At 62.1% G+C, this 446440-nt stretch carries 432 protein-coding genes, 2 tRNA genes, 1 other RNA gene and 1 pseudogene (2 of these 436 only partly in view); 165 read left to right on the top strand and 271 right to left on the bottom strand.

Annotation, left to right across the window (positions count from 1 at the left end):
* On the bottom strand, positions 1-123 hold the start of the coding sequence (locus HNE_RS13755; protein WP_011647756.1) for a patatin-like phospholipase family protein. The gene continues 909 nt to the left of window position 1, outside the view; the window shows 123 of its 1032 coding nt (coding positions 1-123); it begins with the start codon at positions 121-123; the stop codon falls past the left edge of the window.
* Positions 124-208: 85 nt separating this feature from the next.
* On the opposite strand from HNE_RS13755, the gene HNE_RS13760 reads away from it, so the two are divergent.
* The 3 genes from HNE_RS13760 (at position 209) to HNE_RS13770 (ending at position 2858) form a co-directional block, all read left to right on the top strand.
* Positions 209-1459 (top strand): class I SAM-dependent RNA methyltransferase, encoded by a 1251-nt coding sequence (locus HNE_RS13760; protein WP_011647757.1) that lies wholly within the window; start codon positions 209-211, stop codon positions 1457-1459.
* On the top strand, positions 1456-1902 hold the full coding sequence (locus HNE_RS13765; RefSeq protein ID WP_011647758.1) for an NUDIX hydrolase: 447 nt from the start codon (positions 1456-1458) through the stop codon (positions 1900-1902). The genes HNE_RS13760 and HNE_RS13765 overlap by 4 nt, the downstream gene beginning before the upstream one ends.
* A 170-nt stretch (positions 1903-2072) precedes the next feature.
* Positions 2073-2858 carry an SDR family NAD(P)-dependent oxidoreductase gene (locus tag HNE_RS13770; RefSeq protein WP_011647759.1) on the top strand — a complete coding sequence of 262 codons (786 nt, stop codon included), beginning with the start codon at positions 2073-2075 and terminating at the stop codon, positions 2856-2858.
* A 107-nt stretch (positions 2859-2965) separates the two neighbouring features.
* On the opposite strand, the gene HNE_RS13775 is transcribed toward HNE_RS13770, so the two are convergent.
* Together HNE_RS13775 and HNE_RS13780 are read right to left on the bottom strand one after the other, a co-directional pair.
* Positions 2966-3259, bottom strand: a complete 294-nt coding sequence (locus tag HNE_RS13775) for a hypothetical protein (RefSeq protein WP_035592615.1) — start codon at positions 3257-3259, stop codon at positions 2966-2968.
* A gap of 163 nt (positions 3260-3422) precedes the next feature.
* Complete coding sequence (locus HNE_RS13780) at positions 3423-3782, bottom strand: hypothetical protein (protein WP_011647761.1); 360 nt, start codon at positions 3780-3782, stop codon at positions 3423-3425.
* A gap of 217 nt (positions 3783-3999) precedes the next feature.
* On the opposite strand from HNE_RS13780, the gene HNE_RS13785 reads away from it, so the two are divergent.
* Positions 4000-4977, top strand: coding sequence for an NAD(P)H-dependent flavin oxidoreductase (locus HNE_RS13785; protein WP_011647762.1), 978 nt, complete (start codon positions 4000-4002; stop codon positions 4975-4977).
* A 47-nt stretch (positions 4978-5024) separates the two neighbouring features.
* Here HNE_RS13785 and HNE_RS13790 read toward each other — a convergent pair whose 3' ends face one another.
* The 3 genes from HNE_RS13790 to HNE_RS18130 all read right to left on the bottom strand — a co-directional run bounded on the left by HNE_RS13790 (position 5025) and on the right by HNE_RS18130 (position 8297).
* Entirely contained in the window at positions 5025-6029 is a 1005-nt protein-coding gene (locus HNE_RS13790; RefSeq protein WP_011647763.1) for a magnesium transporter CorA family protein, read from the bottom strand.
* A 66-nt stretch (positions 6030-6095) separates the two neighbouring features.
* A complete protein-coding gene (locus tag HNE_RS13795; RefSeq protein WP_011647764.1) occupies positions 6096-7277 on the bottom strand; it encodes a PQQ-dependent sugar dehydrogenase in 1182 nt (393 codons plus the stop codon).
* A gap of 24 nt (positions 7278-7301) precedes the next feature.
* The gene (locus HNE_RS18130) at positions 7302-8297 is read right to left on the bottom strand and encodes an NAD(P)-dependent oxidoreductase (protein WP_011647765.1); all 996 of its coding nucleotides are present in this window, start codon (positions 8295-8297) and stop codon (positions 7302-7304) included.
* A 39-nt stretch (positions 8298-8336) separates the two neighbouring features.
* Here HNE_RS18130 and HNE_RS18615 point away from each other — a divergent pair, with 39 nt between their 5' ends.
* From HNE_RS18615 to HNE_RS13815, 3 genes are read left to right on the top strand one after another with little or no spacing between them, the layout of a single operon-like run.
* Positions 8337-8714, top strand: coding sequence for a TIGR02301 family protein (locus HNE_RS18615; protein WP_148205897.1), 378 nt, complete (start codon positions 8337-8339; stop codon positions 8712-8714).
* The gene (locus HNE_RS13810) at positions 8711-10621 is read left to right on the top strand and encodes a gamma-glutamyltransferase family protein (protein ID WP_011647767.1); all 1911 of its coding nucleotides are present in this window, start codon (positions 8711-8713) and stop codon (positions 10619-10621) included. The genes HNE_RS18615 and HNE_RS13810 overlap by 4 nt, the downstream gene beginning before the upstream one ends.
* The gene (locus tag HNE_RS13815) at positions 10611-11270 is read left to right on the top strand and encodes a uracil-DNA glycosylase (protein WP_011647768.1); all 660 of its coding nucleotides are present in this window, start codon (positions 10611-10613) and stop codon (positions 11268-11270) included. Before HNE_RS13810 ends, HNE_RS13815 begins: the two co-directional genes overlap by 11 nt.
* On the opposite strand, the gene HNE_RS13820 is transcribed toward HNE_RS13815, so the two are convergent.
* Positions 11267-11905 (bottom strand): TetR/AcrR family transcriptional regulator, encoded by a 639-nt coding sequence (locus tag HNE_RS13820; RefSeq protein ID WP_011647769.1) that lies wholly within the window; start codon positions 11903-11905, stop codon positions 11267-11269. The two genes, HNE_RS13815 and HNE_RS13820, sit on opposite strands and share 4 nt — an antisense overlap.
* A 120-nt stretch (positions 11906-12025) precedes the next feature.
* Here HNE_RS13820 and HNE_RS13825 point away from each other — a divergent pair, with 120 nt between their 5' ends.
* The 4 genes from HNE_RS13825 to HNE_RS13840 all read left to right on the top strand — a co-directional run bounded on the left by HNE_RS13825 (position 12026) and on the right by HNE_RS13840 (position 16710).
* Complete coding sequence (locus HNE_RS13825) at positions 12026-13018, top strand: phosphotransferase family protein (protein ID WP_049755271.1); 993 nt, start codon at positions 12026-12028, stop codon at positions 13016-13018.
* Positions 13019-13061: 43 nt separating this feature from the next.
* Positions 13062-14288 carry an acyl-CoA dehydrogenase family protein gene (locus tag HNE_RS13830; protein WP_011647771.1) on the top strand — a complete coding sequence of 409 codons (1227 nt, stop codon included), beginning with the start codon at positions 13062-13064 and terminating at the stop codon, positions 14286-14288.
* 24 nt (positions 14289-14312) lie between these two features.
* Positions 14313-15356, top strand: coding sequence for an alcohol dehydrogenase family protein (locus HNE_RS13835; protein ID WP_011647772.1), 1044 nt, complete (start codon positions 14313-14315; stop codon positions 15354-15356).
* A gap of 91 nt (positions 15357-15447) precedes the next feature.
* A complete protein-coding gene (locus HNE_RS13840; protein WP_011647773.1) occupies positions 15448-16710 on the top strand; it encodes a cytochrome P450 in 1263 nt (420 codons plus the stop codon).
* Positions 16711-16776: 66 nt separating this feature from the next.
* On the opposite strand, the gene HNE_RS13845 is transcribed toward HNE_RS13840, so the two are convergent.
* Genes HNE_RS13845 through dapA form a run of 3 tightly spaced genes read right to left on the bottom strand, consistent with a single transcriptional unit; the run spans position 16777 to position 18747 of the window.
* A complete protein-coding gene (locus HNE_RS13845; protein WP_198022934.1) occupies positions 16777-17343 on the bottom strand; it encodes an NIF family HAD-type phosphatase in 567 nt (188 codons plus the stop codon).
* 27 nt (positions 17344-17370) lie between these two features.
* Positions 17371-17856, bottom strand: coding sequence for an SsrA-binding protein SmpB (gene smpB, locus HNE_RS13850; RefSeq protein WP_011647775.1), 486 nt, complete (start codon positions 17854-17856; stop codon positions 17371-17373).
* Between the two features lie 9 nt (positions 17857-17865).
* A complete protein-coding gene (gene dapA / locus HNE_RS13855; protein WP_011647776.1) occupies positions 17866-18747 on the bottom strand; it encodes a 4-hydroxy-tetrahydrodipicolinate synthase in 882 nt (293 codons plus the stop codon).
* Positions 18748-18848: 101 nt separating this feature from the next.
* On the opposite strand from dapA, the gene HNE_RS13860 reads away from it, so the two are divergent.
* Positions 18849-21041, top strand: a complete 2193-nt coding sequence (locus tag HNE_RS13860; protein WP_011647777.1) for a lytic transglycosylase domain-containing protein — start codon at positions 18849-18851, stop codon at positions 21039-21041.
* Between the two features lie 857 nt (positions 21042-21898).
* Here HNE_RS13860 and HNE_RS13865 read toward each other — a convergent pair.
* A complete protein-coding gene (locus tag HNE_RS13865) occupies positions 21899-23335 on the bottom strand; it encodes a coniferyl aldehyde dehydrogenase (protein WP_011647779.1) in 1437 nt (478 codons plus the stop codon).
* A gap of 167 nt (positions 23336-23502) precedes the next feature.
* Between HNE_RS13865 and HNE_RS13870 the strand changes: the two genes are divergently transcribed.
* Positions 23503-24303: an enoyl-CoA hydratase/isomerase gene (locus HNE_RS13870; protein WP_011647780.1), complete on the top strand. Its 801-nt coding sequence runs from the start codon at positions 23503-23505 to the stop codon at positions 24301-24303.
* A 98-nt stretch (positions 24304-24401) separates the two neighbouring features.
* The gene (locus HNE_RS13875) at positions 24402-24890 is read left to right on the top strand and encodes a DUF3291 domain-containing protein (protein ID WP_011647781.1); all 489 of its coding nucleotides are present in this window, start codon (positions 24402-24404) and stop codon (positions 24888-24890) included.
* Between the two features lie 2 nt (positions 24891-24892).
* Here the strand turns inward: HNE_RS13875 and HNE_RS13880 are convergent, their stop codons facing one another.
* Genes HNE_RS13880 through HNE_RS13895 form a run of 4 tightly spaced genes read right to left on the bottom strand, consistent with a single transcriptional unit; the run spans position 24893 to position 27936 of the window.
* Positions 24893-25270, bottom strand: coding sequence for a TfoX/Sxy family protein (locus tag HNE_RS13880; RefSeq protein ID WP_011647782.1), 378 nt, complete (start codon positions 25268-25270; stop codon positions 24893-24895).
* A gap of 16 nt (positions 25271-25286) precedes the next feature.
* Complete coding sequence (locus HNE_RS13885; protein ID WP_035592805.1) at positions 25287-25544, bottom strand: DUF3253 domain-containing protein; 258 nt, start codon at positions 25542-25544, stop codon at positions 25287-25289.
* Positions 25541-26776 carry a serine hydrolase domain-containing protein gene (locus HNE_RS13890; RefSeq protein WP_198022942.1) on the bottom strand — a complete coding sequence of 412 codons (1236 nt, stop codon included), beginning with the start codon at positions 26774-26776 and terminating at the stop codon, positions 25541-25543. The genes HNE_RS13885 and HNE_RS13890 overlap by 4 nt, the downstream gene beginning before the upstream one ends.
* On the bottom strand, positions 26776-27936 hold the full coding sequence (locus tag HNE_RS13895) for an acyl-CoA dehydrogenase family protein (RefSeq protein ID WP_011647786.1): 1161 nt from the start codon (positions 27934-27936) through the stop codon (positions 26776-26778). The genes HNE_RS13890 and HNE_RS13895 overlap by 1 nt, the downstream gene beginning before the upstream one ends.
* Positions 27937-28047: 111 nt before the next feature.
* On the opposite strand from HNE_RS13895, the gene HNE_RS13900 reads away from it, so the two are divergent.
* Both HNE_RS13900 and HNE_RS13905 read left to right on the top strand, forming a co-directional pair.
* Positions 28048-28479: a PaaI family thioesterase gene (locus HNE_RS13900; RefSeq protein WP_011647787.1), complete on the top strand. Its 432-nt coding sequence runs from the start codon at positions 28048-28050 to the stop codon at positions 28477-28479.
* On the top strand, positions 28476-29267 hold the full coding sequence (locus HNE_RS13905) for an SDR family NAD(P)-dependent oxidoreductase (protein ID WP_011647788.1): 792 nt from the start codon (positions 28476-28478) through the stop codon (positions 29265-29267). The genes HNE_RS13900 and HNE_RS13905 overlap by 4 nt, the downstream gene beginning before the upstream one ends.
* 98 nt (positions 29268-29365) lie before the next feature.
* On the opposite strand, the gene HNE_RS13910 is transcribed toward HNE_RS13905, so the two are convergent.
* The 6 genes and pseudogenes from HNE_RS13910 to HNE_RS13935 form a co-directional block, all read right to left on the bottom strand.
* Complete coding sequence (locus HNE_RS13910) at positions 29366-32029, bottom strand: M1 family metallopeptidase (protein WP_011647789.1); 2664 nt, start codon at positions 32027-32029, stop codon at positions 29366-29368.
* 262 nt (positions 32030-32291) lie between these two features.
* The gene (locus HNE_RS13915) at positions 32292-32678 is read right to left on the bottom strand and encodes a hypothetical protein (RefSeq protein WP_035592011.1); all 387 of its coding nucleotides are present in this window, start codon (positions 32676-32678) and stop codon (positions 32292-32294) included.
* A 202-nt stretch (positions 32679-32880) separates the two neighbouring features.
* Positions 32881-33820, bottom strand: a pseudogene (locus tag HNE_RS13920) (IS110-like element ISHne3 family transposase).
* 242 nt (positions 33821-34062) lie between these two features.
* Entirely contained in the window at positions 34063-34677 is a 615-nt protein-coding gene (locus tag HNE_RS13925; RefSeq protein ID WP_011647790.1) for a glutathione S-transferase family protein, read from the bottom strand.
* A 10-nt stretch (positions 34678-34687) separates the two neighbouring features.
* Positions 34688-36688, bottom strand: a complete 2001-nt coding sequence (locus HNE_RS13930; RefSeq protein ID WP_035592760.1) for a TonB-dependent receptor — start codon at positions 36686-36688, stop codon at positions 34688-34690.
* Between the two features lie 92 nt (positions 36689-36780).
* Entirely contained in the window at positions 36781-38070 is a 1290-nt protein-coding gene (locus tag HNE_RS13935) for a NupC/NupG family nucleoside CNT transporter (RefSeq protein ID WP_011647792.1), read from the bottom strand.
* A gap of 210 nt (positions 38071-38280) precedes the next feature.
* Here HNE_RS13935 and HNE_RS13940 point away from each other — a divergent pair, with 210 nt between their 5' ends.
* On the top strand, positions 38281-39828 hold the full coding sequence (locus tag HNE_RS13940) for a S10 family peptidase (protein ID WP_011647793.1): 1548 nt from the start codon (positions 38281-38283) through the stop codon (positions 39826-39828).
* A 538-nt stretch (positions 39829-40366) separates the two neighbouring features.
* Here the strand turns inward: HNE_RS13940 and HNE_RS13950 are convergent.
* On the bottom strand, positions 40367-40732 hold the full coding sequence (locus HNE_RS13950) for a VOC family protein (protein WP_011647794.1): 366 nt from the start codon (positions 40730-40732) through the stop codon (positions 40367-40369).
* A gap of 144 nt (positions 40733-40876) precedes the next feature.
* On the opposite strand from HNE_RS13950, the gene HNE_RS13955 reads away from it, so the two are divergent.
* On the top strand, positions 40877-41797 hold the full coding sequence (locus tag HNE_RS13955; RefSeq protein WP_011647795.1) for an SDR family NAD(P)-dependent oxidoreductase: 921 nt from the start codon (positions 40877-40879) through the stop codon (positions 41795-41797).
* A 66-nt stretch (positions 41798-41863) separates the two neighbouring features.
* Positions 41864-42238, top strand: a complete 375-nt coding sequence (locus HNE_RS13960) for a Kazal-type serine protease inhibitor family protein (protein WP_011647796.1) — start codon at positions 41864-41866, stop codon at positions 42236-42238.
* A gap of 15 nt (positions 42239-42253) precedes the next feature.
* Here the strand turns inward: HNE_RS13960 and HNE_RS13965 are convergent, their stop codons facing one another.
* The 39 genes from HNE_RS13965 to rplJ form a co-directional block, all read right to left on the bottom strand.
* A complete protein-coding gene (locus HNE_RS13965) occupies positions 42254-42481 on the bottom strand; it encodes a hypothetical protein (RefSeq protein ID WP_011647797.1) in 228 nt (75 codons plus the stop codon).
* 15 nt (positions 42482-42496) lie between these two features.
* A complete protein-coding gene (locus HNE_RS13970; protein WP_011647798.1) occupies positions 42497-43093 on the bottom strand; it encodes an HD domain-containing protein in 597 nt (198 codons plus the stop codon).
* Positions 43094-43194: 101 nt separating this feature from the next.
* Complete coding sequence (locus HNE_RS13975; protein WP_011647799.1) at positions 43195-44259, bottom strand: hypothetical protein; 1065 nt, start codon at positions 44257-44259, stop codon at positions 43195-43197.
* Between the two features lie 331 nt (positions 44260-44590).
* The gene (locus tag HNE_RS13980) at positions 44591-45964 is read right to left on the bottom strand and encodes a Ser/Thr protein phosphatase (RefSeq protein ID WP_011647800.1); all 1374 of its coding nucleotides are present in this window, start codon (positions 45962-45964) and stop codon (positions 44591-44593) included.
* A 176-nt stretch (positions 45965-46140) separates the two neighbouring features.
* Positions 46141-46563: a 50S ribosomal protein L17 gene (gene rplQ / locus HNE_RS13985; RefSeq protein ID WP_011647801.1), complete on the bottom strand. Its 423-nt coding sequence runs from the start codon at positions 46561-46563 to the stop codon at positions 46141-46143.
* 44 nt (positions 46564-46607) lie between these two features.
* Positions 46608-47627 (bottom strand): DNA-directed RNA polymerase subunit alpha, encoded by a 1020-nt coding sequence (locus HNE_RS13990; RefSeq protein ID WP_035592773.1) that lies wholly within the window; start codon positions 47625-47627, stop codon positions 46608-46610.
* Positions 47628-47691: 64 nt separating this feature from the next.
* Positions 47692-48081, bottom strand: a complete 390-nt coding sequence (gene rpsK, locus HNE_RS13995) for a 30S ribosomal protein S11 (protein WP_011647803.1) — start codon at positions 48079-48081, stop codon at positions 47692-47694.
* 13 nt (positions 48082-48094) lie between these two features.
* Positions 48095-48463 (bottom strand): 30S ribosomal protein S13, encoded by a 369-nt coding sequence (rpsM, locus tag HNE_RS14000; RefSeq protein WP_011647804.1) that lies wholly within the window; start codon positions 48461-48463, stop codon positions 48095-48097.
* Between the two features lie 148 nt (positions 48464-48611).
* The gene (locus HNE_RS14005) at positions 48612-49181 is read right to left on the bottom strand and encodes an adenylate kinase (RefSeq protein WP_011647805.1); all 570 of its coding nucleotides are present in this window, start codon (positions 49179-49181) and stop codon (positions 48612-48614) included.
* Positions 49178-50533, bottom strand: a complete 1356-nt coding sequence (secY, locus tag HNE_RS14010) for a preprotein translocase subunit SecY (RefSeq protein ID WP_011647806.1) — start codon at positions 50531-50533, stop codon at positions 49178-49180. Before secY ends, HNE_RS14005 begins: the two co-directional genes overlap by 4 nt.
* 89 nt (positions 50534-50622) lie before the next feature.
* Entirely contained in the window at positions 50623-51102 is a 480-nt protein-coding gene (gene rplO, locus HNE_RS14015) for a 50S ribosomal protein L15 (RefSeq protein ID WP_011647807.1), read from the bottom strand.
* A 52-nt stretch (positions 51103-51154) separates the two neighbouring features.
* A complete protein-coding gene (gene rpmD / locus HNE_RS14020; protein WP_011647808.1) occupies positions 51155-51340 on the bottom strand; it encodes a 50S ribosomal protein L30 in 186 nt (61 codons plus the stop codon).
* A 12-nt stretch (positions 51341-51352) separates the two neighbouring features.
* A complete protein-coding gene (gene rpsE, locus HNE_RS14025) occupies positions 51353-51955 on the bottom strand; it encodes a 30S ribosomal protein S5 (protein ID WP_011647809.1) in 603 nt (200 codons plus the stop codon).
* Between the two features lie 13 nt (positions 51956-51968).
* On the bottom strand, positions 51969-52331 hold the full coding sequence (rplR, locus tag HNE_RS14030; RefSeq protein ID WP_011647810.1) for a 50S ribosomal protein L18: 363 nt from the start codon (positions 52329-52331) through the stop codon (positions 51969-51971).
* A 4-nt stretch (positions 52332-52335) separates the two neighbouring features.
* Positions 52336-52947, bottom strand: coding sequence for a 50S ribosomal protein L6 (gene rplF / locus HNE_RS14035; protein ID WP_011647811.1), 612 nt, complete (start codon positions 52945-52947; stop codon positions 52336-52338).
* A 12-nt stretch (positions 52948-52959) separates the two neighbouring features.
* Positions 52960-53355: a 30S ribosomal protein S8 gene (rpsH, locus tag HNE_RS14040; RefSeq protein ID WP_011647812.1), complete on the bottom strand. Its 396-nt coding sequence runs from the start codon at positions 53353-53355 to the stop codon at positions 52960-52962.
* Between the two features lie 16 nt (positions 53356-53371).
* Positions 53372-53677 carry a 30S ribosomal protein S14 gene (gene rpsN, locus HNE_RS14045; protein WP_011647813.1) on the bottom strand — a complete coding sequence of 102 codons (306 nt, stop codon included), beginning with the start codon at positions 53675-53677 and terminating at the stop codon, positions 53372-53374.
* Between the two features lie 19 nt (positions 53678-53696).
* Positions 53697-54251 carry a 50S ribosomal protein L5 gene (rplE, locus tag HNE_RS14050; RefSeq protein ID WP_011647814.1) on the bottom strand — a complete coding sequence of 185 codons (555 nt, stop codon included), beginning with the start codon at positions 54249-54251 and terminating at the stop codon, positions 53697-53699.
* Entirely contained in the window at positions 54244-54561 is a 318-nt protein-coding gene (rplX, locus tag HNE_RS14055; protein ID WP_011647815.1) for a 50S ribosomal protein L24, read from the bottom strand. Before rplX ends, rplE begins: the two co-directional genes overlap by 8 nt.
* 2 nt (positions 54562-54563) lie before the next feature.
* Positions 54564-54932, bottom strand: a complete 369-nt coding sequence (gene rplN / locus HNE_RS14060; RefSeq protein WP_011647816.1) for a 50S ribosomal protein L14 — start codon at positions 54930-54932, stop codon at positions 54564-54566.
* Positions 54929-55174, bottom strand: coding sequence for a 30S ribosomal protein S17 (gene rpsQ, locus HNE_RS14065; RefSeq protein ID WP_011647817.1), 246 nt, complete (start codon positions 55172-55174; stop codon positions 54929-54931). Before rpsQ ends, rplN begins: the two co-directional genes overlap by 4 nt.
* A gap of 11 nt (positions 55175-55185) precedes the next feature.
* The gene (rpmC, locus tag HNE_RS14070; RefSeq protein WP_011647818.1) at positions 55186-55383 is read right to left on the bottom strand and encodes a 50S ribosomal protein L29; all 198 of its coding nucleotides are present in this window, start codon (positions 55381-55383) and stop codon (positions 55186-55188) included.
* A gap of 2 nt (positions 55384-55385) precedes the next feature.
* Positions 55386-55802, bottom strand: a complete 417-nt coding sequence (gene rplP / locus HNE_RS14075) for a 50S ribosomal protein L16 (protein ID WP_011647819.1) — start codon at positions 55800-55802, stop codon at positions 55386-55388.
* A gap of 3 nt (positions 55803-55805) precedes the next feature.
* Positions 55806-56543 carry a 30S ribosomal protein S3 gene (rpsC, locus tag HNE_RS14080; RefSeq protein WP_011647820.1) on the bottom strand — a complete coding sequence of 246 codons (738 nt, stop codon included), beginning with the start codon at positions 56541-56543 and terminating at the stop codon, positions 55806-55808.
* The gene (rplV, locus tag HNE_RS14085) at positions 56543-56932 is read right to left on the bottom strand and encodes a 50S ribosomal protein L22 (RefSeq protein WP_011647821.1); all 390 of its coding nucleotides are present in this window, start codon (positions 56930-56932) and stop codon (positions 56543-56545) included. The genes rpsC and rplV overlap by 1 nt, the downstream gene beginning before the upstream one ends.
* 2 nt (positions 56933-56934) lie before the next feature.
* The gene (rpsS, locus tag HNE_RS14090) at positions 56935-57213 is read right to left on the bottom strand and encodes a 30S ribosomal protein S19 (protein ID WP_011647822.1); all 279 of its coding nucleotides are present in this window, start codon (positions 57211-57213) and stop codon (positions 56935-56937) included.
* An 18-nt stretch (positions 57214-57231) separates the two neighbouring features.
* On the bottom strand, positions 57232-58062 hold the full coding sequence (gene rplB / locus HNE_RS14095; RefSeq protein WP_011647823.1) for a 50S ribosomal protein L2: 831 nt from the start codon (positions 58060-58062) through the stop codon (positions 57232-57234).
* An 18-nt stretch (positions 58063-58080) separates the two neighbouring features.
* Positions 58081-58380, bottom strand: coding sequence for a 50S ribosomal protein L23 (locus HNE_RS14100; RefSeq protein ID WP_011647824.1), 300 nt, complete (start codon positions 58378-58380; stop codon positions 58081-58083).
* A complete protein-coding gene (gene rplD / locus HNE_RS14105; protein WP_011647825.1) occupies positions 58380-59024 on the bottom strand; it encodes a 50S ribosomal protein L4 in 645 nt (214 codons plus the stop codon). The genes HNE_RS14100 and rplD overlap by 1 nt, the downstream gene beginning before the upstream one ends.
* Positions 59024-59782 carry a 50S ribosomal protein L3 gene (rplC, locus tag HNE_RS14110; RefSeq protein ID WP_011647826.1) on the bottom strand — a complete coding sequence of 253 codons (759 nt, stop codon included), beginning with the start codon at positions 59780-59782 and terminating at the stop codon, positions 59024-59026. Before rplC ends, rplD begins: the two co-directional genes overlap by 1 nt.
* Complete coding sequence (gene rpsJ, locus HNE_RS14115) at positions 59782-60102, bottom strand: 30S ribosomal protein S10 (RefSeq protein WP_011647827.1); 321 nt, start codon at positions 60100-60102, stop codon at positions 59782-59784. Before rpsJ ends, rplC begins: the two co-directional genes overlap by 1 nt.
* Before the next feature lie 333 nt (positions 60103-60435).
* Positions 60436-61626: an elongation factor Tu gene (gene tuf / locus HNE_RS14120; RefSeq protein WP_011647828.1), complete on the bottom strand. Its 1191-nt coding sequence runs from the start codon at positions 61624-61626 to the stop codon at positions 60436-60438.
* A 36-nt stretch (positions 61627-61662) separates the two neighbouring features.
* Positions 61663-63786, bottom strand: coding sequence for an elongation factor G (fusA, locus tag HNE_RS14125; RefSeq protein ID WP_011647829.1), 2124 nt, complete (start codon positions 63784-63786; stop codon positions 61663-61665).
* A gap of 87 nt (positions 63787-63873) precedes the next feature.
* On the bottom strand, positions 63874-64344 hold the full coding sequence (gene rpsG, locus HNE_RS14130) for a 30S ribosomal protein S7 (RefSeq protein WP_011647830.1): 471 nt from the start codon (positions 64342-64344) through the stop codon (positions 63874-63876).
* Between the two features lie 15 nt (positions 64345-64359).
* Positions 64360-64731 carry a 30S ribosomal protein S12 gene (gene rpsL / locus HNE_RS14135; RefSeq protein ID WP_011647831.1) on the bottom strand — a complete coding sequence of 124 codons (372 nt, stop codon included), beginning with the start codon at positions 64729-64731 and terminating at the stop codon, positions 64360-64362.
* A gap of 437 nt (positions 64732-65168) precedes the next feature.
* Complete coding sequence (gene rpoC, locus HNE_RS14140) at positions 65169-69377, bottom strand: DNA-directed RNA polymerase subunit beta' (RefSeq protein ID WP_011647832.1); 4209 nt, start codon at positions 69375-69377, stop codon at positions 65169-65171.
* 114 nt (positions 69378-69491) lie between these two features.
* Positions 69492-73628 carry a DNA-directed RNA polymerase subunit beta gene (gene rpoB / locus HNE_RS14145; protein ID WP_011647833.1) on the bottom strand — a complete coding sequence of 1379 codons (4137 nt, stop codon included), beginning with the start codon at positions 73626-73628 and terminating at the stop codon, positions 69492-69494.
* A gap of 154 nt (positions 73629-73782) precedes the next feature.
* Positions 73783-74160: a 50S ribosomal protein L7/L12 gene (gene rplL, locus HNE_RS14150; protein WP_011647834.1), complete on the bottom strand. Its 378-nt coding sequence runs from the start codon at positions 74158-74160 to the stop codon at positions 73783-73785.
* A gap of 58 nt (positions 74161-74218) precedes the next feature.
* On the bottom strand, positions 74219-74734 hold the full coding sequence (gene rplJ / locus HNE_RS14155; protein ID WP_011647835.1) for a 50S ribosomal protein L10: 516 nt from the start codon (positions 74732-74734) through the stop codon (positions 74219-74221).
* A gap of 420 nt (positions 74735-75154) precedes the next feature.
* On the opposite strand from rplJ, the gene HNE_RS14160 reads away from it, so the two are divergent.
* Entirely contained in the window at positions 75155-75991 is an 837-nt protein-coding gene (locus tag HNE_RS14160; protein ID WP_011647836.1) for a hypothetical protein, read from the top strand.
* A gap of 9 nt (positions 75992-76000) precedes the next feature.
* Here the strand turns inward: HNE_RS14160 and HNE_RS14165 are convergent, their stop codons facing one another.
* The 6 genes from HNE_RS14165 to HNE_RS14190 all read right to left on the bottom strand — a co-directional run bounded on the left by HNE_RS14165 (position 76001) and on the right by HNE_RS14190 (position 82153).
* Positions 76001-76918, bottom strand: a complete 918-nt coding sequence (locus tag HNE_RS14165) for a hypothetical protein (RefSeq protein WP_011647837.1) — start codon at positions 76916-76918, stop codon at positions 76001-76003.
* Between the two features lie 182 nt (positions 76919-77100).
* Positions 77101-77796, bottom strand: coding sequence for a 50S ribosomal protein L1 (rplA, locus tag HNE_RS14170; protein WP_011647839.1), 696 nt, complete (start codon positions 77794-77796; stop codon positions 77101-77103).
* 5 nt (positions 77797-77801) lie between these two features.
* Positions 77802-78248, bottom strand: coding sequence for a 50S ribosomal protein L11 (gene rplK / locus HNE_RS14175; RefSeq protein WP_011647840.1), 447 nt, complete (start codon positions 78246-78248; stop codon positions 77802-77804).
* A gap of 200 nt (positions 78249-78448) precedes the next feature.
* Positions 78449-79285 carry a M48 family metallopeptidase gene (locus HNE_RS14180; protein ID WP_049755148.1) on the bottom strand — a complete coding sequence of 279 codons (837 nt, stop codon included), beginning with the start codon at positions 79283-79285 and terminating at the stop codon, positions 78449-78451.
* Positions 79286-79397: 112 nt separating this feature from the next.
* Positions 79398-80729, bottom strand: a complete 1332-nt coding sequence (locus HNE_RS18135) for a hypothetical protein (RefSeq protein WP_049755150.1) — start codon at positions 80727-80729, stop codon at positions 79398-79400.
* A complete protein-coding gene (locus tag HNE_RS14190) occupies positions 80726-82153 on the bottom strand; it encodes a hypothetical protein (protein WP_148205898.1) in 1428 nt (475 codons plus the stop codon). Before HNE_RS14190 ends, HNE_RS18135 begins: the two co-directional genes overlap by 4 nt.
* A gap of 104 nt (positions 82154-82257) precedes the next feature.
* Between HNE_RS14190 and HNE_RS14195 the strand changes: the two genes are divergently transcribed.
* Positions 82258-83073: a TrmH family RNA methyltransferase gene (locus tag HNE_RS14195; RefSeq protein ID WP_011647845.1), complete on the top strand. Its 816-nt coding sequence runs from the start codon at positions 82258-82260 to the stop codon at positions 83071-83073.
* Positions 83070-83966, top strand: a complete 897-nt coding sequence (locus tag HNE_RS14200; RefSeq protein WP_011647846.1) for a class I SAM-dependent methyltransferase — start codon at positions 83070-83072, stop codon at positions 83964-83966. The genes HNE_RS14195 and HNE_RS14200 overlap by 4 nt, the downstream gene beginning before the upstream one ends.
* A 36-nt stretch (positions 83967-84002) precedes the next feature.
* Here the strand turns inward: HNE_RS14200 and HNE_RS14205 are convergent, their stop codons facing one another.
* From HNE_RS14205 to HNE_RS14215, 3 genes are all read right to left on the bottom strand, one after another.
* Positions 84003-84512, bottom strand: a complete 510-nt coding sequence (locus HNE_RS14205; RefSeq protein WP_011647847.1) for a hypothetical protein — start codon at positions 84510-84512, stop codon at positions 84003-84005.
* 229 nt (positions 84513-84741) lie between these two features.
* Positions 84742-87891, bottom strand: coding sequence for a TonB-dependent receptor domain-containing protein (locus HNE_RS14210; protein ID WP_035592365.1), 3150 nt, complete (start codon positions 87889-87891; stop codon positions 84742-84744).
* Positions 87892-88421: 530 nt separating this feature from the next.
* On the bottom strand, positions 88422-90047 hold the full coding sequence (locus tag HNE_RS14215; protein ID WP_011647849.1) for a peptide ABC transporter substrate-binding protein: 1626 nt from the start codon (positions 90045-90047) through the stop codon (positions 88422-88424).
* Positions 90048-90158: 111 nt separating this feature from the next.
* Here HNE_RS14215 and HNE_RS14220 point away from each other — a divergent pair, with 111 nt between their 5' ends.
* Positions 90159-90659 carry a hypothetical protein gene (locus tag HNE_RS14220; protein ID WP_011647850.1) on the top strand — a complete coding sequence of 167 codons (501 nt, stop codon included), beginning with the start codon at positions 90159-90161 and terminating at the stop codon, positions 90657-90659.
* A 15-nt stretch (positions 90660-90674) separates the two neighbouring features.
* Here HNE_RS14220 and HNE_RS14225 read toward each other — a convergent pair whose 3' ends face one another.
* The 3 genes from HNE_RS14225 to HNE_RS14235 form a co-directional block, all read right to left on the bottom strand.
* Positions 90675-91574 (bottom strand): MBL fold metallo-hydrolase, encoded by a 900-nt coding sequence (locus tag HNE_RS14225; protein ID WP_011647851.1) that lies wholly within the window; start codon positions 91572-91574, stop codon positions 90675-90677.
* 33 nt (positions 91575-91607) lie between these two features.
* Positions 91608-92546, bottom strand: coding sequence for a hypothetical protein (locus HNE_RS14230; protein WP_011647852.1), 939 nt, complete (start codon positions 92544-92546; stop codon positions 91608-91610).
* Between the two features lie 115 nt (positions 92547-92661).
* On the bottom strand, positions 92662-93072 hold the full coding sequence (locus tag HNE_RS14235; protein ID WP_011647853.1) for a TIGR01244 family sulfur transferase: 411 nt from the start codon (positions 93070-93072) through the stop codon (positions 92662-92664).
* Positions 93073-93205: 133 nt separating this feature from the next.
* Between HNE_RS14235 and HNE_RS14240 the strand changes: the two genes are divergently transcribed.
* The 3 genes from HNE_RS14240 to HNE_RS14250 are packed head-to-tail and all read left to right on the top strand — an operon-like array spanning position 93206 to position 95951.
* Positions 93206-94177 carry an ABC transporter permease gene (locus HNE_RS14240; protein WP_011647854.1) on the top strand — a complete coding sequence of 324 codons (972 nt, stop codon included), beginning with the start codon at positions 93206-93208 and terminating at the stop codon, positions 94175-94177.
* A complete protein-coding gene (locus HNE_RS14245) occupies positions 94177-95088 on the top strand; it encodes an ABC transporter permease subunit (protein ID WP_011647855.1) in 912 nt (303 codons plus the stop codon). The genes HNE_RS14240 and HNE_RS14245 overlap by 1 nt, the downstream gene beginning before the upstream one ends.
* Before the next feature lie 11 nt (positions 95089-95099).
* Positions 95100-95951, top strand: coding sequence for an alpha/beta fold hydrolase (locus HNE_RS14250; RefSeq protein WP_049755152.1), 852 nt, complete (start codon positions 95100-95102; stop codon positions 95949-95951).
* A 2-nt stretch (positions 95952-95953) separates the two neighbouring features.
* Here HNE_RS14250 and HNE_RS14255 read toward each other — a convergent pair whose 3' ends face one another.
* Together HNE_RS14255 and HNE_RS14260 are read right to left on the bottom strand one after the other, a co-directional pair.
* A complete protein-coding gene (locus HNE_RS14255; RefSeq protein WP_035592368.1) occupies positions 95954-96355 on the bottom strand; it encodes a VOC family protein in 402 nt (133 codons plus the stop codon).
* A 581-nt stretch (positions 96356-96936) separates the two neighbouring features.
* A complete protein-coding gene (locus HNE_RS14260) occupies positions 96937-97725 on the bottom strand; it encodes a transglutaminase-like domain-containing protein (protein ID WP_011647858.1) in 789 nt (262 codons plus the stop codon).
* Positions 97726-97949: 224 nt separating this feature from the next.
* Between HNE_RS14260 and HNE_RS14265 the strand changes: the two genes are divergently transcribed.
* Together HNE_RS14265 and HNE_RS14270 are read left to right on the top strand one after the other, a co-directional pair.
* Positions 97950-98795 (top strand): KPN_02809 family neutral zinc metallopeptidase, encoded by an 846-nt coding sequence (locus HNE_RS14265; RefSeq protein ID WP_011647859.1) that lies wholly within the window; start codon positions 97950-97952, stop codon positions 98793-98795.
* 51 nt (positions 98796-98846) lie between these two features.
* Positions 98847-100136, top strand: coding sequence for an O-acetylhomoserine aminocarboxypropyltransferase/cysteine synthase family protein (locus HNE_RS14270; protein WP_011647860.1), 1290 nt, complete (start codon positions 98847-98849; stop codon positions 100134-100136).
* 20 nt (positions 100137-100156) lie between these two features.
* Here HNE_RS14270 and HNE_RS14275 read toward each other — a convergent pair whose 3' ends face one another.
* The 6 genes from HNE_RS14275 to HNE_RS14300 form a co-directional block, all read right to left on the bottom strand.
* A complete protein-coding gene (locus HNE_RS14275; RefSeq protein WP_011647861.1) occupies positions 100157-100906 on the bottom strand; it encodes a DUF72 domain-containing protein in 750 nt (249 codons plus the stop codon).
* A gap of 79 nt (positions 100907-100985) precedes the next feature.
* Entirely contained in the window at positions 100986-101621 is a 636-nt protein-coding gene (locus tag HNE_RS14280) for a hypothetical protein (protein ID WP_011647862.1), read from the bottom strand.
* Between the two features lie 102 nt (positions 101622-101723).
* Entirely contained in the window at positions 101724-103724 is a 2001-nt protein-coding gene (gene rpoD, locus HNE_RS14285) for an RNA polymerase sigma factor RpoD (RefSeq protein WP_011647863.1), read from the bottom strand.
* A 74-nt stretch (positions 103725-103798) separates the two neighbouring features.
* The gene (dnaG, locus tag HNE_RS14290) at positions 103799-105682 is read right to left on the bottom strand and encodes a DNA primase (RefSeq protein ID WP_011647864.1); all 1884 of its coding nucleotides are present in this window, start codon (positions 105680-105682) and stop codon (positions 103799-103801) included.
* A 138-nt stretch (positions 105683-105820) separates the two neighbouring features.
* On the bottom strand, positions 105821-106573 hold the full coding sequence (locus HNE_RS14295; RefSeq protein WP_035592370.1) for a hypothetical protein: 753 nt from the start codon (positions 106571-106573) through the stop codon (positions 105821-105823).
* A gap of 121 nt (positions 106574-106694) precedes the next feature.
* Positions 106695-107189, bottom strand: coding sequence for a GatB/YqeY domain-containing protein (locus tag HNE_RS14300; protein WP_148205899.1), 495 nt, complete (start codon positions 107187-107189; stop codon positions 106695-106697).
* A 161-nt stretch (positions 107190-107350) separates the two neighbouring features.
* Here HNE_RS14300 and carA point away from each other — a divergent pair, with 161 nt between their 5' ends.
* Complete coding sequence (gene carA, locus HNE_RS14305) at positions 107351-108511, top strand: glutamine-hydrolyzing carbamoyl-phosphate synthase small subunit (protein WP_011647867.1); 1161 nt, start codon at positions 107351-107353, stop codon at positions 108509-108511.
* Between the two features lie 53 nt (positions 108512-108564).
* On the opposite strand, the gene HNE_RS14310 is transcribed toward carA, so the two are convergent.
* From HNE_RS14310 to hppD, 7 genes are all read right to left on the bottom strand, one after another.
* Positions 108565-109191, bottom strand: a complete 627-nt coding sequence (locus tag HNE_RS14310) for a CoA transferase subunit B (RefSeq protein ID WP_011647868.1) — start codon at positions 109189-109191, stop codon at positions 108565-108567.
* The gene (locus HNE_RS14315) at positions 109191-109898 is read right to left on the bottom strand and encodes a CoA transferase subunit A (protein ID WP_011647869.1); all 708 of its coding nucleotides are present in this window, start codon (positions 109896-109898) and stop codon (positions 109191-109193) included. The genes HNE_RS14310 and HNE_RS14315 overlap by 1 nt, the downstream gene beginning before the upstream one ends.
* A gap of 18 nt (positions 109899-109916) precedes the next feature.
* Entirely contained in the window at positions 109917-110429 is a 513-nt protein-coding gene (locus HNE_RS14320) for a hypothetical protein (protein WP_011647870.1), read from the bottom strand.
* Between the two features lie 152 nt (positions 110430-110581).
* Positions 110582-111595, bottom strand: coding sequence for a fumarylacetoacetate hydrolase family protein (locus HNE_RS14325; RefSeq protein ID WP_011647871.1), 1014 nt, complete (start codon positions 111593-111595; stop codon positions 110582-110584).
* Between the two features lie 22 nt (positions 111596-111617).
* A complete protein-coding gene (locus HNE_RS14330) occupies positions 111618-112283 on the bottom strand; it encodes a hypothetical protein (protein WP_035592376.1) in 666 nt (221 codons plus the stop codon).
* A gap of 3 nt (positions 112284-112286) precedes the next feature.
* Entirely contained in the window at positions 112287-112835 is a 549-nt protein-coding gene (locus HNE_RS14335) for a VOC family protein (RefSeq protein ID WP_011647874.1), read from the bottom strand.
* On the bottom strand, positions 112835-113935 hold the full coding sequence (gene hppD / locus HNE_RS14340; protein WP_011647875.1) for a 4-hydroxyphenylpyruvate dioxygenase: 1101 nt from the start codon (positions 113933-113935) through the stop codon (positions 112835-112837). Before hppD ends, HNE_RS14335 begins: the two co-directional genes overlap by 1 nt.
* Before the next feature lie 96 nt (positions 113936-114031).
* Here hppD and HNE_RS14345 point away from each other — a divergent pair, with 96 nt between their 5' ends.
* Both HNE_RS14345 and HNE_RS18440 read left to right on the top strand, forming a co-directional pair.
* Positions 114032-114487 (top strand): MarR family winged helix-turn-helix transcriptional regulator, encoded by a 456-nt coding sequence (locus tag HNE_RS14345; RefSeq protein WP_035592382.1) that lies wholly within the window; start codon positions 114032-114034, stop codon positions 114485-114487.
* A gap of 215 nt (positions 114488-114702) precedes the next feature.
* Positions 114703-115071: a hypothetical protein gene (locus tag HNE_RS18440; RefSeq protein WP_011647877.1), complete on the top strand. Its 369-nt coding sequence runs from the start codon at positions 114703-114705 to the stop codon at positions 115069-115071.
* Positions 115072-115169: 98 nt separating this feature from the next.
* Here the strand turns inward: HNE_RS18440 and HNE_RS14355 are convergent, their stop codons facing one another.
* A complete protein-coding gene (locus HNE_RS14355) occupies positions 115170-116147 on the bottom strand; it encodes an alpha/beta fold hydrolase (protein WP_035592388.1) in 978 nt (325 codons plus the stop codon).
* A gap of 322 nt (positions 116148-116469) precedes the next feature.
* Here HNE_RS14355 and HNE_RS14360 point away from each other — a divergent pair, with 322 nt between their 5' ends.
* The 5 genes from HNE_RS14360 (at position 116470) to HNE_RS14380 (ending at position 120903) form a co-directional block, all read left to right on the top strand.
* Positions 116470-116835 (top strand): BlaI/MecI/CopY family transcriptional regulator, encoded by a 366-nt coding sequence (locus HNE_RS14360; RefSeq protein WP_011647880.1) that lies wholly within the window; start codon positions 116470-116472, stop codon positions 116833-116835.
* A complete protein-coding gene (locus tag HNE_RS14365; protein WP_011647881.1) occupies positions 116832-118952 on the top strand; it encodes a M56 family metallopeptidase in 2121 nt (706 codons plus the stop codon). Before HNE_RS14360 ends, HNE_RS14365 begins: the two co-directional genes overlap by 4 nt.
* 69 nt (positions 118953-119021) lie before the next feature.
* Positions 119022-119468 carry a hypothetical protein gene (locus tag HNE_RS14370; protein ID WP_011647882.1) on the top strand — a complete coding sequence of 149 codons (447 nt, stop codon included), beginning with the start codon at positions 119022-119024 and terminating at the stop codon, positions 119466-119468.
* An 18-nt stretch (positions 119469-119486) separates the two neighbouring features.
* Positions 119487-120299 carry a 3-deoxy-manno-octulosonate cytidylyltransferase family protein gene (locus tag HNE_RS14375; protein WP_011647883.1) on the top strand — a complete coding sequence of 271 codons (813 nt, stop codon included), beginning with the start codon at positions 119487-119489 and terminating at the stop codon, positions 120297-120299.
* Between the two features lie 4 nt (positions 120300-120303).
* Positions 120304-120903 carry a histidine phosphatase family protein gene (locus tag HNE_RS14380; protein ID WP_011647884.1) on the top strand — a complete coding sequence of 200 codons (600 nt, stop codon included), beginning with the start codon at positions 120304-120306 and terminating at the stop codon, positions 120901-120903.
* Between the two features lie 4 nt (positions 120904-120907).
* Here HNE_RS14380 and HNE_RS18140 read toward each other — a convergent pair whose 3' ends face one another.
* Positions 120908-123310: a PAS domain-containing sensor histidine kinase gene (locus HNE_RS18140; protein ID WP_049755153.1), complete on the bottom strand. Its 2403-nt coding sequence runs from the start codon at positions 123308-123310 to the stop codon at positions 120908-120910.
* 94 nt (positions 123311-123404) lie between these two features.
* The gene (gene pepN / locus HNE_RS14395) at positions 123405-126026 is read right to left on the bottom strand and encodes an aminopeptidase N (protein ID WP_011647886.1); all 2622 of its coding nucleotides are present in this window, start codon (positions 126024-126026) and stop codon (positions 123405-123407) included.
* Positions 126027-126132: 106 nt separating this feature from the next.
* Here pepN and HNE_RS14400 point away from each other — a divergent pair, with 106 nt between their 5' ends.
* Positions 126133-126498 (top strand): VanZ family protein, encoded by a 366-nt coding sequence (locus HNE_RS14400; protein ID WP_011647887.1) that lies wholly within the window; start codon positions 126133-126135, stop codon positions 126496-126498.
* Here HNE_RS14400 and HNE_RS14405 read toward each other — a convergent pair whose 3' ends face one another.
* Positions 126499-128451 carry a hypothetical protein gene (locus HNE_RS14405; RefSeq protein WP_035592393.1) on the bottom strand — a complete coding sequence of 651 codons (1953 nt, stop codon included), beginning with the start codon at positions 128449-128451 and terminating at the stop codon, positions 126499-126501.
* Positions 128452-128530: 79 nt separating this feature from the next.
* A complete protein-coding gene (locus HNE_RS14410) occupies positions 128531-129109 on the bottom strand; it encodes a hypothetical protein (RefSeq protein WP_035592397.1) in 579 nt (192 codons plus the stop codon).
* 204 nt (positions 129110-129313) lie between these two features.
* On the opposite strand from HNE_RS14410, the gene HNE_RS14415 reads away from it, so the two are divergent.
* Entirely contained in the window at positions 129314-130429 is a 1116-nt protein-coding gene (locus HNE_RS14415; protein ID WP_011647890.1) for an acyl-CoA dehydrogenase family protein, read from the top strand.
* Between the two features lie 61 nt (positions 130430-130490).
* Here the strand turns inward: HNE_RS14415 and HNE_RS14420 are convergent, their stop codons facing one another.
* Entirely contained in the window at positions 130491-131033 is a 543-nt protein-coding gene (locus HNE_RS14420) for a type VI secretion system tube protein Hcp (RefSeq protein WP_011647891.1), read from the bottom strand.
* Positions 131034-131240: 207 nt separating this feature from the next.
* On the opposite strand from HNE_RS14420, the gene HNE_RS14425 reads away from it, so the two are divergent.
* On the top strand, positions 131241-132440 hold the full coding sequence (locus HNE_RS14425) for an acyl-CoA dehydrogenase family protein (protein ID WP_011647892.1): 1200 nt from the start codon (positions 131241-131243) through the stop codon (positions 132438-132440).
* Positions 132441-132479: 39 nt separating this feature from the next.
* On the opposite strand, the gene HNE_RS14430 is transcribed toward HNE_RS14425, so the two are convergent.
* From HNE_RS14430 to HNE_RS14445, 4 genes are read right to left on the bottom strand one after another with little or no spacing between them, the layout of a single operon-like run.
* Positions 132480-133100 carry an ABC-type transport auxiliary lipoprotein family protein gene (locus HNE_RS14430; RefSeq protein ID WP_011647893.1) on the bottom strand — a complete coding sequence of 207 codons (621 nt, stop codon included), beginning with the start codon at positions 133098-133100 and terminating at the stop codon, positions 132480-132482.
* Positions 133100-134053: an MlaD family protein gene (locus tag HNE_RS18145; protein WP_011647894.1), complete on the bottom strand. Its 954-nt coding sequence runs from the start codon at positions 134051-134053 to the stop codon at positions 133100-133102. Before HNE_RS18145 ends, HNE_RS14430 begins: the two co-directional genes overlap by 1 nt.
* 14 nt (positions 134054-134067) lie before the next feature.
* Positions 134068-134835, bottom strand: a complete 768-nt coding sequence (locus HNE_RS14440; protein ID WP_011647895.1) for an ABC transporter ATP-binding protein — start codon at positions 134833-134835, stop codon at positions 134068-134070.
* Complete coding sequence (locus tag HNE_RS14445; protein WP_011647896.1) at positions 134832-135959, bottom strand: ABC transporter permease; 1128 nt, start codon at positions 135957-135959, stop codon at positions 134832-134834. The genes HNE_RS14440 and HNE_RS14445 overlap by 4 nt, the downstream gene beginning before the upstream one ends.
* A gap of 89 nt (positions 135960-136048) precedes the next feature.
* Here HNE_RS14445 and dgcA point away from each other — a divergent pair, with 89 nt between their 5' ends.
* Positions 136049-137047, top strand: coding sequence for an N-acetyl-D-Glu racemase DgcA (gene dgcA, locus HNE_RS14450; RefSeq protein WP_011647897.1), 999 nt, complete (start codon positions 136049-136051; stop codon positions 137045-137047).
* Between the two features lie 151 nt (positions 137048-137198).
* On the opposite strand, the gene HNE_RS14455 is transcribed toward dgcA, so the two are convergent.
* Together HNE_RS14455 and HNE_RS14460 are read right to left on the bottom strand one after the other, a co-directional pair.
* Positions 137199-137597 (bottom strand): hypothetical protein, encoded by a 399-nt coding sequence (locus HNE_RS14455; protein WP_035591533.1) that lies wholly within the window; start codon positions 137595-137597, stop codon positions 137199-137201.
* Between the two features lie 226 nt (positions 137598-137823).
* Positions 137824-139737 (bottom strand): ABC-F family ATP-binding cassette domain-containing protein, encoded by a 1914-nt coding sequence (locus tag HNE_RS14460; RefSeq protein WP_011647899.1) that lies wholly within the window; start codon positions 139735-139737, stop codon positions 137824-137826.
* Between the two features lie 121 nt (positions 139738-139858).
* Between HNE_RS14460 and HNE_RS14465 the strand changes: the two genes are divergently transcribed.
* Positions 139859-140476 carry a GNAT family N-acetyltransferase gene (locus tag HNE_RS14465; protein WP_011647900.1) on the top strand — a complete coding sequence of 206 codons (618 nt, stop codon included), beginning with the start codon at positions 139859-139861 and terminating at the stop codon, positions 140474-140476.
* Here the strand turns inward: HNE_RS14465 and HNE_RS14470 are convergent.
* Positions 140473-141585: a hypothetical protein gene (locus HNE_RS14470; RefSeq protein ID WP_011647901.1), complete on the bottom strand. Its 1113-nt coding sequence runs from the start codon at positions 141583-141585 to the stop codon at positions 140473-140475. The genes HNE_RS14465 and HNE_RS14470 overlap by 4 nt on opposite strands.
* A gap of 103 nt (positions 141586-141688) precedes the next feature.
* Between HNE_RS14470 and HNE_RS14475 the strand changes: the two genes are divergently transcribed.
* Together HNE_RS14475 and HNE_RS14480 are read left to right on the top strand one after the other, a co-directional pair.
* Complete coding sequence (locus HNE_RS14475) at positions 141689-142105, top strand: PaaI family thioesterase (protein ID WP_011647902.1); 417 nt, start codon at positions 141689-141691, stop codon at positions 142103-142105.
* 25 nt (positions 142106-142130) lie between these two features.
* Positions 142131-142514, top strand: coding sequence for a DUF423 domain-containing protein (locus HNE_RS14480; RefSeq protein WP_011647903.1), 384 nt, complete (start codon positions 142131-142133; stop codon positions 142512-142514).
* Here the strand turns inward: HNE_RS14480 and HNE_RS14485 are convergent.
* Complete coding sequence (locus HNE_RS14485) at positions 142496-143110, bottom strand: hypothetical protein (RefSeq protein WP_011647904.1); 615 nt, start codon at positions 143108-143110, stop codon at positions 142496-142498. The two genes, HNE_RS14480 and HNE_RS14485, sit on opposite strands and share 19 nt — an antisense overlap.
* Positions 143111-143221: 111 nt before the next feature.
* Here HNE_RS14485 and pip point away from each other — a divergent pair, with 111 nt between their 5' ends.
* Both pip and HNE_RS14495 read left to right on the top strand, forming a co-directional pair.
* On the top strand, positions 143222-144211 hold the full coding sequence (pip, locus tag HNE_RS14490) for a prolyl aminopeptidase (RefSeq protein ID WP_035591530.1): 990 nt from the start codon (positions 143222-143224) through the stop codon (positions 144209-144211).
* A gap of 90 nt (positions 144212-144301) precedes the next feature.
* Positions 144302-144652 (top strand): SMI1/KNR4 family protein, encoded by a 351-nt coding sequence (locus HNE_RS14495; RefSeq protein WP_011647906.1) that lies wholly within the window; start codon positions 144302-144304, stop codon positions 144650-144652.
* A 599-nt stretch (positions 144653-145251) separates the two neighbouring features.
* On the opposite strand, the gene HNE_RS14500 is transcribed toward HNE_RS14495, so the two are convergent.
* From HNE_RS14500 to HNE_RS14530, 7 genes are all read right to left on the bottom strand, one after another.
* Complete coding sequence (locus HNE_RS14500; protein WP_011647907.1) at positions 145252-146673, bottom strand: sodium-dependent transporter; 1422 nt, start codon at positions 146671-146673, stop codon at positions 145252-145254.
* A gap of 82 nt (positions 146674-146755) precedes the next feature.
* Positions 146756-147991, bottom strand: a complete 1236-nt coding sequence (rodA, locus tag HNE_RS14505; RefSeq protein WP_148205901.1) for a rod shape-determining protein RodA — start codon at positions 147989-147991, stop codon at positions 146756-146758.
* Complete coding sequence (gene mrdA / locus HNE_RS14510) at positions 147988-149943, bottom strand: penicillin-binding protein 2 (protein ID WP_011647909.1); 1956 nt, start codon at positions 149941-149943, stop codon at positions 147988-147990. The genes rodA and mrdA overlap by 4 nt, the downstream gene beginning before the upstream one ends.
* A complete protein-coding gene (locus tag HNE_RS14515) occupies positions 149940-150491 on the bottom strand; it encodes a hypothetical protein (RefSeq protein ID WP_011647910.1) in 552 nt (183 codons plus the stop codon). The genes mrdA and HNE_RS14515 overlap by 4 nt, the downstream gene beginning before the upstream one ends.
* A 2-nt stretch (positions 150492-150493) precedes the next feature.
* Positions 150494-151528 carry a rod shape-determining protein MreC gene (gene mreC, locus HNE_RS14520; RefSeq protein WP_011647911.1) on the bottom strand — a complete coding sequence of 345 codons (1035 nt, stop codon included), beginning with the start codon at positions 151526-151528 and terminating at the stop codon, positions 150494-150496.
* Positions 151529-151566: 38 nt separating this feature from the next.
* Complete coding sequence (locus HNE_RS14525; RefSeq protein ID WP_011647912.1) at positions 151567-152607, bottom strand: rod shape-determining protein; 1041 nt, start codon at positions 152605-152607, stop codon at positions 151567-151569.
* A gap of 484 nt (positions 152608-153091) precedes the next feature.
* Complete coding sequence (locus HNE_RS14530) at positions 153092-155437, bottom strand: ATP-dependent helicase (RefSeq protein WP_011647913.1); 2346 nt, start codon at positions 155435-155437, stop codon at positions 153092-153094.
* A gap of 165 nt (positions 155438-155602) precedes the next feature.
* On the opposite strand from HNE_RS14530, the gene HNE_RS14535 reads away from it, so the two are divergent.
* Together HNE_RS14535 and HNE_RS14540 are read left to right on the top strand one after the other, a co-directional pair.
* A complete protein-coding gene (locus HNE_RS14535; RefSeq protein WP_011647914.1) occupies positions 155603-157303 on the top strand; it encodes an AsmA family protein in 1701 nt (566 codons plus the stop codon).
* Between the two features lie 74 nt (positions 157304-157377).
* Positions 157378-158106: a hypothetical protein gene (locus HNE_RS14540; protein ID WP_011647915.1), complete on the top strand. Its 729-nt coding sequence runs from the start codon at positions 157378-157380 to the stop codon at positions 158104-158106.
* A gap of 8 nt (positions 158107-158114) precedes the next feature.
* Here the strand turns inward: HNE_RS14540 and HNE_RS14545 are convergent, their stop codons facing one another.
* Both HNE_RS14545 and HNE_RS14550 read right to left on the bottom strand, forming a co-directional pair.
* A complete protein-coding gene (locus HNE_RS14545; RefSeq protein WP_011647916.1) occupies positions 158115-158660 on the bottom strand; it encodes a DUF3833 domain-containing protein in 546 nt (181 codons plus the stop codon).
* A gap of 85 nt (positions 158661-158745) precedes the next feature.
* Positions 158746-159852, bottom strand: coding sequence for an NADH:flavin oxidoreductase (locus tag HNE_RS14550; protein ID WP_011647917.1), 1107 nt, complete (start codon positions 159850-159852; stop codon positions 158746-158748).
* Between the two features lie 117 nt (positions 159853-159969).
* On the opposite strand from HNE_RS14550, the gene HNE_RS14555 reads away from it, so the two are divergent.
* Positions 159970-160980 (top strand): hypothetical protein, encoded by a 1011-nt coding sequence (locus HNE_RS14555; RefSeq protein ID WP_148205903.1) that lies wholly within the window; start codon positions 159970-159972, stop codon positions 160978-160980.
* A 28-nt stretch (positions 160981-161008) separates the two neighbouring features.
* On the opposite strand, the gene HNE_RS19030 is transcribed toward HNE_RS14555, so the two are convergent.
* The 9 genes from HNE_RS19030 to HNE_RS14595 form a co-directional block, all read right to left on the bottom strand.
* Positions 161009-161134, bottom strand: coding sequence for a hypothetical protein (locus HNE_RS19030; protein WP_011647919.1), 126 nt, complete (start codon positions 161132-161134; stop codon positions 161009-161011).
* A 66-nt stretch (positions 161135-161200) separates the two neighbouring features.
* Positions 161201-161392 carry a DUF4169 family protein gene (locus HNE_RS14560; protein WP_011647920.1) on the bottom strand — a complete coding sequence of 64 codons (192 nt, stop codon included), beginning with the start codon at positions 161390-161392 and terminating at the stop codon, positions 161201-161203.
* Positions 161389-161994 (bottom strand): GNAT family N-acetyltransferase, encoded by a 606-nt coding sequence (locus HNE_RS14565; protein WP_011647921.1) that lies wholly within the window; start codon positions 161992-161994, stop codon positions 161389-161391. The genes HNE_RS14560 and HNE_RS14565 overlap by 4 nt, the downstream gene beginning before the upstream one ends.
* 5 nt (positions 161995-161999) lie before the next feature.
* Positions 162000-162296, bottom strand: a complete 297-nt coding sequence (locus tag HNE_RS14570) for a hypothetical protein (protein WP_035591528.1) — start codon at positions 162294-162296, stop codon at positions 162000-162002.
* Positions 162297-162381: 85 nt separating this feature from the next.
* Positions 162382-162663 carry a PepSY domain-containing protein gene (locus HNE_RS14575; RefSeq protein ID WP_011647923.1) on the bottom strand — a complete coding sequence of 94 codons (282 nt, stop codon included), beginning with the start codon at positions 162661-162663 and terminating at the stop codon, positions 162382-162384.
* Positions 162664-162730: 67 nt separating this feature from the next.
* A complete protein-coding gene (locus HNE_RS14580; RefSeq protein WP_011647924.1) occupies positions 162731-163054 on the bottom strand; it encodes a hypothetical protein in 324 nt (107 codons plus the stop codon).
* A 27-nt stretch (positions 163055-163081) separates the two neighbouring features.
* Entirely contained in the window at positions 163082-164482 is a 1401-nt protein-coding gene (gene fumC / locus HNE_RS14585) for a class II fumarate hydratase (RefSeq protein WP_011647925.1), read from the bottom strand.
* A 141-nt stretch (positions 164483-164623) separates the two neighbouring features.
* Complete coding sequence (locus HNE_RS14590; RefSeq protein ID WP_148205904.1) at positions 164624-165148, bottom strand: hypothetical protein; 525 nt, start codon at positions 165146-165148, stop codon at positions 164624-164626.
* A complete protein-coding gene (locus HNE_RS14595) occupies positions 165145-165744 on the bottom strand; it encodes a hypothetical protein (RefSeq protein ID WP_156950310.1) in 600 nt (199 codons plus the stop codon). The genes HNE_RS14590 and HNE_RS14595 overlap by 4 nt, the downstream gene beginning before the upstream one ends.
* Before the next feature lie 86 nt (positions 165745-165830).
* Here HNE_RS14595 and HNE_RS14600 point away from each other — a divergent pair, with 86 nt between their 5' ends.
* Positions 165831-166187, top strand: coding sequence for a RusA family crossover junction endodeoxyribonuclease (locus tag HNE_RS14600; protein ID WP_011647927.1), 357 nt, complete (start codon positions 165831-165833; stop codon positions 166185-166187).
* A gap of 6 nt (positions 166188-166193) precedes the next feature.
* On the opposite strand, the gene HNE_RS14605 is transcribed toward HNE_RS14600, so the two are convergent.
* The 3 genes from HNE_RS14605 to HNE_RS14615 form a co-directional block, all read right to left on the bottom strand.
* On the bottom strand, positions 166194-167420 hold the full coding sequence (locus HNE_RS14605) for a cytochrome P450 (RefSeq protein WP_011647928.1): 1227 nt from the start codon (positions 167418-167420) through the stop codon (positions 166194-166196).
* 90 nt (positions 167421-167510) lie between these two features.
* The gene (locus HNE_RS14610; protein ID WP_233351918.1) at positions 167511-167939 is read right to left on the bottom strand and encodes a PaaI family thioesterase; all 429 of its coding nucleotides are present in this window, start codon (positions 167937-167939) and stop codon (positions 167511-167513) included.
* 53 nt (positions 167940-167992) lie between these two features.
* Positions 167993-168478: an SspB family protein gene (locus HNE_RS14615; protein ID WP_035591521.1), complete on the bottom strand. Its 486-nt coding sequence runs from the start codon at positions 168476-168478 to the stop codon at positions 167993-167995.
* A 183-nt stretch (positions 168479-168661) separates the two neighbouring features.
* Between HNE_RS14615 and HNE_RS14620 the strand changes: the two genes are divergently transcribed.
* Complete coding sequence (locus tag HNE_RS14620; RefSeq protein WP_011647931.1) at positions 168662-169900, top strand: pyridoxal phosphate-dependent decarboxylase family protein; 1239 nt, start codon at positions 168662-168664, stop codon at positions 169898-169900.
* Positions 169901-169993: 93 nt separating this feature from the next.
* Positions 169994-170410: a hypothetical protein gene (locus HNE_RS14625; RefSeq protein WP_011647932.1), complete on the top strand. Its 417-nt coding sequence runs from the start codon at positions 169994-169996 to the stop codon at positions 170408-170410.
* A gap of 24 nt (positions 170411-170434) precedes the next feature.
* Here HNE_RS14625 and HNE_RS14630 read toward each other — a convergent pair whose 3' ends face one another.
* Positions 170435-171775 (bottom strand): alkaline phosphatase family protein, encoded by a 1341-nt coding sequence (locus tag HNE_RS14630; protein ID WP_011647933.1) that lies wholly within the window; start codon positions 171773-171775, stop codon positions 170435-170437.
* A gap of 149 nt (positions 171776-171924) precedes the next feature.
* On the opposite strand from HNE_RS14630, the gene HNE_RS14635 reads away from it, so the two are divergent.
* Both HNE_RS14635 and HNE_RS14640 read left to right on the top strand, forming a co-directional pair.
* On the top strand, positions 171925-173895 hold the full coding sequence (locus HNE_RS14635) for a S9 family peptidase (RefSeq protein ID WP_011647934.1): 1971 nt from the start codon (positions 171925-171927) through the stop codon (positions 173893-173895).
* Between the two features lie 127 nt (positions 173896-174022).
* A complete protein-coding gene (locus HNE_RS14640) occupies positions 174023-174694 on the top strand; it encodes a glutathione S-transferase family protein (protein ID WP_011647935.1) in 672 nt (223 codons plus the stop codon).
* A gap of 24 nt (positions 174695-174718) precedes the next feature.
* On the opposite strand, the gene HNE_RS14645 is transcribed toward HNE_RS14640, so the two are convergent.
* The 4 genes from HNE_RS14645 to ssrA form a co-directional block, all read right to left on the bottom strand.
* Positions 174719-175726 carry an SDR family oxidoreductase gene (locus tag HNE_RS14645; RefSeq protein WP_011647936.1) on the bottom strand — a complete coding sequence of 336 codons (1008 nt, stop codon included), beginning with the start codon at positions 175724-175726 and terminating at the stop codon, positions 174719-174721.
* A 110-nt stretch (positions 175727-175836) separates the two neighbouring features.
* On the bottom strand, positions 175837-176319 hold the full coding sequence (locus tag HNE_RS18150) for a hypothetical protein (protein ID WP_011647937.1): 483 nt from the start codon (positions 176317-176319) through the stop codon (positions 175837-175839).
* The gene (locus HNE_RS14655; RefSeq protein WP_011647938.1) at positions 176309-176953 is read right to left on the bottom strand and encodes a DUF5671 domain-containing protein; all 645 of its coding nucleotides are present in this window, start codon (positions 176951-176953) and stop codon (positions 176309-176311) included. The genes HNE_RS18150 and HNE_RS14655 overlap by 11 nt, the downstream gene beginning before the upstream one ends.
* 88 nt (positions 176954-177041) lie before the next feature.
* Positions 177042-177395: a transfer-messenger RNA gene (ssrA, locus tag HNE_RS18445) on the bottom strand.
* 132 nt (positions 177396-177527) lie between these two features.
* Between ssrA and HNE_RS14660 the strand changes: the two genes are divergently transcribed.
* Positions 177528-178139, top strand: coding sequence for a TetR/AcrR family transcriptional regulator (locus HNE_RS14660; protein ID WP_011647939.1), 612 nt, complete (start codon positions 177528-177530; stop codon positions 178137-178139).
* Between the two features lie 2 nt (positions 178140-178141).
* On the opposite strand, the gene uvrC is transcribed toward HNE_RS14660, so the two are convergent.
* Both uvrC and HNE_RS14670 read right to left on the bottom strand, forming a co-directional pair.
* Positions 178142-180016: an excinuclease ABC subunit UvrC gene (gene uvrC / locus HNE_RS14665; protein WP_035591518.1), complete on the bottom strand. Its 1875-nt coding sequence runs from the start codon at positions 180014-180016 to the stop codon at positions 178142-178144.
* Positions 180017-180068: 52 nt separating this feature from the next.
* The gene (locus HNE_RS14670; RefSeq protein WP_035591515.1) at positions 180069-180359 is read right to left on the bottom strand and encodes a hypothetical protein; all 291 of its coding nucleotides are present in this window, start codon (positions 180357-180359) and stop codon (positions 180069-180071) included.
* A 257-nt stretch (positions 180360-180616) separates the two neighbouring features.
* On the opposite strand from HNE_RS14670, the gene HNE_RS14675 reads away from it, so the two are divergent.
* Together HNE_RS14675 and HNE_RS14680 are read left to right on the top strand one after the other, a co-directional pair.
* Positions 180617-181828: a pyridoxal phosphate-dependent aminotransferase gene (locus HNE_RS14675; RefSeq protein WP_011647942.1), complete on the top strand. Its 1212-nt coding sequence runs from the start codon at positions 180617-180619 to the stop codon at positions 181826-181828.
* A gap of 121 nt (positions 181829-181949) precedes the next feature.
* A complete protein-coding gene (locus HNE_RS14680; RefSeq protein WP_011647943.1) occupies positions 181950-182414 on the top strand; it encodes a Dps family protein in 465 nt (154 codons plus the stop codon).
* Here the strand turns inward: HNE_RS14680 and HNE_RS14685 are convergent.
* Positions 182411-183376, bottom strand: a complete 966-nt coding sequence (locus HNE_RS14685; RefSeq protein ID WP_011647944.1) for an alpha/beta hydrolase — start codon at positions 183374-183376, stop codon at positions 182411-182413. The two genes, HNE_RS14680 and HNE_RS14685, sit on opposite strands and share 4 nt — an antisense overlap.
* A gap of 133 nt (positions 183377-183509) precedes the next feature.
* Between HNE_RS14685 and HNE_RS14690 the strand changes: the two genes are divergently transcribed.
* A complete protein-coding gene (locus tag HNE_RS14690) occupies positions 183510-184391 on the top strand; it encodes a hypothetical protein (RefSeq protein WP_049755157.1) in 882 nt (293 codons plus the stop codon).
* Positions 184392-184444: 53 nt separating this feature from the next.
* Positions 184445-186373: a hypothetical protein gene (locus tag HNE_RS14695; protein WP_011647946.1), complete on the top strand. Its 1929-nt coding sequence runs from the start codon at positions 184445-184447 to the stop codon at positions 186371-186373.
* A 270-nt stretch (positions 186374-186643) separates the two neighbouring features.
* Here HNE_RS14695 and HNE_RS14700 read toward each other — a convergent pair whose 3' ends face one another.
* On the bottom strand, positions 186644-187555 hold the full coding sequence (locus HNE_RS14700) for a LysR family transcriptional regulator (RefSeq protein ID WP_011647947.1): 912 nt from the start codon (positions 187553-187555) through the stop codon (positions 186644-186646).
* Between the two features lie 155 nt (positions 187556-187710).
* Between HNE_RS14700 and HNE_RS14705 the strand changes: the two genes are divergently transcribed.
* On the top strand, positions 187711-188493 hold the full coding sequence (locus tag HNE_RS14705; protein ID WP_011647948.1) for an SDR family oxidoreductase: 783 nt from the start codon (positions 187711-187713) through the stop codon (positions 188491-188493).
* A gap of 266 nt (positions 188494-188759) precedes the next feature.
* On the opposite strand, the gene HNE_RS14710 is transcribed toward HNE_RS14705, so the two are convergent.
* The 5 genes from HNE_RS14710 to HNE_RS14730 all read right to left on the bottom strand — a co-directional run bounded on the left by HNE_RS14710 (position 188760) and on the right by HNE_RS14730 (position 192885).
* Entirely contained in the window at positions 188760-189146 is a 387-nt protein-coding gene (locus HNE_RS14710) for a hypothetical protein (protein WP_035591512.1), read from the bottom strand.
* Positions 189147-189341: 195 nt separating this feature from the next.
* Positions 189342-190316, bottom strand: coding sequence for an NADPH:quinone oxidoreductase family protein (locus tag HNE_RS14715; protein WP_011647949.1), 975 nt, complete (start codon positions 190314-190316; stop codon positions 189342-189344).
* Complete coding sequence (locus HNE_RS14720; protein ID WP_011647950.1) at positions 190313-191353, bottom strand: alpha/beta hydrolase; 1041 nt, start codon at positions 191351-191353, stop codon at positions 190313-190315. The genes HNE_RS14715 and HNE_RS14720 overlap by 4 nt, the downstream gene beginning before the upstream one ends.
* Positions 191354-191439: 86 nt before the next feature.
* On the bottom strand, positions 191440-192069 hold the full coding sequence (locus tag HNE_RS14725; RefSeq protein WP_035591509.1) for a TetR/AcrR family transcriptional regulator: 630 nt from the start codon (positions 192067-192069) through the stop codon (positions 191440-191442).
* 183 nt (positions 192070-192252) lie between these two features.
* On the bottom strand, positions 192253-192885 hold the full coding sequence (locus HNE_RS14730) for a trimeric intracellular cation channel family protein (protein ID WP_011647952.1): 633 nt from the start codon (positions 192883-192885) through the stop codon (positions 192253-192255).
* A gap of 143 nt (positions 192886-193028) precedes the next feature.
* On the opposite strand from HNE_RS14730, the gene HNE_RS14735 reads away from it, so the two are divergent.
* Complete coding sequence (locus HNE_RS14735) at positions 193029-195209, top strand: KAP family P-loop NTPase fold protein (protein WP_160162627.1); 2181 nt, start codon at positions 193029-193031, stop codon at positions 195207-195209.
* A gap of 73 nt (positions 195210-195282) precedes the next feature.
* Here HNE_RS14735 and HNE_RS14740 read toward each other — a convergent pair whose 3' ends face one another.
* From HNE_RS14740 to HNE_RS14755, 4 genes are read right to left on the bottom strand one after another with little or no spacing between them, the layout of a single operon-like run.
* A complete protein-coding gene (locus HNE_RS14740; RefSeq protein WP_011647954.1) occupies positions 195283-195960 on the bottom strand; it encodes a DUF6498-containing protein in 678 nt (225 codons plus the stop codon).
* A gap of 11 nt (positions 195961-195971) precedes the next feature.
* On the bottom strand, positions 195972-196679 hold the full coding sequence (locus tag HNE_RS14745) for a DUF6498-containing protein (RefSeq protein WP_011647955.1): 708 nt from the start codon (positions 196677-196679) through the stop codon (positions 195972-195974).
* Positions 196680-196721: 42 nt separating this feature from the next.
* Entirely contained in the window at positions 196722-197432 is a 711-nt protein-coding gene (locus tag HNE_RS14750) for a M23 family metallopeptidase (protein WP_011647956.1), read from the bottom strand.
* A gap of 10 nt (positions 197433-197442) precedes the next feature.
* On the bottom strand, positions 197443-198774 hold the full coding sequence (locus HNE_RS14755) for a flavin-containing monooxygenase (protein WP_011647957.1): 1332 nt from the start codon (positions 198772-198774) through the stop codon (positions 197443-197445).
* 113 nt (positions 198775-198887) lie between these two features.
* On the opposite strand from HNE_RS14755, the gene HNE_RS18155 reads away from it, so the two are divergent.
* The 3 genes from HNE_RS18155 (at position 198888) to HNE_RS14770 (ending at position 200380) form a co-directional block, all read left to right on the top strand.
* Positions 198888-199379 carry a PaaI family thioesterase gene (locus HNE_RS18155; RefSeq protein ID WP_049755160.1) on the top strand — a complete coding sequence of 164 codons (492 nt, stop codon included), beginning with the start codon at positions 198888-198890 and terminating at the stop codon, positions 199377-199379.
* On the top strand, positions 199376-199804 hold the full coding sequence (locus tag HNE_RS14765; protein ID WP_011647959.1) for a PaaI family thioesterase: 429 nt from the start codon (positions 199376-199378) through the stop codon (positions 199802-199804). The genes HNE_RS18155 and HNE_RS14765 overlap by 4 nt, the downstream gene beginning before the upstream one ends.
* A 138-nt stretch (positions 199805-199942) precedes the next feature.
* The gene (locus HNE_RS14770; RefSeq protein ID WP_035591506.1) at positions 199943-200380 is read left to right on the top strand and encodes a DUF6265 family protein; all 438 of its coding nucleotides are present in this window, start codon (positions 199943-199945) and stop codon (positions 200378-200380) included.
* Between the two features lie 9 nt (positions 200381-200389).
* On the opposite strand, the gene HNE_RS14775 is transcribed toward HNE_RS14770, so the two are convergent.
* Positions 200390-201277 carry a DUF3298 and DUF4163 domain-containing protein gene (locus HNE_RS14775; RefSeq protein WP_011647961.1) on the bottom strand — a complete coding sequence of 296 codons (888 nt, stop codon included), beginning with the start codon at positions 201275-201277 and terminating at the stop codon, positions 200390-200392.
* Positions 201278-201289: 12 nt separating this feature from the next.
* Entirely contained in the window at positions 201290-204424 is a 3135-nt protein-coding gene (putA, locus tag HNE_RS14780; protein ID WP_011647962.1) for a bifunctional proline dehydrogenase/L-glutamate gamma-semialdehyde dehydrogenase PutA, read from the bottom strand.
* A gap of 189 nt (positions 204425-204613) precedes the next feature.
* On the opposite strand from putA, the gene HNE_RS14785 reads away from it, so the two are divergent.
* Positions 204614-205720: a glycosyltransferase family 4 protein gene (locus tag HNE_RS14785; protein WP_011647963.1), complete on the top strand. Its 1107-nt coding sequence runs from the start codon at positions 204614-204616 to the stop codon at positions 205718-205720.
* Between the two features lie 2 nt (positions 205721-205722).
* Here the strand turns inward: HNE_RS14785 and HNE_RS14790 are convergent, their stop codons facing one another.
* Positions 205723-206820: a substrate-binding domain-containing protein gene (locus HNE_RS14790; protein ID WP_011647964.1), complete on the bottom strand. Its 1098-nt coding sequence runs from the start codon at positions 206818-206820 to the stop codon at positions 205723-205725.
* A 269-nt stretch (positions 206821-207089) separates the two neighbouring features.
* Here HNE_RS14790 and HNE_RS14795 point away from each other — a divergent pair, with 269 nt between their 5' ends.
* Positions 207090-208286 (top strand): type III PLP-dependent enzyme, encoded by a 1197-nt coding sequence (locus HNE_RS14795; protein ID WP_011647965.1) that lies wholly within the window; start codon positions 207090-207092, stop codon positions 208284-208286.
* On the opposite strand, the gene murI is transcribed toward HNE_RS14795, so the two are convergent.
* Positions 208229-209101: a glutamate racemase gene (gene murI / locus HNE_RS14800; protein WP_011647966.1), complete on the bottom strand. Its 873-nt coding sequence runs from the start codon at positions 209099-209101 to the stop codon at positions 208229-208231. The genes HNE_RS14795 and murI overlap by 58 nt on opposite strands.
* 110 nt (positions 209102-209211) lie before the next feature.
* Here murI and HNE_RS14805 point away from each other — a divergent pair, with 110 nt between their 5' ends.
* Complete coding sequence (locus HNE_RS14805; RefSeq protein WP_011647967.1) at positions 209212-209535, top strand: hypothetical protein; 324 nt, start codon at positions 209212-209214, stop codon at positions 209533-209535.
* A 4-nt stretch (positions 209536-209539) separates the two neighbouring features.
* On the opposite strand, the gene HNE_RS14810 is transcribed toward HNE_RS14805, so the two are convergent.
* Positions 209540-209971 (bottom strand): ester cyclase, encoded by a 432-nt coding sequence (locus HNE_RS14810; RefSeq protein ID WP_011647968.1) that lies wholly within the window; start codon positions 209969-209971, stop codon positions 209540-209542.
* 148 nt (positions 209972-210119) lie between these two features.
* On the opposite strand from HNE_RS14810, the gene HNE_RS14815 reads away from it, so the two are divergent.
* Both HNE_RS14815 and HNE_RS14820 read left to right on the top strand, forming a co-directional pair.
* Positions 210120-212504 carry a transketolase gene (locus HNE_RS14815; RefSeq protein WP_011647969.1) on the top strand — a complete coding sequence of 795 codons (2385 nt, stop codon included), beginning with the start codon at positions 210120-210122 and terminating at the stop codon, positions 212502-212504.
* A 145-nt stretch (positions 212505-212649) separates the two neighbouring features.
* Positions 212650-214449 carry a diguanylate cyclase gene (locus tag HNE_RS14820; protein ID WP_035591494.1) on the top strand — a complete coding sequence of 600 codons (1800 nt, stop codon included), beginning with the start codon at positions 212650-212652 and terminating at the stop codon, positions 214447-214449.
* Positions 214450-214464: 15 nt separating this feature from the next.
* Here the strand turns inward: HNE_RS14820 and aguB are convergent, their stop codons facing one another.
* The 3 genes from aguB to HNE_RS14835 all read right to left on the bottom strand — a co-directional run bounded on the left by aguB (position 214465) and on the right by HNE_RS14835 (position 219546).
* Positions 214465-215307, bottom strand: coding sequence for an N-carbamoylputrescine amidase (aguB, locus tag HNE_RS14825; RefSeq protein WP_011647971.1), 843 nt, complete (start codon positions 215305-215307; stop codon positions 214465-214467).
* 16 nt (positions 215308-215323) lie between these two features.
* Positions 215324-216307: an agmatine deiminase family protein gene (locus HNE_RS14830; protein WP_011647972.1), complete on the bottom strand. Its 984-nt coding sequence runs from the start codon at positions 216305-216307 to the stop codon at positions 215324-215326.
* A 92-nt stretch (positions 216308-216399) separates the two neighbouring features.
* The gene (locus HNE_RS14835) at positions 216400-219546 is read right to left on the bottom strand and encodes a TonB-dependent receptor (RefSeq protein ID WP_011647973.1); all 3147 of its coding nucleotides are present in this window, start codon (positions 219544-219546) and stop codon (positions 216400-216402) included.
* A gap of 261 nt (positions 219547-219807) precedes the next feature.
* Here HNE_RS14835 and HNE_RS14840 point away from each other — a divergent pair, with 261 nt between their 5' ends.
* Positions 219808-221385 carry an ArnT family glycosyltransferase gene (locus HNE_RS14840; protein ID WP_011647974.1) on the top strand — a complete coding sequence of 526 codons (1578 nt, stop codon included), beginning with the start codon at positions 219808-219810 and terminating at the stop codon, positions 221383-221385.
* 11 nt (positions 221386-221396) lie between these two features.
* Here the strand turns inward: HNE_RS14840 and msrA are convergent, their stop codons facing one another.
* From msrA to HNE_RS14860, 4 genes are all read right to left on the bottom strand, one after another.
* Positions 221397-222044, bottom strand: coding sequence for a peptide-methionine (S)-S-oxide reductase MsrA (msrA, locus tag HNE_RS14845; protein WP_011647975.1), 648 nt, complete (start codon positions 222042-222044; stop codon positions 221397-221399).
* A gap of 162 nt (positions 222045-222206) precedes the next feature.
* The gene (pbpC, locus tag HNE_RS14850) at positions 222207-224285 is read right to left on the bottom strand and encodes a penicillin-binding protein 1C (RefSeq protein ID WP_233351919.1); all 2079 of its coding nucleotides are present in this window, start codon (positions 224283-224285) and stop codon (positions 222207-222209) included.
* Between the two features lie 17 nt (positions 224286-224302).
* A complete protein-coding gene (locus HNE_RS14855) occupies positions 224303-229300 on the bottom strand; it encodes an alpha-2-macroglobulin family protein (protein WP_011647977.1) in 4998 nt (1665 codons plus the stop codon).
* Positions 229301-229386: 86 nt separating this feature from the next.
* A complete protein-coding gene (locus HNE_RS14860) occupies positions 229387-230250 on the bottom strand; it encodes an SDR family oxidoreductase (protein ID WP_011647978.1) in 864 nt (287 codons plus the stop codon).
* A gap of 63 nt (positions 230251-230313) precedes the next feature.
* Here HNE_RS14860 and HNE_RS14865 point away from each other — a divergent pair, with 63 nt between their 5' ends.
* Positions 230314-230988: a hypothetical protein gene (locus tag HNE_RS14865; protein ID WP_011647979.1), complete on the top strand. Its 675-nt coding sequence runs from the start codon at positions 230314-230316 to the stop codon at positions 230986-230988.
* A gap of 18 nt (positions 230989-231006) precedes the next feature.
* Here HNE_RS14865 and HNE_RS14870 read toward each other — a convergent pair whose 3' ends face one another.
* Both HNE_RS14870 and HNE_RS14875 read right to left on the bottom strand, forming a co-directional pair.
* Positions 231007-231420, bottom strand: coding sequence for a hypothetical protein (locus HNE_RS14870; protein WP_035591493.1), 414 nt, complete (start codon positions 231418-231420; stop codon positions 231007-231009).
* Positions 231421-231592: 172 nt separating this feature from the next.
* On the bottom strand, positions 231593-232963 hold the full coding sequence (locus tag HNE_RS14875; RefSeq protein WP_011647981.1) for a leucyl aminopeptidase family protein: 1371 nt from the start codon (positions 232961-232963) through the stop codon (positions 231593-231595).
* 120 nt (positions 232964-233083) lie between these two features.
* On the opposite strand from HNE_RS14875, the gene HNE_RS14880 reads away from it, so the two are divergent.
* Positions 233084-233950, top strand: a complete 867-nt coding sequence (locus tag HNE_RS14880; RefSeq protein WP_011647982.1) for a tetratricopeptide repeat protein — start codon at positions 233084-233086, stop codon at positions 233948-233950.
* Positions 233951-234019: 69 nt separating this feature from the next.
* On the opposite strand, the gene HNE_RS14885 is transcribed toward HNE_RS14880, so the two are convergent.
* From HNE_RS14885 to HNE_RS14895, 3 genes are read right to left on the bottom strand one after another with little or no spacing between them, the layout of a single operon-like run.
* Positions 234020-235039 (bottom strand): type II secretion system F family protein, encoded by a 1020-nt coding sequence (locus tag HNE_RS14885; protein WP_011647983.1) that lies wholly within the window; start codon positions 235037-235039, stop codon positions 234020-234022.
* A gap of 14 nt (positions 235040-235053) precedes the next feature.
* Positions 235054-236073 carry a type II secretion system F family protein gene (locus HNE_RS14890; RefSeq protein WP_011647984.1) on the bottom strand — a complete coding sequence of 340 codons (1020 nt, stop codon included), beginning with the start codon at positions 236071-236073 and terminating at the stop codon, positions 235054-235056.
* Between the two features lie 11 nt (positions 236074-236084).
* Positions 236085-237413 carry a CpaF family protein gene (locus HNE_RS14895; protein ID WP_233351920.1) on the bottom strand — a complete coding sequence of 443 codons (1329 nt, stop codon included), beginning with the start codon at positions 237411-237413 and terminating at the stop codon, positions 236085-236087.
* A gap of 40 nt (positions 237414-237453) precedes the next feature.
* Here HNE_RS14895 and HNE_RS18975 point away from each other — a divergent pair, with 40 nt between their 5' ends.
* Positions 237454-237627: a hypothetical protein gene (locus HNE_RS18975; protein WP_233351921.1), complete on the top strand. Its 174-nt coding sequence runs from the start codon at positions 237454-237456 to the stop codon at positions 237625-237627.
* On the opposite strand, the gene HNE_RS14900 is transcribed toward HNE_RS18975, so the two are convergent.
* The 6 genes from HNE_RS14900 to HNE_RS14925 form a co-directional block, all read right to left on the bottom strand.
* On the bottom strand, positions 237598-239004 hold the full coding sequence (locus HNE_RS14900) for an AAA family ATPase (RefSeq protein WP_011647986.1): 1407 nt from the start codon (positions 239002-239004) through the stop codon (positions 237598-237600). The two genes, HNE_RS18975 and HNE_RS14900, sit on opposite strands and share 30 nt — an antisense overlap.
* Positions 239005-239038: 34 nt before the next feature.
* Entirely contained in the window at positions 239039-239749 is a 711-nt protein-coding gene (locus HNE_RS14905; RefSeq protein WP_011647987.1) for a CpaD family pilus assembly protein, read from the bottom strand.
* A gap of 12 nt (positions 239750-239761) precedes the next feature.
* Positions 239762-241369: a type II and III secretion system protein family protein gene (locus HNE_RS14910; protein WP_011647988.1), complete on the bottom strand. Its 1608-nt coding sequence runs from the start codon at positions 241367-241369 to the stop codon at positions 239762-239764.
* A 2-nt stretch (positions 241370-241371) separates the two neighbouring features.
* The gene (gene cpaB / locus HNE_RS14915; RefSeq protein ID WP_011647989.1) at positions 241372-242217 is read right to left on the bottom strand and encodes a Flp pilus assembly protein CpaB; all 846 of its coding nucleotides are present in this window, start codon (positions 242215-242217) and stop codon (positions 241372-241374) included.
* Positions 242218-242315: 98 nt separating this feature from the next.
* A complete protein-coding gene (locus HNE_RS14920; protein ID WP_011647990.1) occupies positions 242316-242831 on the bottom strand; it encodes an A24 family peptidase in 516 nt (171 codons plus the stop codon).
* 150 nt (positions 242832-242981) lie between these two features.
* A complete protein-coding gene (locus HNE_RS14925; protein ID WP_011647991.1) occupies positions 242982-243155 on the bottom strand; it encodes a Flp family type IVb pilin in 174 nt (57 codons plus the stop codon).
* A gap of 307 nt (positions 243156-243462) precedes the next feature.
* Between HNE_RS14925 and HNE_RS18160 the strand changes: the two genes are divergently transcribed.
* From HNE_RS18160 to HNE_RS14940, 3 genes are all read left to right on the top strand, one after another.
* Positions 243463-243906: a pilus assembly protein N-terminal domain-containing protein gene (locus tag HNE_RS18160; RefSeq protein ID WP_011647992.1), complete on the top strand. Its 444-nt coding sequence runs from the start codon at positions 243463-243465 to the stop codon at positions 243904-243906.
* A 109-nt stretch (positions 243907-244015) separates the two neighbouring features.
* The gene (locus HNE_RS14935; protein WP_233351922.1) at positions 244016-244585 is read left to right on the top strand and encodes a TadE/TadG family type IV pilus assembly protein; all 570 of its coding nucleotides are present in this window, start codon (positions 244016-244018) and stop codon (positions 244583-244585) included.
* Positions 244586-244656: 71 nt separating this feature from the next.
* Positions 244657-245199 (top strand): TadE/TadG family type IV pilus assembly protein, encoded by a 543-nt coding sequence (locus HNE_RS14940; RefSeq protein ID WP_267878712.1) that lies wholly within the window; start codon positions 244657-244659, stop codon positions 245197-245199.
* Here HNE_RS14940 and HNE_RS14945 read toward each other — a convergent pair.
* From HNE_RS14945 to HNE_RS15015, 15 genes are all read right to left on the bottom strand, one after another.
* A complete protein-coding gene (locus HNE_RS14945) occupies positions 245196-246683 on the bottom strand; it encodes an MFS transporter (protein WP_011647995.1) in 1488 nt (495 codons plus the stop codon). The genes HNE_RS14940 and HNE_RS14945 overlap by 4 nt on opposite strands.
* A 93-nt stretch (positions 246684-246776) precedes the next feature.
* Positions 246777-248201 carry a UDP-N-acetylmuramate--L-alanine ligase gene (gene murC / locus HNE_RS14950; protein ID WP_011647996.1) on the bottom strand — a complete coding sequence of 475 codons (1425 nt, stop codon included), beginning with the start codon at positions 248199-248201 and terminating at the stop codon, positions 246777-246779.
* Between the two features lie 15 nt (positions 248202-248216).
* Positions 248217-248573, bottom strand: coding sequence for a hypothetical protein (locus HNE_RS14955; protein ID WP_011647997.1), 357 nt, complete (start codon positions 248571-248573; stop codon positions 248217-248219).
* A complete protein-coding gene (gene murG, locus HNE_RS14960) occupies positions 248570-249670 on the bottom strand; it encodes an undecaprenyldiphospho-muramoylpentapeptide beta-N-acetylglucosaminyltransferase (RefSeq protein WP_011647998.1) in 1101 nt (366 codons plus the stop codon). Before murG ends, HNE_RS14955 begins: the two co-directional genes overlap by 4 nt.
* The gene (locus tag HNE_RS14965; RefSeq protein ID WP_011647999.1) at positions 249663-250814 is read right to left on the bottom strand and encodes an FtsW/RodA/SpoVE family cell cycle protein; all 1152 of its coding nucleotides are present in this window, start codon (positions 250812-250814) and stop codon (positions 249663-249665) included. The genes murG and HNE_RS14965 overlap by 8 nt, the downstream gene beginning before the upstream one ends.
* Entirely contained in the window at positions 250811-252226 is a 1416-nt protein-coding gene (gene murD, locus HNE_RS14970) for a UDP-N-acetylmuramoyl-L-alanine--D-glutamate ligase (RefSeq protein WP_011648000.1), read from the bottom strand. Before murD ends, HNE_RS14965 begins: the two co-directional genes overlap by 4 nt.
* A gap of 10 nt (positions 252227-252236) precedes the next feature.
* Complete coding sequence (gene mraY / locus HNE_RS14975; protein ID WP_011648001.1) at positions 252237-253430, bottom strand: phospho-N-acetylmuramoyl-pentapeptide-transferase; 1194 nt, start codon at positions 253428-253430, stop codon at positions 252237-252239.
* Positions 253430-254866 carry a UDP-N-acetylmuramoyl-tripeptide--D-alanyl-D-alanine ligase gene (gene murF / locus HNE_RS14980; protein ID WP_011648002.1) on the bottom strand — a complete coding sequence of 479 codons (1437 nt, stop codon included), beginning with the start codon at positions 254864-254866 and terminating at the stop codon, positions 253430-253432. The genes mraY and murF overlap by 1 nt, the downstream gene beginning before the upstream one ends.
* On the bottom strand, positions 254863-256299 hold the full coding sequence (locus HNE_RS14985) for a UDP-N-acetylmuramoyl-L-alanyl-D-glutamate--2,6-diaminopimelate ligase (protein WP_011648003.1): 1437 nt from the start codon (positions 256297-256299) through the stop codon (positions 254863-254865). Before HNE_RS14985 ends, murF begins: the two co-directional genes overlap by 4 nt.
* Positions 256296-257939 carry a peptidoglycan D,D-transpeptidase FtsI family protein gene (locus HNE_RS14990; protein ID WP_011648004.1) on the bottom strand — a complete coding sequence of 548 codons (1644 nt, stop codon included), beginning with the start codon at positions 257937-257939 and terminating at the stop codon, positions 256296-256298. The genes HNE_RS14985 and HNE_RS14990 overlap by 4 nt, the downstream gene beginning before the upstream one ends.
* Positions 257936-258328 carry a cell division protein FtsL gene (locus HNE_RS14995; RefSeq protein WP_011648005.1) on the bottom strand — a complete coding sequence of 131 codons (393 nt, stop codon included), beginning with the start codon at positions 258326-258328 and terminating at the stop codon, positions 257936-257938. The genes HNE_RS14990 and HNE_RS14995 overlap by 4 nt, the downstream gene beginning before the upstream one ends.
* Entirely contained in the window at positions 258325-259353 is a 1029-nt protein-coding gene (gene rsmH / locus HNE_RS15000) for a 16S rRNA (cytosine(1402)-N(4))-methyltransferase RsmH (RefSeq protein WP_011648006.1), read from the bottom strand. The genes HNE_RS14995 and rsmH overlap by 4 nt, the downstream gene beginning before the upstream one ends.
* Positions 259353-259850: a division/cell wall cluster transcriptional repressor MraZ gene (locus tag HNE_RS15005; RefSeq protein ID WP_011648007.1), complete on the bottom strand. Its 498-nt coding sequence runs from the start codon at positions 259848-259850 to the stop codon at positions 259353-259355. Before HNE_RS15005 ends, rsmH begins: the two co-directional genes overlap by 1 nt.
* A 411-nt stretch (positions 259851-260261) precedes the next feature.
* Positions 260262-260804, bottom strand: coding sequence for a carboxymuconolactone decarboxylase family protein (locus HNE_RS15010; protein ID WP_011648008.1), 543 nt, complete (start codon positions 260802-260804; stop codon positions 260262-260264).
* Between the two features lie 128 nt (positions 260805-260932).
* Positions 260933-261490, bottom strand: coding sequence for a peroxiredoxin (locus HNE_RS15015; protein WP_011648009.1), 558 nt, complete (start codon positions 261488-261490; stop codon positions 260933-260935).
* A 113-nt stretch (positions 261491-261603) separates the two neighbouring features.
* Between HNE_RS15015 and HNE_RS15020 the strand changes: the two genes are divergently transcribed.
* From HNE_RS15020 to HNE_RS15030, 3 genes are all read left to right on the top strand, one after another.
* On the top strand, positions 261604-262533 hold the full coding sequence (locus HNE_RS15020) for a hydrogen peroxide-inducible genes activator (RefSeq protein ID WP_011648010.1): 930 nt from the start codon (positions 261604-261606) through the stop codon (positions 262531-262533).
* 128 nt (positions 262534-262661) lie between these two features.
* The gene (locus HNE_RS15025; RefSeq protein WP_011648011.1) at positions 262662-263855 is read left to right on the top strand and encodes an MFS transporter; all 1194 of its coding nucleotides are present in this window, start codon (positions 262662-262664) and stop codon (positions 263853-263855) included.
* Positions 263856-263946: 91 nt separating this feature from the next.
* Complete coding sequence (locus HNE_RS15030) at positions 263947-264930, top strand: bifunctional helix-turn-helix transcriptional regulator/GNAT family N-acetyltransferase (protein ID WP_011648012.1); 984 nt, start codon at positions 263947-263949, stop codon at positions 264928-264930.
* Positions 264931-264954: 24 nt separating this feature from the next.
* Here HNE_RS15030 and HNE_RS15035 read toward each other — a convergent pair whose 3' ends face one another.
* Complete coding sequence (locus tag HNE_RS15035; RefSeq protein WP_011648013.1) at positions 264955-266430, bottom strand: sigma-54-dependent transcriptional regulator; 1476 nt, start codon at positions 266428-266430, stop codon at positions 264955-264957.
* Between the two features lie 282 nt (positions 266431-266712).
* Here HNE_RS15035 and HNE_RS15040 point away from each other — a divergent pair, with 282 nt between their 5' ends.
* Entirely contained in the window at positions 266713-268221 is a 1509-nt protein-coding gene (locus HNE_RS15040) for an inorganic phosphate transporter (RefSeq protein WP_011648014.1), read from the top strand.
* 95 nt (positions 268222-268316) lie between these two features.
* The gene (locus tag HNE_RS15045; RefSeq protein ID WP_148205909.1) at positions 268317-270794 is read left to right on the top strand and encodes a hypothetical protein; all 2478 of its coding nucleotides are present in this window, start codon (positions 268317-268319) and stop codon (positions 270792-270794) included.
* Here the strand turns inward: HNE_RS15045 and HNE_RS15050 are convergent.
* Complete coding sequence (locus HNE_RS15050; RefSeq protein ID WP_011648018.1) at positions 270791-271141, bottom strand: DUF2200 domain-containing protein; 351 nt, start codon at positions 271139-271141, stop codon at positions 270791-270793. The two genes, HNE_RS15045 and HNE_RS15050, sit on opposite strands and share 4 nt — an antisense overlap.
* Before the next feature lie 95 nt (positions 271142-271236).
* On the opposite strand from HNE_RS15050, the gene uvrB reads away from it, so the two are divergent.
* Together uvrB and HNE_RS15060 are read left to right on the top strand one after the other, a co-directional pair.
* A complete protein-coding gene (gene uvrB / locus HNE_RS15055; RefSeq protein WP_035591556.1) occupies positions 271237-273420 on the top strand; it encodes an excinuclease ABC subunit UvrB in 2184 nt (727 codons plus the stop codon).
* A 96-nt stretch (positions 273421-273516) separates the two neighbouring features.
* Positions 273517-273588: transfer RNA gene (locus tag HNE_RS15060), tRNA-Phe, on the top strand.
* Positions 273589-273725: 137 nt separating this feature from the next.
* Here the strand turns inward: HNE_RS15060 and HNE_RS15065 are convergent.
* Entirely contained in the window at positions 273726-274481 is a 756-nt protein-coding gene (locus HNE_RS15065) for a hypothetical protein (RefSeq protein ID WP_011648020.1), read from the bottom strand.
* 192 nt (positions 274482-274673) lie between these two features.
* Here HNE_RS15065 and HNE_RS15070 point away from each other — a divergent pair, with 192 nt between their 5' ends.
* The 3 genes from HNE_RS15070 (at position 274674) to HNE_RS15080 (ending at position 278858) form a co-directional block, all read left to right on the top strand.
* Positions 274674-274976: a hypothetical protein gene (locus HNE_RS15070; RefSeq protein ID WP_011648021.1), complete on the top strand. Its 303-nt coding sequence runs from the start codon at positions 274674-274676 to the stop codon at positions 274974-274976.
* A gap of 92 nt (positions 274977-275068) precedes the next feature.
* Positions 275069-275998, top strand: coding sequence for a HEPN domain-containing protein (locus HNE_RS15075; protein ID WP_198022885.1), 930 nt, complete (start codon positions 275069-275071; stop codon positions 275996-275998).
* Between the two features lie 523 nt (positions 275999-276521).
* On the top strand, positions 276522-278858 hold the full coding sequence (locus HNE_RS15080; RefSeq protein ID WP_011648023.1) for a TonB-dependent receptor: 2337 nt from the start codon (positions 276522-276524) through the stop codon (positions 278856-278858).
* 124 nt (positions 278859-278982) lie between these two features.
* On the opposite strand, the gene HNE_RS15085 is transcribed toward HNE_RS15080, so the two are convergent.
* The gene (locus tag HNE_RS15085) at positions 278983-279690 is read right to left on the bottom strand and encodes a TetR/AcrR family transcriptional regulator (RefSeq protein WP_011648024.1); all 708 of its coding nucleotides are present in this window, start codon (positions 279688-279690) and stop codon (positions 278983-278985) included.
* Between the two features lie 176 nt (positions 279691-279866).
* Here HNE_RS15085 and HNE_RS15090 point away from each other — a divergent pair, with 176 nt between their 5' ends.
* The 3 genes from HNE_RS15090 (at position 279867) to HNE_RS15100 (ending at position 282551) form a co-directional block, all read left to right on the top strand.
* Positions 279867-280742, top strand: a complete 876-nt coding sequence (locus HNE_RS15090) for an alpha/beta fold hydrolase (protein WP_011648025.1) — start codon at positions 279867-279869, stop codon at positions 280740-280742.
* Positions 280739-282025: a spinster family MFS transporter gene (locus tag HNE_RS15095; protein ID WP_011648026.1), complete on the top strand. Its 1287-nt coding sequence runs from the start codon at positions 280739-280741 to the stop codon at positions 282023-282025. The genes HNE_RS15090 and HNE_RS15095 overlap by 4 nt, the downstream gene beginning before the upstream one ends.
* 91 nt (positions 282026-282116) lie before the next feature.
* A complete protein-coding gene (locus HNE_RS15100) occupies positions 282117-282551 on the top strand; it encodes a PaaI family thioesterase (RefSeq protein WP_035591550.1) in 435 nt (144 codons plus the stop codon).
* Between the two features lie 26 nt (positions 282552-282577).
* Here the strand turns inward: HNE_RS15100 and HNE_RS15105 are convergent, their stop codons facing one another.
* Both HNE_RS15105 and HNE_RS15110 read right to left on the bottom strand, forming a co-directional pair.
* The gene (locus tag HNE_RS15105) at positions 282578-283204 is read right to left on the bottom strand and encodes a hypothetical protein (protein WP_011648028.1); all 627 of its coding nucleotides are present in this window, start codon (positions 283202-283204) and stop codon (positions 282578-282580) included.
* A gap of 131 nt (positions 283205-283335) precedes the next feature.
* A complete protein-coding gene (locus HNE_RS15110) occupies positions 283336-284163 on the bottom strand; it encodes an ABC transporter permease (protein ID WP_035591548.1) in 828 nt (275 codons plus the stop codon).
* Positions 284164-284411: 248 nt separating this feature from the next.
* Between HNE_RS15110 and HNE_RS15115 the strand changes: the two genes are divergently transcribed.
* A complete protein-coding gene (locus tag HNE_RS15115; protein WP_011648030.1) occupies positions 284412-284963 on the top strand; it encodes a GcrA family cell cycle regulator in 552 nt (183 codons plus the stop codon).
* A gap of 76 nt (positions 284964-285039) precedes the next feature.
* Here the strand turns inward: HNE_RS15115 and HNE_RS15120 are convergent, their stop codons facing one another.
* The gene (locus HNE_RS15120; protein WP_011648031.1) at positions 285040-286419 is read right to left on the bottom strand and encodes a sensor histidine kinase; all 1380 of its coding nucleotides are present in this window, start codon (positions 286417-286419) and stop codon (positions 285040-285042) included.
* Positions 286420-286629: 210 nt separating this feature from the next.
* On the opposite strand from HNE_RS15120, the gene HNE_RS15125 reads away from it, so the two are divergent.
* The 9 genes from HNE_RS15125 to HNE_RS15165 all read left to right on the top strand — a co-directional run bounded on the left by HNE_RS15125 (position 286630) and on the right by HNE_RS15165 (position 299091).
* Positions 286630-288099 carry an efflux transporter outer membrane subunit gene (locus tag HNE_RS15125; RefSeq protein WP_011648032.1) on the top strand — a complete coding sequence of 490 codons (1470 nt, stop codon included), beginning with the start codon at positions 286630-286632 and terminating at the stop codon, positions 288097-288099.
* A gap of 5 nt (positions 288100-288104) precedes the next feature.
* Positions 288105-289373, top strand: a complete 1269-nt coding sequence (locus tag HNE_RS15130; protein WP_011648033.1) for an efflux RND transporter periplasmic adaptor subunit — start codon at positions 288105-288107, stop codon at positions 289371-289373.
* Complete coding sequence (locus HNE_RS15135; protein ID WP_011648034.1) at positions 289370-292591, top strand: efflux RND transporter permease subunit; 3222 nt, start codon at positions 289370-289372, stop codon at positions 292589-292591. The genes HNE_RS15130 and HNE_RS15135 overlap by 4 nt, the downstream gene beginning before the upstream one ends.
* 85 nt (positions 292592-292676) lie before the next feature.
* Entirely contained in the window at positions 292677-294899 is a 2223-nt protein-coding gene (locus HNE_RS15140; protein ID WP_011648035.1) for a M13 family metallopeptidase, read from the top strand.
* Between the two features lie 134 nt (positions 294900-295033).
* Complete coding sequence (locus tag HNE_RS15145; protein WP_011648036.1) at positions 295034-295363, top strand: hypothetical protein; 330 nt, start codon at positions 295034-295036, stop codon at positions 295361-295363.
* Positions 295364-295468: 105 nt separating this feature from the next.
* Positions 295469-296074 (top strand): glutathione peroxidase, encoded by a 606-nt coding sequence (locus HNE_RS15150; protein ID WP_011648037.1) that lies wholly within the window; start codon positions 295469-295471, stop codon positions 296072-296074.
* A 102-nt stretch (positions 296075-296176) separates the two neighbouring features.
* Entirely contained in the window at positions 296177-297358 is a 1182-nt protein-coding gene (locus HNE_RS15155; protein ID WP_011648038.1) for a thiolase family protein, read from the top strand.
* 8 nt (positions 297359-297366) lie between these two features.
* Positions 297367-297990 carry a hypothetical protein gene (locus HNE_RS15160; RefSeq protein WP_011648039.1) on the top strand — a complete coding sequence of 208 codons (624 nt, stop codon included), beginning with the start codon at positions 297367-297369 and terminating at the stop codon, positions 297988-297990.
* An 18-nt stretch (positions 297991-298008) separates the two neighbouring features.
* Positions 298009-299091: a DUF2332 domain-containing protein gene (locus HNE_RS15165; protein ID WP_011648040.1), complete on the top strand. Its 1083-nt coding sequence runs from the start codon at positions 298009-298011 to the stop codon at positions 299089-299091.
* A gap of 36 nt (positions 299092-299127) precedes the next feature.
* Here the strand turns inward: HNE_RS15165 and HNE_RS15170 are convergent, their stop codons facing one another.
* The gene (locus HNE_RS15170) at positions 299128-300183 is read right to left on the bottom strand and encodes a serine hydrolase domain-containing protein (RefSeq protein WP_160162629.1); all 1056 of its coding nucleotides are present in this window, start codon (positions 300181-300183) and stop codon (positions 299128-299130) included.
* An 82-nt stretch (positions 300184-300265) separates the two neighbouring features.
* Complete coding sequence (locus HNE_RS15175) at positions 300266-300763, bottom strand: Lrp/AsnC family transcriptional regulator (RefSeq protein ID WP_035591483.1); 498 nt, start codon at positions 300761-300763, stop codon at positions 300266-300268.
* A 127-nt stretch (positions 300764-300890) separates the two neighbouring features.
* Here HNE_RS15175 and HNE_RS15180 point away from each other — a divergent pair, with 127 nt between their 5' ends.
* Entirely contained in the window at positions 300891-304352 is a 3462-nt protein-coding gene (locus tag HNE_RS15180) for an indolepyruvate ferredoxin oxidoreductase family protein (protein WP_011648043.1), read from the top strand.
* Positions 304353-304443: 91 nt separating this feature from the next.
* Here HNE_RS15180 and HNE_RS15185 read toward each other — a convergent pair whose 3' ends face one another.
* Both HNE_RS15185 and HNE_RS15190 read right to left on the bottom strand, forming a co-directional pair.
* Complete coding sequence (locus tag HNE_RS15185) at positions 304444-304776, bottom strand: DUF6726 family protein (protein WP_011648044.1); 333 nt, start codon at positions 304774-304776, stop codon at positions 304444-304446.
* A gap of 63 nt (positions 304777-304839) precedes the next feature.
* Positions 304840-306432, bottom strand: a complete 1593-nt coding sequence (locus HNE_RS15190) for a lysine--tRNA ligase (RefSeq protein WP_011648045.1) — start codon at positions 306430-306432, stop codon at positions 304840-304842.
* 159 nt (positions 306433-306591) lie between these two features.
* Between HNE_RS15190 and HNE_RS15195 the strand changes: the two genes are divergently transcribed.
* The 6 genes from HNE_RS15195 to HNE_RS15220 all read left to right on the top strand — a co-directional run bounded on the left by HNE_RS15195 (position 306592) and on the right by HNE_RS15220 (position 309789).
* The gene (locus HNE_RS15195; protein WP_011648046.1) at positions 306592-307041 is read left to right on the top strand and encodes a hypothetical protein; all 450 of its coding nucleotides are present in this window, start codon (positions 306592-306594) and stop codon (positions 307039-307041) included.
* Between the two features lie 3 nt (positions 307042-307044).
* On the top strand, positions 307045-307272 hold the full coding sequence (locus tag HNE_RS15200) for a helix-turn-helix transcriptional regulator (RefSeq protein WP_011648047.1): 228 nt from the start codon (positions 307045-307047) through the stop codon (positions 307270-307272).
* A gap of 81 nt (positions 307273-307353) precedes the next feature.
* Entirely contained in the window at positions 307354-307554 is a 201-nt protein-coding gene (locus HNE_RS15205; protein WP_035591480.1) for a (2Fe-2S)-binding protein, read from the top strand.
* A gap of 203 nt (positions 307555-307757) precedes the next feature.
* Positions 307758-308243 (top strand): bacterioferritin, encoded by a 486-nt coding sequence (bfr, locus tag HNE_RS15210; RefSeq protein ID WP_011648049.1) that lies wholly within the window; start codon positions 307758-307760, stop codon positions 308241-308243.
* A gap of 97 nt (positions 308244-308340) precedes the next feature.
* On the top strand, positions 308341-309243 hold the full coding sequence (locus HNE_RS15215; protein WP_011648050.1) for an SIMPL domain-containing protein: 903 nt from the start codon (positions 308341-308343) through the stop codon (positions 309241-309243).
* A 171-nt stretch (positions 309244-309414) separates the two neighbouring features.
* Positions 309415-309789 (top strand): DUF2853 family protein, encoded by a 375-nt coding sequence (locus HNE_RS15220; protein WP_011648051.1) that lies wholly within the window; start codon positions 309415-309417, stop codon positions 309787-309789.
* Positions 309790-309865: 76 nt separating this feature from the next.
* Here the strand turns inward: HNE_RS15220 and HNE_RS15225 are convergent, their stop codons facing one another.
* The gene (locus HNE_RS15225; protein ID WP_011648052.1) at positions 309866-311002 is read right to left on the bottom strand and encodes an acyl-CoA dehydrogenase family protein; all 1137 of its coding nucleotides are present in this window, start codon (positions 311000-311002) and stop codon (positions 309866-309868) included.
* A gap of 60 nt (positions 311003-311062) precedes the next feature.
* A complete protein-coding gene (locus HNE_RS15230) occupies positions 311063-312277 on the bottom strand; it encodes an acyl-CoA dehydrogenase family protein (protein ID WP_011648053.1) in 1215 nt (404 codons plus the stop codon).
* A 768-nt stretch (positions 312278-313045) separates the two neighbouring features.
* Here HNE_RS15230 and HNE_RS19185 point away from each other — a divergent pair.
* From HNE_RS19185 to HNE_RS15245, 4 genes are all read left to right on the top strand, one after another.
* On the top strand, positions 313046-314638 hold the full coding sequence (locus tag HNE_RS19185; RefSeq protein ID WP_035591474.1) for an FAD-binding domain-containing protein: 1593 nt from the start codon (positions 313046-313048) through the stop codon (positions 314636-314638).
* On the top strand, positions 314628-314786 hold the full coding sequence (locus HNE_RS18450) for a DUF2256 domain-containing protein (RefSeq protein ID WP_083759101.1): 159 nt from the start codon (positions 314628-314630) through the stop codon (positions 314784-314786). Before HNE_RS19185 ends, HNE_RS18450 begins: the two co-directional genes overlap by 11 nt.
* A 232-nt stretch (positions 314787-315018) precedes the next feature.
* Complete coding sequence (locus tag HNE_RS15240) at positions 315019-315204, top strand: hypothetical protein (RefSeq protein WP_035591472.1); 186 nt, start codon at positions 315019-315021, stop codon at positions 315202-315204.
* A gap of 79 nt (positions 315205-315283) precedes the next feature.
* Complete coding sequence (locus HNE_RS15245; RefSeq protein ID WP_011648056.1) at positions 315284-315589, top strand: UrcA family protein; 306 nt, start codon at positions 315284-315286, stop codon at positions 315587-315589.
* A gap of 115 nt (positions 315590-315704) precedes the next feature.
* On the opposite strand, the gene HNE_RS15250 is transcribed toward HNE_RS15245, so the two are convergent.
* Positions 315705-316232, bottom strand: coding sequence for a SixA phosphatase family protein (locus tag HNE_RS15250; protein WP_011648057.1), 528 nt, complete (start codon positions 316230-316232; stop codon positions 315705-315707).
* Positions 316233-316460: 228 nt separating this feature from the next.
* A complete protein-coding gene (locus tag HNE_RS18760; RefSeq protein ID WP_156950309.1) occupies positions 316461-316628 on the bottom strand; it encodes a hypothetical protein in 168 nt (55 codons plus the stop codon).
* 133 nt (positions 316629-316761) lie between these two features.
* Between HNE_RS18760 and HNE_RS15260 the strand changes: the two genes are divergently transcribed.
* Positions 316762-317598 carry a response regulator gene (locus HNE_RS15260; protein ID WP_198022883.1) on the top strand — a complete coding sequence of 279 codons (837 nt, stop codon included), beginning with the start codon at positions 316762-316764 and terminating at the stop codon, positions 317596-317598.
* A gap of 13 nt (positions 317599-317611) precedes the next feature.
* Here HNE_RS15260 and HNE_RS15265 read toward each other — a convergent pair whose 3' ends face one another.
* Positions 317612-318604 carry an HWE histidine kinase domain-containing protein gene (locus HNE_RS15265; protein WP_011648059.1) on the bottom strand — a complete coding sequence of 331 codons (993 nt, stop codon included), beginning with the start codon at positions 318602-318604 and terminating at the stop codon, positions 317612-317614.
* Positions 318605-318779: 175 nt separating this feature from the next.
* Here HNE_RS15265 and HNE_RS15270 point away from each other — a divergent pair, with 175 nt between their 5' ends.
* The 4 genes from HNE_RS15270 to HNE_RS18620 all read left to right on the top strand — a co-directional run bounded on the left by HNE_RS15270 (position 318780) and on the right by HNE_RS18620 (position 324368).
* Entirely contained in the window at positions 318780-319739 is a 960-nt protein-coding gene (locus HNE_RS15270; protein WP_011648060.1) for a calcium/sodium antiporter, read from the top strand.
* Positions 319705-320652 carry a DMT family transporter gene (locus tag HNE_RS15275; RefSeq protein ID WP_011648061.1) on the top strand — a complete coding sequence of 316 codons (948 nt, stop codon included), beginning with the start codon at positions 319705-319707 and terminating at the stop codon, positions 320650-320652. Before HNE_RS15270 ends, HNE_RS15275 begins: the two co-directional genes overlap by 35 nt.
* A 44-nt stretch (positions 320653-320696) precedes the next feature.
* Positions 320697-322565, top strand: a complete 1869-nt coding sequence (locus HNE_RS15280) for an ABC transporter ATP-binding protein (RefSeq protein WP_011648062.1) — start codon at positions 320697-320699, stop codon at positions 322563-322565.
* Positions 322566-322757: 192 nt separating this feature from the next.
* Positions 322758-324368: a PKD domain-containing protein gene (locus HNE_RS18620; RefSeq protein WP_011648063.1), complete on the top strand. Its 1611-nt coding sequence runs from the start codon at positions 322758-322760 to the stop codon at positions 324366-324368.
* A gap of 4 nt (positions 324369-324372) precedes the next feature.
* Here HNE_RS18620 and HNE_RS15295 read toward each other — a convergent pair whose 3' ends face one another.
* Positions 324373-325257: a branched-chain amino acid aminotransferase gene (locus HNE_RS15295; RefSeq protein WP_011648064.1), complete on the bottom strand. Its 885-nt coding sequence runs from the start codon at positions 325255-325257 to the stop codon at positions 324373-324375.
* A 53-nt stretch (positions 325258-325310) separates the two neighbouring features.
* Between HNE_RS15295 and HNE_RS18765 the strand changes: the two genes are divergently transcribed.
* Genes HNE_RS18765 through HNE_RS15315 form a run of 4 tightly spaced genes read left to right on the top strand, consistent with a single transcriptional unit; the run spans position 325311 to position 329353 of the window.
* Positions 325311-325775, top strand: coding sequence for a MarR family winged helix-turn-helix transcriptional regulator (locus HNE_RS18765; protein WP_011648065.1), 465 nt, complete (start codon positions 325311-325313; stop codon positions 325773-325775).
* A gap of 10 nt (positions 325776-325785) precedes the next feature.
* Positions 325786-326475, top strand: a complete 690-nt coding sequence (locus HNE_RS15305; RefSeq protein WP_011648066.1) for a response regulator — start codon at positions 325786-325788, stop codon at positions 326473-326475.
* Positions 326476-326483: 8 nt separating this feature from the next.
* Complete coding sequence (locus HNE_RS15310) at positions 326484-327779, top strand: ATP-binding protein (protein WP_011648067.1); 1296 nt, start codon at positions 326484-326486, stop codon at positions 327777-327779.
* A 32-nt stretch (positions 327780-327811) separates the two neighbouring features.
* Positions 327812-329353 carry a carbon-nitrogen hydrolase family protein gene (locus HNE_RS15315; RefSeq protein WP_011648068.1) on the top strand — a complete coding sequence of 514 codons (1542 nt, stop codon included), beginning with the start codon at positions 327812-327814 and terminating at the stop codon, positions 329351-329353.
* A gap of 3 nt (positions 329354-329356) precedes the next feature.
* Here HNE_RS15315 and HNE_RS15320 read toward each other — a convergent pair whose 3' ends face one another.
* Genes HNE_RS15320 through HNE_RS15330 form a run of 3 tightly spaced genes read right to left on the bottom strand, consistent with a single transcriptional unit; the run spans position 329357 to position 330881 of the window.
* Complete coding sequence (locus HNE_RS15320) at positions 329357-329647, bottom strand: 4a-hydroxytetrahydrobiopterin dehydratase (RefSeq protein ID WP_011648069.1); 291 nt, start codon at positions 329645-329647, stop codon at positions 329357-329359.
* Between the two features lie 3 nt (positions 329648-329650).
* Complete coding sequence (locus HNE_RS15325) at positions 329651-330244, bottom strand: hypothetical protein (RefSeq protein ID WP_011648070.1); 594 nt, start codon at positions 330242-330244, stop codon at positions 329651-329653.
* On the bottom strand, positions 330231-330881 hold the full coding sequence (locus HNE_RS15330; protein WP_035591457.1) for an HAD-IA family hydrolase: 651 nt from the start codon (positions 330879-330881) through the stop codon (positions 330231-330233). Before HNE_RS15330 ends, HNE_RS15325 begins: the two co-directional genes overlap by 14 nt.
* Positions 330882-330994: 113 nt before the next feature.
* Between HNE_RS15330 and HNE_RS15335 the strand changes: the two genes are divergently transcribed.
* A complete protein-coding gene (locus tag HNE_RS15335) occupies positions 330995-331912 on the top strand; it encodes an SDR family NAD(P)-dependent oxidoreductase (protein WP_011648072.1) in 918 nt (305 codons plus the stop codon).
* An 83-nt stretch (positions 331913-331995) separates the two neighbouring features.
* Here the strand turns inward: HNE_RS15335 and HNE_RS15340 are convergent, their stop codons facing one another.
* Positions 331996-332373 carry a hypothetical protein gene (locus HNE_RS15340; RefSeq protein WP_011648073.1) on the bottom strand — a complete coding sequence of 126 codons (378 nt, stop codon included), beginning with the start codon at positions 332371-332373 and terminating at the stop codon, positions 331996-331998.
* A gap of 350 nt (positions 332374-332723) precedes the next feature.
* Between HNE_RS15340 and HNE_RS15345 the strand changes: the two genes are divergently transcribed.
* Positions 332724-333662, top strand: a complete 939-nt coding sequence (locus HNE_RS15345; protein WP_011647315.1) for an IS110-like element ISHne5 family transposase — start codon at positions 332724-332726, stop codon at positions 333660-333662.
* Positions 333663-333920: 258 nt separating this feature from the next.
* Here the strand turns inward: HNE_RS15345 and mtgA are convergent, their stop codons facing one another.
* The 5 genes from mtgA to HNE_RS15370 form a co-directional block, all read right to left on the bottom strand.
* The gene (mtgA, locus tag HNE_RS15350; RefSeq protein WP_233351927.1) at positions 333921-335066 is read right to left on the bottom strand and encodes a monofunctional biosynthetic peptidoglycan transglycosylase; all 1146 of its coding nucleotides are present in this window, start codon (positions 335064-335066) and stop codon (positions 333921-333923) included.
* Entirely contained in the window at positions 335063-336190 is a 1128-nt protein-coding gene (queG, locus tag HNE_RS15355; RefSeq protein WP_011648075.1) for a tRNA epoxyqueuosine(34) reductase QueG, read from the bottom strand. The genes mtgA and queG overlap by 4 nt, the downstream gene beginning before the upstream one ends.
* A complete protein-coding gene (locus HNE_RS15360) occupies positions 336171-336848 on the bottom strand; it encodes a glutathione S-transferase family protein (RefSeq protein WP_011648076.1) in 678 nt (225 codons plus the stop codon). The genes queG and HNE_RS15360 overlap by 20 nt, the downstream gene beginning before the upstream one ends.
* 67 nt (positions 336849-336915) lie before the next feature.
* Entirely contained in the window at positions 336916-341640 is a 4725-nt protein-coding gene (locus tag HNE_RS15365; protein WP_011648077.1) for an NAD-glutamate dehydrogenase, read from the bottom strand.
* A 374-nt stretch (positions 341641-342014) separates the two neighbouring features.
* The gene (locus HNE_RS15370) at positions 342015-343103 is read right to left on the bottom strand and encodes an AI-2E family transporter (RefSeq protein WP_011648078.1); all 1089 of its coding nucleotides are present in this window, start codon (positions 343101-343103) and stop codon (positions 342015-342017) included.
* 148 nt (positions 343104-343251) lie between these two features.
* On the opposite strand from HNE_RS15370, the gene HNE_RS15375 reads away from it, so the two are divergent.
* From HNE_RS15375 to HNE_RS15395, 5 genes are all read left to right on the top strand, one after another.
* Positions 343252-344808, top strand: coding sequence for a helicase HerA-like domain-containing protein (locus HNE_RS15375; RefSeq protein WP_011648079.1), 1557 nt, complete (start codon positions 343252-343254; stop codon positions 344806-344808).
* A complete protein-coding gene (locus tag HNE_RS15380; RefSeq protein WP_011648080.1) occupies positions 344805-345008 on the top strand; it encodes a lipoprotein in 204 nt (67 codons plus the stop codon). The genes HNE_RS15375 and HNE_RS15380 overlap by 4 nt, the downstream gene beginning before the upstream one ends.
* 120 nt (positions 345009-345128) lie before the next feature.
* The gene (locus tag HNE_RS15385) at positions 345129-346559 is read left to right on the top strand and encodes an aldehyde dehydrogenase family protein (RefSeq protein WP_011648081.1); all 1431 of its coding nucleotides are present in this window, start codon (positions 345129-345131) and stop codon (positions 346557-346559) included.
* A gap of 84 nt (positions 346560-346643) precedes the next feature.
* Positions 346644-347258, top strand: a complete 615-nt coding sequence (locus HNE_RS15390; RefSeq protein WP_011648082.1) for a glutathione S-transferase family protein — start codon at positions 346644-346646, stop codon at positions 347256-347258.
* A gap of 197 nt (positions 347259-347455) precedes the next feature.
* Positions 347456-348028 (top strand): CC0125/CC1285 family lipoprotein, encoded by a 573-nt coding sequence (locus HNE_RS15395; protein ID WP_011648083.1) that lies wholly within the window; start codon positions 347456-347458, stop codon positions 348026-348028.
* Positions 348029-348049: 21 nt separating this feature from the next.
* Here the strand turns inward: HNE_RS15395 and HNE_RS15400 are convergent, their stop codons facing one another.
* Positions 348050-349633, bottom strand: coding sequence for a PQQ-dependent sugar dehydrogenase (locus HNE_RS15400; protein ID WP_407637692.1), 1584 nt, complete (start codon positions 349631-349633; stop codon positions 348050-348052).
* Positions 349634-349820: 187 nt separating this feature from the next.
* Between HNE_RS15400 and HNE_RS15405 the strand changes: the two genes are divergently transcribed.
* On the top strand, positions 349821-351077 hold the full coding sequence (locus HNE_RS15405) for a multidrug effflux MFS transporter (protein WP_193334333.1): 1257 nt from the start codon (positions 349821-349823) through the stop codon (positions 351075-351077).
* 8 nt (positions 351078-351085) lie between these two features.
* On the opposite strand, the gene rimK is transcribed toward HNE_RS15405, so the two are convergent.
* Both rimK and HNE_RS15415 read right to left on the bottom strand, forming a co-directional pair.
* Entirely contained in the window at positions 351086-352474 is a 1389-nt protein-coding gene (rimK, locus tag HNE_RS15410; RefSeq protein ID WP_035592261.1) for a 30S ribosomal protein S6--L-glutamate ligase, read from the bottom strand.
* An 83-nt stretch (positions 352475-352557) separates the two neighbouring features.
* A complete protein-coding gene (locus HNE_RS15415) occupies positions 352558-354552 on the bottom strand; it encodes a protein meaA (RefSeq protein WP_011648087.1) in 1995 nt (664 codons plus the stop codon).
* Positions 354553-354708: 156 nt separating this feature from the next.
* Here HNE_RS15415 and HNE_RS15420 point away from each other — a divergent pair, with 156 nt between their 5' ends.
* Complete coding sequence (locus HNE_RS15420; protein ID WP_035592263.1) at positions 354709-355239, top strand: hypothetical protein; 531 nt, start codon at positions 354709-354711, stop codon at positions 355237-355239.
* Here HNE_RS15420 and HNE_RS15425 read toward each other — a convergent pair.
* Positions 355236-356126, bottom strand: coding sequence for an aminotransferase class IV (locus HNE_RS15425; protein ID WP_011648089.1), 891 nt, complete (start codon positions 356124-356126; stop codon positions 355236-355238). The two genes, HNE_RS15420 and HNE_RS15425, sit on opposite strands and share 4 nt — an antisense overlap.
* A 155-nt stretch (positions 356127-356281) precedes the next feature.
* Here HNE_RS15425 and ccrA point away from each other — a divergent pair, with 155 nt between their 5' ends.
* The 5 genes from ccrA to HNE_RS15450 all read left to right on the top strand — a co-directional run bounded on the left by ccrA (position 356282) and on the right by HNE_RS15450 (position 359511).
* A complete protein-coding gene (gene ccrA, locus HNE_RS15430) occupies positions 356282-357553 on the top strand; it encodes a crotonyl-CoA carboxylase/reductase (RefSeq protein ID WP_011648090.1) in 1272 nt (423 codons plus the stop codon).
* 5 nt (positions 357554-357558) lie between these two features.
* The gene (locus HNE_RS15435) at positions 357559-357915 is read left to right on the top strand and encodes a nuclear transport factor 2 family protein (RefSeq protein ID WP_035592265.1); all 357 of its coding nucleotides are present in this window, start codon (positions 357559-357561) and stop codon (positions 357913-357915) included.
* Positions 357916-357926: 11 nt separating this feature from the next.
* Positions 357927-358451: a hypothetical protein gene (locus tag HNE_RS15440; RefSeq protein ID WP_011648092.1), complete on the top strand. Its 525-nt coding sequence runs from the start codon at positions 357927-357929 to the stop codon at positions 358449-358451.
* 157 nt (positions 358452-358608) lie between these two features.
* A complete protein-coding gene (locus HNE_RS15445) occupies positions 358609-359070 on the top strand; it encodes a MarR family winged helix-turn-helix transcriptional regulator (protein ID WP_011648093.1) in 462 nt (153 codons plus the stop codon).
* A gap of 39 nt (positions 359071-359109) precedes the next feature.
* Positions 359110-359511, top strand: coding sequence for a DUF1398 domain-containing protein (locus tag HNE_RS15450; RefSeq protein ID WP_011648095.1), 402 nt, complete (start codon positions 359110-359112; stop codon positions 359509-359511).
* Positions 359512-359633: 122 nt separating this feature from the next.
* Here HNE_RS15450 and HNE_RS15455 read toward each other — a convergent pair whose 3' ends face one another.
* The 8 genes from HNE_RS15455 to HNE_RS15490 all read right to left on the bottom strand — a co-directional run bounded on the left by HNE_RS15455 (position 359634) and on the right by HNE_RS15490 (position 366527).
* Complete coding sequence (locus tag HNE_RS15455) at positions 359634-360926, bottom strand: adenylosuccinate synthase (RefSeq protein WP_011648096.1); 1293 nt, start codon at positions 360924-360926, stop codon at positions 359634-359636.
* A gap of 84 nt (positions 360927-361010) precedes the next feature.
* Positions 361011-361592, bottom strand: coding sequence for an acyloxyacyl hydrolase (locus HNE_RS15460; RefSeq protein ID WP_011648097.1), 582 nt, complete (start codon positions 361590-361592; stop codon positions 361011-361013).
* A 102-nt stretch (positions 361593-361694) separates the two neighbouring features.
* Positions 361695-363290 carry a phosphoglycerate dehydrogenase gene (serA, locus tag HNE_RS15465; RefSeq protein WP_011648098.1) on the bottom strand — a complete coding sequence of 532 codons (1596 nt, stop codon included), beginning with the start codon at positions 363288-363290 and terminating at the stop codon, positions 361695-361697.
* Positions 363283-363804, bottom strand: coding sequence for a GNAT family N-acetyltransferase (locus tag HNE_RS15470; protein ID WP_011648099.1), 522 nt, complete (start codon positions 363802-363804; stop codon positions 363283-363285). Before HNE_RS15470 ends, serA begins: the two co-directional genes overlap by 8 nt.
* Positions 363805-363814: 10 nt before the next feature.
* Positions 363815-364207, bottom strand: a complete 393-nt coding sequence (locus tag HNE_RS18165) for a contact-dependent growth inhibition system immunity protein (protein WP_049755172.1) — start codon at positions 364205-364207, stop codon at positions 363815-363817.
* A gap of 9 nt (positions 364208-364216) precedes the next feature.
* The gene (locus HNE_RS15480; RefSeq protein WP_035592291.1) at positions 364217-365377 is read right to left on the bottom strand and encodes a phosphoserine transaminase; all 1161 of its coding nucleotides are present in this window, start codon (positions 365375-365377) and stop codon (positions 364217-364219) included.
* Positions 365378-365490: 113 nt separating this feature from the next.
* Complete coding sequence (locus HNE_RS15485; protein ID WP_011648101.1) at positions 365491-366129, bottom strand: lysoplasmalogenase; 639 nt, start codon at positions 366127-366129, stop codon at positions 365491-365493.
* A complete protein-coding gene (locus HNE_RS15490; RefSeq protein WP_011648102.1) occupies positions 366126-366527 on the bottom strand; it encodes a YkvA family protein in 402 nt (133 codons plus the stop codon). Before HNE_RS15490 ends, HNE_RS15485 begins: the two co-directional genes overlap by 4 nt.
* Positions 366528-366593: 66 nt before the next feature.
* On the opposite strand from HNE_RS15490, the gene HNE_RS15495 reads away from it, so the two are divergent.
* The 3 genes from HNE_RS15495 to HNE_RS15505 all read left to right on the top strand — a co-directional run bounded on the left by HNE_RS15495 (position 366594) and on the right by HNE_RS15505 (position 369495).
* Positions 366594-367376 (top strand): SDR family NAD(P)-dependent oxidoreductase, encoded by a 783-nt coding sequence (locus tag HNE_RS15495; RefSeq protein ID WP_011648103.1) that lies wholly within the window; start codon positions 366594-366596, stop codon positions 367374-367376.
* Between the two features lie 167 nt (positions 367377-367543).
* The gene (locus HNE_RS15500; RefSeq protein ID WP_011648104.1) at positions 367544-368221 is read left to right on the top strand and encodes a nitroreductase; all 678 of its coding nucleotides are present in this window, start codon (positions 367544-367546) and stop codon (positions 368219-368221) included.
* Between the two features lie 98 nt (positions 368222-368319).
* Positions 368320-369495 (top strand): acetyl-CoA C-acetyltransferase, encoded by a 1176-nt coding sequence (locus tag HNE_RS15505; protein ID WP_011648105.1) that lies wholly within the window; start codon positions 368320-368322, stop codon positions 369493-369495.
* Positions 369496-369556: 61 nt separating this feature from the next.
* Here the strand turns inward: HNE_RS15505 and HNE_RS15510 are convergent, their stop codons facing one another.
* The 3 genes from HNE_RS15510 to HNE_RS15520 all read right to left on the bottom strand — a co-directional run bounded on the left by HNE_RS15510 (position 369557) and on the right by HNE_RS15520 (position 371985).
* Positions 369557-370024 (bottom strand): MaoC family dehydratase, encoded by a 468-nt coding sequence (locus tag HNE_RS15510; protein WP_011648106.1) that lies wholly within the window; start codon positions 370022-370024, stop codon positions 369557-369559.
* Positions 370025-370170: 146 nt separating this feature from the next.
* Positions 370171-370932, bottom strand: a complete 762-nt coding sequence (locus tag HNE_RS15515; protein ID WP_011648107.1) for a vWA domain-containing protein — start codon at positions 370930-370932, stop codon at positions 370171-370173.
* A 162-nt stretch (positions 370933-371094) separates the two neighbouring features.
* Positions 371095-371985: a stearoyl-CoA 9-desaturase gene (locus HNE_RS15520; protein ID WP_011648108.1), complete on the bottom strand. Its 891-nt coding sequence runs from the start codon at positions 371983-371985 to the stop codon at positions 371095-371097.
* A gap of 232 nt (positions 371986-372217) precedes the next feature.
* On the opposite strand from HNE_RS15520, the gene HNE_RS15525 reads away from it, so the two are divergent.
* Entirely contained in the window at positions 372218-373435 is a 1218-nt protein-coding gene (locus tag HNE_RS15525) for a hypothetical protein (protein ID WP_011648109.1), read from the top strand.
* An 8-nt stretch (positions 373436-373443) separates the two neighbouring features.
* Here HNE_RS15525 and HNE_RS15530 read toward each other — a convergent pair whose 3' ends face one another.
* Both HNE_RS15530 and epmA read right to left on the bottom strand, forming a co-directional pair.
* The gene (locus tag HNE_RS15530; RefSeq protein WP_011648110.1) at positions 373444-374493 is read right to left on the bottom strand and encodes a lysine-2,3-aminomutase-like protein; all 1050 of its coding nucleotides are present in this window, start codon (positions 374491-374493) and stop codon (positions 373444-373446) included.
* A complete protein-coding gene (epmA, locus tag HNE_RS15535; RefSeq protein WP_011648111.1) occupies positions 374490-375533 on the bottom strand; it encodes an EF-P lysine aminoacylase EpmA in 1044 nt (347 codons plus the stop codon). Before epmA ends, HNE_RS15530 begins: the two co-directional genes overlap by 4 nt.
* A gap of 133 nt (positions 375534-375666) precedes the next feature.
* Between epmA and efp the strand changes: the two genes are divergently transcribed.
* From efp to HNE_RS15550, 3 genes are all read left to right on the top strand, one after another.
* Positions 375667-376239, top strand: coding sequence for an elongation factor P (gene efp, locus HNE_RS15540; RefSeq protein WP_011648112.1), 573 nt, complete (start codon positions 375667-375669; stop codon positions 376237-376239).
* 558 nt (positions 376240-376797) lie between these two features.
* A complete protein-coding gene (locus HNE_RS15545; RefSeq protein ID WP_011648113.1) occupies positions 376798-377172 on the top strand; it encodes a PilZ domain-containing protein in 375 nt (124 codons plus the stop codon).
* Positions 377173-377344: 172 nt separating this feature from the next.
* Positions 377345-378046 (top strand): response regulator transcription factor, encoded by a 702-nt coding sequence (locus tag HNE_RS15550; RefSeq protein ID WP_011648114.1) that lies wholly within the window; start codon positions 377345-377347, stop codon positions 378044-378046.
* Here the strand turns inward: HNE_RS15550 and HNE_RS18170 are convergent.
* The 5 genes from HNE_RS18170 to HNE_RS15575 form a co-directional block, all read right to left on the bottom strand.
* Positions 378043-380724 carry a PAS domain S-box protein gene (locus HNE_RS18170; protein ID WP_011648115.1) on the bottom strand — a complete coding sequence of 894 codons (2682 nt, stop codon included), beginning with the start codon at positions 380722-380724 and terminating at the stop codon, positions 378043-378045. The two genes, HNE_RS15550 and HNE_RS18170, sit on opposite strands and share 4 nt — an antisense overlap.
* Positions 380725-380753: 29 nt before the next feature.
* Complete coding sequence (locus tag HNE_RS15560; RefSeq protein ID WP_011648116.1) at positions 380754-381305, bottom strand: hypothetical protein; 552 nt, start codon at positions 381303-381305, stop codon at positions 380754-380756.
* Positions 381306-381527: 222 nt separating this feature from the next.
* Positions 381528-381604 (bottom strand) — tRNA-Arg (locus tag HNE_RS15565).
* Between the two features lie 54 nt (positions 381605-381658).
* Complete coding sequence (locus HNE_RS15570; RefSeq protein ID WP_011648117.1) at positions 381659-382750, bottom strand: trypsin-like serine protease; 1092 nt, start codon at positions 382748-382750, stop codon at positions 381659-381661.
* On the bottom strand, positions 382747-383745 hold the full coding sequence (locus HNE_RS15575; protein ID WP_011648118.1) for a P1 family peptidase: 999 nt from the start codon (positions 383743-383745) through the stop codon (positions 382747-382749). The genes HNE_RS15570 and HNE_RS15575 overlap by 4 nt, the downstream gene beginning before the upstream one ends.
* A gap of 77 nt (positions 383746-383822) precedes the next feature.
* On the opposite strand from HNE_RS15575, the gene HNE_RS15580 reads away from it, so the two are divergent.
* The 4 genes from HNE_RS15580 to HNE_RS15595 all read left to right on the top strand — a co-directional run bounded on the left by HNE_RS15580 (position 383823) and on the right by HNE_RS15595 (position 387818).
* Positions 383823-385604: a gamma-glutamyltransferase family protein gene (locus HNE_RS15580; RefSeq protein ID WP_011648119.1), complete on the top strand. Its 1782-nt coding sequence runs from the start codon at positions 383823-383825 to the stop codon at positions 385602-385604.
* Between the two features lie 22 nt (positions 385605-385626).
* The gene (locus HNE_RS15585; RefSeq protein WP_011648120.1) at positions 385627-386214 is read left to right on the top strand and encodes a thymidine kinase; all 588 of its coding nucleotides are present in this window, start codon (positions 385627-385629) and stop codon (positions 386212-386214) included.
* A gap of 119 nt (positions 386215-386333) precedes the next feature.
* Positions 386334-386906, top strand: coding sequence for a rhodanese-like domain-containing protein (locus HNE_RS15590; RefSeq protein WP_049755175.1), 573 nt, complete (start codon positions 386334-386336; stop codon positions 386904-386906).
* Positions 386907-386996: 90 nt separating this feature from the next.
* On the top strand, positions 386997-387818 hold the full coding sequence (locus HNE_RS15595; RefSeq protein ID WP_035592268.1) for a ferredoxin--NADP reductase: 822 nt from the start codon (positions 386997-386999) through the stop codon (positions 387816-387818).
* Here the strand turns inward: HNE_RS15595 and HNE_RS15600 are convergent, their stop codons facing one another.
* The 5 genes from HNE_RS15600 to HNE_RS15620 form a co-directional block, all read right to left on the bottom strand.
* Positions 387819-388682, bottom strand: a complete 864-nt coding sequence (locus tag HNE_RS15600) for an ion transporter (RefSeq protein ID WP_011648123.1) — start codon at positions 388680-388682, stop codon at positions 387819-387821.
* An 89-nt stretch (positions 388683-388771) separates the two neighbouring features.
* Positions 388772-389770: an alpha/beta fold hydrolase gene (locus HNE_RS15605; protein ID WP_011648124.1), complete on the bottom strand. Its 999-nt coding sequence runs from the start codon at positions 389768-389770 to the stop codon at positions 388772-388774.
* A 141-nt stretch (positions 389771-389911) separates the two neighbouring features.
* Entirely contained in the window at positions 389912-390559 is a 648-nt protein-coding gene (locus tag HNE_RS15610) for a redoxin domain-containing protein (protein WP_011648125.1), read from the bottom strand.
* 48 nt (positions 390560-390607) lie between these two features.
* Positions 390608-392749 (bottom strand): protein-disulfide reductase DsbD family protein, encoded by a 2142-nt coding sequence (locus HNE_RS15615; protein ID WP_160162632.1) that lies wholly within the window; start codon positions 392747-392749, stop codon positions 390608-390610.
* Between the two features lie 163 nt (positions 392750-392912).
* The gene (locus HNE_RS15620; protein ID WP_011648127.1) at positions 392913-393707 is read right to left on the bottom strand and encodes a SapC family protein; all 795 of its coding nucleotides are present in this window, start codon (positions 393705-393707) and stop codon (positions 392913-392915) included.
* 172 nt (positions 393708-393879) lie between these two features.
* Between HNE_RS15620 and HNE_RS15625 the strand changes: the two genes are divergently transcribed.
* Complete coding sequence (locus HNE_RS15625) at positions 393880-395697, top strand: DUF885 domain-containing protein (protein ID WP_035592270.1); 1818 nt, start codon at positions 393880-393882, stop codon at positions 395695-395697.
* A gap of 30 nt (positions 395698-395727) precedes the next feature.
* On the opposite strand, the gene HNE_RS15630 is transcribed toward HNE_RS15625, so the two are convergent.
* From HNE_RS15630 to HNE_RS15640, 3 genes are all read right to left on the bottom strand, one after another.
* Positions 395728-396066: a hypothetical protein gene (locus HNE_RS15630; RefSeq protein WP_011648130.1), complete on the bottom strand. Its 339-nt coding sequence runs from the start codon at positions 396064-396066 to the stop codon at positions 395728-395730.
* A 178-nt stretch (positions 396067-396244) separates the two neighbouring features.
* Positions 396245-396580, bottom strand: coding sequence for a DUF2794 domain-containing protein (locus HNE_RS15635; protein ID WP_011648131.1), 336 nt, complete (start codon positions 396578-396580; stop codon positions 396245-396247).
* Between the two features lie 268 nt (positions 396581-396848).
* Positions 396849-397466: a COQ9 family protein gene (locus HNE_RS15640; protein ID WP_011648132.1), complete on the bottom strand. Its 618-nt coding sequence runs from the start codon at positions 397464-397466 to the stop codon at positions 396849-396851.
* 90 nt (positions 397467-397556) lie between these two features.
* Between HNE_RS15640 and rpsU the strand changes: the two genes are divergently transcribed.
* Both rpsU and HNE_RS15650 read left to right on the top strand, forming a co-directional pair.
* Positions 397557-397811, top strand: a complete 255-nt coding sequence (gene rpsU, locus HNE_RS18455) for a 30S ribosomal protein S21 (RefSeq protein WP_366910220.1) — start codon at positions 397557-397559, stop codon at positions 397809-397811.
* Positions 397812-398042: 231 nt separating this feature from the next.
* Positions 398043-398681 (top strand): hypothetical protein, encoded by a 639-nt coding sequence (locus tag HNE_RS15650; RefSeq protein WP_035592274.1) that lies wholly within the window; start codon positions 398043-398045, stop codon positions 398679-398681.
* 10 nt (positions 398682-398691) lie between these two features.
* On the opposite strand, the gene HNE_RS15655 is transcribed toward HNE_RS15650, so the two are convergent.
* The 6 genes from HNE_RS15655 to HNE_RS15680 form a co-directional block, all read right to left on the bottom strand.
* A complete protein-coding gene (locus HNE_RS15655; RefSeq protein WP_011648135.1) occupies positions 398692-400083 on the bottom strand; it encodes an ABC transporter permease in 1392 nt (463 codons plus the stop codon).
* Positions 400083-401054, bottom strand: coding sequence for an ABC transporter ATP-binding protein (locus HNE_RS15660; protein WP_011648136.1), 972 nt, complete (start codon positions 401052-401054; stop codon positions 400083-400085). The genes HNE_RS15655 and HNE_RS15660 overlap by 1 nt, the downstream gene beginning before the upstream one ends.
* Before the next feature lie 139 nt (positions 401055-401193).
* Positions 401194-401496, bottom strand: a complete 303-nt coding sequence (locus HNE_RS15665) for an aa3-type cytochrome c oxidase subunit IV (protein ID WP_011648138.1) — start codon at positions 401494-401496, stop codon at positions 401194-401196.
* Between the two features lie 110 nt (positions 401497-401606).
* Positions 401607-402059, bottom strand: coding sequence for a DUF1178 family protein (locus tag HNE_RS15670; RefSeq protein ID WP_011648139.1), 453 nt, complete (start codon positions 402057-402059; stop codon positions 401607-401609).
* Between the two features lie 12 nt (positions 402060-402071).
* Positions 402072-402332: a glutaredoxin 3 gene (grxC, locus tag HNE_RS15675; protein WP_011648140.1), complete on the bottom strand. Its 261-nt coding sequence runs from the start codon at positions 402330-402332 to the stop codon at positions 402072-402074.
* Positions 402333-402400: 68 nt separating this feature from the next.
* On the bottom strand, positions 402401-403171 hold the full coding sequence (locus HNE_RS15680; protein WP_148205911.1) for a ComF family protein: 771 nt from the start codon (positions 403169-403171) through the stop codon (positions 402401-402403).
* Between HNE_RS15680 and HNE_RS15685 the strand changes: the two genes are divergently transcribed.
* Positions 403170-404081 carry a methyltransferase domain-containing protein gene (locus HNE_RS15685; protein ID WP_011648142.1) on the top strand — a complete coding sequence of 304 codons (912 nt, stop codon included), beginning with the start codon at positions 403170-403172 and terminating at the stop codon, positions 404079-404081. The two genes, HNE_RS15680 and HNE_RS15685, sit on opposite strands and share 2 nt — an antisense overlap.
* A 7-nt stretch (positions 404082-404088) precedes the next feature.
* On the opposite strand, the gene HNE_RS15690 is transcribed toward HNE_RS15685, so the two are convergent.
* The 4 genes from HNE_RS15690 to HNE_RS15705 are packed head-to-tail and all read right to left on the bottom strand — an operon-like array spanning position 404089 to position 406797.
* Entirely contained in the window at positions 404089-404268 is a 180-nt protein-coding gene (locus HNE_RS15690) for a Flp family type IVb pilin (RefSeq protein ID WP_011648143.1), read from the bottom strand.
* Complete coding sequence (locus HNE_RS15695) at positions 404268-404684, bottom strand: (deoxy)nucleoside triphosphate pyrophosphohydrolase (RefSeq protein ID WP_011648144.1); 417 nt, start codon at positions 404682-404684, stop codon at positions 404268-404270. The genes HNE_RS15690 and HNE_RS15695 overlap by 1 nt, the downstream gene beginning before the upstream one ends.
* Entirely contained in the window at positions 404681-405931 is a 1251-nt protein-coding gene (gene argJ, locus HNE_RS15700) for a bifunctional glutamate N-acetyltransferase/amino-acid acetyltransferase ArgJ (RefSeq protein WP_011648145.1), read from the bottom strand. Before argJ ends, HNE_RS15695 begins: the two co-directional genes overlap by 4 nt.
* Positions 405928-406797, bottom strand: coding sequence for a peptidylprolyl isomerase (locus HNE_RS15705; RefSeq protein WP_051593756.1), 870 nt, complete (start codon positions 406795-406797; stop codon positions 405928-405930). Before HNE_RS15705 ends, argJ begins: the two co-directional genes overlap by 4 nt.
* Positions 406798-407020: 223 nt before the next feature.
* Between HNE_RS15705 and secA the strand changes: the two genes are divergently transcribed.
* Positions 407021-409786 (top strand): preprotein translocase subunit SecA, encoded by a 2766-nt coding sequence (gene secA, locus HNE_RS15710; RefSeq protein ID WP_011648147.1) that lies wholly within the window; start codon positions 407021-407023, stop codon positions 409784-409786.
* A 107-nt stretch (positions 409787-409893) separates the two neighbouring features.
* A complete protein-coding gene (locus HNE_RS15715; RefSeq protein WP_035592276.1) occupies positions 409894-410304 on the top strand; it encodes a hypothetical protein in 411 nt (136 codons plus the stop codon).
* A gap of 162 nt (positions 410305-410466) precedes the next feature.
* Here the strand turns inward: HNE_RS15715 and HNE_RS15720 are convergent, their stop codons facing one another.
* A complete protein-coding gene (locus tag HNE_RS15720) occupies positions 410467-411405 on the bottom strand; it encodes a DMT family transporter (RefSeq protein WP_011648149.1) in 939 nt (312 codons plus the stop codon).
* Between the two features lie 196 nt (positions 411406-411601).
* Here HNE_RS15720 and gap point away from each other — a divergent pair, with 196 nt between their 5' ends.
* From gap to HNE_RS15745, 5 genes are all read left to right on the top strand, one after another.
* Positions 411602-412612 (top strand): type I glyceraldehyde-3-phosphate dehydrogenase, encoded by a 1011-nt coding sequence (gene gap, locus HNE_RS15725; protein ID WP_011648150.1) that lies wholly within the window; start codon positions 411602-411604, stop codon positions 412610-412612.
* 112 nt (positions 412613-412724) lie between these two features.
* Entirely contained in the window at positions 412725-413921 is a 1197-nt protein-coding gene (locus HNE_RS15730; protein WP_011648151.1) for a phosphoglycerate kinase, read from the top strand.
* A 102-nt stretch (positions 413922-414023) separates the two neighbouring features.
* Entirely contained in the window at positions 414024-414917 is an 894-nt protein-coding gene (locus HNE_RS15735; RefSeq protein WP_011648152.1) for a fructose bisphosphate aldolase, read from the top strand.
* A gap of 107 nt (positions 414918-415024) precedes the next feature.
* Complete coding sequence (locus HNE_RS15740; protein ID WP_011648153.1) at positions 415025-415321, top strand: zf-TFIIB domain-containing protein; 297 nt, start codon at positions 415025-415027, stop codon at positions 415319-415321.
* Positions 415322-415332: 11 nt separating this feature from the next.
* Positions 415333-415563: a DUF1272 domain-containing protein gene (locus HNE_RS15745; RefSeq protein WP_011648154.1), complete on the top strand. Its 231-nt coding sequence runs from the start codon at positions 415333-415335 to the stop codon at positions 415561-415563.
* Between the two features lie 33 nt (positions 415564-415596).
* Here the strand turns inward: HNE_RS15745 and HNE_RS15750 are convergent, their stop codons facing one another.
* A complete protein-coding gene (locus HNE_RS15750; protein WP_011648155.1) occupies positions 415597-415869 on the bottom strand; it encodes a DUF2798 domain-containing protein in 273 nt (90 codons plus the stop codon).
* A gap of 108 nt (positions 415870-415977) precedes the next feature.
* On the opposite strand from HNE_RS15750, the gene thiE reads away from it, so the two are divergent.
* A complete protein-coding gene (gene thiE, locus HNE_RS15755; RefSeq protein ID WP_011648156.1) occupies positions 415978-416643 on the top strand; it encodes a thiamine phosphate synthase in 666 nt (221 codons plus the stop codon).
* Between the two features lie 19 nt (positions 416644-416662).
* Here the strand turns inward: thiE and HNE_RS15760 are convergent, their stop codons facing one another.
* A complete protein-coding gene (locus HNE_RS15760) occupies positions 416663-416959 on the bottom strand; it encodes a DUF4282 domain-containing protein (RefSeq protein WP_011648157.1) in 297 nt (98 codons plus the stop codon).
* Positions 416960-417128: 169 nt separating this feature from the next.
* Between HNE_RS15760 and HNE_RS15765 the strand changes: the two genes are divergently transcribed.
* From HNE_RS15765 to HNE_RS15785, 5 genes are all read left to right on the top strand, one after another.
* The gene (locus HNE_RS15765; protein ID WP_011648158.1) at positions 417129-417950 is read left to right on the top strand and encodes an inositol monophosphatase family protein; all 822 of its coding nucleotides are present in this window, start codon (positions 417129-417131) and stop codon (positions 417948-417950) included.
* Between the two features lie 129 nt (positions 417951-418079).
* Positions 418080-419579 carry a flavin-containing monooxygenase gene (locus HNE_RS15770; protein ID WP_011648159.1) on the top strand — a complete coding sequence of 500 codons (1500 nt, stop codon included), beginning with the start codon at positions 418080-418082 and terminating at the stop codon, positions 419577-419579.
* Positions 419580-419858: 279 nt separating this feature from the next.
* Complete coding sequence (locus HNE_RS15775; protein WP_041299025.1) at positions 419859-420455, top strand: hypothetical protein; 597 nt, start codon at positions 419859-419861, stop codon at positions 420453-420455.
* A gap of 129 nt (positions 420456-420584) precedes the next feature.
* The gene (locus HNE_RS15780; RefSeq protein ID WP_011648161.1) at positions 420585-421760 is read left to right on the top strand and encodes an IS481-like element ISHne2 family transposase; all 1176 of its coding nucleotides are present in this window, start codon (positions 420585-420587) and stop codon (positions 421758-421760) included.
* Between the two features lie 153 nt (positions 421761-421913).
* The gene (locus tag HNE_RS15785) at positions 421914-422102 is read left to right on the top strand and encodes a hypothetical protein (protein ID WP_011648162.1); all 189 of its coding nucleotides are present in this window, start codon (positions 421914-421916) and stop codon (positions 422100-422102) included.
* Here HNE_RS15785 and HNE_RS15790 read toward each other — a convergent pair.
* Entirely contained in the window at positions 422084-423916 is a 1833-nt protein-coding gene (locus tag HNE_RS15790; protein ID WP_011648163.1) for an ABC transporter transmembrane domain-containing protein, read from the bottom strand. The two genes, HNE_RS15785 and HNE_RS15790, sit on opposite strands and share 19 nt — an antisense overlap.
* 173 nt (positions 423917-424089) lie before the next feature.
* On the opposite strand from HNE_RS15790, the gene rpmE reads away from it, so the two are divergent.
* Entirely contained in the window at positions 424090-424308 is a 219-nt protein-coding gene (gene rpmE, locus HNE_RS15795) for a 50S ribosomal protein L31 (RefSeq protein WP_011648164.1), read from the top strand.
* A 73-nt stretch (positions 424309-424381) separates the two neighbouring features.
* Here the strand turns inward: rpmE and HNE_RS15800 are convergent, their stop codons facing one another.
* The 8 genes from HNE_RS15800 to cysS all read right to left on the bottom strand — a co-directional run bounded on the left by HNE_RS15800 (position 424382) and on the right by cysS (position 432219).
* Positions 424382-425188, bottom strand: a complete 807-nt coding sequence (locus tag HNE_RS15800; RefSeq protein ID WP_011648165.1) for a glycosyltransferase family 2 protein — start codon at positions 425186-425188, stop codon at positions 424382-424384.
* A complete protein-coding gene (locus tag HNE_RS15805) occupies positions 425185-426432 on the bottom strand; it encodes an O-antigen ligase family protein (RefSeq protein ID WP_035592662.1) in 1248 nt (415 codons plus the stop codon). The genes HNE_RS15800 and HNE_RS15805 overlap by 4 nt, the downstream gene beginning before the upstream one ends.
* A 42-nt stretch (positions 426433-426474) precedes the next feature.
* The gene (thrS, locus tag HNE_RS15810; protein ID WP_011648167.1) at positions 426475-428448 is read right to left on the bottom strand and encodes a threonine--tRNA ligase; all 1974 of its coding nucleotides are present in this window, start codon (positions 428446-428448) and stop codon (positions 426475-426477) included.
* 270 nt (positions 428449-428718) lie between these two features.
* Positions 428719-429039 (bottom strand): membrane protein insertion efficiency factor YidD, encoded by a 321-nt coding sequence (gene yidD, locus HNE_RS15815; protein ID WP_011648168.1) that lies wholly within the window; start codon positions 429037-429039, stop codon positions 428719-428721.
* Positions 429039-429482 (bottom strand): iron-sulfur cluster assembly scaffold protein, encoded by a 444-nt coding sequence (locus HNE_RS15820; RefSeq protein ID WP_011648169.1) that lies wholly within the window; start codon positions 429480-429482, stop codon positions 429039-429041. Before HNE_RS15820 ends, yidD begins: the two co-directional genes overlap by 1 nt.
* A 192-nt stretch (positions 429483-429674) precedes the next feature.
* On the bottom strand, positions 429675-430295 hold the full coding sequence (locus tag HNE_RS15825; RefSeq protein WP_011648170.1) for an exopolysaccharide biosynthesis protein: 621 nt from the start codon (positions 430293-430295) through the stop codon (positions 429675-429677).
* Positions 430292-430849 carry a SixA phosphatase family protein gene (locus HNE_RS15830; protein ID WP_011648171.1) on the bottom strand — a complete coding sequence of 186 codons (558 nt, stop codon included), beginning with the start codon at positions 430847-430849 and terminating at the stop codon, positions 430292-430294. Before HNE_RS15830 ends, HNE_RS15825 begins: the two co-directional genes overlap by 4 nt.
* Positions 430834-432219 (bottom strand): cysteine--tRNA ligase, encoded by a 1386-nt coding sequence (gene cysS, locus HNE_RS15835; RefSeq protein ID WP_011648172.1) that lies wholly within the window; start codon positions 432217-432219, stop codon positions 430834-430836. Before cysS ends, HNE_RS15830 begins: the two co-directional genes overlap by 16 nt.
* A 363-nt stretch (positions 432220-432582) precedes the next feature.
* Between cysS and folE the strand changes: the two genes are divergently transcribed.
* Entirely contained in the window at positions 432583-433203 is a 621-nt protein-coding gene (folE, locus tag HNE_RS15840; RefSeq protein WP_011648174.1) for a GTP cyclohydrolase I FolE, read from the top strand.
* Between the two features lie 63 nt (positions 433204-433266).
* Here folE and HNE_RS15845 read toward each other — a convergent pair whose 3' ends face one another.
* The 8 genes from HNE_RS15845 to HNE_RS15880 all read right to left on the bottom strand — a co-directional run bounded on the left by HNE_RS15845 (position 433267) and on the right by HNE_RS15880 (position 440844).
* Positions 433267-433986 (bottom strand): sulfotransferase family protein, encoded by a 720-nt coding sequence (locus HNE_RS15845; protein ID WP_011648175.1) that lies wholly within the window; start codon positions 433984-433986, stop codon positions 433267-433269.
* Between the two features lie 10 nt (positions 433987-433996).
* Entirely contained in the window at positions 433997-434929 is a 933-nt protein-coding gene (locus tag HNE_RS15850; protein WP_035592660.1) for an aminotransferase class IV, read from the bottom strand.
* Positions 434926-435687 (bottom strand): alpha/beta hydrolase, encoded by a 762-nt coding sequence (locus HNE_RS15855; protein ID WP_011648177.1) that lies wholly within the window; start codon positions 435685-435687, stop codon positions 434926-434928. The genes HNE_RS15850 and HNE_RS15855 overlap by 4 nt, the downstream gene beginning before the upstream one ends.
* Before the next feature lie 21 nt (positions 435688-435708).
* A complete protein-coding gene (locus HNE_RS15860) occupies positions 435709-436224 on the bottom strand; it encodes an RNA pyrophosphohydrolase (RefSeq protein ID WP_011648178.1) in 516 nt (171 codons plus the stop codon).
* Positions 436221-437453 carry a divergent polysaccharide deacetylase family protein gene (locus HNE_RS18175; protein ID WP_233351931.1) on the bottom strand — a complete coding sequence of 411 codons (1233 nt, stop codon included), beginning with the start codon at positions 437451-437453 and terminating at the stop codon, positions 436221-436223. The genes HNE_RS15860 and HNE_RS18175 overlap by 4 nt, the downstream gene beginning before the upstream one ends.
* Before the next feature lie 183 nt (positions 437454-437636).
* Positions 437637-438986 carry a S41 family peptidase gene (locus HNE_RS15870; protein WP_011648180.1) on the bottom strand — a complete coding sequence of 450 codons (1350 nt, stop codon included), beginning with the start codon at positions 438984-438986 and terminating at the stop codon, positions 437637-437639.
* A 32-nt stretch (positions 438987-439018) separates the two neighbouring features.
* Complete coding sequence (locus tag HNE_RS15875; protein ID WP_233351932.1) at positions 439019-440236, bottom strand: murein hydrolase activator EnvC family protein; 1218 nt, start codon at positions 440234-440236, stop codon at positions 439019-439021.
* A gap of 35 nt (positions 440237-440271) precedes the next feature.
* Positions 440272-440844, bottom strand: coding sequence for a hypothetical protein (locus HNE_RS15880; RefSeq protein WP_035592655.1), 573 nt, complete (start codon positions 440842-440844; stop codon positions 440272-440274).
* Between the two features lie 168 nt (positions 440845-441012).
* On the opposite strand from HNE_RS15880, the gene HNE_RS18180 reads away from it, so the two are divergent.
* On the top strand, positions 441013-441324 hold the full coding sequence (locus tag HNE_RS18180) for a PepSY domain-containing protein (RefSeq protein ID WP_011648183.1): 312 nt from the start codon (positions 441013-441015) through the stop codon (positions 441322-441324).
* Positions 441325-441443: 119 nt separating this feature from the next.
* Entirely contained in the window at positions 441444-441740 is a 297-nt protein-coding gene (locus HNE_RS15890) for a PepSY domain-containing protein (RefSeq protein ID WP_011648184.1), read from the top strand.
* Between the two features lie 109 nt (positions 441741-441849).
* Here the strand turns inward: HNE_RS15890 and HNE_RS15895 are convergent, their stop codons facing one another.
* From HNE_RS15895 to HNE_RS15920, 6 genes are all read right to left on the bottom strand, one after another.
* Positions 441850-442479, bottom strand: coding sequence for a hypothetical protein (locus HNE_RS15895; protein ID WP_011648185.1), 630 nt, complete (start codon positions 442477-442479; stop codon positions 441850-441852).
* A 70-nt stretch (positions 442480-442549) separates the two neighbouring features.
* On the bottom strand, positions 442550-443089 hold the full coding sequence (locus tag HNE_RS15900; RefSeq protein WP_011648186.1) for a GNAT family N-acetyltransferase: 540 nt from the start codon (positions 443087-443089) through the stop codon (positions 442550-442552).
* A 13-nt stretch (positions 443090-443102) separates the two neighbouring features.
* Complete coding sequence (locus HNE_RS15905; protein ID WP_011648187.1) at positions 443103-443558, bottom strand: hypothetical protein; 456 nt, start codon at positions 443556-443558, stop codon at positions 443103-443105.
* An 89-nt stretch (positions 443559-443647) separates the two neighbouring features.
* Entirely contained in the window at positions 443648-443950 is a 303-nt protein-coding gene (locus tag HNE_RS15910; protein ID WP_011648188.1) for a putative quinol monooxygenase, read from the bottom strand.
* An 8-nt stretch (positions 443951-443958) separates the two neighbouring features.
* A complete protein-coding gene (mdh, locus tag HNE_RS15915) occupies positions 443959-444921 on the bottom strand; it encodes a malate dehydrogenase (protein WP_011648189.1) in 963 nt (320 codons plus the stop codon).
* Between the two features lie 146 nt (positions 444922-445067).
* Positions 445068-445841, bottom strand: coding sequence for a Bax inhibitor-1/YccA family protein (locus HNE_RS15920; protein ID WP_011648190.1), 774 nt, complete (start codon positions 445839-445841; stop codon positions 445068-445070).
* A gap of 378 nt (positions 445842-446219) precedes the next feature.
* Here HNE_RS15920 and HNE_RS15925 point away from each other — a divergent pair, with 378 nt between their 5' ends.
* A protein-coding gene (locus HNE_RS15925; protein ID WP_011648191.1) for a DUF2853 family protein crosses the window boundary here: on the top strand, positions 446220-446440 show its 5' portion. 112 nt of this gene lie beyond the right edge of the window; only the first 221 of its 333 coding nucleotides appear in the window; its start codon is at positions 446220-446222; its stop codon lies beyond the right edge, outside the window.

Here is a 446440-nt window from a genome sequence, read left to right on the forward strand (position 1 = left end):
CCGGTCCAGCACGCCCCAGGTATAGGCCCCGTGCGAGCCCCCGCCCTGCAACGCCAGGCTGATCGGCCTCGGTTTGCCAGTCGGTTTTCCGTTTGGCTTTCCGTTCTCACTGGCTTTTGCCATGCCCCGGCTCCTTTCGGTTGCGCCCTGTCCCTGCTAACGGAGGACACCGAAACCCGCCACCCCTCACACGCCGCCTGGAGATCAGATGCCCCCGCCTGCCGCGCCCCTGCGCACGCTCACCATCGACCATGTTGGCGCCCAGGGCGATGGCCGCGCGCGGGAGGGAGACCGCTGGGTGTCTGTGCCGTTCACTCTCGCCGGCGAGGTCGTCGAAGTCAGCGGCGAGGGCGACCGGCTGAGGCTGGAGCGGATATCCTCGCCGTCCTCTGAGCGCACAGCCCCGTCCTGCCGCCACTTCACCCGCTGTGGCGGCTGCACGCTGCAACACATGGCGCCCGCCCCCTATGCCGCCTTCAAGCGAGACCTGATCGTCCGTGCCCTGAAAACACGCGGCCTGGAGGCAGAGGTTACCGAGACCTGGATCACCCCGCCCGCTTCCCGCCGCCGCGCGACCTTCACCGCCCGCAAATCGGGCAAGACCATCATGGTCGGCTTTCATGGCCGCAAGAGCCATGAGCTGATCGCGCTGGAAGAATGCCCCGTGGCCCGCCCCGCCATCGTCGCCGCCCTGCCAAAGCTGGCCGGCATCCTCGCCCCGCTTTTCAGCGGCAAGGAAGACCTCAGCCTCCTCGTCACCGAAACCGCCTCGGGCCTCGACCTGCATGTGACGGGCATTCCCAAACAGGCCACCCGCCTTGCCCGCGCCGAAGTCACCAGCGCTGCCCTGCGGGCCGGCTTCGCCCGTGTCTCCCTCGAGGGCGAAGACGTGCTGACCGAGCGCCCCCCGCGCCTGCCCATCGGCGCGGCCAGTCTCCTGCCCCCGCCCGGCGGCTTCCTGCAGGCCAGCGCCGAGGCGGAGACCGAAATCGCCCGCCTCGTGCTCGGCCATCTCGGCGGCGCAAAACACGCCGCCGATCTTTTCTCCGGCTGCGGAACATTTGCCCTGCGCCTGGCAGAGCGCATTCCGGTCTTCGCTGCCGAAAGCGGGCGCCCCGCCATCGAGGCCCTGCGCGCCGCCGCCAATGCCGCTCCCGGCCTCAAACCCGTCACCGCCGATGTGAGAGACCTCTTCCGCAATCCCCTCGCTGCGGTCGAGTTGGCCCGGTTTGACGGTCTCGTGCTGGATCCCCCGCGCGCGGGCGCCTCGGCGCAGGCGGCCGAAATCGCCCGCTCCACCGTGCCGCGCGTCGCCTATGTCTCCTGCGATCCCGCCACCCTCGCCCGCGACCTGCGCGCCCTCGTCGATGGCGGCTACCGCCTCCTGCGCGCCCATCCGGTCGACCAGTTCCTCTGGTCGGCGCATGTCGAAGCCGTCGCGCTGCTGGAAAAGCCATGACCGTGCCCGCCGCCCCGCTGCCCGGCCGGCCGACGCCCGCCGTCGGCGCCGTCTGTTTCAAAGGCGAAGACGTACTCCTCATCCGGCGCGGTACGCCCCCGCTCGCCGGTGACTGGTCGATCCCCGGCGGCCGCATCGAATTTGGCGAGCGTACAGAGGCCGCCGCTCTGCGCGAGTTGATGGAAGAAACCGGCGTCACCGCCCGCCTCATCGGCCTCGTCGATGTCGTCGACGCGATCTTCACCTCACGCGCTTCGGGCGACGTCACACGCCACTATCTGCTGTTCGACTTTGCCGCCGTCTGGCTCTCGGGCGACCCGGTGGCGGGCGACGATGCCAGCCATGCCGAATGGGTCTCGCCCGAGCGGCTAGCCGCCATCGCCCTCTGGGAGGAGACCCGCCGGATCATCGAAGCGGCCCGCGCGATGGTCTCAGCGCTCTGAAAAACGCCAACCACCCGGAGCCCCGTTGGAGTTTTTGGGCCCCTCATTGGAGGAATCGTTGGAGTTTTTTGCGCTCCTTATCCCCCGTTTATTTTCCTTGACCCGCCCCTGCGTCAGGTCTGTCTGTACGCTTTAAGTCATCCAGAAGATACCAGGGAGGAATCAGGTTCATGGTCTACAAACCCTTTGATATGAGCGGCAAAGTCTGTGTCGTCACCGGCGGCAACAAGGGCATCGGCCTCGGCATGGTCGAGGCACTGGCCGCCTCAAACGCCGATGTTGTGATCTGGGGCCGCAAGACGGCCGACAACGACGCCGCCGTCAAATCCGCCTCGGGCCTCGGCACCGGCAAGGTCAAGGCCTGGGCCGTCGATGTCGGCGAAGAATCCCAGGTTATCAAGGCGATGAAAGAGGCTGAAGAAGAATTCGGCCGCATCGACGCCTGCATCGCAAACGCCGGCGTTGGCCGGGGCGCTGCCTCCTTCGAGACGATGACGCTGGAAACCTGGGAGTATAACGCCCGGATCAACTCCGTCGGCGCCTTCTTCACCCTGCGCGAAGCGGCCAAGTCGATGGTCGCCCGCGCCAAGAAGGGCGATCTCGGCGGCAGCCTCGTTGGCACCGCCTCCCTCGCCGGCATCGAAGGCGCTGGCCGCAACCAGGCTTACGCCCACACCAAAGGTGGCCTCATCGCCATGATGAACGCCTGCGCCGTCGAATACGGCCGCTATGGTATCCGCGCCAATTCCATCCTGCCGGGCTGGATCGCCACCGACATGACCGAGGGCGCGCAAGGCCAGGAAGTGTTCACCTCCAAGGTCATCTCCCGCGTCCCGATTCGCCGTTGGGGCGAGCCAGCAGACTTCGGCGGCATGGCCGTCTATCTCTGCTCGGACGCCTCGAAATACCATTCGGGCGACACGCTCGTCATCGATGGCGGCTACGCAAAATTCTAGCTCCTGCGGGCGGCGCCCTGCGCCGCCCCGCAAGCCACCCGCAAAGAAAAAGGCCGCTTCCCATCAGGAAGCGGCCTTATCTTTTAGCCGGTTACCCAGCCTCGAAGTTACTCAGGAGTGGCTTCTTCAGTCACTTCTTCCATAGCTTCTTCGGTCGCTGCAGCAGCGTCAGCAGTACCTTCGGCAACGGCGTCAGCGCCTTCAACGGCTGCGTCTTCAGTTGCTTCGTATGCGTCCATAACAGCTTCTTCGGTGGCTTCACCGGCTTCAGCAGCGGACTCTGCAGCGTCAGCAGCAGACTCTTCGACGGTCGTCGGCTCAGCTGCAGGCGCAGCTTCTTCGGTTGGACCGCAGGCGGCGAGAACGAGCGCAGCAGCGCCCATCAGGAACAGATTTTTCATGTTGGTAGTACCCCTGTTGTGTTCTTGCGAACGGCCGGTGCTTTAGCACCAATGTCCCGTTACTGAAAGTTCATTCTTCAGATCGGGAAAGCCTTTCGCGGGCTGGTTACAGAAAAACCCCCTCCCGCTGTGGGAAGGGGCGATTGTGAGCATTTCTGCCCGCTTATTCAGCAGCCTCGTCGGCAGCTTCCTCAGCGGCTTCTTCAGCAACTTCGGCTTCTTCAGCCACGTCTGCTGCAACGTCTGCTTCGACAGCGGCGTCTTCGGCAACGTCAGCAGCAACTTCTGCTTCCACCGCTGTTTCGTCTGCGGCTTCGGCTGTCACTTCAGCTTCAACGGCAGTTTCTTCAGCTTCGGCGGCAGCCTCTTCAGCAACCACGGCCGCTTCTTCAGCGACTTCGGCTGTGTCCTCAGCAACTTCAGCGGCTTCTACGGCGACTTCTGCTTCAACCGGTGGCTCGCTCGCGAAAGCAAAACCGGAGACAAAAGCTGCAGCAGCAGCACCAGCGAAAAGTTTCTTCATCAGAGCTTCCCCTCTTTAATTTTTTTGTCAGATGACACCCGTTGCCCAGATCAACCCAGCCAACTTCCAAAACTCTGGCTGGGGAACACGGCCAGATTGCGGCAAAGTGGCGGCAAAAAAGGCAACATGCCGGCAACCTGTTCCCTATTGCGTTGACGCTGGGGCGCGGGTCTACCGGTCTGGATCATGAATTCGCTTGGATAAAAGGGACTTAGAGATGGCTATCAAGACACGCCTGACTGACCTGCTGAAAACGCAGCACCCGATCATGCTCGCAGGCATGGGCGGGGTTTCTTATGCAGAAGTCTGCGCAGCCATGTGTAATGCCGGTGGCTATGGTGTTCTCGGCATGGCGGGCACATCGCCCCAATTCATCGCCGAACAGATGAAAAAAGTGCGTCAGCTGACCGACAAACCGTTCGGGGTGGACCTGCTCGCCGCAAGCCCGGAAAGCCTCGAAGAGTCTGTGGACGTCATCATCAATGGCGGCGCCGATTCGTTCATCGCCGGCCTCGGCGTCCCGATGCCGATCATGGACCGTCTGAAGAAAGCGGGCCTGAAAGTCATGGTTGTCGGCGGCGCGGTAAAGCACGCCATCAAGGCTGAACAGGCCGGCTGCGACGCGGTGATTCTCCAGGGCGGCGAAGGCGGCGGCCATACCGGCCTCGTCGGCACGATGCCCCTGGTCGCCCAGGCGGTCGAAGCGGTCAAAATCCCCGTCATCGCCGCAGGCGGCATCTATGATGGCCGCGGCCTTGCCGCCTCGCTTGCCCTCGGCGCGCAGGGCGTCTGGATGGGCACACGCTTCATCGCGTCCGCCGAAGCCCACGCCGCCGGCATGTACAAGGACGCCGTCGTCACCGCCGGCGATACCGACACCACCCGCACCCGCTGCTATTCCGGCAAGCCGATGCGCTGCCGCACCAATGATTACATCGATGACTGGGAAAGCCGTCCGCAGGACATCAAACCCTTCCCGTTCCAGGCAATCCACTCCACCCAGACCGGCGTTATCGGCGGCATTGGTGGGATCACGGACGAAGCCAAACTCTCGATGGACAAGTCCTGCTTCGCTATGGGCCAGTCGGCCGGCGGTGTGAAGGAAGTCAAACCGGTCGCCGAAATCGTCGCCGACATCATGCGCGACGCCGAAGCGACCATCACCCGCATGGCGGGCCTGCGCGTCACCGCCTGAGACGTCGAGACATGCGGGGCGGGCTCATGCCTGCCCCGCGCTTCACGTTACAGCCAGCCCCGCCATTTGAAGAACTGGTAGGGCACGACCGCCGAGAGAACCATCAGGCAGAGCGCCAACGGATACCCCACCGGCCAGGACAGCTCCGGCATCACCTCGAAATTCATTCCGTAGATCGAGGCAATCAGCGTCGGCGGCAGGAACACAACCGCCGCCACCGAGAAAATCTTGATGATGCCCGTCTGCTCGATATTGATCATGCCAAGCGTGGCATCCAGCAGAAAGTTGATCTTCTGTGTAAGGAAGCTCGTGTGGTCGCTCAGCGATTGCACGTCTCGCGTCAGCGTGCGCAACCGTCCTTCATACTCCTTGCCCGGCTTGCGGCTGACGGCAATTTCGGTTCCGAATGCCAGCAACCGCTGAAACGAAATCAGGCTCTCACGCACCTTCGAGAGAAGGTCACCCTTTCGGCCAATCTGTTCGAGGACGGACTGATAGTTGCGGGGCCGGGCCTTGTTCCGCTTCGACACCTTCTCCGCCACCGCCCCGTCCACAAGTGGCGCCTTGATGGCAAAGATGTTGTCAGACAGCGCGTCCAGCTCATGCCCCGTCCGCTCCAGAACATCCCCGATCCGCTCGATCAGCCCATCCAGCAACCCCGCCACAACCCCATCGGCGGTATAGGTTGCGCCCTTCTGGCAGCGCGCGATGAACGCATCGATGGAACGCGGCTCGGCATAGCGCACCGTTATCAGCTGCTCGCCCTTGAGGATGAAGGTGATCGGTGACAGCAGCACATTGTCGCCATCGGTATGCGAGAGCATCATCGTGGTCATGAACGTCGCCCCCTCCTCCGTATAGAGACGGCTGGAGACTTCAATCTCGCTCATTTCCTCGATGGTGGGCACATCAATGCCAAGCGCGCGCTCGATCGCGGTTTCTTCATCCTTGCTCGGCCGCAGGATGTCGACCCAGACCGCCGTGTCGAGATGCTCGAGCGTTTCGCCCGAGAGAACGAAGCGATGCTCGGAATTGGTAAACGTGCGGATCATGGGCGGCCCCGGAAAACGGTCCGCCCATGTCTGCGTAAAGTCGCCTTACTTGGCAACAGGTGAGGCTTATTCAGCCGGTGTCAGCCGGATCAGCCGCCCGCCTTCTTCATCTTCCAGCACATAGATCGCCCCGTCCGGCCCTTCCTCGACCTCGCGGATACGCTTGTCCCAGCTGTAGCGCCCACCTTCGGCAGCGCCGCCGCCTTCCTCTTCAAGCTCCACGCGGATAAGCGCCTTGGAGGAAAGCCCCCCGATAAAGGCGTTGCCGTTCCAGTCCGGAAACACGCCGCCATAATAGATGTCGAGCCCCGCCGGGCTGATCGCCGGCACCCAATAGGCCGCAGGCGCGGCAAATTCAGGGCGCGTATCATGGTCGGGAATGGGGCGGCCATCATAATGATCGCCGTTGGAAACTTCCGGATACCCGTAATTCTCCCCCGCCACGATCAGGTTCAGCTCATCGCCATGCGCTGGCCCCATCTCCTGCACCCACAGGCGCCCGGTATTGTCAAAGTCGATGCCCAGCGGGTTGCGATGCCCCAGGGTCCACACCTCTGCAGCCACCCCGCCCTGATCGGCAAACGGATTATCTTCCGGTACGCTGCCATCCAGATTGAGGCGCACGACCTTGCCAAGATTGCCGCTCATATCCTGCGCAGGCGTGAACTTCTGGCGCTCACCCGACGTGATAAAGAGATAGCCATCGGGTGAGACGGCCATGCGGTGGCCATAATGCCCGTTATCTTTCACTTTCGGATTCTGGCGCCAGATAACCTTCCGGTCACTGATCGTTCCGCCATCCTCGGTCAGGCTCAGCGTGGCGATCTCCACTGCCGCGCCAGACAGGGAATCGTCGTCATCGTCGCGCTCGACATAGGAGAGGTACACTTCGCCCGTCTCGGCAAACGCCGGATGCAGGATAATATCGCCGAGGCCGCCCTGGCCGCGCATCATGACATCCGGCCCGCCGGTGATCTCTCCGGCATTGCTGCCATCGGTGCCCACCAGCCAGATATCTCCGGCCTGTTCAGTCACCACAGCGCGGCCATCGGGCAGGAATGTCATCGCCCAGGGATTGTCGAAAAACTCAAGCGGCGTCGCTTTCAGCTTCACGCCATCGCTGCCCGTCACGATGAAACTGCCGTCGCTCCCTGCCGGGGCCGCAGTTTCGGAATTCTCAGTCGCGCAGGCTGTGAGGGTCAGGGCTGCCGCGATGGCGGCTGCGGAAACCAGCTTGAATTGTGTCATATCACTCACTCCTCTGCATCCGGATCAACCGGCCAGGAAGGCCGAGCGATCAACGAGATGTTTCATGGGTTCATTGTCCAGATAGAGCTGGAGGTTGGCAAGGAAAGTCTCGTCGCCGCGCGCAACTGTGCCCGGCGTATCGGAGCTGTCGTGCGGCGTGATCACGATTTTGTGATGTTTCCAGAGCGCGCTGTCTTCGGGCAAAGGCTCCGTTTTGGTCACATCCAGCGCGGCAAAGGCTGGCCTGCCAGCGTCCAGCGCCGCCATCAAAGCGTCCTCATCCACCAGCGCGCCGCGCCCGAGGTTGAGAAACAGCGCGTCCGGGTTCATCGCCGCAAAGAACGCCGCGTCCGCCATGCCTTCGGTCTCCGGCGTGTGCGGCGGGCACAGCAAGACGACATCGGCGCCGGGCAATTCCGCCATCAGCGTATCGGGCGCCACAACACGGGCTGCGCCGCCTGCCGGCCCCGGCGTGCGGCGCATGCCGGTCACCACCCCGCCCAGCGCGCTCACACGCTTGCCAACCGCCTGCCCGATCGAGCCATAGCCAACGATCAGCCAGCGCGAGCCCTGCATTTCCCGCACAGCAATCCGCTTCCATTCCCCCCGCGCCTGATTGGCCCGGTGGCCCGGCCCGTCCCGGAAGAAGTCCATCGCCTGCCAGATCGCCCATTCGGCCATCGATTCGGCCTGGGTATGGTTGGTCGTATAGCGCTTCGATTTCTGCCCGATGGCCACCAGGGCCGGGTTCTCGATGCCGGCAGCCGCAGACTGGAACCAGTCAAAATCGGGGCTTTTCAGGATTGCCGTCATGAATTCCCGCACAGACGGGGAATAGAAGGCGTCAATATTGCCAAAGGCGAGGTCCACCGCCGGCGCCTCCTTGAGCGCCTCCGAGGTCCAGGCATCATGGAACCGGGCCGCATCATCAACGGTCACGATATTCAGAGCGGCGTTCAGCCCCTTGAGCCGGGGCGCGATGCGCGCGAATGTCCGCGCATGAAGAAGAAGTGTTTTCATGCCCTCCTGCTTAGCTTGGCCCTTGGCGCCAGCACAAGCATGATGCCCGCCCTGCCGCAGGGAAACCTGCCGGTGCGGGGCCCCGATTATTTTCGCGACGCCGCCGATCTGGCCGGTGTGCTGGGCGGCGCCCATGCCATCCGCGTGCTCTGCAATGGCAATGAAGACCAGTATTGGCGCCGCTATATGGCCGACCTTCTGACCACTGAGGCGCCAGAGCCTGGCAATCTGCGCTCGTCCCTCGTCTCTTCCTTCAACGAAACCTATAGCCAGACCGCCGATCAGTTCCGCATCTGCGATGGCCGCGCCGTAGAGGCTGAGGCCCGCTATGCGCGCCGGGGCGAGGAAATCGCCGGGCGCCTGGCCACACACTATTTTCCAAAAGATACCCGCCGCGGCGGAGGAGGATTCGAATGAAATACGCTTTGCTGACCGGCGCCGCCTGCGCGCTCGCCCTTGCCGCCTGCGCCCAGACGCCCGAGCCTGCGCCCCAGGCGCTGGAACCCGCGCCTGTCACCGCCGCGCCGGAAACCACCCCGGCTGCGCGCGAGAATGCAGCCTTCCCGATGACCGGCCAGCGCCCTGAAAGCGGCCGCCCCATCGCCACCCGCTCGGCCGTCGTCGCCCCCAACGGCGCCGCCGCCACAGCCCACCCCCTCGCCACGCAAACTGCTCTGGATGTGCTCAAGGCCGGCGGCACGGCCGTTGACGCCGCCATCGCCGCCAACGCCATGCTCGGCCTTGTCGAGCCCACCGGCAACGGCATCGGCGGCGATCTCTATGCCATCGTCTGGGACCCTGAAACAGAGCAGCTCTACGGCTATAACGGCTCGGGCCGCTCGGCGATGGATGCCACGCTTGAAGATGCCCAGGCCAAGGCCGATCAGTTCAAGGACGGCAAATCCCTCCCTTCCTACGGCGCCATCACCGTCACCGTGCCGGGCACGGTCGATGGCTGGTTCGCCCTGCATGAAAAATTCGGCCAGCGTCCGATGGCGGACAATCTCGCCCCGGCCGTAAAATATGCCCGCGAGGGCGCGCCGATCCCGGAGATGATCGCCTGGTACTGGTCGCGCGGCCCGCTGCGCTTTGAGCCCGCCTTCGAGCGCGGCGAGCTGGAAGAATTCGCCAACGCCAAGAAAACCTATTTTGACCCCACCCCTGTCGCGGGCTCCCTCTTTAAAAATCCCGACCTTGCCAACACGCTGGAGACGATCGGAAAAAAGGGCCGCGACGAATTCTATAAAGGCGTCATGGCCAAAGACATGGCGGCCTATTTCAGCCGCATCGGCGGCAAGCTCGATTATGATGATTTCAACGCCCATACCGGCGACTGGGTTGAGCCGATCTGCGTCGAATACCGCAGCGAAGTGAAAGTCTGCGAGCTTGGCCCCAACACGCAAGGCGTCGCCGCCCTCCAGATGCTGGAAATGCTTGAGCGCTTTGATCTCAAATCCATGGGCTTCGGTTCGCCCGATGCCGTCACCGCCATGGTCGAGGCCAAGCGCCTCGCCTTCGCTGACCGCGCGCTCGGCTATGCAGACCCCGCTTTCTCCGGCATCGACCCGTCGATCTTCGTTGCCCCCGGCTATAACGCCAAACGCGCCGAAGCCATCGACGTCACCCGCGCCATGCCGGAAGTCGCTCCGGGCACGGAGATCACAGACGCGGCCCTGCGCGACGGCGACACCACCTACCTCACCGTCACCGACAAGGACGGCATGATGGTGTCCCTCATCCAGTCCAACTATCGCGGCATGGGCTCGGGCCTCGTTGCCGATGGCATGGGCTTCATGTTCCAGGACCGGGGCGAATTGTTCAGTCTTGATGCGAACCACCCCAACGTCTTCGCCCCCGGCAAGCGCCCCTTCCACACGATCATTCCGGCCTTCGCCTTCCGCAAGGATCTCCCCGGCTGCCAGACCGCCGCCACCGCGCCGGATCTCGCCTGCCCGTATGAGCCCTGGCTCAGCTTCGGCCTCATGGGCGGCGCCACCCAGCCCCAGGGCCATGTCCAGATCATCACCAACCTGATCGACTTTGACATGGGCCTCCAGGAAGCGGGCGACGCGGCCCGCTGGGAACATGATGGCGGCTGCGAGCCCACCAATGCCCTCGGCGACGACTGCGATACCGGCACCGGCACCGTCATGCTCGAACGCGGCCTGGCGGGCATTGCCGATGAACTGGAATCCCGCGGCTACGACGTCGCCTGCTGCGAAGCCAATTATGGCGGCTACCAGGCCATCATGCGCGACTTCCGCTCCGGCGCCTGGATCGCCGCCACCGAAATGCGCAAAGACGGCAACGCGGATGGGTACTAAACCTGCCGCGGCCCCCGAAGCCCCTCGCGACTGCCCCCTCTGCCCGCGCCTCGTGGCATATCGCGAAGCCGTGCGCGCCAAAGAGCCCAGCTGGTTCAACGGCGCCGTCCCAAGTTTCGGCAAGGACGATGCGCAGCTCCTCATCGTCGGCCTCGCGCCCGGCGTTACAGGCGCCAACCGCACCGGCCGTCCGTTCACCGGCGACTGGGCCGGCGATCTCCTCTATGCCACCCTCGACAAATTCGGCTTCAGCAAAGGCAAATTCGCCGCCGACCCGAATGACGGCCTCGTCCTCACCGGCGCGATGATCACCAACGCCGTGCGCTGCGTGCCCCCGGAAAACAAACCCGTCGGCGCCGAGATCAACCAGTGCCGCCCCTTCCTCGAAGCGCGCATCGCAGCCCTGCCGAAACTGAAAGTCATCCTGTGCCTGGGTAAGATCAGTCACGATTCCACCCTGCGCGCTCTCGGCCTGAAAGTCGCCGCCCATCCATTCGGACACGGAACAAAATACGAAGTCGAGGCAAACGGCAAACCCGTCACGCTCCTCTCCTCCTATCACTGCTCCCGCTACAACACGAACACCGGCCGCCTGACGCCCGAAATGTTCGAAACCGTCTTCGCAGAGGCCCGCCGCATCCTGAACTAATCCGCCCGCACGATCGCCACCATCGTGGTCACCAGATGTTCCAGTGTCGCCGGCCGCGACCAGGTCGGATGCGCCCGGCTCGTATCAGCCAGCCGCGCCTCCCGCGCCGCCAGCACGGAGCCCAGATACGACTCCAGAAACACGATCCGCTCGGTCTGTTTCGCCCGCGGCAAATGCCCCATGAACCCGCGCAACTGCTCCAGGCACCGCTTGAAGCCTGAATTCCACTGCCCGCCCAGCGCCTCCATGAACAACGCCCGATGCGTCATCGAGAACAGCACAACGAAACGGTTGTAACACTCCTCCTCGCCATCGGGCGTAATGTCGACCGATGGGTAAACCATGATACCGGCCACCTCTTCGAGCGTCAGCGGTCTACCCACCCCTTCGAGCGCATCGAGCGCGGCATTGCGCCGGTCATTGATCAGCTTTGCGCCGTCCACGATCAGCGTGCGGATGAGGTCCGCCTTCGAGCCGAAATGATAGCCCACCGCGCCATGGTTGCGCTGCCCGGCGGCGGCGGCAATCTCGCGCACCGTCACCCCGTCCACGCCCCGCTCGGCAAACAGCTTCATCGCTGCGCGTTTGAGCGCCTCAACAGCATCACTTTCGGTTTTTTCGTGCAGGCGGACCATACGGCATGCTTGCAAAATGCCGGGCTTTCAGTCAATCATATTATCCAATTGATTTAAAAAAAGATCAAACGGGAGGAACAATTGAGCATTCCGGTAGACCTCACCGCCCTTGCCGCCTGGATGGATACCCAGCATCTCGGCGAAGGCCCCATCACCGAGGCCGCCCTCCTCGCCGGCGGCACGCAGAACATCCTCCTGAAGTTCACCCGCTCGGGCCGCGCCTATGTGCTGCGCCGCCCGCCCCCGGTGCTGCGCGCCAATTCCAACGAAACCATGCGCCGCGAAGCCCGCATGCTCGCCGCCCTGAAGGGCACGAATGTCCCCCATCCCGGCCTGATTGCAGCGTGTCCGGATGAAACCATTCTCGGCGCCGCCTTCTATCTGATGGAACCCGTCGATGGCTACGCGCCCACCACCGGCCTGCCCGAACCCTTCCTCTCATCCCCGGAGCTGCGCCACCAGATGGGCCTCTCCCTCGTCGATGGCATCGCCGCCCTGGGCGCGCAGGATTATCTCGCCCTCGGCCTGGAAGGTCTCGGCAAGGTCGATAATTATCTCGAACGCCAGGTCGGCCGCTGGAAAGCCCAGCTGGAAAGCTATGCCGACACTCCCGAATGGGATGGCCGCAAGGACCTGCCCGGCGTGAACCGCATCGGCGAGTGGCTCGAATCCCACCGCCCACAGAGTTTTCAGCCCGGCATCATCCATGGCGACTATCACCTCGGCAATGTCATGTACCTCTTCGACGCGCCCCGCCTCGCCGCCATCGTGGACTGGGAGCTGACCACCATCGGCGATCCGCTGCTCGATCTCGGCTGGCTGCTGGCAACCTGGCCGGACACTGCCGACAAATCGAGTGCCGGCACAGTCGCCGTCCAGCCTTGGGAAGGCTTTCCGTCAGCGGATGAACTCGTCGCCCATTATGCAAAACAGACGACGCGCGATCTCTCCGGTATTCACTGGTATGGCGTGCTCGCTTGCTACAAGCTCGGCATCATCCTGGAAGGCACTTATGCGCGCGCCTGCGCCGGCAAGGCGCCCAAGGCCACCGGAGACGATCTCCACCGCCGCACCATCTGGCTGCTCGAACGCGCCCTGCGCTGGATCAGCTAAGCCTCCTCAAGACACGCGAAACACAAAAAACAGGAACACCCTCATGCAGTTCGATCACAGCCCGAAAACGCAAGACCTCATCAACCGCCTCGAAGCCTTCTTCGACAAGCATGTCTACCCGACCGAGCAGGACCATTACGACTGGAACCATAATCCGGCAAATCTCTGGAAGCGCTGGCCCGGCATCGACAAGATCAAGGAACACGCCAAGGCCGAAGGCCTGTGGAACCTCTTCTTGCCGCATGAGTATGGCGAGTTCAGCCCCGGCCTGACCAATCTGGAATATGCCCCGCTGGCGGAAATCATGGGCCGCGTGCCCCACTCTTCAGAATTCTTCAACTGCTCGGCGCCCGACACCGGCAATATGGAAGTCCTCGCCAAGTTCGGCTCTCCGGCCCAGCAGGAGCGCTGGCTGAAGCCGCTTCTGGCCGGCGAAATCCGCTCAGCCTATGTGATGACAGAGCCGCAGGTTGCCTCCTCCGACGCCACCAATCTGGAACTCACCATCCTTCCGGATGGGGACGATTACGTCATCAATGGCCGCAAATGGTGGATCTCCGGCGCGATGAACCCCAATTGCAAGATCTGGATCGTCATGGGCAAGACCCTGCTGGATAATCCGCGCCATCAGCAGCATTCGCAAATCCTGGTCGAGCCCGGCACGCCCGGCATCACCATCGTGCGCAACCAGACCGTCTTCGGCTCTCACAATTCCCCCGGCGGCGAGTGCGAGCTGCGCTTTGAAAATGTCCGCGTGCCCAAGGAAAACCTCATCCTCGGCGAAGGCCGCGGCTTTGAAATTGCCCAGGGCCGCCTCGGCCCCGGCCGCATCCACCATTGCATGCGCTCCATCGGCCAGGCCCAGCGCGCGCTGGAAATCATGTCGCGCCGCGTCGAAAACCGCGTCGCCTTCGGCAAGAAGATTTCCGATCAGTCCTCCATCCGCCAGGATGTCGCCAAGAGCTTCTGCGAAATCGAGATGGCCCGCCTGCTTACCCTGAAGGCCGCCGACGCGATGGACCGCCATGGCAACAAGGGCGCCAAGGATCTCATCGCCGCCATCAAGGTCATCGCGCCGCAAATGGCCCAGACCGTGTGCGACCGTGCCATCCAGGCCCATGGCGGCATGGGCGTCAGCGACGACACCCCCATCGCCAGCTTCTTCACCCTCAACCGTTTCCTGCGCATCGCAGATGGTCCGGACGAAGTCCACATGTCCCAGCTCGGCAAGCTGAAAATCCAGGAATATAACGCCCTTCCGGTCCGCTGATCTGTCCGCTCAAGGAGAAACGCCATGAAAGCTCTCGTTTATCGCGGCCCGCGCGACATCGCCTTTGAAACGATGAAAGACCCCGACCTGCACGATGACCGCGACGCGATCATCAAGGTCGACAAATGCGCCATCTGCGGCAGCGACCTGCACATCTATCATGGCGAAACCTTCTCCGAGGACACCGGCTATTGTGTCGGCCATGAAGCCGTCGGCGAGGTGGTCGAAATCGGCCGCGGCGTGCGCCAGCTGAAAGTGGGCGACAAGGTGATGATCTCGGCGGCGGTCGGGTGCGGCCAGTGCCGCGCCTGTCTCGCCGGGGTCGTCAACCGCTGCGAATTCAATGCCGGCAGCTGCTATGGCCTCTCGGCAAAACTGCAAGGCTGCCAGGCCGAAGCCGTCCGTGTCCCCGCCGCTGACTTCAACGCCCAGAAGATCCCAGACGGCATCAGCCTCGACCAGGCCCTGATGATGACCGACGCCCTCGCCACCGCCTGGTTCGGCGCGCGCAACGCGGATATTCAGCGCGGCGCCACCGTCGCCGTCGTCGGCCTCGGCCCCATCGGTCTATTGGCTGCGGAAGCCGCCTTCATCATGGGCGCCTCCCGCGTCTTCGGTATCGACCTTGTGGAGGAACGCCGCGCGGCGGGCCGCGCCATCGGCCTTGAAACGCCAGACCCGGCGGATGCCCGCGCCATCATCCAGGAGGCCACAAAGGGCCGCATGTGCGACAGCGTCATCGAAGCGGTCGGCCACTCGGCCACCATCCGCGCCGCCCTCGGCCTTTCGGGCAAGCGCGCCACGGTCTCGGTCGTCGGCGTCGCTCAGGACCGCACCTTCGACTTCCCGATGTCAAAAGCCTTCGGCATGGGCCTCACCTTCCGTATCGGGACATGTTCGGTCCCCCAGGAATGGCCCGAGCTGATCCCGCTCGTCCAATCCGGCCGCATCAAGCCGGAAAAATACATCACTCACACCCTCCCCCTGTCAGACGGCGCCCGCGCCTACGACATCTTCGACAAACGCACCGAAGGCGCGATGAAGATGGTGTTTGACCTGACGCTTTGATCCCGGCGCCAACAAAATCTCACCAAACATTGCCAGACCGGCCCCTTCATGTTCAGTAGTGATAACTATCGAACATGAAGGGGCTGCGCCCATGCCAGACATCGCATCGCTCACAAGTCTGGAATCCCTCGGTTTCACCGGTGGCCGTGACAGCTTCCGCGCCTTCTGCGCCCGCGTCTTTGCTGATGACGCCCCCCGCCTCCTGCGCACGGAAGCGGGCGAGCTTGTCGTTTTCCGCCATGGCGATCTGCGCGCGTTCGGCGCCCTGCCGGAGGTCGGCGCCCTGCCGCCCGGCGTCATGTTTCCCGGCCTCCACCAGCTTCCCCCCGGCGCGCCGCTCCCGCCGGGCGGGGGCATCGGCGGCGTCATCTCCCATCAGGTGTTCACCGCAAATCCGCCCATCCACATGCCGGTGCGCCTCACCCTGCTGCGTCAGTTAAGCCCCAAACAGGCCGCGCTTCTGGAGCCGGTTGCACGCAATGTCGTGCAAGGTCTGCTCGACACCCTGAAACACCGGGACGAGATCGACCTTGTGGAAGACATCGCCGAGCGCCTCACCGCGCGCTTCTGGGGCGCCCTCATCGGCATGACCGAAACGGAAATGGCTGAAGCCGCGCTGGCCGTGCGCGACATGACAGCGATGTTCCTTATCCAGATGACGAGAGGCGATCTCCAAACAGCCGACACCGCAACCGCCACCTATGGCCGCCTCGTCGAAACCGCCGCCCTGCGCAGCCTTGCCGCCGGCACACATCCCTTCGTCACCGAGCTGGCCGCAGACCTCGCAAAGATCGAGGCACAGGATGATCCCGATGAAGCTGGAATCGTCCCGCCCAATGTGGGCAAGCTGCTGGCGGGCAATCTCGTCGACGGCTTCCACACAGCCGCCATCGGCGCGGTCAACACCCTCTTCGCCCTGCTGCAACACCCTGATACGTTCACGGAGGTTCTCGCCGCTCCGGAAAAACTTCCCGCCGTCATCATGGAGGCCCTGCGGCTGGAGCCGCCCGTCCTCTTCCTGAGGCGCTATATGCTGCGCGATCTCGATTATGCCGGCATCCACATTCCCAAAGGCACACAGGTGCTCATGCTATGGGCCGCGGGCAATCACGACCCCGCGGTCTTCCCCAAGCCCCAGATTTTCCGTCTGGACCGCGATCATCGCGGCATCACCACCTTCGGCGGCGGCGCGCATATCTGCCCCGGCCGCCACGTCGCGCTGATGCTCATCCGCCTGCTGCTGGAAGAAATCGCCGCACGCGGCCTCCGCCTCTCCTTCACCGATGCCCCTTATGCCTGGCTCGGCAACCATGCCATGAGCCAGCTCCCGCATATGCGTTTTAGGGTGGGGTAGCAGCATTAAAAAATGCAGACTGATTTACATAGGTAATGCTTGAGGTAGGGGCGGCATGCTAAAAACTCATTTCTCTGACTTTGGGATCAACGTGCGCCAGCGTCGTTTCTCGACCTTCCGAACGTTGTGGACATCACGAAGCGTTTCCAAATAACTCGCCAGGTGAGGTAATTCTTCGTCCTGGAGGCTTCCCTCGTAAGGTGCCGGATAAATGGCGTTTCCATAGTTCCGGATACATTTCTCCGGCGTATCATCTACGATCAGCACTCTTTCGAGAGGCCATCCTCTACGCCTAACTTTTGAAAGATCTTTGATGTAGAAAAAATGCTCGGGGTCATAGGCGTTCGCGACGTAGTCATCTGTGCAAGCTATGTGACGATACGTGGCACGGCTTCGTCCCCATACGAACTGAAGCGCGTCCAAGTTGGGAAAAATGTTTGCCACAACTGCTTTAACGTAATCGTCGCTTGCCGATGACCAAACTGCGAGATCGTACGTCGCCGACACCGCAGTCAGAAAATCATCAAGGTGCGGCCGCCGATAGACGTGGTAATGAGCAACCCTGAAATCTGCTGCGCGGTCCAGCGGTGTTGAACTTGCGTGGACGAGCGTTTCATCAAGATCAAGAATCAAAAGCGTTCGATCTCTTCGAGAACTCATCTACCCTGCCTTCATGATCCGCGCTTTATCCCGCGCCCAGTCGCGCTTGGCCTCATGCTCGCGCTTGTCATGCGCCTTGCGGCCCGTTGCGACGCCAATCAGCAGCTTCGCCCGGCCCTTGTCGTTGAAGTAAAGCTTCAGCGGCACAATCGTGCGCCCCGCCCGCTCCACCTCTTGGCTGAGCTTCGAGAGCTCCCGCCGCGACACCAGCAGCTTCCGCTTCCGGCGCGGCTCATGGTTGAAGCGGTTGGCCCCGCCATAAGTCTGGATCTCGGCATTGATCAGCCACAGCTCGCCCTGCTCGACCGACGCATAGGACTCGGCAATGTTCGCCCGCCCCTCGCGCAACGATTTCACTTCCGAGCCGACCAGCATGATGCCAGCCTCCAGCGTATCCTCCACGGAATACTCGCGCCGGGAGCGGCGGTTTTCCGCCACCAGCCCGTCGGTGCGCCCTTTGATCTGTTCGTTCTTCTTCGTAGCCATCGGCCCAATCTAGGTGTTCAGACCGGCCAGCGCCATGGCCGCGTCGATCATCGCTTCAGCGGCCGCATCTGGCGCCGTCAGCGGCAGGCGAACCTCCGGCCCGCACAGCCCCATCCGCGAGAGCGCATATTTCGCCGGCCCCGGCGAAGGTGAGCAGAACATCGCCCGGTGCAGGTTAATCAGCCGCCGCTCGATTGCCCGCGCGCTTTCCAGATCGCCGTCCTCAAACGCCAGATGCATCGCCGCGCAGAGCTCCGGCGCCACATTCGCGGTCACCGAGATACATCCCGCCCCGCCCATCGCCAGAAAACCCAGCGCCGAAGGGTCATCGCCCGAAAGCTGCACGAACTGTTCCTCGTCCCCGATCAGCGCCGAATGATAGCTCACCCGGTCCATGTCGCCGGTCGCGTCCTTGATGCCGACGATATTGGGCAGCCGCGCCAGGCGCGCCACGGTCTCCGGTTTCAGGTCCACCACCGTGCGGCTGGGCACATTATAAAGCACCACGGGCAGGGCGACGGCGTCATTGATCGCGCGAAAGTGTTCGAACAGGCCATCCTGATTGGGATTATTGTAATAGGGGCTCACCACCAGCGCCGCGTCTGCGCCTGCCGCCTTGGCATGGGCCACCAGGTCAATCGCTTCATCGGTGGAATTCGATCCCGCCCCGGCGATCACCGGCACGCGTCCTGCAGCCACCTCTACACAAAGCGAGACAACGCGCTTGTGCTCCTCGGTCGACAGCGTCGAGGTTTCCCCCGTCGTGCCGACCGGCACCAGCGCGGCCGATCCAGCCGCAATCTGCCGCTCGACCAGCGCCGCAAAGGCCGCCTCGTCGACAGCGCCATTCTTGAAGGGTGTTACAAGGGCTGGGATTGAGCCGTGAAACATTTTAACGTGCCGTATTCAGGGATTGGTTGGGATTGCGTGCTAGGCTCTGTCTCTGGACTTGTCACGCTTTGGCGCAGAAATAAACTTGGGTGAGCCGAACCATGCTCCGGATTTCCGCTGTTTTTGTGGCGATTTCTTTCCTTCTTACAGGCACTTCGGCCGCCTCCCGGCCCGAAGCGCCCAGCCTGAAGCCGCGCGCCGATTCTCCGGCCCCGCCACCGGCCCAGATGGCCGAAACCACCCCGGCGCCCGTCCTGCGCGCGCTCACCCCCGGCGTCATCCTGCCCGGCGCGGCCCCCGCTCAGCCTGGCGCTGCGCCCGTGCCCACGCCCGCCGCCAACGGCGCCCAGCTTCCGGCGGTCGCCCCCAGCGCCCTGACGGCTCAGCCGGTAAACCCCACCAGCGTCGCCCAGCTCAAAGCCGCCCTCTCCGCCATCGACCGCGGCGCATGGAGCGAAGTCACCCGCATCCAGTACGAAACGTCCGACCCCGCCGTGCGCGACATGATCCTCTGGAAGCGCGCCTCCGACGGCGTGCCCGGCACCACCTTTGACGAAATCAACTACGCCCTCACCACCCTCTCGACCTGGCCGCTGACCGACCGGATGCGCCGCCGCGCCGAGGAAATCATCGGCGACAGCAACCTCACCGCCGAGGCCAAGGTGAAATGGCTGGAGGAGTCCGGCCCCATCACCGGCGCCGGCAAGGTCGCCCTCGCCACCGCGCTGCGCCAGTCTGGCCAGGCCGCCAGGGCGCAGGAAGTCATCCGCGATGTCTGGCGCAACAACACGCTGGAATCGAGCGTCCAGCGCACGGTGCTCGCCAGCTGGGGCCAATCGCTCAGCCAGGACGATCACCGCGCCCGCGTCGATTTCCTCCTCTGGACCGGCCAACGCTCAGACGCCCAGGCCCTCAAGCCCCAGCTCACCGCCGACTATCGCAACCTCGTCGATGCCCGCATCGCCCTCTCCCAGCGCGCCCGCAATGTCGACGCCGCCATCGAGGCCGTGCCCGCTAATCTGCAAAACCATCCCGGCCTGCTGTATGAGCGCGCCAACTGGCGCCGCGCCAAGAATATGGACGACGCCGTCGCCCCGCTGCTCACCCAGATCAACGGCAAGGACGTGCCCGCTGCCGGGCGCGGCCGCCTCTGGGATGAGCGCGCCATCGCCATCCGCAATGATCTCAAGGCCCGCAACTATTCGCGTGCCTACGCGATGGCCGCCCCCCACGGCATGAGCGCGGGCGCAGACTTTGCCGAGGCCGAATGGCTCTCGGGCTGGATCGCCCTGCGCCTGAATGGCGACGCGACCCGCGGCCTCAAGCATTTCGAGACCATGACTAATGGCGTCGGCTCGCCCGTCAGCCTCACGCGGGGCCAGTACTGGACCGGCCGCGCGCGCGATGCGCTGGGCCAGTCAGACCAGGCAGCCCTCGCCTACAGCGCGGCGGCCGCCCACAAATACACTTATTACGGACAGCTTTCGGCCGAGCGGCTTGGCGACCGGACCATCAATTTCGGCCCCGCGATTGCTCCGGCCCCGGAAGAACTCGCCGCCTTCGATACAAACCCGATGGTCCGCGCGCTCCGCCTCATCGGCGCCACGGGGGAGATGGGTCTCTACCGCACCTTCTCCCACCATCTGGATGACATCCTCTCCACCCCGGCAGAGTTCGAGCTGCTGGCCCAGCTGAACCACCAGTATGACCAGCCCGACACCGCCGTGCGCGCGGGCAAGGCCGGTCTCTTCAAGGGCGTCCTCGCGCCGGACGCCGCCTATCCCATCCTGATGCACCCGCTCTCACGCCAGCCGGAAGTCGAACGCGCCTTCATCCTCGCCATCACGCGCCAGGAGAGCGAGTTCAACCCCAACGCCCGCAGCCCCGTCGGCGCCCTCGGCCTGATGCAGTTCATGCCATCAACCGCCCGCAACGAAGCCCGCCTGCGCGGCATGCCATACGAACAGTCCTGGCTGACGAATGACCCCGCCTACAACATGACGCTCGGCGGGCTCCATCTCGACACGTTGCTGAAGCAGTTCAACGGCAGCTACATCATGACGGCGGCCGCCTACAACGCCGGCCCCTCCCGCCCCAGCCAATGGGCCCGCGACTATGGCGACCCCCGCACCGGCCAGATCGACCCCGTCGACTGGGTCGAGTTCGTCCCCTTCTCCGAGACGCGCAACTACATCCAGCGCGTCCTGGAAAACATCCAGGTCTACCGCCACCGCATCTCCGGCGAAGAAGCCGACATCCAGATCACGGAAGACCTCAAACGCGGCCGCCGCTGACCGGAAGTGTCCCGGTTTGTCCAGATTTGTCCAAACCTGTCCGGAAGTGTCCGGGCCTGACGCTTGGAGTTCCGTTGGAGCTTCGTTGGAGTTTTCCGCAAAAAACTCCAACGGTGCAGCCCTCACCTGCCACTTCGCAGCAAGCACAACGCCTCTTACTCCTCTCCCGCTTGCGGGAGAGGAGGGACCCATTGCGCAGCAATGGGAGGTGAGGGCCGCCCGAAGGGCGCCTATCCACCATCATTTCCCCCAAACCTGTAGTCTCCCCGCGATTTCCAGAAATCTCATCCACCCCCTCCGGGAACGGATCTATACTCCCTCCCATGACACCCCAGATCGCCCGCCTCTATGCCCACGTATCGCCAATCTTCTGGCCATACCTCTGGTTACAGCTGCGCTGGATCTTCAAACGTCAGGATAAAGAACTCCGCACCCTCCTCATCTCGGTTAGCCGCTGGGGACAGGTCCACATCGTCCAGGTCGGCGACCATTGGCGTGCTTACAGAAAGCCCACGCCCGTGAAAGCGGGCTGGGGCGATCCCGTCTGGCAAAGCCACATATCTCCAAACCTAGTTGGAGTTTTTCTGGAGGAATCCTGCGCTGGTATACTCCCGTGCTTGCGGGGCTTCGAGGGATCAGAAATCGCATTGCGATTTCCCCGAGAAGGCTCCGAAGGGTCGGAGGGGGGAGCGGCAAGCACAATTCCCGACACCTCCTAGCCTAAAGCAACCCCACCGCATAAACACACCACCGGCCGTGCCCTAAACAACGCGCGTTCCGGCCGCCCCTGTTGCCTCAAACAAAAGCGCCGGCAGGTCTCCCCGCCGGCGCATCAGAATGTCTCGTCCTTACAAGGCCTATTTCTTCATCCGGCCTTTGACCTGCGCGCGATACTTGTCGCCATAAGGCGGGCGCATCATCGCCAGGATTTCATTCTTGGTCTGCGAATAGACCGCCTTCTTGTGGCTGAACTCCAGGAAGCCGTCGCGGCCATGATAGGAGCCCATACCTGACGGGCCAACCCCGCCAAAGGGCAGGTCTTCCTGCGCCACATGGAACACCACATCATTCACGGTCACGCCGCCCGAAGTGGTATTGTTCAGCACAAAGTCTTTCTCGCTCTGATCGTCCCCGAAATAGTAAAGCCCCAGCGGACGGTCATGCGCGTTGATATAGGCCACCGCGTCCTTGGCATCATTATAGGATTTGATCGGCAGGATCGGCCCGAAGATTTCGTCCTGCATCACCTTCATGTCGTCGGTCGGATCAATGATCAGTGTCGGCGCAATCTTGTGATAGGGCTGCTGGGAGAAGTTCTCGCCCTTCGGGTTGATCTCGATCACCTGCCCGCCCTTGGCGCGCGCATCCTCGATATAACCGGTGATCCGGTCAAAGTGGCGCTGGTTCACGATCGACGTATAATCGTCATTATCCTTCAGGCCGGACGCATACATCGTCTCAACCGCCTTGGTCGCCGCCATCACGAACTCCTGCGTCTTCTCCTTCGGGACAAACGCATAATCCGGGGCCAGACAGATTTGCCCGGCATTCAGCGTCTTGCCCGCCATGATCCGGCTTGCCGCCTTCTCAAGGTCAGCCGACCGGCCCAGAACAACCGGGCTTTTCCCGCCCAGCTCCAGGGTCAGCGGCACCAGATTGTCCGCCGCGGCCCGCATCACATGCTTGGCCACCGAAGTCGCGCCCGTGAAGAGAATGTGATCGAAGGCGAGCTTGGTGAATTCCGCGCCCACTTCCGGCCCGCCGGTAACGACAACGCACTCTTCCGGCGAATAGTATTTCGCGATCAGCTCCTTCATCAGCTCCGAGGTCGCCTCGGTGAATTCGGATGGCTTGATCATGCAGCGGTTGCCGGCCGCAAACACACCGGCCAGCGGCGTGAAGGTCAGGTTCACCGGGAAGTTCCAGGGGCTGATCACCCCGATCACGCCCTTGGGCTGGAACTGCAGCTCGGCCTTCGAGCCAAGCAGGCCAAGCGGAAACTCCACCTTGCGCTTCTCGGTCTTCATCCATTTGGCCACATGCGCCTTGGCATGCTTCAGCGCGCCGATGGAGCCGGCAATGTCGGTGAGGTTGGACTGGTCCTTCGAGCGATGCCCGAAATCAGCCCGCATCGCCTCGTTCAGCGCGTCGCCATGCGTGGCCAGGAGGTCGATGGACTTGTCGAGCCATTCGATCCGTTTCTGGACCGGCGGTATCCCGTCGCGCAGATGCGCCGCCTTCTGTTTCGCGAGCAGTGCGTTCATGCCGGTGCCCGGCGTGCCATCAAGGGCCATGTGCTGTTTCTCCCAATCCCGTCAGTGGTTGGTGAACATTGTAGCGCCTGTTCAGTATTTCCCCAATAGGCGCCGCAAAGCGCTTACCCGGCGTGAGGCGTTCCCGCCCGCGCTGCTTCGCTCTACAAGCAGGCCAGTAAGATCAGAACCATATGAGGGAGACGCCAATGGCGACGTACGAGAAGATTTCCTATGAGCGCAATGGCGACACCGCGATCATCGCCTTCAACGATGACAAGACGCTGAATGCCTGTGGCGTCGATACCGCCATCGAGCTGCTCCACGCCTTTGAAGTGGCCGCCAGTGAAGCGCGCTGCACGATCTTCACTGGCAAAGGCCGCGGCTTCTGCTCGGGCGCCAATCTCGGCGGCATGGGCTCTGGCCCGGAAATCGCCTATCCCGGCTCCAAGCCTGATGCCGGCAAGGCGCTGGATGCTTTCTACAATCCCCTCGTCACCGCCATCCGCGAACATCCCCACCCGGTCATCACCGCCGTCAACGGCGCCGCTGCCGGTGTCGGCTGCGCGCTCGGCCTGATGGGCGACCTCGTGATCGCCGGCAAAAGCGCCTACTTCCTCCAAGCCTTCCGCCGCATCGGCCTTGTGCCCGATGGTGGCTCGACCTGGCTGCTCGCCCGCACCATCGGCCGCGTCCGCGCCATGGAAATGGCTCTCCTCGGCGAAAAGGTTTCCGCCGACCAGGCGCTCGACTGGGGCCTCGTCAACCGCGTGGTGGATGACGCCGAACTGCTGCCGACCGCTCTGGAATTTGCCCAGAAACTCGCCTCCGGCCCGACGGTCGCCCTGGCGCTCACGCGCAAGATCATCTGGGACGCGAGCGAATCCGATTTCGGTTCTGCCCTGCACGGCGAGCGCGTCGCCCAGCGCACGGCAGGCCGCACGGACGACTTCAAAGAAGGCGTCAGCGCCTTCCTTCAGAAGCGCAAGGCCGAGTTCAAAGGCAAGTAACCTTCGATTGCCTTATTTTCTTGAGGTTCACCTTAAGGATTATTCAATATTGTCTCCATAGGGTTCTCAAAAGAGAGCCTTATGGGGACGAGATTTAGATGGATTTTCGACTGGTTCACTTCAATTGCGTACGGCCGCTGGGCGCTTTCGCGCTCGACAATCCGTATGTGATGACGTTCCTGTCGGTCCTGCCGCGCATCTTTGCCGATGCCGACAGTTTTGAAGGTCTGCACTTCCACAATCACGGCCTGCGCTGCCCCGATGGCAGCTGGCGATCCTACAATGATGCCTTTCCGTACCCGGAAGGATGGCGCGCGCCGGAAGTCTCGACCATGGCGGTCTGGCGTTCGCTCGAAGATCTCAAAGCCTTCACCTATAATGGACGAACCCACCCGCCCGGCATGCGCCGCCTCGGCCAGGAAATCGACCGCAGCGATGGCCCCGGCTTTGTGATGTGGTGGGCGCCGCGCGGCGAACGTTTCGCGCTTGAGGATGGCTTTCAACGCCTCCAGCACCTGCGCCAGAACGGATCGTCCGACTACGCCTTTTCTCTGGATCAACCAACCGCGCGTCCCGCCGTCGCCTGAACTCAATCTGATTTGGTTTTACGCTTCTTTGGCGGGCTTTTGGCCTTTGCCGCCCGCGCTGCGGTGAGCGCCCGCCTAGCCCACACCGTCGCCTCATCGGGATCATCCATCGCAGATGAGGGCAGACTGACATAGCCCAGATCAATAGGCTTGGCATCGCTTGAGCGGAGATAGAGGAACGGCGCGCCGCCTTCCGCCAGAAGATCAGCGCGTAGCGCCGGGTCCACTTTCACATAGATCTGGTCATCCGAGAGCAGAGCAAACATTACCCCGTCCTGATACACCCCGGCGCCACCGAACATTCGCCGGATGTTGATCGCCCCGGCGCCCGAGAGCAGTTCCAGCACAAATTCATGAAGGGGGTCGGGCGCCTTTGCCATGAAGTCTCAAGCGCCCTCAGGCCGGCAGCCCCAGACGATACACCCCCTTGAAGGTGTCCGGGTCTTCCACCGGCTTGCCTTTGCGGTAGATGGCGATGAGGCCCGACTTGTGGAGCCGGACCGCCTCGGCGCGTACATCTTTCAGCACCCGAACGAAATGTTCCGGGCTGATCGCTTTTGCTGCATCTTCTGGCGCGATGGTTTTGCCAGCACCTTTTGCAGCTGTCAGCGCAAGGATGGCCTCGCGAACGGCGTTTTTCGGTTCTTCGCTCACCAGTCAATCGCCGCATAGACAAGCTGCTGAAGCTGCATGCGCATCGGATAGGTGGAGGATGGCATAAGCTGGGTGGCCTGAACGGCGATCAGCTCCTCTTCCGGGTCGATCCAGAAGAAGGTGGAGGCAAGGCCGCCCCAGCTGAACGTGCCGTCGCTGCCGGGCTGACGGGTTTCCACGATGTCGGTGACGACCGAACCGCCGAGCCCGAAGCCCACGCCTTCCGACATCACCTCGGTGAACGCAGAGCGGCCCATGCCGCGCATGGTCTGGCCACCTGGCAGATGGTTCTGGCGCATGAATTCCCAGGTCTTGGGACTGATGATGCGGGCGCCGTCGAGCGTGCCGCCGCGCAGCAGCATCAGGGCGAAGCGGTGATAATCCCGCACCGTAGAGGCAAGCCCGCCGCCAGCATTGAGCTGTACCGGACGCTTGGCGTAAAGGCGCGAGGCCGCACCGGCCGGATCGGCGAGCGTTGTCTCGCCTGTCTGCGCATCTTTCTGATAGCAGGCCATCAGACGGTCGATCTTGTCTTCGGCAACCCAGAAATCGGTATCGTTCATCTGCAGCGGGCCAAAAATCCGCTCGCGGAAGAACGCATCCAGCTCCTGGCCGGTGATGACCTCAACGATCGCGCCGAGCACATCAATCGAGTGGCTGTAACGCCATTCGGTGCCGGGCGAGAAAGCAAGCGGCAGGCCCGCCATCTGGCGGGCCATTTCCTGCAATGTCTGTTTCGGCGTGCCGACCTTTTCACGCCGGTAGATCGCGTCGGTATCGTCTTGCATCAGGAAGCCGTAAGTAAGACCAGACGTGTGGGTCATCAGATCCAGGATCGTCATTTCGCGGTCGGGGTCTTTCAGCTTGGGCGCGTCGCGCGTGCCGCCGTCCCAGACTTTCACGTTCTTGTATTCGGGAATGTAGCGGCTGACGGGATGTTCCAGCCGCAGCTTTCCTTCCTCGAACAGCATCATGATGGCGAGCGAGGTGACCGGCTTCGTCATCGAATAGATGCGGAAGATTGTCTCCGGGCCAATCGGGCGGCTGCCGCCCATTTCGGTTGCGCCGATATAGCTCTCATGGGCGACTTCGCCGCCGCGCGAGATCAGCGTTGCCATGCAGGGCAGCTTGCCGCTGTCGAGATAGTTCTTCTGGAAGAACTCCGGAATCGCGGCGAGCCGCTCAGCATTCATACCCACTTCGCCGGGGTCGGCCATGTCATGTTCAAACATCAGAGTTTTCCTGCTTTGGCGGCGCGGGCCAGTTCGCGCGCGATGATGATCTGCTGGATCTGGCTGGTGCCTTCATAGAGGCGGAAGATGCGCACATCGCGGTAGAACCGTTCGATGCCGTAATCGGAGACGTACCCTGCCCCGCCGAAGATCTGCACGGCGCGGTCAGCCACGCGGCCGCAGGCCTCGGTGGCGAAGAGCTTGGTGCAGGAGGCGAGCATGGTGATATCTTCGCCTGCGTCGCGGCGGCGGGCGGCGTCCATGATCATGCATTCGGCCGCATAGGTTTCCGCCTGGCTGTCAGCGATCAGGGCCTGGAGCATCTGGTGCTCGAAGATCGGCTTGCCGAACTGTTTGCGCTCCAGCGAATAATTCACCATCTCGCGGATCAGGCGTTTGGAAACGCCGGTCGCCACAGCCGAGATGTGGAGGCGGCCTTTATCCAGCACGCTCATGGCGACTTTAAAGCCTTCGCCTTCCTTGGCGATCATGTTGGCGGCAGGCACGCGGGCGTTTTCGAAGATCACGTCACAGATATGGGCGCCCTGCTGGCCCATCTTCTTCTCGGGCTTGCCGACCGACAGTCCGGGCGTGTCGCGCTCGACGATGAAGGCGGAGACACCTTTGGCGCCGGGCTCGTCCTGATTTGTCCGCGCCATGACCGTGAAGAGGTCAGCCTTGTTGGCATTGGTGATGTAGCGCTTGGTGCCGTTGAGAATGTAATGATCGCCGTCGCGCACAGCCTTCGTCTTGAGGCCGGCAGCGTCAGAACCGGCTTCGGGCTCGGTCAGCGCAAAGCTCGCGATCAGGTCGCCGGAGGCGACGCCGGGCAGCCATTTCTGTTTCTGCTCCTCGGTGCCGAAGAGAATGAGCGCCTGGCTGCCGATGCCGATATTGGTGCCGGCCACCGAGCGGAAAGCCGGAGATGTCTGGCCGAGTTCCATGGCGACGAGGCATTCGGTTTCCATGTCGAGGTCGAGGCCGCCATATTCCTCCGGCACAGCGATGCCGAACAGGCCAAGCTCTTTCATGGCGTCGACCACATGCTGGGGAACGGCGTCTTCATCCCCCACCTGGGCCTCTACCGGTACGCAGGTTTCAGTGACAAATCGGCGGACCTGATCGATCAGCGCGGCGCGGGTTTCGGCGTCGAAGGCCATCTTGTTTCGTCTCCCGGTTTCCTCTTCGGCAGATACTTTATGCGCCATTGGAGCGCTTGTCGAAGGGGCGCATGCGGGTAAGGTGCCGCAGTCAATCAAGAGAGGGGTCCCATGTCGACATCGGTAGTAGCAGACGGCGAATTTGCAGGCTGGACAACCTGGGCTGAGGAGCCTTTCGAGCATGAGACCGCAGGGCCGTTCTACTTTCGCGTCGATGAGAACGGGCCAGTCGCGGCCTTCCGGGTGGCGCGCAAGCATATGAATGCCGGGGGCGTGGTGCATGGCGGGTGTCTGATGACGTTCGCGGATTTTGCCTTGTTCGCCATCGGGCATGAGGCAATGGAGGGCGGCTACGGCGTAACCGTTGCTTTTACAGCAGAATTTATCGATGGCGCGCTGGAAGGCGAGCGGCTGGAGGCGCGCGGAGAGACGCTGCGCAAGGGCGGCTCGCTGAGCTTTGTGCGCGGACTGGTGACGGGCCAGGATGGCCGGCCGGTATTGAACTTTTCAGGCACAATCAAAAAACGGAGGAAACAGGCATGAGCGAACAACCGCCCTATCAGGAACTATCGAGATCCATCAAAGGCAAGACCGCGCTGATCACCGGCGCGGCCAGCGGGATGGGGCGGGCAACTGCCCACCTCTTTGCGCGCGAGGGGGCCAATGTGGCGGTCACCGACCTGAAACAGGAGAACGTCGATAAAGTCGTCAATGAAATCAAAGCTGCCGGCATTGATCATGTGAAGGGCTGGGCGCTGGATGTCAGCGATGGCGCGGCGATCAAGCGGGTGGTGGACGAGGCGGCCGCGCATTTTGGCGGCATGGATATTCTCGTCAACAATGCAGGCTTTGCCATTCCCGGACAGGTCGGAGAGGAAAGCTATGAGGATAGCTGGGGCCCCTCCATCAACGTCATGCTGACCTCGCACCAGCGGGCGATCCGGGCGGCCCTGCCCTATATGCGCAAGAATGGCTGGGGGCGGATTGTGAACATTGCCTCGACCGAAGGATTGGGGGCGACGCCGGGCAATTCGCCTTATGTGGCGGCCAAGCATGGCGTGATTGGCCTGACGCGGGGCCTGGCGGTTGACCTGGGACGCGAAGGCATCACGGTGAACTGCATCTGTCCGGGGCCGATCATCACCGGCATTACGGCAGGAATTTCCAATGAACACAAAGAGATATACGCGAAACGTCGCGTACCGCTTCGCCGCTATGGCATCCCTGAAGAGGTGGCCAACATGACGCTGTCACTGGTTCTGCCGGCGGCGAGCTTTCTCAACGGCGTGCATATCCCGGTCGATGGCGGCCTGACGATCAAGAACGCCTGACGCGCTATTCCGGCGCCGCCGCGTGTGCCTTCACCGGACACGCGGCGGACACTTCAGGACAAATCCGGACAGTTCGGGACAGATTGAGACACTTCCGGTCATTCCTGGACAGGATCGGCCAAAACAGGGCCGAATGCCTGACGGGCGTGATCCTGCTGCGCGGCGCACAGGGTGAGATACTCCTTCGTTTCGTCCAGGGCGCGCTCATGGCCGGCAAGGTCCCGGCTGCCGGCGGCGAAGAGGGCTTCCAGATCGGGGATCACCGACGGGTCGCAGAAAGCGCGGGCGAGGCGCGGCGTGGCGCGGCGGGACTGGGCGGGCAGTCTGGACGTGAAGCCGGGGAAGTCTCCGGTGATGCGGGCCCAGGTGGCGGCGCGATGATCGGGATTGTTCATCAGGCTTTCGGCCAGGGAGAAGGTGACCTGCTGGCTGATACCGCCATCATAGATCAGGTCGAGCGCGCGGGCGGCGTCCTCGGGCGCGGCCGCAGCGCCGAGGGTATTGGCAGCCGCTTGCAGGAAGACGGCATCATCGATGCGGGACGTGGCTTCCACCACCCGGTCGAACATCGCCGTGCCGCCGTCTTCAAGGGCGGCGCGCAGGGCGTAGGTGTAGAGGTCGCTGGAGAGCTGGCCCTGACCGGACAGGAACGCATCGACCTCTTCCACCAGCGCCGCGCGGGCGGCGGGGTCTTGCAGCGAGCCGGCCTCAAAACCGCGCAGGCGCAGCTGAGCCTCAAGCTCGGCCGGGGCCTCCCGATCTGCCAGCGCCGCGGCGGCGCGGGCGCGGGCGGGATCGGCGCCCTCCCCCAGCTGGAGGAGCAGGCTGTCCCAGGCGTTGAGCGCGGTGATGAGGACCGTGCCGTGGGGATGGGTGAGGCTGGCTTCGAGGAGGCGGAGATATTCTTCAGCGTCCAGCGTGCCGGCATTGAAACCAGCCTGGGCACTGTCGAGGCTGACGAGCGCTTCGCGCGCCTCCAGCCCGGCGAAGTTTTCCGTCAGCGCGCGCCAGTTCTCCGCCGGCAGATCAAACCGGTAATAGCCTGACCCTTCCGAATTGGGCACGATGATTTCCGGGCAGATGGCACCGGGCACATCGACGGTGCGTTTGGCGCCAGAAAGCAGGGCGCAGACTTCCCCGCCATTGGCGCCGTCTTTCCAGGTGGCGCAGACGGGAATGCGCCATTGTGAACCGGACTGAATTTCCGACCCGATGGGGCGATAGCGCGACTGGGTGAATTCGATCTTGGCGATGCCCGCGCCGCAGACCGGACGGGCGCGCACCACCGGCACACCGGGCTGGGTGACGAAGCTTTCAAAGACGCGGCCGATTTCAGGCTCTCCGCTGGCCCGGCCGATGGCCTCATAGAAGCGGGCGCTGTCGGCTTCGCCATCGGCGTAGCGGGCAATGTAACGGCCGAGCGCCGGGCGCAGGACTTCCGGTCCGAAATAGGCGTCGACCATACGGATGACCGACTGGCCCTTGGAATAGGTGATCGCGTCGTAAGCGTTGCGCACGTCTTCATTGCGGTCGATCGGCTCGGCCACAGCGCGGGCGCCCTTCAGGCTGTCGAGCGACATGGCGCGGATGCCGTCAATGACGGCGGCCAGCTCGTGATTGTTGCCGGGCTCCATGATCGAGAGGACGGCGGTTTCACTCCAGACGGCAAAGCCTTCCTTCAGCCAGAGATCATCCCACCAGGGCGGGGTGACGAGATTGCCAAACCACATATGCGCGATTTCATGGGCGTGGATTTCCTTCACGCTGCGCAGGAGCGACGGGCCGGTGTTTGGCCCGACAAGGATACGGCCCTCCCGGTAGGTGATGGCAGCGGCGAGCTCTGTGGCGCCCGACGGCCATTGCGGGGCGGCGATGATGTCGAGCTTTTCATAGGGGTAAGGCTGGCCCAGCATCTCCTCGAAGACGCGCATCATTTCCGGGGTGAGATCGAGGGCGAAAGCCAGCTCCTCCCCCTTGCCCGCGCGCGCATAACCGGTGAGCGGAATGGCGGCGCGACGAACATCATTAGGCGGAAGATCGGGCCGCTCGACCTTGTCGAAATTGCCGACAGCGGCGGAGAGCAGATAGGTGGAGAGCGGACGGGTTGGCGCAAAGCGGATCGTCTCGAAGCCATCACCGGCTGCCTCGCGGGCGACCTCGGGCGTGTTGGCGATGGCGTGCATACCTTCGGGCACGGTGATCGTGACATGGAAGGGCGCCTTCAGGCCCGGCTCGTCAAAACCGGGCAGGAAGCGGCGGGCCTGGATACTTTCGGATTTGGCGAGGGCATACCAGTTGCCCTGGGACTCGACGCGAAAGAGACCGGCGAGGCTCGTATCAAACGGGGCGGTGTAGTCGATGGCGAGGGTGACGCGGCGCGCTTCCAGGCGGCGCGGGAAGCTGACCCAGACGACGCCGGTGTCGAGGATTTCGTCCCAGCCGGCCTCGACCGTTTCGCGCCCGGCAGTGGCGGTGACGCGGGAAACGTCGAGATCATCGCCATGCAGCCAGATGCCGTTTGTGGCGGCCGCAAGCTGGATATCAATCTCCACCTGACCGGAGAAATGGGTTTCGCGGGGGTCCAGATCGAGCGTGACGCGGTAAGCCTGCGGGCGGGCGGTGCCGGGGAGACGGCCGCTGGGGGCGACCTCGGCGAGGGCGGCCACGTCAACAGGCTGGACCGGAACCGTCCAGGCAGACCTCTGGGCGCAGGCGCCGAGAAGCAAGAGACCCGCGACGCATGCCAATGTCAGAAACCGCATCAAAACTCCCCCGGCTGCTGGTGGCCTATGAATAGCGCATCAGGCGGGGGAGGAAACCCTTGATCGTGGTTTTGGGGGGTGGTGGGCGCGCGGGGGTGGGGTGACGCTCGGTTACGTGCAAGCGGTGAGAAGGTCCCGGATCGCGGCTTTGCCGCGTCCGGGATGACACGGGGGGATGTGGGCGAGTGTTTTGGGCAGCAGGTTTGGCCGGACGCAGCGGGGCTGGCCGGTGGAGTTGGCTGAATTCGGGATCAGTTCAAAGCTAGGAGGTGTCGGCGGTGGCCGTGAGGGCGGAGGCCCCCTTCGTCAGGGCGCTGCGCGCCCTGCCACTTCCCCCGCTTGTGCAGGGGAAGATAAGGCGTCGTGCTTCGGGGAGAAGGTCTGCGGGAACGGAACTCGACCAGACAGGGTCGCTCCACGGTTTGCGTGTGGGCGCCAGTGGTCTGTAGGCGGAGGGGCTGGGATCGCGGTCGCCGAGGAAGGCGATGGTGACAAAGCCCCACCAGTTTACATCCACCAAGGCCTCGCGGCAGCCGAGCGTGGCGATGTATTTCGACGCGCGGATCAGTTGCCAGAACAGCACCGGCCAGAAGAAGGGGTGCACCAGGTCAAAGAACCCGGCGAAGTCTGGATGTCTGCGGAGGCGCATCAAGCTCGGCATGGGGACGAGTATATGTCCGCGGGCGGAGGGTGTGGGGAGGATTTGCGGAAGTTTTTTGCAAGGGGTTGATTGGGATGGGGATTTTTGGGGCGGCGGGGGTTGGGTTTGTTGGATAAGGCGGAGGCCCTCACCTCCCATCGCTACGCGATGGGCCCCTCCTCTCCCAGAGGGAGAGCGACTGTGTTCGCTTTCAAGCGTTTTGTGTTTGCCATGGGGATTTGTCTCTGAGGATTGCGTTGAGGATTGTGAGAAGTTTTCGCATGACGGCCACGAGGGCGACCTTGGCGGGTTTTCCGGCGGTCCGGAGGCGCTGGTAGCAGGCTTTCAGGGCTGGGTTGAACCTGATGCCGGCCAGGGCAGCCATGTAGAGGACGCTGCGCACATCGGCGCGGCCGCCGGTTATGGAGCGGCGGCCGCGCCACTGGCCACTGTCGCGGTTGAAGGGGGGCAAGCCCCGCGAGGGCCGCGATCTGACGGCGGCCAAGGGTGCCTAGTTCCGGGAGGGCCGCAATCAGGGTGCGGGCCGTCTGGTCGCCAACGCCGGGTACGGATTTGAGCAGGTCCTCTGCCTCCCGCCAGGCCGGGCTGGCATGGATGCGGTCCCCGATCTCCCTGTCGATGTCTGCCAGCTGGGCTTCCAGAACCTTCAGCACCCGGTCGATGCTGCGCAGGGCCGGCCTGGCCGTCACCAGGCGGCGGCGGTTGCGTTCGGCCACCGCCATGTCGATGACCTGCCGCCGCCGGGTGACCAGCTCTGCCAACTGTTGGGCCGCGGCGTCCGGAAGGGCTCGCGGGGCCGGCCGGATCGCCTGTCCGAACCGGGCGATTACCGCCGCATCGATCGCATCCGTCTTGGCCAGCTGCCCGGTGGCGCGGGCAAAGTCCCGGATCTGACGGGGATTGACCGCAACAACCGGGATCTGCGCCCCGGCCAGGGCGGCGGTGACCACCCGTTCCAGCCCGCCGGTGGCCTCCAGCACCACCAGGTCCGCGCCCAGCTCCGACAACGCGGCCAGAAGGCTGTCTATCCCCGCTGGAGTGCGCGCGACGGCAAAGGCACGCCCCTCCGGCAATACATGGACGTCCAATGTCTCCTTCGACACATCAATTCCAACAAATCTCTCGCTCATATCCCGACCTTGCGCATGCGGGCTTCGCTTTCGCCGGCCCAAGCGACTGTCCGGGGTGATGACCAAGGCGGATGAGGCGACACGCTCTCCCACGGGCTTGGTGTCCCTCAGGGGTGGGGTGCTCTCATCCGCTGCCGACCGCGGAAATATAGCAGGCCGGGCAAAAGATGACATACAAGGGGTTTGGCGTTGTGCTTGCCGGGGCGTGGGAGGTGAGGGTCTTAGCCGCGTGCGGCCTGGCCTCAGCCCGCGAAGCCGCGCGCTGCCATGGCGTCGTACCAGCGGCCGAGGTTGGCATGTTCCTTATGCGGCGCCCATTTCATGACGCGGCAGAAACCGCAGGTGATGAAGAGGGTGATGTCGGCGATCGAGAACCGGTCGGCGGCGACGAACTCGTTATTGGCGAGATGTTCGTTGAGGCGTTCGGCCATTTTTTTGGCCGCCTTCTCGTTTTTGGCGGCGGCTTCGGCGCTCTGGGGCACTTCGAGGGGGGCCATCATCGGGTGGGCGTTGCGGAACCAGCCGGCGAACTGGATGAAGAACATCAGCTCGATGCGGCGGTCCCACATTTCGATCAGGGCTTTCTCTTTGGGGTCCGCGCCCATCAGATTCGGCTCGGGGAAGATGCCTTCCAGATAGGTGCAGATGGCGCGGCTCTCGGTGAGCTTTGTGCCGTCGTCCAGAACCAGCGCGGGGACCTGCGAGAAAGGCGAAACCTCGCGGTATTCGGGCTTTTTATGGTCCTGCGCCATGATGGAGACTTCTTCCAGATCGACGGCGTCGAGCTTGCCTTTGGCGCGCAGGAAATAGACGACGCGGTCCGGATTGGGCGCCATCGGGCTGTGGTAGAGTTTCATTGCTTCCTCCTTAGAATGTCTTGGTCAGGCCGAAGACCGCGTTGACGGGTTCTCCGGGGAAATAGCGTTCATTGCCGAAGCCGACATCGGCGCGGTCGGCATATTTTTCGTCCGTCAGGTTACGGATGAGGATGTAGGCTTCCATGCCGCCGGCGAAGGTGTATCCGGCGCGGGCGCCAAAGACTGTGTGGCCGGGATAGGTGACCGTGTTGGCGGGGTCCATGAAATACTCGCCGACATGTTCGCCGGTGAGGGAGAGGCGCAGGGCGTCTGTTGCCTGCCAGTCGAGGCGGGCGTCGGCGAGCCATTCGGGGGCGGTGTCGATCAGGTTTCCGTCGACGATGCGTTCCTGGGCAGCGACGACGGGGCGGTCGAAGGTGTAGGTCTGCTCGCTCCAGGCGACGTTGCCGGTGGCGGAGAGATTGTCTGTGAACGCCCAGGTCGCCTGCGCGTCTATGCCGAAATGGCGGGTGGAGCCGTCGGGGACATTGAGGCCATCGGAATCGCGGAAGAAGAAGTTTTCCTTGTCCATCCACCAGGCGGCGACATCAAAGTCGAGATGGCCGTAGAGGCCCTGACCGCGCACGCCGATCTCGAGGCTGTCGAGGGTTTCGGTGTCGATTTCGCCGGGAAGCTGGAGGCTCTGGAGGCGGTAGAGGTCTGAGACCTGCGGGGCGCGGGCGCCGCGGGCGTAGTTGGCGTAGAGGGCGCCCCAGGGCTGGTCCCAGACGAGGCCGAGCTTGGGCGTGAGGAAGGTGAAATCGTCCGTGCGATTTTCAGGCACGTTGAAGCGGCCATTGATGCCGGTGGGGGCGTCTGTGGTGTAATCGTAGCTATGCGTTTCCCCGCGCAGGCCGGCGAGGAGGCGGAGCCCCTCCGTGAGCTGCCAATCGGCTTCGGCCCAGAGGGCGAAGAGCTGGGTGTCGACGGTGTAGTCGTAGTGGATGCCTTGCGGGAAGTTCGGGCTGGGGTTTGGTTCGGGCTGGATTTCGCGCAGGTAGCCGGTCGCGAAGTCTGTATCGGCGCCGAGGCGCCACTGGACGGGGCCGGTGGGGGTGAACTCATAGCGGGCGAGGACGCCGCCGCCGGTATGGCCGTTCTTCTCCACGCCGCCATAGGGCAGGAAATGCTGGGAGAAGATCATCGCCTGGGTGTGCAGGTTTGGCAGGAGGGTGAGCGTGCCGGGGCCGACCTCGCGGGAGAGCCGGCCGCCGAGGCGGGCCGACCAGGCGTCGCGGTAGGCTTCGGGGTTGGGGTTTGTTTCGCGCAAGGCGTCGTCTTCATAGGCGCGGGGGCCCTGGATGAAGCTGGCGGTTTCCTGGTTGAGGCTGGAGGCGGCGAGCCAGAAGGCGCTGTCCCATCCGGCGAGGTCTGCCTGCGTAATGAGGGAGAGTTTCTGCTGCTGGCTTTCGGTATCGTCGCGCCAGCCGGCGTCGTCCATCAGGGAGAGGTTCAGCCGCGTTGAGGCACCGAGATTGACCGAGGCGTCGGCGCGCAGGCGTTCCAGCGTGCTGTAGCTGAGGCGCAGGCTCTGGGGGCTCGCCGCATCCGGCAGGATGAAGTTCAGGAGGCCGTGGACTGCGTTGGAGCCGTATTTGGCGCTGGCGGGACCGCGGACGATCTCGATGGCATCGGCCACTTCATGGTGAGGCTCGATCAGGGAATTGACGTTGCCGAAGGCGGGCGAGCGGATGGGGACGCCGTTCTCGAGGATGAGGAAGCTGCCCTGCCCTGCCCCGCCGCTGAGGACGGGTGAGCGGATGGCGATGAGATGCTCCTGGCCGGAATTCATCTGGATGTTGACGGCGGGGGCCTGGTTCAGGATTTCGGCTGGACGGTCGGCGGCGGTGTCGGCGATCAGCTGCGCATCGAGGATAGCGCGGGAGCCGGGGGCCTCTTGCGGGCGGTCGCCGTAGACTTCGACGGGATCGAGGCGTTGGGGCATTTCTGCCAGCGCCGATGGGGCAAGGATGGCAGCGGCAATGACAAGCAGTCCGGACCGATAAGGCAAATCTACGCTCCCTGTTTTCAGGGCGCGGCGGTTGCCCTCACCCGCGTCACATCTAGGGCCTGCCGGGGCCGATGGCGACCCCGGCCGCTGCGTCAGCCGCCCGCGAACAGGGCGTAGGGCAGCGCGCCGACGACGGCGCCGGAGAGGCAGGTGGCCAGCGTGCCGGCCAGCAGGGTGCGCCAGGCGAGGCTGAGGAAGTCATCCCGGCGCTCAGGCTCAACAATCGTCAGGCCGCCGATGAGGATGCCCATCGAGCCGAAATTGGCAAAGCCGCAGATGGCGTGGGCGGTGATCATCCGTGTGCGCGGGTCCATCGCTTCGACGGGGAGTTCGGCGAGTTGGAGGAAGGCGACGAATTCGGTCAGCACGGTTTTCACGCCCATCAATGAGCCGGACTGGGAGGCTTCGCTCCAGGGCACACCGATCATGTACATCAGGGGCGCGAAGATCCAGCCGAGGATACGCTCGATGGAGAGCGGCGCGCCGTTCACATCCGGGAAGGCGCCGAGGCCGGCATTGACCAGCCAGAGCAGCGCCAGGGCCGCGATCAGCATGGTGGCGATGTTGAAGACGATCTTCAGGCCATCGGTGGCGCCGGTGGAGAAGGCGTCCATGGTGGAGGCGTATTTGAAATCGGGGTCTTTCATCCGCTCCGACACCGGGGTGGTTTCCGGGATCATGGCGAGGGCGACGCCGACGGCGGCGGGCGCAGCGATGATTGAGGCGGCCAGAAGCTGGGGCAGCGGATTGGCCATCTTGCCTTCCAGGAAGGCGCCATAGACGACGAGGACCGAGCCGGCGATGGTGGCAAAGCCGGCGGTCATCATGATGAGCAGCTCAGAGCGCGTCATGCCTTTGATGTAAGGCCGGATGAGGACGGGGGCTTCGGTCATGCCCATGAAGACGTTGGCGGAGACGGCGAGCGAGGTGGCCCCGCCCAGGCCCATGCCGCGCCGGAAGACGAAGGCAAAGCCGTTGGTGATCCAGCGCAGGATATGCCAGTGCCAGAGGATGGCCGAGAGGGCCGCCACGACGATGATGATGGGCAGGATCTGGAAGAAGAACAGCGGTGGTGGGGAGCCGCCGATGACTTCGCTGGCAGCGACATTATCCCCGACATAGCCGAAGACGAAACTGGTGCCCGCGCGGGTGGCGTTCTGGAGGCCATCGACGAGGCCGTTGGCGGCCAGGAGGATGTCCTTGATGAAGGGAATGCCGAACAGGATGAGCGCGAAGGCAAACTGCATGGCCGTGGCGCCGAGCACGATCTTCCAGGGGAAGAGTTTGCGTTTTTCGGACAAGAGCCAGCACAGCCCATAGATCAGGGCGATGCCGATCAGCGCGCGCCCATTGTCCCAGCCCCATTCATATCCTGCCGGCATGTTGCGTCAGCCCTCCCGCAAATCAGACCCAAGCGTTGAGACTTAACGGGCGGGGAAAGGCTTGGAAAGCGGGAATGGCAATTGCGGATCGGGAGAGCGCGCGACCGGCAGATTTGACGGCGCCCGCAGAGAAGCGTAGCTTTTGCCTTTGTTATCAAGACACTGGCCACCACGCAGGTCGCCGGGGACGCAAAGCCGGGGCAATCAAGCATGAAGACGAAGATACACGCGCTGGCCGCAGCATGGGTGGTGGCGATGGCCCTGCCCGCTTTTGCTGCGCCCGAGGCCCAACCTGCGACCGAGGAAGAGGCCGCCGCAAAGCCGGTGCCCGAGCCGGTGATGTTTACCAGCACGCATTCGGGCACCTTTGGCGGACAGAAGATGACCTACCGCGTGGAAGCGGGTGAGACGCATATTGCCGGCGAGGACGGCGAGCCGGCCGCGAGCCTGTTCAGCACGTCTTACATCCGCGAGAATGCGAGCGGGCCAAGGCCGGTTTCCTTCGTGTTCAATGGCGGGCCGGGCTCGGCCTCGGTGTGGCTGCATCTGGGGCTGCTGGGGCCCAAGCGCGTGAAGGTGGCGAGCGAGGCCGACAGCGATGATGGCGCGGCGCCCTATACGATGCTGGACAATCCGCTGTCGCTGCTGGACGTGACCGATCTGGTGTTCATTGACCCGGTGGGGACTGGCTATAGCCGCGCTGTGGGCAAGGGCGAGGACAAGGACTATTGGAGCGAGGAAGGCGATGGCAGCTCGATTGCCGAATTCATCCGTATATGGATCACCAAGCATGAGCGCTGGAACGCGCCGAAATACCTGATCGGGGAAAGCTTCGGGACGACGCGGGCCGCTTACCTCGCCCACCGGATGACCACCGGCGAAGTGGATATTTCGCTCAACGGGCTGGTGCTGATCTCTCAGGCGCTGGACTATGAGGGCTCCACCTCTGCCCATGACAATGTATATTCCTATATCACCTACCTGCCGAGCATGGCGGCGGCGGCGCAGTATCACGGCAAGGCGGGACAAGGTATTCCGCAGGCGGAGTTTCTGGCCGACGCCCGCGCCTTTGCGCGCGACGAATATGGCCCGGCGCTGTGGAAAGGCGCGCAGCTTTCGACCGAAGAACGCGCGCATATCCGTGACCGGCTGGTGTATTTCACCGGGCTTTCAGCAGAGTATGTGGAGCGCTCTGATCTGCGCATTCTGATGCCGCGGTTCCAGAAGGAGCTGTTGCGGGACAAGGGGCTGGCGATCGGACGGCTGGACGGGCGGTATGCCGGGGATGAGGCCGATGATGTGGCCGAAGTGCCTGACGGCGATGCCGCGAGCTATTTCATCGAGTCGGCCTACACGTCCCTTCTCAACCAGTATCTCTACAGCGATCTCGGCGTGCGGATGGACCGGCCTTACATCGTCTCAAGCGAAGCGGCGGGCAATGCGTGGAATTTTCGCAATGCGCCCGAGGGCGAATATTGGGAGCCGAAATATGTGAATGCCGGGCGCCAGCTTTCGACCGCGATGCGCCGGAACACTGAGCTGAAAGCCTGGGTGGCGAACGGCTATTACGACATGATCACGCCCTTCTTCGACGCGGAAATCACCTTCGCACGCTATGGCATTCCGCAGGAGCGGGTGGCGATGACCTATTACCAGGGCGGGCACATGATGTATCTGAATGACGGGGCGCTGGACGCGCTGGCGGCAGACCTGCGCGCGTTTTATACCGGAGCGCTGGAGGATCAGCGGCCGGATTAGGATTTAGCATGTGACGGCCGTCCAACGAACTGGGCGCTTAAGCGGATGACCGCCTTTGGCCCATTTGAGACTTTCCTCGATTGGTGCTTAAAATAGAACCATGCGGCTCCCGGCGGTTCTCGTCCTCATAGTTCTGACTGCTTGTTCGGGGGAGCAGGTAGAAGCGAAGCAAGCGGTTGGCGGTGCAACGGGTTGCCCGCACGTCGGCGGCATGATCGAGGGCCCTTACGTGGCGGGGGAGTCAACGGCGCGCTCAATCGCCCAGGCAGTTGTTGAGCAGATGCAGTGGCACGATCTCCAAGCTGAGTATGATTTGAACATTAGGGACGACGGAGACGCGTGGATAGCGTTTCAATCTCCCAAGGAGCGCCAAGACGTCCGAGGGGGCGGAGGTCTCACAATGCGGATTAGCAAGTGTGACGGCGCCATTTCTTCGATGCATTGGCAGCGGTGACGTCTGCCTTCGGCGATTAGTTGCCATACAAAAAGCCCCCGGCCGCATGACCGGGGGCTTTCTTGTTGCAGTCCTGAGAGAGGCTCAGCCGACTTTGCAGACGCAGATCTTGTTGCCGTCGGGGTCGCGGAAGTAAGCGCCGTAGAAGGTGGGCATCCGGTTGCCGGGCTCGCCTTCGCAGGCGGCGCCGAGTTCGCGGGCCTTGGCGTAGACGCGGTCGACGGTTTCCTTGTCGGCCACGGCGATGGCGGGCATCACGCCGTTACCGGCAGTCGCGGTGCCCTCATAGGGCGCGCCGATGGCGAACATCGGCTGGCCAGGGGCGACGCCGTAGAATTGCAGGCGGTCATTGGCGAAGAAGCGCTTGGCGCCCATTTCGCCGAGCACGGCGTCATAAAAGGCGAAGGCCTTTTCCTTGTCATTGGTTCCGAGGGTCAGGTAAGCGAGCATGGTATCCTCCCTATTCGCGCCGCGTCAGCAATCATGCCGCAGCCCCTGCGGCAAGGGGTGACGCAGCGGAGATGCTTGACGTTGACGTGAACGTCTGGTGTGACACCGGCCAAACCTAGGACCACCGTTTACAGGGAGATACCCATGTCCGAGATCCGTTTTGACGACCGCGTCGCCATTGTCACCGGCGCTGGCGGCGGCCTTGGCCGCGCTCACGCGCTTGAACTTGCCCGCCGCGGCGCAAAAATCGTGGTAAACGACCTGGGCGGCTCGCGCGATGGCTCGGGCGGCAGCTCGGACGCGGCGCAGGCCGTTGTGAAGGAAATCGAAGCCCTCGGCGGCCAGGCCATCGCAAATGGCTCGTCGGTTTCGGACGTTGACGGCGTGAAGCGCATGATCGACGACACGATGGCCAAATGGGGCCGGATCGACATCCTCATCGCGAATGCCGGCATCCTGCGGGACCGCTCCTTCTCCAAAATGAGCGTTGAAGACATCGACCTCGTTCTGGCAGTTCACCTGCGCGGCTCCTTCCTGCCGATCCACGCGGCCTGGGACATCATGAAGGCCCAGAATTACGGCCGTATCGTCGTGACCACCTCCTCGACCGGTCTCTATGGCAACTTTGGCCAGGCCAATTATGGCGCCGCAAAGCTCGGCGTGGTCGGCATGATGAACACCCTGAAAATCGAAGGCGCGAAGAACGACATCAAGATCAACGCCGTCTGCCCGATTGCGGCGACGCGGATGACCGAGGACATCATGTCCGAGCAGATGCTCGACGCGCTGAAGCCGGAATATGTGACGCCGGGCGTGCTCAACCTCGTGAAGGAAGATGCCCCGACCGGCATGATCCTCTCGGCCGGCGCAGGCGCCTTCTCGATGGCGCGGATCGTGGAAACGGCCGGCGTGTTCGTGGGCCAGGGCGAGGCGCTGACGGTGGAAGCCGTTGCCGCCAAATGGGACCAGATCACCGACGTGAACACCACGCGTCCGGCGTTCAAATCCGGCGGCGAGCATGGCCAGAACATCTTCGCTTCGGTGGCGGCTGCCGCTGCGAAGTAAGCCGCAAGGCTTGCCAAAACGGGCTTAAAAGGCGCAAGGCTGGACTCTGGAAACGGAGTTTCAGCCATGCGCCTTTTTCTTTTTGCGGTTTCGTTTGTTCTGTTGGCCGGATGCGCGGCGACAGCGCCTGCAGCTGAGCCTGAGGCGGTGGAGGAAGCTGCGCCGGCGCCGGTGAGCCGGCCTCTGGCGGATGCGGGCGGAATGTGCGGCGGGATTGCGGGCATCGAGTGCGCGCAGGGGCTCACCTGCTATTATGATGACGGGGCATGCCGCACGATTGCCGACGCGGCGGGCATTTGCCTCAGCGCGCCGCAGATGTGTACGTATGAATATGCGCCAGTCTGCGGCTGTGATGGCGAGACTTATGGCAACAAGTGCGCCGCCCAGGCTGCAGGCGTGAGCGTCGATACGCCGGGCGAGTGCGCGCCGATTGCGGACTGATCGGCAGTAGGCGGATCAGGTGTCGTGGCGCTTGTTTCCGGCGCCGGCGTCTTCCAGCTCATCTTCCGGCGCGGGCGTGACCGGCGGGCGGCTGTCATCGTCAAGGCCGATGCGGCCCGTGGGAATGACCGGGCCGTCATCCTCCCCGTCGCGCCGCCAGTCGCCTGGTGGGCGCCGGCCTCGCCAGGTGAAGAAATAGAGGACGGCCAGGATGAGCGCGACAAGTACGAGAAGCTTCAGCATGACCGCCCGCTGATCCTATTCTTCAGTCTTGCGAAGATACATCGAGTTCTTCGGACGCGAGAAGACGCGCTCGACCATCGGCACGAAGAAGTCCAGCTGTTCGCTCTGGTATTCCGGATCGAAGGCGGACTGGTCGTAGAGGTGGCAGAACTGGGCGGTGTATTCGAAATACGGATGATCGCGGAACTGGTCGCGCATGTTCCGGTCGAGGCCCAGATGGTGGAAGAAATAATAGCCCTGGAACATGCCGTGATTTGCGACCATCCAGTGGTTCTGTTCTGATACGAAGGGCTTGAGGATCGCGGCGGCGACGTCCGGGTGGTTCATGCTGCCGAGGGTGTCGCCGATGTCGTGCAGCAGGGCGCAGACGACATATTCCTCGTCGCGGCCATCGCGGTGGGCGCGGGTGGCGGTTTGCAGCGAATGGGTCAGCCGGTCGACCGGGAAACCGCCGAAATCACCGTCCAGCAATTTCAGATGGTCGATGACGCGCTGGGCAAGACCGCGGTTGAAGTGTTTGGAATGCTCCGCGATGATGTCCCAATCTTCCTTGGAGCCTTCCAGCATTTCGCGGAATTTCGCTCTTGATTCAATGTCTTGTCCGTCGGCCATGATGTTTCCTCCTTGTTCCCTGACAGGAGACTAACCCGGATCGGGGCGGCTGCAAAGCAAGGGCGCCCGAGCCGTTCCTGGCCGGGGCGCCCTTGCCCGCATCAGTCCCACAGACAGCCGAGGCCGAGCTGTTCCCGCCAGGTGGGCGCGCTAGCTGGCGCGCGGCCGGCGGGATCTTCATGCACCCAGTCTTGCAGGCGCCGGTAGAGCGCCGACCAGGCCTCTCCGGTGCGCACCCCGGCGGCGCGGACGGCGGCGGCAACTTCCATCAATGCCGCGTCGGACAGATCGGCATTGTCCCGGCCGCGGGCTTCGGCGAGGCGCCAGCCTGCCGCGTCCCGCCGCAGCGCAATCGCGGCGGGTCCGCCTTCCCCCCGCCAGACCCAGACCGTCATATTGCCTGCGGCAAGATCTGCCGCATAGTCGCGCAGGCAGTTACGGAATTCGAGCGCTGTTTTCGACAGCATCTCGAAACGCCGTACCGGGACGAAGGGCGCAGGCAGATCCGGCGGGGTCAGCACCGTCGCGAACTCGAGCGGTTGGACGACCTGAACGGCGGTTTCGAACAGCGCCGCCCAGGTTTTCGCCCGGCCGAAACGCTGCGCGATGTCGCCGGCGGCGGCCTCACCCCGCACGCGCAGGGCCATGGCAAACGCCGCCGCAAGATCTGCCGCAGCCGCACGCTCCGTTCCCAGAAGGCTGACCACATTTGCCTGACGCAGCCGGATCGGCAGCAGGCTGATGATGGCGAGCACGCCGGGGTGAAGCGCTGGCATGTGGCGGATGAGCTGGCGCGCGGCCTCTTCCCGGAAGAGATCAGTGAAGACGCGGTACGCCTCCCCCGGCCACAGGATTTCACCCATGCGGCCGAGCGCTTTCATCACGCCGCCGGGCGGATGATCGCCGAGGATTTCTGCGGCCAGCTCCCCATCCCGCGCGCGGGCGGCGAGCCATTGCAGACGCTGCGCGCTGTACCCGCCCCGCAGGGCGAGGAGGATGGCGGCGTGACGGCGCGCGGCCGGCAGCAGGAGGAAATCCTCATGCGGCGCGGGCCAGATGCGGGCCATGGCATCAGCGTGTGCCCCGGCAAGGAATGCCATGAGGGGCGTGACCGGCTGCGCCCGGCCATCAGCCAGGAACACCTGCAGGGTCATGGGCGTGCCCATGATCCACCTCCTTCTGAATATGCCGTAGGCGCACCTTTGGCGCGCCGGGCAAGGGTCAGATCAACTCATGCGAGGTCAGTCAGCCACCGGCAAACGCGCGGGGGCTGCGGACAGCGCTCCCCGGCAAGGCGAGGAGCAGGTATGGGTTTCAATACGCTGCTTCATCTGTGTTTCCAGTTTCATGCGCCTTTTGAAATTCATCCCGTTACGGACTTCTTTTCAGGCGGCGAGGTGGGCGTAATGTCAGGGTTGCGGCACTCTGTCAATTCCAAAATCAAAAAAGGCTCCAGGCGGGGTGCCCGGAGCCTTTCGTGTTTTTTGAGGAGGTGGGCTAGTTTGCGATCTTTGCGGCGGCGTCAAACCGTGCACGGAAGTCTTCCAGATCAAGCACATAATCGTCGGCGTCGTGGAATTCTTCGTCGGTCATCTGGGGCTGTTCGCCGGGCTTGTACCAGGCGGCATACTCGGCCGCTTCGCGGCTGAGCTCAGCATAATGGGTCGAATAGGTTTCGACCTTGAGGACGGGGGTGTCTGCGCCGAAATCAAAGGTCATCAGACGCATCCAGCCATCGCCGATGCCGACGGGCCAGTCGGATTTGAAGCCGGTGGCTTTCAGGGTCTGGTTGCGGTCCTGATAGTCGGCCAGCACCTGCCAGACCTTATTGCCATTGGCGTTTTCATCGACGCGCCAGGCCTGGCCATGCTGGTGGCCGCAGAGGACGAGGAATATCTGGTCGTGCTGGCTGATCAGTTTTTCCCAGACCATTTCGGGCGTGTTGTGGATGGGATCGACCGCATTGCCATCGATGATGGCGTTGGGCACGCGCTTGCCTTCCTTGCTGAGATAATCATGCGTCGAGATGATGGTCGGCAGGCCCTTGTTCGCCTCAATGACGGAGGCGGCCCAGGCGAGCGTGTCGTTGGGCGGATCGAACTGAAGGCCGATATGCAGGAAGCGGTATCCGCCGGCCTCGAAGATCTGGGCGCTGTCGGCGCCGCCATCATGGGAGGCGATATACCAGGGCTGGTCCTTGAAGAAGGCCGTATCGGCGCCGAAGACAGAGCGGAAATTGTCGAGGCCACCGGGATGCAGCACGCCAAGGGAGGTGAGGTCGTTGGGGTCGACTTCAGCCGGCGTCATGGCGCGGGGCGGGAACTGGGAGTCCGACCACATCGCGTCATAGTCGTGATTGCCGGGCACAACGGAGAACGGCGTCTTGCCGGCGATGAGGGAGAAGCCTTCGTGCGCCATGGGCATCTCGACGGTTTTCACTTTCTCGGTGGGCGCAAAGTGCGCGTCGAGGATGGGATTGGCCACCTTGCGGAAGCCGCGGGCGGCGTGTTCGGCGTCTATCTCCAGCGTCTGGTGCTGCCAGACATCGCCCAGGGAGGTGACGAAGGCGATCTCGCCGCCTTCGCTTTCGAGGTTCTCGGCGATGTAGGCCATCTGCTCGAGGAAGAGCTCGCTGGCATCGAAGGGGAAGCCCTCGGCGGTCTGGTGGGTGAAATCGAGATAGTTCTGCGTGTCGGGGATGACGGCGATGGTGAAGGCGGTATCGGCGGGCGTTTGCTCAGCGGTGGCGGCGGGCGCCAGCTGGGTGGCGGGCGCATCAGCCGGCACGTTCGTGCAGGCGGCCATGGCGGCCAGAGCGGCGAGCATGGCCGATGCCATGAAGGGCCGCGCGGATAGGAATGGATGTTTCATGAGGCTGTCTCCCGGATTCGCCACCAGTCTTGAAAGACCGCCTAGCGGCATTGGGTGACAGTTTTTAGGGCCAGCGCCGCCCTGCCCTCCGCGACACCCGCGCGCCAAAGCAAAACGCCCCGAAGCGGGTGCTTCAGGGCGTCTTGAACTTTGTCAGCTTTTGGCTGGCCGGGACCTTATCCTTCGGCAGCTTCCAGCTCAGCGGCGTGGCGGGCTTTATCAGCGGCGCCTTTTGCCGATTCGTCACGGTCCACGAGTTCGAGGACAGCAATCGGCGCGTTGTCGCCAGGACGGAAGCCGGCTTTCACAACGCGGGTGTAGCCACCGTTGCGGTCTTTGTAGCGGTCGCCGAAGACGTCGAACAGCTTGCGGACAGCCGTTTCATTGCGGACCTGCGAGAGGGCCGCGCGGCGGGCCGCAAGATCGCCCTTCTTTGCCAGGCTGACGAGTTTATCCATCAGCGGGGCCATTTCCTTGGCCTTCGGCAGAGTGGTGACGATCTGTTCGTGCTCAATCAGGCTGGCAGCCATGTTGGCGAACATCGCCTTGCGGTGCGAGGCCGTTCTGTTGAGCTTGCGGTGGGCAATCTGGTGGCGCATGGCTTCGTTCCTTCCGAGGGGGTCAGGCCCCGGTCATTTCTGGGCTAGATGTGATCGTCGTATTTCTTGGCGAGACCTTCGATGTCCTCAGGTGGCCAGTCTGGCACTTCCATGCCGAGATGCAGGCCCATACCGGCGAGAACTTCCTTGATCTCATTGAGCGACTTGCGGCCGAAGTTCGGCGTGCGGAGCATTTCCGCCTCGGACTTCTGGATCAGGTCACCGATGTAAACGATGTTATCGTTCTTGAGGCAGTTGGCCGAGCGAACGGAGAGTTCGAGCTCGTCGACTTTCTTGAGGAGAACCGGGTTGAAGCCCAGATCCGTCTCGTCTGCCGCGCCGCCTGTTTCGAGGGTGGGCTCTTCGAAGTTGATGAAGAGCTGGAGCTGGTCCTGGAGGATGCGGGCAGCGTAAGCCACCGAATCTTCCGGCGACAGCGAGCCATCGGTTTCGATGTCGAGGGTCAGCTTGTCATAGTCGAGGACGGTGCCCTCACGGGTGTCTTCGACCTGGTAGCCAACGCGGCGGACCGGCGAATAGATCGCGTCAATCGGAATGTAGCCGATAGGGGCGTCTTCGGGACGGTGCGCTTCAGCAGCGACATAGCCCTTGCCGGTGGCAACGGTGAATTCCATGCGGACTTCCGAACCGCCGTCCAGCGTGCAGATCACGAGGTCGGGGTTGAGGATTTTCACGTCGCCGGGGGTTTCGATCTGACCGGCTTTGACTTCGCCCGGACCCTTGGCGCGCAGAACCATGCGCTTGGGCGTGTCGGACTCCATGAAGATCGCGACCTGCTTGAGGTTCAGAACGATCGTCGTGACGTCTTCACGCACGCCGGGGATGGCGGAGAATTCGTGGACAACGCCGTCGATCTGGACGCCGATGATGGCAGCGCCTTGCAGCGACGACAGAAGAACGCGGCGCAGGGCATTGCCGAGCGTCGTGCCGTAGCCGCGCTCCAGAGGCTCGACCACGAGCTTTGCTTTGCGCTTCGCGTCGTATCCGGCCTGCACAACAGGACGGTTAGGACGGATCAGCACTTTCCAGTTACGGTCGTTCACAGTGGTCATTCAGATTTCCTCGAAAAGGACAGCAGCGCCGAGAGGCGCTGCCGGAGAGTATTCGTTAGACGCGGCGGCGCTTGGGCGGACGGCATCCGTTATGCGGGATCGGCGTCGTGTCGTTGATCGCCGTCACGGTAAGGCCAGCGGCCTGGAGGGCGCGCAGGGCACTCTCACGGCCCGAACCGGGACCGCGAACACGCACTTCAACCGTCTGCAGGCCGTGCTCTTTCGCCTTCTTGGCAGCGTCTTCAGCAGCCATCTGAGCGGCGTAAGGCGTCGACTTGCGCGAGCCTTTGAAGTTCATCACGCCCGACGACGACCAGGAAATGGTGTTGCCCTGTGCGTCGGTGATGGTGACCATCGTGTTGTTGAAGCTCGAGTTCACATGAACAATACCAGAGGTAATGTTCTTGCGTTCGCGGCGGCGGATACGGGTAGCTTCGCGGGCCATGGGGCGTCAGATCCTATTTCTTCTTGCCGGCGATCGGCTTCGCAGGGCCCTTGCGGGTCCGTGCGTTCGTGTGAGTACGCTGACCGCGCACCGGAAGTTTCTTGCGGTGACGCAGGCCACGATAGCAGCCAAGGTCCATCAGACGCTTGATGTTCATCGAAGTGTCGCGGCGAAGGTCGCCTTCGACCATGTAACCGGCATCGATGGCTTCGCGGATCTTGATGACCTCAGCGTCCGTCAGCTGGTTCACGCGGCGCGACGGCTCAACGCCAACTTTCTCGCAAATTTCTTTGGAGAAAGACGGGCCAATGCCGTGAATGTAGCGCAACGCAATTTCGACGCGCTTGTTAGTCGGAATGTTGACGCCTGCAATACGGGCCAAGGCCGTTTCTCCTCAAGCGGATAATAAAACATGAAATGCGCGCCAAGCGGGAAGAATACCCGTCGCGCGCACCGGCGGTTAAGCCTGAAGCTAAGTTTTGAGGCTTATAGCCACGGTTTTCTCCCCGTCAACAGCAGAACTGCGCCGTTCACGCGGATTGTTTCAGGGCCGCATCGATTTCTGCGGAGACGGCCTCAATTGAGCCCATTCCGTCGATCTCGACCAGCACACCCCGCTCCGCGTACATAGGTACGAGGGGCGCGGTATCTTCGTAGTAACGCTCCAGACGGCGCGAGAAGGTGGCCGGATTGTCATCCGCCCTTCCCTGCTCCTCAAAGCGCTTGGTAACCCGCTCAAGCAGGCGTGTGTCGTCCACAATCATGCGGATGACCAGATCGACCTTCGATTCCCGCGATTCCAGCAGGCTGTCGAGCGCCTCGGCCTGGCCGATGGTGCGGGGGAAGCCATCAAAGATGAACCCCGGCGCACCAGCCTGAACCGTCAATTGTTCCTCGATCAGCGCAATCACGATCTCATCGGAGACCAGACCGCCCTCATCCATGATCTTCGCCACCCGCTGGCCGAGTTCGGACCCGGACGCCCTGGCGGCGCGGAGCATGTCGCCGGTGGAAAGTTGCACAAAGCCACGCTGCTCAACGAGTCGCTTGGCCTGCGTGCCCTTGCCCGCAGCCGGCGGACCAAACAGTATCAGGTTCACTTCTTCTTGCCCCCGAGTTTCGACTTCTTGATCATCCCCTCATACTGGTGGGCGATCAGGTGTGACTGGATCTGCGTGACAGTGTCCATAGTCACCGAAACAACAATGAGCAGAGACGTGCCCCCAATGTAAAACGGAATTTGAGGGAAATATCGCCGCAGGAGCTCAGGCAGGATGCAGATGAAGACCAGGTAGAGGGCACCAATGGTAGTCAGGCGGGTCAGCACATAGTCGATATAGGCGGCCGTATTGGAGCCCGGACGGATGCCCGGAATGAAGCCGCCATACTTGCGCAGATTGTCCGCCGTTTCCTGCGGATTGAACATGATCGACGTGTAGAAGAAGGCAAAGAACGCCACCAGCACGGCGTAGGTCACGATGTAGGTCCACGAGCCCGGCGCGAAGTTGGTCGCCAGCCAGCCCAGAACGCCCGTCATGCCGGTCGCTTCGGTATCGGCGGCATTGCCACCCAGGAAGCCAACGGCCGTCAGCGGGAGCATCAGGAGCGCTGTCGCGAAGATCGCCGGGATAACGCCCGAGGTGTTGATCTTCAGCGGCAGGAAGCTTTTCTGGCCCTGGGCAAAGCCCTGCGCCTGCTGGCGCTTGGGATAGTGGATGATCAGGCGACGCTGCGAGCGCTCGATAAACACGATGAACACGACCAGCGCGATCACCATCACCACGATGGCCAGGATGAAGCCGATGTCCACCGAGGTGGTGCGGGCCTGGGCAACCAGGTTGAAGATGGCGCGAGGCATTTCGGCAATAATGCCGGCAAAGATGATCAGCGAGATGCCGTTACCGATACCGCGGGCGGTGATCTGCTCACCCATCCACATCAGCAGCATAGTGCCGCCGGTCAGCGTGACGACGCCGGTGAGGATGAAGAACCAGGACGAGATGCCTTCAAGCCGCACGGCAACAAGGCCGCCAGCGATGGCAAAGGCCTGAACCAGGGCGAAGCCGAGGGTCAGATAGCGCGTATACTGGTTGATCTGCTTGCGGCCCGCCTCCCCTTCTTTCTTGAGCTTCTCAAGCGAAGGCGAAACGGAGGTCATCATCTGGATGATGATTGACGCCGTGATGTAGGGCATGACGTTCAGCGCGAACACGCCCATCCGCTCGACAGCGCCGCCGGCGAACATGTTCATCGAGCCGAGAATGCCGCTCGACTGGCTTTCGAACAACGCTGCGTATTGCGAGGGGTCCAGGCCGGGGATCGGGATGAACGTCCCTAGCCGGTAGAGAACCAGAATACCGAGCGTGAAAAGGATACGCGCCTGAAGGTCTTTGGCTTTCGCAAAGGTCGCAAAGTTGAGGTTGCGAGCCATTTGTTCCGCAGCATTCGCCATCGGCCGCACGAGCCTCCCTGAAAAGCGTTCGCCGCCAAGATCGGCGGCGACACAGGATTTGTGAAGAGGGGTTTAGCAAGAACCCCTGATTATTCCTCAGCAGCGTCTTTCGGAGCGCCCGTGACGGTGACCGATCCGCCAGCCTTTTCAACGGCTTCCACGGCAGCTTTCGAGGCGCCGGTAACCGTGATGGTCAGCTTCTGGGGGGCGTCGCCCTTGGCCAGCAGACGGATGCCGTCACGCGCCTTGCGCACCACACCGGCCGCAACCAGCGATTCTTCGGTGACGTTGGACGCGTCCAGCGTGCCCGCTTCGATCGCCTTGGCGATACGTCCCAGATTGACCCAGGACATGTTCTTGGAGCCCGGCGAGGTGAAGCCGCGCTTTGGCAGACGCATGTAGATCGGCATCTGACCGCCTTCGAAGCCGTTCACCGCAACGCCCGAACGTGCGTTCTGGCCTTTCACGCCGCGACCGGCCGTCTTGCCCTTGCCCGACCCAACGCCGCGGCCAACGCGCATGCGCTTCTTGGTGGAGCCATCGGCGGGGGAAAGTTCATTGAGTTTCATGGCAGTAGCTTTCGAGTATGCGGAGGAAAGAAGCCGGCGGGCTGAAACAGCCTTATTCGCCGACCACTTCCACGAGATGGGAGACCTTGCGGATCATGCCGCGCACAGCCGGAGTGTCTTCCAGCTCGCTGGTGCGGCCAATCTTGTTCAGGCCTAGACCTTGCAGGGTCTGGCGCTGTTCCGGTTTGCGCCCGATCGGGCTGCCAACCTGGCGGACGGTGACTTTCTTCTGGGACATAGAGGTCTCCTATCAGTTCACCGAGTCGGCCATGCCGGCTTCGGAAGCGCCATCGGTGCGGCGGCCAACGATGTCCTGGACCTTGAGGCCACGCTTGGAGGCAACCGTACGCGGGTTGGCCTGACCTTTCAGGGCATCAAAGGTGGCACGCACCATGTTGTAAGGGTTCGACGAGCCGAGCGACTTGCCGACGACATCCTGGACGCCGAGCACTTCCATGACGGCGCGCATCGGACCACCGGCGATCACGCCAGTACCGGGAGGGGCCGCGCGGAGCACGACCTTGCCAGCGCCGTGACGGCCATTGCCATCATGGTGCAGGGTCCGGCCCTCGCGGAGCGGAATGCGGACCAGGTTGCGCTTGGCTTCCTCGGTTGCCTTGCGGATGGCTTCAGGAACCTCACGGGCCTTGCCCTTGCCGAAGCCGGCACGGCCCTTCTGGTCACCGACAACCACAAGCGCAGCAAAACCGAAGTTCTTGCCGCCCTTCACTGTCTTCGCGACGCGGTTGATACCAACCAGCTTGTCGACGAGTTCAGAGGATTCGTCGTCCCGATCGCGCGGATTCTCGCGATCACGGCGGCGGCCTCTTTTCTCACCTCTTTCCTCAGCCATCAGGCAAACTCCTTCAGAATTTCAGGCCGCCCTCGCGGGCAGCATCTGCCAAGGCTTTCACCCGGCCGTGGAACATGTAGCCGCCGCGGTCAAAGACAACATCCTCGACGCCGGCCTTCTTCGCGCGTTCGGCAATTGCCTTACCCACGAGAGCCGCTGCCTCGACGTTGCCGCTGCTTTTCGCGCTGGCAATAACTTCCTTCTCGAGCGTCGAAGCCGAGGCGAGCGTGATGCCCTTCTCGTCGTCGATGATCTGCACCGAGATGTTCTTGTGGCTGCGCGATACCGAAAGGCGCGGACGGCCTTCGGCGACCCGGCGGAGCTTGGTGCGCACGCGCTGGGCGCGGCGTTGCAACTTTTCGCGTGACGTCTTCATGGCGTTACTTCTTCTTGCCTTCCTTGCGACGGACATATTCGCCCTGGAGGCGGATACCCTTGCCTTTGTACGGCTCCGGCGGACGGAACTTCTTGATCTCGGCGGCGACCTGGCCAACGGCCTGCTTGTCAGCACCCGAAATGATGATTTCGGTCGGCTTGGGCGCTTCGATCTTGATGCCTTGCGGCGCTTTGTAGATCACGTCGTGCGAATAGCCGAGCGCCAGCTTCAGGTCGACGCCCTGCATCTGGGCGCGGTAACCGACGCCGACGAGTTCGAGCGTCTTGGAGTAACCCTTCGTGACACCTTCCACCATATTGGCGGCACGGGCACGGGCGGTTCCCCACTGGGTACGCGCGTCCTGCGAGAGCGACTGGGCGAACGTCGGAGGACGCTTGCCTTTTGCCGTCTCGGCTTCGATGACGTCGTTCGCTGCCTGGATCAGGTCAGCGCGCGGATTAACCGACAGCTCGTTATTGTCGAACTTCGGCGTGATGACTTCCGGAAGCACGAGCTCAAGCTCGCCCTTCGGACCTTTGACCTTGATCGTCTGGCCGGCGACGGTGACAGTAGCACCGGCCGGGACGGGGATCGCAAGCTTACCAATACGGGACATGGAACCTGCCTCCTAGAATACGCGGCACAGAACTTCGCCGCCGACATTCTTGGCGCGCGCAGCATTGTCCGACATCACACCCTGAGACGTAGACAGGATGGAAATGCCGAGGCCGTTACGCACCAGCGGAATGTCCGAGACGGACGAATAGACCCGGCGGCCAGGCTTCGAGACACGTTTGATCTCGGAGATGACCGGCTGGCCCTCATAATATTTGAGTTCGATTTCGAGGGTCTTGTGACCGCTCTTTTCGATCTCGGCGTAGCCACGGATATATCCCTCGTCCGTAAGGACATCGAGAACACGCGCGCGCAGTTTGGATGCCGGCGACGTCGTTTTCGACATGCCCCGCATCTGCGCATTGCGAATCCGGGTGAGCATATCGCCGAGGGGATCGGAAATGTTCATGGGCTTCCCTCCTCTCTTACCAGCTGGACTTTACAAGGCCGGGGACCTGACCGCGTGAGCCATACTCACGCAGCGCGATACGCGACATTTTGAGTTTACGATAGAATGCACGCGGACGGCCGGTGATCTCGCAACGGTTGCGAACACGGTTCGGCGCCGAGTTACGCGGCAGCTCAGCAAGCTTGAGGCGCGCCTTGAAGCGCTCCTCGAGCGACAGATTTTCGTCCATCGCCGCCGCCTTGAGCTGGGCGCGCTTGGCCGCATAGCGGGCAGCCAGAGCTTTCCGCCGGTTGTTCTTCTCGATTGCGCTCTTCTTTGCCATATCAGCAGATCTCCTGGCGCTAGTTCCGGAACGGGAAGCCGCACTCAGCGAGGAGTGCTTTGGCTTCTTCCGTCGTTTCAGCGGTGGTGCACACGATGATATCCATGCCGCGCACCTCTTCAACTTCATCATAGTTGATCTCAGGGAACACGATGTGCTCCTTGATACCCATGGCGTAGTTGCCCTGGCCGTCGAAGCTCTTGCCGTTCAGACCACGGAAGTCTTTCACGCGCGGGAGAGCGATCGTCGTGAGACGGTCGAGGAACTCATACATCTGGTCGCGGCGAAGGGTGACCTTCGCGCCGATCAGCATGCCTTCGCGAACCTTGAAGCCGGCAATCGACTTGCGGGCCTTGGTTGCGACCGGCTTCTGACCTGCGATGCGCTCCAGCTCAGCGAGGGCCGCCTTGATCTTCTTGGAGTCGTTGACGGCTTCGCCAACACCCATGTTGATCACGACCTTGTCGAGCTTGGGAACCTTCATCGGGTTCGAATAGTTGAACTGCTCTTGCAGTTTCGTCCGGATTTCTTCCCGGTACTTCCGCTTGAGGCGGGGTTCATATGCCTCAGACATCGATCGATTCCCCTGAGCGTTTAGCAAAGCGCGTCTTGCGGCCATGCTGGTCAATCTTGAAGCCGACGCGGACTGCCTTGCCATCGCGCGGATCAGCAATTGCCACGTTGGAAACATGGACCGGCGCCTCGAAGGACTTGAGGCCGCCTGGATCCGTCTGGCTTGGTTTCTGGTGACGCTTCACCATGTTCACGCCGCGCACGACAACCCGGCTCTCGTCGGGGATCACCTTCAGGACTTCGCCCTTGGTGCCTTTGTCTTTGCCAGCGATCATGATGACCGTGTCGCCTTTTTTGATCTTCGCAGCCATGACTACAGGACCTCCGGCGCCATGTTAGCGATCTTGACCTGGTTCTTGGCGCGAAGCTCGCGCGGAACCGGACCAAAAACGCGCGTGCCAATTGGCTCGCCATTGTTGTTGATCAGAACGGCAGCATTGCTGTCGAAGCGGATGGTCGACCCATCAGCGCGGTTGATGTCCTTGGCGACGCGAACGACGACGGCCTTGCGGACATCCCCCTTCTTCACGCGGCCGGTCGGAATCGCTTCCTTGATCGACACGACGATAATGTCTCCCACCGAGGCGTAACGACGGCCAGCGCCACCGAGCACCTTGATGCACATCACGCGGCGCGCGCCAGAGTTATCGGCGACCCGCAGGTGGCTTTGCATCTGGATCATGCTTCAGTCCCTTCCTCGGCTACGACTTCCCAGCGCTTAAGCTTGGACTTCGGTGCGCATTCGCGGATCGCAATAGTCTGACCTTCGACCGCGACGTTGTTCTCGTCGTGTGCGTGGTACTTGTTCGTTTTCCGGACGATCTTCTTCAGCATCGGGTGCGTGAAGGTACGTTCGACACGGACAATGGCGGTCTTGTCCTGCTTCGCGGAGACAACAACGCCTTTCATAATACGTTTTGGCATGCTTGGTCTCCTTACTTGCCTGCCTGGGATTTCTCGCGAAGGATCGTTTTGACCCTTGCGATATCGCGACGAACCTCGGTAACGCGGCCCGTCTTCTCCAGCTGGCCCGTAGCTGCCTGGAAGCGCAGATTGAACTGTTCTTTCTTGAGCTTCACCAGCTCATCGCTGAGCTGATCGACGCTCTTGGATCTTACATCGGCGGCCTTCATGATCAGATCCCCTCGATACGCTTGACGACTTTGGTCTTGATCGGAAGTTTCGCCGCGCCCAGGGCAAGTGCCTGGCGGGCGATGTCTTCCGGGACACCGTCGATTTCAAACAGGATGCGGCCTGGCGCAACACGGGCGACCCAACGGTCAACCCCGCCCTTGCCTTTACCCATGCGGACTTCGATTGGCTTCGCCGTAACCGGAACATCCGGGAACACACGAATCCAGACTTTGCCCTGACGCTTCATCTCACGCGTGATGGCACGGCGAGTGGCTTCGATCTGGCGCGCGGTGACGCGCTCCGGCTCGAGAGCCTTGAGGCCAAACTGGCCGAACGACAGCGTGAAGCCGCCTTTCGACTGTCCGTTGATCTGGCCCTTGAAGGCCTTACGGAACTTGGTGCGTTTCGGTTGCAGCATCGATTAAGCTCCTGCAGCCTGGGCGCCCGATGCCGGGCCGCGTTGGTTGGTATTGGCGCGAGCGCGCGACTGGCCGGACGTTTCAAGACGCTTGTCCTGAGCCATCGGGTCATGTTCCAGGATCTCACCTTTGTAGACCCAGACCTTGACGCCGATGATGCCGTAGGTGGTGGTCGCTTCGGCCGTACCGTAGTCGATGTCGGCGCGCAGCGTGTGCAGCGGAACCGAACCTTCGGCATACTTTTCAGTACGGGCGATTTCCGCGCCGCCGAGACGGCCGGAGACAACCACTTTCACACCCTCTGCGCCGAGGCGCATGGCGGACTGGATCGAACGCTTCATGGCGCGGCGGAACGAAGCCCGGCGCTCAAGCTGACGTGCGATGTCGTCTGCGATCAGGGTGGCATCGATTTCCGGCTTGCGGATCTCGACCAGGTTCACGCGGACTTCGTCCGAGGTCATCTTGGCGAGCTCTTTGCGGAGCACTTCGATGTCCCCGCCCTTCTTGCCGATCACGAGACCCGGACGTGCCGTGTGGATCGTGATGAGGCATTTCTTGTGCGGGCGCTCGATGATGATCTTGGAAATGCCAGCCTGCTTCAACTTCTCGCGGATCGCTTTGCGAATCGAGATGTCTTCGTGCAGGAGGCGGCCAAAGTCGGCGCTGTCAGCATACCAACGGCTATCAGCCGTCCGGTTGATGCCGAGGCGCAGGCCAATCGGATTGACTTTCTGACCCATTATGCGGCCTCCGCAGTCTGGCTGGTGTCACGCAGGACAATGGTGAGTTGCGAGAACGGCTTCACGATGCGGGCAGCGCGGCCACGCGCACGGGCGCGGATGCGCTTCATGACGAGGTTCTTGCCGACATGTGCTTCAGCAACGACCAGGCTGTCGATGTCGAGGCCGTGATTGTTCTCGGCGTTCGCAACGGCGCTCTGAAGGAGCTTGTAGACGTCTTTCGCAGGGCGCTTGGGCGAGAATTTCATCTCGTTGAGCGCGCGCTGGATCGGCATGCCACGGATCTGCTGCGCCAGAAGGTTCAGCTTCTGAGGGCTCGAGCGGTACATGCGCAGCACGGCGCGCGATTCATGCGCTTCCTGCTTGGGAGGATTCTTGGCCTTTGCCATGACTACTTCCTCTTCGCTTTCTTGTCGGCGCCGTGACCGTAATAGGTACGGGTCGGCGCGAACTCGCCGAGCTTGTGACCGACCATCTCGTCAGTCACTGTGACCGGGATGAACTTGTTGCCATTGTGAACCTGAAAGTTCAGGCCGACGAATTGTGGCAGGATCGTCGAACGGCGTGACCACGTTTTGATCACAGCACGCTTTTCCGACGAACGGGCCTCTTCGGCTTTCTTCAGGAGGTAGCCGTCGACAAACGGGCCTTTCCAGACTGAACGGGACATGTCTCTCGGGCTCCCTAATTAGCGTTTAGCGTTACGGCGACGGATGATCAGACGATCCGTAACCTTGTTGTTGCGAGTTTTCGGACCGCGGGTTTTCTTACCCCACGGAGAGACCGGGTGACGGCCGCCCGAAGATTTACCTTCACCACCACCGTGCGGGTGGTCGACCGGGTTCATGACGACACCACGGACCGTCGGGCGCTTGCCCAGGTGACGGTTACGGCCAGCCTTGGAGCTGACTTCGTTCATCTTGTCCGGGTTCGACACAGCACCGATCGTGGCCAGGCAGCTGTCGAGCACCATGCGGAGCTCGCCCGAGGCCAGCTTGATCTGGGCATAACCCGAATCGCGGCCAACCAGCTGAGCATAGGTGCCGGCGGAGCGGACCATCTGCGCGCCCTTCTGGGGCTTCAGCTCGATGTTGTGAATGATCGTACCGACCGGGATGGATTTCAGCGGCAGCGTGTTGCCCGGCTTGATGTCAGCCGTGGCAGACGTGATCACCGTGTCCCCTACTTCAAGGCGCTGTGGCGCGATGATGTAGGAAAGCTCGCCGTCCTGATACTTGATCAGGGCGATGAAAGCCGTGCGGTTTGGATCGTATTCCAGACGCTCGACGGTCGCGGGGATATCCCAGCGCGTGCGCTTGAAATCGACCTGGCGATAAAGGCGCTTAACGCCGCCGCCCTGGTGGCGAACGGTGATACGGCCCTGGTTGTTGCGACCACCCTTGGAGCTGAGCCCCTGGGTAAGCGCCTTAACCGGCTTGCCTTTGTGCAGCGCCGAACGGTCCACCAGCACGAGCTGGCGGCGGCCGGGAGAGGTAGGATTGAATGTCTTCAGTGCCATGAGCTTCGTCCTTCTCCCTTAGAGGCCCGTCGAAATATCGACAGACTGGCCTTCAGCGAGCGTAACAATAGCTTTCTTCACGTCGGAACGGCGGCCCTCAAAGCCACGAAAGCGTTTTGTCTTGCCCTTCTGGGTCAGGGTGTTGACCTTCGTGACGCTCACTTTGAACAGCACTTCAACCGCTTCCTTGATCGCCTTTTTGTCAGCGTCAGGAGCAACTTCGAAGATGATCTTGTTCTGCTCGGCAACAAGCGTCGACTTCTCAGTGATCAGCGGGCGGCGGATCACGTCATAGTGGTGGGGTTTCACTTCGGCCATTATTCAGCCTCCGCTTTGGCGCCATCGAAACGGGCTTTGATACCCTCGGCGGCTTCCTTGGTGATGACGAGCGTGCGGCGGCGCAGGATGTCATAGACGTTCAGGCCGGCAACCGGCAGCACGTCGATGTTCGGGATGTTGCGCGCAGCGCGGGCGAAGTTCTCATTCACTTCCGTGCCCGAGATGATCAGGGCGTTTTCGATGCCGAGATCCTTAAAAGCCTGGATCAGACCCTTGGTCTTGGGCGAGTCGAGCTCGCACGTGTCGATGACCATGATCGAGCTGTCTTTCGCCTTGGAAGACAGCGCGTGGGCCAGAGCCATCTTGCGGATCTTCTTGGGAAGATCGTGGGCATGGCTGCGAACGCGTGGGCCGTGCGCAATACCACCACCGACAAAGATCGGTGCGTTGCGCGAGCCGTGGCGGGCGCCGCCCGAGCCTTTTTGCTTGATCGACTTTTTCGTCGTGCGGTTCACTTCCGAACGCGACTTTGCCTTGTGCGTACCGGCCTGACGGCGGGCGAGCTGCCAACGCACGGTGCGCTGCAGGATGTCGCCACGGATTTCGTCAATGCCGAAAATCGCGTCGTCGAGATCGATATTGCCAGCGGCGTCGCCAGCGAGGGTTTTAACTGCGAGTTCCATTAGCCTTCACCCCCGGCGGAGAGCTTTTCCGGAGCCTTGAAGGAACCAGCAGCAGGCGCATCGGCCGGCAGAGCTTTCTTCACAGCGTCACGGACTTCAACGAATGTGCCGTCATGACCCGGAACCGAGCCTTTGACGAGGATCAGGCCGCGCTCGACGTCCGTGCGAACAACCACGAGATTCTGGGTCGTCACGCGTTCGTCACCGAGGTGACCTGCCATTTTCTTGTTCTTGAACACGCGGCCAGGGTCCTGGTTCATACCAGTCGAACCATGGGCACGGTGAGAGATCGACACACCGTGGGAGGCGCGCAGACCGGAGAAGTTCCAGCGCTTCATGGCGCCGGCAAAACCTTTACCGATCGACATCGCGGACACATCGACCAGCTGGCCTTCGGCGAAATGGTCGGCCTGAACGGTCGAGCCAACTTCCGGAAGGTCGCCGCTGACGCGGAATTCCTTGAGCTTGGCCTTGGGCGCAACGCCGGCTTTGGCGAACTGGCCGCGCAGAGCTTTGGTGGTGTTCTTGGCCTTCTTGTCGCCGGAACCCATGATGACAGCTTTGTAGCCGTCAGTGCGGGTAACCTGGCCGCCCTTCTTGGTGGTGACGGAGCGCTCTTCTTCAGAGCGGACACCGACGACCTGGCAGCCATCAAGGGACAGAACCGTGACGGGCACATGGCGGCCGTCAGCAGCGAAGATGCGTGTCATGCCGACTTTGCGGGCAAGAACGCCAGTACGGGCAGCAGGAAGCGTCATTAGCGGGCCCCCTCGAGCTTGATCTCAATGCCAACACCCGAAGACAGGTCGAGCTTCATCAGCGCGTCAACGGTTTGCGGAGTCGGGTCCACGATGTCGAGAATGCGAGTGTGCGTGCGGATTTCGAACTGCTCACGCGACTTCTTGTCGATGTGGGGCGACCGGTTCACCGTGAAGCGCTCGATACGGGTCGGGAGCGGAACCGGCCCACGAACTTCAGCGCCAGTGCGCTTCGCCGTGTTCACGATTTCCTTGGCCGACATGTCGAGCGCGCGGTGATCAAAGGCCTTCAGCCTGATCCGGATATTTTGTCGTTCCATCGTTTAGGTCCGTCCGCACAAAACACTTTAACCCAAGGCGCGATGGCTCGTCAGCATCGAGCGCCCGGGTGGGGTGTAGATTAATTGTCAGTTTCGAAGGAGCGTTCGCTATGTAAAGCGCAGCCATCCCGGCGAAGTCGCGCTTCTATGCGACACGATCGGGCGCGTCAACAGCTGGTTTAGATGAATCTGCAGGATCAGGCGCCACAAGTGACGCAGGCCAGCCATTCCCCTCCCCCGCGCGGGCGCAGTGGGCGGATATGCCCGCCATAACAGCAAAAAGGCCGCCCTTGAGGGGCGGCCTTTTCGATTCGGACTTCCTGTGAGGGAAGCTTATTTCTTGATTTCGGAGACGACGCCGGCGCCGACGGTGCGGCCGCCTTCGCGGATGGCGAAGCGCAGGCCCTTGTCCATGGCGATCGGGTTGATCAGCTCGACATCCATTTTCACGTTGTCGCCCGGCAGAACCATCTCTTTGTCCTCAGGCAGCTTGACGATGCCTGTGACGTCCGTGGTGCGGAAGTAGAACTGCGGACGGTAGTTGGTGAAGAACGGCGTGTGACGGCCACCCTCTTCCTTCGTCAGGATGTAGGCTTCGGCTTCGAACAGCGTGTGCGGCGTGATCGAGCCCGGCTTGCAGAGAACCTGCCCGCGCTCAACGCCTTCACGGTCAACACCGCGCAGCAGCGCGCCGATGTTGTCGCCAGCCTGGCCCTGGTCGAGCAGCTTGCGGAACATCTCAACGCCCGTGCAGGTCGTCTTCACCGTCGGGCGGATGCCGACGATCTCGATTTCTTCGCCAACCTTGACGATGCCCTGCTCAACCCGGCCGGTCACAACCGTACCGCGGCCCGAGATCGAGAACACGTCTTCAACCGGCATCAGGAACGGCTTGTCCAGCGGACGCTCCGGCGTCGGGATGTACTCGTCCACAGCCTTCATCAGCTCCAGGATACGGTCCTGGCCGATTTCAGGATTGCGGTCTTCAACAGCGGCCAGAGCCGAGCCCTTGATGATCGGAATGTCGTCGCCAGGGAAGTTGTAGGACGAAAGCAGCTCGCGCACTTCCATCTCGACCAGCTCCAGAAGCTCCTCATCGTCGACCATGTCGACCTTGTTGAGGAACACCACCAGCGCCGGCACGCCAACCTGGCGGGCCAGAAGGATGTGCTCACGCGTCTGCGGCATCGGGCCGTCAGCGGCCGAACACACCAGGATCGCGCCGTCCATCTGCGCAGCGCCGGTGATCATGTTCTTCACATAGTCAGCGTGGCCGGGGCAGTCGACGTGGGCATAGTGACGGGCAGGCGTCTCATACTCGACGTGCGCCGTGTTGATCGTGATCCCGCGTGCCTTCTCTTCCGGCGCCGCGTCAATGTCGGCGTAATTCTTCGCCGTCGCGCCACCGGTCTTCGCCAGCGTGATCGTGATCGCCGCTGTCAGCGTCGTCTTGCCGTGGTCAACGTGGCCAATCGTGCCAATGTTTACGTGCGGCTTGTTGCGCTCAAACTTTGCCTTGCCCATCGGGCCTCTCCTCTAGCTCTTATACTTGGGGCCCGATTAGGAGCCCGAGACTTCCTGAATGATCTTCTGTGCTTCAGCGCGCGGAACTTCATCATAGTGATCGAAGAACATGGTGAACTGAGCGCGGCCCTGGGACATACCACGAAGGTTGGACACATAGCCGAACATATTCACCAGCGGCACCATCGCCGTGATGGCCGTGGCAATACCCCGGGCTTCGGAGCCCTGGATCTGGCCGCGGCGGGAGTTCAGGTCGCCAATCACGTCGCCCATATAGTCTTCCGGCGTGACAACTTCCACTTTCATGATCGGCTCCATCAGGCGTGGGTCGCCCTTGCCTTTCAGCTCACGGAATGCACCGCGGGCTGCGATCTCGAAGGCGAGCACGCTGGAGTCGACATCGTGGAAAGCGCCATCCGTCAGCGTCGCGCGGAAATCCGTCACCGGATAGCCTGCAAGCAGACCGTTTTCCTTGGCCATTTCGAGGCCTTTTTGAACGCCTGGGATGTATTCCTTGGGAACCGCGCCGCCAACGATCGCGCTGACGAACTGGAAACCCGAACCCGCTTCCAGCGGTTCGAACGTCAGTTTGATGCGCGCGAACTGGCCGGTGCCGCCCGACTGTTTCTTGTGCGTGTAGTCGATGTCGGCCGCGCGGCCGATCTTCTCACGGTAAGCCACCTGAGGCTGACCGATATTGGCTTCGACTTTGAATTCGCGGCGGAGACGGTCGATCAGAATGTCGAGGTGAAGCTCGCCCATCCCTTTCATGATTGTCTGGCCGGATTCGAAATTGGTCTCGACGCGGAAAGACGGGTCTTCTGCGGCAAGCCGCTGCAGACCGACCGACATCTTCTCCTGGTCAGCCTTGGTTTTCGGCTCGACCGCGATCTCGATCACGGGCTGCGGGAACGTCATCGTTTCGAGAACGACAGGCTGAGCCGGATCGCAGACCGTATCACCGGTCGTTGTTTCCTTGAGGCCCGCCAGCGCCACGATGTCGCCTGCGAAGGCTTCCGTGATTTCGTCCTGCTTGTTGGCGTGCATCATGACCATACGGCCAACACGCTCTTTCTTGCCTTTGGTCGCGTTCAGGAACGCGTCGCCCTTCGACAGCTTGCCCGAATAGATGCGGGTAAACGTGAGCGTGCCCATATAGGGGTCGTTCATGATCTTGAACGCGAGACCGGCAAACGGCTGGCCGTCATCGGCGGAACGCGGAATGTCGCGCGTTTCAGTTTCGTCGCCCGGCTTGAAGCCGAGATAAGCCGGCACATCGAGCGGGCTTGGCAGGTAATCGACGACGCCGTTGAGCATCGGCTGAACGCCCTTGTTCTTGAAGGCCGAACCACACAGGATGGGCACAAACTTCAATGCAAGCGTCCCCTTGCGGATCAGCGCACGAAGCGCCGGGACATCCGGCTCCTTGCCTTCAAGGAACGCCTCCATTGCGGCGTCATCCATTTCGACGGCGAGCTCGACCAGATGCGCACGCATCTCTTCGGCTTTCGCCTTCAGGCTCTCGCGAACAGGACGCAGGACCCAGCTCGCGCCAAGGTCTTCGCCTTCCCAGACCCACTCGGTCATGGTGACGAGGTCGATATGTCCTTCGAGCTCGGTTTCCGAGCCGATCGGCATCTGGATCGGCGCCGGGGTTGCCCCGGTCCGGTCCTTGATCATCGCGACGCAATTGAAGAAATCGGCGCCGGTCTTGTCCATCTTGTTGACGAACACGATGCGCGGAACCTTGTACCGGTCGGCCTGGCGCCAGACGGTTTCGGTCTGCGGCTCAACCCCGGCGTTGCCGTCAAGCAAAACAACAGCGCCATCAAGCACGGCCAGCGAGCGCTCGACTTCAATGGTGAAGTCAACGTGTCCGGGGGTGTCGATGATGTTGAAACGGTATTTCGGCGACAGGGCTGTCGAGCCGTCTTCGGTGCGTTCCCAGAAGGTGGTCGTGGCAGCCGAGGTGATCGTGATGCCCCGCTCCTGCTCCTGCTCCATCCAGTCCATGGTTGCGGCGCCATCGTGCACTTCGCCGATCTTGTGCGACTTGCCCGTGTAATAAAGGACGCGCTCAGTCGTCGTAGTCTTACCGGCATCGATGTGCGCGATGATGCCGAAGTTGCGGTATCGCTCCAGCGGGTATTCGCGGGCCATGAGATCAAACTTTCGTTTCTGCTTCCCAGAAGGAAGGGTGGGTCACTCTCCGGGCGAGGTAACCCTGCCGCCCGGCGATTGTACGGTTTACCAGCGGTAGTGCGCGAACGCTTTGTTCGCGTCTGCCATGCGGTGGGTATCTTCGCGCTTCTTGACTGCGTTGCCGCGGCCCTGGCTAGCGTCCATCAACTCACCGGCAAGACGCTCACGCATCGTGTTCTCGTTGCGGCCTGCAGCGGCAGCAGCCAGCCAGCGGATCGCAAGAGCCTGGCGGCGCTCGGTGCGCACTTCAACCGGAACCTGGTACGTTGCGCCACCGACACGGCGCGAACGGACTTCGACAGCCGGCGCCACAGCTTCAAGAGCATTGTGGAACACTTCGACCGGGTTTTTCTTGGCACGGGTCTCGACCAGATCAAACGCACCGTAAACGATACGCTCGGCGACGGACTTTTTGCCGTCGCGCATGATCTGGTTCATGAATTTGGTGACAATGATGTCCTTGAACTTGGGGTCCGGCAGGACTTCACGCTTCTCGGCACTGTGACGACGGGACATGGATCGGTAGTCCTCTTATTTCGGTTTCTTAGCGCCGTAATGCGAGCGGCGCTGTTTACGGTTCTTGACGGGTTGGGTGTCGAGCGCGCCGCGCACGATGTGGTAGCGCACACCCGGAAGGTCTTTCACGCGGCCGCCGCGGATAAGCACAACGGAGTGCTCCTGAAGGTTGTGGCCTTCACCGGGGATATAGCACAGCGATTCAAATCCGGAGGTCATGCGCACCTTGGCCACTTTCCGGAGCGCCGAGTTCGGCTTCTTCGGCGTCGTGGTGTAAACGCGGGTGCAGACACCGCGCCGCTGAGGACAAGCCTTCAGAGCGGGGGTCTTGGTACGGGTGCGCTTTGGCTCGCGCGGATTGCGGATCAGCTGCTGAATCGTCGGCATTCGGGCCTACTGTCTCTTCGTACTTAGCGGCCCGTGGGGCCTATAATGACGTGTGCCCCGAAGGCCCTTAACCAGGCATCCGGGACGAGCGGAAAATTGGGGGTCAGCTTCTCCGGAACATTCCTGTTCCGGTGCGGCACCGGGCTAAGAGCCCATTTGCCTCCCTGACGATCCGGGGCGTGTAGACTCGTGCAGGCAGCACGTCAAGGGCGCTGGCGCCGCTTTCAGCATGGCCCCGTAACGATCTTGTGCCGAATCAGAACGGGGAGACGCCGCCCCAGCTTTGAAAGCACATCCAGGCGATGAGTGCGACGGCAGCCATTGCGCAGATTACGCCTGCGATCTGTGTCCGTCCTGCCTTCATGAATGTGCGCCCGAAACGTGAAAAAGCCTGCCATTGCTGGCAGGCTTTTCCGGTTGTTTCAAGTCATGCCGGCTTATTCGGCTGTGTCGCGCTCAGGGGCCGGGAGGCTGACGAGGTTGATCCCCTCCTCCGCCTTGGCCATGGCCGCTGCGCGCTTCGCCTTGAGCTTCAGATCGCGCTCGGCAGCCACGCGGCGGAACTGGCGGATACCGCCGCCCGTACCGGCCGGGATGAGACGGCCCACGATGACGTTCTCCTTGAGACCGTCGAGCGTGTCGATCTTGCCCTGGATGGCCGCTTCGGTGAGCACGCGGGTCGTTTCCTGGAACGAGGCAGCCGAGATGAAGCTGCGCGTCTGGAGCGAGGCCTTGGTGATACCGAGCAGCAGCGGGTTAGCCGTTGCTTCGCGCTGGTCTTTCTTGCGCGACTTGCGGATCGCCTCGTTGGCTTCATCGAACTCGATCGCATCGATGTGCTCGCCGGTGATGAACACCGTATCGCCACCATCGGTGATCTCGACCTTCTGCAGCATCTGGCGAACGATCACTTCGATGTGCTTGTCGTTGATCGGCACGCCTTGCAGGCGATAGACCTTCTGCACTTCGTCCGTGAGATAGTTGGCCAGGGCTTCCACGCCGAGCGTCGAGAGGATGTCCTGCGGGGCGGGGTTACCGTCCATCAGATACTCACCGCGCTTGATGAAGTCGCCATCCTGAACCGCAAGGTGTTTCCCTTTCGGCACCAGATAGTCGATGGGCTCACGCCCCTCTTCTGTCGGCACGATCGTGACCTTGCGCTTGTTCTTGTAGTCGCGGCCGTATTCGACGCGGCCATCGACTTCCGCGATGATCGCATGGTCCTTCGGACGCCGGGCTTCGAAGAGTTCAGCCACGCGCGGCAGACCGCCCGTGATGTCTTTCGTCTTGGCACCGCCCGTTGCGACGCGCGAGAGCGTGTCACCCGGCTCGATCCGGTCACCGTCGGAGACCGACAGGATCGCGCCAACGGAGAGAACATAGGTCGCCGGCGAACCGTTAGGCAGCTTCACGGGCTTGCCGCTGGCGTCAACGATCTGGATCGACGGCTTGAGGTCGGCGGTTTTGGAGGTCGACCGGGGGTCAACAACCACACGGGCCGAGATACCGGTCGCTTCGTCGGTTTCTTCCCGCACCGTTGTGCCTTCAGAGAGGTCGATGAAGCGAGCTTCACCGGCAACTTCCGAGACGATCGGCTGGGCAAAGGGGTCCCAGTCAGCGAGCAGTTTGCCCGGCATGACCTTGTCGCCGTCCTTGGCCATCAGGCGCGTGCCGTAGGCGGGGCGGAACGACTGACGGGTACGCCCGTCGGCATCGACGATTTCGACCTGCATGCGGCGGCCAACGACCACGATCGTCTTGTCCTTGCGGGTAACGATCTCGGCATCGGTGAACCGCACGGTGCCTTCGAAGCTGGCTTCGAGCGAGGATTGGTCCGCCACCTGAGCGGCGCCGCCGATGTGGAAGGTACGCATGGTGAGCTGGGTACCCGGCTCCCCGATCGACTGAGCAGCGATAACGCCGACAGCCTCACCGCGGTTGACCAGAGTACCGCGAGCCAGGTCGCGGCCGTAGCACTGGGCACAGATGCCGTTCTTGGTTTCGCAGGTCAGCGGCGAACGCACTTTCACGCGGTCCACCGTTGCCGTGTCGATCAGCGCTGCAACGTCTTCGTCGACATAGGTATTGGCCGGAACGACGAGCTTGCCGTCTGGCCCCTTGATGTCTTCGGCGATGACGCGGCCGAGGATGCGCTCATTGAGCGACACCACAACGTCGGCGCCTTCCATGACGGCGTTGATGTCGATGCCCTTCTCCGTACCGCAATCATCTTCGTTGATGATGCAGTCCTGCGCCACGTCAACGAGGCGGCGTGTGAGGTAACCGGAGTTGGCGGTCTTCAGAGCCGTATCGGCCAGCCCCTTACGGGCGCCGTGGGTCGAGTTGAAGTATTCAAGAACGGTCAGACCTTCCTTGAAGTTCGAGATGATCGGCGTCTCGATGATCTCGCCCGATGGCTTGGCCATGAGGCCGCGCATACCGGCGAGCTGCTTCATCTGGTTCTTCGAACCACGCGCCCCGGAGTCGGCCATCATGAAGATCGAGTTGACCTGCTCCTTGCCGCGCGACACCTGCATCTTGGCAGCCGACTCCATCATGGCGTCAGCGACCTTGTCGGTGCAGCTGGACCAGGCATCGACGACCTTGTTGTACTTCTCGCCGCGCGTGATCAGACCGTCAGCATACTGACGCTCGTAATCGGAGACGAGATCCTTGGTCGCGTCGACCAGACGCTTCTTCGCTTCCGGGATGACCATGTCATCCTTGCCGAAGGAGATGCCGGCCTTGCAGGCTTCGCGGAAGCCGAGCTCCATCATCTTGTCACAGAAGATCACCGTCGCCTTCTGACCACACAGGCGGTAGACTTCGTCGATGATCTTGCCGATCGCTTTCTTGGAAAGAACGGTGTTGACCAGTTCAGGTCCAATCGCCTTCGAGCGCGGCAGGATGTTCGCCACCATGTAGCGGCCTGGCGTCGTATCAATGATGCGGCGCTCAGGCTTGCCGTCCGAATCGACGCCGTCATAGAGCGCGCGGACCTTGGAGTGGAGCGAGACGAGGCCCGCATCCAGCGCATGCTCGATCTCGGCAAGGTCAGCAAAGACCATGCCCTCACCGATCTCGCCCTTACGGTCGAGCGAGAGGTAATAGAGACCGAGGATGATGTCCTGGGACGGAACGATGATTGGCTTGCCGTTGGCGGGCGAGAGGATGTTGTTGGTCGACATCATCAGCACGCGGCATTCCAGCTGGGCCTCGAGGCTCAGTGGAACGTGGACCGCCATCTGGTCGCCGTCGAAGTCTGCGTTGAATGCAGCGCAGACGAGCGGGTGCAGCTGGATGGCCTTGCCTTCAATCAGTTTGGGCTCGAACGCCTGGATGCCCAGACGGTGGAGCGTCGGCGCGCGGTTGAGAAGAACCGGGTGCTCGCGGATCACCTCATCGAGGATGTCCCACACTTCGGGCTTTTCTTTTTCCACGAGCTTCTTGGCCGCTTTCACCGTGCCGGCGAGGCCTTTGGCATCGAGGCGCGCATAGATGAACGGCTTGAACAGCTCGAGCGCCATTTTCTTGGGCAGGCCGCACTCGTGCAGCTTGAGGTTCGGGCCGACCACGATGACCGAACGGCCAGAATAGTCGACGCGCTTGCCCAGAAGGTTCTGGCGGAAGCGGCCCTGCTTGCCCTTGAGCATGTCGGAGATCGACTTCAGCGGGCGCTTGTTGGTGCCGGTGATCGTGCGGCCACGGCGGCCGTTGTCGAACAGGGCGTCAACCGACTCCTGAAGCATCCGCTTCTCGTTGCGGATGATGATGTCCGGCGCGCGAAGCTCCATCAGGCGCTTCAGGCGGTTGTTCCGGTTGATCACGCGGCGATAGAGGTCGTTAAGGTCAGAGGTCGCAAAGCGGCCGCCATCCAGCGGGACCAGCGGGCGCAGGTCGGGCGGGATGACCGGGACAACCGTGAGGATCATCCATTCCGGCTTGGCTTTCGACTGAATGAAGGAGTCCACCACCTTAAGGCGCTTGGAATACTTCTTCGTCTTCAGTTCAGAGCTCGACTCACGCAGTTCCTCGCGAAGCGTCTCGGCCAGCGTCGGCAGGTCGAGGCTCTTGAGGATTTCGCGGATGGCTTCGGCGCCGATCAGAGCGGTGAACGCGTCTTCGCCGAGGCGATCCTGCGCGTCCATATACTCTTCTTCGGTCAGCAGCTGCAGTGGCTCAAGCTCGGTCAGGCCGGGCTCGATGACGACATAGCTCTCGAAATAAAGCACGCGCTCAACATCCTTGAGCGGCATGTCGACCAGCGTCGAGATCCGGGACGGCAGCGACTTCAGGAACCAGATGTGCGCAACCGGCGCGGCCAGGTCGATGTGACCCATCCGCTCGCGGCGAACGCGGGCGAGCGTGACTTCAACGCCGCATTTCTCGCAGACGATGCCGCGATACTTGATGCGCTTGTACTTTCCGCAGAGGCACTCATAGTCCTTCGTCGGGCCGAAGATCCGCGCACAGAATAGGCCGTCGCGCTCCGGTTTGAACGTCCGGTAGTTGATGGTTTCAGGCTTCTTGATTTCACCCGACGACCACGAGCGGATTTTCTCCGGGCTCGCAATCGAAATGCGGATCGCCTCGAAACTCGGGGCGGGCGCATTCTGGTTGAACATGTTGGCGACGTCCTGGCGCATAGGGTGTCTGCTCCTTGGGGCGGGCATTTGAAGGGAGATCTGGCTCCCCTGCCCTGAAAAAATCGGGTCGGCGTGGCCCCGCCTCATCAGCGGGGCCTAATTTGGACGGAAAGTCTACTCGGCGGCCACCGGGGCCTCTTCTTCCTCAATAGCTCCGCCACGATCTTCGAGCAGCTCCACGTTCAGGCCCAGCGAGCGCATCTCTTTGATGAGCACGTTGAAGCTTTCCGGGATACCGGCTTCGAAGCTGTCGTCGCCGCGGACAATGGACTCGTAAACCTTGGCACGGCCGGCCGTATCGTCCGACTTCACCGTCAGCATTTCCTGCAGCGTGTAAGCGGCGCCATAGGCTTCCAGAGCCCAGACTTCCATCTCGCCGAAGCGCTGGCCGCCGAACTGTGCCTTGCCGCCCAGCGGCTGCTGGGTGACGAGCGAGTACGGACCCGTGGAACGGGCGTGGATCTTCTCGTCGACAAGGTGGTGCAGTTTCAACAGGTATTTATAGCCAACGGTCACAGGACGCGTGAACGCCACACCGGTACGGCCATCGAACAGGCGAACCTGGCCCGATGTGTCGAGACCGGCGCGGGTCAGCAGATCGTTGATGTCTTCCTCACGCGCGCCGTCAAAGACGGGCGTCGCGATCGGCACACCGCCGCGCAGGTTGCCCGCGAGCTCGATGATTTCCGCATCGGTTTCCGGCATTTCCTGTTTGTCGCCATAGGCATGGGTCAGCGAAGCTTTCAGCGCCGCCACGTCATGCTTCTGGTGGAACTCTTCCAGAGCCTTGTCGATGATGTTGCCAAGACCGCGGCAAGCCCAGCCCGTATGGGTCTCGAGGATCTGACCGACGTTCATCCGCGAAGGCACGCCCAGCGGGTTGAGAACAATGTCGACCGGCGTGCCGTCTTCCAGGAAGGGCATGTCTTCGAGCGGGTTGATCTTGGAGATAACCCCCTTGTTGCCGTGACGGCCGGCCATCTTGTCGCCCGGCTGAAGCTTGCGCTTCACCGCCAGGAAGACCTTCACGACCTTCATCACGCCCGGAGGCAGATCATCGCCGCGCTGAACCTTCTCAACCTTGTCGTTGAAGCGGGCTTCAAGTTCACGGATCGACGCGTCGAACTGCTCGCGCAGGGCCTGGAGTTCGGCCTGGGCCTTTTCAGACTTCAGCTCGATTTCCCACCACTGGCGCTGGGTCAGTTCTTCAAGCGCAGCTTCAGCGATCTTGCCGGCCTTGAAGCCTTTGGGACCCGTGGCTGCGTCCTTGCCGATCAGGATATCGCGCAGACGCGAATAGGTGTTGCGCTCAAGGATCGACTGTTCGTCTTCCTTGTCTTCCTGCAGCTTCTCGATCTGCTCACGCTCGATCTGAAGCGCGCGCTGGTCCTTGTCGATGCCGTGGCGGTTGAAGATGCGGACATCCACAACCGTACCTGCGTCGCCCGGAGGCACGCGCAGGGAGGTGTCACGCACATCCGAAGCCTTCTCACCGAAGATGGCGCGGAGGAGTTTTTCTTCCGGCGTCATCGGGCTTTCGCCCTTAGGCGTGACCTTGCCGACGAGAATGTCGCCCGCCTTCACTTCGGCGCCGACGGCAACGATGCCGGCTTCGTCGAGGTTACGGAGCGCTTCTTCACCCACGTTCGGAATGTCGCGGGTGATCTCTTCGGGGCCAAGCTTGGTATCGCGGGCGGCGACTTCGAATTCCTCGATGTGGATCGAGGTGAAGACGTCGTCGCGCACGATGCGCTCGGAGATCAGGATGGAGTCTTCGAAGTTGTAGCCGTTCCAGGGCATGAACGCGACGAGCACGTTCCGGCCGAGCGCCAGCTCACCGAGGTCCGTGGACGGACCGTCAGCGATGATGTCGTTCTTCGACACAACGTCACCGACCTTGGCGATCGGGCGCTGGTTGATGCACGAGTTCTGGTTCGAGCGGCGGAACTTGGCGAGCCGGTAGATGTCGACGCCCGACTTGGAGCCTTCAAGATCTTCCGTGGCGCGCACAACGATACGCATCGCGTCAACCTGCTCGACCACCCCTGCCCGGCGGGCAACGATGGCGGCGCGGCTGTCGCGGGCAACAACCGCTTCCATGCCGGTGCCGACAAACGGCGCTTCCGACTTCACAAGCGGCACCGCCTGGCGCTGCATGTTCGAGCCCATGAGCGCGCGGTTGGCGTCATCATTCTCGAGGAACGGGATCAGCGAGGCAGCCACCGAAACGACCTGCTTGGGCGAGACGTCCATGTACTGGACTTCTTCCTTGGCAATCATCGTCGCTTCGCCGGCAACCCGCGCATTGACGAACTCGTTCACGAGCTCGCCCTTGTCGTTGACCGTCGCATTGGCCTGAGCGATCGAATAGATGCTCTCTTCCATTGCGGAGAGGTACACTACTTCTTCGGTCAGCTTGGCATCTTTCACGCGCCGGTACGGGCTTTCGATGAAGCCATACTTGTTGACGCGGGCATGGGTCGCCAGGCTGTTGATCAGACCGATGTTCGGGCCTTCCGGCGTCTCGATCGGGCAGATACGGCCATAGTGGGTCGGGTGAACGTCGCGGACCTCAAAGCCTGCGCGTTCCCGTGTGAGACCGCCGGGGCCAAGCGCCGAGAGACGGCGCTTGTGGGTGATCTCGGAGAGCGGGTTGGTCTGGTCCATGAACTGCGACAGCTGCGAGGAGCCGAAGAATTCGCGCACAGCGGCCACAACCGGTTTCGCATTGATCAGATCGTGCGGCATCACGGTGTCGATATCGACCGCGCCCATACGTTCCTTGATCGCGCGCTCCATGCGCACGAGACCGATGCGGTAGTTGTTTTCCATCAGCTCGCCGACCGAGCGGACCCGGCGGTTGCCGAGGTTGTCGATGTCGTCGACTTCGCCCTTGCCGTCCTTCAGGTCGAGGATGACCTTCATGACGCCGATGATGTCTTCGTTGCGCAGGGTGCGCATGTTGTCGGCAGCCGACTCATACTCACGCACGGCAACCGAGAGACGCATATTCATCTTCACCCGGCCAACCGCCGAGAGATCATAGCGTTCCGGATCGAAGAACAGCTGACCGAACAGGGCGTCAGCGGCTTCCTGCGTCGGCGGCTCGCCAGGACGCATCACGCGGTAGATGTCCGAAAGCGCTTCGAAGCGCGTTTCGTTCTTGTCTGCCTTCAGCGTGTTGCGCAGCCAGGGGCCACGGCCACCGGCGTCGATGTCGAGCACTTCGATCGAGTCGATGCCATACTCGCGCATTTCAGCGATGATCGGCTCTTCCAGCGCGTCGCCGGCCTCACCGAAGATTTCACCGGTTTCCAGATTGACGACATCGCGCGCCAGGAATTTGCCGATGAGGGCTTCGGACGTGACCAGGATCTCGTCCGTGCCGGCCTCGGCCATACGCTTGGCCTTGAGGGCGGTGATCTTCTTGCCAGCCTCAGCAACCGACTTGCCGGTCTTGGCGTCGATCAGCTCGAATTCCGGCTTCACGCCCTTCCAGGCGTCGGCGCGGAAGCTCGTGATCCAGCCCTTCTTGTCCAGGCGGTAGATCGAGCGGGTATAGAACTGGTCGAGGATCTGCTCGGTGTCATAGCCGAGCGCATAGAGCATCGTCGTCGCCGGCAGCTTGCGCTTGCGGTCGATACGGATGTTCAGGACGTCTTTCGCGTCGAACTCGAAGTCGAGCCACGAACCGCGATAAGGAATGATGCGGGCCGCAAACAGCAGCTTGCCCGACGCATGGGTCTTGCCCTTGTCGTGATCAAAGAACACGCCCGGCGAGCGGTGCATCTGCGAGACGATCACACGCTCGGTGCCGTTGATGACGAACGTGCCCTTGTCGGTCATCAGCGGAATGTCGCCGAGATAGCATTCCTGCTCTTTGACTTCCTTGACGGAGCGGGCGCCGGTGTCTTCATCGACATCGAACACGACGAGCTGGAGGCGGACCTTGAGCGGCGCCTGGAAAGTCAGGTCGCGCTGAACGCACTCTTCGACGTCGAACTTTGGCTGTTCGAACTCGTAGGAGACGTATTCGAGGGTCGCGCGCTCAGAGAAGTCGGTGATCGGGAAAACCGATTTGAAAACACCGCCCAGGCCATCATCCGTGCGCTGTTCGCGCGGCGTGTTCATCTGGAGGAACGCTTCGTATGACTCGCGCTGGACCTCGATCAGGTTGGGCATTTCGATGGCTTCGGGAATACGGCCGAAGTTTTTGCGGATACGTTTCTTTTCCGTGAAGGAGAGTGCCATCCCAGGTTCCCAGTCTTTCGGCTTACCCGCACGCGCGCAGGCAGCCTGTGATTAGAACGCGAGTACGCGGCGATCCCCGATAGAGATCGCCGCGCAAATCCTTGAACGGGTGACGCCTCGCGCGAACGTCTCCCGGATGCTTCAACTGCAGAGCTTACTTGAGCTCGACTTTAGCGCCTGCAGCTTCGAACTTCTTCTTCAGCTCTTCAGCGTCAGCCTTGGAAACGGCTTCTTTCACGGTCTTCGGAGCGCCTTCGACGAGGTCTTTGGCTTCTTTCAGGCCGAGCGCCGGAACGACTTCGCGGACGAGCTTGATGACTTCGATTTTCTTCGCGCCAGCTTCGGTCAGAACGACGTCGAATTCGGTCTTCTCTTCAGCGGCAGCAGCAGGCGCAGCACCGCCGGCAGCGGCAACAGCCACCGGAGCAGCGGCAGAAACGCCCCACTTTTCTTCAAGCATTTTTGCGAGCTCAGCGGCTTCCAGAACGGTCAGAGCCGAGAGGTCTTCGACAATCTTTTCGAGATTTGCCATGGTTTCAATTCCTGTTTGGTTCGGTTGTTAAGGTCTTGGTGTTGCGAAAACGGGTGTCTTAAGCGGCATCTTTCGATGCGTAAGCGGACACCACGCGGGCAAGTTGCGACGCCGGAGCCTGGATGACGCCTGCAACTTTCGTTGCCGGTGCCTGAATGACGCCGATGATTTTGCCACGCAGTTGGTCGAGAGATGGCAGTTTCGCGAGGGCTTCGACGCCTTTGGCATCGAGGACCTGCTCACCCATCACGGCACCGATGATGACGAGTTTCGAGTTTTCCCTCGAGAACTCATCGGCCGCTTTCGCAGCCGCCACCGGGTCCGGCGAGTAGGCGATAGCCACGGGACCTTGGAAAAGATCCTGCGCCTTGTCGCCACCTACCCCGCCCAGCGCGATTTTCGCCAGACGGTTCTTGACCACTTTGAAGTGCGCGCCATCCTTGCGGAGAAGGCCACGCAGCTTCGTCATTTCCGCCACGGTAAGACCGGCATAGTGGGTCACGACGACCACGCCCGCCCCTTCGAAAACCCCTTTGAGGTTCTCGAGAGCCGCGCTTTTTCCAGCTTTATCCATTGCGGGTCTCCATTGAGGCGCCCGGACCATCCGGCCGCCCTGGTGATCGCCAAAGCTCCCGAAAGAGCCTCAGCGCCTGCCCAGGGATTGGCCTGCCCAGTCTGCACCTTCTGGAAAATTCCAGAAAATCCCGAACCGTATCAACGCCTCACCCCGTCTACACAGGCGGCCAGATGGCCCTTAGCAACCCCGAAGGGGTACGACCTATGGTCTAGGACAGGAAAACGGGAGACCGCCGATGCATATCGGTGAACTCCCGTCAAGCGGCGGCTGTTAACGGTTTTTCCAGAGGTTCGCAACCCCCTCTAACAGAAAAATGTCAAGTCCGGCAACCGGCATGCCTTGAGGATTGCCACCCCTTCCGGCCCTTTACGCCGATTACAAAGTTGACAGGCGGGTCTGCCCGCCTATCAAAAACTCATGGCGACGCATGTTAAAACAGACTCCAGCCTTCCAGGAACGGTCTTCGACCTGTTGGTGCTGGGAGTGGCGCTCTGGGCAATCCTGAACTTCACCCAAGGGTATCGCTGGTGGACCGATTACCGGACTGAAGAATTTGCCGGGGTCTCCTGTCTGCAGAGTTTGGACGCAAACTGCTTTCTGGCTGAAATGGATAGCGCCTACGGCGCCCATTCGGTGCCGATGTCTGAAAACTCGGATCGTCAGGGACAATACCTCTGGACGCTGCGCCTTATGAATGCCGAAGGCTCGCTCGATGAGAAGCTGGATACGCTGATGTCCGCCAGTCAGGGCGTCGACGGTTACAGCAAGGGGCTCTCCAAGTTTGCCCTCCCCTCTCTCCTTGAAGTGACCACGATCCTCAACACCGTCGAAGGCCGAGACACCGGCGCGAGATTCCGGGATGCGGTCATCGAAAAGCAAAGAGCCCTCGGCAGTCCGGTCAGTTACAAACTGACCGACAAGGATTTCGGTGTGCAGACTTGGGGGCCCCTGATGAGTTGCCAGACCTCCGAGGAAGTCGAATACCTGAAAAACCGCCAGATTCTCGAGACCCTGCTCCTTACAGAAGACATCTCCCACCCGTGCATGCTCGTGTATTTCTCAGACAAGGATGACGCGGCCCTGCAAGGGTTCATCGACCGGAACCTGGAAGCCATGAAAGCCGTGCGCCAGAAATATGGCGAGGCGCAGAATGACGGCGGTTTCGATCATATGCCGACAGCACTTTATGCCGACAATCTCGCCTTTCTGGCGGCGATCATTGCGTATCGTGAGCGCGGCGATTTCGGGCTCTGAACCCTCGCCTCAGCTTGAGTGCAGCCCATCCCGCGCCGCGGTCAGCCGCGCCTCCATCCCCTCAATCCCAGCCAGCATCGCCTTGTTGGTCGTGCGGTCATAGGCATAGGGGCCGGAATCGGCACCGAGGTGCCGCATCTGGGTCACGAGGCTCAGAAACCGGGTCTTTGACGCGCCCGCCCCCTTCATCGGCAAAACGCCTTGAAATCCCGCCGCCTGCGCCGCCCGGCGGATGCGCTTGCGCGCGCCTGCCCGTACAAAGAAGCGCAGCGCGATCAGCGCGATCAGAACCGCCAGCCCCCCATAAGCCAGCATCGGGGCAAGCGTATAACTCTGATCACCGCCCATCAGATCGGCAAATTGCGTATCCCAATAGGATGGCAGAAAAGCCCCCGCGAGTATCGTCAGAAGCGCCAGCGCGACCAGGATGGTCCCCCATGCGCCGGCAAGCCACGCGCGCCTGGCAGCGTTCAACGCTTCAAGCGCAACATACTCCTCTTTCGCCGTATCGATCAGACCTGGCAGGTGGATGACATCCCGCACGACTTTCTGCCCGTCGTCCCCGATCTCTTCGCCCAGAGCGCTGCGCAGGCTTTCCACCCCGTTCTGAAGGTCGAGAAAAATGCGGCGGTCTTCCAGGCCCGGCAGGTCGCTTTCGTCAAAACGCTCCAGATCCATCGACAGAAGTGTCGCCTGAAGATAGCGGAACCGCGCGCCGGCATCGCTCGCCTCGCGCAGCTTCTCGTACTGCTTGATGAAGCCATAAACCTGATCGATGGCGCGCTGTTGGGAGTAGGCCTGTTCGCGGGCCAGCATGATGTCCCGGTTGAGCTGCGATTCCATCCGGCTCAGGCGGCTGTTGGTCGACGAAACCTCAAGATATGTGAGCGTATTCACAACGGTATTGAGCGAATCGTATTTGCTCATGAGCCCCCCTTATCTGGCCAGGTCCGCCAGTTCATGCTGCTTCACGACAGTTGGGTTTTAAGCACCATGTCCGCGATGTCAAAACATCAACCGTCCCAACAGCTTGCGGGCACAAAAAAGGCCCGGAGCCGCAGGGCAGCTCCGGGCCTTCTCAAATCAGTGCCCCATTGAGGGGAAAGAGATCAGCTCTTGGCTTCAGCGAGGTCGATCGCCACGCCGGTGCCCATCGTCGAAGACAGGGTCACCTTGCGCACGAATGTGCCTTTTGCGCCCGATGGGCGGGCTTTGACGACAGCCGAAATGAACGCCTGAACGTTCTTTTCGATGTCAGCGTCCGAGAAACTGGCCTTGCCAACACCGGCGTGAACGATACCGGCTTTTTCGACCTTGAACTCGACGGCGCCGCCTTTGGCGTCCTTGACAGCCTGGGCCACGTTCGGGGTCACGGTGCCAACCTTCGGGTTCGGCATCAGGCCGCGGGGGCCAAGCACCTTACCGAGACGGCCAACCAGGCCCATCATGTCCGGGGTCGCGATGACGCGGTCGAAGTCCATGAAGCCGCCATTGACCTTTTCGAAGAGGTCGTCTGCGCCGACGATGTCTGCGCCGGCCGCGAGGGCTTCTTCAGCCTTCTTGTCCTTGGCGAACACCGCAACGCGGATGGTCTTGCCGGTGCCAGCTGGCAGGTTCACCACCGAGCGGACCTGCTGGTCGGCATATTTCGGGTCAACGCCGAGATTGATGGCGATTTCGATCGACTCGTCGAATTTCGCCTTGGCGTTCGATTTCACGAGCTTGACGGCTTCGGAAACCGAATAGGCTTTCGTCTTGTCAACGGTCTGCTCAATTGCGCGGGCGCGCTTACCTTTGGTCGCCATGTCGTTTACTCCACAACCTGAAGGCCCATCGCGCGGGCGGAGCCGGCGATGATCTTGGTGGCAGCGTCGAGATCATTCGCGTTCAGGTCATCCATTTTGACCTTCGCGATCTCGCGCACTTGATCCATCGTCACTTTGCCGACGCTGTCATAGCCCGGCTTTTTCGAGCCCGATGCCGGTTTCTTGCCGAGCTTCAGGCCAGCGGCCTTCTTCAGCAGAACGGTGGCAGGCGGCGTCTTCGTGACGAAGGTGAACGATTTGTCCTGGTAATACTGAATGACGACCGGGATCGGCACGCCTTCTTCCATGCTCTGCGTGCGCGCGTTGAACGCTTTGCAGAATTCCATGATGTTGATACCGCGCTGGCCCAGGGCGGGGCCCACTGGCGGCGACGGGTTGGCCTTACCGGCCGGGATCTGGAGCTTGATCTGCCCCAGAAGTTTCTTAGCCATTTTGTCCTCACAACTTTGGCGAAGGGGCGGTGGTCTTTCGATCCGCCCGGTTGATAACGAGGCTCCGCGGTCGGGTTGGCGACCTCCCGCAGAAGCGGGGCATATGACGGAAAGCCCCTTCCCGGTCAAGCGCAGGCATGAAAAAGCCCGGAACGCTGGGCGTCCGGGCCAATTTCACAGGGGGCCGGTGTGGCCGCTTCCTACATCATCGCATAGCCGCGGGCGTTGATATACTGGCGCAATTCTTCGGCGCGGCGGGTCGGATCGGGGTGGGTCGACATGAACTCGGCCGGGCGCTGGCCTTTGGACTGGGCGTCCATCAGCTCCCAGAGGCGCACTGATTGGCGCACGTCATAGCCGGCATTGTGCATGTAATCGACGCCGAGCCGGTCAGCCTCAAGCTCGTGATTGCGGCTGTAGGGCAGAACAACGCCGAACTGGACCGCCGCGCCGCCCAGCGCGCCAATGGCTGAACCATACTTGCTGAGCTCCTCCGACGAGGCGACCGCGATCTGCCCGGCCATCATGCCCGCTGACGCGGCCATCTGAACCGACATCCGCTCGGCGGCGTGACGGCCCGTAACGTGCCCGGCCTCATGGCCCAGCACGGACGACAGCTGGTCGTCATTCTCGGTCAGTTCGGTGATGCCACGATACACGCCGACCCGGTTGCCCGGCATGACGAAGGCGTTGACATCATCGGTGTCAAACACGGCCACATCCCACTGCTCATGGTCACGCTTGGCGCCTTTCGCCGTGCGGTTCCAGACATTGAGAACCCGGTTGCGCAGCGCCGAATTGGAAGTTTGCGGGGTTTGGCTTTTCATGTCGGACCAGGCGGCCGTTGCCATGCTGGCAACTTCCGCGTCGCCCATCAGCAGAAACTGGCTGCGGCCGGTTTCCGGATTGGTGGTGCAGCTGGAAACAAATGGCAGGACCGAACCGGCGGCAATCCCCGTGATGATCGCGCGGCGCGACATCCGGACCTTGGGCGCACCCGCCAGGATCTCGCCGTCAAAATCAATGCGTTCGACCATTCTCGTTCTCCCTGAACCACGGAGTGAAGGTTACTCCTCCCCCCGCAAAATGCAATTATCGCTGTGAAGGCCTAGGCGCGTACCTGTGAACCCGCGCTGAATATGAACGCAATCAGGGCTCGACTATCTCGCCGACCAGAATAGCGGCCTGCTCGACCCAGCCTTCGCGTTTTACGCGTCCGTTGAAGTTGAGGTGTTCATCGACCCAGGCGATGTTCTCCGGTGTCCAGTCCGCGATCTGGTCATAGTGATAGATGCCGAGCGAGTTCAAAACATCCTGAATGCGCGGGCCAATGCCGCCGATCAGGGTAAGGTCATCCGGCGTGGCCTCAACCGGGCCATCCAGAGCCAAAGGGCGCGCCGGAACCACGGCCTCGGCATCTTCCGCGTCGGCGATGGCGTCCTCTGCCTCAAGCCGTCCGAGAATGGCTTCCGCCGCAGAGGGCCCGTCCCCGTCTTCGTCGTCTGCGTCGTCGTCGCCGTCTTCTACGTCATCGTCATCGTCATCGTCGGCATCGGTATCGGTATCGTCATCTTGTTCGTCATGGGCCTCGTCGGCCTCATCCATATCGTCATCGTCTTCCACTGCCGCGTCGCCGGCAGCGTCTTCAGCGGCGATCTCGTCGGCCACGCTGTCGGCGTCCCCCTCGAAATAGGCGAGCCGGCCTTCCAGGAAGCGGTTCCGCCAGCGCAACCGGGCAAGTTCTTCTTCAACCGGCTCTTCATCCTCCGCTGCTTGAGGCGCGACTTCCGGCTCAGCCGGAGCAATGTCTGCAGCGGTGTCCGCCGGGATGTCAGCAGCAGGCGGGCCAGCCACTGGCTGGATAGCGACTTCATTTTCCAGCGCTTTGACGCGTTGGGTGAGATAGCCGACCTTCCAGGTGAGCTTGGGATCGGCCTCAGGCACTGCATTGACCTCCGGCGGCGCAGGCACCGCCACAGCCTCTGCCCTGGCCACCTCGGCAGCAGAGAGCGCCCTGAGCGCCTCGGCAAGTTCTGTCTCCAGACCCGCGATCCGGTCTTCAAGTTCTTTTACCTGGAATGTCGCGCCGGCATCGATCGCGGGCACAGCTGCCATCTCTGGCGCCGGCGCCAGAACGGGCGGCGCCGCTTTCAGCGCGTCCAGCTCATCACGGGCCGCATGCAGGGCGGCGACCGTCTCGGCCAGCTGTTGTTCCAGCGCGGGGTCTGACTGCGGCGACACCTGCGAAGCTTCGAAGGATTGCGCGCCCCCTTGCCCGGTCAGCAGCTTGCGCTGCGCGGCGAACAGCCGCTCAATCTCGTCGCGGGCTTCGCCAAGCTCTACCCGCGCGACATCGCGGTCCACCTCGGCGCGGCGCAGCTTGCCCAGCAGCAGCATGCCACGCAGCGACCAGCCCAGCAGCAAAGCCACCAGCGCCGCGCCGGCCAGGGCGATCCACATATGTGCCACAAGCCAGGTCATTCGCCGCTCCGTTCCACAATTCTGATCTGTAAAGGACGGAGCATGTCTCCGCCTGTGTCGACTGTCTGATTAGCCCCCTGCCCGGAGGCGGGACCATAGGTGATAGCAGCCACGCGGTCGCGCGGCACCCCTGCTGCGGTGAGAAAATCGGCCAGTTCGGAGGCCTGAACACTGCTGTCAGCGACAATTTCAAAACCGGTGTCTCTGTCGCAGTTGCGGGCGATCCCGACAATCTTGTCGAGCAGCGGGCCGCTTTCGCGGGCGATGGTGGCCCCGCCGCCCGCAAACCGGATGTCGCCGGAGGCAAGTGCAGCCTGAAGCTGGTCCTCGCACGGCATTACTGCGTCACCGGCCACTGCGGGCGAGACATCTGCGGACACGTCCGGGACAAATCCGGACATTTCGGCGCCCATGACGGTCTTCCAGCGCCCCGCGCCGCGCGCCATGTCGTTTGCCAGATAGTAAAGTGTGCTGGCGCTGGCCGTCCCGTCAAACAGGAACACGCCGGCCGCCTCATCAAAGGCCATCTCTCCGGAGCTGAACTGCGTGAACGCGGGCAGGCCTGCCAGCGCGCCCTCGAGCCATCCTTCTGCGACGGGTCCGCCAAGTGTCATCCTATCGGCAATCTCGCCGTCAAAGCCCGCTTCTGCGGCCGCCAGCAGCTGACGCCGCTCGTCCTCATCGGCCACCGTTCCCGATAAAGTCAGGACATTTCCGGACAGCTCGGCCCGCCAGCGGATGTCGCCTGACAGAACCGGCTCTCCCCGAAAGGGCGCCGCGACCCCGGCCACCGCTGCCATGATCTGCGTGCGCAGCTCCGGATCGGCAACCTCGCCTCTCAGCACCAGGCGGTGATCGGTGATGGTCACCTCCCCCTCCTCCAGCTGCGCGAGTTGGCTCAGCGCAAACCGGGCCAGCCCCTGGAAGTTGCCGGCCGGGGCTCCGGCGGCGAGTTTCATTTCATTGTCCACCGCCGCGCGGCCCACAAGGCGCGCATCCTCGATCAGGCTCGCCTGGATGGATTTGGACGGCACATTTCCAGACAGCACGATGCGGCCTTCGCCGGTCTTGGTTGCGCGCCAGACATAAGGGGAAATGGGCGGCGCGGCATCGGCGCGGCTCTCGACCAGCGTGACGCCGCCAAAGATGACCCCGCCCGCCCCACTGCTGCGCCGCACGAGGCGTGCCGCCTCGGTCACAGCATCGTTGGAAGGGGCCGCCCCGGTCAGCACTGCCCGCTGGCCTTCCATGCTGACGCTGGCCCAATCGGCGCCGCCTGTTGTCAGCGCCGCCTTGGCGCGCGCCTCAAGCCGCGCTTGGAGGTTTACAGCGCTCTGCGGGGATTGGTAGATGCCCCACCAGACAAGCAAAGGCAGGGCCAGAAGGGCAAGCCCACCCATAAGGTAGTCAAGCAGGCGCAACACGTCGCTGACCTCCCAAAACCAGTACCCCCACAGCACCCTCTCGGGCGAGGCATGCCCTAACCCTTACCAGACCGCAAGATGAACCAGGCAGGCTCCCTCCGGCGATGAAACAGCCCTTAGAACTGATTACCAGCCCCTCCAATCCGCTGATCAAGGCCCTGAAAAGCCTCGAGCGCAAGAAGGAGCGCGCCGAAACCGGCCTGTTCCTCGCAGAAGGCGCACGGATCGTCAGCGAAGGCCTGGCGCGTGGCTGGCAGCCCGAAACCGTCATTATTGCCGCCGATATGGCAGAACGGCCACAGATCAGTGACTTGGCCAGAGCCGCTGCAAAGGCGGGCGCGCGCGTTGTGATGGCGCCCGAGCGCCTGATGACCAAGATCACCCAGAAGGACAACGCGCAGAGCGTGGTCGCCGCCTTCCGCCAGCGCCACCTCGGTGTTGAAAGCCTACCCAAACCGGCGGGCACGCCGCTCTACATCGCCCTCTATGAAGTGCGCGATCCCGGCAATCTGGGCACCATCCTGCGCACCGCCGACTGCGCCGGGGTGAGCGGCGTCATCCTCATCGGAACCTGCTGTGATCCCTACAGTTTTGAGGCCGTGCGGGCGTCGATGGGATCGGTGTTTGATGTGCCTTTTGCCCATACTGATTTTGACGCCTTCAATACCTGGCGCAAAGGCGAAGGCATGAGCCTCACAGCTGCCTCCGTAAACGGGACTGTGCGCCATGACGGGGCTGATTTCACCGGCGGATCGATCATCCTGATGGGTAATGAGCAGGCGGGCCTGCCCGACTGGGTGGAGGCGGCCTGCGACACCCTCTCCCTCATTCCCATGCGCGGAGGCGCCGACAGCCTCAACCTCGCCCAGGCCAGCGCCCTGATGATCTATGAGGCCTGGCGCCAGCGGGGGTATGCATGAGCCTGAAAACCGAAACCCGCCTGCTGATTGCCGACGACTGGGAAGATTACGCCCTGCTCGACTCCGGCCACCTGCAGAAGCTCGAACGCTTCGGCAGCCAGACCGTCATCCGCCCCGATCCGCAGGCCTTCTGGGAACCGGCCCGCCCCATCCAGAGCTGGAAGGCCGACGCCCGCTTTGCCACCAAGGCGCAGGACGAGGACGGCGCCGGCCAGTGGGAGCTGCTCTCCCCCCGCGCCGTCGAAAGCTGGCCGATGCGCTGGAACGGCCTCACCTTCACCGCGCGGCGCACCGCCTTCCGCCATATGGGCGTCTTCCAGGAACACTCCGTGCACTGGCGATTTGCGCAGGACCAGATCCGCGCTGCAAAGCGCCCCCTCAAAGTGCTCAACCTCTTTGGCTATACCGGCATGATGTCGCTCGTCTGCGCAGCGGCCGGCGCCGAGGTCGTCCACCTCGACGCCAGTCCGAAATCCAACGGATACGGCAAGGACAACCAGACCCTCTCCGGCCTCGATGACCGCACCATCCGCTGGATTGCCGACGACGCGATGAAATTTGTCGCCCGCGAAATCCGCCGGGGCAGCAAGTATGACGGCATCGTGCTCGACCCGCCGAAGTTTGGCCGCGGCCCGAAAAACGAAACCTGGCGCTTTGAAGAGAGCCTGCCTGAACTGCTCGACGGGGTGCGCGACCTGCTCAGCGACCAGCCGCAATTCGTCATCACCACCGCTTACGCGGTGCGCCTCTCCTATCTCGCCGTGGCCCAGGCGCTGGGCGACCGGCTCAGCCCCTATGGCGGCGTGATGGAGATGGGCGAGATGGCCCTGCCCCAACAGGGCTCAGACCGCCTGCTGCCCACGGCGCTTTACGCCCGCTGGCGCGCGGGCTGAGGGCGCAAGGCCCTCAGGGATCGTCAGGGTACGGACCTAGAATGGCTCGCTGGCCGCAATGTTGGCGCGCGCCGCCTCGCGCCAGTCTGCGCCATCGGGAAGGATCACCTGCTCCGGCGCGGCGACGCCCCGGCAGCTGAGATCGGCAGCCCGCACAATGGCGGGGCCGATGATGGCGACAAATTCCTGCGTGTCGTCCGAGGCGATGACCGAGCCATCGGGCGCATAGCGCGTGCGCGGGCCAACCTTCACGGTGTCCTCCGCGCAGTTGATGGTCATCGCCGAATATTCCTGCCAACTGACTTCCTGGCCCTCATGCTTCACCGCGCCAGGCGCATAGATGTAGACGAGGCGGAACGTGGCGAGCCCATCAACCGGTTCAGGCGCCGGATCATCCATGAAGATGGCAAAACGCTTTTCCACCTGAGTCAGCTTGCGCCAACCGGCATCGCCGGCCCCCGGCATGCTGGCACAGGCGGCCAGAAGCGCGCCGCCCAGAACGGCGCCCATCCCTGCGGTGGTTCTTGAAATTCTGCGTCCCGGCATCTGTGTCTCCCCTGCCTGCTGAACCCGGTTTTCAGCATGCGCCCCCTCCCCGCGGCCGCCAACCCCCGCAACAGGGGGGGCGGCCTTCGAAACGCGAAGAGGAAGTCGCGCCCGAGCAGCCCTGAGCCTGGTTCAGGTTAGGCCCAACGGGCCGATACGGAACCCACCCCAAAAGAAAACGGCGGCCCCGAAGGACCGCCGTTCCCTGATTTTTGCGTGTTCTGACTTCTTAGAAGTCGAGCGTCACGCCAACGAACACGTAACGGCCCATCGCATCATAAGTCTGCGGATAGGTGTTGCCGTTACCCGTGGTGCCAACCGAAGCCGACAGCGGCGGGTCCTGGTCCAGAACGTTGTTCACACCGAAGCGGAGCGCGGCCCAGTCTGCTGCAGCAAACGTACCCGACAGGTCGAAGTAGTTTGTTGCGTCGAGCGTGGAGTCCGGACGGCCGGTTGCACCGGTGTCGAGGTCCACAGCACCGATGTGGCGCCAGGTGGCGTTTACGCCGAGGCCTTCCATCGGGGTTGCCCAGGAAAGGCGGGTACGGTGACGGTATTCCGGGGTCGGCGTACCGCAGTCGTTACCGTATTTGCCAACGCAGTCGTATTCGAACACGACGTTACCAGCCGGGTCGACAGTGAAGCTGTCGAGGAGGGTACCGTTGTACGACAGGTTCAGGCCGCCGAGCGAACCGATATCGAAGGCATAGTTACCTGCGATGTCGAAGCCGGAGGTCGAGATACCACCGATGTTTTTGTTGAGGTCAACAACGTTGCCCTCACCAACCCAGATCTGGCCGTTTTGGTTACGCTGGATCAGGCTGCAAGCATCGGCATCGTCATACACGTAGCAGAGCTGCATGGTGACGCTGGCGCCAACCTGCGAGATCGCTTCGGTGATCTTGATGTCGTAATAGTCGACCGAGAGGTTGAGGCCCGGCAGGAAGGACGGCGTTGCAACAAAGCCAACCGTGAAGGTTTCAGCTTGTTCTGGCTCGAGGCCAGGATCGCCGCCCTGCAGGAAGTTGTACTGGCCAGCTGGCGAGGTCAGAGACCCGTTGTTCGCCTGGACCGAGTTGACCTGCCAGGGGTTCGTACCAAGGCAAGCTGCACCACCGGTGCCGTCTTCTGCTGGGTCAGTGAAGTCGCATGGATCATCGTCCAGGTCGAACAGGTTGAAGCCCTGCGACTGGAAGAGGTCGATGACGTTTGGTGCGCGGACAGCGTTCTGGAAGCTACCGCGGACACGAAGGTCAGAGGTCGGTGCGTATTCACCGCCGACTTTCCACGATTCGGCGCTGACGCCGGTCGAGTAGTCGGAGTAACGGAACGCGCCGTCGATTGCCAGAAGCTCGATGCCTGGACGGCCTTCAACCAGCGGAAGCTGGAATTCGGTGAACAGGTCATAGCTGTCGATGGAGCCGGAGAGCGGCAGAGTCGGGCCACCCTGGCCAGCGCCGTCGCCGGTTGCGAAGCTGACGTCAACTTGCTGGGAGATCGCATCGCGGCGGTATTCAACACCACCGGCAACTTGAAGACCACGATCAGCTGTTGGCAGTTTGAAGCCGTACTCCGTCAGGTCGCCCGTCAGAGACGCGGTCACGACGGACTGCTCCGTGGTGCCGTTCTGAAGCAGCGGAACCTGCAGGTAGTTCAGAGCTTCCGGTGTCACGCCGTCGATCGCGAAGATGTTCCAAGGAACACAGTTCGCATCGGTGCCGTCCAGCACGCTGGCACAAACCGGGAGGCCGGTGTCAGGGTCGGTGACGACGTCCAGAGCGCGGCCCAGACGAACCGTCGAGAACTCGTTCCGGTACGCGCGGGTCAGGTTGACCTTCGAGTACTGGGCGGAGATGTCGTAGGTGAAGCCCGGTGCGTTGTAGAGATCGCCGTTCATGCCGATCACGCCGCGGAAGGTCTGGTAGCCGAGGGTATCCTGGCGACCGCCACCTTCAACGTTCCGGCGGCCGATATAGGCCGGCGAGACGCCATCAAATGCGGTGAGCGAAACAGTGCCGTCTGCGTTGAGGCGCGGAGCGCCGCCCGTCAGAGCGTTCTGAACGCCGAGCGTTGCGTCGATGAAGTCTTGGCCACCAAGCGGGTTGAGCGCCAGGAAGTCTGCGACTTCATCTTCGTCCGTTTCAGGATCATCAACGAGATCCGGAACCAGGTCGACTTCGCAAAGCTGCGAACGCTGCGTGGCGCTCAGGAGCGGGTTGTCACAGCTGATGCCCTGGGTCGAGAAGAAGTTACCCGACGGAGCGATCTGTGCGTTGGACTTGTAGTCCATGAACATAAAGTTCGAATACACGTTCACGAACGGGTTGACTTCGTACTCAGCGAAGAAGCCAGCCGAGTAACGCTCGTCAGGACGCTGGAAGAAGTTCACAGGACCGAAGTTGTAGTTGTCGGCCGCGGTGAAGTCGCGGAAATCGCCGGTCGCAGCATCGATCGTGTAGTTGAAGCTGGCGAAGTCGGTGAAACGGCCCGGGAAGGACGTGCCCGAACCACCGCAGGTGAAGTTGCCAGCCGTGATGCCGCCGATCGAACAAGCAGAATAGTCATAGTCTTTCTGCAGGATGGAATCGTTGTCGCGGAAACCGATATAGCCGGTGAAGTTACCGCGGCCATCGTCGGTCGACGCACCGATCATGCCGGTGACTTCTTTCGACCAGCCGGTCGAGATGTTGTCTTCCGGGATCTGGAACTGGGAAGGGTTGGTTTGCGAGAAGGCCTCGAGGCTGTCACGCAGGTTGCCGTTCGTGTCGTAGTCGTTCTCATGGTTGAAGAAGCCATACTGAGCGTCAACCTGAACGCCTTCGAAGTCTTTCTTCATGATGAAGTTCACAACGCCGGCAATAGCGTCAGAACCGTAAACAGCCGAAGCGCCGCCGGTCAGAACGTCAACGCGCTCAACCATCTGGCTCGGGATGAGGTTAAGGTCGGCAGCCGGATCGTTCGGCGAGCCGTAAGGCAGGCGCTTGCCGTCGATCAGGACCAGAGTACGGGTCGAGCCGAGGTTACGCAGCGAAACAGTAGCCGTACCCGAAGCGCCGTTCGAAACGGTCGAGTTCTGAGCCGCAAAAGCTTGCGGCAGCTGGACAACGAGGTCTTCAACGCGCGTTGCGCCCTGAAGCTTGAAGTCTTCCGAAGTAACCGACGAAACCGGGCTGGTGGTGGTGAGGTTCGGCTGCAGAATGCGCGAGCCTGTCACCGTGATGCGCTGCTGGCGGGATTCGGCATCTTCCGGAGCCGCATCCGTTGTCACAACAGTATCATCTTCCTGTGCCATGGCGGGGATCGCAGCCGAAGCAACGAACATCGCACCAGCAATCATCGACGACATCAAAAGACGTGTCTTGAGGTTAGTTTCACTCATAAGTGTATTCTCTCCCGTAAAGTGTGCCCGCAAATAGCAGGCGCCCGCCAACCCTCTAGGCGGACGATTGCAACGAGTTAAGGTTGGCCGACACCTTCAAGTCAATTGCGGTTTGTCAAAATTGTCATGAAACTCGGCAACTGTGGCACCGACGCCTCACTTCGCGACATCTGCCGGTTAACAAGTCCTTGTTGTGTGTCACGCAGCGCAAGTTTTGACCCCGGCGACCGTTCGCCTCCGTCATAATGGACTGCGTCCGCCCGCGCCGAAAAAACTGAGTAAAATGAAGACCATGGCCGATTTCCCCCGCGTAAATCCCGGGAATTCGCCCCCCAGGACGTGCCAATCACCCACCAGCGGCGCCGAACCTGAAATGTGACAGGGCCGCGGCCGCCCGGATGCAACCAGAGCAGGACGCACAGAATCACTCACGCTCACCCGCCGCGCCTGCCGAGATAGAAAAGGCCGCAGGCATCCCTCGATCCCTGCGGCCCAGACTTCATATTGCCCGTCCTGCCGGGCGGCAGGGCTTATTCGGCCCCTGCCCCGCTGCGGCAGAGAAAGCGCGAGCGGTGGATATCCTTGGCATTATCCTCCCAGCCCGTGAGCGTGGGATCGACAAGGTTCTGCGTAACCTGCACCCACATCGGCGTGATCGGATACTCTTCGAGCATCAGCGCCTCGGCCTTGGCAAAGATTTCCGCACGCTTGGCCAGATCAAGCTCAGCATTCGACTGGGCAAGCAGCGCGTCATACTCGGCATTGGCATAGCGGCCATAGTTCTGCTGGCCCGTGGTCGATTGCAGCAGGTAGAGGAAGTTGATCGGATCGTCATAGTCGGCGAGCCAGGCCGCATCCGACACCTGGAAGTCGTTCTGGCGCAGGCGCGCATACAGCACCTTGGTGTCCTGGCGCACGATGACCGGCTCCACCCAATCGGCAATCTCCGCCCAGTTCTGCTGGGCCACGGGGGCAACCTTCGGATTGTCGCCGGTCGAGCGGTGAGTGAACTCAAACTTCAGCGGATTGGACGGGCCAAAACCGGCTTCTTCCAGCAGGCGCCGCGCCTCTACCAGGCGCTCCTCCCGCGGCATGTCCTCCCACGAGACGGCCGGGCGCGGCACGTCATAATTGCTGATCTCCGGCGGCACGAAGGAATAAGCCGCCTGGAAACCCGGCGTCATCACATTGCGCACCATGAATTCGCGGTCGAGCGCCATCGAGAGCGCCTTGCGCACCCGCACATCATCAAACGGCGCGCGCTGCTGGTTGAACGTCCAGTACGTGGTCAGAAGACCGGGCCCGGTGCGTATCCAGCCGGGAAACTTGGCTTCGATCTCGCTCTGGCGCGGGCCGGAGAATACATTGTTGATGTCCAGCTCGCCCGCCGAGATCTTGTTCTCATAAGCGGCTTCATTCTCGATCTCGAAATAGACGACGCGGTCAAAGCAGGCTTCTGCGGCGCCAAACCCGGTCGGGTTCTTCTCGGCGACCAGCTGGTCGCCGGTGCGCCAGTAGACAAGTTTGTAGGGGCCGTTGACCACGATATTGTCCGGCTGAATCCAGGCGTCGCCGAACGTCTCGACTGCCTGACGCGGCACGGGAAAGGTGGTGTAGTGGGACAGAAGCCCCGGCAGGTAGGGCGCGGGATATTCCAGCGTGATCTCGAAGGTTTTCGCGTCCACCGCGCGCACACCCATTTCCTCGGGCGGCAGGTCGCCATTGTTCACCTTCTCGGCATTCTTCACCAGCCAGAGCATGGAGGCGTATTGCGAGGCAACTGTGGGGTCCTGAATGCGGCGGAAGGCGTAGACGAAGTCTTCTGCCGTGACCGGCGTGCCATCTGACCAGGTGTAGTCGCCCAGCTTGAAGGTCCACACCGTGCCGGTGTCATCGACCTCCCAGCTCTGCGCCATGCCCGGCACCGGCTTGCCGTCGGCATTATCGGTCGTCAGACCGATCATCATGTCGCCGATGACAATGTTTTCCCAGGCGGCCGAGGATTTGTGCGGGTCCAGCGTGTCGACTTTGGCGGAGATGCCGCGCCGCAGCGTCGGAACATCCTCGCCGCCAGAGCTGCCACCGCCGCCGCAGGCGGCCAGCGTAACGGCCATCATCACACTGGCCGCGCCGGCCAGCAGGGATTTCATTTTCATCGGTTATGCCTCCTTGATCTTCCTGTATCGCTTCAGATTTGCCAGAACAGGTGCCAGACGGGCAAACAAAAGCAAAGACTTGCCCGCATATAAGTGAACGGGAGTTGATCCATGCTGCGTACTCTTGCTGTCATGACACTGTTTGCCGCCAGCGGCGCCGGAACGGCTTTCGCGCAGGAGGCCAGCCTCGACGCAGTGCTCGCCTGCCGCGTGATAGAAGACCCAGCCGAGCGGGTGGGCTGCTATGATGCTGCCGTGGGCCGCCTTGAACAGGCTCAGGCCCAGGGCGATGTCAAAGTCATCACGCGCGCCGAAGTCGAAAAGGTCCAGCGCGAATCCTTCGGCTTCCGCATCCCCTCCCTGCCCTCCTTCGGGGGCGGCAAAAGCGATGATGCCGAACTCGAACGCGTCACCGAAGCGGTAAAGTATGTTTCCAGCTCGGGCGGCCGGCTTCGCGTCACGCTGGAAGGGGGCTCGGTCTGGCAACAGATCGACGACAAGAACATCCGGGCGCGCAATCCTGAGTCCGCCGAAATCTATCAGGCGGCGCTGGGCAGCTACAAGATGAAGATCGATGGCGGCCTGGCCTTCCGGGTGCGCCGCGAGGACTGATCAGGCCAGGACCGGTCAGGCCAGTTCGAACACCGACCGTGTCGTCGGCGCGCTGTCAGGCGTGCGCGCCACGCCGCGGCGGACCAGATCAATCATGTGGCCCAGCACGCTCATCGCAGCGGCCGGATGCAGGCGCTTGTCGACATCGGCATACATTTCGGAAACCATCTCCGGAATGTTCGTCCGTCCCCGGCGCATCTGCTCGATGATGGCCGCCTCGCGGGCCCGGCGATGGGCGGCGTATTCGGTGATGAAGGTATTCACGAATTCCTGGCCACGGATCGCCTCGCCATGGGTCGGCCACAGCGTTTCAAATCCGCGCACACGGATCTTCTCGAGGCTTTCCATATAGTCGCTCATGTCCCCGTCAGGCGGGGAGACAACCGTGGTGGACCAGCCCATGACATGGTCACCGGTGAAACAGGCATTCTCTTCGCGCAGCGCAAAGCAGGTATGGTTGGCGGTGTGGCCAGGCGTAAAAATCGCCTCGATCGTCCAGCCGGGACCGGAGACCACATCCCCGTCGCGCAGCTTCACGTCCGGCGTAAAGCGCAGGTCATCCGCGCTGCCGAGTTCGTCCTTGGCGGTATGGATACCGGCTTCGCGCGCATAGGTTTTGCAGCCCGCCCACTCCGCCAGAGGTCCGGCCAGCGGCGAATGATCCGAATGCCCGTGCGTGACCAGAACATGCGTAACGGTTTCACCCGCCAGCGCCGCCTTCAACGCGTCGAAATGTTCAGCAAGATCCGGGCCCGGATCGATCACGGCCACTTCGCCCTTGCCGACAATGAACACGCCGGTGCCGGTATAGGTGAACGGGCCGGGATTGTTGGCAATCACACGGCGGACCAGAGGGGAGACCTGATCAACCCGTCCGTATTCGAACTCAATTTCCCGGACAAAAGGAATGGCCATGGGTTTATCTCGCACCAAAAGGTTGTGGGCGGATCAACGCTTCTTCGTTGCAAACTTCTCGGCAAAGGCACGCGCCATGCGGCGGGTCGCTCTCAGCTTCGCGCCGAGCTTGAGCGCCACCGGCGGCCCCATATCGGTCTTGTTCGCATCGACGATGAAGATCTTTCCCGTCGCCCGATCCCGTAGAACATCCACCCCGCCCCAGTCGAGGCCAATCTCTGCCGCAAAGGCTTCGATCACGCGGATTTCATCCTGGGAGTAACAATTGCGGGGTTCGTCCAGAAGAACCTGGACATTTTCGTTCAGGAAGCGGCGCTCCAGCGGGCGGCGTTTACGGAACACCACCACCGGGCTGCCCCCCACCAGACAGCAGCGCAGGTCTTCCACCAGCCCGCCACTGATCTCGTTGTCGATCAGGCGCTGATAGGATTTGCCCTCAACCGGCGCGTCCAGAGGCCCTTCAAGGATGCGCCCGTCATGGGCGGCATTCATCTCGGATTTTTCGACCATCCGTCCGGTGAACGTGGTGGGATCGACCGCCAGAGATTGCCCGCTGGCCATTTCAAAGGCGGCGGCCACGCGCGATTTCGTAATGTCGTTGCATTTGAAATTCAGCACATGCGCGCCCGGCTTCACCACCGGCATGAAATCGCTGCATTCGGTCGAATCGTCGAAATGCATGACAATATCAGCCGTGGCGATGTCATCGACCAGCTTGGCGCCCGACACATGCATCACCGACCAGATGAAATACCAGGGGCGCGGCTTGTCCGGATAGAATGCAATCGTCGGCCGCTTGTGGCCCGACAGCAGGCGCGAGGTGCGCCAGGTCTGCACAAAGAAATAAAAGCAGAACCAGATGAAGATGCTGTGCGCCAGGGCCAGATCGGGAACGATCCGGTGCCCGGTCTTCTTGACGAGGATCTTGCCTGCATCGAGCTTGAAATCATCGGTCCAGAGACGACCTGACATACGCTCTACTCCTGACGCCTCATCGGGGGCGGATTCTGATGGATCAGAGCCCTTGCACGGCTCCGCGCCTGCATCAACACCCGGTTTGCGGCGCAAGTGTGGTTCCGCCCCGGATTCAGAGCAGTTCGCGCAGGCTGGAAAGATCATACCCCGCGCCAGCTGCGGCCTCAACGATGTCGTCACCGGCGCCCTGCCCCGAATGGACCAGCGCCCAGGCGGTCACACTGCGGGTGCCTGTCCGGCAATAGGCCAGAACCGGCTGGGGCGCCTCATTCAGGATATGCCCCATCCGCTCGACAATCTCGGGCGTTGGCGCGCCGGAAAACGGCAGCGCGGCGAAAGTCAGCCCCAGGGACTCAGCTTTCACGCGAATCGGCCCCATGCGCGGCTGGTCGACCCCGCCTTCGCCATCGGGGCGATTGGCGATGATCGTCTTGAAACCGGCAGCGGCAATTTCTTCCACGTCCGCCTCTGAAATTTGCGGCGCGACGGCGAAATCGGGGGTGACCCGGTGGATGTCAGCCATACTCAAAATTCTCCTGCTCCTGCAGCCATCGCTTGATCGGTCTGCCCGACAAGCTAAGGAGTGTTGGGTGTCCTGCCAAGCTGGCTGATGGGCGGGGCCGTTCAACCCACTGTGACAAGAGGCTTTTTTACTTGTGACAACGCTTCAGCGCGCTTTTGGACGTATTCCGTGGGGCTATACGCTCCGGCGCCTGCTGATCGCAATCCCTACGATGCTTGCGATCATCACGGTGGCTTTCCTGATGATGCGCGCCGCGCCGGGCGGACCGTTCGACGGCGAGCGCAAACTCCCCCCCGCCACAGAAGCGGCCATCGCGGCAAAATTCGGCCTCGATAAGCCCCTTCACGAGCAATATTTTAACTATGTGGCCGGCGTCGCCCAGGGCGATTTCGGCCCCTCCTACAAGACGCTCGGCAAGAGCGTGAACGACCTGATCTCCGATGGCCTGCCCATCTCGATGACGATCGGCGCCCTCACCATGCTCGTCGCCCTCACGGTCGGCACCTCGCTCGGCATCTTTGCCGGGCTCCGGCAGAATACGGCGGCTGACTACGGCGTCATGGGCTTTGCCATGTTCGGCATTTCGGTGCCCACCTTCGTCACCGGGCCCATCCTCATCCTGCTGCTCTCGCTCGGCGCCGGCATCTTTGCGGTCGGCGGCCTCGGCACCTGGCCCAACATCGGCATGAGTTGGCATAACATGACCCTGCCGGTGCTCACCCTCGCCCTCCCCCAGATCGCCATCATCTCGCGCCTGATGCGCGCCTCGATGATCGAGACGATGCGCGCCAACCACATCCGCACGGCCCGCGCGAAGGGCCTCGCCGAGCGCGACGTGATCGTCCGCCATGCGCTCCCCTCCGCGCTCCTGCCGCTCGTTTCCTATGCCGGCCCGGCGATGGCCGGCGTCATGACCGGCTCGGTCGTCATCGAGAAGATATTCGGTCTGCCGGGCCTTGGCAGCTATTTCGTCGATGGCGCGCTCAACCGGGATTACACGCTCGTGATGGGCGCCATCATTGTCTACGCCGCCCTCATCATCGTGCTCAACCTCGTCGCAGACATCCTTTACGCGATGCTCGACCCCAAAGTGAAATACGACTGATGGCGCATATCGACCCCATGCTCGATCCCACCGGCCGTGTCGAAGCGGTCCAGACGGCCATCGCCGGGGGCCGCTCCCTGTGGGACGACGCCCGCGCCCGCCTGATGCGCAACCGCGCCGCCGTCGTCTCGATGTGGATCATCGGCTTCCTCGTCCTGGTCGCCATCTTCGGCCCCATGGTCTGGGTGCATGACTACCGCACGATTTCTGATCTGCGCACCATCGCGCCCACCCTCGAAAACTGGCACATCTTCGGCACCGATCTTCAGGGCCGCGATCTCTTCGCGCGCACCATGATCGGCCTGCGTATCTCGCTGCTGGTCGGCGTCGTCGCCACCGCCGTCTCCCTCGTCATCGGCGTCACCTGGGGCGCCACCGCCGGCTATCTCGGCGGGCGCATCGACAATGTCATGATGCGCTTCGTCGATGTGCTCTACGCCCTGCCCTTCATCTTCTTCGTCATCCTGCTGCTCACCGTGTTCGAGCGCAACATCGTGCTGATCTTCGCCGCCATCGGCGCCATCGAATGGCTGACGATGAGCCGCATCGTCCGGGGCCAGACCCTCGCCATCAAGGGCAAGGAATTCATCGAGGCCGCCCGCGCCGCCGGCGTCTCCCGGCGCGGCATCATCTTCCGCCATATCCTGCCCAACGTCATCGGCCCGGTGGCTGTCTATGTCACCCTCACCATCCCGGTCGTGATCCTGGCAGAGAGCTTCCTGTCCTTCCTGGGCCTCGGCGTGAACGAACCGCTCACCTCGCTCGGCGTGCTGATTTCCGACGGCGCCAAGGTGATGGAAGACAAACCCTGGATGCTGCTGCTGCCCGCCGGCATCATGTCGGTCGCGCTCCTCTGCCTGAACTTCATCGGCGACGGCCTGCGCGACGCCCTCGACCCCAAAGAACGCTGAAGGCTCCGCCCATGCGCCGCCTCGCCGCCCTTTTCCTGGCCTTGACGGCGCTGATCGCGGCCCCAGCCTGCGCCACGCCGCCCCTGACGGAGCCTGCCATGACCGCGCCAGCCACCCACACCTTCGCCTCCTTTGATGGCACCCCCATCAGCTACCAGACCCTCGGCGAAGGTCCGCCCGTGCTGATGCTCCACGGCTTCAGCGGCAATGCGCAGATCAACTGGTTTGGCCCCGGCATCGCCCAGAAGATTGCCGCCGCCGGCTACACCGTCATCGCGCCCGACCTGCGCGGCCACGGCGCCTCGCCCTTCACCGCCCCGGAGGCCGGCTGGCCCCGCGACGCCATCGCCCGCGACCAGATCGCCCTGATGAAACATCTGAAGCAAAAGCCCTACGCCGTGGTCGGCTATTCGATGGGCTCCCTCAGCGCCCTGCGCTACCATCTCCTCTCCCGCGATGGTGGCCGCCTCATTCTCGGCGGCATCGGGGACTCAGCGGCCGACGAAACCAACACCGACCGCAACACCGCCTTCCGCGCCGCCCTCGACGCAGCCATCGCAGGCGAAGACACCCCCGCCGCCAAAGCGATGCAGGCCCGCGCCAAAGCCACCGGCGGATCGCTGGAAGGCTATCGCGGCGCGCTCTCCTCGCGCCTCTATACCGGCCGCGACCTCCTGGAGACCTTCGACCTCCCCGTCCTCGTCCTCACCGGCAATGAAGACCTCGACAACGGCTCCGGCCCAAAGCTCGCCGAAATCATTCCGGGGGCAGAGTATATCGAACTTACCGGCACCCATCTCACCGCCGTCGGCGACCCCGCCCTCCCCGAAGCGATCATCACCTTCCTGAACGCCGGGCGCTGAGCCTATTCTGCGCGGCCATCCACCCGCCAGGGCGGGAAGCGGCGCGCCTTGCCGGCCCTATAGAGGCAGATACGGTTTCCGGCGGGGTCGCGGTACCAGGCCTCTGTCCACAACCAGCGTTGCTCGGCCGGGCCTTCTGCCGGATGGATGCCGTGCATGCACAGGCGGCCGACCTCGGCCATCAGGTCTTCAACCTCGAAATAGACGCTGACGCCTTCCCCTTCCGCGACTTGCTCAACCCTGTGCAGCGAAAAGGTGGAAGGCTCTTCGCCTTCACGCGCCGGACACTCGAACCGGGCATAGCGCGGCCCTGAGTCGACAATGCGCGTGAGACCAAGCGCGGCGTAGAAGGCGCAACTTGCCTCATAGTCGATACAGGGAACGGTCACCTGGTTCAGTCTCATGTGCGGGCTCCTATGCTGCCAGGATATGGCAACGGACACGGCGCCTGCCAAGCAGGTGGGAAGGATACGCGCGCCGCTGTCCAACACCGGCGCACATCCAGATGCGCAGCGGCGCCGGGCTTTGCGAAAATAGTCCGGCCAACTTATCCGCCGGGGTCTCCTTCTCCCCCACATTAAGCGCATCCTCCTCACAGGAGCCGCGCCGGTACCGTTCGGTTTGTGAGGAGGTCGCCCCGGAGGATGGGACGCGGTGGACTTTACGGCCCGCCGCATCTCTAGGGACGTTGATCCAGGCAAGCCGGACCAAAAAGCCGGTAGAGAATCCCCACTGGCCCGCCTTGGTATTTATCCAAGGTCACGAGAGTTAATGGTAAGTGGTCAAGGCCTGGCAGCGCCGAAGTCATCCCGAATCCTACTGCCCGAAACTCCGGCGGCAGTGCGCGGCGGGCGAAAGCGCCCACTCCGCAACACTACAAAGTTTTCAGGGCGCCGCGGCGCCCGCCGCGCACGAGGCTCCACCTGAAGGAGCCACCCAAACTGCTCCGAACCCGGATGGCTCCGCCAGTCCGGATACAGCTACATCAGCCGTTGCCCGCGACAACCTCGACCGCCACGCGCTGATCGCGCAGCTCGGCCGCGCCGAAGATCGTCATGAAACTTATATCGGTCGCGTCCCGCCCGATGGCGATGCGCACCAGCTCCTCCTCGCGTGACAGCCGCGTCGGATCGATCAGATGCCAGGCATGGTCGAGCCACACCTCCACCACCGCATGGAAATCGGGCGGATCAATCGCCGGCGCATAGGCCGAAACCATGCGTGCAGGCACACCCATCGCCCGGCAGAAACTGATCAGCGTATGCGCAAAGTCCCGGCACACGCCGCGCCGCATCAGAAACGTATCGGTCGCCGTCGTCGTCTCGTTGCTGCTGCCCGGCGCATATTCGAAATTCTCGAAAATCCAGTCTGCCATGTTCAGCACCAGATCGCCGCCCACAGCGCCGGAGAACGCCTCCTCCGCAAAGGAAGACAGCTTCTCCGCCTCGCAATACCGGCTCGGCAACAGATAGCTGATCACATCATAAGGCAGGTCGCGCCGGGCTGGCACAAGCAGGCCCGCAATACTCAGCGGCCGGCGCGAAACATCCACCAGCGCCGTGTACGAGATCGTCACGTCGCCCTCCGCCTCCAGCCACCGCCGCCGCCCCAACCGTTCCGGCCCCTCCGCCAGCTTCAACCCGCTCTCTGGCAGAGCGGCGAGCCGGTCAGACACAATCGTCTGATCGTCCGACCGGATGGCTTCGAGCGACAGCAGCACATCGGCCGGCTGGGCAAAGTTGTAGGCAAGCGAAGCGTCTATCTTCACGCGCATGCTGGGCGTCCTGTAGTTCTGGAGTGGGATGAGCGCCGATGCGCGCGCCCGGCCATCAAGCGCGCAACCATGGGATTGGTTGCAAAATGACTGAAACAGACCCGAAAGAAAAGAGCCTCACTGAACCTTGCCACGACAGGCAATGCTGGCATGCTCCCCCCACTTGCCTGTAGACATATCGAAAGCAAATTTTACCGGTCGCGGCCGGACAGGGAGAGTTGCAGATGAAATGGCAGGGCGGACGCAGAGGCGGAAACATCGAGGACCGGCGCGGCATGAGCGCGGGCGCGGTTGCCGGTGGCGGCGGCATAGGTGTCATCATCATCGCGCTGATCGGCTATTTCGTGTTCGGCATGGAGCCTCAGCAGATCGCGGAGATAACAAGCCAGCAGCAGGGCGGCGCCAGCCAGCAGGCCGGCGTTGAAGGCACGCCCGAGGATGAAGCGGGCCTCTTCGTCGATGTCATCGGCGCCAATATCAATGATGTCTGGGGCGGCGCGCTGGAAGGCTACACCCCGCCCCGCGTCGTTCTCTATGAGCAGGGCACCGATACCGGCTGCGGCTTCGGCCAATCTGCCATGGGACCATTCTATTGTCCGGCTGACCAGAGCGTCTATCTCGACCTCGGCTTCTGGCGCGATATGGAAACCCAGCTGGGTGCCTCGGGCGCCGAGTTCGCCCGCGCCTATGTCATCGCCCATGAATTCGGCCACCATGTCCAGACGCTGACCGGCGCTTCCCAGCAAGCCCGTCAGGCGCAGCAGCAGGCCCGCAGCCAGGAAGAAGCCAACCAGTATTCCATCGCGCTGGAACTTCAGGCCGACTGTTATGCCGGCTTCTGGGCGGCCAACGCGGCCAGCGCATCAAGCGGCGCTGTCGCGCTGGAGCCGGGCGATCTGGAAGAAGGCCTTAAAACCGCAAACGCCATCGGCGACGACATGATCCAGAAGCGCACCCAGGGCCATGTGACCCCGGAAAACTTCACCCATGGCACGGCCGAGCAGCGCATGACTTGGCTGCGCCGGGGCTATGACAGCGGCGATCCAAACGTCTGCAACACCTCTAACTGATCCGGCTCCGGATCACACCACCTGACCAAAAAACTAAAAGGGAGTAAGCCGATGACTGACGGCGTATACAAAGACTTTGCCACCACCCAGATCCATGCCGGCTCCGCGCCAGACCCCGCAACGGGCGCGCGCCAGGTGCCGATCTATCAGACCACGGCCTATGTGTTCCGCGACGCTGACCACGCCGCCGCCCTCTTCGGCCTGCAGGAAGTCGGCTACATCTATTCCCGCCTCACCAACCCGACCATCGGCGCGCTTCAGGCCCGCCTTGCTGCGCTGGAAGGCGGCGCCGGCGCGGTCTGCTGCTCCTCCGGCCATGCGGCCCAGATCATGGCGCTCTTCCCGCTGATGGGACCGGGCAAGAACATCGTCGCCTCCACGCGCCTCTATGGCGGCACGATCACCCAGTTCACCCAGACCTTCAAACGCTTCGGCTGGTCGGCAAAGCTCATCGACACCGAAGACCTCGCCGCTGTCAAAGGCGCGATTGACGAGAACACCCGCGCCATCTTCTGCGAGACCATTGCCAATCCCGGCGGCTATATCAGCGACTTGGACGCGCTGGCAAAAATTGCCGATGAGGCGGGCATTCCCCTGATCGTCGACAACACAACCGCCACGCCCTATCTCTGCCGCCCGATCGAACATGGCGCCACGCTGGTCGTCCATTCGCTGACCAAATACATGACCGGCAACGGCACCGTCACCGGCGGGGCCATCATCGATTCTGGCAAGTTCGACTGGTCGGCATCGGACAAATTCCCCTCCCTCTCGGCGCCAGAGCCTGCCTATCAAGGCCTCAACTTCCATGAGACCTTCGGGCCCGCCGCCTTCACCTTCCACGGCATCGCCATTGGCCTGCGCGACCTCGGCATGACCATGAACCCGCAAGGCGCCCATTACACGCTGATGGGCATCGAAACCCTCTCCCTACGGATGGAAAAGCACGTTGCCAATGCGCAGAAGATCGCCGCCTGGCTGGAAACCCACCCGGCGGTGAAATCCGTCACCTATCCAGGCCTCGCCTCCTCGCCGTATAAAGACCGCGCCGTGCGCATCACGCCCAAAGGCCCCGGCGCCCTCTTCACGGTCCAGCTGAAGGGTGGCTATGACGCCTGCATGAAGTTCGTCGCCGCGCTGAAACTCTTCAGCCATGTGGCAAATCTCGGCGACGCGCGCAGCCTCGTCATCCATTCGGCCTCCACCACCCACCGTCAGCTGACGGATGAGCAGCAGATCGCCGCAGGCGCCGCGCCAGACGTGGTGCGCCTCTCCATCGGCATCGAAGGCACAGAAGACCTGATCGCAGACCTCGACCAGGCCCTGAACGCGGCAGGCTAGAAAACCGGGAAAGGGCGGCTCTATCCGAGCCGCCCGACTCGCTCAATCAGCGCCTTTGCGGCGGCCGGATTGCGTTCCTTGGCGCCCGCAATGAAGAAGGCGAACACCTCGCGATTCTTCGCCCAACCCTTGAAGGTCTTGGCCCAGGCATCCAACGCGCCCGCCTCGTACCCTGTCTCAACATCACTTTGCGACTGCTGCAACCGCGCATAGGCAAAATCCGCCGTCTCCACATCCGGCATCGGCCAGTCGGGATCATCGGCGAACACCACGGCGCAGCCATGCCGGCGCATAAGATCCGTAAACGACTCATTCCGGAACGTCTCATTGCGCACTTCGATCGCGTGGCGAAGGCGCACGCCTTTGTGCTCGGGCGGCAGGAAGGAGCAGAACGCGCCGAAATAATCGGCATCAAACTTGCGCGTCTCGGGAAACTGCCAGTTGATCGCGCCCAGCTTCTCGCCCAGCGCCGTAACGCCGCCCTCAATAAACATGCCGACCGAGCTGCGCATATCGTCTGCGGTCTTGCGGATCGTCGTCGCCCGGTGCGCTTTCACGGTGAAGCGGAAGCCATCCGGCGTTTCTTCCGCCCACTTTGCAAAAGTCGCCTCGCTTTGGCCGCGATAGAAGGTCGAGTTGATCTCGATCGCCGTCACCTGCCCGCTGGCATAGGCAAGCTCGCCCGCTTTCTTCACTTCGGCGGGATAAAAGGTCTCCCGCCACGGCTCATAATTCCAGCCACCAATACCGACACGAATGGGATGGGGCATGAAGGTCCTCTTCGTAAAGATAAAGAGAAAACAAAACTAATGTAGTTTCCGGAAATGCGCGACCCGATTCTTGCCAGTTTTATTGGCACTCGCCTGCTGCGGCTTGCTCTTCCAACGCCGCCAGCATGGATTCCGCCTCGGCCTTGCCGCCTGCGAAGTCAGGAAAAGTGAACCCGGCAACCTCTGCAATAACCGTATCATTCGTAGCCAGAAGCACATCGAAAGGCGTGCCGCTTTCCAGCCGCTCGTGCAGCGGCGCCGCTTGCTCAGCTTGAAGTATCCCGAATTGCGTTGGCAGCTTACCGGCCATCTGATCGCCCAAGGAAGCATAGGCGAAGACACCGCCGCCCGGTTCTCGAAATGCAATGAGCAGCTGTTTGCCTTGGGCCTTGAGAACCTCCGCGACGCTCACCCATTTTTCTCCGGTGTTCACCGCCAGCGCCATCGTGCGGAAATAGATGTCGCCATCGCTGCGATAATTGAATTCGGCGTCGCCGCCGGTGACATACCCGTATCCCATTAGTTCATTGAACTCGGCGAAGCGGACTTTGGCGGCATCCGGCAACACAAAGAACACATTGGTCTTGAGGCTGTAGCTCTTGCTGCCGGCTGACACTTCCCAATGTTCGGCAAGCTTCTCGGCAGCGCAATATGTCTGTGCGACAGAAACCGGCGCCGCGGCCAGAGCGATCAGTGCAAGGATAAGTGCGCGCATGGGACGAGCTCCGACAGGGTATCCGAATATTCGACCCGGCATTGCGGCCTTCGTCAAGCCATACAAAAAGGGCGGCCTTTTGGGCCGCCCTTTGGAATTGGATCAGGTATCCAGAAAGCTTCGCAGCTTCCGGCTCCGGCTCGGGTGCTTGAGTTTCCTCAGCGCCTTCGCCTCGATCTGGCGGATGCGTTCGCGGGTGACCGAGAACTGCTGGCCGACTTCTTCCAGCGTGTGGTCCGTGTTCATGCCGATGCCAAAGCGCATCCGCAGAACGCGTTCCTCACGTGGGGTGAGCGAAGCCAGCACGCGGGTCGTCGTCTCGCGCAGGTTCGACTGGATGGCCGCGTCCACGGGAAGCAGCGCCATCTTGTCCTCGATGAAGTCGCCGAGGTTTGAATCCTCGTCGTCGCCAATCGGCGTTTCCAGCGAGATCGGCTCTTTCGCGATTTTCAGAACCTTGCGGATCTTCTCCAGCGGCAGGCCGAGCTTTTCGGCCAGTTCTTCCGGGGTCGGCTCGCGGCCGATCTCGTGCAGCATCTGGCGCTGTGTACGGATGATCTTGTTGATCGTCTCGATCATGTGCACCGGGATACGGATCGTCCGGGCCTGGTCCGCAATAGAGCGGGTAATGGCCTGACGGATCCACCAGGTGGCATAGGTCGAGAATTTGTAGCCGCGGCGATATTCGAACTTATCGACCGCTTTCATGAGGCCGATATTGCCCTCCTGGATGAGATCCAGGAATTGCAGGCCGCGGTTGGTATATTTCTTGGCAATCGAGATCACGAGGCGGAGGTTGGCTTCCACCATCTCCTTCTTCGCGATGCGCGCTTCCCGCTCGCCCTTCTGCACGGTCTGAACGATCCGGCGGAAGTCATCGATTGGAATGCCGATTTCCTGGGCAATCTCGGAAATCTCGTCGCGAACGACCTGGACTTCCTCGCCCTTGCCGTCGACCAGGCGTTTCCATTTCGCCGAAATCTCGCGCACGCGCTCGGCCCAGTCAGGCTCAAGCTCGCTGCCGATATAGTTGTGCAGGAACTCCTTGCGCGGCACGCCATGAGCGTCAGCCAGACGCATCAGCTTGCCTTCAAGGCCCATCAGCTTCTTGTTGATGGCGTAGAGCTGCTCCACCAGCGCCTCGATACGGGCGTTGTTGATGTGGATCGTCTTGAGATTGTCCACGATCTGCAGAGACAGGTCGTCATATTCGCCCTGTGCCTTGGGGGTAAGGTCCTTGCCCTCAATCCGGCGGACCAGCAGGCGATCCTGAAGCTTGCGGAAACGGCTGAACGCGTCGGCAATCTCGTCGAGCTTGGCGAGCACGCCTTCGCGCAGCTCCCCTTCCATCGCCGACATCGACATCGCAACCGCGTCGTCTTCCTCTTCCTCTTCCTGCTGCTGCTGGCGCATGCGCTCAGCCTCAACCTCGTCGACCTCTTCGGCAGACCGCTTCTTGCCCTTGACCGGCGCAGCCGGCTCAGGCGGGCGTTCTTCGACAGGCTTGGGCTCGGGCGGCGGATTTTCCGCGCCATAGGTGGCTTCCAGGTCGATCAGGTCGCGCAGCAGGATGCGCTCATTCATGAGCTCATCGCGCCACACCATCATGGCCTCGAAGGTCAGCGGGCTTTCGCACAGGCCGCGGATCATCGCGTCCCGGCCGGCCTCGATGCGCTTGGCAATCGCAATCTCGCCCTCACGGGAAAGAAGCTCCACCGCGCCCATCTCGCGCAGATACATCCGCACCGGATCGTCGGTCCGGTCGCTGCCACGGGCATTGCCCTTCTTGGCGACGACTTTCTTGTCCTCGATCTTGGTGAGGGCCTTGCCCTGTTCTTCGGCCTCTTCCTCGGTCTCGACCACAGCGATGCCCATCTCCGAGATCTGGGACATCACGTCCTCGATCTGGTCGGAACTCATGTCGGAGTCCGGCAGAAGCTGGTTTATCTCATCATGGGTGATGAAGCCGCGCTTCTGGGCGCGCTTCAGAACCTTTTTGACGTCTGTGGCGTTAAAATCGACAAGACCGCTTTCCGTCTCTTTGTCGTCTTCGCCCTCGCCGTCACCGGCCGTGTTCTTTTTCTTCTTGGTGGCTGTCGCCATATCTCAGCTATCTCCCGTCCGGACCGGTAGCCTCGCAAGCTGCCGTGCCAGTGCCTGTCGCTTTACCGTTCAGTTCAGCTATCGCTGCTCTTGCTGGATGCCTCGTTCATACGGACCTTGAGGGCCCTTCGTTCCGCGACCATTTGAAGCCGCCTCCGCCATTCTTGCGGAGACAACGTAGGGTCCGCGCTCGCACTATCCGTACCAGAGCCCGTCTCCTGATCGCGGGAACGCCGCTTCGCCACAAATTGCTCCAGAGCGATTAGCCATTCCCGTGCCTCGGACCCATTGGTCGCTATCTGAGGCGTTACGGGATAATCTTTGAGCAAACCGGCAGCACGTATGTTCCCAGATTTCGTTAGATGGGCGGTGATTGTCCCCCGGTCAATGGGGATTCCGTCATTTGCCAGGTCAAGAACTGCATCTCGCAGAAACGCGGCATCCGGTTCGGCCGGCGCACACTGGGCAAGCAACTCCGCGCCGATCGATAACAGACCCGGATTATCGACCGCGCTCATGATCAGCCGTAGCCCGCCAATCTTCTCGCGCCCGCCCTGCTTGAGAAGTTCCTGCGCCTCTTCCCCGCCGGGGGGAATCTGTGCCGATCCGGGCCGGCCGGGCCGCCCTGGCCGCTTCTGGTAATTGGCCGCCCGTTTGGCTTCGCGCAGCTGCCAGAGATGGTCGCGCAGCCGCGACTTCAAATCCCGCTCATACGCGGATTTGACACCAGGATGCCGGATATGCCCGCATGCCGCGATCAGGCGGGCTTCCAGCCCGGCCTGGCGCTCGGGCGTGTCCAGCGGCTCCGCGTCCCGCTCGCGCCGCCACAATAGCTCTGACAGCGGCAACCGAGCGGCCAGCTGCTCGCTCATCGCCCCGGCGCCGCGCGCGCGGATCAGGTCGTCCGGGTCCATCCCGTCGGGCAGCAGCACAAAGAAAACAGACCGCCCCGGCTCGGCAAAGGGCAGCGCCCGGTCGAGCGCGCGATACGCAGCGCCCAGCCCCGCCTTGTCGCCATCAAAACACATTACCGGTTCCGGCCCGGCCCGCCACAGCAGCTGCAACTGCTCCTCGGTCAGCGCCGTGCCGAGCGGGGCAACGGCATTGCCAAAGCCCGCCTCGCACATCGCGATCACGTCCATATAGCCTTCGCAGACGATCAGCCCGCCGCCCTCGCCGTGCCCCAGCGCCTCGCGCGCCGCCTTGTAGCGATAGAGCACGGTTGATTTGTGGAAGAGCGGCGTGTCGCCCGAATTGAGATATTTCGGCTTGGCATCGGGCTGCAGCGCGCGGCCGCCAAACGCAATGATCCCGCCCCGCGAATCGGGGATCGGAAACATCAGGCGTCCGCGGAACGCGTCATAGGGCTCCCCGCCCTTGTCGTTTTCCTTGATGATGCCCGCTTCCAGCAGCTCGCCATCGGTAAAGCCCTCGGCTTGCAGATGCGCCCGCGTGCGCCGCCAGTCATCGGGCGCGTAGCCAAGGCGGTATTTGCTCCAGCTCGACGCCGCCAGCCCCCTGCCCTCCAGATACGTCCGCGCGCCCGCGCCTTCAGAGGAGCGCAGCCGCGCCTCGAAGAAATCCGCCGCCGCCTCGCACGCCGCCTGCAACCGCTTGCGGTGATCATATTCCTCTGCCGCTGCCGGGCTCGCCTTGGGCAGGGCCATGCCCGCTTCCTCAGCCAGCTTCTCGACCGCTTCCATGAAGGAGAGCCGCTCGGTCTCCATCACGAAGTTGATCACGTCCCCGCCCATGCCGGAGGAAAAGCATTTGAAGATGCGCTTCTGGTCGTTGACGTAGAAACTCGGCGTCTTCTCGGCCGTGAACGGCGAGAGGCCGACCCACTCCTTGCCCTTCTTCGTCAGCTTCACCTTGCGCCCGATCACGTCCGAAGGCCGGATACGGGCCTTCAGCTCATCAACGAAGCCATCAGGGATGCGAATGGGGGAAGAAGACATGGGTTTCAGGATACCACCTTTGCCGGAGCTGCGGGACCGGAGATTGGCATTTCCCCCAAAAATACAATTGCCCACTACACCGTCCACGAAAAAGGGCCCCACCTTTCGGCGGGGCCCTCGGATCGATCACGGCTGCGACTACTCCCAGCGGTACATCGGGGCTTCATCGAAGGCGGCTTGATCAATGTCGATCACGACCTCGCCTTCTCCATCACCCTCTGCGACCTTGATCGCATTGGCGTCGATCACGATCTGGTCGGTGGACACAAGGCCCGGCGAAATCACGGCATATTTCAGCTCACCGGTATTGGTCACGATCAGGTCGTTCACACGGGCCTGCTCATCGCTGAAGCTCATGGCCGGCACTGCGCCCATCATTTCCGAAGCGAGACGGAAATCGTTCATTTCGTCCTGCTCAAATTCCGGCAAGGTCTCGAGATTTTCTTCAGTGATCGCAATGATCAGGTCTGGCTCATCACCGGCCTCACCCGAAACGGTTGCGGCGTCAAAGTTCAGCGTGCGCAGGTCACCGCCCAGGCCGCTGATGCCGCCGTCACGGACCAGAAGCACCGGCTCCATGCCGTTGGTGCCCAGGAAGATGTCGGCAACAGTAGCAATCTCTTCACCGGCCGGACCGTGCACCGAAGCGCCGATCAGGTCGGAAGCTTCCATCTCGCCGGCAGCAAGGGTGTACTCGGTCCGCGTCGACGCATCGACATCGGTATCTGCTTCAGCCGCTTCGACCGTCTGGTCATCAGCGTCATCAACCGTTTCGATCTGCGGGCCGTTGGTTTCATAGCCAGCCGTCTGTGCCGGAGCGTCTGCGTCTGAACAGGCGGCAGCAGCAAGCAGCAGGGCGGAGGCACTGGCAGTAGCAAGAAGCATTTTCATGGCTAAGTCCTTTTCAGTGGTTACTTGCCCCACCAACGGACCCCGGCCTGACTTGTTCCAACCTTTCCGTCTTTTCAGACTCAAGGCGAGACTAAGGCGCTTCTGAAAATCAGGCGGCGGCTCAGCCCTGGCTGAGTGCGGTGCGAACCGCCTTGCCGGCGCTCGCCGCTTCGATCTGGCCCGGATAGCGGGTCTTCAGCTCGGTCACGCAGCGGCCCAGATCCTTGAGCTTCGATGCCCCCAGATCCTCGACCACCTGTTTGACGGCAATATCCAGCGCCTTGCCCGCAAGTGGCTGGGGCAGAAATGCCTGAATGATCGCAATCTCGTCGCGCTCGCGCAGCGCGTCCTCGATGCGGCCTTCTTCTTCATGCTCGCTGGCGGCTTCTTCGCGCTGGGCCACCATCGTGTGCAGCACGCGCTGCACATCGGTGTCCGGGCAACCTTCGCCCTCGCCGCGCCCACGCGCGCAGACATCCCTGTCCCGGATGGCGCATTCGACTAGGCGCAGCGTGTTCAGCCGCGTCTCGTTCTGCGTCCGGGCAGATTCGTCCTTGAGTGCTTGAAGGATACGGGCCTTGAGGCCCATACAGGCAGTAATATCTTCGCGGCCCATGCCGGTCCTATGCCTTTCTACACTCCGCGACATACGCCTTGCTTGACGGTGCGGAGAGTCAGCCCCAATAAGCGGCCGAGTTTTGACCAGACCGGTTAAAACGATGTCAACCAGACTGGCAAGCGGTGAGAGGTATATCTTCCATGAGCAGGAATCAAGATATGGACTCAGCCACTGGTGCCTTGGCCCTTGAAGATGGTACGATTTTCGCGGGTTTCGGGGCTGGGGCTGCCGGTATCAAAGTGGGGGAGCTCTGCTTCAACACGGCGATTACCGGCTATCAGGAAATACTGACAGACCCGTCTTATGCGTCCCAGCTGGTGCTGTTTACCTTCCCGCATATCGGAAATGTCGGCGCAAATGCCGAAGATCACGAAGAATCCACCGTTGAAGCAGCCGACGCCGCCCGCGGCGCCATCTTCCGCGAGCCGATCACCGCGCCCTCCAACTGGCGCTCGACCGAAGATTTCGGCGTCTGGCTCGCCCGGCGCGGCATCATCGGCCTCTCCGGCATCGATACGCGCGCGCTGACCAAGCGCATCCGCGAAAAAGGCATGCCCAAGGCCGCCATCTGCCACAAGCCGGACGGAAAGATCGACTTTGACGCGCTTGTCGAACTCGCCCGCAGCTGGAATGGCCTCGACGGGGCAGACCTTGCCGATGTCGTCGACCAGGACGCCCCTTTCGAGCATACCGAAGGTCTCTGGCAGGCCGCCACCGGCCACCAGACCGCGCTCGCCAATGCCGAATTCCACGTCGCCGTCATCGATTTCGGCGTGAAGAAAAATATCCTGCGCAATCTCGCCAGCGCCGGCGCCCGCGCCACGGTCGTCAATGGCAATGTCAGCGCTGAGGAAGTCCTCGCCCTGAAACCCGATGGCATCGTCTTCGCCAACGGCCCTGGCGACCCGGCCGCCACCTTCGAGCGTTCCGGCGAAATGATCAAAACCCTCGTCGCCTCGGGCCTGCCCATCCTCGGCATCTGCCTTGGCCACCAGCTCCTTGGTCTCGCCCTCGGCGCCAAGACCAAAAAGATGGCGCAGGGCCACCACGGCGCCAACCACCCCGTCAAGGACCTCGCCACCGGCAAGGTCGAGATCGTCTCGATGAACCACGGCTTCACGGTTGATCCCGACACGCTTCCCCCTGGCGTGGAGGAGAGCCACCGCTCCCTCTTCGACGGCACAAATTCCGGCCTCGCGGTCAAAGGCAAACCGATCATCTCGGTCCAGCACCACCCCGAAGCCTCCCCCGGCCCGCAAGACAGCTTCTACCTCTTCACCCGCTTCGCGGGCCTGATGCGGGACTATCGCGCGAAATAACAAAAGGCCGCCCAAGGGCGGCCTTTTTCTTTGCACGGACAGCACCGAGCCATCTAAATAAGCTTCGCCTCAGTCTTCGCCCGAACCTCATCCTCAGTCACGCCCGGCGCCAGCTCCACCAGCTTCAGCCCGCCCTCGACCACATCCATCACGCAAAGATCGGTGATGATCCGGTCAACCACGGCCTTCCCCGTCAGCGGCAGCGTGCATTCTTTCAGCACCTTGCTCTCGCCCGCCTTGTTGGCGTGATCCATCACGACCACCACGCGGCCAACGCCCGCCACAAGGTCCATCGCCCCGCCCATGCCCTTCACGAGCTTGCCGGGGATCATCCAGTTGGCGAGGTCGCCATTCTCCGCCACTTCCATCGCGCCCAGGATCGCCATCGCGATCTTGCCGCCCCGGATCATCGCAAAAGAGGTCGCGCTGTCAAAATAAGCCGTATGCGGAAGCTCCGTGATCGTCTGCTTTCCGGCATTGATCAGGTCGGCGTCTTCCTCGCCCTCAAACGGAAACGGCCCCATGCCCAGCATGCCGTTTTCCGATTGCAGCGTCACATTCACGCCCGCCGGAATATGGTTCGCCACCAGCGTCGGAATCCCGATGCCAAGGTTCACATACATCCCGTCCTTCAGCTCCTGCGCGGCCCGCGCCGCCATATCATCGCGTGTCCAGGCCATCAGCTTGCCTCCCTCTTCCGCACAGTGCGCTGCTCAATCCGCTTCTCATGCGTCCCCTGCACAATCCGGTGCACATAAATCCCCGGCAGGTGAATGCCATCGGGATCAAGCTCCCCCGGCTCCACAATCTCTTCCACTTCCAGCACGCACACCTTCCCGCAGGTCGCGGCCGGCTGGTTGAAGTTGCGCGCCGTCTTGCGGAAAATCGCGTTGCCCGTCGTGTCCGCCTTCCAGGCTTTCACGATGGCAAGGTCGGCAAAGATACCCTCTTCGAGAATATAGGTCTGCCCGCCGAAATCCTTATGTTCCTTGCCCTCGGCGATGACGGTGCCCACACCGGTCTTGGTGTAAAAGCCCGGAATGCCCGCGCCGCCCGCACGCATCCGCTCGGCGAGGGTTCCCTGCGGGTTGAACTCCAGCTCCAGCTCGCCGGAAAGATACTGCCGCATGAACTCGGCATTCTCGCCCACATAGGAGCTCATCATCTTCTTCACCTGCCGCGTCTCCAGCAGCAGGCCGAGGCCAAAGCCATCCACGCCCGCATTGTTGGAGGCGACGGTCAGGTTCTTCACCCCGCTCTCGCGGATCGCCGCGATGGACAGCTCCGGAATGCCGCAGAGGCCAAAGCCGCCCGCTGCGATCAGCATGCCGTCATGCAGAAGCCCGTCCAGGGCCTCTTTCGCCGTAGTATAGATCTTGCTCGCCATTGCGCCTCCGGAAGGTGTTTAGGCCGGTGTCATGCTGGGCCGCGCCCGGACCTGATTTACCAGATCACAGGCCGCCCGGACATGCGCAATCCGGGTGAACGTGAATTGTTGGGTTGCCCCTTCCGATCCCTGCAGGATGAGATCGCCATGGCGCAGCGCCCAGTCGAAAAACCCCTTGCTGTGAAAGAGGCAGTTATAAATCTGATGCGGCTCCCAGCTCCGGTGCCATTTGTTCCAGGGCATCAGCCCATGACCCGCCGATACGCCCCGCGCGCTGACCGAGACATGAAACGTCTGCAGCCAAAGAAACTTGAACACTGAGCGCACAAACCAGTAGCCAAGGATCAGGATAACCCCCGCCACAATCCATTCGGCAAAGGGCTTCAGCATCGGGAACACAATAGCGGTAATCCAGCGCTGCACGTCCGGCTGGTGCATAATCAGCATTCCCATGGCCACCAGCGTCAACGCGCCCCGCACAACCGGGCCGACATAATTGCCCCAGCTTTTCCTGAATACTCGCTCGTCCATCACCTGCCCCGCCTGAAGCTCCGCATCTGCCTGCTTACCGCCTGATTAGCGGCCACCCGCAGAATAGGAAACGTCAAAACCGGGCCAGACGCTGAATTTCAACAAGCGTTGAAACACAGCCCGCAGCGCAAGACAAGACCGCCCCGAAACGATCAGCCCACCGCCTCCACCGTCTGTTCGATCGCGCCAAAGATCGAATGCCCTGCCGCGTCGCACATCTCGATGCGCACCGTGTCGCCCGGCTTCATGAACGGCGTTTTCGCTGCCCCGTCCCGGATCGTCTCGATCATGCGGATCTCCGCAATGCAGGAATAGCCAAGCCCGCCCTCGGCCACGGGCTTGCCCGCTCCGCCGCCTTCATCCTTGTTGGAAACGGTGCCCGACCCGATGATCGAGCCTGCCACCAGCGCCCGCGTCTTGGCCGCATGCGCCACCAAGCGCGGCAGGTTGAACGTCGCGTCCACGCCCGCATTCGCCCGCCCAAACGGCTGGCCATTGAAGTCCACGCGCAGCGGCAAATGCACGAGGCCATCCTTCCACGCATCGCCCAGCTCGTCCGGCGTCACCGCCACCGGCGAAAACGCGCTCGCGGGCTTGGCCTGGAAAAACCCGAACCCCTTGGCCAGCTCGCCGGGGATCAGACCGCGCAAGCTCACATCATTACAGATCATCACCAGACGGATGAGCTTTGCGGCCTCTGCCTCCGATACGCCCATCGGCACATCATCGGTGATCACCGCCACCTCCCCTTCCATATCGCAGCCCCAGGCCACGTCTTTCAGAGGAATAGCGTCGCGCGGGCCGAGGAAGCCATCCGAGCCGCCCTGATACATCAGCGGATCGGAATAGAAACTCTCAGGCACCTTGTCGCCCCGCGCCGCACGCACCAGCTCCACATGGTTGATATAGGCCGATCCGTCCGCCCACTGATAGGCGCGCGGCAGCGGGCTCATCGCGTCATGCTCATGAAACCGGAAAGTCGGCACAGAGCCCAGCTCCACCTGCTCGGCCAGCATTTCGAGTTGCGGCCCATAGACAGACCAATTGTCCAGCGCGCCCTGCAATGTCGACACAATGCGAGCCGCATCGGTACATTTGGTCAGGTCTTTCGAGACGACGACGAGGCGGCCATCGCGGGCGCCATTCTTCAGTGTGGAGAGTTTCAAGTAATTTCCCTCTGATCAGCTTCTAATTATAGTAGGCGCGCCAGTTTCCGTTGTAGGTTTTTTCGAAGTTCTCTCTTGAGTCAAAGTGCACCTGCATAGGCTCTGTGTCGAAATACCTGCACGCGTCATAGTCGCTCGATTTTGACTGAAGCGCCTGGCGCCACGCTTCCTGTGCGCGCTTTCCCGCACTACTTTTCATTTCACTGGTGGTTTCAAAAAACACAATGGCGCATCCGAAGATTCTTGAAACCAGCCAGACCGCAGGACCCGGCATGACAGACCGGATGGCTTCGACATCCGCTTCCGTGATCGCGGCAGCTGCCTCTTCTCTGACGGCATTTTCGAACTCGGTGAAAATCACCAGCGTTTTATCCTGCAAAGCCGTGTCGAGATGATCCAGCACGCCGAGTTCGCGGGCGGCTTTCAAGACCCTCTTTTGCTTGCGCGTGTTGAAACCCATTCCATCCTTCTTTTGAAAGCTGGCGCCATCGCCCCGCCGGTCAAAGATGATATTCAGCCGGGGCAGCGCGCCATGATGGATTACATCGAAGTGAACATTTATCGGGCGCGGCGCAGCGTAGTGGGATGCAATCCACGCGCACAACCGCGCGTCAGGTGCTGAAAGAGCGGCCTTGCCAAGCTTGATCCGCATCGTCTCCTTGTAACCAGGATCAGTTTTGGAGATCACCCGTCAGCTCTCTTCCTTGATCTTCTCATGCAGCCAGGCCGCGTGCCGGGGCGCTTTCTTCGTCGCGCTCCATTCCTCAACCATCGGCTCGGCGACCGATTTCAGCTGCGCCATCTGTTCCGGCGTGCTGATGTCGGCGGCCAGCTCCAGCCGGTGCCCATTGGGATCAAAGAAATAGATCGACTTGAAGATGCCATGATGCGTCGGCCCCAGCACGTCGATGCCGAGACCCTCCAGATGCGCCTTTGCCGCGTGCAGCTCCTCAAGGCTGCCCAGCCGCAGCGCAATATGCTGCACCCAGACCGGCGTGTTCGGATCGCGCCCCATCTCGGGCTGCTCGGGCAGCTCAAAGAAGGCCAGCACATTGCCATTCCCCGCATCGAGGAAAATGTGCATGTACGGATCATATGCTCCGGTGGAGGGCACATGGTCTTCGGCAATGGCGAGCTGGAACTCCATGCCCAGCGTCTTCTTGTAGAACTCCACCGTCTCCTTCGCATCCTTGCAGCGATAGGCGACGTGGTGAACGCCTTTGAGTTTGGGGGCTGCCATCAAACCTTTTCCTCAGTCTTCAGTACGCCGCGATCAATCTGGTCACGTTCCATCGATTCAAACAAGGCCTTGAAATTGCCCTCGCCAAAGCCGTCCTTATAGTCGCCCTTGCGCTGGATGAACTCGAAGAATACCGGGCCAACCTGTGCCTGCGCGAAGATCTGCAACAAGAGGCGCGGCTCGCCGCCCTCGGTCGTTCCGTCCATGAGAAGGCCGCGTGCCTGCAACGCTTTCACGTCCTCGCCATGCCCCGGCAGGCGCCCGTCGAGCATCTCATAGTAAGCTGGCGGCGGCGCCGTCATGAACGGCACGCCCAGCTTCTGCAGCCGGTCCCAACAGGCATAAAGGTCGTCACAGATCAGCGCGATATGCTGGATGCCCTCGCCGTTGAACTCCCGCAGGAATTCCTCGATCTGGCCGCCGCCACCCTTGCCCTCTTCGTTCAGCGGTATGCGGATCTTCCCGTCCGGCGCCGTCAGCGCCTTGGAGGTGAGGCCCGTATATTCGCCCTTGATGTCGAAATAGCGGATTTCGCGGAAATTGAAGAGCTTCTCATAGAAGTCCGCCCAATATTTCATGCGGCCGCCGTAAACATTATGCGTCAGGTGATCGATCAGCTTGAAGCCTGCGCCCATCGGCGTCTTGTCCACGCCCGGCAGATACTCAAAATCGATGTCATAGATCGACAGCTCATTCGCGCCGGTGTCATACCGGTCGATCAGATAGATGATCGAATTGCCGATGCCGCGGATGCCGGGAATATGCAGCTCCATCGGCCCGGTCTCCACCTGCACGGGCTCTGCCCCTTGCGTCAGCAGATGGTCATAGGCTTTGCGCGCATCACGCACGCGAAAGCCCATCCCGCAGGCCGAGGCGCCATGCTCGCGCGCAAAATACCAGGCGGCAGACTTGGGCTCATAATTGGTGATCAGGTTGATGCCGCCCTGGCGCCACAGCTCGACATCCTTGGAGCGGTGCCGGGCAACCTTGGTGAAGCCCATGCCTTCAAAAACCGGCTCCAGAATGCCTTTTTCAGGGGCAGAGAACTCAATGAACTCGAATCCATCGAGGCCGGCGGGATTGTCGAAAAGATCAGCCATGGCAAAAGGCTCCATATTGCGCGTGTGAAATATATAGTTTCATATGTAACTAATTTCACGCGTGCCCGCAAGATGCTTCCGATGAGAGAAAACCCGATGTCCGACACGCCCCTGCGCCTCTCCACCTTCCTGCCCTTCCGGCTGTCGGTCCTGTCGAACGCCATCTCCCAGAAGATTGCCGAGCTTTATGACCGCGAATTTGGCCTCTCCATCTGGCAATGGCGCGTCATGGCGGTCACCGCCGACACGCCCGGCATCAGCGCCACCGAAATCGGCCAGCGCACCCAGATGGACAAAGTCGCCGTCAGCCGCGCCGTCGCCGGTCTCATCGAGATGGGCTATCTCGAACGCCGCCCCTCAGAAGACGACGCCCGCCGCTCCAACCTCTACCTCACCGACGCAGGCGCGGGCATCTATACGCTGATCGTCCCGCTGGCGAAATCCGAAGAAGCCCACCTCGTCTCCGCCCTTTCAGAATCCGAACAGGCCGAGCTCACCCGCCTTATGATCAAGCTGGCCAAATCCGCCTCCCCGGACCGCGAACTTTGGTAAGGGGTGTCCGGGAAGTGTCCTGATCTGTCCCGGTTTGTCCGAGATTGTCCTGATCTGTCCAAGTCTGGCGCGCCCGTGGCTGGAGTTTTGTTGGAGTTTTCCGCAAAAAACTCCAACGGCGCCTATCCACCATTATTTCCGCTGAACCTGCAGCAAAACCGCGATTTCCAGAAATCTCATCCACCCCCTCCGGGAACGGATCTATACTCCCTCCCATGACACCCCAGATCGCCCGCCTCTACACCCACGTATCGCCAATCTTCTGGCCATACCTCTGGCTACAGCTGCGCTGGATCTTCAAACGTCAGGATAAAGAACTCCGCACCCTCCTCATCTCGGTTACCCGCTGGGGCCAGGTCCACATCGTCCAGGTCGGCGACCATTGGCGCGCCTATCGTAAGCCGGAAGCGGTAAAGCCGGGCTGGGATGATCCGGTCTGGCAAAGCCACATATCTCCAAACCTCGTTGGAGTTTTCCTGGAGGAATCCGAAATCCCTCCAACGGAGGTTTTCGACGGCATCCGCCTCGAAGCGCATCCTGCGCGGGGTCGAAGGATAAGCGGGCTCACCCCCGACACCTCCTAGCCGCGCGCAGCGGGTGGAAATCCGATCAATAAAAACGCAAGCACCGGCCGCGCCCTAAACAGCGCGCGTTCCGGCCGCAAGCGCTGCCAGAAACCGCCCTACCCCGCCCGGCGCCGCCGCTGGCGCAGACCGCGCTCCACCGGCGCGTCCTCCTCCAGCGTAAACCGCTCCACCAGCCGCGCAATGAACGCCGACAGCTGGTCGCGGATTTCATACGGCGCTTCCATCGGCAGGAAATGCGATGTGCCGCGAATGCCGCGCATCATCAGCGACGGATTCTGCTGGATGATCTGCGCCCGGACCTTTCCGGAAATCACCGAGTCCCGGTTGGGACGCATGATGACGATAGGAATTTTCTTCTGGCGCACCTTCTTCAGCGCCGCCCAGGGCGCATGGCGCTGCGCGCCAAAGGTCTTGGCTTCCCAAGCCGGCGTACAGGTCAGCGCCCAGCGCTGGTTTTCGGCGTCCTGCGGGCCGGTATCCACCCGGTCGATCCCGTCCAGCAGATAGTCCGCCAGGAACGGCTCGCGCCAGGACTGGAACGCCCCGCGGCCATTATAGGAACTGAGCGCCTCGCGGAACGATCCGAATTCGGCCCGGCGCTTCTTGGCGCGCGAGGCCATCTTGTTGCGCGCAAACAGCCAGTTATAGGGGGGAAACACATGGTTCCAGAAATAGGTCTTCCGGGCAAGGATTACCGGATCAGCCAGCACAAGCCCCTTCACCAAATCCGGCCGCTTACCCGCCACCAGCAGCGCCACACAGCCACCCATCGAATGGCCGCCCAGCACAACGCCCTGCGGCGCTTCCTTCTCCAGAAACTCGATCACATCGTCGCGGTAGCGGTTCCAGCTGGAAAGCCCGCCTTTGGTCGGGATCGTCGTGCGCCCATGCCCGCGCATGTCCAGCGCGCCAATGCGGGCCCGCAGGCCCAGCGGCGCCAGCAGCGATTGATAGGTCATGGCATTGAAGCCGGTCGCGTGAAGCCAGATGGCGGCAAACGGCTTGATCGGATCGCCAAATTCGATCCCGGTCATCTCGCCGCCCGATTTCATCTCTTCCCGGAAACGGCGCATCAGCAGGTATCCCCGCCGCGCACACGCGTTGCCTCAAAAGATACCCCCACCTGCGCCTCCCGGAATTCTTTCCTGTCCACTTTCCGCATATTGGCGGACGGCGCAACCGACTGGCCCGGTTTCATATCAATACTCCACGCGACTCGCCGGAAAAAACGCCCGGCGTCTGAAAACCCTACAGGACCGTTTCGCGTAATAGAAGCGACCGCAAGCCGCGCTGCGCAGGCAGGCTCCAGCTTACGCGGAATTCATCTTGCCCCTATTGACCACGCCTGTAGTCGCCGATAATGACCACGTATGTAGTCCACGGGAGCCGCGCATCATGATGCAGATTTCAGCCGCCGAACTCGAAGTCATGGGAATCCTCTGGGCAGAGCCGGGCCTTGCTGCCTCCGATGTCCACGAGAAACTTGGTGACGGAAAAGACTGGAACGTCCGCACGGTGAAAACCTTCCTCGCCCGCCTGGTCGAGAAAGGCGCCGTCACCACACGCGAGGATGGCCGCCGCTATCTCTATTATCCGGCGATTGATGAAGCCGAATACAAGGGCAGCGCCGCCGGCCAGTTTGTCGACCGGGTGTTCTCCGGCCGCGCCGCCCCGCTGGTTGCCCACCTGGCCGATACGCGCGGCCTGACACAAGACGACATCGCCGAACTCGAGAAGCTTCTGGGGGAGCTGAAGAAATGATCACGCAGGTTCCTGACACCTATCTGTCCCATGCGCTGGAAGCCGCCGTCGCCGCCACGCTTCTGATCCTTCTGGTTCTGGCGATCCGCAAGCCGGTCGCCCGCCATTTCGGCGCCGGCATTGCCTACGCGCTCTGGCTGCTGCCGATAGCGCGGCTGCTGCTGCCGCCGCTGCCCCATCAGGCCTCCCTCTTCAGCTGGCTGAAATTGCCCGCCGGCACACCCGAACCCGCCGCCTTCACCGTCCGGGAATCGGCGACAGCGACCCCAGGGGTGCCCGCCCCGCCCGCAGAGGCTGTAACCGCCGCGCCCCTGGAGATCGTCCCGGCCCCGCCATCGGCAGCCTTCGACATGCCCGCCCCCCATTCTGCGCTCGTGGAGACGCCTGATCTCTTCGTCTATGCCGGCCTGATCGGTCTCGCAGTCTGGATCGGCGGCGTGCTCTACGTTCTCGCCCGCAGCCTGCACACGCATATGCAGTTCATGGCCATCGTTGAACGCGAAGGCCTGCCCGTCACCGGCGATCTGGAAGCCTTGTCGATCGAGGTCGCCCGCGAAGCCGGCCTGAAACGGATGCCGCGCGTCGTCACCAGCCTGATCTCCAGCGGCCCCTTCGTCACCGGCCTCTTCCGCCCGGCGGTCGTCCTGCCCGCCTGGTTTGCGCAGGACTATTCGCGCACCGAAGCGCGCGCCGCCATTGCCCATGAGCTCACCCATGTGAAGCGCAGCGATCTCTGGGCGCTCCAGGCGTCTGAAATCTTCGTCGCCCTGATGTGGTTCAATCCGCTCGCCTACATCGCCCGCCAGGCCTTCCGCACGGACCAGGAAGCCGCTTGCGACGCCGATGTACTCCGCCGCGGCCATGCCAGCCCCCATGCCTATGGCGCCACGCTGGTCAAAGCCGTCCGCATGCAGATGCCGGCCCGCATTGCGCTGACCACCAGCCTGCCGCTTACCCACGCTCTCAAGGAAAGGCTCAAGCTCATGTCCTATCCCGCCCCTGACACACGCCGCCGCTGGATCGGCTTTGGCGCCGCCGTTCTCCTGGGAACCACTGCGCTCGTCGGCACCGCCTCGGTCGCTGCTGCGGGAGAGAAGGACAAGAATAGCCTCAAGATCGAAAACGGCACGCTCTGGCTCGACGGAGAGAAGGTCGATAACCGTCAGGTCGTTCTGCTCACGGACCCGGTCGAAGGCCTTGTCCCCAATCCACCCGTGCCTTCGGACATCCACGATCTGTCGATGAGCATTGAAGCGGATGTGGCCGAACTTACAGGACCAGAAGGGCTTGTCGATGTAATCGACCTGGCCCGTGATCCGGACTTCCAGGAAATCACGCGCCTGAGCACCGAACTGGCTCTGATGGGCGCAAGCCTTGGCACGGACGCCGCGTTTGAAAGCCTCAAAATGAATTTTGCCGGCATGTCCGAAGACGAGATCGATGCCTGGGCCGAGGAATTCGAAGCCCGTATGGAAGCCAAGGCAGAAGAAATCGAGGCGCGCGCCGCTCAGATGGAAGCGGAGATCGAAGCGCGCTCAGCGGTGTTCGAAGCACGTATGGATCATGCCAGCGAAGCCCGCGCCCTGGAAATAGAGCGCCGCGTCGAGGCCAACGCCGCCCGCATTGAGGCAGAGGCTGCCCGCATCGAAGCCGAGGTTGAGCGTCATTATGGCGAAGAGTTCCAATCCCGGATCGAGGCGCGCACCGGACTTATCCCTGAGCTGGCCGAAGAGTGCGCCGCACTTGATCTGGCCGACGGCGAAACCCGGATCATCGAGCGCCAGACGGATGACGGCCACAGCGTGAAAATCGCCTGCGCCGCCGGTGGCGAGGATGTCCTGCGCGCCGAAACGACGAGGGGCTTTATCAACTCGAATGCTGGCCTCAGCGAAGAAGAGAAAGCCAAGTTCCGCCAGCATTCGTCCAATAGCGACAAACACACCTTTACCTTCTCCACAAAGACCAGCACTTCGAAAACGCCCGCTGAGCCTTCTCCGCCTGCAACCCCAGAAGTGCCAGCGCCGCCGTCGGATCTGCTCGGAGAGGAGAAGCATACGAGCCTCTTTCCTTTTTCCACGGCGTTGAGCCTTAACGAGGAAGCGTGTGACGCCGCCTGAACCAGCGCTTTCCGCGCCCGGCAGTTGCGGCTAGGGTCAGCCGGGTAATAACTCCGGAAGGCCCTCCGCATGATGATCCGCTTTGCCCTGGCCGCTATGGCCCTCGCGTCGCTTGGCGCCTGCGCCACCCAGCCTGAGCCCTGCACCACCGAATGGGTGCAATACCGGACCGACCGGATACTCGGCCAGTTCGCCTCGGAAAACCGGGGCCTGGTAAACGACCTGCGCCGCCTGACGCGCGAAGATGGCAAGGTCGATCCGGTGCAGAGCATCCTCCTCGCCGCCCAGGCGGAAGATATCCAGCAATTTGCCCGCAGCTTTGAAACCGTCGTCGTGCCGGAACTGAATTCAGCCATCCAGCAATGTGGCCGCCACGAGAATTTCGTACCTGCCTTCACCCAGTTCCTGCGCAATGAAGGCGTGCCCGAAACATCGCTGCAATGGGTCGGGCCGATCCTCGCACTGGTTCAGGTAATGCAGGATGACGGGCAGCTCCAGTCCGGCCCGCGCCCCTGATACGGGGGAACCTGAACCATGCAGACATTGATCGTTGTCCCTGCCCGCTATGGCTCCACCCGGCTGCCGGGCAAACCGCTCGCCAAGATCGCCGGAAAAACGATGGTCAGCCGCGTCGCCGACCTTGCGCGGCGCGCGGCGGCCAGACTTGGCAAGGGCGCCGAGTTTGTCGTTGCCACCGATGACACGCGCATCCTGCAATATTGCCGCGACAACAACATAAATGTGGTGATGACCGACCCGGCCCTGCCATCGGGATCAGACCGGGCGCTCGCGGCTGTGGACGGCTTGGGCATGAGCCCGGATTTCGTGGTGAACCTGCAAGGCGACGCGCCGTTCACACCGGCCGAGCATGTCGTAGCCGTCGTCGAGGCTCTGGAAAAATCAGGCACCGACGCCGCAACGCCTTACATCCGGCTCAGCTGGGCCGCGCTTGATCAGCTGCGAAATCACAAGGCGCAGACCCCTTTTTCGGGCACCACGCTGGTCAAAGATCCCAAGGGCCGGGCCATCTGGTTTTCCAAGATCATCCTGCCCGCCATCCGCAAGGAACCGGAACTGCGCAAGCTGAACGATCTCTCGCCGGTCTGCCAACATGTCGGCCTCTATGGCTTCCGCCTTGATACGCTGCGCCGTTATTGCGCCCTTCCCGAAAGCTATTATGAGCGGCTGGAAGGCCTTGAGCAGCTGCGCCTGATCGAGAACGGGTTCAGCGTCCAGGCTGTGGAAGTCAAACCCGGCAAGATCGCCATCCCCGGCATCGATACGGCCGAAGACATTGCCCTTGCCGAGCGCCTTGTGGCCGAGTTCGGCGAGCCGGACGTCGCCTGACAGCATGGCCCGGCTATTTATCGTCCGGCACGGCAATACCTTCGACAAGGGCGATACCGTCACGCGTGTTGGCGCACGCACGGACCTGCCATTGTCGATCTCCGGGCGCGAACAGGCTCGTCATCTGGCTGATCGTTTTGCCGATATCCGGTTCTCTGCCGCGCTGTGTTCGGTCCTCATCCGCACCCGCCAGACCGCGCGCGCAATCCTCAGCCAGCGGACAGATAATCCGGCCTTGCTGATTGCCCCTTTCCTGACCGAGATCGATTATGGTCCCGATGAGAAACAGCCGGAGGAGACGGTCGCCGCGCGCCTTGGACCGGCCTTGGAGGCTTGGGACCGGGACGGGACACCGCCGCCAGACTGGACTGTGGATGTGGCGGCGATCCGTGCGGGCTGGAGCGGCCTCCTGACGCGCGCCGCCGCCCTGTCCGAAGACGCCGCCGCGTTGATCGTCACCTCCAACGGTATTGCCCGGTTCCTACCGGATGTGGTGGACAAGGCGCCTGAAGGGCTAGACCGGAAGCTGAAGACCGGTGCCTGGGGCGAGCTGACGGTCTCGCGATCCGTCAGCGAAATCCTGAACTGGAACCAGCGGCCCTGAAGCGTCAGGCAACATCCCGCTGGATGTCGAAGCGGACCGCCGCCGGCCCGCCGATCGGCAGGACAAACGCCACGGTTGTGCCCTCGCCATAGATCGAGGAGAGCAGCATCCGCCCGCCATGCATCTCGGCAAAGGATTTGGTCAGTGACAGGCCAAGGCCGGTGCCTTCATGGTTGCGGTCCTTGGTCTTGGCGACCTGCTCGAAGGGCTGGGCAAGGCGCGGCAGGTCTTCGGCCGGAATGCCGATGCCGGTATCGGTGACGCCGAAATAGATGTCGGTGCCCCGCTGCTCGACCCGCACCGTGATGGTGCCGGAACGGTCGGTGAACTTGATGGCGTTGGACAGGAGGTTCAGCATCATCTGCCGGATGGCGCGGTGGTCGGCGTCAATGTCGGGCAGGTTATCCTCAGCCTCCAGAACCAGATCAATCGCCTTCTCCTCGGCCTTGCGGCGGATCATGCGCATCGCCGCATCAACCGGATCAATGGGGTCGATGGGTTGCGGGCTGATGGTCATCTTGCCCGCCTCGATCTTGGCCATGTCGAGGATGTCGTTGATCATGTCCAGAAGGTGCTGGCCGGACATGAGAATATCCTTGGCATATTCCTTGTACGATGGATCACCCAGCGGTCCGGCAAGCTCGTTGGTCATGATCTCGGAAAAGCCGATGACCGCGTTGAGCGGCGTGCGCAGCTCATGGCTCATATTGGCGAGAAAGGCGGATTTGGCGAGAGCAGCGCGCTCGGCCTTTTCCTTTTCCTCCGAATACTTTCGGCTCAGCTCACTGGCATGGCCTTCGGAACGCTCCAGATCGAGCGCGGCGCGGCGCAGCTTTTCCTTCTGCTTCTTGAGTTCTTCCTCATTGCGGACATTCTCGGTCACTTCAATGCCAACCGTGATCAGCCCGCCATCAGGCGTGGCGCGCTCCACCATCTTCAGCCAGCGGCCGGTGCGCAGGGCAATTGTCGTTGTGCGCGCGTCCTCTTCGGATTGGCGCTCCATAGACACAGCGCCTGCCCTCGCGATCACCACCGTGTCATGGCTCATGCCGGGGCGCAGCGTATCCTGAAGGCCGAAGTCGAGCGCGAAGGCGCGGTTCCAGTAGAGCAGCCGCTTGCGCGTATCCCACAGGGCGAAGGGGCCGTTGAAGCCCTCGATGGCATTGCGCAGGCGCCGCTCGGCGGTCTTCACGCGGTCTTCGGCCTGCTTGCGCTCGGTCGCGTCCATCATGATGCCGCCAAACACGGTCGTGCCGGTGACCGGATCGGTGGAGATGCTGCCCCGCATTTCGATCCAGCGCAGCGGGCTCGTCTGGGCAATGAAAGTGAGGTGGACCCAGCCAATGCTGCGCGCCTTGGAGAAGCCTTCCTTCACATAGCCCCGGCTTTCGACGGGAACGCGGGCGAGCAATTCTTCCAGCGGCGCCCGTCCGCCTTCGCCAAGCCCGACAAGGTCAGCGGCGCCGTCGCTCAGAAACAAGGCACTCGCGTCCTGATACCATTCCCAATAGCCCGCCCGCGCGCCGCGCATGACAAGGCCCAAGATACGGTCTGACTCTTCATTGCGGGTTTCCTGGATGGCGATTTCCCGCTGGCGTAGCGAAAGCCGGCGGGAGAGGCCAAACAGGGTGAATGTCGGCGCGGCAACCAACAGTGCAAAGATCGCAAGGCTGAGAAGGTCGGCGCGCGTGAACAGGGGCTGATCCACGGTCACACAGACACACACGCTCCCCTCGCCCACCGGGGCGCAGGCAGAGGCAGCGCGCACGCCGCCGGAGGATGTCACCTGAGGACGTTGCAAATCTGCCGCCGAAGCTGCCGGTTGCAGAGCCGGGTCTCCGAAGCCGATGACGTGCCCTTCGGCTTGCACGGATATATGCGCGCCGCTGCCAGGTTCCGGAATGATCGTGGAGGCCTGCGTCAATGCAATGACAGGATTGCGCGCGTCCAGCGCGGCCAGAAACACAAGATCACCTTGCCCGGAAAGGCCAATCAGGGCGCCCTGCTCCATCATCTCCCCGGCAACGGTCGCGGCGGCGCCAAGCCGCGATCCGTCGGGCGACTGCGAGGCGTCGCGCAGCGACACGATAGCGTCGATGCCGGGCGTGAGGCTGGCGGTTTCCGCGCGCGGAACGCTGCCGCCCTCAGCGATGGAAATCGCGGTAACGGCGACATTTGCGGCCGCCGTGATGCGATCGGCGATATGGCGCGCTTCGCTCTCGATCTGGCTGAGGCGGACAGCTTCTGCCGACTGGCGCTCATCCCAGGCCTTGAGGCCGAGAGCCACCGCCAGCAGAGCCAGGATCAGCGGCACCAGGACGCGCAGCCGGCGTGCCTCAGCCTTTGCTGACGCATCCTCTGCGGCAACAGCCGGTTTCAGCTGAGAACGGGCCTGCGATCTTGCCAATGTGACGCCTGACGTCTGCAACTTCCGGGAAATAGGCAGCCTTACCTTTTCCCCGCGAATCATTGACCGTTCGTTAACAAAGTTAACAGCGAAGTTAACCTTTGGCGTCGCCCTCAAGCGCGCGATGGGCAATATCCATGGCGTTTGGGGATAGCCCGGCCGCGATCAGACGCTTCAGGCAGGCCTGCGCCTGCGCGCCGGCTTTGGGCTCCAGCAGGCGCCATTGCTCGAACGCGGTAATCAGGCGGGCGCCGAGCGCAGGGTTGGCCTTGTCAGCGGCAAGGATGGTTTCTTCCACGGCGGCATAGCCTGAGCCATCGGGCGCATGGAAGGCGGCGAGGTTCTGCATGGCGAAGGCGGCCACGACCGAGCGGACCCGGTTTGGATTACGCAGGTCGAAGTCCGGATGGGCGATCAGACGGCGGACATCGTCTGCCGTACCAAGAGCAGCCTGAACCGAGAACCATTTGTCCATGACCAGCGGGTTCTGTTTCCATTGCGCCTCGAAATCGGCGAGCGCCTCTTCCCGGCCGGGGCCGGTGGAGAGCGTCAGCGCGCGCAGAGCAGAAAGCTGTTCGGTCATGTTCGGAGCATTGCGATAAAGATCATGCAGCGTTTCGGCGGCGTCCCCGCGACCACCCAGCAGCAGGATGAAGGCTGAGCGCAGCGCCCGGATGGAGGCTTGCTCCGCCCCCGGATTGTAGGGCGCCGGCGAGGGCTCTGCCAGTGTCTCAGTGATCTCGGGCGAAAGCTCTGCGGCAATCGCCGCCTGTAACTTGCGCCGGGCCGCGGCGAGGGCAACCGGGTCAGCCGGCTCGCGCTCCAGGAACAGCTCGCCCACATCCGGCAGGCGGGTCAGGAGCGCGGCGAACGCCGGGTCGTTCATGGCGCCGCGCACGGCCTGACCAATCGCGCCGACAAGAGCGAGATCCGGCGCTTTCTGCGACCCATCCGCGAGCGTAAGGATCTCTTCCTTGATGAGGGTCTGCAAGCCATCCCAGGTATTGAATGGATCTGTCTCGGCACGGACGAGCGCGAGGCGTTCATCCCGGTTGAGCGCGCGCGTCAGACGCACGGGCGCCGAGAAATCGCGGTTGAGCGAGACAAGCGGGCGGCCGCTGCCGGCGGGCAGATGGAAAACCATTTCCGCCGTCTCGGTGTCGAGCACATAGAGGAAAGGTTCAGCAGCGCGGTCCGTGGCAGCGACATGCCCGCCTTTCCCGTCAAGCAGCGCGGAAAGAAGCGGCACCGGCACGGGCTTTTTCACCGGCTGGCCATTTGTGGGGCGGGTAAACTGCGACAGCTTGACGGTCAGGGTCGTATTGGCCTCGTCCCAGTTTTCCTCAACTGTGATCTCAGGCGTGCCGGCCTGCGCATACCACCGGCGGAACTGCGAAAAGTCCTGCCCCGTGGCGGCTTCGAAACAGGCGTAGAAGTCTTCAATCGTGACGGCCTGGCCGTCATGGCGATTGAAATAGAGGTCCATGCCCTTCCGGAAATCCTGCGATCCGATCTGCCGGCGGAGCATGCCGATCAGCTCTGAGCCCTTCTCATAGACAGTCGCGGTGTAGAGATTGTCGATGGCGGCGTAATTGTCCGGGCGCACCGAATGGGCGAGCGGGCCGGCGTCTTCGGCAAACTGGCGCGCGCGCAGGCGGATCACGTCCTTGATGCGCTGTACCGGGCGCGAGCGCATGTCGGCGGAGAAGTTCTGATCCCGGAAGACCGTGAGGCCTTCCTTCAGGCAAAGCTGGAACCAGTCGCGGCAAGTGATGCGGTTGCCGGTCCAGTTGTGGAAGTATTCGTGGGCGACAATGGACTCGATGGCTTCAAAGTCGGCGTCCGTTGCCGTTGCTTCATCAGCCAGCACATAGGCGGAATTGAAGATATTGAGGCCCTTGTTCTCCATGGCGCCGAAATTGAAGTCGCGCACGGCCACGATGTTGAACACGCCGAGATCATATTCCCGGCCATAGGCTTCCTCGTCCCAGCGCATCGAGCGCTTGAGGCTGTCCATCGCCCACGCCGCCCGGCCCGCTTCGCCCTTGTCGACATAGATGCCCAGATCAACATGCGCGCCGCTGGCGGTGGTGAACGTATCGCGCAGCACATCATACTCCCCCGCGCAGAGGGCGAAGAGGTAGGCGGGCTTCTTGTGGGGGTCATCCCATTCAGCGAAATGCCAGCCATCTGGAAGGTCGCCCGCCTCGCCCGGTGTACCATTGGAAAGCAGGTAGGGGTTGGCCGCCTTCTCCGCTTCGATCCGCACACGGAAACTGCTCATCACGTCAGGGCGGTCGGGGTAAAAGGTGATGCGGCGGAAACCGATGGCTTCACACTGTGTGCAGAAGCGCCCGCCGGACATATAGAGGCCCGACAGGGCGGTGTTCTTCTCCGGCGAAATCTCGACCGTGGTTTCCAGCGTGAATGGGCCAGAAGGCGGCGCGGTCAGGGTGAGGCCATGCTCATCTACTGAATAATCCGCCTCCGCCAGCGGTGCGAGCGCGGCGCCTTCTGCTGCCAGCCGGATTGACTTCAGCGTCAGCGCTTCCCCATCCAGCCGCATCGGGCCATTGCCTGCCGGGGTCACCTTCAGGGTTGCGCGCACCTGCGTGGCAGCGGGGTTCAGCCGGAATTCCAGACGGACCTCATCAATCGAGAAGGGATAGGGCGTGTAATCAGCAAGGCGGACGGCGACGGGAGTTTCAGTACGCATCAATCAGGGTCTCCGGCAGGGGTGACAGGCTTTAGGGGATACCGGACAGGGCCCGGCCCGTCGAGGGGCGTTGCCCATAGGGCAGCCCTCTGGCAAAGGGGGGCCGATGCCTGCGCGCCCTCCCTTTCTGATTATCCGCCGCGTTGCCGCCGCTGCCGCGCTCTGCGTTGCGGTGGCCATCGGCTATCTCTCTCTTGTACCGGTGGGCGAGGTCCCTGCCCCGCAGATCTCGGACAAGATCCGCCATCTGGCCGCCTATGCGGGCCTTGCTGCGCCGTTGACGCTCGCCCTGCATCCCCGGCGCTGGCTGGTGGCGGCGCTGGTCGCGGCGATCTATGGGGTCTGTCTTGAATTCGGTCAGGCCTATGGCGGCGCCGGGCGGGAGGGCTCGGCGCTCGATGCGCTAGCCAACCTCGCCGGCGCCCTGCTCGGCGCAGCGATGATCCGCTTCAGCGCCGGCGTGCGGGGCTGATCAGCAGTTCCAGAAGCCACTCTCTCGCCAGCAATACTGGATCTCTTTCGGCTTAGACGAAACGTAGGCCGGTTTGGAGATCGCCCGTTGATAGTCGGCCCGGTCGGCGGCCTGCTTGGCGGCGTAGCGTTCGGCTTCGGCCTGACGGGCTGCTTCCTCCTGATTATAGATACCCTGCGCCCAGGGCCAGACAAGCCGGCATTCCGCGCTGTTGCTGCCAAAGCGGCTGCAGATGTCGCTGGCGTCTTCGATCAGGGGCAGCCGCTGATTGTCGCGCCAGTAATAGTCCAGCATCCGCCCGCCCGTGGCGCGCGCCGCATGGAAGAAGCCATGGTCACCCCGGACATTCTTACCGGCAGCCATATCGGCATTGGCCTCATTGATGGTGGTCTGCAGATAGGCGTGCTCCTTCGCGGCGGCGCGCTCGTCGGCCTCTGCCCAATATTTCAGAGTGGCCAGAAACCTGGCCTTCTTCTGCCCAGCGGCAACGCTGACTACGGCGAGTGGATTGGCGCCGGTTTCTGTCGAGGCCAGCAGACTGGTGAGGTCAAGGAACTTTGAGGTCAGGCTCACGGGCTCGCACACGGGAACATGGGTCCAGTTTGTCATGCCGCCCTCTGCGCCCTTTGCCGGATCGGAGAACAGGCGCACCGCCATCTCCATGGCATAGGTATGGTAGACCGGCTCACCGATGACGGTTTCGAGGATGTCCTGGTCGGGCCGGCCGAACCAGACGTCGGCGACGCGCTGCAGGCGCGGCGCCATCTGCGCGACATTCTCCGGCATCATCTGGTAACGCGCGCTGGAGACCACGTCATCAGTTGCCGCTCCGGCCACGGAGTAAGTGAGCTTTCCCTTTTCGGAATAAACGAAGAGCCAGCCTCTGGTCTCCGCCACAATCTCGGAGTCTTCCGCGCTGATGCGGGCCATGCCGACAAAGAGATTGCCGGTGGTCTGCGCCAATGGGCGGCCGCGATCATCGAGCGGCATGTAGATATTACGATCCGGGAGGCCCGTGCTTTCCGGCAGCATGCCAACCTTGACCATGGCCGCCCAATAGCTTTTGGGACCGCCCCACTCCGGTTTCCCTCGGCTCTGGCCGCAAATATACTGCTCGGTCATGCCATTGTTAACCCGCAGGAAGGTCAGCGGATCATCGATCCGGTCGATGGCGCCAGTGCGGGAATCGACGAAGACGGAGGCTTCGGTGCCAGCGGCGGTACGTATTGGAAAGCCGATCAGGCCGCTGTCAAACCCGTAATAGGCGGGGTCGCGCAATTCGGGCTGGGTTGTGTCGCGTTTGATGGGCACAAGGACATTGTCGATGGTCGTGAGAATGGTGCCATCGGGTGCCATCAGATGGTGGGAGCGGGTGTCACCACTGCCGGGCGCTTCGAACTGGATGGTCATGGGCGTGGCCTGCAGCCCGCCAAAGTTGGTGGTGAAGGATGCCCAGCGGAACGGGATGTCGGAGAGAACCGGGTTCTTGCCGATGGTGGCGATGCGGAAATTGCCATCCACAATCTTCACAAGCGCAACCTTGTCCGAGAACGGATAGATGGCAAGGAATTGTGGCGGCATCAGCTCGGTCTTGCCGTCTGCCGTGTAGAGGCCGCGCAAGGTGTAACGGGCAAGGCGCGCCTTGTCCTTGTTTTCCTTGTCATTGCCGTCCCGCCAGTAGGTGTCCCTTTCGAACACCGACCAGTCAACGCCCTGGGACTTGAAGATCGCCTCAACCTTGCTCTTCGGCAGCCCCCGGAACTCCTTGATGCGCAGATGAACCGCGCCGTCGCCGGAACGGACCCATCTTGCCGGCTTCGTCAAACATTCCTTGTCGGAGAACTTGCCGGTGCAGTTCGGTTCGCCGAACGAGGACCAGCCGCTGACCCAGGCTTGCGCGGGCTGTGACAGGGCAAAAGCAAAGGCCAGCGCGGCCAGGCAGGCGCGGATCATAGCGAACTCCAATACCATTCTTGGCCAGCATAGGGTCTGACGCCCGGCCGTACATCCCCCTTTCAGGGGGGCAAGGCGGCTACTCGGCTGCGGCGGCTTCTTCTTCCAGCCGGTAGACACTGCGCAGGATTTTCCCGCAGCGCTCTGCAACCGGGCGCAGTTCATCGGGCATCGTCTTGGGGTTGGCGGAGGCGAATTCGGCAATCTTGCGGGCCATGCGGAAGAGGTCCGGCGTATGCGCAATCATACGGGCCTGATGCTCGACACGGGCCGGGTCGCGGTCATATTCGGTGGCCGGCACACGCCAGCCGCTGTTTGCGCCGTCATCGGTGGCAACAGCCGGATAGGTGCCTTGGGTGGCGCCCATAATGGCTTGCCCGTCCCCGGTGCGCCATTTCATCATGCGCCGGACAACCCGCCACTGCTCGATGAGCATCTCGTCGTCGTCATCTTCCTCGCAGCGCTCCATGCGGTGCATGGCCTGCTCCGATGCGAGCTCATTGGCCTGGAACAACCGCCCGAGACCGCAATCATAGGCAATACGCAAGGGTTCATCGACGCCCTTGACCCAATGGGGCACGACCCGCTCGATCAGCACCCATGTGCCGACCGGCTTCACATACACCCGCTGTGACTTGTGAAATATTGCCTTGGCCATGTTGGACGACCCCACTCGTTCAACCTTCAAGAATGCCAGAGGAATATGTCCCGCAAGTAAGCGCAATCGATCAAATTTCCCCAAAGTCACTGGCGAATTTGTTTCCCTTGGGTCACGGCTTTCCGTGCGCGTAAAGCGCGCTATGCTCTCTCATCAGCGATAAACAAGACACGCCCGACCGGGCGACTGGGAGCCTGACGCGCCATGAATTTCGATTTTTCCGAAGACCAAAAATTTCTCGCCAATGAGGCCCGGAAGTTCCTCTCGCAGGCCTGCACGACTGCCGAAGTCCGCAAGGTTTTGAACGATGAAAAGACCGCCTACCACAAGGAATTGTGGGGCAAGGTCGTCGAGATGGGCTGGCTGGGCGCCGCCATCCCTGAGGAGCATGGCGGCCTTGGCCTGGGCATGCTCGAAATGTGCGTGCTGGCCGAAGAAATGGGCCGCGCGATTGCGCCTGTGCCTTTCTCTTCCACCGCCTACTACCTGACCGAAGCGGTGAAACTCGCCGGCAATGACGGCCAGAAGTCTGCCATCCTGCCAAAAATCGCGGCGGGTGAAGTGATCGGCGCCTATGCCGCGAGCGAAGGCCCTGGCCATCCGAGCGCGTCCAACCTGACAACCACCTTTGACGGCAAGACCCTTTCGGGCACCAAGATCCCGGTTGCCGATGGCGATATCGCCACGCACGCGATTGTTCTGGCCAAGGAAGGGTCCGGCGCCTCGCTCGTCCTCGTTGACCTCTCCGGCGCGGGCGTCACCCGCAAAGTTGTCCAGACGCTCGACCCCACACGCAGCCATGCCGAGATCACCTTCTCCGGCACGCCCGCCGAACGCCTCGGCGGCAAGGGCGAAGGCGAAATGCTCAATGATGAGCTGCTCAACCGGGTCGCCGTCCTGTTCGCCTTCGAACAGCTGGGCGGCGCGTCGGTCTGCCTGGAAATGGCGAACGAGTTTGCTAAGCAGCGCTACGCCTTTGGCCGCCCGATCGGTGGCAACCAGGCGATCAAGCACAAGCTGGCCGACATGTATGTGAAGAACGAAGTCGCCCGCTCCAACTGCTACTATGGCGCCTGGGCGCTTTCGACCGGCGCTGCCGAGCTACCGGAAGCCGCCGCTGCGGCCCGCGTTGCCGCGTCAGAAGCCTACTGGTTTGCGTCGAAGGAAAACATCCAGACGCATGGCGGCATGGGCTTCACCTGGGAAGTCGACTGCCACCTCTTCTATCGCCGCTCCAAGCTGCTGAACGTGCAGGCTGGTTCGCCGAAGGTCTGGAAGGAAAAGCTGGTGCGTGCACTTGAGGCCAAGAATGCGGCCTGAGGCATCTGCCTCTTGCGGAGTTACCGGGCGGCAGGAGATGTCCCGCCGCCCGGATACCGGATTATTCCGTCGCAGCAGCCGGTTCGACCGGCATGGCAACGGGCGCAGCCGACTTCCAGGTCAGCGTATCGGCGGGCGTATTGCCGGCGCCGGTGAAGACTTTCAGTGTGGCGCTCTCATAAGAGATGTCGAAGTTCTCGACCACTTCACTGCCCTCGGCCGTATAGGTCGAGTAGTTGTTGAGGGTCGCGTTGGTCAGGCTCCACACCTGACGCTCGGGCGAACCGTCGCGGGTCATCGTGATCTCGACGGTGGGAACCTGCGTGCCTTCGATGACATGCTTGAGCACCTTCACGGACGAGGAGTCAAAGCTGCGCGTGACGTACAGCGAGCCGGTGTAGAGTTCCGAACGCTTCGGTTCGACCGGCGCATAGGTGACCGGATCATACACGGCCTGCTGCGAGACGCTGAAAGTCAGGCTGGACGCCGGAATTTTGGAGCCGCTGACGTCGATCTCGATACCGGCATGGGCCAGGCCTGCGATGAGAAGAGAAGCGGCCGTGGCTCCGATAAACCGGCGAGATTTCGTAATGACATGCGACATGATGTTGTGTCCCTTTGCTTGGCGCACCCGGCGGAATCGCCCCGGCGCCTGACTGTCATAGGACGCTCCGATTCAGGATGGAATAAGGCAGCACGCTGGCAGCATCCGCACACGGCAAAAAAATCCGGGGAGAAATCCTCGCCCCCAAGACCCTACAGACCAATATAATTAGAACAGAAACACTGAAGAAAACGAACGGAGTGCCCCATGGACTTCAATGATACCCCCGAAGAAGCCGCCTTCCGCAAGGAGGCTAACGCCTTCCTCTCCAAGCATCTCGAGCTGAAGGCAGGCGCCAAACCCCGCCAGGCCAACGAGTCTGCCCTTGCCCGCGCGAAAGCCTGGCAAAAGACCAAAGCCGAAAACAAGTTCGCCCAGATCACCTGGCCGAAGGAATGGGGCGGCCGCGGCGGCACCTCGATGGAAGCTGTTATCTGGGGCCAGGAAGAAGCCAAGTATGACGCGCCAACCGGCCCGTTCGCCATTGGCCTGGGCATGTGTATCCCCACCGTGATCGCCTTCGGTTCTGAAGAGCACAAGAAGAAGTATGTCCAGAAAGCGCTGTTCGGCGAAGAAGTCTGGTGCCAGCTCTTCTCCGAACCGTCTGCCGGTTCTGACGTTGCCGGCCTCAAGACCCGCGCCGTGAAAGATGGCGATGAGTGGGTGATCAACGGCCAGAAGGTCTGGACGTCGGGCGCGCACTATTCCGACTACGGCATTCTGCTGGTCCGCACCGATCCCAAAGTGCCAAAGCACAAGGGCCTCACCATGTTCATCGTGAACATGAAACAGCCCGGCGTTGAAGTTCGCCCGATCCACCAGGCTTCCGGTGGCCGCGAATTCAACGAAGTCTATTTCACGGATGTCCGCATTCCTGACAGCGACCGCCTGGGCGAAGTCGGCGCAGGCTGGAAAGTGGCCCTCGTGACCCTGATGAACGAGCGTCTCGCCGTTGGCGGCTCGCCCGGTCCCGACTGGGGTGAGATCATGGCCTATGCCAAGACCGCCGGTTCGATGGATGATCAGGCCTTCCGCGAAAAGCTGGCTGACTGGTATGTGGCCGCGCAAGGCTACAAGCTAACGAAATTCCGTACCCAGACTGCCCTTTCTCGCGGTCAGACGCCGGGTCCGGAAAACTCGATCGGCAAGATCATCACGGCCAACCACCTGCAGGACATCTGTAACTCGGCCATCGAGATGCAGGACCATTACGGTATCATGACCGATACCGACAAAATGCCGGCCGATGCCATCTTCCAGCAGAGCTTCATGTGGGCGCCGGGTCTGCGCATTGCGGGCGGCACAGACGAGATCCTGAAGAACATCATCGCCGAGCGCGTTCTTGGCCTGCCCCAGGATGTCCGCGTCGACAAGGATCGCGCCTTCGACGAGATGAAGTCGGGCTGATCGACCTTACATTTTTCAGACGCTGAAGCGCCGGTCCCGTTATTGCGGGGCCGGCGTTTCTGATTCTGGCTCAGGCTCTGGCAGCGCTGTTGCCGCAATGAAGGCGGCCGCTTCCCCGGCGCACGCCTGACCAGCTTCGACCAGCGCTTGCGCGCGGGCAGCATCGGTGTTGCCCGAAGCTGTGGCGGAAGTTGAGATCGAGGTCTGGCGCTGAATGCTCCGTTCGCGGCCTTTAAGGATTGCTCCCTCAAGCCGGCAGCGCGCTGTGTTCCCTTTCAGGGTAAGGTCTGAGATGCGCCACGAGAATTCATACTCGGTCACCGCGCCCGCCTGGGCCGGCAGGGCTACATTGCCCCCTTCCCCATTGAGCAGGTCGAGGACGGCTTCCTGCATAAGGCTGGTCGAGCGGTCTGACCACTGAATGGAGCGAACGTAGCGAATAGCGCCGGTCTCATCTTCTGCAGACATGAACCGGCCGGCGAGCAGACGCGAGGCCTCCGGCTCGCGCACCGTCACGGAAGCGGAGAGCTGATGGGCAGGCTCGAGCGGGCCAATGCGGTAGAGCGCATTGGCCGGATCACGCTGGGGGATGATACCCGCGCAAGCGCTGAGCGCCAGGGCGGCGGCCAAAACAAGAGGTTGGATCAGGGGACGGAACATCAGCGGTTATCCTCATAGGGTACAGCTTCGCCAACCAGCAGCGATTGTGGGTTGCTTTCCAGTTCTCTCAGGAACCGGTCAAAACGGTTGAGCATGATGCGCAGCTCCTTGCTCGCAAGGCCCGCATTCTGGAAGGTTTCGGTGGCGGGGCCTTCGATGATGGCGGTGGCCGCCGCAACGGCCTCGGCGCTGCGGTCCAGCGTGCCGCTGGCTGATTGGGCTACGGAGCGAATATCGGCCACCACGATTTTCAGATCAGCAGCCGCGTCAGCAAGGCTGGCATCCGCAGAGTTGCCGAATTCCTGGAACTCGACAGACGCCTGCTCGAAGGCGGCGGCGGCGCGCGATACCTCATCCAGTGTTGTAGAGGCCTGGTCGAGCAGCCCGTCATCGGCAGCGAGTTTAGCGGTTGCGATTTCAAGATTCTTCAACGTGGCGCTGACCGAGGCGATATTCTCATCGGTGAGGATCTTGTTCACATTGTCGAAGGTGAGATTGGCGCGGCCGAGCGCCTGAGCGCCGCCGGCAACGATCTGGTCCACAAGAGTGCGTTCCGACGGGATCACGGGAACCGGCTCGCCGGGACGCGCCTCCAGCGGACGGCCGGTGCCAGCGCTGATCTGGATGAAGGTTGTGCCGGTGATGCCAGCCAGCTGGATGGACGCGCTGGAGTCTTCGCGGATCGGCGTTTCGCGGGAGACGCGGATGCGAGCGCGGACCTTTGAAGGGTCTGCCCGGTCGATCCGAACCGTGGCGACTTCACCAACCTTGATGCCGATATAGCGCACCGCCCCGCCCTCTTCGAGCGAGACGGGCCCTTCGAACACGATGTCATAATCCTTGTAGTCCCGGTTGAACTCGGACTGGCCGAGCCACAGGACGAACCCTGCCACCAGTGCGGCAGCGAGGATCACAAGACCGCCTATCAATGCGTAGTTTGCCCTGGTTTCCATGGTCCCCAGTCCTCCTAATAACCTGCCGACGCCGCGCGCCCGCGCGGACCGCCAAAATATTCCTGAATCCAGGGATGATCGAACTCCCTGAGCTCATCCATCGTTCCGACGGCGAGCACGCGCTTCTCGCCGATGACCGCGATGCGGTCACAAACAGCGTGCAAGGTGTCGAGGTCGTGGGTGACGAGAAACACCGTCAGGCCAAGGGCCTGCTGAAGATCGCGGATCAGCTTGTCGAAGGCCGCAGCTGTGATCGGGTCGAGGCCTGCGGTCGGCTCGTCCAGGAAGAGAAGTTCCGGGTCGAGCGCCAGAGCGCGGGCCAGCGCGGCACGCTTGCGCATACCGCCAGATAGGTCTGAGGGGTATTTGTCGCCCGCGCTGGGGTCGAGGCCGGCCATCTGGATTTTCATGTCGGCGAGAGCATAGCGCAGGGCCGGATTTAGATCGGTATGCTCGCGCATCGGCACCATGACGTTTTCGCGCACAGTGAGGTTGGAGAACAGCGCACCATCCTGGAACATGATGCCCCAGCGGCGCTCGATCGCGGTGCGCTCTTCGCTGCTCAAGGTTTCCAGCTGCTCGCCAAAGACCTCGACGCTGCCGGATTCAGGCTGTTTGAGGCCAACAATGGCCCGCAAAGTAACCGACTTGCCACCACCCGATGGGCCAATAATGCCAATGACTTCGCCGCGCGGAATATCGAGGCTGAACCCGTCGAGGATGACATTACGGCCATAGGCGACTTTCATGTCGCGGATGCGGATGATGGGCGCCTCGCTCACAGGCCCAACTCCATATAGAAGATCGCGAAGATGGCATCGATGACGATGATGGCGAAGATCGCCTGCACCACGGATGTGGTGGTTGCCTTGCCAAGTGACTGGACACTGCCACCGACCTGAAGCCCCTGGCGGCAGGCAATCAGCGCCACAACCAGCCCGAAAACGGGGGATTTGGACATGCCGATCCAGAACTGGTCGATGGGAACGGAATTGCGCATCCGCTCCACGAAGACAGCCGGGTTGATGTCGAGGGCTGCCCAGGCAACGGTGGCGCCGCCGGCAACGCCGGCGAGGGTGGCAACGAAGGTAAGGATCGGCGTCATCACCAGCATGGCGAGAACCCGTGGGGCGACCAGAACGTCCATCGGCTTGAGGCCGAGGGTCTGCATGGCATCGACCTCCTGGCGCATCTTCATGGTCCCGATCTGGGCGGTGAAGGAGGAGTTTGTACGGCCGGCCAGGACAATGCCCGTGAGCACGACGCCAAACTCGCGCAGCATGGAAAAGCCAATGAGTTCAATCGTGTAGATCTCAAGGTCGAAGTCTTTCAGCGTCGTTGCACCAATGAAGGCGACGACCATGCCGACGAAGAAGGAGAGGAAAGCGATGATCGGCATCGCATTGAGCCCGGCTTCTTCCATGACCGCCACGATGGAGGTCCAGCGCAGCTTCCAGGGCTGCACCAGAAGGCGGACAATGGTGACCAGCGTCTCCCCCAGGAAGGCGAGGCTGGCGGTGGTTTCTTTATAGAAATCAACGCTTCCCTTGCCGGTCCGCTCGAGCATGGCGAGGAGGCCCGCATCGGCTTTTGCGGGTGGCGGGACGGGCTCAGCATGGGCGTGGACCTGTTCCAGAAGGCTGGCGGCGGAGGCGTGGTCGCCCACAATCCGGGGCGGCCAGGCGGCGCCATTTTCGCGCCAGGTGCGGTCGATCAGATACGCGCCCGAGGTATCAAGGCGGCCAAGTCCGGACACATCAAGACAAATCGGGACAGATTGAGACACCGCGCGCAATTGGGCATCGAGCTGGTTAATGGTCGCCACCGTCCAGTCTCCGCCAAGGCGGAGGACGTTTCCCTCGTCGCTGTCTTCAAGCGCGAAGCTGGGGGCGGTAAGGTTCAGCATTCTTTAGGGTCCTGACTGACCTGACTACCAAAACATGCTTAAGGACGGTGTGTGCCAATCCAATACAATTCACTTTGCAGGATTAACCCATGGGTCATCTCCGGCTTGAAACTGATCACATTTCCTCGCCGTTGAGGGCAGCCTTTGCAATTTCGCGGGGATCGAAGACCAGCGCCGAGACGGTGCGGGTGCGCCTTTCAGAAGATGGAAACGCCGGACGGGGGGAAAGCGTTCCCTATGGACGGTATGGCGAAACGGTACAGAGCGTACTCGAAGAGATCGACGCTGTGCGCGTCCAGATCGAGGCGGGGATCACGCGCGAGGCGCTGCAAAGCCTGATGAAGCCGGGCGCAGCACGCTGCGCGGTGGATTGCGCGCTGTGGGATCTGGAGGCGAAGAAGACGGGAAAGCCGGTCTGGCAACTGGCGGGGTTGCCTGAGCCTGCGCCAGTGGAGACGGCCCTCACGATCAGCCTGGATACGCCGGACGCCATGGCGGCCGCAGCGACCGCAGCGCCGGGACGGCTGTTGAAGCTGAAGCTCGGCGGGGCGGAGGATCTGGCGCGGATCAAGGCGGTGCATGAAGCCCGGCCTGAGGCGCGCCTGATTGCCGACGCCAATGAAGGGTTGAGCGAAGCCGACCTGCCAGGGCTGGTGAAAGCCGCCGCAAGGCTCGGCGTGGTGCTGATTGAGCAACCCTTCCCTGCCGGGAAAGACGCGGCGCTGATGCGGCGGCCGGGCGCGGTGGCGATCTGCGCCGACGAAAGCGCGCATACCAGCGCCGATATCCAGACACTGGCGAGGAATTATGACGCGGTGAACGTGAAGCTCGACAAGGCAGGCGGGCTGACCGAAGCGCTGGCGATGGTGCGCGCGGCGCGGACTGCCGGGATGGGCGTGATGGTCGGCTGTATGGTGGCGGGGTCGCTCTCGATGGCGCCGGCCGTGCTGCTGGCGCAGCTGGCGGACGCGGCAGATCTCGACGGACCGCTCTGGCTGGCGAGCGATATTGAGGGTGGGCTGGTGTATGCGGAGGGGCGGGTGTCGCCGCCGGGGGCCGGGCTTTGGGGGTGGGGTGGCTCCCGGTAGGGCGCAAGGGCGGTGAGAAGGTCCCGGATCGCGGCTTTGCCGCGTCCGGGATGACCCGGGTGGGTGTAGGTGGTTTTTTTGGGCAGCAGGTTTGGCCGGACGCAGCGAAGGCTGACCGGTGTGCGGGGCTGAATTCGGGATCAGTTTAACGCTAGGAGGTGTCGGCGTGCGGGGTGAACGTGCAGACCCCCTTCGTCAGGGCGCTTTGCGCCCTGCCACTTCCCCCGCCTGTGCAGGGGAAGAAAAGAGGCTGTGCTTCGGGCAGAAGGTCCACCGGGAGCGAGGTCGACCAGCAGGGATCGTCCCAGGCTTTGCGCGTTGCCACGAGTGGTCTGTAGGCAGAGGGGCTGGGGTCTCGGTCGCCGAGGAAGGCGATGGTGACAAAGCCCCACCCGTTCACGTCCACAAGGGCTTCGCGGCAGCCGAGCTTGGCGATGTATTTCGACGCGCGGATGAGTTGCCAGAACAGCACCGGCCAGAAGAAGGGATGCACCAGATCAAAGAACCCGGCGAAGTCTGGATGTCTGCGGAGGCGCGTGAAGCTCGGCATGGGGACGAGTATATGTCCGCCGGCGGAGGGGGTGGGGAAGGTTTGCGGAAGTTTTTTGCAAGGGGTTGATTGGGATGGGGATTTTTGCGGCGGCGGGGGTTGGGTTTGTTGGATAGGGCGGAAGGCCCTCACCTCCCACACTCTTCGAGTGCGGGCCCCTCCTCTCCCGCAAGCGGGAGAGGGGTAAGTGGCGTTGCGCTTGGGGCGGGGCGTGGGAGGTGAGGGCTTAGCCCACCGCCTCTTTTACGGCGCTTTCATAGGCGTCCAGCGCAGCGAGCCATTCGGTTTCGGCTTTGGCGGCTTCGGCTTCGAGTTTGCCGCGTTCGACGGAAAGCTCGGTGATCTTTTGCGGGGAGAGGCCGGATTTGGAGAGTTCGAGGTCAATCGTCTTGATACGGCCGTTTGCTTTCTCGAAGGCTTTTTCGGCGGCGTCGGCCTTCTTTTTCAGCGGGGCGGCGGATTCGCGGGCCTGGGAGGCGCGGCGGCGTTGTTCGGCTTTGTCGACGGGGTCTTCCACCACAACGGCAGCGGGGGCGGCGGGCTTGGCGGCGCCGCCTTTGTCGCGGTCTGAGCTCATGACGAGGGCGCGGTAGTCGGAGAGGTCGCCGGCATAGGGCGCGACCTTGCCGTCCTTGACGAGCCAGAGCTGGTCGGCGGTGGCCTCGGCGAGATAGACATCGTGCGTGATCAGAAGGACCGCGCCGGCAAAGTCGTTCAGCGCGTAGATCAGCGCTTCGCGGCTGTCGATATCCAGGTGAGACGTCGGCTCGTCGAGGATGAGGACTTGCGGGCGGGCGAGCCCGATGAGGCCCAGAATAAGACGGACTTTTTCGCCGCCCGAGAGCTTCTCGACCTTGGTTTCTACCTTCTCATGGGAAAAGCCGAGTTGCGCGGCGACCGAACGCTGTTTGGCGACGGGCGTGTTGGCGGGCAGCGCGCGCATGACGTGTTCGAGGACCGTGTCGCCGATGCTGAGTTCATCGAGTTGGTCCTGCGAGAAATAGCCGATCTCGACTTTCTTCGGCATCCGGCGCTTGCCGCCAAGCAGCGGCAGGCGCTCGGCAATCGATTTGACGAGCGTGGTCTTGCCCTGCCCGTTTGTGCCGATGATGGCGATGCGGTCGTCCGGATCGATGCGGAGTTTCACGCCCTTGAGAATGACCGCCTGCGGACCATAGCCCATCGAGGCGTCTTCAATTTCCAGAAGTGGCGGGGCGAGCATGTTTTCGGGCGCGGGGAAATTGAAGGGCGCGGCGCGCTCCTCTAAAGGAATCGAGATTTCCTGCATCTTCTCCAGCATCTTGATGCGCGACTGCGCCTGGCGGGCTTTGGAGGCCTTGGCGCGGAAGCGGTCGACGAAGGATTGGAGGTGGGCGCGATCCTTGTCCTGTTTGGTTTTCTGGCTTTCGAGCTGGGCGAGCTTGGCCGCGCGCAGTTTCAGCCAGTCATCATAGCCGCCGGGCGTGATCATCAGCTTACGGTGTTCCAGCGCCATCGTATGGGTGACCGAGCGGTTGAGCATTTCGCGGTCGTGGCTGACGATGAGGACGGTGTTGGGATAACGGCGGAGATACCCCTCGAGCCAGGCGGCGCCTTCAAGGTCAAGATAGTTGGTTGGCTCGTCGAGCAGCAGCAGGTCTGGCTGCGCGAAAAGCGCGCCCGCGATGGCGGCGCGCATGCGCCAGCCGCCGGAGAATTCGCGCGTGGCGCGGGCGAGGTCTGCAGTCTGGAAACCGAGGCCCATGAGGATTTCGGCGGCGCGGGGCTCGGCGGTCCAGGCGTCGATATCCAAGAGGCGCGCGTGGATGTCGCCGATCCGGTCGGGGTCGGTCGCGGTTTCGGATTCCAGCATCAGGGCGTGGCGCTCGGCGTCTGCCTCCAGCACGACGTCGAGGATGGTCTGGTCGGTGGGGGCGACTTCCTGAGCGACCCAGCCGAGGCGGGCGCCATTCTGCAGGCGGATGGGGCTGTCCTTGCCCGGCGAGGCGATTTCCTCGCGGATGAGGCGCAGGAGCGTGGACTTGCCCGTGCCGTTGCGTCCGATGAGGCCGACTTTCCAGCCGGCCGCCACGCGCGCAGAGGCAGCATCAAACAGCGGGCGGGCTTCGACCCGGTAATCGAGGTTCTTGATTTCCAACATGGCGGGGCTTTAACCCGCCCGGCGGCAAAAAACAGCCCGCTTTGCGCAAATGACCGCTCATAATGACGCAGGCTGCACGCTGGCCCTTTTCTCGTCATGTTGCAGTGCACAAATCTTTCGCATGACCCAGCGAGGCTTTTCCACACGGCTGAAGGCCGGAGACGCGGTGTTCCTGCGCCCTATCGGGCCGCAGGACCGGGCGCGTGAAGTGGACATTATCTCTAAGTTTTCAGAGCATTCGCGGTATTTACGCTTCTTTTCCGGGGCGCCGACCCTGCCCGATGCCGTAATTGACCAGCTCGTCGCCGTGGACGGGTATAATCACATTGCCTGGGGCGCGCTGGACCTGAATGTGGCCGGGGCGCCGCTGATGGGCGTGGTGCGCGCCGTGCGCCGGGGCCAGAGCGACGAGGCCGATCTGGCGATGGGCGTGCTGGACGAACATCATGGCAAGGGGCTGGCGCGGCTGCTCATGGCGGCGGTGGTACACGATGCGATTGCGGCCGGGATTACGCGGTTTACCGCCGAAATGCTGGCCGAGAATGCGCCGGCTCGGAAGCTGTTCCAGGCCAATGGTGGCAAGGCCGCCGGGCGCGACGGGAATGTGATTTCCTTTCGGTTTGACGCGCGTGAGGTGGCCACGCGCCTCAGCGAGCTGGGCGCGGGCGAGGCGATGGACGATCTGCGCGAGGCGCTCGCCGTCCATCCCCTGCCCCGCCGCAGGACGGCGGTGGCTTAAGCCGCGCCGTCGAGGATGTCCTTGAAGCCGCTGGGCGCGTGCTTGCCGAGGAAGAGCTGCTCGTAAGCGCCGACGCCGACGGAGACCTTGCCATCCGGGCCCTTATGCGTGGCGCGGACGATTTCCTGGATGTGGAGGTTTTCGATCTCGTTCCAGGGGGATTTGGCGATCTCGTAATCTTCGCGCGCGGTCATCAGCTGGTCGCCATGGAACACGCCGTGGCGGTATTTGGCGTGGTTGTAGCCGATGCCCTTCATGAGGAAGGTGCCCATGGGTTCGTAATCGACCGTATGCGGATTTCCTGACGGGTCTTTGGCCGTGAGGGTGGCCGTGGCCATGCGGCGGGTGCCTTTGGCGTAGCGCACGTCCATATTGACGTCGCCCAGATGCAGGCCGGCGCCCTGGGGCGCGCCGTCCGGGCAGATGGAAGTGCGGGTGTTCCAGCTGTCGCCGTGTTCGTCATGGTTCACATGGTAGAACATCGCCATGTCGGCAAAGTTCGTGGGCACCCAGATCCAGTAGAATTGGGGCGGGACCGGCGGGTGCATGGGCTGTGGATCGGGCGCGCCGATGGGGCGCACGCCCCAGCTGCGGTCGCGCGTGCCGGTGAAGTCGTCTGGCTTGACGGCGATTTCCTTGCCGTCGATGCGCAGCTTGCCCGACCAGCTGCCGTTCTGCGTCATGCGGGTGAGGTCCATCATCATGCGCGGGCCGATGCGGCGGGTGAAGCGAGGCTCCTCGATCGGGAAGGCGCGGCCGGTGAATTCAACGTCTAGCGCGATGCCTTCGGTTTCTTCCAGCTTCAGGCGGACGCGCTTCAGCGGCTCGATCACCGTGACCGAGAGGCCGCCGACATAGGTGTCCATCCGCTCCATGTTCAGCGGGCGGGAGAAGAAGACCGAAGATTGTTTCCCGTCACGCAGCACCGAGACGGCGCCGTCGATGACGTTGAGATGGGGGTAGACGCCCATGGCGGCGGCGAAGAAGGTTTTGCCGTCGGCGCTGTAGCCGTTGAAGAAATAGCGGTCGTAGAAATTGCGGTCGGACCCTGAGAAAGCGACGGGCTCGGGTGTCTGGTGGATGGGGTATTCGTCTCCGGCAGTCAGCATGGGGTAGTCCTTCCTTAAGGTGACCTCTTGGCGGGTGGGTCTCAGAGGTTAGGTTTGCGCGAGGCGGCGCGCCGATCAAGCGGTGCCGCGACGGGAGGGCGCCATGTCAAAATTCACCGCCAGCGAGGCAAATGCGTTTCTGGCCAAGGCCTTTCCGGGACGCGGAGACCAGAACCAGGTGGTGGTGATGGAGCCTGGCCGGGCGGTGATCCGGCTGGAGGCAGACGAAACGCATCTGCGCCCTGGCGGCTATATCTCCGGGCCGACGCAGATGAGCCTCTGCGACACCGCCGCCTATATGGCGATCATGACGCTCACGGGTCTGGAGCCGATGACGGTGACCAGCAATCTGAACATCAACTTCCTGCGCCCCTGCATCGGCAAGGTGGTGATCGCCGAGGGGAAGATCATGAAGATGGGCCAGGCGCTGGCGATCATCGAAGTGGATGTGCGCATTGAGCACGCTGACAAGCCATCGAGCCACGCTATCGTGACCTATGCCCTGCCCCGGAAGGGCTGAGCTGTCACCATTACGAGGCCCCGTCATGATCCGGCTGATTCCGGCTGCTGCCCTGTTTGGCTTTCTGTCTGTCGCATTCGGCGCGTTTGGTGCGCATGCGCTGGAGGGCGCGCTGACTGGCGAAGGCACGCAATGGTGGCAGACGGCAACGCTGTACGGCCTCACCCATGCGGGCGCGGCTCTGGCGGCGGGGCTTTCGGGCAGAGGCGGCAAGATCGCGGCCGGCGGCTGGCTGATGCTGGGTGGCGCGGTGATCTTTGCAGGCACGCTTTACGCCATGGCGCTGGGCGCGCCGCGCTGGTTTGGCGCGATTACGCCGGTGGGCGGTATCGGCATGCTGGCAGGCTGGGTGATGATCGGGCTGGGCGGGCTCGCCTCAGCGGGCCGGGCTCAGGACGAAACGCCGTAAGAGCCGGTATACCGCTCGGCCAGATCGTCAGCGACGCGGCGGGCTTCATCAATGGAGTCGGAAAACGCGTTCAGTTCTGCCTTGATGGGTGAGACATCCATGTCCGCGCGGGCGGTTACGATGTCGAGCGCTTCCAGGAAGCTGCGATGGGCCATCTGCGCACGGACGAGCGCGCGCTCATAGGCAATGACATCATTCCGGTTGGAGGCGTCGGCAACGGATTTGTCGAGAACTTCACGCGCTTCGCGGGTGACCTCTTCCAGGCCGGAGCGCGCCGATTCGCTGTCTGCGGAAATCTTGGCGAGGACCAGAACAGGCGCGCGGGAGTCGGCACCGATGTCGGACGCGTAGGCGGGAATTTCAGGCTGGGAAGCGCTCCGCCCGCGGATCAGCAGGTCTGCAAAGCCGGCGAGGCCTTTATCGGCCTCCGCCCAGCCCTGCTCGGCCAGGTGATCGCAATAGGCATCAGACGTTTGGCGCAGCGCAGATTGGCTCTTGGTCAGAGCCGTTTCAACAGTCGTTTCGCCTTGAACGACCGAAACAGTTGCGCATCCCGCCAGAAGTCCTAGGGATACACAAACAAGAACGCTACGCATCAATTGCCACCCGTCAGCAGCCAACTTCCCCAAGTGTCATTAACACTATGGGTGTGGATAAGAGAAGTCCAGTCACGCTAGGCATTGTGGCTGACCATAAGTGAAGAGCGCATGAACAGACGCCAGTCCCGCCGTATATTGTATCACCGGCATGAACCTCATGCATCCGGACGCCTTCGTGTCTCGGATATACATGAAATCTACTGGGAAGAGTCCGGGAATCCGAAAGGTATCCCCGTGGTTGCGTTACATGGCGGCCCCGGCGGCGGGTCCAGCCCGGAAATGCGCCGGTTCTTTGACCCCGACCGTTACCGGATCTTCCTGTTTGACCAGCGCGGATGTGGCCGCTCGACGCCCCATTCGGAGCTTCGCGAGAACACGACCTGGGATCTGGTGGCGGATATTGAGGCACTGCGCAAACATGCCGGGGTTTCAAACTGGCTGGTTTTCGGCGGTTCCTGGGGCTCGACGCTGGCACTCGCCTATGCGGTGACCCATACGTCGAAGGTGCTCGGCCTCGTCCTGCGCGGGATATTCCTGGTCAGCAAGGCGGAGATCGACTGGTTCTACCAGTCCGGCGCCAGCCGCCTGTTTCCCGACGCCTTTGATCAGTATCTGGCTCCCATCCCGGAAGCAGAGCGCGGAGACCTGCTTCAGGCCTTCCACCGGCGCCTGACGGGCGACGATCCCAAAGCCCGCATCGAGGCGGCCCGCGCCTGGTCGCAATGGGAAGGCCATACCCTGTCGATCAAAGGGCCGATGACCACGCCGCCGCGGTTCAACGAGGATGATTTCGTCGACGCGTTCGCGCGAATCGAATGCCATTATTTCGTCAATGGCGGGTTTTTCGAGACGGATAACTGGCTGCTGACGCAGGCCAAAGCCAAGCTGGGCAAGGTGCCCGGTGTGATCGTCCACGGACGGTATGATGTGGTGACGCCGCTTTCGACCGCCTGGGAACTGACCAAAGCCTGGCCAGCGGCGCATCTGCATGTTGTGCCCGATGCCGGCCACTCCTCCATGGAGCCCGGCATCATCGACCGTCTTGTTCAGGCGACCGATGATTTTGCGGACAAGCTGGGCTCGCGCTTCAGGGTTTAGGAGCGCAGAGATTTGGGGGGCGGGAATTGGCCCGTTGCGCCCCCTGGGAAAAGCGCCTGATCTCTTCAAACTCAAACCACGGGGTGCTGGGTGGCTGACTTCGATGAAATCATATCGCGTGCCGAGCAGACGGCTGGCGGAATTCTGCCGAAAGAATATCTCGAGTGGCTGAGACTGCATCGCCCGTCTGATGACGACCATCGCCAAACTCCCTTTAGTATCGGGGAATTGGTCGAAACCCAACGCACCGTGCAAGACGTTATTCCTCCGGGCACTCTGGCTATTGGCAATGATGGCTACGGCAATCTTGTGCTTCTGCGCTTCGTTGACGGATCAATCGAGTGGTGGAGCCACGAACGCAACGAGGCCAACCACAAAACCAAATCAATCCGTCCCTCCTTCCCCGAGTATCTTGAATTGATCGCCCAAGGTGAAGTCTAGCCAGTGATCGATTTCGGCGAGTTTTGGTACATTCAAATACCAGGCAATTGAGGCGCGGGCCTCTTCATTGCGCTTTAGAAAGGACCGCTAGAATTGCCAAACTTCACATCTCATGGGTTTGTGTTGATCGTTGTTCCACCAACCGATCAGCTACCCCCAAAGTTTCGTGTGGCCTTTGATCCGGCACCTGACTTGTACGATCAGGCGTCGGAGGTGAGCAGTCCAGGATTACATGCTGTTTTCGGCGACCGAAGCTTGTTTCTAGGGTTTCATCCGAGTGTTGATCCCTCGGTAGCAGAACGGTTTTCCGTTGCCATTTACGAGATTCTGCCTTCGGGAAAAAAGAGCGCGGTAATAGCTCGAGGATTATTGTTTCACGAGTGGTCGCGGACGAAGTTTGAAGACATTTAACTGGCGATCAGAAGAGGCTCGGTTGGTTTGAAGAGCGACTGGTCTTATCGTAAATGGACTTTTTCCGTATGCGAGAGCCCGTGCCGCAGTGCTGAGTCAATGACCGCTCTCGGCGATTAGCTTCCTCTCACCCTGGCTTAAACATCGGGCCCATCCTCCGCGGGAGGACAGGCCCAGTTGAAGCGTAACTACTCCTGCCCTGCCAGTTCATAGTTAGGGCCGAGAAGCATCTCGAGCACGCCAGGCAGCTGGACGTGATACTGGTCCTGGATCTTGTCCATGAAGCCGAACACCAGGACGAGCCCGATGAAGGGCGGCACGAACCAGCGGATCAGGAACCGCCAGGCATTCATGATCGTGCCCTCGCCGAGTTCGGAGGTGAGCATCTCGCGGCTGAGAATCCAGCCGGCAAAGATTGCAGCCAGGAAACCGCCGAGCGGCAGCAGCAGGCCTTCGGTCATGAAGTCCATGAAGTCGAGATATTCGAGCGAGAAGACATACGCCGCCCCGACCATGAAGAGGACAAAGCCGACGCCGGACGCTGCGCCGATGCGCGTGACGCCCTGGCGTTCTTCAAGCCAGGACACGCCCACTTCCATCAGCGAGATGGATGAGGTGAAGGCAGCAAACAGCGCCAGCGAGAAGAAAATGACGGCGAAGATGGCCCCGCCGGGGATGGCCTCGAAGGCCACCGGCATGGAGACGAAGAACAGGCTGGGGCCGGAGCCTTCATTAAGGCCGGCCGCAAACACGATGGGGAAGATGGCAAAGCCGGCGATGAGCGCCACGAATGTGTCAGAGCCCGCAATGATGACGGAGGATTTCGGGATGCTGGTGGCGCGGTCGAGATAGGCGCCATAGGTGATCATCAGGCCGACGCCGACACCGATGGAGAAGAAGGCCTGACCGAGGGCGGCGAGGAAGGTCTTGAAGCCGACATCCTCCCATTTGGGTTCGAAGATGAAGGACACCGTGCGCGCCACATCGCCATTGGCAAGCGAGAAGCCGACCACCACAAGCACCATGACGAAGAACAGCGGCATCAGGATGGTGGCGGCGCGCTCCAGCCCGCCCTTCACGCCCCGGCCGACGACATAGATGTTAGCCACGATGAACAGGCCGAGCAGCATCAGGATATACCATTTCGAGTTCAGCGGATGTTCGCCCTGCCCGATGGTGTTGAGGAAGTTCTGGCCGGATTCTTCGGCTGTGGTGCCGCTCAGGTTTCCGCCGATGGCCTGGATCACATAGGCGATCAGCCAGGCGGAAATGACCATGTAGAAACTCAGGATGAAGAAGGCTGTGAGCGAGCCGATCCAGGTGACGATGCCCCAGTTCTGGCTGCGGCTTTCAGCGCGGGCGAGAGACTGGACGCCCTCAATGGCCGACATGCCGGATTTGCGGCCCATCGCATATTCCGCCATCAGAAGCGGCAAGGCGATGAATGCCACGCAGAGAATGTAGATGAGGATGAAGGCGCCGCCGCCATTCTCACCGGCCGTGTAGGGAAACCGCCAGAAATTGCCGAGACCGACGGCCGATCCGACCGAAGCCATGATGAAGCCAAATCGCGAACTGAAGGTTTCCGACTTGCGACCAATATCTGCCATGAATTACGCTCCCCAGAGGCAATGTTTGGCGGGACCGTAGCGGCAAGCGGTCAGAAATCAACGCAAATGGCGCAATTCCGGGTCAGATAACACGGTGGGTTGTCAGCTTTTCGTCGCGGTGCAAATGCGCCGAAAGAATGAGCCCGAAACAGGCCATGACCGTGATCAGCGCGGTGCCGCCATACGAGATAAGCGGCAGGGGCATGCCCAGCACCGGCAGCAGGCCCAGCACCATGCCGCTGTTGAAGATGGTGAAGAAACCGATGGTGGAAGTGGCCCCGATGGTGGCCAGGCGCCCGAACCAGCTGCGGTTGCGCGCCGCCACCCGGAAGGACCAGACGAACAGGAAGCCAAACACCGTGAGCAGGCCCACCGAGCCGATGAAGCCGAACTCCTCGGCAATCACCGTGAGGATGAAGTCCGTATGCTGTTCGGGCACATATTCCTGCTGGGACTGGATGCCCTGGAGATAGCCGCGGCCATTGAAGCCGCCCGCCCCGATGGCGATCTTGGCCTGCTCGATCTGGTAACTTTCGCCCAGGCCATTGGTGGTCTGGCCGGTGATGCCGGCGATCAGCGTATCGACGCGCTCTCGCTGGTAGGGCTCCAGGACGAAGGTGTAGATGGCGGGGATCGCGGCAACGCCCGCAACCAGGGCGCCGATCACGTAGCGATAGCCGATGCCGGCGAAGAACACGATGAACACGCCCGACGCGGTGAGCGCCAGGGCGGTCGACAGGTTGGGCTGTTTGAAGACAAGGGCGGCGGGAATGAGAATGATCACGAGCGCGCCAAGGTGGACCCAGAATGGCAGGGAGCGGCCATTGAGCGGCATCATACGCTGGTAATAGCTGGCAACGGCAAGCGTAACGGCGAGTTTTGCGGGCTCTGAGGGCTGGATGATCAGGGGACCGATCTTCAGCCAGCGGGCAGCGCCCCCGCCCATGATGCCGAAAAAGTCGACGAGAACCAGAAGAACGACAACGCCCAGATAGGCAAGCCAGGAGAGCCGCGACCAGATACCCAGCGGCAGGAGCGCCAGGCCGATCATGATGACAAAGCCGATGCCGAGACGGGTCAGCTGTTCGCGCCAGAGGCCGGCTTCACTGGCCGAAGGGGCCTGGGCGACAGGATCCCAGCCGACCGAAAACAGCATGGCGACGCCGACGAGCCCGACGCCGACAATGAGAAAGATGATGCCCCAGGGCATCCGCGCCAGCTTGCTGAACGGGCCAAGCTCGGCAAATTGCAAGGAAGACGACGCGGTGCGCACACGGGCTTCGCCGCGCGTGAAGCCGGTAAAGCCGTCCCGGCTCATGCCGGGTCACCGGTGTTGATTTCGGGCGGGACGACTTCGGGCCGCGTGGCGGCGCGCCGGGCATAATTGGGCGTGCGGCCGCTGTTCATGCGGATGGCAGCGGCGAGGATGTCGCGCGCGACCGGCGCGGCAGTACGCGAGCCGCCTTCGCCATGCTCCACAATGACGGAGATGGCATATTTGGGATTGTCCGCAGGCGCATAGGCCACGAACAGGGCGTGGTCGCGCAGCTCGCGGGCAATGTCTTCGCCGCCGCGAACGCCCGAGCGGCGCTCCTGTTCGGTGATACGGCGGACCTGCGCGGTGCCCGTCTTGCCGGCCAGGCGCGGACCGCCGAGGCCAAGATCGCCGGAACGATAGGCCGTGCCGCCACCTTCGGATGTTACCCCGTACATGCCCGCCTTCATGCGTTCCATGATCTCGGTGTCGAGCGGCGCGTCGAGCAGCGCGTCATCTTCATCCACTGGGCCGAGGCCGATCATCCGGGGACGGATGGGCGCGCCGGTGGCGGCGATCCGCGCGGTCATCAGGGCAAGTTGCAGCGGCGTGGTGCCCAGCTGCCCCTGCCCGATGCCGAAGTTGAGCGTTTCGCCTTCAAACCACGGCTCGCCGCGGTTTTTCTGTTTCCATTCGGGATCTGGCACCAGGCCGCCACGGGCGCCGGTCATGCCGAGGACCCAGGTATGGCCAAAGCCGAACTTGCGCGAGACTTCAGCGATTTTCTCGACGCCCGCCCGGCGCGCGATTTCATAGAAATACACGTCGCAGGACTGTTTGATGGCGTCGTGCATGTTCATGGCGCCATGGCCGGGGCGTTTCCAGCAGTGCCAGGTGCGGTTGCCGAACCGGTAATGGCCGGGGCAGCGGATGCGTTCTTCCGGCTTGATGACGCCAGCCTCGAGCGCGGCGGTGGCCACCACCATCTTGAAGGTCGAGCCGGGCGGATAGACCCCGCCATGCGCGCGCGGATACAGCGGCGAGCGCGGATCATCGCGCAGCAGCGCATAATCGGCGCTGGAAATGCCGTTGACGAACCCGTTGGGATCAAAAGCCGGCGTGGAGACCATTGCCAGCACATCGCCATTTTCAATATCGATGACGACAGCGGCCCCGCTCTCGCCCTCGAAGCGATCAATCGCGACGCGCTGAAGCTCCGAATCGATTGTGACATAAAGGTCCTTGCCCGGAACAGCGGCCTGGCTCGGGTCCTGCTGCAGCTCCCAGAGCGGGCGGCCATGCGCGTTGGCCACGACACGGCGCCGCCCGGGACGGCCGCGCAGCCAGTCTTCGGCAAAGCGTTCCATCCCCTGACGCCCGGTCCGCATATCCGGATGGCGGAACATCTCCTGATAAATGCGCGCGTCTTCCGGCGCGAGGCCAGTGGTCATACGCTCAAGGTCTTCGCCGCTGGCGCGCGCAACATAACCAAGCACATGGCCGAAATCGCGGCCGCGCGGATAGGACCGCGTCGAGGCCATCTGCACGTCGACACCGGCCATCTCCACGGCATGGACCTGCATCCGGGAGAATTCCTCGAATGTCAGCTCCTGGGCCACGATGACCGGCAGGAACGCCGAATTGCGCCGGCGTGCATTGCGAATATCCTCCAGCAGGCGCGTGCGCCGTGCATCGGGCAGGTCGATCAGGTTGGAGATACGGTTCAGCACCGCTTCGGGATCGCTCATCTGTTCCGGGATGACCGAAACGCGGCCTGCCTGACGCTGGGACGCGAGCGGGCGCCCGAATCGGTCAAGGATCTGGCCGCGTTCAGGCGGGGCCAGCACGAGCTTCACATGGTTGGCTTCGGCCAGATCCTGATAGCGCTCGGCATCAAGAAACTGCAGCTGAAACAGGCGGCTGACGAGGGTTGCCCAGACAACACCGCCTACACCGGCCGCCATGAACATGCGGCGGTCGAACATCTCATCAGCGTTTTTACTTTTCCGGCTCATGTCGTCTGCCCTGATGGCTCACCCGGCCGCCGCCCAAGATCAAACATGCGGTATCCGACGAGATAGACAAGCCCTGTGGTGATGATCGAGGCCAGGATCGGTGTCGAGCGCACAAGATGGTCGCTCGTCACACTGGCGAAAATCCAGATCAGGACCAGCGCTATCAGCAGCATGACAACCGGGCCAAGGATGGCCACCAGCGCGTCGCGCATGCCGTCGGTCTGATGGGTAAACCCCGCGCTCAATCCGTATACGGCGAGATTGATGACCGCAAAGCAGCCCAGCGGCGCGTTTGAAACGATGTCCTGCATCAGGCCAAACAGGGTCAACAGGATCATCGGGCGGATGGCGAGGCCGACCCGGCCCCAACCCATCGCGCCCCAGAGCGCGGCAAAGGGCCAGGCGATGGCAATGCCGAAGACTTCGCGCGGCAACATGCCGATCGCGCCCGTCAACACGATGAAGAAGGCGCCAAAGGCGAGCCGCGCGCTGGGCGCTGTCTGGCTCCACAGGGATTTCTTCCGCCGTCTGAGCTTGCCGCTGGCCATGCTTATTGGCCCTCCTGCGGCGGGATGGTAGCGGCTTCCGCGGCCGGGGGCGAGGGCGCGGGGGTCGTTGATGGCGCCGTTGATGGCGAAGGCGATGGCGTAGGTGATGATTGGGCCGGAGCTTGCGTCACCGGGGGGGATTGCGGGGGCGCTTCAGCCGGAGGCGTTGCGGGCGCGCCCTCAGCGCCTTCGGCCACAGCTTCATCCGGCAGCGGCGGCACTTCGGCCACCGGCGCAATGATTTCAGGGGGCTGGATCATCCGCACATAGGTGCCGCCATGATCGCGCATAGCGAGGCGCACGCGCCAGCCGCTGGCATCCTTGCCGGCCGAACCCACAACCAGGCCACGCGGATAAGCCCCGCCATCACCGGAGGTCAGGATACGTTCTCCTTCGACAAAATCGGCGTCTTCGGGAAGGTCGCTAAGACGCCCCCCTTCCCGGTCCTGACCATACATGATGGCCCGCACGCCGCTGACTTCACCCAGCACCGGCAGGCGGCTGGAATAATCACTGATGAGCAGGATGCGCGAAGACCGCTCGCCCAGATGGATGACGCGGCCAACGAGCCCGCCTTCATTGACCGCCACAGCGCCCGGCTCAACGCCCTGCATTTCGCCGGCATTGGCGAGCAGGGTCTGCGAGAATGGCCCGTCGACTTCAGTGGTGACCCGCGCGGTAACCCCCTTTTCAGGCGGCTCGCCCATCAGGTTGAGGATACGCTCATAGGCTTCCAGCCGGTCGGCCATCGAAATGGCCGCGGCCTTGTAACGGGCCAGATCGCGGACTTCGTTCTCAAGCGCGCGCACACGCCGTTCCCGCTCTGCCTGGCCGGTGATGCGGGCCCAGAGGCTGATTTCGCTGGGCGCGCGCAGACGGTCGCTGACCGTAGTGCGCGCGGGCACAAAGAATTCGGAAATCTGGGGCGCGGACTGGGCCACGAGCAGCGCAAAGGCGGCCGCCATCAAAACGCCAAGCGTCAGCCGGCGTGCCCCGCGGGCCGCTGTTTTCTGACCTGTTGGCCCGAAGCGCGCCATTTATTCTGGCTCCCTCGCCGTCCGCGCTGCCTGAGACTTCAGACTTCCGGGCAGAGGACGCTTTTCATTTTTGAATAATTTTCGAGGACATGGCCACACCCGTTGACCACACATTTGAGCGGATCATCCGCGATCATCACAGGCAATTGTGCCTGATTCCGAATGACCACATCAAGATTGCGCAGCAGTGCGCCCCCGCCCGTCAGCACGATGCCCCGGTCGACAATATCCGCAGCCAGCTCTGGGGGCATAGCTTCCAGCGCGATTTTCACCGCGTCCACAATGTCAGTGACCGGCTCGCGCAGCGCTTCGGCGATCATCGCCTCGGTGATTTCGGTTTCCTTCGGAACGCCGTCCAGCGTGCCGCGGCCGCGCACGGTCAGCGCCATGCCGGTGCCGTTTTCAGGCGGCATCGCGGTGCCGATTTCCTTCTTGATCCGCTCGGCAGACATTTCGCCGATGAGAATTTTCTGCTCGCGGCGCAGATAGTTGACGATTGCCTGGTCCATCTTGTCACCGCCCACACGCACGGAGCGCGAATAGACGATGCCGCCAAGGGAGAGGACCGCCACTTCCGAGGTGCCCCCGCCAATATCAACGACCATGGAGCCGGCCGGATCATCAATCGGCAAACCGGCGCCGATGGCGGCGGCCATGGGTTCTTCGATCAGTTCCACATGGCGGGCGCCGGCGGCGAGCGCAGACTGGTGGATGGCGCGGCGCTCAACGCTTGTGGCGGAGCTGGGCACGCAGATGATGATGAGGGGGGAGACAAACGCCCGGCGGTTGTGAACCTTCCGGATGAAATGCTTGATCATTTCCTCGGCGACTTCAAAGTCTGCGATCACCCCGTCGCGCATGGGGCGGATGGCCTCCATGTTCACGGGCGTCTTGCCGAGCATGTTTTTCGCCTGCTCGCCGACCGCATAGACGATCTTTCGGCCGCCCTGGGTCATGTAAGCGACAACGGAAGGTTCATCGAGCTGAACGCCCTGACCCTTGACATAGACAAGGGTGTTCGCGGTCCCGAGGTCGATGGCCATGTCTGTGGACAACAGGCCGAGGAGGCTACCGATCATGCTAATCTCAAGCTCTTTTCTGAAACGGTCCGGATCGTTCCACCCGGTAACGCGCACATTCCTGATGACAGCCCCATACACCATCTGCCGTTAACGCCGCTTTAAAGCAAGGTCTGCTCATCACATAATCGGAACGGGGCGTTCCGGTAGGCGAAATCCGTTGATTCCAAAGGGGCTCTGTGATGCCAGGCAGGCTGCCTCTACAGGAAGCATGGTACGGATCGTACACAATAAGTAAACAGAAAGGTGCGTTCTGTTAACGTTTGACTGCCCGTGAGTCGCTGAAGGCGGGTTTGGTGAGCGGAATATGAACGCCGCGTTCGGATCTGGTTTGCCCGGCTTATGGGACGGTTCACCTGCAGCGCCGGAGAAGGTACGCACAGATTGCTATCCCTCTCCCAGCCATACTGTGTCGCCGGGCACCCCTGCCCCCCGTTGCCTGGCAAACGCCTTCCGGCGCTGCAAATCTCCAGGACGCCGGAAATCAGGCTTTCGTCACGAAGGTGGCGATGACTTTCTTGCGGCCGGTCTTGTCGAAATCGACGGTCAGCTTGTTGCCCTCGGAGAAGGCGACGCGGCCATAGCCAAACTTGTCATGGAAGACGCGGGCGCCGGTGGTAAAGCCGGAAGTGCCCGAGGCGGTGGCGGTCAGCCCGGCAGCATCACGTGGCGGGGCGCCTGTGGGCCGGCCTGCATTTTCCTTGAGGCGCTTCCAGCCGGGGCTCTGATAATCAGAGCGCTCGCCCAGATCCTCGATCGTACCGGAAAAGGCGTCGGCGCTGGCGGGCAGGCCGGAATAGCCTGTCTCCGAGACAGCATCGACATGTTCGGGCGGCAGCTCGTCAATGAAGCGGCTGGGCATCACCGCCTGCCAGCGGCCGTAAATTTGCCGGTTGGCGACGAAGGAGATGTAACACCGCTCCCGCGCGCGCGTGATGCCGACATAGGCGAGGCGGCGCTCTTCCTCGAGGCCCTTGAGGCCGCTTTCATCGAGGCTGCGGCGGGAGGGGAACACTTCCTCTTCCCAGCCGGGCAGGAAAACCACTGGCCATTCAAGGCCCTTGGCGGCGTGGAGGGTGAGAATCTGCACCTGATCCTCGCCGTTTCCGCCCGCCGAGGCGTCCATCACCAGCTCCACATGTTCCAGGAAGCCGGCCAGCGTGTCGAACTCGCCCATGGCGCGGACGAGTTCCTTGAGGTTGTCGAGCCGGGTCTGCGCCTGAGGGCTGCGGTCCTTCTGCAGCATGTCGGTATAGCCGGACTCTTCGAGGATCATCTCGGCGAGTTCTGTGTGCGGCATCCCACCGGCGAGCTTGCCGCGCCAGAGGTTGATCTGGTCGATGAACGTCGTCAGGCCGCGCTTGGCGCCGCCTTTGATCTCATCGGTTTGCAGCACCATAGGGGTGAGCGTGAACAGGCTGCGCCCGTCCTGGCGGGCATAGGATTGCAGTTTGGCGAGGCTGGTATCCCCCACCCCGCGCTTGGGCTCGTTCACCACGCGCTCAAATGCCAGGTCATCATCAGGCGAGCGGATGAGGCGCAGATAGGCCATTGCATCGCGGATTTCGGCGCGCTCGAAGAAGCGCGGGCCGCCGATGACGCGGTAGGGAATGCCCAGAAGGATGAAGCGTTCTTCAAACGCCCGCATCTGCCAGGAGGCGCGCACGAGCACGGCGCAGCCATCATGGCGCCCGCCGCCGCGCACCCAGCTTTCGATGTCGTCGGCGATCAGGCGGCTTTCCGCCTCCCCGTCCCAGAGGCCGCGCACCTTTACCTTCGGTGCGTCGGTATCCTCGTTTACGGCGCTGTCATTGCCGACATACAGCGTCTTGCCGAGACGGCCCTTATTGTGCGCGATGACGCTGGAAGCGGCCGCCAGGATGTGGCGGGTGGAGCGGTAGTTACGCTCCAGGCGAACGACCTTGGCGCCGGGAAAGTCCTTCTCGAAGCGCAGGATGTTGTCGACCTCGGCGCCGCGCCAGCCATAGATCGACTGGTCGTCATCGCCCACGCAGCAGAGGTTCTTCGAGCCCTGCGCGAGGAGGCGCAGCCAGAGATACTGAGCGACGTTGGTATCCTGATACTCATCGACCAGAATGTAGCGGAAGCGGTCATGATATTCGCGAAGAATATCAGGGCTTTCCTGAAAGATCGTGATGTTGTGGATCAGCAGATCGCCAAAGTCGCAGGCGTTGAGCACCCTCAACCGCGCCTGATAGATCTCGTAGCATTTGATCGCCTTTCCATTGCCGAACAGTTCGGCCTCTTCGGGCGGCACCTTTGAGGGCGTCAGCGCGCGGTTCTTCCAGCCATCGATGAGACCGGCGAGATAACGCGGGGTCCAGCGCTTGGGATCAAGGTTTTCGGCCTGGACGATCTGCTTGCAGAGGCGGATCTGGTCGTCGGTATCGAGGATGGTGAAGCTGGATTTCAGGCCGACGAGCTCGGCATGCTTACGCAGGATCTGCGCCGAGATGGAGTGGAACGTGCCGAGCCATCTCAGCCCCTCGCCCGCGTCCCCCAGCAATGCCTGGGCCCGCTCGCGCATTTCGCGGGCGGCCTTGTTGGTGAAGGTCACCGTCAGCGTCTGCGAGGGATAGGCAAGGCGCGTGGCAACGATATGGGCGAGCCGCGAGGTAAGCACGCGCGTCTTGCCCGTACCGGCACCGGCCAGCACCAGCAGCGGGCCTTCGGTGTGCAGCACGGCGTCGCGCTGCTCCGGGTTCAGGCCATTGAGATAGGCCGCGCCATCGCCCGTGGGCACGGGCGGGCGGGCAGATGCCATCTGGCTGATGGAGAGACGATTCGGGTTAGAACTCATCAGGAACATATAGCAGGGCCTGCCATAATAGGCAGGTCTGACTGCACATTATGAACCGAATCGGTTTTGCCGCGTTAGAGAGGCATGAATTTTCGCCAGATACCTCGCGGCCTGCAGATTGCCATAGGCGCAGTTTGCGCTTTTTTCGCCGGGATTTTTCTCTTCCTGATCCTCATGACGTTTCCGGCCTTCGGCACGCCGGTCACCAATTGGGCCCTTGGTATCTGGGGGCCGGACGGGGCGTCCGTCAGCCGGGCGCATACAAGGTTTCCGGGCGTCACCACGCTCGATTTTCAGAACTTTGAAGCCCCCGAAAAAGTCGAGATTGAGGGCGGGACCATCCGGGCCAACCTCTTCGGCTTTATCCCCGGAGTGAGCTGGGTGTCGCGCGCGGACGCGGAGCGCGGCTATATAGCTCTGGCGCCCGGCGGCGATGAGAGCGGCGATTTCTCGCTGCGCAAATTACGCGCCCTGATCGACGAGGTTTCGATCCGCGACATCGACGTGCGCTATACCCGAAATGATCTGACCAATGTGATTGCCATCAAGACCGCGTCAGGCTCGCTGCGCTCTGGCGCGCTGAACATTGATGCTTCAGGCGGTGGCTCGACCCTGCAATTTGAAGGCAGCGCGGAAGCCTCTACCCTTTCCAGCCTGTCTGGCCGCCTGCGGCTGGCGGGCGATAATTTCGCCGATTTTGCCTGGCTAGCCGGTTTCGCCGCGCCCGATACGCCGCCCTATGACGCCGTGGCAGACATCCGCATCGGCGGTGATCTCTGGACATTCGATTTCCGGCCCGAAACCCGGATCGGCGACAGTGATCTTGCCGGCCCACTCAATATTCAGTTTGGCGGCGGCACGCCCATAATTGATGCCGATCTGCGCTCAGCCAACCTTGACTTTGACGATCTGGGCATTGTGTTTGGTGTGCCCATTGGTGTGGGGGCGGATGAAACGGTGGGCGAAGAACAGGAACGCGCGCGCCGCATTCTGGATGAGAGCCCCCGGCTGATCCCGAACGCCGTGATCGATTTCACAAGGCTCGACGCGGTGGACGGTACCGTCACGTTTGAGGCAAATCAGGTGAGCGACGCCATTTTTGACATTCGCGGCCTGAAGCTCGAGATCGAAATTGAAGGCCGGGTGGTGCGCGCGCCGGTATTGGAAGTGCGTTTCGCAGAAGGGCAGCTGTCCTCCTATGTAACCCTTGATGGTTCGCAATCGCCAGCCATGACAACGGCCGAAGGCAAGCTGATCGGTGTACCCTTCGCCAATCTCGCCGCCGATCCCTATGTGAAAGGCACCGTGTTCGGAGAATTCAAACTCGACGCGCGCGGCGACGGGTTTCGCGAGGCGGCCGGCAGCCTGGATGGGCGCCTTTCCACCTGGTCTCAGGACGCAGACCTTCTGGCGATTGTCGCAGAGGGCGCGGCGCTGGATGTGGGCGAAATACTCCTTCTGCTGAACGAACGCGCCGGTGAGGAAGTTTATACGCCCGGCCAGTGCGCCGCTATTTCCGTGGCCTTCACCGACGGCATCGGCGCCATGGACCCTGCCCTGATCGATACCGAGGACAGTCTGGTTCTGCTGAATGGCGAAATTGACCTGAAGCAGGAAACCCTGGACCTGCGGGTACAGTCGGAAGCCAAGGACGCCTCTTTCGGAACGCTTGTCGGTGATCTGACGATCAGCGGAACATTCCGCTCTCCGCGGCTCTCGGTACTGAACCCTGAAATTGCGCTGCAGATTGGCATTGCGGCCGCGCTTGCCAGCGTGACGGGCGGGCTTGCAGCCCTGCCCTTCATCGAGCTGGGCGATACGCCCGATGCGCCCTGCGCAGATATTCTGGCACGCGCGGAAACGACCCGCGAGTAGCCGGGCGTGGAATTCCTCATGACCCATTATGCCTGCTTGTGACGCCTATAGGGGTAGCAACCGGATGCCGCCCCATGACTGCAAAACCGCCCAACGACGATTTCCGGTTCAGCCTGGCTGCCCGGCTTGGCATTGGTTTCACAACGGCGCTTCTCTGGCTGTTGCTGATCGGCATGGCGGGCGGTACGGCAGCGGTGCTGATGGACGGGGAATGGATCGCGGCGCTGGTGCTGGGCGTGACAGTCGCATTCTTTGTGCCCCTGGCGGGCATCGTTCTGCGCGATTGCCGGATGAAATGGGGCTGGCGTGTTTCGCTGGGCGCGGGTGAAGCCTGGTTGCGCCTGCCCCATGGGCGCCTTCTCTTCGGCCCGGCGCCTGCGCTCTCCGGCCCCCTCGCCTACGCTTCCATCAAGGCTATCGAATGGCGCGAGGAAGCCACCCACGCGATGGGCCTCACCACCATCAACCGTGTCTATGCCATCCGGCTGAAGTCTCGCGGGGTGATCCTGATCGGCGAGGATCGGCCGATCCCAAAGACGTTGGACTATACGACGCTGGCAGGCGACGCGGCGCGCGCGCTGGCGCGGAAAGCCGGAACGGGCATGCGCCAGTTGCCGCTGGCCAGAGGCGATGGCGGATTTCTCACGCTATGGGGCGCCTCACGGCCCGACTGGCCCGGCGCCGAGGGGGCAGACCAGATCAGCGAGGCCGATGAGCGCGCGATCCGGCGCAGCGTGTGGATTACGCAGATGTTGCCGGTGTTTGCTTTCGCGATTGTTCAGCTGGTGTTGATGTTGCCCTGATCCGGCCTTCAGCTTTTGCGGAACGCGATCGTCACCTGGCCGATCTCGATGCCGTAGCGGGTGACATAGGCGCGGTTGAGCAGCACGTCGTCCTGCATCAGGAACATCCAGTCATTGAAGCCGACATTCCATGTGCTGCCGCCGACCTTCAGGTCGACCTTGTATTTCCAGTTGAAGGCATTGCCGGAAACCTGTCCTTCGGCGACGCCGGTGACGTCTCCGGCGGTGCCGCGATAGCGGCCATCGCCGAGCACGTCGATTTCCCAGATGCGGGTTTCGCGTTCGCCGTCATCATAGAGAAAATTCTCGGTCAGGGTCAGCCGGTCGCCGACGAGCTCGCCAGTGATGTCCACCTTGAACTGGCGGCGCACCTTGCCGAACCGGTCCTCGAACAGGCCGTAGGCGGAGGTTTCTCCCAGGAAATACTCTTCCAGAACCAGCTGGCGCGGGGCGTCCTGAAACTGTTCCAGCGAGGAAGAAGATGCGCATCCTGTGACAGCCGCCGAGGCAACCCCGGCAGCAAGAACGGGCGCAAGGATACGGGCAACACGCATGAGATCTGGTCCGGTCTGCTGGTTGAACTTATTCAACCGATACGCAGGCCGGACCAGACTGGATGTGTTCGCAGTGGCGGGCGGCCTAGTAAAGCGTCGCCAGCGCCTTGCCGTTATAGTCGGAAATCTCGTTGAACCGGCCTTCCTTGACCTTCTTGGCCCATTCCGGGTCCTGAAGGACCGCGCGGCCAACGCCGACGAGATCAAACTCGCCCTTGTCGAGACGCGCTTCCAGGTCGTCGAGTGAACGGCGCGGAGCGCCTTCCCCGGCGAAGGATTTCTCGAAATCGCCGTTGAGGCCAACCGAGCCGACCGTGATGGTGGGCAGGCCGGTCAGCTTTTTTGCCCAGCCGGCGCCATTGAGGCCGTGTTCGCCGTCGATCTCAGGGAATTCAGGCTCCCAATAGCGGCGCTGGGAAACGTGCAGACAGTCAACGCCCGCATCCACGAACACCTTGAGGAACGCTTCCAGCTCCTGCGGCGTGGGCGCCAGGCGGGCGGTATAGTCCTGCTGCTTCCACTGCGAATAGCGCAGGATGATCGGATGATCCGGGCCGACCTTCTTGCGGATTTCACGGATGATGTCGCCGCCAAAGCTCGCGCGGTCCGTGAGGCTGCCGCCATATTTGTCGGAGCGCTTGTTCATCGCGTCCCAGAAGAATTGGTCGACGAGGTAGCCATGGGCGCCGTGGATTTCCAGCGTATCGAAGCCGAGACGCTTGGATTCAGCGGCCGCGTCTGCAAACGCCATCACCATGTCGTCGACATCGGCGCTGGTCGGCTCTGGCAAAATCTGTTTGCCGGTATGGGTGACGCCCGAGGGGCTGTCGGTGGGCGCATCAGGCTCCGGCCCGGTGCCGGTCTTGCGCACCATGCCCTGGTGCCAGATCTGGGGGGCAATCTTGCCGCCATTGGCGTGAACCTTGGAGACAACCCGCGACCAGCCATCGAGCGCGTCTGCCTTGTAAAAATTGGGAACATTGGGGTCGTTGGACGAGCCACCCCGGCGCACCGTGGTGCCTTCGGTGATCAGGAGGCCCACATCGGCGGCGGCACGGCGGGCGTAATAATCAGCCACATCTTCGCCTGGAACGCCGCCTGGAGACTTGGAGCGCGTCATCGGCGCCATCACGATACGGTTGGGAAGTTCGACGTTTTTCAGCCGGAAAGGCGTGAACAGGGTCCGGGTCATTGGCGGTTTCCTTGAGTTTACCGGGTGATGAAGTGGGCAAGTGTCCGGTCTGCGTCAACCATTGACGTTACAGTATAGGGGCGGCACCCCTGAACTGACGCTTTAGTGGGGATGAAGATGAGACGACTGGTTTTGCTGGCAGGGGTTCTTATGGCGGCGGCAGCCTGCGCGACGCCGGGATATGATTATGCGGCGCGCGCGGCGCCCAATTACGCCGAAGCACTGAACTATACCGATGTCGCCGTCGGCCGGTTTCGCGGCCCAGCCGGGGATATTGCCGAGGCTGAATTTCAGGCGATGATCAATGCAACCGAGCTTCAGGGTCTGCGCTGGTTCACCGTGATGGACCCCATGCGCCCGCAGGGCACCTATGAAGGCGAAGTGCTGATCACCGGCTTTGCCCGCGAAACCCGCTTCCAGCGCGAGCGGCGCTGCGGCAAGTATGGCGGCCTGTTTGACTGTGATCGCCATGTGGTGGTCGAGATGCACTGCCCCAAAGACATCGTGAACGTTGCCGTGCGCGCCACCCTTGTGGACTTTGACACCGGCCGTGCGGTCTTCACCTCAGAACATGGCGGCGCCACTGAGCAGGAAGACTGCTACGACGTGGCAGAATATCCTGATACGGATCAGTCCACCGGCCCCTTCGGCGACGTGATCCATGAAACCCTGCCGCACTGGGACGCGCCCATCGGCATGATCGCAAATGCCGTAGCTGCTGCCATTCCAGCCTTCCGCTATGACATTGCCCCTTACATGACCACGCTGCGCGCCGAGATTGTCGACAAGCCGCTGGTGCCAGAGGAAGCTGCCGATCCACGGTTCGCGGCCGCAGTGAAGGCCACCCGGCGCGGCGAATATATCGGCGCCTGCGCGCAGTGGCAGGAACTGGCCGTAACCTATCCCAAAGCCCCCGGCATCCTGCACAATCTTGCCGCCTGCACCGAAGCGCGCGGAGACCTGGAGAAAGCCCACCTGCTCTACGCCGAAGCGGCCGAAATCGCGCGCGGCATTCCCCTGCTCAAGGACAAGGACGCCAAGCCGATCTTCGACGCGCTGGGGCGCATCTCACGCGGGAGATATGATAACCGTCTGATTGATCAGGTGCGCAGTCCGGCCGGGTATTGACCCTGGCCCGGAAGGGGCCCGAAATGGATCAGCCCTGAAAGAGGCCGATCAGCGGGATACCGGCGGCGCTGGCTTCGGCGGCGATGCCCCAGACAATGCCAGAACTGAAGGCGGTAAAGGCGAAAGCCGTCTTGAGCATGACACGCTTGAACATCGACGGCACTCCCACACTGATACAGGTGGTGATTTCAGTGCAAGAGCCGGGCCTGTCAACGCTTTTTTAACCATCCTTGCCAAAGTCTTGCAGACGGTGCCCATCCGTTAACTTTTTCAGCTTGTCTGCCCGCGCCTTGTCCAGCTTCTTTGCCGCTTTGGTCTGGCCAAACTTCGCGCGGTTTTCCTGCGCGCGTGTTTCCTTTTCGGCCTTTTCCTTCACTTTGCGGAATTTGTTGAGATTGACCGGGTCGCTCATGGCGCGGCGACCTCGGCTGCGGCGATCCGGGCATCCAGCCGCGCTTTCACCTCAGGCCATTCCGTATCCAGAATAGAGAAGAACGCGGTATCGCGCACAAACCCGTCCGGAAGGGTCCGGTGATTGCGCAGCACGCCTTCAAGCTTGCCGCCGAGTTTGAGCACCGCCGCCTTCGACCGCTCATTGCGGTTATCCACCTGATACTGCACGCGGCGCGCGCCCCAGGCCTCAAACGCATGCGCCATCAATAGCCGCTTGGCAGAGGGATTCACCCGCGTGCCCTGCGCCTCGGGCGCATAGCAGGTCATGCCGATCTCGACGCTTTTATTCACTTCACTGGGGTCAAGAAAGCTGGTGATACCAAGAAAGGCGTTGTCGTGCGGACGCTCTGCCGCAAAGGCAATCATCGTGCCATCTTCCGTCCGCCTGCGGATAGACTCCGCCCAGGCGCCTACCCAGTCTCCCGGCCCGCGGAAGGACCACAGCCGGAAAATCTCGGGCGCCCGATCCGCCAGCGCATAAAGCTCAGCTCCATCCGCCCCCGGCACAAAAGGCCGCAGGCGGACGAACTGGTTTTCGAGCGTGACAGGCGCCAGAAACACGGGCCTTAGTCCTTGTGGCTGTCGCGCCACTGTTCCATGGCGAGGGAAATCGCAAAGGTCTCACGGTATTTGGGGCTGGAGGCCGGGCGCGGCGGCGTGGCCGCCGTCATCGCCATGATCTCGGCCAGCTTGTTGTGCGCGGCGCCAGACTGGCCAGCGCCGATATAGGCGTGCAACTCGACCAGCGCCGACGACAGCGGATCATGCGCCCGGATGATGAAATAGGGCTCGTCATCTGCCAGCTTGCCCAGCACATCGAACTGGGAGGGATTGGATTTCGAGCCGACGGGCGGTTTGGACATGGCCTGACCTTTCTGGACATGAGATGATTCTCTGGGCGCCATCCTAGCCGCCCCCCTTCCCCACGTCAGCCTGTTATAGCGCCGCTCAGCGCTCGACCTTCACCACCGCGCCCGTGAAGCCGTCGACCTCGACCACAAGCCGCTGCCCGCTGCCATCCCGGCCCTCGACACGCCAGACACCGCGGCGGGCCTCAACCTTCATCACGTCCCGCATGCCCTGGGCCCGCGCGATGTCCACAGCGGTCGCCCGGCTCACCTGAAAGCCGGCAAACGAGCGGTCATCGCCGCGCTGCGCCAGCGCCGGCGCCGGGCTGAGCGCTGCGGTGACGATTATCAGGGCCATCAGGCCCGTTCGGATGCTGCCCATTGTGCAGGTCCTCCCGAGTTTCGAGGGCACCCCTATCAGCCAAAGACGGAACCGGCGATGAACGGGGTCAGCCCGGCAGGCCAGACTTCCATTTCAGGATACGGGACATGCCCATGACGCAGAGCGCGCCACACAGCGCGCCCGTCGCGGCCACCATCAGCAGGAACACAGCCGCCCCCGTCGGCCCGAGCAACCCGTCGCTTTCCAGCGCCAGCGCAATCAGCGACCCGGCCAGAAACGCGGTGAAGAAGCCCACCAGCGCTCCGGCAAAGAAGGTCGCGCTGAGCCCGGCCGCGCGGCGGGGCACATGCCCCCGCCGCAGATAAAAGTAGGCGGCCCCGCTCAGCGCCGCCGCCAGTATCACAAGAGCCAGAAGGAACAACGCCGCCATGGGAAATTACCGAGGGTCTTGGCGCCCTTATGCCGGGTCCGGTCCGATCATTTTCTCAGGCCGCACGATGGCGTCGAAATCTTCCTCCGAAATGCCGAGCGCCAGGGCTTCGACCTTCAGTGTGGTGCCATTCTTGTGCGCGGTCTTGGCTACTTTTGCGGCCAGATCGTAGCCATACTTTTCCTTCAGCGGCGTCACCAGCATCAGCGAATTTTCAAGGCCGCGCTGGATATTGTCGAGGCGCGGCTCGATGCCGACAACGCAGTTCTCGGTGAAGGACACGGCCGCATCTGCCAGCAGCTGGACAGATTGCAGGAAGTTGTAGGCCATCATCGGGTTGAACACGTTCAGCTCGAAATGACCCTGGCTGCCGGCAAAGCCGATGGCGGCGTTGTTGCCGTGAATATGCGCGCAGACCTGGGTGAGGGCTTCGCACTGGGTCGGGTTCACCTTACCCGGCATGATCGAGGAGCCCGGCTCGTTCTCCGGCAGGGCCAGCTCGCCAAGGCCCGAGCGCGGGCCAGAGCCGAGGAAACGGATGTCGTTGGCGATCTTGAAGCAGCTCATCGCCACGGTCGTGATGGCGCCGTGGGTCATCACCATCGCGTCATGGGCGGCAAGCGCCTCGAACTTGTTGGGCGCGGAGGTGAAGTTCAGGCCGGTGATCTGGGCGATCTTGTCGGCCACCAGCTCGGCAAAGCCCTCCGGCGAGGCAAGGCCGGTGCCCACCGCCGTGCCGCCCTGGGCGAGTTCCATCAGCATCGGCAGGGTCATCTCGATCCGCTTGATGCCGTTTTCGAGCTGTTTGGCGTAGCCGGAGAATTCCTGTCCGAGGGTGACCGGGGTGGCATCCTGCGTATGCGTGCGCCCGATCTTGATGATGTCCTTCCAGGCCTGTGCCTTGTCGTTCAGAGCGTTCTGGAGCTGTTGCAGGGCGGGGACCAGCTTGTGCACGACCTGCTCGGCGCAGGCGATGTGCATGGCGGTCGGGAAGGTGTCGTTGGACGACTGGGACATGTTCACATGATCGTTCGGGTGAACCGGCGCCTTGGAGCCGACCTTGCCGTTCAGGATCTCGATGGCGCGGTTGGAGATCACCTCATTGGCGTTCATGTTCGACTGGGTGCCCGAGCCGGTCTGCCAGACGACCAGCGGGAAATGCGCGTCGAGCTTGCCCTCGATGACTTCATCGGCGGCCTGAACGATGGCGCGGCCGACCAGACGGTCCATTTTCTCCATCGCCATGTTCACTTCGGCGGCGGCTTTCTTGACGATGCCGAGCGCGCGCACGATGGGCTGGGGCTGTTTCTCCCAGCCTATCTTGAAGTTGCCCAGCGAGCGCTGCGCCTGCGCGCCCCAATACTTGTCCGCCTCAACCTCGATAGGGCCGAAAGTGTCCGATTCTGTGCGTGTGGGGGTCTTGGCCATGGGGGCGCTCCTGAAGCTCGGCTTAAGCAATGTCGCCGGGCGGTTTAGCCCCCTGCTCTGCGCTCATCAAGCCGCGATAGCCCCGCTTTCCCACGGGATGCCGGGTTAAGGTGAGAGGAGGGCGCTCGAGAGGTCTTCCGATCAGAAAGGCGAATTGGCTTTCATATAGGCAACCGCCGCTCTTTGCCGGGGCGAGAGCGGCCGCTGTTCGAGCGCGTCAAGCTCGGGCTCCCCTCCCAGAAAATCCTGGGTCGAGCCAAAGATGTGCATGGCATTGTTCAGGGTTACAAAACTGGAATTTACCTGGCCTGGTTTCCAGCCGGACCGGATAAGGATTTCCTTCGCCCGTCGCGCCGCCATGCCCCGGTTGGGCGCGCCCTTGTGAGCCCATCTGCAGACGGTCGCCGCAAACTCCGCAACCTGCCCCTGGTCTCCGAAGGCGATCATGGGCAGGCGATCAATGGTCCGATCCAATTCCACTGGGTCTGCGCCGCGCTGGGCGAGCGCCAACCAGAGGGCCGCGCCATATATGCTCGCTTCGCCAGGGGGCGTGGCACGCGCAGTCGCCTCGCTGATGGCCTGGTAGGCCTCATCGAAAGCGATCTTGAGGACAGAAGGCGTCAAAGTGTGCCCCAATGGCCCACGAATGTGTTCTGCTTCATTCATAGATTTGCCTCCGCGCGGAGACGTTTGAGCTCCTCGACAAAGTGCTGGCCTACCTCGTTTTCGCGGGGATGCAGGGTGAGTGTCTCTGGCAGAATATCCAGCGCCATCGCGTGCCCGGCGCGGCGCACATGCTCGCCGCCGCCGATGATTTCCTGCTCCCACCAGTAGGCATTGGCGTCTCCGGGGCGCCAGCCCGCGATCACGGCAAAACGCACGAACTGGGTATGCTGGGCTTTGGGCGTTTCGTTGGTATTCACGACCCAGGCATGAAGGATCGTGGCAAAGTGTGAAGTCGGGTAGTCCCCAAACGCCCAATCGGGAAGCTGATCAATCAGGTCGGCGACCGCCTGATGATTGTGCGCTATCTGAATCAGCTGGAAATAAAGCGCTGTTCCGAAAGGCTCCCCGTTTTGTGCCTTGCGAACCGCTTCTTCAAACGCCGCCGCAACGTCTGCTTCCTGCGCGATCATGTGCTCGGCGGTAATGGTGAAGTCTTCCGGCCGGGTGAAGTCTTTCTCCCGCGCGTCAGCAGCCGGATTTTCTGTAGCCGGCGGGGATGTCTCTTGGCCCTTTTCCCGCTTGAACATTTTCCACACGACAAATCGCCCCACATTCTGCTCTAACTGATAAGGCGCAGGAACGGGCTAAACCGGGTCAGACATTCCGCGAGGCAGGATTAAGAGTGGACTGGATACAATCGGGCAAAGTCCGCGCGCGCATCACGGAGGATGGCGCGCTGGAGGTGACGTGCACGGGCCTCACCACCCAGACGAAATACTACAAGACCCTGCTCAAAGAGTTCTTCCGCAAGGACTTCCCACGCCTGCGGCCCGGCTATGGTGATTACAGCGTGCATATCGTGATGGAGCATCTGGGCGACGCGCCGTGGATGGACCTCGACAATCTGGCCAAGGCCCTGCTCGACAGCCTGTGCGGGAATGTGTTCGAAGATGACCATCAGGTCGCCCGCCTGCTGGTCGAGCGGCGCGCGGCGGAGCGGGACGGCATCTGGATGCTGGCTGAGGCGATGGAGGGCTGAAGGCCCTTACCCCTCGACGATCAGCTTCTCCAGACCGCGAAAGAACGGCAGCGTCCGCCAGGCCAGTTCTTGCTCCGCCAGCCTCAAATCCGGATAGCGCTCGAACAGCTTCAGATACACATGCCGCGCCTCGATCCGGGCAAGCGGCGCACCAATGCAGATATGCGGACCGCCGCCGAACGCGACATGGCTTGCCCGCTTGCGGGTGATGTCGAACGTCTCGGCCTCCTCGAACACCTCCGGGTCGCGGTTCGCGCCGGCCAGCGACATCCAGACCGGCTGGCGCGCCTTCATGGGGCAGCCGCCCACATCGCGATCGTCGGGGAGGATGCGCGAGGTGATCGAGACCGGCGCTTCAAAGCGCAGAACCTCTTCGACCGCCTGCGCAGCGAGTCCCGGATTGTCCCGGAATGTCCTGATCTGTCCTGGATGTGTCAGGAAAAGCCACACGCCATTGCCGATAAGGTCCGTGGTTGTCAGGTTGCCGCCGACCAGCAGCGCCTCCAGGTTGTTGCGCAGCTCTCCATCGGAAATTTCCGCCTCGCCTGAACCCTGAAGCTGGACCATGTCGGAGACCAGATCATCCTGCGGCGCCTTGCGGCGGGCCTCCATCAACTCGGCAAAGTAAGCGTCGAGCGCATAGGCGCCCCGGATCAGCGCTTCGTCTTCCTCGGGCGTGCGCACGGGGTTCAGCCCAAGAATCACCTCTTCCGACCATTGCCGGAAATCATCCAGGCGCGCCTCATCAACCCCCAAAATTCTCGCAATAACAAGGACAGGAACCGGCACGGCGATCTCCGCCATCAGTTCGAATGGCCCAGACGCTGGCGCCTTCTCGATGATGGCATCGATCATCGCTTCGATCTCCGGCCGCATCCGATTGATCCGCGCATAGAAGGCCTTTGCCAGTGGCTGGCGAATGCGGGCATGGTCGGGATCGTCGAGGAACAGGATGCTGGTGCCCCGCTCCTGGCGCTCCTCCACAAAGCGGGCCGAGAGCGACCCCTCCTCCGCCTTCGTAGGATGACGGACGAAGGAACGGTCGTTCACCGTCTCGCGCACATCCTTGTAGCGCGAGAGCAGCCACACCTTCGCTGCTTCATCGCGGAAGACAGGACAGTCTTCGCGCATGGTCTTGAGCATAGGATGCGGATTGTCCCGCGCGGCGGGATTGAACGCTGAAAGCTCAAGAATGGATTGCACGGCGCCGGCGGGGCGCGAATCGTCTGCCATGATGTCCTCCCTGCCGGTCTGACGCCGGCAATTATCGGGAGAGCTTATCATTGATGATCAGGAAATTCGCCCCTGACGCAGCGTCAGAAATCAGAGGCGCTTGAACGCCATCGGAATGGCTGTGGCTGTCGCGCGCGCAACCAGTTTACCCTCGGCATCAAAACAGTCGGCCTCCATGAAAGCAGCCGATTTTCCGAGCTTGAGTATGCGCGCTTCCACGCTGGCCTTGCCCGGCATCAGACGGCGCAGATAGCTGGTCTTCATCTCCAGCGTCGGCGCAGTCATCGTGACGTTGGAGGCAATGATCACCGCCGTGCTCATGGCTTCGTCCAGCATCGCCGCAATGAAGCCGCCCTGCACGGCGCCGGTAGGATTGGCAAAGCTCGGCGAGACGTCGAACTCCATCTTCACCCATTGCTTGTCCTGGTTCAGGTCTGCCAGGCGCATGCCGAGCGTTTCCGAACAGGGCGGGCGCTTTTTGGAGTTCTGGAACCGCGCGAGCATTTCAGCGTCGGTCACGCGGGGCTTTTCTTCAGTGCTCAATGACCCGGCCTTATGTCTTGCTTGGCGTCTTACTTGCGCCGGAAAGCGTCAAGACTGACGACCGTTTCGCCCGCCACTTTCGGGGTGGGCGCGGGCTCTTCGATGGGCGCGGTGGGCGCTGGCGCGATGACGCCAGCATCCTTTGACTGCGATTCGAAGGCGATCCCGAAGTTCACCGACGGGTCGACAAAGCGCGTGATCGCGGCCAGCGGGATCGACAGATGCTGAGGCACGCCGGAGAATTTCAGGACGATTTCAAAATGCCCTTCATGGACTTCCAGATCCCAATACTGGTGCTGGACCACGATGGTCATCTCTTCGGGAAACCGCTGCACGAGTTGCGGCGGAATCTTCACGCCCGGCGCGCGGGTGCGGAAGGAGATATAGAAATGGTGCTCACCCGGCAGGCCGCCATTGGTTTTCCCGCGGCGGAGCGCTTCACGCACAACGCCGCGCATGGCTGCCTGGGAAAGCGCTTCGTAACCGATATAGTCCGTCATGCTCGCGCTTTGCATCCCCGTTAATTTTTCGTTTCAAACCTAAACTAAGGCCGCGGCTTTAGCCCCGCAACGGGCTTCGCACAACGGGCGAGGTTTTTCTTTTCCCCAGCGCTTTTCTGGATACACGCCGGCAGCGCCCGAATGGCTGGCCAGCCAAGGGCTTAGCCCCTACTCTCTTCTCAAAAGAGGAGGACCGCCATGCAGATGCCCGCTGAAGGACGCCCATGGGACGAGGTGCGCGCAGACATGCTGGCGCGCGGCGCAGGCGATGTTGCGTGGCGCGACGGCAAGACAGCCGTCTACGTTTTCAATGCCGGCGAAGATGTGCACGCCCTCCAGCACGAAGCCTATGGCCTGTTCATGGCGGAAAATGGCCTCGGCCCGCTCGCCTTTCCGTCGCTCGCGCAGATGGAGAAGGATGTGATCTCCATGGCGCTTGGCCTGCTGCACGGACCAGAGGGATCAACCGGCGCCATCACATCGGGCGGCACCGATTCGATCACCATGGCGATCAAGACAGCGCGCGACTATGCCCGCGCCAAGGGCATGGCGAAGGATCGCCACAACATCGTCATCCCGCGCTCGGGTCACCTGGCCTTCCACAAGGCGGCGTTGCTGATGGACATTGAAATCCGCAGCGTGCCGCTCAAGACTGACGGCAGCTACGAAGCCGATCCTGCCGCCATGGCGGCCGCGATTGATGGCGCGACGATCATGATGGTCGGCTCAGCGCCAAACTTCCCGCATGGCATCATCGACCCGATCGCAGAGCTCGGCAAAATCGCTGAAGAGAAAGATGTGTGGTTGCATGTCGACGCCTGTGTCGGCGGTTATTTCGCGCCGTTTGCGCGCATGAACGGCGTGCCGGTGCCGGACTTTGATTTCGCCATTCCAGCAGTGAAGTCCATCAGCGCGGACCTGCACAAATACGGCTACTGCGCCAAGGGCGCCTCAACCGTGCTGTTCCGGTCCGTCGATCTCTACAAGCATATGCCATTTTCGCTCAGCGAATGGTCGGGCGCGCCGATGAAAACGCCGACGCTGGCGGGCACAAGGCCCGGCGGCGCGATCTCGGCAGCCTGGGCGGTGATGAATGTTCTGGGTATTTCGGGCTACCGGGAGAAGCAGGGCCTCGTCTGCCAGACGCGCGAGCGGATCGAAGCCGGCGTGAATGCGCTCGGCTTTGAAGTGCTTGGCAAGCCGCTCCTCGGCCTCGTCGCCTTCCGCCATCCGCAGGCAGACACGCTCGCCCTCTACAGCGCCATGCGGCAGCGCGGCTGGTTCACTTCCTTCACGGTTGAGCCGCCGAGCCTGCATCTCATGCTCTCGCCCAAGCATGCCGAAGTGGCAGACGATTATCTCGCCGACCTCGCCGCCAGCCTTGAAGCGGTGAAGGCGGGAGACACCGCGCCGAAGGTGGAGGCGCGCTACTCCTGATCCAGAGCAGGTGTTGCGCCGCCTCCTCCTCCATGTTCCATTATCCGGCAACGAAACCCGCCGGGACGCGGCGGCACATGTGGAGGACAACAGATGAAATACGCAGCGCTTACAGCGGCCTTGCTTGGCGGGATGATGACGCTGACCGGATGCGGCCAGGGCAAGGTTGAAGGCAAGGACATCTCGGCCTCGTCCTCGGCCGGTGATATTGGCGATGCGTATGTCGCCGAGCTGACACGCATCGCCGACGCGCTCGAAACCGTGGACGATGAAGCCAGCGCCAGATCGGCGGCGACCGAGATTCGCAAGGCCGCCGATGGCCTCAAGAACATGGAAGAAGAACTTGGCGGCGAAGTGTCCGGCATGAAAGCCATGCAGATTTTCGGCAACAATTACGAGGATCTGGCAAACGCTCAGATGCGCATGATGACCGCCCTCACCACGCTCCAGGCTGAACATCCCGAACTCATGGATATTATCGGCGAGGAAACCGACCGGCTGGGACAGTAACGCCCCGCCGGCCAGCTGGATGCCCTATTCCCGAGCGGCCTGAACACGGGCCGCCGGGCAGCGTCCGCCGGTCACCATCTCCACCACGCCTGGATTGCCGTCAGTCTGCGCCGGCTCAATTCCGAGCGCGCAGGCAATCATCAGATAGACGTTCACATTCTCGAAGGGCGCAGCTGTTTCGCCTTCGGGAAAGATCGGGCCAGCGCCGATAAAGGTCGCAGCCATGCTGGGGTCCAGGTTGTCATAGCCGTGCTGGCCGGGGATTGGCGCGCGCCAGCCGCCGACATTGGCGTTGCGCACCGACCAGCCCGGATCAGCCACGAGGAAGAGATCCGGCCCGCGTGTGGGGTGGTCGAAATGATAGTGATCGGGCATTTCCCCGCGCTTGTAGACATGGATGTGCTCGTCAAAATCCTTGAGGCCTTCATAGGCAGTCTCAAGCGCGTCGCCCGCGCCATAGATGTGCAGGAACGGATGGTTGGAGCCGCCATAGGGGCCGTTGAATTGCGGCACGGTCAGCGCGTCCAGATCAAGGAACTGGCCGATGTCCATCACCTTCTCCGGATCAACCCAGACCATGCCATGATCTGATACGACAAGGATCGTCGTGCGCTCGAGCAGGCCGCGGTCTTTCAGGCCTTGAGCCAGCTGGCCGACATACCCGTCCACTTCCGCAAGCGCTTCCTTGGCCTTGTCCGAGCCCGGTCCGAAATAGTGGGCAGCAGTATCCACCCGGTCGAAATACACCGCCGCAAAGCGGGGCAGTTCGGCTTCCGGGGCGTCGTACCAGGCCATCACTTCATCCACCCGGTCCTGATAGGGCTTGTTGTGTTCATAGGGGGTCCAGCGCGTAGGCCGCACGCCATCATGGGGCACCTCTGAGCCAAGCCAGAACATGATGGACGTCGGCAGGCCCTGCTTCTCGGCGGTTACCCAGATCGGCTCGCCCTGCCACCAGTGTTCTTCGGTCGGCCCGGTTGCCCGGTCAAACTGTTGATCGGTCGCTTTGTCATACGGGTAATTCTCCACCATCCCGTGATGCTCGGGATAAAGCCCGGTTGCGAGCGAGTAGAAGTTCACGAAGGTAACGCTTGGCATCACCGGATACATCGCTTCGGCACGCACGCCGCGCGCAGCAAGTGCCTTGAGGTTTGGCGCCTCCCAGCGGTCAATCATGGACGGGTTGAGGCCATCGAGCCCGATCATCAGGACGAGCGGCGCTTCGGTTTCCGGCGTCGCGGCGTTTTCAGCGATTTGCGGCGCGGTGAGCGATGCGGGCGGCGGCAGTTCGTCCTGCGCCGACTGACAGGCCGCCATCAGGCCCGCCACCACAACCACCCCTGCCAGTGTTTTCAAACGGCCCATACCCGGCTCCCTTACACATGGTGAAATTCCTTCCGCCTTAGACCCCGAATGTAGCGGCGATGTGAAGCCCATGGGGTGAAAAAGGCGTGACGCGAGGCGTGAACGCACTAAACCAGTCGTAATGAAAAATGACTGATGGGGAGACCGCCATGAAACCACGCAGCCTCAGCTTCGTGTCCCTTGCAGCGCTTGCTGCTGCCCTTGCCGCCTGCGCGCAGACAGCGACTGCGCCCGAAGCCACGCTCACCGAAGCGCCCACCGCCCAGATCGCTGCCGAGCGTGTGACCAGGGGCAATCTGGTGATGGAATCCATTCCGGACATCCCCGCTGAAATCTCCGAACGTCTCACGGCGTATGAAAATGTCCGCAGCCACGCCTTCCTCGACTGGACCGGCGAAGGCGGCATGCTGATCACTACCCGGTTTGGCGATACCAATCAGTTGCATGAAGTCACCTCGCCCGGCGGCGCACGGCGCCAGCTCACCTTCTTCGACGAGACTGTCGGCAATGCCACTGTCAGCCCGCAAGGCGGCACATTCCTCTTCGCGCGGGACAAAGGCGGAGACGAATATTATCAGGGTTATCGCTTCGATATGGAAACCGGCCGCATCACCGGGTTCACCGAACCCGGCACGCGCAATGGTGCCCCACTCTGGTCAGATCAGGGCACTCTGGCTGCCTGGGCGCGCACGCATCCGGGCGACCCCAACAATGACATCATCATCGGCAATCCTGCAGACCCTGCCAGCGTGCGCGTGGCGCTTGAGGGCGAAGGCGCCATTGGCCCTGTAGACTGGTCCGATGACGGATCGAAACTGCTGTTGCAGCGCTACATCTCGATCGCCGAAAGCCACCTCTTTATTCTCGATGTTGCCTCCGGCACACTCACGCAGATCAATGCAGATGACACGGTGGCCTATTCCGGTGGCGCGCTGCTGGCGGATGGCTCGGTGCTGACGGCGACCGACAAGGACAGCGAGTTCACAAATCTCGTCCGCATCACGCCCGACGGAGCCGTCATCAACTACACCGGCGAGATTGAATGGGGCGTGTCTGACTGGGAACTCTCCCCGGATGGCAATACGGTGGCCTTCACGCTGAATGAAGGCGGGCTTGGCACGATCCATCTGCTGGAAATCGAAAGTGGCCTCGTCCGCCCTGGCCCGACCCTGCCGGTCGGCATTGCGTCGGGGCTTGGCTTCTCGCGCTCGGGCGATCATGTCGGCTTCACCTTCAACGCTGCCACGAGCCCGGCAGACGCCTGGTCTTTCGACGTCGCCACGCTCAACCTCACCCGCTGGACCGAGGCGGAAACTGGCGGCATCAACGCTGACACCTTCGTCGAGCCAACGCTCTTCGACTATCCCAATGCAGACGGGATGGACATTCCCGCCTTCATTTACAAACCCGAAAGCGCCGGCCCTCATCCGGTCATCATCTCCATTCATGGCGGACCGGAAGGCCAGTCCCGGCCCGGCTTTGCCTCGCCGGCCCAGTATTGGGTGAACGAGCTTGGCCTCGCGGTCGTGGTCCCGAATGTACGGGGCTCATCCGGCTACGGAAAAACCTATGTCTCGCTTGATAACGGCCTGAGCCGGAAAAAATCGGTAGAAGACATCGGCGCCCTGCTGGACTGGATAGAAACCCAACCCGATCTCGACGCCTCAAAGGTCATCGTCTATGGCGGCTCCTATGGCGGCTACATGGTTCTCGCCTCGATGATTGATTATGGTGACCGGCTGGCCGGTGGCATCGACATTGTCGGCATCTCGGACTTCAAGACATTCCTTGAAAATACCGAAGGCTACCGGGCAGACCTGCGCCGCGCTGAATATGGGGATGAACGCTATCCGGAAATCGCCGCCTTCTTTGACGAAATCTCGCCGCTGAAGAATGCCTCGAAGATCACCAAGCCGCTGCTCGTCATTCAGGGCTTCAACGACCCCCGCGTTCCGTATACGGAGTCCGAGCAGATCCTGGAGGCTGTAAAAGCCAATGGCGTCACCGCCTGGTTCCTGATGGCCATGGATGAAGGCCACGGGTTCCGCCGCAAATCCAACCGGGAAGCTCAGCGCGAAGCCGAGACGATGTTCCTGCAGGAAGTGCTGGGCATTGAATGAGGCATCGCTCCCCCTGCCCGCGCGGGGTGAGGGGAGAATTTCGTTTACCTGCGGCCGATACGCTTTCCCGTGCGCTCTGGCGCACTAGCTGCTAGGGAAACGCCTGCTTGGCTTTGAGGAACACCCGATGATCACCCTGCACCACCTTGAGAAATCCCAATCCATCCGCATCCTCTGGCTGCTGGAGGAGCTGGGCGTACCCTATGAGGTGAAGCTTTATGATCGCGATCCCAAGTCCCGCATGGCGCCGGCCGCCTACAAGGCGATCTCGCCGCTGGGCACAGCGCCGGTCATTACAGAGGGCGATGTCACGCTCGCCGAGACCAACGCCATCGTGGATTATATCCTCGACAAGCATGACAATGGCCGCCTGCGTCCGGAAGCCGGTTCACCGATGCGCGCCAAATACCTTTTCTGGTTTCACACCTCGCAGGGCAGCCTTCAGCCACTCCTGACCAACAAGTTCGTGATGATGGCAGTGACCGCCCGCTCGCCTTTCCTGATACGCCCTGTGGCGAAATCCATTGTTGGCGCGCTGGATCAGGCTTTCTTCGGCCCGCGCCTTGCCGCCCTCTTCCGCGAAATCGAAAAAGCGCTGGGGGAAAGCAAATGGTTTGCGGGCGAGGAACTCACCGCTGCCGACATCGTGATGGGCTATTCCATGGAGCTCTGCGCCCATCGCGGCGGGATGACCGAGCCCGACTTTCCCAATTCCTTCCGCTTCCTGAAGCAGATGCGGGAATACCCCTCCTACATCCGGGCGATGGAGAAGGACGGCAAAGGCACCATCCTTCTCTAGCTCAATCCGCTGACGGATGGACTTCTAGTCCAGAACATCCTTGACCGCCGGCGCCCAGGGCGAACCGCCAAGCATGGCGAGCTGCGTTTCGCGCGAAACCTCGTTGATGGTTTCCTGTGGCTTGTTGCCGGGATGAACCGGGCGGCGCAGGGGCCGGGTGCCGCGCGGCATCGCGATGATCTCGGCAATGGCGCGGGGAATGTCCATCGGGTCTGTTGAGCCCCCACCGCTGCTCGGCTCGCCCATACCGGCCGTCATTTCCGGATAGGCATCGAGCAGCTCCTGGGGCGTGCGCGCTTTCAGGGCGGCCGCGCGCGCGGTGCTCTTTTCCCATATCTTGGTCGGATAGCCGCCTGGCTGAATGATCGTCACCTCGATCCCGTGCGCGGCAAGCTCATACGCCATGCCTTCCGACAGCGCCTCCAGCGCAAACTTCGTCGGCGAGTAGTGCCCGAGCCCCGGCACGATGACCCGGCCAAGCTGGGAGGAGACCTGGAATATCTGTCCCTTCCCCGCTGCGCGCATCGCAGGCAGCACAGCCCGCGCCATTCTGTGGGGGCCAAACACATTGGTCTCGAACAGGAGCTTTGTCGCTTCCATGTCCTGCACTTCCATCGGGCCGCCGAGGCCAATCCCGGCATTGTTGATCAGCACGTCAAGTGTTCCGCCCGTCCGCTCCAGGACCGTTGCCACGCCCGCCGCGACGCTCTCGTCTGACATCACGTCGATCTCGACGACCTCAATGGAAAGATCCTCGTCGCTGGCCAGCTGCACCAGCTCCTCTGCTTCCGGCCGCGGCAGATTGCGCATGGTGGCGAACACGCGCGCGCCAAGGCGCGCATAATGCTCCGCCCCCAGACGGCCGAACCCCGAGGCAGTGCCTGTGATCAGGATCGTCTTTCCTTCCAGCGCGCCGGGCGCTGGCGCCTGCGGGCTGGTTTCTCCGAGCGCCTTGGGCGCTCCGCTCATTGCCCCCATCACGGCGGCCGACCCGCCGATCATCTGCCGGCGGCTTACACCTTGCTTGGTCATATCCCTCTCCCTCTCTGCTTGCTGGCAGAAACAATAGGCAGAAAAGCACGAGAGACAAACAAAACCATCTGGAGGGTAGCGCGCCTCACTGGTCACATCTGCGTGCGCGGTTATCCCACATCGGCGGAATAGTTGAGGTCGAAGCACTGCTCACCCGCCGTTTCCCGGCGGTCGCCAAGGCTGGGCAGCGCGTTTGTTTCCCGGAAGATCAACGGCCCATCATCCTGTTTCCGCCGGGTGGCGAAAACCGCGCAGATCTGCGCAACGCGCCCATCCTGACGCTTCAGGGCAAAGGGCGTGTCCGTTATTGGGTCCGCGCGCAGCTCGCCATTGAAACACGTGACCTCCGCAGAGGAACGATATTGCTTCCACGCCGCCTCCAGCTGCTCCGGCGCCTCGGGAATCTCCACCCCCGCCTTTTGTAGACAAACCAGAACGTTGGCTGTGGAGGCGAGCGCCGCTTCCCGCAGCTGATCTTCCTTCATCCGCCGCGCCTCACCCGGCCCGCCGGTGACGACCAGACCGGCAACAATCGCTGCCACAACGATCACGGCCAGGCCCGCCCCCAGGGCTGCATCGCGGCTAAATGCCATTGGCTTCGTCCCTCTCTGCATGGGAGATGAAATAACCGAAGATCGCCCCGGAAATCGCCGCCACCACAAGCGCTTTCAGGGTGAACCGCAGTGTCAGCTCACCGCTGAGGAAGTTGTAAACAACCGAAATCGCATCAGCGACGAGTATCATCCCTGCGATCACCAGGCTGACATAGATCAGCCATTTGCGGATGCGCGAACGCTGCAGGGCGGGATTATGACGCCGCGCCTTCAGCAGGATACGCGCAAGCCAGAAGAAGATCGGCGTACCAACAATCAGTCCGGCAATCGCCGAGCGTATCTGCATATCGGGCCCGCCCCAGATACCAGAGGCCCGATCGATCTTGTCCGGCACGGCGGTGTCGATCAGCGCAAACAGCAGCGAGCCGAGATTGTAGGCCACCACGCCCAGCACGATGAAGAACAGGAGATAGAAGAAGGCCTCACGGGCCGAGAGATAAGATTGCGGGCGGGGCACGGCGACCGGGAAGACGGTCTCGGCAAAGGCAGACAGGGACTCGTCCACCTCCGCTGCCCGCCATCCCGCATCAAGCAGCGCTACGCGGATTGCGGACCGCGCCTGCCCTCTTTCGAGCGCCTCCTTGACGAAGACTGTCAGTATACTGTTGGCCATAGGTATCCCCCTGATCGCCATAGGTGCTCACGTGCAGAGTGGACGCAAATAGCGGCGCTCACAAGGCACTTCTCGGGAAAGGGGGGAAGGTGGGGGCTTCTGTTGCCAGGCGCCCCCGGGCCCCGCCTAGGGGTCTGAAGCCCCAGGACTTAGGTCGGAAAAACCGTCACCGCTTACGCGGCGAGCAATTCGCCCTCAGCAAAGTTGTCATTTGCAACTATTTGCTTTTGAGCTTCTAACGCAGCTCAAGCGAGCGAAAGCCTCGTCTTTACACGTCCGTCGACACTATTTCGGCCCCGTCAGAAACAGACCATTGCTGATCTGCTTTTGGTGGAGCCGCCGGGTACCGCCCCCGGGTCCGAGCCGCTTATTACACGCGCGTTTATCGCCATAGTCCGAAGACATCGCCAATATAGGGGATACCGCGCGCGATGGTAAGCCCCTGATGCTGTTGACACGTCTGAGGGACCTCCTCCGAGAGAATCCTTGGCGGCAGAGGTAGAATAATGTAAATATTGCTCAGATTTTCCATTTGCACCGCGAAAGCCGCGCTCGGGAAAGTTGGGGGACACAAATGATTGAAAAAGCGCGGAGAAATCCGAAACAGGCGCGTGCGCAGGCAACTGTGGACGCCATTCTTGCGGCAACCTTTCAACTTCTTGAAGCTGACGGGGAAGGCAAACTGACGACGAACCGGATTGCTGAACGGGCCGGCGTCAGCATCGGGACACTCTACCAGTATTTCAAGGATCGCGACGCCATCCTGACGGCCATGGGCGAGCGGCAGGCCGAAGCGCTCCGGCGGAAGGTAACGGACATTGTTCTGGCCTCACCCGAGCAGGATGGCATCCGCACAATTGTACAAGCGATCATGAGCGGCATCGAAGGGTCGCCGGAAACCCGTATCGTGTTGATGGACGCCCTCTTCCGCGCCCATGGCGAGAGCATCATGAGCCAGCATCACGCCGCCTTCCTGGACTCGATCCGGGAACGGAGCGATCTGGATTTTGTACTCGGCCGGGAGTCTGCATTCGTGCTGACCCATGCCGTGGTCTGCCTCCTGCGGGCGGCCGCCTCGGAGCCTGAACTGGAACTTGATCCCACGGCTCTGGAGGACGAGCTGGTATTGCTGATCGAGAGCTATATGGGCGCTCTAGCCTTGCGCGCAGAACGGGCCTCCGCCTGAATTCAGCCGCTGTTGAAATGCCCATAGATGCGGATGGCGAGGGCCTCGTTTACCCCGTCCACCTCCATCAGATCGGCCACCTTGGCACGGGAAACACCGCGCGCTGAGCCGAAATGGTGGAGCAGTGCTTTCTTCCGTGTAGGGCCGATGCCCTCGATTTCGTCCAGCGGCGAACGGGCCGCTTCAGCGGCGCGCTTCTGACGGTGAGCGCCGATGGCCCAGCGGTGGGCTTCGTCGCGTAGGCGCTGGAGATAGTAAAGCACAGGCGCGTTTTCGGGTAATTTGAAAGGGGCTTTTCCGGGGCGGAAAAACTGCTCGCGCCCGGCATTGCGGTCAACGCCCTTGGCAATGGACACCAACGTCACGTCATCCGGCGTCAATCCAAGCTCCGCCAGTGTTTCCAGCGTGGCATTCAACTGCCCCAGCCCGCCATCGATCAGGACAAGATCCGGCCAATCCGAGACATTCCCGGCCACTTTCTCCTTCATAGCGCGCGCAAAGCGCCGCCGCATCACCTCACGCATCATGCCGTAATCATCGCCCGGCGTGATCTCGGTGTCCTTGATGTTGAACTTCCGGTAGGCCTGCTTGCGGAAGCCCTCCGGCCCGGCGACGATCATGCCGCCGACCGCGTTCGTCCCCTGGATGTGGGAGTTGTCATAGACCTCAATCCGTTGCGGCGCCTCGGCAAGGTCGAAGACCTTTTGCACTTCGGTGAGCAACCGCTCCTGGCTGGCGGATTCGGCGAGCTTGCGGGAGAGCGCCTCGCTGGCATTGCGTTCGGCCTGAGTGAGCAGGTCGCGCTTGGTGCCACGCTCGGGACGGCGCAGCTCGATTCGGCGGCCCGCTTTCAGCGCCAGCGCCTCTTCGATCAGGTCAGCCTGATCGGGCGGCTCGCTGACGAGGATGAGTTTGGGCGGCGGGCGCTTGTCATAGAACTGGACGAGGAAAGCGGCGAGAATCTCTGGCGCTGTCTGGTCCTTCTCGTGGCGGGGAAAGTGCGCGCTGGCGCCCCAGTTCTGGCCGGCCCGGATGAAGAAAACCTGTACGCAGGAAACGCCGCCGTCCATGGCGATGGCGAAAACGTCGGCTTCCTCGATCCCGTCGGGGTTCACGTCCTGGGTGGAGCGAACATGGGCGATGGCGCGGATACGGTCGCGCAGGCGCGCGGCGGTCTCGAACTCCATCGCTTCAGAAGCCGCTTCCATTTCCGAGGCGAGGCGTTTCTGGAGCTCGCCTGCCTTGCCGCGCAGGAAGTCCGCCGCTTCATCAGCGAGGGCGGTGTAATCCTCCTTCGAGACGAGACCGACGCAAGGCGCAGCGCAGCGTTTGATCTGGTGGAGCATGCAGGGGCGCGTGCGCGCTGAATAGACACTATCCTCGCAGGTGCGCAGCAGGAACGCCTTCTGCAACGTGTCGAGGGTGCGCATCACCGCGCCCGCATTGGCGAAGGGGCCGAAATAATCCCCCTCATCCTGCTTGGAGCCGCGATATTTCTTGATCTGCGGCGCCTCATGATTGCGCCGGATCAGGATGTAGGGGAACGATTTGTCGTCGCGCAGCAGCACGTTGAAGCGAGGCTTGAGCGATTTGACGAGGCTGGCTTCCAGCAGCAGCGCCTCGGTCTCGGTCTCGGTGACCACGAATTCCATCGCGCGGGTCAGCGAGATCATCCGGGCGATGCGCTGCGTGTGCCCGCCCATCCGGGTGTAATTGGAGACACGGGCCTTCAGGTCGCGCGCCTTACCGACATACAGCACTTCGCCCGCCTCACCGAACATACGGTAGACGCCCGGCCGGGACGGCAGGTGTTTCAGATTCTCTTTGATGACATCTACCCCGCGCACCGGGGCAGCGCCGGGGGCTGCGTCGCTCATACGCGCAGAGATAATGGAGACCGGCGCCCACGGAAAGCCAAAGGGCTGCGCGTCAGAAGGAAATGCGCCCGGCCATGACCAGTCCCCCAAAGACACCCACCGCCACAACAAGCAGGAGAATCCCGGCAAAATAGCGCCCGCTGGAATTGCCCACCCCTTCCCCGCGGCCGCCGGGAAGGAACATGTAACACACCATCAACAGAGCCAGGCCGCCTAGCAGGCTCTTCTCGACAAGGCTGAGCGTATTGAAGAAATCGGCGGCATCGCCTGCCAGTATCGAGAGTTCGTGAGCGGCGCGGTCGAGCGCGGCGTCAAAAGTCTGGGTCCAGCTATCCATGCTCATGGCACGCTCCGGATGTGCCTGCCCGCCAGCAGGCAGGTTTATCCGCAACGCGGCCCATACCGGCCCCGTTGCGATGGCACTCTGCCAGAATACTGGTAGAATTTCGTCTATCTGGTTAATGCGGCCGGCAATACTTTCCCGGCGCAGCGGCGAGCGGCAAGAGCAAGCGCCAAAACAGCGCCTTGATGACCCGCAGGGCCTCCAGTAAGCGTGCGCCAAACACCCCCCTTGACCACCCCTTCGAAGAGGACCGCCCCATGGCCGCCGACATCCGCCTGTCAGACGCAATCGCCCGCGTGAAACCTTCCGCCACGATTGCCGTGACGACCAAGGCCAACGAGATGAAGCGCCAGGGGCTGGATGTGATCGGCCTCGGCGCTGGCGAGCCTGACTTCGACACCCCGGAAAACATCAAGGAAGCCGCCATCCGGGCCATGCGCGAAGGCAAGACGAAATACACGCCTTCCGACGGTATCCCGGAGCTCAAGGAAGCCATCGTGGCCAAGTTCGCCCGCGAGAATGGCCTCACCTACAAGCCCTCGCAGGTGAACGTGTCGCCCGGCGGCAAGGCCGTGCTGTTCAATGCTTTCATGGCGACGCTGAACGCAGGCGACGAGGTGGTGATCCCGGCGCCCTACTGGGTGAGCTATCCGGAGATGGTGCTGCTCTGTGGCGCCACGCCGGTTGCCGTGCCCTGCGGCGCCGACACCGCCTACAAGCTGAGCCCGGAGAAACTCGAAGCGGCGATCACGCCCAAGACCAAATGGCTGATCCTGAACTCTCCGTCCAACCCCACCGGCGCGGCCTATACCGGCGCTGAGCTGAAAGCCCTTGCGGACGTGCTGCTGCGCCATCCCCAAGTCTGGATACTGACGGACGACATGTATGAGCACCTTGTCTATGACGGGTTCGAGTACAAGACGATCGCGCAAGTCGAGCCGGCCCTCTATGACCGCACGCTGACGATGAACGGCGTGTCGAAAGCCTATGCCATGACCGGGTGGCGCATCGGCTATGCCGCGGGGCCGGAGAAACTGATCGGCGCGATGCGCAAGGTGATGGACCAGTCCACCTCCAACCCCTGCTCCATCAGCCAGTGGGCGAGCGTCGAGGCGCTGAACGGCCCGCAGGACTTCCTGCCTGTCTTCCGCGCCGCCTATGCCAAGCGCCGCAACCTGATGGTTGATGGCCTCAACCAGGCTGCCGGCATCGTCTGCCCGAAGCCCGAAGGTGCCTTCTATGTGTACCCATCCTGCGCGGGCCTGATCGGCAAGAAGACCGCCGGCGGCGCGGTGATCGACAGCGACAAGACATTCGCGGCCGAACTGCTGGAACAGGAAAAAGTCGCGATTGTGTTCGGCGAAGCCTTCGGCCTGCCCGAGACCTTCCGCATTTCCTATGCGACCTCTGACGCCGCACTGACCGAGGCGCTCGTCCGCATCCAGCGTTTCTGCGCCAGCCTCTCCTAGAGGCATAGGCAGAACCTATAGTCGCAGCCATCGTTTCGGATTTGAAACCTGGCCTCTTCGTGCCCATCTTGAGGGCATGTTGGGGCTTGACCCCTTATGTCTGTTTCAAAAGGAGAATTTCATGTCCATCGACATCGGAATGTCTGACGCCGCCCGTAAGTCCAGCGCCGACGCGCTGAAAACCCTGCTGGGGGAGACTTACGCGCTTTACGTGAAGACGCACGGGTACCACTGGAATGTCACCGGGCCACGCTTCAACTCGCTGCATAACCTGTTCATGACCCAGTATACCGAGCTGTGGCAGGCCCTCGACGTGATCGCCGAGCGCATCCGCGCGCTGGGCCATTTTGCGCCGGGCTCGTCGGGCGAGATGACAGAACACGCCACCATCAAACCGGACAATGGCGTGCCCGACGCCGAGGACATGCTTAAAAACCTCGCCGCCGGCCATGAAGCCGTCAGCCGGGCAGCAAAGTATGGCATCACCATTGCCGAGAAGAACGCGGACCCGGTCAGCGTCGACCTCTTCACCCAGCGCGCCCAGATTTCCGAGAAAACCGCCTGGATGCTGCGGGCTTCGGTCTAATCCTTCCAGTCCACACCCAGTCCCCGCGCCAGCGCTGACAAGGCGTCACGCATATAGGCGCGGGTAACGCGGGCGCCGGCCATCTGCATGTAGGCATGTGGGGCGCCGGGATAGACATGAAGCTCCACCGGAACGCCCTCTGCCATCAGGCGGCGGGCATATTCAAGGTTTTCCTCCGTAAAGAGATCAAGCGCGCCGGTAGAGATAAAGGTGGGCGGCAGGCCGGCCAGGCTCTCTGCGCGGGCGGCCGCTGCATAAGGCGAAACGTCCGGGCTACCGGGCGGCTGCCCCAGAAGGCTCGCCCAGCCGAAATGGTTGGAGGCGTTGGTCCAGACGAATTCTCCGAACATCGGCGAGAGATCTGCGCGCACGGCGGTGCGGTCGTCGATCATCGGGAAGATCAGCTGCTGGTGGCAGAAACTGTATTCGCCCCGGTCGCGCACCAGAAGGGCGAGCGACGCGGCGAGGCCTCCGCCCGCGCTCTCCCCGGCAACGGCGATGCGGGCGGTATCGATACCCAGATCGGCCGCGCGGGCGTTCGCCCAGGCCAGCGCAGCGTAGGCGTCTTCCACATTGCCGGGAAAGGCCGTCTCCGGCGCGATACGATATGCGGGCGCCACCACAACCGCGTCATAGGCGTCTGCCCAGAGCGCGCACATCGGCCCCATGAATTCCGGATTGCCCATGATATAGCCCCCGCCATGCAGGTGGAGGATCGCCGGGCGCGGCCCCTCTGCACCGTCCTTCTTGCGGTAGAGCTTTAACCGCACATCGGGCGCGCCTTTGGGGCCGGGGATGAACACCTCCTCCACGCGGACACTGGCCGGAAAGGGGGGCAACTGGGCAAGGGCTGCGTCCCGGCTCTGGCGAACCGCTGCGAGATTTTCCGCCCCGATGTTCACAGTCGGGAAGGCCTCTATGAAGGCGATCAGTTCGGGATCGACGAGGGGGCGTGATGTCATCGGGGTTCCTCCGCAGCATTTTCTTTGCGGCAAACATTCCCCATTCCGCCGCCGGGGTCGAGCCCTGCCCCAGCGCCCGCGCCGGTGAGAATCCCGTTGACAGATATGGCTGGCATGCGACCAGTTGCGGCGCATGACAGTAACGGCAATTCCTGGACGCGAGCGGAGCGACGCCCTCGAAGGCGGCGTGATCGCTCATTACATCACACGCGCCGACGATCCCTACCTTACCCGCTTTTATGGCGCCTATGACGCGGCCTTCATTCTGCCCGATGAAAAGGAAGACCTTGAAGGCTTCCGCACCTGTCTGGCGCTGAATGAGGGTGAAGCTTATGAGCGCCTTTCGGCGCTTTATGGGCCGTATCGGGAGATGGTGATCCTGCTGACCGAGGGGGCGAACGGGCCCGTGCTGGGCGCGGCCAATTTCATCGCCTTTGCCGGCGATGGCAGCGACCCGACGATCTCTCTTTCCTATATCTTCGTGGATGCCGGTCAGCGCCGCCGTGGCCTCTTTGGCCTGCTGATGCATCTGGTGCGCGAGGAAGCGGCTGAGGCGTTCGTCTGGCCTGAAGGGAATGTACCGGCCCCACTGATCTTCATCGAGATGAACAATCCGGTGAAGATGAGCCCCGAAGACTACGCCCTCGACAGCCAGCATGCCGGGCTCGACCAGGTGGACCGTCTCAAAATCTGGGAGCGGCGCGGCGCACGCCTTGTCGGCATCGAGTATCGCCAGCCCCCGCTGTCGGACGATCAGGGCCCGGAGGATGAGCTGCTGCTGGGCGTTCTGGGCACCGCCGGCGCCGAAACGCTGAGCGCTTGCCGCATGCTGGCACACATGCGCCGCTTCTTCGGCGTGACCGTGCTCAAGGGGCGCGATCTGGCAGCCTCACCGGTGGCAGGCGAACAGCTGCGCACGCTGGAAGAAGCCTGCGCGCAGGACGCGCAGGTGGCGCTCACCGGGTTTGACGCCATCTTCGCGGAAGCTGAACAGGTGCAACGGGACCGAAGCTAGCCGGCGGGGGGCCGGCACCAAACATGGCGGGAAACACGGCAAGAGACACCGGGATGTCAGAGATGGCGGGCATGCATCAGGGCTTTGAGGAGTGTGAGGACAAGTCGGTCTATTTCACCCTGTCGCTCTATATCAGCCAGAAGAATGTGACCGCCGCGCTTGGCCGGGATCTGGACCCGGAAACCGTGCGCGCCTTCCAGCCCGGCTATCGCGGCAGCAAACGCCTGCGCGACGCGGTGGAGCCGCTGTTCAACGACATTGCCGACCGCGAACGCCTGGGCGCGGTGGATGATTTCCTGCTCGATACGCTCTGCCCGCAAAATGGCGAATTCATAGAGGTGACCGCGCCCAGCGAGATTGCCTGGTCGACCGAAGGGCGCCGCTTCATCGCCACCCCGCCTGGCCTTGGCAAGACGCGCACCCTCCGGGTACGGCGGTTCTGGTATACCCATGCCAATGGCGCGGTGGGCTATCACCTCTCCTTCCGATACAATTACGACCATACGCCGGGTGAATTCTATTTCCTGTCCCTGTTGCAGAAGGCCGCCGCGCCGAAGGAATTCGAAGCCAATCCGCGCCCTCCTGGCAGCGCGCCCTGGAGCGCCACCGATGACCGGACCGGGATCGCGCCGCTGGATCTTCTGCGCGTAAAAAGCCCGCACGGGAGCGACCAGAGTTTCTGGCAATATGTGCGCGGCGCGTTTGATCTCGACGCCGAAGACCTGTTTGGCAAACTCCCCCAGGGCGCAGCCAGGCGTGGGACGACACGCCTGGCGCCCACCTTCGATACGCTGGTCGCAGAAGCACCCTTCATTGAAGTGCCGGGCCTCGTGATGCCGGTTTCGCGGCTTCTGTTCTTCTTTGAAGATGCCACTTTCTTCCGCCGCCTGTTGCCTGAGCCCGACCCGGAAACGGGCGTGCCCCCGCCCCGAACGCTGATGGTGCAGGAGGGATGCTACCTGCCCTATCAACAGAAGCTCGCCGGGCTGAACCCTCAGGGGCTGGTGGATGTGCCCGAGGTGCGGATGGGCGCAGACTATTGGCACTGGGTGATCCACCGGCCCGATTATGACCAGTTCACCGACGCCCAGATCGAGGAAGGCCGCAAGACACGCCCCGCCATGGACGACCGGCGCCGGCAGGACTGTCTGCAATACCTGTTCATGGCCGGCTTCAACCAGAACATCATCGACTTCATGAACCAGGACCCCTCCGAAATCCTGGACTCAACCGATCCGATCTATCCGGCGACCGAGGAGCAGGCGACGGAGCGGAAGTTCGTGCGCTTTGCCAACCCGCGGGCGCTGACCACCTATGTGGAAAAGGCGCGCAGCCTGGAGGCGGCCAACGACTATATCGGCACCTGCCCCTACGCGTTCATGATCCATGTCGTCTCGATGCATAACGAGTTCATGACGCGAGAATATGAGGCGACGGCCTTCGAACTGATCGATGAGGTTGAGCGCCTTGGCAACAAGGGCCGGCTGAAACGCGCGGCCGAAGCGTTCTACGCTTTCCGCACCGGCGATTATGCCGGCTATTACCGCGACCGGTATATGAACGTCTTCCGCTATGACACCGAGGCCGAAGTGTTCGAGAAGATGACCCAGCTGCGCGGTATCGGCAGGCGCAACGATTATATCGAGCGGCTGATCTCCAACATGGAAAGCCAGACCCGCGACCGGGAAGCGCGCCTCGCCAAGAAGGACGAGACCTCGATGAGCCTCCTGCTGGGCGCGCTGGGCGTGTTCGGCTTCTTCCAGCTGGCGATGATGTGGGCCGACAAGCTGCGCGATCTCAGCCGGAATGACGGTGTGTCGGTGAGCCTTGGCTGGATGCCCCCGTTTCTGGACCTGTCAGGCGGGAATCTCGATCAACCCTGGAATGGATTCTCGGTTTTTGTGCTTTACGCCTCAATGGGCTTCACGATCGCGCTGATTATTTTTCTGATCTGGCGCCTGGCGCGTGGCTTCTTCCGGTAAAGTGTGTTTTGTAAATTCTGTAAACTTTGAAATCGGCCGTCAGAACGCTGAAAACCCACCGGAAAAAGCCAGAAAAAGAAAGCCCGGCAGCATCAAAAGACGCGCCGGGCATAAAGTGGGGTCCTGAAGGGGGGAGGAAACGCCCAATCGGAGGAATGATCGGGTTATGCCCAGGACCCTTGGCATGACGCCTAGATAGGGCATTTTCGCTGCATTGCAACATGCGACACAGCAGCCCCATCATGCATTTCTGCATGCGTTACTGAAGGTTCACGATCCCTGACGCATAGAGGCACGCCTCAAAGGCTCTGTCTCTGCGGTCAGGAATTCCCGGAACGCGGCCACGCGTTTGGAGCGGCGCAGGTCGCTTGGGTAAATGAAGTAAAGATCGAAAACCGGCCCAGTTACCTCAGGAAGCACGCGCACGAGGCGGGGCAGCGTGGCGGCCATATAGTCAGGCACATCGGCAATGCCGAGGCCGGCATCAACCGCCCGGAGCATCGCGAATACATTGTTCACTTTCAGCGTCGCCGGGCGCGGCGGTGCGTCATCACGCCCCACGCGGCAGGCGAAGGCCATTTCGAACAGCGGCGTGGATTCGTCGCCATAGGCGATGATCCGGTGATTATCGAGGTCCTGGGGCTCTTTGGGAACGCCGTGGGCTTTGAGATATTCGGGCGAGGCATAGAGGTTTGTGCCCAGCGTGCCGAGCTTGCGCTGGATCAGATCGGCCTTGTCCGCCGGCCAGAGACGGACCGCGCATTCGGCCTCCAGCTTCAGGAGATCATATTCAAACTGGTCGTCGAGGCGCAGATCGAGGCGCAGATCCGGATGCCGCTTCACGAAATTGCCCAGCCGGGGCACCATCCAGATTGACCCGAAGGCGACTGGCGCGGCCACGATCAGCTCGCCCTGGGGCGTTTCCTGCTGGTCGCGCAGGGCGGTATTGGCCGATTGAGCCGCTGAAGACATCTCCATGGTCGAGCGGTAGAGCGTGTGGCCGCTGTCGGTGAGCACGAGGCCCCTTGCATGGCGCTGGAACAGGGAGACGCCGAGCTGTTCCTCCAGCGCCGCAATCTGGCGCGAGACGGCCGATTGGGAGATGCCGAGGCGCTCCCCGGCAAGGGTGAGGCTGCCGGATTCGGCGGCCGCGTGAAACGATCTGAGCTTACCCCAATCCATGGGGAGGGTTTGTGACGGGAGTTTGAACCTGCGGCAAGAGGAATGACGCCTGCGCGCTTCATTTGAAGCGGGCGGCCTTGGCGCGGCGTCACCATTTCCAAGCCCGCCTTCCCTGCCTACACATGGGAAAAGTCAGCTTTGGGAAGGAGACCTCCATGCAAATCACGAAAGATACTGCCGCCATCGTCACCGGGGGCGCTTCGGGCCTCGGCCAGGCCACTGCCCGCGCGCTCGCCAAGGCCGGCGCCAAGGTTGCCATCTTCGACATCAACGAAGAAGCCGGCGAAGCGACCGCGAAGGAAATCGGCGGCATCTTCTGCAATGTGAACATCATGGACGAGGCCTCCGCCGTGGCCGGCTTCGAGAAAGCCCGCGCCGCCCATGGCCAGGAGCGGATCACCGTTCACTGCGCGATGGCATCGAAAGGCGGCAAGACACTTTCCTGGGACAAGGAAAACGCCCGCTACAAACGCCTCACCACCGAAGACTACGAATTCGGCGCCAAGGGCGTTCTGGTTGCGTCCTACCGCATCGCTTCGCTTTCGGCCGAGGGCATGGCGAACCTGCCCGAGCTGGAAGACGGCGAGCGCGGCGTGATCACGCTGACCGCCTCGGTGGCTGCGCAGGACGGCCAGATCGGACAGGTCGTCTACGGATCATGCAAGGCGGGCGTCAATGGCCTCGTTCTGCCAATGGCACGTGACCTGATGGACATCGGCATCCGCGTCAACTCGATCATGCCGGGCATTTTCGGCACGCCGCTGATGCTGCGCGCATCGGATAAGGTGCTCAACTCCCTCGCCTCGTCGGTGCCCTTCCCCAAACGCCTCGGCAAACCGGAAGAGTTTGGCTCGCTGGTGATGGAACTGGTGCGCAACACCTATTTCAACGGTCAGAACCTGCGTCTTGACGGCGGCATCCGGATGGCGCCGCGCTGAAGGATTTCCTGAAGCGACTTTAAGGCCTTTTGAAGCCCCGTGACCCTGACGGTTGCGGGGCTTTTTTGTTGTGGCGGTGCTTTGCTGGGCGGAATAATATCCGTTAGCAGATGGTCTATATGTAGCCGCCAGCGGGTTTGGCCGGAACGCGCTGGTTAGGCGCGGCCGGTGGGGGTGTGCTGGCGGGGTGAGAGGTTTTGGGACAGAGCGGTGAGAAGGTCCCGGATCGCGGCTTTGCCGCGTCCCGGATGACACGGGGTGTGAGGCTAGGAGGTGTCGGCGATTGCCGCTCCCCCCTCCGACCCTTCGGGCCACCTCCCCCGCAAGCAGGGGAGGATACCAGCGCCTGGGGCTGAGGGATTGTCCGTTGGAGAGGTTTTGGAGTCCTCCAGAAAAACTCCAACGAGGTTTGGAGAAAAGTGGCTTTGCCAGATGGGGTCGTCCCAGCTGGGTTTTAGCGCATCGGGTTTGCGGTAGGCGCGCCAGTGGTCGCCGACCTGAACGATGTGGACCTGGCCCCATCTTGTGACGGAGATGAGGAGGGTGCGGAGTTCCTTGTCCTGACGTTTGAAGATCCAGCGCAGCTGTAGCCAGAGGTATGGCCAGAAGACAGGCGATACGTGGGCGTAGAGGCGGGCGATCTGCGGGGACATCGGAGGGAGTATAGATCCGTTCCCGGAGGGGGTGGATGAGATTTCTGGAAATTGCAGTTTTGCTACAGGTTTGGGGGGAATAATGGTGGATAGGGCGGAGGCCCTCACCGCCCATCGCTTTGCGATGGGCGGTGAGGGTCTAGCTGCGCGTGAGACAGATCGGGGACAGTTCAGGACAAATCCGGACACTTCCGGTCAGGGCACCAGGACGACTTTGCCGACGACTTCGCGGCTGCGCATCATGTCGAAGGCGCGGCGCCAATCGGTGAGGGGGACTTCGGCGTGGATGCAAGGTTTTACCTTGCCGTCTTCGGCCCATTTCCAGATGGCTTCCTGATTGGCGCGGCCTTTTTCGGGGAACTGGCGACCGTATTCGCCGGCGCGGACGCCGACGACGGAGAAGCCCTTGATGAGGGGCATGTTGACGCTGACGCTGGGGATGCGGCCGGAGGTGAAGCCGATGATCAGGAGGCGGCCGTCAAAGGCGATGCAGCGGACGCTCTCATCGAAGACATCGCCGCCGACCGGATCGTAGATCACGTCCGCGCCGCGCCCGCCGGTGAGGGCTTTGACTTCCTCGCGGAAGCCGCGGGTGACGTTTATGATGTGATCGGCGCCGCGGGCCTTTACGGTTTTCAGTTTTTCATCTGACGCAGAGGTGGCGATGACGGTGGCGCCGAGGAGCTTGCCCACCTCGACCGCCGCCATGCCGACGCCGCCGCTGGCGCCGTGGACAAGAAGGGTTTCACCCGGTTGGAGATTGCCGCGAATGACCAGCGAGACGTAAGCCGTGAGATAGGCCGCGCCATAGGCGGAGGCCTCTGCAAAGCTGAGCGTGGCGGGTTTTTTGCGCAGGCCGGCAGCGGGCAGCGTGATGTATTCTGAGAAGGCGCCGATGCGGCTGCCCCCTGCCACTTCATCGCCGGGCTGGAAGGCAGTGACCCCCTCCCCGACGGCGTCCACGACGCCGGCAAGCTCCATGCCGAGCGTGAAGGGCAGTTCGGGTTTGAGCTGGTATTTTCCCTCCGTCATCAGAAGGTCCGGAAAGTTGAGACTGGCGGCCTTGATGGCGACGCGGACCTCCCCGGCCTTTGGCTCCGGCAGGGGAAGATCTTTCAGGCTCGTTCCGGCAAAGTCCGGAGCAAGCTCACTTACGACGAGAGACTTCATGCCTTCCTGGCCGCATACATATCGTGGACCATACGGGCGATTTCGGTGCAGGCCGTGCGCGATCCCGGCGAGAGGAAGGTGAAGGCGGTGAAGGCGTGGGCAAGGCTGTCATAGCGCTTGTGCTTGACCGTCACACCGGCCGCTTTCAGGCGTTCGGCATATTCGTCGCCCTCGTCCACCAGCGGGTCATGCCCGGCGGTGACCACAACGGCGGGGGGCAGTCCGGCAAGGTCTGCCGCCTGGCCCGGCGAGACGTTGAGGTCGGTATAGTCAAAGCCTTCAGGCAGGTATTGCTGCATGAACCAGTCCATCGTGTCCTGGCTGAGGGAGAAGGTGTTGGCGAACGCGGTCTTGGAGGGATAGTGCTTCGAGATGTCGATGGCGGGGTAGATGAGCAGCTGGAGCGCCGGCAGCGGGCCGCCTTCCCGCTTCATCCGCTGGCTGATGATGGCGGAGAAGTTTCCGCCCATGCTGTCGCCGCCCACCGACGCCTTGCCGGCGGGGGCGCCGTATTTGGCGGCGTTTTCCACGCCCCATTTATAGGCAGCAAAACAATCGTTCAGCCCGGCGGGATAAATGTGCTGCGGGGCAAGGCGGTAATCGACCGAGAGAACGGGCGCCTGGGCGCCCTGGGCGAGCATGCCGCAGAAAGCGTGGCAGGTGTCCATATCGCCGATAACGCCGCCGCCCATGTGGAAGTAGACGATGAGGGGATGGCGGGGATCCTGGGAGGCGGGCATGTAGAGGCGCACGGGGATCTGGTTTGCGTCCGGGCCGGGAATGGTGAACTCCTCGACGCCAACGCCGCCGGGCAGCTTGTCCTGAAAGAGGGCGAGCTGGGCCTTTACGCCCTGCTGTACGGCCTCTGCCGGAAGGGTGGACATCGGCGGCGCATTGCGGCCGTTCCAGGCGACAAGCTGGAGTTGTGGCTCCAGCGTGCGGCCTTCGATGGTCTTGGGCTCGCCGCCCGACATCTTGACGATCATGCCGCCGGGCAGGCTGGCAATCGCCTTTGCGATCATGCGTTGAAGGCTCATGGAAACCCCTCCCTCTCAACTGTTCTTGAGGGAGAACCTGACGCCATTTTCGCCCGCCGCCAAGGGGTTCCCCGGCGGCGGTGGCATTATACGCGCGCGTCGAGGGTTTTCAGGCCGGAAAGCAGCAGGGTGCAGGCAAACCGGGTGGCGCCTTCGACATCAACAGGGCGGCGTTTGAGCATGTAGTCCCCCATTTCGCGGGCGATGCCGATGGCGGCGGCGGTGAGGTATTCGGTATCGACGGAGGGCCGAATGCCTTGTTTTGCAAGGATATGTTCGAGGTCGGCGCGGATTTCCTGGGCGACGGCCTGCATTTCGGGCGTGTCGACGCGCACGCCGATGAGGGCGATGTGGGGCGCGCCACTTTCGATTGCGTCTTCATTCTCCCGCGAAATGAAGCCGAAATAGGCCCGGTAGGCGTGCTCCATATAGTCTTCGAGGCTTTCGGCGCGGGCGCGGACATCGGCCAGCCGGTCGCGGAAGCGGTGGGTGGAATCCTCGGCGATGGCGTGGAAAACTTCCTCTTTCGACTTGAAATAATTGTAGAAAGTGCCCGAGGCGAGGGCCGTCTCGCGGATGATGTCGCGCACGGTGGTGGCCTCAAAGCCGATGCGGGCAAACACCTGGCGGCCCGCCTGGAGGATGGCGCGGCGGTTGGCAGCCTTGGTGCTGGCGCGCTTGCCGGAGAGGGTGGCGGGCGATGTGGTATCGGCCATGAGGTGTCTTTCTGGTTGTAACAAAATGACCCTGCACCCGGCGTCATCGCGCGTCAACTTTGTCGCCGCGTAGAGCAGCTATGCGCGCAAAGCCGGTCAAAGGCTGGCCAATTCCAGGACAGATCGGGACAGTTCAGGACACTTTGGGACAGCTTGGGACAGTTTGGGACACCTAAACCCGGCTCATTCGATCTCTTCGGCGGGGCGGCCGGGGCGCGTCTTGTAGCCGGGGATCGACCAGCCGAACTTCATCGCCCCGCCCCTTATGGCGAAGGCAACGAGGGCGGCAGGCACGGCGGCGGCCATCAGGGGAAGGCCCGCCAGGTGGAGGCCGGTATAGACCGCGCTGCCGGCCAGCGCCGCGGTGATGTAGATCTCCGGGCGCAGGAGGATGCAGGGCTCTCCCGCGAGCTGGTCGCGCAGGATGCCGCCGAAGCTCGCCGTGATGACGCCCATGACGACGGCGATGACGGGCGAGCCGGTAACCTCCAGCGCCTTCCACGCGCCAAAGACGCAATAGGCAGCAAGGCCGAGGGCATCGAGCCAGAGGAGGAGCTTGTAGCGGGACTCAAACAGGTGGGCGGTGAAGTAGACCAGGATAGCGGTGACGAGGCAGATCAGCAGATAGTCATGATTGGCCACCCAGAAGACGGGCACATCGAGGATCAGATCGCGCACCGTGCCGCCCCCTACCCCGGTGAAGGCGGCGAAGAACAGGAAGCCGATGATGTCGAGCTGCTTGCGCGAGGCAGCCAGCGCGCCGGTGGCGGCGAAGACGGCGATGCCCGCATAGTCGAGGATCAGGATGGGGTTCATGGCGCGCTCCCGGAGTGTGAGGGAGAGGCATGGGGGAGAGAGAGAAGGGCGTCAATTGGGCTAGTAAGCTTACCGCTCTTATTGCAGAGTGAATCAGTTTAAAATAGAAAAAATTTGGCAAGCGATTGAATCCGGAGCCTATGGTGAGCGACGATAGAAATTTTGACGCAGATCGCCCTCTGGGACCAGATGGTGTGGATTATCTGGGAACTGATGATTTAGCTCTTCGCTTAAGCACAATTTTGCGAGATCGGAGCCTAAAAGACGGCTTTGTAATAGGAATCGAAGGTCGCTGGGGCGCAGGCAAATCAACGCTGATAAAGAAAACCATCGGACACCTTAACGCGTCCGAAAAACCCCCCATTATCGTTCAGTTCAATCCCTGGCTTGTTGGAGATAAGCGGGACCTAATCGCAGAATTTTTTGTCGGACTTGATGAGGCGCTATCTCAATACGCTTTGAAAAGTGGGCTCAAGGGCAAAACTAAAAAAACTGTAGAGTCGGCAACGGAAGCTCTCAAGAAATACTCTAAGCATTTGGCGACGGGCGCTCAATTCCTCTCGGCCGCCTCCGTGATTATTCCTAATCTACAACCAATTGCAAAATTTCTCGACGAGACAGCAAGTGTCCTCGACGGCGCAATTGGCACTAAATCCCTACACGAACAAAAATCTGAAATTGAAGCGGCACTTAGAGATTTTAAAGATCCGATCATCGTTTTTATCGACGACACAGAGCGGCTTGATCCCCCAGAGATAATGGAAATTCTTCGCCTTCTCCGGGCGGTTGGCGACCTGCCAAACATCATCTACGTGGTCTGCTACGACAGAAAAGCACTTGTAAGGAGCATCGGTATAGCGCTTGCCGGAAATGGTCACGATGAAACAGGCGAGGCATACATTGAAAAAATTGTCCAGGCCACCGTGACAATTCCCCGACCAGAGGACTTTGCTCTAAGGCGTTGGTTTTTACGAGAGGTCCAGTCTATTTGCTCCCCCCAAACAAGCGAAATCAATGAGCGACTTCAGGAAATAGTAGACTCAGAAGGTGGCGGGATTTTAGAAACGCCAAGAGATGTAATTCGCACACTGAATAGCATAAAGCTTGTTTGGCCTGTCATTCATGATTTTGTGGACATTCCGGATTTGGTTTGGCTTCATTTAATCAAACTAAAGCGACCGAAACTCTATGACTGGGTTGAAAACTATTTAAATGGATTTGCTGAAGTCGCGCGCGGGACCGCGTCGGCTTCTGACGGCATAGCGCAGGCCAATTCGCTTTTTGAAATTATCACGCAAGACTATCCACCGAACAGCATAAGGTTTTTTAGACTGCAAGAAATTATTCCGGGAATAGGCCGCACCCATATCGAGAACGGTGAGCAAGGCTGGACCGTCTTTGATGTCAACCGCAACAATATAGATGAACTGACCCAAAATCGCCGGCTGGGCAGCCCCCACTACTATCGATACTATTTTGCATTGGGACAAAACAGCGGATTCATTCCTGGTGCGGATTTAAATAAGGCTAAATCTGAGGTTATTTCAAAGTCCAGTGAGTTCGTTGATCGATTGCGGGTCAGTTCAAAACAACGATTTGCAGATGGTGAGCTACACTTCACGGTACTGTTGGATTGCATCAGATCAATTGTCCCAAAACTTAGTCAGGAACAATCAAAATTTCTACTCCAGGTCATTGCTGACAATACTGATCTGGCTGTCCGGAATACCGTTGACCCCTTCTTCAACGGCAGGAGGTCATTATTCGTTCCTCTGGGTATCTTAAAAGAAATTGTCGTACACGAACCAAATCGGGCAATATGGCTCACGGATATTGTCGACACGGCTCAGTCGTTGTGCTTCCTCGCATTTTTTATCAGGTATATTTCAAACAATCACTCTTACGAATTCAACTTATCTGACGATACTGCAGCAGATTTGACGCAACGCCTGAGTAGGCGAGTATCTACTTTGGGAGAAAGTTTGTGGGATCACCCAAATCCAGAATTTGTGTTCCGGGTCGCGCTTCAGAATGCAACTCAGGAGACTGAGACTCGAAGCAGATTGGAAGCATTCTATTCGGACGACTCCAATCTCATTCGATTGATTGGACACGAGGATGTTAAAGGACAAGTTGTCACCTCAAAACGAGAAAAGTTTCGCCCGCTTATTTTGAAATCGATCGCTGAAATTTGGGGTGACGAGGAAATACCTAAACGGGTACTGAGCATCGTCAAAAACAGAGACAAATTCCCTGCGGAACTACAACCCCACATAGACATCATTGTATCTGGTCTGGCAGATGCAGACGCCGCAAACAGATAGAATGGAGCTTAGATTATTTCCTCCCGATATCCCCGTTTCTTGCGGCGGTGAGGGGAGCATGAGCCGAATGGGCTTAGGGCGTGGCCGCTTCCGGAACCGCTCCCTCCGCCAGCTGAGTATCGCGCTGTATCCGGCGGCGGGCGGTGAGGAAGAGGCCGTAGACGATGCGGATGGCGAGGAGGAGGAAGACGCCCAGCAGCGGATCATCCGAGCCGAAGGCGAACAGGGCGCCCAGGATCAGGGCAAAGTGGAGGATGAGGATACGGTCATAAGGGCGGAACATTTCGATGAGGGGATTGGCCATGCGCGCCTCGCCCCGGCCGATATAGTCCACCGCGAAATAGACTGCGTTGAGCGCCAGGATCGCGCCGGCAAACAGCGGCAGGAACGCCCCTGCCCCGAGCGCCCATTCTATCAGGCTGGCAGAGGTGTATTCGGAGGCATCTGCCTGCGCCAGCTCTCTCAGGAAAAGACCATGGCCATAGCAGAACAGGCCGTAATGGGCCAAGAAGAAGGGCACTGCGAAGAGGCAGACGGCAAACATCTGCACGCGGTAAAATCCCGTGGCCAGCATCCGCGCCAGGGTAAACGCGCCAATGATGACGTTTTCCAGCCAGTAGAGCGCCACCAGCGGCGCCGCGCCCCAGCCAAAGGCGAAGACGGCAAGGAGGGGCAGAAGGTCTACCGCCAGGCTCACCCAGGCGAGTGGCGCCTGATAGGCGCGGCGCAGAACGGCCAGCTTGCTGAACATCCCGCCGCTCCTTACGCGTTCTGAGTGGCAGGCGCGGCTTGCCCCGCTACGTCCTCCGCCAGCTGAGCATCGCGTTTCCGGCGGCGGCGGAGGGTGAGGACCACGCCGAAGGCGACACGGATGAGGATGAGGAGGAGGACGCCCATCAGGGGTTCGTCCGAGCCGAAGGCGAACATGGCGCCGAGGATGATGGCGAGGTGCAGCGTGACGATGCGCCCATAGGGGGCGCCCATTTCTTCATCCATCTTTGTGCGGTTGATCTCTCCGCGGCCGATGAAGTCTATCAGGAAGACGGCAAGGTTTGCCGCGATGATGGCGGCCAGGAACCAGGCAATGTGGGGGCCGCTGGAAAGCGCCCAGCCTATGAGCAGGCGCGGATCGGGGAAGCCCATATCCGGCATGGCGAAGGTGGCGAGGAAGACGCCGTGACCCCAGCAGAAGGCGCCGTAATGGAAGCAGAAAAAGGGCGCGAGGAAGAAGGCGCCTGCGCCTTCACTGTTGCCCTGTTTGAGTTGGGCGAGCCCGGACCCCAGGATGCGCGCGGCGGCGAAGGCGCCGATGACGAGGTTTTCAAGCCAGTAGAGGGCGACCAGCGGGGTGGCGCCCCAGCCGAAGAGGAAGATGGCAAGGATGGGCAGGAAATCGACCGCGAGATTGAGGCGCGCGAGGGGATCGGCATAGGCGCGCGCGATCAGCGTAGGCGAGATTTTCGGTATCATGGCGGCCCCCCCTGCCCACTACTTCCCTCCGCGTGTGACAGATCAGTATCCGGCCTGCAACGCCCCTTCATAGGGGGGGAACGTAAAGGGGTCATGCGAGGCGAGGCCGAAGGAGCCGCGGGGGTTGTCGATATTTCCGGTGAGGATTTCGTAATGCAGGTGGGCGGCCTGGGCATTGCCGGTGGCGCCCATCTGGCCGACGGGCTGGCCAAAGCCGATGGAGACGCCGGGCGTGATGCCGGGGGCGAAATAATCGAGGTGGGCGTAGCGGGTGTAGATGCCGTTGCCATGATCGAGGACGACATTCAGGCCGTAGCCGGAGGAGTTCTGCGCCTCGATCACCCGGCCGGGCGCGCCGGAATAGACGATGCCGGGCGGGCGGCTGGTGAGGTCTATGCCCGCATGCAGGCGCCCGCCGCGCTGGCCATAGCCCGAGGAGAGGCAGACATCATTGACCGGCGCGGTGGCCAGAATGACGCCATAGACGACGATGACAGGCTGGAAGCCGGTGAGCCAGCGTTCGGCATCCATCACCGGCGCATTGGAGACGCCCATGCCGGGGCAGGCGCGCAGATAGGCGTTTGGCTGGAACGGGCCCTGGGGCGGATTGCGCGCGTCCCCCGGCGGACCGTAGTTCACCGGGGGCATGCGCAGGATGGCCTGGGACGGGCGATTGGAAACAGGCGCGGGCGATGAGGCGCAGGCAGACACGGCAAGGGCCGCGAGCGCAAGAGCAATCGCCCGTACCCTCATGCGTCGGCCCTCATGCGCCGACCTGTGCCCGTTTCGCGCCGCGCTCGAGCTCCTTGTGCAGATCGCGCACATAGAGGTTGAAGTCCACCTGCATCCGGTGGCGCGGGCTGTCATAGAAGTGGCCCAGATGGGCCTGTTCATCGGCAACGGTCACGCGGTCCATCTCCTCGTGCGATGGGAAAGCGTAGCGCCCCTGAAGCGCGGCCGCCACCAGCTTTGACTGTTGTTCTGCAAAGTTAACCAAAGTCGGCAGCGGCTGGGCGAGGCCGAGGAAGAACAGCGTTTCGCGGCCGGGCTTCACCATGCGCTTATAGAGGGAGAAGACGTTGTCTTTGGGGGTCAGCTCATCCTGCTTGAAGAAGGGGAAGCTGGTATTGTAGCCGGTGGCCCAGACGATGGCGTCAATCTCCTCAGAGGTGCCATCGGTGAAGTGGACGGTTTTGCCGTCGAACCGGTCAATGCCGGGCTTGGGAAGAATGTCGCCGCAACCGACGCGGGTGAGGAATTCTCCGGAGACGGAGGGGTGGCCTTCCAGCGGCTCATGGTCTGGCTTTGGCAGGCCGTAGTCTTCCATATTGCCGATGGTTTTCTTGATCTTCTTCTTGGCGAGCGAGCGGCCGAGGCTGGTGGGCATCCAGGCAGGCAGCACGGCTTTATCGGCGGGGCGCCCGTCCATGTATTTGGGCATGACCCAGACGCCGCGGCGCATGGAGATGAAGAGTTTCTCGGCAATCGGGCGCTGGGAAAGCTCGGAGGAGATGTCCATCGCCGAATTGCCGGCGCCGACGATCATGATGCGCTTGCCGCGGAAGTCGAACGGCTCGAACGGGTCGCGGTAATGGTGGGAGTGGACCTGGTAGCCGGTGAAAGTGCCCGGATAGGTGGGCGTGCGGGCGTCCCAATGGTGGCCGTTGGCGACGCAGACGGCGTCATAGTCGCGGGTTTCGCCGGTCGAGAGCGTGACGCGGTAGCGCCCATTGGGGAGGTCGGCGACATCTTCCACGGAGGTGTTGAAGGTGATCGTCTCGCGCAGGCCGAAATGGTCCACATAGTCGTGGAAATATTGCAGCAGCTGGGCGTGGTGGGGGAAGTCTGGCCAATCGCCGGGGACGGGATAATCCTCGAAGGCCAGGCGCCATTTGGACGTGTCGATGTGGAGGGACTGGTAGCAGGAGGAGACCCCGTTGGGGTTCATGTAATACCAGTTGCCGCCGATATTGTCGGACTTCTCGAAACAGTCATACGGCAGGCTGGCGTCTTTCAGCCGTTTTGCCATGGTGAAACCGGAACAACCGGCGCCGATGATGCATGTCTTGGGCTTTGCCGCTGCGTCAAATGCCATTTTGGGCGTCTCCTCTTCCGCTAGGGCGGGTCACGTTTGCCGTTTCTTTGGAATTGCTGCGATGTTATCCGGCTGGGATAAGGCGTCAAATCCGGACGCGGGGTAAGCCTCTCATGAATGATAACAGAAATGACCCTGATCGCATCGCCGCCGTGATGCGCGAGCATGTCGAGATGATGAACAGCTCTGTGCCGTGGGGCAATGAGGTGGGCTTTGAGGTCACCAAGATCGAACGCGGGCATGTGTGGGGGCGCCAGCCCTGGGCGGAGAATCTGGTGGGCGACCCGGACACCGGCGTGATCCATGGCGGGGTGATCACGACGTTTCTGGATAACCTCTCGGGCATGGCGTGTACCTCGGCGATGACGAAGCTGCGCTTTGTGGCGACGATTGACCTGCGGATTGATTATATGCGCCCGGCAGAAAAAGGCCTGGAGATCATCGGGGAAGCCGAATGCTACCGGGTGACCAAGAGCGTGTGCTTTACGCGCGCCTGGGCCTATCACGGGACGCGGGACACGCTGATCGCCACCTCGGCGGGCACATTTGCCATCAACAAGCCGCGCTTTGGCTCGCAAAGCCCGCAGGGGAAGACGGAAGTATGAACCCGAAGCTGACAAATCCGCGCGCGGATGAAGTGGACGCCATCCTGAAGCGGGTGCCGTTTGCGCAGACGCTGGGCATGCGCTGCGAAGTGCTGGGCGACGAGATGACGGCGATCCTGCCGTTTCAGGAGAAGCTGATCGGGAACGTGACCATCGGCGCGCTGCATGGCGGGGCGATTGCGTCTTTCCTTGAGCTGACGGCGATGTTGCAGGTGTTCCTGGTGTCAGACATGCCGCGCCCGCCCAAGCCGATGAACATCACGATCGACTATCTGCGCCAGGGGCACGCGAAGGATCTCTATGCGCGGGCCTATGTGATGAAGATGGGGCGGCGGATGGCGTCTGTGCGCGCCGAGGCCTGGCAGGAGAACCGGGCCGACCCCGTTTCGGCCATCGTGGCGCACTTCATGGTGGCGCAGGACTAGGCCGGGCGTGGGCACAGGGCTGCACTGATGGCTTCACAGCGGGCCTCGGGGTGGTATCCTGACATCTGAATTGCGGGATGATCCGTTCGCAAGCGATGCAGACTGGCCCGGATGGGCTGTTTAAAGATTGGTGGACCCATGAAACGCGCCTTTATTGCCCTCGCCCTCGGCCTGTCGGCCTGTGCCAGTTCCCCCTCTTCCGCGCAGGCGGACGATCTGGACTTCATGAGCGGCTGCTGGCGCAATGATGACCGCACCTACAAGGAAGTGTGGACCAAGCCTGAGCATGGCTATCTGTTCGGCTATGCGCTGAACCTCAACGGTGAGGCAGCGACATACTTTGAGCAGACGCGCATCGAGCTGGGCAGCCCGGCGACCTTCAATGCCTATCCGGGCGGGTTTGGACCTTCGGAGTTCACCGAGACGAGCCGGGCCAAGAACACCGTGACCTTCGCCAACCCGTCGCATGATTTCCCGCAGCTGATCACCTATACGCGCGATGGCCGCCGGATGACGGCGACGATCTCCCGGATGAACGGCGACCAGATGCAGGTGTTCAACTTCCGCCGCTGCTAGGCGCGGGCCTTAAAGCGGCGCGGCCAGAGGGACAGGCTCGCCGCCAAAGCGGGCGGTCCAGTCCGGCGTGAGCATTCCGCTCAGGTCGCTGGCCGGGACGGTGATGTCATAGGCGCCTTCCGCATACGGGCCGACATCATAGGGCGAAAAGAGCACGGTGATGCCGCCGAACTTGCCGGCCTCGGTTGAGCGCGCGAGTATGTAATTGGCGCCCCAGACAGAGCCGGCATTTGCGTTGTCTCCCAGAATTTCCTCGACTTCAGCTGTGACCTGGTCGCGGGCAGGATCGTTCTGGGCGCGCGCGATCTTTTGGTCTGTCAGATAGGATTTGAGGCGTTCGCCGAAAGCGGCGGTATCTGCAACCACGGCGCTGATGGGGATGGGATTTTCCACGTTCCGCTGCTGCACCATGCCCTTGAGAGCGTGGTTGGGATGGGCGCCTCCGGTATAGCTGGAGACCGTCTGCAGCACGCTGATGATATCGCCTTCAGATGCCGTCGCCTCGAAACGGAATTCCATGAAATAGGACCGGAACCAGTTTTCCGTGCCATTGGCGGCGGCCTGTTCTGCGGCGGCCTTGCTGTCATTGACCGCCTGTTCCTTCAGGGCGTCGAGTGAGGCGCGGGCAGACGTGAAATACATCTGTGCGAGCGCTTCATCGAAGGCGACGATCTGCGGATCGACGACCGCGCGGATTTCGTATTCTTCGGCGGTTTCCTCGAAAGCGGGGCTGCCGAGATCAGCGGGCAGCGGGCCTGGCTCAGCGGTTTCTGAAGATGCCGTCTCCACAACCGGCGCGCCTTCGCTTGCGCCTGCATCGGCGGGCGTTTCCGTTTTGGGGGCGCACGCTGCCAGCAGGAGCGCAGCCATCGAAGCGGTGAGGAGAAGGCGTTTCATGCGGTTCGTTCCTTAGAGGCTGAGCAGTTCCGGATCGCCGCCCTGGGCGGTGATGTTGACACTTACCACGCGCTCCGTGGCGAAACGATGGAGATAATGTGGGCCCCCTGCCTTGGGGCCAGTGCCCGAGAGCCCTTCCCCGCCAAAGGGCTGGACACCGACGACCGCGCCGATCATCGAGCGGTTCACATAGGTGTTGCCGACCGGGCAGGCCGTCTTGACGGCATTGTGGAAACTTTCCAGGCGCGAGTGGATGCCGAGGGTGAGGCCGTATCCTTTGGCTTTCAGGGCACTGGCGAGGACGGCGACATTATCCGGATCATAGCGCAGGATATGCAGGACAGGGCCGAAGGTTTCTTCGCTGATCTGGTCGAGCGAGGAGAGTTCCACCAGGGCCGGGCCGAAGCCATAGCCCTCTTCGCCAAGCTTTCCGGCGTCGAGCTGGTGGAGGACTTTCGCTTCGCGGGTCATGCGCTCCATATGAGCTTCCAGCGCCTTGCGGGCGTCGGCATCGATCACCGGGCCGGTATCGGTTTGCGGAAGGGCAGGATCGCCAAGGGCCAGCTCGTTCATGGCGCCGATGAGGCCGTCGATGAGATGATCGGCGGTCGCATTGGGCACGAAAGCAATGCGCAGGGCCGAGCAACGCTGGCCGGCCGAGCCGAAGGCAGAGATGATGATGTCGTCGATCACCTGCTCCCTGAGCGCCGTTGTATCGACGAAGAGACCGTTGAGGCCGCCGGTCTCTGCGATCAGCGGAATGATGGGGCCGTCCCGGCCTGCGAGCGTGCGGTTGATCATCCGGGCGGTTGAGGTGCCGCCGGTGAAGCAGACGCCGGAGACGCGAAGGTCGCCCGTCAGCGCGGCGCCGACGGTTTCGCCCCTGCCCGGCAGGAGGTGCAGCGCATCGCCGGGCAGACCGGCCTTGTGGAAAAGGCGCACGGCCTCAAAGGCGGTGAGGCCCGTCTGTTCGGCGGGCTTGGCGACGACCGTGTTGCCCGCAGCGAGCGCAGCCGCGATCTGGCCGGTGAAGATGGCGAGCGGAAAGTTCCACGGGCTGATGCAACAGAAGACGCCGCGGCCATGCAGGGAGAGATGGTTGGTTTCGCCCGTGGGGCCCGGAAGGCGCACGGGGGCGGCAAAATCCTGCTCCGCCTGCTGAGCATAGTAGCGGCAGAAGTCGACCGCTTCGCGCACTTCGGCGATGCCGTCAGGAAGCGTCTTGCCCGCTTCGCGGGACATCAGGGCGATGAGCTGGGCAGCGTTTGCCTCCAGGACGTCGCCCATGGCGCGGAGGTGTTCGGCACGTTTGGAGCCGCCGAGTTGATCCCATTCCGGCTGGAATTTCGTGGCCGCGTCAAGCGCGCGGTCAATCTCGTCGGCATCGGCCTCCTTCAGGGCGCCGAGGGCGCGGCCGGTTTCAGCAGGCATACGGACGAGTTCGCCTCCGCCTGTTTCGGGCTTTCCTGAGACGATGGCGCCTGCAGCAAAGGCCGGGCCATCATCGAGGCTTTTCAGCGCGGCGGCGAACTTCTTGCGCACGTCAAGCTGGCTGAGATCATGCCCGGCGGAGTTGCGGCGGCCGGCGCCATAGAGACGCGGCGGGGTGGGGATGCGCGCATGGCGGCGAGGGCCGGCCTCGACCTTGGCGATGGGGTCTGCCACCACCTGCTCTGCGGGCACATCTGGATCAAGGAAAGAGTGAACGAAGCTGGTATTGGCGCCGTTTTCCAGGAGGCGACGAACGAGATATGGCAGGAGGTCTTCATGCGCGCCGACGGGGGCATAGACGCGGACGCGGTTTCCGGCGCCGGCGGCTTCATAAAGGGGCTCGCCCATGCCGTGGAGGCGCTGGAATTCGAAATTGGTGACGCCGGCTTCGGCAGCGAGGAGATCAACCGCTGCCAGGCTGTGGGCGTTGTGGGTGGCGAAGGCGGGATAGATGGCCGGGGACGCGGCGAGCATCGCCCTGGCGCAGACGAGGTAGTGAACGTCCGTACCCTGCTTTGTGGTGAAGACCGGGAAATTGGAGAAGCCTTCGACCTGGGCATGCTTGATTTCGCTGTCCCAATAGGCGCCTTTTACGAGACGGACCATGAAGCGACGGTTCGTTTGTCTTGCCAGATCAGCGAGTCGGTCAATCACGGCGCGGGCGCGTTTCTGGTAGGCCTGTACGGCGAGGCCGAGGCCGGTCCAGTCTTTCAGGGAGGGCTCGCGGGCGAGGCGCTCGAAGATCTTCAGGCTGATGACCAGGCGGTGGGCTTCTTCGGCATCGAGGCAGAGACCGATATTGGCTTTGGCGGCCGCTTCGCACAAGGAGAGCACGCGCGGATAGAGCTCTGCCATCACGCGCGCCTCTTTGATGGCGAGGTAGCGGGGATGGAGCGCGGAGAGTTTGACCGAGACGCCATTGGCCTTTTCCGGCGGCTGGGCGGGGTCTTTTTCGGCCGCGACGGCGGCGATGGCGTCGTGATAGGCTTTGTAATACCGGTCTGCGTCTGCCGTGGTGCGCGCGCCTTCGCCGAGCATGTCGAAGCTGAAATGAGCCGCTTCGCCGGATTTGACCATGCGGCGGCCGCGCTTAAGGGCCTCTGAAACCGTCCGGCCAAGGACGAACTGTTCGCCCATGATGCGCATGGCCTGCATCATGGCGGCGCGGATGACGGGCTCGCCGGACTGGCGGACGAGACCGGTGACGAAATTGCCGGCGCCCTTATGGGCGTTCTCCGGCGCGCCGATGACGCGGCCGGTGAGCATCAGGCCCCAGGTGGAGGCGTTGACCAGCCAGCTGTCGGACTGGCCCTTATGGGCGCCCCAGTCGCCGGAGCGGATTTTCTCGGCGATGAGGTCGTCCTTGGTTTCGGCGTCGGGCACCCGCAGAAGGGCTTCAGCGAGGCACATCAGGGCGAGGCCTTCGGAATTGGAGAGGCCGAACTCTTCCAGGAAGCTTTCCATCATGCCCTTGCGGCGGCCCTTGGCACGGGCGGACATCACCAGTTCCCTGCCCCGGCGCACGGCGCCCTCGCGGATCGAAGGGGGCAGAATGCCTTCCTTGAGGAGGCTTTCGAGGAGAGCTTCCTCATCGGTAAATTTCAGAGCGTCGAGCGCGTCCCAATCGAGAGCGGTTTGCGTAGCGGTATCGGGCATGGAGAGGGTCCGTCTGGCAGGGCCGGGGCAATAATCTGCCGCTTATACCTTAGCCTGCGCACAAGAATACCCCCATCAGGGGAGTGCCTCAAAACAGCGCTGCGCCGCAGTGACCCCCTTTACGCCCCGCGCCAAGCCCGCCAGATTGCGCCCCCAAGGCCCACGGGGGGCTGAAACCATGGAGCCGGCATGCGCATCATGCTCGTCACCGACGCTTGGGACCCGCAGGTCAATGGCGTCGTTCGCACGATGAAGCGCGTTATCGCCGAGACAGAGGCCATGGGCCATGTCTGGGAGATCGTGCATCCGGGGGATGGTTTCATGACCATGCCCCTGCCGACTTATCCGGAGATCAAGCTGGCAATGTTTGCCCGCCGCAAGATCCGCGAGCGCTTTGATGCGTTCGAGCCTGACGCCGTGCATATCGCGACCGAAGGCACGCTGGGGATGGCGGGCCGCGCGGTGTGCCTGACCGAAAAGCACCCCTTCTCGACCGCCTATCACACGCGGTTTCCCGAATATGTGTCGGCGCGCCTGCCGGTGCCCGTATCGTGGGGCTATTCCTTTGTGCGCTGGTTCCACAAATATTCCGGCAAGGTGATGGTGGCGACGCCTTCGCTGCTGGATGAGCTGCGCCAGCAGCGTTTCATCAACCTCGTCTCGTGGAGCCGGGGCGTGGATACCGAATTGTTCAACCCTGCCAAGCGGATCGAGGAAGGCCAGCCCGGCGACCCCTTTGCCGGGATGAAACGGCCGATTTATCTGAATGTCGGGCGGGTGGCGGTGGAGAAGAACATCGAATCCTTCACCGGGCTCGACCTGCCCGGCACGAAGGTGATCGTGGGCGACGGCCCGCAGCTGGAAGAGCTGAAGCGCAAGTACAAGGATGTCGTGTTCCTGGGCGCGAAGTTTGGCGACGACCTGGCCGCCCATTATGCGAGCGCGGATGTGTTCGTGTTTCCGAGCCTGACAGATACGTTCGGGCTGGTGGTGCTGGAGGCCATGGCGGCGGGCACGCCGGTGGCCGCCTATGACGCGACAGGACCGCGGGACGTAATCCCCGGATCCGGCGCCGGGACGATTACGCCAGTGGGCGGTAATCTGCGCCAGGGCGTGCTGGACTGTCTTGAGCTGAGCCGGGAGACCTGCCGGGCCTATGCCGAGACCTATAGCTGGCGGGCGTGCGCGGAGGCGTTCATCGAGAACCTGCAGCCGCTGCCGGCGCCCGAGCGCAAGCGCTTCTGGCAGAAGATCCGTATCCGCCGGAGACGCTCACCGGCCGGGCCGGGCTTCTAGGCTCAGTAGGCGCGGACTTTGGCTTCAAGCTGTTTGGCGAGCGCCTGCTGGGTTTCGAGGTCGGCTTCCGGCAGCGGAATGAGGCCTTTCTCGATGAGATAGCCATCATTGCCGGCAGCGCCTTCATCGACCGAGGCGGAGACGAATTCGGCAAGGCCTTCGACGAGCGGCAGGTTCTGGTCCTTCACATAGAAGAACATGATGCGGGCGAGGCCATAATCACCGCTGACGATATTGTCGAAGCTGGCCTCAACCCCGGCCAGGCGGGCGCCTTTTACACGGTCGCCGTTCTGCTCGAGGAAAGAGAAGCCGAGCACGCCGATGGCCTCGGGCGATTTGACCAGCGACTGGACAATGGCTGAATCATTCTCGCCGAAATCGACCCAGACACCGTCCGTGCGCACCGTATGGGCCCGCTCTGCAAACGCGTCGCCGTCGCTCTCTTTCAGGGCTTTGAGCTGCGGGATCGCTTCAGCGCCTTTTTCCATACCGAGTTCAACAAAGGCATCTCGCGTGCCCGATGTGGGCGGCGGGCCAAGAACCACGATGGGGCCGTTGGGAAGATCGGGCGAGACATCCTGCCAGTTCTTGTGCGGGTTTGGCATGAAGCCGCCCTTCCCGTCCGGGATCTCCTTGGCGAGGGCGAGATAGAGCTGTTCCTTGGTGAGATCGAAATCCGGGCCGAGCTTGGAGTTGGCCACCACGATGCCGTCATAGCCCAGCGCCACTTCGGTGATCGCCTTGACGCCGGCCTTGGCGCACAGCTCGCGCTCGGAATCCTTCATCGGGCGGGAGGCATTGGCAATCGAAGGCGAGACCGGGCCGACGCCTTCGCAGAACGCCTTGAAGCCGCCGCCTGTGCCGGTGGTTTCGACGATGGGGGTGGGAAAGCCGCTGACGGCGCCGAACCGCTCTGCCACGGTGCGCGAGAAGGGCGCCACTGTGGAGGAGCCGACGATCTTGATCTTCTGGTTGCGGGCGATGGCGGGCACCGGCTTGACGCCCGGCTCTCCGGTATCGATCTGCGAAAGCTCGCTCTGGCCGCACGCCGATACAAGCAGCAATGCAGCGCCCAGCAGGCAGGAAAGACGGGTGAGCATCAGGAGACCTCCGGGAATGGCGTGCGCCGCAGAGGACGCGGTTTGTGGACCGCCATTTTACCAAGTTTGCAAGCGCTATCTGGCGCGGTTGCGTTACCCTTTTGTGACACGTCTATGTAACGGGCGAAATTTCTTCTTGCATGACCGGGCATTGTGCACTACTTCGACCCCTGAAATTCGATGTGGCGGACATCTGGGCTAACCCGATAAGGGGGGCCCCCTGTACTAACGCCCAAAGCTGGTTTGAAGCCCTTTGGAGGTTAGGTGTCATGCACACTTACGCGACCCCGTATCATATTGCTCGTGAGCAACAGCCCGAGCTGCCGACCTATTGCTTCCGTCCGGAACGCGTGACGGCGGCTGCAAGCTGGTTCGTGGAGAAATTCCCGGCTCAGCCCTTCTATGCTGTGAAGGTGAACCCTGCCCCGCACGTCCTCGACGCGCTGTGGGAAGGTGGCATCCGCAGCTTTGACGCGGCATCCGAGAAGGAAATCGAGCTGATCCGCGGCCGCTTCCCTGATGCCCGCATTGCCTTCCTGCACCCTGTGAAGCCCCGCCGCGCGATCGAGCGGGCTTACAAGCAGCATGGCGTGCGCATCTTCGTGACCGACTCGATGGCCGAGCTGCACAAGATCCTCGACGCGACCGACTTCGCAAAGGATCTCACGATCCTCGTGCGTATCGCTGTCTCGAACGAAGGCTCTGCCCTGCCGCTTTCCGGCAAGTTCGGCGCGAGCGCGGCAGAAGCCGCTGAACTTCTCAGCGTGGCCCGCCGCTATGCGGACGAGCTGGGCGTGTCGTTCCATGTTGGCAGCCAGGCGATGAAGCCTTCGGCCTGGGCACAGGCGATGGCGGACGCCAGTCGCGTCATCATCGACGCCGGCGTGACCGTGGACATCGTGGATGTCGGCGGCGGCTTCCCGGCGATCTATGCTGACAAGAATCCGCCCGCGATGGACGACTATGTCGCCATGGTGATGCGCTCGTTCGAGAACATGTTTGTTCTCGAGAACGCAGACCTGTGGTGTGAGCCCGGCCGCGCGCTGGTGGCCGAAGCCGAAAGCCTTCTGGTGGGCGTTGATCTGGCCAAGGACAACGCGATCTACATCAATGAAGGCTCCTATGGCGCGCTCTATGACGCCGTGCACGAGAACTGGGTGTTCCCGATGCGCGCGATCTCGGGCGACGGGCGCAAGCTCGGCCGTATGGTGGAATACACCGTCTACGGACCGACCTGCGATTCGGCTGACATGCTTCCAGGCAAAGTCTGGTTGCCGGCCGGCCTCACCGAGGGCGACTATATCGAGATCGGCAACATCGGCGCCTATGGCCGTTCGATGGCCACCCGCTTCAACGGGTTTGGCGAGTCCGATGTGGCGATTGTTCAGGACAGCCCCTGGCCGTCGCTCTATGGCTCGGCCGAAGGCGCTGAAGTCATCTCGATCGGCTCGATGGCCACGAACTGAACTTCGGGAAAGCCGTAGCGTCTCAGGACGCGGGTGATCCCCTCTTCCCTTTCAGGCGGACTTGTGAGGCACGCTGTGCCTCCCTGTCCGCCTGACTCGTTTCTGGCAGGCAGCACACGGATCGTCTGGCGGGCAATGGCCGCGCCGGAATCGATATAGCTGACGGCATGGGGCGCCGTCGCGATGAGCTGGCCGCGCACCAGCGGGAAATGCGTGCAGGCGAGTACAATCGTGTCGATCTGATCGCCGCCCGGCGCAGTGAACAGCGGGGCCTGCGCGGCGGCAAAAGCCTCGGGCGGCACGTCTTCCCCCCGCGCATGAGCCTCGGCGAGTTTCACCAGATCCAGGCTGCCATGGAGGATGACGCGCTTGCCACTGGCAAATTCCTCGATCAGGCGGGCCGTATAGGCGCGACGGATGGTGCCCGGCGTGGCGAGGAGGCCGATGGTGCCGGTTTCGGTGAGCTTTGCCGCCGGCTTGATGGCAGGGACAGTACCGACGACGGGAATATCGAGGACGGCGCGCACTTCGGGGAGCGCCAGTGTGCTGGCCGTGTTGCAGGCGATGACGAAAACATCCGGCCGGACCGCCTCGACCAGCGCTTTTGCAACCACCGGCAAGCGCGCGCGCAGGGCCTCATCGGACTTGTCCCCATATGGGAAAAAGCCGGTGTCGGCAGCGTAGTGGACCGAGAGGCGCGGCCCCAGCGCGCGGATTTCAGCGGCAACGGTGAGCCCGCCAACGCCGGAATCAAACACCAGAACACGCCCCCTGGCGGGCGAAGGCTCAAACGGGAACGGCGCGTCGGCGGTCATGAGTCCCAGTTAAGACCATTCTCTGGCGGCGAAAACGGGGCCGTTTCAGGCTTTTGGCACGAGTTTTGTTGTGCAGCGCACAATAGCGTCGTAGAAAAGAGATGAAGCTGATGGATACAAAACAGATGTTTGACTTCTGGCTGGCGCCGTGGCGCGCCTCTCTCGCCCTCACCTCCGCATCGCTCGACACGATGCTGACGATGCAGAAAAGCATGATGAGCCTCTCGTCCATCACCCTGGATGACGGCTTTGACGGGGCGGACGAGAACCTGATGCGCCAGGCATTCCAGCTGACGGCGGACGCGAATGTACGCCGCTGGGCCGATACGGCCGGTGTTCTTCAGGCCATGCCCGACTGGTATCATCAGGTGGCCAACGGCCCCGGCGCGGCGCTGACCGACATGTTCGACAAGGCCCGCCGCTCGGTCAGCTGACAGCTCAGGCCAGTTCGAGCGCGCGCAGGACAGCGCCCTGATCGAAATAGGGCCGCTCGCAGATGATCTTGTCCCCGCCGGGCGGGAACTCGAAACTCGCCGCCATGCGCACCCGGAAGGACCGGCCGGTTGGGTCGACCACCCTGTCTTTCAGGCGCAGGGGGCCAAGATGAGTACCGGTAAGCCAGAATTCCACGAGCACCGTATCGCCGGCATGGGCGATGGCGATGATCTCGTTGCCCTGATCGGGGAAAGGGGTGCGCGAGGCATCGAAATAGCTGCGCACAGCGGCTTCGCCGTCAAACACATTGCCCGAACCGTACATTTCATAGCGCGGATGTTCGAAGGTCGCGATGACGGCGTCCCAGTCATGGGTGACCTCCAGCGCCATGTGATCTTTCACCAGCTGGATGCGGCGCGTGGCCAAGTCTGACATGTTTCTCTCTCCCCGTTTTCCTGCGCGCTAATCGAGAGCGACAGCGCTTCCAAGGGGCTGGTTTTGTTGCCGGGTTGGCCATGGACTTGCCCGAGCGTCTGATCTAGGCGGTAGGAATTGCCCTTCCCTAGCGATATGGCCGAATTCCATGCCTCTTTCTTTCAAACAGCTGAAAACCATTGAGCAGCGCCTCCTCTGGCTGGCCGCCTGGACGGTTCACAATGCCAACCATCTTCGCGAGAAGGCGGACGATGATGTGAAGGTGGGCGGGCATCAGGCGAGCTGCGCATCGATTGTGTCGATCATGACGGCGCTCTATTTCCATGTGCTGCGGCCCGAAGACCGGGTGGCGGTTAAGCCCCATGCCGCGCCGGTGTTCCATGCGATGCATTACCTGATGGGCAGCCAGACGCGCGAGAAGCTGGAAAATTTCCGGGGCTATGGCGGGGCGCAGTCCTATCCCTCGCGCACCAAGGATATTGATGACGTGGATTTCTCCACCGGATCGGTTGGCCTGGGTGTAGCGGAGACAGCTTTTGCCTCGATCATTCAGGACTACCTGATTGCCCGTCCGTGGACGGATTTTGGCTCGGGCAAACGCCCCGCCGGCCGGATGGTGGCGCTGGTGGGTGACGCTGAGCTGGACGAGGGCAATGTGTATGAATGCCTTCAGGAAGGCTGGAAGCATGGCCTGCGCAATACCTGGTGGATCATCGACTATAACCGGCAGAGCCTCGACGGCGTGGTACATGAAGGGCTCTGGACGAAGATCGAGGCGATCTTCAAGGCGTTTGGCTGGCGCGTAGAGGTGTTGCGCTTTGGCGCGTTGCAGCGGGCCGCCTTTGCAGAACCGGGCGGCGAGCGCCTGAAACAGTGGATCGAGGACTGCCCCAATCCGCTCTATTCGGCCCTCACCTATATGGGCGGCGCGGCATGGCGCAAGCGTCTGCTGGACGACATTGGCGATCAGGGCGACGTGGCCGCCTTGCTCGAGAAGCGCTCGGATACGCAGCTCAGTGAACTGATGAACAATCTGGGCGGGCAATGCCTGGAGACGTTGCTGGAGGCCTTCTCCCGCGCCGATGACGAGCGGCCAACGGTGTTCCTCGCCTATACGATCAAGGGATGGAGCACGCCGCTTGCGGGGCATAAGGACAACCATGCCGGCCTGATGACCAAGGCACAGATGGCCGATTTCCAGAAGGTGATGGGCGTCGCCGAGGGAGAGGAATGGGAGCCGTTTGCGACGGTGAAACAGCCCGGCGATCTGCAAGCGGCGCTGGAGGATGTTGCGTTCTTCGCCAAGGGTGCCCGCCGTTACAGTGCGCCGCGGGTGCCCTCCCCCGGACCGGTGTTTCTGGAAGACGAGACGCTTTCCACGCAGGCCGGGCTTGGCAAGATCCTCGACAGCCTGGCGCGCGGCGATACGGAGCTGGCGCAGCGTATACTGACGACATCGCCGGATGTGACGGTGTCGACCAATCTGGGCGGCTGGGTGAACCGGCGCGGCCTGTTTGCGCGGGAGGCTGTGGCCGACACGTTCCGGGACCAGAAAATCCCCTCGGCGCAAAAATGGGCATTCTCTCCTGAGGGGCAGCATATCGAGCTGGGCATTGCGGAGATGAACCTGTTCCTGCTGCTGGGCGCAGCGGGGCTTTCCCATTCTCTCTTTGGCGAGCGGCTGATCCCGGTCGGGACGGTGTATGATCCGTTTGTGGCGCGGGGCCTCGATGCGCTGAATTATGCCTGTTATCAGGATGCGCGCTTCATTATTGCGGGCACGCCTTCGGGCGTGACGCTGGCCCCGGAGGGCGGCGCACACCAGTCCATCGGCGCGCAGCTGATCGGGATGAGCCAGGACGGCATCGTTTCCTTCGAACCGGCATTTCTGGACGAGCTGTCGATCATCATGGACTGGTCGTTCGACTATCTGCAGCGCGACGGCGAGGGCGACCCGGACGAGCGCACCTGGCTGCGTGACGAGACGGGTGGATCGGTTTACCTGCGGCTTTCAACCCGGCCTGTTGAGCAGGTGCGCGCCTGGTCACGCGAAGACGCTGCGTTCCGGCAGGGCGTGATTGATGGCGGCTACTGGCTACGCAAGCCGGGCCCGAACGCCGAAGTCATCATTGCCTATCAGGGCGTGATAGCGCCCGAAGCGATCAAGGCAGCCGCGCGGATCGGCGAAGGGCGGCGCGACATTGGCGTTCTGGCGGTCACATCAGCCGACCGGTTGAATTCCGGCTGGACGGCGGCGCGCCGAGCACGGGCGCGCGGGCAGAAGACCGCCATCAGCCAGATTGAGCGGTTGATGGACGGTGTGCCCCGGCACGCGCAGCTGATCACGGTGACGGATGGGCATCCGGCAACACTCGCCTGGATCGGCGGCGTAAAGGGCCATCCGGTGACCCCGCTGGGCGTCGAGCATTTTGGACAGACCGGCACGATCCGGGACCTCTACCGGCACTTCATGATTGACGCTGATGCTATCGTCTCCGCGGCCAGCCACCTGTCTCCGGGTAAAAGCCTCTAGCCCGGGCCGTTTGCCGGATCTGTAGTAGGTGGTGCAGCTGCGCTGAGTATAAGTGCCGATAAGGCGGAGAATTCCCGCATTAAAACAACGTGATCTTTACCAGATTGGCGTAAACCAAGAGTTGGAGCTGATACGGTTTGGGATTATGTGGCTGGGTATCAAGTCAGGCCGTTGGCGGGCGGCCGTCTGGGCGATGCTCAGTTGTCTGTTGCTGCCCTCGCTTGCCATAGCGGGCGAGCCGCCGCGCAGTATCAATCTCGCGAGCCTGCCCGCAGACGCCGCATTTACACCCGCCCTGGAGATCGCCACGGGAATTGACCCGTCAGCCTTGCCCGAAGACGTTATCGCTTCTGCGAACGAGCTCGGCTTCAAATCTGCGGGCAAGAAGACGCCTCAGTTCTCGCCACGTGAGGGCGATGTGTGGCTGCGCTTTACACTGACAAATCCGAGCCTGGATGTGCAATCTGCCAAGCTGGCACTGCGGTTTCCCTATCTGGAGCGTACCGATCTGTTTGAGCGGCGCGCCGATGGCAGCCTGCATCACAGCATGGCGGGATCGGCTGTTCCGATCACCGGCGCTGCCATCGCCGCAGCCTATCCCGCTTATCACCTGCATGTAGCCCCCAGCGAAACGCGGGAATATTTCATCCGCATACGAAGCTCATCCCTGATCCTGCTGCCCGTGACGATTGCCTCTGAAGCGGCATTCGCCCAGCGCATGACGATGGAAACGCTGGTGTGGAGCCTGATTGTTGGCGCTGCGCTGGCTTTTGCGATCTATGCCGCCTCGATGTCGTTTACAACGGCGAACGGGGCCTTCCGAATCTATATCTGCTTTGCCTTGTCTGCTGCGCTCTATATTCTTCTTTCGTCAGGTTTGATGAATGCGCTGCTGGGAACGCATGTGCACTTCAACTTTGCCCGGACGGTCTTTTTCACCCAAGCCATGGTGATGGCATTCGGCACAATGTTCATCATGGTGTTTCTCGACATGGAGAAACAGGCGCCGCGCCTTTACCGCATCTTCTACCTGATTGCCTTCATCAGCGTACTGACCGGGATCAGCTTCCTGCTGCCGGCCTGGATTGGCCAGCTGAGCTTTGTCATTGCCACGGGGCTTGGTCCGATTGTCGTGGTGGCCGGGCTTGCGCTGATGTCAGCCAGCGGTGTCTCCGGCGCCCGCAGCGCGCTGGTTGCCTGGCTGCCTTGTCTGCTGGCTACCTTGTGGATTTACCTGCGCATCTTCGATGTGACGCCCTATTTGCCGATCAATCATTTCCTGCTGCCGCTCGCCTTTGCGTTCACGCTGGCTTATCTGAGCGCGGTGCTGGGTGGACAGGTGCGTCAGGCGGAATTCTGGGCGAATACCGACGCGATGACCGGCCTTGGAAATCGCCGCCTGCTTGACCGGATCTGCGATCTGGAAAACCGGCAGACGAGTGAGCGTTACGCAACCGCCGTCGCGATCGACCTGGATAATTTCAAGCCGGTGAATGACACGTTTGGCCATGCCGCGGGCGATGCTGTGCTCGTCGCCATGGCAGAGAAACTCCGCGCGCATTTTGGCGGGCGGGGCGATATCTTCCGGGTGGGCGGGGATGAATTCCTGATCCTTGGATACCATTGGCAAAGCCGGATGGACATCATCACCCAGGCGAATGCGTTCCTGCAAGCCGCCCTCACGCCGCTGCAGTTTGAAAACAATTACATCTCTGTGGGCGCTAGCGTGGGAATTGCGTTCCTCGATCATCGCACCGGCTTTTCAGGCATGCTGCGCCAGGCCGATGCCGAACTTTACCATGTAAAGTCTGCCGGGCGGGGCGGCATACGCATTTCCGATCAGCGCCAGCGCGACCGCCGGAGCAGTGAGCCGGTCGTCTTTGCAGAAAATGATGATACCGAAGAACGCGTCGCCAAGATGTTCGGTACATCCCAGCGCCGCTGATTGCGGGGCCGGCGGCTAGACGAGTATCTCGTAGAGATCGGTTCTCCGATCACGGAAGAAGCCCCAGGCGGCTCTTGCCCGGTCGATATGCTCCAGATCGAAGGTGGCAACAATCACGCCTTCTTCCTTCCGGTCCAGATCGGCGGCAATCTCGCCGGTTTCATCGGTGATGAAGCTGGTGCCGTAGAAAACCTGCCCCTGCTCGTCCCCGACCCGGTTTGCGGCAACCACCGGGATGACGTTTGCGACCGCATGGCCCTGCATGCCCCGGCGCCAGCGCGCGGCGGTGTCCAGAGAGGCGTCCTGCGGCTCTGCGCCAATCGCGGTGGGATAGAGCAGCACATCGGCGCCCATGAGCGCCATCGAACGGGCCGCTTCGGGGAACCATTGATCCCAGCAGATGCCCACGCCGATCCGGCCCTTCATTGTGTTCCAGACCCGGAAGCCGGTATCGCCCGGCCGGAAATAATACTTCTCCTGATAGCCGGGACCATCGGGAATGTGGCTCTTGCGATAAACGCCAAGCGGCGCGCCGTCCGCGTCAATCACGACGATGGAGTTGAAATAGTGCGGGCCTTCCTTCTCGTAGATAGAGACCGGAATGACGACGCCAAGTTCTGCGGCAAGATCCGAGAGCTGATGAACGGCCGGATGGTCCTGCCACTCGAACGCGCGGGCGAAATGTTCTTCTTCCTGCGTCTTGCAGAAATAATATCCGCAGAACAGCTCCGGCGGCAGAATGACATCTGCGCCCTTGGCCGCCGCCTCGCGCACGAAACCGGCAACCCGGTCGATGTTCTCCTGAACATCGTCGGTGGGGGTAAACTGGATGGCTGCGAGCGTAATCGTCCGGGTCATGAGCTTGGGCTCCTTGTCAGGCAGGAATTTCGCGGGTCATGCAGTGGAAACTGCCGCCGCCCGCGAGGATAGCACGCGCCGGCAGGCCAATCACTTCCCGGCCTGGGAACAGCGCCTTGAGATCGGACAGGGCAACGGCCGAGAAGCGGTCTTCATAGACCGGGACCAGGACGGCCCTGTTGGTGATCGTGAAGTTCATATGGCTGGCCGGAACCGGAACACCATCACCGAAATGCACCAGGCCCGGCGAAGGGATGCTCGACACCATGAGGCCATGCGACACAAGTGTGCGCTCGATCTCCTGGAGCGTTTCGGCATTGGGATCGTTCCGGTCTGCCGGATGCTGGCAGAGGACATGGCCCGGCGCGATGAAGCGCGCGATATTGTCGACATGGCCATCGGTGTGGTCGTTCATCAGGCCATCGCCGAGCCAGATGAATTCATCCACGCCAAGGGCCGCCGTGAGGCTTGCCTCGATCTCTGCCTGGGAAAGCTGGGGGTTGCGGTTGGGATTGAGCAGGCATTGGCGCGTTGTCAGCAGGCGGCCTTCGCCATCTGCGTCAATGCCGCCGCCTTCCAGAATGAGGCTGTGGCGCCGTGCAGGCAGGCTCTCGACACGGGCCACTTCCCCGGCGGTCTCCGTATCGCCTTCCATGAGGTATTTTCCGCCCCAGCCATTGAAGCGGAACACCTGCGCCTGGCGCGAGGCGCCCGTGCCGGTGACGACCGGGCCGGTATCGCGCAGCCAGATATCGCCGGTGGGAATCTCGACGATCTCCCCTGCCCCGCCGGTGGCCAGGCGCGCCGAGGCAGCCGCCTCGCGCGAGCCGCACGCGATCTTGACCGGTACAAAGCTGGCCGCCTTGCGGATGAAGCCGGCAATTTCCGACCGGGCAGCGGTCAGATCGCCGCCCCATTCTTCGGCGAGGCGCGGCCAGCCAGCCCAGAGGGCGGCCTGAGGCGCCCATTCGGGCGGGAGGTGAGGATGTATATCAGTCATGTCGCGCGGGCCTTGCCACAGCTTGGGTCAAACGAAAAGGGCGGCCTCGAAAGACCGCCCTCTCATATAATGTGCCTTCAGCGGAATTCCGCTTAGAAGGTGTACTTCACGCCAAGGCGGATCTGCCAGAGCGACGCGTTGTTGAGCGTCGATGCTTCGTCAACTTCCTCGTTAAATCCGGAGATGATGAGGCGGTTCTGGTCGTCCAACCCGTCCAATGTGTAGAGGCTGGCATTGCCTGGGAAGCCGTGCTCTTTCATGACGCCCCAATCATCGTTGATCAGGTTGCCGACATTGCGGATCACAACGAAGGCTTCGGTGCGGTCAGCCGCGCGCAGGCCTGGAAGTTCCTGAGCAAAACGGACGTCGAAGCGTGAGCGCCACGGGTCGTTCTCGGTGTTCCGGTCGATGATGCCGCCGCGATACTTCTGCAGGTCGTCCGAGCTGCCGACGAAGTTCACGAGCGATGCAAGAGCCGCCGCGTCAGAGAGCGGTGAGATGTTTGCATCGTCGAGACCGGTCGGAATGTAAGCCAGCTGCCGGCGGTTGCCGAAGATCGGGTCAAACGCTGTGTTCGAGCCAATCGTATAGCTGTAGGGCGAGCCCTGGTTGACCGTTCCGAACAGCGAGAATTTCGACGCATAGTTCTGGATGAACTCACGGCGAGCATTCAAGTTGAAGGTGAAGCGGTGCGGGATCACGTAGTCGCTTACGCCGGTTTTCGGATTGACCGGGTCAAACGTGGCGAAGTTGGTGAAGTTCGAGAAGGCCACCGAAGACGTCATCGGGTTTACGTCTTCCGCGTCCGTGTACGCGTAGCCAAGACCCCAATCGATGCCGTTGTCATAAGACTTCGACAGGCCGAGCGAGAGCACGCGGGAGAAGCCTTTTTCTTCCGTGTTGGTCAGCATGAAGTCGTTGGTGTTGCCGCTGTAGATAGGACGGCCGTCGGCTGCGACGTCTTCCTGCTCCCACGAAATCGGCTGGATGTAGGCGGCTTCGTTGACTTTCGAATAGAGGAAGTCAGCCATCAGGCGCCAGTCGTTGCCGTACCATGCGTCATCTGCACCAAAGTCGATGACCGTACCCAGAGCAAACTTCCAGTCAGACGGAATTTCGAAGTCGGGGTCGAGGGCGTTGACGGGGCCACGACCATTTGCATTTGCAACGGCATCAATCGATTCATCGGGGACGTTGATGAACGGGCTGCCAGCGCCGCCAGCATATGTGTAGTCGTTGATGTTGCCGCCGCGGATGCGGTCTTCGAACAGGGTTACACCGTTGTTGGAGTAGTTGTTCGAGATCCAGACGTTCGGGTTGCCGCCGGAATAGAGACCGAAGCCACCATGGAAGCGGATAGCGTCCGAGAAGTCATACTTGAAGCCAATGCGCGGCTGCAGCAGGTCGCGGCCATCCATGGTCGCGTCGTTGCGGAAGCCGTAATTCGTCAGGAAGCTCTGGTTGAGCGCCGGAGCATCGCCCGACGTGTAGTAGTCATAGCGCAGACCGGCCGTGACGTTGAAGTTCGGGGAAACCTGCCACGTGTCCTGAACGTAGGCTGTGTTGATTTCGTAGCCGAAGCTTGCAGCGCCGTCGTCCTGGTTGTTCGAACCCGCAGCGTTCTCATAACGGAAGTCAGAGAAGTTGCCGTCGATGAAGTCCTGCAGCGAGTCGAAGACCCACTCACCTTTGACTTCCTGAATGAACAGGTTGAACACGTCGAGCTCTTCACGCTCTGCGCCGAAAGTCAGGAGGTGGTCGCCGACCTGCCAGTTGGCTTTCGCCTTGTAGACGTCGGAGGTGTAGATCAGGTCGTTTGCATGACGGCTGTCGTCTGCGCCGAGGTAGATCGTCGTTTCGTCAGAACCAACCGTGCGCGGCACGTTGATCTGAACTTCGCCGAAACCGTCAAAACCGGCAACCGGGTCCTGGACGGCATCGAACTCGACGCGGGTCACGCGCAGCTCGGTGTTGAAGTTGCTGGTCCAGTCGGAGTTCAGCGAGGCTGAATAGCTCTCGAGGAGGCCGCCGCGCTGGTAGAAGTGGTTACCGTCTGCAATCTCATCCGACCCGGAATCCGACGGGTTAAAGTTGAACGCCTCGTTTTTCATGTAGGCGAGCGCAGCGCGGTGGTTGTTGGTGATGTTCCAGTCGAGCTTGGCGAAGATTTTCTCGTCTTCGACCGGGATCGAGGTTGGCAGACCGCCGGCGACATAGCCGTACTGGTTCACGGCAACATCAATGACCTGCTGATACAGCGCCGGATCAACGCTGGCGCGGGCCGGGCCGTTGTCGAAGAGGTTGACGGCTTCGTTCTTCTCATAAGCACCGAAGAAGAACAGACGGTCTTTCAGGATCGGCAGGCCGACATTGAAACCGTAGCGCTTGTCTTCGAAATCCTGCGAAGAGACTTCGTTACCTTCGACGGAATCGCCGCGGAGGTCGTTGCTGGTGTAGTCATAGAACAGACCGCCATGGATCTCGTTCGTACCCGACTTGGTGACGGCGTTGATGTTACAAGCCGTGAACTGGCCGTATTCAACGTCAAACGGTGCGAGTTCGACAGAGACCTGCTGAATGGCGTCGAAGGAGAACGGGATGCTCTCGGTCGGGTAACCGTTCGAGTTCAGACCGAAGCTGTCGCTCAGGCGGGCGCCGTCAACTGTCAGCGAGTTGTAGCGGGGGTTAGCGCCGGCGCACTGGATGGCGTCGTTGAAGCCGTCGTCGATGTAGACGCGCGGGTCGAAGCGCAGAACGTCCTTGAGATCGCGGCTGATGACAGGCGCGTTCTGAAGCGTTTCAAGGTTGTAGGAAGCCGACGGGCCGGTTGCGACCTGGGCGATCTGCGCCGAACCGGTCACCACAACCGTGTCGAGGCGGGCGGTGTCATCGGCAGCAGCCATCGTGATGTCGATGACCGAGACGTCACCGAGACCGGTGAAGATGTTTTCGACGCGGCTGGTGGGCAGGCCTTCTGCCGTGACGGTGAAGCTGAAAGGGCCACCGACGCGCAGGTTCTGCGTCGTGTACTGGCCATTTGCGTTGGTGGTGGCGCTCGTCACGGTGCCTGTTGGCTCGTGAACAATGCTGACGACCGCGCCGGCAACAGGCTGGCCTTCAGCCGTCGTCACAGCGCCGCGAGCGTTGGATGTGGTCACCTGTGCGTAAACTGCAGCGACCGGCGCAAGCGCCGCGATAACTGCGATCGATGCGCTCCGCGCATAGAAATTCTTGATCATGTGGACTTCCCCGGATTTCGACCATCACCACGGTCCCCTCGCGAGACCGGGTTTGGCGAGGCCTTAACCCCGCTGAGTGACAGATTAGTGACAAGCGTTTGAAGGTTCAGCATCCCATTTCTCATCGCGGTCGGTTTTTTGGTTGCGATGCAAAAATGACACGCTGTTAATACCTGAAGTGCCCCTTCAAACAGCGTCGGCCTCTGTATTTGAGCCGTCGAAGCGGCCATAAGACGCGCACAAAGCCTCTTGGAACCCGCCATGCACGATTCGACGTTGCTCGACCGCCATCAGACCTTTGAACGCCTGACACTGGCAGTCCTCGGGTTGCTCCTGATTCTCCGAATCGCAGCGGTCATCTCCACGCCGCTGGAGCTCTATGCGGACGAAGCCCAATACTGGCGCTGGGGGCAGTCGCTGGAGTGGGGCTATTATTCCAAGCCGCCGATGATCGCCTGGGTGATTCACCTGACGACCTCCATTTTCGGCACGCAGGAATGGACTGTCCGCCTGGCGGCGCCCTTTCTGCACACGGCGGCAGCAGCGCTTATCTTCCTGACCGGACGCGCCATGCTGGACGCCAGGGCGGGTTTCTTTGCCGCCCTGCTCTACGCGCTGATGCCATCTGTCGTTCTCTCATCAAGCGTGCTGTCGACCGATGGCGTGCTGATGCCGTTCTGGTGCGCGGCCCTCTTTCTGCTGTGGCGCCTCAGGAGCGGAGAAGGCCTCTGGGTGTCGGCAGCCCTGCTTGGGGGCGCGATCGGCGCGGGCATGCTGTCAAAATACGCGATGATCTATTTCCTGATCGGCATCGCTCTGGCCAGCCTGATGGATGCGCCCACCCGCCGGGTGGTTCTTTCACCGCGCGGCGCGCTGGCCGGCGGAATTGCCGCGCTCATCATGGCGCCGCATTTCGCCTGGAACGCGGCCAATGATTTTGCCACGGTCAGCCATACCGTCGACAACGCCAACCTTGGCGGCGAGCTGTTCAATCCTGAAAATGCGCTGAGCTGGTTTGGCGATCAGCTTGGCATGTTCGGCCCTGTGAGCTTTCTGGCATTGCTTACCGGCCTGTTTCTGTACCGGACACGGCGCGGCGAAGCGGCAGGCCCCGAACGTTGGCTGCTGTGCTTCATCCTGCCGGTTCTGATCTTCATCCTGTGTCAGGCGGTCCTGTCACGCGCCCATGCCAACTGGACGGCAACCGCCTATCCCGGCGCCGCGCTTCTGGTGGCGCTCTGGTTCAGCCGCGGCAAGGCGGTCACGCTTTGGGCGAGCCTCGGCGTCAATCTGCTGGTGGCGGCGCTGTTCATGGCCATGACATTGCTGCCACCGGCCGCAACTACGGATCTGGGGCTGGACAACGCCGCCAAGCGGACCCGCGGATGGGAGGCTTCGGCCCAGGAGGTGTTTGACGCGGCTGAGCGCCTTGGGGCAACGGCGGTGCTGGTTGATGAACGGGAAGTCTGGCATGGGCTGGATTTCTATGCCCGTGACCGGAGCCTGCCGCTCATTTCGTGGCGCCGATACCCCGGCCCCAAAAGCTTTTCGGAAAGGGTGCCGCTGGAAGGCGCAATCGCGGACAGGGTACTGATAGCGTCCCTGCATTCAGGCCTGCGCCCGCATCTGCGGAGTGATTTTGCGCGCTTCGAGCCGGCAGGCCAGGTCCGCATCGATCTTGGGACACGTGGCAATGGCTGCCCGATCACCCGCGTGTTTCAGCTGTATATCGGCGAAGGTTATAATCCACCCGAGCGGACCCAGGAATGGGAAAACCAGTTCATAGGGGAAATGGAGTTTCCCGAGCCGCCCTGCCCGACGGCGGCATATGACGGCTAAGGGGCCAGCGCTCAGAGCGCTGGCGTGTCATTGCCCCAGACTTCCACAAGACGCTGATCGCGGCCGCAGGCTTCACGCTCGCTGGAATACTTTGACGCGTTCTTGAGGTAATAGTCCTGATACTGGGCCTCGGCCGGCCAGAAGGCCGTCAGTGGACGGATCTCTGTGACAACATCCTTGCCAAGCGTGCGCTGGGCACCGGACAGGGTCTCGACCGCCACATTCCGTTCGCTCTGGCCGGACACGAAAATTGCGCTGCGGTAGCTTTCGCCCTTGTCACAGAACTGGCCAGCATCGTCGGTAGGATCAATGCCGCGAATGAAGTGGGCAGCAAGCTCGAGATAAGTAACCTGCGACGGGTCGTAGGTGACCTTTACAGCCTCGTAATGTCCCGACTGTCCGGCAGCGACCTGCTTGTGGGTCGGGCGCTCAATCGTGCCACCCGTATATCCCGAAACGGTTTCGATAACGCCGTTCATTCCATCGAAATCAGCCTCAACGCCGCGGAAGTCTCCGCCCGCAAAAACGGCCGTTGCAACGCGAATCGGTGCCACTTCGGCGCGGCGGTCTTCGGCGCCTGCGTCAGACATGAAAGCGACGCTCGAGGCGAGTGCCCCGGAGACAACGGCGATAAGGACGGCTGGGCGATTGGTAAGCACGCTGGATTATTAACTCTTGGTTTGCCGGTACCCGAGGGGGCACTTGTACACGGCAAGCCCGAAGTAGTTGCTACAGGCGGCACAAAAAAGGCATCAAATGCGTTAGAATGTATTTTCTCACGCCTATGTGACCTGATGCACACAAAATGATCAGACCGGGCGTCAGGCGGGGTCTTCTGTCAGCACACGGACCCGTACCCGGCTGGACCGTCCCGCATCATCTACAGCCATTACGAGATAAAAGCCCGGCCGGTCCGGACGCCAGACTGGCGCGCCCGCATCATCCAGGGATGCAGGATCGCCATCAATGAACCAGTTAAGTGCCCCCGCCCCCCGGCCCGCGAGGACAAATGGCCGCGGCGCGCGCCCATCCACAGTGCCCGCCCAAAGCTCCGCGCCCTGAGGCGGAAACAGGATTTCAGGTGGCCGGTCGGTTGAAAAGGCACGCAACGCCCCTTTCGCAGGGGTTAACGGCGCCGCGCTGAGGCGTAATTCGCTGTCGCCGTCATCGCGCAGATGGTGGGCGGCGCGGTCTGCCATCTCGAACAGGATGGGCAGCGCAATGTCACGGCCCGTGACGCCGGTGCGCGGGGCGCCGTCTGCACGGCCAACCCAGACGACAATGACATGCTGCCCGGAGACGGCCGCCGCCCAGGCGTCCCTATAGCCATAGGAGGTGCCGGTCTTGAAGGCGATCTGGGGCGCGTCGCGTGTCAGCTGTCCCGGCATCCGGCCCGCAGGCGAGGGAGAGCCCTGCAGGATACGGAGGATTTCACCCGCGCTGGCTTCGCCCATCAGGCGGTGGCCGGGATCGGCGGCGCTCGCCGCTTCTTCTTCGGCGCGCCAGACCAGCGGCTTGGCCACCCCGCCATCTCCCAGCGCAGAATAGAGCACGGCGAGTTCACGGCCTGTCAGCCCTGCCCCGCCGAGCGCGATGGCAAGGCCCGCAGACTGGCCGGTGGCGCCCGAGACACGCGGCCGCGCGCCTGCGATCGCCAGCTGCGCCGAGAAGCGTTCGGCTCCGATCCGGTCCAGCATCAGCACCGCGGGCACGTTCAGCGAATGCTGGAGCGCGTCTGACACGCGCACATCGCCATGAAACATCCGGTCGAAATTCTCTGGCTGATATCCAGCAAACTGGCTGGGAAGGTCCTGGATGCGCGTATCGGGCGAGGCCGTGCCATCGTCAAAAGCAAGGCCATAGATGAAGGGTTTGAGCGTCGAGCCGGGAGACCTCGGGCGATCTGTCAGGTCGAGCCAGCCGCCGGCCCGCTGCCGCGATGCAGACCCCACGAGCGCGCGTACAGCGCGGGTGGGCACATGAACGACAATAACGGAGACCTGCACGTCCGTGCCTTCAAGCTCCGCCCGCGTGAGGGCGATCCGTTCCAGTTCCGCCTGAAGGGCCGCGTCCAGTGTAGAGCGAACGTCTTCGCGCGGGCCACTGGCCAGCACCGCGTCCGCTCCGTGCCAGGCACGGTCTGGAAAATCGAGGCGGCGGGCGGGCACGGAGGTTGCCGCGACCTCCAGCACATCATTCTCCGAGAACACGCCATAGCGCGCGAGCTTTTCGGCCACCCAGTCGCGCGAGCGGGCGGCAAATTCCGGCCGCCGGTCAGGCCGTCGCACTTCGGGCGATTGGGGCAGCGCGATGAGCAACGCGATCTCATCGGTCGAGAGACGGTCAGCCTCATGGCCGAAATAGCTCCAACTGGCGGCGCGGACGCCTTCCAGGTTTCCGCCATAGGGGGTCAGCGAAAGATACAGCTCGATGATTTCGCGCTTGGAGAGCCGGCGTTCGAGCTGGTTGGCGCGCCAGATCTCGATCAGCTTGGAGCCGGGATTGCGCGGGCGCGGTTCCAGCATGCGCGCCGTCTGCATGGTGAGGGTAGAGCCGCCCGAGACGATCTCTCCGGCCAGCAGGCTGTCAAACGCCGCGCGGGTGAGACCGAGCCAGTCCGTGCCGTGATGATCCCAGAAGCGCTTGTCTTCGACCCGCACCAGCGCGTCGACAAATTCGGGGTCAATCTCTTCCAGGTCCACGCCGAACCGCCAGCGGCCATCGGGCGTTGGAAACGCGCGGAGCGGCTTACCGGCACGGTCAGTGACCAGGACAGATACGCCCCCCGCACGCTCCAGCGGCGGGGGGAAGATCACATCGATCAGCAGGACAGCCGCAATCAGTGCGGCCAGTCCCGCAAGGAGGCGTTTCGGCACGGACTGGCCCAAAGATTGGCCCAAACTGCCCTCCCCCTTGATCAGCGTCCGCCCGCTGCGCCCTGCACGGCCTGCACGGTCACGCGGCCGGGCGCCGAACGGGCGAAGACTTCGGGGCGATACATGTCCTCGGCAACGACGCCAGGGATGGCAAAACTGCCGGGGCTGACAGCGCGGACGACATAGGCCAGTGTCACCGGGTTCTCGGTGACATCAATAGCGGCCACGAACCGGTCGTCCTGGGACTGAGAGCTCTGGGGCCGGGCAATCTCGCCGAGGAAGCCGAACGCGCCAGCGCGCTCGCGGTTCTCGCCCGACTGCCAGTCATACTCAACGAGACGGCCATCGGCCGGGCGCAGGATCGCTTCGATCTCGAAGCCTGCGGGCAGAAGGTCAGCCACGATCACCGGATTTACGCGGCGTTCTTCCGGCGTCACCGTCAGAGCCACCAAAAGCCGCTCGCCCTGACGGATCTGGTCAAGCTGCATTGGCTCGCCGTCCATGCCGAGGAAGCGCTTGTTCACGCTCAGCTTGGAGGAAACCGCCGGCGGAGGCGAAGACGGCGCGCCGGTCACCAGCACGGTGCGGAACAGCGGAGTCTCCCCGCCGAGGCGGAAACTCGCCCCGCCGCGGGCCTGCGCCTCGGTCAGGCTGTACTGGCGTTCATTGTCCTGCCCATTGCCGAGGCCTTCGACTTTCACCTGCACCGCGGTCTCGCCCTTGGTAAGGCTGTTGACGGCCAAGAGAAGATAAGCCTTTTCCTGCGTCGTCAGGCTGGGCGCGTCGGGCACATCCTTGCCGAGGCGCTCGCCCAGGCGGGCGACCACTTCGGGAAGCTGGGCTTCTGCGGCCAGGGCCACGATGGCAGCCAGATCGCGCAGCGGCGTCTGGTAATAGTCGCCGGTGTTGCGATAGCCGAGCTTCTGCTCCGCTGATTTGAACGCTGAAGCCGCACGCGCCCGGTCACCGAGATAGGCAAGGCCTGCCCCGATATGAGCGCGGGCGAGCGGGCTCTCGATGTTCTTCAGTTCCCGGTCATGCAGATAACGCAGGCGGGAGATGTCCGCCTCGCCCGCCTTGGCCAGCACATAAAGCGCATAAGCCGAAGACCGGTACATCATCTGCTGGACCGTATCGTTGGAATACCGGCTCTCATACACATCGGTGTCGTAGCCGTAGACCCGCCATGTATCGCCGGTGGCAACACTGCGCAGCGCGCCATAGGCCCGCGTCAACGCCTCATCGGGAACGGCATAGCCCGCTTCCTTGGCGCGGAACACGAAATCCGTCGCATAGGCGCCGAGCCAGGGGTTGGCATAGCCATCCCCTTCCCGCCAGAGGCCGAAAGCCCCGTCTGCACCCTGACGGTTGAGCACCGTGTTTACTGCGGTCTGGACCTTGTTGCGCGGATCGTCCTTGGACTCCTCGGCGCCCATTGAGACGAGCTGCTCCGAATAAAGAAGCGGCACGGCGCGGCTGGTGATCTGCTCGGTGCATCCATAGGGATAGCGGTCGAGCGAGGCATAAAGCGTCGGCGCATCGATCGGCAGCGGCGAGAAGCCGACCGAGACCTCGGCTGAGCCCGGCACATATCCCGCCAACAGTGCCTGGCTGACCGAGAAGGTTTCGCCGGGGCGCATCAGCTGGCTCGTCGCCCGTGTTTCGGGAAGGTAGGGCGAACGGGACTGGATCTCATAGGTCCGGTCTGTCCGGTAATTGTCCGGCCCGGTGACATTCAGGCTGAGGCTGGAAATGCCTTCGCCCGAGGCGGAAACGCGCACCGGAATATCCGCCCGCTGGCCCTTCTGAAGGGTTCGCGTGAGCGTGGCATCGGCTGCATTGAGCTGACCGGTTGCGGCGACCTTTGCCGAGAACTGGCCACTGGCAAGTTCCACATTGTCGATACTTGCCGTGATCACGGCTTCATCGCCGGGCGCCAGGAAGCGCGGCATGACAAGATCGGCCGGCGCCCTGTCGCGCACCGTCATCTTCTTGTCGGCCGAGCCAACCCCGGTTTTCGACCAGGCCACCGCCATTATACGCAGCTCGCCATTAAATTCTGGAATGTCGAACCGAACCTGCGCCTTGCCCGAGCGGCCCGCTTCAATCAGGCCGGAATAGAGAACGACCGATTTGACCGGGACAACCGAAAGCCCTTCGCCGCCCAGCTGGTCGCCACCGGAGCGTACTTCGGCAGGCATGCCGAGATTGGGGTCGAGCAGGCGCCCATAATCATCGTAGAGCTCCACGCCGAGCGCCTTGCGGCCAAAGTAGTGGGCGACGGGATCGGGGGATTTGAATTTGGTCAGCTGCAGGATGCCCTCATCCACAGCGGCAACCGTGAGGAAGACCGGCTCACGTGGCCCGCCTGCGATGTCCACCTCGATCATCTGCTCGCCGCGCGGGCGGGCAAGGTCGGGGGCGTTCACCGTCAGCGCAAAGGTGCGCGAGGCCATGTCGACGGGCACATGGGCGATACCCACTGCGCGACGCGGCTTGGCCCGCAGGATGGGATCGCGGCCGGAATAGACGTTCACCATCACATAGGCGCCCTCGCCCCATTCTTCCGTGACCGGAAGGGTGATGCGGGTGCCTGAAGCGCTGACCGACAGGTTCTGGACAGACAGGACGCGGTCGGTTGCGACGACGACCTGGGCCTGGCCGTCATAGGGCGGCAGGATTGTCAGCTCGGCATTCTGGCCGGCCTTGGGCGTCTTCTCCGCAGCGACGACTTTCACGCGGTCAGGCGCTTCGGTGCCGTCGGTGCTCTCCCAGCCACCCCAACCGACATAGAAGCCGGTGGACGCACCGACAGAGGCGTTGGCACCCTGGCCTTCGACGACCAGTTCATGGCTGCCCCACTCCAGCGCCGGCACCTTGATCTCTGCGACGCCGCCAGCCGGGGTCGTGACGACGCCCTCATTGACCTTGGTGACCGTGCGCGAGCGGCGCCAGTTCCAGGTCTCGCCTTCGCGGTACCAGTCGTAATGATAGTCGACCTGCAGCACTTTCCAGCTGAGGCGCTGGGCCGAAGCTTGCCCGTCAGCATTGACGGCGACCACTTCGAAGCTGGCGTCGCCGCCCTCCTGGACCGAGCTGTCAAAGCCCGGCTTGAGACCGACATAAAGGTTTTCCGGCCGGTACGGGACGCGGACACTTTCGGACACGGCGCGGCCACCGGGCTCGAGCACGCTGACAACTGTGTTGAGGCGCAGCGGTATGCCCGAATTGGAACCGGCTGTGCCCGGCGAGAGGCGCACCAGCGCCTTGCCGGCGCCATCGGTGGTCACATCGTCGAATTCGAGAATCTGCTGCTCGAAGCTCTGGTCATGGCGCCCATAGATGAAGCCGTCAAATGCCTTAAAGGGCTTGGGGTCTGGTTCCATCCGCGCTTCGGTCTTGACCGTCAGGCCTGCGCCGGGTGCGCCATAGAGGAAGCGCGCTGCGATATCGACAGTGCGCGTGGCGCCCGCTTTCATCGGCGCTTCCTGATCGGCGGTGACATCCACCGCAATGCGTTGGGGCACGAAATCCTCAACTGCGAACCGCATCTCGCCGGCCGGCGCTGTCAGCCCGTCCATCTCGATGCTGGCGCGCCATTCACCGCGCGAGGCGCCGCGGGGCAACGCAAAGCTCTGCAACACCGCGCCGGATTTGGGATCGGTGAAGCGGGTCTTGGAGGCAACGAGGCCGTTGGGGCGATAGATCACCAGATGGCCATTGCGGCCGGTGACCTGCCGGCCCGCGCGGTCGCGCAGCATGGCAGTCAGCTCAACCGTTTCGCCGGGGCGATAGATGCCGCGGTCGGAATAGACATAGGCATCGACCGGGCCGGGTGTGCGGCGCCCGCCGACGGTGTATTCGGAGAGATCAACCGGCGAGCGATTGAGGTCCAGCGCGGCGAGTTCGCCTTTGGCATTGGTCGCAACGACGAGCCGTGGCGCCATGCTGCCCTTGCCGTTCAGCAGAGGCTTGTCGAAGGTTATACGGCCAGAGGAATCAGGCTCGGTTTCAGCCAGCACCGTATTGTTGGCGGCAATCAGCTGGACTGTGGCATCGCTGACGGTCTTGCCATCCTTCAGGGAGCGGAGGGTCACATCGAGCCCCTGCTCTCCATAGTAAGCGGTGAGGGCAAGGTCGGTGAGCAGAATCCAGCGCCCGGATGAGGCGGGCGGGCCTTCGGCATCGGTGAGCTTTGCAGCGTCTTCAACCTGCACGAAATAGGCGCCGGGCTTCATCGGACCGACGACATCCTGGAGCGGGAAGACGGTGATGACCGGCGCGTTCTGCGTGTTGGCAATATCCATCGTGCCGGAGAAGATTTCTTCGCCGACATCTTCGGGCGAATCCTCGCCCCACAGCCAGGACCACTGGCCCTGGGCGCTGGTCTGGCCTTCGCTGACATTCTTGAACACGATGGCGCGGTCGTTGACGCGGGTGACGGTGACTTTCACCTGCTCGACATTGACGGTCTCAACCGGGAGACCGTCTGCATTCTCGCGCGGCAGGATCACGCCGGTGCCCTTGAAACCTACGAAGGCCGGGCGGTCGGCAAAGTCGATCGGCACGGTCTCACCGCGCTTCAGTGTGCGGCCATCCGCGGCTGGCAGACCGGCCAGGATCGTGGCGGTGCGGCTGGTGCCGAAGGAGAGGCCGCCGACGCAGAGCTCGCGGCCCTCAACGGTCAACGCGGCGCGGAAGGAGGGGCGGAATTCGACATAGGGGGCGTAGTCCGCCTGAGGATCAAGGGCGGCAGAAAACACAAAGCAGGCAAGGGGTTGTTCGGTGGATGTGTCGATGCGGTAGCGGAAATAGGCGAAGTCCTGTTCTTCGCCTTCGCGGGCTTTGCGGCGGGCTTCCTCGCGTTTGCGGGCGGCGACCTGATCTGCCGGGGAGCGCTCGACGAGGACCGCGGCGTCGGCGTCTTCATCGGCTGTTGTGCGCGTCTGCGATCCGCCACAGGCGGCGAGACCTGCCAAAAGCAATGTAAAAACAACAGCTTTCAGCCCCTTGAGCGGACCAGTAACCTGCGATGCCATGTGTGTCGTCCTCCGAATTCCCCACCTCACCTTACACCCGATAAGGTCGGCGCCAACAGGGCGCGAATGAGGCTAAGTGACGAAAATCAAGGAAATATTTTGCCGGTTTCGGCGGCGAGAATGGCGGCGAGGCCCTCCCGGTAGGTGGGATAGGCGGGGCGCCAGCGCAGGGCAGCTTTGGCCCGCGCATTGGAGACGCGCTTGCACTCGGCATAGAAGCTCGCCGCCATGGGGGACAAGCTGGCCGCGTCAAACGGAACTTCCGGAGGCGGATCAATGCCGAGAAGCCCTGCGGCATGCGCGATGACATCCTGCGGCGGCGCGGGCAGTTCGTCGCACAGATGAAAAACACCTGTGATTTCAGGGCGCTGCATCAGCGCTTCGAGGCCCGAGGCGATGTCATCGACATGGATGCGGGAAAACACCTGCCCCTCTTTGACGATGCGCCGGGCGGTGCCATCCCTCAGACGGTCAAAGGCAGACCTGCCGGGTCCGTAGATGCCCGGTAGGCGGACAAGCCGGGCCGTGTCCCCGGTCAGAGCTTGCCATTGTCCCTCAGCCTTGACGCGCGCGGCGGCCCTGGGAGAGCCCGGATTGACCGGGCTCCGCTCGGTCACCCAGCCGCCATTGAGGTCTCCATACACGCCAGTCGTGGACAGGTAGGTGACAGATCGGGACAGATCGGGACACTTCAGGACGCTTTGCGCCGCCGGGCAGCCATCCTTGCCGGGTGGCAGGGTGACCAGCCAATGAGCCCCTTCGGGCACCTCGACCGGCCCTTCCCCGGACCAGACCCTTGCATCGATGCCGCGTGACCGGAGCTCAGCCGCCTTGGCCTCGCTACGCACGGTGCCGGCCACCTGCCAGCCTGCTGCCAAAAGGCGGCTGGCCAACTGCTGGGCAGAGTAGCCAAGTCCGAATACAAACAGCAGAGATGGCTGACTTGTCATTTGCCAAGGGTGCTCCAATTGCGCCTAAGAACAATGAGATAGAGGCTTTGGAGTGTCCTGCCCATGTCGCTGATTGCCATGGTTGCCGCTGGCGCGGCGCTTTTTCTACAGCAGAGTATCGGCGCCGAGCTCGCCGCCGCCGAGGCTGACCGGCTGGAAGCCTGCGTTGCCAAGATCGAGACCGCGCCGGAAGACGCCTATGAAGACGCCCTGGCCTGGACCTTTGAAGGTAACCGGCCGGGCGCGCGCCAGTGCACCGCGCTGGCCCTGATTGCCCTGGGCAATGTGGAAGAAGGCGCAACGCGGCTGGAGAACCTCTCCATGTCCAGCGATGGCGGCACGATGGAACAGCGCGCGGTTTACCTCTCCCAGGCTGGCAATGCCTGGCTGCAGATCGGCGCAGCCGAAGCCGCCGCCGTATCTTTCTCCGAAGCATTGAGACTGGCGCCGGACGAGACCGATCTGCTGCTCGACCGGGCCACCTCCTATATGCTGATCGACAAATGGGACGAGGCAATGGCCGACCTCAATGCGGCTATTGCCCAATCGCCCGGCAGAGCGTCGGCCCATCAGATGCGCGCCGAAGTGCATCTCAGCCAGGACGCGCTCGACCTGGCGATGAAGGATGTCGAGACCGCCATGGCAGCAGACCCGGAAAACATCGACACGCTTCTGGTACGCGGGCGCGTGCGCGAGGCGATGCGGCTGAAGGCGGAGGGGCGCCAGCTGGAAGACTGAGCCCCTCCGGCGGCCAGCTCAGTTTGCGTAGATGACAATTTCCTGACGGTTCTGCGCATCCATCGTGAAGTCGCCCACCGTCAGGCGCTGTCCCTCTTTCGTGACCGAATCGAAATCGGACTCCGAGAAGCCAAACCGCTTCAACAGATTGACGGTGCTTTGGCGTTCGATTGACGAGTGATCGATCGAGATCAGGCTCATCTCGCGAACCCCTTCTTCTTCGTAGATCTGAATCGTGACCTGTATCATCATCGATTGAGGGTCGTCGCGATCACACCGGATCGTCGCATCACCGCCCTCATCAACGCAGGTGATGCCCAGATCCTTTTCGACCGCGGCAACGACCGTTTCCGGAGCAACCCTCCCGTCGAATACCGGCGCACTTCCTCCGCACGCTGCTACAAAAATCGCCGCCCCGATGGCTGAACTCATGAACTTTCTCATATTCACTCCGATACCGGTTTTGAGTCAGAAAATCTAAGATCTGCAAAACCTACGGGCGTGAGATTCGGGGTCAACCCCAAAAAGGCGATCTAAATCCGGGTTATATTACGCCGCGACGTGATAACCGCACCGCCAGAAATACCTGTATACGGACTTTTCTTCAGACCGCCGGATAGCGTTTTTCCAGCATCGCCCAGACCGCGCGCAGACCGCAGGCGGCGCCGCCATCGGGGCGGCCATATTTGGCTTTACGCCAGGCCCAGATGTCGAAATGCGCCCAGCTTTTGGCCGAGACGAACTGTTTGAGGAAGATGGCGGCCGTGATCGAGCCGGCCATCCCTGCCCCGCCCGAATTTACAAGGTCAGCGACGGGGCTTTGCATATAGGCGAGATAGGGGTCCCAGAGCGGCATGCGCCAGACAGGATCGCCGGTCTCTTCGGAGGCGGCGAGGATGTCGGCAGCGAGCTGCTCGTCATCGGTATAGAGCGGGGCGAGGTCCGGGCCGAGAGCCACGCGGGCAGCGCCGGTGAGGGTCGCAAAGTCGATCAGCAGCTCGGGCTGGTCTTCGCTGGCGCGGGTGAGCGCGTCGGCCAGGACGAGGCGGCCTTCAGCATCTGTATTGTCGATCTCGACGGTGAGGCCCTTGCGGCTTTGCAGGATGTCACCGGGGCGGAACGCGTCGCCCGCAATGGCGTTTTCGGCGGCGGATACAAAGAGGCGCAGATGCACCGGCAGGCGCGCTTCCATGACGAGCTCAGCCAGCGCGATGGCATGGGCGGCCCCGCCCATATCCTTCTTCATGATGCGCATGCCGTCGCCGGTCTTGATGTTGAGCCCGCCGGTATCAAAGGTGATGCCCTTGCCGCAGAGCGAGACTTTGGGTGCGCCGGGCTTGCCCCATTCCAGCATGACGAAACGGGGCGCCTTGACCGCCGCGCGCCCGACCGCATGGACCATGGGATAATTCTCATCGATCAGCGCGTCGCCCACGACGGCGGCGACGCGCGCGCCATGACGCTCGCCCAGCGCGCTGATCCGCGCATGGATCTGTTCGGGGCCCATATCGGCCGCCGGCGTGTTCACTAGATCGCGCAGGGCGCTAACTGCGTCTGCCTCGCGCGACAGGCGCGGGGCATCTTCCGACGCCGGGATAAGAAGGCGCGGCGGGGCGGCCTTTTCAGTCCGGTACCCGTCGAACCGGTAGGCCCCATCTGCCCAGCCCGCGGCGATGCTGGCGAAGGGGTAGCCGCCGTCCGCGGCGATTTCATAGTCACCCGCAGGAAGCTTTGCCGACAGGGCGGCGAGCGCGAGCTGATCCCGGCCAGCGCCTAGACCGTAGAGAATGTCGCTTGTGCGGCCATCCGGGCCGGGCACGATCACGCTCTGCCCTGCTCCGCCGGTGAAGCCCTGCGCCTCCGCAATCGCCCGCGCATTGGGGAACGGATCGTTCTCCAGCGCGCCGAACAGGGTGCCCGTATAGAGCCATACCCGAACGGTTTGGGGTGCATCGGAGGTGAAGGACTTGTGCATACTGAGCCTTTCCGGGCGTGTCGGTGGTTAATGGCGAAGGCTCCGGCGTTAACCGAACTTTGACCCGGCCGGGGGCAAAGTCTGCTTCGACCCTCAGGGATACATACACGGAGCCTGCCGATGTCCAGTGCCAAAAAGCCCTTTACCGGCCTCGCCCTCGCTCTGGCAGCGATGACTGGCGCCTGTGCCTCGACCGGGCAAAGCCAGGCGGACAAGGCGTTGTCGCAGGCAGTTGAAGCCGCCCTCGCCCCCGCCCCGCAGGAAGAACGCGACGCCGCCAACCGGGCTGATCCGCTGACGCGGGCGAATTTCTGGTCGAAGGAATATCAGAAAGACCCGGAGAACATCGAAACAGCTCTGCAGTTTGCAGAGTCCCTGCGCGCGATGGGCAGCCAGGACCGGGCGCTGGACGTCGCAACCAAGACGCTGGTGGTTCATCCCGGCAATCCCGACCTGCTGATGGTGACAGGCCGCGTGCGCATGACGGAAGGCAATTTTGCCGCCGCGCGGGCCGCCTTTGAAGAAGTAACCCGCACCGCGCCGGAACGCGCCGATGGCTGGGCCGCGCTGGGCACGGCGTTTGACCAGCTGGAAATGCACCGTCAGGCGCAGACGAACTATCAACGCGCGCTCACACTCGAGCCATCGCGGACCACGACCCTGACCAATTACGGGCTCTCCTTGCTGCTGTCAGGCGATCTGGCCGGGGCCGAAGCCCAGTTGCGCGCCGCCGCCGCCCAGCCGGGCGCGGGCAGCCGGGTCACTGAAAATCTAGCGCTGGTGATCGGCCTGCAGGGGCGGTTTGACGAGATGCAGGCGCTGAGCGCCGCCAATGCCCCGGACAAGGTTGCCGAACAGAACGCCGCCCTGCTGCGCGGGCTGGTCCAGCCGGCACGTACCTATGACGCGCTGATCGGGGGCAAGGATACCTCCAGCGCGGCAGCGCCGGGCACGAAACGCCAGCTGCGCGGCACGCTGAACCATTAATCCGTCAACAGATATAAATCTGATCGATCCGGCCGGGCGCTACGCAGGCGCGGCGCGCCCGTGCGTGTTTCAGCCGATGTCGGCGGGACGCTCGGCCTGCGCGATTTCCGGCGCCACTTCATTTTCCTTCTGCATCGCCTGATACTGAATGTAGGCTGGGCCAAGCACGACCAGGAACAGGACCGGCAGGAAGAACAGGATCATCGGCACGGTGAGCTTTGCGGGCAGCGAGGCGGCTTTTTTCTCGGCCTCCGACATCCGCATCTCGCGGTTTTCCTTGGCCATCATACGCAGCGCGTCGCCCAGCGGTGTGCCGTAGCGCTCGGCCTGGCCAAGCGCCATACAGACAGCCTTGACGCCTTCATGGCCGGTGCGCAGGGCCAGGTTTTCATATGCCAGCCGGCGATCTGGCAGATAGGACAGCTCGGCCACCGTGATGCCGAATTCCTCGGCGAGTTCAGGCGAGGCCGAGCCGATTTCCTGGCTGACCTTGTTGAAACCCATTTCGATCGACATGCCCGCCTCTACACAGATCAGCAGCATGTCCAGCGCATCGGGAAACGCGCGCATGAGGGATTTCTGACGCTTCTGGGCGAGGTTTGAAATGTAGAGGTTGGGCGCGTAAAAGCCCGCCGCTGCGCCGAAGATGACCGAGCCGTATTTCATGAACTGGCTGAGGCCGTGATCGTTGACGAAGAAGATGTAGAAGAACATCAGGCCCGCGCCGGCGAACGGCATGGCCATCCGCGCAAAATAGAAGGCCGAGATGGGGCCTGGACCGCGCAAGCCCGCCTGGTTCATCAGCTTGACGACGTTGGGATCTTCCAGCGCCTGGGCGAGGTTCAGCTTCGAGGAGATGGAGCCGACGACGCTGTCATCCTTGCGGCGCAGGCCTTTCTTTTCCAGCGCCGCGCGGCTCTGCTTGCGCAGCTTTTCGCGCTGGCTGGCGACGGCCTTGAGGCGGGTTTCAAGCTTGTTGCCCTGCAGATAGGGCAGAAAGATCGTCATGAATGTGCCGAAGACTGCCGCCGCCACCAGATAGGCGGCCAGCGTCTGGGGCTTGGTGAAGGAGACGAGGAAGTCATACATCTGTTGCCTGCGCCTCACATATCAAAGTTCATCATATTGCGCATGACCGTGATGCCCGAGCCCATCATACCTACTGCGACGACGAGGATGACGTGACCCGTCTCGGTCGTGAACAGTGTCATGATGTAGTCGGGCGTGGTCAGGAAGACCATCACGCCCACGGCAATCGGAAGGCTGCCGATGATCATGGCCGACGCCTTGGCTTCCGAGGAAAGCGCCTTGACCTTTTCCCGCATCATCTTCCGGGAACGGATCACTGTCGAGAGGTTGTGCAGCGCTTCGGAGAGGTTGCCGCCCGCTTTTGACTGAATGATCAGCACGATGGCGAAGAAGTTGATCTCCTGGAGCGGAAGGCGCTTGTAGAGCGCGGCCAGTGATCGTTCCAGCCCGGCGCCCATCGCGAGATTGTCGGCGAATGTCAGGAACTCCTTGCGCAGCGGCTCGGGGCTTTCCTTGGCAATGACGCGGATACATTCGTTGAGCGGCAGGCCGGACCGCACACCGCGCACGATGATGTCCAGCGCGTCGGCAAACTGGTTGATCATCTTGGTGTGGCGGCCCTTGATCAGGAAGTTGAGTATGAACTGGGGAATGCCCAGAGTGCCGCCAAAGAAGGCCGCTGCGATGAGCACTGGCCGGCTTTTCAGGGAGATACCGTTGATGACGAGACCGTCTGCGCCGGAGATATAGACGATACCTGCGCAGATGAGCCCGCAAACAGCCGAAAGCAGCCAGAACATGGGGACCGGAATTTCCAGGCCCGCCTGAGTGAGCTTGGAGCCGATATTCCGCATGGGATCGTTGCGGCGGCGTTCCTTGTCCTGACGGCGCAGACCTTCGAGCATTTCCTGGGTCTTGGCGCGGCGGCGAATGTTTTCATCGACGACCTTGCCGCCCTTTACAGGCGCCCCTCCCCGGCCCGCGCTGATGGCTCTGGCGCGCTTGCGTGCCGCATCATCATTGCCGCCGGTCAGGACGAGACCAAGCCCGGCAATCGCGAGAAACGCCAGCGCAGCCACGATATAGGGGATCATCGCACCAGACATCAGGCACCGTTCAGTTCATCAAGCGCCGCAGCAAGTTCGCGCTCAAGATTGTAATAGGACGCGCGCTCCCAGAAGCGTGGCCGGCCGATACCGAGCCCGCGATGGCGCCCGATGATCTTGCCGTCTTCATCTTCCCCATCGATCTCGTATTTCATGATGTCCTGAAGGACGATCGTATCGCCCTCAAGACCGAGCACTTCGGTGATGCACATGATGCGGCGGGAGCCATCCCGCAGACGCGAGGCCTGGACGACGATGTCGATCGATCCGACAATCATTTCACGGATGGTTTTTGCCGGAAGGGAGAAGCCGCCCATCGTAATCATGGATTCAACCCGGCTCAGCGCTTCGCGCGGGCTGTTGGCGTGGAGCGTGCCCATCGAGCCGTCATGGCCCGTGTTCATGGCCTGGAGAAGGTCAAACGCCTCAGGACCGCGGACCTCGCCCACGATAATCCGCTCCGGACGCATACGCAGACAGTTCTTGACCAGCTCGCGCATCGTGATCTCGCCCGAGCCCTCGATATTCGGCGGGCGGGTTTCGAGGCGCACCACATGGGGCTGCTGAAGCTGAAGTTCGGCGGAGTCTTCGCAGGTGATGACGCGCTCGCCGGGCTCGATGAAGCCGGTGAGACAGTTGAGTAGCGTCGTCTTGCCCGAGCCCGTACCGCCGGAGATCAGGACGTTGCAGCGGCTGTGGCCGATGATGCGCAGGATTTCGGCGCCGCATTCGCTGATCGAGCCGAAGCGTACAAGGTCGTTCAGTTTCAGCTTGTCTTTCTTGAACTTACGAATGGTGAGCGTCGGCCCATCAATCGCCAGCGGTGGGGCAATGACGTTCACACGCGAGCCATCCAGAAGGCGCGCGTCACAGATGGGGGAGCTTTCATCGACGCGGCGGCCTACCTGGCTCACGATCCGCTGACAGATGTTCATGAGCTGCGCATTGTCGCGGAAGCGGATGTTGGTCCGCTCGATCTTGCCGTTGACCTCGATATAGGTGGTGTCGGCGCCATTGACCATGATGTCGGCAATGTCGTCGCGTGCGAGCAGTGGCTCCAGCGGGCCATAGCCGAGAACATCGTTACAGATGTCGTCCAGCAGATACTCCTGCTCGGAGATCGACATCACGACATTCTTGATGCTGATAATTTCAACCACAATGTCGCGAATTTCTTCGCGGGCACTTTCGGTGTCGAGCTGGGCGAGCTGCGAGAGATCAATCGTATCGATCAGCGCATTGAAGATCGTCGTCTTCGTTGCGTAATACTGATCGGAATGCTGGTTGACCTTGCGGACCGGCTCCGGCTTCACTTCCGGGGTCTTCAATTTGCTGACATGCGGCGCGGCAGGCTCAGACGCGCGCGGCTTGGCCGCCGCCGGAGCCCCCGAAGCTGGCGATGGCGCAGCCGCTGGCTTCGGCGCCGCCGCAGGCGCCGGTGGTGGCAGCGTTGCGGAAGATGTACCCGAGCGTTTGCCGAAAGCCATGTTCTATCCCGTCGTTTTTATCGTCCTACTTACCGAGCAGTTTCTTGAGGAATGATTTCTCAACCCTCTGCAGAGTTCGCCCACTTAAGGACGCTGCCAGTTCGTCTATCGCCATCGCCGGCCGCGACGCCGGGCCGGTCTCTGAAATCATCTGACCATTGTTGGCCGCCGTGCCGAACACTTCAGGATCGAATGGCACAACAATTTCCGGTTCGACGCCAATGGCGGCAGCAAAATCCTTCACCGGAATTTCCGGACGCTTTGGCACACCGCACATATTGAGCACGAGCCGGGGCGGATGGTCGTTGACGCGGTGTCCCTTCAGCTGGTCGATCAGGTTCTTGCCGTTACGCAGCGACGCAAGGTCTGGCTGGCACACCACGATGACTTCATCTGACTGGATCAGCATCGTGCGCAGCCAGTGGTTCCAGACATGCGGCAGATCGAGCACCATGAACGGCACATTCCGTCGCACGCCCTGAATGACGGTCGTGTACGCATCATCGGGAATGTCGATGATCTGATTGATATGCGCCGGGGCTGTAAACAGCGACAGGCGTTCTGTGGCCCGCGCCAGCAGGCGTTCGATAACGGCGTCATCGGCGCGTTCCGGCGCCAGCAATGCGTCCGCAATCGTCTGAGGCGTCTCCTGGTTGAAGTCGAGCGCTGTGGTGCCGAAGGAAAGATCCAGATCGACCAGCGTCGTATTGACCTTGATATTCTCGGCAAGCGACCAGGCAAGGTTGTGCGCAATGGTCGAGGCCCCTACCCCGCCCTTGGCACCGACGACCGAAATCTGGCGGCCGACGAATGGTGCATCGGGATCCGTAAACAGGTTTGAAATCGCCCGGATGATCTGCAGCGGCTGGAATGGCGGGACGAGATATTCGGAGACCCCCCGCGCCATCAGCTGCCGATAGAGGCGGATGTCGTTGACGGCGCCGATAACGAGCACTTTGACATGTTCGTCGCAATGTTCGGCCAAGGCGTCGATTTCACTGACAACCTGCTCTGCGACCGAGCCGGACTCGATCAGGATCAGGTTGGGCGTGGGGTTGCCGCGCAGATAATGGATCGCAGACGGAATACCGCCCGGCAGGCATTCGACCGTTGCCCGGCCCATGCGCCGGTCCTGAGCGCACAGCTCCATGAGCAGGCGGGTTTCTTCGCGCTCATAAAACAGCTTGATGGAAATTGCCGGAAGAAGTGCATCACCGCCCTCGTCCCCCGAAGAGAAGACCGGCATGTTGTAATTGGCCGGACGACCTGCAAACTCGACGACGGGCTGAACCGGCGCTGCGGATGGAGCCGGCGTGTCGCCGAAGATGGCCGCTGTGGCCTTCTCGATAGGTGTCGATGGCGCTTCTTCGCCAAACACATCTTCGAATTCAGGGTCGATGTCGTCTTCGAACATCGTGTTATCCTTGCCCATCTTGATCGTGCTCCCCGTGGCTCCTGCCAAAACCTTACTGGACTGCCGACGAAACGGCGCCGGATTCCTGGCTCGAGCGTTCCGATGCGGTGGATTCACCCGCGCGGAACTTCTCGAGAATGACTTCGCGGCGCGCCAGATCCGAACGGTCCAGCGGGCGGTTGCCCAGAAGGTCGGCTGGGTCAATGATCATCGCAGCGAGATTGGTGCGCACCGAGCAGCCGAGTGTTTCCATCTGATTATTGGAATCGATGTTGCTGAAATCGACCGTCGACTTTGGCGGACAATTTGGCGCAATCGCCTCATAGCTCTGATAGGCAAGGATCATCGGCTCACTGACGGAAGAACCTGACCCGTGAGCTGTGCCGGAAATTTCCTGATACTCAACGCCCATATCCCAGGCGATGGCGCGTGCCTCTGCCACAGCGGCCACAGCCAGCTGGGGATTGGACGAAACCTGGGGCATCGACAGGACGAGCGGACCATGACCCCGCCGCACATATCCGCGCATGAAATCCTGGATGCGGGCGCGGTCGGAGCTGGAAAGCTCACCGGCATAGGCGTCAATCGAAACCTCAAGGAACTCGGTGCGCTTCTCGACCTTGATGGGATTGAGGTCCAACGGCGAAGTCTCCAGGTAGGCGGCGGGAACCGCGGTCGGCGCGACGCTGGCGCAGGCCGTGATCGCCGCGGCGCCGGCGCCCAACGCGATGAGTGTTTTCAGTGAACGGATGTGACGGGTCATGTCTGTCTTGCCCTACTCTTCCATAAAGCCCACGGGGGCGCGATAGTCATCCGGCTTGATGGGAGCGCCATCACGGCCATAGGTTTCATTCAGCTTGCCGAAGAAGATGGTCTTGGCGTCCGATGCGTTGGCGTAACCATCGGCCGGCGTCACCATGCTTGCCTTGTTGGTAGCGCCGACGAGATAAGGCGTTACCATCACCACCAGTTCTGTTTCTTCCGACAGGAAGTCCCGCGACTGGAACAGGGATCCGAGGATCGGCAATTTCTTGAGGCCGGGCAGCTGGTCGATGGTCTGACGGTCTTTCACCGAGATGAGACCGGCCATCATCATCGAGCCGCCCGAGGGAAGCTCGACCACCGATTCAGCGCGCCGGACGGACAGGGCCGGCAGTGTGGCGCCCTGGATGATGGTCGTGTTGCCATCTCCATCGGTGATGGTCTGAGCCGCGCCCTGGAAGGCGCCCTGTGAGGTCAACTCGGACACTTCGGTCGAAACCTTCAGAGATATGCGGCCCTCGGACAGCACGACCGGGGTGAAGGCAAGGCCCACGCCATAGGGCTTGAACTCAACCGTGATCTGACCGTTCTGGTTCTGGCCGACCGGCACGGGGAACTCGCCGCCCGCGAGGAATTTGGCGCTTTCGCCCGACATGGCGACGATGTTGGGTTCTGCCAGTGTGCGGACGATACCTACCCGCTCCATGGCATCGATCGCGGCGCCGATGGAGGATTGCAGACGGCCATTGTTGTAATTGGTGTATCCGGTTTCCAGTGAGATGCCGCCCAGCGCCTGTCCCTGAACGTTGAAGCCGCTCGACGCGCTGCCGCTGATCGTATTGCTGGAGGGGCCGGCTGGCTGGAGCATTTCGACAGCGGTGCCTTGACCGGTCGTGTTGTACTCGCCGGAATCCGGATCGAAGAACAGAGGCAAGCCGCCCTGGAAAACCTGCTGCAGGGTCTGGTTTGCCAGTTCGCCGAAGCTGGTGGCGCCCGAGAGATTGATACCAAGCTGTTTGATCACGCTGCGCTGCATCTCGACGATGCGCACTTCGAGCATGACCTGATCGGCCGCGTTGACGTTCAGCATGTTGACGATCTGGAGTTCACCGCCCCCGGCCGATTCCGGGAAAAACGCCTTTACCAGTTGGCTGACCTGATCAGACTGGGAGAGGTTGTCCACCATGCCGGTCAGGATGACGCTGCCATTGAAGCTTTCGATCTTGACGCGCGCATCGGGAATGTGGCGCGAGATGGTCTCTTCGAGCGCAGCAAGATCGGTCTCAACCATGATGTTGAGATCAAGCAGGGTGTTGCCGGCCCGGTCAAAGATCAGGGCATTGGTCTGTCCGAACTTGATGCCCCGGAAGATGATCCGCTGCGCGGTCTGCACGACAGCGTCGGCAATCTCCGGATTGGAAATGACCACATCGGCGGCAGGTGCTTCCAGATCGACGATCATCGACTTGTCGACGCCCAGCGTCACGCGGCGGGAAACGGCCTGGTCACCCGGCTTGGTGATGCTGGTGCCCATGCCGTTGGGAATGGTCTGGGCCAACGCGAAGGGCGCTGGGAGGATTGCAACTATGGCAGCGCAGGTCAGCGCCTTGATCGTGCGCATGTTCAGTTGCTCCCCATGGCCGTAAGTGTCGGCTGGCTGTTGCGGATAATCATGACCGCGCCTTCCCCTTCATCCCCGCCATTCAGCTCGAGGCGCGGCTTGCGCGGAGAACTGACGGCAAGGTCGTTGAGCGGGCGCAGAGCCAGCGAAAGTTGTCCCTTGCTTTGGGAAAGGGCGACGAGCTCGGCCTCGGACGGCAGCACTTCAAGCGTGGCTGTCTGGCCGATACGCGTGGATTCTTCGGGCTCACCGGGTGCATAGGTCTGGTCGATTGCCAGAACGCGGACATTCTGCAGGACCGTCATGGAGACAGTACGCGCCGAGGTCAGCCCGTTCGTGGCCGATGGGGTCTGCTCATAGGTCAGGATCAGGTCGACCCGGTCATTTGGCAGGATGAAACCGCCTGAAGCGGACTCGGGCGAGATGCCAATCGAGACCGCGCGCATGTCTTCACCCATCAGGACGGGCAGAAGGCCCGCCTCGCCGCGCTTCACGACGCGCTGCGGCATGATGGGCTCAAGCTTGTAGATCGGCATTTTGACGACCGCGCCGGTCAACTCTTCAACGGCGCCGGGCGCGGCGGTCTCGGTGTATTGCCCTTCGGCAACGCCCAGTTCCGGCCAGATCGACCATTGCAGGTCTTCCGCCTTGATCTGCTCACCAATGGTCAGATCGCGGCTGGCGGTCAGAACCTTGATTTCCGAGACCTGCTCTTTCTCGATGATATTATTGTCGCGGGTGACCGTTTCGGTCACGACCTGCGGCTGGCTCATCCGGCTTACAAGCAGGGCTGCCCCGCCGGCCGCCACAAGCGCCAGCAACAGGATGATAATGCGTATAGGCGACATGCGGCGCCACTCCCTCCGAATTCCGCAAACAAAGGTAAATGTTTGCGGCCAGCCAGTTCATACTGTTCGGAAAATTGCATGCGCCGCCTAAAGGATCGTTAACCGGTAATTCCGGCGGCCCTGAAGAGATCAGCAAGCAGGGGCGACGCGGAACCCGCCAGGATCGCGCCGGCGGCGATCGCGACGCCGTAGGGAACGCTGGCTTTGTCCTGGAACGGGGCCCGCATGAAGCCGGGGACAGCTTCGGCAGGTGTGGTGCGGCGGACCGCCAGGATCAGCATGGCGCAGATACCGCCCGCGATTGCCATCTTGAAAGCAAAGGCAAACGCCGCTTCCGGCCCCATCCACAGTACGACGGCGGGGATCATCTTGGCGTCCCCTCCCCCGAAGATGCGGAAGGCAAAGAGGCCAAAGGCAACCACGAAGGCAAGGCCGCCCGCCATCAGATGGCCGCCAATGATCTCAAGTGGCAGGCCTGAAACGGCAGCCGCTGGAATAAAGAGGCCTGCGATCGTCAGGTTCAGCCAGTTGGGAATCTTCAGCTGATTAATATCGTAGAGTGCCGCCACAACACACAGGCTGAGAAAAAAGGCTGCGAGGACCATGAGGGCCATGGGGCGTCTCCCGTTTGATTTGTCACCAACCCGCACCCTGCCGCAAAAGCCTGAAAGAAGCCTTGAAGCAGATGAACCGGGCACAAACGAAAAGAGCCGCCGGAAGACCGGCGGCTCTCTCACTATGCAATATCGCTAACTTGCAGCGAATTAGGCAGGCGCTTCGCCAGTCCGGATGCCTTTTTCAATTTCGTCGAACGTGGTGTCGACTTGGGTACCCAGAGCGGAAACACCGCCGATGATGGCGACAGCGATCAGAGCGGCGATGAGGCCGTACTCGATTGCGGTTGCGCCGGACTCATCTTTCAGAAAACGTGCAAACATTGGAAACTCCCATCATGCGTTTGAAAGTCCCGGCTTGAAACTTTTATTCCCGGAACAGGTACGGTTCTACACGAGCAGTCCTGACATCTCGTTTCCGCAAACGGAAAAATCATGAAGCAAAATCAGGGGGTTGTTTACCGATTCGGATGGGACGAATCCGGCCGTCACGCGCGCGTGATTCCTTATATATACATTTGGAAAAGTGGCCCCAGCCGCCCCCTCGCCGCAAGGCGTAGGCGGCTTCATTAGGAAATGGGAAACTAAAATCAGCGACGGTCCCTCAAACCCGCGCCGGAGCCTCCGTATAATGAAGAACGCCGTAAAGCCTGCTCTCGTCGCCCTCGCAAGCCTGTTCCTGGCAGGCACTGCCTTCGCCCAACAGCTGTCTGTTGAGGCCTCCAAAACCGTACCGCTTCGCCTGACCGGCCCGGCCGCCAGCATTGTTGTCGGTAACAAGAACATTGCCGATGTGGCGGTTCATGATGACCGGCTGATCTTCGTTACAGGCAAAAGCTATGGCACCACCAATCTCATGGTGTTCAATAAGGCCGGTGAAGAGGTGTACAGCGCCGAGGTTGTTGTCACCGCCAACTCATCCAGTCTGGTGACTGTCAATCGCGCCGGCCAGAACCAGACCTATGACTGCGCGCCTGTGTGCCGCTCGGCCCTGACACTGGGTGATGACTCGGAATATTTCTCCGGCCTCATTCAGCAACAGATACAGACCCAGGCTTTGACCGACGGCAACTGAGGCGCCGTCTCTCAGGACAAGATGCATGAAATTGCATTGACCTGATCAACGGGACACAAACCGGAACATGATAGGTCTTCAGGCTGATCCCAGTGGGGAAGTTCGCCTGATGATGCCCAGCGCCCGATACAGCCTTGCCGCGCGCCTGCGTGAGCGCTTCAGCAGCTATGCCAGCGAAAATCGCGGCGTGGCTGCGGTGGAGTTCGCCCTGATTGCGGCGCCCTTCTTTTTTCTGATTTTTGGCCTGCTCGAAGTGTGCATGATCTTCATCATGGCCGCGATCCTGGATCATGGGGTTGCCAATGCTGCCCGCCCTCTTCGCACCGGCGCAGCCCAATCCGCCGGTATGTCCGCAGAAGAATTTCGGAGCGCGCTGTGTAACGAAATGATGGGGATGATGGATTGTGAGAACCGCCTCTACTTTGATGTTCAGACAGTTAGTGGATTCTCCAGCACACCATCGGGATCGCCCATCAACGTCGCCGGTCTGATAGATGACGAAGATTTCGGATTTGCGCCCGGTGGACCAAATGACATTGTCGCCGTGCGCGTGTTTTACGAGTGGGATTTGTTCACTCCCGGCATCACAGCGCCGCTCGCCAATTTGGCTGAGAACAGGCACCTGATCCAGTCCAACGCTGTGTTCCGCAATGAGCCCTTCGGGAGTGAATCAGAATGATGTTCCGTCAGTATTTTGAGGCACGCCTGTCTCGGAAGAATGCTCCGCGAAAGCGCGGCGTCAAAAGTCTTTTGCGAAATGAGGACGGTGTATCCGCTGTTGAATTTGCAGTCATTGCACCCTTGATGGTACTGATTTTCTTCGGCTGTATCGAACTCAGCTTTCTAATGCGGGCTGACCGGCGCGTGACGGCGACTGCTTCGAGCCTTGGTGATCTCACCTCGCGCCTGGCCACGGTCACCGATGCTGACATGCGTGAGCTTTACAATGCCGCTACCGTGATGATGCAGCCCTACCCGGCCTCGGAAACCCGCATGCGCATCACGTCCATCGAGGACAATGGCAACGGCCAGAAGCGCGTTAAATGGTCTGATGGACATGAAATGACACCGCGCGCGGTCAACTCGCTCGTCAATATACCTGATGGCATCGTGCCGAGCCCTGGCTCGGTGATCCTCACCGAAGTGGAATATGATTATTCCAGCGGCTTTGGCTTTGTGATCGATACGTCAACCACAATTGCCGACAGCTTTTACCTGCGCCCGCGGCGCGTTTCGAATATCGAGCGTAGCCGGAGCGGCGGCAGCGCGCCGGCCTTTGGGCCGACGAGCTAGGCCACGCGTCGCGGCGGTGGGTCGGACTTGACCGTCAACAGGACGGCAAGGCCAAAGAAGAACAGAAGCGCAATCGCCGACATGCCGATCCGCTGGTCACCAGACCAGAGGGTAAACTGCTCGATCAGCAGCGGGCCAAGCCAGACCGTGACCGTGCCGGCAATCGCAAACAGCCCGAAGAACTCGCCCCGCATATGCGGCGGCGCGACATGGATCAGCATCGAGCGGCTGGACGAAATGTTGGCCGTGGCGAACACCGCGATCAACGCGCCCTGAACAAGGTAGATCAGGTCTGACGAGCCGGAAAAGAACGGCGCGTTCCAGACTGTCACGTTTGGCACCAGGCCAAAGAAGGCGGAGTCCCGCGTTACTGACAGGCCGAGGAACAGGATGACGACGATGGCCGCAATCTCGACAATCAGCGCGTTTTTCGGGCCAAGCCGTTGATCCAGCCAGCCGCCGAAGATGCCGCCGGCAACGCCCCAGGCGGACGCCCAGATGGCATAGATGGTCAACTCTATGAGGCCCCAACCGAGAAACAGGCTGACATAGACGGCCCCGATGGTGAGCAGCGCAAACATGCCGTCGGCATAGATCGTCCGGGCGATGAGGAATTTGAACGCTTCACGGTGCTGGGCCGCCTGCCGGATGGTGCGGATGACGCCTTTGGCGCCTTCGCTGATCGCCCGGAGCGGCGGCGTGCCCCGCACGCCCGTATCCTTCGCATAGAGGAAGAACGGGATCATGGCGGCAAGCATCCACACGCCGCAAATCGGACCGACAATGCGGAACTGTTCGAACTGGGCTGCATTAATCCCGAAAAGAGGCTGTGCGAACGGCCAGGCAAGGGCCAACGGCAGCGCGAACATAAAGACGATGGCGACAAACATCAGCGTCGCCATGCCGTTGCCGAGCGCCAGCCCCAGGCCCGAGACGGCAGGCAGGGCATCCAGGCGCGCAGCGTCCGGCAGCATAGAGTTATGCGCCACCTCGCTATAGCTGTAGCAGACATAGGCAATGATCAGCAGCGACATGATCGCTCCGGTCGAGAGACCGGCAGGGCCTGGGATGGCCCACCAGAGCGAAATGCCGACCAGCGAGATCAGCGACAGGCAGAAGAAAATGAGCGGTTTGCGGCGCAGGCCCCGGTCAAACGCTGCGCCGAGGAAAGGCGCTGTGAGCGCGGCTATATAGCCTGCGGTCTTGGAGAGGTTGGCGACCATCGCCTGGCCTTCGGCGCCGGCAACCCTGCGGGCCTCATCCGGGGAGAGGCCTTCCAGCCGGCCGCTGGCGAGGATGTCGGCCCCGACAATGTCGCGCGCAAAATAAGGCGCGAACACATAGATGACGATCAGGATGTAATAGGGGTTCCGCGCTGCCTCGAACCAGGCCCAGGCAAAGCCGGTCTTGCCGAGCGCGCCGCCCTCCCCGAGATGTTTGTGAGGCGAGGTACCGCCAGCAGCATCCACGATCGCTTGAGCCATTCGCATCCTCCCGGCGCGTGTGCCCGCGCGTCTGTTTGGCGAGACTAGACGCTAATCCATAAAGCGGAAGGTGGTTTTGTCTGTGACCTTGCGTCAGCCCTTGAGCCTGGCCTCAAGCTCTCCGGCATAACGGGTAATGTCCCCTGCCCCGAGGCAGACCACCATCGCGCCCGGCCCTGCCAGCGTCTTCACCACCTCTGGAAGCTCAGCCAGCGATGGCAGCGCGCGGGCGCTGCGATGACCGTTACGCTGGATCGAGCGGACAAGGGTCTCATGGGTAATACCGGGAATCGGCGTCTCGCCTGCTTCATACACCGGCGCGACCAGCACATGGTCAGCCTGGTCAAAACAGCGGGAGAAGTCTTCAAACAGGTCTTTCAGGCGCGAATAGCGGTGAGGCTGGCAAACAGCGATCACTGTGCGGTCGGCCTGCATCGCGCGGGCCGCTTTCAGCACGGCGGCAATCTCCACCGGGTGATGGCCATAATCATCGATAATCTTGACCGGCTCGCCGCCGGCAGCCGGCAGCCATTCGCCCACGGGTGTAAAGCGCCGCTTCACGCCGCCAAAACTCGCCAGCGACGCGCTGATCTGCTCGTCACTCGCGCCGAGTTCCAATGCCACGGTGATAGCGGCCAGTGCGTTCTGGACATTATGCTCCCCTGCCATCGGAAGCGTCAGCCCCTCGATACGGCGCGGCGCCTCGCCCGCCCCCCGGCGGATTTCGACATCGAAATGCGCGCCCTTGAGATCAGTACTCAGATTGACGGCGCGCACATCGGCCTGGAGGTTGAAGCCATAGGTGATGCGGCGACGATCAGTCACGCGGGCGGCCAGCGCCTGCACTTCCGGATGATCCGTGCACAGAACGGCGAATCCATAGAAAGGCAGATTTTCAACGAACGTATCGAACGCTTCGCGCAGCTTATCCATGGTGCCGTAATGGTCCATGTGCTCGGGGTCGATATTGGTGACGATGGCACAGGTCGGGTGGAGCTTAGCGAACGTACCATCGCTCTCATCACTTTCGACCACCATCCAATCGCTTTCGCCCGCTTTGTAGTTCGAGCCATAAGCATGAATGATGCCGCCATTGATCACCGTCGGATCAATGCCCGCGCCATCCAGCAGGCAGGCGACAAGCGAGGTCGTGGTTGTCTTGCCATGCGTGCCCGCGACGCACACGGTGTATTTGAGGCGCGTGATTTCCGCCAGCATGTTGGCCCGGCGCACGACGGGAATGCCTGCCGCGCGCGCAGCCTGAACTTCGGGATTGTCCCGCCGGATGGCGGTAGAAATGATGACCGTGCCGGCGCCCACCACATTCTCAGGCTTGTGCCCGATGAACACTTTCACGCCGCGCGCGCGCAGGCGCTCGACATTGGCGCTGTCAGAAACATCCGAGCCCTGAACCTCATAACCCATGGTGAGCATGACGTCGGCAATGCCAGACATACCGATGCCGCCAATGCCGACTATATGGGCAGGGCCAACAGGAAAGGGTGTGGGGGTCGTCATGGGAAACCTTGAATCCTACATCGTTCGCCGCGTCAGAGACATGAACAGGCCGACGATCGCAACCAGCAGCATCACACCAATGATCAGCGCCAACCGGCCCTCACCGGCCACTTGCGTGCCCTCGACCAGAGCTTCCACATGCGAGAAGTACGACATCCAGAAAACGCCTACCGTCACCCCCCATGCCGCCGAAAGCAGCCGGGACGATCCCTGATTGAGCGTGCGCAAGCCGCCCCAGATGAGCGCGCCGGCCGCAATGAAATCGACCACCCAGAAGGGCCAGGGCTGCCAGCCGCCCCAGTTGCGCACAATTTCGGCGATTGCGAGAAACACCCCAAAGATAAGGGCAATGAAAGCAGACTTGCGGATCATAGTTCTGCGATCCTTTCGGCCATTTCCGCCAGTTTCTGGGCCGCATCCGGGCGGGCTGCAGATTTCGCCGCAGCCGCGCGGGCCGTCAGGTCTGCGCCATCCGACAGCCGGGCCGAGATCAACTCGCCCAGCAATTTGGGCGTTGCATTTGTTTCCAGGATCATGTCGGCTGCGCCAATGGCGGTCAGCGCCTCAGCATTCGCGGCCTGATGGTCATCCATGGCAATCGCCAGCGGAATGAGGATCGACGGGCGCCCGACAGTGGCCAGTTCGCTGACCGTGCCCGCACCCGACCGGGCAATCACGAGATGAGCTGCAGCCAGACGCTCAGGCATATCCCCGAAGAATGCAGCAAGCTCGCACTCAATCCCGGCGCTGCGGTAGAGGTTGGAGACGCTTTCGAACTGCTCCTCGCGCACCTGCTGAACCACCTTGAGGCGCACGCGCAGCGGCGGGGCAACATGGTTGGCAATCGCCAGCGGCACAATCTCGCCAATGATGCGTGATCCCTGACTGCCGCCTGTAATGAAGATGTTGAGCGTACCGTCCGTAGGCGGAAAAGGCACCTGCCCCGCCGCGATGATGGGCGCGCGCACAGGGTTGCCGATGACCATATGCGCCGAGCCGCGCGGCAAGCGGTCGAGCCGTTCAAAACCGCTGGCGACAAGCTGTGCGTGCTTTGCAAACTGCCGGTTCACCCGGCCGAGGACGGCGTTCTGCTCATGGATGATGATCGGCACTCCGAGCCGCCGCGCCGCCGCCAGAGCCGGAAAGGCAGGATAGCCGCCAAAGCCTGCAACCAGCGCCGGGCGATGCTGTTTCATCAGACGCCGGGCACGGGCAATGCCTGCATTGATCTTGAGCGCCGCGCCCGGAACGGTCCAGGGCTTGCGAAAATTCGGGCTGGCCGCCTCGATCTCTTCCTTCCAGTCTGCCGGGAAGTCCGCCGCATAGCGCAGGCCGCGCGAATCTGAGATCAGCGCCGTATTCCACCCACGCGCGCGCATTTCGTCGGCAAAGGCGCGCGCCGGGAACATGTGACCGCCGGTGCCTCCGGCCGCAATGATGACGAGTTTTTCAGTCCCGGTGTCAGCCATACTGGCCTCGGCTCCTTGTGCCTTCTCCGCGGACGAGAGCAAGCGCAAGGCCGAGCGTCAATCCCATACCCACCATGGAGGAGCCTCCATAGGAAACAAAAGGCAGTGTCATGCCCGTTGGCGGCAGGACAGCCAGATTGACGCCGATGTTCACCGCCGCCTGAAGGCTGAACAGGGTAAAGAGACCTGCCGCTGCCGTGCGGGCATAGCCATCCTCGATGCGGGCCGAGGCGCGGAAGCCGCGAATCGCCATCATCGCAAAGATCGCCATCAGCACGATGATTGCCACGAGGCCAAACTCTTCGGCCATCACAGCGAAGATGAAGTCGGTGTGCGCGTCCGGCAGGCGCGCCTTGACGAGCCCCTCCCCCGGCCCAACGCCGAAGAGACCGCCCCGGCTGATGGCCTCAGCGGCCTTGTCGAGCTGGTAGCTGTCGAGTGGCTCGGGATTGAAGATCATATCCACGCGCCGCTTCACATAGGGCAGCAGGTTGTAGAGGAAGAATGCCAGCGCCCCGCCGCCAACGGCAAACACCGCAACCCAGCGCTTGGGAAGCCCGCTCACGAAAAAGGTAATGATAAAAGCAAAGGTCAGCAGAGCTGACTGGCCAACATCCGGCTGCATCAGAAGCAGGCCGAGTGTGACGGCATAGAACAGGAACGCGATCAGCGCCCACGGCCCTTTGGGATAAAGCTCCCGCTGGGCCAACAGCCAGCCGCACAGCAGGATCAGCGCCGGTTTCACCATCTCGCTGGGCTGGATTGAAAACCCGGCAAAGCGCAGCCATCGCTGCGCGCCCTTGGCCTCATGCCCGATGCCCAGCACGATGACCATCATCCCCAGACTGACGAAAAAAATCATCGTGGCCGCGCGGCGCGCCCATTTCCGGTCCAGGAAGCTCATCACTATCATGATCGTGAAGCCGATGGCGGCGAGCGCGGCCTGCCGGTAGACGAAATGGTAGGCATCGTCATAGCCGATACGCGTAGAGGCTGATGGCCCTGCCGCCAGCGACATCAATAGACCGATGAACAGCAGCAGAACCGCGCCGGCCACCAGGCCCCAGTCCAGCGTGCGGCGCCATTCGGTAAACCAGGATGTATCCGAACGCGGCAGAAGCGGTGCGTTGGCCGTATAGCTCACGCGGTCACCTTGAGGCTCGCCGGCACAATGCCGTGCACGAGCGTGCGGAACGCATCGCCCCGGTGTTCGTAATCCTTGAACTGGTCAAAGCTGGCGCAGGCGGGCGAGAACAGGATCACGGCGCCGGGCTCGCCGGCCGCTTTCGCGTCGCGGTAAGCGGCCTCAACCGCGCGGTCCAGCGAGCCGCAAACCTGTGAGGGCACCTTGCCGTTCAGGGTCGCGGCGAAGGCGTCTTCGGCCTGGCCGATCAGGTAGGCCTTGGTGACGTTGGGAAAGAGCGATGCGAGCGGGGCAATGCCCTCCGCCTTCGGAACACCCCCGGCGATCCAGTAGATGTTCTTGAAGGAGCGCAATGCCTGTTCGGCGGCCTGGGCGTTGGTTGCCTTGGAATCATTGATGAAGCGAATGCCGTCGAGCTCGCCAACTGCTTCCATCCGGTGGGCGAGGCCAGGGAAGGTGCGCAGGCCCGCCATGATCGTTGCCGGATCAAGGCCGAGCGCGCGGCAGGCGGCATAGGCAGCGGCTGCGTTCTGGTGATTGTGGCGCCCGATCAGCGCCGGACACTCATCCAGCTTGCCGACAAATTCAGCCTTGCCGGACTGGTTGTCATAAAGGCGGCCATCAACCGCGCTGATGCCCTTGCCGAGGGTGTAGGTGGAGGAAATCTGCACCACCTTTTGCGGCCCCTTGGCCGACAGGCCAATGGCGATCGATTGGGTGTAGATGTCGTCAAAACCAATGACGGCGACATTCTTGTCCGTCTGGTTCTGGAAAATGCGCATCTTGGCGGCCTGATAGCCATCCATCCCGCCATGCCGGTCCAGGTGATCGGGCGAGAGGTTCATGAAGACGCTGACATCGCAGTGCAGGCTTTTGACCAGATCAAGCTGGTAGGACGAAAGCTCCAGCACATAGATGGCGTTGGAATGCAGGGCAGCGAGATCGAGCACGCCGGTGCCGATATTCCCGCCGACGCGCGCGTCCCGGCCAGCCTGTTTCAGGATATGGCCGATCAGCGCGGTGGTCGTCGATTTGCCGTTCGTGCCCGTGACAGCGACAACCTTCGGACGCGCCCGCTCAGGCAGAGCCTGCACCGCGCGGGCAAAGAGTTCCATGTCGCCGATCACCGGAACGCCGGTCATCTCCGCCATGCGAACGAGGCGGTGGGGCTGGGGAAATTTGAACGGAATGCCTGGTGACAGGACGAGCGCGGCAAAGGTCTGCCAGTCACGCTTGTTGATATCGGAGAGGGCAATGCCGGCAGCTTCCGCCTTGGCACGGGTTTCCTCATTATCGTCCCACGCATGGACGCGCGCGCCGCCAGCCTTGAGGGCTTTGGCCGCGCTGAGACCGGAGCGGCCAAGGCCGTACACCGCAACGTCTTTTCCAGCGTATTCGGTAATGGGGATCATGGCGCGCGGGTTACCTCAGCTTCAGCGTGGCGAGGCCCGCGAGGGCGAACAGGACGGAGAGTATCCAGAAGCGCACGACAACGCGCGTTTCCGGCCAGTTCTTTTTCTGGAAGTGGTGGTGCAGCGGCGCCATCAGGAAGATGCGCTTGCCCTCACCCGTCAGGCGCTTGGTGATCTTGAACCAGCCGATCTGCGTCAGCACCGAAACCGCCTCGATCACGAAGAGGCCACCGATCACCACCAGCGCAAACTCGTGCTTGGTCGCAACAGCTACGACGCCGAGCATGCCGCCAAGGCCGAGCGAGCCGGTGTCGCCCATGAAGACCTTTGCCGGATAGGCATTGTACCAGAGGAAACCCATGCCCGAGCCGATCAGCGCGCCGAGGAGCACGGCCAGCTCGCCTGCCCCCGGCGCAAACTGGATGCCGAGATAGGACGCGAACACAAAGTTACCTGTCAGGTAGGCAATCATCGCATAGGCGGCGGCGGCGAATGTCATCGGCACGATGGCGAGGCCGTCGAGGCCATCGGTGAAGTTCACCGCATTGGCCGCCCCGACGATGACGATCATGCCGAAGAGGATGAAGAAGCCACCGAGCGGCAGGAAGTAGTTGTTGACGAAGGGCACGGCGACGCCGCCCGAGAAGTTGGGATCGGCCGGCTCAACAGAGGTCTGCGGCGCAAAGCCTGCAATCCATTCCGCCAGCGGATTGAACGGGCCCCATTCGGCATGGCCCGCCGGGGTGTGGGCGCCGTGCAGGCCCATGATGATGGCGCAGGCAAGCGCGGCAATACCAAAGCCCGCAATCAGCCGCGCGCCGGCAGACACGCCGTCGGTCGACTGCTTGGTGACCTTGGCATAGTCATCCAGGAAGCCGAGGATGGCATAGGAGAAGGTGACGAACAGGGTGACCCAGACGTAAGGGTTCTGAAGGTTGCCCCACAGCGCCACGCCGACAATCAGGCCCAGCCAGATGAGAAAGCCGCCCATGGTGGGCGTGCCCTGCTTGGACAGCTGCATTTCCAGCGACAGGTCGCGGATCGGCTGGCCCTTGCCCTGACGGGCGCGCAGGAAATTGATCAGCATGTCGCCGAACAGAACCGTCACCAGAAATGCAGTGACGACCGCCGCACCTGTGCGGAAGGTGATGTAGTTCAGCAGGTTGAAGAGACCGCTGTCTGCGGCCAGCAGTTCGTACAGCATCAGCTTACCCTCGCAGCCCCTTCTGGACCGCCATCCATCTTGCCCAATCCGGCCGGCACGCTCCATTGGCGCAGCCGGTCCGCTATTCGACCCATCCCGGACGCATTCGACCCTTTGATCAAGAGAACATCCCCAGCGCGGAGTGCTTTTTGCAGTTGATTCCACAACTCATCCGCTGTCGGAGCAGATACCTGCTGCAGATCGCGCGGAAGCGCCTCGGAAAGGTGTTGCATTTCAGCACCAACCAGGAACACACCGTCAACGCCCGCTTCCACCACGGAACTGGCAAGCCCCCTGTGTTCTGCGGCCGAGGAATCCCCGATTTCCTTCATATCGCCCAGCGCCGCTAGGCGGCGCGTGCCAGCGCGTTGAGCCAGGCCCTTGAGCGCCGCACGCATGCTGGCAGGATTGGCGTTGTAGGCGTCATCAATCAGCGTGATTTCGCCGATATCCGGCAAAACCAGCGTTTCGGAAGTGCCCCGGCCGGGCGGTGGCGCGTAACCAGACAGCGCCTCAGCGCAATCCTTGACCGACAGGCTGGCCTGGCTTGCCGCCAGCAAGGCAGCAGCGACATTCTGCGCCCAGTGAGCGCCGACGGCGTTCAGCGTGACGGCGACGCGCTGGCCCACAATGCTGACCTCAACGCGGCTGGTGCGGCCATCGGTTTCATACGCCACGATGCGGGCCGTTGCGTCCGGAGACGCCCCGAATGTTTCAACATTGCCTGTCGGACAGAAACTCCGTGCCCGTTCGGAAAGATAGTCTAAAAAGGTATCATCCGCGGGCAGAATGATCGTGCCGCCGGACTCAAGCCCGGCAAAAATGTTGGCTTTCTCTTCGGCAATCCCCTCGACCGAGCCAAGCCCTTGCAGGTGGGCGGCAGCGATACAGGTCACAATACCGGTATGCGGGCGCACCATCTGGCTGCGCGGGGCAATCTCGCCGGGCGTATTCATGCCGATCTCGAAGACGGCGCGCTGCGTTTCTTCCGGCATCCGGGCCAGCGTCAGCGGCACGCCCCAGTGATTGTTGAAGCTCTTGACGTTCCAGTGGGCCGGGCCATGCGCGCGATAGATCTGCGCCAGCATTTCCTTCACCGAGGTCTTGCCTGCGGACCCCGTCACCGCTGTGCGATGCGCGCCGCAACGTACCCGCGCCGCAATGCCCATCTGCGTCAACGCCTCAAGCACATCCTCAACCTGCACGACCGGTCCGCCCGGCATGGGACGGGAAACAAGCGCGCCCGCCGCGCCTGCCTTGAAAGCGGCCTCGACGAAATCATGCCCGTCGCGCTGATCTTTCAACGCCACGAACAGATCGCCCTTCTGCAGGGTGCGCGTATCGATCGAAATCGATCCCGTCACTTCAAACGCCGCGCTGGCGTCGCCGCCGGTGGCAAGCTCCATGTCGCTGGAAGTCCAGAGGGGGCGGTTCATCGCACAAGCCCTTTCAGGGCGGCCAGCGCCTCATCCTGATCGGAGAAGGGCAGAACCTGCGAACCGATGATCTGGCCGGTCTCATGTCCCTTGCCGGCGATCACTAGCGTATCGCCTTTTTTCAGTTCACGGACCACCGCATGGATGGCCTCTGCCCGGTCGCCGATCTCGCGCGCGCCCGTGGCGCCGCCCAGCACAGACGCGCGGATCTTTGCCGGATCTTCCGAGCGCGGATTGTCATCGGTCACGATCACGTCGTCGGCCTGCCGGCTGGCGATCTCGCCCATGATCGGCCGCTTCTTAGCGTCCCGGTCGCCGCCACATCCGAAGATCACCTTCAGCCGTCCTGCCGTATGCGGACGCACCGCCCGCAACAGAACGTCCAGCCCGTCGGGCGTATGGGCATAATCCACGAACACGGCCGCGCCGGTCTCCGTCTTGCCGACAAACTCCAGACGCCCCTTGACGGGCTTGAGGTTTGCCAGCCCGTCAGCCACAGCCGGAAATTCCATGCCCAGCGACAGGCAGAGCGCCGCCGCCGCCAGCGCGTTCAGCGTCTGAAACTCGCCGATCAGCGGCAGCTCGATGGGCTTTTGCTCAACGTCTTTCCAGTAGAGAAACAGCGTCTGCCCTGTCGCCTTGGGCATCAGCTCATCGATCCAGAGATCTTCCCCGCGCCAGCCGAACGACACCACCTGCAGGCCCGCCTTGCGCGCGGTCTCCTCGACCGCTTCGCGGTGATCGCTGTCAGCATTCACGATGGCCGGAATACCCCTGGGCGCCAGGTCCCGGAAGAGGCGCACCTTGGCGTCCAGATAGGCTTCCATCGTCGCGTGATAGTCGAGATGGTCCTGCGTCAGATTGAGAAACGCCACGGCGGACAGATCAACGCCGTCGAGGCGGTGCTGCTCCAGGCCGTGGCTGGAGGCTTCCATCGCACAATGTGTCACGCCCTGCCGGGCCAGCGCTTTCATCGTTTCACTGACGGTCACGGGATCGGGCGTCGTATGCCCGATGTCCACCTTGCCGGCCGGGCCAATCGCGCCGAGCGTGCCCATCGAAGCGGCCTTGATGCCCGCCCGGCTCCATATCTGGCGGGCAAAATCCACGGTCGAGGATTTGCCATTGGTGCCGGTCACCGCGACGACGAATTCAGGCTGCTCGCCATAGAACCGCTTGGCCGCCAGCGCCAGCGCGCGGCGCGGCTCATCAGCCATCACATGCGGCACAGATACGGCGCCGATGCCGCCATCGGAAAGAATTGCGGCGGCGCCCTGCGCCACGGCCTGGGGCACAAACTTGCCCCCGTCATGCACGCTGCCTTTGAGCGCCGCAAACAGCCAGCCAGGCTGCACCTTCCGGCTGTCTGACGTCATACCGAGTATCTCGGTCTCGCCATTCTCGGCGAGGGGGAAAAGGTCCGAGAGTTTCAAAGTTCGCTCCTGTTCTGGGAGAGGGCCTGAGGCGGCGCTGTGGCAGGCCGGAGATCCTCAAATCGCGGATCGACCTCAAGCAACGGCGCAACGCGCTCAATGATGCGCCCGGCAACCGGCGCGGCATTCACTGCGGCGGTCATGGTTCCGTCCTCGATGGCCTTGGGCTCATCCAGCGTCACAATCAGGGCATATTGGGGGCTGTCTGCGGGAAACACAGCAGCAAAGCTCGAAACGTTCCGGTCCTTGGCATATCCGCCCGCAATCGGCTTTTCGGCGGTGCCGGTCTTTCCGGCCACCCGGTATCCGGCAACATCAGCGCGCCGGGCTGTCCCCTGAAGTACGGTGTCACGCATCATCTGCGTCACCAGATGGGTGGTTTCCTCAGAGAAGAGACGCACGGGCGCCGGCGCGGCAATATCGCCCGCATCGGCCCCCGCCTCGACAAGCACGGGCGCGATCATCAGGCCGTCATTTCCGAACGCCGAAAAGGCCAGCAGGAACGCCAGCGGCGTCACGGAGATACCGTGCCCGTAGGACACCGTCGCCGCCGTCACCTCATCAAACCGCTCCGGCATCAGCGGCGCGGCCGATCCTGGCAGATCGATCGGCGCCCGGCGCGTCAGGCCCGCGCGCTCCAGGAACTGCTGCTGGCGCTGCGTGCCCAGCGCATAATTTACCTGAACGGTGCCGATATTGGAGCTTTCCGAGAGGATCTTCCAGACATTCGCGTCACGGGCAAACCAGTGCGTGTCCGAAATCCGCCGCCCCTGAATGAGCAGGGGCTGGCCGACCTGAAACCGGTCTTCCGGCGTGATCGCCCCGACCTCAAGCGCGGCGGCAATGGTGAACGGCTTGAAGATCGAGCCCAGCTCATAGACCGCGCTGATGGCCCGGTTGGTTCGGGCCGGATCATCCGCAGGCGTATCGCTGGCGCGGTTGGGGTCAAAAGGCGGCCAGCTGGCCATGCCGCGGATTTCGCCGCTGCGCGTATCCATCAGGATCGCCGCGCCGCCCTTCATGTCATAATCCATGGCGGCCGTCGCAAGCTCTGCCTCCAGCGCCGCCTGCGCGCCGATGTCCAGCGTCAGACGAACGGGGTCTCCCCCGCCCTGCAGCGCTTCATCATGGGCCAGCTCGATGCCGGCGATGCCCTTGCCGTCGACATTGGTGAAGCCCAGCACCTGTCCGGCCAGAACACCGCGCGGATAGGCCCGGCGCGCTTCCTCGCGGAAATCGAGCCCCTCAAGGCCCAGCGCCACGACATGCTCGCGCTGGCGCGGCGTCAGTCCCCGCTTCACCCAGACAAATTTACGGTCAGGATCAGACAGTCGGGCACCGAGGTCTGCCTCGCTGAGATCGGGCAACACGCCTGCCAGCTGTCTTGCCGCGTCCGCGCCGTCCCAGATCAGGCTCGGATTGGCCCAGAGTGACCAGGAGACGACCGAGGTCGCCAGCAATTCGCCATGCCGGTCGACAATGTCCGCACGCGTTTCGAGAGAGGCTGCCACGGGATATACTGCGGCATTGGACGGCGCATCCGACAGCGCCAGAAACCCGCCCCGGCCCGCCATCAGCACGAAGAGCAGGCCGATGGCCAGCCCGACGAGCCGTGTACGATCCCGGGAGGCTTCGCTCATCTGGGCGCCTCCGCAGGCGTTTGCGCCGGTGAGGCAGCGTCGCTGCCCTCTTCATCTTCGGAGACTGCATCTTCGGAGACCGTCAGCGCCTGAAGCGTCGTCACCGGCGGGCCAACCACTTCGTCCAGATCACTTTCATTGGCCATCTGACCGGGCTTGGGCGGGGCCATGCCCAGCTCCTTGCGGGCAAACTCCTCGATCCAGTCGCGCCGGCTCATATGCGCCAGCTCAGTCTCGAGCAACGCCTTTTCGCGCTGCGCTTCCTCAATCTGGGCTTCGACCGCCATCAGCTCGGCGGCCGTGTCCTTGGCGCCGTATTTTGCCCGGTAGAGGCTGAAAATCAGCAACCCGGCGACCAGAAGACCAAAGAAAAATACCTTGCGGCTCATCGCGACTTCTCCAGCTCCGCGAGCGGCGGCAAGTTCATACCGTCGCTCGCCTCATCCAGGGCCGCGTCCGCGTTGGTGCGGATCGCCGCCCGCAACTTGGCAGATCGTGCGCGTGGATTGGTTTCCACTTCCTTTTCAGACGGCTGCACCGCCTTGTTTTCCTGCAATTCAAAGGCGGGCGCCGGGCCTTTGGACATCAGCGGCATGTGGCGCGAACCGCCCGGCACCGCGCCTGCCCGCTCGCGCAACCATTGCTTGACGAGCCGGTCCTCCAGCGAGTGGAACGTCACCACCACCAGCCGCCCGCCGGGCTTCAATATGCGCTCTGCTGCGCGCAGGCCGCGGGCCAGCTCTCCCAGTTCGTCGTTCACATACATGCGGATCGCCTGAAAGGTCAGCGTCGCCGGGTGCGACCGCGCCCCGCGCCGTCCGCCCACAGCTTCCTCGACAACCGCCGCAAGATCTGCAGTGGTTTCAAACGGAGCCTGTACCCGGCGCTGAACCAGCACGCGGGCAATCCGCCGGGAGTTTTTCTCTTCGCCGAGGCGGAAGATCACGTCCGCCAGGCCCTTCTCACTCATCGTGTTGACCACATCGGCAGCCGACGGACCACTGCCGCCCATACGCATGTCGAGCGGGCCATCCTTCATGAACGAGAAGCCGCGATCGGCCTGGTCGATCTGGAAGCTGGACACGCCAATATCCAGCACGACACCGTCTACGGACGCATGCCCGGCCTGCTCGGCCAATGTATCGAGATCGCCAAAACAGCCCAGCAACGGCACAAGGCGCGGATTGGCCTGCGCCATCTTCTCTGCCCGGACGATCGCGTCGAGGTCGCGGTCAATGCCGAGTACGGTGCAATTGGCGGCCTTGAGAATGGCCGTTGTGTAGCCGCCACCGCCGAATGTGCCATCGACGATCACCTCGCCGTCAGCCGGCGCGAGCGCGGTCAGCACTTCGGCCAGCATGACCGGCAGATGGCCCGGCTCGGCGGGGCTACGGGGCGTGGTTCGCAAAGACATCAGCTGCCCTCCCCGCCCCGGCCAGCCGCCATCCGGCGCTGACGCACCCGGTTATACGCGGAGGCAAAGGCATCGAGCGTTTCGGGCGCGGTAACGATGGAGCGCATCCGCATCTGGTGCAGACTGAAACGCTCGGGATTCCAGATCCGGAAACTGTCCATCTGGCCGGAGAACTTGATCTTGCCGCTGAGCTCACCGGCTTCGCAAAGGTCTTCAGGCAGCTTCACCCGGCCGGTATCATCAATCTTCAGCTCGGCGGAGGCCGCAATGATACAGGTCACGATCGCCTCACGGATAGGGGACTGCAGCGGCAGCTCGGCCAGCGTTTCACGATAAAGCTCCATCAGCTCCTCGCCGCCGCCTTCCAGTGCACCCGAACCATCAGGCGCCTGCCACACGAAAACGCGGCTCGATCCGCCCAAAGCGGCGCGGAAAGGCGCGGGTATCGAAACCCGTCCCTTTGCATCAATAGCGCCCTCATAGGTGGAAACGAACACCCGCCTAGCCCAATCTTGTTTGCCTAAACCCCGCCATGGGTAAACCATGTGTAAATTTGGACTATCATGGGCACGCATGGGCCTCAATGGGCACCGCTGGTGAATCGAAATTTCCACATTGGACTAATTCAGGAACAAAAGGCGCTCACTCACGGAACGCCACATGACGACCCTTTGGGACGGCATGGGGCGGCGCCCAAAACCCGAACGGAAACCGGGCCTTATCCCACCGTGTTGCGATACCGCATCGCTTGCCCGCCGGAGATGCACACGCGCAGAACTTTTACACTTCGTTACCAAGAATACATGCCTGACGCCCGGAATCCCCGCATTTCGGCAAAAAAGAGCCCCCAGGCCCATAAAGGCCCAGGGGCTCCCATGTTCTGGTCATGATCTGGAACCGGAAACCGCTCAGGCCGGCTCTGCCGCCAGCGCCGCTTCGGCTGCCAGCACCCGCGCCGCAGCGTTCACCACCGCGCCAATCCGGATCGCGGCCTGGATCTGCTCGCTGGTCACGCCATGCTTGCGCAGCTCGGCCTCATGCGCGTCCAGGCACATGCCGCAGCCATTGATCGCCGACACCGCCAGCGACCACAGCTCGAAGTCCACCTTCTCGACGCCCGGATTACCGATGACGTTCATCCGCAGGCGCGCCGGCATCGTCGTATAGGTCGTGTTCGAGACAAGGTGCGTGGCGCGGTAATAGACATTGTTCATGCCCATGATGGCGCTCGCCGCCTTGGCCGCGTTCAGCGCTTCGACCGACAGCTTGCCACGCGCTTCTGCTTCAATGGCGCGCAGGGTCTGCGCTTCGCCAACGGCGTGCGCCGAGGCGAGATAGCAGCCATATTTCTGCTGCTCGGACAGGATCGTTTCATTCGCCAGGGAGCCGATATTGAGACGGATGTCCTTGGCGTAATCGGGGATCAGGGTCTTCAGGGTTTCAAGCGACATGAGCGCGCTCCTCTGAGAAATCGGGAATGAAATAAGGGAATAACCAGCCGGTCCCAGGCCGCGCCCACCATGAGTGGGGGGACGCGGGGCGGGCGCAGGGCCCGGAACCGGCTGGCATTCAGTCGTGCTTAAGCAAGCTCAAGCGTCTTGCCGCCGACAGGGCGGTTGCAAGGGCAAAGCTCGTCGGTCTGCAGAGCGTCGAGCACGCGCAGGGTGTCCTGCGGGTTACGGCCAACGTTCAGGTTGGTGACGTAAACGTGCTGGATGACATTGTGCGGGTCGACGATGTAGGTCGCGCGATAGGCAACGCCGGCGCCTTCTTCACGCACGCCGAGGCCATCAACGAGCGAGCCGTTGGTGTCTGCAAATTGCCAGATCGGCAGTTCGCGCAGGTCGGCGTGTTCCCGGCGCCAGGCGAGCTTCACGAACTCATTGTCGGTCGAGCCGCCAAGGATAACCGCGTCGCGATCAGCAAACTCAGGCGCAAGGCGCGCAAACTCTGCGATCTCGGTCGGGCAAACGAAAGTGAAGTCCTTCGGATAGAAGAAGATGACCTTCCAGAGACCGGGGAAGCTGTCCTGGTTCAGCGGCTCGAAAGCGCTTTCACCATTCTGTTCGTGTTGCATGAATTTCGGCTTCACGCCGGTGATCTGGAAGTCAGGCAGTTTCTGGCCAATGCCAAGCATGGGAGGTCTCCTAAAACGGGATTTGTAGCCTACGTCGGTGGCTGCAGGCCGTACCGAATTGGTGCACTGCACGCAATAAATAAAATTGATAATTCCGATTAATAATATAGATTATGTCTATGAACATTCCCACGCTGCGCCAGCTTCAATTCCTCGTAGCACTCGGCGAATCGGGCTCCTTCTCCCGTGCCGCCGAGGCATGTCACGTCACCCAGCCCACCCTTTCGGCGGGCATAAAGGAGCTTGAAGATCTCTTTGGGGTTGCGCTTGCGGAACGCGAATCACGCGGTGCAACATTGACGCATGCTGGGGAAATCGCCGTCGCCCGCGCCTCTGCCCTGCTGGCGGACGCCCATGCGCTCGTCCAGGCCGTCACCAGCGCCGGCGCACTCTTCTCCGGCCCGTTCCATCTGGGCGCCATCCCCACCATCGCGCCCTTCGTGCTGCCCCAGATCGTGGGCCAGCTCACCCGGCGCTATCCCGATCTCAAACTCTACCTCACCGAAGACCGCACCCACCGCCTGATCGACCAGCTGCGCGCGCGCACGCTGGACGCCGCCTTCATCGCCCTGCCCTGGGAAGCGCCCGGCATCGAGATGATGACGCTCTTCGACGATGAGTTCCTCCTCGCCGCGCCGGCCGGCCACCCGCTCAGCCGCAAGAACGGCCTCTCCCCGGAAGACCTTCAGGGCGAAGACCTTCTCCTGCTGGAAGACGGCCACTGCCTGCGCGATCACGCCGTCTCGGTCTGCCGCCTGAAAGCGGGCGCCGGGCGCGAGCAGGTCGCCGCCACATCGCTGGGCACGCTCGTCAATATGGTGGCCGGCGGGCTCGGCGTTTCGCTCATCCCGCGCCTTGCCGCCGACAACGGCCTCGCCCTTGGGCCGGACGTTGCCGTCCGCTCCTTCGTCACGCCCATCATCGGGCGTCAGGTCGGCATTGCCTGGAAATCCGGCAGCCCGCGCGAGGCCGAGGCCCGCGCGCTCGGAGAGCTTGTCCGCGAACAGCTCCGCGGTCAGATCAACGCCTCGTCCCTGGCCTGAAAAGTCTTCGCCGAGCCCCCTACCGCGCGCCGCACAAGCAGAGTATCACGCGGGCATCGGGGGCATTCTGAAAAGGACTTTGCGGCGGGCATGACAGGGCGTGCAGCAACCGTCACGGGCGAGGCCGCATGGCCGTGAGTGCATCCTGGCGCGCCGCCCTGGCGGCAGGCGCCGTCAATCTCGTCCTCGGCGCAAACCTTCCTTATCTTCCCGTCTGGATGGAGCGGGTCGCGGGCATGTCCGGCGCCGAAATCGCCGGCGCCAGCACCCTCGCCATCCTTATCCGCATCTTTGCCGGCCCTTTGACGGCGGGTATCGCGCAGGATCACGGCCTGCGCGGCACGCTCGCCTCGGTCATGGTCGTAGCGCTGGCCGGTTATGCCCTGCTGGTGCCGGAGTCGCCCCGCGCGGTCGATTTCTTCCTGTGCGTCCTTGTCTACAGCGCCATGAACCTTGTCGGGCCATTGTTCGAAGCGGTGCTCGTCTTCGGCACGCGCAATGGCCGCCCCGATTATGGCGAGGGCCGCGCCATTGCCTCTGCCGCCTTCGTCGCTGCCAATCTCGGGGGCGGCGCGATCCTCGGCGCGTATGGTCCTGACTGGATACTCTTCTACCTGATCGCCGCCTCGGCCATTGCCGCGCTGGCGCCCATGTTCACCAAACAGGGCGCGCGTGCCGCTGTGGCCCGCCGCCCTCTGATCTCGACCTTCACCGACTCCTTCACCATCTACCGGATGCCCGGCGTCTTCATGTATCTGCTCGCCGCCGCCCTCATTCAGGCCAGCCACGGCGCGTATTATGCGTTCGCTTCCAACATCTGGATCGCGCAGGGCATTGATGGCGGCCATATCGGCGCGCTCTGGGCCATCGGCGTCGCGGCTGAAATCCTGCTGCTGCTGCTGTCGCGCAAGCTGCTGAAGGACATGAACTATTACGCCATGCTTTGGCTGGGCGGTATCGGCGCCCTGATACGCTGGACCGCCGCCGGCTTCGTCCTCCCGGTCGAGGCGGTCTATGTCTTCCAGACCCTGCATGCCGCCAGCTTTGCCATGACGCATATCGGAACGATGCGTTTCCTTCAGGCCGCTCTGCCCGATGACAAGCTCTCGCTGGCCTATTCGGCCAATGGCGCCCTGATCTTCGGCCCGGCCATGGCCGTCACCGGGCTTGCCTCCGGCATCGCCTATGACGCCCTCGCGCCGGGCGGCATTGAGTCCCAGACAAAGCTCTACTGGCTGATGGTTCTTGTCACGCTGACAGGCGTCAGCCTCATCTGGCGCGCCAGCCGCGAGCCGATCACCCCGGTTGAGCCCCACCCCTGAAACGCGCCGCGCCCAATCCCGCGCCTGCCCGCCCGCTTGACACAGCAGATATATAACATGTTATATATCTGCTGATATTGGAGCGCCACGCATGACCAGAGATGTTCTCGCAGAGATGGGCTATCTCGCCCTCGGCAGCCGGATGAAGCGCCTTGCCGAGCGTATGCAGGCGGACGCCACAAAGGTGTTTGCCGATCGCGGCCTTCCCATCCAGGGCACACATTTCCCGCTGCTGGCAGCCCTCACGACCTATGGCCCGCTCAGCGTCACCGAAGCTGTCGAGGCCGTTGGCATCAGCCAACCTGCGGTCACCCGCATTCACAACGCCCTGCAGAAACTCGGCATCACCACGACCAGCCGCGTGAAGGGCGATAACCGCCAGAAGCTGATCCGCCTCACCGCGAAAGGCGAAGCTCTGCTGGAGGAGCTGAAGGCCGATCTCTGGCCGCAGGTGCGCCGCGCCGCGCAAGGCCTCTGTGAAGGCGAGGAGACAGACTTCCTCTCCTGGATCGCCCGCCTGGAAGGCGCGCTTCAGGACCTCTCCCTGCACGACCGCATACGGAGCGAAGGAGCCAGCCGCCACCCGGCCCTGCGGCTGGTCGAGTTTGACGACCGCCTCGCGCCGGAGTTTGACGCCATCACCCGCGAATGGGTGGAAGCCATGTTCACGCTGGAAAAGAAGGACATCGAGATCATCGAAAACCCGCGCGAGAAAATCCTCGCGCCGGGCGGAGAGATCCTGTTCGTGGAGGCAGACGGGCTCGGCATCATCGGCACCTGCGCGCTGATGCAGGTGGAAGGAAATGTCTTTGAATTGACCAAGATGGGCGTGCGCGAAACAGCCCGCGGCCTGAAGGCCGGCGAGTTTCTGCTTCAGCGGACATTGGAGCGCGCCCGGCAGATGCCCATCGGGGAACTCTTCCTGCTGACCAACTCCAAATGCGCCGCCGCCATCCACCTCTATGAAAAGGCCGGCTTCATGCATGACGCAGACATTATGGCGCGTTACGGCGCCAGCTATGCCCGCTGCAATGTGGCGATGTCCTATGATCTCTCGAAGCCGCCCCGGATCTGATCCGGCGCGGCTTCAAAGGGAAGATCAACCCGTCTCGCGGTCGCCGCGCACTTCCAGGTCGTATTCACGCACCTTGCGGTAAAGCGTCGAGCGGCCAATCCCGAGACGGCGCGAAACTTCGCTCATATGGCCGTCATAGAATTCAATCGCATACTGAAGAAGATCGCGCTCGATATCCTGCAGGCTGCGGATTTCGCCGTCCTCGTCCTTGATGGCCACCGGCACATCCCCGACAAAACCGCGCTTCACATCATTTGCAGGCACCGGCGGCGCTTCAGGCGGGCGCTGCGCCGGGATCGCCGGCATCATCATAACGTCCGCCATCTGGCCGGAAATCTGCGGGAAGTCCTGCGGGCGCAGCTCATCGCCGTCACACAGCACAACCGCGCGGAATACCGCATTCTCCAGCTGGCGCACGTTACCCGGCCAGTCATAGGAATACAGCATCTTCAGCGTGTCTTCGCTCGCCCCGGCCACCTTGGTGCCTTCGCTGGCATTGAAGCGCGCAATGAAATGATCCACCAGCGCCGGAATATCTTCGCGCCGCTCGTTCAGCGACGGCATGTCGATGGGGAACACGTTGAGACGGTAGAACAGGTCTTCGCGGAACGTGCCCGCCTTCACCTGGCCGGCCAGATCACGGTTCGTCGCCGAGATGATGCGCACGTCCACCTTGGTCGGGCGGCGCGAGCCAACGGCATCGACCTCCCCTTCCTGCAGCGCACGGAGCAGTTTCACCTGCGCGTCCAGCGGCAACTCGCCCACCTCATCGAGGAACAGCGTGCCGCCATCGGCTTCGACAAACTTGCCCGGCGCCTTGGAAACCGCGCCCGTAAACGCGCCCTTCTCATGGCCGAACAGGATCGACTCCACGAGGTTCTCCGGGATCGCCCCGCAGTTGACCGTCACGAACGGTTTGCCCGCCCGCTGGCTGGCGCCCTGAATACAGCGCGCCACAACTTCTTTACCCACACCGCTTTCGCCCAGGATCAGCACCGGAATGTCCGACGCCGCTCCGCGCTCTGCCATGCGGATCACGCTGCGCATCGCCGGGGCCGAGGCGATCATGTCCTCGAACTTCATGCCCCCTTCCACCTTGCGCGACAGGCGTTTCACCTCCCCCGTCAGGCTCTGCATCTTCAGGGCATTGCGGATCGAGACAACCACGCGCTCCGGATTGGCCGGCTTCACGATAAAGTCCACCGCCCCGCGCCGCATCGTCTGCACGATCGTGTCGATGCCGCTCGTCGCCGTCAGCATGATCACCGGCAGGTCCGGGCGCTTGCCGTTCAGCCGCTCCAGCGTGTCCATCCCCGAAAGGCCCGGCATCGTCAGATCCAGCAGCACGACATCCACGCCTTCGCGCGCATCGGACGCCATCTGCAGCCCCGTCTCGCCATCGGGCGCCGTGCGGCAGGCAAAGCCGGCCTTCTCCACGGCAGCTTGAAGCAGGCGGCGCTGTGTCGGATCGTCATCGACCACGAGGATCGTTTTGGCCATGGGTGTGCCCTCATCATTCCGGTTGCGGCCAGCGCGCCTCACTGAGGGCGCCCCGTGCCGTTTCGTTACGCCCCGTTCTGACACAGACGCATGGAGTTACGGTTTCCCCAGTCGTTTGAATTTCAACGAAATCTTGTGCCGGTTTCCCCGCCACTTCCCCGCAGCATTCGTGACAGTCCTGTGACATCTTCAGTTGCAGGCCGGAATCTTGCCGCTCACGGCTTGAAAAGTTCGGGCGCTTGCGGCTGATGCGCCTCACATCGCCTAAAGCGGGGGCTTCATATGGACGGCAAGGAACCCACGATCGTCAAACAGACGCTCGACAAAGACCTTGCGAAGATCGGCAAAGCCGAAGCCGCCGTCGCCACCACAGCGCGCAGCGTCGTCGCCCCCGGTCTCGCTTTCCTGTTCCTCGCGGCCATCGTGCTGGTTGGCGCCAGCCTGTTCGGCAGCCAGAGCAACGGCCTCCTCATCGTCGCCGCCGCCGCCATCGGCGGCTACATGGCGCTCAACATCGGCGCCAATGACGTGGCCAACAATGTCGGTCCCGCCGTCGGCTCCAAGGCCCTCACCATGACCGGCGCGATCATCATCGCCGCCATCTGCGAAAGCGCCGGCGCCCTGCTGGCAGGCGGCGATGTCGTCTCCACCATCTCCAAGGGCATCATCAGCCCCGAGAACGTCTCCAACACCGAAACCTTCGTCTGGCTGATGATGGCCGCGCTGATCTCCGCCGCCCTCTGGATCAACCTCGCCACCGTCCTGGGCGCGCCCGTCTCCACCACCCACTCCATCGTCGGCGGCGTCATGGGGGCCGGCATCGCCGCGGCCGGCTTCGGCGCGGTCAGCTGGCCGGTGATGGCGGGCATTGCCGCCTCCTGGGTCGTCTCCCCCGTGCTGGGCGGCATCATCGCCGCCGCCGTGCTCGCCTTCATCAAGATCGCCATCATCTACCGGGAAGACAAGATCGCCGCCGCCCGCCGCTGGGTGCCCGTGCTCATCGGCGTCATGGCCGGCGCCTTCGGCACCTATATGGCGCTGAAAGGCGTCAGCAAGCTGATCGATATTTCCCTGCCCCATGCCCTGCTGATTGGCCTCGGCATTGCCCTCGCCGCCTGGGGCATCACCCACCCGCTGATCCGGCGCCAGTCCGAAGGCATGGAAAACCGCAACCAGTCCCTGCGCCAGCTGTTTATCTGGCCGCTGATCTTCTCCGCCGCCCTCCTCTCCTTCGCCCATGGCGCCAACGATGTGGCCAACGCCATCGGCCCGCTGGCCGCCATCGTCCACGCCCTTCAGGATGGCGAAGTCGCCGCCAGCGTCACCATTCCCCTCTGGGTCATGCTGATCGGCGCGATGGGCATTTCCTTCGGCCTCGTCCTCTTCGGGCCAAAGCTCATCCGCATGGTCGGGGACTCGATCACCAAGCTCAATCCGATGCGCGCCTTCTGCGTCGCCCTCGCCGCCGCCGTCACCGTCATCATCGCCAGCTGGCTCGGCCTGCCCGTCTCCTCCACCCACATTGCCGTGGGCGCCATCTTCGGCGTCGGCTTCTTCCGCGAATGGTTCACCGCCAACTCGCACACGCGCCTGTCCTATGTGCACACCCGGTCGCCCAACGCGGCGGAGACCGAATTCTCCGGCCTCGCCCGCCGCAAGTCGGCCCGCAAACTCGTCCGCCGCGCCCACGTCACCAGCATCGCCGCCGCCTGGATCATCACCGTCCCCGCCAGCGCCACCCTCGCCGGCGGCATCTACCTGGCGCTACAACACCTCTTCAAGATCGTCTGAGGGCGGACAGCCCATCTTCACCATCCCAGCCCCTTGAATTCTCCCCTTGCGCGAAGGTTAACAAAGCGTAAAGGTAGAAATCCAAGAGGGGTACTATGGGTGAGGAGACGCGTGACATGGGCCGCAAGGGCACAGCCGCGAACACGGGCAGTTTTCAGTTTTTTCTAAGCCAATGGAGCTGGAGCGCGACGATCATCGTTTGCGCGCTTGGGCTGGCCGCGACCGGCGCCTTCCTCCTCGCCGCCCCCTTCCTCGCCGGCGCAGACCCGGCCACCGTCCGCGCCGACTGGCTCGCCCTCGCCTGCCTCATCACCGGCCTCTTCACCGCCAACATGGCCAGAATGCTCCAGATCTGGGGGCCCCTCGCCACCATCATCAAGAAGCCCGCCACCCGGCGGAATGATGCCGAGCGAAAGCGCGCCCATAACGGCTTCCGCGAGCTTTTCGCCTACGTCTTTCTCGCCCTCACCGGGCTCACCACATTCACGTTTCTGTCGGCGCAGCCCGGGCTCCTGCCTTGGGCAGACCTCGGCCTGCATGGCGCGGGAACGGCAGATGCCAAACTCGCGCATGTCGCAGCCCTGATCACCTGCCTAGCGCTCAGCTTCGTGCCGCTCCTCACCAGCTTCTGGCTCCACGCCAAAGCCGAGGAAGAGGCATTCAAGCGCTCAGTCCTGCGCGATGACGCAATCTCCGCCCCGTCATTCTGGGTCGGCGCCGCCATTCTCGGAAGCATCATTGCGCTGGCAGGCTGGGCAACGAAGGTGTCAGGCAACGAGTCCGCAGAACTCGCGTCAAATCTCACCCTGTTCGTGACGCTGGGCGTCATTGCTCTCTTCGTTGCCTTCATCTTCCTGCCCCACCTCGTGCGCTATCTCGATCAGGCGGGCGACAAGGAAACGGGCGCTGATAAAATCGCCACGCAAGGGCTCAACCCGATTGCATTGCCCGCTCAGGCCGCAAGCTATCTGGACTCCGTCCTGGTCCGCCTCATCGCCCCACTTACTGGCGCCACCCAGAAAGGCCGGGGCGTTCCGCACAGCTTCGTCCTCCTCTCGATTATCCCGTTGACCGGGCTTGGCTTCGTGCTCGCGCCGCCCTTCGGCCTTGTACCAATAGCCCTCGGTATGCTGATGGTCATCGCGCTCGGGCGCCGGTGGGCGTGGATCGAAGAAGACCGGGAAACCGCCTCCCGTCTCCTGAAAACTGAAAGCCCGGAAATACAAGTTGGCTTTGAAAACGACCTGAAAGACGAAGCCCTCCTCGGCTATGCGTCCCTCTTCCTGCTCGTCCCCCTCGCGCTGCATCAGACCTATGGCTGGCAGACAACGGCGTTTGAAATCACCGACGCCAGCCGCGCCTCAAACCTCTTCTTCGCCTGGCTCAGCTTCTTCGGCGCCGAACTCGCCAAGGCTGTACCCTTTGTCGATTGGTGGGAAATCTATCAGGTAGACCTAAGCCCGCCCATCGAAGCAGCCGCCGACAACCCGCTGGGCAAACACCTAACCTTCGCCGCCCGCGCCATGGTCGACCTCGTCATCATGGCTGCTTTATTGCAAGCCATTGGCATCTGGCAGCGAAGCCGAACACAAAGGAAACTATACAAAGCAGGACAGGTGGATGCCTTTGATCCGTTCCTAGAAGAGCAGTTCTTCCAAGAGGGAATGCGCCTGACAGAAGGGAATTTTCGGCCAACAGACAAATTTATCAAGGACGTAAAGGAGCACGCGGATCGAGCACACAAATTCGGCGACCTTCGACTCCCGTATAATGAGCGCAGGCTGACGGAATTGCTCGAACATGAGGATAAAGAAGTGCGGGCTGGCGCGGAATGGATGATACGCGCCTATGACGTTCTTGCTGGTCCGCCAGAGAAGAAATTATCTCTGTTAGCGGACAAATGGGACGAGGCACTTATGGAGCATATTGGACAGGAGCCCGAACCGGGCACGCCTCATCCATCCGTACATGCTGAATGGCGCCGCGACGAAAAACCCCGGATTGAGCTTGTCGTCGATGAACTGCTTGGGAAGGATCGAGAGACTGTCCCCAAGAGACTTCAAGATAGCGATATACGGAACTTGATGCGCCTTTTGCGTTACTGTGACCGGCATGCGGAGTTTCACTACGCGCGAATGGAAATTTTGGAAATTCTTGCGCAGTCAGCAACACCCGCAGCACTTTGGGCTTTGGTCGCTCAAACCTGCCCAAAATGGCCAGAGACCAAGGCTTGGGTCGAAGAGGTTGAGCAGCGCTTCGGAGAAATTGTGCGGGATGAAAAGGGGCGCTACTCGCCGCCCTATTTTAAGCGTCAGGAGGAACGCGCTACTTGCTATTCAGCACTTGGAGAAGCGGCTCTGCTTTGCGACGAATTTATGGACGGCCATAAATCCATTTGCGAATTTTTGAACTTGATGAAGGAAAAAGACGCGAAAACCACCGCAGGGCCTGCGGCTGCTGCCGCCTATGAAAGACTTGGGTGCTTGGTTTCGCCCCACGCTCCCGTCAACGGTGCTAAATCTCCCGCAATTGATGACGAAGAAGACGTAGAGCCTGAATTCGAGCTCACCTAACCCCGCAAAATCTTCCCCATAGCCTTCCCTCTGGCCAGCTCGTCCACCAGCTTGTCCAGATACCGGATTTCCCGCATCAGCGGGTCTTCGACCGCTTCCACGCGCACGCCGCAGACCACGCCCGTGATCAGCGTCCGCGCCGGGTTCATCCCCGGCGCCTCGCCAAAAAACGTCTCGAAATCAGTCCCCGCCGCGATCTGCGCGTCCAGCTGCGCCTGGCTGTAGCCGGTGTGCCAGCGGATGATCTCGTCGACCTCCGCTTTCGTGCGCCCCTTCTTCTCCACCTTGGCAACGTAATGGGGATAGACGCTGCCAAACGCCGTCTTGAAAACCCGATGCCCGGCCATCGCCTGCCCTCCAATTGGTTGCGCCACCAGTTTAGCGCATCGCACAAAACAAGAACACCCTTTACTCTATCCCCGCGGCGCCCAATATGCGCGCCATGGCCCGCTCCTCCCGTCCCCCCGCTCGCGGCGTCGCTGACGCCTCCGCTGCCTTCGCCCTCGACGGCGCCGCGCTCGATGCCGCCGGCAGCCTCCCCTCCGACCAGTGGACACCCCACCGGCCGGACCGCGACTGGGTGAAGCTGGAGGGCGGCAAGCGCTTCCGCGTCGCTGCCGAATACGAGCCCGCCGGCGACCAGCGCACCGCCATCCCCGAACTCGTCGAAGGCATCACCGCCGGCGAGCGCGACCAGGTCCTCCTCGGCGCCACTGGCACGGGCAAGACCTTCACCATGGCCAAGATCATCGAGGCCACCCAGCGCCCCGCGCTCATCCTCGCCCCCAACAAGACCCTCGCCGCCCAGCTCTATGGCGAGTTCAAATCCTTCTTCCCGGACAACTCGGTCGAGTATTTCGTCTCCTATTACGACTACTACCAGCCCGAAGCCTATGTTCCGCGCTCGGACCTTTACATCGAGAAGGAAAGCTCCATCAACGAGGCCATCGACCGGATGCGCCACTCCGCCACCCGCGCCATCCTGGAGCGTGACGACGTCATCATCGTCTCCTCCGTCTCCTGCCTCTATGGCATCGGCTCAGTGGAATCCTACACCTCGATGACCTTCACCCTGAAGGCCGGCGACCGCATCGACCCCAAACAGGTCACCGCTCGCCTCGTCGCCAACCAGTACACCCGCAACGATGTCGCCTTCGGCCGCGGCGCCTTCCGCGTGAAGGGCGACGTCATCGACATCTTCCCCGCCCACTATGAGGACCGCGCCTGGAAGCTCTCCTTCTTCGGCGACGAGCTGGAATCCATCACCGAGTTCGACCCCCTCACCGGGCGCACGATGCAGAAGCTCCCCCAGGTCAAGATCTACGCCAACAGCCACCACGTCACGCCGCGCCCGACGCTCAACCAGGCCATCGAGAAGATCAAGGCGGAGCTGAAGACCACCATCGCCCATTTCGAGAAGAACGGAAAACTCCTCGAAGCCCAGCGCATCGAGCAGCGCTGCACCTACGACCTCGAAATGCTCGCCGCCACCGGCTCCTGCAACGGCATCGAGAACTATTCCCGCTACCTCACCGGCCGCAAGCCCGGCGAGCCGCCCCCCACCCTCTTCGAATACCTGCCCGAGAACGCCCTCGTCTTCACCGACGAGTCCCACCAGACGATCCCCCAGATCGGCGCCATGTTCAAAGGCGACTTCTCGCGCAAGTCCACCCTCGCCGAATACGGCTTCCGCCTGCCTTCCTGCATCGACAACCGCCCCCTCAAATTCGACGAATGGGACGCCATGCGCCCCCAGACGGTCCACGTCTCCGCCACCCCCGGCAAATGGGAAATGGAGCGCACGGGCGGCGTGTTCACCGAACAGGTCATCCGCCCCACCGGCCTTATCGACCCACCCGTCGAAGTCCGCCCCGTCTCCAATGATGGCGCCAACCAGGTCGACGACATCATGGCCGAGGCCAAGACCGCCGCCGCAAACGGCATGCGCACATTGATCACCACCCTGACGAAAAAGATGGCGGAAAACCTGACAGACTTCCTCCACGAAAACGGGGTGAAGGTCCGCTACATGCACTCGGACGTCGACACCATCGAGCGCATCGAGATCATCCGCGATCTGCGCCTCGGCGTGTTCGATGTCCTCGTCGGCATCAACCTGCTGCGCGAGGGGCTCGACATTCCCGAATGCGGCCTCGTCGGCATTCTGGACGCCGACAAGGAAGGGTTCCTGCGTTCAGAGACTTCCCTCGTCCAGACCATCGGCCGCGCCGCACGCAACGCCGACGCAAAAGTCATTCTGTATGCGGACCGGGTCACCGGCTCCATGCAGCGCGCCATGGACGAAACCAGCCGCCGCCGCGAAAAGCAGATGGCCTACAATATCGAACACGGCATCACGCCGACCACGATCAAGCGCGCCGTGTCAGACATCCTCTCCGAACTCGGCGAAAAGCCCTCCGCCAGCCGCTCCCGCCGCAACCGCGAACGCGGCGTCAGCGAAGAAAAGCCCTTGCCACTTCGGGGCGAAACCGGGCACAACCTCAAAGCTGCAATCGCCAGCCTCGAAAAACAGATGCGCGAAGCCGCCGCGAACCTCGAGTTCGAAACGGCCGCCCGCCTTCGGGACGAGGTTAAGCGGCTGCGGGAAGAGGATTTGGGGATTTAGAAAGACCTAGATTAAAATTTCTCCTACAGATAGTTGACTTAAGTTTCCTACAAGCGCAACGATTGACTACCGCTATTGCTTTCGAGCAATAGTTGCGGGGAGTTAGCTCAGCGGGAGAGCGCCCGCCTGAAAAGCGGGATGTCGCGGGTTCAAATCCCGCACTCTCGGTTCCTGAAACTGGATACGTTAGGCCGCATTAAAACTATTCGCGATCCGTAGGGTGCATTAAGCGCAGCGCAATGCACCACCCCGCGCCCCACCCAACGGTGCATTGCGGCCTTCGGCCTTAATGCACCCTACCTTCCTCACTCCCGCCGCGTGAACTTCACCGGAAACGCGTCCTCCATCCCGTAGAGCTTCTTCCCGGCCGGTATCTCCGGCTCGGGCTTGGGAAGGATGCTTCGCCCACGGGAGACCGCCCTTAAAGGGGGCGGGTTTCCGCGGCCGGGGAAGAGGCGCCATTTCTTCACCTCCTGTCTCAGCCGGAAAAGTTCTTCCAGCTCGGCCAGACCCTCGGCCACGCGCTCGTCCTCTGTCGCGTCCGGCGGCAGCGGATTTTCCGCGCGGGCCGCCTTGATGGCCTCCCAGATCGGCGCGTCCCCTTCCCGCTCGCGCAGCTCCTCAGGGGTCGGCTCGGGGAAGACAGGCGCCCGCCCCTCCTTCTCCGCCTGCACCATCTCGTCCAGCTCCTCGATCGCGCGGCTGCGCCAGTCCTCCTCTTCATCCTCCGGCGGCGGATAATCCTCCAGATGCTCCTTCAGCGCCTTGTGCCCGCGCGCCAGCTTCTGCGCCTCGCGCAGCCATTTGAGGTCATAATCGAGATACCCCTCCTCGATCGCCGCCACCGCGCGCAGCCGCGCCTCGCCGGAAAGCTCCCCCAGCCGCTCCAGCCGCGCGCGCGGGGCCATATCCTTCAGCTCGGGATAATCCGCCTTCCCCGTAAGCCGGAGCCCGCCCGCCAGGCTCGCCCGCGCCAGATGCCGGAGAGAGCGGGAGGTGGCCCGCGTTTTGACGTCCCGGGTCCGCTTGAGTGGGGGTGTGGGCGCAGCAACATCCATCATGCACGCATCATAAGCGGGCCGAAAAACCCAGCCGGATAAGTCAATGCTTATCCCTCGCGTCCTTCGTCACCCTCGACGGGCTAACGCCCGTCGAGGGTGACGAAGGAATGGGCGTTGAAGAAGATGCGCTCTCACCCTTCATTTACCCCTCCCTGCTACCCCTAGCCCCAGCAGCGTAGAGGAGCCCCCAAGATGTGGATTCACCGCAAGGAACATTTCCGCAATGCCAATGCGAGCCCCGAGCGCTCCCGCGTGGCCGCCACCATCTATTACCGGGCCGACGCGCGCGACACGCCGCCCCGCCAGGGCTGGGCCGAAAACTGCCCCCTCTGCGGCGCGCCTATCCGCGTGTCAAAGCCTTCCCATGGCGGCACATTTGTCTCCGAAGTCCTCCCCTCCGGCCGCCACATCCCCCACCCCTGCTTCGACCGCCTGAAAGGCAAACGCCCCAGCGACGAAACGCTCGATCTCTTCGAGTGGCAGCCTCCGAACTAGCGGCGCAGCGCGCCCTGCCTCCCCTTCCTGCTTACAAGAGACCCGACTGAAGGGAGGATTGACGCTTTGCACGCCGTGCGGCGCTCCTTAAGATGACGATGATGCGAACCGACCTCGACCACCTCCCTCATGGCAAGCAGCGCGAACTCGCCCGCGTGACGGAGATCCTGTTCGAGGAATTCACCGACGCCATGAAAGGCGCTTCTTCCCCGAAGAAGAAGGAAGGCCGCATCCTCAAGATTATTCTGTTCGGATCCTATGCGCGCGGCACTTGGGTGGACGAGCCCCACACGGAAAAGGGCTATCTCAGCGACTACGACCTGCTGATCGTCGTCAACCAGCAGAGCGTGGTCGATTTTGCCACCTATTGGTACCGCGCCGAAGACCGGATCATGCGGGAGACCGGGATCAGGACCCCGGTCAATTTCATTGTCCACACGATGGACGAGGTGAACTCCGCCCTCTCCCAGGGCCAGTATTTCTTCACTGACGTCGTCAAAGAGGGCGTCGCGCTCTACGATCTCAAAGGAAGCACGCAGTTTATCACGCCCCAGCCGCAGACGGCGGAAGAGGCACTGGCGACCGCGGAGAAGCATTTTGAGCAACGCATTGAAGGCGTGCGAAGCGCGCTAGAATTCTTCAGATTTGGCGTAGATGCAGGACGTTACAATGATGCGTCGTTCATGCTGCATCAGGCTGTAGAGCGCCTCTACGCTTGCCTGCTCCTTGTAGAGACGAACTATTCGCCTTCGACCCACAGCATCAAGTTCCTCCGCTCGCTGGCTGAGCAGATCGACCCGGACCTGATTGCCGTCTGGCCGCGTGAGACCAAGCAGGACCGGCGGCTGTTTGAATTGCTCAAGCGCGCCTATGTCGATGCGCGGTACTCAGAGCATTATGCTATCACGGCCGAAGAGCTTGCCTGGCTGGGGGAGCGGGCGGAGATCCTGCGAGCACTCGTTGAGAAGCGGGCGAGCGGCAAGATCGAACAATTGAAGGCCAGGGCATTGAACGGGGACTGAGTTCTATGCCGTCAGCCTGCTCAAAAGTTATCTGGCGCAAGGACGAGGGCTCCGCCGAAGGGACGCATAGGTGACAGCCCTTGCCCGGTGCCGGCGTGACCGTCGGCTGGGCTGAAGAGGCTTGCCAGTCTCCGCCTCGGCTTCAGCGTCCTGATGTGAAGGCCGGTAAATTTCATTGCTGCCAGCGGAAGGCGTTGGACACATCCGCCAGCGAAATCGCGATAAAGATCTTCTTTTATAAATTGTTCCCAACGCGACCGGACGCGCATGGCGTTTGGGATGCTGCCCCTGATAAGCGCCAGGGGGTGAATACCTGACTCACGCCGCCCTGCCCAAGCCCGCCCGGAGCTGTCCCGCCCGCGATGGGCGCTTCCGTTGGAGTTTTATGCTCCGTCCACCCCCGCATGCCGGAGGTGTTGCACCGGGAACACATTGACAGCCTCGGCCCGCCCTGTCATTTCAACACCTGTTGAAAATCAACAAGCGTTGAAAAAGCCTGATAACGGGCATTTGGGAGGACAAGATGGCCGTAAAGTTCAATCAATTCATGGCATTGGCGCTGTGTGCCACGGCGCTCACGCCGGTCGCCGCCTATGCCCAGACCGAGACCGAAGAGACCGCCGCGTCCGATGAACGCCGCTTTGGCGCCATCGTCGTGACCGCCCAGCGCCGCGAGGAAAACCTCCTCGACGTGCCCCTCTCCGTCTCCGCCTTCAGCGGCGACCTCCTGGCCGACCTCGGCGTCCAGACGATGGACGAGGTCGCCAAGATCTCCCCCAACGTGACCCTGGAAGTCTCCCGCGGCACCAACAACACCATCTCCGCCTTCATCCGCGGCGTCGGCCAGCAGGACCCTGTGTCCGGCTTTGAATCCGGGGTCGGCATCTATGTCGATGACGTCTACCTCAACCGCCCGCAGGGTTCGGTGCTGGAGGTCTATGACATTGAACGGATTGAAGTTCTGCGCGGGCCGCAGGGCACCCTCTATGGCCGCAACACCATCGGCGGCGCGGTGAAATATGTCACCAAGGGCCTCTCTGATGAGCCCACCCTGAAGGCGCGCGGCGTGCTCGGCACCTATGGCCAGAAGGATGTCGTGGCCTCCGCCTCCACCGCGCTGGCAGACACCTTCCGCGTCGGCGCCGGCGTCGGCATCTTCACCCGCGACGGCTTCGGCGAAAACCTCATCACCGGCGAAGAAAACTACAATAAAGACGTCCTCTCCGCCCGCCTCTCCGCCGAATGGGATGTCACCGATGCCTTCCAGCTGCGCATTGCCGGCGACTATATGAATGACGAGTCCAATGCCCGCCAGGGGCACCGTCTGATCACGGATCTGTTCCCGCCGTTCACCTACCCGGTTCTGGACGATGTCTATGACAACCGCGCCGGCCTCAATGTGGTGGAGCAGGTCGTGGAAGTCTATGGCGGATCGCTCGTTGCCGAGTACGAAGTCAACGACACCATCACGCTGAAGAACATCCTGGCTTATCGCGAGGATGAAGGCACCAGCCCGATCGACTTCGACGCCCTGCCCGAAGCAGATGTCGATGTTCCCGGCATCTACACCAATGACCAGCTGTCCAACGAATTCCAGCTGCTCTACTCGGGCGACCGGCTGAACGGTATCGTGGGCGCCTATTATCTTGATGCCAACTCCTCCACCGTGTTTGATGTGCTGCTTGGCACGACGGGCGCGGTTCTCAACCTTCCGGGCCTCAACGCCCAGACTTTCGGCGAGGTCAGCACGGAAACCTGGTCTGTGTTTGCAGACTTCACCTATGATCTGACCGACCAGTTCGCCATCTCGCTGGGCGGGCGTTACACCGAGGACAAGCGCTCCTCGATCGTGCTGCGCCGCACCTATATCGGCGGCTTCTCGCCCTTCTTTGGCGGGCCCGGCGTGCCGATCGCAACGACATCGAACTTCGACGGTTCTGCCAAGTTCGACGATTTCAGCCCGCGCGTCTCGCTGACCTACAAGCCGACCGAAGATCACACTCTGTACACGACCTATTCGCAGGGCTTCAAGGGCGGCTCCTTTGACCCGCGCGGACAGACCTCGGCTGCGCCTGACCTTGATCAGGATGGCACGGTCTCCCCCGAGGAAGTCTTTGCCTTCATGCAGTTCGACCCCGAAGAGGTCGACAGCTATGAGATCGGCTGGAAGGCCAACACCTTCAACAACCGCGTGCAGACCAGCATCGCCGCCTTCTTCATGGACTACCAGAACGTCCAGATCCCCGGCTCCGTCGGCCTCGACACCAATGGAGACGGCGTCAATGACACCTTCACCGGCGTGACGACAAATGCTGCGTCGGCCGACCTCTGGGGCGTCGAGTTTGAAGGCACGGCCGTGCTCGGCGAAGAAATCTTCAACGACTCCGATCTGTTCACCTCGTCAGTCTCGGTTGGCTATATCAATGCCGAGTTCAACGAGTTCATCGATGCCTTCGGCAATGATGTCGCCGATGAGCGCGTCTTCCAGAACACGCCGGAATGGACCGGCAGCCTGCGTCTGACCTATGACACGCCGTTCCACATCCTTCAGCGCGAAGGCCGCCTGACGCTCAACACGCTTGCTTCCTACCGGGATGATTCAAGCCAGTTCGAAGTCCGCAGCCCGCTGGATCAGGAAGCCTACACCCTGGTTGATCTCGGCTTGCGCTGGAAACCGGACGACAGCCGCTGGGGCTTCACCTTCACCGGCAAGAACCTGACGGACGAGCGCTATAAGGTCGCCGGATATAACTTCATCAATCCGGCTACGGGTGCCCCTACGCTTGGCCTTGAAGGCGTGCTCAATGCTTATTACGGCGATCCCCGCACCTTCAGCATAGGCGTGGATTACGAATTCTGAGGTCCGGGGCGTTTCCTCCTGGCTGCGTCTCACGGAACGTCGAGCGCAGCCATTTCCGGACCTTAACTCAGGGCGGCACCTTCGGGTGCCGCCTTTTTTCCTTATACGGAAGCTGGCGGCGCTTTCAGGCGGACGTATCTTTCAACCGGCGCCGCTTCTGCGATGATCGAGGCGCCGGTAGGGCCGCCGGCGCGGCGCGGCTTGCGGCTTCAAATCCACCCGCGATGAAATGCACCATATGCTCACAGGCATCTGCGAGATCGTCCGACAGGCACACACCCCCTGACAAATGATCGATACGGCCGGTCTGGGCGAGTGTCAGTGTCAGCGCGCCCGAAAAGCATTGATACCCCCAATAGAGATCCTTCTCGTTCATCCCTGGCAGGGAGAGTTGCAAGGCATCGAGAAATTGCCGGATCAGCGGATCAAAATGTTCCGCCATGAGCCGCCCGCCCCAGCCGGGCGAGTTGTTCACATAGGCAACCAGCGCATAATAATTTTTCCAGCCCTGATCCTCCAGGTGCGGCCCCGTCAGCATCGGCTCCAGATAGGCCCGGATAATTGCTTCCACGGTGGGGGGCTGCGGTTTGGCGGCCTCGATAGCAGCCTTCAACGCGTCTTCGCGCCACTGGTTGACGATTTCTGCGCGGCGGATGAACACCGCATCGAAGAGTTCCTTCTTCGGTCCGAAATAGTAGTTCGGCAACGCCAGATCGACGCCGGCCCGCTTGGCAATCGTGCGCAGCGTAACACCATCAAATCCATGCGCGCTGAACTCTGCCTCGGCCGCGTCCAGAATAGCGGTCCGGCGATCGGTTTTCGGAGATGGCATCTTGGCTGGCGCGCTCAGGGCTGGTCCTCCTCGGGCATTGTTCCTTTTATCGGTATGGACCAGACAGCCCGCATGTCAAACCGGCCCAATTTGCTTGCCTTTCTGAAAGCTTTGCGTCTATTTTTCAACAACTGTTGAAAACGGGGCATGAGCCCCCGTACTGGGGAGGGCTTCGCATGCTGCCGGATGGCACAGATATTCACTGGACCTCGCCGGATGGTCTCACGCTCTATGCCAAAGCCTATGGACCCGAAGACGCCAGGCTGACAGTCCTGTGCCTTCACGGTCTGACACGGAATCATCAGGATTTCGAGCCGATGATCGCCGCCCTGCCCCGCCACCACCGCTACATCGCGGTCGATGTGCGCGGACGCGGCAAGTCTGCTTATGATCCGAAGCCGGACAATTATCAGCCGCCAGTCTATGCCAGGGACATGTTTGCCCTGCTCGACACCCTGGGCATCGCGCGCGCCGCCTTGATCGGCACCTCTATGGGAGGGCTCATCTCTCTGCTGATGGCCCGCTCAGCGCCCAAACGGGTCGCCGGCATTGTACTCAATGATGTTGGCCCGGTCGTTGAGAAAGCGGGCCTCGCGCGTATCGGGTCCTATGCCGGCAAGGTCGCTCCGGTCACGGACTGGGAAAGCGCGGCCGCTGCTGTGAAGACATTACAAGGCGCCGCATTTCCGGACATGCCCGAAGGCCGCTGGATGGACTTTGCCCGGCGCACCTACAAGGAACTTCCTTCCGGCGAAGTCGTTCTGGCTTACGACCCCGGCATTGCCCGCTCCCTGGGCAAGGTGAAACCCGGACCGGTTACCAATTTCATTCTATGGCGCCTGTTTGCCGCTTCCCGAAAAGCGCCGCTTCTGATCATCCGGGGCGAGACATCTGATATTCTGTCGGCCGGAACCGCAGAAATGATGGTCCGCCGGCATCCCGATGCCAGGCTGGCCACGGTGCCGCGGGTGGGCCATGCCCCGATCCTCGACGAGCCCCAGGCCGTTTCCGCTATTTCAGATTTTCTCAGCCGCCTGGAGACCACGGCATGACAAGTCCCGCCTTGCCTGTGGCCGCGCCCAAGATTTCCGGCCGGGCCTGGATACTTGCCGTCCTGACCCTGACATACACCTTCAATCATGTGGACCGGCAGATTCTCGTGATCCTTCTGGAGCCGATCAAGACCGAGCTTGGCCTGCGTGACAGCCAGCTGGGTATGCTCTCCGGCCTCGCCTTTGCCGCTTTCTACGCGACGCTTGGCATTCCCGTGGCGATGTGGGCCGACCGGGGCAACCGGCGCAACATCATCGCGCTCGCCCTGGGGCTCTGGTCTGCGATGACAGCGTTCTCCGGCCTCGCTCAGAATTACTGGCAACTTCTTCTCGCGCGCATGGGCGTCGGCGTGGGTGAAGCCGGTGGAACCCCGCCGGCGACCTCCATGATCGCAGACCTCTATCCGCCGCAGGAACGCGCCACGGCGCTTGGCATATATACGGCCGGGATTGGCCTCGGCATCATGGCCGGCTTCGCGCTTGGCGGCTACGTTTACGAGCTTTACGGCTGGCGCGTGGCCTTCTTCGTGGCCGGCATCCCCGGATTAATCCTTGCCCTGATCGTCCGCTTCGGCATCCGCGAACCGGTCCGCGGGCTGGCTGACCAGCGCCAGGATGACAGCCCAGCGCCGTCGCTGGGGGAAACGCTGAAGTTCATCTTCGGCCAGTCGTCATATCTATGGCTGATGGCGGGCTGCCTTCTGATCTGCATTTCAGCCAACGCCTTTCTGGTTTTCACGTCCAGCCTGCTTCAGCGCACCTATGATCTCTCTCCCGGCCAGGTCTCCCTGCCCCTCGGGGTGTTGATCGGCGGGGTGGGCAGCATCGGGGCCATCGTACTGGGCCGGGTGTGCGATACGCTGTCAAAGAAAGACCTGCGCTGGCGGCCGCTGATTATTGCCCTGTGCGCTGCGGTTGCCCTGCCTTTTGCCTGGATGTTCCTGCGCGCGCCCAGCGTTGAGCTGGCCTATGCCTGGAACATCGTGCCCAGCTTCATCGGGCTGATCTATGCCAGCGTTGCCTATACGGCTTCGCAGGAGCTGGTGAAGCTGCGCATGCGCTCCTTTGCATCGGCCTTCATGTTGTTCTGCCTGACGCTGATCGGCATTGGCTGCGGTCCCTGGATCGCAGGTGAGCTTTCCGACCATTTCCTGCGTGGCGGCGCCGAGCGGCCGCTTGCGCGCGCCCTGGAAGTGATCTTGCTGTTCAATGCCGCCAGCATTGTCTGCCTGCTGATGGCGACACGCAAATACAGGTCAGATGCCGAAAGGGCGGCACTTTGAACTGTTCTCGTTCAGCTGCAGGCATTGCCGCGCGGGCTCTTGCGGCCGTCTGCGCCGCCGCTTATCGCTGCTGAAGAAGACGGAGTGGGTGATGACATATATGCTGCCCGATTCAGAGCTGACCCCAGAGGCGTTTAACCGCCGGAGCGAAGGCGCGCTTCCCGGCCATATCGGGCTGGTGGTCACCCATACCGGACGTGATCGCTTTGAAGGCCATTTCGATATTCAGCGCCACCATCACGCGCCCAACGGTTTCCTGCACGCAGGCAGCCTGGTGACACTTGCCGATACACTTTGCGGCTACGCAACGGTCGCAAACCTGCGCGAAGGCGCAACGGGGTTCACGACCATCGAACTCAAGACAAACTTCTTCGCCACGGCGCTGGAAGGCCGCGTCAATGCGGTGGCTACTCCGGTCCATGTCGGGGGCACGACACAGGTCTGGGACTGCGAACTGACGAACGCAGCCGGCAAGCGCATGGCGCTATTCCGCTGCTCTCAGCTGGTGCTCCGGGCGAAGGGCTAGGTGCCCCTCGCCGCAGAACAGTTGGATCAGTATTGCAGGGTGTTGGGCTCGGTCTCCGGTGGAGGCTCGGCCGCCGGCGGCGGAACGGGCTCAGGCATCTGCTCATCAACGGTTTCGTCGGCAGGCTGCGGCGCCGCGCTGGCCATGCCGCAGCAGCGGACCTGCATTTCCAGCACGCGATCATTGAACCGGCACTGCTGGTCGTTGATTTCCCGCAGGATGGAGGGGCCACCGGCGCGGGTCGTAAAGCGGGTCTGGGTACAGCTGGTCAGCGTGTAGCCCTCCCGGCATGTGCCCACATTGGACTTCTGGATCGTGCGGGTCTCGCACAGCATCGCATCTTCCTTGGCGAGCGCTTCTTCAGCCTTCGCCATCGCCGCCGCTGCATCCGCCTTGGCTTCATCTGCAGCCGTCTGTGCCTCGCCGACGAGATTGAAAGCCTCCGACATGCGCAGATTGGTATCTGCAAGCGCCGTCGACTGGCCATCGATCTCGACTTTCAGCCGGCAGACGTCTTCGTCCGCCTTGTCCGGGTTGGCGCAATACTGCCCAACCGTCATGTCATTCGGGATACTGGTGCACGCGGCCATACCAAGGGCAGCGAGCGCGAGACCACCTGCCAGCAGTTTTGCCGGCATTTTTGAAAGTGTCATGAGCAACTCCATCACCTGTTGTCCGGGGACTTTTCGCCCTCCGCCAGGTCATGGGGTGCCAGGATGGTTAATCCGTCAACCCTGGTCGCGTATTGGGGGAATTCCCGCCAGCCACGCCGAACCAGGCTGCTTTACGCCTTCAGCTTGTAGCCCCGGCGGAACAGCAGCCATATCCAGATCATCGACGCCAGCGCGAGAACACCCGTGTAAATAGCTCCCACCAGGATAGATCCATTCGCAACACCCAGATGCCCATATCGGTATCCGTCGATCATGTAAAAAATCGGGTTGAGATAGGCGAGCGTCTGAAACGGCTCCACCATCACCTTGATGTCGTAAAAGGTGCCTGAAAGAAACGTCAGCGGCACAATGATGAAGTTGGTGACGGCTGCCAGATGGTCAAACTTGTCAGCCCAGATGCCGCCATAGGCGCCGAGCGCCCCAAGAATGATGGCCGATGTCAGGGTAAACCAGACAATTGGCCAGATATGGGCCACATGCAGGTTGGCGAGCCCCGACAGCTGGATCGCAATGGCCGAGATCGCGGCGACCACGAGGCCGCGCGTGACCGCCCCGCCCAGGAACGCAATCGTCAGCTCCAGCGGCGACAGCGGCGGCATCAGGAAATCGACATGGGTCGCATTGAACTTCGCCTGCAGCAGGCTGGAACTCGTATTGGAAAAGGCGTTCTGGAGGATGGCCATCATGATCAGGCCCGGCGCCAGGAAGTCGTTATAGTTCATGCCCTCGAAATCGCCGGTCAGCCGCCCGCGATCCCCGAAGGCGAGTTTGAACACGGTCATGAACAGCAGCGTAGTCACCACAGGCGCGAAAACGGTCTGCATCCACACCTTCAGGAACCGCCCGACCTCTCTTTTATAAAGTGTCCACAGCCCAAGGCCGTTGAAAGCGCCATATTGGCGAAGACGAGATTGCGCACTGCCGGGAATCGTATCCATGCAACGCAAATAGGCGAAGCCGGTACGTTTCGCGAGGGGTGCCCGCGACTTTTCCATCTCGCCACCCTGTGGAATCCTTACCACAAGATATAGAAACCCTGTGGAATGCGCGGGGCCCATGTTGTGTTTCGTTTCGCTCCTGATACGATATATAGGTGTTCAGAAGAGCGGTGCTTACCAGCCGTTACAACATCTAGTGGGTCTGGGCTCTGTGCGCAGCCCAACCTTACGCGGGAGACCTGCAAACCATGTCATGGACCGATGAACGGGTATCAGTGCTCAAGAAGTTGTGGGCCGAAGGCCACTCAGCTTCTCAGATCGCCAAACAATTGGGGGGCGTCACCCGAAACGCCGTGATCGGCAAGGTGCACCGCCTTGGCCTGTCGGGCCGCGCGACCCCGTCGCGTCCTGTGAAACGGCCGCCACGTCTGGCGCGTCCCAAGCCCCGTTTCATGGTGGAGGGCGCATCGCCCGCCGCTGCAGCGCCAGCAGCAGCGCCAGCCGCAACTCCGCTGCCTGGGTTGACGGATGTTCCGGCGACGCCAGAGCGGAACACGGCCCTTGCCCCGCTGCCGCCCCTGCCGATGGCAGACGGCATCCCGGCGACCATCCTCACCCTGCGGGATTCGATGTGCAAATGGCCCATCGGAGACCCTGCGGACCCCAAATTTGCGTTCTGCGGACGCAAAGCAGATTGCGGTCCCTATTGCACTGAGCACGCAGCCGTTGCATTCCAACCTGCAAGGAAGCGTGAAGGTCGCAAGACCGAATACGACTACGTCCGGCGCATTGCAGGCTAACGCCCGCATTCCATCTCGCCAGACGGAAGGAAGCCCCCGGTGCCCCCCGCCCCGGGGGCTTTACCGTTTCAGGGTCTCAACTTTCACGCGCAGCCGGTAGCCAGACCCCGAATGCCGTGCCCTGCCCCATGAGGGTTTCAACCGCCATCCCGCCGCGATGGTGGGCCATGATGTGCTTGACGATGGCCAGGCCAAGGCCCGTGCCGGTAATCTTACCGCCCCGGCTCTGATCGGCCCGGTAAAACCGCTCGCCCAGGCGCGGCAGGTGTTCCCGCTCGATGCCCGGCCCCTGATCCTCGACCCGCATCCAGACGGTCGGGTCGCTGATGGCCATCCGGTTGGATGTTTGCAGCAGGGTCATCCGCTCGCTCTCCGGCCAGGCCTGAGCTGCCTCGGTCCGCGCTTCAAACCCATCTGGCGCGACGCCGCACCGGATCGTGACCGTGTGGCCGCCCTTTGAATATTTGATGGCGTTCGACACCAGGTTCTCAACCACCTGGATCAGTTCATCCCGGTTGGCGGTTACCGCCGGCAACGCGGCAGGCTCCTCGATCACCAGTGTCACGCCCTTTTCGCTCGCCAGCGGTTGCAGCGCGTCCACGGAATTCATGACGATGTCGCCAAAATGCTCGCGCGCCGTAGGCTGCACATGTTCGGCGCTCTCGATCCGCGACAGGGAGAGGAGATCAGCAATCAGCCGGCTCATCCGCTCACTTTCGCCCGCCATGATGCCCAGGAACCGGTCCCAGGAATCCTTGTCTTCCCGCGCAGGCCCCCGCATCGTTTCGATAAAACCGGAAATAGCCGTCAGCGGCGTGCGCAGTTCATGGCTCGCATTGGCCAGAAAATCCGCCCGCGCGCGCGCTGCGCGCTTCACCGGTGTCAGGTCTTCCAGCACAACCAGCAGATTGCCGCTGCTGCGGATGGGCCGGATATGCGCGCGCCATTGTTCCTCCGGCCCGATTTCCATTTCAATCTCGGCCGAGCCGAGCCCCGGCATGCTGAAACAGGTCTCGATTGCGGCCAAAAGTGCGGGCGTGCGGATAATCACACTCGCGCGCGGCGGCGCCGAGCGGCGCTGGCCCAGCCGCAGAAAGGCCGCGGCAGGATCATTGTATGCGGTAATTCGCTGCTGATCATGGCTGACTTCAAAGGCCGGAAGCGGCAGCGCCGAAAGAAAATCGGCTATGGCGAGGCTGTCTCTTCCGGCTGCCTCCACCGTTTTTACCGGCCCGCTCGGCGCCTGCGTGCTGGCCGAGCCGACATAATACGCCGCCGCGATCGACCCGATAACAAACATGGCGGTCAACGCCTCAATCAGCCCGAGCGAGCTGGTCATCGCCAGGATCAGCATGACAATGCCGGTCGTTCCGACCAGAACCCCGAAATCCCTCGCCCGGCGCGTCATCGAATGACGGGGCGTCTGTAAACTCTCTGTTTCACTACCATCGCTCATAATGAATGCCGCCTGTGCCGGAAACTTCTTCCGGTTCTCTGTTTAGCGGCTACAGCGCCCTCGGCGTCCTGCCAATACCAGCCGGCCAGCCAAGCCGGCATCAAAGACCAATCCGAGAGAAAAGTTATTGAAAATCGATAATTCCTCATTGACGCTCGGCAAGGACAGGCGTATCGCAACCCCAAGGCAGCCCGGAGCGCCGGATACCGCATGAAAAATTCTCTCCTCCTGATGGGCACGGCCATGCTTGCGGCGTGTGCCACCTCTCCCAACGCCATTGAGCGTCTCGCCACCGACAGGGAGGCTCTGTTTGCGGCTGCGCCCGAGGCGCCGGCCGAATGGGCGGCGCGCGGTGTTGCGGGTGTGGCTGAAACGGGCAACTGGCTCGATCAGTTCAACGATCCGGTCATGAACGAACTTGTCGCTGAGGCCCTCGCCGCCAATCCGACACTGGAATCCCGCGCCGCCAGCCTGCGCGCCTCCGCTGCCCTGTCGCGCAGCGCGCGCGGCCAGCGCTGGCCCTCGCTATCGGCGACCGCAAGCTTCGGTGGCACCTCCACCGGCGTAACTCTTCCCGCCGGCGGCGATGACCGCATTAATGGCGAAGTCTATGGCCTGGGCCTGGACGCAAGCTGGGAGTTCGACCTCTGGGGCCGTATCTCCAATGGCATTGCGCAGGCAGATGCTGACTATGCGGCAACCGCCGCCGACCTTGCCGCCACCGAACTTTCGATCGCTGCGCAGACCGCGTCGGCCTGGATCAGCCTCAATGAAGCGCTGACTCAGGAGCGGATTGCTGTTCTCACCTACGAGGCCCGTCAACGGGTGGTGGACCTGACCGAGCCGCGCGTGCGCGCCGGCATCTATGGCCCGCTGGAATTGCGCACGGCGCGGAGCGTCCTCGCGCAAGCCGAAGCGGCCATCGCGGCGCGGCGCCAGTTCTCGAATGAAGCCACCCGGCGTCTTGAGGTTCTGCTCGGCCGGTATCCCTCTGCGGAGCTGACTGCGCCAGCGATCATTCCGGAATTGCCGCCCATGGAAGTTGTCGGCAATCCCGCATTAATGCTGTCGCGCCGGCCGGATATTGCCGTGCTTGAAGCGCGCGTGGTCGGCGCCGGCCTGCAGGCTGAGGCCGCACGCCTTGCGCTGCTGCCGAGCCTTGGCCTGACCGGATCGCTGGGCACGAATGAAACCGACATATCCGACGCGCTTGACCCGACCCTGATCGCGGCGCGCCTGATTGGAAATCTGATACAGCCTCTCTTCAGTGGCGGCAGCCTCAATGCGCAACGCCTGGCCGCCATTGCTCAGGCTGAAGCTGCTGTGGCCAACTATGCCGGCGCCGCCCTGGATGCCTGGCGTGAGGTCGAGAACGCTCTGACGGCTGATATTCTTCTTGCTCAGCAGGAAGACGCGCAGGGCCGGGCCCTCGAAGAAGCCCGCTTTGCCGAAGAGATTGCCGAGCGGCAGTATTCAAGCGGCACGGTCAACGTCTTTAACCTCATCGATGCGCAGACGCGCCGGCTGACCGCAGAAAGCCAGCTGGCAACGGCGCGGGCCGACCGTGCCCGCAACCGGATTACCTATCATCTCGCCCTGGGCGGCGGCGTTCCCGTGATGGAACTCGCCGGCGAGGACGACCTGTTTGACACTGACGCCGCCGAAAGCGGCAGGAGATAGACGCCATGGGACGCCTGATCGCCATCATCGCACCAATTGCCATCCTTCTTGTTCTTGGCGTTGGAGGGGTCATTGCCGTCACGGCCATGAAGCCTGAGCCGCAGAAGAATGACGAGCCGCAGGCCGGCCTCAATGTCTTTGCCGAACAGGTGAAGTCCGGCTCGCTGACGATCACCGTGGAAGCGCAGGGCGAAGTCAGCCCGAAGCGCGAGATCATCGTCGCGCCGCAGATTGCCGGACGTGTCTCCTATGTGTCGCCAGACTTCATCGATGGTGGCTTCATCCGGCGCGGCCAGGTGCTCGTGCGGGTGGAAGCGGCCGATTCCGAACTGGGCGTCGTGCGCGCCCGGTCGATCGTTGCCACGGCTGAACAGGCCCTCGCCCGCGAGATTGCGGAGGCCGAGCTTGCCCAGCAGGATCTCGAAAACCTGGGCCTGACAGACGCCTCACCGCTGGCCCGCCGCGAGCCTCAGCTCGCCGAAGCCCGCGCCGCCCTTGAATCTGCCAAAGCCCAGCTTTCCGAAGCAGAGCTGAGCCTCAGCCGCACGGCCATCATCGCGCCGTTTGACGGCCGCGTGCGCGAACGTTCTGCCGACATCGGCCAGTTCGTGTCGCCCGGCCAGTCGCTCGGCAATATCTTCGCCACTGACGTCGTCGAAGTCGCCCTCCCCCTGAAGGACGCCGACCTTGGCCAGCTCGGCCTGCCAATCGCCTTCTCTTCTTCGGCAGACGAACCCGGCCCCAAGGTCGAGTTTTCAGCGGTCGTGGGTGGCAAGCCACGCACATGGGTCGGGGAAGTCGTGCGCACCGGCGCGGCCATCAACTCGCAGACACGTCAGATCAACGTATTCGCCGAACTCAAAGATCCCTTCGGGACCGGCGCCGATGACGGCGCGCCAATGGCGCCCGGCCTCTTCGTCACCGCGCGGATCGAAGGCGAGACGCTGGACAACGTCCTGATTGCGCCGCGCGCGGCCCTGCGGGGGGATGACCGCCTCTTCATTGGCGATCCGAAAGAGGGCAAGCTCTCCATACGGACCGTCGATGTCGCCTATTCCGATCGCGACGGCGCCTATCTCCGCTCCGGTGTTGCGCCGGGCGAACTGGCGATCACCAGCCCGATCCAGGCCGCGTTCGACGGGATGAGCATCACCGTCCTGGAACGCCAGCCCGACGGCACCGTCAAGATCCATGGCGAGAAGAAAACCCCGAAAGACGCCGAAGCCATCGCAGACGCCGCCGCAAGTGAAGGCGGCGAAGGGAGCGCTCAATGAACGGTCTGGTCGCCTGGTTTACCCGTAACGCGGTCGCCGCCAACCTCCTGATGATCATCGCCTTCGCGGGCGGTGTCTTCGGGTACAGCGCGATGGAACGGGAAATGTTTCCGGTCGTGAAGGTATCGGGCGCCTCTGTTTCGGTGGCCTGGAACGGCGCTTCCCCGCGCGACATTGAAGAACAGATCGTCGCCCGCATCGAGGAAGCCGTCGCCAGCATCAACGGGCTGGACCGGATCACCTCCATCGCCACCGAAGGCTCCGGCGTGGTCAACATCCGCGGCCGGGATGACATCGACATGGATGTCTTCCTCGACGAGATCAAAATCCGCGTCGACCAGATCAATAACCTTCCGCAGGCGGCCTATCGCCCGCAGGTCACACGCTGGGAACAGCGCAACTGGTTCATGGGCATGGTCGTTCACGGCGATGTTGACCAGAAGACCCTGCGCCGCATCGGCAAGAAGGTCCGCGACGACATTGCCCGCCTGCCGGGCGGCGAACTTGCCGTCATGCAGGGCACGATGGATGAGCAGGTCAGCATCGAAGTCTCCGAAGAAGCCCTGCGCCGCTTCGGCCTTACCCTGAACGACGTTGCAACCGCCGTGCGCGGCACCTCGCTCAACTCCTCGGGCGGGCGCATCGAATCCCCCGTCGGTGACGTCTCGCTCATGTCCCGCAACATCGCCGATTCTGCCGAGCAGTTCGGCGACATCATCATCCGCCAGACCAGCGGCGCGGGCACCGTCCGCGTCAGCGATGTGGCGACCGTGATTGACGGCCTCGTCAGCGACAAGCTCAGCACGACCTTCAACGGGCGCAACACCATCTTCGTGATGACGCCCGAACCCGACAAGATGGACATCCCCACTTATGCGGCGGGGTTCCGCGACTATATCGAGCGGGCAAACGATCCCTCCACCGGCATCCTGCCCGAAGGCATGAAGATCGACATCCTCTGGGACGATTCCAAAACCTTCAATGCCCGGATGGAACTGATCACCAGCTCTGCCCTTCAGGGCGCATTGCTGGTGATGCTCGTCCTCGTGCTGTTCCTTCGCCCTGTCGTGGCCATGTGGGTGACCGTCGGCATCGTGACCGCATTTGCGGGCGCCGTGATGCTGATGCCCTTCTTCGGGGTGTCCTGGAATATTCTGTCCACCTTTGCGGTGCTGCTGGTGATCGGGGTTATCGTGGACGATGCCATCGTCGTCGGCGAGAACATTCACAAGGAAGTGGAAAGTGGACGAAGCGAAGGCCTGAACGCCGCCATCATCGGCACGCAGCAGGTAATGAAGCCGGTGATCTTCGGCGTACTGACGACCATCATCGCCTTCCTGCCCTGGGCCTTCATCACCGGCCCGACGCGGATGTTCACCCAGCAGATCAGCTTTGTGGTGGTCGCCGCCCTCACCTTCTCGATCATCGAGAGTATGCTCATCCTGCCCAACCACCTGTCTCACATGAAGAAACAGGAATTTGGCGGGCGCACTGGCCGCTTCATGGTGATCCAGCGTCGCATTGCCGACAGCATGCTGTGGTTTGCAAACCACATTTACAAACCTGTCCTCGAACAGGCGATCCGCTTCCGCTATGCGACGGTAGCGTTCTTCTTCTCCCTCTTTGCTATTGCCGTCACGATGCAGTCGACGGGCATTGTCCCGTTCCAGTTCATGCCGGAAATCGAAGCCGATCTCATTCAGGTCAACATCGAGATGCCGGACGGCACGCCGTATGAGCGCCTGCTCCAGGTCCGCGACCAGCTCCAGAACGGTGTGGATCTCGCCAAGGAGGAACTGTCCAAAGAGTATCCCGATGTGGAGAATGGGCTCATCCGTGACGCGTCGCTGATCGCAGCCGGACGTGAGGTCCAGGCCTTCATCGGTCTTGTGCCGCCCGAGGAACGGCCCGAAACCGTGCGCTCCAAGGACATCGCCGAAAAGCTGCGCGCCACAACCGGTGAAATCCAGGACGCCGAGACAATCGAATTTGCCTTCACCTTCAACGAGGCCGATACCGGCGTGCAGTTTGCGCTGAGCCACCCGGATCTCGAACGCCTGCGGGACGCAGCCGATTTCCTGAAGGCGCATCTGACAACCTATTCGGAAGCCTATGACATTTCCGACAACCTTTCCTCATCGGCTGAGGAAATCCGCGTCACGCTGAAACCCGGCGCCGAAACGCTGGGCATTTCTCTCAGCGATGTATCGAGCCAGGTTGCGCAGGCCTATTACGGCATCGAAGCCCAGCGCAATCCGCGCGACGGCGAAGATGTCCGGGTCATGGTCCGCTTTCCGGAAGCGGCGCGGGAAGATCTCGACAGCCTTGAGACGCTGCGCGTGCGCACGCCTGATGGCCGCGAAATCCCGATCACCCAGGTTGCCGAGTTTGAATTTGCCCCCGGCATCAACCGCATTATCCGGCGCAACCGGATGCGCTCGGTGACCGTATCGGCCGAGATCTTCGGCGAGGGCGGCCGTGGACGGATCATGGGCGCCATGGAAGAAGAATTCTGGCCTTCTTTCCGCCAGCAGTTTCCCGATGTGATCCGGGGCGAGGCCGGCGGCTTTGAAGAAGAACAGCGTTTTTTTGCAGAGATTGGCCGGTTGCTGCTCATCGGCATCGGGGCAATGTATATGCTTCTCGCCGTGGCATTCCGCTCGTATTCCCAGCCTCTGCTCTTGATGATGGCCCTGCCCTTCGCCTATTGCGGCGCCATCTTCGGCCTTGCAATCAGCGGCGTGCCGATGGCGATGTTCGCCTTCTTCGGTATCGCAGCGGCAGCCGGCGTCGTCATCAACGACAACCTCGTGCTGATCGATTACGTGAACCGCAGACGCGATGAAGGCGCCGGCGCCGTGCAGGCGCTGGTAGATGCAGGTGTATCCCGCTTCCGCCCGATCCTGCTTACCTCCGTCACCACCTTCGTCGGCATCCTGCCGCTGATGGCCGAGCGCTCCGTGCAGGCACAGTTCCTTCAGCCTATGATCGTCTCGCTGGGTTACGCAGTAGCCTTCGCCCTGTTCGTATCCCTGCTGATGGTCCCGGCGCTTTACGCTGCCGGCGTGGAAGTCGGCCGTATCTTCCGCTGGACCTGGGGCGGCAAACCTTATCGCCAGATTGGCGAAGGCTATACCGGTCATGTAACCCTTGATGAGGAAGCCCTCATGGGCACAAGTCAGGGCGGACACACAGGACCCGCGCAGCCCGCAGAATAACGCGGCGCGCACAAGTTTATCGTCACCCTATGGCCGGATGCTTCGGCCCATAGGCAAATTTTGCGAACAGTCGGAGGACCGGAATATGAAACGTTTGCTCCTTGGCGTAGCGTTGATCGCGCTTGCTACTGCCTGTGCAACAGCGCCGGAGGGCGCACCTGCTGCAGATCTTAGTGCAAATGCTGAAGAAGCGGCCGAAACGCCAGCTACAGAGGCCGCCCCGGATAAATATCCGACCCCGGAAGGTCTTGTTCTCTCAGCGCCCGACACCTGGGGCGATTGGGGCATTGACACAACGGCCTTTAAGGCAAGCGTTCGTCCGGGCGACGATTTCAACACGTATGTAAACGGCACCTGGATCGATACGATCCAAATTCCGGCCGATCGCTCGCGCTATGGCAACTTCGATCTGCTGCGGGAAAAATCCGAACAGCGCGTGCGCTTGATCATTGAAGACCTCGCCAGAGAGGAACCCGCAATCGAAACGGCGGAGGGCAAGATCGGCGCCTATTACGCCGCCTATCTGGATATGGACACGATCAACGCCGCTGGCCTTGCTCCGGCAGAGCCGTATTTCAATCAGATCGATGCCGCCGCCGGGATTGACGACATCGCGCGGCTGACCGCGACGGTTGGGTTTGCCTCCCCCTTCAGCGGCTTTGTCTTCGTCGATGACAAAGACCCTGAAACCTATATCTTCCAGATGGGATTGGCCGGGCTCGGTCTGCCTGACCGGGACTATTACCTGAAAGACGATGCGAAGTCGGTTGAGCATCGCGCGAAATATGTTGAGCTTCTGACCACCCTGCTGGGCAAGGCCGGATATGCAGATCCCGCCGCAGCGGCGGCCGGCGTTATGGCATTTGAAACAGAAATGGCCAGGGCCCATTGGGACCTTGCCCTCTCCCGGAACCCGGAGATCACCTATAACAAGCTCTCGCGCGAAGAGTTCGACGTGCTGGCGGGCGAATTTCCCGCGTCCCTTGCGCTCGAAACACTCGGCGTCGGAGATGAAACCCATTTCCTTGTGGCGCAGATTCCTCCGACTACGGAAGAACTGGCAGCAGCCGGAATTTCAGACGAAGACGCCATGAAGCTTGGCGGCGGTTTCCCGGCCATGTTCCAGATCGCCAGCGAAACGCCGCTCGATACCTGGAAGGCCTACCTCAAGGCCCATTTCCTGATCGATCATTCTGACGTTCTGCCTGACGAGATCGACCGTGAGGTTTTCGCTTTCTACGGCACAACGTTGCGCGGCCAGCCTCAACAGCGCGAACGCTGGAAGCGGGCCGTCTCCTCGACAGAGAATGTGCTGGGAGAGGCCATCGGCCAAGTTTTTGTCGAGCGGTATTTCCCCCCGGAAAACAAGGCCGCGATGGACGACCTCGTCGCCAACCTTCGCAAGGCAATGGCCGCCAATCTCGAAGAACTCACCTGGATGAGTGACACCACCAAGGTGAAAGCCGAGGAGAAGCTGGACAGCTTTAATCCGAAAATTGGCTATCCGGAGAAGTTCGAGACGTATGACACACTTGTCGTCGGCCCCAATGCGCTCGAAAATTCCATGGCCGCCGCGAAATGGGCGCTGGAAGACAATCTCTCCGATCTCGGATCAACCGTCGACAAGTCGAAGTGGTTCATGACCCCGCAGACCGTCAACGCCTACTACAATCCGAGCTTCAACGAGATCGTCTTCCCGGCAGCGATCCTGCAGCCCCCCTTCTTCAATCTGTCGGCTGACCCGGCCGTGAACTATGGCGCGATCGGCGGCGTTATCGGGCACGAGATGGGGCATGGCTTTGATGACCAGGGCGCCAAGTCCAATGCCACTGGCGCCTTGAGCAACTGGTGGACTGCGGAAGACCAGGCCGCTTTCCGTGAACTTGGCGACGCGCTCGTGGCTCAATACAACAGCTACTGTCCGCTCGACGACGGCACGACCTGCATCAATGGCCGCCTGACCCTGGGCGAAAACATCGGAGACCTCGGCGGCCTGTCGATGGCTTACCGTGCCTACCAGCTCAGCCTGGACACCAATGGTGACGGCGCGATCAGTGAAACCGAGCAGGCCCCCGTCATCGATGGCCTGACAGGCGACCAGCGCTTCTTCCTCGGCTGGGCGCAGGTCTGGCGCGCAAATTACCGCGATGAAGCCCAGCGCCAGCAGATACTGACCGACCCCCACTCCCCCTCAAGCTACCGGGTCAACGGCGTGGTTCGTAACCTTGACGCATGGTATTCAGCCTTCGGTGTAACCGAAGACGATGCGCTCTACCTCCCGCCGGAAGACCGGGTCCGGATCTGGTAAAAGCTCGAACCTGCTGCACTTTCAGGGGTTGACCGGGAAATTCGACACGTCCGGTCAACCACCCCTTAACCCCAAAAACCCTAAATGGGAGCAATCGGATTCAAGTCCGGCACGATTCTTGCTCCTGGTAGGATATGGCAATTCTGAAACGCATCTTCGGCAACCACAAGGCCGGGACGGTTGATCCGTCCCGCATTGCGCGCGCGACGACGTCTCAGACGGGCGAAGACTATGCGCGCCCCGTCCGCGCCCAGGTGTACCGTGAAGCCACGATCACGCTTGAATCCGGCTACAGCCGCAAAGGCATCGTGCTCGATTACACCGACACCGGTCTGCGCATCCGCTTTCCGACCAATGAGTCCCTGCCCCGCTACCTTACGGTAAATGCGCGGTCTGTCGGAATTTCCGGCCGCGCCCAGGTCGTCTGGCAGAAGGGCTCCGAAATCGGCCTCAAGCTGGTCTGATCCGGGGCACCCGCGCCAACCTCACAAGCATTTCATATTTGTCAGGGATGACGCGCCCCCGCTGCGCTTATAGTCTGTTGTGGAAATGCCACAGGAGACGCGCTGATGCGCCTTGCGATCCTTGCCCTTGCCGCCCCCTTTCTGGCGGCCGCCTGCGCTGAGGCAACGGCCGGCCAGCCCACGGCCAACGCCCCTGCTGCTCCAACAGAATTCCAGGCCGAGGAGCCCGCGCCCGCCATGTCCGCCACCCAGTTCACCAGCATCACCGGCCAGCCGCTCGACCTCACCGCCCTCGGCGCGAAGGCCATCCTGGTGGTAAACACCGCCTCGCGGTGCGGGTACACGCCCCAATATGCCGGCCTCCAGAAACTCTACGAAGCCAACAAGGCGGACGGCCTGGTGATCGTCGGCGTCCCGTCCAATGATTTTGGCGGACAGGAGCCAGGCACCGAAGAGGACGTCAAATCCTTCTGCGAGATCAATTACGGCGTCACCTTCCCGCTGACGAAGAAGTACGCCGTCACAGGCGCGTCGCAGCACCCCTTCTATACCGGCGCCATCAAGACGCTGGGCGATCCCGCCCTGCCGAAATGGAACTTCCACAAAATCCTCGTCAGCGCAGATGGCACGCCGCTCAAGGCCTATGCGTCTTCGGTAAAGCCCGATGACTCCGGCCTCGCCGCCGACATCGAAGCAGCGCTCGGCATCTGATAAGGTCAGGCTTGCCCGCCGCCCGGCCTTGACGAAGCGGCATGTCCGGCGCCTATTCTCCCGCGCTGCACAAGAACGCAAAGTCAGGAAGGAAATAGCCCCATGTCAGAGAAAGATCCGGTCGTCATCGTAGGTATGGCCCGCACCCCCATGGGCGGCCTGCTCGGCGAACTCTCCAGCTTCTCGGCCAATGAGCTTGGCGCCCATGTTGTCAAAGCCGCCGCCGCTGAAGCAAAGCTCGGCGCTGCGGAAGTCGATGAAGTCATCATGGGCAACTGCCTGCCCGCTGGCCAGGGCCAGGCGCCTGCCCGCCAGGCGGCCATCAAATCCGGTCTCGACAAGAACACCGAAGCCACCACCATCAACAAGATGTGCGGCTCGGGCATGGAAGCCGTCATCATGGGCCGCAACGCCCTGCTCGCCGGTGAAGCCACCGTCATTGTTGCGGGCGGCATGGAATCCATGACCAACGCGCCCCACCTCATCACCCTACGCCAGGGCCATAAATACGGCGCGGCGTTCGCGCGCGACCATATGGCCACCGATGGCCTCGAAGACGCGTATGAAGGCGGCCCGATGGGCAACTTTGCCGACATGATCGCCCGCGAGTACCAGTTCACCCGCGAGCAGCAGGATGCCTACGCCCTCGAAACCCTGCGCCGCGCGCAGGACGCCACCAAGAACGGCAAGTTCAAGCGCGAAATCGCTCCGCTCACGGTAAAGACCCGCAAGGGCGAAACCGTCGTCGATACCGACCAGCTGCCCCGCGAAGCGATGCCGGACAAGATCCCGACCCTGAAACCTGCCTTCAACAAGGATGGCACGGTAACCGCCGCCAACGCCTCGGCGATTTCCGATGGCGCCGCAGCCCTCGTGCTGATGCGCGAGTCCGAAGCCAAGAAGCGCGGCCTCACGCCGATTGCGAAAATCGTCTCGGCCTCCAGCCACGCGCAGGAGCCGGCCTACTTCACCACCGCCCCCGTCCCCGCCATGCAGAAGGCCCTCAAGAAAGCCGGCTGGAAAGCAGAGGATGTCGACCTGTGGGAAGTCAACGAAGCCTTCGCCGTGGTCCCCATGATCGCGATGAAAGAACTCGGCATCAGCCATGACAAGCTGAACGTGAACGGCGGCGCCTGCGCCATGGGCCACCCGATCGGCGCGTCCGGGGCCCGCGTGCTCATCACCCTTCTGGCGGCGATGGAAGATCGCGGCCTCAAGAAGGGCATGGCCTCCCTCTGCATCGGCGGCGGCGAAGGTATCGCCATGGCTGTCGAGCGCGTCTAAGCCGCGCCATGCCGCTCCAGAACAGGGCTGACCCGCTGGGACTGCTGCACGCAGTTCCGCAGCGGGGCACCCTGATGGGCAATCGGGGCGGCTGCTTTCACAGAGACGACCAGACCCTGAAAGCCCGGCAATGGTCCAGCCAGCGCTGGATCACCTGTCGGCTTGCCTTCAAGAACCGGCGCCGCCCGCTGATGCGGCCCGGCCATTATACGGAAATCTTCTTTCTGGATGAGGCGACCGCCCTGGCGGGTGGCCATCGCCCATGCTTCGAATGCCGCCGCGAAGAGGCCGTTGCCTTTCGGGAAGCCCTCATCCGTGCCGGGCGGTTTGTGCGGGGCGCGCCGATCGGCGAGGCCGATCAACGTGCCGCAGGGGAAATTCAGGATGTTCTGGCAGGCAGGGCAAAGCGGGTCATGGTGACGCCCGCCACCCTCCCTGACGGCGCCATGTATGGCGCGGAGGGGGCGGCCTGGCTTGTTTACCGGCGCTGCGCCCACGCCTGGTCCTTCAGCGGCTATGGCCCCGGCATGCCCCTGCATCAGGCAGGGATGAGGTTAACACCAGAAATCAGCTGCGCCGCATTAGATTCCGGCTATCAAGCTGCGCTGCATACCTCTATCGGTAGTGCGTGAGCTAAGGGGCACAACCGAGTGGCGGCACCGTCAAAAGATGAAATTCTCGCGCATTTCCGCGAGCAGGCGGAATTCTGCCGGGCTCTGGGCTCGCCCTTCATGGAAGCCCTCTGCCTCGCCATGGTGGAAGATGCGGAGCAGCACGGCCCGGTCGGTCGCCTGATAAAGGGCTGGGCGGGAGACCCGAGACGCGACGCCCTCGCGCTGCGCATTGCCGGATACCTGCATTATTCCGCGCTCGGCGATAAAGCGCCTGAGCTCACGGCTGTTTATCCATCGGCCAATCCGGACTGGACGATGGAGGCCGTCTGGCCTGTCGCTCACGACTGGCTCGCGCGGCACGAGAGAGCGGCAAAGGTTTTCATCAAATCGCCGCCACAGACCAATGAAACCCGCCGCGCCATTGCGCTCCTGCCGGGTTTCCTGAAGGTCGCCAGCCTGTTTCCGGGACCGATGCACCTGCTGGAGCTGGGCGCCAGCGCCGGCCTTAATCAGAACTGGGACAGGTTCAATTACCAGACAACCCGTTGGGAGCTGACAGGCAACAGCGATGTGGTCATTGATACTGACTGGAACGGTCCGCCTCCGGATCATATTGACATGTCGTTCAATGTCGCGACCCGCGCCGCTTGTGACCAGTCCCCTGTAAACCTGTCCAAGCCCTCCGCTGCGCGGCGCCTGAAATCCTATATCTGGCCAGACCAGCCCGCACGCCTTGCCCGGCTCGATGCTGCCATTGCCCTCGCCCGCCGCACGCGCGTCCGTGTGGAGAAAGCAGACGCCGCTGACTGGCTCAAGGCAAAGCTGGCATCGCGTCCGGACGAGGGCCCCACGGTCATCTATCACTCGGTGTTCTTGCAATATCCGCCTGCCGAGACGCGCCGTGCCCTGCTGTCCCTGATCGAAGACGCCGGTGCGGAAGCTACTTGGGACCGGCCACTTGCCTGGGTCTGCTTCGAGCCCGCTGCCTTCTTTCAAGGCCCTACCCAGGTTGGCATCGAGCCCAATGAATTCATCACCTACATGCGCGTCTGGCCAGAAGGCGAAGATCACCGCCTGATCCGATCGGACGGCCATGTAACGCAGGTTCAGGCCCTCTAGATCGCCGCTCCGCTTTCACTCAGGCGGGTGAAGCAGCTAGCGGAAATCATCCTTTGCCCAATCAAGCAGCGTACCCGTCAGCTCACGGACAGCTGCGTCGGCGCTGGCCCCGGTCTGGTTGGTGTTGATGATGATCACGGCGCCAGGCTCTGGCGCGACGACGACCTGTGACAGCCACATCGTATTCGATCCGGCGTGCATGTAGAGAGGGCCAGCCTCAGCGTCTTTGCCAACGCCCCAGCCCAACGCGTAATCTGCCCCGGCATCGGGATAAGGCGTCAGAAGTTTCGTCCGCATGGAAACGGGAAGTGCGTCCGGCCCTTCCAGAAACGGTAACAGGAGAAGCGTGTGGCCGCGCAGGCTGATATGCACCGTCCCGGCCGACGCAAAAGCTGACGGATTGTCTGCGCCCGCGCCAAAACCGGTCGGCGACAGCCTTCCGAACAACCCCTTCTTGTGGCCCTGTATGCCCTCAGGCGGCGGCCCGAACCCGAACCCCTGCCCGGCCCCCTTGGGCGCCTTGGCGATCACGGCGCGCGCCATCACCTGTTCATAGGTCTGCCCTTCAGGCGCCGCCTGCAGCTCAATGGCGCGCCCGGCAATGATGTAACCGAGATTGGAATAGACAAAGGCACCGCGGCTGCCGGCCGGGGCCTTCTTCAGGGTCGCGGCAACGAGCTTGCGCCGTTGCACATAGGTGGGCGCGGTGCGCAGCGGGGCAGCAAGGGTCCAGCCGATGCCCGGATTGGGCGCGGCGCCGGACCGGTGGCTGAGCAGGTCTTCGATTGTCACGTCCCGCCAGCCCGCGTGCAGATCTGTATCGCCGAAAATCTCCGCCAGGGTCATGCCCCAGCGCGCGTCACCTGACTCCACCAAACGGGCCCAGGCCAGCGCAGTCAGCATCTTTGTATTGGATCCAATGTGCCAGGCGTCTGATGGCAAGATGGGATCGCCGCCGCGCGACCGGTCGCCGGAGACCGCCAGCGCAATGACCCCGTCCTCGCGTGTGGCGACAACTGCGCCAAGTCCGACAAGGCCATGCTCGGCCCGCGCGGTGTCCAGAAATGTCCGAAGTTGTCCCGTTTTGTCCAAGTTTGTCTCGGCCGTGACCGGGCCTGACACGAAAACGGCTGCCAAAATCAGGAAAATAACGGCCTTCGACGCGGGCAGGCGCCTAGTCGCTGGACTTGGTCGTCTGGCGCACAAGACCGAGCGGCAGCGCCGTGGTCCGCTTCGCAACGCGGATGACAATCCGCGACTGAACGTCAGAAACCAGTTTGGAACCAAGGAGTTTGTCTCGAAGGAAGTTGTCATAGGCATGCATGTCTGTCGTCACGATATGCATAGAGTAATCCACCGCGCCGGTCACTGTCATACATTCCACTACTTCCGGCCAATTCTGCACAAGTGCTTCAAAAGCCTCAAGATTTTCCCGGCTCGGTAGGGCAAGTTTGACGCTCGCAATCACCTCGAAGTTCAGCCCCAGCGCATGATTGTTGATCAGCGTCACCCGCCCGAGAATGAAACCGGCCTCTTCCATCCGCTTGATACGCCGCCAGCAGGGCGAAGAAGAAAGTCCCACCCGTTCTGCAATTTCTGCAACTGACAGGCTCGCATCATGCTGAATCAGGTCCAGGATGCGGGCATCAATGGTATCAAGCTCTTGGGACAATTTACCGGGAACCCCTCGATAATTAGAAGAATATACCCGGAAATAGCAAATTTCTTGCAAGAAAGGCAAGCTATTTCGTTCGATTTTCATGATAATATGCCGCAGACACCCGGAGGGCGAGTCTGCCATGAAACATCGTGAAGTTACGCTGGACGACAAATACGAACTTGTCGAGGGCAAGGCCTATATGACGGGCATCCAGGCCCTTGTCCGCCTACCCCTTGATCGCAAGCGCCTGGACCTTGCCGCAGGCCACAACACCGGCGGCTTCATCTCCGGCTACCGCGGCTCCCCCCTCGGCGGATACGATCAACAACTCCGAGCGGTCCAGAAGCTCCTTGATTCCCATGACATAAAATTCTGGGAAGGCCTGAATGAAGACCTCGGCGCCACCGCCGTCTGGGGCTCCCAGCAGCTCGGCCTTTTCCCGGGCGCCAAATTCGATGGCCTCTTCGGAATCTGGTACGGCAAAGCCCCCGGCGTCGACCGCACCGGCGACGTGTTCAAACATGCCAACGCGGCAGGTACATCCGCCCTGGGCGGCGTTCTCGCGATCGTGGGCGACGATCACAACTGCAAGTCCTCCACCCTGCCCTCGCAATCAGAATATGCCATGGCAGACGCTGAAATCCCCGTCCTGAACCCCGCCTCGATCCAGGACGTTCTGGACTATGGCATCCATGGCTGGGAGATGAGCCGCTTCTCCGGGGCCTGGGTTGGCCTCGTCGCCCTCGCAGACACGATGGATTCAGGCTCGGTCGTGGATGTCACCATGAACCGCTTCTCCATCCAGCGGCCAAACTTCTCTTTGCCAGAAGGCGGCGTTCACATGCGCCGGGGCGATATTCCCCTCAGCAAGGAAGCCCGTCTGCGGCAGGTTAAGATCCCCGCCGCACAGGCCTATGTACGCGCCAACCGGCTCGACCATGTCATCCTGCCCTCTCCGAACCCGCGTATCGGCATCATCGTGACCGGGCAGGCCGCGCGCGATGTCTTCGAAGCCCTCGCCGCCATCGGCCTCACACCAGAAGAAGCCGGCCGCCTCGGCCTCAGCATCTACAAAGTCGCCATGCCCTGGCCGCTGGAGCCGCAAGGCGTCCGCGAGTTCTGTGCGGGGCTGGAGCGCGTGGTCGTCATCGAGCACAAACGCCCGCTGATCGAAAGCCAACTCAAAGCCGCGCTTTATGATCTCCCCGAAAGCCGCCGGCCGGTTATCGAAGGCAAATTCGACGGCGAAGGCCGCCCGCTCCTGTCAGACATCGCCTCGCTCAGCATTCCGGAAATCGCGCATGCTCTGATGCGCTCCATTCCATCGGGCTGGGACACCAGCCGCGCCGAGGCCTACTTCAACCGCGTGGGCAGCGCCGGCGAGGCCGCGCGCACCAACGCCTCCCCGACCGTGCGCTCCCCTCACTTCTGCTCAGGCTGCCCGCATAACACGTCCACCAATGTGCCTGATGGCTCCCGCGCGCTCGCCGGCATTGGCTGCCACTATATGGCGAACTTCATGCCGGACCGGAAAACCGACATGACCAGCCAGATGGGCGGCGAAGGCATTGCCTGGGTCGGCCAGCACTGGGCCACCGAAGAACCTCATGTGTTCGTCAATCTGGGCGACGGCACCTATTCCCATTCCGGCTCTCTTGCCATCCGCGCCGCGGTCACTTCCGGCGCAAACATGACCTACAAGATCCTCTATAACGACGCCGTTGCCATGACCGGCGGCCAGCATGTGGAATCGGGCCAGACACCGGCCCAGATTGCCCAGCAGGTGGAGGCCGAAGGCGTCAGGACCATCCGTATCGTGACGGAAGATCCAACCCGCTATGCCGCCGTCAAAGGCCTGCCGCGCAGCGTCAAAATATATCACCGCGACGACCTTGAAGAGGTGCAGAAGGAACTGCGCCAGACGCCGGGCGTCACGGTCATCATCTATGACCAGATGTGTGCCACCGAAAAGCGTCGTCGCTCAAAACGCGGCATGATTGCGCCCGACCGCGTGCGCACCATAATCAACACGGAAGTCTGCGAAGGCTGTGGCGACTGCTCGCTTAAATCCAACTGTCTTTCCGTCGAGCCGGTGGAAACCGAACTCGGCCGCAAGCGCCGGATCAATCAGTCTACCTGCAACACGGACCTTTCCTGTGTGAAAGGCTTCTGCCCGAGCTTTGTGACCATTCAGGACGGCGAAGCCGCCTGGGAAGACCAGCCCCGGCAGATCTTCGATGCCGATGGCCTCCCCTTGCCCGAAACACCCAGCCTCGCCCAGCCCTGGAACGTGCTGTTCACGGGCGTTGGCGGCACGGGCGTGACAACCGTTGCGGCCGTACTGGCCATGGCGGCGCATGTGGACGGCAATGCCGCCTGCACGCTGGACATGACCGGCCTTGCCCAGAAAGGCGGCCCGGTGCTCAGCCATGTGCGCTTTGCGCGTGAGCCTGAAATGATCTCGACGGGGCGTGTTCCGCCTGCCAGCGCCGACCTCATCATTGGCTGCGACCTTGTGGTGGCGGCGGGCGGTGACGCGCTGAACCTGATGGACCCACAGCGCACGGCCGCCTATGCAAACTCGGACGTAACGCCGACATCAGAGTTCATCCGTAACCGGTCTAAACGGTTCGAGAGCGATCTGCTCTCCTCGCGGGTGAAGCGCCAGACGGCAGAATTTGGCGCGTTCGATGCCGAAGCGCTCGCGGTCGGCTATCTGCATGACGCGATCTACACCAATATGATCATGGTGGGTTATTCCTGGCAGAAGGGCAAAGTGCCCATCAGCCTGCGCGGGCTCTACCGCGCCATCCGCCTCAACGGCACGAAGGTTGAGGACAATATGGCCGCCTTCAACATTGGCCGGATTGCAGCGGCTGCGCCCGAGCGCCTTGCCGCCCAGCATGACCCGCGCGGGCAGGTTGAGCCCAAGACGCTGGACGAGCTGATCGAAGACCGCGCCGAACGCCTCACCGCCTACCAGAATGCCGCCTATGCCGAGCAGTATCGCGCCGCCGTGGCACAGATGCGCGCCGCAGAAGATCGCGCAGGCCTGGGCGAGAATGTCACCCGCGCGGTGGCGACTTATGCCTACAAGCTGATGGCCTACAAGGACGAGTATGAGGTGGCCCGTCTCTACACGAACGGAAAGTTTGCCGAGCAGCTGGCCAGCCAGTTCAAGGGCGGCAAGCTGCGCTTCTGGCTCGCCCCGCCGATCATCGCCAGGAAGGATGCAAACGGGCATCTGGAGAAAAAGCACTTCGGCGCCTGGATGCTGACCGGCTTCCGTGTGCTGGCAAAGCTCAAGGGCCTGCGCGGCACCAAGTTCGATCTTTTCGGCTATACCGAAGAACGCAAGATGGAACGCGGTCTGCGCGATACCTATCTCGCCAATATGCGCCGCATTGCCTCAGAGCTGAACGCGGCAAACCATTCCCTGGCCGTCGAAATAGCCAAAGTGCCGGATGAAATCCGCGGATTCGGGCATGTGAAGGAAGCCGCTGTCGAGAAAGCCCAGGCGCATGAAGCAGAGCTTTGGGCTGGCTGGCCGGAGGGCAAATTGCCAAAGGCAAAAGTCTCGCTGATCTCGGCTGCCGGATAAGCGGGCCGCTTACCGTCTCTGGCGCTGAATCAGCGAAGCATCACCCCCGATGTGCGAAAGTATGTCGGGGGTGGTCAGTTTATCCGAGGCGTCAGTGCAAAGGTTCGACCGAAACGTCGACCACCCTGCCCTTCTTGCTCATTTTCTTGATCTCGCGCTCGACATGCTTGGCTTTCACCTCGCGCGTCTCCGTTCGCGTGCGCTTGCCCTTCTGATAGGTCATCTGGAGGCGGACCATCTCGTCCGGTCCGTCCAGCGCGTCACCGGTAACCCTTACGGCGGTGCCGCCGACATACATCACCCCCTTGCCCGTGGCTTCCAACGCGTCGCCTGCCAGGCCGACCGGCACGGTCACGATCTTGGAAGCGAGACAGCCTGACAGCGGCAGCGTCAGGGCGAGCGTGGCGAGAATGAGTGAACGCATGGGCGAGGGCTCCTTGAGAAGGACCACCTATAACCCGGATTTGCGTTACTTTCAGATTACCACTCAGCCACGTGCCAGCGCGTCGTCGATCAGCGTGGCGGTTTCGGCCACGCCATAGAGCGCCGCAAAGCTGCCAAAGCGCGGCCCCTGCTCCTGTCCCAGAAGCACTTCATAAAGCGCCTTGAACCATTCGCGCAGGTTCTCGAAGCCATGATCCTTGCCGACGCTGAAGGTCAGCGTCTGCAAGTTCTCGCCGGTGGGCTCATCGGAGAATACCTTGAACCGGGCCGAGAGATCGGCCATTGCGGCGCGCTCCTGATCGGTGGGCGCCCGGAAGGTTTTCGCAGGCAGCACGAAATCGCGGTAATAGCGCATGGCATAGCCGGCGAGCTCATCAAGCAGCGGATGGGTTTCGGGCGACGCTTCCGGAGCATACCGCATGATATAGGCCCAGAGCTGGGACGTATCGGTGGGGTTGGCCACGGCAACGAGGTTCATCAGCAGCGCAAAGCTGACCGGGCTCGACCATTGGGGCGGGCGGCCCGAATGAATATGCCAGACGGGATTTTCCAGCTGGGCGGCGGCCTCTTCCTGCGGGAACTTCTCAAGGAAGGTCAGGTATTCGTCGACCGCCTTCGGGATCACGTCGAAATACAGCTTCTTGGCGACGCGCGGCTTCTGGAACTGGAAGAGCGCAAGGCTTTCGTCCGGCGCATAGGTCAGCCACTGCTCCACCGAGATGCCATTGCCCTTGGTCTTGGAGATCTTCTCGCCCTTCTCGTCCAGGAATAGCTCATAGACATATTGTTCCGGCGGGCGGGCGCCGAGGATGCGGCAGATCTTCGAATAGATCGGCGCGTTGGCCTGGTGATCCTTGCCGAACATTTCAAAGTCCACGCCAAGGGCCGCCCAGCGCATGCCGAAATCCGGCTTCCACTGCATCTTCACCGCCCCGCCCGTTACGGGAAGCGTCACATCGGTGCCATCTTCATCCGTGAACGTCACTTCACCGCGGGCCGCATCCACCTTCTTCATCGGCACATACAGCACCCGGCCGGTGCTCGGGCTGATCGGCAGGAAGGGCGAATAGGTCGCGCGGCGCTCCTCGCCAAGGGAGGGCAGCATCACATCCATGATCGCCTGATACTTCTCCGCCGCGCGCAGCAACATCGCGTCAAACCGCCCAGACCGGTAACAGTCGGTCGCCGAGAGAAACTCGTACTGGAAGCCGAACTTGTCGAGAAATGCGCAGAGGCGCGCATTCATGTGCGCGCCGTAGGAGGCATGTGTGCCAAACGGGTCGGGCACGGTCGTCAGCGGCTTCTGGAGGAACTGCTCCAGCGATCGGGGGTCCGGCACCGTTTCGGGAACCTTCCGCATGCCGTCCATATCGTCAGACACGCAGATGAGGCGCGTGGCGTATTTGCCCGCCGTGAGTACTTCAAAAGCGTGGCGCACCATAGTGGTGCGGACAACTTCGCCGAAGGTGCCGATATGCGGCAGGCCCGAGGGGCCGTAGCCTGTCTCAAAGATGACCGGATCATCCGCCTTGCGCTCACCGGCCTTCACCTGCTCGGCGACACGCTTTTCCAGCGCGCGGGCAAGCTCGAAAGGCCAGGCTTTGGCAGATTGGGCGAGTGTTGAAAGGTCGGTCATGGAACGTCGATCACAGATGAGAGATTGATGGGCCGGACCTAGATGCGCTGCCGGAAGGCGTCAAGCAAAGCCCGTCTCGATCCGTAAAAAATCTTTGACATGTAAAAAATATTGGACTATCCGAAATGTAAGATATTTTTGACAAGATCGGAGATTGCCATGTCACTGCAAATGGGGCTCAAGGACATATCGTTCCGTGAGAAGACCGCCTGGGCGATGGTGATCGTTCTTATCGCCGGCGGTTTCTTCTATTTCGACAAGGTGGTGAGCCTATCGCGCGCAACGGGAGAGACGGCGCCCCCGATCATCGGCTTCGTTATCGCCTATGTCATACTGATCGTCATCGCCTCGGTGATTGTCATGACGGTTCTGTCTGTTGCTGCTGGGAAGGAAGCCGACCAGCCCGCCGACGAGCGTGAGAAGATCATCTCGGACAAGGCCGGCAACTGGTCGAGCTATGTGCTGACGGTGCCGGCGCTTGGCGCGCTATGGCATTACTCTGTCAGTATGGATGGGAACATGCTGTTCCACCTGATCTTCCTCAGCCTGATGCTGTCCCAGATTTTCGAGTATGTGTTCCAGATATTCCTCTATCGCCGGGGTGTCTGAACCATGGCGAAAGCACCGCCCATCACCAACCGTATCCGGGAGCTGCGCGAATCTCATGGCGCGATGAGTCAGGCAGCTCTGGCTGAAGCCATCGGCGTCACCCGGCAGACGGTGATTGCCATAGAGCTGGGAAAATATTCGCCGTCCTTGGAAAGCGCCTTCCGCATCGCGCGGGTCTTTGACCTTGGAATTGAAGACGTTTTCGGCTGGCAACCGCCACCGCTCTCGTGAGCCGTCACGGCGCGCCGCGAGAAGGCAGATTATGCAAAAAGGCTGATTGACACTCATTCGCAAGTGCTGCAAATGGTTCGCATGATCATTTGCGTCTGCAATCGTATCAATTGCCGGTCGGTCCGCGAGGCCGTTGATGCCGGCGCGCGCAGCCCCAAGGCTGTACAGGCCCATCACGGCTGCAGGATCAATTGCGGCAAGTGCTCGACAACCATTGGCGAGATGATTGCAGAAAAAATGGACTGCCAGATGCCATCCCTGCCAATGATGGCGGCTGAGTAAACTACCCCGCCAGCGCGTTTCTTCCTTTAAACTCAAAGTACTGGTGCGGGCGGCCTCTGCCCGGCGATAGTGCGCGCGCGCTGCAACTGTGTCGCACTTTCATATGCAATTGTTTTTATTAGGTTTTTTGGTTGATTGACGCGGATCGCCCGCCTATACCGTCCGTAGATTCACTTAAACCAGCCAAGAAGCGGAGCTCCCCTATGAAAGGCGACAAGAAGGTCATCGACTTCCTGAACCAGGCCCTCAAGAATGAGCTGACCGCCATCAATCAGTATTTCCTGCATTCACGCATGCTGCGCGACTGGGGCGTCTCCAAGCTCGCCAAAAAAGAGCATGAGGAGTCCATCGAAGAAATGCATCACGCCGACTGGCTGATTGAGCGCGTCCTCTTCCTCGGCGGGCTCCCCAACCTCCAGGATCTGGGCAAGCTGCATATCGGCGAGAACGTTCAGGAAATCCTGGAATGCGATCTCAAGCTCGAGAATATTGCCATTCCTCTGCTCCGCGATGCCATCCAATATTGTGAGGAAGTGCGCGATTACGGCAGCCGCGATCTCTTCTTCAAAATCCTCCACAATGAGGAAGAACACGTCGATTACCTCGAGACCCAGTTCTCCCTGATCGAGCGGATCGGCATTGAGCGCTATACGCTGCTCCAGTCAGAAGCGAACGAAAAAGAGAGCTAATCTGGTCATTGTGCGGCCACATTAAGAGTTGGATAGTTTTAACGGCCCGCAGAGTGTTCTGCGGGCCGTTTCGACATCTGACCTTATGGGGACATACATGACACGTCTTTCCGGAATGCGAGCCCTGGCTTGCTCTTTCTTTGCCTTCACAGCGGCAGGCACTGCCATGATGGCCAGCGCGCAGAGCGTGCCGGACTTCCAGAATGAAGCCTTCGTCACCCCCTACTGGACGCGCAGTCCGGTGATCGAAGTGCTCGGCCGCGCGAATATGGAAGTTGCGCCTAACCGCGCCTCCTTCACGGTGACCTATCTTGAAACCGACAAAGCCTCCGGGAAAGCCATGCAGCTCGCCGTCGAGCGCGGCCGTCTTTCCTATGAAACAATCAAGAAAGCTGCCGGTGAAGGCGCGGTCATCCAGTCTTCGGTCAATGTCACCGCGCTCTATGAGCAATACAAGGACAAGGAAGGCAACCGCATCGACAACCAGCGCTCCGACAAGATCCGGGCCTATGAAGCTCGCGTTACATTGAGCGTGATCGTCGATGACGTTTCCAAGGCTGGCACAGCGCGTGCAGGCGCGCTTGCCCTCGGCCCGGAAAACTCGACCGGCCTCTCCACCTATCTCGAGCGGACGACAGAGATGAACCTCGCCGCTTATGAAGCCGCAGTGAAAGACGGCGCTGCACGGGCCAAAGCGACAGCTGCCGCAAGTGGCGCGGCGCTTGGCAAGCTGATGGTGGTTCAAGAAGGCGGCGGGCCGTGCCTTGGCCAATGGTCCTCCATGGCAGGCAGCGACTATGACTACTACCGGTCCGCACCCGCCGCCATGGCACCGCCTGCGCCTCCACCACCTCCACCTGCCCCGGTAGCCAGCGGAATTATTGGCGGGCAGCAGGTAACTATCTCGCAGGCAGACATCGATGCGCTCAATCTGCCCTCGGATGATAAGACACAACAGATTTCTTCCAGCGTCTGCATGATATACGCCCTGAACAAGTAAACTCTGCATACTGATCTCATGGACAGAAATGCACAACCTGTGCATTTCTGCTTGATCCTTCCGGCGAAGCGAGGTCTACATGCCCGTTGAGGCATCAGGCCTCCTTCGCAATCCCTGAAGTATTGTCCGTTTCGCCTTTTGCGCTGGAATGGACCAAGGAAGGAACTCAAAATGGCAAAAGCCACCACGAAGGCGCCAAGCGCCAAAGAAGTGCTTGTTGAAAAGTACGTTGCAGATCTCAAGGAAAAAGTCGGCGAAGCGCGCCCGGACCTTGCCCTTCTCGATGCATGCGTCAAAGCAAGCGGGCCTTCGATCTATAAATCCGACTCGGCCACCATCGCGGCTTCCGACAAGGATGAGCTTGCACGTGTACGCACGAATTTCATTGGCAAGCGCCTGGGCGTTATGGATGAAGCCAAGGCAGATGCCGCCATCAAGGCCGCCATCGAGAAGTATGGCCGCAGTGTGCGCGCCAAGCACCGCCCGGTTGTCTACTACCTCATCGCCAAGGAACTGAAAAAAGCTGCAGCGCTGAAGAAAGCCTGATCCAGCCGGACGCCAAAACAAAGCCGCCGCCCCGATTGCCGGAGCGGCGGCTTTTTTGTGGGCGCGCTTGCGCGGATCAGAAACCGTTCAGGCGGGCATACCGGTCCCGGTGCCAGCTTGCCGAACCGTAAAGCGCCTCCTGCACCCGCGCCCGCTTCATGTAGAAGCCGGGATCGGCAACATCTGTCATGCCGATACCGCCATGCATCTGGACACACTCATTCGACACCAGATGGACAAGCTCACTGGCCAGTGCCTTGGCAAGGCTTGCAAGCTCGGCAAGATCAGACTTGCCATCATCCGCCGCAGCCAGTGCTGAAGCGACGCAGGAGCGCGTCATTTCCAGATCGATGAACATCTTTGCCGCGCGGTGCTGCATCGACTGGAACGAGCCGATGAGTTGGCCAAACTGTTTGCGGTTGTTCAGATACTCAAGCGTCATATCGAAGGCGGCCTGCGCCGAGCCCAGCATTTCGGCCGCCAGGCCGATGGCAGCCCGGTCAAGTACAGGATCGAGAATATCTGCGCCCTGATCTGCCGGGCCGATGAGCGCGCTTTCAGCCACGTTCACATTCTCAAGCGTCACATGAGCCGCGCCGTGGCTGTCCACGGTTTTCAACTCGGTGATCGTCACGCCTTTTGCGTCCCGCGGGACGAGGAAAAGGCTGAGGCCGTGACGGTCTCCGCTTTCACCGAAAGTACGGGCCACAACGATCAGCATGTCGGCATGATGGGCATCGGGCACATATTTCTTCAGGCCGTTGATCGTGTACCCCTGCCCGTTGCGCTCGGCTTCGGTGGAAACATTGTAAGGCGCGAAATGTGCGGTCTCGTCCAGCGCCAAGGCGAAGGTGGTCTCGCCACCGGCAATTTTGGGCAGCCACTCTGCCTGTTGGGCCGGGCTTCCACCAAGCTGAAGTGCCGAGGCGGCGATCAGCGCGGTCTGCAGAAGCGGCGTTGCCGCCAGAGTGGCGCCCTGCGCTTCAAGGATCTGGCCAAGGCCGGTAAGGCCAAATGTTTCGGCGCCCGGCTCATCTGGGATGATGACACCGAAGAAGCCGAGTTCAGCAAGTTTCTGCCGGGTCTTGGCATCTTTGCCATTTGCGCCGGCATCGCGCAGCGCACGCAGATGGGTGATGGAAAGCTCGTCGCGGGCAAACGCCGTCGCGGTTTCGCGCAGCATTTCCTGGTCTTCAGTCAGTACAAAGCTCATTACTCTGGCACCTTAAATTCAAGTTTGTATGGGATTGCAGCAGGTTTCGCGAAGCCGGCCTTACTGGTGCTCTTTGAGGCCCAGGACACGCTTGGCGATGACGTTGAGGTTGATCTCAGACGTGCCGCCCTCGATCGAATTGCCCTTCGAGCGCAGCCATTGACGGGTGACCCGCATGGCGCCCTTGTCAAAGCCTTCGCCTTCCCAGCCGAGACCTTCGGTGCCCAGCGCCTCGATCAGAAGCTCGTGCCGGTCCTGGTTCATCTTGGCGGCAGCATATTTGAGGATCGACGCGGTATGGCCGACGGCCTGGCCTGCCTTGGCCTGTTCTGTCTGACGCTGCACCGTGAGGGCAAACGCCTTGGTGTACATCTTGTGGTCAGCGATACGGCCCCGCAGATCGCCATCTGCAACGCGGCCGGTCTCATCGGTGCCGACATGATGCTTGGCATACTCGTCCGGGCCAAGAATGCCCGAGCCGCCAGTGCCGCCAAAGCCGCCGGCGGAAATCGACGACCGCTCAAACTGGAGAAGCCGTTTAGCAATATCCCAGCCGCCATTCACCCGGCCGACGAGTTGTTCCTTGGGCACCTTCACATCGGTGAAGAAGGTTTCGCAGAATGGGCTCTCGCCGGAAATAAGCTGGATGGGGCGTGCTTCCACGCCGGGGCTCTTCATGTCGAACAGGATGAAGCTGATGCCTTCATGCTTGGTGCTGGTGTCGGTGCGTACCAGGCAGAAAATCCAGTCGGCCTTGTCGGCGTAAGAGGTCCACACCTTCTGGCCATTGATCAGATAGTGGTCGCCCTTGTCTTCACAGCGGGTCTGAAGGCCTGCGAGGTCGGAGCCCGCGCCCGGCTCGGAATAGCCCTGACACCAGCGGGTTTTGCCTTTGACGATGTCGGGAATGAAGCGCAGCTTCTGCTCGTGGTTGCCAAACTCCAGCAGAGCCGGGCCAAACATCCAGAGGCCGAAGGAAAAGAGCGGCGGGCGCGCCTTGATGCGGCGCATCTCCTGCTCAAGAACGCGCGCTTCTGACCGGGAGAGGCCGCCCCCACCATATTCCTTTGGCCATTCCGGCGCCGTCCAGCCCTTCTCGCCCATACGGTCCAGCCAGGCTTTCGAATCTGGGTTCTTGAAGGTTGCGTTGCGCCCACCCCAGACGACTTCATCATCCCGCATCGGTGTGCGCATGGAGGGGGGGCAGTTGTCCTCGAGCCATTTGCGGGCCTCTAGGCGGAATTCTTCAAGTTGCTCGGCATTATCGTAAGCCATGGCGGTACTCCCTTGGGCGTATGTGTCTCTGGGTCACCCTATTCCCGGCTGCGCCGCTCGCCAAGCGCTCACCCGGCGTCAGAGTATGACACGCTGCCGCGTTCGCGTTTTCACCTGCGAACGCAAGACGAACGTTACGCCTCCGAAACAGCTCAAGCGTCAGACGAACAAACTCGCCTTCCAGGGGTGAGGGCGGAATCGGCTTCAGATGCGGCGCGTCTCCGTGCGGCGTCTTCGCCCAGAAGTGAGGCCGGCGCGCCAGGCTGTAGAGCGCACGCGCCATCGCGATCGACTGAAGGGGCCAGTAGACCGGCAGGGTAAGCGCCAGCAGGATGCGGCATCAGAAATCCGGCGGCATAGCAAAGCCCGACGAACCAGAGGAAGACAGGCTCAATACCGGTTCCAGGCAAAAGCGCCATGGCGATAACCCAGGCCTGAGGTTTCCTCAGTGTCCTGATTGCCGACACTTCAGGCTGGATTAGCGCAAGAGCATTCGCGACGGCATCTGCATTCGCCTGGTCTGGTGGTGGCTCGCGAACACCACCCCCGAATAACGGCAAAAACAATTGCCTGGCTGACTCGCCATCTGCCCCCATATCCCTCCCCCCGGGAAACTCATTTCCTTTTCGCAAACCTTAATTCACACTCGTTTTCGCCATCGCAACGAGCTGATTGAATTTCCGGTCGTTTGGCAAAGTCGGCGCGGGGGCAATTTCACGCAGCACGCAAGTCCCTTGCAAAAAGCGCCGTTTGTTCTATATTTGTTCCATGTCTGGCGTGCATGTCATATGGTTCAAGCGGGATTTGCGTGTTCACGATCACGCAGCCTTGGCGGCGGCGGTGGCGAGCGGCGCGCCTATCCTCCCGCTTTACATATTTGAGCCCGGTTATTGGGCGTTGCCCGAACATTCCCGCCGTCAGTTCGATTTCGTCCGGGACTCTCTGGAAGAACTGGACGCCGCATTGAAAGCGCGCGGGACCAAGCTGGTAATCCGCATGGGGAGCGCGATTGATGTGTTTTCCGCGCTTCATCAGAAACACGGTATCGCGGCGATCCATGCCCATGAAGAAACTGGCCTGCAATGGACCTTTGATCGCGACCGGGCGGTTCGGCGGTGGGCGCGGAATGCCGGCATTTCTCTGCGCGAACAGCCTCAGAATGGCGTTCAACGTGCCCTGCAATCACGCGACGGATGGGCCAATCAGTGGGAAGCTTTCATGCGCCGCCCCAGACTGGTGGCCCCCGAGGCTTTAAAACCGTCGGCAGCAGACAGCGAGGAATGGCCTCTGCCGCAGGATTTTGGATTGGGCGCGGATGACTGCCCTCAACGCCAGAAGGGTGGCCGGATGGCAGCCGTTGATTGCCTGCGTAGCTTTCTTGAAAGCCGGGGCCGCACCTACCAGAAAAGCATGTCGAGCCCCCTGACGGCGGCCGATGCCTGCTCGCGCCTGTCGCCGCATTTGGCATTTGGCACGGTCTCGATCAGAGAGGCCTGGCAGGCAGCGCAAAAAGCGCAGCACGAGCATGGCAGAAGCGGCGATACCGGATTTGCCGCTTCGATCGGCAGCTTTATCTCCCGGCTGCAATGGCATTGCCATTTCATCCAGAAGCTTGAGGATCAGACATCCATAGAATCGCGCAATCTTCATCCCGGTTATGATGGCTTGCGCCCTGAACCCCTGGCGGGCGATCCCCGGCTTGCTGCCTGGATCGAGGGGCGTACCGGGTTTCCTTTCCTGGATGCCTGTATGCGCTCCCTCAGGGAGACAGGGTGGCTGAACTTCCGCATGCGCGCCATGGTTATGGGGTTTGCGTCACACCATCTCTGGCTCGATTGGAAACAACCGGCCGAACATCTGGCGGCCCTGTTCACCGATTTTGAGCCTGGCATTCACTATCCCCAGGCACAGATGCAATCAGCGACGACCGGCATGAACACGCCCCGTATCTATAATCCCGTCAAACAATCGCAGGACCAGGACCCGGATGGGGCGTTCATACGCCGCTGGGTTCCCGAACTTTCCGGGCTACCCGCCGAATGGCTGCACGCCCCCTGGGAAGCGCCCGCTTCGGTTCGCGCGCGAGCCGGAATCGTTCTGGGCCAGACCTATCCGATGCGGATTGTGGATCATATGGCAGCGGCCGAAGAGGCGCGTAGCCGGATATTTGCGGTGAGGAAGCGGGCCGGCCATGGGGCCCAGGCAGACGCACTGCAGGCCCGCCACGGAAGTAAACGCTCCGGCATTCCCTTTCGCGGCCAGCAGGCTGCGCGCAGGCAAGCGGTACCGAGGGCGCCGGAGCCGGCTCAGTTGAGCTTTGACCTCCACCTGACTCCGCCGTCGCAGGCCCATGCCTCATAGTCGCGCTCCGGGCAAAGCAACCGCCAAGAAAGATTTACCTTCGAAAACCTGCCCCACCTGCGGGCGCCCCTTCTCATGGCGCAAGAAATGGGAACGGGTCTGGGAAGAGGTAAAATACTGCTCTGACCGCTGCCGTAAGAAGCGTTGACTTGCGCATTTGGTCATTATCGAATTGCGATAATCTTCTGAAAAGCTCCATCAATCCGAACGTTATCGTTATTCGATGAATTTATGTCTTTGATTCTATTCGTATTTATTTTTTTTCGATAATTACATATTGAAAAACAATAATAACTGTTCTATCTAGTTTGTGTCGGCAGCGGAAAAGAACGCCGCCAACGAAACGGACAAAACTGAACAGCAAAAAGGAGTATCAAGTCATGTCCCCCCGCCCCCGTCTCAGCGACAACGGCCCCATGGTGTTTGAGGGTGTCTTGGCCTACGGCCTCGTTCCCGGCGATGCCGCCATCCGGTCCCTGCCGGCTAATGACGAAGGTTTGGAGGGGCGCTTGAACCTCCTGGTCGCTCGCCGCCGCCGCAACAATCGCCGCGAAGCCCGTAACTAGCGGCGACCGCGCAGCCGGCCATCCCCTGACCGGCTGCGCACCCCCTCCCAATAAAACCGTCAACTCTCAGGAAACGCCCATGAAACGCATCATCCTCGCCGCCGCGCTCGCCACCGCCACGCTCTGTGCCCCCGCCTATGCTGCCAGCGACAGCTTCCAGATGGAAATCGACTATTCCGGCAAAAATCTCTCAAGCCGTTCTGGCGCCGAAACCGAGTACGATCACATTCGCAAACAGGTTTCAGAACGCTGCGCCACGGAACATGCCGATATGCGGTTTGCCAGCGCCTACGCTCAGAACCTTTGTGTCCGCAAGACCATGGACCGCGCGGTCGGCTCCATCGACAACACACTGCTGACGCAGGTCCACGCCGAGCGCCGCTGATACAGCGAAATGTCCCGGTTCCAGACCTGAAGCCTCTCAGCCCTGACCCACCACGGAACCGTGGCTCCTCCCGCCTCTCGCCCAAAACGGGCAGAGGCGGTTTTTTTTTTGGGGCTCACCCCAAATTCACGGATCGGAAATCCTTCGCCCGAAGTACGTGCGCCAGTCGAAAATTGGCCGGCACAAATGCGCCGTCTTGCTCCATCTCGAACAGAGCAGCGCAGCTGGTAGGGAATTTCTCATTCAGACGAAGCGCGTCCGCATGATTTTTTGACCCGCCTTCGCGCAGGATGTTCAGCGCAAAATCATGCAGTCCCGGATTGTGGCCGATGAGCATCAGAACCTTTGCGCCATCATTCATGGCGACCGCGTCGGTAAGTCCCCGAACGCCCGTCAGATAAAGAGCCTCCATCGGGCGGACTTTTTCGCCGGTCACGACCTTGGCGACTTCCGAACAGGTTTCTCGGGCGCGCCGCGCGCTGGAGACGAGTATCCGCTCGGGGCTCCAGCCCAAATCAACGATTTCCTGCGCCATCCGCGCGGCATCCTCGTGTCCTTGAGGTGTCAGCGCGCGGCTGAAATCGTCGATACCCTCATTCCAGGGCTCAGTCTTGGCATGGCGCATCAGGATCAGGCGTTGCATGCCGTGCCCCATATCCTGAACTGTAGCGGAATTCTCATGGACGGAATCAGGCGATCTAAAATTGGTCGAGCAGGTCTTAGGCACTCCTAATACAGGGAAAATCAATAGGAGGGCGATCAAAAGATGCGTCTCCGGTTTGGTGACGTCGCGCCTGCTGTGACGCGTATCCCCTCGCAGACGGCACTCGTTTTCACGCCGCTGCCGAACCAGACCGCGTGGATTTCAGCGTTATTCCTCCTGCTGCCTGATCTCGTGAATCAATCGTTGCAGGGAATTGGAACAGGCGTCCTCTGGGGAAACAATGTGGGCTTCCTTTAGAGCATGCGAAATCAAGCCATCACGGCTCCAGCCTTGAATATCCCAAAGTGGCGTCATTTTATCCGGTCCCTGGGTCATCCCTTTGCCCTCTCCGCACGTGGTCGCATGCAAAACACACTGCCTGAATTTGAGTTCAGACTCGTAACGCGCCCCTTCAAATCCGCTTGTGCTGGGTCGGCGTCAATAGCACAGGCTTACAAATTGGCGTGCATTGTGCCATTTCCTCACTCTTTCCAATCGCAACGCTTGCAGTAAGTTAGGGTCAAGGCGGCGCTCGACCAGCCGCTGGGGGCAATATCAAATGAAAATTTCCGAGGCGATTGAGCAGCAACTGCCCTATCTGCGCCGATATGGTCGCGGTGTGCTGGGCAGCGCCGCTCTGGGCGACAGAGCTGTGGAAGCGATGCTGGAAGATCTGCTTGGCAACTTGCCCGACGCGATAGACAGGCCCAGCCTGTTCAAACTTCTTGATCGCACCTTCGAACGCCTGCCGCGGCTGATCGATGCTCAGAATACGGGGGTGCAAGGCATATCCCCTCAACCGAGACGCGCCCTGCTGCTCACCGCAATGGAAGGTTTCAACACAGCCGAAGCGGGCATGGTCCTCGGCGTCAGCGCGGCAAGGGTCGATGAACTGCTTGACTCCGCTGAGGTCGAACTTTCCGACATGCTCAAAAGCCGCATTTTCATCATTGAAGACGAACCCCTGATCGCGGCAAGCCTATCCCAGCTGGTGAAATCCCTCGGACACAGCATTGCCGGCATTGCCGTTACACGCGATCAAGCCGTGCAGGCCGTATTGGAAACCAGGCCCGATCTGATACTTGCCGATATTCAGCTGGCGGACGGGTCGCAGGGTACCGAAGCCGTCAAGGAAATCTGGTCGGAATTTTCTGTCCCTGTCGTCTTCATCACAGCTTTTCCAGAACGGATGCTGACGGGTTCGCCGGGAGAACCCGCCTTCCTCATTCCAAAACCGTTCAAGCCTGCGCAGGTAAAGGCGGTTGTGACGCAAGCTCTGTTCATTCAATCAATGCGACAGAATTGAACCACTTATCCCGTTATCGCGCCATGTCGAGCCTGGATTGGTCCGGCTCATCCTGAAGGAAGGTGGCGGGAGACTCCGTGCGCAGATAAAATCCCTTAGGTCGCATTTCGCGAACCATTTTCGTGTTGGGCATAAGCTGCAGCATCTGTGTGCCAAATCCGCTGGAGGAAAAATTCGCACCCGATTGCCCCCCTTCTTCGATCCATTCCGTGATGAAATTGCCGTTCTCCACAGTCCAGAGCAGCGTCAACTTTCCATCAGGTACAGAGAAGCAACCGTATCGAAGGGCGTTCTTCACCAGCTCGTGCGCGAGCAGGGCTGTCCACTTGGTTGATCTCACCGAAAACTGAACATCCGGCCCCCGGAGCGTCAACCGCGGGCTGTCCAATTCCAGAACCTGCGCCAGTTCTGCCTCCACGATCTGCCGATAGGTCAGTCCCTGCCAGTGATTGTCGGAAATCATCAGCAGGTTGCGGCTCATTGCATCCAGCCTGTCTGTAAATGTTTCCACAAACGCCTGCGGACTTTCCGCGTTTTGACCCATGAGAATGGCAAGGGAGCCCACCATGGTCAGCGTATTGCGAAGGCGGTGCTCCAGTTCTGAATTTATTACGTCCTTCTGGCGCCGGAGTTGAACCTCGACCGTCACATCCAGAATCGTCTGCACGATGTACTGCACCTGCCCATCTGCACCGAACAATGGGGCCTCATCCACTTTCCAGAACCGCTCCACCAATCGGCCATCCTGGCCCACAAGCCGATAGGCCTGCATATTGGAGTTGGTGAATTCTCCCTTGAGCACGCGCTCAAACCGGCCGCTCACTTCGGCTTTGCGCTCGGGGTCTTCAGGATAGATGTCAAACACGTTCTGGCCGGCAAGCTCCTCCCAGGTTTTTCCAAAAACCCTGAGATAGGCGGGATTAACAAACACAAAGCGGAAATTCCGGTCGATCACCTGGATAGGGGTCGTCACACTGCTGAGTATTACAAGGGCATCCGGCGACATTCGTCACCTCCGAAACTCGCATTTGAAACAGGGCTGCCGCCATCGACGGTTAACCTTGCCATATTCTGCCGAAAGCTGAAGCGTGAAGAGAGAGAATATTTCCCCGGCCCCTCCTTCCCCGCGCGCGCCTGATAGGCCAGATGTGGCGCAGATAATTTCGCACGGAACCCAAGGTATGTTGCTCCTCTCCCTTCTGCTCGGCTTCGTTTTACTGGTGGCCGGTGGCGAACTTCTCGTCAAAGGCGCCGTCAAGCTCGCTGAAAAGTTCAATATTTCGCCGCTTTTGATCGGTCTGACACTGGTTGGCTTCGGCACCTCGACGCCAGAGCTTGTAACCAGCCTTCAGGCTGCCTTTGCCGGCTCGCCCGGCATTGCCGTCGGCAATGTGGTGGGGTCCAACATTGCCAACATCCTCTTCATCCTCGGCGCTGCGGCGCTCATCTCTCCGGTTGTGGTCGCCAAGGAAACCTTCAAGCGAGACGGCGTGGTTCTGGCAGCCGCCACCCTACTCTGCCTCGGCGCGGTGATGTTCGGCCAGCTTACCCGCTGGATGGGCGCACTGTTCGTGCTCAGTCTCGCCGGCTACATCTGGTTTGCGTTCCAGCAGGAGCGCACAGCCACAAAAACGGCGGCGGCAGCCAGTGGCGTGGCAGCTCCGGCCTCCAAGCCTTCCGCAGGCGCCATCGTGCTGGACCTTCTCTTTGTGGCTGGCGGCCTGGCTCTGACGATAGCCGGCGCGCGCTTCCTCGTCAGCGGGGCCATTGACCTTGCCCGCATGTTCTCGATCTCGGAAACCATCATTGGCCTGACCATCGTGGCGGTTGGCACATCGCTGCCCGAACTGATCACCTCGGTGATGGCCTCCCTGCGCAAGCAGGGTGACATCGCCTTCGGCAACATTGTGGGCTCCAACATCTACAACATACTCGGCATTCTCGGGGTGACCGCGATCGTCAAACCGATCCCCGTTCCCGCCGAAATCCTGCGGCTCGACATCTGGGTGATGATTGCGGCGACGGCGCTGCTGGCTTTCGCAGCCATATCGCGCTGGCGCATCGGGCGAACCGAAGGCGCCGTCATGCTGCTGGCCTATGCAGGTTATGTCATCTGGCTTGGACTGCACGCTGGCGCCTGACATGCGCGCGCCCCACCCCATCCTTCTGGTCTGCTTCGGCGTGGTCTTTGGCTGCGGCATTGATGCATTGATGAAGTCCGTCATGCAGGGCTCTACAAGCGTGCTGACGGCAACCACCTGGCGGTACGTGCTGGGCTCGGTAATCATGATTGCCCTCTCCCTGCAGGCGCGCCGGTCCATGCCCACGCTTCCCGCCATACGCTTTCACGCGCTGCGGTCGCTGGCGCAGGTCATCTCGGCCTTCTGCTTCTTCTATTCGCTGACCCAGATTGCCCTGGCCGAAGCCGTGGTCATGGGCTTCACGGCAGCGCTGATGATTGCACCTATCGCCCGTGTGATCCTTGGCGAAAAGATGAGCCCGGTTACCATCGGCGCCTCTCTCATCGGCTTCTGTGGCGCCGCCCTTGCCGCAACAGCAGAATCGTCGGGCGCGCCGGTCGAAGGCAACCGGCTTTATGGTACGGTCGCAGTGCTCGCTTCAGCTGTACTCTATGCCCTCAACATCGTTCTCCTCCGCCTTCGGACAAGAGAAGAAGACAGCCTCACGCTGGTCACCTTCATGAACATTTTCCCGGCGCTTTTTCTGCTGCCTTTCATGTTGGTGTTTACAGACCCCATGCCGGCAGAAGGGGCCTGGTCGATGCTGATCGGCGCTGCGGTGTTCGGCATTGGCATCTGGTGGTTGATGACCATGGCCTATGGCCGGGCCAAGGCTCAGACGCTTGCCCCCTTTGAATATACCGGCCTGATTTGGTCAGCCCTCCTGGGCTATTTTTTCTTTCAGGAAATACCAGGCTGGCGCGTCTGGGCTGGCGCAGGCATTATCATCGCTGCCTGTCTTGTGGTCGCTTTCGAGACGCACTTCATCGCCCGGCGCGAAGCTAAAATGCCCGCCAGCGACATCCTTACCTGAAACCTCTTCTGAGACCGCGCAGCATGTGACATGCTTGTGCAGGCATGACCGACACACCGCAGAAAGGCGAAGTCCGCCTCCCGAAATCGCTGCGCGGGCGCTTTGCCGCCCTGCGCAATGTCTGGCCCTTCCTGAAGCTTGTCTGGCAGGCCAGCCCCACTCTGACGCTCATCGCGGCGCTCCTTCGCCTCATCCGGGCGGTCTTGCCGGTTGCCGCACTCTGGTTCGGGAAACTCATCATTGATGAGGTCGTCCGGCTTATCGGCATGGAGAACGGGCCGGACACGATGTTGAACTGGTGGCAGGCAGGGTATGCAGACGCGCTCCTTCTGTATCTCGCCGCCGAGTTTGGCCTCGCCATTCTCTCGGATGTTACCGGACGCCTGATTGGCTTGACCGACTCCCTCCTCTCCGAACGCTTGTCAGTCTCCTCCTCCATCAAGCTGATGGAGCACGCCGCGACCCTCGATCTGGAAGATTTCGAAGACACCGAATTCCAGGACCAGCTTGACCGGGCCCGCCGCCAGACCTCCGGGCGCATGACGCTGACGGGCCAACTCCTCAACCAGATGCAGGATATCATCACGGTTCTGACATTTGCCGGCGGTCTGGTCGTCTATAATCCCTGGCTGATCGTCCTCCTGATCCTCGCCCTGATCCCGGCCTTCCTGGGCGAGACCTATTTCAACGCCCAGACTTATTCCCTCGATTATCAGCGCACCCCGGCGCGGCGGGAACTCGACTATATCCGCCAGACCGCCGCGAGCGTCGACACCGCCAAGGAGGTCAAGATCTTCGGCCTCAGCCGCTTCCTGATCGACCGTTACCGGTTCCTCTCGGAAAGCTTCTTCAAGGCCAACCGGCGCATTGCCGAACAGCGCGCCTTGTGGGGAGGCGTGTTCACCACAATCGGCACCGTTGGCTATTATCTCGCCTATGTCTGGATCATCGGCCGCACTCTGACCGGACAGCTCACCATCGGTGATCTGACCTTCCTCTCTGCCTCCTTCCGGCGCCTGCGGACACTGCTGGAGGGCCTTCTCACCAGCTTCTCCACCACGGCGGCCCAGGCACTTTACCTCGACGACCTCTTCGGCTTCTTCAAGGTCGCGCCGGAAATCGCCTCACCGGAAAATCCGGTACCTCTACCCGTTCCGATCAAATCAGGCTTCGTTTTCGAAGATGTTGGCTTCCGCTATCCCGGCGCGGAGAAATGGGCGGTGCGCCATCTCAGCTTCGAGTTGCAGGCAGGCGAAACGCTCGCCCTCGTCGGCGAGAATGGCGCGGGCAAGACAACCCTCGTGAAACTGCTGGCCCGCCTCTATGATCCGGACGAAGGCCGGATCCTCCTCGATGGGCGAGACCTGCGTGAGTTTGACATCGACGAACTGCGCGGCGCGATGGGCGTAATCTTCCAGGACTTTGTCCGCTTCAATCTCAGCGCCAGCGACAATATCGCTGTCGGCCGCATCAGCGAGCGGGATAACCGTGCACGGATTGAAGAAGCCGCCGCGCGCAGTCTCGCCGCGCAGGTAATCACCGGCCTGCCGGCAGGCTACGACCAGATGATCGGCAAACGCTTTCGCAATGGCGTAGAACTCTCCGGCGGTGAATGGCAGAAGGTTGCCATCGCGCGCGCCTATATGCGCGGGGCCGAAGTTCTCATCCTGGATGAACCCACCGCCGCGCTAGACGCCCGCTCCGAATACGAAGTGTTCCTCCGCTTCAAGGAACTCAGCGAAGGCAAGACCGCCATCCTCATTTCCCACCGCTTCTCCTCAGTGCGCATGGCAGACCGCATCCTGGTCCTGGCCAATGGCCGCGTCGAAGCCATCGGCACGCATGAGGAACTCCTCGCGGCCGGCGGGCGCTATGCCGAACTCTTTGAACTGCAAGCCGCCGGGTATCGCTGACAGTTGCTGTTCCGCCGCGGGATGTAACGGAAAACAAGTAAGTTCGTCCGCAGGCTGCATTATGGTTAATTCCGGAATTTGATAGAAACCGTTCCAAACCGCGCACAAGCCTTTAAAAATATTAGAAATTCCACCTTGCAGTGGAGAATATTTTTGGTACGCAGAAGGTAACTTTAGATTACCGAGGGGTCCATGAAAGTCAGCCAACTCAAACCACACCTGCGTGTGGCCGCCTCCGCCCTTGCCATCGCTACCCTGGTTGCCTGTGGGGGCGGTGGTGGGAGCAGCAGCACGCCAAGCGGCGGCAACTCTGTATCTCCTCCGCCTCCTCCGCCTCCCCCACCGGCCAATGAGGCCCCTGTCGCCCGCACCACTGCCAGCCCTGCCTCGCCCGAGGAAGGCCAGCCCTTCACGCTAGATGCCTCCACCTCCACGGATGCAGACGGCGACACGCTTACATATTCGTGGAGTCAACTATCGGGACCGCCCGTCACACTCGAGACACCCGATCAGGCAGTGCTCCAAGTCGCCGCCGCCGAAGTCATCGAGGACACCGAAGCAGTATTTCGGGTTACAGTATCTGACGGAGAAAATTCGTCCACAGCAGACGTTCCGCTGGTCTTCGAGAACATCTCACAAACACCAGCCTTAATAACACCGTATACGTACTATTCGACCATCCCACTTCCATTTAGACCCATAAACTGGGGTACAGTCCACCCCGGTTTGCAAATCCTGGGTGCAGAAGAAATACCGGGTGGGGATATCTCGTTCTATGGTGTCTACCGAGATTCCCAAAGCACAGAGTTTGCGCTATCTTTCAGAAGAGCAATCAGCCAAGCATTTCAACAGCCTTTGTTCACTAAACTAGTTACGTACTTCACGCTTTCGTCAGGATCTCATTTCTGGGTGATCGATAGTCAAGGATCACGCATATACAGCCAGCCGCCAGATAACTCGGACGAACTTACACTGCTGCAAGAGACCTCTCATCAGGACGCTTGCTCCACAACACAACTGGTCTCTGAACAGTGGCTGATAGTAGGCCGCAGAAATGCTGGCTTTGAACTTTATGAAAATGGTTGGGGCGTCGATACATCCACCCAATATCCTCCGCCGCCTCCGGCGCACAATCCCGTCCGACAGAAAGGCTTCACCACCACCAACTCAATTTGCGGCATTCAAAGAACATATTTCTCTGTAGACAGAACAGTCTTTGGTTCGCCTTACGGCTTGTTGGATTTAATCAGTCTTCTGACTTACAATCTCGACACACGATCTTTGGAGCTTTACTCGCAAAAACCAGGGGCAATGACTCAGGAGGTTGACGCGTTCGAACTTACGCAAAGCGTGAGAGCTGAATTCGACAGTGTAAATGATCTAGAGTTGATAGATCACATGACAGCAGAAAACACACTTTGGCTGTTGTTTAGTGACGGAGAGCACAAAGGTGACCACAGGCTCATTGTGGCAGGGTTGGATGATAACAGAAATATCGTTCAGTCCACCTACCAATGGGAAATCGGTGCACCAAGCGGCTTTGGCAAATACTCTTTTCTAACCGCGAACCCAGCTGGAATCGAGATTGTGATATTTGCGCCCTCTTCTCCTCAAGCAATAGTATTCAAGCCGAATGATCCATTTGACTGGTTCGGTAGTCTTGATGGTCCCTACTTTTTCGAAGTTGGCTTGGGCGCGACCACGGGCGGAAACCTCGGGATCAGCGTCGACAACAATCAGGCGATTGTCACGCTCCACCCAGACAAACAAGAACTGAAAGTGTTTGTCAGTCCGCCCTACTGACGCCCTAAAGCGCCAGCTCCAGCTTCCCGTTACAGAGGTTGGAATAGTCGTTCACCAGCGCTTCGGAGATCTGGCCAGGCTTGTAGCGATGCTCGCCGATCTCGGCGACCGGCGTCAGCTCCGCAGCAGAGCCCGTGATGAAGCATTCGCTGAACGTTGAAAGCTCATCCGGGAAGATCGCCCGTTCGACCACTTCGATCTGGCGCGCCTTGGCGAGCGCAATCGTCGTCTGGCGGGTAAGACCGTTGAGGAAACAGTCCGGGGTCGGCGTATGCAGAACGCCGTCACGCACGAAGAAGATGTTCGCGCCGGTCGCCTCGGCCACCTGGCCGCGATAGTCCAGCATCAGCGCGTCCTGATAGCCCGCCTTCTCCGCGGCATGCTTGGAGAGGGTGCAGATCATATAGAGGCCCGCCGCCTTGGCATGGCAGGGCGCCGTATCGGGCGCCGGGCGGCGCCACTGGGCATGCGTCAGGCGGATGCCCTTCATCTTGTCGGCAAAATAGTCGCCCCAATGCCAGACAGCGATTGCCAGATGGATGGTGTTGTTCTGCGCCGAAACGCCCATCATTTCCGATCCGCGCCAGGCCACGGCGCGCACATAAGCGCTCTCGAGACCGGATTTTTCCAGCGCCTCTTTCTTGGCCCGCTCGATTTCCTCCACGCTGAAGGGAATGTCGAAGCCCATGATACCGGCCGAATTGTGCAGCCGCTTGGAGTGGTCCAGCGAGCGGAAGATCTTGCCGCTATAGGCGCGCTCGCCTTCAAAAACGGAGGAAGCGTAGTGCAATGCATGCGTCAGAACGTGCACTTTGGTGTCACGCCAGGGTACGAACGAGCCATCCATCCAGATGTATCCGTCGCGGTCATCATAGGGGATGGCAGACATTGCTTACGCTCCTCGCTTGCACTTTTGTTGCGGTTCGCGTTCATTTCCGACTTATGGCCCAATCCGTCAACCTGAACCGCCCATTCGACCCCCGCCTGTTTCTGACCGACCAGGAACTCGACAGAGGCGCAGGACTCCTGATTTCAGGGGCAGATGAGCTTATGCGGGCTGCTGAAAAGGCCCGCAAGAAGGCCGGTCTGAGCAAGACAGAGATGCAGATTCTCATGGCAATCCGCTATCAACCGGGCCTCACGGTCAGCCAATTGCGCGATCAGCTGGGCATGACGGTGCCAACTTTTGCCCGTATCATCGGCCAGCTCGACACTCGCGGCCTGATCGAGCGCGCCCGCGAGGGCTCTGACGGCCGGCGCCGGAAGCTCTCGCTGTCGGATGCGGGCACGACCCTGACGACCCCCATCACCATAGAGCTGCGCGAGCGCCTGCGGGTAGCCTTCCGCGCCTGTGGACCTGAAGCTGTCGCCGGCGCACGCTTCATGCTGGAAGCCCTGGTGAAGTGAGGGCGATGCCATGAGCCTCAAAGACCCCGCCCATATTCTGATCGTGGATGATGACGACCGCATCCGGGATCTGACCAAGCGCTTCCTGACGCTGAAGGGATACCGGGTGACGAGCGCGCCCGATGCGGCCGGGGCGCGCCGTCTGATGGACAACATGACCTTCGATCTGGCGGTGCTCGACATCATGATGCCGGGAGAAACCGGTCTGGAACTGCTGGACCGCATCCGCTCCGGCCCGGCGCGGGCCACCCCGGTCATGCTGCTGACGGCGCGGGGTGAAGCGCGCGACCGGATCGAGGGGCTGCGCCTTGGCGCCGATGACTATCTCGCCAAGCCGTTTGAACCCGAAGAGCTGGTCCTGCGCTGTGAAGCCATTCTCCGCCGCTCGCAGAAGCCTGCCCCACCGCCGGAAGAAATCGAGATGTCAGGTCTCGTCTTCAATATCGAGCGCGGCGAACTGAAAGCAGGTGACCAGCGCATCCGCCTGACGGACGCTGAAGTCCAGCTGCTGACAATCCTTGCCCGGATGCCGGGTGAAGCGATCAGCCGGGAAGACCTTGCCGAGATGACCTCGGCGGGCATGGAACGCTCGGTCGATGTGCAGGTCACACGCCTGCGCCGCAAGATCGAGCCCAACCCCAAAGAACCGATCCATATCCAGACCGTGCGGGGCGTCGGCTACCGCCTGATGCCGGATTGAAACCCCGAATGCTCCGCCTGCGCGACATTACCCCCCGCGGTCTCTACGCCCGCAGCCTGCTGCTGATCCTCGCGCCCGTCCTGCTGATCCTGGGTCTGATGACCTGGTACTATTATTCCAGCCATATCGCCGAGATGAACCGCAAGCTTGGTCAGGGTATTGCCCGCGACGCGGCGCTGATCCGGGATGCCTGCATCAATCCGGAGTACGGCCCGGCAGACTATGCGCGGATACAATACCTTCTGGAAACGGAGTTTACCTGCGCCCTGCCCGAAAATGCCGTGCCCATCAGCGCCTTGCGCCAAGGCTTCTCATACAATGATACGCTCAACAGTGAACTGGCCGCACGGCTTGGTGATAGGGTCTTCGTCGGCCAGGTCCCAAAAGAACCCAAGCTGCACATCCGGTTCGCCGCCAGCGCTTCCACCGCAGAGATCATCATCGACCGCAAACGCGCGCTCGTCATCAATGCGCACTTCTTCATTGTCTGGGTGATCTTCTTCTCACTGCTGATGGTTGCCCTCGCGATCGGTTTCCTCAACCAGCAGGTCCGCTCGATCCTTCGGCTTTCAAGGGCGGCCCGCGCCTTTGGCCGGGGGCGAGATCTGGAGGGTTTCCGCCCTTCCGGGGCGACGGAAGTGCGCGATGCCGCGCGCGCCATCATCGACATGAAGAACCGCCTCACATCCTTCGCTGAACAGCGCACCGCGATGCTGGCCGGCGTCAGCCATGACCTGCGCACGCCGCTGACGCGCCTGAAACTGACCCTCGCACTCATGCCGGAGTCCGACGATCTCAAAGCGGCGCGATCAGATCTCAATGACATGGCGATGATGCTGGACGAATACCTCGCCTTTGCGCGCGGCGAGGAGGGCGACGAAGCGGCCGAGTTTGACCTGGGCGCCCTGGTTCACGATGTAGTGGCAGGCTTTGGCCCACATGTTCCGGTCAGCGGCCCTCAGACACTGACCGCGCGGGGCCGCCCGCTTGCCCTGAAACGGGCGATTACAAATCTTGTCTCAAATGCGCTGAAATATGCCAGCCACGCCCGCGTTACGCTCGTCAATGGACCGCATTGGGCTGAAGTGATCGTGGATGATGATGGCCCCGGCATACCCGCCGACCGTTATGAAGAAGCCTTCCGGCCCTTCTCTCGGCTGGATGACGCACGTAGCCAGAATGCCTCCGGCTCGGGTCTTGGGCTTACCCTGGCACGCGATACAGCCCGGATGCATGGCGGCGATGTGCGTCTTGCGCCAAGCCCACTGGGTGGATTACGCGCAATCTTAAGACTGCCGCACTAGATAAGGTCGCCAGGACGTTCATCGGAGAAACCATGACTGCCACACGCACCAAACTCGTCATCCGCAATGCCAAGCCAAAGGATATTGCGGCCATCCGCCCGCTTTATGAGAAGGTTTACGGCGTGGCGGACGGCTACACGGTTGATCAGATCGCCGGGCAGATCAACAAATTCCCTGACGGCCAGTTCGTTGCGGAATTTGAAGGCCAGATCGTCGGCCATTGCGTGACTTTCGTGATCAACTCCGGCACGGCGCTCTCCCAGCACACCTGGAACGAGATCACCGGCGGCGGGTTTGCCGCCCGGCACGATCCCGAAGGCGACATGCTCTATGGCATGGATGTCATCGTCGATTCCGAATTCCGGCGGCTGCGCATCGGCCAGCGCTTCTACAAGGTCCGCCAGGATCTCTGCCAGTGGCTGGAGCTGAAAGGCATCGTATTCGGTGGGCGCATGCCCGGCTATCAGCGCCACCAGAAGGAATTTCCAAACCCGGCTGACTATATTGAGGCGGTCCAGGCGTCCAAGTTGCGCGATCCGGTGCTCAGCTTCCAGCTGCGCCAGGGATTTGAAGTTGTCGGCGTGCTGAAGAACTACATGCCGGAAGATCTGGAATCCTGCGGTCATGCGACCCAGATGTTCTGGCGCAATCCGCTGGAACAGGAAACGATCAAGGCCAAGCCAAGCCTGGGCGATACCTCCCTGCCCGAACGGGTCCGCGTGGCGACCGTTCAGTTCCAGATGCGCCGCATCAACGCGATTGATGAATTCGAGCAGCAGGTGGAGTATTTCGTCGATATTGCCTCCGACTACCGTGCAGACTTTGTGGCCTTCCCGGAACTGTTCACGCTGCAACTGCTTTCTCTGGAAGGCAAGCCGCTGGGGCCGGCAGATGCGATCGCGCGCATATCCGAATATACGCCCCGCTTCATTGCCTTCATGGAGCGCCTGGCCGTCTCCTATAACATCAACATTATCGGCGGCTCTCACCCCTCCCGCATGGAGGATGGCGACATTCACAATGTTGCTTACATCTTCCTGCGCGATGGGTCGGTGCACACGCAGCAGAAGCTTCACCCGACGCCATCCGAGCGCAGCTGGTGGAATATCAAGGGCGGCGAAGGCAACTCCGTCATCCACACAGATTGCGGCCCGATCGGTGTGATGATCTGCTACGATTCCGAATTCCCCGAAATCGCCCGCCACCTTGTCGATCAGGGCGCGCTGATCCTGTTCGTGCCCTTCTGCACCGATGAGCGCCGCGGATACCTCCGTGTACGCTATTGCAGCCAGGCGCGGGCCGTGGAGAACCAGTGTTATGTCGTCATGTCGGGCGTGGTCGGCAATCTGCCGAATGTCGAGAATATGGACATCCACTATGCCGAGAGCTGTATCCTGACACCTTCGGACTTCCCCTTCTCGCGTGACGGGATTGCCGCTGATGCCGCCCCCAATACGGAGACGGTTGCGATTGCCGACCTTTCCCTTTCAGACCTGCTGACGGCGCGCCAATCGGGCGCCGTGCAGAACCTGAAAGACCGGCGGTTTGATCTCTACCGGGTGGTCTGGAAGTAAGGCTCAGCCAAGCTTTGCGGCGAGCTGGTCCATGAAGCCGGCCAGTTCGAGATCCTTCTGCGTGACGCCGTCGGCGTCATGCGTGGTGAGGGTCACGTCGACCTTGTTATAGACGTTGAACCATTCGGGATGGTGGTCCATCTGCTCGGCCTTCAGAGCGGTGGCCGACATGAACGCGAACGCCGTCTTGAAGTCAGCAAAGCGATAGGCTTTCTCAATCGCGTCGCGCTCGCCCTCGGCGATCTTCCAGCCCTTCAGGGCCTTGACGGCTGCGTCTGCACCAATCTTTGACATGTCTTATTCCTCTCCATCCTGGCCGAGTACGAAATATACCCAACGGCCGTCGGCCGATATGGCTGTGCGCATGCCCGGATAGCCTTCACCGGCGCGGATGCGGGCGATGCCATCTTCACCGATCAGTTCGCGCAAGCGGCGGCGTTCTACGAAAGTCAGCTTCTCGGGGATCAGATCGCGTGCGTCCTTGGCGGCAATGTCGGGCCAGACAAACCAGGTTTCGCCGTCAATCTCGCGTTTGCCCGGCGGGCCTTCAAACAGGTCGCGGATCTTGCGGTTGGGATCGACGCCGGTTCTGCGGAGCAGATCCCAGAACTCGTAATGATCCTGGCCTCCGATATTGGAGATGAAGCCTTCCTGCTGGCTGGCGAGGCGGCCGAGGCTGCGCAGGGCGCCGCGTTCGGCTTCGCGCAGGATGGCGGCTTTCATCTTTTCCGCGTCTTCGGTCAGCTCCACCGGTTCGGGCGGCTGGGGCGGGCGGGTGAGGGATTCGGGCGGCGAAGGCGGGCCAGCGACGGGCACATTGGCGGGTTCAGCCTGCGAGCAGGCCGCCAGCATTCCCATCAGAAGGGCGAGCGTGAAGCTAGCGCACCGCATAGCCGGTGATGGCTTCCAGATCGGCCAGCAATTGGTCTTCGCTGGTCACCTTGATGGTCGCCATGCCCATTTCGCGGGCCGGCTTCAGATTGATCCCGAGATCATCGAGATAGACGCAATTCTTCGGGTCTACATCGAGGGCTTCGCACATCAGCGCGTAGATGCGCGGGTCCGGCTTGCGGATGCCGAGTTTCGAGCTTTCGATCAGGTGATCGAACTGGGCGAACACTTCGGCGAGCTGGGCGGCCTTCTCATCATCGTGCGTCATCGAGGCGCCCTTGCCGATGGGGGCGTTGTTGGTGATGCAGCCGACCTTGCCATGGCCCTTGCAGACTTTGAGCGCATTGACGACCCGCGGGCGCAGATGGCCGGAGAGAAGCCCGAGGATGTCCTTGCCGGGCACATCATGGCCCATCGACTGGGCTTCTGCCCGGAAGAGGCCATCGAATTCCTCGGCGCCGACAAGGCTGCGCTCGAGCTTGGCCCAGGCGTTTTCCAGCGGATTGACCGCGTTGACCGAGCGGATGAAGTCGGTGGGCAGGCCCTTTTCGGCCTCATACCGGTTGAATGCCTCGAACGGCGAGGAGGTGAATACCCCGCCAAAGTCCCAGATTACTGCCTGAAAGGTACGTGTCATGACCGGCTTGCTAGCCCGGCCTGCGCGGTATTTCAAACCTTGATTTTCTCCCCGCCCCTTGCGGGCCCGCTTCTGGCCGGTAGTGTCCCGCCCGAACCAATAAGGAGGAAGTCATGGGTGTTCTCGACGGGAAGGTCGTTCTGGTTACAGGCGGCGGCAACGGCATCGGCAAGGAAACAGCGCTTCTGGCCGCGCGCGAAGGCGCCAAAGTGCTGGTCAACGATCTCGGCGGCGGCCTGAAAGGCGGCGACGAGGGCGATGCAGGCCCGGCAGAGGCGGTCGCAGCGGAAATCCGCGCCGCAGGCGGGGAAGCGGCCTCCAACTCCGAAAGCGTGACCGAATACAGCGCCGTCGCCAATATGGTGACCCAGGCGCTCGACACGTTCGGCCGCCTCGATTCGATCATCAACCCGGCCGGCATCCTGCGTGACGGCATGTTCCACAAGATGAGCGAAGCCGACTGGAAAGCCGTGATCGATGTTCACCTGCATGGCTCCTACAATGTCGGCCGCGCGGCGGTTGAATATTTCCGCGAGAGCGAGCGCGGCTCTTACGTGTTCTTCACCTCCACCTCCGGCCTGATCGGCAATATCGGCCAGGCAAACTATGCCGCCGCCAAGCTCGGCATTGTTGGCCTTTCCCGCATTCTGGCGATGGAAGGGGCGGCGAAAAACATCCGCTCCAACGTGATTGCGCCGTTTGCCTGGACGCGGATGATTGCCTCGATCCCGGTGAAGGATGAAGCCAGCGCCCAGCGGGTTGAGCGGATGAAGAACGGCATGCGCGCCGATCAGGTGGCGCAGCTGGCCGTGGCGCTCTGCTCGGATCAGTCGTCCAACGTCTCGGGTCAGATTTTCGGCGTGCGCGGCAATGAAGTGATCCTCTTCGACCAGCCCCGCCCGGTGAAATCGCTGGCGCGGATGGAGGGGTGGAACCCCGAAAGCCTGATCAGCCAGGCCTTCCCGGCGATGAGCCCGGACTTTACCGATCTGGGGGCGACGGCGAGCGTGTTTCCTTACGAGCCGATCTGATCGGCAGCAGTTTTGGCCGGCGCAGCCCTTGGGCTGTCCGGCGAAAACCTCTCTCCCCGGTGATCCGGGGACGGAAAATTGCTTCAAGACGTATCGGGGTGGGCTGCGGCCTGCCCCGATTGCTTTTGGGGCATAGCGGCGGCGGGCGCCGGGAGCAGCGCGGGCGGGGTTTCTTCTTCGGTGAAGGTGGCGGCCAGAAGCGCGCGGGTGAGCCCGGCGGAATAGGTGTGGCCGAAGGTTTCGTAGGTGACGGGCGCGGCCTGGCTGTTGCCAAAGTCCGCAGGCAGATGACGCAGGCGGACGCGGCCGAACTTCGAAATGGTGATCCAGTAAGGCACGCCCCGGCCGTAATGGGCCCGGACCCAGTCGCGCAGGGCAATCAGCTGCACGAAGATCAGCGGCCAGAGGAGGCGCTGAATGAGGCTGAGGCCGGGGAGCGGGGTGGTGAGGGCGAAGTGCATGGGCGCGAGAATAGCGGACGCGTGGAGGGGGCGGATTGGATGGGGGATTTTAGGGTGTGTTGTGGTGAGGGTGTGGGCTTTCGGGGGTGGATAGGGCGGTGTTTGTCCCTTGGTTCAGGAGGGCGCGCCCCGGCTCGTCCTTCGACTTCGCTTGTCTTATGGCATTTGCGTCTGATCTGGTCAGACTGGAACCGCTGACGGGAGTTACCGCTCCCGTCAGCGGCGAGGGTGGGACCGTGACTTCGCAGGCGCCTGGGCGCCGTTCCTGAGTGAGGTCGCCCTCGTCTTTCCCATCGGCCTGAACGGATACAGGGGCTTTGAGGCCCGCATGACAAGCAGAGGCAGGAAAGATGACACTGATTACCATCGGCGTGGATGTTTCAAAAGACACTCTTGATGTCCACCTTCATCCTGACGGGTTGCACCGTCAGTTCACAAACGATGCCGCCGGCTATCGCACGGTCCTCGGCTGGGTCGCGGGCCGGCCGGTCGCCCGCCTCGTCTTTGAGGCAAGCGGAGCCTACCACCGAGCCTTTGAGCGCGCGATGGGCGAGGCAGGCCTTGCTCTGTGCAAGGTCAATCCGGCCCGGGCCCGGAGGTTTGCAGAGGCAATTGGCCAGAGCGCCAAGACTGACCGGATCGACGCCGCCATGCTGGCCCGGATGGGGGCTGTTCTGGAGCCAGCCGCGCGCGCCGCGCCGTCAAAAACAGCGAGTGATCTCAAAGAGTTGCACATGATGCGAGCGGCCCTCGTCAAGGACAGGACGGCGGCGAAGAACCGCGCCGGAACGCTCACCCTGCCGCTTTTGAAACGCCAGTTGCGCCAGAGGCTGGCAGCCATTGACCGCCAGATCACACAGATCGAGCAGGCCATGCAGGCGCTCATCGAGGCTGACCCCGAGCTTGCCCGCAAGCGGGACATCCTCATCTCGATCCCCGGTATCGCCGAACGCTCTGCCTTTGCCCTCCTGACCGGCATGCCGGAGCTGGGCGACCTCGGTAACCCAGCCGCCAGCGCCCTCTCGGGAACCGCGCCGCGAACCCGCCAGTCAGGCAAGTGGACCGGCAAGGCGTTCGTGCAGGGCGGCCGCGCCCATGTCCGGCGTTCACTCTATATGCCAGCCCTCGCCGCCGCCCGGTTCAACCCCGACCTCAATCATACCTACAGGCATCTTACCGGCCGGGGAAAGCCGCCAAAACTTGCCCTCACCGCCATCATGCGAAAGCTTATCATCCTCGCAAACACACTCATCCGAGAAAATCGGAAATGGACACCAAAACCCAATTGACCAACACGGATACTCAGGATGAGCCCTTCGAGAGGTAGGGAGATGGGCACTCAGATGCGCGTTGCGCATCGAGTGTGACGAGGACGAAGGATTTGGAATGGCACGGGCGCGCCGTTGGAGTTTTTGCCGGAAAACTCCAGAAAAACTCCAACGGGACTCCAATGGTCAGCGCCGGACACTTCGGGACAGATCCGGGACACTCCGGGACAGATTGGGACACTTCGGGACAGATCGGGACAGTTGCGGTCAGCCGCCGGCCTATTCGGGCGGGCGGAGTTCTGTGGGGCCGGTGGGGGCCGGGTCTTCGGCGGGTGGGTCGGTGGGTTCGGGTTCCGGGAGCGGCTCGGGCTCGGCGACGGGCTCTTCGGTGATTTCAGCCGGAGCTTCGGCCGGGGCCTCGGGTGCAGGTTCGCCGTCTGTCGCCGGAGGGTTGGCGAAGGTCTCATCGGCCGAGTTCAGGAGGTCGTTGAGTTCATCGTTCGCGTTGCGAGGCGCCTCTTCTGCTTCAGATGCGCCGAGGGCTTCTTCGCCGGTTTCGGGGGCTTCGGGCAGCTCTTCGAAGACAGGGGCGGGTTTAGGTGTTTCGCCTTTGGGGGTTTCGCGCGGGGGCGGCTTGGGCGCTTCGCCGCCGAAGACGCAGGCCGCGTAGCCTTCATTTGCCACGACGCGCATGCGGCCCTGGATGGAGCCAGCGCGGCGTTGAACGTACGGGCCGGGATTGACGGCGCGCCATTTGTTCGGGGACGGAAGAACGGCGGCGAGCAGCGCCGCTTCGCGTTCTGTGAGGTCAGCCGCCGATTTGCCGAACCGTTCCTGCGCAGCGGCCTCGGCGCCAAAGAGGCCGTCGCCCCATTCGGCGACGTTGAGATAGGCTTCCATGATGCGGCGTTTGCCCCAGACCGTTTCGATCACATAGGTCATCCAGGCTTCGCCGGCCTTGCGGGGCATGCCGCCGCCATTCCAGAAGAAGACGTTCTTGGCGGTTTGTTGACTGATGGTGGAGCCGCCGCGGCGGCTGCGGTCTGGATTTTTGGCGTTCCATTCGCGGGCGGCCTCAATCGCTTCCCAGTCGATGCCGCCATGGGTGCAGAATTTGGCGTCTTCGGCGGCGATGACCGCGTAGACGAGGCGCGGGGAGATTTCATCAAGGGACACCCAGTCGCGCTGAACGTCTTCGCCCTGGAAGCCGCGCTGCGTCATCAGGATCGTGCCGGGGATGGGCGCGAAGCGCAGGATGAGGGCGTAGAGATGGAAGAGCAGGAAGAGGCCGATACCGGCCAGCACAATGCCGACGAGGATACGGCGCCAGAGCGGGGCTTTGGGCTTTGCCGGCGGGGGTGGCGGGGGGCCCTCGCGGTAGGCGGGGGCGGAGGAGTTCATGCCGTCGCTCATGCCATCACTCATGCCGGTCTCTCGTCCCATTCTGCCTGTACCGACATATCATGCTCTGACGGCCGGAGGCGCGCCTTTTCCTCTGCAAAGCGGGCAGGATCAAGGCGGGCGAGCGCCCAGATGGCCGCCCCGCGCACAATCGGGGCGGGGTCCTGCAGCAGCGGCAACAGGCTGGCGGCAAGGCGCGGCTCGCCGGAATTTCCGATAGCGATGGCGACATTGCGCACGAACCGGTCTCTCCCTGAGCGCTTGACCGGGGAGCCGGAGAAGACATCGCGGAAGGCGGCGTCATCGAGGGCAGCGAGTTCATCGAGGCCGGGGCCTTTAAGCTCCGCGCGGGCGAAGAGGGCGGCCTCGGACGCGCTGCTGGCAAACTTGTTCCAGGGACAGGCGGCGAGGCAATCATCGCAGCCATAGATGCGGTTGCCCATGGCGGGGCGGAACTCGGCGGGGATCGGGCCAGCAGACTCGATGGTGAGGTAAGAGATGCAGCGGCGGGCATCGAGCTGGTAGGGCGCGGGGAAGGCGTTTGTGGGGCAGATGTCGAGGCAGGCGCGGCAGGAGCCGCAATGGTCGGGCTCGGGCGCGTCTGGCGTCAGCGCGGCGCTGGTGAGGACCGTGCCGAGGAAGAACCAGGAGCCGAGATCGCGGCTGACGAGGTTTGTGTGGCGGCCCTGCCAGCCGAGGCCGGCCTTCTGGGCGAGGGGCTTTTCCATCAGGGGGGCGGTGTCGACGAAGACTTTGACGTCTGCGCCGGTGATCTGGGCTACTTCGCCAGCGAGCTGTTTGAGGCGGGACTTGATGAGGTCGTGATAGTCCCTTCCCCGGGCGTAGACGGAGATGTTTCCCGTCTGGCGCTGGGCGAGCGTATCGAGGGGGTTGTGGTCCGGCCCGTAATTCATGGCGACGACGAGGGCGGAGCGGGCCTCTGGCCACATGGCGGTGGGGGCGGCGCGACGGGCGAGCGTTGTTTCCATCCAGGCCATATCGCCATGGCGGCCAAGCTCGACGAAGGCTTTCAGGCGCTCGGCGGCAGGCCATGCCTCATCGGCGCGCGCGATGCCGGCGGCGTCAAAGCCGAGGGCGAGGGCCCGTTCTTTTAGCCGGGCTGCGGGGTCAGAAATCGAGCTCTGCATAATAGGATACGGGACGGGCAGCCTCCAGGCGGTCAGCAAGGATCGGCCGGAAACTCGGACGCGACTTTATCCGCATATACCAGGCTTTGAGGTCTGGCACGGCTTCCCACTGCACATCGCCGAAATAGTCGTAGGCGGAGAGATGGGCGGCGGCGGCGAAGTCTGCCAGCGAAAGGTGGCGGCCGGCGAGGTTGCCGCGCTGCTCGGCGAGGGCATTGAGGAAGGTGAGCCGGCCACGCAGAGCATGGGCCCCGCGGCGCAGCTTCTCCGAATCAGGCTGACGGCCACGGTGCGTCCACTGGATGACACGTTCCGACAGGAGGGTGTCGGTGACTTCCTCCATGCCCGCCTCGACCCATGACCAGAGGCGGCGGGCCTCGGCGCGTTCGGTTGGGTCATCCGGGAGCAGCGACGGGACCGGGCGGATTTCTTCGAGATGCTCACAGATGGCGCGCGTGCCGCTGGCGGCAAAACGCGGCGTGGTGCCGTGTGTAGACACCAAGGCCGGGGCCACCGCGCCGGGCGCGATCGAGGCGATCTCCAGTTCCGGCGCCCAGGGACGGGAGGACACGGCCTCGAAGGGCTCGCCTTTTTCGGCAAGGACGAGGCGGACCATGCGGCCAGCAGGATCGAGGGGCCAGTGATACAGTCGCAGCATGAATTATACTGTGGATAACATGCGTAAACGTTCTGTGGACCCCGTGCGGTTTCCTCCGGCTTTTTTGCTAACGACCCATGAATTGTCGCACGGCGTCGGTCGATAGGGCGAACTTGGCGAAGGACCAGTCGCGGTCCTTGCTGAGCGCGCCGAGGGTCGCGAGGAGCTGCTTGCGGGCATCGGTGCGTCCCTCGAGCCAGGGCTCCAGGCCGCCCGCGCTGAGGGCTTCCTCAGCGACGCTGGCCTGCAGGCGCACAAGCTCTGAAATCAGACGGCGGCCGGCGACCCTGTCCCAGTAGGGCGCGCGGACGAGGCCTTCGCGCGCGGAGGTGCGCAGACGGTCGAGCCGCAGGGCGTCGCCCGCCTGATAGAAGGTGGCGCCCGCATCGGTGACCTTGCGGCCCGTGCGCGATGCGATGTCGGTGACAACCAGGCCTTGAGCGAAATAGCTCATCGCGCCGGCCCAGCGGGCGAGCGCTTCGGGCGCGCCGCGCTTCATGAAGGCGCGGGCCGACCGCTCGATGCGCGAGGCAGGGTAAGCGGTCTGAATGTCGCCGAGGGCGGCTTTGAGTTCGTTGAGGGGGCCATGCGTGAGCGCGACGGCTTCCCCAGCAGATTTTTCCGGCAGGGTACGGATGAACCAGGCGGCCGCCTCGCTGACGGCATTGACCGCTTCCAGATGCAGCTCTGTCTGCAGGTCTGCGGCGACCTTATTGTCCAGGGCGAAGACTTCCCTGCGGAAGCCGGCAATGTCGAGCACCGCGCGGGCCGCTTCGAGGCCGCGGATGACGAGGGCGGGCGCCGCCCCGGTCAGCTCCCGCAGGCGCAGGACCGCAACGGGACCGCCCAGATCGAGACTGCGGTTGGCGATCACCGTGGAGATGATCTCGCGGCGCAGGCGGTGATTGGCGAGGGCCTCATCGAACCCGTCAATCGGGCTCGGGAAGTAACCTTTCAGGACATCCATGAAAAGCGGGTCGTCGGGCAGATCGGACGCGACAAGGTCGTCGAAGAGGACAATCTTGGACCAGGCCAGCAGGACGGCGAGTTCAGGCCGTGTCAGGGCGCGGCCTTCAGCGGCGCGCGCCTGCATCTCCTGCGTCGAAGGGAGGCCTTCGAGCGGGCGGTTGAGCACGCCGCGTTCTTCCAGATAGACCATCAGCCGTTCAAGGGCTTCATGGTCGTCGCTGGCGGTGGCCTCCGCGATGCTCAGCGCATTGGTCTGATCGTAATTGTGGGTGAGGACGAGGCGGGCCACGTCATCGGTCATCTGCGCCAGGATGGGATTGCGCGTGGTCTCCGTCAGCGCGCCGAGGCGGATGGCTTCGGCGGCAAGGATCTTGATATTCACTTCGTGGTCGGAGGAATCCACGCCGGCCGAATTGTCGATGGCGTCGGTATTGAGGCGCCCGCCGGCGAGGGCGAACTCGATCCGTGCCGCCTGGGTCATGCCGAGATTAGCGCCCTCCCCGATGACCTTGGCTTTCAGATCCCGTCCATTGACGCGCAGGCCGTCATTGGCGCGGTCGCCGACATCTGCGTTGGTTTCGTGGGCGGCCTTCACATAGGTGCCGATGCCGCCAAACCAGAGCAGGTCGGCTTCTGCCTTGAGCAGGGCGTTGAGAAGTTCATCAGGCGTGACGACATCCTTGCCGATGCCCGCGAGGGATTTGATCTCCGGCGTCAGCGTGATCGATTTGGCGGCGCGCTCGAAAATCCCGCCGCCTTTGGAGATGAGCTTTGTGTTGTAGTCGGCCCAGCTGGAACGCGGGAGGGCAAACATGCGCTCGCGCTCGGCGAGGTTTTTCTTCGCGTCGCCCGGATTGGGATCGAGGAAGATGTGCATATGGTTGAACGCCGCCACGAGACGGATTTCCGGCGAGAGCAGCATGCCATTGCCGAACACATCTCCCGACATGTCGCCCACACCGATCACGGTGAAGGGCTCTGTCTGGATGTCGCGGCCCATTTCGCGGAAGTGGCGTTTGACCGCTTCCCACGCGCCGCGCGCGGTAATGCCCATCTTCTTGTGGTCGTAGCCCGCCGAGCCGCCCGAGGCGAAAGCATCCCCCAGCCAGTGGCCTTTTTCCAGGCTGATGGCGTTGGCGGTGTCGGAGAATGTCGCGGTGCCTTTGTCTGCGGCAACCACGAGATAGGGGTCCTCCCCGTCCCAGATCACCGTATTGGCGGGATGCGTGATCTTTCCGTGCACGATGTTGTCGGTGATGCCCAGAAGCGATGTGATGAACTGCTTGTAGGCATCGCGCCCGCTTTCAAACCAGGCGTCGCGGTCTGACCGGTCGGCCAGCTGTTTGGGGTAGAAGCCGCCTTTCGAGCCAACCGGCACGATGACGGCATTCTTCACCTGTTGGGCTTTCACCAGGCCGAGCACTTCGGTGCGATAATCCGAGGGACGATCCGACCAGCGCAGGCCGCCGCGCGCAACCGGGCCGAAGCGGAGGTGAACACCTTCCACCTTCGGGCTGTGCATGTAGATTTCACGGAAGGGTTTGGGCTCAGGCAGGTCTGCCAGTTCGCGGCTGGCAACCTTGAAGCTGATGAAGGGGCGCAGGGCGCCGTCTTCGTCTTCCTGATAGAAGTTCGTGCGCTGAAGGGCTTCGACAAGATGGAACAGCCGGCGCAGCACGACATCGTCGGCCAGGCTGACGACCGTTTTCATCTCTTCTTCAAACCGCGCCACGATTGCGGCCTGGGCCTTGCGGCGGGCGTCGAGCGTCTTGTGGGCCTGCGGGTCGAGGCGGGTTGCAAACAGCTCCAGCAGCAGGCGCGTGACGGCAGGATATGCCGCGAGCGCGGCTTCCTGAATTTCCTGAGGCTGGTCCATGCCGCTTTGACGGCGATAGGCGGCGAGCGCGCGGATCAGGGCGGCTTCCCGCCAGGTGGCACTGGCGGCCAGGACGAGCTTGTTGAAACCGTCATTCTCTGCATGACCGCTCCAGACCGCCAGGAATGCCTGCTCGAAATCATGCGCAATATCGGCGAGGTTCAGCGGCGAACCGTTGGCCGTCTGCATATAGAGGGAATGGACCCAATAGACATCTGGCGCGTCTGCCACAGGCTTGGTCAGGGGACGGACGGGATAGCCGGTTTCAAAATCGACGAAGAGGCCGAGATTCTCGAAGACAGGTACACAGTCAGACAGCGCGATGGAGCCGGTGCGGGCGTAGATCTTGACCCGCACCCTGGAAGGACCGTCTGCCGCCAGCCTGTAAGCGCGGGCAACGATCGGCTGGCCAGCGCTCAGCTCGGCCATGCAGGTGACATCGGTCATCGCCTCGTCCGGCGAGAACGCCTCGCGGTAAGCGGCGTTGAAGGCGCCGATGAAGGCGCGGCCCCCTTCCCTTGCCTGGCCGGAAAGGCCCGAACTCATCAGAAGGTCGCGGAAACCCTGGTCCCAGGTGCGCGCCAGCTCGATGATGCGCGCCTCCAGATCGGCGGGGTCGGGTTCGGGATGATCCGGGTGCAGCGCAATCTCGAAATGCACGCGCGCCAGCGGGCCGGAGTCGAAATAGGGCTGGAAGCTTTTCAGATCGCCCTGATAGGCCTGCGTGAGCAGCGCGCCGATGCGCTGGCGCAGGGCGGTGTCATAGGATTCGCGCGGGACGAAGACGAGGGCGGTGACAAACCGGTCAAACTCATCCCGGCGCAGGAAAGCGCGCGTGCGCGGGCGGCCGATCAGATGCAGCGCGCCCATGATCATAGGGCCAAGCACGGTGGAGCGGGTCTGGAACAGCTCGTCGCGCGGCCAGGTCTCGATCAGGTTGGCGAGAGCCTTTTCGGTGTGGCCGCCGGGGGCGGCGCCCGAAGCCATCATGATCTTCTGGACGCGGCGGCGGACGAAGGGAATGGACCGCGCGGTCTCGTCATAGGCTTCGGCGGTGAAGAGGCCGAGGAAGCGGACCTCGCCATTCACCCGGCCTTCGGCGTCGTATTTCTTCACGCCGATATAGTCGCATTGCACACGGCGGTGCACGCGGCTCGGCAGCGTCGACTTGGCAATGATCAGCGGCACGGGCGACTGGAGGAAATCGCCGATCTCGCGGGTCAGCATCAGCGGCTCGCTGTCGCGGCTGAGGACGTTGAGCGTCTCGTCACGCAGGATGCCGAGATTGGAGCCCTCGACCATCAGCGGCTCTGCGGGCACGACCCGGCCTTCCGCATCGGTTTCAAAGTCATACTCGCGCGCGCCGAGGAAGACGAAATGCTCCCGCGAAAGCCATTCGAGGAAGGCGACGGCTTCATCACGCTCCGCAGACTGAAGAAGATTGAGGCCGGAGATGCGCTTCATCTCGGTGCGCATGCGGGCGCGCATGGCGGCGTGGTCAGCCACCGCGCGCTCAACGTCAGCCAGCGTGGCACGCACGCCCTCTTCCAGCATGGCGGCTTCATCATGGGTGAGCAGCGCGGTGTGAACCTGGATAGCCGAGACCATCCGGCCGTCTGCCATCGTCACGACGGGGTGGAACAGCGTTTTGACCTCATGGCCCTGCGCAGCGCACTCGCCCAGCAGCGAATCGACGAGGAACGGCATGTCCGGCCCGGTCACCTGAAGGAGGCTGCGCGGGAGCGTGCCGCTGGCACCTTCCGCCTTCACGGAAACGTGAACGGCTCGTTGGCCGGCCGGCACGGTTTCAGCCCAGTCCCACAGCTTTTGGGCAAGCGCGCGGATGTCGGCTTCGGACAGGCCGGAGACATCCTCCCGCGCAGCTTCCTGGAGAACCTGGTCAAGCACCTGGCTGGCAGGTCCTGGGGCAGTGCTGGATTGGGGCATGGGAACAACTCTCGCACGAAAAACGGGCAGGAGCCGGGTCTAGCCGCCCTAAGGGAAGGCTTCAAGAAACATGTTTCAATCGAAACAGTTGCACGCGTTTCAGAGAGTCAGAAAAGGGGCACCGAGTGCGAGCGGGCCCGCCAGACGGGGACATGTCCGGCGGGCCCTACAGGCAAGATCCGCAGGCTGGGTGGGGGGACGCACGCGGATGCCTGATTTTGTCATATGTTGTTTGCGGTGTCGGCAAATCAACTACATTCCGCCGCCACAAACGTTAATTTTCGGTAGTAAGGAAAGCCAGAATCGCTAACCCACAGCCTCAACCCGTTCATGATGTAACATTTCAATGGCGGGCTGACTAGTCTTCCGCACAGTCAACCCGCGGTTTCGGCAGCGGCACGGACCTGGGGTTTTCCATCAGCCGAAAGCAGGATGGCGATCCATCGCGTATGAGGCGACTGGGCGAACAGGATCATCATCAGGACCGTCAGCGGCGCCGACAGGAACATGCCGGGGATTCCCCACAGCACGCCCCAGATCGCCAGGGCCAGAAGGACCACAAGTGCCGAGAGATTCAGCGAATCCCCCATCATCCGGGGCTGGATGAAATTGCCGATCGAGAACTGCCAGAAGCTGACAATCGCGAACACGATGACAGCGTAGACATAGGATTCGTCGAGTGCGAGCGCGGGCACCCAGCCGGGGATCACCGGCTGTACCAGGGCGAACAGCGGCGGGACCAGAGCTGCGACAATTGAGCCGACCGTCGGGATGTAGTTCAGCACGAATATGACGGCTGACAGGAACAGGGCATTTTGCACGCCCAGTGCCAAAAGCGAGATGTAGGAAAGCAGCGTGATCAGCGCCGAGATCACCGTCTGCGTCCACAGATATTTCTCGATGGCGAGGCGCGCATCATTGCCGATGCGGCGGACCATTTCCCGCCGGTCTGCCTCCGGGAAAATATTGTCGAGCTTCTGCGTCCACATTGACTGGGCGGTGAAGAGGAAGGCGACATAGATCAGGATCAGCACAATGTCGCCAGAGAGGCCGCGGACGGAATTGGCAATGTTGGCGAAGAAGCGCTGGCCGCCTTCATCGAAGGCCAGCTGGGTCAGCGTTGGCGCGTCCTTCAGGCCTGCGAGGCGATAGACATCGGCGATCAGGGCGTTGATCTTCTCCTCATACTCGCTGCCATCGCGGCCAAACTCCGCGACCCCGTCTGCCATCAGCGCGATGAAACCGACAAAGCCGCCGACTACGAGCAACACGGCCAGTATTCTGGCGGGGCCGATATGGATGGTGCGCGAGGCATTGTTGATGACGGTGCCGAAGCCCTCAATGATGAGGAACAGGAATACCGCCATGGCGAAAGTGGCGAGGATTTCACGGCCGAAATAGAGCAGCGCGATGATAACGCCGGTCGCGATAATCCAGATGCCGGACTTGGTGGCGCTGCCCATGTATTGCTCCGATTGACCCTTTCCCATCAGTGCGGCCCCGCCTCACACCCGTCAAGCGGGGAGAAACCTGCGCGCCTTGACTTGCTCAAATTGCCGGAATGACTAGCCTCTGCCCTGATTTGAGACTGCATCAGCAAGGGGTGGCCGCATGAGCACGACGATTTTCCTGGGCGGCGCGGACGCCGATGGCTCCGGGACACCCGATGACGCCCAGGCATTGTTGCTGAAAGCGGCCAACCGGCACGGCATTGTTGCGGGCGCCACAGGCACCGGCAAGACGGTGACCCTGCAGGTCATGGCGCAGGCCTTTGCCGATGCGGGCGTTCCGGTATTTGCCGCCGATGTGAAAGGCGACCTTTCCGGCATCGCCTTCCCCGGCACGGACACCCACAAAGCCCATGGCAGCTTTACCAGCCGCGCGGAAAGCATCGCGATGGGACCGCTGACCTACAGCGCCGCGCCGGTGATCTTCTGGGATGTGTTCGGCGAAAAGGGCCACCCCGTGCGCACCACCATCGCCGAGATGGGGCCGGTCCTGCTCTCCAGCCTGATGGGGCTGACCGATGTGCAGGAAGGCATTCTCAACATTGCCTTTCAGTATGCGGATGATCACTGCGTGGATAATCCCGACTTCCTGATCCTGGACCTCAAAGACCTGCGCAAGCTGCTCGCACATCTGGGGGAGCCGGGGGTTCGCGAAGAGGTGAGCCGCAAATACGGCAATGTCGCGCCAGCCTCCCTGGCCGCCGTGCAGCGCGAATTGCTGGTGCTGGAGCGGGCGGGCGCTGAAGCCTTCTTCGGTGAACCGGCATTGCAGCTGTCTGACTTCATGCGCACGACGACGGACGGGCGTGGCTATGTGAACATTCTCGACGCGACCAAACTGATCAACAGCCCGAAGCTCTATTCCACCTTCCTGCTTTGGCTGCTTTCGGAGCTGTTCGAGCAGCTGCCCGAGATCGGTGACCCGGAGAAACCGCGCCTGGTCTTCTTCTTTGATGAAGCCCACCTTCTGTTCAACGACACGCCGCCTGCCCTGTTGCAGAAGATCGAACAGGTGGTGCGCCTGATCCGCTCCAAAGGGGTCGGCGTCTATTTTGTGACCCAGAACCCGCGGGACGTGCCCGAGAGCGTGCTGGCCCAGCTCGGCAACCGCATTCAGCACGCGCTGCGCGCCTATACGCCAATGGAGCAGAAGGCGGTGAAATCTGCGGCCGCCTCCTTCCGCCCCAATCCTGGCTTCAAGACCGAAACGGTGATCACCGAGCTGGGCGTGGGGGAAGCGCTGGTCTCGACCCTGGACCCCAAAGGCACACCATCGGTCGTGCAGCGCACGCTGATCCGCCCGCCCGCCTCGCGTCTTGGACCGGTGACCGATGCCGAACGCGCCGAGATCCTCAAGGCAAGCCCTGTCCTTGGCCAGTATGACAAGATGGTCGACCGGGAATCGGCCTATGAAATCCTGACCAAAAAGGAAGCCGATGCCGCAAAGCTCGCCGAGAAGGCGCGCCTGGAAGCGGAGAAGGAAAAGGAAGCCGCCGCCAAAGCGAAGGCCAAGGCAAAGGCGCCAGCCAAAGGCCGCACCACGACCCGTTCGCGACGGATGTCGCCGACCGAACGCGCCACCAACACCGCCGCAACCACGATCAGCCGGGAAGTCACCCGATATATCCTGCGCGGCATCTTCGGGAATATGAAGAAATGAAACAGATCGTGATGCCCCTCGCAGCCGCGCTTTTGCTGACCGCCTGCGCCAGCAGCGGCCCCAACAAGGGCTGGACGAGCAGCCCCGGCGCGCAATCCTTCGCCGTCGCCCATACGGCCTGCCAGCAGATCAGCTATGGGGGCCAGGTCAACTACGTTATCTGTATGGCCGGCCGTGGATGGACAAAGCCAAAACGCTAGTTCTGACAGGCTTTCAGCCAATCTCCCCTCCCCCCGCGTCAGGAGTGGCGAAACGTGTCCGGGTCTCCTATAGTAAAGGAGATGTCCAATTAAGACGCGCTCTAAGGGAGGCCCTGGCCCATGCAACAATTCCTCAAATTCTACATCGACGGCGAATGGGTCGACCCGGTAACGCCGCGCACGCTGGAAGTTGAAAACCCCGCGACGGAAGAGAACTTTGCCGTCATCTCCATCGGCTCGTCGGCCGATGTGGACAAGGCCGTCGCCGCTGCCAAGCGCGCCTTCCCGAGCTTCTCGCAGACCAGCGTGGAATACCGCGCCGACCTGCTCGACAAGATCACGGCCGGCCTCCAGAAGCGAATGCCTGACCTGGCCAAAGCGATCTCGGAAGAGATGGGCGCCCCGATGTGGCTGGCCAACGCCGCCCAGGTGCCTTCGGGCCTTGGCCACTTTGCGACCACTGCCGGCATCCTGCGCGAGTACAAATGGGAAGAAGTGAAGGGCACCACCCTTCTGCGCAAAGAGCCAATCGGCGTCTGCGCGTTCATCACGCCCTGGAACTGGCCGCTGAACCAGATCGCCTGTAAAGTGGCGCCTGCGATTGCTGCGGGCTGCACCATGGTGCTGAAGCCTTCCGAAATTGCGCCGCTCGACGCGATGATCTTCGCTGAAGTGCTGCATGAAGCCGGCGTGCCAAAAGGCGTGTTCAACCTCGTCAATGGCGATGGCCCCGGCGTTGGTTCGGCCATGTCGTCCCACCCCGATGTCGATATGGTGAGCTTCACCGGTTCGACCCGCGCCGGCGTTCTGGTGGCCCAGGCCGCTGCGCCGACCGTCAAACGCGTTGCCCAGGAACTTGGCGGCAAGAGCCCGAACATTGTTCTGCCTACGGCCGATCTCCAGAAAGCGGTTTCCAGCGGCATCATGAACATGATGACCAATTCGGGCCAGAGCTGTAACGCGCCTTCGCGCATGTTCGTGCAGAAGGACCAGCAGGAGCAGGCCATCGCAATTGCCAAGGCAACCGCTGAAGCCGTGAAGGTCGGCAACCCGGCAGATGCCGCACCCGGCGCCATCGGCCCGATCTCGAACGGCAACCAGTATCAGAAGGTTCAGGACCTCATCCAGAAGGGCATCGAAGAGGGCGCAACCCTCGTCGCCGGTGGCCCTGGCCGCCCTGAAGGCTTCAACAAGGGCTACTTCGCCCGCCCGACCGTGTTTGCCAACGTCACCAACGAGATGACCATCGCGCGCGAAGAAATCTTCGGGCCGGTCCTCGTCATGATCCCTTACGACACCGTGGACGACGCCGTAGCGATGGCCAACGACACTGTTTATGGCCTCGCCGGCTATGTTCAGGGTCCGGACAAAGAAGCCAACCAGGTTGCCAACCGCATCCGCGCTGGCCAGATCCTCGTCAACGGCGCGCGGCCTGACTTCTCCGCGCCCTTCGGTGGCTACGGCCAGTCGGGCAATGGCCGCGAATGGGGCGAGCATGGCTTCGAGGAGTTCCTCGAAGTGAAAGCCGTGATCGGCTACAACGCGGCGTAAGCATCGCTTGGCAGCAAGATGACCGAAGCGGCAGCCTTATAAAGCTGCCGCTTCTTTTTTTTCCGGATAAAGAGGAAACCCCCGATGGCCGTCAAACTGCACCATCTCAACGCCTCGCGCTCGCAGCGCATCGTCTGGCTCCTCCTCGAGCTCGGCGTGCCGCACGAGATTGTCCACCACAAACGCAGCGAGACAACGCGGCTCGCGCCGCCGGACCTGAAAAAGATCCATCCGCTCGGCAAGTCGCCGCTTCTGGAAGACGGGAATGTTGTGATTGCCGAGACCGGGGCGATTGCAGAATACCTGCTGGCGAAGTTCGACACCGCCCACAAGCTGCACCCAAAGCCGGACTCTCCGGATTTTCCGCGCTACCTCGAATGGATCCACTCGTCCGAGGGCGCCGTGTTTCTGCCCGGGCTGCTGACGCTCTATACTGGCATGGCCGGAATCACGGACGGTCCGGTGGCGCAAATGATCGCCGGCGAGCGCGAAAAGGTCGCCGCGCATATCGAAGCGCACCTGTCGAAGCATGCCTATTTTGCCGGGGACACATTCACGGCGGCGGACTGCCTGATGGGCTTCCAGATTGTGTTGACCGACGCGCAGGGCGGGCTCGGCAACCGGCCGGCCACGAAGGCATGGCTGGACCGCGTGACCGCCAGGTCTGCCTATCAGGCGATGCTGGCCGTAGGGGTTTGAACAAACTGAACTGAATCGGCATGTCGGGACATTGGTCGGTGTTCGGCTGTGCCTATGGCCACCCTGCCCTTTTCATTGCCCATGCCGTGATCCGGTGATCGGCCCGGTCTCACGTTGTTGTGAACTTGCGTGTTGGGTGGCGTTCATCTTCGCGGAGTCACACTATATAGTGCTTAGAAACCCTGGAGGCCGTCGCCATGAAACGCCTTAGCCTAACGGCTGCCATTGCCGCGCTCGCCTTTACGGCGGCGTGTGCCACAGCCACCCCCTATCAGCCTGCGACCCCTTCGGATCGCGGCTTTTCGGAAATGAAGATCGAGGACAACCGCTTCCAAGTGGAGTTCTCGGGCAACTCGCTCACCGACCGCAAGACGGTGGAAACCTACCTTCTGTTCCGGGCGGCCGAGCTGACCAAGCAGAACGGATATGACAATTTCCGGGTTGTTCGCCGGGATACTGACGCCAACACGCGGGTCATTCCGTCGGGCGCCAGCTATTCGCCCTATTACAGCCATTTCCCGCTCAGCTATCGGTATTTCGGGCCGCGCTCATCCTACTTCTACGACCCGTATCGCAGCGTGCGCTATGGCCGGCACAGCTTCTATGATCCCTTCTGGGATGGCCCGGTCAGCTACCGTGAACAGACGAGCTATATCGCCAGCGCCGAAGTTGTCATGGGCAAGGGCGAGAAGCCGGATGACGTGGCCTATTTCGATGCCGATCAGGTGATCTTCAATCTGGCCGGTCAGATCCAGCGCACCGCGCCCTGATCTCCTGAACCAGAGGGCGCCTTATGGGGCGCCCTCGATCCGGAAGATGCTGCCGCCAAGCGATACGATGTAAAGCTGGCCGCTATTGTCCACGCCAAAGCTGGAAATCTGCTCGAGCGTGCCTGCGTCGGGCACAAGATCGTCGTTCAGCCGGTTGAACTGGCTGGACGGCAGGGTGCTGCCGACAACCAGCGACGAGACCGGCACCGACCACACATTCGAGCTCTCGAAATCGGCAAACACGTAATGGTTCCGGATCGGGGCAATATTGCCCCGATAGACATAGCCGCCGGTGATGGAGTTGCCCTGTGTCGGGCCGCCGCCATGGCCGTACTCGGCAACGGGGGGCGTGTAGTCCGGCGAGTCCGGGCCATCATAGGCTTGCGTGCCTTCGCGCTGCGCCCAGCCATAATTGGCGCCGGCATCGCCCGGCCGCATCCGGTTGATTTCCTCGATGGCGCCCTGCCCGACATCTGCAATGAACAGGTCGCCGGTCTGGGCATCAAAGCTCGACCGCCAGGGATTGCGCAGGCCGACGGCAAAAATCTCGGCCTCTCCGCCCGCCCCGCCCGGAAAGGCGTTGCCCGCCGGGATGGCGTAGTCGCGGTTGTTGTCAGCCGGGTAAGCATCGGCGCCGAACGGATCAATCCGGAGGATCTTTCCGAGCAGCGTGCCGGTATCCTGTCCATTCTGATCCGCGTTCGGGTCATTGCCGCCGCCATCGCCAGTCGCCAGATACAGCATCCCGTCATTGCCGAAGCCGAGCCAGCCGCCATTGTGGAACTCATCGACCTGATTGATCGTCAGGATGACATCCTGGGTCGCCGGATCAAGCTGCAGCCGATTGGAAGTGTAGGTCTGATACTTGCGGATTTCGGTGTTTCCCGAATTATTCGTCAGGTTCACGAAAACCGTGCGGTCTGTCGTGAAATTCGGAGAGAAGGCGATGCCGACAAGGCCCTGCTCGCCCGCAGTCGCAACATCCCCGGTAAGGTCAATGAAGTCCACGCCTTCGATGGCGCCGCTGTCGGGGTTGAGCACACGGGCGCGCCCGCCCTTCTCCAGAACCACGACCCGGTCCGTACCCGGAATGCCTTCCAGGAACAGCGGCAGTGAAAAGCCGGTTCCAACCCGCGCCAGCGCCATGCCGGCTGCGCCGCCTGCGTCCTGCACGCGGATCTGCACTGTTCGGGTCACCTGCCCGCCATTGCCATCACTGACGCGGAAGGTGACCTCGTAGATATTGTCACCGTTTGCATCCTGGGGCGCGTCAAAATCAAGCGCCGTGCCGAGCGAGAGAACGCCCGTTGCCGCATTGAAGCTGAACACACCGGCATCGCCGCTGGACAGCAGCTCCCGCGTAAGTGTGTCGCCGTCCGGATCGGTGGCCGAGAGGGTGTAGACCGTCCCGGTCACACCTTCCGTGATGTTCACCGAACTGGGTGAGCTGATCACCGGCGCCTGGTTTCCCGGAGGCGGTGGGGGCGGAGGCGGCGGGGATGGGGCGGGGCCTGAGCTGCCCCCGCCGCCGCATGCCTGAAGTGCAAAAATGCTGGCAGCCGCAAGGGCGGTCCAGCGCGGGGCGGGAAACATCGTTGTTTTCATGGCGGGAATCCTTACCACTCCATTCAAGCGGCCCTAAGTGTACTTTTGGCAAGGATATTATCCGGCCACACGAATTTGTCGGCTGGTACTCTGGCCAAGCGGGAAAGATGGGTCCAAAAGGCCCGATTGTTGACGGGCAGTCTGGCTTTCATCCTGGCGCTCGCCGGAAACTGGAAAGACCGGACCCATGGACGGAAGTGAAGCGGGCAAGGCCGACGGCCTTCACGCGCCCCAGCCGACAGGCATGCGTAAAGTCGAATTCGTGGCCATCGTCGCCGGCCTGATGGCGCTCAATGCGATCGCCATCGACATCATGCTGCCCGCGCTCAGCGCCATCGCGCGCGACACCGGCCTCACCGCCGAAGGCGGCGACCAGAACCGCCAGCAGCTGATCATCTTTGCCTATGTGCTCGGCTTCGGCGCCCCCCAGCTGATCTGGGGACCGATCACCGACCGGTTCGGCCGGCGCGCGCCGCTGTTCATCGGCCTGATCGGCTATGTGCTGACAGCCCTCCTCTGCATCATGGCGCACAGCTTCTGGGCCTTGCTCGCCGCGCGCTTCCTGCAAGGAGTGTTCTCTTCGGGCGCCCGCACAGTCGCCTCCGCCGTGGTGCGCGACCTGTTCGCCGGGCGCAGCATGGCGAGCTTCATGTCGCTGGTGATGACCATCTTCATGATCGTGCCGATCATCGCCCCGACCATCGGCCAGATCATTCTCTATGTGGCGCCCTGGGAAGGCATCTTTGTCGTGCTCGCCGTCTGGGGCGCGCTGATGCTGGGCTGGACCTGGTTCCGCCTGCCCGAAAGCCTGCCGAAGGAGGCCCGCCGGTCTCTGGAGATCGGCAGCGTCATGACAGCGTATCTTCAGGTCATCCGCACGCGGGTGAGCTTTGGTTACATGCTGGCCTCTGGCCTCGTCTTCGGCTCGCTGTTTGCGTTCATCGCCTCGTCCGAACAGGTGTTCCGTGACGTGTTCGATCAGGGCGACACCTTCGCCTACTGGTTTGCCGGCATTGCCGCCGCGTTGGCCGTATCGAACTTTGCCAACTCGCGCCTTGTCGAGAAAGTCGGTATGCGCCGTATCAGCCATATCGCGCTTCTCACCTTCATGCTGTCCTCTCTGGTGCTCACCCTGGCTACGCTGGCCTGGGGCGAAAACCTGGCCGTATTCTTCCCGCTGTTTGCGCTGGGCTTTGCCTGTTTCGGCATGATGGGGTCAAATTTCTCGGCGCTGGCCATGGAGCCACTGGGTAAGATCGCGGGCACGGCGTCCGCCGCGTATGGTTTTGCCACCACCATGATCTCCAGCATCATCGGCATGATCATCGGCTCGCAGTTTAACGGCACGACCGTTCCGCTCACGCTCGGCTTCGTGATCCTCGGCGCCGCTTCGCTGGTGGTGATCCTGGTGACGGAAAAGGGCCGCCTGTTCAGCCGCCATTGAGGGCTGCGTCAGAGCGGCTCCCGATGGCGCGACAGCGGACGCACGACCTTCTCCAGATGCTCGACGATACGGGCGGCAATGTCCTTGCCGGTCGCCTTCTCGATGCCTTTGAGGCCGGGCGAGGAGTTGACTTCCAGCACCTTCGGGCCGTCCTTCGTCTGCAAGAGGTCAACGCCCGCCACTTCCAGCCGCAGCACCTTGGCCGCTTCGCGCGCCACGTCCCGCTCCTGCGGGGAGAGTTTGGCTTCGCTCGCCGTGCCGCCGCGATGAAGGTTTGACCGGAACTCGCCCGTCTCCGCCTGCCGGCGCATGGCGCCCACCACCTTGCCGCCCACAACAAAGGCGCGCACATCCGCGCCGCCCGCCTCCTCGACAAATTCCTGCACCAGGAAGTTTGCGTCGAGCCCCCGGAAGGCATCGACCAGCCGCTCGGCAGACTTGCGAGACTCCGCCAGCAGCACGCCCTTCCCTTGGGTGGAGGAGAGCAGCTTGAGCACGATCGGCGCCCCGCCCGCCAGCGCGACGAGACCGGCGGTATCCTTCGGGCTGTGCGCGAACGCCGTGATCGGCATGGCGATCTTCGCCCGCGCGAGCATCTGATGGGCGAGCAGCTTGTCACGTGAACGGCCGATGGCGCCGGCCGTGTTGAGGCAGAAGGCGCCGGTGTTTGAAAACTGGCGCAGCACCGCCATGCCATAGTCTGTAATCGTCGCGCCGATACGAGGGATCACCGCGTCATACCTGGGCAGCGCCTGGCCATCATAATGCACCTCGGCGTCTATCGCGCCGATGCGCATATAGCAGCGGGCGGTATCGATCACCTCGATCACATGGCCGCGCTTTTCGGCTGCCTCGATCAGGCGCCGGGAGGAGTAGTTTTTCGGCTCGCGCGTCAGCAGCGCAATGCGCAGCGGGCGCTTCACCGGCTTGCGGCGCGGCAGGCCCTGATAGGTCTGAAAGCTCAGCTGAGGCTGAAGAAAGGACGCATTCGGATCAATCACCCAGCTTGGCTGAATGGCGCCGCGTCCCAGCAGCATCCGGTAGGTCATCGTCTCGCGGTTAGACAGCGTCAACTGGATGGGCCAGGTGAGCCCGCCGAGTTCGGCATGGGTCTCGATCACATAACGCAGCTCCCGCTCGCCATTGGAGCTGGCAACCTCGCGCCGGTCCACCACGGGCGCCGAGCAGGTGATTTCAAGGGCAGGATCACTCGGGTCTGGCTGGATCAGGAAGCGCACCTGCGGCGCATGGGCCGGCCCGAAGGGCTCAATCACGCTGGCATGCAGGGCGGAGGTTTTGGCGCCGGTATCGATCTTGGCCTTGATGGCCGGAAGGCCCAGCTCACGTAGCGAAATCCATTCTTCCCAGCCAAGCTGGAACGGGGCAGCAGAAGGCATGGCGCAGGAGCTCCGTCATCTGACTTCGCCTCCGTTAGTCAGCTTTCTGCCCGCCCCGCAAGGCCAGCTACAGAGTTCTGGAGTTATCCCTTCACAAGCCACGCTTTTTCAACAAGGCGGGTGACATCGCCCATGATCTCCGTGATACGGAAATCCTTGGGCGTATAAACGGCCGCCACGCCCATCTGGCGCAGCGCGCGGCCATCTTCGGGCGGGATGATGCCGCCGACGACGACCGGCACGTTCTCGAGGCCGAGCTTGCGCAGCTCCGCCACGGTCTCGCGGACGAGATCCAGATGGCTGCCCGAAAGGATAGAGAGACCGACCACATGCGCCTTGGCTTCCTTGGCCTGCGCGGCAATTTCGGCAGGCGTAAAGCGGATGCCTTCATAGACCACGTCCATGCCCACCTCGCGCCCGCGAGCGGCGATCTGCTCGGCGCCGTTGGAATGGCCATCCAGGCCGGGCTTGCCCAGCACATATGTCAGTGTACGGCCCAGAGCTTCCGAGACGCGGGCCACTTCTGCCTTCACCTTCTCGACATCTTCTTCGCCGCTGCTTGTAACGACGAGGGCAACGCCAGTTGGCGCGCGGAATTCGCCGAACACTTCGCGCAGCACGGTGCCCCATTCCCCGGTCGTCACCCCTGCCTTGGCGCAGGTGATCGAGGGCTCCATGATATTGCGGTTCTCGGCGGCGGCCGCGCGCAGCTCTGCCAGGGCGGATTCAGCTGCGCCGTTGTCCCGCGCAGCGCGCCAGGCTTTGAGATCGCGCACCTGCATCGCCTCTTCGGCCGGATCAACGGTCTGGATCGCGCCGTCGCCGCCACCCAGTGGGCTCTCTGCGGTCTCGGTGAACCGGTTGACGCCCACCACGGTGAGCGCGCCGGATTCAATTGCACGTATACGGTCGATATGCGCGCCGACGAGACTTTCCTTCATGAACGGGATTGCCGCCTGCGCGCCGCCGATCTCGTCAATCTGCGCAAGCGCGGCGCGCGCCTTGTCTTTGAGTTCCTCGGTCTTCGCCGTGATGACATGGCTGCCATCGAAGATGTCTTCAAATTCCAGAAGGTCGGTCTCATAAGCGAGGATCTGCTGAAGGCGCAGCGACCATTGCTGGTCCCAGGGGCGGGGCAGGCCCATCGCCTCGTTCCAGGCGGGCAGCTGCAAAGCGCGGCAGCGGGCGCGCTTGGACAGCGTCACTGCAAGAGCTTCCATCAGGATGCGGTAGACATTGTTTTCCGGCTGCGGCTCGGTCAGCCCCAGCGAGTTCACCTGCACACCATAGCGGAACAGCAGCGCCTTGGGATCGGTGACACCATAGCGCTCCCGGCCAATCTCTTCCCAGAGATCGACGAAAGCGCGCATCTTGCAAAGTTCCGTTACGAAACGCACCCCGGCATTCACAAAGAAGGAGATGCGCCCGAACACGGTTTCAAAGTCTGATTCTGGAACTTGCCCGCCCGCTTTCACGGTATCCAGTACGGCGATGGCGGTCGCCAGCGCATAGGCCAACTCCTGTTCCGGTGTCGCGCCCGCTTCCTGCAGGTGATAGGAGCAAACGTTCATGGGGTTCCATTTTGGAACTTCCAGATAGCACCAGCTCACCATATCGCCGATCAGGCGCAGCGAGGGCTCGGGCGGGAACACATAGGTGCCGCGCGAGAGGTATTCCTTCACGATGTCGTTCTGGGTTGTGCCGCGCAGCTTCTTGCGGTCATCGCCCCGCTCATCGGCGAGCGCCACATACAGCGCCAGCATCCAGGCCGCCGGCGCATTGATCGTCATCGAGGTGTTCATCGTCTCCAGCGGCAGCTCGGCGAAGAGCTCACGCATGTCGCCCATATGCTTGACCGGCACGCCCACCTTGCCGACTTCGCCCCGGCTGAGGATATGGTCGGCGTCATAGGCCGTCTGGGTCGGCAGGTCGAAGGCGATGGAGAGCCCCGTCTGCCCCTTCGACAGGTTCAGCCGATAGAGTTCATTGGATTTCTTCGCCGTCGAATGGCCCGCATAGGTGCGGAAGATCCAGGGCTCATCGGGTTCGTGCTGATACTCTTTGGTGGCTTTTGCCATCGTTTTCTGGCCTCCCCTATGCTGCGGCGCAACATGACCGAGCGCTGCATCCCTGACAAGCATCCCCTCTGCCACACTTGCAGCCTGCCTGGCGAGACGCCACCTGTCCTGCACCCTCCCGAAGAACCTTGCCAGCCCCCCTCCCGAGACCCAGACGTGACCCAGCCCCGCGCCACCCTCCAGACCGCCCTCACCCTGCGCCTTGCCTCGCTGCTCGCTTTTCCCTTCGGCGCCGCGCTGATGGCGATCTTCCAGCGCAGCCCTCTGGCGCTCGCGCTTCTGACGGCCGCGATGCTCGCCGTCGGCCTTTACGAACGCCGCCGGATGGCCACCGCGGCCGGCGCGCAGACCGCCATCTCCGGCGCCTCTCTGCTCACCGGCTTCGGCTTCCGCCTCGGCCTGCTGATCGGGATATTCATCCTCACGGTCGGCGTGCTCGCCCTCTTCCGGGATACGTCGCTGGCCCGCGAGCTGGCCCTGATCGACTTTGCCCTGATCGCCCTGCCCACCGCCATCGCCCTGATCGCCAACGAAATCAGCGCCCGTATCGCCGTGCGCGAGTTTTCCGATGTGCGCACCCAGCTGAGCGCCGCCTTCGGCCAGCCTCCCGGCAGCGGCCCCGCAGACGGCGCCGGCGAAATCATCGAAGGCGAGATTATCGACAGCGACCGCCCGCCGCGCGCCTAGTCCCGGTCAAAAACAAACGGCGCCGCCACCGCCACATCCGCGCCCATCGCCTCATAGTAAAGCTTCTGCACCCTGCGCGTCACCGGCCCCGGCCGCCCGTCGCCCACGGGCCGCCCGTCCAGCGTCACCACGGGCGCAATCATCGCGCCGGCTGAGCTTGTGAAAACTTCCGAGGCGTTAACCGCCTCTTCCGGCGTGAACGCGCGCTCAGTGATGGTAAACCCGCCCGTTTCGCGCAGCTTCATGACGCCCGCCCGCGTGATCCCCGAGAGGATGGAGGGTGAAAGGTTGCGCGTGATGATCTCGCCCTCCCCCGTCACGATCCAGGCATTGGCCGAGGCGGCTTCGGTCACGAGCCCGTCCTCCACCATCAGCGCCGTTTCAGCGCCCTGCCCCTTGGCCGCCCGGTAGGCGAGCGCCTGGGAGAGCAGCTGCGTCGTCTTCATGTCGCGCTTCTTCCAGCGGGAATCCTCGATGAACACCGCCGCGACGCCCTCGCGCGCCGAAGCCCCGATCAGCGCCTTCCTGTCAGCATAGGCAAACACGGTGGGCATGAAGCTTTGCGGCCCGGCAAAGTCGCGCGCGTCATAGGCCCCGCCGGTGACCTGCAGATAAACCAGCCCCTCGACCAGATCATTGTGAGCGATCAGCTCCCGGTGAAGGTTGGCCCAGCCTTCCGAAGAATGCGGATTGGGGATGGAAATGCCCGCGAGCGTCCGCTCCAGCCGGGTAATATGACCTTCAAGGTCGACAAACCGCCCGCCATAAACCGCCGTGACCTCATAGGCCGCATGGGCAAAGAGGAAGCCCCGGTCCAGCGGAGAAATATGCGCCTCGGCCAGCGGCGTCAGTGCGCCATTCAGGTGAACCAGCGGACAAATCGTCATATCTTGAATGCCTCAGGGGAAAGGAACATTGATTGTGCGGTGCAACATTGATCTTGCGAAGCCTCACAACACTTGTCAGTGTGCCCGCGCCGGAGGGGGCTGTGAAGACGCCGTAAGCGCGCGCCTGCCCCCGGCACCAATACGGAGGAAGGTCCATGACCACTGAAACGGCAGGACGGGTTAAAAAAGACATCTACGACGTCGGCGAGATTCCGCCCGAATTCCATGTGCCCAAGCTGATGCATGCCTGGTCGATCCGGCGCGAGCGCCATGGCCGCCCTATGAGCGCGATGCAGGTCGAGCAGGTGCCGGTGCCCGAAATCGATTCCGATGAAGTGCTCGTCCTCGTGATGGCCGCCGGCGTCAATTACAATGGCATCTGGGCTGCGCTCGGCGAGCCCGTGTCCCCCTTCGACATTCACAAACAGCCTTTCCATGTCGCAGGCTCTGACGCCGCCGGCATCGTCTGGGCGGTCGGCCGCAAGGTCACCCGCGTGAAGCCGGGCGACGAGGTGGTCATCCACTGCAACCAGGACGACGGCGACGACGAAGAATGCAATGGCGGCGACCCCATGTTCTCGCCCAGCCAGCGCATCTGGGGCTATGAAACCCCCGATGGCTCCTTCGCGCAGTTCTGCCGCGTCCAGGCCCGCCAGTGCATGCCGCGCCCCAAACACCTCACCTGGGAAGAGAGCGCCTGCTACACGCTGACCCTGGCCACCGCCTACCGCATGCTGTTCGGCCACCGCCCGCACGTCCTCAAGCCCTCCGATAACGTCCTCGTCTGGGGCGCTTCCGGCGGCCTTGGCAGCTTCGCTGTGCAGCTCTGCGCGATCGCGGGCGCCAATGCGATCGGCGTCGTTTCTTCTGAAGACAAGCGCGACTATGTGCTCTCGCTCGGCGCCAAAGGCGTCATCAACCGGAACGACTTCAACTGCTGGGGACAGCTGCCGAAGGTCAACGGGCCGGAATTCAACGACTATATGAAAGAGAGCCGCAAGTTCGGCAAAGCCATCTGGGACATCACCGGCAAGAAAGACGTCGACATCGTCTTTGAACACCCCGGCGAAGCGACCTTCCCGGTCTCGGTCTTCGTGGTGAAGCGCGGCGGCATGGTGGTCATCTGCGCAGGCACCTCGGGCTTTAACCTCACCATGGATGCCCGCTTCCTCTGGATGCGGCAGAAGCGCGTGCAGGGCTCCCACTTTGCAAACCTGAAACAGGCCTCTGAGGCCAACCAGCTCGTCCTCAACCGGCGCATAGACCCCGGCATGTCGGAAGTCTTCACCTGGGCCGATATTCCGCTGGCGCACGAAAAGATGCTGGATAACAAGCACATGCCCGGCAACATGGCCGTGCTCGTCACCTCTCCAAAGCCCGGCCTGCGCACGGTGGAAGACGTGCTCGCCATCAACGGCCAGGCTTGAGGACCATGCTTTCCCGCGCCTTTGCCGAAGGCTTCGCGCGTGACTGGCTGGCCGCCTGGAACGACCGCGATATTGACCGCATCCTCTCTCACTACAGTGAGGAGATCATTTTCCATTCCCCGCGCATCGCGCGGGTGATGGGCAATGAGGCGATGAGCATTTTCGGCAAGAAAACGCTCCGGGACTATTGGACAAAGGCCCTTGGCCTCGCTCCGCAACTGTTCTTTGAACTCGATGACATCCTCGTGGGCTCGGATGCCATCACCATTCTTTATACGAACCATCGCGAGGAGATGGTGGCCGAGACCTTTGTCTTTGGACCCGAAGGCAAGGTCGTCCGCTCGATCGCCGCCTATCGCTGAGACGACACTCCATGAAACTCATCTTCATTTATGGTGAAGCCGCCGCAGGCAAGCTGACCGTGGCGCGGCATCTGGCAGGCCTGACCGGCCTCCCCCTCTTCCACAATCATCTCGTGGTCGATGCCGTTGGCGCGGTCTTCCCCTTCGGATCTGAAAGCTTCATCCGTCTGCGCGAACAGTTCTGGATGGAGGTGTTCCGGGCGGCAGCTGCGGAAGATCGTTCCCTGATCTTTACCTTCGCGCCGGAGCCGACCGTGGATGCGAGTTTTGCAGACCGCGTGCGCGCACGCGTCGAAGCCGGCGGCGGCGAAGTGATCTTCATTGCCCTGACGGTCGGCGCCGAAGAACAGATGCGGCGCATAGACAATGCCAGCCGCGCCGAATTCGGCAAGCTGCGCTCTCCCGAACTTCTCGCTGAACTGAAAGAGGCTTTCGCCGCCTCGATGGCCGCAATGCCGCCTGCCGCCCTCACCCTGGATACAGGCACGCTTTCCCCGGAAGAGGCCGCAGACCGGATCGCCGCGCTACTCAGCTGACGGAAGGCATGACTGCCGCGCAAGCGGCGCGCGAGACGTCACGATCTCGTCTTCTGCCCGCCCCTTTCCACGGCTCCCCTTTTCTGATCGTGGGTCTTTTATTTAGTTGACTAGGAAACTTATTTGATTTAGTTTCCTAGTCAATCAAGAGGCTTCCATGTCCGAAATCCAGACTGTCTCCGCGCTTGACGCGCATCTTGGCTATTGGCTGCGCATGGTGTCGAATGCCGTCTCGCAAAGCTTTGCTCGCGCGCTGGATGGTGAAGGCGTCACCGTGGCTGAATGGGTGCTGCTGCGCACGCTGCATGACGCGGCAGAGACCTCGCCCAGCCGCGTGGCCGCCACGCTCGGCATGACGAAAGGTGCCATCACCAAGCTGGCCGACCGGCTGATCGACAAGGGGCTGATACGGCGCAAGGCAGACCCGGCCGATGGCCGCGCCCAGCTGCTGGCGCTGACGCCCCGCGCGCGTAAGCTGGTGCCGAAACTTGCCGCGCTGGCGGACGCCAATGACGGCACGTTTTTCTCCGGCCTCAAACCGGCAGAGCGCGCCGAGCTTGAGCGGCTTCTGATGAAAATCATCGCTGACCGGGGCATCACCGAAATCCCTGCCAGCTAACGCCTGCCGCCTACCTCACCCCTTGAAAGGAACCGCGCCATGGACGCGCAGAAGATCGCTATTGCCGAAAAATGTATCGCTGGCGCCTATGCCGATACGCTCAGCTTTCCAGAGGCCGTCAGCATCCTGATGGAAGCGGGCTTTGAAGGCTATCTCGTCGATTACCGGAGCCATACCCGGACGCACTACCTGCCCGGCGGCGAAACCCTCATGCTCGCCACCCCGCCAGAGGACGGCCCGGTGGCCGAAAAGTTCGATGCGGCCGCCGTCTCCGCCCTGATCGCCTGGGCGCAGTCGGGCGCGGCAGAATATACCTATGCCGCCTTCAACCGGCAGGTCACTGCCGCGGGCTGCGCGGGTTACCTCGTGTCCTTCACCGGACGGCGCGTCGTCTATTTCGGGCGCACCGGCGAGCTGCATGTGGAGCATTTTCCGCAATAGCCCGAAGCGGCGCTGAAACGAAAAAAACTCCAACGGCGTTGGAGTTTTCTTGGAGTTTTCGGGGTGACCGTTGGAGTTTTTTTGGAGTTTTTTGGCCCCTTATCCACACAAATAAGCGCCGCTTATCCCTCAAACGGGTCGCGCATCAGGATCACGTCTTCCCGCTCCGGCGAGGTCGAGACCAGCGCGCAGGGTTTGCCGACAAGTTCCTCCAGGCGGCGCACATAGACGACCGCTTCGGGCGGCAGATCCGTCCAGCTGCGCGCCCCGCGGGTTGAGCCGCTCCAGCCTTTGAGCGTTTCGTAAACCGGCTCGACAGCGGCCTGATCGGTGAGCCCGGCCGGGAAGTAATCGATGGTCTTGCCGTTCAGCTTATAGGCCGTGCAAATCTTGATTTCTTCAAACCCATCAAGGACATCGAGCTTGGTCAGCGCGAGGCCCGTGACGCCCGAAGTGGCGCACGCCTGACGCACCATGACCGAGTCAAACCAGCCGCAGCGGCGCGCGCGGCCGGTATTGGTGCCAAATTCATGGCCCACCGTGCCGAGGCGCTTGCCGATGTCATTGTCCTGCTCGGTCGGGAACGGGCCGGCGCCGACGCGCGTCGTATAGGCTTTGGCAAGGCCCAGAACATAGGAAATCGCCCCAGGCCCGACGCCCGATCCGGCCGAGGCATTGCCTGCCACAACACTCGAAGAGGTCACAAACGGGTAGGTGCCATGGTCAACGTCCAGCATCACGCCCTGGGCGCCCTCAAACAGGATGCGGCTGCCCCGGCGGACCTTCTCGTCCAGCAGTTTCCAGACAGGCTGGGCATAGGCCAGAACCTGCGGCGCGATCTCCAGAAGCGCGGCTTTCAGGGCGGCGCCATCGGGTTCGGGCAAGTCCAGGCCAGCGCGCAGCGGGCGGTGATGGGCCAGCAAGCGTTCGATCTTGAGGTCGAGGGCGGCGGGGTCTGCAAGGTCAGCGACGCGGATGGCGCGGCGGCCCACGCGGTCTTCATAAGCCGGGCCAATGCCACGCTTGGTGGTGCCGATCTGGGCGGCGCCGAGTGCGCCTTCGCGGGCCGCGTCGATGTCCTTGTGCCAGGGCAGGATCAGCGAGGCATTGTCGGCCAGCACCAGACTTTCCGGAGAAACTTCAATGCCTTGCGCCTGAATGCCTTCGATCTCGGTCAGCATGTGCCACGGGTCGACCACAACGCCATTGCCGATGACCGAGAGCTTGCCGCCGCGCACGAGCCCTGAAGGCAGCAGCGCCAGCTTGAATACTTTCCCGTCGATCACGAGGGTGTGGCCGGCATTGTGCCCGCCCTGGAAGCGCACGACGACATCGGCCCGGCTGGAGAGCCAGTCAACGATCTTGCCCTTGCCCTCGTCGCCCCATTGAGCCCCGACGACCACTACACCTGCCATGAACCTGCTCCGTTGTTCAGCCGCGGCGACAAGGGCAGCATTCGGCGGTCAATTGCAAGGGGCCTTTTGCCACCCCTCACACAGTCATTGTTCGCCGAAGGCGTAGCTTACGCGGACACCAATATTATCAAGGCCCTGATTGCGGCCACTGCCGATAATCTGGCCATGGCTGAGGTGTTCATACATGATCTGGACGCCCCATGGACCCGCCAAATCCCGGCTCAGCGCCAGGCTGCTGCGGAAAAGGTCGCGTGATCCGAAATAGATGGTCTTGGCCGACACCGGATCATTGCGCGGATCGCCTTGTGGGAAAGGGAACGTCTCCTCGCCCGTGTGAATGGCATAACCAAATCCCGGTTCCAGTGACCAGCCTTCGGCAAAATCCCAGTTCCAGTGAAGCCCGGCCGCGCCAAAGCTGGTGTTGCCTTGCGTATTCACGCTGGCGACCAGATAGGGCCGCGGTTTCCCGATGACTTTCAGAATGTCCGGCGTAGCGAAAACGATTTCGCCACTGATATTCGGGCCGTCTTCCTTGTCCGCATTGTCGCAATCAACAACGCAGATATTATGCGCCAGCGCCCCAAGCCGCACTTCATCCACCGCCTGTGCACATGCCAGGACAGGGAAACCCACGAATGACGCAATCAACATGGCGGCGGCGCGCATGATCAGACTTTCACAACTATTACGATTGCGAATCTTCGCGCCAGTCGCCTCGGATAGTCAAGGGAGGCCAGACAGGTTTGCCCGGCCCCCTTCCCTGAGCGGTCAGAAAGACAACACCTTGACGTAGCGCACCTGCGGCAGCGCATCGAGCTTCTCGACGAGCGAGGCGGGCGGGGTCGAGTCGATCCCGATCAGTGCAATCGCCTCTCCGCCGGCTTCCTGGCGGCCAAGGTGGAAGGTCGCAATGTTGACCTTTGCCTCGCCCAGCATCTGGCCAAGCGCGCCGATGAAGCCCGGCTTGTCGATGTTATTCACATAGAGCGTCACCGGCGAGAAATCGCCTTCCAGCGCCATGCCCTTCACTTCAACGATCCGCGGCTTGCCGGCAATGAGAGCCCCGGCAAGGGTGCGCCAGCCGCCTTCGGGCGAATTCTTCGTCGCCTTGGTCTTCACCTTGATGCGGATCAGGCTGTCATAGACGGGGCTGGTCTCAGTTTTGGTCTCGGTCAGTTTCACGCCGCTATCGGCCAAGATGGCAGGCGCCGATACCATATTCACGTCACCGCGCGAGGCGCGCAGGAGGCCAGCCAGAAGCGCTGCCGTGATCGGCTTGCGGTTGAGCTCCGAAACTTCGCCTTCATATTCGATGACGACTTCTTCATAGCCATAGTCGGAGATCTGGCCCGCAAAGCTGCCGAGTTTCTCAGCGAGTGTCGCAAAGGGTTTCAGGCGCGGAGCTTCCTCGGCGGTGACAGACGGCATGTTGAGGGCGTTGGTGACCGCGCCGGTGAGGATATAGTCCGCCATCTGCTCGGCCACCTGCAAGGCGACATTTTCCTGCGCCTCGGCGGTTGCCGCGCCAAGGTGGGGGGTGGCAACGAAATTCTTCGCGCCGAACAGGACGTTTTCTTTCGCGGGCTCGACAGCAAACACGTCAAACGCCGCGCCGGCCAGATGGCCACTTTCGAGCAGATCGCGCACGGCTTCTTCATCGACAAGGCCGCCCCGCGCGCAGTTGACGAGGATGAGGCCCTTCTTGGTTTTCTCCAGCGCTTCGCGAGAGAGGACATTCTTGGTCTGATCCGTAAGCGGAACGTGCAGTGTGATGAAGTCCGCGCGGGCCAGAAGCGTGTCGAGATCAACCTTTTCAACGCCCAACTCAATGGCGCGCTCCTCGGTCAGGAAGGGGTCATAGGCCACAACCTTCATCTTGAGGCCGATGGCGCGCTCGGCCACGCGGCTGCCGATATTGCCGCAACCGATGAGGCCGAGCGTCTTGTAGGAAAGCTCGACGCCCATATAGCCGGATTTGGGCCATTTGCCCGCCTGCGTATCCGCATTGGCGGCGGGGATCTGGCGGGCGGCGGCAAACAACATGGCGATGGCGTGTTCTGCCGTGGTGATGGCGTTTCCGAACGGCGTGTTCATGACCACGACACCCTTGGCGGTTGCCGCTTTGATGTCGATATTGTCGACGCCGATACCGGCCCGGCCGATGACTTTCAGGTTGGTCGCAGCGGCGATGACGTCTGCGTCCGGCTTGCAGGCCGAGCGCACAGCGAGGCCGTCATAGTCCGGAATGATCTTGATCAGATCTTCCTTGGACAGACCGACCTTGATGTCGGTTTCGATACCGCGCGCCTTGAAAATCTCGACGGCGGCGGGGGAGAGCGTATCTCCGATAAGGACTTTAGGCATGGGTGGCTCCAGAGCGCCAGGCGGCGCGTGTGAGTTGATAGACAAGGGAAGCATCAGGGCCGAAACGGCGCGGCCCGAGAAGTTCAAACCCCAGGGATTCGTAGAAGCGGTGAGCGGCGAAATTATCCGCCATCGGATCGATCAGGATGTGCTGGCAGAGCGGATTAGCGAAGCAGCGCTCGAAGGCAAGCCGCATCATCTGCGTGCCATACCCCTTCCCCAGCTCATCAGCCTCCCCGATCCAGATGTCGATGGCATGCGAATGTTCCGGACAGTCGGTGCCCCAATAGTGGCTTTCCTCTTCGCGGCAGTCGATGATCTGAACAAAGCCGATGGGGCGGCCATTCAGCTCTGCGATCAGGAATTCCCGCCAGGGGACGTCCCGGCCGAGCTCTTCTTCCCAGTTCCAGTCATTCCATTCGGGATCGCCGCCTACATCACGAACATGCGGCTGCTCATCCCAGTGAAGGATGAGCGGCAGGTCTGTTGTAGTGGCGGTGCGGAGGGTGATCATGATGGCTGCGCTAGTGGAACAGTTCGGTAATGCGAACGAAGTCTGCTTTCACGTCGTCCGGGAGTTGAGATGAGGTATCGTCGGCAAGAGCCGCCCGGGCCAAGCTTCGGATTTCATTAACAAAAGTAGACGCATCAGCGTGAGCGACAGAACCAACGGCACTTCGAAGCAAAGCACCTCGATAAAAGTCGCCCGAAATCCAAAGGTCGTGGCTAAGTCGTTCGAGTGCTACCGGTAGCAACCATTGCAAAAACATCTGTTGCCCGACGAGGGTGCGAACACCTTCGTCACTGAGCTCCGCCAACTCTGTCCTGGCAAAAACGCTGCAGCGCCTTACGAGCGCAGTAGCGTCTGGTCCTGGATCAGGCAGACATGTTCCGGATAACTCTTCCAGCGTCGGCATCTGCGCGCCTCAAAGCTTCGCCGCTTCCTCCTGGAAGGCCCAGTCGAGCCAGGGGAGAAGCTTCTTCACATCCGATGGCTCGACCGAGCCACCGACCCAGATGCGCAGACCCGGAGGCGCCTTTGCATAACCCGCCGCATCAAAGCACGCATTCTCCGTCTCCAGACGTTTCATCATCTTCTTGATGAAATCGCGCTGGCCGGCTTCATCAAGACCCGCAACACGGGCATCCTTGATGAGGAACGTGACGCCGGTGTTGGAGCGCACGGACGTATCCTTGCAGAGGAATTCAATCCAGTCAGACTTCTTCTCCCATTCGGTGAGAATGGAGAGGCTGTCATCGGAGCGGGCTTTCAGCTTCTTCCAGCCGCCGAGGCGTTCGACCCAGTCGAGCGCCTGGAGATAATCTTCCACGCACAGCATCGAAGGGGTGTTGATCGTGGCGCCCTGGAACAGTTCTTCGTCGATCTTGCCGCCTTTGGTCATACGGAAGAGTTTGGGCAGGGGGCGGTCGGGCGTGTAGCTCTCAAGCCGTTTCACAGCATTTGGCGACAGGATCAGCATGCCATGGGCCGCTTCCCCGCCGAGGCATTTCTGCCAGCTGTAAGTGACCACATCGAGCTTTTCCCAGGCGATGTCCTGGCTGAAAGCTGCCGAAGTGGCGTCGCAGATCACGACGCGGTCCGGATTTGGCTTGATCCAGTCGACATCTTTCACGCGGACGCCTGACGTGGTGCCGTTCCAGGTGAAGATGATGTCGGCGTCATCGCGGGCTTTGGCAAAGTCCGGGAGCTGGCCGTAATCAGCGGTGTAGGTATTGCAGTTGGCGAGCTTCAGCTGTTTCACAGCGTCGGTCACCCAGTCCTGGCCAAAACTTTCCCAGGCGAAGACATCGACGGGCTTCACGCCGAGCATCGACCACATGCACATCTCGACCGCGCCGGTATCGGACGCAGGGACGATGGCCACGCGGTAGTCCTCGGGAATGCCGAGGATCAGCTTGGTGCGATCAATCGCAGCCTTCAGCTTTTTCTTGGCGTCGCCCGAACGGTGCGAGCGGCCGAGGGCGGCCGTCACGAGGTTCTGCAGCGAGAAACCGGGATATTTGGCGGTGGGGCCGGACGAAAAATGGGGGCAAGCGGGGCGTACAGCCGGCTTGGCGGTGGTCACGGTCATCTGTTTTTACTCCTATCCTCACAGATAGGCTGGGCGCCGTTGGGGGCGCCTGGCCCGCCGCGTCCTTCGCATAGTTTCCGTACAAGTACAAAGGGGGTCTGCGTGAATTATTTTAAAAGGAAGCCCAGCGTGATCATCATTTGGCCGAAAAAATACAGGTTCCACAAGGAGATGGACGGTAGCAAACGCGATGTTTCGCCCGGCGGCCTGCGGAACAGTTCATGTGCCAGGATGGCATCAGAGGCGATGAACATGAGCGCCCCGACAAGAACGAGCGCATAGCCCGGCGGCAGGGCGATTGCGGCAGCGCCCATCACCAGGATCACGGCCGCATAAGCCAGCACCGCCGCCCGCATTGGCCCGAGCGAGGGGGAGAGCCAAAACACATACCCGGCCCCGGCAAACACCAGCACCCCGCGGGCTAAATAGTTCATGAGGTCACCGCTCACCTGCCCTGCCGACCAGAAAAGCGCCACGTAGCAGACATGACCCAGGAAGAACGCTGCCATGCCGGGGAGGAGCCAGCGCTCGGCTTTCCCGGCCAGAAACGCGTCGCCAACCGTACAGGCTGCAAGACCGGCGACGAGCAGCCAGGGCGCGCCCGCCCAGGCTGCAACCCCGGTCAGGATGAGCATGCCGGAAATTTTGAGCAACAGCTTGGCCGGGCCCGGCGGGCTGCGGCTCAGCGTGAAACCATAGGTAATTGCCAGAAGCCCGGCCAGGCCAAGCGGCAACCAGAGCGTCACGGGGCGTCCCGCACGGGCTCCGGAAGGCTGAGGAGCTTGCGGGCCAGTGAGCGGTGGCTTTCCTTCACGTGCATGCCCACGACGCTGAGCGCGGTGGCCAGCACCGTGGCGTCATCGGTGAAGCCAAGGCCCACCACCACATCAGGCACCAGATCCACGGGCAGCACGAAATAGGCCGCCGCCCCAAACAGGATCGCCTTTGCCTTCATCGGTGTGCGCGGGTCACGCGCTGCATAGTAAGCCGCCGCCAGATCGTCGGCGAAAGGCAGTCTCCCGGCCACACGCATCAGCTTTGGCACCAGCCCTCGGGCCAGGCGCTCATTGCGCTGGATCGTCTTGGGCAGGTAGACATCCCCCTGCCCTTTGACCGTCTCGATGATTTCCGCTGCGTCAGACATTGCGCTCTCCTAGGGGCATTATAATTGAAGTCCGCCGTTTTCGAAAACTAAGGAGGGCAGTGCCCCATGGAACTTAATTCAAACATCTCCGCCGTCATTACAGGCGGCGCATCCGGTCTCGGCGCGGCAACCGCCCGCAAACTGGCCAGCTACGGCGTGAAAGTCGCACTGTTCGACCTTAACGCAGAAAAGGGCGAAGCGCTTGCAAAAGAACTTGGCGGCGTCTTCTGCAATGTCAACGTTACGGATGAAGCTTCGGTGGATGCCGGTTTTGAAAAAGCCCGCGCCGCCATCGGCCAGGAGCGTATCCTGATTAACTGCGCTGGCACGGGCAACGCTATCAAGACCGCCAGCCGCGACAAGAACACCGGTGAAATCAGCCACTTTGCGCTCGATAAGTTCAATCTGATCATCCAGATCAACCTTGTCGGCACCTTCCGCTGCATCGCCAAATCTGCTGCCGGCATGATGAGCCTCGACCCGCTGCCTTGCGGCGACCGCGGCGCCATCGTCAATACCGCTTCTGTGGCGGCTGAAGATGGCCAGATCGGCCAGGCAGCCTACTCCGCCTCCAAAGGCGGCGTTGTCGGCATGACACTTCCGATCGCCCGCGACCTGTCGCGCGAGAACATCCGCGTCAACACGATCCTGCCGGGCATCTTCAACACGCCGCTGCTCGCAGCGGCTCCCGAGCCCGTCAAGCAAGCCCTCGGCGCGCAGGTTCCGTTCCCGCCGCGCCTTGGCAACCCGGAAGAGTATGCGTCGCTGGCCACCGAAATGGTTCGCAACAACTACTTCAACGGCGAAGACGTCCGCCTCGACGGCGCTATCCGGATGGCTCCGCGCTGATCCGGCCGGCCACAGGCCAATTCACCTATCGAAAGGCCCGCTCAGACGAGTGGGCCTTTTTTGTTGGGCCGCGCCGCGCTTTCCCTGTCGCAGCGTCAGGGGATGCCAGCGCCTGAGCCCGCGCTAGAGTTGCTGCGAACACAGAAAATGACAGGGAGGCCTTGGCCGTGGAATTTGATGACGTTGTCCGCGAGCGGAGAAGTATCCGCGGGTTTCAGAAAAAGCCTGTTCCCAAGGCACTGATCCGGGAAATCCTCGAGATCGCCATGCGGGCGCCCACGTCGCTGAATACCCAGCCCTGGAATTTCTATGTGGTGGCAGGCGAGGTTCTCGACCGCATCCGGGCGGGGAATGTCGAGCGCAACATGGCCGGTGTGCCCGACAGCCGGGAGTTCCGCATGGGGCCGGGCTATGAAGGCCCGCATCGCGAACGCCAGATCGAGATTGCCAAACAGCTGTTCGCCGCCATGGGCATCGAGCGGGAGAACAAGGAAAAGCGGATGGATTGGGTGCTGCGCGGTTTCCGCCAGTTTGATGCGCCCGTTTCGATCGTGGTGACCTATGACCGCTCGATCCATGGCAGCGATATTGCGCCCTTTGACTGCGGCGGTGTCGTCAACTGCCTCGTCAATACCGCCTGGAACAAAGGTCTGGGCTGCGTGATCAACAGCCAGGGCATCATGCAGAGCCCGGTTGTGCGCGCCGAAGCGGGCATTCCCGACGATCAGGTGATCCAGACCTGCGTGGCCATGGGCTGGCCAGACGACAGCTTCCCCGCCAACGCCGTTGTTTCAAACCGGAAGTCCGTCGATGAAGCCGCTGTCTTTGTCGGCTTTGACGACTGAAAAATTGCTCTTCGCGCTTTGCCCCTGCCCCAGCGTGACCGCTGGCGCAGGCCTGAACGCGCGTTAAAATCAGGCATCCAGTCAGAAGGAACAAGACCATGGCGACCGCATATATTGTAGCAGCAAATCGCACGGCCGGTGGCCGCAAGAACGGCGCGCTCGCCGAATGGCATCCCGGCGATCTGGGCGCGCAAGTGCTCAACGCCATCGTCGCAGAGACCGGCGTTGACCCCAAGGCCATCGAAGACGTGATCATGGGCTGCGTTTCGCAGGCCGGTGAACAGGCAGGCCAGATCGGCCGGACCGCCGTACTGGCCTCCAACCTTCCAAATTCCGTCCCTGCCGTGACCATCGACCGCCAGTGCGGCTCGTCCCAGCAGTCGATCCAGTTCGCGGCGCAGGCCATCATGTCCGGCACGCAGGATCTCGTGATTGCGGCCGGCGTGGAAAGCATGACGCGCTGCCCGATGGGCATCAACGCCCGCGCCGGCAAGGTGTTCGACATCCCGACCGATCCGACACCAAAATCGGTGAAGGAAAAATTCGGCATCAAACATTTCAGCCAGTTTGCCGGCGCCGAAATGATCGCCAAAAAGCATGGCCATACCAAAGAACAACTCGACGCTTTCTCGGTCGAAAGCCACCGCCGGGCCGCCGCTGCCACCAAGTCGGGCGCCTTCGCAAAAGAAATCGTCATCATCAAGGGCCGCAATGGCGAAGGCCAGGAAGTGATGCACGACAAGGATGAGGGCATCCGCTACGACGCCAGCATGGAAGGCATGGCGAGCCTCAAGATCCTCATGGAAGACGGCGTCATGACGGCCGCGAACGCCAGCCAGATCTGCGATGGCGCGTCGGCCGTTATGATTGCCTCGGAAGCGGCGATCAAAGCGCACAACCTCACCCCGCTGGCCCGCATTCACAATGTGACGGTCACTGCTGGCGATCCGGTCATCATGCTGGAAGAGCCGCTCTTCGCGACCGACCGCGCCCTGCAACGCGCCGGCATGAAAATCGGCGATATCGACCTCTATGAAGTCAACGAGGCGTTCGCCCCTGTGCCCCTCGCCTGGCTCAAGCATGTCGGCGCCGACCCATCGAAACTCAACGTCAATGGCGGCGCCATCTCGCTCGGCCACCCGCTGGGCGCATCGGGCACCAAGTTGATGGCAACGCTGGTTCATGCTCTGCGCGCGCGCGGTGGCAAATACGGCCTGCAAACGATGTGTGAAGGCGGCGGCGTTGCCAACGTCACCATCATCGAAGCGCTCTGATCCGATAACGGATGAAGTTCAAGAAACGCCGGGCGGCAAGGTCCGGCGTTTTTTGTTGCCCCTACTCCGTATCCAGTTCCGGGTTGCGCACCTGGATAAGACCATTGGAAACCATCGTCATGACCGTCTCACCATTCTGGTTGAGCACGGTCTGACGGGATTTTGAGAGGCCCATATCGCGGCGGCTTTTCATCCGGCGTTTGGAGATAAGCTCCATCTCGACTGTCAGCTCATCGCCAGGAAACACCGGCTTCACCCAGCGCAACTCGTCAATCCCGGGAGAGCCCAGACCGGCGGTTGGCTCCATATCCTTCCAGGTATCGACCATCAGGCGCATGGCCATCGCGCCGCTATGCCAGCCGGAGGCCGAAAGCCGCCCGAAATGGGTCTTGGCCGCCGCGTCGTCATCCAGATGAAATGGCTGAGGGTCATACTTTGACGCAAACTCGATCACCTCTTCACGCGTCACCTTGTACGACCGCGACGACCGCGTCTTCGTGCCGACAACCATATCCTCGTAATACTTCATGGGTTCATTCCGCCTGCTGCCATACACTTCCCGTGAAGCGGGATCGCGGGCTCAAGGCAAGTATGACGCAGCGGAAAATGCAACGGCCCGCTCCAACAGGATGGAGCGGGCCGCGCGTCATTTTCAGTTTCAGCGCTCGAGCGTGATCAGTTGTTGCCCTGGCGCTCCTTTACGCCTTCCTCGTCGGCAGCGGCGCGGTCTTCAGCATTGAACTCAACGGCCGGCGCAGCGCCTTTTCCGTAAGCGCGGGCCTTCTGCGCGAGGGAGTCCATTGAGCTTTCCATCCGGCCCTGGCCGACAGCCATGGTCTTGGAGGAGGACATGCCGACGGCTTCAGCATCATTGAAGCTGGCAAACTCGGCGCCCAGGAAAATCACCTCCCAGCCGCGCGCCTCTGCCCGGTCCAGCGCGGCTTTGGCGCCTTCCTTGGTGAACTCCTTGGAGGAGTTTTCCAGACCGTCGGTCATAATGACAATGACGGCCTTCTCAGGATTGTCTGCCTCGGCGCGGGTGATGATCTTGCCGATGGCATCAAACAGCGGGGTCATGCCGCGCGGGTTGGCTTCATCGTTCGTGATGGTTTTCCAGGTCGACGGGTCGACCTTGTCGCGCAGCACGTCGAACTGCATGCCGTCCTGATAGTCGAATACGGCAACCGTCACGGAAGTCTTGATGTCAGCGCCGGCAATCTCTGCCCCCGGAGCATCAGCCGCGAAGCTGTCGGCATAGGCGTTCACGGAAGAAAGTGCTTCGTCCCAGATGTTTGACATTGACCCTGTGCGGTCAAGAAGGATGTAAGATTGTACCGTATCTTCTTTAGGAGGCTTTATCGGCACCACTTTGGCAGAAGCCGTGGCGGCGAGCGCGGCCCCGGCGGCGATGGCGATGATGGAATGAATGAGTTTCATGGCGGGCGTCCCTTCCCAGTTGCTGTGTGGGGAGGAGGCTGCGCCCCGAATACGGCGCGTCTGTGTCACGAATCAGGAATAGAAAAGGAAAAGGGCCGCCTTTTAAGGGGCGGCCCTTGCGAAACTGAACAGGTATTCAGACTAAGGCGTTCCGGGCACAGATCAGGCGAACCGTGGCGCGATCTTGAGGTCTTTCACCCAGCCGATCTTTTCCAGAAGCAGCAGCACTGTGCCGTTATAGTCAACGATACGATTCCAGACACCCTTGCGCGGCCGGTGTAGCGCGCTCTGGGGCTCGTCATGGTGATGATCGTGGAAGGCTTCCCCGCCTGTCAGCAGCGCCATCAAATGATCTGCCCAGACCGGCGTTTTCAAATGGCCCAGCACGTTGATGCCATAGACAGTCGCGTGGAACTGGATAGCGCGGCCGATGATGACACTTGCGTGCAGCAGCGCCGTAAGGACCAGAGACCCTCCCGCCGCCCACACGATCAGATAGATGACCGCCGGAATGACGAAATGGATGACAATGCTGATCTCGTTATAAAACCGGTCCATCCAGACGATCACCGGATGCTGCTTCAGCCAGGCGGCCATCGGGCGGGCGGTATCTTTCCGGTCGCGGAACAGGATCCAGCCAACCCAGGCCCAGCGTTTGGACTCGAAGGGATTGTGCGGATCGCCTGGCCCGTCGGCGAAGCGGTGGTGCTGTGAGTGATAATTCACCCAGTCACGCAGATTGCCCTGCATGGCGATAATGATGTTGAGCATGGTCAGCACCTGGGCGGGCCATTTCATCTCTCCGGCGCGATGTTGCAGGATGCGGTGCATTGGCCCAATGCCCAGATTGCACCAGAAGACAGAGAAAGCGACCACCCCGAAGGCAATCGGCAGATACCACCAGTGGAAGGTCAGCTCGCTGACAAAGATGCCCAGCAATATCATGGTGGTGAACAGGCCGATCCCGATTGCGGGATAGCCAAAGGCCGAGAAGAAGCTCGGGATGTCGAAAGTTTTCCAGTTTTTCGGGATCGCGGCGGAACGCGGAATCATTGCAGGTCAGTCCTCTAAAAGCCGGCCGCGCTCAGGGCGCGGCACTCCCCATATAGGTTGGCAGTCTCACTTTAGCTGCCTTAAGACCTGATTAAGATGTCCCGAGGCGCAGTTAAAGTTGAATTTGCGTCTCACCTGCATTCCATTCGCAATTGTTGTTTCGATGCCGCAAGACAGGTGACGAGTCCGGGCGCGATCCGCTATGCGTGGAGGGCGAGGCAAAGGGGGCCACATGACAGATGAGCGGCATCTGAAGGAAGCGCAGCGAGCCGTCGCGTTGCTGGGCCTCGAAGATGAGGTGAGCCAGGACACATCGGAAGCCCGCCTTCCCTGCCCCCTGCATGAAGACTGCATCGCATCAGGTGACAATAATCTGGTCCTGAACTGGCAGCGCAATTCCTATGCCTGCGCAAATACCGGGGAAAGTGGCCCCCTCAGGGATCTGGTCCGGCAACTTGAAAATCTACGGTCGCAGGTGCTTGCTCCGGCGGGCCGCAGCGCTCAGCCCCCCGAAACACAAGACGCCAACTCCCCACCGTCCGGGCCCATCGACGCGGAATTCACGGAAGTGACCCGTGCATCCAATGCCGTTTTGAAAACCGAACCAAAAGTGCTCCAGCTGAGGCCCGAGCAGAAACTGCCTACTCCTCAGGAGATACAGGCCGAGCGCGAAGACCGGCTTGCCGCCCTCAAGGCGCAGCAGGCGGAAAAGCGCCGGGGCCAGAGTGAGCGCATGATCATCGGCGCCCTCTCGCTCGTTTTCCTGCTGGCCGGCCTTGGCGCGGCGGGGCTTTCCGGCTTTGCCAACTATCAGGCATTTTCCTCTACGGTGTCTGATCCGATGCAGGGGCGCATCTGGGGCTGGGCCGGTGTGATCGCCGCCATCATTTCCTTCGGGGGCTTCACCTTCGTCTACTGGCACGGCGCCAACCGGCGCTTCAAGGAAGCCGCCCGCGCGCTGATCTTCGCTGGGGTCGGCGCCGGCGCCTCCATCCTCGGCACCGAAATCTATATACGTGGGAACGCAGAGGCTGCCGCAGCCGCCGTCGAGACGGCAAGTTCGAACCGGGACGTATTGGCGTCGCAGATCGCAGACTGGCGCCGGCAACTGGAAGGCATCCCGCCGGAAACACGTTCCGTCGAAGGCCTTGAGGCCTATATCTTGGAAGTCGAGCGTGTGGGGCGCACTGAACAGAAGCCTTACCGCGACGCGCAAAATGAACTGGGGCTCGCCAGGCGCCGGGATGAATTGATCACACAGATCAACGCTGCCAATGCCGAACTTCTCGGCCAGGGCTCTGGCAATATACTTCTGCAGGCCGAACAGCGTGCCTCATTGCCCAGCTGGCTGTTTGCCGCGTTGCTGGAGCTATTCTCGAGCCAGGCCACATCCATCGGCTTCGTCGCCTTGCTCTTGCTGGCCAGCGGAAAACGGGGCGCAGAAGAATAGCGGTAGCGCTACCCGGTATAACCGGGCGGCAGATAGGTCTCTCCATCCCGGCCACGCAGAACGAAGGCGTCGTCCCGACGCTCAATGTCGGGAAGGTTCATCACCGCCTTTGAGACCCCGCCAGGAATATCGGCCACATAGGTAGGTGTCGCCAGGCCGGAAAGTTCATCCCTGAGGCGGCGCACCAACGCCTGCCCTTCCTCGACCGGCACCCGAAAGTGCGAGGTTCCAGGCGCCGCATCCAACTGGTGGAGGTAATAGGGTTTTATCCCCACACTGAGGAAAGCCCGCATCAGATCTGCCAGCGCTTCGAACGTGTCATTTACGCCGCGCAGCAGCACCGATTGGGAGACGAGCGATATGCCCGCCTGTGACAGACGCCGGATCGCCGCGACCGCTTCAGGCGTAAACTCTCTGGCATGATTGGCGTGGACCGCGACAAAGACCGCTTTCTCGCTGCTGCGAATTGCTTCGGTAAATTCCGGCGTTACGCGCTCCGGCGCGGCAACCGGCACGCGACTGTGCCAGCGGATGACTTTTACATGGTCGATCGCTTCCAGCCGCCGGGTCAAAGCCCCTGCGCGGGCGGGCGAGAGGATCATGGGATCGCCGCCGGTCAGGATAACTTCAAAAATCTCTGGCCGGTCTGCGATATAGGCACACGCGGCATCGATTTCCGCCTTGCTCAGTGCGTCCCCCTTCTCCGGACCGACCCGCTCTCTGCGAAAGCAGAAACGGCAATAGACCGGACAGGTCGATGTGATCTTCAGAAGAACCCGGTCAGGATAGCGGTGGACGATGCCCGGTATGGGACTGTGGGCGGCGTCGCCGATAGGGTCATCCATCTCGCCGGGCTGGGCATTCAGCTCTTCCCCGGACGGAACATATTGCAAGCCGATCGGATCCAACGGATCGTCCCTGTCGATCAGGGTGGCCAGACGCGCGGGCAACGCGATCACATAGTTTTCCGCGACGCGGGAAACGACCGGCAGCTGATCTGCCGATATGATCCCCGCAGTCAGCAACTCCCCGGCATGCCGATATGTCACCGGCTTCATGACGCGGGCTCCTCTAGGATCACGGGCGGCGTCCAGAGGACATCCGAGATGGACGGCGCGCCGCTTGCCAGCATGGCCAACCGGTCAAAGCCAAGCGCCACCCCGCTCGCTTCCGGCATAACGGCGACGGCATCGATGAAGTCCGGGTCAAGAGGATACCGTTCCCCATAGACCGCCTCCTTGATATGCATCTCGGCGCGCTGACGCGCTTCAAGCAGGACAGCGTCCGTCAGTTCCCGGTAGCCATTGGCAAGCTCGACACCGCAGGCATACATCTCAAAACGTTCGGCAAAGCGTGGATCATCAGGTGCCGGCCGCGAAAGAGCCGCTTCGCTGATCGGATAGCGGCACAGGAAGGTCAGCCGCTCCATTCCGAGATGCGGCTCAATTTTCGTGACGAGAACCGCCGAGAAAATATCGGTCCAACTCGCCCCCGCGGAGATCCCCACGCCGGCAGCCAGAGCGGCAGCGTGAAACCCTTCTATATCTTCCAGATGCCGCGCCAGATCGATGCGGGCATATCGCTCGAACGCGTCTACCAGCGTAAGCGTTTCCGGCTCCAATCCAGGATCACAGCTGTGGCCTTTCCAGACCAGCTGCCCCTTTCCGGCCGCTTCAGCCGCAATGCGCGCAAGGGATACGCAGTCGCCCATGACATCGGCCATCTCTGCGCCGGCCCTGTACCATTCGAGCATCGTGAATTCAGGCGCGTGGCGGTCGCCGGTCTCCCGGTTGCGATACGCTCTGGCGAAATCGAAAATGCGCGGCTCCCCAGCCGCCAGAAGCTTCTTCATGGCAAATTCTGGCGAGGTATGGAGGTAAAATGACCGGGTTTGTCCATTTTCGGCAACAAACTGGGTCTCGAAAGCATGCAGATGCGCTTCATTTCCGGGGGAAACGACGAGTGCGCCGCATTCGGTCTCGACAAACCCTTCGCCATCAAACCAGCGGCGCAAAGCCGTCTTCACCCGTCCGCGTGCCAGCAAGTGACCGCGGCGGCGGGCATGTACCTCAGGATTCCACCATCCAGATACGTCCATAAAGCCAATTCCAGGGGTTCAAGGCCAGTCGCGGCCCGCCGCGCCAGACTGAAAAGCCACAGCATGCGGCTGGCCAAATGGTGCGGAGGCGGTATATAGCCGCCCATTAGCTCACGCAACTCAGGAACACTCCATGGCCGTTGAAATCGCAGCGGATATCCGCAGAGGCAACATCATCGAACATACCGACGGCCAACTCTATGTTGTCCTGAAGGCGGAATCTTTCCGCCCCGGTAAAGGCACGCCGACCACCACCATCGAGATGCGCCGCATCTCGGACGGCATCAAGGTCGTCAATACTTTCAAGACCTCAGAGAAGCTCGAGAAGGCTTTCGTTGAAGAAGTCGAGCACACCTATCTCTATCCGGAAGGCGACAATTTCGTCTTCATGAACTCCGCTAATTACGAGCAGGTTACTGTCTCGGGCGCCATGGTCGGCGACGGTGCGCCCTATTTGCAGGAAAACATGCCGGTCAGCCTGCAGATGTTCAACGGCGACCCCGTTTCGATCACCCTGCCCCCGCGTTTCACGGCAGAAATCGTGGAAACAGAACCTGTTGTTAAAGGTCAGACCGCATCTGGCTCCTACAAGCCGGCAATTCTGGAGAACGGTGTTCGTATCATGGTGCCCGCGCACGTTGGCGTCGGCACGCGCGTGATCATCAACACGGAAGACGGCACCTATCTTGAGCGTGCCAAAGACTGACCAGAGGGCTGCGACGAGGCTCCCAGGGCAGCGTTCGATTCTTTGTAGTGAGCCGCTCAGCGCAATTGAGCGCGGTCAAACAAGCCGGTGCGGTCACCCCGCATCGGCTTTTCCATTTGAAGCGAGAGAGAAAAACTCCAGGCCCGCTGCATTCTGTTGGGGCCAGGAGTTCCGCGGTGACGAAACACGTCAGATGCCGCTCTCAGGTCTGTGCTTCTGCTACAGACGGCAACCCGGAATACTTGCGGGCCAGTCGGCCGCTTCCGGGGCGCACCTGCACTTCATTGGATGGGCCCTGAAGTGAGGGCGGGGAAACCGGAAAGACTGCACTTTGGCGGTCTTGGGGGGAGGAGTGATCGCAGCGCGTCCTTCCGGTCACCTAACGAATACGCAGTATCCCGAATCGCGTTCCATCCCGGCGACGGAAACAATCCAAACAATTCCGGAAAGTTTGTTAACGCTCTGATGGGCAGGATGCTGCAAATGGAACTGTGACACCGCAACTGTCGGCGGTATGATGGTAAAGCTGGGGGCTTCAGAAGGAAGGACAGCGGCTCCATGAGCAGCAGCGACGGCGAATTTCCCAGAGAGCACCAACGCCAGCGCGTTCTGAAAGCTGGCCTGATCATCTTTGATAATCTCAGCAGCACAGTTGATGTAACCCTGCGCGACCTTTCGGAAGGCGGGGCAAAACTGAAACTGGCCCAACCCATGCCCCTGCCCGATCACTTTTCCCTTCGCATCCAGAACGCAACGACCAACCAGACAGAAACGCATCTCTGCGAGAAACGCTGGCAACGGGCTGATCTGGTCGGAGTCACGTTTATTGTGGACGGCTCCCGAAGCGACCGCCCTGCAGAAGACCCGGCAACCGCCCCAGCGCCCCGCTACCGACTGCTTAAAGCCAACAGCACGCTTTTCCAGAATCGCTAGCCCAGGACCGTCAGAGAGCGGCGCAAGCTCAACGCGTAATGGCCATTTGCCGCTCCGCCGAATTCTGTTGAATGTGTTATGGATGTGTAAATCCCGAAATGCCTAGCTCTGCCCGGAAGGAACACACCGGCAGCAGAACCGCTTTCAAAACCTGTCGCAGCCGGAGCTGGCAATGCGCATTGTGCTGATCGACGATGACCGGATGGTTTTGGAAACCATCACCCTCGGCTGGCCCGATCCTGCCGATAAATTCGATACATTCGAATCCTTCGAAGCGCTGAAACCGTTCCTTTATTCTGCGGACTTCCAATCGGTCAGTTGTGTGATCCTGGATCTCCAGCTGCCTGACGCATCCGGCTCGCAGGTTCTCGCGGAAATCCGCCGCCTCAGCGATGTGCCGATCATCATGCTGTCGGGATGGGGAGATGCAGACTTTCGGGCCGACATCATCAACCGCGGAATTGATGATTATGTCCTCAAGCCCGCCAGCTCAAAAGAACTGCACGCCCGCGCAAGCCGTCTGACAAGAAAGGCCAGCGCTCAGCCCCTCGCGGATTTGCCCGCGATTCTGACAATCGGCAATGTCGAGTATTTGCAGGAAGACCGCGCCCTGCGCCGCGCCGGTCAGGTCATCGAATTGACCCATGCGGAGGCCAGCCTGCTTGACGCGCTCGCTGTCGCTGGCGGCAAGCCTGTCAGCCGGAACGACCTCTACTTTCAATCCTTCGGCCGTCCCTACAAGGACGGAGAGAAAGTTCTAGAAACCTATATCAGCCGGTTGCGTCATAAGCTTGAGGAACTGGAAGCCGGAACAGGCCATGCTTTGCAGACAGCACGCGGAGTTGGATACCGGCTCGTCGCCCGAGCGGTCTAGGTGCTCGAAGGCAGCCGTTTGAAAATCCGGCCAAGCTTTCTGACAAGTTCATTCCGCTCATAGGGTTTACGCAACATCTCGGCTCCCGGCTCCAGCGGGCTTGTGAAACCGTGATCCCCCGGCACATATCCGGAGGTGTAAAGCACGTTCAGATCGGGCCTGCGTTTTCTGGCTTCCGCCGCCAACTCTATACCGTTCATGCCAGCGCCAAGAATAACATCCGTAAACAGCAAATACGTTTCAGGATGCCCTTCCAGGGCGGTAAGCGCCTCATCAGCAGACGCTGTCAGTATTACGGTGTAGCCCAACGCCTCAAAGTTATGCGCTGCATGCTCACGCACGAGTGGATCATCCTCTACTATCAGGACGCTTCCGGCCTGCGTGGCCTCCCCTTTCGTGGCCACCAGGGCCGGCGCCGCGACAGCCACCACACCTTTCGTGGATCTCGGAAAAAACAGCCGGACCGAGGTGCCTTCTCCTGGCAAAGACCGGATCAGTACGTGCCCTTCCGACTGGCGGACAAAGCCATAGACCATGCTCAGGCCCAGCCCGCTTCCCTTGCCCGCTGGTTTGGTGGTGAAGAAAGGCTCGAAGGCGCGCCGCTGCGCTTCTTCCGCCATTCCCGTACCGGTATCACTTATCGTGACACAAACATAATCTCCCGATGGCACGCCTTCCCGCTCCATCCCGGAGCGCCCGCGCACACGAAGGTTCTCCGTCGCGATAATCAGAGTACCGCCTTCCGGCATCGCATCGCGTGCATTGAAGGCGAGGTTCAGAATTGCAACATCAAACTGTCCGGGGTCGACATGCGCCGCCCACAGATCCTTTGCCGGCATATGCCGAACCCGAATGCGCGCATCCAGGGCGCCGCGCAGCAGGGCATGCACAGATCCGGTTCGTTCATTGAGACAGACCCGCTGGGGTTTCAAGGGTTGCCGGCGCGCGAAGGCCAGAAGGCGCCGCGTCAGGTCCGATCCGCGCGTCGCCGCCAGATGGATCAGCTCCGCCATCCTGCGGAGAACAGGATCATCCAGCCTGTCCCTCAGAACATCGCTATTGCCCAGAATAACCGTAAGCAGATTATTGAAATCATGCGCAACGCCGCCTGTCAGTTGGCCAATGGCCTCAAGCCGCTCCGATTCCCGCGAGCGCTGCTCGCTTGCGCGCCGCTCGGTAAGATCAATCATGGTTCCAACCATTCGCGCCGCGCGGCCGGTATCGTCGCGAACGACAAACCCCCGGTCCAGTATTGCGCGTTCGCCGCCATCCTCGCGGCAAAACCTGTACTCTTCAGACCAGCTCTGTGAAAACGGGGATACCACGGTCCCTCGCAATGTACCGACAACCCGCACCCGGTCGTCAGGATGGATACGCCGGCTCCATGCATCGAACCTCGTCTCAAGATGCGCGCCGGGCACCCCCGTCAGCTTGTCGAATGCTTCGCTCCACAGCAATGTGTCCGCCTGCACATCCCATTCCCAAACAACATCTGCCGTAGAGCGGCTGACGAGCTGGAACCGGTCTTCGTTGAAAGCGGCGCGCTGTTCGGCAAGCCGGCGCTCTGTAATGTCTCGCGCCACCGCAATCCAATGGGTGTATTTTCCATGCGCGTCCGCAACAGGAAGCAATTCCACATCCCATGTGATCCATTTATCCGTGCGCACCGGTCCGACCAGCTCAACTCGAAGCGACTGGCCCGTATTGAGCGTTGCCTCAATCTCTCTGGGATCGAATTTCGGCTCGACAAATGACATGATGAACGACAAAGGCCGTCCGAGCATATCCTTCTGCGCATATCCGGTAATCCGCTCAAATGCCGAGTTGATATAGACTATTGGCGAGTCTGTTCCGGGCACAGATGGGTCAACGCGAAGGATGACAACAATATCATTGAGGCGCTCAATAGATGCGCCCAGCAACCGAAGCTGCCCCTGCCGCTGGCGATCTGCAGTCACGTCCTGGACGACGCCAGTGATCACATCACCTGAACTGGTGCGCGTCCGCTCGCCCACCCCTTTGATGTAGACAACGCGCCCGTCTTTGCGCGTCAGGCGCCGCTCAAATTCGTAGATGTTTATATCCGGATTATCGAGCGCCCGAACGGCCAGCTCTGCCTGGTCACGGTCATCCGGATAGAGAATTTTTATATAGCCTTCGGGAGTACCGTCGAACTCGTGTGGCTCGATCCCCGCCATCTGGTAGACACTGGGAGACCAGACAAGCTTGCGATTGGGAATGTCATATTTCCAGAAACCGAACTTCAGAAGCTCGCTGGCAATACGGAGATTGGCTTCCTCCTCCTGACGGCTGGCCGGTCCGGGCTCGATGCCCTCGCCTAACCCCGCCAACGAAGCCTCAAGGAGCCGCGCATCCTGAACGATCAGAAGGATCGCCTCGCGTGCATCGTGCTTGATCTGCCGCTGACGGACAAGCACTTTGAACTGCTCACCTCCATTCCGCCTGTGTGTGCGGAATAACAGGCCCTGAGATCCATCGAGAAGAAGCTCTGAAGCGGTTTCATCAACATCATCCAGTCGCATTGCGGACAATGTATCAGCGGTATATCCGTAAGCTGACTGTGCGGCGCGATTGGTGAGCAGAAGGATCCGGGTTACCGGGTCAACGATCAGTGCGGCATCAGGATGATCCTGGAAGAATGCCTGATCATCAGCCACATCGTTCCCCTTCGCGCCGAAAAGGCGCGTCAACCGATGTTGCCGCCCTCGTTCAACAGATACTCGCTAGCACTTGCAGGCAGAAATGGCCACTCAGGCAAACTTGTAGGGCCCAGTTTCCGCCGGGCTGTCTCAAGCAATGCCTCGGTTTGGGTCGGCGACAGCTTGAGCAGTTCTGCGGCTTGGGCCGGCATCATTCCCCCGCCGATCACCAGCGCCGCCACTTCCCGCTCCGGCAAGGCAATCTGCATGAACCCGGCATACTCCTTGTCCGGAGCCCCTCGGGAAGCCTGGATCAATACTGTGCGGCCATGCACCCTCCGGAACACCTCCAGCAGCTCGGCAAAACAGGTATCGCACTCCCGCAGCACACGGTCTTCTGCAAGGAACAGCATCAGCGTGTCCTCAACCAGCTCATCGGCTTCCGATTTGCTAGCCGTCATGCAACGCGCAAAAGCCCGCAGCTGCCGCACGGCAATCTCAAGTACGCCCCGGCTCGCTTCGACACGGTGCAGGTCATACTCAAGATCGACAAACTCGTCTGGCATCTCTGGCTTCTGGAATTTGGCACGCTTGTCCATCTGGCCACCAGATCATACCATTTGCTACAGCTCCGTTTCCGAATGGTCTAAAAGGTTAAACTGCGGCTAGAATTCGGGAAACCTTTAGCTGAATTCCCAGCTTCCTGCCCAAATGTCCGCGAATTCAGCGGAGCCTTCGGGCCAGAGGGGTTACCTCAGACGCGCAACATGCCATCAGGCCGATGTCTCGGAAAACGCTTCAACTAAGTCTCACAAAGAGAATGGTGCACCCGAAGAGATTCGAACTCCTGACCCCCAGATTCGTAGTCTGGTGCTCTATCCAGCTGAGCTACGGGTGCTTGGCCACTTGAAGAAGCGGGACACATACAGTCGCGTTTCCGACCTTGCAAGCCTCAATTGCCGGTATCTTGTGCAGTCTCTTCAGGCGCTGGCCCATCTGCCGGAATGGGCGGAACCTCCGCCGCCGGTTCGACAACCGCCTCAGGCGCAGGTGTCACCGGCTCGTCCTGTTCCGGCGCCGGCATCTCGCCCGAAAGTGCATCGGAAACAGGCGTTTGAGAGGGCAATGCGATCTCGGTCACATCGCTGATCCACGGCGCGAATGCTGAAACGCGCATATAGACGCCAGGGCTCTCGGTTCGGGCGCATCCCATGCCCCAGCTGACAATACCGGCCTGAACCGGCTCCCTTGACGAACTGCGCAGGACAAGCGGGCCGCCACTGTCGCCCTGGCAGGCGTCAGAGCCGCCAATGCCGGCACATATCTGCGTGGCAGGATCGATGGAAATGTCCGGATAGACCGCCGCCAGCCCGGCCTCGTTGATCCGCGCGCGAATCTGACTGTCGCAGACACTTGCATCAACGGCGGGCACATAGCCTTCCTGAAGGATCAGCGACGGCGCCCGCACATGGCGCCCCCCGCGCGCAATGCCTTCCTCCCCCTGCGCTGTCTCGCCAACCTTGCCATACCCGGCCGCAACAATGTCAGCATAAGGCTGCATGAGATCACCCGCTGTGCCGGAAACGCCATCCAGCGGCATCAGAGGGCCGTCCCAGCGACCGGCAATGCGGAGCAGCGCGAGATCATTGCCCTTCTCAGGCATGGCCGGCTGATAGCCCGGATGCAGGACAATTTCACGGACGGGAAACACCGATCCCTTTGGAATGACGGTCAAATCTCCCAGCCCCGCAGCGACCGCCAGCGTGCCGAAACGCGTCATTCCTCCGGTGTCGCCTTCAAGATACTGGGCCGCGCGGCCGTTTGACTCGATGCGGGCGTTCTCGACGCAATGGGCCGCCGTCAGCGCCCATTCCGGTGCAATCATCGTGGCGCCGCACTCATGGTAGATTGTGGCCCCCGAAACGGTCTGGACCGAGGCCATGCCGGGCCAGTCGGAGATGTCCGCGTCGCGCCCGGCGACCATGCAGCCGCTGAGTGTTGCCAGAACAGCGGTCCCCACCGCCAGCTTGAAGTATGATTTCATGGCCGTCCCTCCTGCCGTTCTGCCTCATATACACCACGAGCTATGGCGCGGGCGAGGGTTCCGGCGGCAAGTTCTCCCAAACGGGCGATGGCCATCGCCCGGCTGCCTTCGGCTTCACGCTTTTGCGTTGAGATGACGAAGATCACATCGCCGTCGGTTGGCGCGAAGACCGGGCGGATGGCGCGGGCCATTCCCGAAAGCGCCATCTGGGCGATCCGCTGAATTTCGTCATGAGTTACAACGGCATCAAGGGCGATACAGGCGAGGGTCGTGTTCTCGCGGGGCGATGGATTGGCCTTGGCAGCGCCCCAGTCTTCGGGGTCGAAGGCGAAGCCGGCCTCGGGGCGCGCGCCGCCAAATTCGCCTGCGATTTCAAAGGGCCAGGCCCAGAATGCCTCAGAGCCGGGCATCCGGACCGAGCCGAAGCTGTTCACGGCAGCCAATGCCCCAACAGTCAAACCGTCTTTCGTGACGATACTGGCAGAGCCGGTTCCCCCTGGCGCCAGGCCTGCGCGGGCGCCAAAGGCTGCGCCGGCTTTTCCCAGGTTGAAACTTTTCCCAGCAGAATCAAAAGCTTTCCGGCCCAGCCCGGCATAGGGGGCGGTATCGCCCCAGTCCTTGTCCCCGCCATTGGCGAGGTCGTAGAGAATGGCGGCTGGAACGATCGGGGTGGGGGGTACGCCGGGCCGGGGCACCAGCGTAAAGCCCCTGCCCTGCGCCTTCAGGCCCGCCATGACCCCATCTGCTGCTGCCAAACCAAAGGCAGAGCCGCCCGAAAGGCAGATCGCGTCGACGCTGTCAGAAACCAGTCTTCCAGCCGACAACAGGTCGCTTTCGCGCGTCCCAGGGCCGCCACCGGCGACACAAATGGCGGACAAAACTGGACAATCCGGGACAATTACGGTCACGCCGGTACCAATCCGGGCATCTTCGGCCTGCCCGACAGAGATGCCATCAATATCGGTAATGAGGTTGCGCGTACCCGGTCTTGCCATGCTATGTGCCCTGCTACGTTTATGCTCCGCACTGACCCTTAGAGTGAGTGGAGCGCCGCGCCAAGAAAGGGACGATCATGCGCCACCTCCCCGCCCTCACAGCTGCCCTCATTCTGGCGGCTTGCGCCCCAGCGGCGAAGGCGCCGCCCGCCTCGAGCATTACGCCCGTGTCAGACGAGACGCCCGAAGCGCTGGGCGACCTCTCCTGGACAAAAGGCGCGATGGTGGCCGCCGCAGATCCGCGCGCCGTTGAAGCGGGCCTGCGCGTATTGAGTGAAGGCGGTAATGCCGTTGATGCAGCCATTGCCGTGCATGCCGTTCTCGGCCTGGTCGAGCCCCAAAGCTCGGGCATCGGCGGAGGCGCGTTCATGGTCTATTACGACCGCGCCAGCGACGAGATCACCGTGTTTGATGGCCGCGAGACTGCGCCGGCCGCCGCAGGCCCGGACTGGTTCTCCAAGGACGGCAAGCCGATGGATTTCCTGACCGCCTGGCAGTCGGGCCGCTCGGTCGGCGTGCCGGGACAGATCGCGCTCTACAAGACCGCCCATGACGCGGCCGGACAGGGGGATTGGGCGAGCCTTTTCCAACCGGCCATCGAGCTGGCTGAAGTCGGTTTTGAAGTCTCGCCGCGCCTTGCCGAAGTGCTTGCCTCCGAGCGTCTGCGCGCCGTGATCCGTCTCGACGACAACCCGGTCACTGCCGCTTACTTCTATCCCGATGGCCAGCCGCTGGCGGCCGGTTACCGGCGCACCAATGCGGCCTATGCGGCCACACTCGCGGCGGTCGCCAATGAAGGCCCGGCTGCGTTCTATACCGGCGCGCTGGCGGCCGAGATCGTCAACGCGACCAATGAGGGCCCGGACGGCGGCAACATGACGCTCGACGACCTGGCCGGGTATGAGGTGAAGGTTCGCTCGGCACTCTGCGGCACGCTGCAGTCCGGCTACAAGATCTGCTCGGCGCCGCCGCCAAGCTCGGGCGGCATCACGCAGAACATGATCATGGGTCTTTACGAGCATCTGAGGCCTGGCCCCACGGTCAATGCCGATGAGAGCCTGCTGCTCAAAGCCTTCGTGGATGCCCAGCGTCTCGCCTATGCCGACCGCGATCACTACGTGGCAGACGCCGATCATGTAACGGTGCCCTCCGCGGAACTGATCAACCCGGACTACCTTGAAGCGCGCGCCAAGGAAGCGTTTGCCCCCGATGGCAAAGTCTTCCCCGGCGATCCCGGCGTCGTTCTGGGCGGTGAACCGATGCGGCCGATGTGGGGCGAAGACCCCACCACCCCCGGCGCCGGCACAACCCATATCTCGATCATTGATCTTGAGGGCAATGCCGTCTCGATGACCGCCACCGTGGAAGCCGCGTTCGGCTCCTCGCGCATGGCCGGCGGTTTCCTGCTCAATAACGAGCTGACCGACTTCTCCCTGATCCCCGAAATGGGCGGCAAGCCGGTGGCCAATGCGGTCGCCGCTGGCAAGCGCCCGCGCTCGTCGATGTCCCCTACCCTCGTCTTCGATGAGGCCGGCGACCTCTTCATGGTCACCGGATCGCCCGGCGGAAATTCCATCGTCGCCTATGTTTCCAAGACGCTGATGGGCGTGCTCGAATGGGGCAAGACGGCTCAGGAAGCCGCCGCCCTGCCCAACATCATCGCCCGCGGAAACACTGTCGGTGTTGAAGTGGACATCGACGGCGGCCCCGAAGCCGCCGAAGCGCTTCGCGGCATGGGCTATACTGTGGAAGAACGCACAGGCGAAAATTCCGGTCTCCATGTCATCGTCGTTCGTGACCAGGGCCTTGAGGGCGGCGCCGATCCGCGCCGTGAAGGCGTCGCGCTGTCTCTTCGCTGATCCAGACAGACGCAGGCCCGTCATGGCGAAACTCTATTTTTCCTACGCCGCCATGAATGCCGGCAAATCCACCATCCTCCTGCAAGCGGCCTATAATTACCGCGAGCGGGGGATGGAGGTGCTGTTGATGACCTCTGCACTGTATCGCGACGCGGGCGACGGACATATCAGCTCACGGATCGGTATTTCCGCAGAAGCGGTGCTTTATACGGCGGATACGGATCTTTTCTCCCTGATCCGGGATCAGAGGGCCATCCACGCCATCGACGCGATCTTTGTGGACGAAGCCCAGTTCCTGACCAAGGGTCAGGTCTGGCAGCTGGCGCGCGTGGCCGATCATTTCGGGGTGCCGGTGCTGGCCTATGGCCTGCGCACGGATTTCCGAGGCGAGCTGTTTGAAGGCTCTGCCGCGTTGCTGGCGGTGGCAGACGAGTTGCGGGAAGTCCGCACCATCTGCGAGTGCGGGCGCAAGGCGACCATGGTGGTTCGCCTCGGTCCCGACGGCCAGGCCCTTACCGAGGGCGAGCAGATCTCAATCGGCAAGACCACCTACCTCTCCGTCTGCCGCCGCCATTGGGAAGAGCGGATGGGACGGTTTCCCAACGCCTGAACCTGTTGCTGGACACAATCCGGCATGAAAATCGCATGTCAGCCTTTCCGCGCACATATTTCAGCCGCAGGAAGCGTCTAGCCTCCCATGCGTGTCTGAAGACACGAAAGGGCGCTGACATGAGGACCAAACCCGCCAAACCGCATCTGCCGACCATTGCAGCCGTCTTGCTGTTGGCGTGCGGCTTCATTCTGCTCGGCCTGACCGCCTCGCCCGAGGCCATGGCTCAGGAAGACACCCAGGAAAATGCGCAGGAAAATACCGGCCAGATCGACTATGCCGGTTTCCAGGCCCTGACCGCAGAAGCAGCGCCCCACAGGGCCGCCCGCCTCGTACCGCTCGAAACCTTCAATACGATGCGCGCCGATCCAGATACGCTGATCATTGATGCCCGCAGCGCGCAGGCCTTCGCGCTCGGACATATCGAGGGCGCGGTAAATCTCAATTTCTCTGATTTCACCGAGGAAAAGCTCGCCGCAGTCATCGGTCCGAAAGACCGCCGCATCCTGATCTATTGCAATAACAACTTCACCGATGATGTCGCGCCCGTCCCGCTGAAAAGCGCCCCGCTGGCCCTCAACATCGCGACTTATGTAAACCTTTACGGCTATGGCTATCGCAACCTTTACGAACTCGACGGCGCCTACGGGCTCAGCGATGAGCGCGTGGTTTGGGCCGGCAACGAAGGTTGAGTAAAACTAAACCGTTCATCTGACGCATTGCATTTGCGCTGCGCCCACGTCAACTGACGCCCGAACACGAGACACCGGAGATCTTGGGGTATGAGCGCCGACGCATCCGCAGGCCAGGCAGCGCCTGTGAAAGTAAATCCGAATGGCCCAACCGAGGAAACCGTTCTCTCGGTGGAACATTATACGGACCGGCTGTTCCGTTTCAGGCTGACGCGCCCGCAGAGTTTCCGCTTCCGCACCGGCGAGTTCGTGATGATCGGCCTGCCCAAGGAAGACGGCAAACCGCTTTTGCGCGCCTACTCGATCGCCTCCCCTGCCTGGGACGAGGAACTTGAGTTCTACTCGATCAAGGTGCCTGACGGCCCGCTGACCTCGCGCCTCCAGAAAATCCAGCCGGGCGATAAGGTCCTGCTCGGCCGCAAGCCGACCGGCACGCTGGTGCTAGACGCCCTCACCCCCGGCAAGCGCCTCTACATGTTCTCTACCGGCACCGGCTTTGCCCCCTTCGCCAGCCTGGTGCGCGACCCTGACACCTATGAGCGCTATGACGAGGTGATTGTCACCCATACCTGCCGGGACGTGGACGAGCTGATCTATTCGCGCACGCTGATCGACAGCTTGCACAATGATCCGCTGGTCGGCGAAATGGTCGAGGGCAAGCTGAAGCTCTACACCACCACAACGCGCGAGCATTACGAACATATGGGCCGGATCACGACCCTGATCGAGAATGGCAAGCTGTTCGAGGATCTCGGCGTGCCCCCGCTCGACCCGGCGACAGACCGCGCGATGATCTGCGGTTCGATGGAAATGATCCAGGACGTGAAAGCCCTTATGCTGAAAGCGGGTCTTACCGAGGGCTCAAACGCCGCCCCGGCAGAATTCGTGATCGAGAAAGCGTTTGCGGGCTGATCAGCCCGGCCCGGATCTGGACTGTTTCAACTCCTGAACTTCCGCGCGCAGCTCGCTGATGAGCGCCATCAGCTCCCTGTGCCGGATAACCTCATGGGTTTCCTGTTCTTCCAGCTCATCGCTGATTTTCTCTTCGGCATCGAGCATCTTCTCCAGGGCGCTGTCCTGAAGCGAGTCCACAATCACGGCGGTGAAGAGGTTGAGGATCGCCCAGACCGTGAAGAGAATGAACGGGATAAAGAACATCCACGCCCAGGGGTACTCCTCCATCAGGTCGCGCATATGGCCGTTCCAGCCTTCCATGGTCAGCACTTCAAACATGGTGAGCGCAGAGGCCGCGAGCGTGCTGAAATTCTCCGTGTTCTGAGAGCCGCTGAACAGATACGTCGCCATCACGACAGAGACGTAGAAGACAAGTCCGAGAATGGCGAGGATGGCGCCCATGCCAGGCAGGGCGGTAAGGAGGGCTTCGGTGATCCGCTTCATGGTCGGGATGAAATGCAGGAGCCGCAACAGCCGCAACACACGCAGCGCCCGCAGCACATTGAAGGTCGACCCGCCCGGAATCACTGAGACCCCGACAACCATAAAGTCGAACCAGTTCCAGCCGAGCTTGAAGAATTGCAGGCGGTAGACGTAAAGCTTCAGCACAATCTCGGCAACGAAGATGAAGGTGACAGCCATGTCGATGAAGGTCAGCGCCGCAACGAGCCAGGCGGGCAGTTGCTCCGAATACGTCAGCACACCGAGCACCACGGCGTTGATCACGATTAGGGCCATGATCGTGTCGCGCACGAAGGGGCGCTCGATAAAGCGCTCTGCCGATGAGTTATAGGTTTTCTCGTCGAGTGTTGCTTTCGGCATGGTCCCCTCATTCCGGTCAGTCAGCGCGCGCAAACTATCCTGCCCGCCCGCAGGATCAAGCAAAAGGATTGTGGCAGAAATTATGCCGGTCAGCTGGCAGGCGCGCTCGTTTCGACACTGCGATGAGGGTCAGAGTGGTCCCATTCGGCCAGCAACATCCGCAATGTGGAGATGAACGCGATGGGCTGGTCCAGCATCACGTGATGGCGGGCATGGGGCACCGACACGAACGGCACCTGATGGCCCAGAAGGCCGCGCATGTAATCGCCGACATCGTCCGGCATCAGCGCGCTCTCCTCGCCCCGGATGATGGCGATGCGGCACTGGGCGGCTTTGAGCATCTCGGCCGGGTCGAGTCCCGGCTCAAACCGCGTCCAGATCATCGGGTCGAATTTCCAGGTCCAGCCGCCCTCTGCGCGCTTCAGGCTCCAGCGGGCGATATAGTCCATGGCATAGTGATTTTCGCACAGCTGGGGCGGCGCTAGCCTGAACCGGGCCAGCGCTGCGGCAAGGTCTGAATAGACCTTATGCGGACGGCTGGCGCGCGAAGGTCCGCCGCGCGGACGTTCCGGCGGGTTTACCGGGCTGTCAACGATCACCATCCCTTCAAACCGGCTCCCATGCTTGGCGCCGGTTACCAGCGTGACGAAACCGCCAAAAGAATGGGCAATGATGACCGGTTTGCGTGGCCCCTCGAACAGGCCGGCCGCTTCGGCAACGGCAACTTCCTCAAGAGAAAAAGTATCCATGTCATAGGTTTCGCGCCACTCGCTGTCGCCCATGCCGGAGAAGGTCAGCGCGGCGACATTGTAGTGCTCGGCAAAGTAGGGCGCGATGAAATCCCACCAATGAGCATGGGCGCCGTTTCCGTGCACGAACAAAAGCCCCGGTGCGCCGCGCTTGCCCCAGCGCTGATAGGTCACCTCGGCGCCCTTCACGGTCACCTTGCCCAGCTCATAGGGCACCGCCACAGACTCGCGGAACCAGGCCGGCGCCGACGGCAGCGCGCCGCCATATTCGGCCAGCGGCCCGCCTTCCGAGGGCATCTCGGCGGGCTGATCCTTGACGATGTTCTTGTCTTTACTCATGTACGCCTCCTCCAGACCTCAGGTTTGAAGGTATATCCGGCGGGCGGCAACCCTTTCGTCACGTCAGAGCCTGCAATGGAAAAGGCCGGCAGGTTTCCCCGCCGGCCTTGCTCGAATTCTGCGCCCGTCAGGCGGGCAGGTTCAGTATTTTACGGCGCAGCCATAGGGCTTGGACGAGGGCGTGGCGACCGGATTGCCCGCCTCCAGATCGTCAAGCGCTGCGGTGACGTAGTTATCCGCTTTTGGAATATCCTCGACCCGCGCCGAGGGGATCGAGTCGATCGCGCCGTCATACACAAGCTCGCCTTCCGGGGTGACGATGAACATGTGCGGCGTGGTCTTGGCGCCGTAGAGGCGGCCGATCTCGCCGCTTTCATCCAGAATGACGTGCGCAGGTGCCGCGCTGCGCGACGTGGTAAGCTGATTGGCGGCTTCGGGCGACACATGGCCCTGCGAGCCGGGGCGGGAGGAGATCACCGACAGCCAGACAATGTCATCCGCGCTCGCCGATTTCTGCAGCGACTGCATGTTCGACGGCGGGGCGGCATAATGCTTCTTCACGAAGGGGCAGCCATCATTGGTCCATTCGAGGATCACGGTCTTGCCTTCAAAATCCGACAGGGAAACGGTCTCGCCAAACGATGTTGTTCCGGTGAATTCAGGCGCTGCCGCGCCCACTTCAGGCGCAGGCGCCGCTTCAGCGGTCGATGCGATGAGCGCGCCGGCCGTCAGGGCGACGGCTGCGGCCATCCCTGCAGCAAGGCTCAAGTGGCGGCGGGAAAGTATCATCGTCGTCTCCTGTCTCGAATATTTTCAGTGTCAGAAAGTATAGGCCTGTCAGCCTTCGACAAGTCCAATGACAAGTTCTTGAGTGAGAAGTTCCGGCAGTATCTGCGGCTCGCTCGCCCCGGCCGGATACCAGAGATACATCGGCACACCGGCGCGCGCGCGCAGTTTCAGTTCCTCAGCAATCATCGGGTCTTTCTGGGTAAAGTCCGCCACCAGGAAGGCCACATTGGCACTCTTGAAGGCGTCCTGCACCTTGCGGGTCTTCAGCGTTGTCAGCTTGTTGACCTGACAGCTCGCGCACCAGCTGGCCGTGAAGTCCACGAACACGGGGCGGCCATCGGCCAGCATCGCCTCGACCGTTTCCGGGCTCCAGGCAGCTTCGCCATAGGCGCCGGTGAAGGCCGCTTCGCTGCTGCCGGCAACAGAGGTATCGGGCACATTCGCCTGAACAGCCGGATAGATGAACGCTGCGCCCAGCGCAACAGCGGCCACGCCCTTGCGCACCGCGCCGCCCTGACGGCCAAGCCAGATGGCAAATACCAGCGTCGTGGCCCCCGCAAGCGTCCACCCGACCGCCCCTGCCCCTGCAAGACCGGCAACAACCGAGAGAAGCCAGGCCGCCGTCAGGAACATCGGGAAGGCGAACGCCTGTTTCAGCGTGTCCATCCATTTGCCGGGCTTGGGCAGTATGCGGTGCAGGCCCGGCACGAAGCTGAGGATCAGGAAAGGCAGCGCCATGCCAAAGCCCATGGCGAGGAACACGGCGATCACGGCCGGGGCCGGCTGGCCGATGACGGCGCCCAAAGCCGCGCCGAGGAACGGCCCGACACAGGGCGCGCCCACCACGGCGGCAAGAATGCCGGTAAAGAAAGCGCCCGCCGCGCCGCTGCGATTGGCGAGGCTGCCGCCCAGATTCTGGACAGAGCTCCCAAGCTCAAAATAGCCCATCAGCCAGAGGCCGACAGCAAACATGACGAGGGTGAGGATGGCGACCGTGGGCGCATGTTGCAGCTGGAAGCCAAGCGTTGCCGATCCCGTTGCCTGGCGCACCGCCAGCAGCGCGCCCGCCAGCGCAAGGAAAGACACCAGCACACCGCCCGTATACCAGAGCCCGTGCGATTTGAGTTCACCTGCATGGCCCGTCGAGGCGGCCTGCACCATACCGATGGCTTTCATCGACAGCACCGGCAGCACGCAGGGCATGAGATTGAGAATGATGCCGCCGATGAGCGCGAAGAAGGCAAGCGTTGCAATTCGCTGCCAGCCAAGCGCGGCTCCGTCGCCGGCTCCATCGGGCGCCCCTGCGCCTGTGCCAGGAAGCGCAGATTGCACATTCCGGTCGGCCGTGCCTGCAAACGCTTCACCGCGGCTTGCCGAGATTTCGTAGCCCACAGGCTCGGCGCCCGGCACATCGATCCGGATTACGCCATCCAGCGTCTCTGCGATGCTGCCCGCCCGGTCCGGCGTCAGGCTGAGACTTGCACCCTCAGCGCCAGCTTTCTGGGGCTGGGCCGCCGGGTGGCTGATTTCATGCTTGAACGGAAAGAAACGGATCTGCGCGCCTTCGGGAAAACCGCCCGGCTGGCGCAGCGACAGGGTCCAGGGTTCAGCGGCGTCATCAATCCGCGCTTCGCCGGCGAAATCTACCGGTACACGGGCAATCCATTTGCCGATTTCTGCGCCCGCAACCGCATTCTCGATCGGCGCGCCGACGGGCAGCGTCAACGAAACATCCGCCGTTTCGGGAATGCAGATGGATTCGCAGATCAGGTAATCAGCTTCAGCCACAAGCCGGACTTCACCGCTGGCATCCTCCGGCACAGTGACCGGAAAGGCGAAGATGACCTCGTCATCATAGCCATAATCCATGATCTCGCCTTCAACGACGGGGATCAGATGCGGCAGGGGCCAGAGAAACGCGCCAACAGCGTCCTCGGGGAGGCTCGTTCCCTCTTCCAGTATCAGCCGGGGTGGCAGACCCGCATCCCCGGCATTCTGCCAGTAAACGTGCCAGCCCTCATCCATTGTCATTTTGAGAGCGGCATAAAATGTGTCGCCAGGCGCCACACTGACGCGATCGGCAATCAGCTCCGCCTCAGCCCGGCGCTCGTCCATCTGCGCATGGCCAAGCCCTGCAAGCGCCGAAAGGCTGATTGCGGCCATGGCAATACGCCGGAAAAACCCTGTCATCTGCAGCCGCTCCGTCAGACTTCTCACGTTCCCGCTCATATGCGCCGGGCGCCGGGCCGGGGAAACCCCTGCTCTCCGGTTCGTGATGCCGCGCCTGCGCGCAAAAAGAAACGGCCCTCCGCAATGGAAGGGCCGTTTCAGAACCATTATTGTAGGCGTCAGATCACGCAGCCGCTTCGCCCGGTGGCGGGGTGCGGACGGCGCGGTTGACCACTTTCGTCCAGTTCAGCAGCGAAACGAGGTGGGCATAGCTGGCGCCCAGAGCCCCGTTATTGCGAAGCTCAAGGAATTTATCCTGAGGAAGCGCGCCGAGGCGCTCCTCGGAGATCGCCCAATAGTCAGCGATCTTCTGAACCGGGCCGGTAGCATTGCCCTGCTGGTCGCGCGGCTGGAAGGTCACGGTTTTCTGTTCGAACAAGTCCATGTCGCGGATGATTTTCACGAAATCGACAGTCGCGCGGCGCTGACGCTCGAACTCCTTGCAGAATTCAATGGCATCATTGGTGAACTTGGTCGGCTGGCCATTCTCGAAGAACGCCACTTCCGGCTGGTTCGATACCATCGGCGCCGAACGGTCGACACACAGCAGCAGGCGGTCAGACCCGTCATCGGCCGCGAACACGAACGGGTAGCGGCGGACAAATGCCGGAATGTAGTGATCTTCCAGAACCATCCCTTCAGCGTTCACATAGAGGTTCTGCCCCTGGCGCACGCCCATGACCGCAACCGGTGTACGGTCTTCGCCCACGAAGATGACGGGATACGACGCAGCCGCAATCCCGAACTCGGTAACGGTCACCGGGACCGCATGGGCTTCCCGCAGGAAGCTGAACGGCTGGGGGATCTGTTTAACCCCAAGACCGCCATGTTCTTCGGCGGAAAGGGGCTGGGGATTCTTATAGAACAGAACCTGGCCAGAAAGCGCAGCCTGGCCTGCAGTCGAGATAGGGGTTGTCACGTTGCGTGGCTCCTCGGAATTTTGGCGCAGAAGTAACGGAAATAAACTATGGCCACAACTCCCGAAACAGGCTCAATTGCAGTGAAAACCGAGTAATATAAGTGTCATGCTAGCCGTAACCGGACGCAGAACTGCGAGCCTTTTGCCGGCTGGGCTTTGCACAGCCCTTCTCATGGCTGTGCTCCCAGTTGCGTGCACCCCCCGCGCCGACCCTGAAGGCACCCCGCGCCGCGTGGCGCGCGAGATCGAGCAGACCCTGACAACCGTTGCCCAGAATGAGGTCACGCGGGACCCCGAGCTCGCCACCCGGCTGGGCCTGGCGCAGGCGGATGCGGGCTTTGCCTACAACCGCCACCTGACAGACCGCTCGCAGGCCGCCTATGAGCGCGCCCGCCTGTCACGCCTGGAAACGCGCGACCTTCTGGTGCGCATTACCCGTCCGGCGAGAGGCAGCGCCCTCGCCCGCCACCTCGACACGCTGATTGCCGCCCATGAGACCGCCGAAACCCTCTTCATGGGCGGGTATGGCGCCTCCGGGCTCGCAGCGTCCTACCCCTATGTCGCCGACCATACGCGCGGCGCGTATCTTGATGTGCCCGACCTGCTCGCCCGGTTTCACCCGCTCCGGACGCCGGCCGATGCCCGCGCCTTTGCCGACCGGATGGCCCAGTTTGCCGACGCCATCGAGGACGACCGGCGGCGCTTGGAATCTGACGCCCGCGCCGGCGTGGTGCCCCCTGCGCCAGTACTGCGCAGAATGCAGGCGCTGGCCGCTACCGCAGCGGCCCAGCCGCCCGAGCTCAGCCCGCCTGTGGTCACCTTCGAGAACCTGACCCCCGGCATCCGAGACCTTGAACCCGCCGAACGGGACCGGCTGATCGCCCAGGTGCGCCGCCTCGCGGCCGACCGCGTGCAGCCCGCCTATGCCGCCTTCGCTGATAGCTTGGGCACGCTCGCCAACACGGCGCCGGAACTGCCGGGCGCATGGCAATTGCCCGAAGGCACAGAGTATTACGCCGCCGCCCTGAAAGCCTATACCGGCGACGATGCCGCCGCTGCGGGTCTGCATGAGCGCGGCAAGCTGGAAGTTGATGCGCTGCTGGCGGAAACCGGCCGCGCTCTGGCCGCGCTTGGCCTGGTAGAGGGCAGTGTTGGCGAACGCCTTGCGATCCTCGCCGCCCAGCCGGAGCAGATTTATCCTGATACGGAAGAAGGCCGCGCGGCGCTGATCGGGCGCATCCTGGCCCATACGGACCGGGCGGCCGCCGCCATTCCCGAACAGTTCGATTTTACCATGCCCGAACGGGCAGGCCTGCGCGCAGTGCCGCCCGAATTTGCCGCCTTTCTTCCGCCAGCCGCCTATCTGCCGCGCTCTCTCAGCGGCAGCACACCGGCACGGGTCGAGATCAATCTTGCCCGCATGAATGACTGGCCGGACTTTTCCCTGGCAGTCACCGCCTTCCATGAGCTTGTGCCCGGCCACCATCTGGAAAGCAGCGCCGCGCGCAGCGCCGCCGAGCTGCCTCTGGCCCGGCAGATGGTCTGGAATGTGGCCTATGGGGAAGGCTGGGCGTCTTACGCCGAAACCCTGGCAGACGAGCTGGGCCTGTATTCAAGCGACCCGCTCAGCCGTATCGGATACCTGCAATCCATGCTGCTGCGCGCCGCCGGGCTGGTGGCCGATACCGGCATTCACAATGAGCGCTGGACCCGCGATCAGGCGATTGCCTATCTGACTGAAACTGTCGGCCTCAGCCCTGAAAGAAGCGCTGACGAGGTGGACCGCTACACAGTTCGCCCCGGATATGCCGCTGCCTACTGGCTCGGGCGGGAGCGCATCCTCGATCTCCGGGAACGCGCCATCCGGGTGCTTGGGCCGCGGTTTGATCCCAAGGCGTTTCACCGGGTCATCCTGGCGGGCGGGCCGCGCCCGCTCAGCATGGTCGAGGAAGACGTGACCCGCTGGTACACCGAGCAGGTCGAGAACTGAGCCCTTCCCTGCGCGGTGTATGTCAGCGTGTCAGGCCGCCATGCGGACAGGCTCCTGGGTCGACCGGCAGACCGGCATGAAGCCCGCCTCCAGATCGGCGACCATCGCCTTGCGTTGACCAGCATCAAATTCCAGCGCCACGAAGACCGCGTTTGCGCCGTAGCGCTCGGCCTCTGCCAGCGCCCAGATCGGCTGGATGTCATGTGCGCGCCCGGAGAGTTCCATCACCCGGTAAACCCGCCAGCCGCAGGCATCCTGGGCTGCAAAAATAACCACACCGGCACTGCGCGCCCACGGGGCATCTGCCGCCGTGCGCTGAAATTTCCACGCCTTGCCTGACTTACCGCGAAAGCTCACTTGACCGAACATGTTCCTGCTCCGTTCCTGATGGAATGTTCTTATGATGTTCCAGTTTGGTTCGCAAGAAGTTTTTGGTAAACAAAGGGTTAAACGGAAAACGTGCCGTTAACTCTTTTTGTGGGCATGCCTGTGGGAAGGACTGTGGGGAGGCTTGTGGAAAACCTGTCAGTTCGGTGGGCAGAACGCGTCAGCGTACAATGGTGAACTTGCGCGTCTCGAACACGCGCAGCACCTGCTTCAGCTCGCGCCCGCGGCGCAGCACCTGCCCGGCAGACCCATACACCGCATACTGACCCTGACGGGTTGCCAGAGCAGGCTCTTTTTCGATTCGCCAGGTCGGGCTTTCGGCATGCCGGCGGAAGATCGCGAAGGTCGCCACGTCGCGTTCCATGCCGATCGCGTAGTCGCGTGCCTCGCCCGCAATCACGAGACGGCCATAGACATCAAGGATCGGCTGCATCTCTGCCTTCTGAAAGGCAACGACCGGGTCCGGCGCTGGTTTCCTGTGGAAAGAATCCGTCATCTCGGTTACAGTTTCGTCACAGCTTTTCGTCCGCGTCCAGCCCCTTGTAGAGCTAACGCAGAATTAATCCCGCAGACTCGCTTTCACCGTAATTCGGCCTTGCCCCCGCCGCATCGGGCAGCCATCTTATGGGTGTCGGACGGAGGACTTACGCAAGCGCCCCGGACCCATCAGCCCCCCCAGCCCCCTGGGGTGTTTGTAGCGCCACCGTCCGACAACCTAACCCCCTGAAAATCAAGAGATTTAAGCCACCCGAACGTGTCAGCGTTCAGCTGTGTTTCTGTGGCCGCCGGTCAAGAAACGGCTTCACGAATCGCCCCGCGATTCGTCCGGCCCCGGACGCATGCGCCAGCCGCCGTTCAATGAAGGATTCAAGGTCTTCCGGAGACGGATTATCTGCCCAGTGCAGCACGATGGCCGGCAGCACACCTGCCAGGAGGCCGCGCTTGGAATAGCGGTTGTAATCTTCAGACGTATCGCCCGCCGCCGTCCACACCATGTCGGCCACTTTCCAGCTGCGCTGCAGCGCCGGGCCTGCGCCCCAGGGCAGGAAGCCGCGGGCGGCCGCGCGGCGCACCGCTTCCCGGTGGGGCTCCAATTCTTCCAGCCAGGCCAACACGCCCCGCTTCACCTTGTCAGGCACCCGCAGACCGGACATGTCCTGCGCGTTCAGCGCCAGCTTCGCCCGCTCCCCGGCCTCATCGAAAAAGCCCTCCAGAAGGTCAATCACCCCGCGCGGCGCGGCAAGCGCCTGCTCCCCTTCGGTCAGCCCCGCCTTGATGGCGGCAGCGCTCGCGGCCGCCTCACTCCAGCCGTCAAAAACGACCTCGGGAAGCAGCATATCGAGCCAGCGGCGGCGAAGCAGGGCAGAAGGCGGCGTGGTCATGTGTCGAATCCCGGCGCATGGGGCTTGGCGAAAGGCGTTTCCCCGTGATATAGGCCGCGCTTCTTAGGCTGTCAGGCCCGAAATCAACGAATTCCAGGGTGCCTGGCGCCCGTAAGAACCCGATGGAGAAGTCCCATAGTACAGATCGTCGTCCGCGATAACAATGTCGAGCAGGCTCTGCGCGCGCTGAAGAAGAAGATGCAGCGCGAAGGCCTGTTCCGGGAAATGAAGGCCCGTCAGCACTTCGAAAAGCCCTCCGAGAAGAAAGCCCGCCAGCGCGCCGAAGCCGTGCGCCGTGCCCGCAAGCTCGCTCGCAAACGCGCCCAGCGCGAAGGCATCGTGTAGACCGAGACCTGAAGGCGCCATCGCCGGTCCAGACAAGAAAAACCCCGCCAGAGCCTCTGGCGGGGTTTTTGTTTGTTCCTGCTGCCATCCACAGGGCAATGCATGCGCGGCATGAGCCATCGCGCGCGCCCCTGCCGCCTGTTTTGACTCTGATTTTCCACCTTCATGGAACCCATGGGCGCTTTACCCGTTCTGAACCCAGACCTTATTACGGAAAAGTCAGGTTCCAGCATGACGCGCCCTACTCTGTTCGAATACCGCGCCTGGCCATCCCAGGACATGCCGCACATAGAGGCGCTTCACCACCTGTTTGGCCTGGGCCTCGCCGAGATCAGGACCGACACCTACATTTTCTCTGACGCGCGCCCGAATTGGCTGATCGTGCTGCATGGCGCTGCCGAACTCGAGATTCTTGAGAAAACCGGCGAGGATGGCGTTCTGTCTGCCTGGAAAGTTGTCGCCCGGTCCGAATTCCCCCTCCGGCGCAGCGTTGTGCGAAACTTGCAGGACGCGTTTCCCACAGCCGACCTCTCGCATCGCATCCTGGTGCCGGGTGACCTTATCTCCTGGCTCGACATGAACACGGCGATGTTCACGGTCAACAAGCGCACCGTGCAGTTCCAGCGCGATGGCTGCGTGGCAGAGTTCTCGCAGATCGAGGCCGGCGACCGCCGCGCCGAGACCTTCTCCCTCATATCCAAACGGGCAGACACGGTCACCGAAGTGCTCGACCTGCTGCCCGACCCGCGGCTTGAAAATGTCGATTACGGCTCCTGGCTGAAAGGCCATCCCTGGAGCGAACAGGTTCTGGAGCCCGCGGCCAAATCCTATCGGCCGATGCCCGTCCTCGGCGCGGCCAGAGTGGCGTGAGGGGTTTCCCTCACACCGCCTTCGGCTTGATCCCCACCGCCCGTTTCAGCATCCCGCCCAGCTCGCCAATGCCTGCGCCATGCACGGCGCCTGCGCGGTAAACCTTGGTAGCGCCCCAGACGACGACGAGCGTGACAGCCAGCATCATCCCCATCTGCGCCAGTACTTCCCACATCGGCGGATCATGCGGCATCCGCAGGATCAGCAGGAACGGCGTAAACAGCGGGAACCAGGAGGCGATGTCCACGATGGGCGAGCCGGGGTCCTGAAACGCCACGAAAATGGCAAACATCGGCAGCATCAGCAGGATCATCATCGGGCTGAGCAGCGTCTGCGCTTCCTGGATCGTATCGCAGAGCGAGCCGAGCGCCATGAACAGCGCGCCATAGAGAATATAGCCCAGCACAAAACTGACGAGCCCCGGCAGGATCAGCATCGGGTCTGTCGCCGCCGCCAGGAACGGCGCGATCATATCGCCCATCCCCGGCACCTGGCTTGCCGAGATGATGGAGCCGCCGACCGCAAACAGTGACCAGGACAGCATCATCGTCGAGGTGACCGCAAATACCGCCAGCATCTTCCCCGCCAGAAGCTGGGGCAGCTGCACGGATGTCAGCAGCGTATCGAAAATCTTGTTGGAGCGCTCCTCGATGGTGCCCATCAGCAGATACTGGATGATCGAGAAAATCATCAGCCACAGAAAATAGGCCAGCGCCGCAGAGACCAGCGTCGGCGCGCGGTCAGCCATCGTCACTTCCGCGCCGCTTTCCCCGGCCTGCGTGGCCGTAAGCCGGAAAGCAGGCACTTTCACCGCCGCGTCATCAGCCTGTTTGAGGAAATCGGGATTGAGGCCAGACGCCGTCAGCGCGCTGCGCCGGCTGAGATCGCGCATCGCGATTTCCGCCGTCCGCTGCAGCGTGTCGACATTCACGTCCCCGCTCCAGTATTCCAGCTGTGATCCGTCCTCGGACAGGATGAACACCGCAAACAGCGGCTTCTCCCCGTCCGGCCCGTTCACCAGCCGCTCCCCCGTCAGCCAGGGCCGCAGGTCTTCCAGGGTGCGCGCCGGGGCGGGCACTTCATAATACTTGCGGCTGCCGGTTGCTTCGGCCAGCTGCCCTTCGGCTTCAGCCAGAGGAATGTTCATCTGCTCGGCCAGGGCCTGCGCTTCTTCGGCCGCCGCCGCGCTGCGCCGCTGGAACTCGCTCTCGATGGCGTCGGCATAGATCCGCGCGGGCTCGACCACCGCAAAATAACGCACCGGCGAGGACGTGGCTGCGAAGTAGCCAAAGCTTGCCCCGATGACCAGGAAAAGCGGCACCGCCGCCAGGCTCAGCCAGAACCCCCAGGCTTTGACATAGCCAAGATAATCGCGCCGGAAGATCAGATAGACATTGCGCATCACACCGTCTCCTCGGCCACAGCCCCGGCGGGCGATTCGAGCGCAGCAGCCTCCGCCTCGCCCACCAGCGATACGAACACATCGCGCAGCCGCGCCTCCTCAGGCTGGAAACCGATCACCGGCGCCCCTGCCTCCAGCACAGCCCGCAACGCGTCCTGAGGCCCCTGCCCCGGCGCCAGCGACACCCGCCAGGCCTCGCCGGGCCCTTTATCCAGCGTCCGGTGCACTTCAAACCCCTTCGGCCCCAGCGCGGCGGCCAGGTCAAAGCCCGGCTCGAGTGTGATCCGCGCGCCCCGGCCCAGCGTGGCGTAAGCGTCTTCCAGCGTGCCATCGAGCACCTTGCGGCCCCGCGCCAGCATCACGATCCGGTCGCAGAGCCGCTCGGCATGCTCCATCACATGCGTGGAGAAAAGGATCGTCGCCCCGCGCGCATGTTCGGCCTTGATCAGGTCTTCCAGCGTCTGCTGGTTCATCGGGTCGAGGCCCGAGAACGGCTCGTCCAGAATGAGAAAGTCGGGCCGGTGCGCCAGCGTCGAGAGGATCTGTACCTTCTGCGCCATGCCTTTGGAGAGCTTGGAAATCCGCGTCGTGCGGAAAGCGCCCAGCCCCGTCGTCTCCAGCAGCTCGTCGGCCCGCGCGCGCGCATCATGGGCGCTCATGCCTTTGAGACGCGCAAAATAGGTGATCGTGTCGCGCGCATTCATCTTCTTGTAGAGCCCGCGCTCCTCGGGAAGGAAACCGACGCGCTTCAAATTCTTCAGCTCCGGCGCCGCCCCGAACAGGCGTACCTCGCCCGCGTCCGGCGGCATCACGCCCAGCGACATCCGCAGGCTGGTCGACTTGCCCGCGCCATTTGGCCCGAGAAACCCGATGATCTGCCCGGCCGGCACCTCAAACGACAGGTCGTTGACAGCGGTAAAGCCGCCAAACCGTTTGGTGACATGTGTGAGACTAAGTGGCGCGTCGCTCAAGGGCGGCCTCCTGAAACCGGATAGACTCTCAACTTTAGCGATTTTCGATAAAGTTCAAGAGGGTATGCCGGAGAAGGCTTTGCGGCGGCGTTAACCGCGCGCCGAAATCCTCAAGAGCTGGCCCCAATAAAACGGGCGGCTAGAGCAGGGCGTTGAACAGCCAGATGAAGCCCTGAACGATCAGCGCGAGGACGATCATCACGACAACCGTCGCCATCCAGCGTCCGCCCATATTGAGGAACAGGCCAGCGCCGAAACCGAGGATCGCCATCAGGCCGAGGGAAACGGCCCAAGGCAGGCCAATGGCAATGGCAAGGGTCGCATAGCCGACCGTCATTATGATGATCAGCGAGCCCCAGGTGGAGCCGGCCATGAAGCCATCCCACGTAGCCTTTTGAGCGTGGATGTCCATTTCACCGCGATGATAGTCCTGGCTCGCCATGAGGGTCTCTTCCCGTCTTCAAACTGCTGCTGGTCTGCCTTCTAACCAAGCCCCTTCCCGCGTTCAAGCGCGTCAAAGCGCGCGGACTGCCGCAGGCCCGATTTTGCCGCTCAGTTGAGCGATTGCTTGCGTTTCGCCGCCTTGGGAGGTTTGGGCGCAAAAGGGGCGGGCAACGGCACGGCCGCGATGCCTTCTTCGGCCAGGGCTTCGCGGTCTTCGCGGGTCGTCTCGCCCCAGATCGGCCGGTCTTCCTGCTCGCCATAATACATGGCGCGCGCTTCCTCGGCGAAGCCGTCTCCCACATAGTCGAAATTCTGGGAGACATGTTGGCGCGCCCGGCGGGCGAGTTCCTTCATCAGCGCCGCTTCGTCGATCTTGCCCGGCAGCGCCTTGTCGGAGGGGCGCACGGCTGGCGCCATGATCTGTTTGGCTACCTTGTGTCCGGCGCAGTCAGGGCAATCGATCTGCTTGCGCTTCGCCAGGCGGTCAAAGGCTTCCGAACTGGCGAACCAGCCTTCAAAGGCATGGTCGCAGTCCTGACAGATAAGCGCGTAAAGGATCACGCGGGCGCCTCCTCAGACGCTGGCAAGCATCGGGTCGAGCTTGCCGGAACGGTCAAGCGCGAGCATGTCGTCACAGCCGCCAATGTGGGTCTCCCCCACGAATATCTGCGGGAATGTACGCCCACCATTGGAGCGCTGGACCATCTCTTCGCGCAGCGCGGGGTCCATACCTGCATCAATCTCATTGAGCTCGACACCCTTGTCCTTGAGCACCTGCAAAGCGCGGGTGCAGTAAGGGCAGAATGCGCGGGTATAAATCGTAACCTTCGCCATGGGGCGAAATCCTTTCGTCAAAGCGGGACATTTCAGGACAAGTCTGACCTGAGCCCGTCACCAAACCGTTATATGGTGACATCCGTGGCGCGGACAACGCGCGCCAGCACCAGAACGTCGATCTGCCGCGCGCCTGCTCGTTTCAGCGCCCGTGTGCAGGCGTTCAGCGTCGCGCCAGTTGTCAGCACGTCATCGACCAGCAGGATACGCCGCCCTTCCTCCAGTTTGCGGCGGCTGGCGCGCACATCGAAGGCGCCGGTTACATTCCGCCGCCGCGCGCGGTTCGAGAGCCCCGCCTGGCTGGGCGTGCGCCGCTTCCGCTTGAGCGCATCGACCGACACGCGCCGGCCGGACGCCTCCCCGATGGCCTGCGCCAGCCAGGCAGACTGGTTGAACCCGCGCATGACAAGGCGGGTATAGTGCAGCGGCACCGGCACGATCAGATCTGCCTCATCGGCCAGCGCGCCGCCGGCCTGCACCATCCAGCCCGAAAGGGTCTCCAGGCCGTCCCGGCGCCCGGCCCGCTTGAGATCAAGCACGGGGCGGCGGGAGACATCGTCATAAACGAACGCCGCCCGCGCCCGGCCCCAGCGGGGCGGGCGGGCCATGCAGGCGGGGCATTCGGCGTCCGGGCCCGCGTCAAAGTCCTGCGGAACACCGCAGCGATTGCAGACGGGGTCTGTAATGAAACGGATTTTCGTGAACTCATCCGGGCGCAAGGGGCCCGCGCCCTCGCCCCGGTCTCCGCTGATCAGGGACCGCGGCGGCCACAGGAAATCCCGCGTCCGGCGGAATAGGCCCTTGGCCGCAAGCCTGCCAGCCTTCATATCCGCGTCCATGTCCCCCGCCGCTCCTCCGCAGATTTTCGACCGCGACAAGCTCAAAGCTCGCCGGCAGACCTTTGCCCGGCACTTTCAGGACTATGACTTCCTGCGCGCCCGCGTGTCGAGCGATCTTGAAACCCGCGTGGCCGACACGCCGCGCATTTTCGAGGCCGCACTGGAACTGGGCGGCGCCAATGGCGGTCTCTCCGAGACACTTCTGGGACAAAACAGGACAAAATCGGTCACCATTGCCGACACGGCAGACGCGTTTCTCGATGCCGCCCGCGCACGCGGACTAGACGCCGTCTTTGCCGATCCCGAAGCGCTGCCTTTTGAAGCGGAACGGTTCGACCTGATTGTCTCTCCCCTCATTCTGCATTGGGTGAACGATCTTCCAGGCGCCCTGGTGCAGATCCGCCGCGCGCTCAAACCCGATGGCCTGTTCCTCGGCGCCCTCTTCGGCGCGGGCACGCTGGCAGAACTGCGCGAAGTGCTCAGCGAGGCGGAAAGCGAGCTGATGGGCGGTCTCAGCCCGCGCCTTTCCCCGCTTCCGGGGTTGCGGGACATGGCAAGCCTGCTCCAGCGCGCTGGCTTTGCCCTGCCGGTGGTTGACCGGGATACCGTGACCGTCCGCTACAGGGAGCCTGAAGGCCTCTTCCGCGATCTCAAAGGGATGGGCGAACGCGCCGCCTTCGCGCGGGGGGTCGGCCGCCCCCTGCCCCGGCGGGTGCTCGCCAGGGCCATGGCACTTTACCGGGAACGGTTCTCTGATCCCGATGGCCGCGTGCGCGCCACCTTCGAGATCGTGCACCTGTCAGGCTGGGCGCCGGCGCCGGGCCAGCCAAAGCCGCTGAGACCGGGCAGCGCAAAGGCCAGCATGGCCGACGCGGTGAAGCGGGCGGGACAATCTGGAAAAGATAGCTGAGGCAGGCTCAGGCCTGGACGAGGTTATCCTCGACCGTCTGGTAGATTTCGTTATTTGCGTCCGCAAAAGCCGTCACGCCGCCGATAATGGCAAGCACCATCAGGCCAGCAATGAGCCCGTATTCAATCGCCGTTGCGCCGCGCTCGTCGCGTGCAAGGCGCAGCATCAGGGTCTTGGTCAGGCGCATCACAGCTCCGCTTGGGCTTGCTCCAGCAACCAGTCGAACAGAGGCAGGTCTGCCGGTGGCGCCGGATAGTCTCGCAGCCTTGCAGGCTCGACCCAGGCGATGGCTTGCCCCTCGCGCGGATGAATTACCCCGGTCCAGCTTTCACAGCCATAAAGTGGCATGAGAAGGTGAAAGTCGGGGTAAGTGAAGCTGGCAAATGTCAGCGGTTTGAGTGCCTCTTCCTTAACCACAATGGAGAGCTCCTCGTGAAGCTCGCGCGCCAGCGCCGCCTCCGGCGTCTCGCCCGGATCAACCTTGCCACCAGGAAACTCCCACAGCCCGGCGAGCTGCTTGCCTTCCGGGCGCTGGGCGAGAAGGATACGGCCCGTCTCGTCTTTCAGCGCGGCCGCCACCACCAGCAGGAGACGCTGGCTCATGTCCGGTAGGCGCCGTTGATGTCGACATAGCCGTGGGTCAGATCGCAGGTCCACACAGTTGCCCGGCCGGTCCCGGCACCCACCGACACACGGATCGCAAACTCCGCCTTGGCAAACACCGCGCTGGCCGCCGCCTCGTCATAATCGGGCGCCCGCGCGCCATCCCTGGCCACCTGAACATCATCAAACCAGATCGCCAGCCGGTCGGCCTCAATCGGCTCATACGCCTTGCCAACCGCCATGACGATCCGGCCCCAATTGGCGTCGCCGGCCGCCATCGCGGTCTTGATCAGCGGGGAATTGGCAATCTCGCAGGCAATCTTCTTGGCAGAGGCCGGGGACGCGGCGTCCTCCACCGTAATCGTGGCGACCTTGCTGGCTCCTTCCCCATCCTTCACCACCTGCATCGCCAGATCGAGGCAGACGGTCTTCAGCGCCGCCGTAAACGTCCGGAAGCGCAAGTCTTCCTCGGACGTCACCGGCGCCATGCCGCTCGCGCCCGTGGCAAACACCATCAGCGTGTCGGAGGTGGAGGTGTCCCCATCAACGGTAATCGAATTGAACGTCTCGTCCGCCACCTGCTTCAGCGCGCTCTGGAGCAGCTCCGGGGCAATGGCCGCATCGGTGAATACGTAAGACAGCATCGTCGCCATGTTCGGCGCAATCATGCCCGAGCCTTTGGCGATCCCGGCAAAGCGCACCTCGGCACCCTCAATGCTGGCCACCGTCCCGGCGCCCTTGGGATAGGTGTCGGTCGTCATGAACGCCCGCGCCAGCTTCTCCCAATCGGGCGCGCCAAGTTTTCCCGCCAGATCCGGCACAAACGCGCCCACATAGTTCGGGTCGCTCAATGGCTCGCCGATCACGCCCGTCGCCGCCAGGAAGCACTGCTCCTTCGCCACGCCCAGCGTCTGCGCCAGCGCCGTCAGCGTCGCCTCATTCTTCAGCACGCCCTTCGGCCCGGTAAACGCATTGGAATTGCCCGAATTGGCAATCAGCGCCGCTGCCTTGCCGCCGCCTGCCTCCAGCGCCTCCCGGCACCAGCGCACATCCGCCGACGCCGTCAGCGAGCGCGTATACACCCCGGCGCAGGTCGTGCCCGGATCAAAGGTCACGAGAAACACGTCATCGCGCTCAATGCCCCGGCGCGCATAAAAGCCACGGCTGCCAGAGGCCGCCTTCAGGCCGCGCGCAGCAGGAAGCGCCGGAAAGCTGGCCGGCGCAAAGGGCGAAGGGGTAAGGTTCACAATTCATCTCCAGTGAGGGCTTTGGCCGAAGGCTCGGGCGCGTTTTCCGGCGCATAATCTGCTCCGCCGCCTTCCTCAATACGTGCCTCGGTGCGCAGGCGGCGCAGAATGCGGCTCACCTCGCTCAGCGTCAGGAAGGTCGCGATTTCCGGGCGCATCTCGTCGCGCGTCTTGGGCGGCTCGGTGCGCCGGTCCTTGACCTTCACGATCCGCCAGCTGCCCTCTGCCTCAAACGGCGGGGCCACCTCCCCCACCGGCGTATTGGCAATCACCACCGGATAGGGATCGGGCAGATCATTGGGCGATACAAACCCCAGATCGCCATTTTCCATCCGCGTGGCGCTGTCATTGGAATGGTTGAACACCAGGCTCTCGAACGCCTCGCCCGCCTGCACGCGCAGCCAGACGGCCTCGGCCTCTTCCTCGGTATCCGTCACAATATGCGCCACCGAGACTTCATCATTCACCTGCTGCAACCGCACCTGCTCGGCATACATCCGGTCGATCATCTCATCGGTGACCTGCTCGGCCACGACGCTTTCCACAAGAAGGTTCCCCATGATGCGCTCCTGCGCCATCTCCAGACGGCGCATTCCGGCGGGGTCTTTCTCCAGCCCCAGGCGCTTGGCCTCCTGTGCCATCAGCTTCTGGTCGATCAGCTGGTCGAGCACCTGTTTGTAGGCCTCGTCCTCCGCCCGCAGCGACGCGCCGGAGACCACCAGCCCGCGCGCGACTGCCTCAACCTCGACATCGGCGGTGTAAATTGCCTCGCCATTCACCGTGGCGGCCACCTCGCGGCTGACCTCCCTGGGTTCTTCCAGCTGAAAGCCTTCCTGCGAGCACCCTGCCAGCGTCAAAGCGGCCATAACGGCGCAAAAAGCTGTAAAATCAGCACACCTGCGGATCATCGGCTTCCCCTCCTGGGCTGAAGGCGCCGCATTGACACCCCTTGGCGGCGTTCTTAAGTCTGCCCCGCGCGCTGGTCGAGTGGTTTCATCCGGTAATGGCGCGGTGGGAGAACCCGGAAAAGTCCTGTAAGATGTCTGTCAGGACAAGAAATTTTTACCCGAACTGGTTGGTGCTGCTTACATGCTTTCCATAGCCCGCAAGATCTTCGGAACCGTCAACGATCGCAAACTCAAGCCCCTGCAGGCCCGGGTAAACCGGATCAACGCACTTGAGCCGATCATGGAGGCGCTGTCCGATCAGTCCCTCAAGGGCAAGACGGCCGAATTCCGCAAACGCCTCGCTGATGGCGCGACCCTCGACAGCCTCCTGGAAGAGGCCTTCGCCGTGGTCCGCGAAGCCGCCAAGCGCGTCAACAACATGCGCCATTTCGATGTGCAGCTGATGGGGGGCATGATCCTTCATTCCGGCGCCATCGCCGAAATGCGCACCGGTGAGGGCAAGACGCTTGTCGCCACGCTCGCCGCCTATCTCAACGCCCTTGAAGGCAAGGGCGTCCACGTCATCACGGTGAACGACTATCTCGCCCGCCGCGACGCAGACTGGATGGGCCGCATCTATGGCGCGCTCGGCATGTCGACCGGCGTGATTGTGCACGGCGTCTCTGATGAACAGCGCAAGGCCGGCTACGCCGCCGACATCACCTACGGAACGAACAATGAGTTCGGCTTCGACTATCTGCGCGACAACATGAAATACTCGCTCGACCAGATGGCCCAGCGCGGACACCACTACGCCATCGTCGATGAGGTCGACTCGATCCTGATCGATGAAGCGCGCACGCCGCTGATCATCTCCGGCCCGACCGATGACCGCTCCGAGCTGTACATGGCCGTCGACGCTCTGATCCCGCGCCTGGAAGACAGCGATTTCGAGCTGGACGAAAAACAGCGCTCGGTCGTCTTCACCGAGACCGGCAGCGAGAAAATGGAAGAATGGCTGACCGAGGCCGGCGTTCTGGAAGGCTCCCTGTGGGAACCATCCAACATCTCGCTCGTCCACCACTCGAACCAGGCTCTGCGGGCCCACAAGCTCTATGCCCGCGACAAGGACTATATCGTCAAGGACGATTCGGTCATGCTGATCGACGAGTTCAGCGGACGGATGATGGAAGGCCGCCGCCTCTCCGAAGGCCTCCACCAGGCCATCGAGGCGAAAGAGCGCGTCGACATCAAGCCCGAGAACCAGACGCTGGCTTCGATCACCTTCCAGAACTATTTCCGCCTCTACAAGAAACTGGCCGGGATGACCGGTACGGCGCTGACCGAGGCGTCCGAATTTGCCGACATCTACAAACTGGAAGTGGTTGATCTGCCCACGAACAGGCCCGTCCGCCGCCTCGACGAAGACGATGTCGTCTACCGCACCGCCAAGGCGAAATATAACGAGATCATCAAGGAAGTCCGCGCGGCCAATGCCAAGGCCCAGCCGATCCTTCTGGGCACGGCCTCGATCGAAAAATCCGAACTGCTCTCCCACCTGCTCACCGCGCAGCGCATTCCGCATAAAGTGCTGAACGCCCGCCACCACGAGCAGGAAGCCTTCATCGTGGCCGAGGCCGGTGTGCCCGGCGCGGTCACCGTCGCCACCAACATGGCTGGCCGCGGCACCGATATTCAGCTCGGCGGCAATTTCGACATGCGCCTCGAGAATGAGCGCGCGGCGAAGGAAAAGGCGCTTGGCCGCGAACTTTCCGAAGGCGAAACCTCGCTGCTCGGCGCGCAGATCCGGGCCGACATCGAAGTGAAGAAAAAGCAGGCGCTGGACGCCGGCGGTCTTTATGTTCTGGGCACGGAGCGTCACGAAAGCCGCCGGATCGACAACCAGCTACGCGGCCGGACAGGCCGTCAGGGTGACCCCGGCAAGTCGAAATTCTACATCTCCATCGAAGATGATCTGATGCGCATCTTTGCCGCTGACCGGATGGACGCTGTCATGCGCCGCCTCGGCATCAAGGAAGACGAGGGCATCACCCACCCCTGGATGAACAAGGCGATGGAAACGTCGCAGAAGAAGATCGAGGAACGCAACTTCGAGATCCGCAAGAACGTCCTCAAATATGACGACGTGATCAACGATCAGCGTAAGGCGATCTTCGAGCAGCGTATGGAATTCCTGCGCTCCGATGATGTGTCCGACGTGATCGAGGAAATGCGCGAAAGCGTGATCGAGGCGCTGGTTGCCCGCACGATGCCGGAAAAGGCGTATGCGGAGCAATGGGACATCACCGGCCTTGAAGAAAGCCTGAAAACCGATCTGGCGCTCGACCTGCCGGTCCGCGAATGGGCCGCTGAAGAGGGCGTTGCCAACGAAGAGATCGCCGGCCGCATCCGCGAGGCGGTTGAGGGCCAGTATGCCGAGCTTACCCGCCTCATCGGTGAGCCGCAGATGCGCCGCATCGAGAAGCAGTTCCTGCTTCAGGTGCTCGACATGCGCTGGCGCGAACACCTGCAGCAGATCGACCAGCTGCGCTCGGTGATCCACCTGCGCTCCTATGGCCAGCGCGATCCGCTCAACGAGTTCAAGCGCGAAGCCTTTAACCTGTTCGACACGCTGCTCGGCGAGCTGCGCGCCACGGTCACCCGGTCGCTGATGCATATCCGCGTCCAGCAGGCGCCGCAGCAACAACCCCAGCAGGTTGCCCCGCCGCCGCGCCCGCAACCGCCACAGCCGGCCCCCCAGCCGCCTCAGCAGATACGCGAGACCAAGCTCGACCCCGACACCGGCGTCAACGAGATGAACCCCGCCGACAAGACCCAGCCGCCCGGCCCTGCACTGCACCAGGCCGAAGACGACTGGACCAACACCCCGCGCAATTCGGCCTGCCCCTGCGGCTCGGGCAAAAAATACAAACATTGCCACGGCGCGATCGAAACCCAGAAAGCCTGATCGGCGCTTCTGACACGCGAAACGGAACTGTGCGCCCCGCCCCCAAGGTGGGACGTACCCCGTTTCAGGGGGATGCCCGCTCCGGCGTCTGCGCTAAGCTGGAGGCCATGAAACACGCGCTCTTTCTGGCTGCCCTGCCGGCCCTCCTCGCCCTGCCCGCCCTTGCCGATGTCAAACCGGCCGACGCCGCCCCCTTTGCCGGGTCCTGGCAGATTGCCTTCCCGGACGGCGAAGGCGTCATCGTCAACGTGCCCCAGGTTTCCTGCGAGGACCCCGCCGTCATCACGCAGCTGGACGAGGACACCCTCCACGCCCGCACACCCGGCGGCGACATGGGCGCCTGGGACGTGAAGGCCTTTGGCGGACGCTTCCCCTGGTGGCGCGAGGACGGGGCCTCGCTGGTCGCCGACTGGGTCCGGGACGACGCCTTCCTCCTCGCCGGGAAGGACGCCACCGGCATCCAGACCGACTGGGCAAACGCCAAGCAATGGACCCGCTGCCCCGCCGCCGCGGAGTAAAAAGCGCCCCGTGCGGCATCGCGGTTGGAGTTTTTTGAACCTGCCGTTGGAGTTTTTCGGGCGCTCGTTGGAGTTTTTCCTGGAGTTTTTTGGAGTTTTCCGGCGCGTCTCGCCCGGCAAAATTCCCCTCAGGGGCGAGTGTCTATCCCGTGGATAAGTCCCTTACCCAACCCGGCCGCGCCCGCCCTGCCGGGCAAGCCACACGCCCCCCAGGATCAGCGCAAAGGCCAGCGCCGCGTTCCAGCTCTGGGTTTCCCGAAAGAACAGCCAGCCGAATGCCGCCCCCACCACCGGCACCGAATAGCCCGTCAGCGACTGGAACGTCGCCCCTGCCCGCGCCACCAGCGCCATATAGAGGGCCTGCGCGATGCCCGAGGGGCCCAGCCCCAGCCCTGCCACAGCCGCCCAGTGGTGCCAGTCTGCCTCGACCTCGGACGGGTGCACCGTCAGCGCCAGCGGCCAGGAGACCACCGCCGAGACGGTGACAAAGCCCGCCGCCAGCGGGATCGCATCCATCTTGGGCGCGGCGCGGGCAATCAGCGTGCTGGCGGAGAATGACAGCGTCGCCAGCAGCAGCAGCAATTGCGCCGTCACGCTGGCGGAGCCGAAATGGCGCACAGCATCGGGCCCGAACAGCGCCAGAACCCCCGCAAAGCCGAGCAATACGCCCAGCCCGGTGTTCCGCGTCATGCGTTCGTCGGCAAAAAACAGGGTCGCGCCCAGTACCACAAAGACCGGCGCGGCCGCCGTATAGAGCGCTGCCAGGCTGGAATCGACCGTCTGCTGGGCCACGGTGATCAGGAAGAACGGCACCAGCGAGCCGACCACCCCCATGGCGCCGATCACGCCCCAGCGGCGCAGGTCCGAGAAAGGCGGCAGGCGCTTGCCCATCACCAGCATCAGCGTCAGCAGCACGATTGCCCCGCCGGTCAGGCGCCCCGGCAGCACCCATTCAGGCGGCAGGCCTTCCAGCGTCCCCTTGCCGACCGCCACGCGCGTCAGCCCATAGGCGCCGGCCCAGAGAGTTGTCAGGGTGGCAAACAGAATCCAGACGATGGCCGGGCGTGCGATCTTCGCCCCCGGCAGAGATGCCTCTGTCATCGTTGTCCTCCCCGCAGCGTCGAGCGCCACTTGTTGTCCCTCCGGACTAGCACGCAGCTTGCAAGCGGCAAGGCGTCAAATCCCGTTTGTCCCGTTTCGCGTCGCAGTACCGCACCGTGCGGGGTGGACGTGACCGGCACACCCATTTAAAGGGGCGCAAGCCTGTGAATTTGCTCGCCCAAGAGGAGAAATAAAGATGACCGTTCGTGTTGCCATCAACGGATTCGGCCGCATCGGCCGCCTGGTTCTGCGCTCGATCATCGAACATGGCCGGACTGATATTGAAGTCGTGGCCATTAATGATCTGGGGCCGGTTGAAACCAACGCCCACCTGCTGCGTTTCGATTCGGTACATGGCCGTTTCCCGGCAGATGTGAAAGTTGACGGTGACAAGATCGTCATCAACGGCAAGCCAATCCTGGTGACCGCGATCCGCGATCCCAAGGACCTGCCCCACCGCGAGCTTGACGTCGACATCGCGATGGAATGCACCGGCATCTTCACCTCGAAGGACAAGGCCGAGGCCCACCTCGCCGCCGGCGCCAAGCGCGTGCTGGTCTCTGCCCCCGCAGACGGCGCAGACCTGACCGTCGTTTATGGCGTCAACCACGACAAGCTCAAGAAAGAGCACATGGTCGTCTCCAACGCCTCGTGCACCACCAACTGCCTTGCTCCCGTGGCCTTCGTCCTGAACAAGGCCGTGGGCATCGACAAGGGCATGATGACGACGATCCATTCGTACACGAATGACCAGCCTTCGCTCGACCAGATGCACAAGGACCTCTACCGGGCCCGCGCCGCGTCTCTCTCGATGATCCCGACCTCGACCGGCGCCGCCAAGGCTGTCGGCCTCGTGCTGCCGGAACTCAAGGGCAAGCTGGACGGCATCTCCGTGCGCGTGCCAACGCCGAACGTTTCGCTGGTTGACCTGAAATTCATCGCCAAGAAATCCACCACAGCCGAAGAGATCAACGCAGCGATCATCGCGGCGGCAGACGCTGGCCCGCTGAAAGGCATCCTTGGCTACACGGACGTCCCCAACGTGTCGTCAGACTTCATCCATGACGACCGTTCCTCGATCTTCCACCTTGACCAGACCAAAGTCATGGACGGCAATTTCGTCTCGATCATGACCTGGTATGACAATGAGTGGGGTTTCTCGACCCGCATGGCCGACACCGCCATTGCGATCGCGAAGCTGATCTGAAAACCCCTCCCCCGCCGCTCGCTCCTGCGCGATGGCGGGGGCCCCAGCGGCGGCATTTCATCAGACCTCACGCGCCCTCCGCATTCGCGCCGGGGGACACCGGAGAATGACTATGCCCTCGTTCAAACGCATCCCCGATGCAGGAAACCTCACCGGCAAGGTCGCGCTCGTCCGCGTTGACTTCAATGTGCCGATGGAAAACGGTCTGGTGACGGATGATACGCGCCTGCGCGCCGCCGTCGATACCGTCCAGTCGCTGCGCACGGCCGGCGCCAAGGTCGCCCTGCTGGCCCACTTTGGCCGCCCCAAGGGCGAGCGCGTCGCCGAGATGAGCCTCGCCCCGATTGCCGGCGCCTTTGCCAAAGTGCTCGGCGCAAATGTCAGCTTCGTTGCCGACTGCAAGGGCGATCATGTGAAATCGGCCATTGCGGACCTTCTGCCCGCCGGCGTGATCCTTCTGGAAAACACGCGCTTCTACAAAGGCGAGGAAAAAGGCGACATGGAGCTGGCAAAGGAAATCGCCGCTCTGGGCGACCTCTATGTCAACGACGCCTTCTCCGCCGCCCACCGCCGCCATGTCTCGACCGCTGTTCTGGCGGATCTTCTGCCCGCCTATGCCGGCGTGACGATGGAAGCCGAACTCGATGCGCTCGACAAGGCGCTGGGCGCGCCGGAGCGTCCGGTCATGGCCATCGTCGGCGGGGCAAAGGTCTCCTCCAAGATCGACCTTCTGAAAAACCTCGTCTCCAAGGTCGACATGCTCGCGATTGGCGGGGGCATGGCCAACACGTTTCTCGCCGCAGACGGCGTGAATGTCGGCAAGTCGCTCTGCGAGCATGATCTTGCCCCGACCGTCCGGGAAATCCAGGCGGCGGCCAAGGCGGCGGGCTGCGAAATCCTTCTGCCGAAGGACGTTGTCGTGGCGAAGGAATTCAAAGCCAATGCCGAAAACCGCACCTGCGGGCTGAATGAAATCGGCGCCGACGAAATGGTGCTCGACGCGGGCGCGGCGACCATAACCTACCTCTCCGAAGCGCTTGGCCGCGCCAAGACCGTGATCTGGAACGGCCCTCTCGGCGCCTTCGAGATGACGCCTTTTGACACCGCAACGGTGAAAGTCGCCGAAACAGCCGCCAAACTCGCCAAGTCCGGCGCGCTGGTTGCCGTGGCAGGCGGAGGCGATACGGTGGCCGCGCTTAACCATGCCGGCGTCGCCCAGGATTTCACCTTCATCTCCACCGCAGGCGGAGCTTTCCTGGAATGGATGGAAGGCAAGGAACTGCCAGGCGTTGAAGCCTTGCTGAAATAGAGCGGCCCACGCGGCGCAGATTTTGCATTGAGCCGCCACAAAGCGGACAAAAATCCGAGCCAGTAGCCAACACACGAACGAACGTACCGGGACACAAAACTCATGCTGAATGCACAAATGGCGAAACAGGTGGCCGAAAAGCCAGGCTTTATCGCGGCCCTTGACCAATCTGGCGGCTCGACGCCCAAAGCCCTCCGCCTCTACGGCGTTGAGGAAAGCGCTTATAACAATGATGAGGAAATGTACGCCCTCATCCACCAGATGCGTGCCCGGATCATCAAATCGCCCGCCTTCACCGGCGAGCAGGTGGTCGGCGCCATCCTCTTCGAACGCACGATGGACGGCGAGATCGACGGCATTCCGACCGCAGAATATCTCTGGACCAAGCGCAGCGTCGTTCCCTTCCTCAAGGTCGACAAGGGCCTTGCCGACGAGAAAGACGGCGTGCAGCTGATGAAGCCGATGCCGGAGCTTGACGCGCTGCTGGAGCGCGCCGTTGCCAAAGGCATCTTCGGCACCAAGATGCGCTCGGTCATCAACGCGGCCAACGCCGAAGGTATCTCCGCCGTCGTTGCCCAGCAGTTTGATGTCGGCCGCCAGATCCTCGGCCACGGCCTGATGCCGATCATCGAGCCGGAAGTGACCATCACCATCGCCGACAAGGCCGAAGCAGAAGAAATCCTCCTCGCCGAAATCCTGAAACAGCTCGACGCGCTCGGCCATGACAAGCAGGTCATGCTGAAGCTCTCGCTGCCGGAGAAGGCAAACATCTACAAGCCGCTCGTCGACCATCCGCGCGTCATGCGCGTCGTGGCCCTCTCGGGCGGCTACAGCCGCGAAGAAGCCAACCGCAAGCTGGCTGAGAATACCGGCATCATCGCCTCTTTCTCGCGCGCGCTGACCGAAGGCCTCTCCGCCAAGCAGGCCGACAGCGATTTCGATGCCGTGCTCGGCGACACGATCCATTGCATCTGCGAAGCGTCCAAAGCCGGTTGATCCGATTGCCGCACCTCACGCCTCTTGAGGCGCGGGGAACACGCACCATCTCAAAAGCGCAGCGGGACCCCTCGCTGCGCTTTCTTAACGTCTGGAGGAACGCCCCCGTGAAATGCCCTGTCGATAATGAGACCCTGGTGATCGCGGAGCGCTCCGGCGTCGAGATTGACTATTGCCCCAAATGCCGCGGCGTGTGGCTCGACCGGGGCGAACTCGACAAGATCATCGACCGGGCAGCCACCGTCATTCCCGCTCCCGCCGTCCCGCATCCTGAAGCCCATCGCCCGGAACACTACCGCGATGAAGACCGCTTCCGCGACCGCGGCGATGATGACGACTGGAAACGCGGGAAAGGCAAACGCCACCGGCGCGAGAGCTTTCTCAGCGACCTGTTCGACTTCTGAAGGCGCCGCTCATGCTGGAAATGCGCCCCAACTGCGAATGCTGTGACCGCGACCTGCCGCCGGATGAACCGGGCGCGTTCATCTGCTCGTTCGAGTGCACCTTCTGCGACGAGTGCGCCGATGGTGACCTCGACGGGGTATGCCCCAATTGCCGGGGCGAGCTGGAGCCGCGCCCGATGCGCAAGGGCGCCGCGCTCGCGAAAAACCCGGCAAGCACCAAACGGGTGGTGAAGAAGGGGTAAGCCCGCCTTGCTGTTTGGCCCGTTCGAGCCCGATCAGGTCTTCGTGCCAGCTACCGGCGCGGCCGGCGAGAAGGGCGACTCGGCAAATTTCAGCGCCAGGCGGCGCGCCAGCGGCGCCACGACCAGGATCGCCGGATAAGCCAGCAGGAAGGCCACGCCCCAGGAGTGCATCCAGCGGCTGACAAAATCGGGCGGTATGCCGACATTCAGCGCGGTAATCGCTCCGGACATCAGGAAGCTCATGAAGAACGCCATGAACAGTCCGAACAGGGGCTGGAACAGGCGAACGGGCAATTTCTTTGACATGTCGGACCCCGGCTTGCTTTAAAGTTCCAATATAGAACTTTCATTCCTTTTCGCCAGAGGCATGCCCTCCGTTGACTTCCCCTCGCCCTCGCCGCAGAGGCTGCAGCCATGACTGACACCGCCCAACCCCGCCCGCGCACACGCCTGTACCTGATCACACCGCCACAGATCGGCGATGTGTCCGCCTTCCGGAAATCACTGGAGGAAACCCTCAGCGCCGGGGATGTGGCCTCATTGCAGCTGCGCCTCAAGGGCCAGGACGGCATGATAGATATGCAGGCCACGCAAGAGGTCGGCGCCGCCGTCACTGCGATGGCCCAGGAAGCCGGCGTCGCGGTCCTGATCAACGACGCCGCAGAGCTCTCCCGGCAGCTGGGCGCAGACGGGGTGCATCTCGGCTGGGACGACATGCCGGTGAAGACCGCGCGCGCCCTGCTCGGCCCGGACGCGATCATCGGCGCCACCGCCAAGAATTCCTATCACCGCGCCATGCAGGCGGGCGAAGACGGCGCCGACTATGTCGCCTTCGGCGCCTTCTATCCCACCACCACCAAGGAAGGCACCATACCTGCCGAGCTGGAGCTGCTGGAAGTCTGGCAGAGCGCGATGATCCTGCCCTGCGTGGCGATCGGGGGCATCACCGTCTCCAATGCGGCCCCGCTCGTGACAGCAGGCGCAGACTTCCTGGCCGTCTCCAGCGGGGTCTGGAACCATGAAGACGGGCCAGCCGCCGCCGTCCGGGCCTTCAACGCCCTCTTCGAGTCGCTGGCTTAAACTGGCCTCAGGCGCGCGCTCAGAGCGCAGGCGGGGTCTTGGCCACCTTGATGTCGCGCAGGTCGTCCGCCATGCGGAACAGCAGCATGTAAAGCTCGCAGACAAAGCGCCAGAACAGAAGCCCCACAACCGCGCCGATCAGCGAGGCAATCACCAGGCCGATGCCGCCAAAGAAGCTGTAGCTGACCATGGTGCCCAGGCCCGAAAGCACACCGGCAATCAGCCCCAGCACGATCCCGATCAGCCCGAGATAATAGAGGATCGTGATCAGCTTGGCGCCGATCAGCTTGTCGAATTTCAGGAATTGGTTCAGCACGGTTTCAGCCCTCCTTCGCTCGTGAATGCCCAGATTGCCGGGAGTTGACCCCCACGGCAACCTCCTTAAAATCGGCCCTGTCCATTAACACTCTGGCGCCTTGACCCTGAGCGATCAAAGGCTTACGCCCCCCGATCCCGCCATAAATGCGCCTAGACGAGACGTTCCCATGTCGAAACCATCCCCCGTTGGAGCCGTGATGATTGCCGCTGCCCTCGCTGCTGGCCGCAGCCTGGCGCGCGATTTTGGCGAAGTGGAAAACCTGCAGGTTTCGCGCAAAGGCCCGGCTGATTTCGTCACCAGCGCCGACATGCGCGCCGAAGAGATCATCCATGCCAGCCTCACCAAAGCCCGCCCCGGCTATGGCTTCCTCATGGAAGAGCGCGGCATCGTCGAAGGCACCGACAAATCCAACCGTTTCATCGTCGATCCCCTCGATGGCACGCTGAACTTCATGCACGGCCAGCCTCATTACGCCGTCTCCATCGGCCTGGAGCGCGATGGCAAGCCCTTCGCCGGCGTCGTGTTCGATGTCGCCAAGAACGAGATCTTCTGGGCCGAAGTCGGCCGCGGCGCCTGGCTCGACCAGCGCAAGCTGCGCGTTGCCGTCCGCAAGAAGCTCGGCGAAGCCGTCGTCGCCACCGGCACGCCCTGGATGGGCAAGAGCGAAGAAAGCCACATCACCTTTGCCCGCGAGATGGCCGCGATGACGCCGACCTGCGCCGGCATCCGCCGTTATGGCTCGGCTGCGCTGGACCTCGCCTGGGTGGCCGCCGGCCGCTTTGACGCCTTCTGGGAACACGGCCTGAAGCCCTGGGACATCGCTGCGGGCATCGTCCTCGTGCGCGAAGCAGGCGGCATTGTCGAAGAAATCAACGGCGGCGATGTAATGAAAACCGGCAGCATCCTGGCCGGCAACGAAGACATCGTACCCCCCGTGATGCACCAGCTGCGCCACGCGGCCTCCTTCGGCAAGGCCGCGAAGGTCTAGCCTTCGCCCTCCCCCGCGCTCCGCGCGCGCCGGACAGCCCCGATTATGACATGGCCCGTGCCCGATTATTTTCGGTGACGCGTGCGTCACCTATTTTAATCTGCGCAAAATCGCGTAGTCTCCCGGCCCATGACCCAGCTCGACACAGACATCCTCATCATCGGCGCCGGCCTCTCCGGCATTGGCGCCGCCGTCCACCTCACCAAGCGCAGCCCCGGCAAGCGCTACCGCATCTATGAGGCGCGCGACGCCATCGGCGGCACCTGGGATCTCTTCCGCTATCCCGGCATCCGCTCGGATTCGGACATGCACACGCTGGGCTATAATTTCAAACCCTGGACGGACGCCAAAGCCATCGCAGACGGCCCCTCCATCCGCCGCTATGTGAACACCACGGCCGATGAATACGGCGTCCGCAAGAACATCTCGTTCAATACCAAGATCGTGGCCGCCGACTGGTCGAGCGCCGATCAGGCATGGACCGTCACCAGCGAGAACGTAAAGACCGGCGCGCAGGAGAAAACCACCTGCCGGTTCCTCTTCATGTGCGGGGGCTATTACAGCTATGACAAAGGCTACCGCCCGGATTTCCCCGGCGAGGAAGCCTTCCGGGGCCAGATCATCCACCCGCAACACTGGCCCGAAGATCTCGACTATTCGGGCAAGAAAGTTGTCGTGATTGGCTCTGGCGCCACAGCGATGACGCTGGTGCCCTCGATGGCGGAGAAAGCCGGGCATGTCACGATGCTGCAACGCTCGCCCACCTATGTGGTCTCGCGCCCGGCTATGGACGGCTTTGCCAACTTCCTGCGCAAGGTCCTGCCCGATCAGTGGGCCTATAATCTCATCCGCTGGCGGAACGTTGCCTTCCAGCAATTCTTCTTCCGCCAGACGCGCACGAACCCGGCCAAGGCGCGTGAGCGCCTTCTTGGCATGGTGCGCGAAGAGCTTGGCCCAGACTATGATGTCGATAAACACTTCACGCCCACCTACAATCCGTGGGAACAGCGCCTCTGTCTCGTTCCGGACTCGGACCTTTTCAATTCCCTGAAATCGGGCAAGGCCAGCATCGAGACCGATCATATCGAGCGGTTTACCGAAACCGGCATCCTGCTCAAATCCGGCAAGGAACTTCCCGCCGACATCATCGTGACGGCCACCGGCCTCAACCTCATTTTCATGAACGGGGTGAATGTCTCGCTGGACGGCGCCAAGGTCGATCCCGGCCGGCTGCTCAACTACAAAGGCGTGATGCTGTCCAACGTGCCAAACCTGGCCGTCACCTTCGGTTACACCAACGCCTCCTGGACGCTGAAAGCCGACCTCACCAGCGAATATGTCAGCCGCCTGATCAATCTGATGGACGAGAAAGGCGCAACCTCCGCGATGCCCTATCTCGCCGCCTTCCCGAACGAGACCGAGCCGTTCGTGGACTTTTCCTCCGGCTACTTCCAGCGCGTCATGGACCAGTTCCCGCGCCAGCACACAGAAGCGCCCTGGAAGCTGAACCAGAACTATTTCGTCGACCGGAAAAACCTGCGCGACCTCCCCATCGAGGACGGCGTGATGCAGTTCCACATTCCTGCCGCCGCCACCAAGCCCAAACCGGCATTGCAAGCGGCGGAATAGCTGGCCAAGGAGGATAGGCGCGCGCCTATCCTCCGTCCGCACACCCCCTCAACGTGTCACCCCGGAATTTGCGCAGCAAATATCCGGGACCCAGAATCTACCCCACAACCCCCGTGTCATCCCGGCCAAAGCCGCGCAGCGGCTGCAGAGCCGGGACCTTCTCTCCGTTTGTATGCGGCCTCTCAGAAGGTCCCGGATCGGCCCTCCGGCCCGTCCGGGATGACACACTGAGAGAAAAACTTATCCGCCGGAGTTTCCCGCGCCGCCATCCTTGGCGCCATGTTCGATCACATGCCCCGCCCGGAACTCTGGACCCGCATCTTCGCCCTGCTGGGCGCGTTGCGGACCCTTTTGCGCGAGGCCGTCCCCGAACTCTTCGGTAACATCGCAGGCGACGCCCGCGCGCAACTCGTCGCCGTCACCTCGCTCGTGCGCCGCTACATCCACGTGCTCGCCGCAGACCTCGCTCTGCCGCCGCTGCCCGTTGGAGCCCCGGCAAAAACCTCCAACGAGACTCCCACAAAACTCCAATCGCGCCGCGAAGCCCCGTTCCGCCTCACGGAACTGATCAGCCCCTCCAAAGGCGCATCCGCCAGCGACGGCTCAGACACCCCCTTCATCCAATGGGCGATGATGCTGGAGGCCGCCCGGCGCCTCAACGCCGTCCTCGCCGACCCCAATAAACACGCCCTCCGCCTCGCGCGGCTCCTCCGCAAACGCAAAGGCGAAACCCTCAAGGAAGCGCCAGTCCCCGGCCACATCCTGCGCCGTCTCCCGCCCTGGACCGACGCGCTGCTCTGCCGGCTGGACGAAGAAGCAAGACCCGAAGCCTGGGCGGGGATCAACGCCCAAGGCCCCCCTCCGTTTTGCGCTTGAAGCGCAATTCACCTCCCCCGCTGCGCAGGGGAGGATAAGGGCGTGGTCCAATCCGGTAAGATGGGTAACAAAACAGACCGGGGACATGGGTAACAGATTTGCGAGGATGACCATCTGGAGGAGATGGTCATGGGTTGGAGGCAGACAGATCCGATGAACGAGCGTGTTGAGTTCATCGCGGCGTGGCTGAAGGGTGAGGACAGTGTGACAGAGCTGTCTGTGCGGTTCGATATATCGCGCAAGACGGCCTACAAATGGATTGAGCGTTACAAGGCTGCGGGGCCGGCGGGGCTTTATGATGTGTCTCGAGCCCCGCTTTGCCCGGCGGGCGGCACGCCACCGGAGCTGGCGTCCCGTGTGGTGACGCTCCGGCGGGCGCATCCTGCCTGGGGGCCGCGCAAGTTGAAGGCGCGTCTGGAGATGGATGATCCGGGTGTTGCCTGGCCAGCGGCTTCGACGATCGGTGACATTCTCAAGCGCGAAGGGCTTGTATCTCCGCGGCGGTTTCGCCGGCGCGCGGCGCCGATGACAACGCCCTTTGCGCAGGCGCATGCCCCCAACGATGTCTGGTGCATGGACTTCAAGGGCTGGTGGCGTACGGGCGATGGCCAACGCTGTGAGCCGTTCACGGTCTCGGACGCCCTGAGCCGGTATCTTCTGGTCTGCCAGCCTGTCGCGCGCACGGGCTATGATACGGTCTGGCCGGTACTGGCAAAGGCGTTCCGGGACCACGGCCTGCCGCGCGCCATCCGGTCAGACAATGGTCCGCCTTTCGGGTCTGTGGCGGCCGGGGGCCTGTCCCGTCTGGCGGTCAACTTTGTGAAGATGGGCATCTTCCCGGAACGGATCACCCCTGGAAAGCCGCAGGAGAATGGGCGCCATGAGCGTCTGCATCTGACCCTGAAGCGCGAAGCGGCCGATCCGGTCTCCCGCACACTTCGGGCGCAGGCCGCGCGCCTTGTCCGGTTCCGGAAATCCTACAATCATGAGCGTCCGCATGAGGCGCTCGGCCAGAAACCCCCGGCGGCGGTCTATGTGCCAAGCCCGCGCGTATGGGACGGCAAGCTTCGCGCCCCGGACTATCCTGGCGCCACCGAAACCCGCGCGGTCAGGCACGCCGGCACCATTAGATGGCGCGGCGCGGAACCCTTCATCTCCGAAGTGCTGATCGGGGAGCGCGTTGGCCTCTTCCGGACCGGCGAAGACCAATACGACGTCTACTTCGGCCCCATCCTCCTCGGACACATCGACCCGAAAAAACGCATGAACCGCATCAAGCCTGGCAGACCACGGAACATACCATGAAAACTGTAACCCATCTCCCCGGTCTCAAATGTTACCTATGTCCCCGGTTGCACAGCGTGCGCTGAAGATGAGAGGGCGCGGTTAATCTCACCCCCCATAGCCCTCACCCGGCCCTCAGACTAAACTCTCCCCTCCAACACAAAGGAGTCTCCCATGTGGCTTTGGATTTTATGGTGGTGTGTAGACGATCATCTGGCGGCAGCGCTCGAAACGCCCGGCCTCGGTAACCTGCCGATCTGGGTACCGCTGATCCTGTCGCTCGCCTTTTCCTTCTCCCTCGACGGCGCCATGAAGCGTGACCGGAAGAAGCAGAGCGTTATCCGTCAGCCTTCCGCAAACTGAAGGTCTGCCAGGCGCGCATAAAGGCCGCCCCGCGCAACGAGGCTGTCATGCGTGCCCTCTTCAACGATGCGGCCATGCTCCATCACGATGATGCGGTCGGCCCGCCGCACAGTGGAAAGGCGGTGGGCGATGACCAGCGTGGTGCGCCCCGTCGCAGCGTTCTCGATGGCGCGGCGCACAGCCGCTTCGCTTTCAGAATCGAGGGCAGAGGTTGCTTCATCCAGCAGCAGCACCGGCGCATTGCGCACCAGCGCGCGGGCAAGCGCAATGCGCTGGCGCTGGCCACCTGAAAGGCTGCGCCCCTTCTGGCCAAGCTCGGTCGCTAAGCCTTCCTTCTCGTCCAGGAAGCCCATCGCCTCGGCCATCCGCGCCGCCTGTTCCAGCAGCGCCTCATCGGCGGCCTCATCGCCAAACCGGATGTTCTCGGCCGCCGTGCCGGTAAACAGCGCCGACTCCTGCGGGGCATAGGCAAAACACCGGCGCCAGTCGCGCGGTTCTGCCTCTATCGAGGAAACGCCGTCCAGCCGGATGTCTCCCGCCTGCGGATCAAACAGCCGCAGCGCCAACCGGAAAACAGTCGTCTTCCCCGCCCCGCTCGGCCCGACCAAAGCAACAAACTCGCCGGGCTTCACATCCAGGGAGAAATCTTCCAGCGCAGACGCCGCGTTCTCACCATAGCGGAACGTCACCTTGTCAAAGGAGAGCGCGCCCTGCCCTTTTGCGGGAAGCGGTTTGGGCTGGGCAGGCGCTGAAATGTCCGGCACCGCGCGCAGCACTTCCGCCGCCCGGTCCGCCGCGCCGGCCGCCCGCATGAACTCGCCATAGACTTCCGCCAGCATGCCAAAGCCCGAACCGGCAAAGGCGGCATACATCACCATCGTAGCCAGATCGCCGAAGCTCATCTCCCCGCTCGCCACCGCGCGGGCACCCATCCACAGCACGGCGGTAAAGCCGCCGAACAGCAGCACGGAAACCAGCACGATCATGAGCGCGCGGGCGCCATTGCGGCGCATCGCGGCGGTGAATGTACCCTCCACCGCGCGCTGGAAGACCGAAAGCTGCCCGCCTTCCCGGCCATACGCCTGCACCAGTTCAATCGAGTCGAGCGTTTCGGCCGCCTCGGCCCCGGCATCGGAAAGACGCGCCTGCGCCTCGTTGGACATCTTACGGATGGTGCGCCCGATGATCATGATCGGCAGGATCGCAATCGGCAGCATCGCCAGAAGCGTCAGCCCCAGCTGCCAGTTGACCGCCAGCATCAGCACAAGCGCACCGGTCGTCGTCATCAGCGTGCGCGCCGCCAGCGACGCGGACGAGCCCAGGAACGTCTCAAGCAGGGTGATGTCAGCCGTCAGCCGCGACACCGCTTCGCCCGAGCGCATCCTGGCATGATAGGCCGGGGAAAGCCGCAAGAGATGGGCATAAAGATCCCGCCGCAGGTCGGCCGCGATACGTTCCCCGAAGCGGGAGACGAAATAAAACCGGATAGCCCCCAATACGCCGGAGCCGACCGCCGCAGCAAACACCCAGAGAAAGGCCTCATCGATCAACGCCTTGAGCAGCTCCGGGTCATTCCCCGCCCGCTGGCCAGCGTCGGCGGCGCGGCCCAGCAGCATCGGGATTGCCAGGCTGAGCGCAGCGGCCGCCACGAGAAACACGAGCGCAACAGAAACGGTGATCCAGTGCCGGCGCGCATAGGGCCAGAGCAGTGCCAGGGGCTTCAGGCTGCGTCCGCGCGGACGGCCGATCGCCTCCCCGCCTTCCGGCAGGGCTGTGCGGCGATCTTCCACGACATGGGCGCCTGTTTCGGCCATAAGCGGGGCAATTCTCCCTGTTTCAGACGGCTGTTGCCGAATCCCTGTCAGCGCCCCTTGCGGGCTCCGGGCCTTTCCCTTATACGGCCGTCTTCGAATTCCGGCTGAGACATGCCAGCGCACCCCGGTGCGTCAACCCATTCCGAACTGCTTATGAGAGAGAGGCCCAGGCCATGAAAAAAGAAGGGCATCCCGACTATCACTTCATCACCGTGGTGATGACCGATGGTACCGAGTACCAGACCCGCTCCACATGGGGCAAAGAGGGTGACCGTATGGTCCTCGACATCGACCCGAAAGTGCACCCGGCCTGGACCGGCGGCGAGGGCAAGTCCCTGGACCGCGGCGGCCGCGTTTCGCGCTTCAAGGACAAGTTCAAAGGCTTCGTGTAAGGCAATCTGCCTCTGCGCGATGTGTTGCGTGAAAAACCCCGGTCTCTGGCCGGGGTTTTTTCTTGGCCGGTTTTCAGCGCCGAAGTTTCAGGGCCAGCGCGATAAAGGGAACACACAGTTCCACGAAAGCACGCTCCAGCGGTCCTTTTGCGAACTTTCTGAAATAGCGGGCCAGGCTCTGAGCCTTGTGCGCCTGCACCGTCGCCGATGGCACATCGGACGTCGAGGTGTAATGAAGCGCGCCGGCCAGCGGCTGATAGATCACTGCGCCGCCCGCCTCGATGGCCCGGCGGCAGAGATCCACATCCTCCACGTGCAGGAAATAGCGTTCGTCAAAACCGCCCAGCATCTGGAAATCCGCACGCCGCATCATGAAGAACGCCCCGGAAATCGCGCCAACCCGCACAGAGCCCTGGGGCGCAGGCAGGGTTTCCAGCGTCCAGCGGGACAAACCGAGCGCCACAGGCAGCGTAAGCGTGTTGCGACGGGCGCCACGCTGTTCCTTGCCATCAACGCCAAAGATACGCCCGCCAACAATCGCAGGTCCAGCGGTACCCTCCAGGGCCTCTGCAAGCTGCTGAACCGAGCCGCGGCGAATGACGCAATCGGGATTGATGACCAGCAGAATGCTGGCCCCCGTTTCCAGCGCGGCGCGATTTACCGCGGCGCCAAAGCCCGGATTCTCCAGCCGGATGAGCTTCACCTTGCCTGCCGACGTGGTCACGAAAGTATCCAGCCAGGCTTGAACCTCAGCCGGGTTTCCGTTGTCCGCAATGATGATTTCGGAAATCGCCGGATCGGATTTCAGCGCATACAGGCATTCGGTCAGCCGCGGCCCGGTATGATAGCTGACGACAAGGGCGGCGACCGGAAACATCATGTCTGCTGCGCCGCCACCTTTCCGGACCTGTGCAGCAGGATCAGCATCGCGGCGCAAAGCGCCACCCCCGACCAGAACGCTTCGTTCCACACGCTGTAGGAAAAGTTGAAGATGCTGAATGCCGCGCCGGCCATGCCGGCAATGGCGAACGCAATCTCTGGCCGCAGCTCGGCCGGGCGCGGAATCCGGAACCCGATGATCGTAATCGCAAATGCGGCCAGCATGGCCCCGACAAATCCGGTCTCGGCCCATATCTGCAAGGGCATGTTATGGGGATGTCCGGGCACAACCGGATATTGCTGCCAGAAGTCCGGCAGCTGCCGGGCCCAGGCGGGATATTCGGCGAATGTCTCCCGCCAGGTCCGCGTCGCCATGAGACCATGTCCGGTATAAGGCGTCTCCCCGATCCGGTTGACCACCACTTCCCACGACCAGAACCGCGAACGGAAAGACGCCGGAAGCGCCCCGTCGAGCCCGGTCATGGCCCGGATAAACTGGCTGATCAGGAACGGGGCGGCGGCGAGATAGCCCGCGATCAGGCCGAACAGCCAGCGAAAACCCGTCTGCGGCAACAGCCGTATCAGGAGGAACCCTGCAATCATGCCGCAAATTGCAAAAACGGCGGAATGATTGTCGATCATCAGCGCGGCCAGCAGCGTCATCAAGGTCAGGCCCGAGGCGGCGAGCAGACCGGTCCGGTCGCCGCGCGCGCCAAACGCCGCCGCCAGGATCGGCAGGGCAACGGCGAAGCTGTTCATGTTCCGGCTGAAGTTCTGGACGCCGTTCACCAGGTCCTTCGGGTCATCGCCATAAATCATGGACAGGACAGGCCGGGCCAGCAGCGCGGAAAGAAACACCAGCACGCCCTGCAGGATCAGGATGGCGTAAATCCACCGTGTGGTGCGCGGCCCGAGCTCCGAACGCAGGGCGCCGGCAACCGTCAGGGTTGCGAACGCCGCTGTCAGAACCACAATGACGCTACGCGCGCCGATGCCGAAATTGCCCTCGAAGATATTGCCGCTCACCAGGTGCCGGGTTGCGGGCGACCAGGCCTCGCTGATCGCCGCCCAGCCGATGAAGGCCAGGGCCAAGATCGCATAGAGGGTTGGCGGCAAACGCGGACGAGCCAGAAAAATTGCTGCAATGCCGGTAAGCCCCAGCAGCGGCGCAAATCCCAGTGTTCCCAGCACCGCCAGAAGCGGCCAGAGCAGCAACAGGCCAGCGAAGACGGGTCCGTAAGCCATGCCAGACACTCTGACCACTGATGACGGGCTTGTCATCGGCCCTTAACTGCGGGCCCGCTTGAGATCCGGCGCGCGCGCCTCGTCTGCAAGGGCGACCAGCGCCTCGTCCAGAGAGATGATCTGCTGACCATTCGAACCCAGCCGCCGCAGCGCCAGTTTGCGATCTTCAGCTTCCCGCGCGCCCACAACGGCAATCACGGGAACCTTCTGAACCGAATGCTCACGGACCTTGTAGTTGATCGTCTCGTTGCGCTTGTCGACTTCGACGCGGAGCCCGGCCTTGCGCAGGGCAGCGGCGGCTTCCTCGGCATAGTCACCGGCCGCATCGGTGATGGCGGCGACGACGACCTGAACGGGCGACATCCAGAGGGGGAAGCTGCCGGCATAGTTCTCGATCAGAATGCCCATGAAGCGCTCGAACGTGCCGAACACCGCGCGGTGAAGCATCACCGGCCGGTGCTTGGCGCCGTCAGAGCCGGTATATTCGGCATCAAGACGTTCGGGCAGGACATAGTCGAGCTGAAACGTACCGCACTGCCAGGTGCGGCCGATGGCGTCGGTCAGGTGGAATTCGAGTTTCGGTCCGTAGAACGCGCCCTCCCCTTCCGCGATGGAGAAGGTCATCCCGGCCGCCGTCAGGGCGTCGGCGAGCGCTTTCTCTGCGCGGTCCCAGGTTTCGTCCGTACCCGCCCGCATTTCCGGCCGGGTCGCCAGCTTGTAGGAAATCTCCGACAGGCCGAAATCACCATAAACGGTTTCAAACAGTTTCAGGAACCGCAGGGTCTCGTCAGCGATCTGGTCTTCCCGGCAGAAGATGTGCGCATCATCCTGGGTCATCTGACGCACCCGCATCAGGCCATGCAGCGCGCCATGGGCTTCGTTGCGGTGGCAGCATCCAAACTCCGCCATGCGGATCGGCAGGTCGCGATAGGAGCGCTGGGCATTCTTGAAGATCTGGACATGCGCGGGGCAGTTCATCGGCTTCAGGGCCATCAGTTCGCCCTCCCCTGACAGGATCGGGGCGTCGCTCTCGGTCGAGGGGATCTCGTCGGGAACGACGAACATGTTCTCGCGGAACTTCGACCAGTGGCCGGACTTCTCCCAGAAGACGGAGTTCAGGAGTTGCGGCGTCTTGACCTCGACATAGCCGTCCGCGTCCTGCTGGCGGCGGATGTAGGCCTCCAGTTCGCGCCAGATCATGAAGCCTTTGGGATGCCAGAACACCGAGCCTTGCGCTTCTGGCTGGAAATGGAACAGGTCGAGCTGAGCGCCGAGCTTCCGGTGATCGCGTTTCTCGGCCTCTTCCAGGCGCGTGAGGTGGTCCTTGAGGTCTTTCTCATTGGCCCAGGCCGTGCCGTACATCCGCTGGAGCATTTCGTTGCGATGGTCGCCGCGCCAATAGGCCCCGGCGAGCTTCATCAGCTTGAACGCCTTGGGCAGCTTGCCCGTGGACGGCAGGTGTGGCCCGCGGCAAAGGTCAAACCATTTGCCCTGACGATAGACCGTGATCTGTTCGCCCGGCGGGATGATGTCGTCGATGATCTGGGCCTTGTACTCTTCGCCGAGGCTCTTGAACGTTGCGATTGCCTCGTCCTTGCCCAGAACCTCGCGCACGATCGGATAATCGGCGTCGACGATCTCGCGCATCCGGGCTTCGATCTTGTCGAAGTCGTCCGTCGAGAACGGCTCTTTCCGGGCAAAGTCATAGTAAAAGCCGTCATCAATGACCGGGCCGATGGTCACCTGCGTGTCAGGATAAAGTTCCTGCACCGCCTGGGCGAGGACGTGGGCCGCGTCGTGGCGGATCAGCTCCAGGCCTTCAGGGTCGCGGTCGGTGATGATGGCGACGCTGGCATCGCCTTCCAGCGGGCGGACAAGATCCCACATCTGGCCATCGACCTTGGCGGCGAGCGCCTTTTTGGCGAGGGATTTGGAAATCGACTCGGCAACATCGAGAGGCGAGGCACCTTCAGCATATTCGCGTTTGGAACCGTCGGGCAGCGTGACGTTTATCATGATCTTTTCAGTTTCTCAGGCGGGCCGCAGGGGTCTCCCGCGGTGGAATAGAAAGGGACCGGCTTCAAGGGCTACTTCAAGGCTTCTGGCGCCGCAGTGATTAACGCGGGATTGCCAGAATGCCCACCTGTGTTTTCAGGGCCGGCGCGATGAACTTTGCGGGTGCATGAACGGGGCGCAGCAAGGCGCTTCAGGGGTGCGTCATGCACCCTGACGAGTTCGCGGGGTGAACCCGGTGAGGAAACGTCCTGCGTTCATAAGGCTCATATGTCACGGCTCGGGCGGCGTTTCAACCAGGCCCCTCGGCCCCGATTTCCAGTCGCCATAGCGCCAGGGCTGCCAGAACGGTACGATAGGTTTCGTGTCCGGCGGGGGGTCAATACCGTGACTTCCACCCGGCCGGCAGCGGATGAACCGGGCGAGCGCCATCCATCCGCCGGGCCACCAGCCATGCCGGGCCACACATTCGGCCCCGAATTCACTACAGGTTGGCGTGTGCTGGCAGCGGGCGCCGAACAGCTGCAATGCCTGGCTGGGGCCATGCTTGTAGATGGCGAGAAGGGCGTAGGCGACCCGCCGGCGCAGGCGCATCAGACCGACGCGCGCGCGGCCAGGGCCGCTTCAATGGCCGCCACCGCCGCCTCGAAGGCCAGCAGGGTCGAAGCATGGCGCGGCGGGTAATCGGCAACCGGCTCAAGATGGCGCAGCTCCCAGAAACGGCCTTCAGGGGGCGGGCCGCCGGATTTCAGCATGGCGCTGAGCGCGTCCCGCGCGCTGCGGATTTCGCCAATGGTGGCGCCAATCGCGTTGGCGGAAAGAATGGACGTCGATGCCTGCCCCAGGGCACATGCCTTCGGATCGACTGCGATTTGCGTCACAACCTCCCCTGCCTCATCCAGGTTCAGCGAAACCTGCACGGTTGAGCCGCAAATGCGGGACACTTTCAGAGCAGAGCCTTCAGGGGATTGCAGCTCGCCGAGATGCGCAATGCCGGCAGCCAGCTCGAGTATCCGGTTGTGATAAAGTTCGCTCATGAGCCCCTAGATGGCCCCGGACGAGTTTCGCGGCAAGTGCCGGAAAAAAGGCCTGCCCGGCCCTCAAGTGAAGGGCGCCGGGCAGACTTTAAAGTCTAGAGGTGGAGAAATCAGGCCGAACGGCCATGGGGTGTCGATGCCGCCCGCATGACGTAGCGTCAACTTAACGATTGGTGAGATTGGAGACGCCCGTCAGAAGGGCCAAAGGGCCACCAGCCGGGGGGCAAGTTTCATTACCAGCAAAACCGCGCCGCCAAAGGCGCATCCCGCCAGCAAAAGCACAAAGCCGTCCCGCGCCGTCAGCGCGAGGCCGAACAGCAAAACAGTCAGGCTGGGCAGCAACGGGCCGAAAGGCACGAGCCCCAGCGGATAGGTGATCAGGGCCGCCAGCACACAGACAAGCGCAACGACCTGAATAAACGGAGGCTCGGTCAGAAATGTCAGGCGGGGCTTAACCAGCGCATCGACCATATGCGCGTAGCGCTCGCCCCCAGCGATCCCCTGAACGAGATGCGCGCGCTTGAACTTGAATTCCGTAACGCCTTTGGGAAGCCAGGGATGGCGAAAGCCAATCACGATCTGCAGGGCGAAAACCAGGATCACGGTTGCGATAAACCAGTTCGCGCCGGGAATGATCGTCAGGGGGCTGACGGCCAGAAATCCCAGAAGCAGGAAGACCGGGCCATGGGCGCGCCGGCCAATGGCCTGCAGCAGCTCGCTGACCGTAACGTCCTCGCCTTCCGTGTTGAGGACGAGCGAGCGCATCATGGTACGCAGGTTGGTGACGGGGACATTGGTGCCATTGCGGTTCATGGCGCGCCGGCATCCCTCTTCGCAGCAGCTGCGCCGTAGCGTTCGATCCGCGACTTGATCGTCAGGTCATCCTCCAGGGAAATGACATACAACCGGTCAAACTCGCCCGCCTCATCAATCGGCGGGCCGGGATCGGCGCCGATCAATGCCGCGAGCGCGTCTGTGGTGTTGGAATGGCCCACCACCAGTTTGACGCCGGGTGAACCGGTCAGTGTTTTTGCAAAAGCAGGCATTGCAGCAGGATCATAAATCTGAACGGGAAGACTCAGCGCCTCTGCCAGCGGGCGGGCGGTTTCCTCGGTGCGGCGCGTGGCAGTCGACCATATTTCTGTAACGCCCTCCTCGCCGAGACGTTCCGACAGAAGCTGCGCGCGGGACACGCCTGCGGCCGACAAGGCGGGATCGGGTCCCTTTTCCTTCTCTGCATGGCGAACGAGGAAAATCCGGGTCACATCCTCGGCGCCGGATACAGGGGCAACAGGTGTACTGCAGGCCGCAAGAACGCTCGCGGCAAGAAAAAAGACAAAACTGCGCCGGATCAGATGCGCCGCCATGTGCTGCCTGCTGGACCGTCCATGATTTCGACCCCCTCCTCTGCCAGCGCCTTGCGGATACGGTCCGCTTCGGCCCAGTCCTTGGCGACGCGTGCATCGACGCGGGCCTGCACCTGCGCGTCAATGCGGGAATTTTCGTCCGTATCGGCGCCCTGCTCCCATTCTTTGGGTGTTTTGGTCAGCAGGCCAAGCAGTTTCCCTGCCGCCAGAAGGTTTGCCCGGCCATTCGCCATGGCAACGGCATCTTTCAGATCAGCCGCTGTATTGGCTTCACTGGCGAGCCGTGCGAGCTCAGCGAGCGCGTCCGGCGTGCCGAGATCATCCTCCAGCGCGCGCAGAACGCCGGTGTCGCGCGCTTCGCCGCCGTCTGCTTCCCAGACCCGGCGCAGCGCGCCATAAATCCGGTCGAGCGTGGTCTTGGCCTGTTTCAGCAGGTCTTCGGTCCAGTCGAGCTGGGCGCGGTAATGGGCGGTCAGCAGCGCAAAACGCAGCACTTCGCCCGGCCAGGCCTTCAGCAGGTCGTGAACGGTCACGACATTCCCCAGCGATTTCGACATCTTCTCCCCGCCCATGTCGAGGAAGCCGTTATGCATCCAGTAGCGGGCGAGTTCTTCACCATGGGCGCATTCTGACTGAGCGATCTCGTTTTCATGATGCGGGAAGGTCAGGTCCACGCCGCCGCCATGAATGTCGATCGTGCGGCCAAGGTGTTTGGCTGCCATCGCCGAGCATTCGATGTGCCAGCCAGGGCGGCCGCGGCCCCAGGGGCTGTCCCAGATCGCGTCTTCGGGCTCGCCGGGCTTGGCAAACTTCCACAGCGCAAAGTCCGAAGGATCGCGCTTGTCTTCATCCACGGCCACGCGCGCGCCGGCTTCATTATCCTCGGGCTTGCGTCCTGAGAGACGCCCGTAATCGGGCATCGAGGGCACAGAGAACCAGACGCCGGTGTCGCCGACATAGGCGTATTTCTTGCGGATGAGCTTTTCGATGATCTCGATCATTTCGGGCACATGGCCCGTCGCCCAAGGCTCGATGGTAGGGGCGATGACGTTCAGCGCCTCTACATCGGCGTTATAAATGGCCGCATATTTCTGTGTGATGGCCGAAATCGGCTCGCCGCTGGCCACGCTGGCTGCGATGATCTTGTCTTCGATGTCCGTGATATTGCGCGCATAGACGATCGCATCTTCACCATAACGGGCCATCAGAACGCGCCGCAGCACATCAAACACCACCGGTGGACGCGCATTCCCGATGTGGGCGTAATTATACACCGTCGGGCCGCAGACATACAGGGTAACCCGCTTCGCGTCCTGGGGCTCGAAGACGCGCTTCTTGCGCGCGGCAGTGTCATAAATGCGGAGGGTCATCGTATCTCTTGGATCGGGAATGTCGTGAAATCAGCGCGCGAGCTATTGGCGTCCGGGCAGCCCTATGACCCGTTGCAGCCTCAGCAGCAACAGGGACGGCGGGAAGAATATGCAAAAGCGGTTCTCGACATGGCGCCGTGCGTATCACTTTCCGCTGCGAAAGCCAAGAAATCCGTGATCCGGCCGCCAGGTTTCCCCGTAGAAAGCGCTGGAAACAAAGACCTGCCGGGCCTATGTATCCTCACATCGCCCTGAGGGTATCAACTCCGGGCGGGCGTTAAGTCCGGGCAAGAGAGCGTCAAAGACTCTCAAGGGATGCCCCGGCTCGACCCCCGTCCCTCAGTGAAGGAAAATGCAGTGGCTATGGACGCCGTTACTCCAAAAAAAGACATTCCGCGCCCGGATTCCGTGCGCCGCCCCTCTCAACAGGAAGCCGAAGAAGCCGTGCGCACGCTCATCGCGTGGGCAGGGGATGATCCGGCCCGTGAAGGCCTGATCGACACGCCCAAGCGCGTCGTCAACGCCTATAAAGAGTGGTTTGAAGGCTATGGCGAAGACCCGGTAAAATATCTCAGCCGGACCTTCGAGGATGTGCAGGGCTATGACGACATCGTCATGCTGCGCAACATCGAGGTGGAAAGCCATTGCGAGCACCATATCGCGCCCTTCATCGGCAAGGCGTTCATCGCCTATAAGCCGTCGACGGCGGTTGTGGGCATTTCAAAGCTTGCCCGCGTGGTCGAGATCTTCGCCAAGCGCCTGCAGACGCAGGAAACGATGACGGCGCAGATTTGCGATGCCATCACCGAAAGCCTAGCGCCAATGGGAACAGCCGTGTTCATCGAAGCCGAGCATCAGTGCATGTCCACCCGCGGCGTTCACCACAAGCATGTGACCACGATCACCACGCAGTTTACCGGCGTGTTCAAATCCGATGCGGATTTGCGCAACCGGTTCCTGAACATGTGCGGCCAGACGGTCTGAATTTCAGGCGCAGCCAAATTTTCAAACGCCCTGCCCGCGCGGCAGGGCGTTTTTCGTTCGGGCTCAGACGTGCGCCGCCAGCAATCTCTCATATGTGGCAAGCGCGCCCTCGGCAATGCGCGCTGCTTCGCCGGAAAGTTCCGGCAACGGCCCCGGCGGCGGGCCAAACCCGGTGGAGCGCCACACTGCATCATACCAGTGCGGCGCCCATGCGCCGTCTTCGGCACGCGGCCCCGCCGGCCAGCCGAGCATGGCGCTATCCCAGTCAAGGCCAATCGCCGCGCAAAGCCGGCGCAGGACGCCCTCGGGGTCTTGCAGAATATTGTCCGCGTCCACGATGACTGGCGCAGCGCCCAGAACTTCGCTGAGCTGTTGCCACAGCGCCTCCTGTTGCGGAAAGCCCATCGCCTCCGGGCTGAGCGCCTCCATCTTCCTGGCATAAGAAGCGACAACGCGCGCGGGATGACGAATGAGCAGTACGTGCTGCTCAATCCGGCCCAGCCAGTCCATCGGAATACCGCCGACCATGTGATGCACCATGTGCTTCTGGTAAAAGACGGTCTTGCCGCCAGGCACCGGGCCAGTGAGGTGGTCTATTACCTTTTGTGGATCCGCCTCATGCGCGGAGAATATTTCATCCGTCATCGGATGGCGAAGCCCGGTCAGCCGAAGATAGGCCGCGTAGAATGGCTCGTCGATGGCCGCTGTGTCTGCGCGCGCGCCGAAGGACCGCATCATCGTTGTCGAGAGGTTGCGCGGGCCCGACCACATGGCAATGCGCATCGGCGAAGCCTCAGACGATCGGCGTCAGGCTGCGAGCCTGAAGCGCCTTGTAAAGCTCACGCACGCGCCGGGAAATCGGCCCATCCTTGTGTTCAATCACCCGCCCATCAACCTCGCGCACAGGTGTGACGCCTGCAAATGTGCCGGTGATGAATGCTTCGTCTGCGGAATAGACGTCAAACAGCGAAAAGCGCTTCTCAAACACGGGGATGCCGGCCTCGCGACAAACCTGAATGATGTTCCCACGCGTGATGCCGCCCAGGCAGTATTCCGGCGGGCTCGTCCAGACCTCTCCATCGCGGACGATGAAGAAATGGGTTGAATTGCAGGTGGCAACAAAGCCCGCAGGATCGAGCATAAGGGCCTCATCCGCGCCGGCCTTGTCGGCCTGGATGCAGGCCATGATGCAGTTGAGCTTGGAATGGGAGTTGAGCTTCTGGTCCTGCTCGGCAGGCCCCGTCCGGCGCACATGCACCGTGAACAGAGAAACGCCCTGATCGATGACGGACGGCACCGGCATCTTGAACTCGGGAATGATGACGATCGTGGCCTTGCCGATGGTGAAGCGCGGCCCCTGATAAGGCGTCTTCTTGATGCCGCGGGTTACCATCAGGCGGATATGGACGCCGTCCCGCATGCCATTTGCCTTGAGGCAATCCATCAGCCGGCCGGTCAATTCCTCGCGGCCGAGGCCGATGTCCATGTCGATGGTCTTCGCGCCAGCATAAAGCCGTTTGAAATGCTCGGGAAGAAAGGCAACACCGCCATTCATCACCCGAAGTCCCTCCCAGACACCATCTCCGAGCAGATAGCCGGAATCAAACACGGAGACGACGGCCTCGCCGCGCTTTTTCAGGTCTCCATTTACGGAGATCAACACATCCTGATTGCGGGCATCATCGAGATAATCATGCACGCCGTGTGCATCTTCCTGCTCGATCATGACGATGATTTCTCCAGCCAGGCCGCAATATCGGCAACGACCAGGTCTGTTCCAGGTTCATCCACAATCCAGTGAGCGTTCTGCGGATATTCGAGGAAATCTCCCGGCACCGGACTTGCTGCGTATTTTGCCGCGACCTTGCGCACAGCCTTCGCGAGCGTTGCGCGGTCCTGCGAGGCCGCAATCGTCAGCGTAGGAACTGTAATTCGTGTTTCGTCGATCTCTATGCCATCGGTGATGTCGCCATAGACCTTTCCGGAATCATAGAGCGCGCCAGCATAAATTTCGTCATGGCGCGCCTTTGGAACACGGTTGAGCACGCCGTAGCTGAAGCCGGTCTTCCAGACCTTGTATGACTTCTTCCGGTCCTGGGAGAGGATCACATTGAAGAAGGTCCAGGCGACGGACAGGCCGATCACGGCGCAGCCCTTGGGCTGGGCGGGCGTCAGGAACACCGCCTTGGACACTTCTCCCTTTTCCGTCAGAGCCTGCGCGATGAGGCCGCCCATGGAATGTCCGATTACGGCGGGTTTTGATCCTGTGGCAGCGGCGATGCGGCGAGCCTCGGCCTGCATCGCGCCGATGTAATCCTGAAGGCCCAGCTCAGCCAGGTTGGCCGGCGGATTTTCCTTCACACGCCGATCCGGAAAAAGTGTTGGCGTATGGCAGGTCCAGCCAGCGGCCTCAAACAGCGGCTTCATCCTGTCCCAGGCCGAACCGTCACAGCCGACGCCGTGAATCATCAGAAGATCGCCCAATTTCCTACCCCCTTTTCCAGTTCAGCCTTGCGGCACACGGCCCGGCAGTACCGGATCGGTCCATTTGGCAAAACGCTCGGCCACATCCTGATAGACGGGCCGTTTGAACGGTACGATCAGGTCCGGGGTCTCGTCCAGCCTTGCCCAGCGCCAGGCGTCAAACTCGGGCGTATGCCGGTCGAGGCGCACATCGCTGTCAGAGCCCTTGAAGCGGAAAGCGAACCATTTCTGCCGCTGGCCAAGATAGGGGCCAGGCATCCGCTTCTTCAGGTCTGGCGGAAAGTCGTAATAGAGCCAATCGCTGGTCTCTTCGAGAACGTCCACCAGCTTGGCCGGCACCCCGATCTCTTCTTCCAGCTCGCGCAGCGCGCCGGTCAGCGGGTCCTCTCCCGGATCAACTCCGCCCTGTGGCATCTGCCACTGGAACGGGCCGCGCCCGTTGATACGCCGGCCAATGAAAACATGCCCCGCCTTCGAGAACATGGCGAGGCCAACATTGGCGCGATACAGTTGAGGGTCGAGTTTTGGCTGGGTCACCCGCCGGTTTTTAGACCAGCCTTGTCTGGGCTACCAGTGCGAAGCTCGCGGCGTTCGGCCATGGGCACCGGAACGGGGGCTGCGTCGGGCACAAGAAACGAGACCGGCGCAAGCACAAGGCCCTTCTCTTCCAGCGTATCGATCCAGAGCGAGGCCGCTTCGATGGTGACGGGGAACGCAAACCCTGCCCCGATCGCGCCGCCATGCTGGCGCGCAATGGTTTCGAGTTCCATGAATTCGGCCGCAATGTCCTGCGGGGACTGTCGGGTGTCGATCGGGCCTGCGGCGCGGGCGAAGCGGAGGCCTTTGGTGTCAGCCACCTGACCGAAGAATGCCTTGTGAACGCTGCCATCATCCACAAAGGCGAGACCGCGTTCGGCCAGTACATCAAAGATGGGGGCGATCGAGCCGGCATCGGCGCCAAACTTTGCGCCCTGATAGTTGATGACGCCGTAATACCCGCTGGCGCGGCTGAGCACCTGGTTGAGCTTGGCCAGATTTGCCTTCTGGTCGCCGCCGGCAATCAGCGTGTCGGGGTGCATGCGCATGCGGCCATACTCAAAGGCCTCCATCGGCACTTCGATCAGAACTTCGTGACCATCTTCGCGCGCTGTCTTGATCCAGTAGTCGAGGCGCTTGGCATCGGGCGCAAAGGAAAGGGTCACATCCGCCGGCAGCGCATCAATGGCGAGTTTCGTCTGGGTGGAATTGATGCCGAGGCCACCGATCACAAGAGAGACAACCGGCTGACCGCCCGAATTGGAGAATGGGCGGGCATAGATGTCTGCCGGAGCCTTGCTGGCCGGTTTGGAAACCTGTTCTGCGGTATTGAGCGTCAGCTGCGCGCCAGCTTCGCCAGCGCCTGCGGGCGTACCGGAGGCAACTTCACCGAAAGACTGCCCAGGTTGCACGAGCCGGCCATTGATCCGGATGCCCACTGCAGGCGCTACAGCAGGTCCGCCCTGCCCGCCCGTAATATCGATGCGCATGCCTTCGCCATCAAGCTCGGTATAGGCAATATCCACCGCGCCCGAAACCGCGTCGTCGGCGGCGACATAATCTTCTTCATAGTCAGCAGACGGGAGGGCCGCGAACGCGCTATCGCTTTCACCGGCATCGGTGCCGAACAGGGCGATTGTCTGACGAGGGCCAGCTTCCGAAGGATCGGCTGTGACGTGAATGCCTGCGCCCAACGCAATTGCGAGGCTGCCAAACACACCCAGGCTCATGCCAGCGTGCATCAGACCGGTCTTCAACGGCGACGGCTCAGACTGCCGGTAACCCATGTATCGACCTCGTAACATCCATTGGCTGCGGGAAAGCAGCGTTCAGGATCGCCGGGCAGGGTTAACAGGAGGCAAACAGACACTTACCGATGAGAAAGGAATTCCGCCTTTATGCAGTGGAATTCGTTAACCGGCTTTATCTTCCTGCATTGCCAGGCGCGACGCGGAAGCCCGGCCCTCCTGCAAAAGCTGAAGCGCCCGGTCGAGCTGGAAGTCTTCCCCTTCAAACCCTTCTGGCGGCTGCTCATCGGGCATGCGCAGTTTGGCCCGCTCTATGCCGGACTCGTTGGCCAGGGCGTGTGGAAGATCAGCTTCTGAGAAGCGCTGGATCTTGGCCAGTTCTTCCTCGGTGAGGCGAACCGGGGTGATCATGATGTCCGGTTCGATACCGAGCGCCTGAATCGAGCGTCCCGAGGGCGTGTAGTAGCGCGCCGTGGTCAGACGGATCGCGCCGCGGTCGGCGCCCAGCGGAATGACGGACTGAACCGACCCCTTGCCAAAGCTGGTTGTGCCGACGACGAGTGCCCGTCCCCGATCCTGCAACGCGCCCGCGACGATCTCGGAGGCCGAAGCCGAACCGCCATTGATCAGCACGACGAGGGGGACGTCCTTGAACACTTCGGCCTTGGTAGCGTTGCGGCGTTCAACATCAATCGGCCGGCGCCCCTGGGTCGAGACGACCTCTCCTCCCGAGAGGAAGAAGTCCGAAACTTTCACGGCCTCATCCAGCAGACCGCCGCCATTGTTGCGCAGGTCTAGAACGATACCCTTTGGCCGGGCGCCGATCTCGCGATTGATCCCTTCAACCGCTTCTTCCAGAAGTGTGCCGGTGCGCTCATTGAAGGTGGAGACGCGGATATAGGCAATGTCGTTTGCCTCTTTTTTCCACGTGACGGATTTCTGCTGCACCACATCGCGCACCAGCGTGACCTGGAATGGATCAACGCCTTCGCGCAGGATCGTGATTTCGATCTCGGTGCCTTTTTCGCCGCGCATTTCCTTCACGGCATCGTTCAGCGTCTGCCCGATGATGGGCTGGCCGTTGATCTCGGTGATATAGTCGCCCGGCTGGATGCCAGCGCGCTCGGCAGGCGTGTCGTCGATCGGGGAGATGACTTTCACGAAGCCGTCTTCCATCGTCACTTCGATGCCAAGGCCGCCATATTCGCCCGAGGTCTGCACCTGAAGGGAGCGGAAATCTTCCGGGTCCATATAGCTGGAATGCGGGTCGAGGGAGGTGAGCATGCCATTGATCGCGGACTCCATCGCCTCGCGCTCATCAATGGGAACTACATAGTCCCGCTGAGCGCGCGCGAAAATTTCCGCGAACAGTTCAATCTGCTGATAGGTCGCGACGCGTGGATCTTCCGGCGGCGCGGGCGCGTCCTGCCCTTGCGGCCAGGCCATCGCGGCGAAGCCCACCGTCAGCGCCCCCAGAACTCCACCCAGGGCTGTTCCGGTCAGCAATGAACGCATATTCCACTCCATCTTCATCCTCACACGGCGGATCAGCCGCCACGCGACAACCACTCTGCAGGATTAAGGACCCTGTCGCCAAGCCTTAATTCCAGCGTGAGTTCGGGGGGCGGGTCAGCGCGGTCGGGCATAAGCCCAACAGGTTCACCCGCCGTCACGGCCTGGCCTTCGGATACGTAAATCCGGCTCATACCTGTCAGAATAACATGATAGCCGTCGCTTGTACGCAGAATCAGCATGGACCCGTAGCTGCGGAAGGGCCGGGCATATTCGACCGTGCCGCCCACCGGGGCGATGACCTGAGCTTCAGCGCGGGTTTCAAAACTGACCCATTCTGCAATGCTGCCACCAGAAAGCTTGTCCCCGAAACGGTTGCGCACATCGCCGGATACAGGCTGAACGAGACCGCCCAGCGCCGACTTGCCAAGCGGTTTGGACGCTGTTTTTGCCGGTACGGACTTGCCCGGAACCGCGCTCTTGGGCGCCGGCTTCAAGGATGCCAGCTGCGGGCGCTGCTTCGGCTTTGTGCCGGGGGAGGCGGGCGCGCTGGATTCCAGCGCAGAGAGAAGTTCGCGCAGGGTATCGGCCTCTTTGCCCAGTTTCTGGGCGCGATCCTTCAAAGTGGATACGTCGCCAGACAGCCCCTCATACTGGCTGCGCTTCGTCGCGGCCAAGCGCTCAATTTCCTCTTTTTTCAAGGCGATGGTCGCTTCAGCCGCATCGAGCCGGGCCTGCTCGGTGCGGATCTGATCTTCCAGCTTGTTGAGGGCGGCAATCTCGCCGGAAATCCGCTCGGCCCGCGCGCTCAGTTCCGGCAGCGTTGTCTGCATCAGGATGGCGCGGCGGATCGCTGTGCCCGATTGCCCCGGAGACACAACCAATGCCGGTGGACGGCGCCGGTTTGCAGCGGCGAGCGCAGCGATCAGATCCTCATAAGCTGCTTCATTTTCAAGGAGTTGGGTGGAGGCATGCTCCCGCTCTACAGACAGATCAATCAACGCCTTCTCGGCCGAAACAGCCTGTTCTTCCCGGCGAAGGGCTTCGGCGGCGGCGGCCAGAAGATCCTGATCCAGAGACTGGAGATCGAGTTCGGCGCTTTTGCCAGTAGATTGTAGTTGTTCAAGTTTTTGTTCGGCAGCGCGTTTTTCCTTCTCCAGCGCCTCAAGATCCTGGCGCGTATAGGTGTCCGGCCCCGCAGCCGTCAGGGCGAGCGCAAGACAGGAGAGGACCAAAGGGCGGAAAAAGCGCATGCGCGGAAAATGCGCCATGAGGCGTCACTTTGGCGTTAATCATGAGACATTCGGCCACCAAGGGCGGTCAATGCCGCGCCAAGCAACGACAATTCCCGGTCAATCAGAGACAAAAACAGGACAAATCGGGACACTTCGAACGCCGGATGGACCAGCAGCAGATGCCGGATGACATCCACAGCCGCCAAAGCCATCGCATGCGGCGCGGCCGGAACATCAAAGCCGAGCCCATGCACCGCCGCATTGCGCAGGGCCGTAAGCGCCTCAAGTGCCCGCACCTGGCTGCCGGTCAGATCCAGACGCTCGGGCGGGTTGAGATGTTCCGGTGACCGCGCCCGCCGGAGCAGCAGCGTGACCGGCGCAATCCGGTTGGGTTGGGAGGGATTTGCCACATCTTCCAGCCGGGCGGTCGCATACCCCGAGAGCGCAGCGACGAGCGCGGCCTGAAGCGCGCTGACAAGACCAAGCGCCACCCAACGCCAACGCCCCGGCTCCTCATCAGTGGCCACAAGTTCCCGGCGCGCCAGCTTCAGCGCCTCAAGGGCGGCTTCGAGCGCGTCGCCGATACGGGTTTCCGGGTCGGGGCTGAACTGGCGGTCGGTATCCATGCTGCGTCCTGAGTTGCAGGCCGGCGTGCCGCGATCAAGCACCTTCGCCAAACTGACAGCCCCCTGACAGCTGGTGTCAGGGGGCGCTCAGGGCCCGTCAGGCAAAAGCACACTCAGTTCCCCGCAAGAGCAACTCATAACCTGCCAACCCCTGAAGGACTGACGACAATGAAAACCCTGATGACCGCCTCCCTGGCCCTGCTGATGATCGCCACCCCTGCCCCGCTGGCCCTGGCTGATGATGATGACGGCGCCCGCCGCACCTCCGGCAGCGAGCGCGCCTACACCCTCACCCGCGCGGATGCCGTAGGCATTGCCCGCGCCGAGGGCATGACCCGCGTGAAGGAAGTGGAACGTGATGACGGCAAATGGGAGCTGGAAGGCTGCACCCGCGATGGCCGCGAAATCGAGATCGACATCCATGGCGCCTCCGGCGCGATCCTGGAACTTGAAGTCGATGAAGACGACGATGATTGCTGAGGGGTTGCCTCTCCCTCAGTGACTGGCCGGGCGGATATGAACCCTCCCCTGTGCATATCCGCCCGGAACCCCTGTCTTCTCAAGGCGTTATAACAACAAATCCCAGCAAGGAGTTTCCCATGAAACGCATTTCTGCCGCCCTTATCGCCATTGCCCTCGCCGCCCCGGCCCCGCTGGCTCTCGCCCAAGGCACGACAGGCGACCTTCTCACCCGCGAGCAGGCGCTCGAAATTGCCAGCAAGCAGGGCATGACCCATGTTCTGGAAGCCGAACTCGATGATGGCGAATGGGAAATTGAAGGCTGCAGCGCCGATGGCCGTGAGCTGGACATTGACCTGCACAGCCGCACCGGCGACATCCTGAAATACGACCTCGACCGCGACACGGATGAAGACTGCGCATCTGTAGCGCAATAATCCGGGCAGCGCGCCCTAACTGAGAAAGCGCGGGGAGATCTCTTCCCCGCGCTTTTTTGCTCGGCCTTTTGCGCGCCCGCGATTAATCCATGGCCACCTTGCCCCTAGCCTATTCCTGGAGATTTCTCGCCGGGCCGGCGATGATCACGTCAAGCTGCATCGGCACGCGCATGTCTGCGGGCAGAGCATCGGACATGCCGGTGATAGAGTAGGCGTCTTCCATAGGGGAGAGTTTGAATTCGGCGCGCGGGTTCTGGTACATACCGCGCATCTCTGTCAGCTCCGGCTTCATGATATAGCTGGTGCCCCGGCTGGTTTGCCGGTCGGCCTTGAACCGCTCATCCGCCGTCACGCAGGCTTCCAGCGTCTGGGAGAGGCGACCCATCGCCTGGAGCTGCGCGATATGGCTATCAAATGACAGCGTCCCCTCTGCATCTGGCTTCTCGGCAATCCGGCAGACATAGCGGGGCGCGCCGTAATCGCTTTGATCGGGCTTCCAGATGTCGTCTTCGACCCAGCAGACATCAAACCCCGAAAAGGCCTGCTCCGCAGGCACCGTGTCGCCGGTTTCGCGCAGATCCCAGACAGACCGGAAGGCGACGATCTCTTCAAATCCGCGGCCGGTTTCAGCCTGTGTCACAAGCGAGGAGAAAAGATCGCAATCGGCTGCCGCCGGAAGAACAGCCCCTGCGCTCATGCACACCAGGACCACCGCTGCTTTTCTGATCCGCCGTGTCATGATGCCTCCTGTGCTGACGCGGGCAGCCTATAGCCGGAAGGCCGTACCCGCACACCCCTGAAATGGGGTGTCAGCGGCGGCGCCGGGCGCGCCAGTCTTCCGCAGTCTGACCATAAATGTCCCAGACCACATCCTTGAAAGGGGGCGGCGCCGGCGAGACGCGCAGTTTGCGGGAGCCCAGACGTTCGGCGACCTTGATCGAGGGGGCGTTCTCCGCCTCGATGCAATGAATGATTTCGCTCCAGCCGAGTATATCCACGGCATAATCCATCGCCGCTGATGCGCCCTCGGTCGCGTAGCCCCTGCCCCAGGCGGATTTCAGAAACCCCCAGCCGACCTCCGTGCCCGGCCAGCCTTCCGGCTGCCAGGGACCAAGCCGGCCAATCCAGTTGCCACTTTCCTTCTCGATAACCGAGAACATGGAAAACCCCCGGATTGCCCAGGCGCCGGTGACCGTGCAGAGCGCGCGCCAGACGCTTTCCGGCGGCTGTACCCCGCCAATGAAACGGGCCGCTTCCGGGTCTGCAGCGAGGGCACAGAATCCGGCGAAGTCCTCCGCTTGCGGAGGGCGCAGGATCAAACGCTGGGTTTCAATGACAGGCCCTCGCATTACCGCCCCCGCATTACTGGCCGACTGAAGCGCAGCGGACCTGCTCGCGCGAGACCGGATGCAGAATGCGCGCGCCGTAGTGTTTGTCTGTCATCGAGATGCAGAGTTCTGTCAAAGGCGCGCCGGGGTCCGTTTTGAGCACCAGCGTGAACCCAGCATCCTTGAGATCTTCATTTCCGACCGCATCGACAACATCGGGCCGCTCAAAGCGGGAAACACTGGCGACGGACACGGCCGTGTCGGCATAGACTTTCAGATCCTGCTGCTTTGTTTCCGGGGTGAACATGTGCCAGCCGCTAATCGTGACTGTGCCGGAGGAAGCGTCATAATCCACGCTATCAACGCTACCGCCGATTTCATGGCCGGGTCCAGGGGGGTCAGATTGCAGGGAGGCCGTCAACGCCGACGGATCACCTGCCGAACAGGCGGCCAGCCCGGCACAGGCAATTGAAATCAGGAATGTTCGCATCAGGAGTTTCGCCTCTTTCCAATCTGGGAGGCGCACCTCTAGCCCAACCCGGCGTCTGCCGGGAAGCACCCAGCTGGATGAAGCTTTCGTCACACTTTGCGGCTGAGGCTGACTTCGTGCGCATGGAGGTTGCGCTCAACCACCGTCACGGCCGCGAGCGCCGCGCGCCAGGGAAGCATGTGGGCTTGCGCGAAGTGGGCTTCCAGCGCCGGCCAGCTTTCCCAGCGCTCAAGCACGCGCATCAGGCACGGGTCAGCGACATCCATGGCGTAGGTATATTCAAGGCAGCCAGGCTCGGCCCGGCTTGCGCTCATCTGGGCGAAGGCAGCGTCGCGGACGCGGGCAAAATCGCCCGCATCCGCAAATTTGACATAGCCTTCAACGATGATCATCGCCTGGCTTAGGCCAGCGAAGGATCAATGCCCTTACAGGCTTCGATCAGACCGTTCACCGAAGCAACGGACTTGTCGAACATGGCTTTTTCGTCTGCGTTGAAGTCGAACTCGACGATCTTCTCGGCGCCGCCGGCGCCGATCAGCGTTGGCACGCCGACATACATGTCCTTCAGACCGTACTGGCCCGAGCAATACGAAGCCACCGGAAGCACGCGCTTCTGGTCGGCGAGGTAGGACTTGGCCATCGCAATGGCGGACTCGGCAGGCGCGTAATAGGCCGAGCCGGTTTTCAGGAGGTTGACGATCTCACCGCCGCCTTTGCGGGTACGCTCGACAATCGCATCCAGCTCCGCCTGGCTCATCCAGCCCTGCGCGACGAGCTGCGTCAGCGGCAGGCCGCCCACGGTGGAGTGGCGCACCATCGGCACCATGTCGTCGCCGTGGCCGCCCAGCGTCCAGGCATGGATGTCTGCTACGGAGACACCGGTTTTCTCGGAGAGGAAGTAGGCGAAACGCGAGCTGTCGAGCACGCCTGCCATACCCACGACTTTTTCAGTCGGCAGGCCGGAGAATTTCTGCAGCGCCCAGACCATCGCGTCGAGCGGGTTGGTGATGCAGATAACGAAAGCGTTCGGAGCGTGGGCCTTGATGCCTTCGCCGACGGCTTTCATGACTTTCAGGTTGATGCCGAGAAGATCGTCGCGGCTCATGCCCGGCTTGCGCGGCACGCCGGCCGTGACGATGCAGACATCGGCGCCCGCGATGCCGGCATAGTCGTTCACGCCCTTGAGATTGACGGACGCGCCATAGACAGGCGTGGACTCGGCAATGTCGAGACCTTTGCCCTGAGGCAGGCCCTCGGCGATGTCGAACAGGATGACATCCCCAAGTTCTTCGCGGGCAGCAACGTGGGCGAGAGTACCGCCGATCATGCCGGAGCCGATCAGCGCGATTTTATTGCGGGCCATGTGTTTCTCCTGAGAAAAATGGTCGTGGAAACAAGCTGGCGGAGCCCTAGCCGAGCTAGGCGTGTGTTGCAATGCGGCGAGAATGTGAAACGCCCCGCGAGGCAGGCTCGCGGGGCGTTCTTTTGGTATCAGTGTCTCCCCTTCCCTTATTCGCGCGAGAGCAGCGACATCAGGATGGTGAACATGTTGTAGAACATGATGAAGAAGTTGAGAGCGCCCCAGTTGGTCATCACCGCCAGGGAGCGCGTGTCACCCTCATTGGCGAAGTAACCCTCTTTGAGCTCCTGCGTCTGGAAGGCCACCAGCACACCCGAGATGCCCAGAACGGCAACCTGGATGATCACCTCAAACATGCCCGAAGGCGGGAAGAGGAAGCTGAGCAGCGAAATGCCGACAACGCCCCACAGCGCGAACACGGCGATGATGCCGATCGGGCGCAGGTTTGCCTTGGTGGTGTAGCCAAAGAGGCTGAGCGCGCCGAAGGCCGATGCCGTCAGCAGGAACGCCTTGGTCATCGTCATGAAGGTGACGTTGAGCGCGGCGCCGCCACGGGTGGTCACGCCGGTCTGCGCCGCCGCCATGGCGACCCAGATCGACAGACAGACGCCGAGCATGACCACGATCGTCCAGTAAAGAATGCCGGTCGCCAGCGGCGAGGGATTCTTCATCAGGAAGGCGGAACCCAGGATCAGCACCAGCGGGCCGAACTGGAAGAGATAGAAGAGAGGCGTGCCGAGAAGCAGTTGCGTCAGGCCGGGCACGAGCCCCGAGCCGACGAGAAAGGCAATGCCGCCTGAGAGCGCAATGCCGAGCGCAAGCTTCTGATATACACCCAGCATGAAGGTCCGCAGACCCGCATTGACTGATGTGTCCATCGAGCGAACATCGACCGCGCCGAAGCCCCGGTTGAATTCGTTCATGTTTTTCAAGTCCTTTCCTGTGAACCCGGCAACCCGAAGGTGCCGTTCTTTATCGAATATGGGCATATCGCCGGCGTTCTGCAACAAAAACCGGGGTCGTGCGTTTAGATCAGCAGTCTCGCCTGGATGTGAACATTCGCGCGCGATCGCCTCGGGGTCTCACAAATCAAGTATATAGTTTAGTTTTACTCGGCGCATTCAAATATTATGTGATTAGTTTTGTGTTTTTATTTGAATGCCTCAATCCAGCCAGATTCTGTCCAAATGTAGCCCCGTGAGCCTTTTAAGTAACATTGACTCGGCACGGGTGAGGGATAAACCTCTCCGTGTGGAGAGCCTCCATCAGGAGGCGGTCCATTAAATGAGAAGGGGAAACTCATGGCTGATGCTTCTGCTTATGCTGATAACATCAAGAAATACACTAAAGGATATAACCAGGCTGCTGCCGAGAAAATCGTCGGCCACCTCGGGATTGCGCTGCGCAACAAGGACAGCGCGATTGTCGCCTGCACGGATGCGGGCGAACTTGACCGGGTGCGGGAAAAATGGTGCCGCGGCAAGCTGGCTCTGGCGCAGAAGCAACAGGAACTCGACGCCGC

Origin of the sequence: Hyphomonas neptunium ATCC 15444 (genome assembly GCF_000013025.1) — a bacterium.
GTDB lineage: Bacteria > Pseudomonadota > Alphaproteobacteria > Caulobacterales > Hyphomonadaceae > Hyphomonas > Hyphomonas neptunia.

What these genes read in the sequence shown, in the direction of transcription:
- HNE_RS13760 (WP_011647757.1), top strand. Translation starts at nt 209, where the DNA reads ATGCCCCCGCCTGCCGCGCCCCTGCGCACGCTCACCATCGACCATGTT.
- HNE_RS13765 (WP_011647758.1), top strand. Translation starts at nt 1,456, where the DNA reads ATGACCGTGCCCGCCGCCCCGCTGCCCGGCCGGCCGACGCCCGCCGTC.
- HNE_RS13770 (WP_011647759.1), top strand. Translation starts at nt 2,073, where the DNA reads ATGGTCTACAAACCCTTTGATATGAGCGGCAAAGTCTGTGTCGTCACC.
- HNE_RS13775 (WP_035592615.1), bottom strand. Translation starts at nt 3,259, where the DNA reads ATGAAAAATCTGTTCCTGATGGGCGCTGCTGCGCTCGTTCTCGCCGCC.
- HNE_RS13780 (WP_011647761.1), bottom strand. Translation starts at nt 3,782, where the DNA reads ATGAAGAAACTTTTCGCTGGTGCTGCTGCTGCAGCTTTTGTCTCCGGT.
- HNE_RS13785 (WP_011647762.1), top strand. Translation starts at nt 4,000, where the DNA reads ATGGCTATCAAGACACGCCTGACTGACCTGCTGAAAACGCAGCACCCG.
- HNE_RS13790 (WP_011647763.1), bottom strand. Translation starts at nt 6,029, where the DNA reads ATGATCCGCACGTTTACCAATTCCGAGCATCGCTTCGTTCTCTCGGGC.
- HNE_RS13795 (WP_011647764.1), bottom strand. Translation starts at nt 7,277, where the DNA reads ATGACACAATTCAAGCTGGTTTCCGCAGCCGCCATCGCGGCAGCCCTG.
- HNE_RS18130 (WP_011647765.1), bottom strand. Translation starts at nt 8,297, where the DNA reads ATGAAAACACTTCTTCTTCATGCGCGGACATTCGCGCGCATCGCGCCC.
- HNE_RS18615 (WP_148205897.1), top strand. Translation starts at nt 8,337, where the DNA reads ATGATGCCCGCCCTGCCGCAGGGAAACCTGCCGGTGCGGGGCCCCGAT.
- HNE_RS13810 (WP_011647767.1), top strand. Translation starts at nt 8,711, where the DNA reads ATGAAATACGCTTTGCTGACCGGCGCCGCCTGCGCGCTCGCCCTTGCC.
- HNE_RS13815 (WP_011647768.1), top strand. Translation starts at nt 10,611, where the DNA reads ATGGGTACTAAACCTGCCGCGGCCCCCGAAGCCCCTCGCGACTGCCCC.
- HNE_RS13820 (WP_011647769.1), bottom strand. Translation starts at nt 11,905, where the DNA reads ATGGTCCGCCTGCACGAAAAAACCGAAAGTGATGCTGTTGAGGCGCTC.
- HNE_RS13825 (WP_049755271.1), top strand. Translation starts at nt 12,026, where the DNA reads ATGGATACCCAGCATCTCGGCGAAGGCCCCATCACCGAGGCCGCCCTC.
- HNE_RS13830 (WP_011647771.1), top strand. Translation starts at nt 13,062, where the DNA reads ATGCAGTTCGATCACAGCCCGAAAACGCAAGACCTCATCAACCGCCTC.
- HNE_RS13835 (WP_011647772.1), top strand. Translation starts at nt 14,313, where the DNA reads ATGAAAGCTCTCGTTTATCGCGGCCCGCGCGACATCGCCTTTGAAACG.
- HNE_RS13840 (WP_011647773.1), top strand. Translation starts at nt 15,448, where the DNA reads ATGCCAGACATCGCATCGCTCACAAGTCTGGAATCCCTCGGTTTCACC.
- smpB (WP_011647775.1), bottom strand. Translation starts at nt 17,856, where the DNA reads ATGGCTACGAAGAAGAACGAACAGATCAAAGGGCGCACCGACGGGCTG.
- dapA (WP_011647776.1), bottom strand. Translation starts at nt 18,747, where the DNA reads ATGTTTCACGGCTCAATCCCAGCCCTTGTAACACCCTTCAAGAATGGC.
- HNE_RS13860 (WP_011647777.1), top strand. Translation starts at nt 18,849, where the DNA reads ATGCTCCGGATTTCCGCTGTTTTTGTGGCGATTTCTTTCCTTCTTACA.
- HNE_RS13865 (WP_011647779.1), bottom strand. Translation starts at nt 23,335, where the DNA reads ATGGCCCTTGATGGCACGCCGGGCACCGGCATGAACGCACTGCTCGCG.
- HNE_RS13870 (WP_011647780.1), top strand. Translation starts at nt 23,503, where the DNA reads ATGGCGACGTACGAGAAGATTTCCTATGAGCGCAATGGCGACACCGCG.
- HNE_RS13875 (WP_011647781.1), top strand. Translation starts at nt 24,402, where the DNA reads ATGGATTTTCGACTGGTTCACTTCAATTGCGTACGGCCGCTGGGCGCT.
- HNE_RS13880 (WP_011647782.1), bottom strand. Translation starts at nt 25,270, where the DNA reads ATGGCAAAGGCGCCCGACCCCCTTCATGAATTTGTGCTGGAACTGCTC.
- HNE_RS13890 (WP_198022942.1), bottom strand. Translation starts at nt 26,776, where the DNA reads ATGTTTGAACATGACATGGCCGACCCCGGCGAAGTGGGTATGAATGCT.
- HNE_RS13895 (WP_011647786.1), bottom strand. Translation starts at nt 27,936, where the DNA reads ATGGCCTTCGACGCCGAAACCCGCGCCGCGCTGATCGATCAGGTCCGC.
- HNE_RS13900 (WP_011647787.1), top strand. Translation starts at nt 28,048, where the DNA reads ATGTCGACATCGGTAGTAGCAGACGGCGAATTTGCAGGCTGGACAACC.
- HNE_RS13905 (WP_011647788.1), top strand. Translation starts at nt 28,476, where the DNA reads ATGAGCGAACAACCGCCCTATCAGGAACTATCGAGATCCATCAAAGGC.
- HNE_RS13910 (WP_011647789.1), bottom strand. Translation starts at nt 32,029, where the DNA reads ATGCGGTTTCTGACATTGGCATGCGTCGCGGGTCTCTTGCTTCTCGGC.
- HNE_RS13915 (WP_035592011.1), bottom strand. Translation starts at nt 32,678, where the DNA reads ATGCGCCTCCGCAGACATCCAGACTTCGCCGGGTTCTTTGACCTGGTG.
- HNE_RS13925 (WP_011647790.1), bottom strand. Translation starts at nt 34,677, where the DNA reads ATGAAACTCTACCACAGCCCGATGGCGCCCAATCCGGACCGCGTCGTC.
- HNE_RS13935 (WP_011647792.1), bottom strand. Translation starts at nt 38,070, where the DNA reads ATGCCGGCAGGATATGAATGGGGCTGGGACAATGGGCGCGCGCTGATC.
- HNE_RS13940 (WP_011647793.1), top strand. Translation starts at nt 38,281, where the DNA reads ATGAAGACGAAGATACACGCGCTGGCCGCAGCATGGGTGGTGGCGATG.
- HNE_RS13950 (WP_011647794.1), bottom strand. Translation starts at nt 40,732, where the DNA reads ATGCTCGCTTACCTGACCCTCGGAACCAATGACAAGGAAAAGGCCTTC.
- HNE_RS13955 (WP_011647795.1), top strand. Translation starts at nt 40,877, where the DNA reads ATGTCCGAGATCCGTTTTGACGACCGCGTCGCCATTGTCACCGGCGCT.
- HNE_RS13960 (WP_011647796.1), top strand. Translation starts at nt 41,864, where the DNA reads ATGCGCCTTTTTCTTTTTGCGGTTTCGTTTGTTCTGTTGGCCGGATGC.
- HNE_RS13965 (WP_011647797.1), bottom strand. Translation starts at nt 42,481, where the DNA reads ATGCTGAAGCTTCTCGTACTTGTCGCGCTCATCCTGGCCGTCCTCTAT.
- HNE_RS13970 (WP_011647798.1), bottom strand. Translation starts at nt 43,093, where the DNA reads ATGGCCGACGGACAAGACATTGAATCAAGAGCGAAATTCCGCGAAATG.
- HNE_RS13975 (WP_011647799.1), bottom strand. Translation starts at nt 44,259, where the DNA reads ATGGGCACGCCCATGACCCTGCAGGTGTTCCTGGCTGATGGCCGGGCG.
- HNE_RS13980 (WP_011647800.1), bottom strand. Translation starts at nt 45,964, where the DNA reads ATGAAACATCCATTCCTATCCGCGCGGCCCTTCATGGCATCGGCCATG.
- rplQ (WP_011647801.1), bottom strand. Translation starts at nt 46,563, where the DNA reads ATGCGCCACCAGATTGCCCACCGCAAGCTCAACAGAACGGCCTCGCAC.
- rpsK (WP_011647803.1), bottom strand. Translation starts at nt 48,081, where the DNA reads ATGGCCCGCGAAGCTACCCGTATCCGCCGCCGCGAACGCAAGAACATT.
- secY (WP_011647806.1), bottom strand. Translation starts at nt 50,533, where the DNA reads ATGGCGAATGCTGCGGAACAAATGGCTCGCAACCTCAACTTTGCGACC.
- rplO (WP_011647807.1), bottom strand. Translation starts at nt 51,102, where the DNA reads ATGAAACTCAATGAACTTTCCCCCGCCGATGGCTCCACCAAGAAGCGC.
- rpmD (WP_011647808.1), bottom strand. Translation starts at nt 51,340, where the DNA reads ATGTCCCAGAAGAAAGTCACCGTCCGCCAGGTTGGCAGCCCGATCGGG.
- rpsE (WP_011647809.1), bottom strand. Translation starts at nt 51,955, where the DNA reads ATGGCTGAGGAAAGAGGTGAGAAAAGAGGCCGCCGCCGTGATCGCGAG.
- rplR (WP_011647810.1), bottom strand. Translation starts at nt 52,331, where the DNA reads ATGAAGACGTCACGCGAAAAGTTGCAACGCCGCGCCCAGCGCGTGCGC.
- rplF (WP_011647811.1), bottom strand. Translation starts at nt 52,947, where the DNA reads ATGTCCCGTATTGGTAAGCTTGCGATCCCCGTCCCGGCCGGTGCTACT.
- rpsH (WP_011647812.1), bottom strand. Translation starts at nt 53,355, where the DNA reads ATGAACATTTCCGATCCCCTCGGCGATATGCTCACCCGGATTCGCAAT.
- rpsN (WP_011647813.1), bottom strand. Translation starts at nt 53,677, where the DNA reads ATGGCAAAGAAGAGCGCAATCGAGAAGAACAACCGGCGGAAAGCTCTG.
- rplE (WP_011647814.1), bottom strand. Translation starts at nt 54,251, where the DNA reads ATGTCTGAGGCATATGAACCCCGCCTCAAGCGGAAGTACCGGGAAGAA.
- rplX (WP_011647815.1), bottom strand. Translation starts at nt 54,561, where the DNA reads ATGGCTGCGAAGATCAAAAAAGGCGACACGGTCATCATGATCGCTGGC.
- rplN (WP_011647816.1), bottom strand. Translation starts at nt 54,932, where the DNA reads ATGATCCAGATGCAAAGCCACCTGCGGGTCGCCGATAACTCTGGCGCG.
- rpsQ (WP_011647817.1), bottom strand. Translation starts at nt 55,174, where the DNA reads ATGCCAAAACGTATTATGAAAGGCGTTGTTGTCTCCGCGAAGCAGGAC.
- rpmC (WP_011647818.1), bottom strand. Translation starts at nt 55,383, where the DNA reads ATGAAGGCCGCCGATGTAAGATCCAAGAGCGTCGATCAGCTCAGCGAT.
- rplP (WP_011647819.1), bottom strand. Translation starts at nt 55,802, where the DNA reads ATGCTGCAACCGAAACGCACCAAGTTCCGTAAGGCCTTCAAGGGCCAG.
- rpsC (WP_011647820.1), bottom strand. Translation starts at nt 56,543, where the DNA reads ATGGGTCAGAAAGTCAATCCGATTGGCCTGCGCCTCGGCATCAACCGG.
- rplV (WP_011647821.1), bottom strand. Translation starts at nt 56,932, where the DNA reads ATGGCAAAGGCCAAGAATCCTCCCAAGCAGGAAGCGCATGAATCGCGC.
- rpsS (WP_011647822.1), bottom strand. Translation starts at nt 57,213, where the DNA reads ATGTCCCGTTCAGTCTGGAAAGGCCCGTTTGTCGACGGCTACCTCCTG.
- rplB (WP_011647823.1), bottom strand. Translation starts at nt 58,062, where the DNA reads ATGGCACTGAAGACATTCAATCCTACCTCTCCCGGCCGCCGCCAGCTC.
- HNE_RS14100 (WP_011647824.1), bottom strand. Translation starts at nt 58,380, where the DNA reads ATGGCCGAAGTGAAACCCCACCACTATGACGTGATCCGCCGCCCGCTG.
- rplD (WP_011647825.1), bottom strand. Translation starts at nt 59,024, where the DNA reads ATGGAACTCGCAGTTAAAACCCTCGCTGGCGACGCCGCTGGCAATATC.
- rplC (WP_011647826.1), bottom strand. Translation starts at nt 59,782, where the DNA reads ATGACGCTTCCTGCTGCCCGTACTGGCGTTCTTGCCCGCAAAGTCGGC.
- rpsJ (WP_011647827.1), bottom strand. Translation starts at nt 60,102, where the DNA reads ATGGAACGACAAAATATCCGGATCAGGCTGAAGGCCTTTGATCACCGC.
- tuf (WP_011647828.1), bottom strand. Translation starts at nt 61,626, where the DNA reads ATGGGCAAGGCAAAGTTTGAGCGCAACAAGCCGCACGTAAACATTGGC.
- fusA (WP_011647829.1), bottom strand. Translation starts at nt 63,786, where the DNA reads ATGGCCCGCGAATACCCGCTGGAGCGATACCGCAACTTCGGCATCATC.
- rpsG (WP_011647830.1), bottom strand. Translation starts at nt 64,344, where the DNA reads ATGTCCCGTCGTCACAGTGCCGAGAAGCGTGAAGTCCTGCCGGACCCC.
- rpsL (WP_011647831.1), bottom strand. Translation starts at nt 64,731, where the DNA reads ATGCCGACGATTCAGCAGCTGATCCGCAATCCGCGCGAGCCAAAGCGC.
- rpoC (WP_011647832.1), bottom strand. Translation starts at nt 69,377, where the DNA reads ATGCGCCAGGACGTCGCCAACATGTTCAACCAGAATGCGCCCGCCCCG.
- rpoB (WP_011647833.1), bottom strand. Translation starts at nt 73,628, where the DNA reads ATGGCACTCTCCTTCACGGAAAAGAAACGTATCCGCAAAAACTTCGGC.
- rplL (WP_011647834.1), bottom strand. Translation starts at nt 74,160, where the DNA reads ATGGCAAATCTCGAAAAGATTGTCGAAGACCTCTCGGCTCTGACCGTT.
- rplJ (WP_011647835.1), bottom strand. Translation starts at nt 74,734, where the DNA reads ATGGATAAAGCTGGAAAAAGCGCGGCTCTCGAGAACCTCAAAGGGGTT.
- HNE_RS14160 (WP_011647836.1), top strand. Translation starts at nt 75,155, where the DNA reads ATGGCGACGCATGTTAAAACAGACTCCAGCCTTCCAGGAACGGTCTTC.
- HNE_RS14165 (WP_011647837.1), bottom strand. Translation starts at nt 76,918, where the DNA reads ATGAGCAAATACGATTCGCTCAATACCGTTGTGAATACGCTCACATAT.
- rplA (WP_011647839.1), bottom strand. Translation starts at nt 77,796, where the DNA reads ATGGCGACCAAAGGTAAGCGCGCCCGCGCAATTGAGCAGACCGTTGAC.
- rplK (WP_011647840.1), bottom strand. Translation starts at nt 78,248, where the DNA reads ATGGCTAAGAAACTTCTGGGGCAGATCAAGCTCCAGATCCCGGCCGGT.
- HNE_RS14180 (WP_049755148.1), bottom strand. Translation starts at nt 79,285, where the DNA reads ATGGTCGAACGCATTGATTTTGACGGCGAGATCCTGGCGGGTGCGCCC.
- HNE_RS18135 (WP_049755150.1), bottom strand. Translation starts at nt 80,729, where the DNA reads ATGACCTGGCTTGTGGCACATATGTGGATCGCCCTGGCCGGCGCGGCG.
- HNE_RS14195 (WP_011647845.1), top strand. Translation starts at nt 82,258, where the DNA reads ATGAAACAGCCCTTAGAACTGATTACCAGCCCCTCCAATCCGCTGATC.
- HNE_RS14200 (WP_011647846.1), top strand. Translation starts at nt 83,070, where the DNA reads ATGAGCCTGAAAACCGAAACCCGCCTGCTGATTGCCGACGACTGGGAA.
- HNE_RS14205 (WP_011647847.1), bottom strand. Translation starts at nt 84,512, where the DNA reads ATGCCGGGACGCAGAATTTCAAGAACCACCGCAGGGATGGGCGCCGTT.
- HNE_RS14210 (WP_035592365.1), bottom strand. Translation starts at nt 87,891, where the DNA reads ATGAGTGAAACTAACCTCAAGACACGTCTTTTGATGTCGTCGATGATT.
- HNE_RS14215 (WP_011647849.1), bottom strand. Translation starts at nt 90,047, where the DNA reads ATGAAAATGAAATCCCTGCTGGCCGGCGCGGCCAGTGTGATGATGGCC.
- HNE_RS14220 (WP_011647850.1), top strand. Translation starts at nt 90,159, where the DNA reads ATGCTGCGTACTCTTGCTGTCATGACACTGTTTGCCGCCAGCGGCGCC.
- HNE_RS14225 (WP_011647851.1), bottom strand. Translation starts at nt 91,574, where the DNA reads ATGGCCATTCCTTTTGTCCGGGAAATTGAGTTCGAATACGGACGGGTT.
- HNE_RS14230 (WP_011647852.1), bottom strand. Translation starts at nt 92,546, where the DNA reads ATGTCAGGTCGTCTCTGGACCGATGATTTCAAGCTCGATGCAGGCAAG.
- HNE_RS14235 (WP_011647853.1), bottom strand. Translation starts at nt 93,072, where the DNA reads ATGGCTGACATCCACCGGGTCACCCCCGATTTCGCCGTCGCGCCGCAA.
- HNE_RS14245 (WP_011647855.1), top strand. Translation starts at nt 94,177, where the DNA reads ATGGCGCATATCGACCCCATGCTCGATCCCACCGGCCGTGTCGAAGCG.
- HNE_RS14250 (WP_049755152.1), top strand. Translation starts at nt 95,100, where the DNA reads ATGCGCCGCCTCGCCGCCCTTTTCCTGGCCTTGACGGCGCTGATCGCG.
- HNE_RS14255 (WP_035592368.1), bottom strand. Translation starts at nt 96,355, where the DNA reads ATGAGACTGAACCAGGTGACCGTTCCCTGTATCGACTATGAGGCAAGT.
- HNE_RS14260 (WP_011647858.1), bottom strand. Translation starts at nt 97,725, where the DNA reads ATGCGCGTGAAGATAGACGCTTCGCTTGCCTACAACTTTGCCCAGCCG.
- HNE_RS14265 (WP_011647859.1), top strand. Translation starts at nt 97,950, where the DNA reads ATGAAATGGCAGGGCGGACGCAGAGGCGGAAACATCGAGGACCGGCGC.
- HNE_RS14270 (WP_011647860.1), top strand. Translation starts at nt 98,847, where the DNA reads ATGACTGACGGCGTATACAAAGACTTTGCCACCACCCAGATCCATGCC.
- HNE_RS14275 (WP_011647861.1), bottom strand. Translation starts at nt 100,906, where the DNA reads ATGCCCCATCCCATTCGTGTCGGTATTGGTGGCTGGAATTATGAGCCG.
- HNE_RS14280 (WP_011647862.1), bottom strand. Translation starts at nt 101,621, where the DNA reads ATGCGCGCACTTATCCTTGCACTGATCGCTCTGGCCGCGGCGCCGGTT.
- rpoD (WP_011647863.1), bottom strand. Translation starts at nt 103,724, where the DNA reads ATGGCGACAGCCACCAAGAAGAAAAAGAACACGGCCGGTGACGGCGAG.
- dnaG (WP_011647864.1), bottom strand. Translation starts at nt 105,682, where the DNA reads ATGTCTTCTTCCCCCATTCGCATCCCTGATGGCTTCGTTGATGAGCTG.
- HNE_RS14295 (WP_035592370.1), bottom strand. Translation starts at nt 106,573, where the DNA reads ATGAAAATGCTTCTTGCTACTGCCAGTGCCTCCGCCCTGCTGCTTGCT.
- HNE_RS14300 (WP_148205899.1), bottom strand. Translation starts at nt 107,189, where the DNA reads ATGGGCCGCGAAGATATTACTGCCTGTATGGGCCTCAAGGCCCGTATC.
- carA (WP_011647867.1), top strand. Translation starts at nt 107,351, where the DNA reads ATGGACTCAGCCACTGGTGCCTTGGCCCTTGAAGATGGTACGATTTTC.
- HNE_RS14310 (WP_011647868.1), bottom strand. Translation starts at nt 109,191, where the DNA reads ATGGCCTGGACACGCGATGATATGGCGGCGCGGGCCGCGCAGGAGCTG.
- HNE_RS14315 (WP_011647869.1), bottom strand. Translation starts at nt 109,898, where the DNA reads ATGGCGAGCAAGATCTATACTACGGCGAAAGAGGCCCTGGACGGGCTT.
- HNE_RS14320 (WP_011647870.1), bottom strand. Translation starts at nt 110,429, where the DNA reads ATGGACGAGCGAGTATTCAGGAAAAGCTGGGGCAATTATGTCGGCCCG.
- HNE_RS14335 (WP_011647874.1), bottom strand. Translation starts at nt 112,835, where the DNA reads ATGGCAGCCCCCAAACTCAAAGGCGTTCACCACGTCGCCTATCGCTGC.
- hppD (WP_011647875.1), bottom strand. Translation starts at nt 113,935, where the DNA reads ATGGCTGATCTTTTCGACAATCCCGCCGGCCTCGATGGATTCGAGTTC.
- HNE_RS14345 (WP_035592382.1), top strand. Translation starts at nt 114,032, where the DNA reads ATGTCCGACACGCCCCTGCGCCTCTCCACCTTCCTGCCCTTCCGGCTG.
- HNE_RS18440 (WP_011647877.1), top strand. Translation starts at nt 114,703, where the DNA reads ATGACACCCCAGATCGCCCGCCTCTACACCCACGTATCGCCAATCTTC.
- HNE_RS14355 (WP_035592388.1), bottom strand. Translation starts at nt 116,147, where the DNA reads ATGCGCCGTTTCCGGGAAGAGATGAAATCGGGCGGCGAGATGACCGGG.
- HNE_RS14360 (WP_011647880.1), top strand. Translation starts at nt 116,470, where the DNA reads ATGATGCAGATTTCAGCCGCCGAACTCGAAGTCATGGGAATCCTCTGG.
- HNE_RS14365 (WP_011647881.1), top strand. Translation starts at nt 116,832, where the DNA reads ATGATCACGCAGGTTCCTGACACCTATCTGTCCCATGCGCTGGAAGCC.
- HNE_RS14370 (WP_011647882.1), top strand. Translation starts at nt 119,022, where the DNA reads ATGATGATCCGCTTTGCCCTGGCCGCTATGGCCCTCGCGTCGCTTGGC.
- HNE_RS14375 (WP_011647883.1), top strand. Translation starts at nt 119,487, where the DNA reads ATGCAGACATTGATCGTTGTCCCTGCCCGCTATGGCTCCACCCGGCTG.
- HNE_RS14380 (WP_011647884.1), top strand. Translation starts at nt 120,304, where the DNA reads ATGGCCCGGCTATTTATCGTCCGGCACGGCAATACCTTCGACAAGGGC.
- pepN (WP_011647886.1), bottom strand. Translation starts at nt 126,026, where the DNA reads ATGCGTACTGAAACTCCCGTCGCCGTCCGCCTTGCTGATTACACGCCC.
- HNE_RS14400 (WP_011647887.1), top strand. Translation starts at nt 126,133, where the DNA reads ATGCCTGCGCGCCCTCCCTTTCTGATTATCCGCCGCGTTGCCGCCGCT.
- HNE_RS14405 (WP_035592393.1), bottom strand. Translation starts at nt 128,451, where the DNA reads ATGATCCGCGCCTGCCTGGCCGCGCTGGCCTTTGCTTTTGCCCTGTCA.
- HNE_RS14410 (WP_035592397.1), bottom strand. Translation starts at nt 129,109, where the DNA reads ATGGCCAAGGCAATATTTCACAAGTCACAGCGGGTGTATGTGAAGCCG.
- HNE_RS14415 (WP_011647890.1), top strand. Translation starts at nt 129,314, where the DNA reads ATGAATTTCGATTTTTCCGAAGACCAAAAATTTCTCGCCAATGAGGCC.
- HNE_RS14420 (WP_011647891.1), bottom strand. Translation starts at nt 131,033, where the DNA reads ATGTCGCATGTCATTACGAAATCTCGCCGGTTTATCGGAGCCACGGCC.
- HNE_RS14425 (WP_011647892.1), top strand. Translation starts at nt 131,241, where the DNA reads ATGGACTTCAATGATACCCCCGAAGAAGCCGCCTTCCGCAAGGAGGCT.
- HNE_RS14430 (WP_011647893.1), bottom strand. Translation starts at nt 133,100, where the DNA reads ATGTTCCGTCCCCTGATCCAACCTCTTGTTTTGGCCGCCGCCCTGGCG.
- HNE_RS18145 (WP_011647894.1), bottom strand. Translation starts at nt 134,053, where the DNA reads ATGGAAACCAGGGCAAACTACGCATTGATAGGCGGTCTTGTGATCCTC.
- HNE_RS14445 (WP_011647896.1), bottom strand. Translation starts at nt 135,959, where the DNA reads ATGCTGAACCTTACCGCCCCCAGCTTCGCGCTTGAAGACAGCGACGAG.
- dgcA (WP_011647897.1), top strand. Translation starts at nt 136,049, where the DNA reads ATGGGTCATCTCCGGCTTGAAACTGATCACATTTCCTCGCCGTTGAGG.
- HNE_RS14455 (WP_035591533.1), bottom strand. Translation starts at nt 137,597, where the DNA reads ATGCCGAGCTTCACGCGCCTCCGCAGACATCCAGACTTCGCCGGGTTC.
- HNE_RS14460 (WP_011647899.1), bottom strand. Translation starts at nt 139,737, where the DNA reads ATGTTGGAAATCAAGAACCTCGATTACCGGGTCGAAGCCCGCCCGCTG.
- HNE_RS14465 (WP_011647900.1), top strand. Translation starts at nt 139,859, where the DNA reads ATGACCCAGCGAGGCTTTTCCACACGGCTGAAGGCCGGAGACGCGGTG.
- HNE_RS14470 (WP_011647901.1), bottom strand. Translation starts at nt 141,585, where the DNA reads ATGCTGACTGCCGGAGACGAATACCCCATCCACCAGACACCCGAGCCC.
- HNE_RS14475 (WP_011647902.1), top strand. Translation starts at nt 141,689, where the DNA reads ATGTCAAAATTCACCGCCAGCGAGGCAAATGCGTTTCTGGCCAAGGCC.
- HNE_RS14480 (WP_011647903.1), top strand. Translation starts at nt 142,131, where the DNA reads ATGATCCGGCTGATTCCGGCTGCTGCCCTGTTTGGCTTTCTGTCTGTC.
- HNE_RS14485 (WP_011647904.1), bottom strand. Translation starts at nt 143,110, where the DNA reads ATGCGTAGCGTTCTTGTTTGTGTATCCCTAGGACTTCTGGCGGGATGC.
- pip (WP_035591530.1), top strand. Translation starts at nt 143,222, where the DNA reads ATGAACAGACGCCAGTCCCGCCGTATATTGTATCACCGGCATGAACCT.
- HNE_RS14500 (WP_011647907.1), bottom strand. Translation starts at nt 146,673, where the DNA reads ATGGCAGATATTGGTCGCAAGTCGGAAACCTTCAGTTCGCGATTTGGC.
- rodA (WP_148205901.1), bottom strand. Translation starts at nt 147,991, where the DNA reads ATGAGCCGGGACGGCTTTACCGGCTTCACGCGCGGCGAAGCCCGTGTG.
- mrdA (WP_011647909.1), bottom strand. Translation starts at nt 149,943, where the DNA reads ATGAGCCGGAAAAGTAAAAACGCTGATGAGATGTTCGACCGCCGCATG.
- HNE_RS14515 (WP_011647910.1), bottom strand. Translation starts at nt 150,491, where the DNA reads ATGGCCAGCGGCAAGCTCAGACGGCGGAAGAAATCCCTGTGGAGCCAG.
- mreC (WP_011647911.1), bottom strand. Translation starts at nt 151,528, where the DNA reads ATGGCGCGCTTCGGGCCAACAGGTCAGAAAACAGCGGCCCGCGGGGCA.
- HNE_RS14525 (WP_011647912.1), bottom strand. Translation starts at nt 152,607, where the DNA reads ATGATCGGTAGCCTCCTCGGCCTGTTGTCCACAGACATGGCCATCGAC.
- HNE_RS14530 (WP_011647913.1), bottom strand. Translation starts at nt 155,437, where the DNA reads ATGTTCCTGATGAGTTCTAACCCGAATCGTCTCTCCATCAGCCAGATG.
- HNE_RS14535 (WP_011647914.1), top strand. Translation starts at nt 155,603, where the DNA reads ATGACGTTTCCGGCCTTCGGCACGCCGGTCACCAATTGGGCCCTTGGT.
- HNE_RS14540 (WP_011647915.1), top strand. Translation starts at nt 157,378, where the DNA reads ATGACTGCAAAACCGCCCAACGACGATTTCCGGTTCAGCCTGGCTGCC.
- HNE_RS14545 (WP_011647916.1), bottom strand. Translation starts at nt 158,660, where the DNA reads ATGCGTGTTGCCCGTATCCTTGCGCCCGTTCTTGCTGCCGGGGTTGCC.
- HNE_RS14550 (WP_011647917.1), bottom strand. Translation starts at nt 159,852, where the DNA reads ATGACCCGGACCCTGTTCACGCCTTTCCGGCTGAAAAACGTCGAACTT.
- HNE_RS14555 (WP_148205903.1), top strand. Translation starts at nt 159,970, where the DNA reads ATGAGACGACTGGTTTTGCTGGCAGGGGTTCTTATGGCGGCGGCAGCC.
- HNE_RS19030 (WP_011647919.1), bottom strand. Translation starts at nt 161,134, where the DNA reads ATGTTCAAGCGTGTCATGCTCAAGACGGCTTTCGCCTTTACCGCCTTC.
- HNE_RS14560 (WP_011647920.1), bottom strand. Translation starts at nt 161,392, where the DNA reads ATGAGCGACCCGGTCAATCTCAACAAATTCCGCAAAGTGAAGGAAAAG.
- HNE_RS14570 (WP_035591528.1), bottom strand. Translation starts at nt 162,296, where the DNA reads ATGTCCAAACCGCCCGTCGGCTCGAAATCCAATCCCTCCCAGTTCGAT.
- HNE_RS14575 (WP_011647923.1), bottom strand. Translation starts at nt 162,663, where the DNA reads ATGGGCAGCATCCGAACGGGCCTGATGGCCCTGATAATCGTCACCGCA.
- HNE_RS14580 (WP_011647924.1), bottom strand. Translation starts at nt 163,054, where the DNA reads ATGGCGGCGTTGTTCCTTCTGGCTCTTGTGATACTGGCGGCGGCGCTG.
- fumC (WP_011647925.1), bottom strand. Translation starts at nt 164,482, where the DNA reads ATGGCCAAGACCCCCACACGCACAGAATCGGACACTTTCGGCCCTATC.
- HNE_RS14590 (WP_148205904.1), bottom strand. Translation starts at nt 165,148, where the DNA reads ATGAATGAAGCAGAACACATTCGTGGGCCATTGGGGCACACTTTGACG.
- HNE_RS14605 (WP_011647928.1), bottom strand. Translation starts at nt 167,420, where the DNA reads ATGGCAGACGATTCGCGCCCCGCCGGCGCCGTGCAATCCATTCTTGAG.
- HNE_RS14615 (WP_035591521.1), bottom strand. Translation starts at nt 168,478, where the DNA reads ATGCAAAGCGCGAGCATGACGGACTATATCGGTTACGAAGCGCTTTCC.
- HNE_RS14620 (WP_011647931.1), top strand. Translation starts at nt 168,662, where the DNA reads ATGCAGATGCCCGCTGAAGGACGCCCATGGGACGAGGTGCGCGCAGAC.
- HNE_RS14625 (WP_011647932.1), top strand. Translation starts at nt 169,994, where the DNA reads ATGAAATACGCAGCGCTTACAGCGGCCTTGCTTGGCGGGATGATGACG.
- HNE_RS14630 (WP_011647933.1), bottom strand. Translation starts at nt 171,775, where the DNA reads ATGGGCCGTTTGAAAACACTGGCAGGGGTGGTTGTGGTGGCGGGCCTG.
- HNE_RS14635 (WP_011647934.1), top strand. Translation starts at nt 171,925, where the DNA reads ATGAAACCACGCAGCCTCAGCTTCGTGTCCCTTGCAGCGCTTGCTGCT.
- HNE_RS14640 (WP_011647935.1), top strand. Translation starts at nt 174,023, where the DNA reads ATGATCACCCTGCACCACCTTGAGAAATCCCAATCCATCCGCATCCTC.
- HNE_RS14645 (WP_011647936.1), bottom strand. Translation starts at nt 175,726, where the DNA reads ATGACCAAGCAAGGTGTAAGCCGCCGGCAGATGATCGGCGGGTCGGCC.
- HNE_RS18150 (WP_011647937.1), bottom strand. Translation starts at nt 176,319, where the DNA reads ATGGCATTTAGCCGCGATGCAGCCCTGGGGGCGGGCCTGGCCGTGATC.
- HNE_RS14655 (WP_011647938.1), bottom strand. Translation starts at nt 176,953, where the DNA reads ATGGCCAACAGTATACTGACAGTCTTCGTCAAGGAGGCGCTCGAAAGA.
- HNE_RS14660 (WP_011647939.1), top strand. Translation starts at nt 177,528, where the DNA reads ATGATTGAAAAAGCGCGGAGAAATCCGAAACAGGCGCGTGCGCAGGCA.
- uvrC (WP_035591518.1), bottom strand. Translation starts at nt 180,016, where the DNA reads ATGAGCGACGCAGCCCCCGGCGCTGCCCCGGTGCGCGGGGTAGATGTC.
- HNE_RS14670 (WP_035591515.1), bottom strand. Translation starts at nt 180,359, where the DNA reads ATGAGCATGGATAGCTGGACCCAGACTTTTGACGCCGCGCTCGACCGC.
- HNE_RS14675 (WP_011647942.1), top strand. Translation starts at nt 180,617, where the DNA reads ATGGCCGCCGACATCCGCCTGTCAGACGCAATCGCCCGCGTGAAACCT.
- HNE_RS14680 (WP_011647943.1), top strand. Translation starts at nt 181,950, where the DNA reads ATGTCCATCGACATCGGAATGTCTGACGCCGCCCGTAAGTCCAGCGCC.
- HNE_RS14685 (WP_011647944.1), bottom strand. Translation starts at nt 183,376, where the DNA reads ATGACATCACGCCCCCTCGTCGATCCCGAACTGATCGCCTTCATAGAG.
- HNE_RS14690 (WP_049755157.1), top strand. Translation starts at nt 183,510, where the DNA reads ATGACAGTAACGGCAATTCCTGGACGCGAGCGGAGCGACGCCCTCGAA.
- HNE_RS14695 (WP_011647946.1), top strand. Translation starts at nt 184,445, where the DNA reads ATGTCAGAGATGGCGGGCATGCATCAGGGCTTTGAGGAGTGTGAGGAC.
- HNE_RS14700 (WP_011647947.1), bottom strand. Translation starts at nt 187,555, where the DNA reads ATGGATTGGGGTAAGCTCAGATCGTTTCACGCGGCCGCCGAATCCGGC.
- HNE_RS14705 (WP_011647948.1), top strand. Translation starts at nt 187,711, where the DNA reads ATGCAAATCACGAAAGATACTGCCGCCATCGTCACCGGGGGCGCTTCG.
- HNE_RS14710 (WP_035591512.1), bottom strand. Translation starts at nt 189,146, where the DNA reads ATGTCCCCGCAGATCGCCCGCCTCTACGCCCACGTATCGCCTGTCTTC.
- HNE_RS14715 (WP_011647949.1), bottom strand. Translation starts at nt 190,316, where the DNA reads ATGAAGTCTCTCGTCGTAAGTGAGCTTGCTCCGGACTTTGCCGGAACG.
- HNE_RS14720 (WP_011647950.1), bottom strand. Translation starts at nt 191,353, where the DNA reads ATGAGCCTTCAACGCATGATCGCAAAGGCGATTGCCAGCCTGCCCGGC.
- HNE_RS14725 (WP_035591509.1), bottom strand. Translation starts at nt 192,069, where the DNA reads ATGGCCGATACCACATCGCCCGCCACCCTCTCCGGCAAGCGCGCCAGC.
- HNE_RS14730 (WP_011647952.1), bottom strand. Translation starts at nt 192,885, where the DNA reads ATGAACCCCATCCTGATCCTCGACTATGCGGGCATCGCCGTCTTCGCC.
- HNE_RS14740 (WP_011647954.1), bottom strand. Translation starts at nt 195,960, where the DNA reads ATGTTCAGCAAGCTGGCCGTTCTGCGCCGCGCCTATCAGGCGCCACTC.
- HNE_RS14745 (WP_011647955.1), bottom strand. Translation starts at nt 196,679, where the DNA reads ATGATACCGAAAATCTCGCCTACGCTGATCGCGCGCGCCTATGCCGAT.
- HNE_RS14750 (WP_011647956.1), bottom strand. Translation starts at nt 197,432, where the DNA reads ATGAGGGTACGGGCGATTGCTCTTGCGCTCGCGGCCCTTGCCGTGTCT.
- HNE_RS14755 (WP_011647957.1), bottom strand. Translation starts at nt 198,774, where the DNA reads ATGGCATTTGACGCAGCGGCAAAGCCCAAGACATGCATCATCGGCGCC.
- HNE_RS18155 (WP_049755160.1), top strand. Translation starts at nt 198,888, where the DNA reads ATGAATGATAACAGAAATGACCCTGATCGCATCGCCGCCGTGATGCGC.
- HNE_RS14765 (WP_011647959.1), top strand. Translation starts at nt 199,376, where the DNA reads ATGAACCCGAAGCTGACAAATCCGCGCGCGGATGAAGTGGACGCCATC.
- HNE_RS14770 (WP_035591506.1), top strand. Translation starts at nt 199,943, where the DNA reads ATGAAACGCGCCTTTATTGCCCTCGCCCTCGGCCTGTCGGCCTGTGCC.
- HNE_RS14775 (WP_011647961.1), bottom strand. Translation starts at nt 201,277, where the DNA reads ATGAAACGCCTTCTCCTCACCGCTTCGATGGCTGCGCTCCTGCTGGCA.
- putA (WP_011647962.1), bottom strand. Translation starts at nt 204,424, where the DNA reads ATGCCCGATACCGCTACGCAAACCGCTCTCGATTGGGACGCGCTCGAC.
- HNE_RS14785 (WP_011647963.1), top strand. Translation starts at nt 204,614, where the DNA reads ATGCGCATCATGCTCGTCACCGACGCTTGGGACCCGCAGGTCAATGGC.
- HNE_RS14790 (WP_011647964.1), bottom strand. Translation starts at nt 206,820, where the DNA reads ATGCTCACCCGTCTTTCCTGCCTGCTGGGCGCTGCATTGCTGCTTGTA.
- HNE_RS14795 (WP_011647965.1), top strand. Translation starts at nt 207,090, where the DNA reads ATGCACACTTACGCGACCCCGTATCATATTGCTCGTGAGCAACAGCCC.
- murI (WP_011647966.1), bottom strand. Translation starts at nt 209,101, where the DNA reads ATGACCGCCGACGCGCCGTTCCCGTTTGAGCCTTCGCCCGCCAGGGGG.
- HNE_RS14805 (WP_011647967.1), top strand. Translation starts at nt 209,212, where the DNA reads ATGGATACAAAACAGATGTTTGACTTCTGGCTGGCGCCGTGGCGCGCC.
- HNE_RS14810 (WP_011647968.1), bottom strand. Translation starts at nt 209,971, where the DNA reads ATGTCAGACTTGGCCACGCGCCGCATCCAGCTGGTGAAAGATCACATG.
- HNE_RS14815 (WP_011647969.1), top strand. Translation starts at nt 210,120, where the DNA reads ATGCCTCTTTCTTTCAAACAGCTGAAAACCATTGAGCAGCGCCTCCTC.
- HNE_RS14820 (WP_035591494.1), top strand. Translation starts at nt 212,650, where the DNA reads ATGTGGCTGGGTATCAAGTCAGGCCGTTGGCGGGCGGCCGTCTGGGCG.
- aguB (WP_011647971.1), bottom strand. Translation starts at nt 215,307, where the DNA reads ATGACCCGGACGATTACGCTCGCAGCCATCCAGTTTACCCCCACCGAC.
- HNE_RS14830 (WP_011647972.1), bottom strand. Translation starts at nt 216,307, where the DNA reads ATGACTGATATACATCCTCACCTCCCGCCCGAATGGGCGCCTCAGGCC.
- HNE_RS14835 (WP_011647973.1), bottom strand. Translation starts at nt 219,546, where the DNA reads ATGATCAAGAATTTCTATGCGCGGAGCGCATCGATCGCAGTTATCGCG.
- HNE_RS14840 (WP_011647974.1), top strand. Translation starts at nt 219,808, where the DNA reads ATGCACGATTCGACGTTGCTCGACCGCCATCAGACCTTTGAACGCCTG.
- HNE_RS14855 (WP_011647977.1), bottom strand. Translation starts at nt 229,300, where the DNA reads ATGGCATCGCAGGTTACTGGTCCGCTCAAGGGGCTGAAAGCTGTTGTT.
- HNE_RS14860 (WP_011647978.1), bottom strand. Translation starts at nt 230,250, where the DNA reads ATGACAAGTCAGCCATCTCTGCTGTTTGTATTCGGACTTGGCTACTCT.
- HNE_RS14865 (WP_011647979.1), top strand. Translation starts at nt 230,314, where the DNA reads ATGTCGCTGATTGCCATGGTTGCCGCTGGCGCGGCGCTTTTTCTACAG.
- HNE_RS14870 (WP_035591493.1), bottom strand. Translation starts at nt 231,420, where the DNA reads ATGAGTTCAGCCATCGGGGCGGCGATTTTTGTAGCAGCGTGCGGAGGA.
- HNE_RS14875 (WP_011647981.1), bottom strand. Translation starts at nt 232,963, where the DNA reads ATGCACAAGTCCTTCACCTCCGATGCACCCCAAACCGTTCGGGTATGG.
- HNE_RS14880 (WP_011647982.1), top strand. Translation starts at nt 233,084, where the DNA reads ATGTCCAGTGCCAAAAAGCCCTTTACCGGCCTCGCCCTCGCTCTGGCA.
- HNE_RS14885 (WP_011647983.1), bottom strand. Translation starts at nt 235,039, where the DNA reads ATGTATGACTTCCTCGTCTCCTTCACCAAGCCCCAGACGCTGGCCGCC.
- HNE_RS14890 (WP_011647984.1), bottom strand. Translation starts at nt 236,073, where the DNA reads ATGATCCCCTATATCGTGGCTGCGCTGGCGTTTCTCGCGATTGCCGGG.
- HNE_RS14900 (WP_011647986.1), bottom strand. Translation starts at nt 239,004, where the DNA reads ATGGGCAAGGATAACACGATGTTCGAAGACGACATCGACCCTGAATTC.
- HNE_RS14905 (WP_011647987.1), bottom strand. Translation starts at nt 239,749, where the DNA reads ATGACCCGTCACATCCGTTCACTGAAAACACTCATCGCGTTGGGCGCC.
- HNE_RS14910 (WP_011647988.1), bottom strand. Translation starts at nt 241,369, where the DNA reads ATGCGCACGATCAAGGCGCTGACCTGCGCTGCCATAGTTGCAATCCTC.
- cpaB (WP_011647989.1), bottom strand. Translation starts at nt 242,217, where the DNA reads ATGTCGCCTATACGCATTATCATCCTGTTGCTGGCGCTTGTGGCGGCC.
- HNE_RS14920 (WP_011647990.1), bottom strand. Translation starts at nt 242,831, where the DNA reads ATGGCCCTCATGGTCCTCGCAGCCTTTTTTCTCAGCCTGTGTGTTGTG.
- HNE_RS14925 (WP_011647991.1), bottom strand. Translation starts at nt 243,155, where the DNA reads ATGTTTGCACGTTTTCTGAAAGATGAGTCCGGCGCAACCGCAATCGAG.
- HNE_RS18160 (WP_011647992.1), top strand. Translation starts at nt 243,463, where the DNA reads ATGAAGAACGCCGTAAAGCCTGCTCTCGTCGCCCTCGCAAGCCTGTTC.
- HNE_RS14935 (WP_233351922.1), top strand. Translation starts at nt 244,016, where the DNA reads ATGATGCCCAGCGCCCGATACAGCCTTGCCGCGCGCCTGCGTGAGCGC.
- HNE_RS14945 (WP_011647995.1), bottom strand. Translation starts at nt 246,683, where the DNA reads ATGGCTCAAGCGATCGTGGATGCTGCTGGCGGTACCTCGCCTCACAAA.
- murC (WP_011647996.1), bottom strand. Translation starts at nt 248,201, where the DNA reads ATGACGACCCCCACACCCTTTCCTGTTGGCCCTGCCCATATAGTCGGC.
- HNE_RS14955 (WP_011647997.1), bottom strand. Translation starts at nt 248,573, where the DNA reads ATGATCCGCAAGTCTGCTTTCATTGCCCTTATCTTTGGGGTGTTTCTC.
- murG (WP_011647998.1), bottom strand. Translation starts at nt 249,670, where the DNA reads ATGGCTGACACCGGGACTGAAAAACTCGTCATCATTGCGGCCGGAGGC.
- murD (WP_011648000.1), bottom strand. Translation starts at nt 252,226, where the DNA reads ATGATCCCCATTACCGAATACGCTGGAAAAGACGTTGCGGTGTACGGC.
- mraY (WP_011648001.1), bottom strand. Translation starts at nt 253,430, where the DNA reads ATGCTGTACGAACTGCTGGCCGCAGACAGCGGTCTCTTCAACCTGCTG.
- murF (WP_011648002.1), bottom strand. Translation starts at nt 254,866, where the DNA reads ATGAACCGCCCCCTCTGGACTTCCAGCGACATGGAGCTTGCCACCGGC.
- HNE_RS14990 (WP_011648004.1), bottom strand. Translation starts at nt 257,939, where the DNA reads ATGAGCGAAGCCTCCCGGGATCGTACACGGCTCGTCGGGCTGGCCATC.
- HNE_RS14995 (WP_011648005.1), bottom strand. Translation starts at nt 258,328, where the DNA reads ATGAGCCGCAAGGTATTTTTCTTTGGTCTTCTGGTCGCCGGGTTGCTG.
- rsmH (WP_011648006.1), bottom strand. Translation starts at nt 259,353, where the DNA reads ATGTCTTTGCGAACCACGCCCCGTAGCCCCGCCGAGCCGGGCCATCTG.
- HNE_RS15010 (WP_011648008.1), bottom strand. Translation starts at nt 260,804, where the DNA reads ATGTCGCTTGAAACCCTGAAGACCCTGATCCCCGATTACGCCAAGGAC.
- HNE_RS15015 (WP_011648009.1), bottom strand. Translation starts at nt 261,490, where the DNA reads ATGCTTGGCATTGGCCAGAAACTGCCTGACTTCCAGATCACCGGCGTG.
- HNE_RS15020 (WP_011648010.1), top strand. Translation starts at nt 261,604, where the DNA reads ATGTCTATGAACATTCCCACGCTGCGCCAGCTTCAATTCCTCGTAGCA.
- HNE_RS15025 (WP_011648011.1), top strand. Translation starts at nt 262,662, where the DNA reads ATGGCCGTGAGTGCATCCTGGCGCGCCGCCCTGGCGGCAGGCGCCGTC.
- HNE_RS15030 (WP_011648012.1), top strand. Translation starts at nt 263,947, where the DNA reads ATGACCAGAGATGTTCTCGCAGAGATGGGCTATCTCGCCCTCGGCAGC.
- HNE_RS15035 (WP_011648013.1), bottom strand. Translation starts at nt 266,430, where the DNA reads ATGGCCAAAACGATCCTCGTGGTCGATGACGATCCGACACAGCGCCGC.
- HNE_RS15040 (WP_011648014.1), top strand. Translation starts at nt 266,713, where the DNA reads ATGGACGGCAAGGAACCCACGATCGTCAAACAGACGCTCGACAAAGAC.
- HNE_RS15045 (WP_148205909.1), top strand. Translation starts at nt 268,317, where the DNA reads ATGGGTGAGGAGACGCGTGACATGGGCCGCAAGGGCACAGCCGCGAAC.
- HNE_RS15050 (WP_011648018.1), bottom strand. Translation starts at nt 271,141, where the DNA reads ATGGCCGGGCATCGGGTTTTCAAGACGGCGTTTGGCAGCGTCTATCCC.
- uvrB (WP_035591556.1), top strand. Translation starts at nt 271,237, where the DNA reads ATGGCCCGCTCCTCCCGTCCCCCCGCTCGCGGCGTCGCTGACGCCTCC.
- HNE_RS15065 (WP_011648020.1), bottom strand. Translation starts at nt 274,481, where the DNA reads ATGATGGATGTTGCTGCGCCCACACCCCCACTCAAGCGGACCCGGGAC.
- HNE_RS15070 (WP_011648021.1), top strand. Translation starts at nt 274,674, where the DNA reads ATGTGGATTCACCGCAAGGAACATTTCCGCAATGCCAATGCGAGCCCC.
- HNE_RS15075 (WP_198022885.1), top strand. Translation starts at nt 275,069, where the DNA reads ATGACGATGATGCGAACCGACCTCGACCACCTCCCTCATGGCAAGCAG.
- HNE_RS15080 (WP_011648023.1), top strand. Translation starts at nt 276,522, where the DNA reads ATGGCCGTAAAGTTCAATCAATTCATGGCATTGGCGCTGTGTGCCACG.
- HNE_RS15085 (WP_011648024.1), bottom strand. Translation starts at nt 279,690, where the DNA reads ATGCCATCTCCGAAAACCGATCGCCGGACCGCTATTCTGGACGCGGCC.
- HNE_RS15090 (WP_011648025.1), top strand. Translation starts at nt 279,867, where the DNA reads ATGCTGCCGGATGGCACAGATATTCACTGGACCTCGCCGGATGGTCTC.
- HNE_RS15095 (WP_011648026.1), top strand. Translation starts at nt 280,739, where the DNA reads ATGACAAGTCCCGCCTTGCCTGTGGCCGCGCCCAAGATTTCCGGCCGG.
- HNE_RS15100 (WP_035591550.1), top strand. Translation starts at nt 282,117, where the DNA reads ATGACATATATGCTGCCCGATTCAGAGCTGACCCCAGAGGCGTTTAAC.
- HNE_RS15105 (WP_011648028.1), bottom strand. Translation starts at nt 283,204, where the DNA reads ATGACACTTTCAAAAATGCCGGCAAAACTGCTGGCAGGTGGTCTCGCG.
- HNE_RS15110 (WP_035591548.1), bottom strand. Translation starts at nt 284,163, where the DNA reads ATGGATACGATTCCCGGCAGTGCGCAATCTCGTCTTCGCCAATATGGC.
- HNE_RS15115 (WP_011648030.1), top strand. Translation starts at nt 284,412, where the DNA reads ATGTCATGGACCGATGAACGGGTATCAGTGCTCAAGAAGTTGTGGGCC.
- HNE_RS15120 (WP_011648031.1), bottom strand. Translation starts at nt 286,419, where the DNA reads ATGAGCGATGGTAGTGAAACAGAGAGTTTACAGACGCCCCGTCATTCG.
- HNE_RS15125 (WP_011648032.1), top strand. Translation starts at nt 286,630, where the DNA reads ATGAAAAATTCTCTCCTCCTGATGGGCACGGCCATGCTTGCGGCGTGT.
- HNE_RS15130 (WP_011648033.1), top strand. Translation starts at nt 288,105, where the DNA reads ATGGGACGCCTGATCGCCATCATCGCACCAATTGCCATCCTTCTTGTT.
- HNE_RS15135 (WP_011648034.1), top strand. Translation starts at nt 289,370, where the DNA reads ATGAACGGTCTGGTCGCCTGGTTTACCCGTAACGCGGTCGCCGCCAAC.
- HNE_RS15140 (WP_011648035.1), top strand. Translation starts at nt 292,677, where the DNA reads ATGAAACGTTTGCTCCTTGGCGTAGCGTTGATCGCGCTTGCTACTGCC.
- HNE_RS15145 (WP_011648036.1), top strand. Translation starts at nt 295,034, where the DNA reads ATGGCAATTCTGAAACGCATCTTCGGCAACCACAAGGCCGGGACGGTT.
- HNE_RS15150 (WP_011648037.1), top strand. Translation starts at nt 295,469, where the DNA reads ATGCGCCTTGCGATCCTTGCCCTTGCCGCCCCCTTTCTGGCGGCCGCC.
- HNE_RS15155 (WP_011648038.1), top strand. Translation starts at nt 296,177, where the DNA reads ATGTCAGAGAAAGATCCGGTCGTCATCGTAGGTATGGCCCGCACCCCC.
- HNE_RS15160 (WP_011648039.1), top strand. Translation starts at nt 297,367, where the DNA reads ATGCCGCTCCAGAACAGGGCTGACCCGCTGGGACTGCTGCACGCAGTT.
- HNE_RS15180 (WP_011648043.1), top strand. Translation starts at nt 300,891, where the DNA reads ATGAAACATCGTGAAGTTACGCTGGACGACAAATACGAACTTGTCGAG.
- HNE_RS15185 (WP_011648044.1), bottom strand. Translation starts at nt 304,776, where the DNA reads ATGCGTTCACTCATTCTCGCCACGCTCGCCCTGACGCTGCCGCTGTCA.
- HNE_RS15190 (WP_011648045.1), bottom strand. Translation starts at nt 306,432, where the DNA reads ATGACCGACCTTTCAACACTCGCCCAATCTGCCAAAGCCTGGCCTTTC.
- HNE_RS15195 (WP_011648046.1), top strand. Translation starts at nt 306,592, where the DNA reads ATGTCACTGCAAATGGGGCTCAAGGACATATCGTTCCGTGAGAAGACC.
- HNE_RS15200 (WP_011648047.1), top strand. Translation starts at nt 307,045, where the DNA reads ATGGCGAAAGCACCGCCCATCACCAACCGTATCCGGGAGCTGCGCGAA.
- HNE_RS15205 (WP_035591480.1), top strand. Translation starts at nt 307,354, where the DNA reads ATGATCATTTGCGTCTGCAATCGTATCAATTGCCGGTCGGTCCGCGAG.
- bfr (WP_011648049.1), top strand. Translation starts at nt 307,758, where the DNA reads ATGAAAGGCGACAAGAAGGTCATCGACTTCCTGAACCAGGCCCTCAAG.
- HNE_RS15215 (WP_011648050.1), top strand. Translation starts at nt 308,341, where the DNA reads ATGACACGTCTTTCCGGAATGCGAGCCCTGGCTTGCTCTTTCTTTGCC.
- HNE_RS15220 (WP_011648051.1), top strand. Translation starts at nt 309,415, where the DNA reads ATGGCAAAAGCCACCACGAAGGCGCCAAGCGCCAAAGAAGTGCTTGTT.
- HNE_RS15225 (WP_011648052.1), bottom strand. Translation starts at nt 311,002, where the DNA reads ATGAGCTTTGTACTGACTGAAGACCAGGAAATGCTGCGCGAAACCGCG.
- HNE_RS15230 (WP_011648053.1), bottom strand. Translation starts at nt 312,277, where the DNA reads ATGGCTTACGATAATGCCGAGCAACTTGAAGAATTCCGCCTAGAGGCC.
- HNE_RS19185 (WP_035591474.1), top strand. Translation starts at nt 313,046, where the DNA reads ATGTCTGGCGTGCATGTCATATGGTTCAAGCGGGATTTGCGTGTTCAC.
- HNE_RS18450 (WP_083759101.1), top strand. Translation starts at nt 314,628, where the DNA reads ATGCCTCATAGTCGCGCTCCGGGCAAAGCAACCGCCAAGAAAGATTTA.
- HNE_RS15240 (WP_035591472.1), top strand. Translation starts at nt 315,019, where the DNA reads ATGTCCCCCCGCCCCCGTCTCAGCGACAACGGCCCCATGGTGTTTGAG.
- HNE_RS15245 (WP_011648056.1), top strand. Translation starts at nt 315,284, where the DNA reads ATGAAACGCATCATCCTCGCCGCCGCGCTCGCCACCGCCACGCTCTGT.
- HNE_RS15250 (WP_011648057.1), bottom strand. Translation starts at nt 316,232, where the DNA reads ATGCAACGCCTGATCCTGATGCGCCATGCCAAGACTGAGCCCTGGAAT.
- HNE_RS18760 (WP_156950309.1), bottom strand. Translation starts at nt 316,628, where the DNA reads ATGACCCAGGGACCGGATAAAATGACGCCACTTTGGGATATTCAAGGC.
- HNE_RS15265 (WP_011648059.1), bottom strand. Translation starts at nt 318,604, where the DNA reads ATGTCGCCGGATGCCCTTGTAATACTCAGCAGTGTGACGACCCCTATC.
- HNE_RS15270 (WP_011648060.1), top strand. Translation starts at nt 318,780, where the DNA reads ATGTTGCTCCTCTCCCTTCTGCTCGGCTTCGTTTTACTGGTGGCCGGT.
- HNE_RS15275 (WP_011648061.1), top strand. Translation starts at nt 319,705, where the DNA reads ATGTCATCTGGCTTGGACTGCACGCTGGCGCCTGACATGCGCGCGCCC.
- HNE_RS15280 (WP_011648062.1), top strand. Translation starts at nt 320,697, where the DNA reads ATGACCGACACACCGCAGAAAGGCGAAGTCCGCCTCCCGAAATCGCTG.
- HNE_RS18620 (WP_011648063.1), top strand. Translation starts at nt 322,758, where the DNA reads ATGAAAGTCAGCCAACTCAAACCACACCTGCGTGTGGCCGCCTCCGCC.
- HNE_RS15295 (WP_011648064.1), bottom strand. Translation starts at nt 325,257, where the DNA reads ATGTCTGCCATCCCCTATGATGACCGCGACGGATACATCTGGATGGAT.
- HNE_RS18765 (WP_011648065.1), top strand. Translation starts at nt 325,311, where the DNA reads ATGGCCCAATCCGTCAACCTGAACCGCCCATTCGACCCCCGCCTGTTT.
- HNE_RS15305 (WP_011648066.1), top strand. Translation starts at nt 325,786, where the DNA reads ATGAGCCTCAAAGACCCCGCCCATATTCTGATCGTGGATGATGACGAC.
- HNE_RS15310 (WP_011648067.1), top strand. Translation starts at nt 326,484, where the DNA reads ATGCTCCGCCTGCGCGACATTACCCCCCGCGGTCTCTACGCCCGCAGC.
- HNE_RS15315 (WP_011648068.1), top strand. Translation starts at nt 327,812, where the DNA reads ATGACTGCCACACGCACCAAACTCGTCATCCGCAATGCCAAGCCAAAG.
- HNE_RS15320 (WP_011648069.1), bottom strand. Translation starts at nt 329,647, where the DNA reads ATGTCAAAGATTGGTGCAGACGCAGCCGTCAAGGCCCTGAAGGGCTGG.
- HNE_RS15325 (WP_011648070.1), bottom strand. Translation starts at nt 330,244, where the DNA reads ATGCGGTGCGCTAGCTTCACGCTCGCCCTTCTGATGGGAATGCTGGCG.
- HNE_RS15330 (WP_035591457.1), bottom strand. Translation starts at nt 330,881, where the DNA reads ATGACACGTACCTTTCAGGCAGTAATCTGGGACTTTGGCGGGGTATTC.
- HNE_RS15335 (WP_011648072.1), top strand. Translation starts at nt 330,995, where the DNA reads ATGGGTGTTCTCGACGGGAAGGTCGTTCTGGTTACAGGCGGCGGCAAC.
- HNE_RS15340 (WP_011648073.1), bottom strand. Translation starts at nt 332,373, where the DNA reads ATGCACTTCGCCCTCACCACCCCGCTCCCCGGCCTCAGCCTCATTCAG.
- HNE_RS15345 (WP_011647315.1), top strand. Translation starts at nt 332,724, where the DNA reads ATGACACTGATTACCATCGGCGTGGATGTTTCAAAAGACACTCTTGAT.
- mtgA (WP_233351927.1), bottom strand. Translation starts at nt 335,066, where the DNA reads ATGAGTGATGGCATGAGCGACGGCATGAACTCCTCCGCCCCCGCCTAC.
- queG (WP_011648075.1), bottom strand. Translation starts at nt 336,190, where the DNA reads ATGCAGAGCTCGATTTCTGACCCCGCAGCCCGGCTAAAAGAACGGGCC.
- HNE_RS15360 (WP_011648076.1), bottom strand. Translation starts at nt 336,848, where the DNA reads ATGCTGCGACTGTATCACTGGCCCCTCGATCCTGCTGGCCGCATGGTC.
- HNE_RS15365 (WP_011648077.1), bottom strand. Translation starts at nt 341,640, where the DNA reads ATGCCCCAATCCAGCACTGCCCCAGGACCTGCCAGCCAGGTGCTTGAC.
- HNE_RS15370 (WP_011648078.1), bottom strand. Translation starts at nt 343,103, where the DNA reads ATGGGCAGCGCCACCAAGTCCGGCATCTGGATTATCGCGACCGGCGTT.
- HNE_RS15375 (WP_011648079.1), top strand. Translation starts at nt 343,252, where the DNA reads ATGAGCACGACGATTTTCCTGGGCGGCGCGGACGCCGATGGCTCCGGG.
- HNE_RS15380 (WP_011648080.1), top strand. Translation starts at nt 344,805, where the DNA reads ATGAAACAGATCGTGATGCCCCTCGCAGCCGCGCTTTTGCTGACCGCC.
- HNE_RS15385 (WP_011648081.1), top strand. Translation starts at nt 345,129, where the DNA reads ATGCAACAATTCCTCAAATTCTACATCGACGGCGAATGGGTCGACCCG.
- HNE_RS15390 (WP_011648082.1), top strand. Translation starts at nt 346,644, where the DNA reads ATGGCCGTCAAACTGCACCATCTCAACGCCTCGCGCTCGCAGCGCATC.
- HNE_RS15395 (WP_011648083.1), top strand. Translation starts at nt 347,456, where the DNA reads ATGAAACGCCTTAGCCTAACGGCTGCCATTGCCGCGCTCGCCTTTACG.
- HNE_RS15400 (WP_407637692.1), bottom strand. Translation starts at nt 349,633, where the DNA reads ATGAAAACAACGATGTTTCCCGCCCCGCGCTGGACCGCCCTTGCGGCT.
- HNE_RS15405 (WP_193334333.1), top strand. Translation starts at nt 349,821, where the DNA reads ATGGACGGAAGTGAAGCGGGCAAGGCCGACGGCCTTCACGCGCCCCAG.
- rimK (WP_035592261.1), bottom strand. Translation starts at nt 352,474, where the DNA reads ATGCCTTCTGCTGCCCCGTTCCAGCTTGGCTGGGAAGAATGGATTTCG.
- HNE_RS15415 (WP_011648087.1), bottom strand. Translation starts at nt 354,552, where the DNA reads ATGGCAAAAGCCACCAAAGAGTATCAGCACGAACCCGATGAGCCCTGG.
- HNE_RS15425 (WP_011648089.1), bottom strand. Translation starts at nt 356,126, where the DNA reads ATGACGATTTGTCCGCTGGTTCACCTGAATGGCGCACTGACGCCGCTG.
- ccrA (WP_011648090.1), top strand. Translation starts at nt 356,282, where the DNA reads ATGACCACTGAAACGGCAGGACGGGTTAAAAAAGACATCTACGACGTC.
- HNE_RS15435 (WP_035592265.1), top strand. Translation starts at nt 357,559, where the DNA reads ATGCTTTCCCGCGCCTTTGCCGAAGGCTTCGCGCGTGACTGGCTGGCC.
- HNE_RS15440 (WP_011648092.1), top strand. Translation starts at nt 357,927, where the DNA reads ATGAAACTCATCTTCATTTATGGTGAAGCCGCCGCAGGCAAGCTGACC.
- HNE_RS15445 (WP_011648093.1), top strand. Translation starts at nt 358,609, where the DNA reads ATGTCCGAAATCCAGACTGTCTCCGCGCTTGACGCGCATCTTGGCTAT.
- HNE_RS15450 (WP_011648095.1), top strand. Translation starts at nt 359,110, where the DNA reads ATGGACGCGCAGAAGATCGCTATTGCCGAAAAATGTATCGCTGGCGCC.
- HNE_RS15455 (WP_011648096.1), bottom strand. Translation starts at nt 360,926, where the DNA reads ATGGCAGGTGTAGTGGTCGTCGGGGCTCAATGGGGCGACGAGGGCAAG.
- HNE_RS15460 (WP_011648097.1), bottom strand. Translation starts at nt 361,592, where the DNA reads ATGCGCGCCGCCGCCATGTTGATTGCGTCATTCGTGGGTTTCCCTGTC.
- serA (WP_011648098.1), bottom strand. Translation starts at nt 363,290, where the DNA reads ATGCCTAAAGTCCTTATCGGAGATACGCTCTCCCCCGCCGCCGTCGAG.
- HNE_RS15470 (WP_011648099.1), bottom strand. Translation starts at nt 363,804, where the DNA reads ATGATCACCCTCCGCACCGCCACTACAACAGACCTGCCGCTCATCCTT.
- HNE_RS18165 (WP_049755172.1), bottom strand. Translation starts at nt 364,207, where the DNA reads ATGCCGACGCTGGAAGAGTTATCCGGAACATGTCTGCCTGATCCAGGA.
- HNE_RS15490 (WP_011648102.1), bottom strand. Translation starts at nt 366,527, where the DNA reads ATGTCTGACGCAGCGGAAATCATCGAGACGGTCAAAGGGCAGGGGGAT.
- HNE_RS15495 (WP_011648103.1), top strand. Translation starts at nt 366,594, where the DNA reads ATGGAACTTAATTCAAACATCTCCGCCGTCATTACAGGCGGCGCATCC.
- HNE_RS15505 (WP_011648105.1), top strand. Translation starts at nt 368,320, where the DNA reads ATGGCGACCGCATATATTGTAGCAGCAAATCGCACGGCCGGTGGCCGC.
- HNE_RS15510 (WP_011648106.1), bottom strand. Translation starts at nt 370,024, where the DNA reads ATGAAGTATTACGAGGATATGGTTGTCGGCACGAAGACGCGGTCGTCG.
- HNE_RS15515 (WP_011648107.1), bottom strand. Translation starts at nt 370,932, where the DNA reads ATGAAACTCATTCATTCCATCATCGCCATCGCCGCCGGGGCCGCGCTC.
- HNE_RS15520 (WP_011648108.1), bottom strand. Translation starts at nt 371,985, where the DNA reads ATGATTCCGCGTTCCGCCGCGATCCCGAAAAACTGGAAAACTTTCGAC.
- HNE_RS15525 (WP_011648109.1), top strand. Translation starts at nt 372,218, where the DNA reads ATGACAGATGAGCGGCATCTGAAGGAAGCGCAGCGAGCCGTCGCGTTG.
- HNE_RS15530 (WP_011648110.1), bottom strand. Translation starts at nt 374,493, where the DNA reads ATGAAGCCGGTGACATATCGGCATGCCGGGGAGTTGCTGACTGCGGGG.
- epmA (WP_011648111.1), bottom strand. Translation starts at nt 375,533, where the DNA reads ATGGACGTATCTGGATGGTGGAATCCTGAGGTACATGCCCGCCGCCGC.
- efp (WP_011648112.1), top strand. Translation starts at nt 375,667, where the DNA reads ATGGCCGTTGAAATCGCAGCGGATATCCGCAGAGGCAACATCATCGAA.
- HNE_RS15545 (WP_011648113.1), top strand. Translation starts at nt 376,798, where the DNA reads ATGAGCAGCAGCGACGGCGAATTTCCCAGAGAGCACCAACGCCAGCGC.
- HNE_RS15550 (WP_011648114.1), top strand. Translation starts at nt 377,345, where the DNA reads ATGCGCATTGTGCTGATCGACGATGACCGGATGGTTTTGGAAACCATC.
- HNE_RS15560 (WP_011648116.1), bottom strand. Translation starts at nt 381,305, where the DNA reads ATGGACAAGCGTGCCAAATTCCAGAAGCCAGAGATGCCAGACGAGTTT.
- HNE_RS15570 (WP_011648117.1), bottom strand. Translation starts at nt 382,750, where the DNA reads ATGAAATCATACTTCAAGCTGGCGGTGGGGACCGCTGTTCTGGCAACA.
- HNE_RS15575 (WP_011648118.1), bottom strand. Translation starts at nt 383,745, where the DNA reads ATGGCAAGACCGGGTACGCGCAACCTCATTACCGATATTGATGGCATC.
- HNE_RS15580 (WP_011648119.1), top strand. Translation starts at nt 383,823, where the DNA reads ATGCGCCACCTCCCCGCCCTCACAGCTGCCCTCATTCTGGCGGCTTGC.
- HNE_RS15585 (WP_011648120.1), top strand. Translation starts at nt 385,627, where the DNA reads ATGGCGAAACTCTATTTTTCCTACGCCGCCATGAATGCCGGCAAATCC.
- HNE_RS15590 (WP_049755175.1), top strand. Translation starts at nt 386,334, where the DNA reads ATGAGGACCAAACCCGCCAAACCGCATCTGCCGACCATTGCAGCCGTC.
- HNE_RS15595 (WP_035592268.1), top strand. Translation starts at nt 386,997, where the DNA reads ATGAGCGCCGACGCATCCGCAGGCCAGGCAGCGCCTGTGAAAGTAAAT.
- HNE_RS15600 (WP_011648123.1), bottom strand. Translation starts at nt 388,682, where the DNA reads ATGCCGAAAGCAACACTCGACGAGAAAACCTATAACTCATCGGCAGAG.
- HNE_RS15605 (WP_011648124.1), bottom strand. Translation starts at nt 389,770, where the DNA reads ATGAGTAAAGACAAGAACATCGTCAAGGATCAGCCCGCCGAGATGCCC.
- HNE_RS15610 (WP_011648125.1), bottom strand. Translation starts at nt 390,559, where the DNA reads ATGATACTTTCCCGCCGCCACTTGAGCCTTGCTGCAGGGATGGCCGCA.
- HNE_RS15615 (WP_160162632.1), bottom strand. Translation starts at nt 392,749, where the DNA reads ATGACAGGGTTTTTCCGGCGTATTGCCATGGCCGCAATCAGCCTTTCG.
- HNE_RS15625 (WP_035592270.1), top strand. Translation starts at nt 393,880, where the DNA reads ATGGCTGTGCTCCCAGTTGCGTGCACCCCCCGCGCCGACCCTGAAGGC.
- HNE_RS15630 (WP_011648130.1), bottom strand. Translation starts at nt 396,066, where the DNA reads ATGTTCGGTCAAGTGAGCTTTCGCGGTAAGTCAGGCAAGGCGTGGAAA.
- HNE_RS15635 (WP_011648131.1), bottom strand. Translation starts at nt 396,580, where the DNA reads ATGACGGATTCTTTCCACAGGAAACCAGCGCCGGACCCGGTCGTTGCC.
- HNE_RS15640 (WP_011648132.1), bottom strand. Translation starts at nt 397,466, where the DNA reads ATGACCACGCCGCCTTCTGCCCTGCTTCGCCGCCGCTGGCTCGATATG.
- HNE_RS15650 (WP_035592274.1), top strand. Translation starts at nt 398,043, where the DNA reads ATGACGCGCCCTACTCTGTTCGAATACCGCGCCTGGCCATCCCAGGAC.
- HNE_RS15655 (WP_011648135.1), bottom strand. Translation starts at nt 400,083, where the DNA reads ATGCGCAATGTCTATCTGATCTTCCGGCGCGATTATCTTGGCTATGTC.
- HNE_RS15665 (WP_011648138.1), bottom strand. Translation starts at nt 401,496, where the DNA reads ATGGCGAGCCAGGACTATCATCGCGGTGAAATGGACATCCACGCTCAA.
- grxC (WP_011648140.1), bottom strand. Translation starts at nt 402,332, where the DNA reads ATGGCGAAGGTTACGATTTATACCCGCGCATTCTGCCCTTACTGCACC.
- HNE_RS15685 (WP_011648142.1), top strand. Translation starts at nt 403,170, where the DNA reads ATGTCCCCCGCCGCTCCTCCGCAGATTTTCGACCGCGACAAGCTCAAA.
- HNE_RS15680 (WP_148205911.1), bottom strand. Translation starts at nt 403,171, where the DNA reads ATGGACGCGGATATGAAGGCTGGCAGGCTTGCGGCCAAGGGCCTATTC.
- HNE_RS15690 (WP_011648143.1), bottom strand. Translation starts at nt 404,268, where the DNA reads ATGCGCCTGACCAAGACCCTGATGCTGCGCCTTGCACGCGACGAGCGC.
- HNE_RS15695 (WP_011648144.1), bottom strand. Translation starts at nt 404,684, where the DNA reads ATGAGCCAGCGTCTCCTGCTGGTGGTGGCGGCCGCGCTGAAAGACGAG.
- HNE_RS15705 (WP_051593756.1), bottom strand. Translation starts at nt 406,797, where the DNA reads ATGGCCGCTTTGACGCTGGCAGGGTGCTCGCAGGAAGGCTTTCAGCTG.
- secA (WP_011648147.1), top strand. Translation starts at nt 407,021, where the DNA reads ATGCTTTCCATAGCCCGCAAGATCTTCGGAACCGTCAACGATCGCAAA.
- HNE_RS15715 (WP_035592276.1), top strand. Translation starts at nt 409,894, where the DNA reads ATGAAACACGCGCTCTTTCTGGCTGCCCTGCCGGCCCTCCTCGCCCTG.
- HNE_RS15720 (WP_011648149.1), bottom strand. Translation starts at nt 411,405, where the DNA reads ATGACAGAGGCATCTCTGCCGGGGGCGAAGATCGCACGCCCGGCCATC.
- gap (WP_011648150.1), top strand. Translation starts at nt 411,602, where the DNA reads ATGACCGTTCGTGTTGCCATCAACGGATTCGGCCGCATCGGCCGCCTG.
- HNE_RS15730 (WP_011648151.1), top strand. Translation starts at nt 412,725, where the DNA reads ATGCCCTCGTTCAAACGCATCCCCGATGCAGGAAACCTCACCGGCAAG.
- HNE_RS15735 (WP_011648152.1), top strand. Translation starts at nt 414,024, where the DNA reads ATGCTGAATGCACAAATGGCGAAACAGGTGGCCGAAAAGCCAGGCTTT.
- HNE_RS15745 (WP_011648154.1), top strand. Translation starts at nt 415,333, where the DNA reads ATGCTGGAAATGCGCCCCAACTGCGAATGCTGTGACCGCGACCTGCCG.
- HNE_RS15750 (WP_011648155.1), bottom strand. Translation starts at nt 415,869, where the DNA reads ATGTCAAAGAAATTGCCCGTTCGCCTGTTCCAGCCCCTGTTCGGACTG.
- thiE (WP_011648156.1), top strand. Translation starts at nt 415,978, where the DNA reads ATGACTGACACCGCCCAACCCCGCCCGCGCACACGCCTGTACCTGATC.
- HNE_RS15765 (WP_011648158.1), top strand. Translation starts at nt 417,129, where the DNA reads ATGTCGAAACCATCCCCCGTTGGAGCCGTGATGATTGCCGCTGCCCTC.
- HNE_RS15770 (WP_011648159.1), top strand. Translation starts at nt 418,080, where the DNA reads ATGACCCAGCTCGACACAGACATCCTCATCATCGGCGCCGGCCTCTCC.
- HNE_RS15775 (WP_041299025.1), top strand. Translation starts at nt 419,859, where the DNA reads ATGTTCGATCACATGCCCCGCCCGGAACTCTGGACCCGCATCTTCGCC.
- HNE_RS15780 (WP_011648161.1), top strand. Translation starts at nt 420,585, where the DNA reads ATGGGTTGGAGGCAGACAGATCCGATGAACGAGCGTGTTGAGTTCATC.
- HNE_RS15785 (WP_011648162.1), top strand. Translation starts at nt 421,914, where the DNA reads ATGTGGCTTTGGATTTTATGGTGGTGTGTAGACGATCATCTGGCGGCA.
- HNE_RS15790 (WP_011648163.1), bottom strand. Translation starts at nt 423,916, where the DNA reads ATGGCCGAAACAGGCGCCCATGTCGTGGAAGATCGCCGCACAGCCCTG.
- rpmE (WP_011648164.1), top strand. Translation starts at nt 424,090, where the DNA reads ATGAAAAAAGAAGGGCATCCCGACTATCACTTCATCACCGTGGTGATG.
- HNE_RS15800 (WP_011648165.1), bottom strand. Translation starts at nt 425,188, where the DNA reads ATGATGTTTCCGGTCGCCGCCCTTGTCGTCAGCTATCATACCGGGCCG.
- HNE_RS15805 (WP_035592662.1), bottom strand. Translation starts at nt 426,432, where the DNA reads ATGGCTTACGGACCCGTCTTCGCTGGCCTGTTGCTGCTCTGGCCGCTT.
- thrS (WP_011648167.1), bottom strand. Translation starts at nt 428,448, where the DNA reads ATGATAAACGTCACGCTGCCCGACGGTTCCAAACGCGAATATGCTGAA.
- yidD (WP_011648168.1), bottom strand. Translation starts at nt 429,039, where the DNA reads ATGCGCCTGCGCCGGCGGGTCGCCTACGCCCTTCTCGCCATCTACAAG.
- HNE_RS15820 (WP_011648169.1), bottom strand. Translation starts at nt 429,482, where the DNA reads ATGAGCGAACTTTATCACAACCGGATACTCGAGCTGGCTGCCGGCATT.
- HNE_RS15825 (WP_011648170.1), bottom strand. Translation starts at nt 430,295, where the DNA reads ATGAACCGCAATGGCACCAATGTCCCCGTCACCAACCTGCGTACCATG.
- HNE_RS15830 (WP_011648171.1), bottom strand. Translation starts at nt 430,849, where the DNA reads ATGGCGGCGCATCTGATCCGGCGCAGTTTTGTCTTTTTTCTTGCCGCG.
- cysS (WP_011648172.1), bottom strand. Translation starts at nt 432,219, where the DNA reads ATGACCCTCCGCATTTATGACACTGCCGCGCGCAAGAAGCGCGTCTTC.
- folE (WP_011648174.1), top strand. Translation starts at nt 432,583, where the DNA reads ATGGACGCCGTTACTCCAAAAAAAGACATTCCGCGCCCGGATTCCGTG.
- HNE_RS15845 (WP_011648175.1), bottom strand. Translation starts at nt 433,986, where the DNA reads ATGCGCATTGCCATGTGGTCGGGCCCGCGCAACCTCTCGACAACGATG.
- HNE_RS15850 (WP_035592660.1), bottom strand. Translation starts at nt 434,929, where the DNA reads ATGATCGAGCAGGAAGATGCACACGGCGTGCATGATTATCTCGATGAT.
- HNE_RS18175 (WP_233351931.1), bottom strand. Translation starts at nt 437,453, where the DNA reads ATGAGCCTGGGTGTGTTTGGCAGCCTCGCAATTGCGTTGGGCGCAGGC.
- HNE_RS15870 (WP_011648180.1), bottom strand. Translation starts at nt 438,986, where the DNA reads ATGCGTTCATTGCTGACCGGAACAGCCCTGGGTGGAGTTCTGGGGGCG.
- HNE_RS15875 (WP_233351932.1), bottom strand. Translation starts at nt 440,236, where the DNA reads ATGCGCTTTTTCCGCCCTTTGGTCCTCTCCTGTCTTGCGCTCGCCCTG.
- HNE_RS15880 (WP_035592655.1), bottom strand. Translation starts at nt 440,844, where the DNA reads ATGGATACCGACCGCCAGTTCAGCCCCGACCCGGAAACCCGTATCGGC.
- HNE_RS18180 (WP_011648183.1), top strand. Translation starts at nt 441,013, where the DNA reads ATGAAAACCCTGATGACCGCCTCCCTGGCCCTGCTGATGATCGCCACC.
- HNE_RS15890 (WP_011648184.1), top strand. Translation starts at nt 441,444, where the DNA reads ATGAAACGCATTTCTGCCGCCCTTATCGCCATTGCCCTCGCCGCCCCG.
- HNE_RS15895 (WP_011648185.1), bottom strand. Translation starts at nt 442,479, where the DNA reads ATGACACGGCGGATCAGAAAAGCAGCGGTGGTCCTGGTGTGCATGAGC.
- HNE_RS15900 (WP_011648186.1), bottom strand. Translation starts at nt 443,089, where the DNA reads ATGCGAGGGCCTGTCATTGAAACCCAGCGTTTGATCCTGCGCCCTCCG.
- HNE_RS15905 (WP_011648187.1), bottom strand. Translation starts at nt 443,558, where the DNA reads ATGCGAACATTCCTGATTTCAATTGCCTGTGCCGGGCTGGCCGCCTGT.
- HNE_RS15910 (WP_011648188.1), bottom strand. Translation starts at nt 443,950, where the DNA reads ATGATCATCGTTGAAGGCTATGTCAAATTTGCGGATGCGGGCGATTTT.
- mdh (WP_011648189.1), bottom strand. Translation starts at nt 444,921, where the DNA reads ATGGCCCGCAATAAAATCGCGCTGATCGGCTCCGGCATGATCGGCGGT.
- HNE_RS15920 (WP_011648190.1), bottom strand. Translation starts at nt 445,841, where the DNA reads ATGAACGAATTCAACCGGGGCTTCGGCGCGGTCGATGTTCGCTCGATG.